The sequence below is a fragment of the Salinicoccus kekensis genome, from assembly GCF_900220995.1.
Lineage (GTDB): Bacteria > Bacillota > Bacilli > Staphylococcales > Salinicoccaceae > Lacicoccus > Lacicoccus kekensis.
Map to the genome: position 1 here is coordinate 115,343 of NZ_OBQF01000001.1, position 461,373 is coordinate 576,715.

The 461,373-nt window shown below is 48.9% G+C and carries 477 protein-coding genes, 1 other RNA gene, 1 pseudogene, 2 riboswitches and 1 other annotated feature (2 of these 482 only partly in view); of the genes and pseudogenes, 413 read left to right on the plus strand and 66 right to left on the minus strand.

The window, feature by feature from the left end; translation table 11 throughout:
• The 7 genes from CRN96_RS00515 to CRN96_RS00545 form a co-directional block, all read left to right on the plus strand.
• Window positions 1-644 carry the 3' portion of a class I SAM-dependent rRNA methyltransferase gene (locus tag CRN96_RS00515; protein WP_097038068.1) on the plus strand. Its footprint begins 541 nt before the window's first position, so the window shows 644 of its 1,185 coding nt (coding positions 542-1,185); its start codon lies off the left edge, out of view; the stop codon is at window positions 642-644.
• Between the two features lie 61 nt (window positions 645-705).
• On the plus strand, window positions 706-1,158 hold the full coding sequence (locus CRN96_RS00520) for a hypothetical protein (RefSeq protein ID WP_097038069.1): 453 nt from the start codon (window positions 706-708) through the stop codon (window positions 1,156-1,158).
• A 110-nt stretch (window positions 1,159-1,268) separates the two neighbouring features.
• On the plus strand, window positions 1,269-1,535 hold the full coding sequence (locus CRN96_RS00525) for a phosphocarrier protein HPr (protein ID WP_097038070.1): 267 nt from the start codon (window positions 1,269-1,271) through the stop codon (window positions 1,533-1,535).
• The gene (gene ptsP / locus CRN96_RS00530) at window positions 1,535-3,259 is read left to right on the plus strand and encodes a phosphoenolpyruvate--protein phosphotransferase (RefSeq protein ID WP_097038071.1); all 1,725 of its coding nucleotides are present in this window, start codon (window positions 1,535-1,537) and stop codon (window positions 3,257-3,259) included. Before CRN96_RS00525 ends, ptsP begins: the two co-directional genes overlap by 1 nt.
• 207 nt (window positions 3,260-3,466) lie before the next feature.
• Complete coding sequence (locus CRN96_RS00535; protein ID WP_097038072.1) at window positions 3,467-4,816, plus strand: cytochrome ubiquinol oxidase subunit I; 1,350 nt, start codon at window positions 3,467-3,469, stop codon at window positions 4,814-4,816.
• Between the two features lie 5 nt (window positions 4,817-4,821).
• Window positions 4,822-5,847, plus strand: coding sequence for a cytochrome d ubiquinol oxidase subunit II (locus CRN96_RS00540; protein WP_097039615.1), 1,026 nt, complete (start codon window positions 4,822-4,824; stop codon window positions 5,845-5,847).
• Between the two features lie 117 nt (window positions 5,848-5,964).
• A complete protein-coding gene (locus CRN96_RS00545) occupies window positions 5,965-6,624 on the plus strand; it encodes a potassium channel family protein (RefSeq protein ID WP_097038073.1) in 660 nt (219 codons plus the stop codon).
• A 386-nt stretch (window positions 6,625-7,010) separates the two neighbouring features.
• On the opposite strand, the gene rnjA is transcribed toward CRN96_RS00545, so the two are convergent.
• Window positions 7,011-8,705, minus strand: coding sequence for a ribonuclease J1 (gene rnjA / locus CRN96_RS00550; RefSeq protein ID WP_425442504.1), 1,695 nt, complete (start codon window positions 8,703-8,705; stop codon window positions 7,011-7,013).
• On the minus strand, window positions 8,702-8,917 hold the full coding sequence (locus CRN96_RS00555) for a DNA-dependent RNA polymerase subunit epsilon (RefSeq protein ID WP_097038075.1): 216 nt from the start codon (window positions 8,915-8,917) through the stop codon (window positions 8,702-8,704). The genes rnjA and CRN96_RS00555 overlap by 4 nt, the downstream gene beginning before the upstream one ends.
• 274 nt (window positions 8,918-9,191) lie before the next feature.
• Here CRN96_RS00555 and CRN96_RS00560 point away from each other — a divergent pair, with 274 nt between their 5' ends.
• Complete coding sequence (locus CRN96_RS00560) at window positions 9,192-9,455, plus strand: hypothetical protein (RefSeq protein ID WP_097038076.1); 264 nt, start codon at window positions 9,192-9,194, stop codon at window positions 9,453-9,455.
• A gap of 26 nt (window positions 9,456-9,481) precedes the next feature.
• On the opposite strand, the gene def is transcribed toward CRN96_RS00560, so the two are convergent.
• Window positions 9,482-10,033, minus strand: coding sequence for a peptide deformylase (def, locus tag CRN96_RS00565; protein ID WP_097038078.1), 552 nt, complete (start codon window positions 10,031-10,033; stop codon window positions 9,482-9,484).
• 106 nt (window positions 10,034-10,139) lie between these two features.
• Between def and CRN96_RS00570 the strand changes: the two genes are divergently transcribed.
• The 17 genes from CRN96_RS00570 to ilvA all read left to right on the plus strand — a co-directional run bounded on the left by CRN96_RS00570 (window position 10,140) and on the right by ilvA (window position 29,886).
• The gene (locus CRN96_RS00570) at window positions 10,140-10,769 is read left to right on the plus strand and encodes a YkyA family protein (protein WP_097038079.1); all 630 of its coding nucleotides are present in this window, start codon (window positions 10,140-10,142) and stop codon (window positions 10,767-10,769) included.
• A gap of 176 nt (window positions 10,770-10,945) precedes the next feature.
• On the plus strand, window positions 10,946-12,052 hold the full coding sequence (gene pdhA / locus CRN96_RS00575; protein WP_097038081.1) for a pyruvate dehydrogenase (acetyl-transferring) E1 component subunit alpha: 1,107 nt from the start codon (window positions 10,946-10,948) through the stop codon (window positions 12,050-12,052).
• 3 nt (window positions 12,053-12,055) lie between these two features.
• On the plus strand, window positions 12,056-13,033 hold the full coding sequence (locus CRN96_RS00580) for an alpha-ketoacid dehydrogenase subunit beta (RefSeq protein WP_097038083.1): 978 nt from the start codon (window positions 12,056-12,058) through the stop codon (window positions 13,031-13,033).
• A gap of 30 nt (window positions 13,034-13,063) precedes the next feature.
• Window positions 13,064-14,404 carry a dihydrolipoamide acetyltransferase family protein gene (locus CRN96_RS00585; RefSeq protein WP_097038085.1) on the plus strand — a complete coding sequence of 447 codons (1,341 nt, stop codon included), beginning with the start codon at window positions 13,064-13,066 and terminating at the stop codon, window positions 14,402-14,404.
• Between the two features lie 5 nt (window positions 14,405-14,409).
• Window positions 14,410-15,816: a dihydrolipoyl dehydrogenase gene (gene lpdA, locus CRN96_RS00590; RefSeq protein ID WP_097038087.1), complete on the plus strand. Its 1,407-nt coding sequence runs from the start codon at window positions 14,410-14,412 to the stop codon at window positions 15,814-15,816.
• A 61-nt stretch (window positions 15,817-15,877) separates the two neighbouring features.
• A complete protein-coding gene (locus CRN96_RS00595) occupies window positions 15,878-16,153 on the plus strand; it encodes a UPF0223 family protein (protein WP_097038089.1) in 276 nt (91 codons plus the stop codon).
• A 130-nt stretch (window positions 16,154-16,283) separates the two neighbouring features.
• Window positions 16,284-17,264: a DUF4064 domain-containing protein gene (locus CRN96_RS00600; protein ID WP_097038091.1), complete on the plus strand. Its 981-nt coding sequence runs from the start codon at window positions 16,284-16,286 to the stop codon at window positions 17,262-17,264.
• 242 nt (window positions 17,265-17,506) lie between these two features.
• Entirely contained in the window at window positions 17,507-18,490 is a 984-nt protein-coding gene (locus CRN96_RS00605) for a bile acid:sodium symporter family protein (protein WP_097038092.1), read from the plus strand.
• Between the two features lie 16 nt (window positions 18,491-18,506).
• Entirely contained in the window at window positions 18,507-20,216 is a 1,710-nt protein-coding gene (gene ilvD / locus CRN96_RS00610) for a dihydroxy-acid dehydratase (protein WP_097038094.1), read from the plus strand.
• A 673-nt stretch (window positions 20,217-20,889) separates the two neighbouring features.
• On the plus strand, window positions 20,890-22,635 hold the full coding sequence (gene ilvB / locus CRN96_RS00615) for a biosynthetic-type acetolactate synthase large subunit (protein ID WP_097038095.1): 1,746 nt from the start codon (window positions 20,890-20,892) through the stop codon (window positions 22,633-22,635).
• Window positions 22,623-23,141, plus strand: coding sequence for an acetolactate synthase small subunit (gene ilvN / locus CRN96_RS00620; RefSeq protein WP_097038098.1), 519 nt, complete (start codon window positions 22,623-22,625; stop codon window positions 23,139-23,141). The genes ilvB and ilvN overlap by 13 nt, the downstream gene beginning before the upstream one ends.
• A gap of 30 nt (window positions 23,142-23,171) precedes the next feature.
• Window positions 23,172-24,173: a ketol-acid reductoisomerase gene (gene ilvC / locus CRN96_RS00625; RefSeq protein WP_097038099.1), complete on the plus strand. Its 1,002-nt coding sequence runs from the start codon at window positions 23,172-23,174 to the stop codon at window positions 24,171-24,173.
• 22 nt (window positions 24,174-24,195) lie between these two features.
• The gene (locus tag CRN96_RS00630; protein WP_097038101.1) at window positions 24,196-25,740 is read left to right on the plus strand and encodes a 2-isopropylmalate synthase; all 1,545 of its coding nucleotides are present in this window, start codon (window positions 24,196-24,198) and stop codon (window positions 25,738-25,740) included.
• A gap of 18 nt (window positions 25,741-25,758) precedes the next feature.
• Window positions 25,759-26,826 (plus strand): 3-isopropylmalate dehydrogenase, encoded by a 1,068-nt coding sequence (leuB, locus tag CRN96_RS00635; protein ID WP_097038103.1) that lies wholly within the window; start codon window positions 25,759-25,761, stop codon window positions 26,824-26,826.
• Window positions 26,827-26,851: 25 nt separating this feature from the next.
• The gene (leuC, locus tag CRN96_RS00640; protein WP_097038105.1) at window positions 26,852-28,267 is read left to right on the plus strand and encodes a 3-isopropylmalate dehydratase large subunit; all 1,416 of its coding nucleotides are present in this window, start codon (window positions 26,852-26,854) and stop codon (window positions 28,265-28,267) included.
• A gap of 15 nt (window positions 28,268-28,282) precedes the next feature.
• A complete protein-coding gene (gene leuD, locus CRN96_RS00645; protein WP_097038107.1) occupies window positions 28,283-28,879 on the plus strand; it encodes a 3-isopropylmalate dehydratase small subunit in 597 nt (198 codons plus the stop codon).
• 44 nt (window positions 28,880-28,923) lie between these two features.
• Window positions 28,924-29,886 (plus strand): threonine ammonia-lyase, encoded by a 963-nt coding sequence (gene ilvA, locus CRN96_RS00650; RefSeq protein WP_097038108.1) that lies wholly within the window; start codon window positions 28,924-28,926, stop codon window positions 29,884-29,886.
• Between the two features lie 490 nt (window positions 29,887-30,376).
• On the opposite strand, the gene CRN96_RS00655 is transcribed toward ilvA, so the two are convergent.
• Entirely contained in the window at window positions 30,377-31,273 is an 897-nt protein-coding gene (locus CRN96_RS00655; RefSeq protein ID WP_097038110.1) for a nuclease-related domain-containing protein, read from the minus strand.
• Entirely contained in the window at window positions 31,273-31,881 is a 609-nt protein-coding gene (locus tag CRN96_RS00660; protein WP_097038112.1) for a YktB family protein, read from the minus strand. Before CRN96_RS00660 ends, CRN96_RS00655 begins: the two co-directional genes overlap by 1 nt.
• An 80-nt stretch (window positions 31,882-31,961) precedes the next feature.
• On the opposite strand from CRN96_RS00660, the gene CRN96_RS00665 reads away from it, so the two are divergent.
• On the plus strand, window positions 31,962-32,774 hold the full coding sequence (locus CRN96_RS00665) for an inositol monophosphatase family protein (RefSeq protein WP_097038114.1): 813 nt from the start codon (window positions 31,962-31,964) through the stop codon (window positions 32,772-32,774).
• On the opposite strand, the gene CRN96_RS00670 is transcribed toward CRN96_RS00665, so the two are convergent.
• From CRN96_RS00670 to CRN96_RS00680, 3 genes are all read right to left on the minus strand, one after another.
• Entirely contained in the window at window positions 32,771-33,067 is a 297-nt protein-coding gene (locus CRN96_RS00670; RefSeq protein ID WP_097038116.1) for a hypothetical protein, read from the minus strand. The two genes, CRN96_RS00665 and CRN96_RS00670, sit on opposite strands and share 4 nt — an antisense overlap.
• A gap of 31 nt (window positions 33,068-33,098) precedes the next feature.
• Window positions 33,099-33,653 carry a hypothetical protein gene (locus CRN96_RS00675; RefSeq protein ID WP_097038118.1) on the minus strand — a complete coding sequence of 185 codons (555 nt, stop codon included), beginning with the start codon at window positions 33,651-33,653 and terminating at the stop codon, window positions 33,099-33,101.
• A 171-nt stretch (window positions 33,654-33,824) separates the two neighbouring features.
• Window positions 33,825-34,016, minus strand: coding sequence for a DUF5325 family protein (locus CRN96_RS00680; protein WP_097038120.1), 192 nt, complete (start codon window positions 34,014-34,016; stop codon window positions 33,825-33,827).
• Between the two features lie 145 nt (window positions 34,017-34,161).
• Between CRN96_RS00680 and typA the strand changes: the two genes are divergently transcribed.
• On the plus strand, window positions 34,162-36,006 hold the full coding sequence (gene typA / locus CRN96_RS00685; protein ID WP_097039617.1) for a translational GTPase TypA: 1,845 nt from the start codon (window positions 34,162-34,164) through the stop codon (window positions 36,004-36,006).
• 6 nt (window positions 36,007-36,012) lie between these two features.
• A complete protein-coding gene (locus CRN96_RS00690; RefSeq protein WP_245844504.1) occupies window positions 36,013-36,378 on the plus strand; it encodes a YlaH-like family protein in 366 nt (121 codons plus the stop codon).
• A 44-nt stretch (window positions 36,379-36,422) separates the two neighbouring features.
• Here the strand turns inward: CRN96_RS00690 and CRN96_RS00695 are convergent, their stop codons facing one another.
• Window positions 36,423-36,905 (minus strand): hypothetical protein, encoded by a 483-nt coding sequence (locus CRN96_RS00695; RefSeq protein WP_097038122.1) that lies wholly within the window; start codon window positions 36,903-36,905, stop codon window positions 36,423-36,425.
• A 147-nt stretch (window positions 36,906-37,052) separates the two neighbouring features.
• Here CRN96_RS00695 and CRN96_RS00700 point away from each other — a divergent pair, with 147 nt between their 5' ends.
• The 3 genes from CRN96_RS00700 to CRN96_RS00710 all read left to right on the plus strand — a co-directional run bounded on the left by CRN96_RS00700 (window position 37,053) and on the right by CRN96_RS00710 (window position 42,103).
• Window positions 37,053-37,346 carry an Fpa/YlaN family protein gene (locus CRN96_RS00700; RefSeq protein ID WP_097038124.1) on the plus strand — a complete coding sequence of 98 codons (294 nt, stop codon included), beginning with the start codon at window positions 37,053-37,055 and terminating at the stop codon, window positions 37,344-37,346.
• Between the two features lie 32 nt (window positions 37,347-37,378).
• Entirely contained in the window at window positions 37,379-38,566 is a 1,188-nt protein-coding gene (locus tag CRN96_RS00705; RefSeq protein WP_097038127.1) for an FtsW/RodA/SpoVE family cell cycle protein, read from the plus strand.
• A 96-nt stretch (window positions 38,567-38,662) separates the two neighbouring features.
• Window positions 38,663-42,103, plus strand: a complete 3,441-nt coding sequence (locus CRN96_RS00710) for a pyruvate carboxylase (protein WP_097038128.1) — start codon at window positions 38,663-38,665, stop codon at window positions 42,101-42,103.
• Between the two features lie 108 nt (window positions 42,104-42,211).
• Here CRN96_RS00710 and CRN96_RS00715 read toward each other — a convergent pair whose 3' ends face one another.
• Window positions 42,212-43,108, minus strand: a complete 897-nt coding sequence (locus CRN96_RS00715; protein ID WP_097038131.1) for a COX15/CtaA family protein — start codon at window positions 43,106-43,108, stop codon at window positions 42,212-42,214.
• Between the two features lie 330 nt (window positions 43,109-43,438).
• Between CRN96_RS00715 and cyoE the strand changes: the two genes are divergently transcribed.
• From cyoE to CRN96_RS00750, 7 genes are all read left to right on the plus strand, one after another.
• Window positions 43,439-44,359 carry a heme o synthase gene (gene cyoE / locus CRN96_RS00720; RefSeq protein ID WP_097038133.1) on the plus strand — a complete coding sequence of 307 codons (921 nt, stop codon included), beginning with the start codon at window positions 43,439-43,441 and terminating at the stop codon, window positions 44,357-44,359.
• Window positions 44,360-44,388: 29 nt separating this feature from the next.
• Window positions 44,389-45,573 (plus strand): cytochrome c oxidase subunit II, encoded by a 1,185-nt coding sequence (locus CRN96_RS00725; RefSeq protein WP_179647062.1) that lies wholly within the window; start codon window positions 44,389-44,391, stop codon window positions 45,571-45,573.
• A gap of 3 nt (window positions 45,574-45,576) precedes the next feature.
• Window positions 45,577-47,496: a cytochrome c oxidase subunit I gene (locus tag CRN96_RS00730; RefSeq protein WP_097038135.1), complete on the plus strand. Its 1,920-nt coding sequence runs from the start codon at window positions 45,577-45,579 to the stop codon at window positions 47,494-47,496.
• Window positions 47,496-48,122 (plus strand): cytochrome c oxidase subunit 3, encoded by a 627-nt coding sequence (locus tag CRN96_RS00735; RefSeq protein ID WP_097038137.1) that lies wholly within the window; start codon window positions 47,496-47,498, stop codon window positions 48,120-48,122. Before CRN96_RS00730 ends, CRN96_RS00735 begins: the two co-directional genes overlap by 1 nt.
• Window positions 48,123-48,470, plus strand: a complete 348-nt coding sequence (locus tag CRN96_RS00740) for a cytochrome C oxidase subunit IV family protein (protein WP_097038139.1) — start codon at window positions 48,123-48,125, stop codon at window positions 48,468-48,470. It abuts the gene before it with no gap.
• A 132-nt stretch (window positions 48,471-48,602) separates the two neighbouring features.
• Entirely contained in the window at window positions 48,603-49,556 is a 954-nt protein-coding gene (ctaG, locus tag CRN96_RS00745) for a cytochrome c oxidase assembly factor CtaG (RefSeq protein WP_097039623.1), read from the plus strand.
• A 21-nt stretch (window positions 49,557-49,577) separates the two neighbouring features.
• Window positions 49,578-50,033, plus strand: a complete 456-nt coding sequence (locus tag CRN96_RS00750; protein WP_097038141.1) for a DUF420 domain-containing protein — start codon at window positions 49,578-49,580, stop codon at window positions 50,031-50,033.
• Between the two features lie 128 nt (window positions 50,034-50,161).
• Here the strand turns inward: CRN96_RS00750 and CRN96_RS00755 are convergent, their stop codons facing one another.
• A complete protein-coding gene (locus CRN96_RS00755) occupies window positions 50,162-50,518 on the minus strand; it encodes a YugN family protein (RefSeq protein WP_097038143.1) in 357 nt (118 codons plus the stop codon).
• Window positions 50,519-50,643: 125 nt separating this feature from the next.
• Here CRN96_RS00755 and CRN96_RS00760 point away from each other — a divergent pair, with 125 nt between their 5' ends.
• Window positions 50,644-51,081, plus strand: coding sequence for a YlbF/YmcA family competence regulator (locus CRN96_RS00760; protein WP_097038145.1), 438 nt, complete (start codon window positions 50,644-50,646; stop codon window positions 51,079-51,081).
• A 28-nt stretch (window positions 51,082-51,109) separates the two neighbouring features.
• Here CRN96_RS00760 and CRN96_RS00765 read toward each other — a convergent pair whose 3' ends face one another.
• Together CRN96_RS00765 and CRN96_RS00770 are read right to left on the minus strand one after the other, a co-directional pair.
• Window positions 51,110-51,358 carry a hypothetical protein gene (locus CRN96_RS00765; RefSeq protein WP_097038147.1) on the minus strand — a complete coding sequence of 83 codons (249 nt, stop codon included), beginning with the start codon at window positions 51,356-51,358 and terminating at the stop codon, window positions 51,110-51,112.
• Window positions 51,359-51,413: 55 nt separating this feature from the next.
• On the minus strand, window positions 51,414-52,334 hold the full coding sequence (locus CRN96_RS00770; RefSeq protein WP_097038149.1) for a glycerophosphodiester phosphodiesterase family protein: 921 nt from the start codon (window positions 52,332-52,334) through the stop codon (window positions 51,414-51,416).
• Window positions 52,335-52,398: 64 nt separating this feature from the next.
• Here CRN96_RS00770 and CRN96_RS00775 point away from each other — a divergent pair, with 64 nt between their 5' ends.
• A complete protein-coding gene (locus CRN96_RS00775; protein ID WP_245844505.1) occupies window positions 52,399-52,707 on the plus strand; it encodes a DUF2129 domain-containing protein in 309 nt (102 codons plus the stop codon).
• Here CRN96_RS00775 and CRN96_RS00780 read toward each other — a convergent pair.
• Window positions 52,704-53,075: a DUF7147 family protein gene (locus CRN96_RS00780; RefSeq protein ID WP_097038153.1), complete on the minus strand. Its 372-nt coding sequence runs from the start codon at window positions 53,073-53,075 to the stop codon at window positions 52,704-52,706. The two genes, CRN96_RS00775 and CRN96_RS00780, sit on opposite strands and share 4 nt — an antisense overlap.
• Before the next feature lie 62 nt (window positions 53,076-53,137).
• Between CRN96_RS00780 and rsmD the strand changes: the two genes are divergently transcribed.
• A complete protein-coding gene (rsmD, locus tag CRN96_RS00785) occupies window positions 53,138-53,677 on the plus strand; it encodes a 16S rRNA (guanine(966)-N(2))-methyltransferase RsmD (protein ID WP_097038155.1) in 540 nt (179 codons plus the stop codon).
• 5 nt (window positions 53,678-53,682) lie between these two features.
• Entirely contained in the window at window positions 53,683-54,165 is a 483-nt protein-coding gene (gene coaD, locus CRN96_RS00790; RefSeq protein WP_097038157.1) for a pantetheine-phosphate adenylyltransferase, read from the plus strand.
• Here coaD and CRN96_RS00795 read toward each other — a convergent pair.
• A complete protein-coding gene (locus CRN96_RS00795) occupies window positions 54,155-55,300 on the minus strand; it encodes a nucleotidyltransferase (protein ID WP_097038159.1) in 1,146 nt (381 codons plus the stop codon). The two genes, coaD and CRN96_RS00795, sit on opposite strands and share 11 nt — an antisense overlap.
• 112 nt (window positions 55,301-55,412) lie before the next feature.
• Between CRN96_RS00795 and CRN96_RS00800 the strand changes: the two genes are divergently transcribed.
• A complete protein-coding gene (locus tag CRN96_RS00800) occupies window positions 55,413-55,931 on the plus strand; it encodes a YceD family protein (RefSeq protein WP_097038161.1) in 519 nt (172 codons plus the stop codon).
• 2 nt (window positions 55,932-55,933) lie between these two features.
• Window positions 55,934-56,107: a 50S ribosomal protein L32 gene (rpmF, locus tag CRN96_RS00805; RefSeq protein ID WP_097038163.1), complete on the plus strand. Its 174-nt coding sequence runs from the start codon at window positions 55,934-55,936 to the stop codon at window positions 56,105-56,107.
• A gap of 26 nt (window positions 56,108-56,133) precedes the next feature.
• Here the strand turns inward: rpmF and CRN96_RS00810 are convergent, their stop codons facing one another.
• A complete protein-coding gene (locus tag CRN96_RS00810; protein WP_097038165.1) occupies window positions 56,134-56,601 on the minus strand; it encodes an N-acetyltransferase in 468 nt (155 codons plus the stop codon).
• Window positions 56,602-56,712: 111 nt separating this feature from the next.
• Between CRN96_RS00810 and bshC the strand changes: the two genes are divergently transcribed.
• The 19 genes from bshC (at window position 56,713) to CRN96_RS00905 (ending at window position 76,881) form a co-directional block, all read left to right on the plus strand.
• Window positions 56,713-58,299 (plus strand): bacillithiol biosynthesis cysteine-adding enzyme BshC, encoded by a 1,587-nt coding sequence (gene bshC / locus CRN96_RS00815; RefSeq protein ID WP_097038167.1) that lies wholly within the window; start codon window positions 56,713-56,715, stop codon window positions 58,297-58,299.
• Window positions 58,300-58,438: 139 nt separating this feature from the next.
• The gene (gene mraZ / locus CRN96_RS00820) at window positions 58,439-58,870 is read left to right on the plus strand and encodes a division/cell wall cluster transcriptional repressor MraZ (RefSeq protein WP_097038169.1); all 432 of its coding nucleotides are present in this window, start codon (window positions 58,439-58,441) and stop codon (window positions 58,868-58,870) included.
• A gap of 11 nt (window positions 58,871-58,881) precedes the next feature.
• Window positions 58,882-59,811, plus strand: coding sequence for a 16S rRNA (cytosine(1402)-N(4))-methyltransferase RsmH (gene rsmH, locus CRN96_RS00825; protein ID WP_097038171.1), 930 nt, complete (start codon window positions 58,882-58,884; stop codon window positions 59,809-59,811).
• A gap of 11 nt (window positions 59,812-59,822) precedes the next feature.
• Complete coding sequence (gene ftsL, locus CRN96_RS00830; RefSeq protein WP_097038173.1) at window positions 59,823-60,203, plus strand: cell division protein FtsL; 381 nt, start codon at window positions 59,823-59,825, stop codon at window positions 60,201-60,203.
• Between the two features lie 79 nt (window positions 60,204-60,282).
• Complete coding sequence (locus CRN96_RS00835; RefSeq protein ID WP_245844506.1) at window positions 60,283-62,361, plus strand: penicillin-binding protein; 2,079 nt, start codon at window positions 60,283-60,285, stop codon at window positions 62,359-62,361.
• 9 nt (window positions 62,362-62,370) lie between these two features.
• Window positions 62,371-63,333: a phospho-N-acetylmuramoyl-pentapeptide-transferase gene (gene mraY / locus CRN96_RS00840; RefSeq protein WP_097038176.1), complete on the plus strand. Its 963-nt coding sequence runs from the start codon at window positions 62,371-62,373 to the stop codon at window positions 63,331-63,333.
• The gene (murD, locus tag CRN96_RS00845; protein WP_097038178.1) at window positions 63,334-64,665 is read left to right on the plus strand and encodes a UDP-N-acetylmuramoyl-L-alanine--D-glutamate ligase; all 1,332 of its coding nucleotides are present in this window, start codon (window positions 63,334-63,336) and stop codon (window positions 64,663-64,665) included.
• A gap of 47 nt (window positions 64,666-64,712) precedes the next feature.
• Window positions 64,713-65,996: a cell division protein FtsQ/DivIB gene (locus tag CRN96_RS00850; RefSeq protein WP_245844507.1), complete on the plus strand. Its 1,284-nt coding sequence runs from the start codon at window positions 64,713-64,715 to the stop codon at window positions 65,994-65,996.
• A gap of 107 nt (window positions 65,997-66,103) precedes the next feature.
• The gene (gene ftsA / locus CRN96_RS00855) at window positions 66,104-67,549 is read left to right on the plus strand and encodes a cell division protein FtsA (protein ID WP_097038179.1); all 1,446 of its coding nucleotides are present in this window, start codon (window positions 66,104-66,106) and stop codon (window positions 67,547-67,549) included.
• A gap of 26 nt (window positions 67,550-67,575) precedes the next feature.
• Entirely contained in the window at window positions 67,576-68,721 is a 1,146-nt protein-coding gene (gene ftsZ / locus CRN96_RS00860; RefSeq protein ID WP_097038181.1) for a cell division protein FtsZ, read from the plus strand.
• Window positions 68,722-68,779: 58 nt separating this feature from the next.
• On the plus strand, window positions 68,780-69,565 hold the full coding sequence (locus CRN96_RS00865; RefSeq protein ID WP_097038184.1) for a purine nucleoside phosphorylase YfiH/LACC1 family protein: 786 nt from the start codon (window positions 68,780-68,782) through the stop codon (window positions 69,563-69,565).
• On the plus strand, window positions 69,558-70,190 hold the full coding sequence (locus CRN96_RS00870) for a YggS family pyridoxal phosphate-dependent enzyme (protein WP_097038186.1): 633 nt from the start codon (window positions 69,558-69,560) through the stop codon (window positions 70,188-70,190). Before CRN96_RS00865 ends, CRN96_RS00870 begins: the two co-directional genes overlap by 8 nt.
• Window positions 70,187-70,789: a cell division protein SepF gene (locus CRN96_RS13430; RefSeq protein WP_281254108.1), complete on the plus strand. Its 603-nt coding sequence runs from the start codon at window positions 70,187-70,189 to the stop codon at window positions 70,787-70,789. Before CRN96_RS00870 ends, CRN96_RS13430 begins: the two co-directional genes overlap by 4 nt.
• A gap of 11 nt (window positions 70,790-70,800) precedes the next feature.
• A complete protein-coding gene (locus CRN96_RS00880; RefSeq protein ID WP_425442490.1) occupies window positions 70,801-71,112 on the plus strand; it encodes a YggT family protein in 312 nt (103 codons plus the stop codon).
• A gap of 58 nt (window positions 71,113-71,170) precedes the next feature.
• On the plus strand, window positions 71,171-71,956 hold the full coding sequence (locus tag CRN96_RS00885; protein ID WP_097038189.1) for a YlmH family RNA-binding protein: 786 nt from the start codon (window positions 71,171-71,173) through the stop codon (window positions 71,954-71,956).
• A gap of 13 nt (window positions 71,957-71,969) precedes the next feature.
• Window positions 71,970-72,488: a DivIVA domain-containing protein gene (locus CRN96_RS00890; RefSeq protein WP_097038191.1), complete on the plus strand. Its 519-nt coding sequence runs from the start codon at window positions 71,970-71,972 to the stop codon at window positions 72,486-72,488.
• 264 nt (window positions 72,489-72,752) lie between these two features.
• Entirely contained in the window at window positions 72,753-75,491 is a 2,739-nt protein-coding gene (gene ileS / locus CRN96_RS00895; RefSeq protein WP_097038193.1) for an isoleucine--tRNA ligase, read from the plus strand.
• Window positions 75,492-75,497: 6 nt separating this feature from the next.
• On the plus strand, window positions 75,498-75,998 hold the full coding sequence (gene lspA / locus CRN96_RS00900; protein WP_097038196.1) for a signal peptidase II: 501 nt from the start codon (window positions 75,498-75,500) through the stop codon (window positions 75,996-75,998).
• The gene (locus CRN96_RS00905) at window positions 75,967-76,881 is read left to right on the plus strand and encodes an RluA family pseudouridine synthase (RefSeq protein ID WP_179647063.1); all 915 of its coding nucleotides are present in this window, start codon (window positions 75,967-75,969) and stop codon (window positions 76,879-76,881) included. The genes lspA and CRN96_RS00905 overlap by 32 nt, the downstream gene beginning before the upstream one ends.
• 43 nt (window positions 76,882-76,924) lie before the next feature.
• Here the strand turns inward: CRN96_RS00905 and CRN96_RS00910 are convergent, their stop codons facing one another.
• The gene (locus CRN96_RS00910) at window positions 76,925-77,281 is read right to left on the minus strand and encodes a hypothetical protein (protein WP_097038200.1); all 357 of its coding nucleotides are present in this window, start codon (window positions 77,279-77,281) and stop codon (window positions 76,925-76,927) included.
• A gap of 298 nt (window positions 77,282-77,579) precedes the next feature.
• On the opposite strand from CRN96_RS00910, the gene pyrR reads away from it, so the two are divergent.
• Genes pyrR through pyrE form a run of 10 tightly spaced genes read left to right on the plus strand, consistent with a single transcriptional unit; the run spans window position 77,580 to window position 88,829 of the window.
• Window positions 77,580-78,110, plus strand: coding sequence for a bifunctional pyr operon transcriptional regulator/uracil phosphoribosyltransferase PyrR (pyrR, locus tag CRN96_RS00915; protein WP_097038202.1), 531 nt, complete (start codon window positions 77,580-77,582; stop codon window positions 78,108-78,110).
• 4 nt (window positions 78,111-78,114) lie between these two features.
• Entirely contained in the window at window positions 78,115-79,434 is a 1,320-nt protein-coding gene (locus CRN96_RS00920) for a uracil-xanthine permease family protein (protein WP_097038204.1), read from the plus strand.
• The gene (locus CRN96_RS00925; RefSeq protein WP_097038206.1) at window positions 79,427-80,308 is read left to right on the plus strand and encodes an aspartate carbamoyltransferase catalytic subunit; all 882 of its coding nucleotides are present in this window, start codon (window positions 79,427-79,429) and stop codon (window positions 80,306-80,308) included. Before CRN96_RS00920 ends, CRN96_RS00925 begins: the two co-directional genes overlap by 8 nt.
• Entirely contained in the window at window positions 80,308-81,576 is a 1,269-nt protein-coding gene (locus CRN96_RS00930; protein ID WP_143544269.1) for a dihydroorotase, read from the plus strand. Before CRN96_RS00925 ends, CRN96_RS00930 begins: the two co-directional genes overlap by 1 nt.
• A gap of 2 nt (window positions 81,577-81,578) precedes the next feature.
• Complete coding sequence (gene carA / locus CRN96_RS00935; protein ID WP_097039630.1) at window positions 81,579-82,667, plus strand: glutamine-hydrolyzing carbamoyl-phosphate synthase small subunit; 1,089 nt, start codon at window positions 81,579-81,581, stop codon at window positions 82,665-82,667.
• Window positions 82,660-85,836, plus strand: coding sequence for a carbamoyl-phosphate synthase large subunit (gene carB / locus CRN96_RS00940; RefSeq protein WP_097038209.1), 3,177 nt, complete (start codon window positions 82,660-82,662; stop codon window positions 85,834-85,836). The genes carA and carB overlap by 8 nt, the downstream gene beginning before the upstream one ends.
• Window positions 85,837-85,844: 8 nt before the next feature.
• Window positions 85,845-86,594: a dihydroorotate dehydrogenase electron transfer subunit gene (locus CRN96_RS00945; RefSeq protein WP_097038211.1), complete on the plus strand. Its 750-nt coding sequence runs from the start codon at window positions 85,845-85,847 to the stop codon at window positions 86,592-86,594.
• The gene (locus CRN96_RS00950) at window positions 86,591-87,505 is read left to right on the plus strand and encodes a dihydroorotate dehydrogenase (protein ID WP_097038213.1); all 915 of its coding nucleotides are present in this window, start codon (window positions 86,591-86,593) and stop codon (window positions 87,503-87,505) included. The genes CRN96_RS00945 and CRN96_RS00950 overlap by 4 nt, the downstream gene beginning before the upstream one ends.
• 15 nt (window positions 87,506-87,520) lie before the next feature.
• Window positions 87,521-88,225, plus strand: coding sequence for an orotidine-5'-phosphate decarboxylase (pyrF, locus tag CRN96_RS00955; RefSeq protein ID WP_097038215.1), 705 nt, complete (start codon window positions 87,521-87,523; stop codon window positions 88,223-88,225).
• Window positions 88,218-88,829, plus strand: coding sequence for an orotate phosphoribosyltransferase (gene pyrE / locus CRN96_RS00960; RefSeq protein WP_245844508.1), 612 nt, complete (start codon window positions 88,218-88,220; stop codon window positions 88,827-88,829). The genes pyrF and pyrE overlap by 8 nt, the downstream gene beginning before the upstream one ends.
• Window positions 88,830-88,874: 45 nt before the next feature.
• Here the strand turns inward: pyrE and CRN96_RS00965 are convergent, their stop codons facing one another.
• From CRN96_RS00965 to CRN96_RS00980, 4 genes are all read right to left on the minus strand, one after another.
• On the minus strand, window positions 88,875-89,426 hold the full coding sequence (locus CRN96_RS00965; RefSeq protein WP_097038219.1) for a DUF488 domain-containing protein: 552 nt from the start codon (window positions 89,424-89,426) through the stop codon (window positions 88,875-88,877).
• A 485-nt stretch (window positions 89,427-89,911) separates the two neighbouring features.
• Window positions 89,912-90,811, minus strand: coding sequence for a nuclease-related domain-containing protein (locus CRN96_RS00970; RefSeq protein WP_097038221.1), 900 nt, complete (start codon window positions 90,809-90,811; stop codon window positions 89,912-89,914).
• Window positions 90,812-91,017: 206 nt separating this feature from the next.
• Entirely contained in the window at window positions 91,018-92,682 is a 1,665-nt protein-coding gene (locus tag CRN96_RS00975; protein WP_245844509.1) for a phospho-sugar mutase, read from the minus strand.
• On the minus strand, window positions 92,679-94,373 hold the full coding sequence (locus CRN96_RS00980) for an Rqc2 family fibronectin-binding protein (protein WP_097038223.1): 1,695 nt from the start codon (window positions 94,371-94,373) through the stop codon (window positions 92,679-92,681). The genes CRN96_RS00975 and CRN96_RS00980 overlap by 4 nt, the downstream gene beginning before the upstream one ends.
• Window positions 94,374-94,505: 132 nt before the next feature.
• Between CRN96_RS00980 and gmk the strand changes: the two genes are divergently transcribed.
• From gmk to CRN96_RS01030, 10 genes are all read left to right on the plus strand, one after another.
• Entirely contained in the window at window positions 94,506-95,129 is a 624-nt protein-coding gene (gene gmk / locus CRN96_RS00985; protein WP_097038225.1) for a guanylate kinase, read from the plus strand.
• Entirely contained in the window at window positions 95,129-95,323 is a 195-nt protein-coding gene (gene rpoZ / locus CRN96_RS00990) for a DNA-directed RNA polymerase subunit omega (protein WP_097038226.1), read from the plus strand. Before gmk ends, rpoZ begins: the two co-directional genes overlap by 1 nt.
• Before the next feature lie 46 nt (window positions 95,324-95,369).
• A complete protein-coding gene (gene coaBC / locus CRN96_RS00995) occupies window positions 95,370-96,572 on the plus strand; it encodes a bifunctional phosphopantothenoylcysteine decarboxylase/phosphopantothenate--cysteine ligase CoaBC (protein ID WP_097038228.1) in 1,203 nt (400 codons plus the stop codon).
• The gene (gene priA, locus CRN96_RS01000) at window positions 96,572-98,950 is read left to right on the plus strand and encodes a primosomal protein N' (RefSeq protein WP_097038229.1); all 2,379 of its coding nucleotides are present in this window, start codon (window positions 96,572-96,574) and stop codon (window positions 98,948-98,950) included. Before coaBC ends, priA begins: the two co-directional genes overlap by 1 nt.
• A 9-nt stretch (window positions 98,951-98,959) precedes the next feature.
• Window positions 98,960-99,889 carry a methionyl-tRNA formyltransferase gene (gene fmt, locus CRN96_RS01005; protein WP_097038231.1) on the plus strand — a complete coding sequence of 310 codons (930 nt, stop codon included), beginning with the start codon at window positions 98,960-98,962 and terminating at the stop codon, window positions 99,887-99,889.
• A 5-nt stretch (window positions 99,890-99,894) separates the two neighbouring features.
• Entirely contained in the window at window positions 99,895-101,196 is a 1,302-nt protein-coding gene (gene rsmB, locus CRN96_RS01010; protein ID WP_097038233.1) for a 16S rRNA (cytosine(967)-C(5))-methyltransferase RsmB, read from the plus strand.
• A 1-nt stretch (window position 101,197) separates the two neighbouring features.
• Complete coding sequence (gene rlmN, locus CRN96_RS01015; RefSeq protein WP_097038235.1) at window positions 101,198-102,301, plus strand: dual-specificity RNA methyltransferase RlmN; 1,104 nt, start codon at window positions 101,198-101,200, stop codon at window positions 102,299-102,301.
• 1 nt (window position 102,302) lies between these two features.
• Window positions 102,303-103,049 (plus strand): Stp1/IreP family PP2C-type Ser/Thr phosphatase, encoded by a 747-nt coding sequence (locus tag CRN96_RS01020; protein ID WP_097038237.1) that lies wholly within the window; start codon window positions 102,303-102,305, stop codon window positions 103,047-103,049.
• Window positions 103,046-104,962, plus strand: coding sequence for a Stk1 family PASTA domain-containing Ser/Thr kinase (gene pknB, locus CRN96_RS01025; protein ID WP_245844511.1), 1,917 nt, complete (start codon window positions 103,046-103,048; stop codon window positions 104,960-104,962). Before CRN96_RS01020 ends, pknB begins: the two co-directional genes overlap by 4 nt.
• Before the next feature lie 90 nt (window positions 104,963-105,052).
• Entirely contained in the window at window positions 105,053-106,327 is a 1,275-nt protein-coding gene (locus CRN96_RS01030; RefSeq protein WP_097038240.1) for a cytochrome P450, read from the plus strand.
• A gap of 50 nt (window positions 106,328-106,377) precedes the next feature.
• On the opposite strand, the gene CRN96_RS01035 is transcribed toward CRN96_RS01030, so the two are convergent.
• Window positions 106,378-106,689, minus strand: coding sequence for a rhodanese-like domain-containing protein (locus CRN96_RS01035; protein WP_097038241.1), 312 nt, complete (start codon window positions 106,687-106,689; stop codon window positions 106,378-106,380).
• 93 nt (window positions 106,690-106,782) lie between these two features.
• On the opposite strand from CRN96_RS01035, the gene rsgA reads away from it, so the two are divergent.
• Genes rsgA through CRN96_RS01055 form a run of 4 tightly spaced genes read left to right on the plus strand, consistent with a single transcriptional unit; the run spans window position 106,783 to window position 109,628 of the window.
• Entirely contained in the window at window positions 106,783-107,646 is an 864-nt protein-coding gene (gene rsgA / locus CRN96_RS01040; protein WP_097038243.1) for a ribosome small subunit-dependent GTPase A, read from the plus strand.
• Window position 107,647: 1 nt separating this feature from the next.
• On the plus strand, window positions 107,648-108,292 hold the full coding sequence (gene rpe, locus CRN96_RS01045) for a ribulose-phosphate 3-epimerase (RefSeq protein WP_097038245.1): 645 nt from the start codon (window positions 107,648-107,650) through the stop codon (window positions 108,290-108,292).
• A 2-nt stretch (window positions 108,293-108,294) separates the two neighbouring features.
• Window positions 108,295-108,912: a thiamine diphosphokinase gene (locus tag CRN96_RS01050; protein ID WP_097038247.1), complete on the plus strand. Its 618-nt coding sequence runs from the start codon at window positions 108,295-108,297 to the stop codon at window positions 108,910-108,912.
• A gap of 14 nt (window positions 108,913-108,926) precedes the next feature.
• Window positions 108,927-109,628 (plus strand): DUF554 domain-containing protein, encoded by a 702-nt coding sequence (locus tag CRN96_RS01055; protein WP_097038249.1) that lies wholly within the window; start codon window positions 108,927-108,929, stop codon window positions 109,626-109,628.
• 125 nt (window positions 109,629-109,753) lie between these two features.
• On the opposite strand, the gene rpmB is transcribed toward CRN96_RS01055, so the two are convergent.
• Window positions 109,754-109,942, minus strand: a complete 189-nt coding sequence (gene rpmB, locus CRN96_RS01060) for a 50S ribosomal protein L28 (protein WP_097038251.1) — start codon at window positions 109,940-109,942, stop codon at window positions 109,754-109,756.
• Between the two features lie 351 nt (window positions 109,943-110,293).
• On the opposite strand from rpmB, the gene CRN96_RS01065 reads away from it, so the two are divergent.
• From CRN96_RS01065 to CRN96_RS01090, 6 genes are all read left to right on the plus strand, one after another.
• Window positions 110,294-110,662, plus strand: coding sequence for an Asp23/Gls24 family envelope stress response protein (locus CRN96_RS01065; RefSeq protein ID WP_097038254.1), 369 nt, complete (start codon window positions 110,294-110,296; stop codon window positions 110,660-110,662).
• Window positions 110,663-110,681: 19 nt separating this feature from the next.
• Window positions 110,682-112,328, plus strand: a complete 1,647-nt coding sequence (locus tag CRN96_RS01070) for a DAK2 domain-containing protein (RefSeq protein ID WP_179647099.1) — start codon at window positions 110,682-110,684, stop codon at window positions 112,326-112,328.
• Window positions 112,329-112,400: 72 nt separating this feature from the next.
• Window positions 112,401-113,066 carry an L-serine ammonia-lyase, iron-sulfur-dependent subunit beta gene (gene sdaAB, locus CRN96_RS01075; protein ID WP_097038255.1) on the plus strand — a complete coding sequence of 222 codons (666 nt, stop codon included), beginning with the start codon at window positions 112,401-112,403 and terminating at the stop codon, window positions 113,064-113,066.
• An 18-nt stretch (window positions 113,067-113,084) separates the two neighbouring features.
• On the plus strand, window positions 113,085-113,957 hold the full coding sequence (gene sdaAA, locus CRN96_RS01080) for an L-serine ammonia-lyase, iron-sulfur-dependent, subunit alpha (RefSeq protein ID WP_097038257.1): 873 nt from the start codon (window positions 113,085-113,087) through the stop codon (window positions 113,955-113,957).
• Window position 113,958: 1 nt separating this feature from the next.
• Window positions 113,959-115,932, plus strand: a complete 1,974-nt coding sequence (gene recG / locus CRN96_RS01085) for an ATP-dependent DNA helicase RecG (protein ID WP_097038259.1) — start codon at window positions 113,959-113,961, stop codon at window positions 115,930-115,932.
• A complete protein-coding gene (locus tag CRN96_RS01090) occupies window positions 115,929-116,582 on the plus strand; it encodes a class A sortase (protein WP_097038261.1) in 654 nt (217 codons plus the stop codon). The genes recG and CRN96_RS01090 overlap by 4 nt, the downstream gene beginning before the upstream one ends.
• 73 nt (window positions 116,583-116,655) lie before the next feature.
• Here the strand turns inward: CRN96_RS01090 and CRN96_RS01095 are convergent, their stop codons facing one another.
• Window positions 116,656-117,843, minus strand: coding sequence for an NADH-dependent flavin oxidoreductase (locus tag CRN96_RS01095; protein ID WP_097038263.1), 1,188 nt, complete (start codon window positions 117,841-117,843; stop codon window positions 116,656-116,658).
• A gap of 166 nt (window positions 117,844-118,009) precedes the next feature.
• Between CRN96_RS01095 and CRN96_RS01100 the strand changes: the two genes are divergently transcribed.
• From CRN96_RS01100 to rny, 61 genes are all read left to right on the plus strand, one after another.
• Window positions 118,010-119,029, plus strand: a complete 1,020-nt coding sequence (locus CRN96_RS01100) for an LLM class flavin-dependent oxidoreductase (protein WP_097038265.1) — start codon at window positions 118,010-118,012, stop codon at window positions 119,027-119,029.
• A 15-nt stretch (window positions 119,030-119,044) separates the two neighbouring features.
• On the plus strand, window positions 119,045-119,377 hold the full coding sequence (locus tag CRN96_RS01105; protein WP_097038267.1) for a glycine cleavage system H family protein: 333 nt from the start codon (window positions 119,045-119,047) through the stop codon (window positions 119,375-119,377).
• Window positions 119,378-119,463: 86 nt separating this feature from the next.
• Window positions 119,464-120,234, plus strand: a complete 771-nt coding sequence (locus CRN96_RS01110; protein WP_425442491.1) for a protein-ADP-ribose hydrolase — start codon at window positions 119,464-119,466, stop codon at window positions 120,232-120,234.
• Window positions 120,235-120,250: 16 nt separating this feature from the next.
• Complete coding sequence (locus CRN96_RS01115) at window positions 120,251-121,132, plus strand: SIR2 family NAD-dependent protein deacylase (RefSeq protein WP_097038272.1); 882 nt, start codon at window positions 120,251-120,253, stop codon at window positions 121,130-121,132.
• Between the two features lie 5 nt (window positions 121,133-121,137).
• Window positions 121,138-122,160, plus strand: a complete 1,023-nt coding sequence (gene lplA / locus CRN96_RS01120; RefSeq protein ID WP_097038274.1) for a lipoate--protein ligase — start codon at window positions 121,138-121,140, stop codon at window positions 122,158-122,160.
• Window positions 122,161-122,315: 155 nt separating this feature from the next.
• The gene (fapR, locus tag CRN96_RS01125) at window positions 122,316-122,888 is read left to right on the plus strand and encodes a transcription factor FapR (RefSeq protein WP_097038276.1); all 573 of its coding nucleotides are present in this window, start codon (window positions 122,316-122,318) and stop codon (window positions 122,886-122,888) included.
• Window positions 122,881-123,861: a phosphate acyltransferase PlsX gene (plsX, locus tag CRN96_RS01130; RefSeq protein WP_179647100.1), complete on the plus strand. Its 981-nt coding sequence runs from the start codon at window positions 122,881-122,883 to the stop codon at window positions 123,859-123,861. Before fapR ends, plsX begins: the two co-directional genes overlap by 8 nt.
• Window positions 123,858-124,763, plus strand: a complete 906-nt coding sequence (fabD, locus tag CRN96_RS01135; RefSeq protein WP_097038280.1) for an ACP S-malonyltransferase — start codon at window positions 123,858-123,860, stop codon at window positions 124,761-124,763. Before plsX ends, fabD begins: the two co-directional genes overlap by 4 nt.
• Window positions 124,750-125,493 carry a 3-oxoacyl-[acyl-carrier-protein] reductase gene (gene fabG / locus CRN96_RS01140; protein WP_245844544.1) on the plus strand — a complete coding sequence of 248 codons (744 nt, stop codon included), beginning with the start codon at window positions 124,750-124,752 and terminating at the stop codon, window positions 125,491-125,493. The genes fabD and fabG overlap by 14 nt, the downstream gene beginning before the upstream one ends.
• A gap of 33 nt (window positions 125,494-125,526) precedes the next feature.
• The gene (locus tag CRN96_RS01145; protein WP_097038284.1) at window positions 125,527-125,760 is read left to right on the plus strand and encodes an acyl carrier protein; all 234 of its coding nucleotides are present in this window, start codon (window positions 125,527-125,529) and stop codon (window positions 125,758-125,760) included.
• Between the two features lie 105 nt (window positions 125,761-125,865).
• On the plus strand, window positions 125,866-126,615 hold the full coding sequence (gene rnc / locus CRN96_RS01150; protein WP_097038286.1) for a ribonuclease III: 750 nt from the start codon (window positions 125,866-125,868) through the stop codon (window positions 126,613-126,615).
• Between the two features lie 11 nt (window positions 126,616-126,626).
• Window positions 126,627-130,166: a chromosome segregation protein SMC gene (smc, locus tag CRN96_RS01155; protein WP_097038289.1), complete on the plus strand. Its 3,540-nt coding sequence runs from the start codon at window positions 126,627-126,629 to the stop codon at window positions 130,164-130,166.
• A 26-nt stretch (window positions 130,167-130,192) separates the two neighbouring features.
• The gene (ftsY, locus tag CRN96_RS01160; RefSeq protein WP_097038291.1) at window positions 130,193-131,311 is read left to right on the plus strand and encodes a signal recognition particle-docking protein FtsY; all 1,119 of its coding nucleotides are present in this window, start codon (window positions 130,193-130,195) and stop codon (window positions 131,309-131,311) included.
• Window positions 131,304-131,645 carry a putative DNA-binding protein gene (locus CRN96_RS01165; RefSeq protein ID WP_097038293.1) on the plus strand — a complete coding sequence of 114 codons (342 nt, stop codon included), beginning with the start codon at window positions 131,304-131,306 and terminating at the stop codon, window positions 131,643-131,645. Before ftsY ends, CRN96_RS01165 begins: the two co-directional genes overlap by 8 nt.
• 2 nt (window positions 131,646-131,647) lie before the next feature.
• Window positions 131,648-132,994, plus strand: coding sequence for a signal recognition particle protein (gene ffh / locus CRN96_RS01170; protein ID WP_097038296.1), 1,347 nt, complete (start codon window positions 131,648-131,650; stop codon window positions 132,992-132,994).
• A 101-nt stretch (window positions 132,995-133,095) separates the two neighbouring features.
• Window positions 133,096-133,371 (plus strand): 30S ribosomal protein S16, encoded by a 276-nt coding sequence (gene rpsP / locus CRN96_RS01175; protein WP_097038298.1) that lies wholly within the window; start codon window positions 133,096-133,098, stop codon window positions 133,369-133,371.
• A gap of 5 nt (window positions 133,372-133,376) precedes the next feature.
• Window positions 133,377-133,604 carry a KH domain-containing protein gene (locus CRN96_RS01180; protein WP_097038300.1) on the plus strand — a complete coding sequence of 76 codons (228 nt, stop codon included), beginning with the start codon at window positions 133,377-133,379 and terminating at the stop codon, window positions 133,602-133,604.
• A gap of 152 nt (window positions 133,605-133,756) precedes the next feature.
• Window positions 133,757-134,248, plus strand: coding sequence for a ribosome maturation factor RimM (rimM, locus tag CRN96_RS01185; protein ID WP_097038302.1), 492 nt, complete (start codon window positions 133,757-133,759; stop codon window positions 134,246-134,248).
• Window positions 134,245-134,910 (plus strand): tRNA (guanosine(37)-N1)-methyltransferase TrmD, encoded by a 666-nt coding sequence (gene trmD, locus CRN96_RS01190; protein WP_097038304.1) that lies wholly within the window; start codon window positions 134,245-134,247, stop codon window positions 134,908-134,910. The genes rimM and trmD overlap by 4 nt, the downstream gene beginning before the upstream one ends.
• Window positions 134,911-135,040: 130 nt before the next feature.
• Window positions 135,041-135,388: a 50S ribosomal protein L19 gene (rplS, locus tag CRN96_RS01195; protein WP_097038305.1), complete on the plus strand. Its 348-nt coding sequence runs from the start codon at window positions 135,041-135,043 to the stop codon at window positions 135,386-135,388.
• A 107-nt stretch (window positions 135,389-135,495) separates the two neighbouring features.
• Window positions 135,496-136,365: a ribosome biogenesis GTPase YlqF gene (gene ylqF, locus CRN96_RS01200; protein ID WP_097038307.1), complete on the plus strand. Its 870-nt coding sequence runs from the start codon at window positions 135,496-135,498 to the stop codon at window positions 136,363-136,365.
• Window positions 136,349-137,113: a ribonuclease HII gene (locus CRN96_RS01205; RefSeq protein ID WP_097038309.1), complete on the plus strand. Its 765-nt coding sequence runs from the start codon at window positions 136,349-136,351 to the stop codon at window positions 137,111-137,113. The genes ylqF and CRN96_RS01205 overlap by 17 nt, the downstream gene beginning before the upstream one ends.
• Before the next feature lie 69 nt (window positions 137,114-137,182).
• Window positions 137,183-138,352, plus strand: a complete 1,170-nt coding sequence (gene sucC / locus CRN96_RS01210) for an ADP-forming succinate--CoA ligase subunit beta (protein ID WP_097038311.1) — start codon at window positions 137,183-137,185, stop codon at window positions 138,350-138,352.
• Window positions 138,353-138,373: 21 nt separating this feature from the next.
• Window positions 138,374-139,282: a succinate--CoA ligase subunit alpha gene (sucD, locus tag CRN96_RS01215; RefSeq protein WP_097038313.1), complete on the plus strand. Its 909-nt coding sequence runs from the start codon at window positions 138,374-138,376 to the stop codon at window positions 139,280-139,282.
• A gap of 157 nt (window positions 139,283-139,439) precedes the next feature.
• A complete protein-coding gene (gene dprA / locus CRN96_RS01220; RefSeq protein ID WP_245844513.1) occupies window positions 139,440-140,237 on the plus strand; it encodes a DNA-processing protein DprA in 798 nt (265 codons plus the stop codon).
• A 107-nt stretch (window positions 140,238-140,344) separates the two neighbouring features.
• The gene (topA, locus tag CRN96_RS01225) at window positions 140,345-142,414 is read left to right on the plus strand and encodes a type I DNA topoisomerase (RefSeq protein WP_097038315.1); all 2,070 of its coding nucleotides are present in this window, start codon (window positions 140,345-140,347) and stop codon (window positions 142,412-142,414) included.
• 204 nt (window positions 142,415-142,618) lie between these two features.
• A complete protein-coding gene (gene xerA / locus CRN96_RS01230) occupies window positions 142,619-143,500 on the plus strand; it encodes a site-specific tyrosine recombinase/integron integrase (RefSeq protein ID WP_097038317.1) in 882 nt (293 codons plus the stop codon).
• A 4-nt stretch (window positions 143,501-143,504) separates the two neighbouring features.
• The gene (gene hslV, locus CRN96_RS01235; protein ID WP_097038320.1) at window positions 143,505-144,044 is read left to right on the plus strand and encodes an ATP-dependent protease subunit HslV; all 540 of its coding nucleotides are present in this window, start codon (window positions 143,505-143,507) and stop codon (window positions 144,042-144,044) included.
• Between the two features lie 13 nt (window positions 144,045-144,057).
• Window positions 144,058-145,431: an ATP-dependent protease ATPase subunit HslU gene (gene hslU / locus CRN96_RS01240; RefSeq protein WP_097038322.1), complete on the plus strand. Its 1,374-nt coding sequence runs from the start codon at window positions 144,058-144,060 to the stop codon at window positions 145,429-145,431.
• Between the two features lie 21 nt (window positions 145,432-145,452).
• A complete protein-coding gene (codY, locus tag CRN96_RS01245; protein WP_097038324.1) occupies window positions 145,453-146,223 on the plus strand; it encodes a GTP-sensing pleiotropic transcriptional regulator CodY in 771 nt (256 codons plus the stop codon).
• Between the two features lie 150 nt (window positions 146,224-146,373).
• Window positions 146,374-147,150 carry a 30S ribosomal protein S2 gene (rpsB, locus tag CRN96_RS01250; protein ID WP_097038327.1) on the plus strand — a complete coding sequence of 259 codons (777 nt, stop codon included), beginning with the start codon at window positions 146,374-146,376 and terminating at the stop codon, window positions 147,148-147,150.
• An 89-nt stretch (window positions 147,151-147,239) separates the two neighbouring features.
• Entirely contained in the window at window positions 147,240-148,121 is an 882-nt protein-coding gene (gene tsf, locus CRN96_RS01255) for a translation elongation factor Ts (RefSeq protein WP_097038329.1), read from the plus strand.
• A gap of 69 nt (window positions 148,122-148,190) precedes the next feature.
• Window positions 148,191-148,913, plus strand: coding sequence for a UMP kinase (gene pyrH / locus CRN96_RS01260; protein WP_097038331.1), 723 nt, complete (start codon window positions 148,191-148,193; stop codon window positions 148,911-148,913).
• A 22-nt stretch (window positions 148,914-148,935) separates the two neighbouring features.
• The gene (gene frr / locus CRN96_RS01265) at window positions 148,936-149,493 is read left to right on the plus strand and encodes a ribosome recycling factor (RefSeq protein ID WP_097038332.1); all 558 of its coding nucleotides are present in this window, start codon (window positions 148,936-148,938) and stop codon (window positions 149,491-149,493) included.
• A 120-nt stretch (window positions 149,494-149,613) separates the two neighbouring features.
• Entirely contained in the window at window positions 149,614-150,360 is a 747-nt protein-coding gene (locus CRN96_RS01270) for an undecaprenyl pyrophosphate synthase (RefSeq protein WP_097038334.1), read from the plus strand.
• Window positions 150,361-150,362: 2 nt separating this feature from the next.
• The gene (locus tag CRN96_RS01275) at window positions 150,363-151,157 is read left to right on the plus strand and encodes a phosphatidate cytidylyltransferase (RefSeq protein WP_097038336.1); all 795 of its coding nucleotides are present in this window, start codon (window positions 150,363-150,365) and stop codon (window positions 151,155-151,157) included.
• Window positions 151,158-151,176: 19 nt separating this feature from the next.
• On the plus strand, window positions 151,177-152,301 hold the full coding sequence (dxr, locus tag CRN96_RS01280) for a 1-deoxy-D-xylulose-5-phosphate reductoisomerase (RefSeq protein WP_097038339.1): 1,125 nt from the start codon (window positions 151,177-151,179) through the stop codon (window positions 152,299-152,301).
• Window positions 152,298-153,590, plus strand: a complete 1,293-nt coding sequence (rseP, locus tag CRN96_RS01285) for an RIP metalloprotease RseP (RefSeq protein WP_425442492.1) — start codon at window positions 152,298-152,300, stop codon at window positions 153,588-153,590. The genes dxr and rseP overlap by 4 nt, the downstream gene beginning before the upstream one ends.
• Window positions 153,591-153,601: 11 nt before the next feature.
• Window positions 153,602-155,287 (plus strand): proline--tRNA ligase, encoded by a 1,686-nt coding sequence (locus tag CRN96_RS01290; protein WP_097038343.1) that lies wholly within the window; start codon window positions 153,602-153,604, stop codon window positions 155,285-155,287.
• Between the two features lie 38 nt (window positions 155,288-155,325).
• Window positions 155,326-159,606, plus strand: coding sequence for a PolC-type DNA polymerase III (locus tag CRN96_RS01295; protein WP_097038344.1), 4,281 nt, complete (start codon window positions 155,326-155,328; stop codon window positions 159,604-159,606).
• Between the two features lie 119 nt (window positions 159,607-159,725).
• Window positions 159,726-160,193 (plus strand): ribosome maturation factor RimP, encoded by a 468-nt coding sequence (rimP, locus tag CRN96_RS01300; RefSeq protein ID WP_097038346.1) that lies wholly within the window; start codon window positions 159,726-159,728, stop codon window positions 160,191-160,193.
• A gap of 13 nt (window positions 160,194-160,206) precedes the next feature.
• A complete protein-coding gene (gene nusA / locus CRN96_RS01305) occupies window positions 160,207-161,268 on the plus strand; it encodes a transcription termination factor NusA (RefSeq protein ID WP_097038348.1) in 1,062 nt (353 codons plus the stop codon).
• Window positions 161,269-161,294: 26 nt separating this feature from the next.
• Window positions 161,295-161,579, plus strand: a complete 285-nt coding sequence (gene rnpM / locus CRN96_RS01310; protein ID WP_097038349.1) for an RNase P modulator RnpM — start codon at window positions 161,295-161,297, stop codon at window positions 161,577-161,579.
• Entirely contained in the window at window positions 161,576-161,884 is a 309-nt protein-coding gene (locus CRN96_RS01315) for a L7Ae/L30e/S12e/Gadd45 family ribosomal protein (protein ID WP_097038351.1), read from the plus strand. The genes rnpM and CRN96_RS01315 overlap by 4 nt, the downstream gene beginning before the upstream one ends.
• A 4-nt stretch (window positions 161,885-161,888) precedes the next feature.
• Window positions 161,889-163,985, plus strand: a complete 2,097-nt coding sequence (gene infB, locus CRN96_RS01320; protein ID WP_097038354.1) for a translation initiation factor IF-2 — start codon at window positions 161,889-161,891, stop codon at window positions 163,983-163,985.
• Between the two features lie 4 nt (window positions 163,986-163,989).
• Window positions 163,990-164,325: a 30S ribosome-binding factor RbfA gene (gene rbfA / locus CRN96_RS01325; RefSeq protein ID WP_097038356.1), complete on the plus strand. Its 336-nt coding sequence runs from the start codon at window positions 163,990-163,992 to the stop codon at window positions 164,323-164,325.
• A gap of 51 nt (window positions 164,326-164,376) precedes the next feature.
• Entirely contained in the window at window positions 164,377-165,294 is a 918-nt protein-coding gene (gene truB / locus CRN96_RS01330; protein ID WP_097038359.1) for a tRNA pseudouridine(55) synthase TruB, read from the plus strand.
• 16 nt (window positions 165,295-165,310) lie between these two features.
• Window positions 165,311-166,255, plus strand: a complete 945-nt coding sequence (locus CRN96_RS01335) for a bifunctional riboflavin kinase/FAD synthetase (RefSeq protein ID WP_097038361.1) — start codon at window positions 165,311-165,313, stop codon at window positions 166,253-166,255.
• 97 nt (window positions 166,256-166,352) lie between these two features.
• Entirely contained in the window at window positions 166,353-166,622 is a 270-nt protein-coding gene (gene rpsO, locus CRN96_RS01340; RefSeq protein WP_097038363.1) for a 30S ribosomal protein S15, read from the plus strand.
• A 106-nt stretch (window positions 166,623-166,728) separates the two neighbouring features.
• A complete protein-coding gene (pnp, locus tag CRN96_RS01345) occupies window positions 166,729-168,849 on the plus strand; it encodes a polyribonucleotide nucleotidyltransferase (RefSeq protein WP_097038365.1) in 2,121 nt (706 codons plus the stop codon).
• On the plus strand, window positions 168,846-169,103 hold the full coding sequence (locus CRN96_RS01350) for a hypothetical protein (RefSeq protein WP_097038367.1): 258 nt from the start codon (window positions 168,846-168,848) through the stop codon (window positions 169,101-169,103). Before pnp ends, CRN96_RS01350 begins: the two co-directional genes overlap by 4 nt.
• 17 nt (window positions 169,104-169,120) lie before the next feature.
• Complete coding sequence (locus CRN96_RS01355) at window positions 169,121-170,797, plus strand: ribonuclease J (protein WP_179647064.1); 1,677 nt, start codon at window positions 169,121-169,123, stop codon at window positions 170,795-170,797.
• A gap of 57 nt (window positions 170,798-170,854) precedes the next feature.
• Window positions 170,855-173,368: a DNA translocase FtsK gene (locus CRN96_RS01360; protein ID WP_097038370.1), complete on the plus strand. Its 2,514-nt coding sequence runs from the start codon at window positions 170,855-170,857 to the stop codon at window positions 173,366-173,368.
• A gap of 10 nt (window positions 173,369-173,378) precedes the next feature.
• A complete protein-coding gene (gene yfmF / locus CRN96_RS01365; protein ID WP_097038372.1) occupies window positions 173,379-174,623 on the plus strand; it encodes an EF-P 5-aminopentanol modification-associated protein YfmF in 1,245 nt (414 codons plus the stop codon).
• A gap of 4 nt (window positions 174,624-174,627) precedes the next feature.
• Window positions 174,628-175,929: an EF-P 5-aminopentanol modification-associated protein YfmH gene (gene yfmH / locus CRN96_RS01370; protein ID WP_097038374.1), complete on the plus strand. Its 1,302-nt coding sequence runs from the start codon at window positions 174,628-174,630 to the stop codon at window positions 175,927-175,929.
• Entirely contained in the window at window positions 175,922-176,614 is a 693-nt protein-coding gene (locus CRN96_RS01375) for an SDR family NAD(P)-dependent oxidoreductase (RefSeq protein ID WP_097038376.1), read from the plus strand. The genes yfmH and CRN96_RS01375 overlap by 8 nt, the downstream gene beginning before the upstream one ends.
• Window positions 176,611-177,432: a DUF3388 domain-containing protein gene (locus tag CRN96_RS01380; RefSeq protein WP_425442493.1), complete on the plus strand. Its 822-nt coding sequence runs from the start codon at window positions 176,611-176,613 to the stop codon at window positions 177,430-177,432. Before CRN96_RS01375 ends, CRN96_RS01380 begins: the two co-directional genes overlap by 4 nt.
• Window positions 177,433-177,440: 8 nt before the next feature.
• Window positions 177,441-178,274 carry a helix-turn-helix domain-containing protein gene (locus CRN96_RS01385; protein WP_097038378.1) on the plus strand — a complete coding sequence of 278 codons (834 nt, stop codon included), beginning with the start codon at window positions 177,441-177,443 and terminating at the stop codon, window positions 178,272-178,274.
• A 4-nt stretch (window positions 178,275-178,278) separates the two neighbouring features.
• The gene (pgsA, locus tag CRN96_RS01390; protein ID WP_097038380.1) at window positions 178,279-178,863 is read left to right on the plus strand and encodes a CDP-diacylglycerol--glycerol-3-phosphate 3-phosphatidyltransferase; all 585 of its coding nucleotides are present in this window, start codon (window positions 178,279-178,281) and stop codon (window positions 178,861-178,863) included.
• 148 nt (window positions 178,864-179,011) lie between these two features.
• Window positions 179,012-180,076, plus strand: coding sequence for a recombinase RecA (gene recA / locus CRN96_RS01395; RefSeq protein ID WP_097038382.1), 1,065 nt, complete (start codon window positions 179,012-179,014; stop codon window positions 180,074-180,076).
• A 139-nt stretch (window positions 180,077-180,215) separates the two neighbouring features.
• Window positions 180,216-181,775, plus strand: coding sequence for a ribonuclease Y (gene rny / locus CRN96_RS01400; RefSeq protein WP_097038385.1), 1,560 nt, complete (start codon window positions 180,216-180,218; stop codon window positions 181,773-181,775).
• A gap of 106 nt (window positions 181,776-181,881) precedes the next feature.
• On the opposite strand, the gene CRN96_RS01405 is transcribed toward rny, so the two are convergent.
• Window positions 181,882-182,100, minus strand: a complete 219-nt coding sequence (locus tag CRN96_RS01405) for a hypothetical protein (protein WP_097038387.1) — start codon at window positions 182,098-182,100, stop codon at window positions 181,882-181,884.
• Between the two features lie 97 nt (window positions 182,101-182,197).
• Here CRN96_RS01405 and CRN96_RS01410 point away from each other — a divergent pair, with 97 nt between their 5' ends.
• From CRN96_RS01410 to hfq, 18 genes are all read left to right on the plus strand, one after another.
• On the plus strand, window positions 182,198-182,956 hold the full coding sequence (locus CRN96_RS01410; protein WP_097038389.1) for a TIGR00282 family metallophosphoesterase: 759 nt from the start codon (window positions 182,198-182,200) through the stop codon (window positions 182,954-182,956).
• Between the two features lie 102 nt (window positions 182,957-183,058).
• Window positions 183,059-184,822: a 2-oxoacid:acceptor oxidoreductase subunit alpha gene (locus CRN96_RS01415; protein WP_097038391.1), complete on the plus strand. Its 1,764-nt coding sequence runs from the start codon at window positions 183,059-183,061 to the stop codon at window positions 184,820-184,822.
• Window positions 184,823-185,689 (plus strand): 2-oxoacid:ferredoxin oxidoreductase subunit beta, encoded by an 867-nt coding sequence (locus tag CRN96_RS01420; RefSeq protein WP_097038394.1) that lies wholly within the window; start codon window positions 184,823-184,825, stop codon window positions 185,687-185,689.
• Between the two features lie 251 nt (window positions 185,690-185,940).
• Complete coding sequence (locus CRN96_RS01425) at window positions 185,941-187,392, plus strand: DHA2 family efflux MFS transporter permease subunit (protein ID WP_097038396.1); 1,452 nt, start codon at window positions 185,941-185,943, stop codon at window positions 187,390-187,392.
• Window positions 187,393-187,436: 44 nt separating this feature from the next.
• Window positions 187,437-187,634, plus strand: a complete 198-nt coding sequence (locus CRN96_RS13205) for a hypothetical protein (protein WP_179647065.1) — start codon at window positions 187,437-187,439, stop codon at window positions 187,632-187,634.
• On the plus strand, window positions 187,600-188,502 hold the full coding sequence (locus CRN96_RS01430; protein ID WP_179647066.1) for a nuclease-related domain-containing protein: 903 nt from the start codon (window positions 187,600-187,602) through the stop codon (window positions 188,500-188,502). Before CRN96_RS13205 ends, CRN96_RS01430 begins: the two co-directional genes overlap by 35 nt.
• 58 nt (window positions 188,503-188,560) lie before the next feature.
• On the plus strand, window positions 188,561-188,746 hold the full coding sequence (locus CRN96_RS01435) for a hypothetical protein (RefSeq protein WP_097038400.1): 186 nt from the start codon (window positions 188,561-188,563) through the stop codon (window positions 188,744-188,746).
• Between the two features lie 74 nt (window positions 188,747-188,820).
• Window positions 188,821-189,348, plus strand: a complete 528-nt coding sequence (locus tag CRN96_RS01440; protein WP_097038402.1) for a cysteine hydrolase family protein — start codon at window positions 188,821-188,823, stop codon at window positions 189,346-189,348.
• Window positions 189,349-189,453: 105 nt separating this feature from the next.
• Window positions 189,454-191,175 (plus strand): ABC transporter ATP-binding protein, encoded by a 1,722-nt coding sequence (locus CRN96_RS01445; protein WP_097038404.1) that lies wholly within the window; start codon window positions 189,454-189,456, stop codon window positions 191,173-191,175.
• Window positions 191,168-192,988 (plus strand): ABC transporter ATP-binding protein, encoded by a 1,821-nt coding sequence (locus CRN96_RS01450; protein WP_097038406.1) that lies wholly within the window; start codon window positions 191,168-191,170, stop codon window positions 192,986-192,988. Before CRN96_RS01445 ends, CRN96_RS01450 begins: the two co-directional genes overlap by 8 nt.
• A 150-nt stretch (window positions 192,989-193,138) precedes the next feature.
• Window positions 193,139-194,677 (plus strand): tRNA (N6-isopentenyl adenosine(37)-C2)-methylthiotransferase MiaB, encoded by a 1,539-nt coding sequence (gene miaB, locus CRN96_RS01455; RefSeq protein ID WP_097038408.1) that lies wholly within the window; start codon window positions 193,139-193,141, stop codon window positions 194,675-194,677.
• Window positions 194,677-195,105 (plus strand): YlbF/YmcA family competence regulator, encoded by a 429-nt coding sequence (locus CRN96_RS01460; protein WP_097038410.1) that lies wholly within the window; start codon window positions 194,677-194,679, stop codon window positions 195,103-195,105. Before miaB ends, CRN96_RS01460 begins: the two co-directional genes overlap by 1 nt.
• A 64-nt stretch (window positions 195,106-195,169) precedes the next feature.
• Window positions 195,170-195,661: an energy coupling factor transporter S component ThiW gene (gene thiW / locus CRN96_RS01465; RefSeq protein WP_097038412.1), complete on the plus strand. Its 492-nt coding sequence runs from the start codon at window positions 195,170-195,172 to the stop codon at window positions 195,659-195,661.
• A 69-nt stretch (window positions 195,662-195,730) separates the two neighbouring features.
• On the plus strand, window positions 195,731-198,271 hold the full coding sequence (gene mutS / locus CRN96_RS01470; RefSeq protein ID WP_097038414.1) for a DNA mismatch repair protein MutS: 2,541 nt from the start codon (window positions 195,731-195,733) through the stop codon (window positions 198,269-198,271).
• A complete protein-coding gene (gene mutL, locus CRN96_RS01475) occupies window positions 198,264-200,135 on the plus strand; it encodes a DNA mismatch repair endonuclease MutL (RefSeq protein ID WP_097038416.1) in 1,872 nt (623 codons plus the stop codon). The genes mutS and mutL overlap by 8 nt, the downstream gene beginning before the upstream one ends.
• A gap of 11 nt (window positions 200,136-200,146) precedes the next feature.
• Entirely contained in the window at window positions 200,147-201,025 is an 879-nt protein-coding gene (locus CRN96_RS01480) for an alpha/beta fold hydrolase (protein ID WP_097038418.1), read from the plus strand.
• A complete protein-coding gene (miaA, locus tag CRN96_RS01485) occupies window positions 201,012-201,944 on the plus strand; it encodes a tRNA (adenosine(37)-N6)-dimethylallyltransferase MiaA (RefSeq protein WP_097038420.1) in 933 nt (310 codons plus the stop codon). The genes CRN96_RS01480 and miaA overlap by 14 nt, the downstream gene beginning before the upstream one ends.
• Window positions 201,945-201,961: 17 nt before the next feature.
• Window positions 201,962-202,156, plus strand: coding sequence for an RNA chaperone Hfq (hfq, locus tag CRN96_RS01490; RefSeq protein ID WP_097038422.1), 195 nt, complete (start codon window positions 201,962-201,964; stop codon window positions 202,154-202,156).
• A 33-nt stretch (window positions 202,157-202,189) separates the two neighbouring features.
• On the opposite strand, the gene CRN96_RS01495 is transcribed toward hfq, so the two are convergent.
• Window positions 202,190-202,675: a glutathione peroxidase gene (locus CRN96_RS01495; protein ID WP_179647067.1), complete on the minus strand. Its 486-nt coding sequence runs from the start codon at window positions 202,673-202,675 to the stop codon at window positions 202,190-202,192.
• 119 nt (window positions 202,676-202,794) lie between these two features.
• On the opposite strand from CRN96_RS01495, the gene hflX reads away from it, so the two are divergent.
• From hflX to CRN96_RS01510, 3 genes are read left to right on the plus strand one after another with little or no spacing between them, the layout of a single operon-like run.
• The gene (gene hflX / locus CRN96_RS01500) at window positions 202,795-204,045 is read left to right on the plus strand and encodes a GTPase HflX (RefSeq protein ID WP_097038425.1); all 1,251 of its coding nucleotides are present in this window, start codon (window positions 202,795-202,797) and stop codon (window positions 204,043-204,045) included.
• Window positions 204,023-205,243, plus strand: coding sequence for a methionine gamma-lyase family protein (locus tag CRN96_RS01505; protein WP_097038427.1), 1,221 nt, complete (start codon window positions 204,023-204,025; stop codon window positions 205,241-205,243). Before hflX ends, CRN96_RS01505 begins: the two co-directional genes overlap by 23 nt.
• Window positions 205,244-205,265: 22 nt before the next feature.
• Complete coding sequence (locus CRN96_RS01510) at window positions 205,266-206,708, plus strand: protein adenylyltransferase SelO (protein WP_097038430.1); 1,443 nt, start codon at window positions 205,266-205,268, stop codon at window positions 206,706-206,708.
• A gap of 37 nt (window positions 206,709-206,745) precedes the next feature.
• Here CRN96_RS01510 and CRN96_RS01515 read toward each other — a convergent pair whose 3' ends face one another.
• The gene (locus tag CRN96_RS01515) at window positions 206,746-207,621 is read right to left on the minus strand and encodes a 2-dehydropantoate 2-reductase N-terminal domain-containing protein (protein ID WP_097038432.1); all 876 of its coding nucleotides are present in this window, start codon (window positions 207,619-207,621) and stop codon (window positions 206,746-206,748) included.
• 76 nt (window positions 207,622-207,697) lie between these two features.
• Here CRN96_RS01515 and panB point away from each other — a divergent pair, with 76 nt between their 5' ends.
• The 3 genes from panB to CRN96_RS01530 all read left to right on the plus strand — a co-directional run bounded on the left by panB (window position 207,698) and on the right by CRN96_RS01530 (window position 210,426).
• Window positions 207,698-208,516 carry a 3-methyl-2-oxobutanoate hydroxymethyltransferase gene (panB, locus tag CRN96_RS01520; RefSeq protein ID WP_097038434.1) on the plus strand — a complete coding sequence of 273 codons (819 nt, stop codon included), beginning with the start codon at window positions 207,698-207,700 and terminating at the stop codon, window positions 208,514-208,516.
• Complete coding sequence (panC, locus tag CRN96_RS01525; RefSeq protein WP_097038436.1) at window positions 208,494-209,351, plus strand: pantoate--beta-alanine ligase; 858 nt, start codon at window positions 208,494-208,496, stop codon at window positions 209,349-209,351. Before panB ends, panC begins: the two co-directional genes overlap by 23 nt.
• Window positions 209,352-209,433: 82 nt before the next feature.
• Entirely contained in the window at window positions 209,434-210,426 is a 993-nt protein-coding gene (locus tag CRN96_RS01530) for a CAP domain-containing protein (protein WP_097038438.1), read from the plus strand.
• A gap of 39 nt (window positions 210,427-210,465) precedes the next feature.
• Here CRN96_RS01530 and lexA read toward each other — a convergent pair whose 3' ends face one another.
• Complete coding sequence (lexA, locus tag CRN96_RS01535) at window positions 210,466-211,080, minus strand: transcriptional repressor LexA (RefSeq protein WP_097038440.1); 615 nt, start codon at window positions 211,078-211,080, stop codon at window positions 210,466-210,468.
• A gap of 142 nt (window positions 211,081-211,222) precedes the next feature.
• Here lexA and CRN96_RS01540 point away from each other — a divergent pair, with 142 nt between their 5' ends.
• From CRN96_RS01540 to CRN96_RS01580, 9 genes are all read left to right on the plus strand, one after another.
• Window positions 211,223-211,477, plus strand: a complete 255-nt coding sequence (locus CRN96_RS01540; protein WP_097038443.1) for a hypothetical protein — start codon at window positions 211,223-211,225, stop codon at window positions 211,475-211,477.
• Between the two features lie 69 nt (window positions 211,478-211,546).
• Window positions 211,547-211,783, plus strand: coding sequence for a DUF896 domain-containing protein (locus CRN96_RS01545; protein ID WP_097038445.1), 237 nt, complete (start codon window positions 211,547-211,549; stop codon window positions 211,781-211,783).
• A gap of 13 nt (window positions 211,784-211,796) precedes the next feature.
• Complete coding sequence (gene tkt, locus CRN96_RS01550; protein ID WP_097038448.1) at window positions 211,797-213,782, plus strand: transketolase; 1,986 nt, start codon at window positions 211,797-211,799, stop codon at window positions 213,780-213,782.
• Between the two features lie 72 nt (window positions 213,783-213,854).
• Entirely contained in the window at window positions 213,855-214,097 is a 243-nt protein-coding gene (locus CRN96_RS01555; protein WP_097038450.1) for a YneF family protein, read from the plus strand.
• Between the two features lie 157 nt (window positions 214,098-214,254).
• The gene (locus tag CRN96_RS01560; protein WP_097038452.1) at window positions 214,255-215,940 is read left to right on the plus strand and encodes a glutathione ABC transporter substrate-binding protein; all 1,686 of its coding nucleotides are present in this window, start codon (window positions 214,255-214,257) and stop codon (window positions 215,938-215,940) included.
• Window positions 215,941-216,067: 127 nt separating this feature from the next.
• Window positions 216,068-217,849 carry an ABC transporter transmembrane domain-containing protein gene (locus CRN96_RS01565; protein ID WP_097038454.1) on the plus strand — a complete coding sequence of 594 codons (1,782 nt, stop codon included), beginning with the start codon at window positions 216,068-216,070 and terminating at the stop codon, window positions 217,847-217,849.
• Window positions 217,842-219,617, plus strand: a complete 1,776-nt coding sequence (locus CRN96_RS01570) for an ABC transporter ATP-binding protein (protein ID WP_425442494.1) — start codon at window positions 217,842-217,844, stop codon at window positions 219,615-219,617. The genes CRN96_RS01565 and CRN96_RS01570 overlap by 8 nt, the downstream gene beginning before the upstream one ends.
• Window positions 219,618-219,704: 87 nt before the next feature.
• Window positions 219,705-220,409, plus strand: a complete 705-nt coding sequence (locus CRN96_RS01575; protein WP_097038457.1) for a cytochrome c biogenesis CcdA family protein — start codon at window positions 219,705-219,707, stop codon at window positions 220,407-220,409.
• 31 nt (window positions 220,410-220,440) lie between these two features.
• Window positions 220,441-220,908 carry a CcdC family protein gene (locus tag CRN96_RS01580; protein ID WP_097039646.1) on the plus strand — a complete coding sequence of 156 codons (468 nt, stop codon included), beginning with the start codon at window positions 220,441-220,443 and terminating at the stop codon, window positions 220,906-220,908.
• Here the strand turns inward: CRN96_RS01580 and CRN96_RS01585 are convergent.
• Window positions 220,901-221,398, minus strand: coding sequence for a DUF2621 family protein (locus CRN96_RS01585; RefSeq protein WP_097039648.1), 498 nt, complete (start codon window positions 221,396-221,398; stop codon window positions 220,901-220,903). The genes CRN96_RS01580 and CRN96_RS01585 overlap by 8 nt on opposite strands.
• 90 nt (window positions 221,399-221,488) lie before the next feature.
• On the opposite strand from CRN96_RS01585, the gene CRN96_RS01590 reads away from it, so the two are divergent.
• The 10 genes from CRN96_RS01590 to rbsK all read left to right on the plus strand — a co-directional run bounded on the left by CRN96_RS01590 (window position 221,489) and on the right by rbsK (window position 231,531).
• Entirely contained in the window at window positions 221,489-221,689 is a 201-nt protein-coding gene (locus tag CRN96_RS01590; RefSeq protein ID WP_097038459.1) for a DUF1659 domain-containing protein, read from the plus strand.
• A 23-nt stretch (window positions 221,690-221,712) separates the two neighbouring features.
• Entirely contained in the window at window positions 221,713-221,925 is a 213-nt protein-coding gene (locus tag CRN96_RS01595; protein ID WP_097038461.1) for a DUF2922 domain-containing protein, read from the plus strand.
• Window positions 221,925-222,056, plus strand: a complete 132-nt coding sequence (locus tag CRN96_RS01600) for a YvrJ family protein (RefSeq protein ID WP_092983830.1) — start codon at window positions 221,925-221,927, stop codon at window positions 222,054-222,056. The genes CRN96_RS01595 and CRN96_RS01600 overlap by 1 nt, the downstream gene beginning before the upstream one ends.
• Before the next feature lie 47 nt (window positions 222,057-222,103).
• Window positions 222,104-223,213 carry a metallophosphoesterase family protein gene (locus CRN96_RS01605; RefSeq protein ID WP_097038463.1) on the plus strand — a complete coding sequence of 370 codons (1,110 nt, stop codon included), beginning with the start codon at window positions 222,104-222,106 and terminating at the stop codon, window positions 223,211-223,213.
• Entirely contained in the window at window positions 223,200-226,184 is a 2,985-nt protein-coding gene (locus CRN96_RS01610) for an AAA family ATPase (RefSeq protein ID WP_097038465.1), read from the plus strand. The genes CRN96_RS01605 and CRN96_RS01610 overlap by 14 nt, the downstream gene beginning before the upstream one ends.
• 34 nt (window positions 226,185-226,218) lie before the next feature.
• Complete coding sequence (locus tag CRN96_RS01615; protein WP_097038466.1) at window positions 226,219-227,634, plus strand: MDR family MFS transporter; 1,416 nt, start codon at window positions 226,219-226,221, stop codon at window positions 227,632-227,634.
• 105 nt (window positions 227,635-227,739) lie between these two features.
• On the plus strand, window positions 227,740-228,354 hold the full coding sequence (locus CRN96_RS01620) for an SCO family protein (protein WP_097038468.1): 615 nt from the start codon (window positions 227,740-227,742) through the stop codon (window positions 228,352-228,354).
• A 96-nt stretch (window positions 228,355-228,450) separates the two neighbouring features.
• The gene (locus tag CRN96_RS01625; protein WP_097038470.1) at window positions 228,451-229,656 is read left to right on the plus strand and encodes a CynX/NimT family MFS transporter; all 1,206 of its coding nucleotides are present in this window, start codon (window positions 228,451-228,453) and stop codon (window positions 229,654-229,656) included.
• A gap of 74 nt (window positions 229,657-229,730) precedes the next feature.
• Window positions 229,731-230,675: a nucleoside hydrolase gene (locus CRN96_RS01630; protein ID WP_097038472.1), complete on the plus strand. Its 945-nt coding sequence runs from the start codon at window positions 229,731-229,733 to the stop codon at window positions 230,673-230,675.
• On the plus strand, window positions 230,662-231,531 hold the full coding sequence (rbsK, locus tag CRN96_RS01635; RefSeq protein ID WP_097038473.1) for a ribokinase: 870 nt from the start codon (window positions 230,662-230,664) through the stop codon (window positions 231,529-231,531). The genes CRN96_RS01630 and rbsK overlap by 14 nt, the downstream gene beginning before the upstream one ends.
• A 69-nt stretch (window positions 231,532-231,600) precedes the next feature.
• On the opposite strand, the gene CRN96_RS01640 is transcribed toward rbsK, so the two are convergent.
• Window positions 231,601-231,918: a DUF3243 domain-containing protein gene (locus CRN96_RS01640; protein ID WP_097038475.1), complete on the minus strand. Its 318-nt coding sequence runs from the start codon at window positions 231,916-231,918 to the stop codon at window positions 231,601-231,603.
• A gap of 401 nt (window positions 231,919-232,319) precedes the next feature.
• On the opposite strand from CRN96_RS01640, the gene CRN96_RS01645 reads away from it, so the two are divergent.
• The 7 genes from CRN96_RS01645 (at window position 232,320) to CRN96_RS01675 (ending at window position 241,078) form a co-directional block, all read left to right on the plus strand.
• Window positions 232,320-233,336 (plus strand): TAXI family TRAP transporter solute-binding subunit, encoded by a 1,017-nt coding sequence (locus CRN96_RS01645; RefSeq protein WP_097038477.1) that lies wholly within the window; start codon window positions 232,320-232,322, stop codon window positions 233,334-233,336.
• Window positions 233,326-235,278: a TRAP transporter permease gene (locus CRN96_RS01650; RefSeq protein WP_097038479.1), complete on the plus strand. Its 1,953-nt coding sequence runs from the start codon at window positions 233,326-233,328 to the stop codon at window positions 235,276-235,278. Before CRN96_RS01645 ends, CRN96_RS01650 begins: the two co-directional genes overlap by 11 nt.
• A complete protein-coding gene (locus tag CRN96_RS01655; protein WP_097038482.1) occupies window positions 235,278-235,979 on the plus strand; it encodes a FadR/GntR family transcriptional regulator in 702 nt (233 codons plus the stop codon). Before CRN96_RS01650 ends, CRN96_RS01655 begins: the two co-directional genes overlap by 1 nt.
• Before the next feature lie 8 nt (window positions 235,980-235,987).
• Window positions 235,988-237,394, plus strand: a complete 1,407-nt coding sequence (locus tag CRN96_RS01660) for an FAD-binding oxidoreductase (RefSeq protein ID WP_097038483.1) — start codon at window positions 235,988-235,990, stop codon at window positions 237,392-237,394.
• Entirely contained in the window at window positions 237,387-238,661 is a 1,275-nt protein-coding gene (locus CRN96_RS01665) for a (Fe-S)-binding protein (protein WP_097038486.1), read from the plus strand. The genes CRN96_RS01660 and CRN96_RS01665 overlap by 8 nt, the downstream gene beginning before the upstream one ends.
• 21 nt (window positions 238,662-238,682) lie before the next feature.
• The gene (gene lhgO, locus CRN96_RS01670; protein WP_097038487.1) at window positions 238,683-239,876 is read left to right on the plus strand and encodes an L-2-hydroxyglutarate oxidase; all 1,194 of its coding nucleotides are present in this window, start codon (window positions 238,683-238,685) and stop codon (window positions 239,874-239,876) included.
• Between the two features lie 215 nt (window positions 239,877-240,091).
• Complete coding sequence (locus CRN96_RS01675; protein WP_097038489.1) at window positions 240,092-241,078, plus strand: acyltransferase family protein; 987 nt, start codon at window positions 240,092-240,094, stop codon at window positions 241,076-241,078.
• 55 nt (window positions 241,079-241,133) lie between these two features.
• Here CRN96_RS01675 and CRN96_RS01680 read toward each other — a convergent pair whose 3' ends face one another.
• On the minus strand, window positions 241,134-242,354 hold the full coding sequence (locus tag CRN96_RS01680; RefSeq protein WP_097039650.1) for a YeeE/YedE family protein: 1,221 nt from the start codon (window positions 242,352-242,354) through the stop codon (window positions 241,134-241,136).
• Window positions 242,355-242,516: 162 nt separating this feature from the next.
• Window positions 242,517-243,707 (minus strand): MFS transporter, encoded by a 1,191-nt coding sequence (locus CRN96_RS01685; RefSeq protein ID WP_097038491.1) that lies wholly within the window; start codon window positions 243,705-243,707, stop codon window positions 242,517-242,519.
• A gap of 306 nt (window positions 243,708-244,013) precedes the next feature.
• On the opposite strand from CRN96_RS01685, the gene CRN96_RS01690 reads away from it, so the two are divergent.
• The 3 genes from CRN96_RS01690 to CRN96_RS01700 all read left to right on the plus strand — a co-directional run bounded on the left by CRN96_RS01690 (window position 244,014) and on the right by CRN96_RS01700 (window position 245,604).
• Complete coding sequence (locus CRN96_RS01690) at window positions 244,014-244,856, plus strand: YitT family protein (protein WP_425442505.1); 843 nt, start codon at window positions 244,014-244,016, stop codon at window positions 244,854-244,856.
• A gap of 99 nt (window positions 244,857-244,955) precedes the next feature.
• Window positions 244,956-245,144, plus strand: coding sequence for a hypothetical protein (locus CRN96_RS01695; protein ID WP_097038494.1), 189 nt, complete (start codon window positions 244,956-244,958; stop codon window positions 245,142-245,144).
• Window positions 245,145-245,169: 25 nt separating this feature from the next.
• Entirely contained in the window at window positions 245,170-245,604 is a 435-nt protein-coding gene (locus CRN96_RS01700; protein WP_097038496.1) for an Hsp20/alpha crystallin family protein, read from the plus strand.
• A gap of 53 nt (window positions 245,605-245,657) precedes the next feature.
• On the opposite strand, the gene CRN96_RS01705 is transcribed toward CRN96_RS01700, so the two are convergent.
• Window positions 245,658-246,563, minus strand: a complete 906-nt coding sequence (locus tag CRN96_RS01705) for a DUF5996 family protein (RefSeq protein WP_097038498.1) — start codon at window positions 246,561-246,563, stop codon at window positions 245,658-245,660.
• Window positions 246,564-246,803: 240 nt separating this feature from the next.
• Between CRN96_RS01705 and CRN96_RS13350 the strand changes: the two are divergent.
• From CRN96_RS13350 to CRN96_RS01740, 8 genes and pseudogenes are all read left to right on the plus strand, one after another.
• Window positions 246,804-247,037: pseudogene (locus CRN96_RS13350) on the plus strand (prepilin peptidase); the annotation flags it as partial.
• Between the two features lie 42 nt (window positions 247,038-247,079).
• A complete protein-coding gene (locus tag CRN96_RS13355; protein ID WP_245844545.1) occupies window positions 247,080-247,520 on the plus strand; it encodes a prepilin peptidase in 441 nt (146 codons plus the stop codon).
• Window positions 247,517-248,200, plus strand: coding sequence for a RadC family protein (radC, locus tag CRN96_RS01715; RefSeq protein ID WP_097038502.1), 684 nt, complete (start codon window positions 247,517-247,519; stop codon window positions 248,198-248,200). Before CRN96_RS13355 ends, radC begins: the two co-directional genes overlap by 4 nt.
• 11 nt (window positions 248,201-248,211) lie before the next feature.
• Entirely contained in the window at window positions 248,212-248,574 is a 363-nt protein-coding gene (locus CRN96_RS01720) for a hypothetical protein (RefSeq protein WP_097038504.1), read from the plus strand.
• Between the two features lie 286 nt (window positions 248,575-248,860).
• Window positions 248,861-249,355, plus strand: a complete 495-nt coding sequence (locus CRN96_RS01725; RefSeq protein ID WP_143544271.1) for a CarD family transcriptional regulator — start codon at window positions 248,861-248,863, stop codon at window positions 249,353-249,355.
• A 525-nt stretch (window positions 249,356-249,880) separates the two neighbouring features.
• Window positions 249,881-251,197 carry an amidohydrolase gene (locus CRN96_RS01730; protein WP_097038508.1) on the plus strand — a complete coding sequence of 439 codons (1,317 nt, stop codon included), beginning with the start codon at window positions 249,881-249,883 and terminating at the stop codon, window positions 251,195-251,197.
• Window positions 251,172-252,368 carry an RtcB family protein gene (locus CRN96_RS01735; protein WP_097038510.1) on the plus strand — a complete coding sequence of 399 codons (1,197 nt, stop codon included), beginning with the start codon at window positions 251,172-251,174 and terminating at the stop codon, window positions 252,366-252,368. Before CRN96_RS01730 ends, CRN96_RS01735 begins: the two co-directional genes overlap by 26 nt.
• A 138-nt stretch (window positions 252,369-252,506) precedes the next feature.
• A complete protein-coding gene (locus CRN96_RS01740; RefSeq protein ID WP_097038512.1) occupies window positions 252,507-252,743 on the plus strand; it encodes an AbrB/MazE/SpoVT family DNA-binding domain-containing protein in 237 nt (78 codons plus the stop codon).
• 60 nt (window positions 252,744-252,803) lie between these two features.
• On the opposite strand, the gene CRN96_RS01745 is transcribed toward CRN96_RS01740, so the two are convergent.
• Window positions 252,804-253,304: a kinase gene (locus CRN96_RS01745; RefSeq protein WP_097038514.1), complete on the minus strand. Its 501-nt coding sequence runs from the start codon at window positions 253,302-253,304 to the stop codon at window positions 252,804-252,806.
• A 249-nt stretch (window positions 253,305-253,553) separates the two neighbouring features.
• Here CRN96_RS01745 and CRN96_RS01750 point away from each other — a divergent pair, with 249 nt between their 5' ends.
• The 8 genes from CRN96_RS01750 (at window position 253,554) to CRN96_RS01780 (ending at window position 260,234) form a co-directional block, all read left to right on the plus strand.
• Window positions 253,554-254,048, plus strand: a complete 495-nt coding sequence (locus CRN96_RS01750) for a GNAT family N-acetyltransferase (protein ID WP_097038516.1) — start codon at window positions 253,554-253,556, stop codon at window positions 254,046-254,048.
• 33 nt (window positions 254,049-254,081) lie between these two features.
• Entirely contained in the window at window positions 254,082-254,588 is a 507-nt protein-coding gene (locus tag CRN96_RS01755) for a GNAT family N-acetyltransferase (protein WP_097038518.1), read from the plus strand.
• A 92-nt stretch (window positions 254,589-254,680) separates the two neighbouring features.
• Complete coding sequence (locus CRN96_RS01760; RefSeq protein WP_097038520.1) at window positions 254,681-255,883, plus strand: hypothetical protein; 1,203 nt, start codon at window positions 254,681-254,683, stop codon at window positions 255,881-255,883.
• Between the two features lie 528 nt (window positions 255,884-256,411).
• On the plus strand, window positions 256,412-256,660 hold the full coding sequence (locus tag CRN96_RS01765; protein ID WP_097038522.1) for a hypothetical protein: 249 nt from the start codon (window positions 256,412-256,414) through the stop codon (window positions 256,658-256,660).
• A 490-nt stretch (window positions 256,661-257,150) separates the two neighbouring features.
• Complete coding sequence (locus tag CRN96_RS01770) at window positions 257,151-257,810, plus strand: hypothetical protein (protein ID WP_097038524.1); 660 nt, start codon at window positions 257,151-257,153, stop codon at window positions 257,808-257,810.
• Between the two features lie 78 nt (window positions 257,811-257,888).
• Window positions 257,889-258,050 (plus strand): hypothetical protein, encoded by a 162-nt coding sequence (locus CRN96_RS13210; RefSeq protein WP_179647068.1) that lies wholly within the window; start codon window positions 257,889-257,891, stop codon window positions 258,048-258,050.
• Between the two features lie 636 nt (window positions 258,051-258,686).
• Window positions 258,687-259,436 (plus strand): hypothetical protein, encoded by a 750-nt coding sequence (locus tag CRN96_RS01775; RefSeq protein WP_097038526.1) that lies wholly within the window; start codon window positions 258,687-258,689, stop codon window positions 259,434-259,436.
• Between the two features lie 66 nt (window positions 259,437-259,502).
• Complete coding sequence (locus CRN96_RS01780; protein ID WP_097038529.1) at window positions 259,503-260,234, plus strand: alpha/beta fold hydrolase; 732 nt, start codon at window positions 259,503-259,505, stop codon at window positions 260,232-260,234.
• Between the two features lie 93 nt (window positions 260,235-260,327).
• Here the strand turns inward: CRN96_RS01780 and CRN96_RS01785 are convergent, their stop codons facing one another.
• The 3 genes from CRN96_RS01785 to CRN96_RS01795 all read right to left on the minus strand — a co-directional run bounded on the left by CRN96_RS01785 (window position 260,328) and on the right by CRN96_RS01795 (window position 262,190).
• Window positions 260,328-261,149: a YihY/virulence factor BrkB family protein gene (locus CRN96_RS01785; protein WP_097038530.1), complete on the minus strand. Its 822-nt coding sequence runs from the start codon at window positions 261,147-261,149 to the stop codon at window positions 260,328-260,330.
• 125 nt (window positions 261,150-261,274) lie between these two features.
• On the minus strand, window positions 261,275-261,925 hold the full coding sequence (locus CRN96_RS01790) for an HAD family hydrolase (protein WP_097038532.1): 651 nt from the start codon (window positions 261,923-261,925) through the stop codon (window positions 261,275-261,277).
• Window positions 261,926-261,971: 46 nt separating this feature from the next.
• A complete protein-coding gene (locus tag CRN96_RS01795) occupies window positions 261,972-262,190 on the minus strand; it encodes a hypothetical protein (protein WP_097038534.1) in 219 nt (72 codons plus the stop codon).
• Between the two features lie 285 nt (window positions 262,191-262,475).
• On the opposite strand from CRN96_RS01795, the gene CRN96_RS01800 reads away from it, so the two are divergent.
• From CRN96_RS01800 to CRN96_RS01820, 5 genes are all read left to right on the plus strand, one after another.
• Window positions 262,476-262,958 carry a GNAT family N-acetyltransferase gene (locus CRN96_RS01800; protein ID WP_097038536.1) on the plus strand — a complete coding sequence of 161 codons (483 nt, stop codon included), beginning with the start codon at window positions 262,476-262,478 and terminating at the stop codon, window positions 262,956-262,958.
• Window positions 262,959-263,032: 74 nt separating this feature from the next.
• Window positions 263,033-263,602, plus strand: coding sequence for a general stress protein (locus CRN96_RS01805; RefSeq protein ID WP_097038538.1), 570 nt, complete (start codon window positions 263,033-263,035; stop codon window positions 263,600-263,602).
• Between the two features lie 78 nt (window positions 263,603-263,680).
• The gene (locus CRN96_RS01810) at window positions 263,681-264,112 is read left to right on the plus strand and encodes a VOC family protein (protein ID WP_097038539.1); all 432 of its coding nucleotides are present in this window, start codon (window positions 263,681-263,683) and stop codon (window positions 264,110-264,112) included.
• An 80-nt stretch (window positions 264,113-264,192) separates the two neighbouring features.
• Entirely contained in the window at window positions 264,193-264,861 is a 669-nt protein-coding gene (locus CRN96_RS01815) for an O-methyltransferase (RefSeq protein ID WP_097038541.1), read from the plus strand.
• A gap of 3 nt (window positions 264,862-264,864) precedes the next feature.
• Window positions 264,865-265,293, plus strand: a complete 429-nt coding sequence (locus CRN96_RS01820) for a GNAT family N-acetyltransferase (protein WP_097038543.1) — start codon at window positions 264,865-264,867, stop codon at window positions 265,291-265,293.
• Window positions 265,294-265,372: 79 nt separating this feature from the next.
• On the opposite strand, the gene CRN96_RS01825 is transcribed toward CRN96_RS01820, so the two are convergent.
• Window positions 265,373-266,449 (minus strand): YkvI family membrane protein, encoded by a 1,077-nt coding sequence (locus CRN96_RS01825; RefSeq protein WP_097038545.1) that lies wholly within the window; start codon window positions 266,447-266,449, stop codon window positions 265,373-265,375.
• A gap of 200 nt (window positions 266,450-266,649) precedes the next feature.
• On the opposite strand from CRN96_RS01825, the gene CRN96_RS01830 reads away from it, so the two are divergent.
• From CRN96_RS01830 to CRN96_RS01860, 7 genes are all read left to right on the plus strand, one after another.
• A complete protein-coding gene (locus tag CRN96_RS01830) occupies window positions 266,650-267,159 on the plus strand; it encodes a YfiT family bacillithiol transferase (protein WP_097039651.1) in 510 nt (169 codons plus the stop codon).
• Between the two features lie 79 nt (window positions 267,160-267,238).
• Window positions 267,239-268,015: a hypothetical protein gene (locus CRN96_RS01835; RefSeq protein WP_097038547.1), complete on the plus strand. Its 777-nt coding sequence runs from the start codon at window positions 267,239-267,241 to the stop codon at window positions 268,013-268,015.
• Window positions 268,016-268,317: 302 nt separating this feature from the next.
• Entirely contained in the window at window positions 268,318-268,968 is a 651-nt protein-coding gene (locus CRN96_RS01840; RefSeq protein WP_179647069.1) for a tropomyosin, read from the plus strand.
• Window positions 268,969-269,050: 82 nt separating this feature from the next.
• Window positions 269,051-269,153: riboswitch (SAM riboswitch) on the plus strand.
• Window positions 269,154-269,213: 60 nt separating this feature from the next.
• Window positions 269,214-270,227: a methionine ABC transporter ATP-binding protein gene (locus tag CRN96_RS01845; protein WP_097038550.1), complete on the plus strand. Its 1,014-nt coding sequence runs from the start codon at window positions 269,214-269,216 to the stop codon at window positions 270,225-270,227.
• Window positions 270,220-270,879 (plus strand): methionine ABC transporter permease, encoded by a 660-nt coding sequence (locus tag CRN96_RS01850; RefSeq protein WP_097038552.1) that lies wholly within the window; start codon window positions 270,220-270,222, stop codon window positions 270,877-270,879. The genes CRN96_RS01845 and CRN96_RS01850 overlap by 8 nt, the downstream gene beginning before the upstream one ends.
• Entirely contained in the window at window positions 270,880-271,686 is an 807-nt protein-coding gene (locus tag CRN96_RS01855; protein ID WP_097038556.1) for a MetQ/NlpA family ABC transporter substrate-binding protein, read from the plus strand.
• A gap of 3 nt (window positions 271,687-271,689) precedes the next feature.
• The gene (locus CRN96_RS01860; protein WP_097038558.1) at window positions 271,690-272,847 is read left to right on the plus strand and encodes an aminotransferase class I/II-fold pyridoxal phosphate-dependent enzyme; all 1,158 of its coding nucleotides are present in this window, start codon (window positions 271,690-271,692) and stop codon (window positions 272,845-272,847) included.
• 186 nt (window positions 272,848-273,033) lie between these two features.
• On the opposite strand, the gene CRN96_RS01865 is transcribed toward CRN96_RS01860, so the two are convergent.
• Window positions 273,034-273,456, minus strand: coding sequence for a universal stress protein (locus CRN96_RS01865; protein ID WP_097038560.1), 423 nt, complete (start codon window positions 273,454-273,456; stop codon window positions 273,034-273,036).
• Between the two features lie 588 nt (window positions 273,457-274,044).
• Between CRN96_RS01865 and mreC the strand changes: the two genes are divergently transcribed.
• From mreC to ssrS, 25 genes are all read left to right on the plus strand, one after another.
• Window positions 274,045-274,893: a rod shape-determining protein MreC gene (gene mreC, locus CRN96_RS01870; protein WP_097038562.1), complete on the plus strand. Its 849-nt coding sequence runs from the start codon at window positions 274,045-274,047 to the stop codon at window positions 274,891-274,893.
• A 1-nt stretch (window position 274,894) separates the two neighbouring features.
• Complete coding sequence (mreD, locus tag CRN96_RS01875; protein WP_097038564.1) at window positions 274,895-275,413, plus strand: rod shape-determining protein MreD; 519 nt, start codon at window positions 274,895-274,897, stop codon at window positions 275,411-275,413.
• A gap of 42 nt (window positions 275,414-275,455) precedes the next feature.
• Window positions 275,456-275,527, plus strand: a sequence feature (ribosomal protein L21 leader region).
• 13 nt (window positions 275,528-275,540) lie between these two features.
• Entirely contained in the window at window positions 275,541-275,849 is a 309-nt protein-coding gene (rplU, locus tag CRN96_RS01880; RefSeq protein ID WP_072708083.1) for a 50S ribosomal protein L21, read from the plus strand.
• The gene (locus tag CRN96_RS01885; RefSeq protein WP_097038565.1) at window positions 275,849-276,169 is read left to right on the plus strand and encodes a ribosomal-processing cysteine protease Prp; all 321 of its coding nucleotides are present in this window, start codon (window positions 275,849-275,851) and stop codon (window positions 276,167-276,169) included. Before rplU ends, CRN96_RS01885 begins: the two co-directional genes overlap by 1 nt.
• A gap of 10 nt (window positions 276,170-276,179) precedes the next feature.
• Window positions 276,180-276,464: a 50S ribosomal protein L27 gene (gene rpmA, locus CRN96_RS01890; RefSeq protein WP_072708079.1), complete on the plus strand. Its 285-nt coding sequence runs from the start codon at window positions 276,180-276,182 to the stop codon at window positions 276,462-276,464.
• Between the two features lie 108 nt (window positions 276,465-276,572).
• Window positions 276,573-277,853, plus strand: coding sequence for a GTPase ObgE (obgE, locus tag CRN96_RS01895; protein ID WP_097038567.1), 1,281 nt, complete (start codon window positions 276,573-276,575; stop codon window positions 277,851-277,853).
• Window positions 277,854-277,861: 8 nt separating this feature from the next.
• Window positions 277,862-278,437, plus strand: coding sequence for a Holliday junction branch migration protein RuvA (gene ruvA / locus CRN96_RS01900; RefSeq protein ID WP_097038569.1), 576 nt, complete (start codon window positions 277,862-277,864; stop codon window positions 278,435-278,437).
• A gap of 10 nt (window positions 278,438-278,447) precedes the next feature.
• On the plus strand, window positions 278,448-279,476 hold the full coding sequence (gene ruvB, locus CRN96_RS01905) for a Holliday junction branch migration DNA helicase RuvB (protein WP_097038572.1): 1,029 nt from the start codon (window positions 278,448-278,450) through the stop codon (window positions 279,474-279,476).
• Between the two features lie 2 nt (window positions 279,477-279,478).
• Window positions 279,479-280,528 (plus strand): tRNA preQ1(34) S-adenosylmethionine ribosyltransferase-isomerase QueA, encoded by a 1,050-nt coding sequence (gene queA / locus CRN96_RS01910; RefSeq protein WP_097039653.1) that lies wholly within the window; start codon window positions 279,479-279,481, stop codon window positions 280,526-280,528.
• Window positions 280,512-281,657 (plus strand): tRNA guanosine(34) transglycosylase Tgt, encoded by a 1,146-nt coding sequence (gene tgt / locus CRN96_RS01915; protein WP_097038574.1) that lies wholly within the window; start codon window positions 280,512-280,514, stop codon window positions 281,655-281,657. Before queA ends, tgt begins: the two co-directional genes overlap by 17 nt.
• Window positions 281,658-281,675: 18 nt before the next feature.
• Entirely contained in the window at window positions 281,676-281,936 is a 261-nt protein-coding gene (gene yajC / locus CRN96_RS01920; RefSeq protein WP_097038576.1) for a preprotein translocase subunit YajC, read from the plus strand.
• A gap of 59 nt (window positions 281,937-281,995) precedes the next feature.
• Window positions 281,996-284,314 carry a protein translocase subunit SecD gene (secD, locus tag CRN96_RS01925; RefSeq protein ID WP_097038578.1) on the plus strand — a complete coding sequence of 773 codons (2,319 nt, stop codon included), beginning with the start codon at window positions 281,996-281,998 and terminating at the stop codon, window positions 284,312-284,314.
• A gap of 55 nt (window positions 284,315-284,369) precedes the next feature.
• On the plus strand, window positions 284,370-286,643 hold the full coding sequence (recJ, locus tag CRN96_RS01930) for a single-stranded-DNA-specific exonuclease RecJ (protein WP_097038580.1): 2,274 nt from the start codon (window positions 284,370-284,372) through the stop codon (window positions 286,641-286,643).
• The gene (locus tag CRN96_RS01935; RefSeq protein ID WP_097038582.1) at window positions 286,633-287,151 is read left to right on the plus strand and encodes an adenine phosphoribosyltransferase; all 519 of its coding nucleotides are present in this window, start codon (window positions 286,633-286,635) and stop codon (window positions 287,149-287,151) included. The genes recJ and CRN96_RS01935 overlap by 11 nt, the downstream gene beginning before the upstream one ends.
• Window positions 287,152-287,252: 101 nt before the next feature.
• Window positions 287,253-289,409 (plus strand): RelA/SpoT family protein, encoded by a 2,157-nt coding sequence (locus CRN96_RS01940; RefSeq protein WP_097038584.1) that lies wholly within the window; start codon window positions 287,253-287,255, stop codon window positions 289,407-289,409.
• 9 nt (window positions 289,410-289,418) lie between these two features.
• Window positions 289,419-289,871, plus strand: a complete 453-nt coding sequence (dtd, locus tag CRN96_RS01945) for a D-aminoacyl-tRNA deacylase (protein WP_097038586.1) — start codon at window positions 289,419-289,421, stop codon at window positions 289,869-289,871.
• Window positions 289,871-290,617, plus strand: coding sequence for an N-acetylmuramoyl-L-alanine amidase family protein (locus CRN96_RS01950; RefSeq protein WP_097038588.1), 747 nt, complete (start codon window positions 289,871-289,873; stop codon window positions 290,615-290,617). The genes dtd and CRN96_RS01950 overlap by 1 nt, the downstream gene beginning before the upstream one ends.
• A 308-nt stretch (window positions 290,618-290,925) precedes the next feature.
• Window positions 290,926-292,185 carry a histidine--tRNA ligase gene (hisS, locus tag CRN96_RS01955; RefSeq protein WP_097038589.1) on the plus strand — a complete coding sequence of 420 codons (1,260 nt, stop codon included), beginning with the start codon at window positions 290,926-290,928 and terminating at the stop codon, window positions 292,183-292,185.
• Between the two features lie 4 nt (window positions 292,186-292,189).
• On the plus strand, window positions 292,190-293,950 hold the full coding sequence (gene aspS / locus CRN96_RS01960; protein ID WP_097038591.1) for an aspartate--tRNA ligase: 1,761 nt from the start codon (window positions 292,190-292,192) through the stop codon (window positions 293,948-293,950).
• Between the two features lie 224 nt (window positions 293,951-294,174).
• Window positions 294,175-295,818 (plus strand): gamma-glutamyltransferase, encoded by a 1,644-nt coding sequence (gene ggt, locus CRN96_RS01965; protein ID WP_179647070.1) that lies wholly within the window; start codon window positions 294,175-294,177, stop codon window positions 295,816-295,818.
• Window positions 295,819-295,849: 31 nt separating this feature from the next.
• A complete protein-coding gene (locus CRN96_RS01970; RefSeq protein WP_097038593.1) occupies window positions 295,850-297,463 on the plus strand; it encodes an L-lactate permease in 1,614 nt (537 codons plus the stop codon).
• Between the two features lie 51 nt (window positions 297,464-297,514).
• A complete protein-coding gene (locus CRN96_RS01975) occupies window positions 297,515-298,579 on the plus strand; it encodes an acetamidase/formamidase family protein (RefSeq protein ID WP_218839911.1) in 1,065 nt (354 codons plus the stop codon).
• A 106-nt stretch (window positions 298,580-298,685) separates the two neighbouring features.
• Window positions 298,686-298,958, plus strand: a complete 273-nt coding sequence (locus CRN96_RS01980) for a YciI family protein (protein WP_097038597.1) — start codon at window positions 298,686-298,688, stop codon at window positions 298,956-298,958.
• A 10-nt stretch (window positions 298,959-298,968) separates the two neighbouring features.
• Window positions 298,969-299,838 (plus strand): NAD(P)-binding domain-containing protein, encoded by an 870-nt coding sequence (locus tag CRN96_RS01985; protein ID WP_097038598.1) that lies wholly within the window; start codon window positions 298,969-298,971, stop codon window positions 299,836-299,838.
• A 104-nt stretch (window positions 299,839-299,942) separates the two neighbouring features.
• A non-coding RNA gene (gene ssrS / locus CRN96_RS01990) (6S RNA) lies at window positions 299,943-300,133 on the plus strand.
• A 59-nt stretch (window positions 300,134-300,192) separates the two neighbouring features.
• Here the strand turns inward: ssrS and CRN96_RS01995 are convergent.
• Window positions 300,193-301,467 carry a replication-associated recombination protein A gene (locus tag CRN96_RS01995; RefSeq protein ID WP_097038600.1) on the minus strand — a complete coding sequence of 425 codons (1,275 nt, stop codon included), beginning with the start codon at window positions 301,465-301,467 and terminating at the stop codon, window positions 300,193-300,195.
• Between the two features lie 87 nt (window positions 301,468-301,554).
• Between CRN96_RS01995 and CRN96_RS02000 the strand changes: the two genes are divergently transcribed.
• Window positions 301,555-301,971 (plus strand): RrF2 family transcriptional regulator, encoded by a 417-nt coding sequence (locus CRN96_RS02000; RefSeq protein WP_097038602.1) that lies wholly within the window; start codon window positions 301,555-301,557, stop codon window positions 301,969-301,971.
• A gap of 22 nt (window positions 301,972-301,993) precedes the next feature.
• Window positions 301,994-303,676, plus strand: a complete 1,683-nt coding sequence (locus CRN96_RS02005; protein WP_179647071.1) for an ABC1 kinase family protein — start codon at window positions 301,994-301,996, stop codon at window positions 303,674-303,676.
• A 48-nt stretch (window positions 303,677-303,724) separates the two neighbouring features.
• Here CRN96_RS02005 and CRN96_RS02010 read toward each other — a convergent pair whose 3' ends face one another.
• Complete coding sequence (locus CRN96_RS02010; RefSeq protein ID WP_097038604.1) at window positions 303,725-305,086, minus strand: aspartate kinase; 1,362 nt, start codon at window positions 305,084-305,086, stop codon at window positions 303,725-303,727.
• Between the two features lie 147 nt (window positions 305,087-305,233).
• On the opposite strand from CRN96_RS02010, the gene CRN96_RS02015 reads away from it, so the two are divergent.
• From CRN96_RS02015 to CRN96_RS02030, 4 genes are all read left to right on the plus strand, one after another.
• Window positions 305,234-306,433: a homoserine dehydrogenase gene (locus tag CRN96_RS02015; RefSeq protein ID WP_097038606.1), complete on the plus strand. Its 1,200-nt coding sequence runs from the start codon at window positions 305,234-305,236 to the stop codon at window positions 306,431-306,433.
• Window position 306,434: 1 nt separating this feature from the next.
• On the plus strand, window positions 306,435-307,511 hold the full coding sequence (thrC, locus tag CRN96_RS02020) for a threonine synthase (RefSeq protein ID WP_097038608.1): 1,077 nt from the start codon (window positions 306,435-306,437) through the stop codon (window positions 307,509-307,511).
• Complete coding sequence (gene thrB / locus CRN96_RS02025) at window positions 307,498-308,367, plus strand: homoserine kinase (protein ID WP_097039659.1); 870 nt, start codon at window positions 307,498-307,500, stop codon at window positions 308,365-308,367. The genes thrC and thrB overlap by 14 nt, the downstream gene beginning before the upstream one ends.
• A gap of 104 nt (window positions 308,368-308,471) precedes the next feature.
• Window positions 308,472-309,236: a 2OG-Fe dioxygenase family protein gene (locus CRN96_RS02030; RefSeq protein WP_097038610.1), complete on the plus strand. Its 765-nt coding sequence runs from the start codon at window positions 308,472-308,474 to the stop codon at window positions 309,234-309,236.
• A gap of 63 nt (window positions 309,237-309,299) precedes the next feature.
• Here the strand turns inward: CRN96_RS02030 and CRN96_RS02035 are convergent, their stop codons facing one another.
• From CRN96_RS02035 to CRN96_RS02045, 3 genes are all read right to left on the minus strand, one after another.
• Window positions 309,300-310,337, minus strand: a complete 1,038-nt coding sequence (locus CRN96_RS02035; protein ID WP_097038612.1) for a hemolysin family protein — start codon at window positions 310,335-310,337, stop codon at window positions 309,300-309,302.
• Window positions 310,330-311,736 carry a hemolysin family protein gene (locus CRN96_RS02040; protein WP_097038613.1) on the minus strand — a complete coding sequence of 469 codons (1,407 nt, stop codon included), beginning with the start codon at window positions 311,734-311,736 and terminating at the stop codon, window positions 310,330-310,332. The genes CRN96_RS02035 and CRN96_RS02040 overlap by 8 nt, the downstream gene beginning before the upstream one ends.
• Before the next feature lie 266 nt (window positions 311,737-312,002).
• A complete protein-coding gene (locus CRN96_RS02045; protein ID WP_097038616.1) occupies window positions 312,003-313,001 on the minus strand; it encodes an LLM class flavin-dependent oxidoreductase in 999 nt (332 codons plus the stop codon).
• Between the two features lie 149 nt (window positions 313,002-313,150).
• On the opposite strand from CRN96_RS02045, the gene CRN96_RS02050 reads away from it, so the two are divergent.
• The 24 genes from CRN96_RS02050 (at window position 313,151) to CRN96_RS02165 (ending at window position 334,730) form a co-directional block, all read left to right on the plus strand.
• Window positions 313,151-314,278, plus strand: coding sequence for a cysteine desulfurase family protein (locus tag CRN96_RS02050; protein WP_097038627.1), 1,128 nt, complete (start codon window positions 313,151-313,153; stop codon window positions 314,276-314,278).
• A gap of 29 nt (window positions 314,279-314,307) precedes the next feature.
• On the plus strand, window positions 314,308-315,414 hold the full coding sequence (mnmA, locus tag CRN96_RS02055; protein WP_097038630.1) for a tRNA 2-thiouridine(34) synthase MnmA: 1,107 nt from the start codon (window positions 314,308-314,310) through the stop codon (window positions 315,412-315,414).
• On the plus strand, window positions 315,411-316,052 hold the full coding sequence (locus CRN96_RS02060) for a tetratricopeptide repeat protein (protein ID WP_097038632.1): 642 nt from the start codon (window positions 315,411-315,413) through the stop codon (window positions 316,050-316,052). The genes mnmA and CRN96_RS02060 overlap by 4 nt, the downstream gene beginning before the upstream one ends.
• A 25-nt stretch (window positions 316,053-316,077) precedes the next feature.
• Window positions 316,078-318,453 (plus strand): SF1B family DNA helicase RecD2, encoded by a 2,376-nt coding sequence (gene recD2, locus CRN96_RS02065; protein ID WP_097038635.1) that lies wholly within the window; start codon window positions 316,078-316,080, stop codon window positions 318,451-318,453.
• Window positions 318,454-318,701: 248 nt separating this feature from the next.
• Window positions 318,702-321,326, plus strand: a complete 2,625-nt coding sequence (alaS, locus tag CRN96_RS02070; protein ID WP_097038637.1) for an alanine--tRNA ligase — start codon at window positions 318,702-318,704, stop codon at window positions 321,324-321,326.
• A 60-nt stretch (window positions 321,327-321,386) separates the two neighbouring features.
• Entirely contained in the window at window positions 321,387-321,650 is a 264-nt protein-coding gene (locus tag CRN96_RS02075) for an IreB family regulatory phosphoprotein (protein ID WP_097038639.1), read from the plus strand.
• Window positions 321,643-322,077, plus strand: coding sequence for a Holliday junction resolvase RuvX (ruvX, locus tag CRN96_RS02080; protein WP_097038641.1), 435 nt, complete (start codon window positions 321,643-321,645; stop codon window positions 322,075-322,077). Before CRN96_RS02075 ends, ruvX begins: the two co-directional genes overlap by 8 nt.
• Before the next feature lie 2 nt (window positions 322,078-322,079).
• A complete protein-coding gene (locus CRN96_RS02085; protein WP_097038643.1) occupies window positions 322,080-322,382 on the plus strand; it encodes a DUF1292 domain-containing protein in 303 nt (100 codons plus the stop codon).
• A gap of 68 nt (window positions 322,383-322,450) precedes the next feature.
• Window positions 322,451-323,578 (plus strand): endolytic transglycosylase MltG, encoded by a 1,128-nt coding sequence (gene mltG, locus CRN96_RS02090; protein ID WP_097038645.1) that lies wholly within the window; start codon window positions 322,451-322,453, stop codon window positions 323,576-323,578.
• A 103-nt stretch (window positions 323,579-323,681) separates the two neighbouring features.
• Window positions 323,682-324,308, plus strand: a complete 627-nt coding sequence (locus CRN96_RS02095) for an O-methyltransferase (RefSeq protein WP_097038647.1) — start codon at window positions 323,682-323,684, stop codon at window positions 324,306-324,308.
• Window positions 324,309-324,311: 3 nt separating this feature from the next.
• On the plus strand, window positions 324,312-324,935 hold the full coding sequence (gene udk, locus CRN96_RS02100) for a uridine kinase (RefSeq protein ID WP_097038649.1): 624 nt from the start codon (window positions 324,312-324,314) through the stop codon (window positions 324,933-324,935).
• 35 nt (window positions 324,936-324,970) lie between these two features.
• Complete coding sequence (gene greA / locus CRN96_RS02105; RefSeq protein WP_097038651.1) at window positions 324,971-325,447, plus strand: transcription elongation factor GreA; 477 nt, start codon at window positions 324,971-324,973, stop codon at window positions 325,445-325,447.
• Entirely contained in the window at window positions 325,440-326,153 is a 714-nt protein-coding gene (locus tag CRN96_RS02110) for a 5'-methylthioadenosine/adenosylhomocysteine nucleosidase (RefSeq protein ID WP_097038653.1), read from the plus strand. The genes greA and CRN96_RS02110 overlap by 8 nt, the downstream gene beginning before the upstream one ends.
• Before the next feature lie 197 nt (window positions 326,154-326,350).
• Entirely contained in the window at window positions 326,351-326,869 is a 519-nt protein-coding gene (locus CRN96_RS02115) for a YqeG family HAD IIIA-type phosphatase (protein WP_245844515.1), read from the plus strand.
• A 3-nt stretch (window positions 326,870-326,872) separates the two neighbouring features.
• Window positions 326,873-327,979, plus strand: coding sequence for a ribosome biogenesis GTPase YqeH (yqeH, locus tag CRN96_RS02120; protein ID WP_097038657.1), 1,107 nt, complete (start codon window positions 326,873-326,875; stop codon window positions 327,977-327,979).
• 2 nt (window positions 327,980-327,981) lie between these two features.
• Window positions 327,982-328,791, plus strand: coding sequence for a shikimate dehydrogenase family protein (locus CRN96_RS02125; protein WP_097038659.1), 810 nt, complete (start codon window positions 327,982-327,984; stop codon window positions 328,789-328,791).
• Window positions 328,788-329,084 (plus strand): ribosome assembly RNA-binding protein YhbY, encoded by a 297-nt coding sequence (gene yhbY, locus CRN96_RS02130; RefSeq protein ID WP_097038661.1) that lies wholly within the window; start codon window positions 328,788-328,790, stop codon window positions 329,082-329,084. The genes CRN96_RS02125 and yhbY overlap by 4 nt, the downstream gene beginning before the upstream one ends.
• A complete protein-coding gene (gene nadD, locus CRN96_RS02135) occupies window positions 329,081-329,656 on the plus strand; it encodes a nicotinate-nucleotide adenylyltransferase (RefSeq protein WP_097038664.1) in 576 nt (191 codons plus the stop codon). The genes yhbY and nadD overlap by 4 nt, the downstream gene beginning before the upstream one ends.
• Entirely contained in the window at window positions 329,634-330,203 is a 570-nt protein-coding gene (yqeK, locus tag CRN96_RS02140; RefSeq protein ID WP_097038666.1) for a bis(5'-nucleosyl)-tetraphosphatase (symmetrical) YqeK, read from the plus strand. Before nadD ends, yqeK begins: the two co-directional genes overlap by 23 nt.
• A gap of 4 nt (window positions 330,204-330,207) precedes the next feature.
• Complete coding sequence (gene rsfS / locus CRN96_RS02145; protein ID WP_097038668.1) at window positions 330,208-330,549, plus strand: ribosome silencing factor; 342 nt, start codon at window positions 330,208-330,210, stop codon at window positions 330,547-330,549.
• Window positions 330,536-331,270, plus strand: coding sequence for a class I SAM-dependent DNA methyltransferase (locus tag CRN96_RS02150; protein ID WP_097038670.1), 735 nt, complete (start codon window positions 330,536-330,538; stop codon window positions 331,268-331,270). The genes rsfS and CRN96_RS02150 overlap by 14 nt, the downstream gene beginning before the upstream one ends.
• A gap of 111 nt (window positions 331,271-331,381) precedes the next feature.
• A complete protein-coding gene (locus CRN96_RS02155) occupies window positions 331,382-332,017 on the plus strand; it encodes a helix-hairpin-helix domain-containing protein (protein WP_245844516.1) in 636 nt (211 codons plus the stop codon).
• A gap of 14 nt (window positions 332,018-332,031) precedes the next feature.
• Window positions 332,032-332,493: a ComE operon protein 2 gene (locus CRN96_RS02160; RefSeq protein ID WP_097038672.1), complete on the plus strand. Its 462-nt coding sequence runs from the start codon at window positions 332,032-332,034 to the stop codon at window positions 332,491-332,493.
• 155 nt (window positions 332,494-332,648) lie between these two features.
• Window positions 332,649-334,730, plus strand: a complete 2,082-nt coding sequence (locus CRN96_RS02165; protein ID WP_179647072.1) for a DNA internalization-related competence protein ComEC/Rec2 — start codon at window positions 332,649-332,651, stop codon at window positions 334,728-334,730.
• 23 nt (window positions 334,731-334,753) lie between these two features.
• Here the strand turns inward: CRN96_RS02165 and CRN96_RS02170 are convergent, their stop codons facing one another.
• On the minus strand, window positions 334,754-334,894 hold the full coding sequence (locus tag CRN96_RS02170) for a YqzM family protein (protein ID WP_097038675.1): 141 nt from the start codon (window positions 334,892-334,894) through the stop codon (window positions 334,754-334,756).
• A gap of 93 nt (window positions 334,895-334,987) precedes the next feature.
• Here CRN96_RS02170 and holA point away from each other — a divergent pair, with 93 nt between their 5' ends.
• Window positions 334,988-335,950 carry a DNA polymerase III subunit delta gene (holA, locus tag CRN96_RS02175; protein ID WP_097038677.1) on the plus strand — a complete coding sequence of 321 codons (963 nt, stop codon included), beginning with the start codon at window positions 334,988-334,990 and terminating at the stop codon, window positions 335,948-335,950.
• 32 nt (window positions 335,951-335,982) lie between these two features.
• Here holA and rpsT read toward each other — a convergent pair whose 3' ends face one another.
• Complete coding sequence (rpsT, locus tag CRN96_RS02180) at window positions 335,983-336,228, minus strand: 30S ribosomal protein S20 (RefSeq protein WP_097038679.1); 246 nt, start codon at window positions 336,226-336,228, stop codon at window positions 335,983-335,985.
• Between the two features lie 159 nt (window positions 336,229-336,387).
• Between rpsT and lepA the strand changes: the two genes are divergently transcribed.
• The 21 genes from lepA to recO all read left to right on the plus strand — a co-directional run bounded on the left by lepA (window position 336,388) and on the right by recO (window position 355,293).
• Window positions 336,388-338,211: a translation elongation factor 4 gene (lepA, locus tag CRN96_RS02185; protein WP_097038681.1), complete on the plus strand. Its 1,824-nt coding sequence runs from the start codon at window positions 336,388-336,390 to the stop codon at window positions 338,209-338,211.
• A gap of 45 nt (window positions 338,212-338,256) precedes the next feature.
• Window positions 338,257-339,375, plus strand: coding sequence for a radical SAM family heme chaperone HemW (gene hemW, locus CRN96_RS02190; RefSeq protein ID WP_097038683.1), 1,119 nt, complete (start codon window positions 338,257-338,259; stop codon window positions 339,373-339,375).
• An 88-nt stretch (window positions 339,376-339,463) separates the two neighbouring features.
• A complete protein-coding gene (gene hrcA / locus CRN96_RS02195) occupies window positions 339,464-340,450 on the plus strand; it encodes a heat-inducible transcriptional repressor HrcA (protein WP_097038685.1) in 987 nt (328 codons plus the stop codon).
• Window position 340,451: 1 nt separating this feature from the next.
• The gene (grpE, locus tag CRN96_RS02200) at window positions 340,452-341,156 is read left to right on the plus strand and encodes a nucleotide exchange factor GrpE (protein ID WP_245844517.1); all 705 of its coding nucleotides are present in this window, start codon (window positions 340,452-340,454) and stop codon (window positions 341,154-341,156) included.
• Between the two features lie 58 nt (window positions 341,157-341,214).
• A complete protein-coding gene (dnaK, locus tag CRN96_RS02205; RefSeq protein ID WP_097038687.1) occupies window positions 341,215-343,053 on the plus strand; it encodes a molecular chaperone DnaK in 1,839 nt (612 codons plus the stop codon).
• Between the two features lie 81 nt (window positions 343,054-343,134).
• Window positions 343,135-344,259, plus strand: a complete 1,125-nt coding sequence (gene dnaJ, locus CRN96_RS02210) for a molecular chaperone DnaJ (protein WP_097038689.1) — start codon at window positions 343,135-343,137, stop codon at window positions 344,257-344,259.
• Between the two features lie 2 nt (window positions 344,260-344,261).
• Window positions 344,262-345,194 carry a 50S ribosomal protein L11 methyltransferase gene (gene prmA, locus CRN96_RS02215; RefSeq protein WP_097038692.1) on the plus strand — a complete coding sequence of 311 codons (933 nt, stop codon included), beginning with the start codon at window positions 344,262-344,264 and terminating at the stop codon, window positions 345,192-345,194.
• A gap of 6 nt (window positions 345,195-345,200) precedes the next feature.
• The gene (locus CRN96_RS02220; protein ID WP_097038694.1) at window positions 345,201-345,926 is read left to right on the plus strand and encodes an RsmE family RNA methyltransferase; all 726 of its coding nucleotides are present in this window, start codon (window positions 345,201-345,203) and stop codon (window positions 345,924-345,926) included.
• Between the two features lie 80 nt (window positions 345,927-346,006).
• Window positions 346,007-347,362 (plus strand): tRNA (N(6)-L-threonylcarbamoyladenosine(37)-C(2))-methylthiotransferase MtaB, encoded by a 1,356-nt coding sequence (gene mtaB / locus CRN96_RS02225; protein ID WP_097039665.1) that lies wholly within the window; start codon window positions 346,007-346,009, stop codon window positions 347,360-347,362.
• Between the two features lie 43 nt (window positions 347,363-347,405).
• On the plus strand, window positions 347,406-348,071 hold the full coding sequence (gene deoC / locus CRN96_RS02230; protein ID WP_097038696.1) for a deoxyribose-phosphate aldolase: 666 nt from the start codon (window positions 347,406-347,408) through the stop codon (window positions 348,069-348,071).
• A gap of 99 nt (window positions 348,072-348,170) precedes the next feature.
• The gene (gene rpsU / locus CRN96_RS02235; protein ID WP_072707963.1) at window positions 348,171-348,347 is read left to right on the plus strand and encodes a 30S ribosomal protein S21; all 177 of its coding nucleotides are present in this window, start codon (window positions 348,171-348,173) and stop codon (window positions 348,345-348,347) included.
• 137 nt (window positions 348,348-348,484) lie between these two features.
• Window positions 348,485-349,168 carry an NfeD family protein gene (locus tag CRN96_RS02240; RefSeq protein WP_097038698.1) on the plus strand — a complete coding sequence of 228 codons (684 nt, stop codon included), beginning with the start codon at window positions 348,485-348,487 and terminating at the stop codon, window positions 349,166-349,168.
• 23 nt (window positions 349,169-349,191) lie between these two features.
• Entirely contained in the window at window positions 349,192-350,199 is a 1,008-nt protein-coding gene (gene floA, locus CRN96_RS02245; protein WP_097038700.1) for a flotillin-like protein FloA, read from the plus strand.
• Window positions 350,200-350,210: 11 nt separating this feature from the next.
• Window positions 350,211-350,927: a hypothetical protein gene (locus CRN96_RS02250; protein WP_097038702.1), complete on the plus strand. Its 717-nt coding sequence runs from the start codon at window positions 350,211-350,213 to the stop codon at window positions 350,925-350,927.
• Window positions 350,928-351,019: 92 nt separating this feature from the next.
• The gene (locus CRN96_RS02255) at window positions 351,020-351,298 is read left to right on the plus strand and encodes a GNAT family N-acetyltransferase (RefSeq protein WP_245844518.1); all 279 of its coding nucleotides are present in this window, start codon (window positions 351,020-351,022) and stop codon (window positions 351,296-351,298) included.
• Window positions 351,299-351,422: 124 nt separating this feature from the next.
• A complete protein-coding gene (locus tag CRN96_RS02260; protein WP_097038704.1) occupies window positions 351,423-352,361 on the plus strand; it encodes a PhoH family protein in 939 nt (312 codons plus the stop codon).
• A gap of 11 nt (window positions 352,362-352,372) precedes the next feature.
• Window positions 352,373-352,837 carry an rRNA maturation RNase YbeY gene (gene ybeY / locus CRN96_RS02265; protein ID WP_097038706.1) on the plus strand — a complete coding sequence of 155 codons (465 nt, stop codon included), beginning with the start codon at window positions 352,373-352,375 and terminating at the stop codon, window positions 352,835-352,837.
• A 2-nt stretch (window positions 352,838-352,839) separates the two neighbouring features.
• Entirely contained in the window at window positions 352,840-353,187 is a 348-nt protein-coding gene (locus tag CRN96_RS02270; protein WP_097038708.1) for a diacylglycerol kinase family protein, read from the plus strand.
• A 12-nt stretch (window positions 353,188-353,199) separates the two neighbouring features.
• Window positions 353,200-353,613: a cytidine deaminase gene (cdd, locus tag CRN96_RS02275; protein WP_097038710.1), complete on the plus strand. Its 414-nt coding sequence runs from the start codon at window positions 353,200-353,202 to the stop codon at window positions 353,611-353,613.
• Window positions 353,606-354,514 carry a GTPase Era gene (gene era, locus CRN96_RS02280; RefSeq protein ID WP_097038712.1) on the plus strand — a complete coding sequence of 303 codons (909 nt, stop codon included), beginning with the start codon at window positions 353,606-353,608 and terminating at the stop codon, window positions 354,512-354,514. The genes cdd and era overlap by 8 nt, the downstream gene beginning before the upstream one ends.
• An 8-nt stretch (window positions 354,515-354,522) precedes the next feature.
• Window positions 354,523-355,293 (plus strand): DNA repair protein RecO, encoded by a 771-nt coding sequence (gene recO, locus CRN96_RS02285; RefSeq protein ID WP_097038714.1) that lies wholly within the window; start codon window positions 354,523-354,525, stop codon window positions 355,291-355,293.
• Between the two features lie 80 nt (window positions 355,294-355,373).
• On the opposite strand, the gene CRN96_RS02290 is transcribed toward recO, so the two are convergent.
• Entirely contained in the window at window positions 355,374-356,750 is a 1,377-nt protein-coding gene (locus CRN96_RS02290) for a glycine--tRNA ligase (RefSeq protein WP_097038716.1), read from the minus strand.
• 294 nt (window positions 356,751-357,044) lie between these two features.
• On the opposite strand from CRN96_RS02290, the gene ccpN reads away from it, so the two are divergent.
• From ccpN to phnE, 10 genes are all read left to right on the plus strand, one after another.
• Window positions 357,045-357,662: a transcriptional regulator CcpN gene (gene ccpN / locus CRN96_RS02295; RefSeq protein ID WP_097038718.1), complete on the plus strand. Its 618-nt coding sequence runs from the start codon at window positions 357,045-357,047 to the stop codon at window positions 357,660-357,662.
• Window positions 357,663-357,673: 11 nt separating this feature from the next.
• A complete protein-coding gene (locus tag CRN96_RS02300; protein ID WP_097038720.1) occupies window positions 357,674-358,498 on the plus strand; it encodes a pyruvate, water dikinase regulatory protein in 825 nt (274 codons plus the stop codon).
• A gap of 6 nt (window positions 358,499-358,504) precedes the next feature.
• Window positions 358,505-360,250, plus strand: coding sequence for a DNA primase (dnaG, locus tag CRN96_RS02305; protein WP_097038722.1), 1,746 nt, complete (start codon window positions 358,505-358,507; stop codon window positions 360,248-360,250).
• A gap of 23 nt (window positions 360,251-360,273) precedes the next feature.
• A complete protein-coding gene (gene rpoD / locus CRN96_RS02310) occupies window positions 360,274-361,383 on the plus strand; it encodes an RNA polymerase sigma factor RpoD (RefSeq protein ID WP_097038724.1) in 1,110 nt (369 codons plus the stop codon).
• 107 nt (window positions 361,384-361,490) lie between these two features.
• Window positions 361,491-361,889 (plus strand): c-type cytochrome, encoded by a 399-nt coding sequence (locus CRN96_RS02315; RefSeq protein WP_097038726.1) that lies wholly within the window; start codon window positions 361,491-361,493, stop codon window positions 361,887-361,889.
• A 57-nt stretch (window positions 361,890-361,946) separates the two neighbouring features.
• Window positions 361,947-362,630: a tRNA (adenine(22)-N(1))-methyltransferase gene (locus tag CRN96_RS02320; RefSeq protein WP_097038727.1), complete on the plus strand. Its 684-nt coding sequence runs from the start codon at window positions 361,947-361,949 to the stop codon at window positions 362,628-362,630.
• Window positions 362,620-363,702: a Nif3-like dinuclear metal center hexameric protein gene (locus CRN96_RS02325; protein WP_097038729.1), complete on the plus strand. Its 1,083-nt coding sequence runs from the start codon at window positions 362,620-362,622 to the stop codon at window positions 363,700-363,702. Before CRN96_RS02320 ends, CRN96_RS02325 begins: the two co-directional genes overlap by 11 nt.
• Window positions 363,703-363,829: 127 nt before the next feature.
• Window positions 363,830-364,750, plus strand: coding sequence for a phosphate/phosphite/phosphonate ABC transporter substrate-binding protein (gene phnD / locus CRN96_RS02330; protein ID WP_097038731.1), 921 nt, complete (start codon window positions 363,830-363,832; stop codon window positions 364,748-364,750).
• A gap of 1 nt (window position 364,751) precedes the next feature.
• Window positions 364,752-365,564 (plus strand): phosphonate ABC transporter ATP-binding protein, encoded by an 813-nt coding sequence (phnC, locus tag CRN96_RS02335; protein WP_097038733.1) that lies wholly within the window; start codon window positions 364,752-364,754, stop codon window positions 365,562-365,564.
• Window positions 365,561-366,346, plus strand: coding sequence for a phosphonate ABC transporter, permease protein PhnE (phnE, locus tag CRN96_RS02340; protein ID WP_097038735.1), 786 nt, complete (start codon window positions 365,561-365,563; stop codon window positions 366,344-366,346). Before phnC ends, phnE begins: the two co-directional genes overlap by 4 nt.
• A 50-nt stretch (window positions 366,347-366,396) precedes the next feature.
• Here the strand turns inward: phnE and CRN96_RS02345 are convergent, their stop codons facing one another.
• Window positions 366,397-367,359 (minus strand): 4-hydroxy-3-methylbut-2-enyl diphosphate reductase, encoded by a 963-nt coding sequence (locus CRN96_RS02345; RefSeq protein ID WP_097038737.1) that lies wholly within the window; start codon window positions 367,357-367,359, stop codon window positions 366,397-366,399.
• Window positions 367,360-367,500: 141 nt separating this feature from the next.
• Here CRN96_RS02345 and CRN96_RS02350 point away from each other — a divergent pair, with 141 nt between their 5' ends.
• From CRN96_RS02350 to CRN96_RS02370, 5 genes are all read left to right on the plus strand, one after another.
• Complete coding sequence (locus CRN96_RS02350; RefSeq protein ID WP_097038739.1) at window positions 367,501-368,814, plus strand: DEAD/DEAH box helicase; 1,314 nt, start codon at window positions 367,501-367,503, stop codon at window positions 368,812-368,814.
• A gap of 18 nt (window positions 368,815-368,832) precedes the next feature.
• The gene (locus tag CRN96_RS02355; protein ID WP_097038741.1) at window positions 368,833-369,738 is read left to right on the plus strand and encodes a deoxyribonuclease IV; all 906 of its coding nucleotides are present in this window, start codon (window positions 368,833-368,835) and stop codon (window positions 369,736-369,738) included.
• A gap of 112 nt (window positions 369,739-369,850) precedes the next feature.
• Window positions 369,851-370,633, plus strand: a complete 783-nt coding sequence (locus tag CRN96_RS02360; protein ID WP_097038743.1) for a metal ABC transporter ATP-binding protein — start codon at window positions 369,851-369,853, stop codon at window positions 370,631-370,633.
• Window positions 370,630-371,481 carry a metal ABC transporter permease gene (locus CRN96_RS02365; RefSeq protein WP_097038745.1) on the plus strand — a complete coding sequence of 284 codons (852 nt, stop codon included), beginning with the start codon at window positions 370,630-370,632 and terminating at the stop codon, window positions 371,479-371,481. Before CRN96_RS02360 ends, CRN96_RS02365 begins: the two co-directional genes overlap by 4 nt.
• Window positions 371,456-371,878, plus strand: coding sequence for a Fur family transcriptional regulator (locus tag CRN96_RS02370; protein WP_097038747.1), 423 nt, complete (start codon window positions 371,456-371,458; stop codon window positions 371,876-371,878). Before CRN96_RS02365 ends, CRN96_RS02370 begins: the two co-directional genes overlap by 26 nt.
• A 43-nt stretch (window positions 371,879-371,921) precedes the next feature.
• Here CRN96_RS02370 and CRN96_RS02375 read toward each other — a convergent pair whose 3' ends face one another.
• From CRN96_RS02375 to ispG, 4 genes are all read right to left on the minus strand, one after another.
• Window positions 371,922-372,728 (minus strand): sugar phosphate isomerase/epimerase family protein, encoded by an 807-nt coding sequence (locus CRN96_RS02375; RefSeq protein WP_179647073.1) that lies wholly within the window; start codon window positions 372,726-372,728, stop codon window positions 371,922-371,924.
• Window positions 372,729-372,747: 19 nt separating this feature from the next.
• Window positions 372,748-373,638, minus strand: a complete 891-nt coding sequence (locus tag CRN96_RS02380) for a PhnD/SsuA/transferrin family substrate-binding protein (RefSeq protein ID WP_179647074.1) — start codon at window positions 373,636-373,638, stop codon at window positions 372,748-372,750.
• Between the two features lie 5 nt (window positions 373,639-373,643).
• Window positions 373,644-374,543 (minus strand): MurR/RpiR family transcriptional regulator, encoded by a 900-nt coding sequence (locus tag CRN96_RS02385; RefSeq protein WP_179647075.1) that lies wholly within the window; start codon window positions 374,541-374,543, stop codon window positions 373,644-373,646.
• Window positions 374,544-374,687: 144 nt separating this feature from the next.
• Window positions 374,688-375,806: a flavodoxin-dependent (E)-4-hydroxy-3-methylbut-2-enyl-diphosphate synthase gene (gene ispG, locus CRN96_RS02390; protein WP_097038754.1), complete on the minus strand. Its 1,119-nt coding sequence runs from the start codon at window positions 375,804-375,806 to the stop codon at window positions 374,688-374,690.
• Between the two features lie 277 nt (window positions 375,807-376,083).
• On the opposite strand from ispG, the gene CRN96_RS02395 reads away from it, so the two are divergent.
• From CRN96_RS02395 to CRN96_RS02445, 11 genes are all read left to right on the plus strand, one after another.
• On the plus strand, window positions 376,084-376,686 hold the full coding sequence (locus CRN96_RS02395) for a superoxide dismutase (RefSeq protein ID WP_097038756.1): 603 nt from the start codon (window positions 376,084-376,086) through the stop codon (window positions 376,684-376,686).
• 132 nt (window positions 376,687-376,818) lie between these two features.
• Window positions 376,819-378,987, plus strand: a complete 2,169-nt coding sequence (locus CRN96_RS02400; RefSeq protein ID WP_245844519.1) for a peptidoglycan D,D-transpeptidase FtsI family protein — start codon at window positions 376,819-376,821, stop codon at window positions 378,985-378,987.
• Window positions 378,988-379,129: 142 nt separating this feature from the next.
• On the plus strand, window positions 379,130-380,170 hold the full coding sequence (locus tag CRN96_RS02405) for a PstS family phosphate ABC transporter substrate-binding protein (RefSeq protein WP_097038760.1): 1,041 nt from the start codon (window positions 379,130-379,132) through the stop codon (window positions 380,168-380,170).
• 70 nt (window positions 380,171-380,240) lie between these two features.
• A complete protein-coding gene (pstC, locus tag CRN96_RS02410) occupies window positions 380,241-381,167 on the plus strand; it encodes a phosphate ABC transporter permease subunit PstC (protein WP_413775986.1) in 927 nt (308 codons plus the stop codon).
• On the plus strand, window positions 381,168-382,046 hold the full coding sequence (gene pstA, locus CRN96_RS02415; RefSeq protein ID WP_097038764.1) for a phosphate ABC transporter permease PstA: 879 nt from the start codon (window positions 381,168-381,170) through the stop codon (window positions 382,044-382,046). It abuts the gene before it with no gap.
• Window positions 382,047-382,062: 16 nt separating this feature from the next.
• The gene (gene pstB / locus CRN96_RS02420; protein WP_179647076.1) at window positions 382,063-382,914 is read left to right on the plus strand and encodes a phosphate ABC transporter ATP-binding protein PstB; all 852 of its coding nucleotides are present in this window, start codon (window positions 382,063-382,065) and stop codon (window positions 382,912-382,914) included.
• A gap of 1 nt (window position 382,915) precedes the next feature.
• The gene (phoU, locus tag CRN96_RS02425; RefSeq protein ID WP_097038766.1) at window positions 382,916-383,560 is read left to right on the plus strand and encodes a phosphate signaling complex protein PhoU; all 645 of its coding nucleotides are present in this window, start codon (window positions 382,916-382,918) and stop codon (window positions 383,558-383,560) included.
• A gap of 94 nt (window positions 383,561-383,654) precedes the next feature.
• A complete protein-coding gene (locus CRN96_RS02430; RefSeq protein ID WP_097038768.1) occupies window positions 383,655-384,212 on the plus strand; it encodes a 5-formyltetrahydrofolate cyclo-ligase in 558 nt (185 codons plus the stop codon).
• A 3-nt stretch (window positions 384,213-384,215) separates the two neighbouring features.
• Entirely contained in the window at window positions 384,216-385,637 is a 1,422-nt protein-coding gene (locus CRN96_RS02435; RefSeq protein WP_097038770.1) for a rhomboid family intramembrane serine protease, read from the plus strand.
• Window positions 385,621-385,821, plus strand: a complete 201-nt coding sequence (locus tag CRN96_RS02440) for a YqgQ family protein (protein ID WP_097038771.1) — start codon at window positions 385,621-385,623, stop codon at window positions 385,819-385,821. The genes CRN96_RS02435 and CRN96_RS02440 overlap by 17 nt, the downstream gene beginning before the upstream one ends.
• Window positions 385,818-386,777 carry an ROK family glucokinase gene (locus tag CRN96_RS02445; protein WP_097038773.1) on the plus strand — a complete coding sequence of 320 codons (960 nt, stop codon included), beginning with the start codon at window positions 385,818-385,820 and terminating at the stop codon, window positions 386,775-386,777. Before CRN96_RS02440 ends, CRN96_RS02445 begins: the two co-directional genes overlap by 4 nt.
• 47 nt (window positions 386,778-386,824) lie before the next feature.
• Here CRN96_RS02445 and CRN96_RS02450 read toward each other — a convergent pair whose 3' ends face one another.
• Both CRN96_RS02450 and CRN96_RS02455 read right to left on the minus strand, forming a co-directional pair.
• The gene (locus tag CRN96_RS02450) at window positions 386,825-387,553 is read right to left on the minus strand and encodes an SDR family NAD(P)-dependent oxidoreductase (RefSeq protein WP_097038775.1); all 729 of its coding nucleotides are present in this window, start codon (window positions 387,551-387,553) and stop codon (window positions 386,825-386,827) included.
• A gap of 65 nt (window positions 387,554-387,618) precedes the next feature.
• Window positions 387,619-387,858 (minus strand): DUF2759 domain-containing protein, encoded by a 240-nt coding sequence (locus CRN96_RS02455; RefSeq protein WP_097038777.1) that lies wholly within the window; start codon window positions 387,856-387,858, stop codon window positions 387,619-387,621.
• A gap of 94 nt (window positions 387,859-387,952) precedes the next feature.
• On the opposite strand from CRN96_RS02455, the gene CRN96_RS02460 reads away from it, so the two are divergent.
• The gene (locus tag CRN96_RS02460) at window positions 387,953-388,582 is read left to right on the plus strand and encodes an MBL fold metallo-hydrolase (RefSeq protein ID WP_097038779.1); all 630 of its coding nucleotides are present in this window, start codon (window positions 387,953-387,955) and stop codon (window positions 388,580-388,582) included.
• A gap of 40 nt (window positions 388,583-388,622) precedes the next feature.
• Here the strand turns inward: CRN96_RS02460 and CRN96_RS02465 are convergent, their stop codons facing one another.
• Window positions 388,623-388,862, minus strand: coding sequence for a DUF2626 family protein (locus CRN96_RS02465; protein ID WP_097038781.1), 240 nt, complete (start codon window positions 388,860-388,862; stop codon window positions 388,623-388,625).
• 228 nt (window positions 388,863-389,090) lie between these two features.
• On the opposite strand from CRN96_RS02465, the gene comGA reads away from it, so the two are divergent.
• From comGA to gcvT, 8 genes are all read left to right on the plus strand, one after another.
• On the plus strand, window positions 389,091-390,083 hold the full coding sequence (comGA, locus tag CRN96_RS02470; RefSeq protein ID WP_097038783.1) for a competence type IV pilus ATPase ComGA: 993 nt from the start codon (window positions 389,091-389,093) through the stop codon (window positions 390,081-390,083).
• Window positions 390,046-391,101: a competence type IV pilus assembly protein ComGB gene (gene comGB, locus CRN96_RS02475; RefSeq protein ID WP_097038785.1), complete on the plus strand. Its 1,056-nt coding sequence runs from the start codon at window positions 390,046-390,048 to the stop codon at window positions 391,099-391,101. The genes comGA and comGB overlap by 38 nt, the downstream gene beginning before the upstream one ends.
• Before the next feature lie 17 nt (window positions 391,102-391,118).
• Window positions 391,119-391,457 carry a competence type IV pilus major pilin ComGC gene (gene comGC, locus CRN96_RS02480; protein WP_097038786.1) on the plus strand — a complete coding sequence of 113 codons (339 nt, stop codon included), beginning with the start codon at window positions 391,119-391,121 and terminating at the stop codon, window positions 391,455-391,457.
• Complete coding sequence (locus tag CRN96_RS02485; RefSeq protein WP_097038788.1) at window positions 391,423-391,866, plus strand: prepilin-type N-terminal cleavage/methylation domain-containing protein; 444 nt, start codon at window positions 391,423-391,425, stop codon at window positions 391,864-391,866. Before comGC ends, CRN96_RS02485 begins: the two co-directional genes overlap by 35 nt.
• A 25-nt stretch (window positions 391,867-391,891) precedes the next feature.
• Window positions 391,892-392,128 carry a hypothetical protein gene (locus tag CRN96_RS02490; protein ID WP_143544272.1) on the plus strand — a complete coding sequence of 79 codons (237 nt, stop codon included), beginning with the start codon at window positions 391,892-391,894 and terminating at the stop codon, window positions 392,126-392,128.
• Window positions 392,085-392,519, plus strand: coding sequence for a hypothetical protein (locus CRN96_RS02495; protein WP_143544273.1), 435 nt, complete (start codon window positions 392,085-392,087; stop codon window positions 392,517-392,519). The genes CRN96_RS02490 and CRN96_RS02495 overlap by 44 nt, the downstream gene beginning before the upstream one ends.
• 155 nt (window positions 392,520-392,674) lie before the next feature.
• Entirely contained in the window at window positions 392,675-393,181 is a 507-nt protein-coding gene (locus CRN96_RS02505; RefSeq protein ID WP_097038817.1) for a shikimate kinase, read from the plus strand.
• An 82-nt stretch (window positions 393,182-393,263) separates the two neighbouring features.
• A riboswitch (glycine riboswitch) is annotated at window positions 393,264-393,351 on the plus strand.
• A gap of 71 nt (window positions 393,352-393,422) precedes the next feature.
• The gene (gene gcvT / locus CRN96_RS02510; protein WP_097038819.1) at window positions 393,423-394,505 is read left to right on the plus strand and encodes a glycine cleavage system aminomethyltransferase GcvT; all 1,083 of its coding nucleotides are present in this window, start codon (window positions 393,423-393,425) and stop codon (window positions 394,503-394,505) included.
• A 44-nt stretch (window positions 394,506-394,549) separates the two neighbouring features.
• On the opposite strand, the gene CRN96_RS02515 is transcribed toward gcvT, so the two are convergent.
• The 4 genes from CRN96_RS02515 to CRN96_RS02530 form a co-directional block, all read right to left on the minus strand.
• The gene (locus tag CRN96_RS02515; RefSeq protein WP_097038821.1) at window positions 394,550-394,960 is read right to left on the minus strand and encodes a rhodanese-like domain-containing protein; all 411 of its coding nucleotides are present in this window, start codon (window positions 394,958-394,960) and stop codon (window positions 394,550-394,552) included.
• Window positions 394,961-395,092: 132 nt separating this feature from the next.
• Entirely contained in the window at window positions 395,093-395,314 is a 222-nt protein-coding gene (locus CRN96_RS02520; protein WP_097038823.1) for an SA1362 family protein, read from the minus strand.
• Window positions 395,311-396,219 (minus strand): DUF1385 domain-containing protein, encoded by a 909-nt coding sequence (locus CRN96_RS02525; RefSeq protein ID WP_097038825.1) that lies wholly within the window; start codon window positions 396,217-396,219, stop codon window positions 395,311-395,313. Before CRN96_RS02525 ends, CRN96_RS02520 begins: the two co-directional genes overlap by 4 nt.
• A gap of 20 nt (window positions 396,220-396,239) precedes the next feature.
• Window positions 396,240-396,806, minus strand: a complete 567-nt coding sequence (locus CRN96_RS02530; protein ID WP_097038828.1) for a hypothetical protein — start codon at window positions 396,804-396,806, stop codon at window positions 396,240-396,242.
• Between the two features lie 102 nt (window positions 396,807-396,908).
• On the opposite strand from CRN96_RS02530, the gene CRN96_RS02535 reads away from it, so the two are divergent.
• The 13 genes from CRN96_RS02535 to recN all read left to right on the plus strand — a co-directional run bounded on the left by CRN96_RS02535 (window position 396,909) and on the right by recN (window position 408,571).
• The gene (locus CRN96_RS02535; protein WP_097038830.1) at window positions 396,909-397,964 is read left to right on the plus strand and encodes a M24 family metallopeptidase; all 1,056 of its coding nucleotides are present in this window, start codon (window positions 396,909-396,911) and stop codon (window positions 397,962-397,964) included.
• Between the two features lie 23 nt (window positions 397,965-397,987).
• Window positions 397,988-398,545 (plus strand): elongation factor P, encoded by a 558-nt coding sequence (gene efp, locus CRN96_RS02540; RefSeq protein ID WP_097038832.1) that lies wholly within the window; start codon window positions 397,988-397,990, stop codon window positions 398,543-398,545.
• A 94-nt stretch (window positions 398,546-398,639) separates the two neighbouring features.
• Window positions 398,640-399,071 carry an acetyl-CoA carboxylase biotin carboxyl carrier protein gene (gene accB, locus CRN96_RS02545; RefSeq protein WP_097038834.1) on the plus strand — a complete coding sequence of 144 codons (432 nt, stop codon included), beginning with the start codon at window positions 398,640-398,642 and terminating at the stop codon, window positions 399,069-399,071.
• Entirely contained in the window at window positions 399,071-400,417 is a 1,347-nt protein-coding gene (gene accC / locus CRN96_RS02550; protein ID WP_097039671.1) for an acetyl-CoA carboxylase biotin carboxylase subunit, read from the plus strand. Before accB ends, accC begins: the two co-directional genes overlap by 1 nt.
• Before the next feature lie 15 nt (window positions 400,418-400,432).
• Window positions 400,433-400,789: an Asp23/Gls24 family envelope stress response protein gene (locus CRN96_RS02555; RefSeq protein WP_097038836.1), complete on the plus strand. Its 357-nt coding sequence runs from the start codon at window positions 400,433-400,435 to the stop codon at window positions 400,787-400,789.
• A gap of 20 nt (window positions 400,790-400,809) precedes the next feature.
• Window positions 400,810-401,217: a transcription antitermination factor NusB gene (gene nusB / locus CRN96_RS02560; RefSeq protein ID WP_097038838.1), complete on the plus strand. Its 408-nt coding sequence runs from the start codon at window positions 400,810-400,812 to the stop codon at window positions 401,215-401,217.
• A gap of 13 nt (window positions 401,218-401,230) precedes the next feature.
• Complete coding sequence (xseA, locus tag CRN96_RS02565) at window positions 401,231-402,547, plus strand: exodeoxyribonuclease VII large subunit (protein WP_245844547.1); 1,317 nt, start codon at window positions 401,231-401,233, stop codon at window positions 402,545-402,547.
• Window positions 402,540-402,749 (plus strand): exodeoxyribonuclease VII small subunit, encoded by a 210-nt coding sequence (xseB, locus tag CRN96_RS02570; protein WP_097038842.1) that lies wholly within the window; start codon window positions 402,540-402,542, stop codon window positions 402,747-402,749. Before xseA ends, xseB begins: the two co-directional genes overlap by 8 nt.
• Window positions 402,739-403,617, plus strand: coding sequence for a polyprenyl synthetase family protein (locus CRN96_RS02575; RefSeq protein ID WP_097038844.1), 879 nt, complete (start codon window positions 402,739-402,741; stop codon window positions 403,615-403,617). Before xseB ends, CRN96_RS02575 begins: the two co-directional genes overlap by 11 nt.
• Before the next feature lie 80 nt (window positions 403,618-403,697).
• On the plus strand, window positions 403,698-405,587 hold the full coding sequence (gene dxs, locus CRN96_RS02580) for a 1-deoxy-D-xylulose-5-phosphate synthase (RefSeq protein WP_097038846.1): 1,890 nt from the start codon (window positions 403,698-403,700) through the stop codon (window positions 405,585-405,587).
• Window positions 405,568-406,350 (plus strand): TlyA family RNA methyltransferase, encoded by a 783-nt coding sequence (locus CRN96_RS02585; RefSeq protein WP_097038848.1) that lies wholly within the window; start codon window positions 405,568-405,570, stop codon window positions 406,348-406,350. The genes dxs and CRN96_RS02585 overlap by 20 nt, the downstream gene beginning before the upstream one ends.
• Before the next feature lie 83 nt (window positions 406,351-406,433).
• Entirely contained in the window at window positions 406,434-406,886 is a 453-nt protein-coding gene (gene ahrC, locus CRN96_RS02590; RefSeq protein WP_097038850.1) for a transcriptional regulator AhrC/ArgR, read from the plus strand.
• A gap of 17 nt (window positions 406,887-406,903) precedes the next feature.
• Window positions 406,904-408,571, plus strand: a complete 1,668-nt coding sequence (gene recN, locus CRN96_RS02595) for a DNA repair protein RecN (RefSeq protein WP_097038852.1) — start codon at window positions 406,904-406,906, stop codon at window positions 408,569-408,571.
• Here recN and CRN96_RS02600 read toward each other — a convergent pair.
• Window positions 408,568-408,828, minus strand: coding sequence for a DUF2627 domain-containing protein (locus CRN96_RS02600; protein WP_097038854.1), 261 nt, complete (start codon window positions 408,826-408,828; stop codon window positions 408,568-408,570). The genes recN and CRN96_RS02600 overlap by 4 nt on opposite strands.
• 150 nt (window positions 408,829-408,978) lie before the next feature.
• On the opposite strand from CRN96_RS02600, the gene CRN96_RS02605 reads away from it, so the two are divergent.
• The 9 genes from CRN96_RS02605 to CRN96_RS02645 all read left to right on the plus strand — a co-directional run bounded on the left by CRN96_RS02605 (window position 408,979) and on the right by CRN96_RS02645 (window position 418,615).
• Complete coding sequence (locus tag CRN96_RS02605) at window positions 408,979-409,878, plus strand: phosphate acyltransferase (protein ID WP_097038856.1); 900 nt, start codon at window positions 408,979-408,981, stop codon at window positions 409,876-409,878.
• A gap of 27 nt (window positions 409,879-409,905) precedes the next feature.
• Window positions 409,906-411,003 carry a Leu/Phe/Val dehydrogenase gene (locus CRN96_RS02610; RefSeq protein ID WP_097038858.1) on the plus strand — a complete coding sequence of 366 codons (1,098 nt, stop codon included), beginning with the start codon at window positions 409,906-409,908 and terminating at the stop codon, window positions 411,001-411,003.
• Window positions 411,004-411,010: 7 nt separating this feature from the next.
• On the plus strand, window positions 411,011-412,075 hold the full coding sequence (gene buk, locus CRN96_RS02615; RefSeq protein WP_097038860.1) for a butyrate kinase: 1,065 nt from the start codon (window positions 411,011-411,013) through the stop codon (window positions 412,073-412,075).
• A gap of 12 nt (window positions 412,076-412,087) precedes the next feature.
• Window positions 412,088-413,503: a dihydrolipoyl dehydrogenase gene (gene lpdA / locus CRN96_RS02620; protein ID WP_097038862.1), complete on the plus strand. Its 1,416-nt coding sequence runs from the start codon at window positions 412,088-412,090 to the stop codon at window positions 413,501-413,503.
• An 11-nt stretch (window positions 413,504-413,514) separates the two neighbouring features.
• Window positions 413,515-414,510, plus strand: coding sequence for a thiamine pyrophosphate-dependent dehydrogenase E1 component subunit alpha (locus CRN96_RS02625; protein ID WP_097038864.1), 996 nt, complete (start codon window positions 413,515-413,517; stop codon window positions 414,508-414,510).
• Entirely contained in the window at window positions 414,503-415,486 is a 984-nt protein-coding gene (locus CRN96_RS02630) for an alpha-ketoacid dehydrogenase subunit beta (protein WP_097038867.1), read from the plus strand. The genes CRN96_RS02625 and CRN96_RS02630 overlap by 8 nt, the downstream gene beginning before the upstream one ends.
• Window positions 415,487-415,499: 13 nt before the next feature.
• The gene (locus tag CRN96_RS02635) at window positions 415,500-416,750 is read left to right on the plus strand and encodes a dihydrolipoamide acetyltransferase family protein (RefSeq protein ID WP_097038869.1); all 1,251 of its coding nucleotides are present in this window, start codon (window positions 415,500-415,502) and stop codon (window positions 416,748-416,750) included.
• Window positions 416,751-416,846: 96 nt separating this feature from the next.
• On the plus strand, window positions 416,847-417,284 hold the full coding sequence (locus CRN96_RS02640) for a BrxA/BrxB family bacilliredoxin (protein ID WP_097038872.1): 438 nt from the start codon (window positions 416,847-416,849) through the stop codon (window positions 417,282-417,284).
• 215 nt (window positions 417,285-417,499) lie between these two features.
• Window positions 417,500-418,615 (plus strand): M20/M25/M40 family metallo-hydrolase, encoded by a 1,116-nt coding sequence (locus CRN96_RS02645; RefSeq protein WP_097038874.1) that lies wholly within the window; start codon window positions 417,500-417,502, stop codon window positions 418,613-418,615.
• Between the two features lie 46 nt (window positions 418,616-418,661).
• On the opposite strand, the gene CRN96_RS02650 is transcribed toward CRN96_RS02645, so the two are convergent.
• Window positions 418,662-419,504 carry a helix-turn-helix domain-containing protein gene (locus tag CRN96_RS02650; protein ID WP_097038876.1) on the minus strand — a complete coding sequence of 281 codons (843 nt, stop codon included), beginning with the start codon at window positions 419,502-419,504 and terminating at the stop codon, window positions 418,662-418,664.
• A gap of 115 nt (window positions 419,505-419,619) precedes the next feature.
• Here CRN96_RS02650 and CRN96_RS02655 point away from each other — a divergent pair, with 115 nt between their 5' ends.
• Window positions 419,620-420,555, plus strand: coding sequence for an MBL fold metallo-hydrolase (locus CRN96_RS02655; RefSeq protein WP_097038878.1), 936 nt, complete (start codon window positions 419,620-419,622; stop codon window positions 420,553-420,555).
• On the opposite strand, the gene CRN96_RS02660 is transcribed toward CRN96_RS02655, so the two are convergent.
• Complete coding sequence (locus tag CRN96_RS02660; protein ID WP_097038880.1) at window positions 420,500-421,441, minus strand: alpha/beta hydrolase; 942 nt, start codon at window positions 421,439-421,441, stop codon at window positions 420,500-420,502. The genes CRN96_RS02655 and CRN96_RS02660 overlap by 56 nt on opposite strands.
• Window positions 421,438-422,349 (minus strand): aldo/keto reductase, encoded by a 912-nt coding sequence (locus CRN96_RS02665; protein WP_097038882.1) that lies wholly within the window; start codon window positions 422,347-422,349, stop codon window positions 421,438-421,440. Before CRN96_RS02665 ends, CRN96_RS02660 begins: the two co-directional genes overlap by 4 nt.
• 150 nt (window positions 422,350-422,499) lie before the next feature.
• Between CRN96_RS02665 and CRN96_RS02670 the strand changes: the two genes are divergently transcribed.
• The 4 genes from CRN96_RS02670 (at window position 422,500) to deoB (ending at window position 425,689) form a co-directional block, all read left to right on the plus strand.
• Window positions 422,500-423,048, plus strand: coding sequence for an NUDIX domain-containing protein (locus CRN96_RS02670; RefSeq protein ID WP_097038884.1), 549 nt, complete (start codon window positions 422,500-422,502; stop codon window positions 423,046-423,048).
• Window positions 423,049-423,155: 107 nt separating this feature from the next.
• Window positions 423,156-423,617: a ferric iron uptake transcriptional regulator gene (gene fur / locus CRN96_RS02675; RefSeq protein ID WP_097039673.1), complete on the plus strand. Its 462-nt coding sequence runs from the start codon at window positions 423,156-423,158 to the stop codon at window positions 423,615-423,617.
• Window positions 423,613-424,497 (plus strand): site-specific tyrosine recombinase XerD, encoded by an 885-nt coding sequence (xerD, locus tag CRN96_RS02680; protein WP_179647103.1) that lies wholly within the window; start codon window positions 423,613-423,615, stop codon window positions 424,495-424,497. Before fur ends, xerD begins: the two co-directional genes overlap by 5 nt.
• Window positions 424,498-424,504: 7 nt before the next feature.
• The gene (deoB, locus tag CRN96_RS02685) at window positions 424,505-425,689 is read left to right on the plus strand and encodes a phosphopentomutase (protein WP_097038888.1); all 1,185 of its coding nucleotides are present in this window, start codon (window positions 424,505-424,507) and stop codon (window positions 425,687-425,689) included.
• 100 nt (window positions 425,690-425,789) lie between these two features.
• Here the strand turns inward: deoB and CRN96_RS02690 are convergent, their stop codons facing one another.
• A complete protein-coding gene (locus CRN96_RS02690) occupies window positions 425,790-426,326 on the minus strand; it encodes a DUF309 domain-containing protein (RefSeq protein WP_097038891.1) in 537 nt (178 codons plus the stop codon).
• Window positions 426,327-426,354: 28 nt separating this feature from the next.
• Here CRN96_RS02690 and CRN96_RS02695 point away from each other — a divergent pair, with 28 nt between their 5' ends.
• From CRN96_RS02695 to CRN96_RS02735, 9 genes are all read left to right on the plus strand, one after another.
• Window positions 426,355-427,065 carry a segregation and condensation protein A gene (locus tag CRN96_RS02695; protein ID WP_097038893.1) on the plus strand — a complete coding sequence of 237 codons (711 nt, stop codon included), beginning with the start codon at window positions 426,355-426,357 and terminating at the stop codon, window positions 427,063-427,065.
• A gap of 1 nt (window position 427,066) precedes the next feature.
• A complete protein-coding gene (gene scpB / locus CRN96_RS02700; RefSeq protein WP_097038894.1) occupies window positions 427,067-427,609 on the plus strand; it encodes an SMC-Scp complex subunit ScpB in 543 nt (180 codons plus the stop codon).
• The gene (locus CRN96_RS02705) at window positions 427,602-428,324 is read left to right on the plus strand and encodes a pseudouridine synthase (protein ID WP_425442496.1); all 723 of its coding nucleotides are present in this window, start codon (window positions 427,602-427,604) and stop codon (window positions 428,322-428,324) included. The genes scpB and CRN96_RS02705 overlap by 8 nt, the downstream gene beginning before the upstream one ends.
• Before the next feature lie 87 nt (window positions 428,325-428,411).
• On the plus strand, window positions 428,412-428,945 hold the full coding sequence (gene resA / locus CRN96_RS02710; protein WP_097038898.1) for a thiol-disulfide oxidoreductase ResA: 534 nt from the start codon (window positions 428,412-428,414) through the stop codon (window positions 428,943-428,945).
• Between the two features lie 11 nt (window positions 428,946-428,956).
• A complete protein-coding gene (locus tag CRN96_RS02715) occupies window positions 428,957-430,603 on the plus strand; it encodes a cytochrome c biogenesis ResB family protein (RefSeq protein WP_097038899.1) in 1,647 nt (548 codons plus the stop codon).
• 2 nt (window positions 430,604-430,605) lie between these two features.
• Window positions 430,606-431,805, plus strand: a complete 1,200-nt coding sequence (gene ccsB / locus CRN96_RS02720; protein ID WP_179647078.1) for a c-type cytochrome biogenesis protein CcsB — start codon at window positions 430,606-430,608, stop codon at window positions 431,803-431,805.
• A gap of 18 nt (window positions 431,806-431,823) precedes the next feature.
• Complete coding sequence (locus tag CRN96_RS02725; protein WP_097038903.1) at window positions 431,824-432,534, plus strand: response regulator transcription factor; 711 nt, start codon at window positions 431,824-431,826, stop codon at window positions 432,532-432,534.
• Window positions 432,531-434,231, plus strand: a complete 1,701-nt coding sequence (locus CRN96_RS02730) for a sensor histidine kinase (protein WP_097038904.1) — start codon at window positions 432,531-432,533, stop codon at window positions 434,229-434,231. The genes CRN96_RS02725 and CRN96_RS02730 overlap by 4 nt, the downstream gene beginning before the upstream one ends.
• 10 nt (window positions 434,232-434,241) lie before the next feature.
• Window positions 434,242-434,793: an ECF transporter S component gene (locus tag CRN96_RS02735; RefSeq protein WP_097038906.1), complete on the plus strand. Its 552-nt coding sequence runs from the start codon at window positions 434,242-434,244 to the stop codon at window positions 434,791-434,793.
• 30 nt (window positions 434,794-434,823) lie between these two features.
• Here the strand turns inward: CRN96_RS02735 and CRN96_RS02740 are convergent, their stop codons facing one another.
• Complete coding sequence (locus CRN96_RS02740) at window positions 434,824-435,072, minus strand: ferredoxin (protein WP_097039675.1); 249 nt, start codon at window positions 435,070-435,072, stop codon at window positions 434,824-434,826.
• Window positions 435,073-435,248: 176 nt separating this feature from the next.
• Here CRN96_RS02740 and CRN96_RS02745 point away from each other — a divergent pair, with 176 nt between their 5' ends.
• Both CRN96_RS02745 and CRN96_RS02750 read left to right on the plus strand, forming a co-directional pair.
• Window positions 435,249-436,286: a LysM peptidoglycan-binding domain-containing protein gene (locus CRN96_RS02745; protein WP_097038909.1), complete on the plus strand. Its 1,038-nt coding sequence runs from the start codon at window positions 435,249-435,251 to the stop codon at window positions 436,284-436,286.
• Window positions 436,286-437,284: a YpdA family putative bacillithiol disulfide reductase gene (locus tag CRN96_RS02750; protein ID WP_097038911.1), complete on the plus strand. Its 999-nt coding sequence runs from the start codon at window positions 436,286-436,288 to the stop codon at window positions 437,282-437,284. Before CRN96_RS02745 ends, CRN96_RS02750 begins: the two co-directional genes overlap by 1 nt.
• A gap of 13 nt (window positions 437,285-437,297) precedes the next feature.
• On the opposite strand, the gene CRN96_RS02755 is transcribed toward CRN96_RS02750, so the two are convergent.
• Complete coding sequence (locus tag CRN96_RS02755) at window positions 437,298-438,251, minus strand: asparaginase (protein WP_097038914.1); 954 nt, start codon at window positions 438,249-438,251, stop codon at window positions 437,298-437,300.
• A gap of 119 nt (window positions 438,252-438,370) precedes the next feature.
• On the opposite strand from CRN96_RS02755, the gene cmk reads away from it, so the two are divergent.
• The 28 genes from cmk to CRN96_RS02895 all read left to right on the plus strand — a co-directional run.
• Complete coding sequence (cmk, locus tag CRN96_RS02760) at window positions 438,371-439,030, plus strand: (d)CMP kinase (protein WP_097038916.1); 660 nt, start codon at window positions 438,371-438,373, stop codon at window positions 439,028-439,030.
• Window position 439,031: 1 nt separating this feature from the next.
• Complete coding sequence (locus tag CRN96_RS02765) at window positions 439,032-439,604, plus strand: lysophospholipid acyltransferase family protein (protein WP_097038918.1); 573 nt, start codon at window positions 439,032-439,034, stop codon at window positions 439,602-439,604.
• Between the two features lie 74 nt (window positions 439,605-439,678).
• Complete coding sequence (gene rpsA, locus CRN96_RS02770) at window positions 439,679-440,995, plus strand: 30S ribosomal protein S1 (RefSeq protein ID WP_097038920.1); 1,317 nt, start codon at window positions 439,679-439,681, stop codon at window positions 440,993-440,995.
• A 91-nt stretch (window positions 440,996-441,086) separates the two neighbouring features.
• Entirely contained in the window at window positions 441,087-442,400 is a 1,314-nt protein-coding gene (der, locus tag CRN96_RS02775; protein ID WP_097038922.1) for a ribosome biogenesis GTPase Der, read from the plus strand.
• 14 nt (window positions 442,401-442,414) lie between these two features.
• Window positions 442,415-443,473 (plus strand): NAD(P)H-dependent glycerol-3-phosphate dehydrogenase, encoded by a 1,059-nt coding sequence (locus CRN96_RS02780; protein ID WP_097038924.1) that lies wholly within the window; start codon window positions 442,415-442,417, stop codon window positions 443,471-443,473.
• Window positions 443,474-443,503: 30 nt separating this feature from the next.
• Window positions 443,504-443,674 carry a DUF2768 family protein gene (locus tag CRN96_RS02785; RefSeq protein ID WP_281254121.1) on the plus strand — a complete coding sequence of 57 codons (171 nt, stop codon included), beginning with the start codon at window positions 443,504-443,506 and terminating at the stop codon, window positions 443,672-443,674.
• A 24-nt stretch (window positions 443,675-443,698) separates the two neighbouring features.
• Entirely contained in the window at window positions 443,699-444,403 is a 705-nt protein-coding gene (locus CRN96_RS02790; RefSeq protein WP_245844521.1) for a DUF3939 domain-containing protein, read from the plus strand.
• 115 nt (window positions 444,404-444,518) lie between these two features.
• Complete coding sequence (locus CRN96_RS02795; protein ID WP_097038928.1) at window positions 444,519-444,791, plus strand: HU family DNA-binding protein; 273 nt, start codon at window positions 444,519-444,521, stop codon at window positions 444,789-444,791.
• Window positions 444,792-444,851: 60 nt separating this feature from the next.
• A complete protein-coding gene (locus CRN96_RS02800; protein ID WP_097038930.1) occupies window positions 444,852-445,358 on the plus strand; it encodes a hypothetical protein in 507 nt (168 codons plus the stop codon).
• Window positions 445,351-446,046: a demethylmenaquinone methyltransferase gene (locus CRN96_RS02805; RefSeq protein WP_097038932.1), complete on the plus strand. Its 696-nt coding sequence runs from the start codon at window positions 445,351-445,353 to the stop codon at window positions 446,044-446,046. Before CRN96_RS02800 ends, CRN96_RS02805 begins: the two co-directional genes overlap by 8 nt.
• A 2-nt stretch (window positions 446,047-446,048) precedes the next feature.
• Window positions 446,049-447,002: a polyprenyl synthetase family protein gene (locus CRN96_RS02810; protein ID WP_097038934.1), complete on the plus strand. Its 954-nt coding sequence runs from the start codon at window positions 446,049-446,051 to the stop codon at window positions 447,000-447,002.
• A 63-nt stretch (window positions 447,003-447,065) separates the two neighbouring features.
• Window positions 447,066-447,512, plus strand: a complete 447-nt coding sequence (gene ndk / locus CRN96_RS02815; protein WP_097038935.1) for a nucleoside-diphosphate kinase — start codon at window positions 447,066-447,068, stop codon at window positions 447,510-447,512.
• Window positions 447,513-447,580: 68 nt separating this feature from the next.
• On the plus strand, window positions 447,581-448,747 hold the full coding sequence (gene aroC, locus CRN96_RS02820) for a chorismate synthase (protein ID WP_097038937.1): 1,167 nt from the start codon (window positions 447,581-447,583) through the stop codon (window positions 448,745-448,747).
• Between the two features lie 2 nt (window positions 448,748-448,749).
• Window positions 448,750-449,802, plus strand: coding sequence for a 3-dehydroquinate synthase (locus tag CRN96_RS02825; protein ID WP_097038939.1), 1,053 nt, complete (start codon window positions 448,750-448,752; stop codon window positions 449,800-449,802).
• A complete protein-coding gene (gene aroA, locus CRN96_RS02830; RefSeq protein ID WP_097038941.1) occupies window positions 449,799-451,085 on the plus strand; it encodes a 3-phosphoshikimate 1-carboxyvinyltransferase in 1,287 nt (428 codons plus the stop codon). The genes CRN96_RS02825 and aroA overlap by 4 nt, the downstream gene beginning before the upstream one ends.
• A gap of 46 nt (window positions 451,086-451,131) precedes the next feature.
• On the plus strand, window positions 451,132-452,370 hold the full coding sequence (locus CRN96_RS02835; protein ID WP_245844522.1) for a tetratricopeptide repeat protein: 1,239 nt from the start codon (window positions 451,132-451,134) through the stop codon (window positions 452,368-452,370).
• Window positions 452,351-452,827 carry a YpiB family protein gene (locus CRN96_RS02840; RefSeq protein WP_097038945.1) on the plus strand — a complete coding sequence of 159 codons (477 nt, stop codon included), beginning with the start codon at window positions 452,351-452,353 and terminating at the stop codon, window positions 452,825-452,827. The genes CRN96_RS02835 and CRN96_RS02840 overlap by 20 nt, the downstream gene beginning before the upstream one ends.
• Window positions 452,828-452,831: 4 nt before the next feature.
• On the plus strand, window positions 452,832-453,257 hold the full coding sequence (locus CRN96_RS02845; RefSeq protein ID WP_097038948.1) for a DUF2487 family protein: 426 nt from the start codon (window positions 452,832-452,834) through the stop codon (window positions 453,255-453,257).
• A 148-nt stretch (window positions 453,258-453,405) separates the two neighbouring features.
• Window positions 453,406-453,906 carry a QcrA and Rieske domain-containing protein gene (locus tag CRN96_RS02850; protein WP_097038949.1) on the plus strand — a complete coding sequence of 167 codons (501 nt, stop codon included), beginning with the start codon at window positions 453,406-453,408 and terminating at the stop codon, window positions 453,904-453,906.
• A 12-nt stretch (window positions 453,907-453,918) separates the two neighbouring features.
• Window positions 453,919-454,593, plus strand: coding sequence for a menaquinol-cytochrome c reductase cytochrome b subunit (gene qcrB, locus CRN96_RS02855; protein WP_097038952.1), 675 nt, complete (start codon window positions 453,919-453,921; stop codon window positions 454,591-454,593).
• Window positions 454,594-454,615: 22 nt separating this feature from the next.
• A complete protein-coding gene (locus CRN96_RS02860) occupies window positions 454,616-455,416 on the plus strand; it encodes a menaquinol-cytochrome c reductase cytochrome b/c subunit (RefSeq protein ID WP_097038955.1) in 801 nt (266 codons plus the stop codon).
• Window positions 455,417-455,461: 45 nt separating this feature from the next.
• Window positions 455,462-456,049 (plus strand): DUF1405 domain-containing protein, encoded by a 588-nt coding sequence (locus tag CRN96_RS02865; RefSeq protein WP_097039679.1) that lies wholly within the window; start codon window positions 455,462-455,464, stop codon window positions 456,047-456,049.
• A gap of 48 nt (window positions 456,050-456,097) precedes the next feature.
• Entirely contained in the window at window positions 456,098-456,787 is a 690-nt protein-coding gene (locus CRN96_RS02870) for a zinc metallopeptidase (RefSeq protein ID WP_097038957.1), read from the plus strand.
• Window positions 456,788-456,900: 113 nt separating this feature from the next.
• The gene (locus tag CRN96_RS02875) at window positions 456,901-457,278 is read left to right on the plus strand and encodes a methylglyoxal synthase (protein WP_097038959.1); all 378 of its coding nucleotides are present in this window, start codon (window positions 456,901-456,903) and stop codon (window positions 457,276-457,278) included.
• A 4-nt stretch (window positions 457,279-457,282) separates the two neighbouring features.
• Window positions 457,283-458,419, plus strand: coding sequence for an N-acetyl-alpha-D-glucosaminyl L-malate synthase BshA (gene bshA / locus CRN96_RS02880; protein ID WP_097038961.1), 1,137 nt, complete (start codon window positions 457,283-457,285; stop codon window positions 458,417-458,419).
• On the plus strand, window positions 458,419-459,621 hold the full coding sequence (locus CRN96_RS02885) for a CCA tRNA nucleotidyltransferase (protein WP_179647079.1): 1,203 nt from the start codon (window positions 458,419-458,421) through the stop codon (window positions 459,619-459,621). Before bshA ends, CRN96_RS02885 begins: the two co-directional genes overlap by 1 nt.
• A complete protein-coding gene (locus tag CRN96_RS02890; RefSeq protein ID WP_097038965.1) occupies window positions 459,581-460,549 on the plus strand; it encodes a biotin--[acetyl-CoA-carboxylase] ligase in 969 nt (322 codons plus the stop codon). Before CRN96_RS02885 ends, CRN96_RS02890 begins: the two co-directional genes overlap by 41 nt.
• A 16-nt stretch (window positions 460,550-460,565) precedes the next feature.
• Window positions 460,566-461,373 carry the start of a helicase C-terminal domain-containing protein gene (locus tag CRN96_RS02895; protein WP_097038968.1) on the plus strand. The gene runs 1,709 nt beyond the window's last position, so only the first 808 of its 2,517 coding nucleotides appear in the window; it begins with the start codon at window positions 460,566-460,568; the stop codon falls past the right edge of the window.

Consider the following 461,373-nt stretch of genomic DNA (forward strand, 5'->3'; position numbering starts at 1 on the left):
CCGAGAGCGGCATGCGCTTCAACGTTCATCTGAAGACCGGCCCGATGACCGGGTTGTTCCTGGATCAGCGCGAGACGCGGAAGACGCTCCTCAACAATAAAAGATCTCATAACGAGACGTTCCTGAACCTCTTCTCATACAGCGGCTCCTTTTCAGTCGCGGCCGCCATGGCCGGCATGTCGACGACGAGCGTGGACCTCGCGGGAAGGACGACGGAACTCGTCACGGACAACTTCAATGTGAACGATCTTCCGCTCGACAACCACCATATACACATTATGGATACTTTTGAATACCTCAAATATGCGGCGAGGAAGAACCAGCAGTTCGATGTCATACTGATCGACCCGCCGAGCTTCAGCCGGAACAAGAAGAAATTCTTCAAGGTCGGGCGCGACTATCCGCAGCTGATCCGCGAAGCGGTTAAGATATTGAAACCCGGCGGCGAACTGATCTTAAGCCAGAACCTGGAGACGTTCACACTGAATCAGTTCAAAAAACAGATCGATGAGACGATGAACGGACTCGGCATCCGTTACACCCTGAAGGATGTCAAGGGGCTGCCGAAGGACTTCAAAACGACCAAAGGCTACAAGAGCGGCAAGTACTTGAAAATCGTCACGATAAAGCTTGCCAACGATTAGAAAACAGGGATTTGGGTATTGTAAACACTAGATAAGTATTCTTATGGAGAGAGGGTTATTTATGGTTCAATATCAAATCACTGAGCAGAATCTGAAGCAGAAACAGGAAGAGGCGCAGGAGCTGGTCAAGAAAAAAGCGAGGACCTCAGCCATCGCTGCGATCCTTCCGATCCCGTTCCTTGATGTCGGCACAGATATGAAGCTGATGAAGGATATCTACGGCGAGATCGAGGAAATCTTCGAGGTGGATCATGATGATGTGTCCACGACGAGTGATGATCTCATGACACGTGCCTGGGTGATGGGGACCAGCATCGGCAGTGAGTTGATGCGGAAAAACGTCACCCCGTTCGTCTTCCGCATATTCAGCAAAAAGCAGAAGTTCAGCAGGTTCGGCCTGGTGACGCTCCTCGGCAATGTGCTCGGGGCGGGGGTCAGCTACTTCCTGATGAAGAAACTCGGCGATGACCATATCGAACATGTGGTGGAACATCTAAGGAATCAGGCCGCCTGACCCTTAGGACATTCTTGTTGGCATTTGTCCCGTCCAAGGTGATAAAATCATATTAAGCAATGCTGTAAACACAATCAATTCATTTCACGACAAAAAGGAGATAATCAGCAATGGAGCAAAAATCATATTTCATAACAGACGAAACAGGTATACATGCAAGGCCCGCAACCATCCTCGTACAGACGGCATCCAAGTTTGATTCGGATCTGCAGCTGGAGTACAACGGCAAGAAAGTCAACCTGAAATCAATCATGGGTGTCATGTCACTCGGAGTGGGCAAAGATTCGGAAGTCACTGTCTATGCAGACGGGAATGATGAAGAAGAAGCACTGCAGGCAGTGACGGATACTCTTAGCAAAGAGGGGCTGACTGGCTGATGTCAAAAATACTGAAAGGGATCGGCGCAAGTGACGGCATTGCGATTTCAAAAGCCTACTCACTCGTCGAACCCGACCTGAATTTCACCGAAACTTCAATCGACGGCAGTGCATCGGCAGATGAAGTGCAGAAATTCAAAAATGGCCTCCACGAGACGAAAGTGGAGGTCACCAAAATCCGCAACCATGCAGAAGAGACCGTAGGACCCGAGCATGCTGCGATTTTCGAAGCACACCTCATGGTCCTCGATGATCCGGAATTCATCGGCCCGATCGAAGGGAAGATCACCGGCGGGCTGAGTGCACCGCAGGCACTCGTCGAGGTGCGCGACCAGTATTTGAAGACTTTTGAAGAGATGGATAACGAATACATGAAGGAGCGTGCAGCGGACATCAAAGATGTCTCGAAGCGCCTGCTTGCACATCTGCTCGGACGTGCACTGCCGGATCCGGCATCGATTGATGAGGAAGTCATCATCATTGCCGATGACCTGACGCCTTCCGACACCGCCCAGCTCGACAAGCGCTTCGTCAAAGGTTTTGTGACGAACGCAGGCGGCCGTACATCGCATTCGGCAATCATGGCACGCTCCCTTGAGATCCCGGCGGTCGTCGGCACCAAAGAGGTGACGGCTTCAGTCAACGACGGTGATATCGTGATCGTCGACGGCACCGCCGGAGACGTCATCGCCGGGGCGGATGAAAAGGAGATCAAGGCTTACGAGCTGAAGACGGACGAGCTGAAGCGCGAGCGCGAAACCCTGCTTGAATTAAAAGATGATGATACGAAGACGCAGGACGGCATCACGGTCGAACTCGGCGCGAACATCGGTACGCCGGACGACGTGGAAGGCGTGCTTGATAACGGTGCAGAAGGCATCGGGCTGTTCCGCACCGAGTTCCTCTACATGGGGCGCGACAAGCTGCCGACTGAAGACGAGCAGTATGAAGCGTATAAGACCGTGCTTGAAAAGATGGACGATAAACCTGTCATCGTCAGGACGATCGACATCGGCGGCGACAAGGAAGTGCCGGCCCTCGACATGCCGAAGGAGCTCAATCCTTTCCTCGGCTACAGAGCCATCCGTATGGCCCTCGGCAATAAAGAACTCTTCAGGACCCAGCTGCGTGCACTGCTCCGTGCAAGTGTACACGGCAACCTGAAGATCATGTTCCCGATGATCGCAACCATCCAGGAATTCGAAGAGGCGAAAGCACTGCTCATCGAATGCAGGGATGAACTGAAGGCGGACAAGGTGGACGTCAGGGATGATATAGAGACAGGCATCATGGTGGAAATCCCGTCCGCTGCCATCCTTGCGGATGAATTCGCAAAAGTGGTGGATTTCTTCAGCATCGGTACAAACGACCTGATCCAGTACACATTCGCTGCAGACAGGATGAATGAGAACGTATCCTATCTGTACCAGCCTTACCACCCGGCATTGCTGCGGCTGATCGACAACGTCGTGAAAGCCGCACACCGCGAGGACAAATGGGTCGGGATGTGCGGTGAGATGGCGGGGGATCCGACTGCCATGCCACTCCTCATCGGCCTCGGAATCGATGAACTTTCAATGAGTGCAGGCAGTGTGCTGAAAGCACGCAGCCAGATCAAAAACCTTAAAAAGACGGATATGGAGCATCTGGTTGAAGCGGCACTCCGTTCACCGGATTCAGATACGGTGACCGCACTTGTCAAAGAGTATACCGAACGTCTGTAATGTGCATACGGCACATGAATTTCACGCTGTCCGACTGTGAATTTTCATGTGCCTTTTTTTATTTTACCGTATCGGCATCCATATTTTGGCGGTGTTGAATTGTCTTTTATTTTATTGAACATTTTTTCACAATATTGTCATGGATGAGAATTGAAATCCGGTGATTTGGATATATAATGAGGGATACGGATATAAGGAGTGATAAAAGTGGATGATGTTCTATTAGGACGCATAATAACGGCGAGTACACTCAGTTTCCACATAATCTTCGCCACTTTGGGTGTCGGCATACCAATCGTTATTATGGTCATGGAATTTTTGGGTATTAAAAATAAAGACTCCCAGTATATGACTATGGCAAGACGGATTGCCAAAGGATTCACCGTAACGATCGCAGTCGGGGTCGTGACGGGGACCATCATCGGCCTGCAGCTGTCGCTGATATGGCCGGACTTCATGAGGCTCGGCGGACAGCTCATCGCACTGCCTCTGTTCATGGAAACATTTGCGTTTTTCTTTGAAGCTATATTCCTGGGTATTTTCCTATATACATGGAACCGGTTCAAAAACCCTTGGCATCACTGGTTATTGAACATTCCAATCGTCATCGGTTCAACTTTGTCGGCGGTGTTCATCACATCTGTGAACTCATTCATGAATACGCCTGCCGGATTCGATTTGGCCGAAGACGCATTCGTCAACGTCGACCCGATTGCGGCGATGTTCAACCCGTCGGTCTACGTGAGGGTCTTCCACGTCGTGGCAACGGCCTATATGACCGCAGCATTCATACTTGCATCAATTGCAGCATTCAAGCTGATTAAAAATAAATTCAAAAAAGACCGCGAATATCATATGAAGGGTCTGAAAGTGACGATGGCCATCGGCCTTGTCATGAGTTTACTTACAATAGTCGCAGGAGACTTCTCAGCGAAATTCCTCCACAATGAGCAGCCGGAAAAACTGGCCGCGATGGAGTGGCATTTCGAGACTGAGCCTTATGCCGATCTGGTCCTGTTCGGCGTGCTTGATGAAGAGACACAGGAAGTGAATTACGCGCTGAGGATCCCGTGGGCGCTCAGCTTCCTGTCGGGCAACTCCTTTGATACGGAGGTGACCGGTCTGAATGACATACCGGAAGAAGAACATCCGCCCATGGTCATCCATTATTTCTTTGACCTGATGGTGTTCTTCGGGATGTATGCCTTCGGCGTCTCGGTGATCTACTTCATCGTCAAGAAGTTCACCCGCTTTAACGAACACCATCCGGCGCTGCTGTATGCCTACTTCCTGACCGGACCGCTGTCCATGATGGCGATCGAGGCAGGCTGGTTCCTGGCGGAGATGGGGCGTCAGCCATGGATCATACGGGGTTATATGCGGGTGGCGGAAGCCGTCACCAATGCGGATGGACTCGGCCTCGTGCTGATTGCATTCATCATCCTGTACATCATACTCGGATTCACATGTGCCTATGTACTGATCAAGATGTTCAACAACAGTTCGGCGGAAGCTTCGCGTGCGGAATATTACGGTGAGGGAGTGGATGCCAAATGATGGATCTGAATTATGAATTGATCGGAATCACGGTGCTCTGGACTTTCCTGTACGGCTATATCATCGTTGCGGCGATCGATTTCGGGGCCGGGTTCTTCAACTACTATGCGATAGAGACAGGCCAGCACCGGACGGTCAGCCATATCATCCAGCGCTATTTGAGCCCGGTCTGGGAAGTGACGAACGTATTCTTCGTGTTCTTCTTCGTGGGCATCGTCGGATTCTATCCGGACACCGCGTACTATCTCGGGACCACGCTGTTGATACCGGGGAGCATCGCACTGATCCTCCTCGCGATACGCGGAAGCTACTATGCATTCAACGCGAGTGCGACGAAACCGCGTAAATCCTGGGCGTTCCTGTACGGGGTGACGGGGCTTCTGATCCCGGCATCACTGTCGGTGGTGCTGGTGATCTCGGAAGGCGGATATATATACGAGGACGGCGACGGGGTGCAGCTGAACATACAGGAGCTGTTCTTCAGTTCCTATGCATGGACGATCGTGTTCCTTGCGATCATCCTTGTATTGTATATCTCCAGCGGATTCCTGACGTACTATGCATCAAAGGCGAAAAATAAAGACGCCATGGAGACGTTCAGGAACTGGTTTCTGATCTGGTCGCTGCCGATGCTTGTGATCAGCCAGTTCACTTTCCTGAGCCTCAGGGAGCACAACTATGAGCACTTCCAGTCGGCACAGGATTACTGGTATTTATTCGGCCTGAGCCTGCTTGCGATGATCATCGCGGTCTTCCTGATCTGGAAGAAGCGGAACTTCGGCCTTGCATTCATCATGATCATGCTGCAGTTCGGATTTGCGTTTTACGGCTACGGCATCAGCAAGCTGCCGTATATACTGTATCCTTACATTGACATCAACACGAGCGTCGTGAACGAAGCGATGGCATTCAGCCTGACGGTTGCCTTCGTCCTCGGCCTGCTGCTGCTCATACCGAGCCTCATACTCCTCCTCAGGCTCTTCATCTTCAATGCGGAGTATGTGGAAGGGAAGAATGAGGAAGGATACTGATTGAAGTGATACAAGCCGCACCTCAAATTTGAGGTGCGGCTTTTTCATTTATATGTTGAATTCTGCAGTGAGAAGTTTATTATATGAATTATGATATGAAGAGCGGGGGAGTCGGAAATGAAGAAGGAATTTGCGGTGATCGGACTTGGCAGGTTCGGCGGCAGCATAGTCGAGGAACTGAATGAACTGGATGCCAATGTGCTGGCGATCGACAGGGATGCCGAGCGGGTGAGGGATTTCCAGGATATCGCAACCGAATCGGTGATCGCCGATACGACGGAGGAATCTGTCCTGAGAGATCTCGGGCTCAGGAATTTCGACCATGTCATCGTGGCGATCGGCGACAACATCCAGTCGAGCATACTGACGACACTGCTGCTTAAGGATATCGGCGTCAAGAGTGTGACGGTGAAAGCCCAGAGCACATATCATGCGCGGGTGCTCGAAAAGATCGGTGCGGATTATGTCGTCCATCCCGAGCGCGACATGGGACGCCGCATCGCACATAAGATGATGTCGAGCTCAGTATTGGATTATATCGAACTGAGCAATGAATATTCAGTCGTGGAGTACCTTGCCGGAAAAAAACTCGCCGGACGTTCGATTCTCGAACTGGATATCCGCGCAGTCTATGGCATCAGCATCATCGCGATTAAGCGGGGGACCGACATACTCGTCTCCCCGGATCCGAACCTCGAGATCGAGCGGGATGATATACTGATCGCCATCGGCGAGGACAGTGATCTCACCGCCTTTGAGAAAAAGATGATGGATTAGGGATTTATTTATATGGAGAGATGAGAGGCTGGTGTGACCAGTCTCTTTTTTGTCGTGAGGTCGGTGTGGCCGGGCAATGCTGTTCAGTTATGGCTTTTGGCAGTCGTAACTAAACGCTAGCGGGCTCTAAACGTTTAGTTATGAGATTTTTCAGGATTAACTAAACACCACCAGCTACCAAACGTTTAGTTACGGGATATTCCAGCCTCAACTAAACACTACCGGGTCCTAAACGTTTAGTTACAAGATATTCCAGCCTCAACTAAACACTTGCGGGTCGCAAACGTTTAGTTACGACATTTTCCGACCTTAACTAAACACCACCAGCGCCCCCGCACCACCAGCACATAAAAAAGCCGGGACAAAAGTCCCGGCTTCATGCTTATTTATTTCTTCTGAAGTTTCTCGTCATTGACCCTCATGATCATCGGAAGGATCATCGGGCTGCGTTTGGTCTTTCTGTAAAGGTGCTGGCTGAGTTCTTCGATGATGACCTGTTTGACGTTGAACCATTCGACTTTATCCTTCGATTCAAGGAGTTTATTGACGTCGTCCTTGATCTTCTTCTCTGCACTGCGGATCAGTCCGTAGGATTCGCGCATGTAGACGAAGCCGCGGGAGATGATGTCCGGTCCGCTGAGGAGCTGTTTATTCTTGAAGTCGATGGAGACGACGACGATCGCGAGTCCTTCTTCTGACAAGTCCTTGCGGTCGCGCAGGACGATGTTGCCGATGTCCCCGATGCCGATGCCGTCGACGAAGACGGTGCCGGCCTGGACGCGGTGGCTCTTGCGTGCCGAATCCTTGGTCATCGCAAGCACATCGCCGAGTTCCATCAGGAATACGTCCTCCTCCGCCATGCCTGTTGAGACGGCGAGGTCCTTATGGAGCTTCAGCATCCGGTACTCGCCGTGGATCGGCATGAAGTACTTCGGCCTGATGAGGCGAAGCATGAGTTTCTGCTCCTCCTGGGAACCGTGGCCCGACGTATGGATGTTGGACAGGCGGCCGTGGATGACGTCCGCGCCTGCTTTAAAGAGCGAGTTGATCGTGCGGTTGACGCTCAATGTGTTGCCCGGGATCGGTGATGAACTGAATATTACCGTGTCATCAGGGATGATGCTGATCTGACGGTGCGTGCCGTTCGCGATCCTTGAAAGGGCGGCCATCGGCTCACCCTGGGAACCTGTGCACAGTATCATGACTTTGTGCTTTTCGATCTTGTTGATCATCTTCGGCTCGATGAACGTCTCAGGCGGCGCCTTGATGTAGCCGAGCTCGGTGCCGATCCTGATGTTGTTCTCCATGCTGCGTCCGAAGATGCATATTTTACGGTCGAGCTTCACAGCGGCGTCGATCGCCTGCTGCACACGGTATATATTCGATGCGAATGTCGCAAAGATGATCCTGCCCGTGCATTTCCTGAAGATGTCCTCGACGTTCTGGCCGACCGCTTTTTCACTGATCGTGAAGTTCGGGACGGTCGCATTCGTCGAATCCGACAAGAGGCACAATACGCCTTCTTCACCGAGCTGTGCCATCTTCGCGATGTTTGCAGGCTCTCCGACGGGTGTGAAGTCGAATTTGAAGTCACCGGTGTGGACGATGTTGCCTTCCGGTGTCCTGACGACGACGCCGTACGCTTCCGGTATGGAGTGCGTGACGAGGAAGAAGTCGACGGTCATGGTGCCGAAGTCGAGTACGGTATCCTCCTGGACTTCATGCAGTTCCGCCGTACGCAGCAAACGATGCTCTTCCAATTTGTTGCGTATCAGCCCGAGTGCGAGCGGGCCGGAATATATCGGTACGTTCAGCTCTTTCAATAAATACGGTATGCCGCCGATGTGGTCCTCATGTCCATGTGTGACGACGAGCGCTTTGATCTTATGTTTGTTCTCGATCAGATAGCTGTAGTCGGGTATGACATAGTCGATCCCGAGCTGCTCGTCATCCGGGAACTTGATCCCGGCGTCGATGATGATGATTTCGTCTTTGTATTCGACGCAGTAGGTGTTCTTGCCGATTTCACCAAGACCGCCCAGCGCGAATACGCCGACTTCCTGTTTTTCAAGTGCCATTATAAATTCTCCACCTTAAATTGTGAATTGTTTTCTTTTTCGTAATTCAGGTGAGCATCGCTGAGTTCCTCGATGAATTCGATGTTGTAGCCGGAGTCGTTTAAAATCCTCCGCACTTCCGTTTCTGACTCGGCTTCGAAATACTTTGTGAACGTGTCTTCACGGATGATGCGGTCTGTCAGGTTTTCCTGGTAAAACACTTTGAATACTGCCATTTCCATTTCTCCTTTTTATATATATATTGGTTTTTATTATCATCAAAAAAATTGTGCTCAATATAAGTTAAGCACAATTTTAGGATTAATCTTTCTTCCTGAATTCACTGCCTAATAAACTTCTTCTCCCAGGGATGCGTCCCGGCCACTCTGCATCTCCAGCGTAACCGTCACGTCAGGATGGCCACATCCCCCATATACACTTATTTTTATTCTACAATATAGACGACCGGCATGCAAAGACTTTATAATGGAAGTGAATGGAGGGAAGCATGTGAAAGCACAAGACTTATTGAAGCGGATCATGATGGAGTCGGAACGCGAAGACCGTGAGTTCAGCCGTCTCGAGTTCAATGTCCGTGACAGGGGCGTCGTCATGAACTACGAATACTCGGACGGGACAGGCACGGGGGACATCCACCGGCCGAGGCACGTCAAGGATCCTGAAGTGTTGGACCTGGAGACGTTCGATGAACTGAAGCCATTGCTCTATGAAAAAAACATCCCGTTCAAGGAACGCCGGGATGATTTCCTGTAAAACCCGTGGATTCACGGGTTTTTTTATTATTCCAATGGTTTTGCGCCGATTTTCGGATCGTTCGGGAAATCCTTGTCGATGTGGTCATAGAATAATATGCCGTCGAGATGGTCGAGTTCATGCTGGAGTATGACAGCAAGATACCCTTTCGCCTTGATCTCGATCGGTTTCCCGTCGATCGTCGTCGCTGTGATGCGCACCCGCTGGTACCGGTGGACGAGCCCCTCATATTCCTCATCGATGCTCAAGCACCCCTCGCCGCCCGGCAGGTATGTCTCGGTCACCGAATGGCTCTTCACTTTCGGGTTGATCAGCATATAATCGTATTCCGCTTCGCCTTCTTCATTCTCCACATAAATGGCGAGCATCCTCTTATCGAGGCCGATCTGGGGTGCGGCGATGCCGACGCCCGGTCGCAGACCGTACTTCTCCGCGGTCTCCGGATTTTGGGAGTTGATGAGGTATTCCCTCATTTCTTCCAGCTGTGAAATGGTTTCTTCGTCTATATCAGTAATCTCAGAGGCCTTCTTCCTTAAGACCGGATCCGGATCACGTACGATGTCTTTCATTGTTAACACGGTAAACCCTCCTGTTTTTGTGTAGGAATATTTATAGTATACTATAAATGGACATGATAGATAACATCTGGTGACTATTTAAAATGGATAATGTGGGGGATTTTTAATGAGGAAGATTGCCGGCTCCATGATCGCAGGTTTGATCTTTATACTTGGCGCATGCAGCAGTGAAATGGATGAACTGGAAGACTTCTATACTGATTTCCAGGAAACGCTTGAAATTGAAGAGGAGATCCGTGACATCAGCAGTGACTACAATGCACTCGAAAATGAGCGGGGACAGATTCAGGACAACTTATCGACGGCGGAACGCAGTGAATTGACGGATATGGGCGAGGCACTTGAAACGAATACCGAAGAACGTCTCGAACTGATCAGGGCTGAAGAGGCGGTCATGGCGGAGTCTGAGGAGAAAGCGGCTGAAGCGGCGGAAGGTATCGAGGACATCGATAACGAAGAATACCGCCAGCATGCCGAGGGGCTGATCACCGCAGCCGATGAACGCTATGATGTGCACGACGACCTGATGAATGTGTTCGGGAGGGTGCTGGATAAGGAGATGGGGCTGTTTGAACACCTGCAGTCCGAAGAGTTGAGCCAGGACACCATCGACGACCGCATCAACACCCTGAACGAAGAATATGAAGCGCTTACAGAAACCCAGGACGAGTTTGCGACGGCCACGGAAAGGCTAAATGAAGTAAAGAATGAAGTTTACAGCATCTTTGCGGAATAAAATGCCCGTGTCATATAACAGATTTTTCTGTTCTGACTTTGTAAGCGCTTTGCATCAATGTTTGTATCAATCTGTTTCACATCCGCTTAATTTACTGTTATAACAGGGTGTGATAAAATCTTATATAAATGGTTAGTGAATAACCACTAAATTGTGAAAGGTTCGGTGAACATTCAATGGCATCTAAAAAAGGATTCGATCCTGTAAAAACATTGGAAGAGATCGAAGAAAAATTTGAAATGTACCAGATTCTGGACGAAAAAGGGGAAATAGTGAACAAGGAGGACATGCCCGACTTATCGAACGATGAACTCGTCGAGCTGATGAGGCGCATGGTCTGGACACGTGTCCTGGATCAGCGTTCAATCTCGCTGAACAGACAGGGCCGCCTCGGCTTCTATGCACCGACTGCCGGTCAGGAAGCATCACAGATCGCAAGCCAGTACGCCCTTGAAAAAGAGGACTACATCCTCCCGGGCTACAGGGATGTACCGCAGCTGATCTGGCACGGCCTTCCGTTGACACAGGCTTTCCTGTTCTCACGCGGCCACTTCAAAGGGAACCAGTTCCCGGAAGGTGTAAACGCTTTAAGCCCGCAGATCATCATCGGGGCGCAGTTCGTGCAGACGGCAGGCGTCGCACTCGGACTGAAGAAACGCGGCAAGAAATCCGTGGCCATCACTTATACGGGCGACGGCGGATCTTCACAGGGTGACTTCTATGAAGGCATCAACTTTGCAAGCGCTTATCTCGCGCCGGCGATCTTCGTCATCCAGAACAACCATTATGCAATCTCCACCCCGCGCGACCTGCAGACGAATGCCAAAACACTGGCGCAGAAATCAGTTTCAGTCGGCATACCGGGTGTGCTCGTCGACGGCATGGACCCGCTTGCTGTATATAAAGTGACGAAAGACGCGAGGGACCGCGCCGTGGACGGTGAAGGCCCGACGCTGATCGAAATGCTCTGCTACCGTTACGGTCCGCATACGATGGCCGGGGACGACCCGACACGCTACCGTACATCCGATGAGGACTCCGAATGGGAGAAGAAGGACCCGCTCGTCCGCTTCCGCAAGTTCCTTGAATCAAAGGACCTCTGGAGCGAAGAGAAAGAGAACGAGGTAATGGAGCAGGCGAAAGAGGATGTCAAAAAAGCGATCAAAGAGGCGGATGCGACAGGTAAACAGACTGTCACCCAGCTGATGGAGATCATGTATGACGAGATGCCGCAAAATCTTGAAGAACAGTACGAAGTCTACAAAGAAAAGGAGTCGAAATAGATAATGGCTGAAAAGACGATGATTCAGGCGATCACAGAAGCGATGGCCACTGAACTTAAAAATGATGAAAATGTCCTTGTCTTCGGTGAGGACGTCGGCGTCAACGGCGGTGTCTTCCGTGCGACTGAAGGCCTGCAGAAAGAATTCGGCGAAGAACGCGTATTCGATACGCCGCTTGCCGAAAGTGCCCTCGTATCGATGGGCCTCGGCCTGACGCTGGAAGGGTACCGTCCCGTCATGGAAATCCAGTTCTTCGGATTCGTATTCGAGGCGATGGACGGGGTTGCAGGTCAGATCGCAAGGCACCGCTACCGTTCAGGTGCATCAAAACCGACACCGGTCGTCATCCGTGCACCATTCGGCGGCGGCGTCCACACGCCTGAAATGCACGCGGATTCACTGGAAGGCCTGATGGCACAGACGCCGGGCTTGAAAGTGGTCATCCCTTCCAACCCTGCAGATGCGAAAGGTCTCCTGATCTCAGCGATACGTTCGGATGATCCGGTGGTCTTCCTTGAGCATATGAAACTGTACCGCTCCTTCCGTGAAGAAGTGCCGGAAGAGGATTATACGGTTGAAATCGGCAAGGCGAAAGTGAAGCGGGAAGGCACGGACATCACCCTGATCGCATATGGTGCGATGGTGCAGGAATCCCTGAAGGCTGCAGAAGCGCTTGAAGAGGATGGGATCTCCGCAGAGGTGATCGACCTCCGTACGGTGTCCCCTGTGGATTATGACACCCTGGTCGAATCGGTTGAAAAGACGAACCGCGCGGTGGTCGTGCAGGAAGCACAGCGCCAGGCCGGAATTGCAGCGAACGTTGCAGCCGAACTGTCCGAACGCGTGATTCTAAGCCTCGAGTCACCGATCAAGCGGGTGACGGCACCGGATACGGTCTATCCTTTCACACAGGCGGAGGAAGTATGGCTGCCGAACAAGGACGATATCATTGAAACTGCCAAAGAAGTGTATAATTTCTAATATAAACACATTCAAAAAGGAGGAGTTACAGTGGCTTTTGAATTTAAACTGCCTGATATCGGCGAGGGCATCCACGAAGGTGAGATAGCGAAGTGGATGGTCGCCGAAGGCGATGAAATCAAAGAAGACGACGTACTCGCTGAAATCCAGAACGATAAAGCACTTGTCGAAATACCGTCACCGGTTGACGGCACGATCAAAAAGCTTCATATTGAAGAAGGTGAAGTGACGACCGTGGGCACTGTCATCGTGACGATCGATGACGGTTCCGAAGACAGCGGCGAGTCCGAAGCATCAGAAGAAGAAAGCTCCAAAGAAAAAAGCGCCAAAGAAGAAAGTTCTGAAGAGGAAGAAAAGAAAGACGACTCCAAAAAGGAAGAAGCCGAGCCGGAAGCAGAAGGCGGGGACGATTCCGAAGAGCAGGAAGATGGAAAAGAAGAAGAACCTTCAGGCGGCCGTGTGATCGCGATGCCGTCGGTGCGGAAGTTTGCCCGTGAAGAAGGCATCGATATCAGCCAGGTGAGCGGTTCGGGTAAAAACGGCCGTGTGACGAAGGAAGATATCGAAGCATTCAAGAGCGGCGATGCGCCGGCAGAATCCGGAGAAGAAGCGGCTTCCGAAGAGGCACCACAGGAAGAGGCACAAGCAGCAGCCGCTTCAGCGGACGAATCCCTTGAAACACGGGAGAAAATGTCCGGCATGAGGAAAGCGATCGCCAAAGCCATGGTGAATTCCAAACAGACTTCACCTCACGTGACGCATCTTGATGAAGTCGTAGTAGATGAACTGTGGGATCACCGCAAGAAATTCAAGGAGATCGCTGCAGAGCAGGGTGTCAAACTCACTTTCCTCCCTTATGTGGTCAAAGCGGTGGTATCGGCACTGAAGAAATTCCCGGAACTGAACACTTCCATCGACAGCGAATCAATGGAGGTCATCCAGAAGCACTACTACAACATCGGCATCGCAGCGGACACCGAGCGTGGCCTCGTCGTCCCGGTCATCAAAGATGCCGACAAGAAGTCGATGTTCGAAATCTCGGATGAAATCAACCAGCTTGCTGAAAAAGCCCGCGACGGCAAATTGTCCGGCGACGAGATGAAGGGCGGCTCAATGTCGATCTCAAACCTCGGTTCTGCAGGCGGAGCCCACTTCACCCCGGTCATCAACCAGCCTGAAGTGGCAATCCTTGGAATCGGGCGCATCGAGGAAAAAGCGATCGTCAGGGACGGTCAGGTTGTACCGGCACGTGTTCTTGCGTTATCATTGAGCTATGACCATAGACAGGTTGATGGCATGAAAGCTCAAACTGCTTTAAATCATATCAAGAGATTATTGAATAATCCGGAATTATTACTGATGGAGGGATAATTGGAATGGTAGTTGGAGATTTTCCTATTGAAACAGATACAGTTGTAGTTGGTGCAGGTCCTGGAGGTTATGTTGCGGCAATACGTGCAGCACAGTTGGGACAGAAAGTGACGATCGTCGAGAAGAACGCATGGGGAGGCGTATGCCTGAACGTCGGATGTATTCCGTCGAAAGCAGTCATCTCATCCTCACACCGTTTCCAGGAAGCGCAGAATTCCGAGGAGATGGGCATCAAAGTTGAAAATGTCAGCCTTGATTTCTCCAAAGTGCAGTCCTTCAAGCAAAGTGTCGTCGACAAACTTGTCGGCGGTGTCGAAGGTCTTCTGAAAGGCAACAAAGTCGACATGGTCAAAGGTGAAGCTTACTTCGTCGACAACAACACGATGAAAGTCATGGACGATAAGCAGTCCCAGACTTACAAGTTCAAAAATGCAATCATCGCGACAGGTTCACGTCCGATTGAAATCCCAGGCTTCAAGTTCGGCGAGCGCATCATCGATTCAACAGGTGCACTTGACCTTCAAGAGAAACCTGAGAAGCTGATCGTCATCGGCGGCGGCTACATCGGTACGGAACTCGGCACGGCTTATGCGAACTTCGGCACTGAAGTGACGATCCTCGAAGGCCAAAAAGACATCCTCGGCGGATTTGAAAAGCGCATGACTGCGCTCGTCAAACGTAACCTCAAGAAAAAAGGTGCTAAAATCGTCACTCAGGCGATGGCGAAATCTGCTGAAGAAACTGAAAACGGTGTGAAGGTCACTTATGAAGCCAAAGGTGAAACACACGAAGTCGAAGCGGACTACGTGCTCGTCACTGTCGGCCGTAAACCGAACACTGAAGAAATCGGCCTTGAAGAGCTCGGCATCAAAAAGACGGACCGCGGGCTGATCGAAGTCGATAAGCAGTCAAGGACTTCCATCGACAACATCTACGCGATCGGTGATATCGTTGAAGGTCTTCCGCTTGCACACAAAGCAAGCTACGAAGGCAAGATCGCCGCTGAAGCGATTGCAGGCGAGAAGTCTGAAGTCGACTACATCGGCATGCCGGCAGTATGCTTCACCGAGCCTGAACTGGCGACGGTCGGATTCAACGAAGCGGATGCCAAGGAAGAGGGCTATGAAGTCGTCACAGGCCAGTTCCCATTCGGTGCAAACGGACGTGCACTCGGTCTGAACAAATCAGACGGTTTCGTAAAAGTCGTTGCACGTAAAGAAGACGGCCTCGTACTTGGTGCGCAGATCGCAGGTGACGGTGCTTCCGACATCATCGCAGAACTCGGACTTGCCGTCGAGACTGGTATCACTCTGGAAGATATCGCTCTGACGATCCATGCACACCCGACTTTAGGTGAGATCCCTATGGAAGCGGCTGAAGTTGCACTGGGCAGACCGATCCACTCCATGTAATGTAAAGTTCAAGGCGTCTTTATGACGCCTTTTATTTTTGATTTTTATGAGGTGATTGAAGATGGCACAGGAATACAGTTATCCGTTGGATACCGACTGGACGACGGATGAAGTCGTCAAAGTCGTTGAATTTTTCGAAGCGGTGGAATACGGCCATGATGAAGGGATTGCAGCGGCGGAACTTAAACGGCGCTACAGGGCCTTCAAGGAGGTCGTACCTTCGAAGAGCGGGGAGAAGACGCTTTTCAGGGAATTCAAGGAGCAGAGCGGCCTCGAGTCCTACACCCTGGTCAGACAGCTGAAAGACGCCGGCGACCAGGATATCATCAGGGCGTGACTGCTGCGGATTGCGCATTTGATATCTGCGGTTTAAAATATATAATGCAGAACATTTGTGATTAAATTATATTATCACGGGTAATGGTTTAAAGAAGTGATTTTAAAAGACATATTTACAGGAGGTCGCTATGGCTAGACGAGAATACACACAGACTGTACGGCCGGTGAGCCGTATTGCAGAAAAGATATTCGGTTGGCTGGCATGGATCGGATTACTTATCATCGCAGGATTCCTGTTATTTTTCTCACTGGTGACGGTGAACGATCAGGCATTCCTTGATGAAATCAACATGATCGCCCAGGAACAGATAGAAATGCAGAATCTTGACGGTGTGAGCGCAGAAGAAATGTCCCAGATGATGATCGGGATCCTGAACAGCTTCTGGATGTTCGCACTGTACCTGGCACTGCCGCTGATACTCGGCCTGTTCGGGCTGTTGACCATGAGACGCCGCATTTTAGCAGGATTCCTCCTGCTGCTTGCCGGGCTGTTGTCAGCACCGCTTGTACTGGGTGTGATTACAGGACTTATACCGTTATTCTTCATCATTGCAGCGATCCTTTTATTCGTCAGGAAGGATGAAGTGATCACAAGCGATGACCTGGAGCCGCTTGATGAAGGACGCGGCGGGATAAGGGACCGCTCTGAAGACCCGAACGCGGGACCTGTAAGATACGACCGTGATCTTGATGACCGCGGAAAACAGAGCGATTATGCGCGCCACCAGGAGTATGAACGCGAGCGTGAATATGAAACCGACCGCAGCAGGGGCAGGGACAGAGATGATGTCCGGACCGACCGCGACTACAGGGACGACAACAGGAGTGACCGTCGGAGCGACATTGAGGAAACCCGCCAGTTCAACAAGATAAGCGAAGGCGACCATTACACGGAGACGAAGGAGAACGACCGCTTCGTGGACGGCAACATCGATTCCGAAAGCACGGTGGAACCTGTGACTGAAGAGGAATATAAGCGCACGCACGGCATCGCCGTCGATGATGACCGCAGCCGTTCCGGACGTGATAAGGACTACGGCTATGAAAAGGACGCAGCGACAGAGCGCCGCCAGAACGTGGACCGCCGCAACAATGATGATTACAGATGATGAATGAGCCCGCCATGTGCGGGCTTTTTTTATTTGCCGCCCAATCAGTGCAATTAGTTACAAAAAAGTCTGCATGATTTGTAATCGGTACCAATACGATGAAATCAGACTCCATATGACTGCTCCGACCGTTGGAAAGATGGAAAGATTCTAAAAATTAAAAAATAAGGCTATTGTCTTCCCTGAAAATTTGTTATCATAAGTGCTATTAAATGAATATACATAGAATGGGGTCTTCAGTTATGAATGCATTAATTCGTTTCAGCCAGTTCGTGGGCAGCACTTTCGCGGTATGGGCACTCGTCTTTGCGGTTCTCGCGTTTGTTTTACCGGAAGGGTTCACCTGGATCGCGCCGTACATTTCGATACTGCTTGGAATCATCATGTTCGGCATGGGACTCACTTTGAAGCTCAGTGACTTCAAGCAGGTCGTCAAGGCGCCGAAGCCGGTCCTTGTGACTGTGCTCGCGCAGTATACGATCATGCCGCTCATCTCGATATTACTGGTATGGGCATTCCAGCTGCCGGCAGAAATCGCGATCGGTGTGATACTGGTCGGGTGTACACCGGGCGGGACGTCATCCAACGTCATGACTTTCCTTGCCAAAGGCAACGTCGCAGTCTCCATTGCGGCGACATCCATCTCCACACTGCTTGCACCGGTCATCACGCCGATGCTGACACTGCTCCTTGCGAGTGCACTGCTGCCGGTGTCGTTCATGGCGATGTTCATCTCCATAGTGCAGATCGTATTGATACCGGTCGTACTGGGCATATTCGTCAACTATCTGCTCGGTGAACGCGTGGAAAAAGTGGTGGGTGTTTTACCATTGGTGTCGGTTATTGGTATAATCGGTGTAATTGCAGCCGTCGTCTCGACGAACGTCCAGAACATCATCGAGACCGGACTGCTGATATTTGCAGTCGTCATCCTGCATAACCTGCTCGGTTATGCTGCAGGCTTCCTGCTCGGCAAAGTGCTGAACTTCAAAGTACAGGACCAGAAAGCGGTCTCCATCGAAGTGGGCATGCAGAACTCAGGGCTTGCGGCGACGCTTGCGACCGCGCATTTTTCACCGATCGCAGCAGTTCCGGGTGCGATTTTCTCGGTATGGCACAACATATCAGGGTCACTCGTCGCAAACTGGATGAGTAAAATCAAGAATGATGAAGAAGGTACAGATGCACAAAAAGAAACAGGACAGACAGAAGAAATAATCACTTAAAAAGGCGGGAGAATTCATGTCAGAGAAAAAAGATCTCAGAATCAACAGTAAAGTTTACACAGAAAGCAACGTCAAGGCACCGAACCGTGCGATGCTCAGGGCGGTCGGCTTCACCGACGAGAAATTCCAGATGCCGCAGATCGGCGTGGCAAGCAACTGGGCGGAAACGACGCCGTGCAACATCCACCTGAATGATCTGGCGCAGTTCGCAAAAGAGGGTGTCAGCACCTCAGGCGGTGTACCGATCCAGTTCAATACAATCACTGTCGCGGACGGCATCGCAATGGGCACGCAGGGTATGCGTTTTTCACTGCCTTCAAGGGACATCATCGCGGATTCGATCGAAACGATGGTCGGCGGACAGAACCTTGATGCACTTGTCGCGATCGGCGGCTGTGATAAAAACATGCCGGGCTGTGCCATCGCAATGGCAAACCTCAACGTCCCTGCCGTATTCGTCTACGGCGGAACGATCGCACCGGGCAGACATGACGGCGAGGACATCGACCTCGTCAGTGTCTTCGAAGGTGTCGGCAAATGGAACAACGGGGAGATCGATGATGAGGAATTGAAGGCAATCGAATGCAACGGCTGTCCGGGACCGGGCGGCTGCGGCGGCATGTACACGGCAAACACCATGGCTGCAGCCCTGGAAGCTATGGGCATGAGCCTGCCGGGATCATCTTCGAACCCTGCTGCGTCCAAAGACAAGGAGCAGGATGTATATGAAGCGGGCAAAGCCGTTTTGAACCTCCTTGAAAAAGACATATATCCAAAAGACATCCTGACGAAAGAAGCGTTTGAAAATGCGATCACGGTCGTATACGCCCTCGGCGGTTCCACGAACGCAATCCTTCATCTGCTTGCCATCGCACATGCGGCTGAAGTGGAACTGAGCATCGATGACTTCAACGTCATGCAGGAAAAAGTGCCGCATCTGGCGGATCTGAAGCCGAGCGGCAAGTATGTCTTCCAGGATCTTTACAATGTCGGCGGTGTGCAGGGCGTAATGAAGTATCTGTATGAAAACGACCTGATCCACGGCGACTGTCTGACGGTGACCGGCAAGACGATTGCTGAAAACCTCGAAGAAGTTGAACCACTGAAAGAAGGACAGGATGTCATCCTGCCGCTCGAGAAGCCGAAGCGTGCGGATGGTCCTCTGATCGTGCTTAAAGGGAACCTTGCACCATTAGGCGCAGTCGCGAAAGTATCGGGTGTCAAGGTGCGCCGTCATGAAGGTCCTGCCAAAGTGTTCGACACGGAGCAGGAGGCGATTGATGCAGTGATGGCCAATGAAATCGAAAAGGGCGATGTCGTCATCGTGCGTTATGTCGGACCGAAAGGCGGCCCGGGCATGCCCGAGATGCTGTCGTTGTCCAGCCTGATTTCAGGAAAAGGTCTCGGCGAAGACGTCGCACTGCTCACGGACGGCAGATTCTCAGGCGGCACACGCGGCCTCGTCGTCGGCCATATTGCGCCTGAAGCGCAGGAAGGCGGCCCGGTTGCACTCGTCAAGACAGGCGACCTTGTGACGATCGACCAGGATATGAAGAATATCACGATGAATGTCTCACCTGAAGAAATGAAGGCACGTGCGGACAAACTCGAACTGCCGCCGCTTTATAAGAAAGGCGTGCTCGGAAAGTATGCACATATCGTCTCCCACTCCTCACTCGGTGCGGTGACGGATTTCCTGAACAGGGATGACATCAACCAAAGATGAACATGATCAAAAGACCCGGGCGATGTTAATCGTCCGGGTTTTTTATATGCTGTGTGTATATTTTTATTTCAAACCCTTATATATCCATGAAAAAACTTTAAAAAACTTTAAAAAACCGAACAATGCATCACATCAAGGTTGTAATCGTTTTCAAATACAAAAGATTTAGACAATTTAAAAAAAACTTTGTGAAAAGGTTGATTTTTACGCGAAAAGGCTGTAATATAACTCTCAACATCATATCACAGAAATATCAGATTAATTCAAATCGAATAATCTACAAAGCTTTGAAGGGAATTTAAAGTTTGCCGTATTGATTTAAAGAGAATGGGACCCGGCTGAAAGCCCAGATCAATATAAACTTTATGCTCATCCCTGAGTGCTGTTCTGAAAGGTTCATACTTATTAGGATCAGCCGGGTGCGTCCCACCCGTTATTAACGGACTGCATGGTAAGTGATAAATTAAATGGAATGACCGCCATAAAATTAACTCCTTATTAACATTTACCCCTCTTATCATGCAGTCCATAAGGCCGGTACCGTGAGGTGCCGGCAAAAATGGGTGGTACCGTGAGTGAGCTCTTTTCTCCCCATTGTTACTTTGTAGCAGTGGGTGGAAAAGAGTTTTTTATTTTAGTAAAAGTGATTGAATGAAATGAGGAGGTCTTATCAATGAAGACAGAACTGGCAATAAAAGAGGCGCAGTTGAATAGCAGAGTTGAAGAGGATTTTATGACAGGTGCCGATGTCTTGATTGAGGCGTTGGATAATCAAAATGTGGATACAGTATTCGGCTATCCTGGGGGTGCTGTACTGCCCATTTATGATGCACTCCACAAGAGCGATGCATCATTCAATCACATTTTATGCAGACATGAACAAGGTTTGATACACGCAGCTGAAGGATATGCGCGGACCACCGGGAAACCGGGCGTCGTGATTGCGACGAGCGGACCGGGTGCGACAAACCTGATCACGGGCATCACGGATGCGATGATGGATTCACTTCCAATCGTCATATTCACAGGACAGGTGTCCACAGCCGTCATCGGTACTGATGCGTTCCAGGAGGCGGACCTCATCGGTCTGACCACGCCGATCACAAAGTACAATTACCAGGTGACGGATGTCAAAGATCTACCAAGGATCGTAAGGGAAGCATTCCATATCGCCACTACAGGCAGACCAGGCCCGGTGGTGATCGATGTTCCAAAGAACATCTCACAGGAAATCGTCACGGAAACTTTTGAAACAGACTTTCATCTTCCGGGATATCAGCCGACGATCAACCCGAATCCGTTGCAGATCAAGCGTCTGATGGATGCGATGCGTACAGCGAAAAAACCGGTCATCCTATCGGGTGCAGGTGTGCAGTTCGCAAAAGCTTCCGAAGATCTGCTCGAGTTCGCTGAAAAGTACAGAATACCCGTCACTACGACACTGCTCGGCCTCGGAACATTCCCAGGCACGCACGAACAGTCCCTCGGGATGGCAGGCATGCATGGTTCATATGCAGCGAATATGGCGATATACGAAGCGGACCTCTTGATCAACATCGGCGCACGGTTCGACGACAGGCTGACGGGTGCGATACAGCACTTCGCACCAAATGCGAGAGTGGCCCATATCGACATCGACCCGGCCGAGATCGGCAAGAACATCGAAACACACATCCCTGTGGTTGGGGATGCCAAAGAAGCACTGAAACGCATGAACAAAACGGAAGTGGACTGCGAAGACCATTCCGAGTGGTATGAGCAAGTAATGGAAAATAAAAACGATGCACCATTCTGGTACGAACGCAGCGATGATTTGATATCACCTCAGTGGCTGATCGAACAAATATATGAAGAAACCGAAGGCCGGGCAATCGTCACGACGGATGTCGGCCAGCACCAGATGTGGGCGGCGCAGTTCTATAAATTCGACGCAGCCAACCGGTTCGTCACAAGCGGAGGCCTCGGCACAATGGGCTTCGGCCTGCCGGCAGCCATCGGCGCACAGCTCGGCAGCAGGGATGATACCGTGGTGGCGATCGTCGGTGACGGCGGATTCCAGATGACGATGCAGGAAATGCAGACACTGAAGCATTACAACCTGCCGGTCAAAGTGGTCATCGTCAACAACGAGGCGCTTGGCATGGTCAGGCAGTGGCAGGAGAAGTTCTATGAAGAACGCTATTCCGAGTCACTCCTCGACAACAACCCGGACTTCGTGAAACTTGGAGAAGCTTTCGGTGCAGAAACTTTCCAGGTGACAGAAGAAAGCAAAGTCAGGGAAACATTGAAGAAAGCATTCGAGCATGACGGCCCTGCCCTGATCGATGCGCGCATCGTCAAACTGGACCTTGTATTCCCGATGGTGGCACCGGGCAAGGGGAACCATGAAATGATAGGAGTGAAACCATGCGAAGAATAATTACGGCAACGGTCCAGAACTCCAGCGGGGTTCTGAACCGTGTGACCGGGCTACTGTCAAGACGCGGCTTCAATATTGAAAGTATCACAGTAGGCGGGACGGAACAGGAGGGCATCTCCAAGATCACTTTCGTGGTGGAGGTCGAAGAAGAGCGCAAAGTGGAGCAGCTGACGAAGCAGCTTCATAAGCAGATCGACGTCCTGAAAGTGAACGACATCACCCACCACAACAAAGTGGCCAGGGAGTTATGCCTCATCAAAGTGGTGGCGACACCGCAGAGCCGTTCCGAAATAAGCGGCATCGTGGAGCCCTTCCGTGCAAGGATACTCGATATTTCAAAGAATTCCCTGATTGTGGAAGTGACCGGCAAGCCGGATAAGGTGGAGGCGCTCATTGACCTCCTCACACCTTACGGCATCAAGGAACTTTCACGCACAGGCATCACAGCATTCACCAGAGGCACACAGAGCAAACAAATTTCAGATTACCAAACATTAATAGTATAAATTCACAGGAATGAAAGGGAGAAAATTATTATGACTAAAGTATTTTATGACAAAGATCTTGACCAAGCAGTATTGAACGGAAAAAAAATCGCCATCATTGGTTACGGTTCGCAGGGCCACGCCCACGCACAGAACTTGAGAGAATCAGGCTATGAAGTCATCATCGGTCTAAGAAAAGGTAAATCCTTTGATAAGGCACAAGAGGACGGCTTCGAAGTCAAAGCGGTAGCGGACGCAGTTAAAGATGCGGATGTCACGATGATTTTACTTCCCGACGAACATCAGGCGAAAGTCTACAATGAAAGCATAAAAGATAACATGAAGCCGAACAGTGCACTCGCTTTCGCACATGGTTTCAACATCCACTTCAGCCAGATCGTACCGAGGGAAGACGTCGATGTATTCCTCGTTGCACCGAAAGGACCGGGGCACCTTGTACGCAGGACTTACCAGGAAGAAGCGGGCGTTCCGGCACTGTACGGAATCTATCAGGATGTTACAGGAAATGCGACACAGGTGGCGATGGCTTATGCAGGCGGCATCGGTGCAGGCAGGGCAGGCATCCTGCAGACATCGTTCCAGGAAGAGACTGAAACCGACCTGTTCGGTGAGCAGGCAGTATTATGCGGCGGCATGACTTCACTCGTGAAGGCAGGGTTCGAAACGCTGACAGATGCAGGCTACCAGCCTGAAGTGGCATACTTCGAATGTCTGCACGAATTGAAACTGATCGTCGACCTGATGTATGAAGGCGGCCTTGAAAACATGCGCTACTCGATTTCCGATACAGCGCAGTGGGGTGACTTCGTCAGCGGACCGAGGGTGGTCAACGACGACACTAAAGCGCGCATGAAGGAAATCCTGACTGAAATCCAGGACGGAAGCTTCGCAAAAGACTGGGTGCTTGAAAACCAGGCGGGCCGTCCAAGATACAATGCGATCAATAACCAGGAGTACAACCACCCGATCACACAGGTCGGCAAGGACCTTAGGGAATTAATGCCGTTCGTAGGGGAAGCAGTGAACAAATAATAGTAAGGAAGGATGATTGGCAATGGCTGATATTCAAATTTTTGATACTACACTGAGGGATGGTGAACAATCGCCCGGGGTGAATCTGAATAAGAGTGAAAAACTGGAGATTGCCAAACAGCTCGAGCGCCTCGGTGTGGATATTATTGAAGCGGGTTTCCCTGCAGCTTCCGAAGGTGACTTCGAAGCGGTGAAGCTGATTGCCGAGACTGTTAAGAATGCATCGGTGACGGCGCTTGCACGGACCCATAAAAAAGATATCGACCGGGCATACGAAGCTTTGAAGAACACTGAAAGACCGAGGATCCATATCTTTTTGGCGACTTCACCCATCCATATGGAATATAAACTGAAGATGACTGAAGAAGAAGTCTTGAAGAAATCCGTCGAGATGGTGAAATATGCCAAGGAGAGGTTCCCGGAAGTGGAATTTTCAGCTGAGGATGCGACGCGTTCCGATATAGATTTCCTGTGCAGGCTGATCGAGCAGGTGATCGATGCCGGTGCCACGGTGATCAACCTCCCGGATACAGTCGGCTTCACCACGCCCCATGAATACGGCCGGATGTTCAAAACGATCAGCGAGAGAGTGCCGAACATCAAAAATGTCAATCTATCCTGCCACTGCCATGACGACCTCGGCATGGCGGTCGCGAACTCCATGGCCGCCGTCGAAAACGGCGCAACCCAGGTTGAATGCGCAGTGAACGGCATCGGCGAACGTGCAGGAAACGCTGCACTTGAAGAAATCGCCGTCGCCCTTGAAATCCGGAAAGACTTCTATCCTTACCAGACATCACTCGTGCTGAAGGAAATCAAACGTACAAGCGACATCGTCAGCAAGCTGACGGGCATGTACATCCAGGCGAACAAAGCGGTGATCGGACGGAATGCCTACGCGCATGAATCCGGCATCCATCAGGACGGCGTGCTGAAAAATGCCGAAACCTATGAAATCATCACACCTGAACTCGTCGGTGTGTCCGAGAACACCCTGTTCCTCGGAAAACACTCCGGCCGTCACGCATTCAAGGACAAAGTGGCGGAGTTCAAACTCGAACTGAGTGAGGATGACATAACGGCAGCATTCAAGCGGTTCAAACTTCTGACGGACCAGAAGAAAGAAGTCACTGAAGATGACATATACACGATATTAATGGAAATAAAAACCGAGGACACAGATATTCCTATGTACAAGATGGAGAACTTCCAGGTGAATTACGGGCCAGAAAACGGCACCGAAAGTGAAGTTTCACTCCGTACGCCGGCAGGCGAGACCGTCTCCAACACGACGACGGGGAGCGGCAGCGTCGATGCACTTTACGGCACGATAAAGAGCCTGATCGATATGGAACTGAACCTGATCGATTATCAGCTGAATTCCGTCGGACGCGGCAAAGATGCGCTTGCTGAAGCACATGTACAGCTGAAAGTGGACGGCCAGGTGATGAACGGGCGCGGCACTGCACAGGACGTGATCGAGGCTTCTGCAAATGCCTACATCAACGCAGTGAACCGTTACCTGATCAAGAACACAGAGGAAAAATCAGTCTCGGTCAGCAGATGACCAAAAGGAGTGCCATCCATGAAAAAACATATACTGACCCTTCCGGGTGACGGCGTCGGCCCTGAAATAATGACTGGTGCCAAAGCGGTCCTTGAAAAGATCGCCGAAGATTTCAATCATGAATTCACATTTGAAGAGGGCCTCATCGGGGGCGCCGCATATGATGCAGCCGGCACACCCCTCGATGACGAAACACTCGAGCGGGCAAAGAACGCAGATGCGGTCCTGCTCGGTGCAGTCGGCGGTCCCAAATGGGATACGATTGATAAAACTTTGAGGCCGGAACAGGGACTCCTGAAAATCCGCAAGGAACTCGGGCTGTTCGCTAACTTAAGACCCATCAAAGTCTTCGATAAGCTGATACCCGCTTCACCACTGAAGGAAACCATCGTCGGCGGTACGGATATTTTATTCGTCCGGGAACTGACGGGGGGACTGTACTTCGGGCGGCCGAGTGAACGGCGGGACGGCGGCAATTCCGTCGTCGACACCCTCGTATACACTAAAGAAGAGATAGAACGCATTGTCGAATACGGCTTCCAGGCGGCGAAGCTGCGCGGGGGCAGGCTCACTTCGGTGGACAAGGCAAACGTCCTTGAATCAAGCCGCATGTGGCGTGAAATCGTGGATGCCAAAAGTGCCGAGCACCCTGAAGTGAAAGTCGAGCACGCGCTCGTCGATTCCACGGCGATGAAGCTCATCACCAACCCGGCGCATTTCGATGTCGTCGTCACCGAAAACCTCTTCGGCGATATATTGAGTGATGAAGCATCGGTCATTACGGGATCGATCGGCCTCCTGCCATCGGCAAGCCTGAACGGTGAAGGCTTCGGGCTGTATGAGCCGGTGCACGGTTCGGCCCCGGATATTGCCGGGCAGAACATCGTGAATCCCCTGGCCATGATCTTATCCGCTGCGATGATGCTCAAATATTCATTCCATTTGAGTGAAGAGGCGGAAGCGGTCGAAGCTGCAGTGGACAATGCGCTGAAAGACGGCATCCATACATCGGACCTCGACTTTGAAGGCGGCCGTAAGGTCGGCACTGAAGAGATGGTGGAAGCCGTAATGAGTTACATTAAATAATAAGAATAAGAGAGTTGATTGAGGAATGGCTGAGAAAAAAACTATTATTGATAAAATCTGGGAAAAACATGTTGTTCATAGAGAAGAGGGACAGCCGGATTTAATATACATCGATCAGCATTTAGTTCACGAAGTCACTTCTCCTCAGGCATTTGAAGGTTTAAGGCTGACAGGCCGGAAAGTCCGGCGGCCGGACCTCACTTTTGCAACGATGGACCACAACGTACCGACGAAGGACCGTGAAAACGTCAAAGATGAAATTTCGGCGAAACAGATGGATGCGCTGAAGAAGAACTGTAAGGATTTCGGCGTGAAACTTGCCGATATGTTCCATCCGGATCAGGGCATCGTCCACGTCATCGGGCCGCAGCTTGGTCTGACGCAGCCGGGCAAGACGATCGTCTGCGGGGACAGCCACACTTCCACCCATGGTGCATTCGGTGCGCTTGCATTCGGCATCGGGACGAGTGAAGTGGAGCATGTTCTTGCCACACAGACTCTGTACGGCGACCGTCCGAAGACGATGAACGTCAAAGTCAACGGCCCGCTTGGTGCCGGAGTGACCGCAAAGGACCTGATCCTTGCGATCATCGGAAAATTCGGCGTGAAGTTCGGTACGGGTTATGTCGTGGAATACACGGGTGAAGCTGTACGTGATCTGACGATGGAAGGCCGCATGACGGTCTGCAACATGTCCATCGAAGGCGGTGCAAGGGCAGGCCTGATATCACCGGATCAGAAGACGGTGGATTTCCTCACCGGCCGCCGCTACGTTCCAAAAGACGAAGCGGAATTCAATGCACTGGCTGAGGAGTGGCTTGCGCTTGCAACGGATGAAGGTGCAGAGTATGATAAAACGATAGAAATCGATGCTACAGAAATCGAACCGCAGGTGTCATGGGGCACGAACCCGGGCATGGTCGTTCCGATCAGCGGCACGACACCATCACTTGAGTCCGTGGAGAACAAGGATGAAATCGGCCGTGCGCTGACCTATATGAACCTTGAAGAAAACCAGCCGATCACATCGATTGAGATCGACCATGTGTTCATCGGGTCATGTACGAACTCGAGGGTGCGTGACCTGCAGCGAGCAGCGGAAATCATCGACGGGAAGAAAGTCAAAGACGGCATCAAGGCGATCGTCGTACCCGGCTCATTCCTTGTGAAGATGGAAGCTGAGGAGCTTGGGCTCGATAAAGTGTTCAAATCTGCAGGCTTCGAATGGCGGGATGCAGGCTGCAGTGCCTGCCTCGGAATGAACGATGATGTCATACCGGCCGGCGGCCGCTGTGCATCAACTTCAAACCGTAACTTCGAAGGCCGCCAGGGCAACGGCGCCATGACGCATCTTGTAAGCCCTGAGATGGCTGCAGCTGCAGCGATTGAAGGCAGGTTCGTGGATGTCCGTGAATACGGTAAAGAACCGCAGATTTCTTAAAGGAGGATATCAATAATGGAAGCAATTGAAAAACACACCGGTACTGTTTATCCTCTCGATAGAGATAATGTGGATACCGACCAGATCATTCCAAAGCAGTTTTTGAAAAGGATCGAACGCACAGGCTTTGGTGAATATGTATTCCATAACTGGCGTTTTGATGACGATGGCAATCCGAGGGATAATTTCGACCTCGACAGCCCGAAATACGAAGGTGCGTCAATCCTGGTTGCAGGCGAGAACTTCGGCTGCGGATCTTCCAGGGAGCATGCGCCGTGGGCACTGCTTGATTTCGGTTTCAAAGTCATCATTGCACCAAGCTTCGCCGACATCTTCTACAGCAATGCTTTCAAAAATGGCATCATCGTCATTGAAGCTGAAGAAGAGAAAGTGAAGGAATGGCAGGAAAAAGCCCGAAGTGGAGACTTCATGCTGGCAGTCGACCTCGTCGAACAGACGGTGACTTCTGACAGCGGAGTATATAAATTTGACATCCCGTCATACCATAAAGAAAAACTCATCAACGGATGGGATGACATTTCACTGACATTGCAGCTTGAAGACAAAATCAAACAATATGAGGAGAGTGGTGGTCGCATGGGGATTTCTTAACCGGTGGATTAGTTCAGGATGCCTGGAGGCATCTTGAATCAACAATCCACAATACGCCTTTAGTCACATCGAATACTACGGACTTACGTACAGACAGAGAAGTTTATTTCAAAATGGAAAATCAACAGAAGACGGGCGCGTTCAAATTCAGGGGCGCAAGTTATAAGTTGATGAAACTATCTGCTTCAGAGTTGTCAAAAGGAGTGCTGACGGCTTCAGCCGGAAACCACGCACAGGGCGTGGCGCTTGCTGCCGCGAAACTCGGTGCCGAAGCCACAATATTCATGGCGGAGTCTACTCCGACCAATAAAGTGGAGGCGACGAGGGGATACGGCGCGAATGTCATTTTGACCGGGGAAAGTTTCCAGGAGGCGTATGACGCATCGCTTGAGCACCAGAAAAAGACCGGTGCGACTTACGTCCATCCTTTTGATGACTATGACATTATGGCAGGTCAAGGGACGATAGCATTTGAAATGCTGGCTCAACAGCCGGATCTCGATACACTGATTGTTCCGATCGGCGGCGGTGGCCTGATCAGCGGCATAGCAGTCGCTGCAAAAACGATCAACCCATGCATACGGGTGATCGGTGTACAGGCCGAAAGGGCGCCATCAACTTTCAAAGCCTACCACGATGGATTGGTTGAACGATTGAAAAGCGTTACGACCATCGCAGAAGGAATAGCAGTCAAAGAGCCAGGTCAGTTGACATTGCCTATAATCAATAAGTATGTAGACGATGTAATTTGCGTATCGGAGCCGGAAATCGCTGATGCGATGATCTATTTCCTTGAAAGAAGCAAAACTTTGGTGGAAGGCGCAGGTGCAGCAGCACTTGCCTGCCTGCTCAACCATCATGACACGATCGATTCTAAAAAAACAGGCATTGTCGTCAGCGGCGGCAATATCGACATCTCAAGAATGCCGGACATACAGAGTCTGGCAAAAGAACTCCGTGTTGAAGCGGGCCTGGATAACCGTGAGCTCGTGAAGAATCGGCATTGAAAACAAAGTTAAAGCTAATGGCGCGTCCGGGAGACCGGGCGCGTCTTTTTGGTTTGTGGAGGTGTGAGGGGGAGATGGCTGTTTAGTTAGCTAAGGAAGTCGGCCTGAATGAGCAGATGTGCATGGAATCTGCTTATTCAACTCAAAAAATAGACTTGAATGAGCAGATATGAAGAGAATCTGCTTACTCGGCTCTGAAAATCGGCTTGAATGAGCAGGAACGAGAAGAATCTGCTCACTCGTATCAAAAAATGGAGCTGAATGAGCAGATATGAAGAGAATCTGCTTACTCGGCTCTGAAAATCGGCTTGAATGAGCAGGGACGAGAAGAATCTGCTTACTCGCATCAAAAAATGGAACTGAATGAACAGGCATGAAGAGGATCTGCTTACTCAGCCCAATAAACAAGCTCGAATAAGCAGGCAGAAATAAAAACTGCTCATCCGTTTATGAAAATCATAACGAATGAGCAGCTATTTTAAATAATACCTCAGTAGTCAATCAAATTTTTTTGTCTATAACGCCTTATTGTTGCACTGCTGCAAGTATGACCGCTGTATTCAGCTAACTTGCTTGATGATAATTGCCAGGATGAATTGAGTGTGCGTAATTCTTCAACTAACTGCTTTAATACTTCAACTGTAGTGTAGTCATGTGAGCAGGATTTACACATGAATTTTCCACGATGCACCCGCTGCAGGGGCACGTGCTCACAATCCGGGCAGAACACTCCGCCGGCGAGTTCTTCGAAGGTGACGTTTGCATCTGCATCATAGGCGGATTTGACCACACGCCTTGAATCGAGCATTTCAATGAAGCGGGGGTAATCATACTGGTTTGGCTGCAGCACATACTTCAGCCGCTTCATCATGTTGGTGCGGACGTATATGTTCTGATGGTTCGGCAGACTGTAGATTGTCTGTTCCGGATGGATGAAGACGATGTTATTGGTCATATTGAAGTGCATATTGAATTCACGCATCATTTCTGCCAGGACATTCCGGTGGTTGTCGACCTGGTTCAGCGGGTTGACGATTTCCTTACCGCCGACAAACCGCCATGACCGGTCCGCCGTGTATTCGATATCGTACTGGTAGTTCTTTATTTCGAATGTATATAATTGGTCGCCGGCGATGATGATGTTATCGATCTGGACTTCAGACGGACCGGCGGCGGTTTTCCTGTCATCCGCGGCAGCATCAAGCCTGAACCTGTAATCCTTGAGGTGTACAATCGGCACCCCGAGTGCCTCCACAATTCCATCAAACTGCAGTTCCCCGGTGTAGCCCAGCTGGTATCTCAGGAGGTCTTTCCTGTCCCGGGCACTCAATACGGTGCGTCTGTTCAAAATCTCAAGCTGGACATGCTTCAGGCTTTTCTTCCTCATCAATAGAATTTGACGAGGTCGGTCATCACTTTTTCCAGATCATCGACGAAGACTTCATCAGATTCGAGTTCCGCATCCCCCGGACGGTAGACTTTGCCGACGAGGAATTCACCTTTCTTCACATCACGGAGGCGGACCAGTCCGGCCTCCAATTCTTCATCCGAGATCTCGGACAATTGAGGTTTTTCAGGTTTCATATGATCGAGTGAGATGGAATAGTGCTGCGGCAGTTCCCGGAACATATCGGATTCACGGAGCCACTTTTCCGCCATGTTCTTTTTATCAGGCGATTCGTAAATCACGCCGTACATGCAGAATGCATGATCCCCCCACAGGCCGATCTGGAAGTGCGGCATCATCTTATAGCCGCGCTTATTGGCCGAGAAGGCGACCCATGTGTCATCGGGCGGGTTCACTTTGCGGCGGGCATGCATCGCGACATGCGCAAACTGCTCCTCCCCCGTCAGATCCGTCAGGAACCCGGAAAAATGGTCGCCGAGGTTATATAATTTCACGCGTGGATTTGCCTTCAGTGCCTCCATGCGGGGCGCGAGGCCGTCGATCTTGAATATGTCGAAATCTTTTTGAGTAAACCTGTATTTTGTCATGTATATTTTCCCTTCTAAAATTATCACTATTAATATGATAAAATAATAAAAGAACCCAATCAAACTTTTGAGGTGTATTTATGGAAATCTATAGATTTGCACAGGAGATCATTCTGGATGCCGGGGAATTCATACGGAACCGGATGATTGAAGACTTTAATATCGACAGCAAATTGAATGCCAATGACCTTGTCACTGACGTCGATAAAGAAACCGAACAGTTCCTGTTTGATAAAATTGAAGAAAGGTATCCGCAGCACAGGATCCTCGGTGAAGAGGGCGCCGGCGCCGATATCGAAGATGCGGACGGTGTCCTATGGATCATCGATCCGATCGACGGCACGTTGAATTTCGTGCACCAGCTTGAAAACTTCGCCGTCTCCATCGGCATCTACATCGACGGCAAGCCATACGCAGGCCTCATACTCGATGTCATGAAGAACGACCTCTACCACGCAGCCTTCGAGCAGGGTGCCTATAAGAATGACGAGGTGCTGCATGATATAGAGGAGTCGAGCCTCAAATCCTCGCTCATCTCGACGAATGCCAACTGGCTCGTGCGGGAGGGGATCAACGCCCCGTTCATCCAGGTGGTCAAAGATGCCCGCAGTGTACGCTCACTCGGCTCGGCAGCACTTGAATTCGTCAACGTTGTGCGGGGGACGAGCAGTGCGGCCCTGTTCTTCAGGCTCCATCCATGGGACTTCGCAGGCGGCATCATATTACTGAATGAAGTGGGCGGCATCACGACGACGCTGCTCGGCGACGAGGTCAGGCTGCTCAAGACGAACAGCATCCTTGCTGCAAATAAAACGATCCATGGTGAGCTCACGGAATACTTCAGGGATGATGATTCATTCATCAAAAATCATAAGGCATTCCATAAACTTTAATCCGGGCCACTCCCGAATTTATATTTGCGGGCGGAAACCTTCCTGAAGAGCGCCCCGGTCAGCCTGGTGTAGGCATAGTTGTTCAGCTCGAACCCCATGTGCATAAATAGGTCACGCCGGCTGTAGACGGCACCGGGCATGACCTGCTCCAGGCAGAAGAAGTAATCTTCCGCCAGATGCAGCATGTTGTCGATGGACAGGCAGACATTGCACTGCAGGAGGTTGCTGTTGAATATCGTGAAATCATGCGAGCGGCACTTGAGGCACCTTATGCCGGGCCTGAATAGAGACAAGTCGAATACAGGACGGCCCCTTTGGAATAAGTCAACTGGGGAGCGGGGTGTCTTTATTTTTCAGTACGGCGGACTGTTCCACGGCCTTCAGGTAGTAGGGCAGGTTCAGCTTCGATAAAAACAGGTCGGACTTCCGGGTCTTCAGCACGAAATTATCATTCATCATCACATACTTCACGATGATCGGGCGCTGGAACTCGCCTTCATCGATGAGCCGGGCTTTGAACATCTGGTACAGTTTTTCGCTGCGGTTCAGATCGAGCACTGCAGCGTGCGCATCATTGCACAGGATGTTGAAGGTGTTGATGTAATGGCCGCCGGCGAGGTCGTGGAGGATGAATATGTAGTAGCAGTAATCCGTGACCATCAGCACGTGGACGAACTCGTATTCACCATCCACGTACACTTCCGAATGCCAGTACACATCGATGTTCGCAGTCTTTATTTCGTCCAGGTACAGTTCGAACTCTTCTTCGAGTTTCTCGGAGCGGCGGAGGGCCCGGTATTCCTTCGTCTCATCTTCGGAAAACGGCAGGCGGTTGTAGAGGAATTCATAGATCTTCAGTTTTTCATTTTTCTTACGCATCTGTTGCACCCCTTTATAAAGTATTGCTTCAATTGTGCATAAGAAGGGAATTGTCGTCAAAGTGCAACAATTTGATTTTTGGCATGAAAAAAGAACAGAAACCCGGTTTCTGTTCAGCGGAAATTCAAATTCTGTTTGTGGAATGATGCAGAAAAACGAAATCTGTAGTTTTTATAACCAGCCGTTTTCACGGTATTTTTTCTTCAGTGTAAAACCGACCCCGAAGATGCCGATGAAGATCAGCACCGTGAGGGCTGCGAACACCCACATCGCTTCCGCCGCGAAGACCGAAAAGGCGACCATCATCAAAACGGCCAGAAAAGCGAGCAGTAAAAATATAGATTTAGATTTGGGTTTGTCCATGATCCGGAACTCCTTACGTGTCATTGTATCCTAACAGTATAGCATATTTACCACTTTATCAACAGATTACATTTTATATGAATTAAAGGGCAACTGTGATATAATGATACAGTTAAAGATCAATTCTAACAATGAAGGGAAAGTCTTGATGAAATTAAGAGAAGATATCCGCAATATCGCAATCATCGCCCATGTCGATCATGGGAAGACCACATTAGTCGACCAATTACTGAAACAGTCCGGCATGTTCCGCGAAAATGAGCATGTGGAAGAACGTGCGATGGACTCGAATGATATAGAGAGAGAACGCGGTATCACGATTCTTGCCAAAAATACCGCGATTGATTATAAGGGCACACGAATAAACATCCTGGATACGCCGGGCCACGCCGATTTCGGCGGTGAAGTCGAACGGATCATGAAGATGGTGGACGGTGTCATCCTCGTCGTGGATGCATATGAAGGGACGATGCCGCAGACGCGCTTCGTGCTGAAAAAGGCGCTTGAGCAGAATCTGAAGCCGCTCGTCGTCGTGAATAAGATTGATAAAGAAGCGGCTCGTCCTGAAGAAGTCGTGGACGAAGTGCTCGAACTCTTCATCGAGCTGGATGCAAATGACGAACAGCTTGAATTCCCTGTTGCCTATGCGTCGGCGATGAACGGGACGGCAAGTGAGGACCCGGATGAGCAGGATGAAGATATGCAGTCCATCTACAAAATGATCGTCGATTATGTTCCGGCACCTGTCGATAACAGCGATGATCCGCTCCAGTTCCAGGTGGCTCTGCTGGATTACAACGACTACGTCGGCCGTATCGGCGTTGGACGTGTGTTCCGCGGGGAGATGCGTGTCGGTCAGCAGGTATCACTGATCAAGATCGACGGCAGCGTGAAGAATTTCCGTGTGACCAAAATATTCGGTTTCTTCGGGCTGAACCGGCTGGAGATCGACCATGCGAAAGCAGGCGACCTCATCGCGGTCAGCGGCATGGAGGACATCAACGTCGGGGAGACGGTGACACCTGTCGACCATCAGGATCCTATGCCGGTCTTAAGGATCGACGAGCCGACGCTCCAGATGACGTTCTCGGTCAACAACTCACCGTTTGCAGGACGCGACGGCAAGTTCGTCACTGCACGCAAAATTGAAGAGCGCCTCGAACAGCAGCTGGAGACGGATGTATCCCTGAAGGTCGAACCGACCGACCAGCCGGATGCGTGGGTCGTTTCAGGACGCGGCGAGCTGCACTTGTCCATCCTGATCGAGAACATGCGGCGTGAAGGTTTCGAGCTGCAGGTATCAAAACCGATCGTCATCGAAAGGGAAATCGACGGCGTCAAATGTGAACCGTTCGAACGTGTGCAGATCGATGTACCGGAAAGCGATACGGGCAGCATCATCGAATCCCTCGGCCAGCGTAAGGGCGAGATGCTCGATATGTCGAACACGGGCAACGGCCAGACCCGCCTGGTGTTCCTCGTGCCTGCAAGGGGCCTCATCGGCTACAGGACCGAATTCATGTCCATGACGAGCGGCTACGGCATTTTGAACCATACATTCGAAGAGTACCGTCCGGCAATCAAAGGGCGCATCGGCGGCAGAAGGAACGGTGTACTCGTCTCGATGGATAAAGGCACTGCCTCCACCTATGCGATACTCCAGCTTTCGGACCGCGGCACGAACTTCATGGAGCCCGGCACCGATGTGTATGAAGGCATGGTCGTCGGCGAGAACTCCCGCGATAACGACCTGACGGTGAACATCACCAAAGTGAAGGCGGCTAACAACATCCGTTCCGCAACGAAGGAACAGACGGAGACGATGAAGAAACCGCGTGTCATGACACTTGAGGAAGCACTTGAGTTCATCAATGAGGATGAGCTTGTGGAAGTGACGCCCGACAATGTCAGATTGAGAAAGAGGATCCTCGATAAGAGCGCGAGGGAACGCGCCCAGAAGAAAGAAAAGATAAGACTTGAATCGGAGTGAATATAATTGTTTCTCCCAGCTGTACTGTCCAATGCTTCAGTCAATGTCAATGAGCGCCTGACTTTTTTCGGCCGCCTGTACGGCCTCGATACGAATCCTGAGCTCGGGATGTGGCTTTTGTTCATCACCATCTTCATACTCTCCATCATCGTTTATGTTCTGGGCTTCGCCCGGAAGATCAAACTGTGGCAGAATATAGTGATCTATATCGTGATGTTCATAGGGTGCTTGATTTTGACGTTCTTCGGTGCATTCCTGCCTGTGGCGGAAAGCCTGATCGTTGCTGCGATCGTGCTCGGCCTTTACCGCTTCAGGCTCCACCGGGAGCGTAAGGCGGGCAATATACCGCCGAAACAAAAAGGAGTCAGATGAAAAAGAACGCCGGAGTGAGGTAGTATCTCACTCCGGCGTGTCTTTTATTTTATGGAGATTGCCGTCACATGCTTCAGGCGCGTCTTAAGTTGATTGTCTTCAATGACGACAAGATCGATCATATTGTCATCATACAGCCTTTTGCCTTCCTCACTGAACTGTGCGAAGTGTTTTCCGCGTTCATTGTAGGGCAGTATCGTCGTACCTTCATCGTGTGTATATGTAATCATCGCATCGTCCCCGCGCTCGGGTTCCGTATACTCAAGAAAAGGCTCGAGGCCGATGATGAATGTCTCTTCGAGCAGCTGGCTGTTCTTATACTTCTTCTCCGATTTGAGTGTCGGCGGTTTTGAGGTGCCTTCGATGATCTGGCGGTTCCACTCCGTATTGTCGTCGAAGGATATGGCCTCATCCTCCTTCGGTGCGGTCAGTGCCTCGTCCAAAGTCAATTTGCGGTCATCGAAAATCCATGTTGAAGGGTCTAGTGTAATCTGGAATTTGATATCTCCCTGAATTTGTATAATCATAACATCGCTCCTTATGACCTCAATTATATCAAAGTCCGCTTTTATATTATACGCCTTTGGTGAATTTACAGCCTTTGGTTTCCTTGCAATTTTACCTTTCGTGATATAAAATTTTCATTATAGCAAGAAGAGGGGGTAAGTGAGTCCATGAATGAAGAATTGCGTCATCAGGCATATGCACAGCTCGAAGCGGATGCAGATCGTATAGTACAGCTGATCAAGGTGCAGATGGACAATTTGACGATGCCCCAATGCCCTGTCTATGAGGAAGTATTAGATACACAAATGTACGGACTTTCCAAGGAAGTGAATTTTGCTGTACGTCTTGGGTTGGTGGATGCAGAAGATGGACGGGAGCTCTTGGAGAAACTGGAAATCGAAGTCTCAAAAGTCCATGATCTATATATGCAAGAGGAAAAACTTGAGTCTAAAGAAATTTAATCTTTAGACTTTTTTTAAATGAGGGGACTAATGTGCAATACATAAAAGATTTTTTCAATTACGTCAAAGTATATTCCAAGTATGTGGACTTCATGATCATCATCATATATGTCCTTTTGAGTTTGCTCGGCCTTGTAATGATCTACAGTTCCAGTATGGTGATGGCAGCGAATAATCCGAATTTCTCTTCTCCCGGCCACTTTTATATTAGGCAGGGCCTCTTCATCATCCTTGGATTCCTGATCGTTTTCTTCATGAGCTATTTCATGTCCGGTGAAATACTGAAAAATAAAAAAGTCCAGCTGACGGCGCTCATCATCATCATGGTGCTGCTGCTCTATACGCTGTTCTTTGGAGATATCGTCAACGGCCAGAGGAACAGGATACAGATCGGGTCGCTCAGCCTGCAGGCTTCCGAGTTCTTCAAAGTGCTCGTCATCATCTACATGGCCTATATATACGACAGGAAGCTGTCATCCAGGGTGATGGCGCCCATCGACTACATCTATCCCATGATCTTCATCGGCGCATGTTCCGCCCTGGTCCTGCTGACGGACTTCGGCACATGGATGATCGTCGCCGGCATCATCATCGGTATGTTCATCTACTCCGGGGTACCCTTGAAATTCATCTTTAAGACGGGCCTTGTGATCACCGTGGCATTCGGGGTCCTGATGGGCATCGCCTACCTGTTCAGTGGCCAGATTCTATCTGATTACCAGATCGCAAGGATAGAGACGTTCATCAATCCTTTCAGCGATCCGATGGGGGCGGGCTATCAGCTGACCAACTCCCTGATTGCGATCTCCCACGGTGGAATATTCGGCAACGGCCTCGGTAACGGCGTGATGAAGCTCGGCTATCTGCCCGAGCCGCACACCGATTTCATCTTTGCGGTCGTCGCGGAGGAACTGGGCCTTATCGGAGTGTTCTTTGTCATCATCCTGTTCATCATCCTGGTCCTCAAGGCTTTGAGGTATGCTTCTGTATCGAAGGACAAGTTTTACAGCATGATCTGCATGGGGGTCGCACTTTACATCTCGATCCAGCTTTTCATCAACATCGGCGGAATCTCCAAGATCATCCCGCTTACGGGAGTGCCGCTGCCGCTGCTCAGCTACGGCGGATCTTCATTCCTCGCGGTATCGATTGCGGTGGGGCTGCTCATCATTGCGGCGAAGCATGTAAAGAAAGAAAAAGAAGGATTTAATAGCCGGTAATTTAAAAATTACCGGTTTTTCGTATAAAAAATAGTGTGAATTTTAGAACATTTGCTATATAATGAATTCATTATGCTTTGTGGGAGGATTTTGTTTATGAGAAAAATACATAAGTTACTCGTTGCGAACAGGGGTGAAATTGCGATCCGGATCTTCAGGGCCGCAACCGAGCTTGGCATCACCACCGTCGCAATTTACAGCAATGAGGACAAAGGTGCCCTGCACCGTTATAAAGCGGACGAAGCGTACCTGGTGGATCCGAACTTATCACCGACCGAAAGTTACCTCAATATAGAAGCCATCATCAAAGTGGCCAAGGATGCCGGCGTGGATGCGATCCATCCGGGCTACGGCTTCCTGAGTGAGAATAAAGAATTCGCGACCCGCTGTGCAGAAGAGGGCATCATCTTCATAGGGCCTGAAGTCCGCCATCTCGAAATGTTCGGGGATAAAGTCCGGGCACGTGAAACGGCGATCCAGACGGGTCTGCCGATCATTCCGGGCAGTGAAGGGGCGGTCAGAGACTTCAGCGAAGTCGAGGCATTCATCGAAGAACACGGCTTCCCGATCATCATCAAGGCCATTTCAGGCGGCGGCGGCAAAGGGATGCGCGTCGTCAATGAAGATGATAATCTGAGGGACAGCTATGACCGTGCCAAAAGTGAAGCATCGAAATCATTCGGCAACGCCGAAGTATATCTTGAAAAATACATCGATGAGCCGAAGCACATCGAAGTGCAGATCATCGGGGACACGCACGGCAACATCGTCCATCTGTATGAGAGGGACTGTTCCGTCCAACGGCGCCATCAGAAGCTCGTTGAAGTGGCGCCGTCCGTCGGGCTGACAGATGAACTTCGTGAAGATATCTGCAACGCGGCGAAAAGCATGTCCGAGCAGATCGGCTACGTCAATGCAGGTACAGTCGAATTCCTGGTTGCTGACGGTGAGTATTATTTCATTGAAGTGAATCCGCGTGTCCAGGTGGAGCATACGATCACGGAGATGGTCACCGGTGTGGACATCGTCAAAACGCAGATCCTCGTTGCAGACGGTGCGGAACTTTTCGGTGAAGATGTCGGCATGCCGAAGCAGGAAGATATCCCGCTGATGGGATATGCGGTGCAGTGCCGGATCACGACGGAAGATCCATTGAACGATTTCATGCCGGATACGGGTGAAATCATGGCTTACCGTTCAAGCGGCGGCTTCGGTGTGAGGCTGGATGCAGGCGACGGTTTCCAGGGTGCGGAGATCTCACCTTATTACGATTCACTGCTTGTGAAGCTCTCCACGCATGGCCTCACATACAAAGATGCCAATGAAAAGATGGCACGGAGCTTAAAGGAAATGCGTATCCGCGGCATCAAGACGAACCTTCAGTTCCTTCTGAACGTCGTCGAGGACAAGGATTTCCTTAAAGGTGACTATTCGACGAAATTCATCGATACGACGCCTTCATTATTTGTGTTTGAAAAGCCGAAGGACCGGGGTACGAAGACGCTCAACTACATTTCGACGATCACGGTCAACGGTTTCCCTGGCGTCGAGAAGAAGGAGAAACCTCATTTCGATCCGCCGAGGATCCCGACGCATACGCCTGAAATCATCGACGGCACGAAACAGATACTCGATGAGCGCGGTCCGGAAGGCCTCAGCAAGTGGCTGAAGGAGCAGGAAGAGACGCTCATCACGGATACGACGATGCGTGATGCGCACCAGTCACTCCTCACCACACGGATCAGGACTTACGATATGAAGAAGATCGCACCGTACACGGCAGAAGGCCTGCACAATGCCTTCAGCCTTGAGATGTGGGGCGGGGCGACATTTGATGTCGCATACAACTTCCTGAAGGAAGACCCGTGGGCGCGCCTTGAGACGCTGAGGAAGGATATTCCGAACGTACTCTTCCAGATGCTCCTCCGTGCATCGAATGCGGTCGGATATAAAAACTACCCGGACAACCTGGTCGATAAGTTCGTCCAGGAAAGTGCAGAGCGGGGCATCGATGTATTCAGAATCTTCGACTCGCTGAACTGGCTGGAAGCGATGAAGCCTGCAATCGAGTCCGTACTGAAGACGGGCAAAGTTGCCGAAGGTGCGATCTGCTACACCGGCGATATACTGGATCCGGAACGCTCGAACGTCTATACGCTGGATTACTATAAGGACATGGCCAAAGCACTCGAAGCTGAAGGCGTCCATATACTCGCCATCAAGGATATGGCCGGACTCCTGAAGCCGCAGGCTGCCTATGAACTGATCGGGGAGCTTAAGGAGACCGTCGATCTGCCGATCCATCTGCATATGCACGATACGAGCGGAAACGGCGTCATGACTTACGCAAAAGCGATTGAAGCGGGCGTGGATGTCGTCGACACGGCACTCGGGGCGCTCTCGGGCCTCACATCCCAGCCGAGCGCAAACAGCCTCTCCTACGCACTGAACGGCACGGACAGGAACATCCGTGCAGACATCGACAGCCTGGAGACTTTAAGCCAGTACTGGGAAGATGTGCGCAAGTACTATGTTGATTTCGAAAGTGACATCAAGAGCCCGAACACTGAAATCTATGAGCATGAAATGCCGGGCGGCCAGTACTCCAACCTGCTTTCCCAGGCGAAATCGATGGGTCTCGGCGAGAGATACGGCGAAGTGAAGAAGATGTACCGCAAAGTGAATATGCTTTTCGGCGATATCGTCAAAGTGACGCCATCCTCCAAAGTCGTGGGTGATATGGCATTGTTCATGGTTCAGAACGACCTGGATGAAGCGTCTTTATTCGAGCGCGGAAACCATCTGGACTTCCCGGATTCCGTCGTCAGCTTCTTCAAAGGTGAAATCGGCATCCCGGCAACAGGCTTCAATGAAGAGCTTCAGAAGCTCGTCCTAAAAGGTGCAGAGCCTCTGACGGACCGTGCAGGTAAAATCCTCGAGCCGATCGATTTTGAAGCACTGAGGGAGGAAATTGCGGAGTTCCAGGAAAGTGAAGTCACAGACAAAGATGTCCTGAGCTATGCTTTATATCCTAAAGTGTATAAGGACTTCGTCGCGACGAACGAGGCCTTCGGCAATGTGGACAGGCTCGATACACCGACATTCCTGTTCGGCATGCGTAAAAACGAAGAGCTTGAAATCGTCATCGATAAAGGCAAGACACTGATCGTGAACCTTCTGTCGATCGGTCATGTCCACGACGACGGCTACCGCTGGATGTACTTCGAACTGAACGGTTTCCCGCGTAAAGTCAAGATCAAGGATGAAAGCGTCGAATCGAAGGTTGCGAGGCTGCAGAAGGCCGATCCTAAAGATATGGGGCATATCGGTGCGCAGATGCCTGGTACAGTGAGCCTTGTACCTTTCAAGGCCGGCGATGAATTCAACAAGGGGGACATCATCATCATCACGGAAGCGATGAAGATGGAAAACTCCGTCAAGGCTCCGTTTGCAGGCAGGGTGACGGATGTCTATGTTGAAGAGAGCGATAAAGTGGAATCCAATGATCTGATGATGAAAGTGGAAAAGACGGATTAGATTCATCAGTTTGAGCATCAGCCTCCCGGCTGGTGCTCTTTTTCATGGACAGAATAAAAAAACCGGCACCCCGTATTGAGGTGCCGGCTTCTGGACTTGCGATCTGCATCACCTGGTCCGGGACAGCAGCATTATGAAGTAACACAAGAGGCCGAAGAGCAGCGTGATGAAAAGTGCATGCAGCAATGCAATGAAGATGTTCACCATTGTGAATACGCTCAGCAGGCCCGTGATCATCTGAAGCATGATCAGCGTGAAGGCGATGATCCAGCCGTACTCTATCACACGGTACTCGCTGTAATGGCGTATCGCATGGATCATGATCAGGAGGATCCAGATGATGGCGATGCCCGCGAGGGCACGGTGGCCCATCTGTACGGCCTCATAAAAGTTCGTCGGCATGATGTGGCCCGGTTTACAATGCGGCCAGCTCAGGCAGGCAAGTGAAGAGTCCGTATGCCTGACGAGTGCGCCTGAATAGACGACCAGATATATGTAGATCGTGACGAATATCGTATTGTATCTCAAGAAGGACCCGACTTTCAACTTGGTCGCATCAAACTTCAAATCCACTTCAAATATCAGCAGGGTCAACAGGAATACAGCAGCGAAACATATCAGGGATATGCCGAAGTGTGCAGCAAGCACGAAATCGCCTTCCCATATGCCGATCACCGCGGCAGCACCGATCAATGACTGGACGATGATGAATCCGAAAGAAACGATGACGAGGAATTTCGTCTCGCGTTTTTCAGGAATCTGCCTCCATGCCATGATACATAGAATGGCGAGCAGGATGATCGCTATGCCTGAAACGCCCCTGTGTGCAATTTCAATGATGGTGTCGAGCGGCCAGTCGCTCGGTATGACCTGCCCGTGACACAACGGCCAGGAGTCCCCGCACCCGTCGGCTGATCCCGTCTTGGTGACCAGGGCCCCGCCAATCTGGACGAAAACCATGACGATAGTGGTCAGGAGTGCCACAATTTTTAAATTTTTATACAATCGTTACACCTCGATTAAGACTTTATAAAAGTAACATCGTGTTTTCATAATATATATGATGGAAGTTACATTTGCAATCTCATTTATTTAGAATTGCTCTTAACAATTCTTAAATATGTGGTAAAATCAATATGTGAAACATCCTAGACAATTATAAATCACTTCATCACCCGGTACACGGCTCGTTCATGAAGAATTTATGAACGATTTGTTAAACCTTCTACAAACATAATAAAAAGTAACATTTTTATTGTGGAATTGTATAGTATTTGTGTCCCAAGTAATTTATTATTAGAGGTAAATGTTTCTGTTATGAAAGGAGGCGTGAAGATGCAAGGTGATGCTTACAGTGAAAATGTACAGCATAGTCCAAATGCAATAACATATCATGCAGTGAAGACATTATTGAAGGATGGGATCATCAAATCCAATCTCATTCCAGCATTTGCTGCCGGATTTATCGCTGTGATGTACTACAGCTTGTCATTTTTTCAGAACCTGCCACTCCTGCTTTTAATGACTGTAGCGACAGCTCTGGTCATAGGCGGTGTTTGTGCGCTGAACAATTTTTATGACAGAGACATCGACAGAATCATGGAGTCGAAACAGGATCGTCCCAGTATTGATGGGACATTTACCGGGACACAGATATTGGTGATCGGTTTTGGTTGTCTGGGAGCCGGGCTGATCATTTTATTTTCAGTCAACCTTACGGCGGGAACGCTCGGATTGGTGGCGGCATTCGGTTATGCAGTCGTATATTCGATTTTTGCAAAGAGGCATTTCGTCTCCAACACAATCATCGGTGCTGTGCCGGGCGCGATGCCCCCTCTGATTGGATGGGCGGTGATCGACCCTGGACTGCACATGATAGCCTGGGCAATGTTCATCGTAATGTTCATATGGCAGATGCCGCACTTTTACGGGCTTGCCATCAGGCGGAGCGAGGAATACGCCCTCGCCGGCATTCCGATGCTGCCATCTGTGAAAGGTAATGAAAGGGCCAGGCGTTCGATCGTGTTCTGGATAACGCTTCTTTTGTTCACACCTGTCTTACTGCTGGAACTCGGTTTATGGTTTGCACTGCTGGCGACAGCTTTAAATCTGGCGTGGCTGTACATATCTCTCAATCGGTTCAAACCTGTCGAAGACTATAACCGCTATGCCGGTCGGATATTTGTCTTCTCTCTGAATTACATCATTATATTTTTCGTGATGATCGTAATTGCCGGCTTACTCGTGAATGTATAAAGTTTAATGGATGAAAGAGGGGTTAAATCATGAAGAATCATTGGATGAAGGCGAAATGGATAGGTTTACTCACTGTCCTGATGGTCTTTTTATCTGGATGTGGTAAGAATCACTTAAGTACGCTCAGACCTGCCGGTGAAGTAGGCCGTGAGCAGTTCTACTTGATGATTCTTTCAATTATTATCATGCTGTTCGTGGTGGTCGTGGTCACAATACTGTTTGCCGTTGCAGTCACCAGGAACCGCCGCAGCAAGAGGGGCGAGAATTTCCAGCCCAAAGATGTTGCTACAAACCATACACTTGAAGTGATCTGGACATCGATCCCGATCGTGCTGCTCATCATACTCGCAGTGCCGACTGTATACCTTGTTTTCAAACAGGCGGATACGAGTGCAAGTGTGACGGATGACGGCGAAGTCAATCCGGAAGAAACAGTAATCAACGTACGTGCCTATCAGTACTGGTGGGAGTTCGAATATCCGAGTGAGGGTGTCGTCACTGCCCAGGATCTGGTCGTGCCGACGGATGAGAGAGTTTACTTCAACCTCCTCGGTGTAGACGTGAAGCACTCATTCTGGGTGCCGGCTGCCGGAGGTAAGATGGATACGAACATCGACGGCATCAACAGCTTCTATTTGATATTCGATGAAGACTCGGCTGCCGAGACGGACCGTATCTTCTACGGCAAGTGTGCCGAGCTTTGCGGACCTTCACACGCATTGATGGACTTCAAAGTCACGGCATTGGCCGAAGAGGATTACGATCAGTGGCTTGCAGACATGCAGGCGATCGAAGAGCCGGCCGAGGCATCTTCTGAAGATGCACAGGCAGGACAGGAAATCTTCAATAACTCATGCATGGGCTGTCACGCAACGACTGCAACAGGTGCAGGCGCAATGGGGCCGAACCTGACGAACTTTGCAGACCGTGAACTGATTGCAGGCTACCTCGAGCACAACGAAGAGAACCTGCAGGAGTGGATCAGGGATCCTGAGTCACTCAAGCCGGGCAACAAGATGACAGGTACATACGACCTGTCGGACGAAGAGATTGAACTGGTATCCGCTTATCTGATGGAGCTTTCTGTTGAAGAAGGATCCGGAGATGTTGAAGCACTTCAGGAATCCCGGGAAGCTTCCGGCGATGATGAATCTGGAGAAGGTTCAGCGGACGAAGAAACACAAGATGATGAAGACGAAGAGGAGGGGAACTAACACATGGCACAGACATCTGCTCGGAAACAAGGTGTTGGTTCTGTAATTTGGGAATATTTAACGACTGTTGACCATAAGAAGATTGCTATATTATATCTGATTGCCGGCGGTTTCTTCTTCGTACTCGGTGGTATAGAAGCCATGTTGATCCGTATCCAGCTTGCGGTACCGAACAACGACTTCTTATCAGCAGGATTATTCAACGAAATGATCACCATGCATGGTACGACGATGATATTCCTTGCAGCCATGCCGTTACTGTTTGCGTTCATGAACGCAACCGTACCATTACAAATCGGCGCACGCGACTTAGCCTTCCCTTTTCTTAACTCGTTAGGGGTCTGGCTGTTCATATTCGGTGGTATCTTCCTTAACCTTTCATGGTTCATGGGAGGCGCACCGGATGCAGGTTGGACGAGCTACGCATCACTGTCCATCGCATCACCCGGTCACGGTATCGATTTCTATGCACTTGGTCTACAGATCTCAGGTGCCGGTACATTGATCACAGGTATCAACTTTGCAACGACGATCATCACAATGAGAGCACCAGGTATGACTTACATGAGGATGCCGCTTATGACATGGACGACGCTTGTTGCGTCCGTACTGATCGTATTCGCATTCCCACCGCTCACAATCGGTATCTTCCTGCTGATTTTCGACCGCATGTTCGGTTCAAACTTCTTCATAGTGGAAGCGGGCGGTAACACAATCATCTGGGAGCATTTATTCTGGATATTCGGACACCCTGAAGTTTACATACTGATACTTCCGGCGTTCGGTATATTCTCAGAGATTTTTGCAACATTCGCACGTAAAAGATTGTTCGGTTACTCAGCGATGGTATTCGCGACAGTCCTTATCGGTTTCTTCGGATTCATGGTTTGGGCGCACCACATGTTCACAGTCGGTCTTGGGCCGACGGCGAACGCGATCTTCGCAGTTGCGACGATGGCAATCGCAGTACCGACCGGTATCAAAATATTCAACTGGATTGCCACCATATGGGGCGGAAGCATAGAATTCACGACCCCGATGCTGTATGCACTTGCATTCATACCATCATTTACGATGGGCGGGGTCACGGGTATCATGCAGGCGGCAGCACCGGCTGACTACCAGTACCATGACTCATACTTCATCGTTGCGCATTTCCACTACGTCATCGTAGGCGGTGTGGTATTCGCACTATTGGCAGGCCTCCATTATTACTGGCCGATCATGTTCAATACGATGCTGAATGAAACGTTGGGTAAAATCACTTTCTGGTTCTTCTTCATCGGGTTCCATATGACGTTCCTGATCCAGCACTTCCTTGGATTATGGGGCATGCCGAGACGTGTGTTCACGTATCTGGACGGCCAGGGTTACAACGCGGCCAACATGATTTCGACAATCGGGGCATTCCTGATGGCCATCGCGGTCATTGTGCTTGTGGTGAACATCATCATCACACTTGTTAAAAATGAAAGAGTCGGAATGGACCCTTGGGGCGACGGACGTACGCTCGAATGGTCAATCCCTCTGCCGGTCCCTTATTACAACTTCGCACAGATCCCACTGGTCCGTGGACTGGATGCTTACTGGGTCGAGAAGAAAGAAGGCAACGGCAAGATGATGCCGTCAGAATCCCTTGGGGACTTCCATATGCCGAACAACTCCATCCTTCCTGTAGTGATGTCACTCGGATTGTTCATTGCAGCATTCGGTGCGATGTACTTCCCGGATGGAAAAGAGTGGGCAATCGATGCGGTATCTGGACTTGACACGAAACCATGGGCTCTGCCTGTACTGATGATTGGCCTCGCAATCACATTCGTATCCATGGGCATACGTTCATGGAAAGATGACCTCGGTTACTATGTGACGAAAGAGGAAGTTGAGAGAGATCTTGAAGAACTTGAAAGGGGTGGGAAATAATGGCTAACATGGAGTACAATGTACCTACAGAAAGATGGCCGGCTCATCCCGAGACAGCGACACAGGAAGGCCAGAATAAGTTCGTCGGATTCTGGATATTCCTTGCAGGTGAGACAGCGCTGTTCGCCTCACTTTTTGCAACGTATCTGGCGTTGAAAGATTCAGTGCCGAGCGATGATCATCTGCTCGCCGCTGACCTTTTCCACCTGCCGCTTGCATTTGTCATGACGATGCTGCTTTTGACATCGTCACTGACGAGTGTCTATGCGGTGTACCATATGAGGAACAACAACTTCCAGAAAATGCAGTTGTGGCTCGGCATCACTGTACTGCTGGGTGCTTCGTTCCTTGCGCTTGAGATTTATGAGTTCGTGGAATATACCGGTCTCGGTCATACATTCAGGAGCAGTGCCTTCGGTAGTGCTTTCTACTTCCTGATCGGAACTCACGGTTTCCACGTAATCGTCGGCCTGATCTGGGCGACACTGCTCATCCTGCGTAACGCAAAACGTGGTCTATCCGTCTACACGGCTGCGAAAGTCAACACTTTTGCACTTTACTGGCACTTTATCGACGTAGTATGGGTGTTCATCTTTACTATCGTTTACTTGTTAGGGGTGTTATAAATGGCAGAACTTAATCAGGAACCTATGACAAAAGCACAGTTGGAATACTTGAGAAGACAGCGCACGAGGGAAATGCGCCAGCAGCTCGTATCATTCGGGCTGATGATTTTCCTCACGTTCATCGCATTTGGACTCGCAGGCATGGAGATAATTCCGGCTCAATTCACGATTCCGATCGTACTCGGTTTTGCATTCATCCAGGTTATACTGCAGTTCTACTATTTTATGCACATGAAGGACAATGGGCATCAATTCGCCAAATTGTTCATGCTGACAGGATTTTATTTCGCGCTAGCATTCTGTGTGACATTCGTCTATATCGTCTGGATCGGGGCGCCGGTCAACTAGGAATACAAAAGACCAACACGGCATGTGTTGGTCTTTTGTCATTATTTTGTCATGTATCGGACCGAACGTTTATTGTTAAAAGCCCGGAAAATATCTATAATATAATAAGTGATAAGAAAAAGGGTGATGACGATGGAGAATATTTCTTCCATTTCTATATTTGGATTCATAGCGAACTGGAGTCCGTTCTTTTTTATATTCGTACTGCTGGTGACGATATTTTATTTCCTCGTCACCAAGAGATGGTATAAGGAATTTGAAGGCGGCCGTCCGATCACTAATAAAGAATCCGCAATTTTCATAATCAACATGGTCCTTGTTTACATCATCTACGGTTCACCGGTCGACCTTCTCAGTCATATACTTTTCAGTTTCCATATGCTGCAGATGGCATTCGGCTATTTACTCGTGGCACCGTTATTTTATGCAGCTGTGCCTGAATACCTGCAGAAGTATATCGTAGGCCTGCCTGTACTTAAACAGATTTTTGCGATAGGCAAAAAACCGCTTGTCGCACTGATCCTGTTCAACGGTGCGTTCTCGGTGTACCACCTTCCGGTCGTCATGGACAACCTGAAGATGAACGTCTTCGCACATAACGCAGTGATCATCATTCTGTTCATACTGGCGCTGGTGATGTTCTATCCGATATTCAACAAGGTCGAACCGAAAGAGAACCATATGAACGGCCTGTTTAAAATGCTCTACATCTTCGGTATCGGCATGCTGCTGACGCCGGCATGTGCATTGATCATATTTGCATCTGAACCGATGTTCAGGACATATACGAGTGGAGATGCGTGGCTTGCTGCCATGGAGCTCTGCGTACCGTCGGGGATGCTTGACAGCCTGAAGGGCCAGGGCATGATCTCGGGACCGGAATATTTCACGGATGCCCAGCCGATTCATGATCAGCAGACAGGCGGCATCATCATGAAAGTGATGCAGGAAGTCTTCTTCGGCTTCATGCTCGGGTTCATCTTCTTCCGCTGGTACAGGGATGAAAGGAAGGACGAAGCCGAGGTCACACGCCGTTCCCTTGAAGAAGCAAGAATTCAGAGGGAGCTTCAAAATCAGTTCAGATAAGTAAGGAGAAGACATGACGATATGGAATTTATACTGCCTACAATAAACACAGCATTCATCATCCTCAGTGCAATCTTCATGGGTGTCGGCCTGCATCATATCAGGCACAAGCAGATTGAACAGCATGAGAGATGGATGAAGCTCGCAGCCCTTGCGGCTTTGATATTCTTTATAGGCTATGTTTCAAAAACTGTATTCATCGGAAGCACCCAGTTCGGCGGACCGGAAAATCTGGTGCCTTTCTATGTGACATTTTTAATCAGCCATATCATATTATCAACGACGGGCGGCGTACTTGGTGCATATCAGCTTTACACAGGCATCAAAAGAAAATTGACGATACACCGCAGGGTGGGACCCGTGGCAGCCATAATATGGTTTTTGACGGCGATCACCGGCATCATGGTGTATGCACTGCTGTATGTAATCTACCCAGGAGGCTCCACAGCAGGCCTCTTCGATGCGATATTCCACTAGACGACCAAGATTCAATCAATATGATTTTGACGGCGCCGGCGCTCTTTATTGAGCCCCGGCGCTTTTTATTGAAATAAAAAAAGCCTTGAATCCCAAAGGACTCAAAGCTGAAAATTGCGGGCGCCGGTTTAGACCAGGACCTGCAGATCTTTTACGACGTTACGTATATTGTTCACTGCATGTTCGACGATTCTTTCAGGGAAAACTTCATCCGCCCCGTATTCGACACCGGTCGGGAAGTAATGTTTACCCATGTAAGGATCCATCAGCTGAAGTGTTGCACTGTTTGCACCGACATCACCTTCAACCGCATAACCCGGCAGGCGGAGATAGTAGATGCCTTCAGGTATTTCGTACTTGTAATCGAAGGTCATACGCTCATAGTCCCATGAGCCGCCGAGAACCCAGCCGTTCTTGTTCATAACATTTTGTAAGACATCTTGAGGGACAACCATTTTCTCAAGACCAGAGTTTTCGAAAATCATGAAATTTCCTCCCTAGCATTAATAACAATAATTCAATTTTAATCTATATACTTAATAGTTGCAAATAGAATTTCACTCTCGCAATGAATAATGAAGTCTGATACTATAAAATGAGAGGTGATTTTATGAATACACTGCAGGATTTAACGATACTTGATCAACTCGACCACCTGAACGACATGATTACCCAGACAGAAGAATTCAAGCGCTACTGTAAATATAATTATCTTATGAATAATGATTCCGAAGTTCTGGAAATCGTTTCAGAGTTCAAAAGACTGAAAGAGGACTTCGAGGAAGTCCAGCGCTTCGGCAAATATCATCCTGACTTCACCACAAAGAGAAGGGAAGTCAATCAGTATAAAAAGAAATTAGATTTACATCCGGTCGTTATGGAGTACAGGCGGGCCGAGTACCAGCTTCAGGCACTGCTCGATGAAGTATTGTTCCATATGAGCGAAGATATAAGCGAGAATGTCAATATTGTCAGTGACAATCCATTCTTCACTAAAGAATCCTCCGGCGGTTGTTCAACCGGGGGCGGCTGTTCATGTGCCAGCTGATATCATTCACATGCATTCCCGGTCACCTTTAAGAGGTGGCCGGGTTTTTTGTATGAGGATGCTCATTCGTCATGATTTCCGAACTTGAGTGAGCAGAAAAGTCTCTGCGCTGCTCATTCGCCATGGTTTCCGGGCCTGAGTGAGCAGAAAAGTCCCATGACTGCTCATTCGTCATAATTTCTAAGTCTGAGTGAGCAGCAAAGTCCCGTGACTGCTCATTCGTCATGATTTCCGACCCTGAGTGAGCAGAAAAGCCGCACTCCTCATCACATGACATGATTTTCTACCCCCAAATAAAAATAAAAACCCCTTCAAAGGAAGGGGTTTATTTATTAATACCTCTGTTTCATCAGGTGATGGCTGATATCCGGGAAGTCTGTCACGATCGTGTGTGCACCTTTTTGAATCAGCTCATCCATCTTGTCCATATCGTTGACGACCCAGTAGCCGACTGCGACGTTCAAGTTCTGCAGGAACGCGATGAATTTCTCATCATCGAGCGGGTAGCCTTTCACATTGTATGGGATCTGGAAAGTGTCGGCTTCCGGCTGGTACAGATGCCTGAATCCGGACTTGTAGCTGAAGTAGGCTTTTTTCACCTGGTCTTCGCCTGCACCGAGTGCGATCTCATCGCCCGAATACAGTCTGAACCTGTTGATCTGTGCGTCGTGGAAACTGGTCACAAGCACCCTGTCCTCCACGCCGAGTTCCTTGATCAGACGGTAGAGGACCGTCGGCATCAGGCTGCCTTCGTAAGTTTCAGGTCTGTCCTTGATTTCAATGTTGATCAGTTTATCCGGATAATTTTCCAAGAGCTCCCTTAAAGTGAGCACTTTGGCGTCCGGGTGGCCCCTGAAGGGTGTATTGCCTTCGACATCCCTGAAGTGGTGGCCGAAATCCAGTGCTTTCAACTCATCGAGTGTGAGGTTGCTGACGCGGCCTGCGCCGTCGGAAGTGCGGTCCACATATGCATCGTGGATCACGACGATTTCCTCATCCTTTGTCAGGCGGATGTCGATTTCAAAGCCTTCGACATTGAATTCGGCCGCTTTGTCGAATGCGAGTTTCGTATGCTCGGGTGCAAGTCCCATAGCGCCGCGGTGGGCGAAGATGTATGGTGATCGTCTTTTGAAGTAGGGCTTGATGTGCCTGACTTGCGTCTCGCTCGTCAGTTTCGTGCCGAGCCATAACCCCCCGAGGATCCCGCCGGTGATGCCTGCTGCCGTGAGTAGAGTCTTAATACATTTTCTCATTTTTAAATTTCCTCCAATAACTGATTCTTGAATGACACTGTTAAAAAATTGCTTCTGAAATGGTATGATATCTTTATATACAAACTACAAACAGATGGGTGGTATGGACATGTTGAAGAAACGGATCGGTATTTATATTTATTTTAAACAAAATAAATTCATACGACAATTAAAACGTTACGGCCATCTGATTTATGTAAATAAAGATAAAAAGTACTTATTACTATATATTGACGAATCAGATGTTTCTCAAACAATTAAAGAACTGGAGAGGCTGAAGTATGTCTCCGACATCATCGTCTCGCAGTATCCGAACATCAAAAGGGAATACAGCCGGGAAAATCATGAAGCCAGGGATTACAGGGTCATCTAGGTAAGCGGCGGGATGAGGTTGTTCAGCCTGAGCACGCCGAGCATATACTGGAAGTACTGTTCCCGTGCATAAAAATCATCAGGATCCCGTGTGGACATCTCGACTTTTTGGATATTGTATTTTTCGAGATTCTCATTGATGATTTTATATTTCTGTTTATGTTTGCTTGTCATCGGTATGCCCTGGAAGACCGTATAGAGTGCCTGGAAGTTTCCGCGTACAGGGGCCATGACAAGTATGAATGTGGAAGGCCTGCCTTCTGTGTGCAGGTAGATTCCTGATTTGATGCGCTGATGGTTATATTGGATGAGTGCTTCCATTTCGAAGATATCCCCGTAACCGTCACCGATTTGGATGAATTTCTGCATTGAACATCAACTCCTGGTACTTATCTTATCGCATATCATCGGAAAATGAAAAGAGGTTTTATATGAGAGTCATCAGCGGCAGTTACAAAGGCAGGAAAATCCATACGCTGTCCCATAATGACACGCGTCCGACGACGGATAAAGTCAGGGAAAACATCTTCAATATACTGGGGACGGTCGAGGGTGATGTGCTGGATCTGTTTGCAGGGTCCGGTGCCCTCGGCATAGAGGCGATATCCCGCGGTGCGGATTCCTGCATCTTCATAGACGGCGCAAAGGACGCCGTAAAAATCCTGAAGGAGAATACTGAGGGCATCGAAGAGGATATCGAGATCTACCGGAATGATTACAGACGCGCCCTGAAGGCGCTCACCAAAAGGGGGAGGACTTTCGATCTGATCTTCCTTGACCCGCCGTACCGGAAAAACATCGTCACACATGCACTTTCGGCAATAAAAGGAGCGGGGCTCCTGAACGCGGGCGGCAGGATCGTCGTCGAAACCGGCAGGGACGAACAGTTCGAACACGCCGGCTTTGACAATATACGCGAGGTCAACTATGGTACAGTTAAAGTAACTATTTTGAAAGATTATGAGGGGTAATTTCCATGACAAGAGTAGCAGTCTGTCCGGGCAGTTTCGATCCGATCACCTACGGACATCTGGACATAATCGAGAGGGCAAGCAAGGTTTTTGATAAAGTTTATATTTCAGTTTTGAAAAACTCTTCCAAGGAGGGGCTCTTCACCCCGCAGGAAAGGGTGGACATGATCGAGGAAGTGACGAAGCACCTTGAAAATGTGGAGGTTCAACAGTTCAACGGACTGCTGATCGACTTCTGCCATCAGGTGGGGGCGAGGGCGATCGTGAGAGGGCTCCGTGCAGTCAGTGATTTTGAATACGAGATGCAGCTGACGAGCATGAACAGGAAGCTCGACAGCGACATCGAAACGATTTATATGATGACCAACAACAATTATTCGTTCATATCGTCATCCATCGTGAAGGAAGTGGCGAAGTACGGCGGCAAGATAGAAGATGTTGTGCCGCCGTATATTGCGAACCTGCTTGAAGAAAAATTCAGCGGGTGATGATGACGGGGGTGTTGAAGTCGCTGCGGCCGGTGGCGGCTGCTATGTTGTAGATGTCGGTCGCCATGATTTCATCCGTGATATGATGGGCATTTTTCTTATTGACGTTGGTGATGATTTCCGTCTCCCCGCCCTTAAGTGTGCTCAAATATTCGCGGCCTTTTGAATTCATGCCGAGTATGCGGACTGCTTCGAGGTCCCTCACATCCCAGTTCTCCATATCGCGCCATCTGATGTTCAAAAGGATGCATGTCATCAGACGGTTCAGGCGCGTCCATGTGTAGCGTTTGGTCTTTACCCGGTGCATATACTCGTCATAATGGTCTGCACCGCGTATCATCGCTTTCAGGCGGTGTTCGAGGCCTTCTGTCATCATATAGATCTCCCTGAGCTCCTCAGGCGTCTTATGTGTGATGAGGAGCTTCAAAGATTTGAAGAAACTTTCATTGCCGACAGGGCCGGCTGCGAGTATTTCATCCACGAGCCCCGGGGGCATGAATCTCTTGGCGTCTTCACCATCACCGTCCATGATGCTGTTGCGGAGGCTTGTCGCGCTTGAGAATGCACCTTCCGACAAGAGAGGGTCATTGTAGCGGTTGCTTTGCCTTTTTATGGTGAGCGGGGTGATCGGGCTGTCGAGTACCTCCAGTGCCTTCAGATAGCCGAGGCCGAGGATGTTGTTCGAGCCGCCGACGTCAGGATTGCCTGTCATCGCCTCCATGGCCCGTGGGTGGCTGTATCCCTGCCTGATGAGCATGGAGAGCCGGTCTTTATTGACACTGCCCTCCATATCATCATGGAGCCGCCTTAACGCATCGATATCGCCGGACTCGCTGCCGAAGACGAGATGTGTGGACTTCAAAAGGTCTGCCGTATGCACGCCGCCGAGTGCGAAATCATCGGCGAAGCTGACGGCGGACTTGAGCGGCAGTTCGGCGACAAGATCGACGTGTTCCAGTGCATACCGTGTGCGGATGAATTTATCGATGACGGCCGCTTCACCGCGCTGTGTGAAGTTTCCGCTCATGACCGCGATGACGATGTCGGCATCTGTCACTTTGCGGCTTTCGTTTATATGATAAATATGTCCGTTGTGGAACGGATTGTATTCGGTGATCAAAGATGTGACGCGCATGTCCATCCCCCCCTTTAAAATGTATTGTATCAAATATTACGTTAAGAAAATAACTTGACATGCCCCCCTATAAAATGTACAATATTTTTTGTGCTCATAAGAGGTGAAGAGTATGAAATGGACGCTATCACAATTAAGAAAATTCAGTGATGAAGTGATTGAATTCGATGGTGAACTCGAACTTGACGATTTGACGGACCGCAGGGATATCGTCTCTGTCGATTCGACCAAAGTCAACGGCGGGATAGTTGTGCGGAGTGATCAATTCCACGTACAGATGAACATTGATTCAATCATCACCATGCTCGACAGTCGAACATCTGAAGAAATTCAAGTCCCGGTCAGCGTCGAATCGATGGAAATATTCGATGAGACGGTTGAAGAGACGGATGATCTGGATGAAAATGTCCATCCCGTCATCCACACGCTGGATTTGGAACCTGTGATCAGGGAGCTCATCATAGTCAACCTTCCAAACGCCTATACGGAAAGCGAAGAGCTTGCTGCAGGCGGGAAAGACTGGATGGTCATCGAGGAAGATGATTATCTCCGTGAAGATGAGGAGAAGGTCGACCCGAGGCTTGAGAAACTAAAAGCGCTATTGGATAGTGACGAAGAAAAGGAGGATTAATCATGGCAGTACCTAAAAGAAGAACGTCTAAAAGCCGTAAAAATAAACGCCGTACGCATATCAAACTTTCGGTGCCTGGAATGGTCGAATGTTCAAACTGCGGTGAAATGAAACTTTCACACCGTGTATGTAAAGAATGCGGAAGCTACAAAGGTGAAGAAGTCGTCAATAACTAAAAAAGATGAGCGGAAGCTCATCTTTTTTATTGTTTTAAAGAGTAACCTTCCGGATACCAGATCAGGGCATCGTCTGCAAGATCACGCTCAATATCATATTTTAAAGTTTCAAAGCCGTTTTTTTCAAAGAAACTCCTGGCGTTTTGACGGCTGATCGCTTTGATCGGCATATCCTGCTTTTTTACATAATCGATCAATGCTGTGCCGAATCCCCGGCCGCGGTACTTCTCCAGCACTTCAAGCTTCCATATGACAAGGTAGTCATGGGGCGGTTCGAAGATCGGCTGGTCCGTGTCCTCCTTTTTGAAAAGGCACATGCGGGCTGCGAGATTTTCCCCGACATAGATGCCGTAGAACGGCGAATCGGTATCTGCATCGATCATATTGCCTTCCAGTTCTTCCTGCATCTGCAGTTCCTGGGCGCCGTACTCCCGGAATTTCTTGAATTCTTCAGCTGTTTTGTAGTTGATTGGTAATCGCTTGATTTCAGACATGAATATTCGCTCCTTTCGTCCATTATAATATATCCGGCAAACAGTTCAATTGTTTTATAAAATGAAAAAAACTATAATCTTAATTAATCACCGTCACAAAGGAGAAGAATCATGGAAATCGAATGTATGAATTTCTCTAAAGATGATTTCATCGATAAATTCAATCAGCAGGAAGAGAATGTACTTAAACACTATCAAAATCTTTCATTCAATGATGAAAGCGTTGAAGCGGTGCTCAGCCGTCCGGTGCATCCACATACCGGAGAACTTGCAGACATCATACGGAATGATATGGAGAAGTTTGGGCTGTCCGAAGCGCAGGAAGAGAATCTGAAGCGGCTTGCGGACGGTGGGCGCGTCATCACCGGCGGGCAGCAGGCGGGGCTCTTCATGAGCCCTGCCTACATCATCCATAAGATCATGTCCATCATCATCGTCAAGAAGGATATGAAGGAAAAGTATGATTATGATGCCGTGCCCGTGTTCTGGGTTGCAGGCGAAGACCATGATTACGAGGAGATCAATCATACATACGTCTACGACAGCATGCACAGGAAACGCCGGAAAATCACCTATAAGCCGAATCTGCGCATCAATATGAGCATCGGTTTCTATGAATATGATAAAAAAGTCATGAAAGAGACTTTATTTAAAATCATGGAGCTCTGCGGCGACCGTGAAGACCTGCTCGCCTTAAGGGACAGGATCGAATCGATGATCGACCGGCACACATACTGGACGGAGCTGTTCCATGCGCTGGTCCACGATGTCTTCAAGGATGAAGGCGTGCTGATCTTCAACAGCCATCTGCCCGAAGTGCGGGAATTGGAAAAGGGGCTGTTCAGGCGGATGATCGAATCGCACGGAGAAATACATGAAGCTTTCATGCGCGGCCAGGAGAAAATCAATGCGGCATGCGGCACATCACCGGTCATCCAGACGGATACGAATGTGCACCTGTTCATCGGAGCGGATATGGCACGCACGCTCCTTTCCTTTACGGATGGACATTTCACAGCGGGCGATGAACGTTATACAAAGGAAGAGCTGCTGGAGCTGCTTGAGTCATCACCTCACGTCTTCAGCAATAATGTGGTCACCCGGCCGCTGATGCAGGAGATGCTTTTCAACACGCTCGTTTTCCTCGGCGGGAATGCCGAAGTGAAATACTGGGGGGAGCTGCATGAAGTGTTTGATGTGATGGGCGTCGGCATGCCGATCATCCTGAAGCGGATGGAGTTCGGCTACCTCCCGCCGCGTCTTGATAAGATGCTGCGGAAGTATGAGCTGACATTCAATCCGGACTTCCACACGCAGGCTGAGGATTATAAGGCATCGATGGTGCAGGATGACCTCAACGCCGGATTCATCGATAAGATCCATGAGATTACGGAAAGTGCCGAAAAGCATTACCGTGAGCTCCACGGATTGAATTCACAGGAATTCATGACGGATATCGTCGAGGCGAACTTCAAGCATCATATCAAGCAGCTGGACTACCTGGAGCGGAGATACAGGACGGAAGTGAAACGCCACAGGAGAAAAGAGCTCGGTGATGTGAGGGAACTCCAGGAAAGGCTGCTGCCGGACGGGGCGCTTCATGAACGGATCTACCACCCGTGGCAGTATATGACGGATTTCAGGGATTTCCCCCCACTATCCTATACAACGGACCTCGTCCTCATTAAAACACCATAATGTCAGGCTTTAAAAGAGCGGTTTCCCCATTGCGGGGGACCGCTTTTTTATTTTGCATAAAATATAATACTGAATTTTTATAATTTGTGGTGAAATGTGGTGGAATGTGGTAATTTATAAATAGAGGCAGGTGAAGGCCATGTTCATGGGAGAATACAACAATAAGCTTGATGCCAAAGGGCGGATGATCGTTCCAAGCAAGTTCCGCAGTGAATTGTCAGACAGGTTTATAATCACCCGTGGACTGGATAAATGCCTCTTCGGCTATACCGAGGAAGAATGGTCGCGCATTGAAAAGCGTATGCAGAAGTTGTCGCTCACCAAACGTGATGCCCGCAAGTTCATGAGGCTGTTCTTCTCCGGTGCGGCACTTGTCGAAATGGACAAGCAGGGGCGCATCAACATCCCCCAGAACCTGCGCAATTATGCAGGGCTTGAAAAAGACTGCACCGTGATCGGTGTGTCTGACCGTATAGAGATTTGGGACACCGGTGAGTGGACGGATTTCTACACAAAATCAGAAGAAAACTTTGAAGATATAGCAGAAGATTTAATCGACTTTGATTTATAGGATGTGACGATGTGTTCACACATGACACGGTGTTGTTGAAAGAAACAGTGGATGGACTCAATGTGCGCGAAGACGGAATTTATGTGGATGCGACCCTGGGCGGCGGAGGCCATACCGAATATCTGCTCGGTAAAGTGACGACCGGCAAAGTGATTGCATTCGACCAGGATATTTACGCAATCGACCATGCACGCGAGAAATTCAAAAATGATCCAAAACTGATACTGGTCCACAGTAATTTTGAAAATTTAAAAGCAGAACTTGAGAAACTTGATATACAGGGCATCGATGGCATCATGTATGATCTCGGCGTGTCCAGCCCGCAGCTTGATATCACCGAAAGAGGGTTCTCCCATTCGAAAGAGGCAAGGCTCGATATGAGGATGGACCAGTCGCAGCCCCTGGATGCTTATGAAATCGTTAATACATACCCATATGAAGCACTTGTGAGTATATTTTTCAGATATGGCGAGGAAAAATTCTCGAAGAAAATAGCAAGGGAAATTGAAAGGAAACGAAAAGAGAAGGACATCGAGACGACGACAGAACTGACTGAAATCATCAAATCCCAAATACCACACAAATTCAGACGTACAGGGGGACATCCCGCGAAGAGGGTGTTCCAGGCGCTCAGGATTGCGGTGAATGATGAGCTTGGAGTATTGGAGAGGTCATTGGAAGATGCGATAGAGCTGCTGAACAAAGACGGCAGGGTGTCAGTCATCACCTTCCATTCGCTGGAAGACCGCATCTGCAAGCAGATGTTCGTGGAATATGAAAAAGGCCCGGACCTGCCAAGAAACCTGCCCGTCGTCCCGGAAGAGTACCAGCCGGTCCTGAAAAGAGTGAACCGTAAACCGATCCTTGCGAATGATGAAGAACTGGATATCAATCCCAGAGCCAGAAGCGCAAAATTACGGATTGCAGAGAAACAAAAATAGGATGTGTTAATATGGCAGTGGAAAGATACAGACAGGTATTACCTGAGACGAGGAGCAATGGCCAAAACCCGGAACCGGGTGGAAGGACGCGTGTCAAGAGTAAGATCGTCGGCCTGAAAAGGACCGAAACGATGATTTACATTGCGTTGATTTTCGTCATTGCCGTTGCAGCAGTCGCCGTCCTGTCATTGCGGATGGAAGCCTACCAGCTCCAGAGTGAAATCACGAATATTGAGAGCGAAATCGCGACGACAAATGGTGAGATAGATGAGCTCACGACGGAAGTGACACATCTGGCTTCCTATGATAGGATTTACGAGAAAGCCGGTGAGCTTGGTCTGGAACTTGACAATGGCAATGTAAAGGTTGTTGAAAGACATGGCGAAGATTAAAGTAAAGTTTATGAATAGAACTACATCTTTTTCTTTCGGTGCGCTCCTTATATATTCAGGTATAGGAGTGCTTTTTCTTTTGATATTTTGGCAATTTGCCTATCTCATGATAGGGAAATCGCTTGATGATGAAGATTTGATCGCCCATGGTGATGATAAATTCACAAGGACTGCCGTGAACAGTGCGGAGCGGGGGGACATCACCGACCGCGAAGGCAACATACTTGCAAGTGACATGGAATCCTACCGTGTCGCACTGATCATCGACGATGATTATCCAAACTACGTCTACAATGTCGACGCAACGGCTTCGGTGCTGAACGAAGTGCTGGATATAGACGAAGATGAAGTGAAGGAACAGGTTGAAAAAGGGCGCGAGGATGAGCGTTTCCAGGTGGAGCTCGGGCGTGAGGGCCGGGACATCTCCTATAATGAAAAGCAGGCACTTGAAGAGGCACAGCAGGATGCTGACTCGGAAGTCAGCGGATTGTACTTCGTCTCCGAAACGAAAAGGTTCTATCCGAACGGCAATTTCGCCTCCCACCTGGTCGGCTATGCCGAACAGGATGAGGACAGCGGGGAACTGTCCGGCCAGATGGGGCTCGAGCGCGCCTATGATGAAGTATTGACCGGTGCAGCGGGCGCCACGGGGTATACGCAGGACGTCTGGGGCTATATCGTGCCGAATACACAGAGTCAGGTGAAAGCACCCGAAGACGGTGCGGATATCCAGCTTACGATCGATTCCAATATACAGTTATACCTGGAAGATTCGCTGGATACGATGGAGGAGCATTTTGAACCTGAAGAATTATTTGCGGTCGTGGCGGATGCTGAAACGGGCGAAATTCTCGGCTCCGGCCAGAGGCCTTCCTTCAACCCGAGGACCCGGGAAGGCTTCGGCAACAGCTGGCTGAATATGCTGTACCAGTATTCCTTCGAACCCGGCTCCACGTTCAAGGTCTTCAGTCTCGCAGCAGCGATCGACGCAGGGGAATATGATCCGAATGCTTATTTCGAATCGGGTTCCTATGACGTCGGCGGGCATACCATCTACGACTGGGAGCCTGAAGGCTGGGGCACCATCACCTACAACGAAGGCATGCAGTATTCTTCCAACGCACTGATGATGATCCTCCAGGACCGCGTCGGTGATGAGAAGATGCTCGAGTATTATAAGGATTTCGGTTTTGGTGCCTCGACGGAGTCTGAATTTCCGGGCGAAGTTTCCGGCGTCATTGCGTGGGATGAAGAGCTGCAGCGTAAAACGACGTCTTTCGGACAGACTTCGACCGTCACCCCGATACAGATGATTCAGGGCATGACGGCCATCCTGAATGACGGCCAGATGAAAAAACCCTACGTCATAGAATCCATCACCGACCCGAATACGGATGAAACTCTTTATGAAGGCGGGGAGACTGTAGTGCGGGAAGTCATCAGCCCGGAAGCAGCCCAAAAGACGCAGGAAGAGATCAACACGTTCGTAGGCGGTTCGATGGACAGGAACCCGCAGTACCAGCTTGATGATTATGAGGTGGCCGGCAAATCCGGCACAGCACAGGTCATCGACCCTGATGGCGGAGGGTACATGGACGGACCTTATGAATTCCTGACTTCCTTCATCGGATATGCACCGAAGGAAGATCCTGAAGTGATCATCTACTACGGCATCAAGCTTGCCACGAAGAATAAGGCGGATACATGGGATTACGGCGTCATGCACGGATTCAACCCGCTGATGGAACGCACGCTCAAGTATCTTGAAGTGGGCGGCGAAGGTGGAGAGTCCAAAGCAGAAGTCATCCCTGTCGATGATTACAGGAACATGGCCCTGGACGATGAATCACTGCCGCAGCAGGAGACCATCCGCCGGTTGGTGATCGGTGAAGGCACTGAAGTGGAGGACCACTATCCGATGAATGGCACTCTGCTGCCGTTCGACACTTTCTTCATAAAAACAGACGGGGAAGCGACAATGCCCGATCTGAGAGGTTTATCAAAACGCGAAGCGATTATATTTGGAGATTTTACAGGGGTCACTGTAAATATCGAGGGTGAGGGCTATGTCGAAGACCAGTCCGTCGAAGCAGGTGCCCCGCTGGAAGAGGGCAGTGAAATCGGCATCACCCTGGAACCGAAGGATCCAAATGATTAGGAGGACATGATGAATTTAATATTTTTACTGCTGGCATTCGCTTTTACTGCAATTTTAGTGCCGGTGACGATACCATTATTGAAACGATTGAAGTTTGGACAATCCATAAGGGAGGAGGGGCCGGAGTCGCATCAGGCGAAGACCGGGACGCCGACGATGGGCGGCCTGACTTTCCTCATACCGGCGATACTGCTGGCACTCGTTGCGTTGTTCTTTGTGGATGACATCTACAAAATGCTCGTGCTCATCATCGTCACCCTCGGGTTCGGCCTGGTCGGCTTCATCGACGACTATATCATCGTCGTGAAAAAGGATAATACGGGGCTGACGACAAAGCAGAAATTCATGGCACAGATACTGGTTTCCATCATCGTCTATCTGATAATGATCAACTGGATACCGGACATCACGAACAGCATCCATATACCGGGGACGGACTGGGCGATTCCGCTCGGTTACGCCTTCGTCCTGTGGATCATTTTCTGGCTGGTCGGTTTCAGCAACGCAGTGAACCTGACCGATGGACTGGATGGTCTTGCGACAGGCTTGTCGATCATTGCATTCGGCGCATTCCTGACGATCGCATCGATGTATCACGAGTATGAGATATCAATTTTCCTGAGCATCATCATCGGTGCCCTGATCGGCTTCCTCATCTACAACAAGTACCCTGCAAAACTCTTCATGGGTGACACCGGTTCACTGGCACTCGGCGGCCTGATCGGCATCGTATCGATCATGATCAACAACAGCCTGCTGCTTTTGATCATCGGCCTCGTGTTCGTCATAGAAACAGCTTCGGTCATCCTTCAGGTCGCGTCATTCAAACTGACCGGCAGAAGGATATTCAAGATGACTCCGATCCATCACCATTTCGAGCTCATCGGCTGGAGTGAATGGAAGATCGTGGGCGTTTTCTGGACTGCAGGCGCTGCTGCCGGGATGATCGGCATCCTGCTTGGAGGCATGTAGATGAAAACTGATAAATATACAGGCAAAAAAGTGATCGTACTGGGATACGGCAGGAGCGGGAGAAGCGCTGTGGACGCAATGCTGCGATCCGGTGCGGAGGTCACTCTCACGACGAACGAAATTTTTGCAGATGAAAAGACAAGACAGGTGCTGAAGGGCCAGGGTGTCGAAATCGTCGACGGGCACCATCCCATGAATCTTTTGAACGACGCAGACCTGATCATCAAGAATCCCGGCATACCCTACACGATAGAATTCATAAAGGAAGCACAAAAAAGAGGGATTCCGATCATTACGGAAGTCGAACTCACCAGGGATATCACAGATGCGCCTGTGATCGGCATCACCGGCACGAACGGCAAGACGACCGTCACCCATCTGATCGGTGAAATTTTGAAAAATGATGGACAGAAACCGATTTTGTGCGGCAATATCGGTTATCCGGCGAGCGAAGCGGCCCATGAGGCAGATGATGACAACATCCTTGTGATGGAGCTCTCATCCTTCCAGCTGATGGGGGTCGACACATTCAAGCCGGATGTCGCTTTATTCACGAACATCTATGAAGCACATCTGGATTATCATACGGACAGACAGGAATATGTGGAGGCTAAACTCTCCCTTCTTAAGAATCTTGATCCTGATGATACGGTCATATTCAACGGCGGCCAGAAAGAGATGCTCGACGGCCGGACGGTGCGTGCAGAGCTGAAATTCTTCAATGACGATGCATCCGATGCATTCATCAGGGACGGGAGCATCTATTGGAAGGGCCGGCGGCTGATCGGACTTGAAGAAGTCCTTTTGAAGGGCAGCCACAACTATGAGAACATACTGGCATCAATCATGGCGGCAGACCGGTTCGGGGCCGGGGAGGATGCGGTCATACGGACTTTGAAGGAGTTCGGCGGCATACCGCACCGGATGGAATACCTCGGGAGCATCAATGATGTGAAATATTATAATGATTCAAAAGCGACGAACAATCTGGCCACTTCGTTTGCACTGCGGAGTTTCGATGTGCCGACGGTGTGGATCGCGGGCGGCCTTGACCGCGGACAGTCATTCGATGAACTGACAGAGTATATCGCGCATGTGAAACATCTGGTCGCGTACGGAGAGACAAAAGAGAAACTTACCGGCTGGGCAGGCGAACGGGGTATCGGTGTGACCTCCGCAGCCGATCCGCATGAAGCGGCGCTCATTGCATCTGAAATAGCCGTACAGGGCGAAGTCGTTTTATTTTCCCCGGCGTGTGCAAGCTGGGATCAGTACAAGGATTATGAAGCAAGAGGCGATCATTTTAAAGAAGGTTTCCATAAAATTCAATGACAGGCGGTGAGCCAGGGGACATGAAGGATAAAGAAAAAATTTCAAATTTGAGGAAGAAGTTGGAGTCAAGCCGGGACGACGGCCGGCAGTCGTCAATCGAATCGCGTCTCTATGGCTCCCCGGCCGATGATTTGAAAAAAGAAGAGGCTGAGCTGGAGAGACCGAAAGTCCAGGACTTCTCAACCTTAAAAAAAGAGGCTGAAAATAAAGAAGAAAAGAAGGAAGGTCCGCGCATCCTTGCCGATTATACGAAAAAAGGCGGGGAAGTGCATGATTCCATGTCTTCCGAAGAACAGCCTGAAAATGAAAATCTGCAAAAAGAAGGACCGCGCATCCTTTTCGATTATACGAAATTGGCCGATGGGAAAGCCCCGGATGAAGAACCGGAGGAGACAGAGGCACCGCAGCATACGGCTGCATCAGATACGGAGGCTGCATCGAAGGATGCCGCCAGGCCGAAAAAGAAGAACAAAAAGAAGCCGAAGCGCTATACCCGTCTTACTGCCTTGAAGGAGAATTTTGCGTCCATACCGAAACTGGTACTCATACCGTCCCTCCTGTTCCTCATCCTGTTCGGCACATTGCTCTGGTACGTCTTCACCGACGTGAGCGACCTCAAGGAAATTAACATCAGCGGCAATGAAATCATCTCCACTGAAGAAATCGAAAACCGCCTGGGATTTGAAGCAGGCGACAAAATGTTCAGCATCAGCACCGATATGGCAGAAGAGAACATTGCACTCCTCCCGATCATTGTCGATGTCACTGTCGAGCGGGACTGGTGGAACGGGGTGGATGTCGGCATCGATGAATACCGGGCGGTCGGGTATGTGGAAAACGAAGGCGGCTACAACCCGCTGCTTGAAAACGCACGTATTTTACGGGGCTACCAGGTCACACCGTCTTCAGGACCTCTTGTCCATCACTTCGAAGGTGAAGAGATGGATCAGCTCGTCGACAACCTGAACGACATCGAACCGGAAATACTGACAGGCATTTCGGAAATCTACTACAGGCCTTCGGAAAACTCCATGACGAGGATACATATCTTCATGAATGACGGCCAGGAACTCGTCGCGGATTACCGGGATTTCGGGGAGAAGATGAATCATTACATCGGCATGAAAGAGGAAATCGGCGAAGGCAGTGAAGGTATCATCGACATTGAAATCGGCAGCAGTTTCCTGCCGTATGACTCGGCGGAGGCCAGGCAGATCAAAGAAGGCATATACAATTCACCGGAGACGAGCGGCTATGTCAATGAAGTGAACGCATCGATGAACAGCATCAAAGAAGCGTTGAACGAATTTGAAAATTTTGAAGACGAATGAATCTTCAGTATTAATACTTTGTATAATACCCGCAAATAGTTCACAATTAACTTGTGATAATGTAAACTGATAATAGTAAATTGATAGCTCGCTAGGAGGCAGATGACTTGAAGGAACATTACTATGTAGCCCTTGATATCGGCTCATCCAGTATTAAAACAGTCGTCGGTGAGAAGTTTCACGATGGGGTCAACATCATCGGAATCGGACAGACTTTCACCGATGGTATATCCAAAGGGATGATCACGGATTTTGACTTGGCTAAAAGTGCAATAAAAGATACAGTTAAAAAAGCAAGCATTTCATCAGGGGTGGAAATAGACGAAGTATTTTTGAAGATGCCGATCACCGATTCGGAAATCAAGTTCGGTGAGGAGGCGATCCGTTTCGGCGGAGAATCGACTGAAATCAATGGTGAACATATTGAAAGCCTGCTTGAATCATTAAGGGAAAAGGAACTTGGAAACGACCTCGAAGTGGTGACGGTGTTCCCGGTTCATTTTATCGTGGACGACCTGCACGAAGTGAAAGACCCAAAAGAGATGGTGGCAACACAGTCGCTTGCGGTCAAGGCAGGCATCATCCTGATCAACCGCACCCTTTTGATCAATATGGTCAAGTGTGTGGAGGAATCCGGGCTGACCGTCCTTGATGTCTATTCGGACGCTGTGAACTATGAGCATGTCCTGACGGACGCGGAGGCCGAGCTTGGCAGCGTGGTGATCGACATCGGTGCAGACCTCACACAGTACGCCTATTTCGAACGCGGTGCGCTGGAGTATGCATCAAGCATACCTGTCGGCGGCAACCTGATCAGCAGCGACCTCTCACAGGCGTTCGACACACCCTACGATATTGCCGACAAGATGAAAAACCAATACGGACATGCCTTCTTCGATATGGCAAATGATGAAGATATCATCCGGCTGCCGCAGATCAACAGTGACGATGCAATCGAAGTGACGCCGAAGGACCTTGCGGACATCATAGAACTCCGCCTCGAGGAAATGCTGCTCGGTGTTTTCGAAGACCTGCAGCGCAAATCCATCAACAAGGTGAGCGGGGGCTTCATAGTGACGGGCGGCACGGCGAACCTGCTCGGGATCAAGGAATTGATGCAGGACATGGTCTCTGAAAAGGTGCGCATACACATTCCGAATCAGATGGGTGCAAGGAAACCGGAATTTTCAAGTGCCATTTCCACGATCAGCAGTGGAATTTCATTTGATGAGCTGCTGGAATATGTTACAATTGGTAATTATGACACGGCAACAGAAACTGTCTCTGCTGAAACTCCGGAAGACACCGATTCAAACTTCTTCAGTGGTTTATTCAAAACTAGAAAAGATAAGAATGATGCAGTGGAAAGACCGGTTGAAGCCGAGCCGGTCCAGCATGAGAAAGTCCAGGATGATTCGGAGTATGAAGAGTACACCGATTATTCCTATGAAGACGATAAAAAAGTGAATGACAACTCCGGAGAGAAACGGCCGAAAGAATCAAAAGACGTCAGTGGCTATATGAAAAAGTTATTTAAGAATCTTTTTGAATAAGATGAATCATTGGGAGGAAAAACAAGATGTTAGAATTTGAGCAAGGCTTCAACCATTTGGCAACACTTAAAGTTGTTGGTGTAGGTGGCGGCGGGAACAACGCCGTGAACCGGATGATCGACGACGGCATGCAGAATGTCGAATTCATAGCAATCAATACGGATGGCCAGGCTTTGAACTTATCAAAAGCGGAATCCAAAATACAGATCGGCGAGAAATTGACGAGAGGTCTGGGGGCAGGTGCAAACCCGGACATCGGCAAGAAAGCGGCCGAAGAATCCCGTGAACAGATTGAAGATGCAATCCAGGGCGCGGACATGGTGTTTGTCACTGCCGGCATGGGCGGCGGTACGGGTACAGGTGCAGCACCCGTCGTTGCCAAGATCGCAAAAGAGATGGGCATCCTTACGGTCGGTGTCGTTACACGTCCGTTCTCCTTTGAAGGCAGGAAGCGCCAGACACAGGCGGCAGCAGGTGTCGATGCGATGAAGGCGGCAGTGGATACGCTGATCGTCATCCCGAATGACCGTCTCCTTGACATCGTTGATAAATCCACACCGATGATGGAAGCGTTCAAGGAAGCCGACAACGTACTCCGCCAGGGTGTGCAGGGTATTTCAGACCTCATCGCGGTGAGCGGTGAAGTGAACCTGGACTTTGCCGACGTCAAGACAATCATGCAGAACCAGGGCTCGGCACTGATGGGCATCGGTATTTCAGCCGGCGAAAACCGTGCGGTGGAAGCGGCGAAAAAGGCCATTTCAAGCCCGCTGCTTGAAACTTCGATCGTCGGTGCACAGGGTGTGCTGATGAACATCACCGGCGGTGAGTCACTGTCACTGTTCGAAGCACAGGAAGCGGCGGACATCGTCCAGGACGCGGCTGACGAAGACGTCAACATGATCTTCGGTACAGTCATCAACCCGGAACTGGAAGACGAACTCGTCGTCACGGTAATCGCTACAGGCTTCAATGAAAAAGGTGTGAACCGTACACCGGACAGGGCACCTGCAGAGGAGAAGAAGGAGTCCTTCAACTTCACGAATGTTGAGGAAGAGCCGAGAAGATCCCGCAGCCTGCAGAGGGAAGAAGAGCCGACCATCAGCAATTCACAGGACGACGATTACGAAGTGCCTACTTTCTTAAGAAACCGTAATCGCCGCAGACGATAATAATTTTTGGGGAAGTCAGGAGGGCGCGCCTTTCTGACTTCTTTTTTGGGGTGAAGCTATGAACCAGTTTTCTTTTCAACCGCACGAGCATCATTATGGCAGCAGGGCAGGCGGCCGCCTGTTCGGATATACGAAACGGACCGGGGGCGTGAGCCGTTACCCGGAAGACAGCTTCAATATGGCACTCTACATCGGTGATGAAAAAGAGAATGTGAATCATCACCAGGATATGCTTGCGTCGGAGATCGGCATCGCACCGGACAACTGGGTGCTGCCGGTCCAGAAGCACGGCGGCAATGTCGCTGAAGTGACGGCGGAAGACCGGGGTGTGAATGTCAGGGAACTGACGGATGCACTGGATGATGTCGATGCGCTGTATACTTATGACCCGGATGTCCTCCTCACCATGAACTATGCGGACTGCGTGCCGGTCTACGCTTTCAGCATGGTCAACGGATTCACAGCCCTCATCCACGCGGGCTGGAAAGGCACTTCAAAAGAGATACTGATCAACACTCTGAATGAATACGACGGCCATCCGTCGGATCTTGTCGTGATCATCGGCATCAGCATCAACCAGTCCTGTTACGAAGTGGACGACCGGGTGATCGATGCGCTTCAGGACGATCATCTGAAAGGTGCCGTCACCGAAACGGAAAGCGGCTTTCAGCTGGATTTGAAGACGGTCAATAAAAACCAGGCGGAATCGTTCGGGGTGGACCCGGGGAACATCCACATCACGCCGATTGGTACGGAAGATACGGATGAGTTTTTCTCTTTCCGCCTGGAGCACGGGAAAACCGGCCGTGCATTAGCATTTATAGGGAGAGTATCAAATGATTAAAGAGAATTTTAATGCGATAAAAGAAGGATTGCCCGATGATGTGAAGATCATCGTCGTGACAAAATATCATACAGTCGAAGAGGCGCTCGAAGCATATGAAGCGGGCGTCAGGGATTTTGGCGAGAATCGTGTTGAAGGATTTTTGGAAAAACGAAAAGCACTTCCTGAAGATGCGGATGTCCACTTCATAGGGACGCTGCAGTCGAGGAAAGTGAAGGATGTGGCGGAACATCTCACCCATCTGCATTCGCTTGACAGGGAAAGTGTGGCAAAAAGAATTGAACAACACGCACCAAGTGCGGTAAAATGTTTTATACAGGTCAACGTCTCGGGAGAATCATCCAAGCATGGGCTCGATCCAGAAGAAGTGCAGCCCTTTTTGGAAGAGATCTCCGGGTACGGCAAGGTGGAAGTGGTCGGCCTGATGACCATGGCCCCTTTGACTGATGATGAAGAAGTGTTGAACGCCACATTCGGCCGATTGAAATCTTTGAGGGATGAGCTGCAGGAATCCCATCCCGGGATCACCGAGCTCAGCATGGGCATGAGCAACGATTATGAAATTGCAGTGGAGCATGATGCCTCCTACATAAGGATCGGTTCGAAAATAATGGGAAGCAGGTGATTGTCATCGCTATAAAAAACTTTTTAAAAGATTTTTTTGTTGTTGAAGTTGAAGAGGAAGTGCCGTCCGGAGCCGAACAACAATCAAAAAAGCCGGAGGCTGCGGCGAGGAGTAATGTAAAGCCGGAAGACGCAGGCAGCAAGGTCACGAGGCTTGATTTATCCAAAAACGGCAGCACACAGCCGGTCAGCAAAATTAAAAAGGAAGATGACGAGAAGCAGTCCCGCCCATTCTTTAAAAAAGAACGCCAGAAACCAAGGCAGACACCGAAAAAGAAATACGCACCAGACAAGAGTAAGGAGACCACTTTGATGAACACTGAGAACAGAAACGCAAAAGTGCATTTATTTGAGCCGAGGGTTTTTTCGGAAACACAGGATATTGCGGATGAATTGAAGAATGAACGTGCAACTCTTGTGAATTTATCCAAAGTGGATGCGGCCCCTAAAAAGAGGATCGTCGATTTTCTGAGCGGAACCGTCTATGCTTTGAACGGTGATATACAGAAAGTCGGCAGCGACATCTTCCTCTGCACACCTAAAAGTGTCATCGTCGAAGGTGAAATCTCATCAGATAAAGAAAACCCAGATGAAACGTAAGGAGCATTATTTTGGATAAATCATTAGTACTTGATATCATATATTTAATTTCCAACATCACTCTAATCTTTCTCCAGCTGTTCAGGTGGGGACTGATCATCTATATACTGAGTTCATGGCTGCCGGCACTCAGGGAGTCATCATTCGGCCAGTTTTTGGGCAAGATCTATGAACCGATCATGGAGCCTTTCAGGAAGGTCATCCCGCCGCTCGGCGGCATGCTGGACCTGTCACCAATCCTTTTATTCGTGGTGCTGTGGCTGTTCCAGATCGGTCTGGTTGAAGTGTTCAACGCATTAATTTCATTTGTCGTCGCATTTTAATGTACAATCACGGTGATATCCTTTATCCCCGTGATTTTCAAGTTAAGGAGCATTCATTGTGAAAGAGATATTCCAACATTTCAGGCCGGAAGAAAAAGAGAAGATCATAAAGTTCAACAGCCGCTTTGAGACGGCTGAGCAGGATTATTATCCGGTGCTGCTCGATTTCCTGGATCCACGCGAACAGAGCATAGTGGAGAGCATCTCGGGGCATTATCCCGGCATCAGGATTGAATTTTACGGCGGGGGTGCCTCCCATGGCCGCGAACGCATGCGTGCCATGCTTGTGCCGGAGATGATTGAAGTGGCGCCTGACGATTTTGAAGTGATGGTCCTCGAGCTTGAATATCCGGAGAAATTCGTGGATTACAGCCACCGGAATATACTCGGGGCGATCATGAATGTCGGGCTTGACCGAAATCTGATCGGTGACATCGTCATCGGGGAGCGGATCCAATTTGCCATCGCCCGGCCGTATTTCCAGATATTCGAAACGGAGCTCACCACGATCAAGAATGCGCCGGTCACCCTGCGTGAGGTGCCGCATGAATCGTTCATGGACATCATCGATGACGGTGCGGCTGAGACCATACTGATCTCAAGCTTCAGGCTCGACACCGTGACCGCCGAGATACTGAAAGAGGGCAGGGCCAAGGCGAAGAACAGGATTGAAAAGATGAAGGTCAAGGTCAACCACACGGTGGTGACGAACCCCGCGATGGTGCTTGAAGCAGGCGATGTCGTATCAGTGCGGCATTTCGGCCGCTTCAAAGTGACGGAACTGCTGCATGAGACGAAGAAGGGCAAGTTCAGGGTGAAGGCGAAAGTATACAAAAGTGATTAAGAGGTGAAGGACTATGGAAGCGAGCGAAAGAACGGGTAAAAAGTTTTCCACGGTGTACCGGGGGCTGGATGAAAAAGAAGTGAGGGACCACCTCCGGAAAATCCAGGCCGAAATCGACGAGCGGGATAAGCGGATCGCACAGCTTGAGGAAATGCTGGATGAGCGTGAAGAGAACATCTCAAGCTTCAGATCCGTCGAAACGAGCATCAATGAAGCGATACTGACGGCCCAGAGGGCGGGCGATGACATGAAGGAGGCCGCAAGGGAGCGTGCCAATGAAATCATCGCGGCAGCAGAGTCCGAAAGGGCGAGGATCATGGATGAGGCGATGAGCAGGGCACGCCATATCGGCAGCCAGACGGAGGATATGAAACGCCAGTCGAAAGTGTTCAGGGCACGCTTCAAGATGCTTGTCCAGGCGCAGCTCGACCTGCTTGAGTCGGATGACTGGGATTATCTACTGGATTACGACCTCGACAATGAGGACCGTGCACGTGACATAGTCGGGGACGAGGGAAATAATGACGGGTAAATATTGACGAATCGTCATTATTTTAGCATAATGTATATATTGTTAGACACGCAGGATGCGGGAGGCTTTTAAAGCGACCGGGGGATGGTGAGAGCTCCGGATGCACGGCATTTTGACATCACTAATGATTCACTATGAATATTATCGATCGAGATGACTCTGACTACGGGTCAATAAGGGTGGTACCGCGGAAAATTTCGCCCCTGTTGATTCAGTTGGAGTTTTTTTATTTAGGAAAGACATTTGAATATGGGAGAGTGGAAAATGGATTACAAAGATACATTGCTGATGCCGAAGACCAAGTTTAAGATGCGCGGCGGCCTGATCAATAAAGAACCCAAGATGCAGGAAGACTGGCGCGAAATGAATCTGTATGAAAAGAAACTTAAGATGAACGAGGGCAACACGCCTTACATACTTCATGACGGCCCGCCCTACGCCAACGGCGCGCTCCATATGGGGCATGCACTCAATAAGATCATCAAGGACATCATCATCCGCAACAAGCAGATGCAGGGCTATTATTCACCGTACGTACCCGGCTGGGATACGCACGGCCTGCCGATCGAACAGGCACTTGCCAACAAGGGCGTCGATAGGAAGAGCATGACGACCGAGGAGTTCAGGAACAAGTGCATCGAGTTCGCGAACAGCCAGATCGATGCGCAGCGTGAGGGATTCAAGCGCATGGGCATCGACGGTGAGTGGGACGACCCGTACCTCACCTACAAGCCGGAATTCGAAGCATCCCAGATCAGGGTGCTTAAGGATATGGTGGAAAAAGGCCTGATCTATAAGGGCAAGAAGCCGATCCACTGGTCGCCTGCAAGTGAATCCTCACTTGCGGAAGCGGAACTTGAATATATGGACAAACGTTCGCCTTCGATCTATGTTTCCTTCAAAGTGGCGGACGGGAAAGGTGTGCTGGAATCAGGCGTGAACCTCGTCATCTGGACGACGACACCATGGACGATTCCATCCAACATGGCGATCGCGGTCCATCCCGAACTGAATTATGTGCAGTTCAGCTATGAAGGTGCCGAGTATGTCGTGGTCGAGGATCTGCTGGATCATCTGTGCGAGGAGGCGGGCTTCGATAAGGAGAAGGTCACGCGCACGAAGGAATTCAAAGGTGCAGAACTCGAATATGCCGAAGCGCAGCACCCGTTGTATGACCGTACGAGCCTTGTCGTACTCGGTGACTACGTCACGACGGATGCCGGTACGGGGCTTGTGCATACGGCGCCGGGCCATGGTGACGATGACTTCATCGTCGGCCAGAAGTACGGCCTGCAGGTGATGAGCCCGCTGGATGACAAAGGCGTCTTCACCGATGAAGCGGGCAAATATTCAGGACTCTTCTATGATGATGCAAATAAAGTCATCACCGAGGACCTGGACGCAGCCGGCGCATTATTGAAATTGAACTTCTATACGCATTCGTTCCCGCATGACTGGCGCACGAAGACACCGGTGATATTCCGTGCGACACCGCAGTGGTTCGCATCGATCAACGGTGTGCGCAATGATATACTGCAGGCGGTCGAAGATACGAAGTTCCAGGTCGAATGGAACAAAAAGCGCATGTACAACATGATCAAAAACCGCGGCGACTGGGTCATCTCCCGCCAGCGTGTATGGGGCGTGCCGCTGCCGTTCTTCTATGCGGAAAACGGCGAGGAGATCGTCGATGTCGATGTGATCGAGCATGTGGCGCAGCTGTTCGAGGCGCACGGCTCCAATGTATGGTTCGAGCGCGAGGCAGAGGAACTGCTGCCTGAAGGCTATACGCATCCGGGCTCGCCGAACGGCAAGTTCACAAAAGAGACCGACATCATGGATGTATGGTTCGACTCCGGTTCGACGCACAGAGGTGTGCTCGACTACCGCGACTACCTGACTTATCCGGCGGACCTCTACTTTGAAGGTTCCGACCAGTACCGCGGATGGTTCAACTCATCCATCATCACGAGTGTCGCGACGAAAGGCCACTCGCCTTACAAGGAACTGCTGAGCCACGGCTTCGTCATGGACGGCCAGGGCAAGAAGATGTCGAAATCACTCGGCAATGTCATCCTGCCTGAGAAGGTGATGAAGCAGATGGGTGCAGACATCATCCGACTGTGGGTCATGTCTTCTGACTTCGAGGAGGATGTAAGGATTTCAGACGATATCCTGAAGCAGGTTTCCGAAGTCTACCGCAAGATCCGCAACACGTTCCGCTTCATGCTTGGCAACGTGGATGACTTCAATCCGGAGACGGATGCTGTGGATTATGATGATTTATTTGAAATCGACCAGTTCATGCATCAGCGGTTCAACGAGATGATCAACCTGATCCGGGATGCATACGAGCGTTATGATTATGTGACGGTGTACCAGTCGCTGCAGAACTTCATCAACGTCGACCTGTCCAACTTCTATCTGGACTACGGCAAGGACATCCTCTATATAGAACAAATGGATGCGCCGATCCGCCGCAGCATGCAGACGGTGCTCTACAAGATCCTGACCGATCTCAATAAACTGCTCGCCCCGGTGCTCGTCCATACGGCGGAGGAGATCTATCAGCACACGCCGCATACGGAAAAAGAGAGCGTGCATCTTGAATATCTGCCTGAGAAGGCGGAAGTGGATACTGCACTCGTCGAGAAATGGCAGTACTTCCTGAAAGTGCGCGATGATGTATACCGTGCACTTGAAGTGGCACGGAATGAAAAAGTGATCGGCAAATCCCTCGAGGCGAAAGTTTATGTGACCGAGCCGAAGGAGATTAAATTCGAGAACCTGCACGGCAATCTGGAGCAGCTCTTCATCGTCTCCCAGGTCGAAGTCGCAGACAGCCTTGAGGACGGTACGGAATATGAGACGGTCACCGTCAAGGTGGAGCACGCGGAAGGCGAACGCTGTGAGCGCTGCTGGAACTATTCCACTGCAGAAAGCATCACAAGCGGCGAAGATGACATCTGTCCAAGGTGCCGCAGTGTCGTCGATGCACAGTAGGGGGATATGATGAAAAAATACAGACTCATGCCGATGGGACTGCTCGCAGGCGCCATGATCGGCCTGGACCAGCTGACGAAAAACCTTGTGGTGAGGAATATGGAAATAGGGGAATCCATCCAGGTCATCGATGGATTCCTGCGCCTGACATCGCACCGCAACTCAGGTGCCGCCTGGGGCATGTTCCAGGGCCAGATGCTGTTTTTCTACGTCGTTACCGTCGCCGTCGTGGCGATGCTGATCTACATCTATAAAAAAGAGGCAAAGAATAACCTGCTCATGCAGCTCGCACTGACGATGCTGCTTGCAGGTGCGATAGGGAACTTCATCGACAGGGTGCTGTTCCAGGAGGTCGTGGACTTCATCGATGTCCTGATCTTCGGATACGACTTCCCAATCTTCAACGTGGCCGACAGTGCACTGACGGTCGGCGTCATACTGATGCTGATCGAGTTTTTCTTCATGGGACGGAGTGATGACAATGAACAGAATAACAGCCGGGCATAATGATGCAGGTGAACGCCTCGACCGTTACTTGAGCACGGTGGTGCCGGACTCCTCAAGGAGCGATATGCAGGGCCGCATCAAGGCAGGGATCGTCAAAGTGAACGGTGAAACCGTCAAGCCCAATTATAAAGTGAAAGAAGGCGATGAGATCATCGTCGAAGAACGCGAACTCGTCGATTCCGACATCGTGCCGGAGGACCTTGACCTCGATATCATCTATGAAGATTCGGATGTTGCCGTCGTCTACAAGCCGAAAGGCATGGTGGTCCATCCATCGGCCGGGCACACCGGCGGCACGCTCGTGAACGGACTGATGCATCAGCTGGATGAACTGTCCGGCATCAACGGTGAACTGCGTCCGGGCATCGTGCACCGGATCGACAAGGATACGAGCGGACTTTTGATGGTGGCGAAGAATGATGTCGTCCACCGCAATCTCGTCGAGCAGCTCGTCGACAAGAGCGTCACAAGGAAATATACGGCACTCGTCCACGGTGTGATCCCGCATGGCAAGGGCACCGTGGAGGCGCCGATCGGCAGAAATCCGCGCGAGCGCCAGGAGATGGCCGTCGTCGATGACGGGAGGGAAGCGGTGACGCACTTCAATGTGCTGGAACGCTTCAAGGATTATACACTCGTCGAGTGCATACTTGAAACAGGACGGACGCACCAGATCCGTGTCCATATGCAGTACATCGGCTATCCGATCGCAGGCGACCCGAAGTACGGGCCGCGGAAAACGATGGATGTGGGAGGGCAGCTGCTCCATGCCGGAGTTGTGGGATTCACGCATCCCGTGAGCGGCGAGCGGCTGGAATTCTCAGCCGGTCTGCCGGACGACTTTGAAGCTGTTCTGGAAGAAATGAGACGTGTGGAGAAATAGAGAGTGGAGAGAACGCAAAATCCTTTTCGGATTTTGCGTTTTTTTATTTTGGGGGAGGGGCGGGAGGAATCTGCTTATTCGCAATGAATGTCAGGCCTGAATGAGCAGGTACGGGAGGAATCTGCTTATTTACAGTAAAAATCATCCCTGAGTGAGCAGGCGCAGGAAGAATCTGCTCATTCACAAGAAAAATCACACCTGAGTGAGCAGGCGCAGGAGGAATCTGCTTATTCACAGTAAATATCACGCCTGAATGAGCAGGCGCAGGAAGAATCTGCTCATTCACAAGAAAAATCATCCCTGAGTGAGCAGGCGCAGGAAGAATCTGCTTATTCGCAAGAAAAATCACACCTGAGTGAGCAGGCAGCGGAGTCGGTTCTTTATTCTCAGTAAAAGTCACGACTGAAAGATCAATAAAAATTCACCCACCCGAATAAAAATCCACCTCATTAATCCTTGACATTGCTTTTCAACAGGGCTATGCTTATAAACAATACGAACGACAACCGAATATTATGAAAATGTCTTTAAAACCGGTCCCGTGAGGCCGGCAAGGCATGATATAAACGAGGACAAGTCTGTCTGCCGACGAGCACCTGCGGGTGCTTTGTCTGCGGCCGGTCTGTTTCAAGGGATACGTATATACTCATGCCGCCCGGCATGGGTATTTTTTTATGAAATTTATGGAGGTTAAAACAATGAAAGAGCGTACGATTCTCGACGAGGCACAGATCAGCCGGTCGTTGACGCGCATGGCGCACGAGGTGCTGGAGAGGAACAAGGGGACGGAGAACATCATCCTCCTTGGAATAAAGACCCGCGGCGAGTTCCTGGCAGACAGGCTGCAGGATAAGATCCGGCAGATCGAGGAGGTCGATGTCCCGACGGGCACGATCGACATCAGCAACTACCGGGATGATAAACCGGGCCAGAGGGTGAATGATGAGGATATCGTCATCGACACGGACTTAAACGATAAGCATGTCGTCCTTGTCGATGATGTCCTCTTCACCGGCCGCACCATCCGGGCGGCGATGGACGCGATATTGAACTCGGTGCGGCCTGCCAAAATATCCCTCGCCGTTCTGATCGATCGCGGGCACAGGGAGCTGCCGATCCGGGCAGATTACGTGGGCAAGAACATACCGACGGCAAAAGATGAAAGCATCAACGTCGCGCTGGAAGAAGTCGACGGGAATAATGCAGTGACTTTGACGGAACAGGAGTAAAGAGATGAGAGAAAAACAACCGACGGACCACCTTTATGAAAGAAGTTTTGAACCGAAGCTCGATGTGCATGAAAAGCCGAAGATGTCCCAATGGGCGCTCTTAAGTTCGCAGCATCTGTTCGCGATGTTCGGAGCGACGGTGCTCGTACCGTTCCTGACCGGGCTGCCGGTGAGTGCAGCCCTCATCGCAAGCGGCATCGGGACGCTCCTCTACATATGGATCACAAAGGGCCAGATACCGGCATACCTCGGGTCAAGCTTTGCCTTCATCCTGCCGATCACGATCGCGCTCGGGGCGAACACTCTCGGCGAAGTCTTGACGGCGCTGTTCTTCAGCGGTGTGCTCTACGTGGTCATCGGGGTGATCATAAGATTTTCGGGCACGGACTGGCTGATACGCATGCTGCCGCCGATCGTCGTCGGACCGGTCATCATGGTGATCGGCCTCGGGCTCGCGCCGGTTGCGGTTGATATGGCGATGTACACGGATTCTGGCAATCAGGAAGGCTACAGCCTCACCTATATCGCGATCGCCGTCATCACCCTCCTCATCACAGTGGCGGCCTCCGTATTCCTAAAAGGTGTGCTCGGCCTGATACCGATTCTGATCGGCATCGTCGGCGGATACATAACGGCAGTGCTTTTCGGTGTGGTGGACTTCACACAGATCAGGGAGACGGGCTGGTTCATCCTGCCGGATGTGCATATCCCGGGGCTCGCATATGAACCGTCGATCAACATCGGCCTCTTCATCGTCATGCTGCCGATCGTCTTCGTCACCGTATCCGAGCATATCGGACACCAGGTCGTCATCAACAAGATCGTCGGACGGGATTTCTTCAAAAAACCGGGACTGCACCGGTCACTGATCGGTGACGGAGCTGCGACGATGTTCGCAAGCATCATCGGCGGACCGCCGACGACGACTTACGGGGAGAACATCGGCGTGCTCGCAATCACCCGGGTGTTCAGCATATGGGTCATCGGTGGTGCGGCCGTATTCGCTGTGATACTCGGCTTCGTCGGCAAGTTCACCGCACTGGTGCAGTCGATACCTTCACCGGTGATGGGCGGGGTCTCGATACTGCTCTTCGGGATCATCGCGGCAAGCGGCCTCAGGATCCTGATCGATGCACAGATCGACCTCGACAATAAAAGGAACCTCGTCATCGCATCGGTCATACTGGTCGTCGGCATCGGCAAGGCCCATCTCGACTTCACGATCGGGGACATCCCATTCAACCTTGAAGGCATGGCCCTCGCAGCACTTGCAGGCATCATATTAAACGCGGTATTACCTAAGGAGGCGGCAGTCAATGAATAATCTGTTGACGGTGGAGTCGTTGGATGAAAATGAAATTCTTTCACTGATCGAACGGGCTTTGGCTTTCAAACAGGGGGAGGCTCCCCGGAAGTTCCAGGATAAGACCGTTGTGAACCTTTTCTTTGAAAACTCCACACGGACGAGGATGAGTTTTGAAATGGCGGAGTTCCGCCTTGGCATACATGCGATCCCCTTCGATGCGGATACAAGTTCCGTCCAGAAGGGTGAGAGCTTATACGATACATGTAAGACGCTTGAAGCGATCGGGGCGGACGTGCTCGTGATCCGGCACGGCGATACAAGGTATTTCGACACACTCACAGATGTCAATGTGCCGATAGTGAACGGCGGGGACGGCAGCGGGTCGCACCCGACGCAGTGCCTTCTCGACCTGATGACGATATATGAAAACTTCGGGCGCTTCAAAGGATTGAGGATCGCGATTTCAGGCGACATCTCCCACTCGAGGGTCGCCCACAGCAACTACCAGGCACTGACCAAGCTCGGCGCGGAAGTTTATTTCTCAGGGCCGCGGGAGTGGCAGGATCCGGGCTTTGAAGATGCCTACATCGACTTCGATGAAGCGGTCGAGACGTGTGACGTGCTTATGCTGCTGCGCGTGCAGCATGAACGGCATTTCGTGCAGATGACATTCTCGAAGGAAGGCTACAATGCAGAATACGGCCTGAACCCCGGGCGGTACGCGAAGATGAAGGATGAGGCGATCATCATGCATCCGGCACCGGTGAACAGGGATGTTGAAATCTCCTCGGAACTGGTCGAAGCGGAGAAGAGCCGGATATTCAGCCAGATGCAGAACGGTGTATACATGCGCATGAGCATATTGGAAAACATTTTAAAGGAGAAAAATTGATGCTATTAAAAAATGGTGTGGTACTTCATGATAACGAACTGATTGAACAGGATGTCCTGATCGAGGATGGAAAGATCAAAGCGGTCGGCACGGATTTGGACTCGGACGGAGAGACGCTCGACCTTGCAGGCAGGCTGATCACGCCGGGCCTCATCGATGTGCATGTGCACCTGCGGGAGCCGGGTTTCGAACATAAGGAGACGATCGAGTCGGGCACGAAGGCGGCGGCACGGGGCGGATTCACTTCGATCTCGCCGATGCCGAACACAAATCCGATCACGGATACGGTCGAGCGGCTCGAGCATGTGAATGCCATCATCGAAAAGGACGCCCATACGAAAGTCCTGCCGTATGCATCGATCACCGAAGGACTGAAAGGTGAAAGGCTTGCAGATTTTAAAGGGTTGAAAGAAGCAGGGGCATTCGCCTTCACCGATGACGGCGTGGGCGTGCAGAGTGCGGATATGATGTTCCGGGCGATGGCAGCGGCGGCGGAGATCGATATGCCGATCGTCGCCCATACGGAGGAGAACACATTGATCCGCGGCGGTGCGATCCATGACGGCATCACAAGCGAAAAGCTCGGCATCCCGGGCATCCCGTCGGCGACCGAGTCCGTGCAGATTGCGCGTGACATACTGCTTGCCGAGGCGGCAGGCTGCCACTATCATGTATGTCACGTTTCGACCAAGGAGAGCGTGCGCATCATCAGGGACGCAAAGCGCGCGGGCATCAATGTGACTGCCGAAGTGACACCGCACCATCTTGTACTGGATGAAACGGACATCACTTCAAAAGACCCGAACTTTAAAATGAACCCGCCGCTCCGCGGCGCAGCGGACAAAGAGGCGCTGATCGAGGGCCTCCTCGACGGCACGATCGACTTCATCGCAACGGATCATGCACCGCATCATGAAGATGAGAAGGCGGTCGGCATAGAGACGGCACCCTTCGGCATCGTCGGCATCGAAAATGCATTCCAGCTGTGCTACACGAAGCTCGTCAAGACCGGAATCATCACGCTGCAGCAGCTGGTGGACTGGCTGACGGCTGCACCGGCGCGGGTATTCAACCTGGAAATGGGAGCTTTATTGCCGGGCAGGGATGCGGACATCACCGTGATCGACCTGGATGAACAGTATACACTGGATAAAGAAGAATTCTTATCAAAATCAAAGAACACACCGTTCGACGGGGCGGAGCTCACGTCGGATATATACATGACCATCGTGGATGGTGAAATCAAATATCAAATGGAGGGAAAATAATGTTGAATGATATAAGATACCTGGTGCTGGAGGACGGCACCGTCCATGAAGGCTATAAACTCGGAGCGGATGCTGAATCTTTCGGCGAGATCGTCTTCAACACATCAATGACGGGCGTGCAGGAGATCATCACCGACAATTCATACACCAATCAGATCATCACGTTCAGCTATCCGCTCGTCGGCAGCGCGGGCTTCAACTTCGAGGACAGCGAATCGCTCCTCCCCACTGCAGGCGGCGTGGTCGTGCGTGAAGCGTCTGAGCATCCCTCCAATTTCAGATGTGATGAAAACCTGGATCAATTTTTGAAAAGGCACGGCATACCGGGCATCAGCGGCGTGGATACAAGGAGCATCACAAAGAAGATCCGCACCGGCGGCGTGATGAAGGCGATGATCACGGATTCATCCGACCATGACAGCACGGTTTCGAAAATAAAGGACTCGACCGACGCAACGGATCAGGTGGCAAGCGTCTCGACGAGGACGCCTTACATCTCGACGGGCAGGGGCCCGAGGGTCGCGCTCCTTGATTTCGGCAAGAAGGAGAACATCGTCCGCTCGCTGAACCATCGCGGATGCGACGTCACGGTGCTGCCGCATGATACGCCGGCTGCACAGATTCTCGACATGAAGCCGCACGGCGTGATGCTCTCGAACGGCCCGGGCAACCCGGAAGACGTGCAAGTCGCGATCGAGACGGTGAAGGGCCTGATCGGAAAAGTCCCGATCTTCGGCATCTGCCTCGGCCATCAGCTCATCGCACTCGCCGGAGGTGCGCGCTCATATAAGATGAAGTTCGGCCACCGCGGTGCGAACCACCCGGTGAAGAACCTGCTTACGGGCAAGGTGGAGATCACAACGCAGAACCACGGTTATGCAATCGACGGCAACAGCCTTGAAAACACGGATTTTGAAGTGACGCACACCGCCCTGAACGACGGTTCCGTCGAAGGCCTGAGACACAAAAGCGCACCGGTCTTCAGCGTGCAGTACCACCCGGAAGCTGCAGCGGGGCCGCATGAAACATCATATTTATACGATCAATTCATTGGATTGATGACGACTGAAGGAGGACAAACGAATGCCTAAACGTAACGATATCAATACAATCCTTGTCATAGGGAGCGGACCGATCATCATCGGCCAGGCGGCGGAGTTCGACTATGCGGGGACGCAGGCCTGCCTTGCGCTGAAAGAGGAAGGATACCGCGTCATACTCGTGAACTCGAACCCGGCGACGATCATGACGGATAAGGAAATCGCGGACGTCGTCTACATCGAACCGCTCACACCGGACTTCATCAGCCGCATCATCCGCAAGGAGCAGCCGGACGCACTGCTGCCGACGCTCGGCGGCCAGGTCGGGCTGAACATGGCGGTTGAACTGGACCGTCTCGGCGTACTCGAGGAAAATGACGTCGAGCTGCTCGGTACGAAGCTTGATTCGATCAAACAGGCGGAAGACCGTGACCTGTTCAGAAATCTGATGAACGAGATGGGCGTTCCGGTCCCTGAGTCGGACATCATCACAACGATTGAAGAAGCCTACGAATTCGTCGAGAAAGTCGGCTACCCGTTCATCGTGCGCCCGGCGTACACAATGGGCGGCACCGGCGGCGGCATCTGTGAAAATGAGGACGACCTGAAGGAAATCGTTGCGAATGGCCTGAAGTATTCACCGGTGAACCAGTGCCTGCTTGAAAAATCGATCGCCGGCTTCAAGGAGATTGAATATGAAGTGATGCGCGACTCCAATGATAATGCGATCGTCGTCTGCAACATGGAAAACATCGACCCGGTCGGCATCCATACAGGGGACTCCATCGTTGTCGCACCAAGCCAGACGATGACGGACAAGGAACATCAGATGCTCCGCACCGTCTCGCTCGACATCATCAGGAAGCTTGAAATCGAAGGCGGATGCAACGTCCAGCTGGCGCTCGACCCGCACTCATTCGACTACTACATCATCGAAGTGAACCCGAGGGTGTCACGCTCCAGTGCACTTGCCTCGAAGGCGACGGGTTATCCGATCGCGAAGCTCGCTGCGAAAATCGCAGTCGGCATGACGCTCGATGAGATGCAGAACCCGGTGACGAATACGAGCTATGCGGCATTCGAACCGGCACTGGACTACGTCGTTTCCAAAATCCCGCGCTTCCCGTTCGACAAGTTCGAAAAGGGCGAGCGCAAACTCGGCACGCAGATGAAGGCGACGGGCGAAGTCATGGCCATTGGACGCACATATGAGGAATCACTCCTTAAAGCGATCCGCTCCCTCGAATACGGTGTCCATCATCTCGGACTGCCGAACGGTGATGACTATGATCTCGAGTACATCATCCGCTCCATCAAGGCACAGAGCGATGAGCGCCTGTTCTTCATCGGCGAAGCCATCCGCCGCAATGTGACGCTTGAGGAGATCCATGAATGGACGAGGATCGACATGTACTTCCTGAACAAGTTCAAGCACATCATAGATATCGAAAGACAGCTGAAAGACAATAAAAACAGCATCCCGCATCTGAAGTGGGCGAAGAAATTCGGCTTCAGCGACCGCGTCATCGGCCACCGCTGGGAAATGACCGGAAGCGATATCTTCAAGATCAGGAAAGAAGAAGGCATCATGCCCGTCTATAAAATCATCGATACGTGTGCAGGCGAGTTCGAATCCAACACCCCGTACTTCTACGGCACATATGAAACCGAGAACGAATCGATCCCGAGCGACAAGGAAAAGATCCTCGTCCTCGGCAGCGGACCGATCCGCATCGGTCAGGGCATCGAGTTCGACTACGCGACGGTGCATGCGGTATGGGCGATCCAGGAAGCGGGATATGAGGCGATCATCGTGAACAACAACCCGGAAACCGTCTCGACCGACTTCTCGATTTCGGATAAACTTTATTTCGAACCGCTCACGCATGAAGATGTGATGAACATCGTCCACAATGAAAATCCGAAAGGCGTGGTCGTGCAGTTCGGCGGACAGACGGCGATCAACCTGGCGGACCGCCTCGCTGAGGAAGGCGTGACGATCCTCGGCACAAGCCTCGACGATATCGACCGTGCAGAAGACAGGAAGCGTTTCGAGGCGCTGCTGCAGGACATCAAAGTTCCGCAGCCCCACGGCAAGACCGCGACGAACGAAGCGGAAGCCCTGGAAAATGCACGCCATATCGGATTCCCGATCCTCGTCCGTCCGAGCTATGTCCTCGGCGGGCGTGCAATGGAGATCGTCTTCAATGAAAGCGAGCTTGAGAACTATATGAGGAACGCCGTCAAAGCATCTCCTGAACATCCCGTGCTCATCGACAGCTATCTGACGGGCAAGGAGATCGAGGTGGATGCGATATGCGACGGCGAGAACGTCATCATCCCGGGCATTATGGAACACATCGAAAGGGCGGGCGTGCACTCCGGTGACTCCATGGCGGTCTATCCGCCGGTCAACCTGTCGCAGGAGGAGATCGATACGCTTGTGGATTACACTGAGCGCCTGGCCAAGGGCCTGAACATCATCGGCATCATCAACATCCAGTTCGTGCTCTCAAAAGATGGCATCTTCGTCCTCGAGGTCAACCCGAGATCGAGCCGTACAGTGCCATTCATGAGCAAGATCACGGAAATCCCGATGGCGGGGCTTGCGATGCACGCGATACTCGGCAAAAAGCTCAGCGAGAGCGGCTATCCGCTCGGCCTTCAGCCGGTCCAGCCGGGCTACTATGTCAAAGCGCCTGTATTCAGCTTCTCCAAACTTAAAAATGTCGATGTCACGCTCGGGCCGGAGATGAAATCGACCGGGGAAGTCATGGGCAAGGACGATACGCTCAATAAAGCCCTCTACAAGAGCCTTGTTGCGAGCGGCCTCGATGTGAAGGACCACGGCACGGCATTGTTCACCATCGCGGATAAGGACAAATCGGAAGCCGTTGAACTTGCGAAACGATTTTCACACTGCGGCTACCGCATCCTGGCAACAAAGGGGACGGCAGTAGCCCTTGAAGAAGCGGACATCCCGGTCGTCACCGTGGAAAAGATCGGTGAAGGCGAGGAAACGCTGCTGCGCGCAATCCAGAACGGCAATGTACAGATCGTCGTCAATACGATGACGAAGGGCAAGGAAGTCGAAAGGGACGGCTTCAGGATACGCCGCGAATCCGTTGAAAACGGTGTGCCGTGCCTGACGTCCCTCGACACTGCAAGAACGCTGATCGAAGTCATCGAAAGCATGACTTTCAATATGGATAAAATGTAGGTGGTAAAATGAAAAGTATCATGACTGTCATTTCCCAGGAGCAGATTGCCGATAAGATTTACGAGATGGTGCTTGAAGGCGAGATCACGCAGAACATGAAGACGCCGGGTCAGTTCGTGCATGTGAGGGTGAGTGATTCGACTTCGAATGTGCTGCGCAGACCGATCTCGATTTCAGATATCGATGCGGAAAACTCACAGTTCACGATCACTTACAGGGCCGACGGGGAAGGGACGAGGCAGCTTTCCCGCTTCAAGCGGGGCGACGACGTCGACCTGCTGTCGCCGCTCGGCACAGGCTACCCGGTCGAAGCGGCAGAACACGTCCTGATCATCGGCGGGGGCATCGGGGTGCCGCCGCTCTATGAACTCTCGAAGCAGCTGAATGCGATCGGTGTGAAGACGACCCACGTGCTCGGCTTCAACTCGAGTAAGGATATTTTCTACGAAGAGAAATTCCGCGCGCTCGGCGAGACCTTTATTGCGACGGTGGACGGCAGCCGCGGTACGGAAGGCTTCGTCACCGATGTGACGAGGAATTTGAAAGATTCATACGACCGGTTCTATGCATGCGGACCGAAGGTGATGCTGAAGGCGGTCAGTGATGAACTCGCGATCGACGGCTACGTGTCGCTCGAGGAGAGGATGGGCTGCGGCTTCGGTGTCTGCTATGCGTGCGTCTGTGAACGCGCGGACGGGACACAGGCGAAAGTGTGCACCGACGGCCCGGTATTCAGGAAAGGTGAGATCGTACTATGACAAATTCAAAACTCGCGGTTTCGCTGCCGGGCCTCGAGCTCAAGAACCCGGTGATGCCCGCTTCCGGCTGCTTCAGTTTCGGGGAGGAATTTTCAAAGCTGTACGACCTCTCGAAGCTCGGCGCGATCATGATCAAGGCGGCGACAGAAGAACCCCGCCCAGGCAATAAAACACCGAGGGTCGCCGAGACCGCAAGCGGCATGTTGAATGCAATCGGTCTGCAGAACCCCGGCGTCGACCACATCATCGAACATGAACTGAAGTTTCTGGAGCAGTATGATGTGCCGGTGATCGCGAACGTCGCGGGCACGAAGATCGAGGACTATGTGAGTGTCGCCGGCAAGATCTCCAAAGCGCCGAACGTCAAGGCACTGGAGCTCAACATTTCATGCCCGAACGTCAAAGAGGGCGGTATCCAGTTCGGCACCGACCCGGAAACTGCCAGAAAACTGACATATGAAGTAAAAAACGCGTCAAGCGTCCCCGTTTATGTTAAACTATCACCAAATGTCACCCATATCGTGGACATGGCGAAAAGTGTGGGGGACATTGCGGACGGGCTGACGATGATCAATACGCTTGTCGGCATGCGGCTGGATGACAGTGGCAGGCCGATTTTGGCGAACATCACGGGCGGCCTCAGCGGACCGGCCATCAAACCGGTGTCCCTGAACATGATCTACCAGGTCAGGCAGCATATGCCTGACGTCCCGATAATCGGAATGGGGGGCATTGCAACAGCAGATGATATACTGGATTACTTGTCGGTCGGCGCCGATGCAGTGGCAGTGGGGACGATGAACTTCACCGACCCTTACATCTGCCCGGCATTGATCGATGAGCTCGCAGCAAGAGTCGGCACCCTCAATATAGATCATATCCATGATCTAAAAGGCAGGGCGTACTTATAAAACTAGGGGGAAATTATTATGAACACACCAATTATTGCACTCGATTTTCGGGAGTATGAAACGGTCAAAGAATTTTTGGGTCAATTTGATGAGAAATTGTTCGTCAAAGTGGGATTGGAACTTTATTTGTCCAACGGCCCTAAAATCGTCGAAGAAATCCGTCAGATGGGTCATGATATTTTCCTGGATTTGAAACTCTATGATATTCCGAACACCGTCGGCAAGGCGATGGAGGGCATCGGCAGGCTGGATATCCAGATGACGAACGTCCATGCGCAGGGCGGTACGGCAATGATGAAACGTGCACTGGAATCATTCAAGGACGGCAATCCGGACGGCAAGCTGATCGCGGTGACGCAGCTGACATCAATGACTGATGAAATGGTCTCCCGTGAGCAGCAGTCCGTGCTGTCACTGACGGAAAGCGTCGTGCATTACTCGAAGCTCGCGCATCAGGCAGGGCTCGACGGCGTGGTGGCATCCCCGCTCGAATCGGAGATAATCCATGAAAAAGTGGGACCGGAGTTCCTCACCGTCACACCGGGCATCCGTCTGGAAGAGGATTCCAATGATGACCAGGCGAGGGTCGTGACCCCCGCCGATGCAAGAAATAAGAAATCAGATTATATCGTCGTCGGGCGTTCAATTACGCAGGACAAGGATCCGGTGGATAAATACAACAGGATCAAGTCAATCTGGGAGGGCGTCACGGTTGAGTAGGGAAAGCGTAGCAAAAGCTTTACTTGATATAGGTGCAGTACAGGTCAGGCCAGATGACCCGTTCACATGGGCAAGCGGCATCATTTCACCGATATACTGCGACAACAGGCAGATCATCGGGCATGTGGAGGCAAGGAAGGGCATCGTCAACGACTTTGCCGAGAAGATCCGGGAGATCGCACCGGAGACGGAAGTGATTGCGGGCACGTCGACTGCGGGCATACCGCATGCAGCCTTCATCAGCGAAGCGCTGGGGCTGCCGATGAGTTACGTCCGGGGCAGCAAAAAGAAGCACGGCACCGGCAGGCTCATTGAAGGCGCGGATGTCAAAGGGCGGAAAGTCGTTCTGATCGAGGACTTGATTTCGACAGGCGGCTCGAGCATTGAAGCGGCTGAAATCCTGAGGGATGAAGGCGCGGAAGTTGAAGCCGTCGTTGCGATATTCTCGTACCAGCTTGAGAAGGCTGAGCAGAACTTCGAATCTTCCGGATTCAAATGCGTCACACTGTCGGATCTCGATACACTGCTTGATGTGAGTGTGGATGCGGACATGCTGACGGAGGCCGAAAGGGCCGAAGTCGTGAAATTCAGGGACGAACTGTAGAATGGGAAAAGGATGCCGGTTGCCGGCATCCTTTTTTTGTCGGCATCAGTCAAGTTTCGGATAGACGACCGTCTGATCCTCCTCGATGATCGGCATCGCGCCCCATTTGCCGAGCTCGTGGGGTGTGAGTTTTATTTCATCTTCAGACCGCCGTATGATATGGATGACTTCATGCCCGTGCGCCTTCAGCCAGTTGCTGATGAGGAGGCGGTGGCAGCGGGCCGGATGATTTTCGGAACACATATAGGCGACGGTGTGATTTTGTGCAGTTTCGAGCAGGGTGTTTATTCCGTCGGCAAATTCCTCCGACAGAGTATAATCCGCATAATGATGGAATGACTGGTTCCGCCAGCCTTCGTTCAGTGTCGGGCCGACGATCGAGGAACTCCCGCGCCTTCCGCCGAGCGCCGGCATATGCTCATAATCGACGCCCTCCGGTTTGAGCCATGTGCGCATTTCCTCCCCGTTGAAGTGCGGATGCTTTTTACTGTAGGGGAACGCCCGCACATCCGCGACGAAATTTATTTCCGCGTGCGTGAGCATCGCAATGAACACCTCTTTTGAATAATCCGAATGCCCGATCGTGTATATTTTCATGGAATCACCTTTTTATTGGTCAATACCACCGTGGGGGAAATAAAAACCCGGCGGCTGAGGAGGTGCGTTGATTCGGGGAATCGATTAACTTAGGTGATTCCGCCGACTTAATCGAATATCGTCAGCGAAATCGATTACCTTTATGAATTCGGCCGACTTAATCGAATAACGTCAGCGAAATCGATTATCTTCAGGATTCCAGGTGACTTAATCGAATATCATCTGCAAAATCGATTATCTTCAGTATTTCCGCCGACTTAATCGAATGTCATCTGTAAAATCGATTATCTTTAGGATTCCTGCGGACTTAATCGATTATCGTCTGCAAAATCGATTATCTTCAGAATTTCCAGCGACTTAATCGAATATCGTCTGTAGAATCGATTATCTTCAGAATTTCCAGCGACTTAATCGATTATCGTCTGCAAAATCGATTATCTCAAGAATTTTCGTCGACTTAATCGAATAGCCGCATCACTGATCCCTCAAAGCCCCAATCTGCCTCTCTTCACATTACTCCTGACATAAAATTCACTGATCTCCCCATCCGAAAACGCCTGAATGAGACTCGGCGTGACCTTCCATGAGCGGTTGAGGACTTTCAACTCGCGAATCAGCCTGGCGGCGGCGTCCAGAATGGGGATATCAACCTCACAACCCCTACATCTGAACCAGTCCCTGTTTTTCCGCGTGACTTTCCTCCCGCATCCTCCACAGAATACACCCTTAGCAAGCTCGCGGAACCCGACGGTCGTATCGCGCTGATGCTTAACGACATCGACTTTCCTCTCTTCCAATCTGGAAATGAGCCGGCTGTGGTCATAATGGTTGCCGGCCATCGCCTTCGCGAGCTTCTTATGCAGGTTGCTCCTTACGATGATCTCACCCGCCGCCGGCAGATTGAAGATCGTCTGCCGCTTATTGATGAACACGACCACATTGAACATGCGGATTTCCGAGCCGAAGCCGTAAAGCATTTTCCCAAGCGTATCCCGCTGCCTCGCCACCTGAAGCAGCGGACTCGCGAACTCGTTGCCGTTCTCGAAATACCACTTGGAATCCTTATAAATAAGATCAAAGCTGTAATTCTTGATCTCAAACGTGTATAAAAAATCTTTCGCCACCACCAGATTATCGAGCTGGACGTGCGAGGCATCCTCCCTCGATTTCGTGGAAAGCTCCGGAGCATCCTCGGGATAAAAGCTGTAGTCCTTGATATGTATGATATTGCTCCCTTTAATGAACGGCTCGATGATGCCGTCGAATTCCAGTTCCCCGATAAAACCCGCTTCCAGTTTCTGCAGTTCATCCTTCTCGTAAGCCGGCAGGATGTACCTCTCATGCAATATCTCCAGCTGCTGATGCCGCCTTGTCTTCTCCCTCATTTAAGCGCCCCCGGTTTTTATTTCCATCATAAACCGCACCTGAATTGTTGTCATATCGCAACAATTCGATTTCTGCACCGCAAATCAGGCAGTTTTCAGTAAATCGTGTCACAAAACAGCCGGTTTTCCAATTTCTGACTCCCAAAATTCAAAATCTGTAAAATAAAGACCCGCAAGCCGAAGCTGACGGGCCGGTATAATGATATTCAGACGCCGAAGATCATGTCGTTGATGATTTTGGCTTCCTCGTCGATATGGCGGGTGGCGAGTGAGACGTAAAGTTTCACCTTCGGCTCGGTGCCGGACGGCCTGAGGGCGATCCAGCCGTCTTCAAAATGGATCTTTATCACATTCGCGCGCGGCAGGTCGATGGTTTCAGTCCTGCCGTCATCAAAGCGGCGTTCGCCCGACAGATAGTCTTCCACACAGACGACTTTACGCCCCTCGATCTCACCGGGCGTATTCCTTCTGAACTGGTCCATGATCTCAGCGATTTTCTCCCGGCCCTCGAGGCCTTCGAAAGTATGGCTGATCATCTTCTCCATCTGACGGCCGAACTCTGCGTAAATCTCTTCCAGCCGGTCGACGAGCGTCAGCCCTTCGTTTTTAAGCTCCGATGCAAGCTTGACGATGGCGGGCACGATCTGGATTGCATCTTTGTCACGGACGAAATCGCTGATCAGATAGCCGTAGCTCTCCTCGTAACCGAATGCGAATTCCCGCGCCGAATCTTCTTCAAGCGCCTTTGCGACGGCACCGATGTATTTGAAGCCGGTCAGGACCTCAACGGATTCTGCGCCGAATTTTTCTGCGATCTTCCGGCTCAGATCACTCGTCACCACACTCTTCACCACGACGGGCGTGCGTTCAAAATCCGTCGTCTTCAGGTGATTGTGCAGTAAAATGATGCCGAGCTGGTTGCCGTTCAGATGCACATATTCACCTTCATGCCTGACTTCGATGCCAATCCGGTCGGCGTCCGGGTCCGTTGCGATGAGGAGATCTGCGCCGACTTCCCCGCCGAGCGCCCGGGCGCCGGTAAATGCTGCAGTCTCTTCCGGATTCGGGCTCTTCACGTGGGAGAAGTCGCTGTCGACTTCGCATTCTTCTGCCACAAGGTGGAGGCCGTCAAACCCGAGATCGCGGAGGATGTATTCCGCGACCGGCAGGGCGGTGCCGTGAAGGCTCGAGAATACGACCGAGAGGCCGGAGGCGGGGATGTCCCCGGTGAGCGACTTCACTTTCGCCTGGTAGTCCTCATAATGCCGGTAGTCGATATGGCGGATTTGACCTTCCTCCAGGGCTTCATCAAAGTCAGCAGACACAATGCCGAAGACATCTTCAATGCCGTTGATTTCATCACTGAGCGCCGCAGCCGGCGCGTCTGTCAGCTGCGCGCCGTCCGCGCCGTACACTTTGATGCCGTTGTATTCCGGCGGGTTATGGCTCGCCGTGATCATTATGCCGTAATCCGCCCCATGGCGCCTTGTGAAGAAGGAGAGTTCAGGTGTGGTGATATAACCTTCGGACAAGTACACCCCGATGCCGTTTTCTGCGAGGACGGAAGCGATCGCCTCCGAAAATTCACGCGACAGGCGGCGGATGTCATAGCCGATCACGACACGGCTGCCGCCTTCCTTCCTGATCTGCCGGCTGAGGCCGTATGCCACTTTTTCAACGGTGTACCGGTTCAGCCTGTTCGGGCCGAGGCCGATTTTCCCACGGATGCCGGCCGTGCCGAATTTGAGCTCCTCGATATGTGCATCTTCATGATCCGCTTCACTTAGAGATGCATACATCTCTTCTGTAATCAGACTGCCGTTCAAATGTCTTTCCCATTCTTCCCTTGCCAATCCATTCACCTCATTCATGTCGTTACTTTCATTTTATCAATTTCCTGCCTGACGGGTGTAACAAAAACCGTTTTCTGGTCGGTGTAGGTCACGAATCCGGGTTTTGCACCGGATATTTTATGCACATGCTTGATTTCCGTATAATCCACCGGGACGGATTCCGAACTGCCGGCCTTTGAATGGAAGGCCGCGATCTTCGCAGCATCCAGAATATCCGCTTCTTCTATTTCATGCGGCGGATGGGCGATGACCACGTGCGATCCGGGAATGTCCTTCGTATGGAACCATAGATGGTTGTTCCGTGATTTCTTGGAAGTCAGATGGTCATTCTGCTTATTGTTCTTGCCGACGAATACCGTGAGACCGTTCGTGGTCCTGAATTCATGCAGCTGGATCTTCTGCTTCTTCTTCTTTTTATTCGACTTTTTGAATTTCAGGATGCCTTCCTCGACGAGCTCCTCCCTGATCTCCTCGACTTCTGCGGAAGTGGTGATCGCATCCATCTGGTGCAGCAGGCTCTCGAAATACTTCTTGTCCTGATGCGCTTTTTCCAGCTGTTCGTAGGCCGTCGTTTCACGGTTTTTCAGCTTGTTGTACATGCGGTAGTATTTCTGTGCGTTCTCGCTCGGTGGGAGTTCCGGGTCGAGCGGTATGGTCACTTCCTGATCCGTGTAGTAATCCTGTACGGTCACTTCCTTGTCGTAGCGCTTCACTTCATGCATGAAGGCGGTGATCAGCTCGCCGTACTTCTGGTATTCATCCTTCTTCTCCGCTTCTGCGAGGTCTTCATGCAGCTTCTCGATCTTGCGCTCCACACGGTCGTACTCCCTTTCGATGACATGCAGGTAATCCTGTGCCTTCTGGCGGATCATATTGTTCTGGAAACGGCTGTGGTAGTAGTCGTCAAGGAGGGCACTGAGCGTCGGGTACACTTCCGGCTCCGTCCCCAGATGATGCAGCTTCGTGAAATAAAAGACATCCTTGTCGAGACGGTACAGTACCGGTGTGATCTCTTCGGCGCGCCTGAGGCCCTCTTTGATGGCGGGGACGATGTTCTCTATCGTGAAGTGCTTTGCATGATGCTCGATTTCCCTGATGAACAGCGGGCTGAAGCCTTCCACGGCCTTCAATATCTGACGGCTCAGTTTGCCGCTGTTGAAGTCGATCCGGGCGGGGAGGGTGTTGATCTCATCGGTGCGCGGGTTCAGCTTCTCATCCGTCGGCGGCGCCTCGTACTTGAAGCCCGGCATGACGGTCCGGATGTTGTTGTTCGGGGTCAGGTGTTTGATGCCTGTAATGATCTTGTAGTCTTCATCGGTCATGATGATGTTCGAATGCTTGCCCATGATCTCAAGTATCAGAATCCTTGTGATATCGTCACCGATCTCATTTTTTGAATTGACCGTGATATGGACCCGCCGGTCGTTGCCGATCTGTTCGATGGATTTTATGATGCCGCCTTCCATGTGCTTCCTCAGCACGCGGGAGAACATCGGTGGATCGAACGGGAATTCATATTTCTCCCGGGTCAGGTGGAATCTTGCATACATCGGATGGGCACTGATCAGCAGCTGGTGGTTTGCACCCTGGCTGCGCACTTTGAATATCAGTGTCGTTTCATCCATCTGCTGGATTTTATTTATTTTGCCCGATTGGATGATCTTCAGTTCATCACACAACGCATGGACAAAGTTGCCGTCAAATGCCATTTACATCTCTCCTTAAATACATTACCTGAATATTTTACCATGAACATCAGTATATCAATAATTTTTCAGATGAATTTTAACAACATGTATGATACATTAAGAGATAATCACAAAAAAGAAAGGTAACTCGCTATGACTTCAGACAAAGGACTTTTGATCGTGCTCTCAGGGCCTTCAGGTGTCGGAAAAGGCACAGTAAGAAAGGCTATTTTTGATGATCCGGATACAGCTTTTAAATATTCAATTTCCATGACAACCCGTCGGCAGAGAGAAGGCGAAGTGGATGGTGTGGATTACTTTTTCAAGACGAAGGAAGAGTTCGAATCATTGATCGAACAGGATAAATTCATAGAATATGCCGAGTATGTGGGCAATTATTACGGTACGCCGATAGATTATGTGAAGGAAACGATGGAGAAGGGTTACGATGTCTTTTTGGAAATCGAAGTCGAAGGTGCCAAGCAGGTCCGCGAGAAGTTTCCGGAAGCACTGTTCATCTTTCTGGCGCCGCCGGACCTCACCCAGCTGGAAGAGCGCCTGATCGGACGCGGCACCGACTCGATGGAAGTGATCAGACACCGGATCAGGGAAGCGAAACGTGAACTTAATCTGATGAACCTGTATGATTATGTTGTGATCAATGAAGATGTACAACAGGCGAAACGGCGTGTACAATGTATAGTTGAGGCTTCGCATATGAAGCGGGAACGCGTTGAATCAAAACTGAGGAAATTATTATTGGAGGTCAACAATTAATGTTATACCCACCGGTTCATGAGTTGAAGAAGAATGTGGATTCGAAATATCTTGTGGTGACGCTCGCTGCCAAACGCGCAAGGGAACTGCAGGACTACCCGGACAGGGTGATTCTTGAAAATTACGAATCTGTAAAAACAGTAGGCATGGCGCTTGAAGAAATCGCTGAAAATAGAGTAAGGCCACTAAACTAGCTGACAATACTTTGTCAGCTTTTTTTAAAATTGAGGTGAAGTGAAGATGGCGAATATTGTCATAGGTGTGACGGGAAGCATAGCGGCCTATAAGGCCGTCGATCTGACGAGCAAATTGATACAGAACGGGCATGAAGTGAAGGTGGTCCTCACGGACAATGCCCTCGAATTCATCACCCCGCTCGCCTTTCAGGCGATCGGGCGCAATCATGTATATACAGATACATTCAAAGAAGAGGACCCTTCCGTGATTTCACACATCAACATCGGTGAATGGGCGGACCTGATCATCGTCGCTCCGGTCTCCGCCAATACGATCAGCAAGCTGGCGAACGGCATATACGATAATATGCTTTTGAATGTCCTCGCTGCGAATACAAAGCCTGTACTTCTTGCACCTGCAATGAATGTACATATGTATGAACAGCCTGCGGTCCAGAGGAACATGAAACTGCTGCTCGATGAAGGCTATCAGATACTTGATGCGGAATCGGGCTTTCTTGCGTGCGGCTATAATGCCAAGGGCCGGATGGCCAATGTGCCGGACATCCTGGGTTATATCGAAGACTTTTTAAGCGGGAGGGAAAACGCGCCGCTCGAGGGCCAAAAAGTGGTGATCACTGCAGGTCCGACAAGGGAAGCGCTCGACCCGATACGCTACCTGACGAACCATTCCAGCGGCAAGATGGGCTACAGCCTGGCAGAAGGCTTCAAATCACTCGGTGCGGAAGTCGTGCTGGTGAGCGGACCGGTGAAACTCGCTCCGCCTGAAGGTGTGAGGGTCGTCGACGTCGTTTCAACCGAGGAGATGTTTGAAGCGGTGAGGCAGCATATGGATGCCGATATCGGCGTATTTGCCGCAGCGGTCAGCGACTACACCCCGGTGAGCTTTTCGGAGGGCAAGATGAAGAAGACCGATGAGACGGACAACCTTGTGATCGAGCTGAAGAAGACGCAGGATATACTGAAGTATGCCGGCCACAACAATGAAGGGATGTACGTCGTCGGATTCGCCGCGGAAACGGATGATGTGAAAAATTACGCCCTTAAGAAGTTGAAAGATAAAAAAGCCGACTGCATCATCATGAATGATGTATCGAATCCCGCAATCGGCATGAACAGTGATGACAACGAAGTGACGCTGCTGTTCCGTGACGGTTCCGAAAAACATCTGGAGAAGGCATCTAAACCTGCGCTGTCCCGGAAGATCATCCAGGAACTCCTTGAACACACCGGGCGTGAGCGATGATGTTTGCATCAGTGATCGTGAGCATCACGGCCAGTGATGTCAATAAAATATTCGAATATAAAATACCCGAAGGGCTCACGGATATGATCAAAGTGGGGCACAGGGTGGTCGTCCCTTTCGGCCCCCGCCAGATCCAGGGCTATGTCGTCGACATCAAGGATGAGGTCGATTATGACCCGGCGAGGATCAAGCCGATCATACGCGCACTTGATGTTGAGCCTGTCCTCACACCGGAGCTGATCCGGCTGGCAGGACACCTTGCGGACCACTATATCGCCTCCTATATATCAGTGATCGAGACGATACTGCCGGCGGCGCTCAAAAGCAGATCGAAGAAGATGCTGTCGCTCGACAACCCGGGCGGTGAAGCATCATTCACATGGCAGGGGATGAACCTCCCCCCCGAAGTGGAAGTCAAAACTTTATCCGCATCACAGCTCGCGGCGTTGAAGCCTTTCATCGCCACGGGCGAAGTCACGGAGAAAACGGTGCTCTCCCAGCATACGAAGCAGAAATACGCACGGGCCTTAAAGCCCACCTTCGCACCGCGCGGGGATTTCGGGCGTGCCCATAAACAGCTCGAGCTGCTCGATTTCATCGAACAGCATGATGAGCATGTGCTGCTTTCCACGGTGCTCGAGAACGGCTACACCGCCGGGACGGTGAACGAGCTGGTCAAAAAAGGGTATGTTGAACGGATCGATGTGGTGGTCGACCGGGACCCTTACAAATCGAGGGTCTTTGAAGAGGATCTGCCGAAAGAACTGAATACTGAACAGAAACATGCCTATGAAAAAATAAAACATGCCGTCGATGAAGATATCCCGGAGACGTTCCTGCTGCACGGGGTGACCGGTAGCGGCAAGACGGAGATCTATCTCCAGACCATCGCACATGTGCTGGATAAAGGCCGCACGGCGCTGATGCTTGTGCCGGAGATCGCGCTCACACCCCAGATGGTCAACCGCTTCAAGGCGCGGTTCGGCGATGAGGTGGCGGTGCTGCACTCGGGGCTTTCGCACGGTGAGAAGTATGACGAGTGGCTGAAGGTGCGGAACGGCGGTGCGAAAGTGGTCGTCGGCGCGCGGAGCAGCGTGTTCGCACCTGTCGAAAAGCTCGGCGTCATCATCATCGATGAAGAGCATGAAACGACATATAAACAGCAGGACCGGCCGATGTACCATGCAGCGGAAGTTGCGAAATACCGCAGCCGGTATTATAATTGTCCGGTGATTCTCGGCTCGGCGACACCTTCACTTGAAAGCTATGCACGGAGCGAACGGGGCGTCTATACAAGGCTCGAACTGAACCACAGGGCGGTCACGGAGACGCTCACCGACACGAAGATCGTCGATATGTCCATCGAGCACAGGAACGGCAACATTTCGATCGTCTCGGAAGCGCTGAAGGAAGCGATAGAAGAGCGCATCCGACGCGGCGAACAGACCGTGCTGCTGCTCAACAGACGTGGTTATGCGAATTTCCAGATCTGCCAGAGCTGCGGCCATGTGCCGAACTGCCCGAACTGCGATATCTCACTCACTTACCACAAGGCACAGTTTTCACTGCTGTGCCATTACTGCGGCTATGAGGACGCCGTAAAGCGCGAATGTGACAGCTGCGGCAGCGACGAAGTCACTTTCAGGGGCACAGGCACCGAAAAGGTGGAAGAAGTGCTGAGGGACATGTTCAACACCGATATCGTCAGGATGGATAACGACACGACCCGCAGGAAAGGCATGCATGAAAAACTTCTGAATACATTCGAACAGGATGAAATCCCGATCCTCCTCGGCACCCAGATGATCGCCAAAGGGCTGGATTACCCGAATGTCACCCTCGTCGGGGTGCTGAATGCGGATACGATGCTGAACATCCCCGACTTCAGGGCCAACGAGAAGACGTACCAGCTGCTCACCCAGGTGGCGGGCCGGGCCGGCAGGCATGAATTGTCCGGGGAAGTGATCTTCCAGACATACAATCCCGAACATTACGCGATAGAGCTCGCTAGATCGAACGATTACAGGGCGTTCTACGACAAGGAGATGGCCTTCAGAAGACTTGCGAGATATTCCCCGTACTACTTCCATGTACTGTTCACGGTGTCGCATGAAACGGTGCAGAAATGCCTGGAGGCGACGACACATATCCATAAGATGCTTGTGGACAATGTGACGGACAGGGCGATCATCGTCGGCCCGTCCCCGAGCCCCATCGAGCGGATCAACAATCAGTTCCGTTTTCAAATATTGCTCAAATATAAAAATGAACCAAATCTCTTGGAAGTTCTGCATGAAATCAATCTGCACTACAACGAGCTCTACAAAAAGGAAAAGCTCTCACTGAAGATTGATGTGGATCCAAAATATATTATGTAGGAGGAAACGATGCCGAATATCATATTCATGGGGACACCTGATTTTTCGGTGCCCATATTAAAAGATCTCAACGAGGCATACGGGGTGGATCTTGTTGTGAGCCAGCCCGACAAGCCGGTCGGAAGGAAGCGCATCATGACCCCGCCGAAAGTTGCAGCGGCGGCGCGTGAACTGGATATAGACGTATACCAGCCTGAAAACATCAAAGATGAAGAAGCGATGCGGAAACTCGAAAGCATCGATCCCGACATCATCGTCACCGCGGCATACGGGCAGATACTGCCAAAAGCGCTGCTCGAACTGCCGAAGCACGGTGCGGTCAATGTGCATGCCTCCCTGCTGCCGAAGTACAGGGGCGGTGCACCGATACACCATGCGGTGATGGCAGGCGAGGAAAAGACCGGGATCACCATCATGTACATGGCCGAAGGACTCGATTCCGGCGATATCATCTCCCAAAAGGAGATACCGATACTCGAAGAGGACGACACAGGCTCGCTCCATGACAAGCTGAGCCGGCTCGGCAGCGAACTGCTGCTCGAAACGCTGCCGTCGATCTTTGACGGCTCCAATGAAAGCATCCCCCAGGAGCACGCATCCGCCACATACAGCCCGAACGTTTCAAAAGAGGATGAGCGCCTTGACTTCGGCAGGCCGGCACATGAGGTCTTCAATCATATCCGCGGACTCTCGCCATTTCCGGGCGCATATACGAAACTCGGCGACAAACGTCTTAAGATCTACGGCGCAAAACCGACAGGCGAGAAGACGGCGAAGCCTGCCGGTGAGATATTGGGCGTCCATGATGAAGGATTCCTGGTCGCAGCAGAGGATGAAGCGCTGCTGATCACGGAAGTCCAGCTTGCAGGGAAGAAAAAAACCACTGCGAAGGAATTTATTCAAAACCGCCAGGATCTGGTCGGTCAATCGTTAGGATGATGAAGATGACTGTAAGGGAGGCGGCATTTGCCGCTTATATGAAAATAATGGACGAGAAGGCCTACAGCAACATCGTCATAGATGAAGTGCTGAAGTCCGGTGAAATTTCCGGAAAAGACGCAGGCCTCTTCACCGAGCTGATCTACGGCACGCTGTCACGGAGGCTCACGCTGGAGTTTTATCTGCAGCCGTTCCTCAGGACGAAAGTGAAGAAATGGCACAGGCACCTGCTGGAGATGGCAGCCTATCAGATGATCTACCTTGACCGGGTGCCGGCATATGCCGTCATCAATGAAACCGTCGAGATCGCAAAGGAACACGGCGGCAGGCAGGCGGGGAACACGACGAACGCCATCTTGAGGAACCTGATGCGCGAACCGCTCAGGGACCCGTCTGAAATAAAAGATCCGCAGAAGAAGCTGTCGGTGGAGACGAGCATCCCCAAGTGGATGATCAGCCACTGGGTCACGCATTACAAGACGGAGGGCGCTGAGAGGATCGCACAGAGCCTCACTGAAAATCCGGAGATGTACATCAGGGTGAACTCGAGGCAGACGGATCCCGAAACACTGAAGGAAAGGCTCGCCCTGGAAGGCCATCCGGTCGAAACGACGGCGCTCCATCCGGATGCGCTCATCGTCACGAGCGGTGCGAGCATCATGGATACAGATGCCTATAAAGACGGGGACTTCAGCATACAGGACGTGAGTTCCATGTTCGTCAACACCGCCCTCGACCGGCATGACGGGGAAGTGATCCTCGATGCATGCAGCGCACCGGGCGGAAAGGGTCTGCATGCGCTTGAGAAGAATCCTTCCGGGCATGTCGATCTGAGTGACATTTACGACCATAAGGTGCGGACCATCGAGCGCAACGCCAAAAGGCTCAAACTCGACAATTTCGATGCCTTCAAAGGGGATGCGACGGAGCATGAATATCCGGGTATGTACGATAAAATCATCGTCGATGCCCCGTGTTCGGGCCTCGGTGTCATTAAAAGGAAACCCGAGATCAGATACGAGAGGAACAGCAGTGACATCGACAGCCTTGTGGACCTGCAGCTCGGGATACTCGATCATGTGAAACAGTTCCTGAAGCCCGGCGGCATCCTGATCTATGCGACATGCACGATCCATCAGATGGAAAATGAAAATGTGGCATATACTTTTATCAAAAGTAATGATAACTTTAAGTTTGACGATTTTCATATTCCGGCACTGGATTTCACAGGGCCGCACCGTCAGATACTGCCATATGAATTAAATACCGACGGCTTTTTCATCGCCCGGTTCAAAAAGGATGTTTAAAATGATTGTAAGACCCGATATAAAACCAGTAAAAGATTTATTCCAGCCGGATTTCGATACACCGTCCGTCTATAATCTGTCGAAGGAGGACCTGATCAATCTCATGACGGAGTGGGGCGAGGACCGCTACCGCGGCAGCCAGGTCTTCGAATGGCTGTACAGCCACCGTGTGGATGATTTCGATGAAATGAAGAACCTGCCGAAGTCACTCCGGGAAAAACTGCAGGCGCACTACAGCATCGAGCCGCTGGAGACGCTCGTCAAACAGGAGAGTGTCGACGGCACGATGAAGTTCCTCTTCAAGCTGAGGGACGGCTATACGATAGAGACGGTCCTGATGCGCCATGACTATGGGAATTCGGTCTGTGTGACCACACAGGTCGGCTGCCGCATCGGTTGTTCTTTCTGTGCCTCGACGCTCGGCGGATTGAAACGTAACCTTGAGGCAGGCGAAATCGTCTCCCAGGTCGTGCAGATCCAAAAAGCCCTCGATGAAACGGACGAGCGGGTATCAAGCATCGTCATCATGGGCATCGGCGAGCCGTTTGAGAACTACAATCCGATGATGCAGTTCATCAGGATCGTGAACCACGATGACGGGCTGAATATCGGTGCCCGCCACATCACGGTCTCGACAAGCGGCATCGTCCCTAGGATATATGACTTCGCTGACGAGGATATACAAATCAATTTCGCGGTGAGCCTCCATGCACCGACGGATGAACAGCGTTCCCGCCTGATGCCGGTGAACCGTGCATATGACATTGAAAAGCTCATGCATTCACTGCGGTATTACCAGCAGCAGACCGGCCGCAGGATTTCATTCGAATACGGTTTGTTCGGCGGCGTCAATGACAGGAAGGAAGACGCACTGAAACTTGCGGAACTGATCGAAGATCTTAAGTGCCATGTCAACCTCATCCCGGTGAACCATGTGCCTGAGCGGAACTATGTCAGGACGAAGCGTGACGACATATTCGATTTTCTTGAAACACTCAATCATCAGGGCATCAACGCCACGGTGAGGCGTGAACAGGGGACGGATATAGATGCTGCATGCGGACAGCTGAGAGCAAAAGAATCAAAAGAAGAAACGGGGAGTTAACTTGGAAATCATTGACAAGAGCATTCGTGGTAAATTTCGTGAACTGAATGAAGACAGGACCGGTGTTTTTTACAATGGCACAAATCAGGTGCTGTTCCTGGTCGCGGACGGCATGGGCGGTCATGCGCACGGAGATGTGGCATCGAAATTTGTCAATGATGAGATCCAGGCGGCCTGGGAGCAGGAGAACCTCATCAAAAGCGGCCAGGCAGAGGATTTCTTACGTGAACTGGTCATCCGGACCAACCGCAGGCTGTACGATCTGCAGCACGGCCACCCGGATTACAGGGGCATGGGTACGACACTCGTGCTTGCCGCCATCATCGAAGATGTCATATTCATACTGAATGTCGGTGATTCGAGGGCATATGTGATGCGGCGCCGTTCAATCGAGCAGGTGACGAGGGACCACTCTTTTGTCAACCTCCTTGTGGAGTCCGGCGAGATCACTGAAGAAGAGGCCCAGAACCATCCCAAAAGGAACATCATCACAAAAGCGATGGGCACCGACCGCCTGATCCAGCCGGATATATTCCGGCTCAGGAACAAGCAGTACGACTACATCCTCCTTGCCTCCGACGGCCTGACGGATGTACTCCGGGAGGATGACATCCACCGTACGCTGTATCAGCAGAACTTAAGTTTAATGGAAAGGCTCGACTCATTGATCAGGCAGGCTGAAGATAATGCATCCAGGGATAATATAAGCGTCTGTCTTGCCGGCCTGAAAGTGGGTGCGGCAATGTGATAGGCAGATTACTGTCGGAACGGTACAAAATACTGAAGTACCTCGGCGGGGGGATGAGTTCCGTCTATCTCGCGGAAGATATCATCCTTGACCGCAACGTAGTGGTCAAAATGATCAAGGTGGATGCTCATGATGAGGAGAAGTCCCGGCTCAGATTCCAGCGGGAAGTCCAGAGCACGATCCAGCTCTCCCACCCGAATATCGTGAATGTCCTCGATGTGGATGAGACGGAGGAGTACCAGCTGCTCGTCACCGAAGTTGTGGACGGACCGACATTAAAGCAATATATCAAGGAGAATCATCCGATTTCAATCGAGGAGTCGGTGAATCTCGCGGTCCAGATACTGGACGGCATTGAACATGCACACACCAGGGGCATCATCCACCGTGACATCAAGCCGCAGAACATCCTCCTCGACGGGGAGAACAGGGTGAGGATCACCGATTTCGGCATCGCCAAGGCACTCAGTGAGACAAGGATGACAGAGACCAACCAGGTCATGGGTTCCGTACAGTACATCTCGCCTGAGCAGGCAAAAGGTCAGAACACCGATGAGCGGACGGACATTTATTCCTTCGGGATCGTTTTATTCGAGCTGCTGACAGGTGAAGTGCCGTTCAGCGGGGAGACCCCGGTGTCGGTCGCTCTGAAGCAGATATCGGAAAAGCTGCCGGAAATCGACGATTACAGGAAAATCCCCCAGGGGCTGAAGAACATCATCCTGAAATGCACCGAAAAGAATCCTGCGGACCGTTACCGGCATGTCGATATGATCCTGGAAGACTTGAGGAAATATGACACCATAGACACACCATATATGCATTCCGACGCAGAGGACGGCTCCACGATACAGACCGGGAAAATAAATCCCGTGCCGAAGGTGCCGGGACCTTCTGAAGATCCGGCAGCGGGGCCGCCCGAAAAGAAAAAAAGCAGATGGCTCTGGCTCATCCCCCTATTGTTCATGCTCGCTGCCGCCGGCCTCGGCGCTTATATGATGTTCACACAGGAAGACGAAGTGACGGCCCTCATCATGCCCGACTTCCAGGGGATCTCCCTTGAGGCTGCGGAAGCGGGCCTTGCGGAACACCAGCTTGAGATGGGCGAGGTCATCGAGGAGTACAACGATACGTTCGAAGCCGGTGAAGTCGTGGAGACCAGACCGAGGAGCGGCGTCACAGTCGAATTCGGGACTGCCGTCGACTTCATCGTGAGCGCCGGGGAAGAGCCATTTGTGATGCTGGACTTCACCGGGGAGAACTTTTCCGACATCCAGGAGCAGCTGAATGAAATCAACTTCAACCGTATAGATCTGACGGAGGCGTATTCCGATTCAGAGCCCGGGACGGTCCTCAGCCAGTCAATCGGACCGGGTGAGGAAATCCGGCCGGATGAACACAATCTCCAGCTCGAAGTCTCCCGGGGCGTTGAACCCGTGGAAATCGTGAATTATGCCGGGGAGCCGTATGAAACGGCCAGGGATGAACTTGAACAGAACGGTTTCAACGTCACCGTCTCCCAGGAGCTCTACAGTGAGGACGTCGAACAGGGCGCCGTCATCAGCCAGGATCCGAGCTACGGCAGTTTCCTGCCCGGCTCGACGATCAACCTTGTAGTTTCAATCGGCCCGGAACCGCCGCAGAACATGCTCTATTCCACAACCGTCAACATACCGTACGGGGAGGAAGAGGATGCGGATGAGGACGATGAGGAGAACCCGCCTAAAACCGTCAACATCCATGTAGAGGATGCAAACAATCCGGACATTGATGAAGTCTTCGAAACTTTCGAGATTACTGAGGATACGACCCACACCGTCCGCCTTGAAATCGAGCCCGGTGAGACGGGTGCGTTTATGGTTGAAGTGGATGGGGAAGAAGTAATCGATGAGGAGATACCATACGAAGAATAGGGATATTGCGGGAATCCCATGCAAATGTTGGTAATCGCTGATCGCTTTATAATATAATGAATTAGAAAACAGTTAATTGGAGGATCTTTCATGGCTACTATCAAAAAAGACAAAGGTATCGATAACACAGCTAAAATAATGAAACAGGGCTACTTGTACACCACGAACCAGCGGGAGCGTCTCGGCGTCAAAGACGGCGTATTCGAAACCCGTGCACTGGGCGGTAAGAGGGTCATCATCCTATCCGGCAAAGACGGTGCCGAGTTGTTCTATGACAACGATAAGATCGAGCGTTCAGGCACATTGCCAAAACGTGTGGTCAATACATTATTCGGTAAAGGTGCGATCCATACGACGACAGGCAAAGTCCATATCGACCGTAAGGCACTGTTCATGTCACTGATGACGGAAGGCAACCTGCAGTATCTGCGGGAGTTGACGCGCAACCACTGGCAGATGAACACGCAGAGGATGGAAAATATGGATCAGGTCAACGTATACCGTGAATCCATCATCCTCCTGACGAAAGTCGGCACACGCTGGGCAGGTGTCCAGGCGCCTGAAAAAGAAATCGAGAACATCGCAACGGACATGGACATCATGATCGACTCGTTCAAGGCGATCGGCAGTGCATTCAAAGGCTACAGGGCATCGAAGGCAGCACGCCGCCGCGTGGAGGACTGGCTTGAAGACCAGATCATCCAGACACGTAAAGGCAAGATCCATCCGCCGGAAGGCACAGCGCTTTATGAATTTGCACACTGGAAAGACTACAAGGGCGAACCGATGGATTCAAGACTGTGCGGCATCGACCTGATGAACACATTCCGTCCGTTGATCGCTATCAACAGATTCATCGCTTTCGGCGCACTGGCAATGTATGAAAACCCGGTGGCCAGAGAAAAGATCAAACAGGACGACGATTATGCCTACATGTTTGCACAGGAAGTGAGACGTTTCTATCCATTCGTACCTTTCCTGCCAGGAAAAGTGAAAGAAGATTTCCAGTATAAAGGCTATGATTTCGAAAAGGATACAATGCTTGCAATTGATATTTACGGCACGATGCATGACCCGACTGTATGGGAAAATCCGAATGAGTTCTACCCGGAAAGATTCAAGGACTGGGACGGCAGCCCGTTCGACCTCATCCCGCAGGGCGGAGGGGACTATTACACGAACCACCGTTGTGCAGGTGAGTGGATGACGGTCATCATCATGCAGGAGACGATGAAATATTTCGCTTCACGCATCACTTACGATGTGCCTGAGCAGGATTTGACCGTTGACCTCAACAGTCTGCCTGGTTATGTGAAGAGCGGATTCATCATTGAAAATGTACGTGAAGTCGTGGACAGGGGTTAAGACGGCCCCTTGAATGAAGAAAGCCTCTCCATCACCGGAGAGGCTTTCTTTTATAATTCTTCCCGCTCACCCTCATACTCGAGGATGCCGCCTTCGACATTGACCGCGTCATATCCCTGGTCGATGAGTGCATGCTGGACATTTTCGCTGCGTTTTCCGCTTCTGCACATGATATACAGTGTATCGCCCTTGTGTTCCTTCAGTGTTTCGTCTTCAATGCTGAGGGTGGACATCGGCAGGTGGATCGCACCTGGCACATAGCCGGTCTCCTTCAGTTCATCGGTTTCCCTGACATCGATCAACACCGCATCATCATTTTTGATGAGGTCGTTTATCTCGCTCACGTGTACTGTTTTAGCCATAATTTCAAACCTTTCCAATATGTTTTGATGATTTTATTTTACCACAACCGGTGAACTGTTATAATTGATGTATTATAATATTTGGGGTGAGTTATGAAGAAAGGTCAGATTGTAAAAGCGTTGAGCGGTTTTTATTACGTCAAATCGGAAGACCGGATCTACCAGGCGCGGGCACGCGGCCTGTTCAGGAAGACTTCCGAGTCGCCCCTTGTAGGCGACATCGTCGAGTTCCAGGTAGAAAATGAGACGGAAGGCTACATCACCGCAATCGATGAACGGAAGAATTCGATGGTGCGGCCGCCGGTGGCGAACATCGACCAGGTGCTGCTCGCCATGAGCCTCGTCTCTCCTGCTTTCAATTACTATCTGCTCGACCGGTTCATCGCCTATGCGGAGGCCCAGGACATGAAGCCGGTGATCGTCATCACCAAGGCAGACCTCGGCGGGGACGCGGCGCTGATGGCTGAGATCCGGGAAGTGTATGAGATGTATCCGGTGTTCTTCACCGATAACAATAAGGTGGGCGATGAGATGCTGTCCATCTTCAAGGATAAGCTGAGTGTCCTTGCAGGGCAGTCGGGTGTCGGGAAATCGACGCTTGTCAACACGATACTGCCCGGCGCGGAGCTCATCACGGATGAAATTTCAAACAAGCTGAACCGGGGCAAGCATACGACCCGGCATGTCGAGCTGATTGAAATCGCCGGCGGATACATCGCCGATACACCGGGGTTCAGCACAATCGAATTTTCAATGATCGATAAATATAACCTGAAATCCTGTTTTATAGATTTCGACGGACCGGGTGAGGACTGCAAGTTCAGGGAATGCCTCCACATCAACGAACCGAAATGCGGTGTGAAGCAGGCAGTGGAAGAGGAGAGGCTTGCAGCCTCCAGATACGAGAGTTACAAACAGATATTCGAAGAGATAGAATCCAGAAAAGAGAGGTACTGACATGAATAAAGTGCTGCCATCACTCCTTGCGAGTGATTTTTCAAGACTAGGTGAAGAAATCAGGACGATGGAGGAAGCGGGTGCCGATATTTTCCATCTTGACATCATGGACGGCCAGTTCGTGCCGAACATATCCTACGGGCTGCCGGTCGTCGAAGCGATCAGCAAAGCATCCGGCATCCCGCTCGATGTGCATCTGATGACACTCGATCCGGATCAGTTCATAGATGAGTTCAAAGATTTGGGCGTGGATATGCTGTCCTTCCATATCGAAGCGTCCGACCACCCGCACAGGGTGGTGCAGCTGATAAAGAGCAAGGGTATGAAGGCGGGGATCGCCCTGAATCCGCATACGCCGGTCTCCCATGTCCAGCATCTGCTCGGCGACGTCGATTTCGTCCTGATCATGACCGTGAACCCGGGGTTCGGCGGTCAGAGCTTCATTGAGGAAGGCCTCGTCAAGATTGCGGAATTGAACAGCATCAGAGAGGAGAAGGGCCTCCGGTTTGAGATCGAAGTGGACGGCGGCATCAATGATGAAACCGCAGCACTGTGCAAGGCGGAGGGCGCGGAGCTGCTCGTGAGCGGATCCTACCTGTTCAAGGCCGAGGATAAGAAGGCCACCATCGAAGCGCTGCGTAAGTGACGATGCATATCAACATTTTGATCAGGGAGACGGATGCTCCGATCCCGGACATGAAAGATCTGCACTGGGCAGGCGTCGACCGCGGTGTGTATCTGCTGCTTGAAGCGGGGGTCACCCCGCTTTTCACATACGGGGATTTCGACTCGATCAGTGAGGCCGAGCGGCGGTATATTGAGGAAAAGCTCGATATCAACCCTGTCGAGAGTGAAAAGGATGATACGGATCTTGAGATTGCGCTGCTCGACCTTGCAGGGAAAGGGTATGCATCAATCGATGTGTACGGGGCGACGGGCGGCAGGCTGGATCATTTATTCGGCAATGTGCAGCTGCTCTTAAATCCGGACCTTGCCGGTGTCGGGATCAGGATCATCGATCCGCAGAATGTCCTCGAACTTTTGGGAGAAGGTGAACACGCACCGGTGAGGGACGGGAGAATGAAATATGTTTCATTCATCCCCGTTTTCCAAAATACGGTGCTGACGCTCGACGGGTTCAAATACCCGCTGGATTCATCACGGCTCACGCTGGGCTCGACACTCACCATCAGCAACGAATTCACGCATGAAAAAGCTTATGTAAAGACATCACAGCCCATATTAATGATACAATCGAATGATTGAATGGAGGTGGCATCATGATATTGATGGGGGCTGTAGCGAACGCGCTTGCGATTCTCATCGGGGGGTTGCTAGGTCTCGTCTTCACTTTCATCCCCGAGACCATCAAAGATTCAATAATGAAAATACAGGCACTGGTCATCATGACGCTCGGGATACAGATGGTGGTCGGGGCTGAGGCGATCATCATCACGCTGCTCAGCCTGATCATCGGGACGATCATCGGTGAAGTGATCCAGCTTGAAGCCCTGCTGAACCGCTTCGGCCACTGGATGGAGATCCGGCTCGGAGACAAACACGCGGGTAACTTATCCCAGGGTTTCGTTTCCGGGACGCTCGTATTCATCGTCGGTGCGATGGCGATCGTCGGGGGCCTGGATGCGGGGCTCAGAGGTTCGAATGATGTCCTGTATACAAAATCGATGATGGATTTCTTCATCGCGATCGTCATGACGACCACTTACGGACTCGGTGTCATCATATCCGGTGTGCCGGCGTTCATTTACATCTCGATCATCATCCTGTCCGCACAGGGCATCGCCACGGTCATCCCCGAAGCGATACTGGAACAGATCATCTTCCAGGTCAGTGCCACAGGCGGCGTCATCCTGCTTGCGATCGGCATGAACATGATGAACATCACGAAAATGCGCGTCGGGAACATGATCCCCGCCATTTTCGTCGGAATGATCATGGTCTACATCATAAACATCATATAGGATGGATCGGAGCAGCCTTCAGGCTGCTTTTTATTTTGGGCCGGCTGCATATCAGTCCAAAAAAACACCATATAAACACAAAAATCCCCATCATCATTCGGATGATGGGGATTCAACACGCAGGATTAAACGCGTTCAACTTTACCTGATTTCAGAGCACGGGCTGAAACCCATACTTTTTGAGGTTTGCCGTCGATCATGACCCTGACTTTCTGCAGGTTCGCGCCGAAGCGTCTTTTGTTTGCGTTCAAAGCGTGTGAACGGTTGTTGCCTGTCGCACTTTTACGTCCAGTGTAATAACATTGTTTACTCATGCCGTACATCTCCTTTATTAACAAAATTCACTTTAATTTGTTTGTATCATCATTGACATACTATAACATAATACATGAATTTCCACACGATGTCCAGTGGAAATCGCAGTATGCCGATGACCATCACCGGGAAGCCGGCGAGATTCCATTTTAACATATCCTGCTGCGGCTGTAATGCCGGACTTGAGCTGCTTATTCTTTCAACTTTCCCGGCAATAAATTATAATGTAAATAAGCGTATAAATACACCCGCTGTCCGGGCGGTGAAATTATCTGTAAAGAATCATCATTGTGCCTTGTAATTGACGAATGTTTTTGATTATAATTATATGATGTACTGGAGGCGAGGGAATGACACTCGAAATTAAAAATGAACTTGGATCAATCGACATCGCAATCGATGTGATTGCAAACATTGCCGGTGAAGCTGTAGTGGAAAGCTACGGTGTGGTCGGCATGGCCTCGAGGCACCAGGTGAGGGACGGTTTTGCCGAACTGCTCGGCAAGGAGAACTATTCCCGCGGTGTCGTAGTGGAAAACAATGACGGCCTTCTTGATGTCGACCTGTACATTATCGTCGGCTACGGTGTGAAAATATCCGAAGTTGCAAACAATGTGCAGACAAGCGTGAAATACAGACTGGAAAAAACTTTTGGATTGACCATAAATACAATTAACATTCATGTACAAGGTGTCAGAATGATTAATACGGATGAGTAAGCTGGGAGGACATGATGATATCATGGATAAGATAGATGGTATAATTTTCAGAGATATGATTTTGACGGGTGCTGACAATCTGAGGCAGCACGCAGATTATGTTGATTCACTGAATGTTTTCCCGGTGCCTGACGGCGACACCGGTACGAACATGAATTTATCGATGACTTCGGGTGCCGATGAAGTCAGCGGCAGGGAAATCGAACATATGGGGGAGATGGGCAGGCATTTCTCCAAAGGGCTGCTGATGGGCGCCCGTGGCAATTCAGGTGTGATCCTCTCACAGCTGTTCCGCGGGTTTTCAAAAGCGATCGAGAATGAAGGGTCGGTGGATGCGAAATCTTTCGCAGCCGCCCTCGATCAGGGTGTGAAGACAGCCTATAAAGCTGTGATGAAGCCTGTTGAAGGCACGATCCTGACGGTCGCCAAAGATTCAAGTGCGACGGCCGTCGAGAAGGCTGAAACTTCAGACTCCCTGATTGAAGTGATGGAGGCGGTGATCGAGGAGGCGAAGGCGTCTTTGAAGCGCACACCTGACCTCCTCCCCGTGCTTAAGGAAGTCGGCGTCGTCGACTCCGGCGGGCAGGGTCTTGTGTATGTATATGAAGGGTTCCTCGCCGCCATGAAAGGTGAAAAGGTCGAAGTGTCCGAAGAGGCGCTCGATACCGAAACGTTCGTCAATGATGAACATGACTTCAATGAATTCATGTCCGTCGAGGACATTCAATATGGATTCTGTACAGAGTTCATGGTACGATTCGAAGATGACAAGCGCGCATTCGACGAAGAAGAATTCCGGAACGAAATGGAAGCATTCGGCGACTCGCTCCTCGTGATCTCCGACGATGAAATCGTCAAAGTGCATGTGCATACGGAAACACCCGGTGAGGCCATGACATACGGCGCAAACTACGGTGAACTCATCAAGATGAAGATCGAGAACATGCGCGAGCAGTTCAGGGAAGTGCACGGCAGCAAGGCGGATACGGCAGTGAAGGAGAAGCAGTCCTATGAGACCGCCGTCATCACCGTATCTTCAGGCGACGGGATCAAGGCGCTGTTTGAAAGTGTCGGCGTCACACATGTCATCAACGGCGGACAGACGATGAACCCATCCACCGAAGACATCCTGAACACGGTCAAAGACGACGATGTGAAGCAGGTCATCATCCTGCCGAACAATAAAAACATCATCATGGCAGCAGAGCAGGCCCAGCAGATGCTGGAGGTCCCGGCAGTCGTCATCCCGACCGTCTCGATACCTGAAGGGCTTTCCAGCATGCTGATGTTCTCACCCGACGGGACGCTCGAACAGAACGAAGAAGCGATGAAGTCTGCACTCGAGCATGTGAAGACCGGCCAGGTGACCTACGCCGTACGCGACACCAAAATCGACGGCATAGAGATCAAAAAGGACCAGCATATGGGCATCAACAACGGCAAGATCGACGTCGCCTCCGATTCCCGGAGCGAGACGCTCGAGAACCTCATCGTCAGCATGCTTGACGAAGATGCCGAAATCGTCACGGTGATCATCGGTGATGAAGGTTCTGAAGAAGAAGTCGATGCGATTGTGGAAAAGCTGGAAGACAGTTATAATGATATTGAATTTGAGATTCATAACGGTCAGCAGCCGGTCTACAGTTACCTTGTATCTGTGGAGTAATTGCTCAAATAAGACAGAATGCCACATCAGTGCGAACACTGATGTGGTATTTTTACAATGGAGGTTCCAGATATGAAGTATAAAAGTGTATTTGATATAATCGGTCCGGTGATGGTCGGACCGTCATCCTCGCATACCGCGGGGGCGGCACGCATCGGCCTGCTGGCCAAAAGTCTTTTCGGCGGGACGCCGGATTACGTGGATATATATTTATACGGCTCCTTCAAGGACACGTACCGCGGACACGGCACCGATGTCGCCCTGATCGGCGGGCTGCTCGGTTTCGATACCGACGACAACCGGATCATCAAAGCTGTGGAGTATGCAGAAGAAGCGGGCATGCAGGTGAACTTCATCGAGATGGAAGAGGAGCGGAGCCACCCGAACACGGCGATGCTCCGGCTCGTCAAAGGCGAAGAACGCCTGATGATCGAAGGAATCTCCATCGGCGGGGGCAAGATAGAGCTGGTCAGCATCAATGATTATGCAATCAACATCTCGGGCAATTACCACGCCCTGCTCGTCTTCCATCAGGACAGCTTCGGGACGATCGCACGTGTCACGACCGTCCTCGGGAACAATGAAATCAACGTCAGCCAGATGAACGTCTCCCGTAAGGAAAAGGGCGACATCGCGCTGATGACGATAGAACTGGATGAAGAGATCAGTCCGAGAATCATAGATGAAGTACGGAATATAGACGGTGTCGACCGAGTGATCGAGATGACCGAAAACTAATATACAGGAGGTAATGTCATGTTCAACAGTATTGCACAATTAATCGATATAGCCAATTCGGAGAATAAACCGATCAGTGAGATCATGATGGAACAGGAGATCAGGGTTTCCAAGCGCTCCTACCTGGAAGTGTACCAGGACATGGAACGCAACCTGGACGTCATGCAGGATGCTGTGGATCAGGGCATTGGCGGCGTGACGAGCCAGACGGGACTGACGGGCAATGATGCCGTCAAGATGAAGAAATACATCGAGAGCGGCAAAGGGCTCGGCGGCGATTTGAACCTGCTCGCCATCGCATATGCGGTGAGCACGAACGAAGTCAACGCTGCAATGGGCAAAATCTGTGCGACCCCGACAGCGGGCTCTGCCGGTGTGGTCCCGGGTGTTTTATTCGCGATGAATGAACAGAGGGGACTCACTAAAGAAGAGATGGTCAGATTCCTGTTCACCTCCGGTGCATTCGGCTTCGTCGTAGCGAATAATGCGAGCATCTCGGGTGCTGCGGGCGGCTGCCAGGCGGAAGTCGGCAGTGCAAGTGCGATGGCTGCAGCAAGCCTTGTCGAAGCGGCGGGCGGCACACCTGAACAGTCCGGCCATGCATTTGCGATTGCGCTGAAAAACATGCTCGGCCTCGTCTGTGATCCTGTTGCGGGTCTGGTCGAAGTCCCTTGCGTGAAAAGGAACGCGGCAGGTGCCTCGAATGCACTGACGGCGGCTGATATGGCCCTTGCAGGCATCGAATCGAGGATACCGGCTGATGAAGTGGTTGAGGCGATGTACAAGATCGGACTCACCATGCCGTCGGCACTGCGTGAGACAGGGCGCGGCGGACTTGCCGCGACACCGACAGGCAACCGCCTGATGCAGGAAATTTTCGGAGCGGAGTAATATGTGCGCGATGTATGAAGTCATCACCCCCGGCACCCCTGTGCACGGATTGAAAGGTGTCGGTGAGAAGACAGCCGAGAAACTTCATGAATTGGAAATACGTGATGTGAATGATGTCGTCTTCCATCTGCCGACGAGCTATGTCGACCAGTCCGTCGTGGATCTGCGGGAGGCGGAGCATGACAGTTCGATCACCGTCGAGGGGACGGTCAAGACAGAGCCGAAACTCGCCTTTTTCAGGCGCGGCATGAGCCGTCTCACATGCTTCATGGATATCGACGGCATATATACGAAAGTGGTCTTCTTCAATCAGCCGTATTTGAAAGATAAACTGATCATTGATGAATTTGCGAGGGTGTACGGCAAATTCGACAGGAACAAGCTTGAAATCAACGGGCAGCGCCTGATTTTCGATACTTCACCCGGATACAGCGTCAAATACAGCCTGAACCGGGTGATGCATGCGAAGACATTCAGCAAGCTCGTCGCAGAAGTGTTCGGCAGCCACCATTTCAACCATGACCTTCCCGAAGCGCTGAAAAGCAAATATCAGCTGTGGAGCCTGCGGGACGCCCTGCACGAGCTGCATTTCCCGAAAAGCAGGGATGCGCTGCATGATGCAAGAAGGACCGTGAAGTTTTACGAGCTTTACCAGTTCCAGTTGAAACTGATGCATAAACGCAGCGAGGAGCGTGTCAGAAATGATCACTACATCATCGATTACGATATCGAAAGGCTGAAGCGCTTCATCAGTACGCTGCCGTTCGAGCTCACCGGTGACCAGAAAGCGGGTGTCAACGACATCTGCCGGGACTTCAAGCAGAACATTTCCATGCACCGCCTCCTCCAGGGTGATGTCGGGAGCGGGAAGACCATCGTCGCCGGCATATGTGTGTATGCCGTCAAGACGATCGGGGAGCAGAGTGTGGTCATGGTGCCGACGGAAGTGCTCGCAAACCAGCATTATGAATCGTTCAAGGATACGTTCAAGGATGAACTGACGATTGAAAGGCTGACGGGCAGCACTTCAAGGAAAGAGAAGGACCGGATACTGGAGGGCCTCAGGCTCGGTGAAATCGACCTTCTGATTGCGACGCATGCTGTATTGGAGGATGACGTGGCATTCAACAGGCTCTCATTCATCATCATTGATGAGCAGCACAGGTTCGGGGTGAAGCAGAGGCAGAAACTGCAGGCCAAGTCATACCGGAAAAACATCCTTTACATGACGGCGACACCGATACCGAGGACGCTCTCCATCACGACTTTCGGAGACATGGACGTATCGATCATCCGGGAGATGCCCAAGGGGCGCAAACCGGTCGAGACTTCATGGCACACTTTCGATGAGATGGATCAGGTGATGGCGGCTGTGCGTGCACAGCTCAATGAAGGATACAGCACGTATGTCGTGGCGCCGCTGATCGAGGAATCCGAAACGCTCGATCTGAAGAATGTCAATGAAATCTACCAGGCCTTCGTAGACCACTTCGGTGAGGAGACGGTGGAGCTCGTCCACGGCAGGATGAAGCCCGAAGAGAAAAACCACGGCATGCATTTATTTGAAACCCTCGAGAAGAAGATACTGATTTCCACAACGGTTATCGAAGTGGGGATCAACGTGCCGAATGCGACGATGATGGTCATCTTCAACGCTGAACGGTTCGGACTCTCCACGCTGCATCAGTTGAGGGGGCGCGTCGGCAGAAGCAGCAGGCAGAGCTACTGCCTGCTGGTCAGCCAGCCCCAGACCGATAATGCGAAGCTGCGCATGGAAATCATGACTTCGACATCGGACGGCTTCGAACTGAGTGAGAGGGATCTCGAGATGCGCGGCCCCGGTGATTATTTCGGTGTCAGGCAGAGCGGGCTGCCGCAGTTCAAAGTGGCGGACCTGATTGAGGATTACCGCATGCTGGAATATGCGAGGAAAGAAGCGATCAGCATATTTGAACATATGGAGGATTCGAGATGAGGATTATGATGAGGGCGGCCGGAGTGCTTTTGATCCTTTCCGCCGTCGTATTGTTTTTCTGGCAGGACATCCAGGAATATTACACCGACCGCATCAATGAGCGGGTGATCGAGGGGTTCCAAAACGGTGAGGAAAATGTCGGGGTGAACCAGTTCGAAACTTTCATCACCGGTATCGAACCCTACAGTGAGGCCACCTCAGAGACGGATGCCGGTGGCGGCACGGACATCAACATCAGTGATGATATGGCTGGCGTTTTGAATATCGGGAGTGCCGATATCAGCGAGCCGCTGTACTACGGGCCGGTGACCGAGACGAAGATGCGCAACGGCATATCATTCGTCCATGATGACGACCACCTCGATATGCAGAACATACCGATTGCCGGGCACCGTGTGGAAGGTGCGGGCATCCGTTTCAACTACCTCGACCGTGCCGCCGTCGGCGATGAGATAGAACTCATCACACACGACGAAGTGCGGGAGTATGAAATCACCGAGATCTTCGAAGTGGACCCATCCCAGGTCGAAGTCATGGACCAGACCGGGGGCGATCCGCAGGAGCTCACTTTGATCACCTGTGATGAGTACAACCCCGAAACATTGTTGTTTGAAAAACGCATGATCGTCAAGGCGGAAATCGTCGAATGAAATCCATAGATACACGAAGACGCACCTGCCCCGTAAAAGGGGGAGGTGCGTCTTTTCATTATTCAGCCTGCCGTCATTCTTCTTCGGCGAGCCGTCTGAGTTCATCCCTTGTATCCTTGGGCAGTCCTTCGCCGTAGTCCATCATCCTCACGATGTCCTTGAACGCGGCTTCCGGTATCTTCAAGTCATCAATCTCATCGACCGTGAACTGGAGGTCGATTTCATCTTCACGTCCCGCCCGGAGTTTCGGGACGAAGTCGGGTTCTGTGATGAACGGACTCGATGCGCCGACCATATCGGCATGTTCAAGTGCTTCAAGCGCCTTGTCGGGGTCGTTGATGCCGCCGGTCGCCATCATCGGGATCCTGCCCCTGACATGGTCGTAGACGACTTTATTCACCGGTTCGCCCTGGTTCGGCCCTTCGGCACGGACCTTCGTCTTATAGATGTTCCTGCCCCAGCTTGCGATGGCGAGGTAATCGATGTCGGTGATCTCCTCCGCCATATCGATGAACTGCAGGAATTCATCGACGGTGTATCCGACTTCCTGCCCGCGCGTCTCTTCCGGCGTGCCCCTGAAGCCGAAGATGAAGCCTTCGGGCGCCTCTTGTTTTATGACATCGGCGACCGCCTGTATCACTTCGAGCCCGAAGCGGGAGCGGTTTTCAAGCGTCGCGGCACCGTACTCATCGTCCCGTTCATTTGAAAATTTCGAGAAGAAGGTCTGGATGAGGAGGCGCTGTGCCGCCGAGACTTCAACGCCGTCGAATCCGGCCTTGATCGCCCGCCTTGCGGCATCGGCATAATCCCGGATGACCATATCAATCTTCCGTTTCGTCATCGCGAGCACCTGGTGCTTGACCGGCACGTTCAGTTCCATGAAGCTCGGGCCGTACACGACACCGAGGTCGAGTATCGCCTGGTTCGAGAAGCGCCCGGCATGGGTGAGCTGCAGCACCGCTTTTGCACCGTCCTGCTTCATCGCATCCGCAAGCTTCGTGAGACCCGGTATCGTCCGGTCATCGCTCACGCTGAACCCGTACTCGAAAAGCTGGCCGTAAGGTTCGATGTATGCAGCCCCCGTCACCTGGATCGGGGCGGAGCCCGCCCGCCGGGCATGGTACAGTACATCCTCTTCGGTGACAAGCCCCTCCCTGGTCGATGAGTTGGTGATCACCGGCGAGAGGACGAAGCGGTTATCGAGCCGGATGCCGTTCTTCAGGACGAGTGGTTCGAATAATGGTGCATATTTACTATTCATCTCTTGACTCCTTTGATTTTTCATCTGTTCTTGAATCGTCATCTTCAAAATTAGCAATAGAACGGATTTATGTCAATGTGAAACGGTTCTATGGATTGACGGTTAAATTGCGCAAAGTTATAATGGTGTATAAATATGTGAAATAAATACCAAAGGATTTGTATGGATGATAAAACTGAATGTCTTGGATTATGCCGTCGTGGATGAAGGCCGGTCTCCGGCGGAGGCTCTCAATGAAACGGCCGCATTGTGCAAAAAGGCCGAAGCTTTGGGTTACCACAGATTCTGGATTGCGGAGCATCATGATGTGAGCGCTTTTGCGAGCAGCAGTCCCGAAATGCTGATGATGCACCTCCTCGGGCAGACGGATTCGATCAGGCTCGGTTCCGGAGGTGTCATGATCCCGCACTACAGTCCGCTCAAAGTCGCGGAAAACTTCAGGATGCTTGAAACCCTCCATCCCGGCCGGGTGGACCTCGGCTTCGGCAACACGATCGGCACAAAGATCGTCAACAAAGCGATGAATGAGACCCGGCCGAGGAAGCAGCGTTATGAGGAGAACATCAGCGATATCGTGAAGTATGTGACGAACACCGATGACGCCGACCACCGCTTCAATGACCTGACGGCAAACCCCGCAGGCGGGACGAACCCGGAGATGTGGATGCTCAGCACGAGTGTGAAGTCGGCGATGACTGCTGCGCGCCTCGGGGTCGGTTATGTCTTCGGCCTGTTCCCATATGCATCGAAGGATAAGATGGCAGTCGGACGGGAAGCGATCCGTGTATACAGGGAGAATTTCCAGCCCTCCGCCGTCATGGAAAAGCCCATGGTGATGGCAGCACCTTTCGTGGTCGCGGCGGATACGGAGGAAGAAGCGGACCGGCTCGCGGATGCGCTGGGCCTCTGGCTGCTCGGCAAGGACAATTTCAGCGAATTCGACCGCATGCCATCGGTTGAAACTGCCGTGGATTATCCTTATACTGAAACAGACAGGAAAAGGATCGAGGATAACCGCACACGGATGATCGTCGGGGATAAAAAGGTTGCGGCCGCCGGACTTTCATCCATTGCCGGGACCCTGGATGTGGACGAGCTGCTCATCATCCCTCTCATACCCGGGGCAGGAAACCGTGCGCACGCACTTGATCTGATTGCGTCGGAGTTAAAAATATCAAACAATTAGAAAGCAGGGTAATAAATGAGGAAAGTTGCAAATTATTTATGGATTGAAAAAAACGGTGAAGAATATAAGCTGATCATGACGCCTGAGCTGCAGGACGACATCGGGACGGTCGGATTCGTCGAGTTCACGAAAGAGAAGAGCCTGAAAAAAGACGACTCCATACTCGAGCTCGAAGGTTCCAAAACAGTACTGGATCTGACGACACCGATCGCAGGTGAAGTCGCGGCAGTCAACGAAAAAGCTGCGGATGCACCGGAACTCTTGAATTCGGCCGATCCGGACGAGAGCTGGGTCGTGAAACTGACAGGCGTCGATGAAGCTGAATTCAATGCACTTGAAAACGCATAATCAATCTTAGTATTCGATTTTTAGGCTTGCATTCAAATGTCACGGCATGGGATGCAGGCTTATTTTTTAAGGATCAGGTGATATATATGATGTCTCAACTACAAAGGCTGCATTTCCTGATTTCGCATATGCAGCAGGAAATGGACGAAAATGAGCCAATACCGGAGCGCTTCGATGAACGTTTCCGGAAGTTCCGCGGGCTTGCCAACCGCCGTCCGGCAAAACCTGTCTCCCGGGAGTTCCTCGATGTGCAGGATGCATTCCTCGGCACTTATAACTCAGAGGGTGTCACGGCCGTAAGCGACCTCACCCCGGTCCGGGACCGGCTTTATTTATGGCAGGGCGACATCACGACACTCAAGGCCGGTGCAATCGTCAATGCGGCGAACCCGGACCTGCTCGGCTGCTTCATACCGAACCATGACTGCATCGATAACATCATCCATACGAAGGCGGGTGCGGCGCTGCGGCTGGAGTGTGCGGAACTGATGGACCGGCAGGGCAGGAAAGAGGCGGTCGGGCGTGCAAAGATCACTTCTGCATACAATCTGCCGGCAGATCACGTCATCCATACTGTCGGGCCTTTCGTCCGGGACGGCAGGGTTTCGCCGATGAAGGCGGACCTGCTCCGCAGGTGCTACATGAGCTGTCTTGCGCTTGCCGATGAAAAGGACGTCGGCAGCATCGCCTTCTGCAGCATCTCGACAGGCGTATTCGGCTTTCCAAAGGTACAGGCCGCGGAAATCGCAGTCGATGCGGTCACGGATTATTTAAAGGACAGCGGTTCCCGTCTCGAAGTCATCTTCAACGTGTTTGATGATGAGGATTTAAAGATTTATGAATCACATTTAGCTTAGGAAGGGTCGTTTCTTTATGGAAAATTGGGATACTTTAAAATCAGAGAAGGATGAAAGCCGTCTGCTCGCAGGGATGATCGATGAAGCGGATGCGGTCGTCGTCGGCATCGGTGCCGGGATGTCGGCAGCTGACGGGTTTACATATACGGGTAAGCGTTTTACGGAGAACTTCCCGGATTTCATAGGGAAGTACAAATGGTTCGACATGCTTCAGGCGAGCCTCTTCGACTTTCCCACGCGGACGGAGTATTGGGCGTTTCAGAGCCGCTTCGTCGAGCTGAATTATCTGGATCAGCCGGCGGGGGATGGATACATCGCCCTCAGGAAGATGATCGAGGATAAGGACTACCATGTCATCACGACGAATGCCGACAACGCATTCTATGCGGCGGATTATGATATGGACAAGGTGTTTTATTACCAGGGTGAATATGCACTGTGGCAGTGCTCCGCCTTCTGCCACCAGCAGACATACCGCCACGATGACCAGATCCGTGAGATGGTCCGGGTCCAGAAGGATATGGAAATCCCGCCCGAACTCATCCCGCGCTGTCCGGAATGCGATGCGCCGATGGAGATCAACAAGCGCACTGCGGAAAAAGGCATGGTCGAAGACGCGGCCTTCGAAGCGGACCGGGAGCAGTATGAAGCTTTCCTCGAAGCCCACAAGTCGGGCAAGGTACTGTACCTGGAAATCGGGGTGGGATACACGACACCGCAGTACATCAAGCATCCATTCTGGAGGATGACAAGGCAGAACAAGGATGCGCTCTACGTCCCGATGAACCAGAAGACCTACAGGATTCCGGAGGCGGTGAGGCCCCAGACCGTGGCGCTGACCGGGGACATACGTGAAAATATCTTGAACGCACATAAGACATTAACATATAAAGGATGATTTGAATGTATCTGATAGAACCCTACAGGAACGGTGAGTACATCACTGACGGCGCCTATGCACTGGCGATGCAGGTTTATGTCCAGCAGAATGTGTTCCTGGATGACAGCATCATATTCCCGTATTACTGCGCGCCTAAAATCGAGATCGGACGTTTCCAGAATGCGGCGTCCGAAGTCAACCAGGATTACCTGGACGAAAACGGCATCATATTGGTGAGGCGGGACACCGGGGGCGGTGCGATCCTCGTCGATGACGGTGCGGTGAACGTCTGCTTCCTCGTCCCCGAGGACAGCGGCGTCTACGGGGACTATAAGAAAATGTACGAACCGGTCATCCAGGCACTCAACAATCTCGGTGTCAAAAACGTCGAGCAGAGCGGCAGGAACGATCTGGTCATCGGCGGTAAGAAAGTGTCCGGTGCAGCCATGACACTATCAAGCGGCCGGGTCTACGGCGGATTCTCACTGCTCCTCGACATCGATCCGGAAGCGATGGTCAAGGCGCTGAATCCAAACCGTAAAAAAATCGATTCCAAAGGCATCAAATCCATCAGGTCAAGGGTGACGACGCTCAGGGAACATCTCGCACCGGAGTACAAGGATGTCACGACAGCGGAGTTCAAGGACCTCATCATCAAGGAACTGCTGCAGATCGATGACGTGGATAAAGCAAAGCGGTATGAACTGACGAACGAAGACTGGCACGCGATCGACCGCCTGGTGGAGGAGAAGTATAAGAACTGGGACTGGAACTACGGAAAGTCACCGCGCTACTCCTATAACCGGGACGGCAGGCTCCAGGCGGGCACGGTGGAAATCTCCCTTGATGTCGAATCCGGCAGGATCGAAAACTGCTCGATCCACGGGGATTTCTTCGGGCAGGGCGAAATCAAGGATGTCGAAGATGCACTGGAGGGGACGCGCGTCGAACGGGGCGAACTAGAAGAGACCCTCCGGCCGCTCGACCTCAACCACTATTTCGGGAAGCTCGAGGACAGGGAGCTCGTCGATCTGATATTAAGCTGACTTTTTAAAAGCGCCTTTCCATACGGAAAGTGCGCTTTTCCTCCGAATGGATCAGCGCGGTGAAATTTGCATGGTGAATTGCATAATATCAATTGAAATCTTAAATGCACTTATATATACTGATTTTAGTACCAACTACTAAATGAGGTATTAAAATGACAAAATATAAGAAACACGAACGTCAGGAAATACTGCTCACAAAGATCAATGAAGATCCATTCCTCACCGATGAAAAGCTCGCCGATCTCTTCAACGTCAGCATCCAGACGATCCGGCTGGACCGGCTGGAGCTCGGCATACCCGAACTCAGGGAGCGCATCAAAAATGTCGCGACGGAGGAAGTGGACAAGATCAAAAGCCTCTCACTCCAGGAGGTCATCGGTGAGATCATAGATATAGATTTGAATGTCCAGGCGCTCAGCCTCTTCATCATCGAGGAAGGGCACGTGTTCGAACGCAATAAAATTGCGAGGGGACATTTTTTATTCGCACAGGCGAACTCACTGTGCGTCGCCGTGATCAATAAACCCCTCGCACTGACAAAAAGTGCCGAAATCGAATTCATAAGGCAGGCAAAACTGCATGATAAAGTGATATCAAAAGCCGTGGTCAACGAGATGGACAACAATAAGGCGGCCATAACGGTGGAGTCGAAAGTGGACGGCAGGCTGATCTTCAAGGGACGGTTTGTGATGTACTATTCTAATGAGGGTGATGAAATTGGTTAAAATTGCTGTTGATTTAATGGGTGGCGACAACGCGCCCGCATCGATCACGGAAGGCATCATGAGTGCCGTAAAAGAGAACGGTGCACTTGAAATACTCGCTTACGGACTGAAAGGGAGCTATACCGGAGATCACCCGCAGATTAAATTCATCGAAGTGACCGAGAAAGTGGAATCCGGAGACGACCCGGTCAGGGCCGTCCGGAAAAAGAAGGACAGCTCGCTTGTCAGGGCTACAAAAGCCGTAAAGGACGGCACGGCGGATGCATGCGTCTCCGCAGGCAACACGGGGGCGATCATGAGTGCGGGGCTCTTCGTGGTGGGACGTTTGAAAGGTGTGGAACGTCCGGCCATCGCCTCCCTCATCCCGAACACATCAGGGAAGGGCATCATGCTGCTCGATATGGGCGCCAACTCCGACAACAAGCCAAAACACCTCTATCAGTTCGCAGAAATGGCGAGCATCTACATGGAGGAGATTGAAGGCAGGACGAATCCTGAGGTCGGGCTCATCAACATCGGCAGCGAGGAGAATAAGGGCAATGAAGTCACGCGTGCAGCCTTTGAGCTGCTGAAGGACAGCGATTTGAACTTCACCGGCAACTTCGAGACACGTGACATCATCTCCGGTACGATCGATATCGCAGTGACCGACGGCTTCACAGGCAACATCGTGCTGAAGACGATTGAAGGGACTGCAAAGTCCATGATGATGGAAATCAAGGACATCTTCATGAAGAACACGAAGAATAAACTGGCGGCCTCGGCCTTAAGGAAGGACTTCGGCAGGGTGAAAGACCTGCTCGACTACAGGGAAGTCGGCGGTGCGCCGCTCCTCGGTCTCGACGGGTATGTCCTGAAGGCACACGGATCGAGTGATGCACTCGCAATCCATAATGCCGTGAGACAGGCTGTGCGCATGGCCGAAAGCGGTGCACTTGAAAAGATCAAAGCAAAGGTGGGTGGACAATCATGACCGAGATCATTCTTTTCCCCGGCCAGGGGGCGCAGTACAGCGGCATGGCAAAAGACTTGTATGAAAATGATGAAGCAGCAAGAAAAGTGCTGGATGAAATATTCGATGAACTGGATTTCGATTTGAAGTCGATCATGTTCAATGAGGATGAACGGCTGAATCAGACCGAATTCACACAGCCTGCGTTGTTTGCACATTCGCTTGCCGTGGTGAAATCTGCAAAGCTTACAGGCAGCCACGTGCTCGGACACAGCCTCGGTGAACTGCCGGCGCTCGTCCATGCAGGTGTACTGTCACTCCGTGACGGTGTCCGGATCGTCCAGAAGCGCGGCGAGCTCATGAGTAATTCGAAAGGCGGGAAGATGACGGCGGTCATCGGCATGGAATATTCAGACCTCCTGGAATTATGCAGGGCGGTCTCCGGTGATACGGTGAAGGTCGCGCCCGCCAACATCAATGCTCCGGACCAGGTCGTGGTCTCGGGTGATGCAGAAGCGGTGGAGGCCTTCAGTGAACAGGCGAAGGAAAAAGGCGCGAGACGCATCATGCCTCTGAATGTTTCCGGTGCGTTCCATTCCCATCTGATGAAGGAAGCGCAGGAGGAATTCGGGACGTTCGTAGAAGAAATCGAGTTCAGGGATGCAGACATCCCGGTCATCCAGAACGTCAGCGCCAAACCTGAAACGGACGGTGCGGTGATCAAGCGCCAGCTCGTCGAACAGATCACGAGCCCGGTGAGGTTCGTCGAATGCATCGAAAGTGCTGCAGCGAACGGTGTCACTTCCGGCATCGAAGCGGGGCCGAAGAAAGTGCTCAGCGGACTGGTGCGCAAGATCGACAAATCGTTGAAAGTTAAAAATCTGGATACATTAGAACAGGTAAAGGAGCATACAAATGACTAAAACAGCATTGGTCACAGGGTCCTCACGGGGCATCGGGAGAGGTATCGCCCTCGCCCTCGGCAGTGAAGGGTACCATGTGGTCGTGAATTACTCAGGTTCTGAAGACAAGGCGAACAGCGTAGTGGAAGAAATTGAAAACGCAGGCGGGAGTGCAGAGAGCTATCAGTGCCACGTCGAAATTTATGATGATGTCAAGGCGATGATCAAACACATCACGGGCACGCACGGTTCGATCGACCTCGTCGTGAACAACGCAGGCGTCACAAAGGACGGCCTGCTGATGAGGATGAAGGAAGCGGACTTCGACCGTGTCATCGATGTGAATCTGAAAGGCACATATAACGTCATACAAAATGTCTCGCGTCCGATGCTGAAGCAGAAATCAGGCAAGATCATCAACATTTCAAGCATCGTCGCTTCCCTCGGCAACGCAGGGCAGGCGAACTATGTGGCATCGAAGGCAGGTATAGACGGGTTGACCCGCTCGGTGGCGAGGGAACTTGCCCCGAAAGGAATCACCGTAAACGCCATAGCCCCGGGCTTCATAGAAAGTGAAATGACGGATGTGCTTTCAGATGAAATCAAAGAGGGCATGCTCGGCCAGATCCCGCTCAATCATTTCGGGGGCGTCGAGGACATTTCCAACACCGTGACGTTCCTTGCAAGTGATAAGGCAGACTATATCACCGGGCAGACAATCCACGTCAACGGCGGTATGTACATGGGATAATCGCTGTGATATTATTAAAGGGAGGTGAGATATATGGCAAACTTTGACAAAGTTAAAGACATTATCGTCGACAAGCTTGGAATTGACGAAGATAAAGTGACTAAAGATGCATCTTTCAAAGATGATCTTGGTGCAGATTCATTGGACATTGCAGAACTTGTAATGGAACTTGAAGATGAATTCGAAATGGAGATTCCGGACGAAGAAGCTGAGAAGATTCAAACAGTCGGCGATGCTCTTGACTATATTGATAAATTAGAAAATTAATTGATGATTGATAAAATCCACTTTTTCAAGTGGATTTTATTTATGATATTCTTTTCTGATCAGCCGCTTTCGGCTGCACTGACATGAACAGGGAGGTGGGAACTCATGGAGATAGTTTCAAAGAAGATTAAAAATGATAAATTGGCAGGCCGCAAGATCCAGGCTTTCGACAAATCGTTCAAAGCATTCCAGAAACGGCTCGGCATGGAGCTCGGTGACCACGATGTATACCGTCAGGCGTTCATGCACAGCTCTTTCATTAACGACCTGCATCTGGATAAGATCTACAATAATGAGCGCCTGGAATTTTTGGGTGATGCTGTACTAGAATTGATGGTGTCAGACTTTATTTATAACAAGTTTCCAAAGCTGCCGGAAGGCGATCTGACGAAACTCAGGGCAAACATAGTGTGTGAACCGTCACTTGTGGTATTCGCGGTCAAATTGAAGATGCCGGAGCTGATCATCCTCGGAAAAGGCGAGGAGAAGACGGAAGGCCGGAGCCGTCCGTCGATCATTTCCGATACATTCGAAGCCTTTTTGGGCGCACTTTACGTGCAGGAGGGCCATGAAACGACACATGAATTTTTAAGGAAATTCGTCTTTGTGGACATCAAGGATGCCCATTACAATGCGGTGGTCGATTACAAGACACTGCTGCAGGAAGAGGCACATAAGAGATTTGATGATGAACTGGAATACAGGCTGCTGAACGAGTCGGGCCCAAGCCACAACAAGAGCTTCGAAAGCGGGGTCTTCATCGGGGAAAGGCAGCTCGGCAACGGCAGCGGACGGTCTAAAAAAGAATCAGAACAGCGTGCTGCTGAAAATGCATTGCTTGCGATTCACGGGTAGGAGTTCAGAGAATGGTTTATTTGAAATCGATAGAGGCAAATGGCTTCAAATCATTTGCGAATAAGGTAGATGTAAGTTTCGACAGCGGCCTGACGGCCGTCGTCGGCCCGAACGGCAGCGGCAAAAGCAACATCACCGATGCCATCCGCTGGGTGCTCGGCGAACAATCCGCGAAGACCATCCGGGGTGTGAAGATGGAAGATGTCATCTTCAGCGGTACGGACTCCCGCAAACCGATGAATTCGGCATCGGTGAAGCTGATGCTTGACAACGCCGCACGCGGCCTCGCGGTCGATTCGGATGAGGTCAGCATCACGCGGAAGCTTTACAGGAACGGTGACAGCGAGTATTTCATCAACGATGAACGTGTGCGCCTGAAGGAGATCACCGAGCTGTTCCTCGACTCGGGGCTCGGCAGAAACGCCTACAACATCATTTCGCAGGGCGAAGTGGACACGCTTTTGAAGGCGCGGCCGGATGAAAGACGAGTGCTGATCGAAGAAGTGGCGGGCGTGATGAAATATAAAATCCGCAGAAAAGAGTCGGAAAAACGGCTGCATGATACGAAAGACAACCTGAACCGGGTCAATGACATCATCCGGGAGCTCTCCGGACGTGTCGAGAAGCTGGAAGTGGAAAGTGCCAATGCCGGGGAATACCTTGCTTTGAAAGAGGAGATGAAGAAGGCGGACATCGAAGTCACCATCTATGACATCAATCATCTCCTCAAAAAGCTTGAGGAGGAAAACGTGCGGATCGGGGAAGCGGAACAACTGCTGAAACGCCATCAGAGCGAGACTGCGGCACTGGATGAGAAGCTGGCGGATCTGAGTGCGGCGCGCGACGGTGAAGATGCGAATTCCAAAATGATCAACAGGAAAATCGTAGAAGCTTCCAGGAAGCTCGAACAGCTCAATGGTAAAATCGCTCTTTTTGAAGAACGGAAATCCAACAAGGGCCAGCTGAAGGAAGAATTATCCTCACGGCTCGCAAAGGCGGTTTCCGAAAAAGAGGCGCATGAGTCCATGCTCTCATGTCTCAATGATGAACTCACGGAATACCAAACGGCCATCAAAGATTTACGTGCATCCCTGAAGGAAACCGAGGAGAAAAGGGCCTACCTGAGCCGGGACCACACCGGGGAGATTGAAGGCCTGAAGGATCAGTATTACGCCCTCATGGTCGAGAAGACGACGCTTGAGAATGAACAGAAGCGGACTGAAGAGATGCTGAAAGATCAGCATTCGCTCTTTAGTCAGCAGAAAGCGCGCGCCGGGACGCTTACGAAGGAAGTTTCGGAGTATGAAGCGCTTCAGGAAGAGAAGCAGGCGGAGTTATCGGAAAGTGCGGATGCGCTGGAATCCTTAAGGGCAGAGTATAAGGAAAAGAAAAGGCAGAGGGAGGATGTTTACGCATCCTACCTTGAAGAGAAGGATAAGTACGAGAAGAGCCTTACGTTTTATGAAAAGCAGAAATCACGGCTTGATATGCTGAAGAGCATCCAGAACGAATACAGGGGATACTTCCCCGGCGTCCGTGCCGTACTGCAGAACGGCGGAGAGCTCGAAGGCGTCATAGGCGCCGTCGGCGAACTGATCGGCTCGGAGCCGAAATATGTAACGGCCCTCGATACGGCACTCGGTGCCGCAAGCCAGAATATCGTGATGCGCTCCGAAGCGGATGCGAGGGAGGCGATCGGCTTCCTGAAGCGGCTGAAGCGCGGGTTCGCGACTTTCCTGCCGCTTGACGTCATAAAGAAACGGTCGCTTTCCGATTCTGTGCTGAACACTTTGAGGAATTCCAAGGTGGAGGCGCAGGTGCTGGCGGAAGCTGTGGATATAAAGCCGGAATATGAAAATGTCATATGGCACCTCCTCGGGACGACGGTCGTCGTTGAAAATATCGATGATGCAGGCATCATCGCCAGGGAGACCGGCCACCGTGTCAAAATCGTCACGCTGGACGGCGAGACCGTCTTTCCAGGCGGCGCGATGAGCGGCGGCTCAAGGCAGTCAAAAGGATCCGTCCTTGAAACGAAGAGTGAAATCGATGAAATAGGAAAGAAACTGAAAAGCCATGAAGCACTTATTGCAGGCCAGAAAGAGAAGGTCGACGGCTTAAGCAGGAAGATCACCGATCTGGATATGGAAATCGCCGGACTGGAAGAAGCCGGCACCGTTGAAAGTGAACGGCATGATGAACTCAGACAGCTCGCCTCGTCGCTCGACTACCAGCTGTCCTCAAGAAAAGAGACACTCCGCATGATCGAGGAGGAACTATCTTCGAGGACGGATGAACATGACAGTGCGGATTTTGCAGAACAGATCAGAAATAAGGAATTTGAACTGGAACAGCTCGATGAACGCATACGTCTCGTCAGCGCCTCGGAGAAGGATAAGAAAACCGAGCTTGAAACACTTGCGGATGAATATAATGCGGTGCAGAATGAATTGACGCGGGCGAACGAGCGCTATAATTACAAAAAAAGCGAGCATGCGAGGATCGCCGGGGAGCTGGAAGCGATTGCCGCTTCGATCGCAGAAATCAAAAACGAACAGGAAATCATCTCCCTCGACCTCACCACCCTTGACGTCAAGGCGCTGCGGGAAGAGAAAGAGTCGTTGGGAAAATCGCTTGAGCAGCTGTACGGCGAGGCGGATGAACTCTCGGAACTGCAGTCCGGACTGAAAAGCGAATACCAGGAAGCGGGCAGGCAGCGCGAGGAGATCTACAGACAGGCGGAAGCCCTTCAGGACACTCTGAGGACCGCGACAGGTACGAAGGAGAAGCTGGATGCGAGGCTTGAGCAGAAACTCGAATATTTATCGGAAAACTACAGGACGACTTACGAACGAGAGAGCGGCCAGTTCACCGAATTCGAGGATATCGAGGATAAGCGGCTCCAGATCAACCTGAACAAAAAGAGCATCGAAGAGCTCGGTCCGGTCAACCTCGGCGCCATCGATGAATATGCGGTCGTGAACGAGCGGTACACCTTCCTGAAAAATCAGGAGGCGGACCTTCTTGAAGCGCGTGAGACACTGCTTGAAGTGATCGCTGAAATGGATGACACCGTGGCGGATCGCTTCAAAGCTGCATTCCACGAAGTGGACCGCAGCTTCGGAGAAGTGTTCACAGAGATGTTCGGCGGCGGGCTTGCAGAGCTCAGGCTGAGCGAGCCGGATGATTACCTGAACTCCGGGATAGAAATCTATGCACAGCCGCCGGGCAAGAAGTTATCAAGTTTGTCGCTTTTGTCGGGCGGCGAGCGGGCACTGACGGCAATCAGCCTCCTATTCAGCATGCTGAGGGTCAGGAGCAGCCCGTTCATCATCCTGGATGAGGTGGAGGCCGCCCTCGATGAAGCCAATGTGGTGCGGTATGCACAGTACTTGAAGAAGCTTTCCATGGATATGCAATTCATTGTGATTACGCATAGAAAAGGTACAATGGAAGAGGCGGACAGGCTGTTCGGCGTGACCATGCAGGAACGCGGTGTCAGCCAGCTGATCAGCGTGGATTTAAAAGATTATGAAGAGGCGAAAGTCTGATAAAGAAGATACAGAGGTGTATATAAATGGGTATTTTTGATCGCTTTAAAAAGAAGTTCAGGCCTGATAAGACGGCGGATGATCTGCCTTCTGCGGAGCAGCAGAGTGAAAATCTTGATGACGGTCTCATCAGCATCGATGAATTTGAGCAATGGGAACAGGAACAGATCACCTATAAGTTCAAGGCTGGGCTCGAGAAGAGCCGTGAGAAGTTCCAGACCGAAATCAACCAGCTGATGTCGATGTACCGGAAGGTCGATGAGGACTTCTTCGAAGCACTCGAGGAAATCCTGATCGGGGCGGATGTGGGTTTCAACACCGTGCTCGAACTGACCGATGAACTGAGGCAGGAAGCAAAGCTTAAAAACATCACGGAGACGGCAGATTTGAAGGAGACCATCGTTGAAAAGATGGTTGAAATATACAACCGCAATGATGAGCTGTCGGAAGAAGTCCATATCGAGGCGGACGGCCTGACGGTGATCCTCGTCGTCGGCGTGAACGGCGTCGGCAAGACGACGAGCATCGGCAAACTGGCCCATAAATATAAAAAAGAAGGCAAATCGGTCATGCTGGCAGCGGGTGATACATTCCGTGCCGGTGCGATCAACCAGCTTCAGATCTGGGGTGACCGCGTCGGTGCCGATGTCATCAGGCAGGCGGAGGGCAGCGACCCTGCCGCCGTGATGTATGATGCAGTCAATGCAGCGAAAAAGCGCGGCACGGACATTTTGATCTGTGACACCGCAGGCCGCCTTCAGAATAAGGGCAACCTCATGAACGAGCTCGGTAAAATGAAGAAGGTCATCCAGAAAGTGGTGCCGGAAGCACCGCATGAAGTGCTTCTGACACTGGATGCGACGACCGGCCAGAATGCCCTCATACAGGCGAAGTCGTTTCAGGAAGTGACGGATGTCACAGGCATCGTTTTGACGAAGCTCGACGGGACCGCCAAAGGCGGCATCGTGCTCGCAATCAAGAACGAACTGGGGATTCCGGTGAAATTCGTCGGCCTCGGGGAGCAGCTTGACGACCTTCAGGAGTTCGACGCGGAAAGTTATGTATACGGACTGTTCGCCGATATGATCCATCAGTCGGATGAGCTCGATGACGCAGCCGCAGAGGCAGTTGATAAGGATGACTGAGGAACTCGAACGCACCACCCGGGTCAATTACCTGTTTGATTTCTACCACTCCCTGCTGACCGAAAAACAGCGTGCCTACGTGGAACTTTATTATCTGGAGGATTATTCCTTCAGTGAGATCGCAGACACTTTGAAAGTGACAAGACAGGCGGTTTATGATAATTTAAAACGTACTAAAGATCTGCTTGAAGACTATGAAGCGAATCTCGGGCTCTACGGCGCCTTCATCAAGAGGCAGCAGTACTACCGGCAGATCAGGGAGTATATAAAAAATCAGGATTTCAATAAGATAGATGCAGTCATAAATGAACTTGAAACTCTGGAGGAGGAGTAATAATGGCATTTGAAGGTTTAGGAGAACGTCTCCAGGCCACGATGGACCGGATCAAGAGCAAAGGTAAAGTCTCGGAAGCCGACGTCAAGGTGATGATGCGTGAAGTGCGGCTTGCGCTGCTTGAAGCGGACGTCAACTTTAAAGTGGTCAAGCAGTTCATCAGCCAGGTGCGGGAACGCGCGCTCGGCAGTGATGTCATGCAGTCGCTGACACCGGGCCAGCAGGTGATCAAGATCGTCAAGGAAGAGCTGACGGAACTGATGGGCGGGGAGAACCAGAAGATCAACCTGGCCCAGAAGCCGCCGACGGTCATCATGATGGTCGGCCTGCAGGGTGCGGGTAAGACGACCACCGCAGGCAAGCTGGCTCTGCATTTGAGGAAGAACTACAATAAAAAACCGCTGCTCGTCGCAGGGGATATTTACCGTCCGGCGGCGATCGACCAGCTGGAGACGGTCGGGAAGCAGATCGACATCCCGGTCTTCAACCTGGGCGATAAAGTGAAGCCGCAGGAAATCGCGGAAAAAGCACTTGCGCATGCAAAAGAGGAGCATCTCGATACGGTCATCATCGATACGGCAGGACGCCTGCACATCGATGAAGATCTGATGAATGAGCTGAAGGATATCAAGGAGCTATCCAATCCGGATGAAATCATGCTCGTCGTCGACTCGATGACCGGCCAGGATGCCGTGAATGTCGCGGAATCCTTCAACGACCTGCTCGACATCACCGGCGTGACGCTGACCAAGCTTGACGGGGATACGCGGGGCGGTGCGGCGTTGTCGATCCGTTCGGTCACCGAAAAACCGATCAAATTCGTCGGTGTGTCCGAGAAGATGGACGGCCTTGAATCATTCCACCCGGACCGCATGGCACAGAGGATACTCGGCATGGGCGACATGCTGTCGATCATCGAGAAGGCACAGACGAACGTTGATATGGATGAACAGAAGAAGATGGAGCAGAAGATCAAGGACCAGAGCTTCACACTGGAGGACTTCCTCGAGCAGATGGACCAGGTGAAGACCCTCGGGCCGCTTGACGAGCTCCTTAAAATGATGCCGGGCGCGAACAAGATCAAAGGCCTCGACAAGATGCAGATGAGCGGTAAGGAGATCGACCATATACAGGCGATCATCCGTTCAATGACGATGGAGGAGCGCGAGAAGCCCGAAAAGCTGAACGCGAGCAGGAAGAAGCGTATCGCCCAAGGCTCGGGCCGTTCCCTGCAGGAAGTCAACCGCCTGCTGAAGCAGTTCCAGGATATGAAGAAGATGATGAAGCAGATGACCGGAGGAAAAGGCAAGAAGAAAAATCCGTTCGGCAATATGCAGCTGCCGTTTTAAAATGACGGAAAATAAACTTGTAAAGGAAAAGCCCTTTACAAGTTTTTTATTATCTGGTATAGTATTAAAAGTGAAATCGTAGAGAGAAAGGAGTTATATAAATGGCTGTTAAATTAAGATTGACTCGTATGGGTTCCAAAAGAAACCCTTACTACCGCATAGTTGTTGCTGATTCAAGAAGTCCGAGGGACGGTCGCATCATCGAGCAGATCGGTTCCTACAACCCTGTATCCAAAGAGGATGAAAACATCACTCTGGATGAGGAAAAAGCACTTCAGTGGCTGAAAGACGGCGCGAAACCAAGCGACACGGTCCGCAACATCCTTAGCCGCAGAGGCGTAATGGAAAGACTGCATAACGAGAAACTCGGGAAATAATCTATATGGAAAACTTATTGCAAACCATTCTTGAACCGATGCTGGAGCACCCGGAAGACTTGGAAATTTCTTCAGAAGAGACGAAGTATAACATTTCTTACAAAATATCTGTGCACAGCGCCGATACCGGTCGTGTCATAGGTAAGCGCGGGCGCGTCATAAAGGCAATCCGCATCATCATGTCGAATACCAACCATGAAAATTCCAAGAAAGTGTTTGTCGATGTAGATTAATATTCAGATTTTCCAGGCACACCGCGAGGTGTGTCCTTTTTTATGTGGGGCGGCCGTGCAGCCGGCGCGACATTTCCGGTTGTCCCGCCGAGGCCGGCAGATATATAATAATTAAGAAATGATTACGGAACAAAACTTAAGGTGGTTATAAAATGATTACAATCGGCAGACTCGTCAATTTCCACGGCGTCCGCGGCGAAGTGAAGGTGCTCAGTGACTCAGACTTCACTGAGGAGCGCTTCCAGCCGGGCAATAAAGTCACGGTCGGCGGCAGGGAATTCACGATCCGGAATTACCGCACACATAAGAACTTCCATCTCCTCACCTTCGAAGGCATCACCAGCATCAGTGAAGTGGAAGATCTGAAGAACTCGGATGTACTGCAGGAGGCGGAGAGCGTCGAACTGGCGCTTGAAGAAGGCGAATTCCATTTCAGCGACATCATCGGCCTCACGGTGCTCACCGATGAAGGCCGGTCCCTCGGGAAAGTCACGGATATTTTCCAGACGGGGGCAAACGATGTCTGGGTGGTCGGTGACGGCCGGAAGGAATATATGATCCCCTATATCGAAGATGTGGTGAAGACGGTCGACCTCGATGAAGGAAAGATCATCATCACACCGATCGAGGGGCTGCTCGAATGAATATACATTACCTGACACTCTTCCCGGAGATGTATGACGGGGTGCTGAACTCCTCCATACTGAAACGCGCGAAGGATAAGGGCATCGTGGATTACAACCTCATCAATTTCCGTGATTATTCAAACAGCAAGCACAACAAGGTCGATGACTACCCGTACGGCGGCGGTGCAGGCATGGTGCTGAAGCCGGAACCTGTATTCGAGGCGATGGATGACCTCGAGGTCGACAACGCACGTGTGATCCTCCTGTGTCCTCAGGGGGCCCCTTTCAATCAGAAGATGGCGGAGGATTTGAGCACCGAAGAGGACATCGTCTTCATATGCGGCCATTACGAAGGGTATGATGAACGGATCCGCACGCTCGTCACGGATGAAGTGTCCATCGGCGACTATGTGCTGACCGGCGGGGAGCTTGCGAGCATGACGATGACCGATGCGATCGTCCGCCTGATCCCGGACGTCATCAGCAAGCAGGAGAGCCATGAACAGGATTCGTTTTCCACGGGCCTGCTCGAACACCCGCACTACACAAGACCCCGGGAATACCGCGGCATGAAAGTGCCGGAAGTGCTCCTCAGCGGGGATCATAAGAAGATAGAGGAATGGCGGCGGGACGAGAGCCTGAAGCGCACACGCGAAAGGCGCCCGGACCTCCTTGAATAAAAAACTTATTTTACCTGAATGAATTGAAACGAAGCATATATTATGGTAATATTATACGAGTGTCGAGACACATATCACAACTATCCGCTGCTATGAAGGGCAAGAAAGTTGGAAGAAGGAGAAGGTAATCATGTCACAACAATTAATCAATGAGCTGACGAAAGAACAGCTCAAAACAGATCTTCCGGAATTCAAACCCGGAGACACTGTACGTGTACACGTACGTATCGTAGAGGGAAGCCGTGAAAGGATCCAGGTCTTTGAAGGCGTAGTCATCAAAAGACGCGGCGGCGGCATTTCCGAAACATTTACAGTCCGTAAGATCTCTTACGGTGTGGGTGTTGAGCGTACTTTCCCTGTACACACGCCGAAAATCGAGAGAATCGAAGTTACCCGTCGTGGACGCGTACGTCGTGCGAAACTTTACTACCTGCGCAACCTGCGCGGTAAAGCAGCGCGTATCAGAGAAATTAGATAATGCGATGAAGACCCGGATATCACACCTTGATGTCCGGGTTTTTATTTTGTTATGCTGAACTGGATATGGATTGAAATAAAAATAAATTATGATTCGAGGGGAAAGCCGTGAGTATAAACTGGTTTCCGGGCCATATGGCCAAGGCAAGAAGAGAAGTCGAGGAAAATTTAAAGAAAGTGGATGTGGTGATAGAGATACTGGATGCAAGAATCCCGTATTCAAGCCACAATCCGATGATGGATGACATCACGCAGCACAAACCGCGTGTGGTGATATTGAACAAGATGGACATGGCGGACCAGAGTGAGACCGATAAATGGATCAGCCATCTCAAGGCGGAAGGAAAATACCCCGTTGCAATCATGGGGCGCAGCCATCAGATCATCGGCAAGATCGAGCCGCTGGCAAAAATGGCGACCGAGGAGATCTTCAAAAGGATGGAGAGTAAAGGCATCAATAAAAGGGCGATCCGGGCGATGATCATCGGGATACCGAACGTCGGCAAGTCCACGGTCATCAACAACATCGCCAAAAAGAAAATCGCAAAAACCGGCAACACGCCGGGTGTGACGAAGGCGCAGCAATGGATCAAAGCCGGGAAGAACATGGAACTTCTGGATACGCCGGGAATACTCTGGCCTAAATTCGAAGATGAGACGGTCGGCAAAAAGCTGTCCCTCACCGGTGCCATCAAGGATTCCGTCGTTCCGCTGGATGAAGTCGCGATTTACGGCCTCCGGTTCCTGCAGGATAACCATCTGGAAGATTTGAGGAGATTTTACAACATCGACGTCGACGCGGAATCGGAGATCATCGAATTGTATGAAGCCATCGGGAAAAGCCGCGGGCTCAAGATGAGCGGCAATGAAATCAACTACGAAGCGGTGACGGGCAGAGTGATCTACGACATCAGGAACGCCAAAATCGGCAGGTACACATTCGACAAGGCGGGTGGGTCCGGTGGCGACGGTCAGTGAAACGGTCAAAGCGATAAAATCGATCACGACGCTTGAAGCGCTTGCTGCATCCCCTTATCACGGCGACGGCCGCGCAGGCGTGGAGAAAGCACTCGTGCAGCACCGTGCACGCCTTGAAAAACAGGCCGCCCTGGTGGAGAAATTCGAAGTGATGAGCCGGTATGAAAACGGTATAAGCGGCCGCATTGCAGGCGTCGATGAAGCCGGCCGCGGGCCGATTGCAGGCGAGGTCGTCGCGGCTGCGGCCGTACTGCCGGAAGGCTTCATCCTGCCGGGGCTCGATGATTCAAAGAAGCTGTCACTGAAACAGCGTCTGGCGTTCCGGGAGTACATAATGGCACATTGTGATTACGGCATCGGCATCGCGACAGTCGAGGAGATCGACCGCCTGAACATCTATGAAGCTTCAAGGCTCGCCATGCGGCGGGCAGTGGATGAACTGGACGTGCGTCCCGACCATCTGCTGATCGATGCGATGACGCTCGGGACAGAGATGGATGAGACTTCCATCATCCGGGGGGATGCGAATTCCGTTTCCATTGCGGCCGCAAGCGTGCTTGCCAAAACAACTCGTGATATGATGATGGATAGTTATAGTGAAGCATACCCCGGTTATGAATTCGATAAGAACAAAGGATACGGCACAAAAAAACATTTGGAAGCGCTTGATGAACTCGGTGAGACAAGTATCCACAGAAGGACATTCGAGCCGGTAAAGAGTAAAATATGTCAGAAAACTCTATTTTGATAGTTTACTTTAATATTTACCTTTTCTATAATTGAAATGTACAGATTAATTTAACTTAGGAGGAAAAACATGAATATTCATGAGTACCAAGGGAAAGAAATTTTTCGCTCTATGGGTGTCAACGTGCCGGACGGCAGCGTTGCCTACACACCAAAAGAGGCGGTTGAGGTGGCAAAGGGACTGAATTCCGATGTCTATGTCGTCAAAGCCCAAATCCACGCCGGGGGCAGGGGTAAAGCCGGCGGTGTGAAAATAGCAAAAAATCTTGATGAAGTTAAACAATATGCGGACGAGCTCCTTGGAAAAGTGCTGGTCACTCCACAGACCGGCCCTGAAGGCAAAGAAGTCAAAAGACTACTTGTCGAAGAAGGCTGCGATATTCAAAATGAATATTATATCGGCTTCGTCATCGACCGTGCGACGGACAGCGTCGTACTGATGGGCTCCGAGGAAGGCGGCACGGAAATCGAGGAGGTCGCAGCGGAAACGCCTGAAAAGATCTTCAAAGAAGAGATCGATCCGGTTGTCGGATTGATGCCTTATCAGGCTAAACGCCTCGCATTCAATATCAATATCCCGAATGAGTCTGTCAACAAGGCAGCCAAACTCATGCTTTCCCTATATAATGTATTCGTTGAAAAAGATGCTTCCATCATTGAAATCAATCCTCTGGTGACGACGGGCGACGGCGATGTGCTTGCGCTTGATGCGAAGGTGAACTTCGACAGCAACGCACTGTTCAGACAAAAAGGCGTCGTCGAACTCCGAGATTTGGACGAAGAAGATCCAAAAGAGATCCAGGCATCCAAATATGACCTGTCATATGTTGCGCTGGACGGCAACATCGGCTGTATGGTCAACGGTGCGGGCCTTGCGATGGCGACTATGGATACGATCAACCACTTCGGCGGCAAACCGGCAAACTTCCTTGATGTAGGGGGCGGCGCAACAGCTGAAAAAGTGACTGAAGCATTCAAAATCATCCTTGGTGATGAAGGCGTCAAAGGCATCTTCGTCAACATCTTCGGCGGCATCATGAAGTGTGACATCATCGCACAGGGTGTGGTTGAAGCGGTTGAGAACGTCGGCCTTGAAATTCCTTTGGTCGTCCGCCTGGAAGGCACAAACGTCGACGAAGGCAAGAAGATCCTGAAAGAGTCGGGCCTTGACATCACACCGGCAACGACGATGGCCGAAGGCGCTCAGAAGATTATCGCAGCGGTAGGAGAAAATAAATAAAAATTAACGGAGGAATTTACTGTGGGTGTTTTTATTGATAAAGATACAAAAGTGTTGGTCCAGGGCATCACGGGATCAACTGCATTATTCCATACAGAGCAGATGCTTGAATACGGAACTAAAATCGTTGCAGGCGTGACACCTGGCAAAGGCGGCCAGGAAGTCCAGGGCGTGCCTGTCTTCAACACGGTGGAGGAAGCGAAGAAAGAAACGGGTGCAACCGTCTCAGTCATCTATGTCCCTGCACCGTTCGCAGCAGATGCGATCATTGAAAGTGCCGATGCGGAACTGGACCTTGTCATCTGCATTACAGAACATATCCCGGTCCTTGATATGGTGAAGGTGAAGCGCTATCTTGAAGGCAAGAAGACACGCCTTGTCGGTCCGAACTGCCCGGGCGTCATCACAGCCGATGAGTGCAAAATCGGCATCATGCCTGGATACATCCATAAGAAAGGCCACGTCGGCGTCGTCAGCCGTTCAGGCACACTGACTTACGAGGCAGTGCATCAGCTGACTGAAGCGGGCATCGGCCAGACGACTGCGGTCGGCATCGGCGGAGACCCGATAAACGGCACCGACTTCATCGATGCGCTCAGCGCTTTCAATGAAGATCCGGAAACTGAAGCGGTCGTCATGATCGGTGAAATCGGCGGTACTGCAGAAGAAGAAGCAGCCGAGTGGGTCAAGGAAAACATGAATAAGCCTGTCGTCGGATTCATCGGCGGTGTCACTGCACCTCCGGGGAAACGCATGGGCCATGCCGGTGCAATCATTTCCGGCGGTAAAGGTACAGCGGATGAGAAAATCAAGACGATGAACGCATGCGGCATTGAAACTGCCGATACACCATCCGAAATCGGACAGACGCTGATCGACCGCATCAAAAAAGTCGATGGTCTGTACGAAAAGTGCCTGACTGTAAAGTGAATTTCATAAATCAGCTCATCGAGCCAAAAATAGTGTCATCCTTTTAAAGGATGACACTATTTTTGTCTTTTTCTTCCAATGATTGACCCGGTAATGTAAAATACAGCCGTCCAATAATCACTTATAATTGAAGGCATCAATCATTAGGGGTGAGGATTTGGAACTTTTGACTTTGTCATATGCAGGGGTGACCATCGGGGAATATCATCAGCTGAAATATATGCGTCACGGGCACAGTCTGCCTGCAGAACTCCAGCGGAAATTAGCTGCCGCAAAGCGGCTGAACAGCAGTGCAATAAAAAGCCATCTGGCATCACAGGGCATCACCTGGATCACCATCGGGGATGAACGCTATCCGCGCCTCCTTGCAGAAATTCACGATCCACCGTACATACTTTATGCAAAAGGGGATTGGCAGCTCCTGCACAAAAGGGCCCTCGGCATCGTCGGCAGCCGTAAGGCCTCCAGGTATACACAGGAATCACTGAAGGCGATCATTCCGGAATTGAAAAATTTATCCATCGTTTCAGGCCTTGCCTACGGGGCGGACGAAGCGGCACACCGGCTCTGCCTGTCACATGGCATCCCGACGATCGGCGTGCTTGCCTTCGGGCATGATGTCCATTATCCGAAATCCACAACAGGGCTCCGCAGCGAGATGGAGATGCATCATTTGACGATCAGCGAATATCCGCCGGACACACCGCCTGAGAAATGGCGGTTCATCGCCCGGAACCGCATCATTGCAGGCTTGTCGGAAGGTGTGCTTGTGACGGAAGCCGAGGAGCGGAGCGGCAGTCTGATCACCCTCGACATGGCGATGAATGAAAACAGGAACACATACTGCCTGCCGGGCAACATCACCTCGGGACTGTCGAAAGGAACGAACCTGCGCATTCAGGAAGGAGCCGAAATCGTCCTGTCGGCTGATGATATTTTAAAAGATTTCCACTGACAATATTCAGTAATTTATGATAAATCAAAACATCAAAGAGTTGACAAAAGAATTCTTTGCACTTAATATTTGATTCTGAAACTACAAACGAAGGAGGCAAACGCATCGTGGCTGATAATTTAGTGATAGTGGAATCCCCGGCGAAAGCAAAGACGATCGAAAAGTATCTGGGCAAAAGATACAAAGTCGTTGCTTCAATGGGACACTTGCGTGATTTGCCCCGCAGTCAAATGGGAATTGACACTGAAAACAATTACGAACCTAAATATATTACAATTCGTGGCAAGGGCCCGCTCTTGAAAGATTTGAAGAAAGAGGCCAAAAAAGCCAAGAAAGTATTTTTAGCAAGTGACCCGGACCGCGAGGGAGAAGCAATTGCATGGCATCTGGCGCATGCACTCGGTGAAGACAATGAATATTACCGGGTGGTTTTCAATGAAATAACGAAAGACGCAGTCAAGGAGAGCTTCAAACATCCGAGCAAGATCAACCAGGACCTGGTGGACGCCCAGCAGGCAAGACGCATCCTGGACCGGCTGGTGGGTTACAACATTTCACCGGTATTATGGAAAAAGGTGAAAAAAGGACTGTCTGCAGGACGTGTGCAGTCTGTCGCACTGAGCCTGATCATCGACCGTGAGAATGAGATCAGAAAGTTCAAGCCGGAAGAATACTGGACGATCGAAAGTGACTTCAAGTACAAACGTTCCGAGTTCAAAGGCAAGTTCAACTCAGTGAAAAAAGAGAAAGTCAAACTGAATACGAAAGAAGATGTGGATAAAGTCCTGGCACAGATTTCCGGCGATGAATTCCTTGTGGAGAAAGTGGAGAAAAAGGAAAAGAAACGTTTTCCTGCAAACAGCTTCACCACATCCTCACTCCAGCAGGAAGCCGCAAGGAAACTGAACTTCAAGGCAAGGAAGACGATGATGGTCGCCCAGCAGCTGTATGAAGGGATCGCGATCAAGGGTGAAGGCACGGTCGGCCTCATCACATACATGAGGACCGATTCGACAAGGATCTCCCCTGTTGCGAAAAAAGAGGCAGCGGATTATATAGAAGAGACTTTCGGCAAGGAATTCCTCGGGAGCAGCAGACAGCAGAAGGCTGCAGCCCAGTCCCAGGATGCACACGAAGCGGTCCGGCCGACATCGAGCCTCAGGACGCCTGAAAACATGAAGCAGTATTTGAGCCGCGATCAGCACAGGCTCTACAAGCTCATCTGGGACCGTTTCATCGCAAGCCAGATGGCGCCTGCCGTCCTTGATACGGTGAGGATGGACATGATCAATAATGATGTGATGTTCCGGAGCAACGGCCAGACCATTAAATTCAAAGGTTTCATGCAGATTTATATAGAAGGAAAAGATGATGAGGAAGAAGAGCTGAGCAACCGTCTTCCTGAAATTGCCGAAGGGGAGACGGTCAAGAGCCTGAAGATCACCCCGAATCAGCATTTCACGCAGCCGCCTCCGAGATACACCGAGGCAAGGCTCGTAAAAACGCTTGAAGAACTCGGCATCGGGCGCCCGTCGACATATGCGCCGACCATCGATACGATACAGAAACGCAACTATGTGCGCATGGATCAGAAACGTTTCATGCCGACAGAAATCGGTGAGATCGTCAACCAGTCGATGGAGGAGTATTTCCCGAACATCATCGATGTCGACTTTACGAAGACGATGGAAGCAGACCTCGACAGTGTCGCTGAAGGCGAAGCTTCATGGGTCAAAGTGATCGATGATTTCTATAAGGAATTCGAACCGAGGGTCGAACGGGCGGAAGAAGAAATGGAAAAGATAGAGATCAAAGATGAGCCGGTCGGGGAAGACTGCGAGAAATGCGGATCTCCGATGGTATACAAGATGGGCCGTTACGGTAAATTCATGGCCTGCTCCAATTTCCCGGACTGCCGCAACACGAAGGCGATCGTCAAATCGATCGGCGTGAGCTGTCCGAAATGTAAGAAGGGCGAAGTCATAGAACGCAAATCGAAGAAGAACCGTATATTCTACGGCTGTGACCAGTATCCGGAATGTGATTTCATCAGCTGGGACAGACCGATTGGAAGAGCCTGCCCGAAATGCGAACATCATTTGGTGGAAACCAAAAAAGGTAAGAATGCACAAGTTAAATGTTCAAACTGTGAGTACACAGAAAAAGTGAATAATTAACCTTCAATCTACCTATGTTTATTAGGTAGATTTTTTGTGAATAAACGAATTAGATGATTTATTGATAATATTCATAGTATTGTGTGCAATTCTCTGTGAAATATATTAAAATGTTTAAGGGGCATATGTGCTTAGCGGTGATGCTATTTATTGAAAGACTATTTGGAATTGTGATAATATTCCGATGGAGAGGGGGCGAGGTCAATCAACTACAAGGAGCGCTTTTTGGACAGGCTGCTTTATCAGAGGAATTTATCGGACCATACCATCAGGAGCTACGGGACGGACATCGATGAATTCCATGCTTTCCTCGAGAGGGAAGGCCTGTCGGTCGGGACTTTCAAATATCCCGATGCCAGGAACTACTTATCATCACTTTATGATAAAGGACTTAAAAGAGCCACCGTCTCCAGGAAGATTTCAACTTTGCGCAGTTACTACCATTTCCTGATTGAAGCCGGCGTAGTTGAAAACCATCCATTTTTAAGCCTGCCTTTTCCCAAAAAGGAAAAAGCCCTGCCCACCTTTTTATATGAGAACGAAATCAATGCACTGTTCGAATCGCTCGATCAGGGCAGCAGGATGTATTTAAGGGATAAGGCGGTACTTGAGCTGCTTTACGCCACTGGCATCCGGGCATCCGAACTGATCACCCTGAGAAGGGATCGGATAGATTTCAATTATATGATATTGAAGGTGCATGGTAAAGGCAATAAGGAAAGAATCGTCCCTTTCAATGAAAGTGCGAAAGCAAGTCTGCTTGAATATATAGAGCATTTCAAAAAACACATCGATCACAACGATGCATTGTGGCTCAATTACCGGCTTGAACCGCTGACGGTGCGCGGCCTGCGTCATGCATTGGATATGATGGTCAAAAGGAGTGCTGAAAACTTTGACCTTCATCCGCACAAGCTGAGGCACAGCTTTGCGACGCACCTTTTGAACAATGGTGCAGACATCCGGGCGGTCCAGGAGCTGCTGGGGCATGAGTCACTGCAGACGACCCAGAAATATACGCATATTTCCAAAGAACAGTTGAGAAAGACATATTTGAGGACACATCCAGGTAATCAGAAGAGGTGAAAAAATGGCTATAAAAGGTACTACGATATTTGCGATACAGCATAACGGCTCAAGGGCGATCGCCGGGGACGGACAGGTCACCCTCGGCAATCAGGTTGTGATGAAACATACGGCAAAGAAAGTGCGCAGGCTTTTCGATGACAAAGTCGTTGCCGGTTTTGCGGGCAGTGTGGCGGATGCATTCACTTTATTTGAAAAATTCGAAGCCAACCTGCATGCTTATAACGGCAACCTGCAGCGGGCGGCGGTCGAGCTTGCGAAGGAGTGGCGCGGCGATAAGATGCTGAGGCAGCTCGAAGCGATGCTGATCGTCATGGACAAGGAGACACTGCTGCTCGTCTCGGGCACCGGCGAGGTGATCGAACCCGATGACGGCATTCTTGCCATCGGCAGCGGCGGCAACTACGCCCTCAGTGCAGGGCGCGCCCTGAAGCGCTACAGCAGCGAACTTTCGGCGAAAGAGATTGCTTACAACAGTCTGCTTATCGCAAGTGAAGTCTGCGTGTTCACAAACGATAATATAATAGTGGAATCTATCGATTAAAGGAGCGTTTATATTGAAACAGAATTTAACGCCAAGAGAAATAACATCGAGATTGGACGAAGACATCATTGGTCAGGGCGAGGCGAAGAAGAAAGTCGCCATCGCAATGAGGAACCGTTTCAGGAGAATGATGCTGGATGACGATCTCCGGGATGAGGTCATCCCGAAGAATATACTGATGATCGGCCCGACGGGCGTCGGAAAGACCGAAATAGCAAGGCGCATGGCAAGGCTGACGGGCGCACCTTTCACGAAAGTGGAGGCGACGAAGTTCACTGAAGTCGGCTATGTCGGCCGTGATGTGGAGAGCATGGTCAGGGATCTGGTCGAAGCAAGTGTCAAACTCGTCAAAGACGAGAAGATGAAACTTGTGAAAGATCAGGCGGAAGAGCTCGCCAATGAGCGCCTCCTCGCGCTGCTCGCCCCGGGCTTCAAAAAAGAGAAGACGACGACCAATCCGTTCGAGGCGCTGATGAACCAGCAGGGCACACAAGAGACGGAAGAGGAAGTCACACCAGAAGTCAGGGACAGGCGCCGGAGCCTCCGCGCGAAGCTTTTGAACGGCTACCTGGAAGACGAAGAAGTGACGATTGAAGTCGAACAGGAACAGAATTCAATGGGCATGATGATGCCCGGCATGGAAGAATCCGGCATGCAGGATATGTTCAAGCAGTTCATGCCGAAGAAGAAGCATAAGCGCACCATGCCCGTAAAAAAGGCGCGTGAATATTTGAGCCGCGAAGAAGCGGAGAAGATCATCGATACGGACAATGTCAATGACGAAGCGATCAATCTGGCTGAAACGATGGGGATCATCTTCATCGATGAGATGGATAAGATCGCCAAAGGCGGACAGAACTCCGGTGATGTATCCCGGGAAGGCGTCCAGAGGGATATACTCCCGATCGTCGAGGGCAGCAGGGTGCAGACGAAATACGGTGCGATCGACACCGAGCACATACTGTTCATCGGGGCGGGCGCTTTCCATGTATCAAAACCAAGTGATCTCATACCTGAACTTCAGGGCCGTTTCCCGATCAGGGTCGAGCTCGACAAGCTCACAGATGAAGATTTCGAAAAGATATTGAAAGAACCGAAACGTTCATTGATCAGACAATACGAAGCGCTGCTTCAGACCGAGGATGTCACCATCTCATTCACCGATGAAGCGCTTGCCGAACTTGCGAGAACCGCCCATCAGGTCAACACGGACACGGATGACATCGGTGCAAGAAGACTGCATACGATACTTGAGACGCTGCTTGAAGAACTGCTGTTCGAAGCAAGCAATATGCAGGGCGCACATGTCGAGATCACGAAACAATATGTGAACAGCAAGCTGTCACATATCCAGGAAGATAAAAATTTAAGCAGATTCATACTATAAATCATAAAAGGGGAATTCCAAATGAGTTCATTACTGCAAAAGACAAGAGAAATCAACACTTTGATCCAAAGCCATTCAGGTGTGAAGGTGGATTTCAATGAAGTATCCAAAAAAGTGAGCCGGGTGCTCGAATGCAACGTCTTCATCGTATCAAGGAAAGGCAAACTGCTCGGCGTCGGCGTCAATCACAAGATCGAGAATGAGCGGATCGTCGAAATGCTTGAAAACCGGCGCTTTCCGGATGAATATGTGAATAAGCTGATGAGGATCAGCGAAACGACCGAGAACATCGATTTCAGCGATGAACTGACGATCTTCCCTACTGAAGATTCCTTCCAGGATTCCGAAACGACGATTTTACCGATCTACGGCGGCGGAGAGCGTCTCGGCACACTTGCGCTCGGCCGTGTATCGCAGCCGTTCAGCGAGGAAGATCTGGTCCTTGCCGAGTATGCGACGACAGTCGTCGGCATGGAGATCTTAAGAGAGAAGCATGAAGAGATCGAACAGAAGGCAAGGGACAAGGCAAGCATCGCAATGGCCATACGTTCATTGTCATACTCGGAGAGGGAAGCGATCGAACACATCTTCGATGAACTGAATGCGGACGAAGGCCTTCTCGTCGCATCCAAAGTGGCGGACAGGGTCGGCATCACGCGTTCGGTGATCGTGAACGCCCTCAGGAAGCTGGAAAGTGCAGGCGTCATCGAATCACGTTCCCTCGGCATGAAAGGGACATTCATCAAAGTCAAAAAAGAGGACTTCCTGCCTGAACTGAGAAAAGACAGCTAAAGAGGTTTGATTTTAACCGGGATATATGGTATATTATTAAACGGCTAAAATTTGCCGATTACACACAGTGTCATGAATGTGGGACCGGTTGCCCGGAAGGGTGGTTTCATCCAGTGACACTGGAGGTAACAACAAAAGGAGGAAATTATAATGGCAGTAATTACTATGAAACAACTGCTCGAAGCAGGTGTGCATTTCGGACACCAGACACGCCGTTGGAACCCGAAGATGAAGAAATACATCTTCACTGAGAGGAACGGCATCTATATCATCGACTTGCAGAAAACAGTCAAGAAAGTGGCGGAAGCTTACAATTTCGTCAAAGAAATTTCTGAAGACGGTGGAAAAGTCCTGTTCGTAGGTACAAAGAAACAGGCACAGGACGCCATCAAGGAAGAAGCCGAAAGAGCTGGACAGCTTTATGTCAACCAGAGATGGCTCGGCGGTATCCTGACTAACTACAAGACGATCTCAAAGCGTATCAGACGTATTGATGAAATCGAAAAAATGGAAGCGGACGGAACTTTCGACGTGCTTCCTAAAAAAGAAGTTGTGGAACTCCGCAAAGAATATGATCGCCTGATCAAATTCCTCGGCGGTATCCGCGATATGAAAGAAATGCCGAAAGCAATCTTCATCGTTGACCCTCGTAAAGAGCGCAACGCGATTGCGGAAGCCAAAAAATTGAACATTCCGATCGTGGCAATGGTCGACACCAACTGTGACCCGGATGAAGTGGATTACGTGATTCCGGCGAACGACGATGCAATCCGTGCAGTACGCCTGATGACAAGCAAAATGGCGGATGCTGTTCTGGAAGGCAGACAAGGTGTTTCCGATGAGGAAGTTGCAGCGGATCAGAACATCGATCTGGAAGAATCAACTGAAACTGCAGAAGAAACGCCTGCAGAAGTTAAAAGCGAATAATCTCTGACAGACGAGATGATGATAATATCGGTGATAAGTTAACTCTCTTATCACCTTTTTTAAAATATTATTTCCAGGAGGATAAATTTATGGCTACTATTTCAGCAAAATTAGTAAAAGAATTACGTGAAAAAACAGGTGCAGGAATGATGGATTGTAAAAAAGCACTCCAGGAAACTGATGGGGACATCGATGCTGCAGCTGACTACCTGCGTGAAAAAGGCATTGCCAAAGCAGCGAAGAAAGCTGACCGCATCGCAGCTGAAGGCCTCGTTCATGTGGCGTCCAAAGACAATGACGGAGTGATCGTTGAAATCAACTCCGAAACAGACTTCGTTGCGCGCAATGAAGATTTCCAGCAGCTGGTCAAAGATATCGCAGACCATATCCTTGCAACAAAACCTGAAAATGTTGAAGCATTGAACATGTCTGAACTCGACGGCCAGACGGTTGAAGAGAAAATGACGGAAGCCGTTTCCAAAATCGGTGAAAAGCTGACATTGAGAAGATTCGTCCTTGCCGAGAAGACAGACAACGGCGCGTTCGGCGAGTATCTGCACATGGGCGGGCGCATCGGTGTCCTGACTGTAGTCGACGGCACGACTGATTCTGAAGTGGCTAAAGGTGTGGCCATGCACGCAGCAGCACTCAACCCGAAATATGTATCTTCCGATCAGGTTCCTGAAGAGGAGCTCAATCACGAGAGGGAAATCCTCAAGCAGCAGGCACTCAACGAAGGCAAGCCGGAAAACATCGTCGATAAGATGGTTGAAGGCAGAATGCGCAAGTATCTTGAAGACATCAGCATTGTAAACCAGCCATTCGTAAAAGACTCTGACATCACCGTCGAGAAATATCTTCAGAACCACGATGCGAAACTGGTCGATTTCGTCCGCTTCGAAGTGGGAGAAGGTATTGAGAAGAGAGAAGAAAACTTCGCTGATGAGGTAATGGGTCAAGTGAATAAGTAATGAAAAAGACACTTCGGTGTCTTTTTTTCTAAAATTAGCTCATCAAATATCATAAGTGAGGGAAATATAATGGCTGAATCTTCAACTTTCAAAAGAATTGTATTAAAGCTCAGTGGCGAGGCACTGGCAGGAGACGATGGTTTCGGCATCAACCCCGCCGTCATTAAGAATATCTCGGAACAGGTGGTCGAAGCGAAAGAACTTGGCGTCGAGATCGCCGTCATCGTCGGCGGCGGCAATATATGGAGGGGCAAGACCGGCAGTGACCTCGGGATGGACCGCGGTACAGCCGATTATATGGGAATGCTTGCAACAGTCATGAACTCCCTTGCACTGCAGGACAGCCTGGAGCAGCTCGATTGTGAAACGAGGGTGCTGACTTCAATAGAGATGAAGCAGGTCGCGGAGCCGTATATACGCCGCCGTGCGATCAGACACCTTGAAAAAGGGCGCATCGTCATATTCGCCGCCGGCATCGGCAACCCGTACTTCTCAACGGATACGACTGCAGCACTTCGTGCGGCGGAGATCGAAGCGGACGTGATCCTAATGGGCAAAAACAACGTCGACGGTGTTTATTCTGCAGATCCGAAGTTCGACAGCACAGCATTCAAGTACGATAATCTGACTTATATGGAAATGCTTCAGGAAAACCTGCAGGTGATGGATGCGACCGCTTCCTCCTTCTGTATGGACAACGACATTCCACTTGTGGTATTTTCAATTACAGAGCAGGGCAACATCAAACGTGCAGTTTCCGGTGAATCAATCGGTACGACCATCAATAAATAAAAACTTGGTAGGAGAGAATCAAATGAGTGATGCAATATTAAAAGATGCAAAAAGCAGAATGCAGAAATCCATTGAAAGCCTGCAGAGGGAACTTGCGGGAATCCGTACAGGCCACGCCAATGCAAGCCTTCTTGAGAGAGTGACCGTGGACTACTATGGTGCACCGACACCGGTGAATCAGCTGGCCACGATCGCAGTGCCTGAAGCGAGGATGCTGACTGTCACACCATATGATAAGAATTCCGTTGATGATGTCCTGAAGGCGATCCAGCAGGCGGACCTCGGCATCAACCCTACGAGCGACGGAACGATGATCCGCATCACAGTCCCTCAGCTGACTGAGGAGCGCAGGAAAGAATTCGTCAAAGATGCACGTAAAGAAGGCGAAGAGGCCAAGGTGTCCGTCAGGAACATCCGCCGTGAAGCCAATGATAAGCTTAAGAAAATCGAAAAAGACGGCGAAATTTCAGAGGATGAGCTTCGCAGCTACACTGAAGACGTCCAGAAGCTGACGGATGACTCCATCAAGAAGATCGATACCCTCTGTGATGAAAAAGAGAAAGATATTTTGGAAGTTTAGCCAAAACAGCGAGCAGGTTGAACCTGCTCTTTTTTTATGCATTCTTATGTTACAATAAACTGATTGAGTCGATATAGGTATAGATGTATACTAATAAATATAATTCTTGTGGAGGACCATATGTTAGGTAGAAAAAAAGAACCGAAGTTGACGAAGGACTTACCTTTACATATAGCAATGATCATGGACGGCAACGGCCGGTATGCCCAGATGAAGAAACGGCCGCGTGTACATGGTCATTATGAAGGTATGCAGAATGTAAAACGTATCACGAGACATGCCTCTGATATAGGGATAAAATATTTGACACTGTATGCATTTTCAACCGAAAATTGGAGCAGACCAAGCTCTGAAGTGAGTTATCTGATGAAGCTCCCGGGTGATTTACTCGGGACGTTTTTACCCGAACTCATCGAAAAGAATGTTAAAGTGACGATAATAGGCAATTTGGAAGGCCTGCCGAAGCATACAATCAAAGCGGTGACGAGAGCAGTGGATGAAACTGCGGACAATACCGGGCTGAACCTCATATTTGCGCTCAATTACGGGGGCAGGGATGAACTCATACAGGCTTTCAGGGCGATGCATGAGGACATCAACAGGGGCAGCCTGTCGCTCGATGCGGTGGATGATGAAACCGTCGGCCGCTATCTCATGTCTGCACCGGTGCCTGACCCGGAAATGATCATCAGGACAAGCGGGGAATACCGGCTGAGCAACTTCCTGCTCTGGCAGTCTTCCTACAGTGAACTGTTTTTCACCGATACATTATGGCCTGAATTCTCTGCAGAGGAAATGGACGAACTGATAGAACAGTACAGAAGGCGTGACAGACGTTTTGGCGGACTGAACGATAAGGAGGAATAAGTGTGAAGACAAGGACGATTACTGCTGTCATAGCATTGCTGATTTTCATTCCCATCATTATCATCGGCACCTGGCCGATGCTCATTACAGTCTATCTTCTTGCTCTGACCGCCTTATACGAGATACTGAAGATGAACCGTATACATATATTTTCCATCCCGGGCATACTTTCTTTGATCGCCTTATCGATCATCCTCCTGCCCCGGGCGGATTACCCGTTCCTCCCCATGGTCACTGAAGCGCAGATTGACATGATCATCGTCATGGCACTTCTTATGCTGAGCTTCACCGTCATCAGCAAGAACCGGTTCACATTTGTGGATATGGGGTTCTGCGTGCTTGCAGTCGCATACATCGGCATCGGGTTCATGTACTTTTACGAGACGAGGGAAGCCGGCCTGATCTTCATCCTGTACGCACTCCTCATCGTCTGGATGACGGATACAGGTGCTTATCTATCCGGCCGTGCATTCGGCAAAAGGAAACTGTGGCCGCAGATCAGCCCGAACAAGACGGTGGAAGGCTTCATCGGCGGTATTCTTTCGAGCGTGCTGCTTGCGGTCATATTCAGCGTGTTCGGCCTGATCGATAACCCGAATGTGATACTTCTGATCATTTATACGATGATACTGAGCGTGGCCGGGCAGCTCGGCGACCTGGTCGAGTCCGCATTGAAACGCCATTTCGACGTCAAGGATTCCGGCAGCCTGCTGCCGGGCCATGGCGGTGTGCTGGACCGTTTCGACAGTTTTATATTTGTTTTGCCACTGATGAATATACTGCCATTGGTGAGCTGAGTTTAATGGAGTGTGGATCATGAAGAAGATTTCAATACTGGGAGCGACAGGCTCCATCGGGACACAGGCGATCGAGGTGCTGAAGGACAACCCGGACCGTTTCGAACTCGAAAGCCTGTCAATCGGGCGCAATGTGGACGGGCTGCGTGAGATACTCGCATCCGTCACCCCGAAGATGGTCTCCGTGATGGATGAAGCGGACAGGAAAGCACTTCAGTCAGAGTACCCGTCGATCGAATTCATAAGCGGGGAGGAAGGGCTCCTCGCCGTTGCCGGGGACGACAGCGATATGCTCCTCACCGCAATCATGGGCAGCGTCGGCCTCGGCCCCACGCTTAAGGCGATCAAGATGGGCAAGGATATTGCGCTTGCAAACAAGGAGACGCTTGTTGCCGCAGGGGAAATCGTGATGCAGGAGGCGAAGGCGCACAATGTGGACATCCTGCCCGTGGATTCGGAGCATTCCGCAATCTTCCAGTGCTTAAGAGGTGAATCCCCCTCCGAGATCAAACGGCTCATCATCACCGCGAGCGGCGGTTCATTCAGGGATCTTTCAAGGGATCAGCTGGATGAGGTGACGCTTGCCGATGCATTGAACCATCCGAACTGGGCGATGGGCAAAAAGATTACTATCGACTCCGCCACCATGATGAATAAAGGGCTTGAAGTCATCGAGGCGAAATGGCTGTTCGATCTCGACATCGATAAGATCTCCACGCTCCTCCACAGGGAGAGCACGATACACTCGATGGTCGAGTTCGTGGACAACAGCATCATCGCACAGCTCGGCAATTCGGATATGAAAGGCCCGATCCAGTTTGCCTTCAGTTATCCCGAACGCCTGCCGATGGACAACCCGCTCGATCTCGACACGCTCACACAGCTGAACTTCAAACCGATGGATTTCGATCGTTTCAGGATGCTGAAGCTTGCATATGAAGCGGTTGAAATAGGCGGCACGATGCCGGCGGTGATGAACGCATCGAACGAGTATGCGGTGGACCGCTTCCTGAAAGGTGAGATTTCTTTTCTTGATATAGAAAAGATAGTAGAATTACGTATGAACGAACATAAAGTGATCGATGAACCTGATTTGGAAACGATCCTTTATTATGATGAAATATTTAAATCGGACATGAGGTGATAGATTTGACCGGCATTTTAGCTTTTATAGTCGTATTCGGTGTGCTGGTCACTGTTCACGAACTTGGCCACCTGATAGTTGCAAAACGTGCAGGTATAATGTGTCCCGAGTTTGCCATCGGAATGGGACCAAAGATTTTTTCCTATAAATTCAATGACACCGTCTATACCATCCGGCTGCTGCCGGTGGGCGGTTACGTCAGAATGGCCTCCAGCGATATGGAGATCAACCCCCTGAACCCCGGAATGCGCGTCCAGCTGAAATTGAACGACCTCGGTGAAATCACCCACGTCCTGCTAGATGATAAGCACAACTTCAATGATATAGAGGAAATAGAAGTGGTCGAGGCGGACATCCGGAAGACCATGACCATAAGAGCCGTGCGTACATACGACGATGTTGAAACTTCATATAAAATCGCACATGAAGCTTATTTCGTTCAGGATTCCGAGCTTGAGCGCATCGCACCGGCATCGGCGCGCTTCGAATCGAAATCCGTCATGGCGAGGTTCTGGACTTTATTTGCAGGACCTCTGATGAACTTTGTACTCGCATTCGTATTATTCACCGTGCTGTTCTACATCAACGGCAAGCCATCCGATGAACCGGTGGTCGGTGTGGTCGCTGAAGATACTCCTGCTGAGGAGGCGGGGCTTGAGGAAGGCGACCGCCTGCTTGAGATCAACGGCACTGAAGTCCGGAACTGGGACCATATGTCTTCGATCATCCAGCAGGAAGGCGAATCGGAGCTTGACATCACCGTTGAAAATGACGGTGAGGTAAGGGAAGTCGAGATGATACCGATGGTCGAAGCGACCGAGCTGCCCGACGGCGAAGTGGTCGAACGGCTGATCATCGGCATAGGCCACGACTTTGAAGAGGGCCTCGTTGCACCGCTGTGGTGGGGCGTCCAGCAGACATACGAGATGGGCACGCTGATATTCGAGCTCGTCGTGCAGCTGTTCCTGAGCATTTTCGAAGGGACATTCTCCTTCGATATGCTGAACGGACCTGTCGGCATATATGTGGTGACGGAGGAAGTCGCATCACAGGGCCTCCTTGTGCTGATGAACTTCACGGCGGTGCTGAGCGTCAACCTCGGCATCATGAACCTGCTGCCGATACCCGCACTCGACGGCGGACGCATATTGTTCGTCCTGTATGAGGGCATATTCAGAAAACCGCTCAATAAAAGGGTGGAACTCAACATACAGCTTGCAGGCGTATTATTCGTATTAGTCATCATGGTGCTTGTCACCTGGAACGACATCAAAACATTTTTCCTATAGGAGTGAGTCACATGAGACAGTCACAAATGTTTATCCCGACTTTAAGAGAGACACCGCAGGATGCTGAGAGCCTCAGCCACCGCCTGATGCTGAAGGCGGGGATGATCAAGCAGATGGCGAGCGGGATCTACACATACCTGCCGATCACAAGGCTTGTACTGCACAACATAGAGAAAATCGTCCGCGAAGAGATGAATAAGATCGGCGGCGTTGAAATCCATATGCCCGTGCTGCACCCGAAGGAATTGTGGGAGGAGTCCGGGCGCTGGGATGCGTACGGCAATGAACTGATGAGGATGAACGACCGCCACGGGCGTGAATTCGCACTCGGGCCGACGCATGAGGAAATGATCGTGGCCCTCCTCAGGGATGAACTCAGGAGCTATAAGAAACTGCCGCTCACGCTGTTCCAGATCCAGACGAAATTCCGCGATGAACTGCGGCCGAGGTACGGCCTCCTGCGCGGCAGGGAATTCATCATGAAGGATGCCTATTCGTTCCATACGGATGATGCGTCACTCACGAAAACGTACAATGACATGTATCAGGCATATGAGAACATCTTCTCCCGCATGGGCCTGAACTACCGTGCGGTCGAAGCGGATTCAGGCGCGATCGGCGGCAGCCATACGCATGAATTCATGGCGCTTGCCGACATCGGTGAAGATACGATCGCCTATACGGAAGAAAGCGATTATGCGGCGAATATCGAAAAAGCCGAATGCCAGCCGGTTGAAAAATCGGCGGATGCGGAAAAAGAGCTTGAAAAAGTTGAGACACCGGGTGTCACAACGTGCCAGTCACTGGCGGACCACCTCGAAATCCCGCTTCATGAAACGACGAAGACGATGGTCGTCAAGATCAACGGTGAGTTCCTGATGATCCTCGTACGCGGCGACCAGGAGCTGAACGATGTCAAAGTGAAATCGTTCTTCAATGCGGAGGAAGAGATCGAATTTGCGACCGAAGAAGAAATCGTGCAGCACTTCAATGCGACACCGGGCAGCCTCGGTCCCGTCAATACGGAGATTCCGGTCTACCTTGATTACCAGGTCGATGCGATGGTGAACTACCCGACAGGGGCCAATGAAACCGGTCATCATTATATCAACGTGAACCACACGAGGGACTTTGAAGTCCGCGGCACCGGGGATTTCAGGTTCATCAACGAAGGTGAGACGGCGCCGGACGGCAGCGGACCGGTCAAGTTCATGAAGGGCATCGAAGTCGGTCAGGTCTTCAAGCTCGGGACGAAGTATTCCGAATCCATGGGCCTGAACGTGCTGGATGAGAACGGCCGCAGCGTGCCTGTCATGATGGGCTGCTACGGCGTGGGTGTATCGAGGACGCTCTCTGCAATCATCGAGAGCCACCATGACGAGCGAGGCATCATATGGCCGAAGTCCGTCACCCCGTTCGATGTCCATATCATCACGGCGAACACGAAGGATGAGACGATCCTGAATGCTGCAGAAGAGCTTTATGAATCGCTTCAGGAAAAATACAGGGTGCTGTATGATGACCGTAATGAAAGGGCCGGCGTCAAGTTCGCCGATTCGGACCTCATCGGCCTCCCTTACCGCATCGTCGTCGGACGCGGTGCGAAGGACGGCGTGGTCGAAGTGAAGCGGCGTACGGATGAAAAAAGCACCGATGTCGATATTGCTGATGTTTTGAAGTTCATAGATGAAAATTGATGCATCCGGCCGGCAAAACAGGTTTAGGAGTGTTGTGAATGCAAGGGCATGAGCAGTTTAAAATATTATTATCACAGGCGAATATAGAAATGAATGAGCACCTCACAAGTGGGGTGCTCAAAAAAATCGTTGTGGACGATGAACAGAGGATGTTCCACTTCCAGCTGCATTTTGAGAAGCTGATCCCCGCATCGCTCAGGCTTTTATTGATCGACAATATCAAAAAGGCATTTGCGGACATTGCGGACGTCAGAGTGACTTTGACGAGCGATCATTTTTCGGATGACAACGTGATCGATTATCTGGAGGACATCCTCCTGCACCTCGGAATCAATGATAATGTCAGATACCAGCTTTTGAACTGTAAGAAGGAATACAGGGACGGCGTGCTGATCTTCAATGTACAGAATGAGATCACAAGATCCCATTTCAACAAGCACGTCAACGGCAACCTGAAGGCGGCCTACCATGAATTCGGCATGGCGATTGGGGATATAGAATTTGCGGTTGATGCAAATCTCGATGCCAAGAAGCGTGAAAACCTGGAGAACCGCCTGCAGGAGGAGAAGACGGAACTCGTACAGAATTTCATTTCGCATCAGGAGGAAATGAAGGAACAGCAGAACAATAATGCCGGAGCGGTTGAGAAGCAGATCGGCAAATACGTCGGTTTCGACGGCGTCAGACCGCTCAACAACATCATCGATGAAGAGTTCAATGTGAAAGTCGAAGGCGTCATCTTCGATAAGGACATCAAAGTGCTCCGGACGGGCAGGCAGATACTTAATATCAAGATCACCGACTACAGTGACTCGATCAGCGCCAAAATGTTCTCAAGGAACAACAAGGGCGATGAAGCCGTATTCGATGCACTCAGCGAAAATGACTGGGTGATCATCGAGGGCAACGTCGAATATGATGATTTCGTAAAAGACCTCGTTTTGAACATCAAAAACCTGACGGCGGTCAATAAACCGCCCGCCCGCGACCCGATGGAAGAAAAACGCGTGGAGCTCCATCTGCATTCTGCAATGAGCCAGATGGACGGGCTGAACAACATCGGTGAATTCGTGAAACGGGCGAAGGACTTCGGCCATAAGGCCATTGCGGTCACGGACCACAATAACGTCCAGGCCTTCCCGGATGCGTATTACGCATCGCTCGACACCGGTGTGAAAGTCATATTCGGCATGGAAGGCCTCCTTGTCGATGACGGGGCGGACATCGCGTACAAACCGCAGGACATCGACCTAGAAGATCATGAATTCGTCGTTTTCGACGTGGAGACGACGGGCTTATCCTCCAAGTACGATAAGATCATCGAACTCGCGGGCGTCAAAGTGAGGGGCGGCGAGATCATCGACCGCTTCGAAGCTTTCAGCAACCCGGGCGAGCCGCTCACGGAGACGATCAAGGAGATCACCGGCATCACAGATGATATGCTCACCGGCGCGCCGCCGATCAGTGAAGTGATCACCGACTTCAAGGAATGGGTGGGGGATGCAATCTTCGTCGCCCATAATGCAAGCTTTGATATGGGCTTCATAGAAGCGGCCTATCAGAAGGAAGGGCTCGGCAGCTATCAGAACGGTGTCATCGATACGCTCGAGCTGTCACGGACGATCAACACCGACTTCAAAAAGCACGGGTTGAACATCCTCGCCAAAAAATACAATGTCGAACTGACCCAGCACCACCGTGCGATCTATGATGCAGAAGCCACCGCCTATATATTCATCAAGATGCTCTACCAGCTGAAGGAGCTCGGTGTGACGAATCATATGGAAATCAACGAGAAGCTCATGAGCGAGGAGGCTTACAAGCGTGCAATGCCTTCGCATGCCACTTTGCTCGTAAAAAACCAGACTGGGCTCAAAAACCTCTTTAAAATCGTTTCATATTCACTGACGGACCACTTCTACAGGATGCCGAGGATCCGTAAAAACGTCCTCGAGAAGCACCGGGAAGGCATACTGGTCGGCAGTGCGTGCGATCAGGGCGAAGTGTTCACCGCAATGATGCAGAAACCGTATGAGGATGCAAAGAAGGTTGCGGAATTCTACGACTACCTCGAAGTATTCCCGAAGCCACTCTACAGAAGGCTGCTTGACAGGGAAATCGTGAGGAGCGAGGAGACGCTTGAGGAAATCATTGAAAACATCATCAAGGCAGGAGATGAACTCGGCAAACCGGTCGTCGCGACGGGGAATGTGCATTACCTCGATGAATCGGATAAACTTTGCCGTGAAATCCTGGTCAAAAGCAACCCCGGGAACCCGCTCAGCCGGGGTAACCTGCCGGATGCGCATTTCCGTTCGACGGCGGAGATGTATGAGGACTTCAGCTTCCTCGATGAAGCGACGCGAAGGAAGATCGTCATCGATGCACCAAATGATCTTGTGGACAGCATCGATGTCGTAAAACCCATCAAGGATGATCTCTTCACGCCGAATATAGAAGGTGCGAATGACGAGATCAGGGACATGAGCTACAGCAATGCCAAAGCGCTGTACGGTGAGGATCTGCCCGGCATCGTCGTGGACAGGCTTGAAAAAGAGCTTGAGAGCATCATCGGCAACGGGTTCAGCGTCATCTACCTCATCAGCCAGAAGCTCGTCAAGAAGTCACTGGACGACGGCTATCTCGTCGGCTCCCGTGGTTCCGTGGGATCGAGCTTTGTAGCGACCATGACGGAGATCACAGAAGTGAACCCGCTGCCGCCGCATTATATATGCCCGGGATGCAAGGAGACGGAGTTCTTCACGGATGGAAGCGTATCTTCAGGCTACGACCTTCCGGACAAGTCATGCGAAAAATGCGGTGCCCCGCTCATTAAAGAAGGGCAGGACATCCCGTTCGAAACGTTCCTCGGCTTCAAAGGGGACAAAGTTCCGGATATCGACTTGAACTTCAGCGGCGACTATCAGCCGAAAGCTCACAACTATACGAGGGAGCTGTTCGGTGAAGATTACGTCTTCAGGGCGGGGACGATCGGCACCGTCGCCGAGAAGACCGCCTACGGTTATGTGAAAGGCTATATGAATGATCATGGCATCACACGCCGTGGGGCCGAAATCGACCGTCTTGTAAAAGGGTGTTCCGGAGTGAAGCGGACGACCGGACAACATCCGGGCGGCATCATCGTGGTGCCCGACCATATGGATATATTCGACTTCACGCCGATCCAGTACCCGGCCGATGACATCGAAGCGGAATGGAAGACGACACATTTCGACTTCCATTCGATTGACAACAACCTGCTTAAGCTGGATATACTCGGGCATGATGACCCGACGATGATCCGCATGCTGCAGGATCTTTCCCATATCGATCCGAAGACGCTGCCGACGGATGACCCCGAGACGATGAGCCTCTTCAGCTCGCCGAAATCACTCGGCGTCACGGAAGATGACATCATCTGCAAGACGGGGACGCTCGGGGTGCCGGAATTCGGCACCGGATTCGTCCGGCAGATGCTGGAAGACACGAAGCCGTCCACATTCAGTGAACTCGTGCAGATCTCCGGCCTGTCCCACGGCACGGATGTATGGCTCGGGAACGCCCAGGATCTGATCCGCCGTGGGACGTGCGACTTATCCAACGTCATCGGCTGCCGTGATGACATCATGGTGACGCTGATGTACAAAGGATTGGAACCGTCACTCGCCTTCAACATCATGGAGAAGGTGAGGAAGGGGAAAGGCCTGACCGAGGAGCATGAAGCGGCGATGCGGGAGAACGGCGTCGAGGAATGGTATATAGAATCGTGCAAGAAGATCAAATACATGTTCCCGAAAGCCCACGCCGCAGCCTACGTGCTGATGGCAGTGCGCATCGCATACTTCAAAGTGCACTACCCGCTCTATTACTATGCGAGCTACTTCACCGTCAGGGCATCGGACTTCGACCTCCTGACGATGGTCAAGGATAAATCCACCATCCGCCACAAAGTCAAAGAGATGAACAGCAATTTCCACGAGCTGTCGAAAAAGGAGAAAGATACGCTGGTCGTACTCGAGATCGTGAACGAGATGGCGCACAGAGGATTTAAGATGCACCCGGTGGACATCGACAAATCCGACGCCTTTGAATTCAAGCTCACAGAAGACGGCCTCATCCCGCCGTTCATCGCGGTGCCGGGCCTCGGGGCAAACGTTGCGAAGCGTATTGTCGCCACACGGGAAGAGGAGCCGTTCATTTCCAAGGAGGATCTGAACAAGCGTGCCGGTGTCGCGCAGAAAGTGGTCGAATACATGACCGAACTCGGCACACTCGACCATCTGCCGGACAAAGCACAGCTGTCCATTTTTGACCTGTGATGTAAAGTTGCATAACAATTTAAAATATGATAACATGATTAATGATATTAATACTCATGCACAAGGAGAAGAACGGGTCCGCCCGTTCTTTTCTTACGTTTAAAGGAGGCGATTTTGGCATGAATCATACTGAGCAAAAAGTTTTCGACAATGCTGCACCGGTGCTGGAAGCACTCGACTACAAGCTCATTGAAGTGCAATACGTCAAAGAAGGTAAGGATAGTTTCCTGAGGCTCTATCTTGATAAAAAGGGCGGCATAACGCTTGAGGATTGTGCTGCGGCCAGTGAAGTGATCAGTGAAAAGCTGGATGAGTGGGATATTGTCAAAGGTGCCTATTTTCTGGATGTCTCCTCGCCCGGAGCTGAACGTCCGATCAAAAATGACGATGACCTGGAGATGACCCTGGACAGCGGCATTTATGTGAAGACTTACCAGCACATCAACGGCGAAAAAGAGTGGACGGGCATATTGAAATCATACGATCAGGACACTGTGACTGTTGAATATAAAGACAAGGCCAGGAAGAAGACAGTCACGATTGACCGTGAAAAAATCGCCACTTTAAGGAAAGCAGTATTAATCTGATCGGAGGAGATAAATTGTGAATCAGGAATTATTGAATGCTATGGATTATCTTGAAAAAGAAAAGAGCATTCCAAGGGAAATATTGATAGAGACGATTGAGGCCGCGCTTCTGACCGCCTATAAAAAGAATTACACACAGCATAAAAATGTCAAAGTTGATCTGAACATCACAAATGGCAGCTACCGTGTGATATCGCGGAAAGATGTGGTGGAGGAAGTCGAGGATCCAACGGCTGAAGTGGACCTCGAGACTGCCCGCACAGTCAACCCGGCATACGAGATCGGCGACCCGTACGATGAAGATGTCACGCCGAAGGACTTCAACCGCGTCGGCGCACAGGCCGCAAAACAGGCGGTCATGCAGCGTCTCCGCGATGCGGAACGCGGCATACTGTACGAAGAATTCATCGACAAGGAAGATGAAGTGATGACCGGCCTGATCGACAGGGTGGACCACCGTTTTGTCTATATCCAGCTCGGCCGCACGGATGCCGTACTGAGCGAGTCGGAAAGAATGCCGAATGAAGTATATAAGCCGAATGACCGCATCAAGGTGTATGTCAATAAAGTCGAGCAGACGACGAAAGGTCCGCAGATTTTCGTATCCCGGACACATCCGAATCTGCTGAAGCGCCTCTTTGAGAAGGAAGTGCCTGAAATCTATGACGGCACCGTTGAAATCATGAGTGTGGCACGTGAAGCGGGTGAACGTTCGAAAATCAGTGTGCATGCTGAAAATACGGACGTCGATGCCGTCGGTTCATGTGTCGGCGCAAGAGGGGCGAGGGTTGAAGCTGTCGTGAACGAACTGTCGGGCGAAAAGATCGACATCGTCCTCTGGGACAACAATCCCAAAGTATTCGTCAAGAATGCCCTGAGCCCTTCCCAGGTGGTCGATGTGCTCGTGGATGAGGACAACCAGTCCACAGTGGTCATCGTACCGGACAACCAGCTCTCGCTCGCCATCGGTAAAAGAGGGCAGAACGCAAGACTCGCGGCGAAGCTGACCGGATGGAAAATTGATATTAAAAGTGAATCCGATGCCGTTGAAGAAGGCATCATCGAACAGGACTAAAAATATTAATTTCAGCGGGTGATAACATGGCAAGAAAAGTTCCACTCAGAAAATGCATTCTGACAAATGAAATGTATCCGAAAAAAGAACTGCTCCGGATCGTGGTCAATAAGGAGAACGAAATCTTCGTCGACCCGACCGGCAAAAAGAACGGACGGGGCAGCTACGTCGTAAAAGACCTTGAAAAAGTGGAAGCAGCAAGAGAAAAGAAAGTGCTGGAAAGAAAACTTGGAATGTCCGGTGAAGTGCTGGACCCAATCTACGACGAAATCATCAGGCTCATATACCGGGAGGACATCCCGAAACGATGAATGATAAAATATTGAATCTGCTGGGTTTGATCGTCAAGGCAAACAAGCTTGTGAATGGTGAGGAACGGACATTGGAAGCAGTCAGGAACAGTCAGGCGAAAGTGGTCTTCCTGGCCAGTGATGCCGGCAGGTCCACTGCCAAGACGGTTTCCGACAAAGCGCGGTACTACAATGTCCGCGTCATCGACAAATATAACAAAAATGAACTGAGTGCAGCTACAGGGAGTGAAAACCGTGTAGTCCTCGCAGTCACAGATAAAGGTTTTGCAAAAAAATGCATCGACCTTCTCGAGAAAGGAAAGTGATTCAATGAGTAAAATCCGAATTCATGAATACGCCAAAAACAACAATCTGACAAGTAAAAAAGTGATGGAATTTCTGCGCAAAGAAGGTGTGGAAGTCAGCAGTCATATGCGTTCACTTGAAAGCAACGAAGTTTCCCTTCTGGATAAACACTTCGGCAAGACAAGCAAAAATGATAAACAGGATAAAAATCCGCAGAACAATAATCAGCAAAAGACCAACCAGAACAACAAACAGAAGAACACCAGCCAGAAAAACAACACGGGCAAAAAGCAGAAATCCGGAAAACCGAACAAGAACCAGCAGAAACAGGCGGATCAAAAGCCCGTTGCGAATGAAGACCAGTCAGTTGAAGCGAAGACATTCACTTATGAAGAAGGCATCACAGTGGGCGAACTGGCCGAGAAAATCGAAACCGACGCTTCAACCGTGATCAAAGACCTCTTCATGCTGGGTGTTGCAGCAAACATCAACCAGTCGCTGGAAAAAGAGTCTGTCGAACTGATTGCGGACAACTACGGCTTCACGGCCGAAGAAGAGTCCCAGGAGGATGAAGCTGCCCTCGAAAACTATTTCGAGCTGGATGAAGCATCCCTCACAGAGGAAAGACCGAGCGTCGTCACCATCATGGGACACGTCGACCACGGCAAGACCACACTCCTCGACTCGATCCGTGAGACGAAAGTGACGGCCGGCGAGGCCGGGGGCATCACCCAGCACATCGGTGCATACCAGATCGAAGCCAACGGTAAAAAGATCACGTTCCTGGATACTCCGGGACACGCAGCGTTCACTACAATGCGTGCACGCGGTGCGCAGGTGACGGATATCACGATCCTTGTAGTCGCTGCAGATGACGGCGTCATGCCTCAGACGATCGAAGCGCTCAACCATGCCAAAGCTGCGGGTGTACCGATCATCGTTGCAGTGAACAAAATCGACAAACCGACAGCCAACCCGGACCGTGTGATGACCGAACTCGGCGAACACGGCCTGTACCCGGAAGACTGGGGCGGGGACACGATATTCGTCCCGCTTTCTGCACTGAGCGGCGACGGCATCGATGATCTCCTTGAGATGATCACCCTCGTCGGGGAAGTCGAAGAGCTGAAGACACAGAGCGACCGTCCTGCCATCGGTACGGTGATTGAAGCGGAACTCGACAAATCCAGGGGTCCTGCTGCATCACTTCTTGTGCAGCACGGCACTTTGAAAGTCGGGGATTCGCTCGTAGTGGGCAACACATACGGTAAAGTGCGTGCGATGGTCAATGATCTCGGCCAGCGCATCAAGAGTGCCGGCCCTTCCACACCTGTGGAAATCACGGGTCTGAATGACGTGCCGCTTGCCGGCGACCGTTTCGTCGTATTCGAAGATGATAAGAAAGCCCGTGCAATCGGAGAGGCGAGACAATCGGATAAGATCGTGCGCGAACGTGAACAGACACAGAAGGTCAGCCTCGATAATCTGTTTGAACAGATGAAAGAAGGGGAGACGAAAGACCTCAACATCATCATCAAAGGTGATGTACAAGGTTCAGTGGAAGCACTCAGTGCCTCCCTCCTGAAAATCGACGTCGAAGGCGTCAATGTCCGCATCATCCATACGGGCGTCGGAGCGATAAATGAATCCGACGTGACGCTTGCGAACGCTTCGGATGCGATCATCATCGGCTTCAACGTCCGCCCGGACGTCAATGCGAAACGTGCAGCCGAGCAGCAGAAGATCGACATGAGGCTCCACCGCATCATCTACAAGGTGATCGAGGAAATCGAACAGGCCATGAAAGGCATGCTCGATCCTGAGTACGAAGAGCAGGTCATCGGCAATGTCGAAGTCAGACAGACGTTCAAAGTGTCCAAAGTGGGCACGATTGCCGGTTCCTACGTGACCGACGGCAGAATCACGCGTGATTCGGGTGTGAGAGTCATCAGAGAGGGTATAGTCATCTATGAAGGCGAACTGGACACCCTTAAACGCTTCCAGGATGATGCAAAAGAAGTGACTGCAGGTTACGAGTGCGGCCTCACGATCAAAAACTTCAATGACCTGAAAGAAGGGGACCAGATCGAACCTTATATCATGGTAGAGATCGAAAGGTGATTATATGTCCAACAGAAATGAAAGAGTAGCTGAAGAAATCAAGAAGGTCGTCAGCGAGGCTTTAAGGACCAAGGTTTCCGATTCGGATATCGGCATGGTCACGGTGACGGAAGTCGAAGTGACTAAAGAGCTTGAGAATGCGACCATTTATTACACTTCATTGAACGACAACAAAGAAGAGGTTGAAGCCGGGCTGAACCGTGCAAAAGGACTGCTCCGCAGCGAAGTCGCGCGGGAGATCCGCCTGCGGAAAGCACCTGAACTGTCATTCAAATATGACACTTCAATCGAATACGGCAACAAGATCGAATCATTACTGCGTGACATTAAAGAAAAATAAAACAATGGCAAACCGGTCCGGTTTGCCATTTTACATATTACAGGTGATAAAATGTATAATGGTGTATTTCCGATATTCAAGGAAAAAGGCATGACGAGCCATGACGTCGTCTACAAAATGAGGAAAATCCTGCATATGAAAAAAGTCGGCCATACCGGCACGCTGGATCCCGAGGTGACGGGTGTGCTGCCCGTCGTGGTCGGTGAGGGCACGAAGCTCTCTGAGTTCATGCAGACGCGGGATAAATCCTACAGTGCCGAAGTGACCCTCGGAATCTCGACCGAGACCGAAGATGCACACGGTGAAATCATTGAAGAAAGCAACCCGGGCCCGATCCCGGATGAATTGATAGACCGGACGATCAATTCCTTCAAAGGGAGCTACCGCCAGCAGGTGCCGCTTTATTCCTCCGTGAAGGTTGACGGCAGGAAGCTCTATGAATATGCAAGGAAGAACCAGCCCGTCGACCGCCCCGTCAAAACCGTCTTCATAAAAGACATCGTCCGTACCAGTGACATCATCCGGACGGACGACCGGATCACCTTCAAAATCGATGTCACCTGCTCGAAGGGGACCTACATCCGGACGCTTGCAGTCGATATAGGCAGGTCACTCGGCGCGCCGGCCCATATGTCGGACCTGATGCGCACAGGCTCATGCGGTTTCGGCATCGAAGATACAGTGAGGCTGGATGAACTTGCACAATTGCCGGAAGAAGGTAAGAAAGAATGCCTGAAGCCGGTCAGGGAAATCGTGAAATCTGAAAATCTGCTGGAAATCAGTGACGCAGAATTACTTTTCAAAGTAAAGAATGGGCAGAAGCTGATCAAATCTGATATTATTGAAATGGTTAATGATAAAAATAAATATATCGTATTTTTGGATGAAGGCGTGCCGATTGGAATGTATCATCAGCACCCCTCAAAAGAGAACGAATTGAAACCATACAGAATGTTCAACAGACTATGATTAAGAGGCGATTTAAATGGAGATTATACGGCTGAATGCCACAGATCCTATTGATATGAACGGCATCCAGGAGAATGCGACTGCGATCGGTTTTTTTGACGGCCTGCACCGCGGACATCTGAATGTCATCAGGAAAATGATGAAGATTGCAGAGGAAAAACAGTTGAAGAAGGCGGTCATGACTTTCGACCCCCATCCGTCCGTCGTGCTCAACCCGAAGCATCAGCGGACCACCTATCTGACACCTCTTGAAATCAAACTGGAGATGTTTGAAGAGATGGGGGTGGACTATGTATTCGTCGTCAACTTCTCAAGCAATCTTGCAAAACTGGAGCCGGATGAGTTCGTCCAAAAGTACATCATCGGTGCAAAGGTCAAAGAGCTCGTTTCCGGATTCGATTACACATACGGCAGAAAAGGGCAGGGCAACACCACAACCCTGAACAAATATGATGAATTCAATATGACCACCGTCGGGAAATATGCCCTGACCGATGAAAAGGTGTCGACGACGAGCATCCAGCATAAGCTTGCAGAAGGGGACCTGGAACAGGCCAATATCGAGCTCGGACGCACCTATACGATTAACGGTGTGGTGGTGCAGGGCGAAAAGAGGGGCCGCACCATCGGCTTCCCGACAGCAAACATCGAGGCGAGCTATAAATATTTCCTGCCCAAAAACGGTGTCTATTCCGTCACGCTGAAAGTGCATTCGACGGGCAAAATCCATAAGGGTGTCGGCAACATCGGTGTCAAGCCGACGTTCCATGACGACATCGTCAAACCCATCATAGAAGTGCATCTGTTCGATTTTAATGAAACCATCTATGGTGAAAGCGTCACAATCTACTTCCACCATTACCTCCGCCCCGAGGTCAAATATGAAGGTATCGGGCCGCTGGTGGAGCAGATGGAGATTGACCGGGAAGATGCAAAGAAATTACTTGAAGATATCGACTGAAGTGTGTATACTTACCAGAGTACCTTATCTTGGCTGCAAGACACTCCAACTGCTGCTCGGATAAAGGTGTATCAATGATAAAAGGAGGCGTTTCTTTATGGCTATAACACAAGAACGCAAAAATGAACTGATTCAGGAATACCGTGTCCATGAGACAGACACAGGTTCCCCGGAAGTGCAGATTGCTGTACTGACTGAGGAAATCAACTCATTGAACGAACACTTGAAGACACACAAAAAAGATCATCACTCAAGAAGAGGTCTTTTGAAAATGGTCGGCAGACGTAAACACCTGCTCACCTACCTACGTGGAAAAGATGTTCAAAGATACCGTGACTTAATTGCCAAGCTTGGCTTGCGCCGTTAATCACCTATGGCATATCCCATCGGGATATGCCTTTTTTTATATATATTTCAAAGTAAAAGTGATATGATTATTATTAAGCAGTCACACTAAGGAGAGAAGATTAAAGATGACAGAATCTCAAAAAAAGATCTACAAAACGACAATGGGTAAACATGATTTGATCATTGAATACGGGGAGATGGCAAGGCAGGCGAACGGTTCCGTACTTGTCAGATACGGCGACACTGTCGTATTATCCACGGCAACGGCTTCAAGAGAGCCTAAAGATATCGGGTTTTTCCCCTTGACGGTGGCTTATGAGGAGAAATTGTACTCCGTCGGAAAAATCCCGGGCGGGTTCAACAAACGTGAGGGGCGCCCGAGTGAGGAGGCGACATTGACAAGCCGCCTGATCGACCGTCCCATCAGACCTTTATTCCCGGACGGCTACAAAAGGGACGTGCAGGTCATATCGATGGTGTTTTCCGTCGACCCGGATGCATCCCCTCAGATGGCTGCCATGCTCGGATCATCACTTGCCCTCGGCGTGAGCGACATCCCCTTCCAGGGACCGATCGCCGGCGTCACGGTCGGCCTGATCGATGGTGAGTTCATCATCAACCCTTCAGAAGAGGAAATGGAAAAGTCGGAATTGGATCTCCAGGTCGCCGGTACTAAAGATGCCGTCAACATGGTGGAGTCGAGTGCGAAGGAAGTGACGGAGGACGTGATGCTTGAAGGCATCCTGTTCGGCCAAAAAGAGATCAGTAAACTCGTCGAGTTCCAGGAAGAGATCATCGCCGGCATCAACCCTGAAAAGCATGGTGTGGACGGTCAGGAGGAAGACCTCGACCTGAGGAAAGACGTGGAGGAGAAAGTGCGCACGCACGGCCTCTATGATGCGATCCAGGAAATGGATAAGCAGACACGTGAAGAAGGCATCACGAATGCCAAAAACAGCATCCTCGAGACTTATGACGAAGCGGATGAAGATCACGAGGCGACGGTGAAAGAGGCGGGTGCAATCATCGATGAACTGCTCAAGGCAGAAGTGCGCAGGCTGATCACTGAAGAGAAAGTGCGACCGGACGGCAGAAAGCCGGATGAAATCAGACCGCTTGATTCACAGGTCGGGCTCCTGCCGCGTGCCCACGGCTCGGGGCTGTTCACACGCGGACAGACGCAGGCGCTCTCCGTATGTACGCTCGGCGGACTCGGTGAGTACCAGATCATCGACGGACTCGGTGCAGAAGACCAGAAACGCTATATGCACCAATATAATTTCCCTCATTTCTCAGTAGGTGAAACCGGACCGATCAGAGGCCCGGGACGCCGTGAAATCGGCCATGGTGCACTCGGTGAACGTGCGCTGCTGCAGGTCATCCCCGATGCGGAAGAGTTTCCGTATACGATACGTGTGGTATCGGAAGTGCTGGAGTCGAACGGTTCGTCATCACAGGCGTCCATATGCGGCTCGACACTCGCCCTGATGGATGCGGGTGTACCGATCAAGGCGCCGGTGGCGGGCATCGCCATGGGGCTTGTGAAGAAGGATGAAAACTACACGATCTTATCAGATATCCAGGGAATGGAAGATGCACTTGGTGATATGGACTTCAAGGTGGCGGGCACCGAAAAAGGGATCACTGCGATCCAGATGGATATCAAGATCGACGGCCTCGATGAGGGCATCCTGAAAGAGGCGCTCGAACAGGCAAGGACCGGCAGGCTCGCGATACTCGAGAATCTGACTGATGCAATCAGCGAACCGAGGGAGACGCTGTCCCGCTATGCGCCTAAAGTCGAAGTCATGAAAATCAACCCGGACAAGATCCGTGACGTCATCGGACCGGGCGGCAAGAAAATCAACGAGATCATCGACGAGACGGGTGCGAAGCTCGATATAGAGCAGGACGGCACAGTCTTCATCGGTCACAGCGATCCCGAGATGATCAAGCGTGCAAGGGAGATCATCGAAGATCTCACACGTGTCGCAGTAGTCGGGGAAGTGTACATGGGAGAAGTCAAGCGCATTGAGAAATTCGGTGCATTCGTCCAGATTTTCCCGGGCAAAGATGCCCTCGTGCATATCTCGAACCTGGATACGAAACATGTCAAAAATGTTGAAGATGTCACCACAATCGGGGACAAATTCCTCGTCAAAGTGACCAACATCGACAACCAGGGCCGTGTGAACGCTTCAAGGAAGGCACTGCTCGAAGACAAAAAGCAGGAGGACAATAAATGATTTTCAATAAGATCATACTGGATGACAGGGAATTCGAAGTCGACGGTCAGCTGAGGATCAAGGAAGCAAATGAAGTGAAGCTGATCTTCGAAGACTTGAACCTTGGAACTTATTTGAAAGAACTGCATTCCTCAGACAAAGACATCGGCCATCTGGTCATAAAGAACATAGAAGAAACAAGGTACGACACTAAAGAAGTGTCACTCACACACATTACGATTGACGGCAGGCATTATCATGCAACGTTCAAGTGATTTTAGGAGGTAAAGATTTGAAGTCAGAAAACAAAGAGACAGGAAACGTCAAAATCATCCCGCTCGGCGGCGTCGGTGAAATCGCCAAGAACATGTACGTCGTCGAGGTGGATGATGAAATGTTCATTCTTGATGCAGGACTGATGTTTCCGGAAGATGAAATGCTGGGTGTCGATATCGTCATCCCGGATATTTCATATATAAAAGAGAATAAGAGCAAACTGAAAGGCATCTTCTTAAGCCACGGCCATGAAGATGCGATCGGTGCCATACCGTACATCATCGGGGAACTGAATGTACCGGTCTACGGATCGAAATTGACATTGGCACTGGTGAAGGAGCGCCTGAAAGAAAAAGGCGTCAATAAAAAAATCAAATTCTACACGATCAACAGCAAGTCGAAAATGAAATTCAAAAATGCGGAGATGGTCTTCTTCGAAGTCAGCCACAGCATACCCGACGCCTACGGTGTCAGCCTTGAGACCAAATACGGATCCATCGTCTATACGGGGGAATTCAAATTCGATCAGAGCCTCAGCGGTGATTACCGCTACAACATGGCGAAGATGTATGAAATCGCAGGCGAAGACGGCGTGCTCGCCCTCATCAGTGATTCGACGGAGGCTGAAAAGCCCGGCTACAATACAGCGGAAAACCTCGTCGAAGAGCAGATCCTCGACGGTTTCCATAAGGCGGACGGACGGATCATCGTCTCCTGCTACGCCTCCAACTTCGTCCGGATCCAGCAGGTGCTGACCAATGCGGCGAAGACGCGGCGTAAAGTCTCGTTTTTGGGAAGGACTCTTGAAAGTTCATTCAAGACGGCAAGGAACCTCGGATATTTCGATATACCGGAAGGCCTGCTCGTACCGAGCCATGAAATCAAGGATTACCCTAAAAATGAGATCGTGATCATCGCCACCGGGTCGCAGGGTGAACCGATCGAGGCACTCGGGCAGATGTCGAGGGGGACACATGATGTGACGAACATCATCGAAAGCGATACGGTCTTCATCCTGACGACACCTTCATCCAATATGGAGGTCATCCTTTACAGTACGCTGAACGATCTGGTCAAGTCGGGTGCGAATGTCGTCACACCGTCACAGAACATCCACGCTTCCGGCCACGGCCTGAGCGAGGAACTGAAGATGATGTTGAATGTGATGAAGCCCAAATATTTCATTCCGGTGCAGGGTGAGTTCAAGATGCAGATTGCGCATGCCAAACTTGCAGCTGAAACCGGCGTGGCGCCTGAGAACATCTTCCTCCTTGAAAAAGGTGACGTCGCCTCATTCGACGGCAAAGAGATGATCAGTGCCGACAAAGTGACTGCGGGCAATACATTGATCGACGGCAGTGGTGTCGGTGATGTTGGGAACATCGTCCTCCGGGACCGCCGCCTCCTGAGCGAAGATGGGATCTTCATTGCGGTCGTCACGATCGATCCATCTGCCAGGAAGATCATTGCAGGACCGGAGCTGCAGTCCCGCGGTTTCGTGTATGTAAAGAAGAGTGAAGATCTGCTGAAGGAAGCGGAGAGCCGCATCACTGACATCGTCAATGATGCACTGGATGAGAAGAAGCTCGACTGGAGCACCATCAAGCAAAGTATCAGAGATGACCTCGGTAAGTACTTGTACGACAGTACAAAACGGCGCCCGATGATCATTCCGATCATTTCTGAAATATAAATCCTAATGAGACTGTCAGTGATGACAGTCTCATTATCAATCGAAAGAGGAGTTTTTATGACTTCAAAACGTAAAAAAAGTTCAACCCGTAAAAAGGGCAAAAAACAAAATAACAAAACGTATTATTCACTGATGACTTTTGCGTTCATCGTGATAATATTGATTGCACTGTTAAGGCTGGGAGTGGTTGGTGCTTTTTTGGATGCCGTTATGGCTTACGTTTTAGGTGCAAGCCGTTACTTTACATATCTGGTGGCAGTTCTCGCGGGTGTCTATATGATGAGGGAACAGAAAGTGCCGTTCACCAGGCGTATGGGCGGCTATTTATTGTTCCAGTTCGGTCTCTTGTTCCTGCTGCATTCCGTCCTGTATTTGACGAATCAGCCGCGGACCGAAAACTACTACAGTTTCAATGAGATATTCACGGAAATCCGTGCATCCGCAAGCTCGGAGTTCTTTGGCGGCGGCGTATTCGGGCAACTGCTGTTCGCATTTTCGTCGACGGGGATTTCATTGATCGGGACGCTGTTTTTAAGTCTCATCTTCATCTACTTCAGCATCCTCCTCATCACCAACAAAAACATCGCGGATTCACTGACCGCGCATACGAACAAACTGGTCGAAGGCCTGCGGATGGCGGCACTCGCCGCAGCACGGCTGTCTATCAGGCTGTTCAATGCGGCAAAGGATGCCGTTCAGACACTGTTCGACAATAAGAAAGTCGAATCGGCGGCTGCGGATAAACCCCGGAAAAACACCCGGAAAAATAAAGATCACAGTGCGGTGGAAGCGCCTGCAGGCGCAGCTTTGGACACTCCCGTCCAGAACGAGCCGAAAACACTGGAAGCTTTTTCGGCCGATGAATCGATCATCGAGGATATGCACAGCTTCGAGCGTGAAAGCAGCATGAAAATGGCTGCAGAACAAAAGGCGGAACCTGAAGCCCGGGAGGAAGCAAAAGAGCTTCAGCCGGAAATCTCGTCCGGGCCGGAGGCGAAATCTGCGGAAACCGTTTCCGGTGTGAGGGATGAGGCGCTTGAAATCGCGGAACCAGAAGCGGAACCGCAGCAGATCGAATATGAAAGTGAAGACTTCACCGATACGGTGGCCCCGGAAACTGCGGAAGGGGAAGGCGAAATCGATGAGTTTGAAGACGAGGAGCTGAAGAAGCTCATCGAATACCAGCTGCCGTCACTGTCGCTTCTTGATGATGCGGAAGTGTCCGAGAAAGTCAGCAACAAGGAAGTGCTCAAGCAGGGCAAGATCCTCGAAGAGACGCTGAAGAACTTCGGCGTCAATGCGAAAGTCTCAAAAATCAGGATCGGCCCGGCCGTCACCCAGTTTGAAGTGCAGCCGGACATCGGGGTGAAGGTCAGCAAGATCATCAACCTTCAAAATGATATCGCACTCTCACTTGCCGCAAAAGATATCCGTATCGAAGCACCGATACCCGGGAAATCGGCAGTCGGCATCGAAGTGCCGAATTCCGTGATCAGCATGGTCACATTGAGGGAAGTGCTGAAGCGGAAGTCATCATCCAATCCGCTTGAAGTGGCGCTTGGAAAAGACATCTCCGGTGCGCCGATACTTGCAGAACTGAATAAGATGCCCCATCTCCTCGTCGCAGGTGCGACCGGGAGCGGTAAATCGGTCTGCATCAACGGCATCATCGTCAGCCTGCTGATGAACGCGAAGCCTCATGAGGTGAAGCTGATGATGATCGACCCGAAAATGGTCGAACTGAATGTATATAACGGCATCCCGCACCTGCTGAGTCCGGTCGTGACCAATCCGCAGAAGGCGAGCGATGCATTGAACAGGATCGTTTCAGAAATGGAGCGCCGCTATGATCTATTCTCCCATTCCCACACAAGGAACATAGAAGCTTATAACCAGTATCTGGAAAGGGAGAGCGAAAATCCTGAGAAAGTGCAGAAACTGCCTTATATCGTAGTCATCATCGATGAACTTGCAGACTTGATGATGGTCGCCTCCAAAGATGTGGAAGCAAGCATCACGAGGATTGCACAGATGGCACGTGCTGCAGGGATCCATCTGATCATCGCGACACAGAGGCCGTCGGTCGATGTCATCACGGGGATCATCAAGGCGAACATCCCGTCACGTATCGCATTCAGCGTCAGCTCGAACACGGACTCGCGTACCATCATCGACACCCAGGGTGCTGAAAAGCTGCTGGGCCGGGGGGACATGCTATTCCTGCCTTCAGGGCGCTCCAAGCCGCTCAGGGTCCAGGGCGCTTTCCTCGCAGATGGTGAAGTGCAGGATGTCGTCGAGTTCATAACATCGCAGATGAAAGCGAATTACGAGAAATCCATAATGAATAAAACGCCCGCAAAAGAAGAAGTGGAATCTGAGGATGAATTATATCCGGATGCCAAATGGTTCGTCATCGAAGAGCAGCGGGCAAGCGCCTCTCTCCTGCAAAGACAGTTCCGTGTCGGCTACAACCGTGCAGCGAGGCTGATCGATGACCTGGAAGCGAACGGTGTCATAGGGCCGGCAAGCGGCAGCAAACCGCGCAATGTATTGGTTAAAAATGACGAGTGAGGAGTAGTCCATGTATAACGTTAAAACAGAAATCATAAACAACATACCGGTCGTCTTCATAGACACCGGAAAGTTCAAGACGATGAATTTAAAGGTGCAGTTCAGAAGTGAATTGACACGGGAAAGGGTATCTGTGAGGTACTTGCTGAGCCGGATGATGGTGAAGAAGACCGGGAAGTTCACCACAGAGAGCGAATTTTTGAATCACCTCGCACACCTTTACGGTGCGCACCTGACCTCGAATGCCACAAAAAAAGGACGGGATCATCTGGTGTCCTTCAACCTGGAGTTCATCAACTCCAGGTTCGTAAAAGAGGATTTGGATCTTCTCGGTGAGATGACTTCGGTACTGAAGGATGTCCTCGCCACACCGGCGGAGTACGGAGAAGCGGACCGGCAGTTCTTCGAGAGGGAAAAGCGGCTGTATAAGAGCAGGCTGAAAGGTCTGAGGGACAACAAAGCCCAGAAGAGCTTCGAAAACCTGCTCAATACAATGTTTGAAGATGAATCATATAAATATTTATCCCATGGTGTCCTTGAGGATATCGATGACATCACACTCGATGACATCAAAGAGGAGCACCAAAAAATGATGGCGCATGATGAAGCCGTCATACTGATCTCGGGCCACCTCGACGAAGTGGGGGAGGAACACCTCCAGGCGATCCTCAGCCGGGACGAGACGGTGAAGCTCCCATACCGTGGGTATGATTTCAAAAAACCCGAGTTCAAGACAGTCACCGACAGCGAGAGCGTCGAACAGGCGAAGCTCAACATCGGCTTCAGGGCAGATGCAGGGAACGCCGAAGAGCGCATGGCGCTGAATGTCATCAATCAGATGTTCGGCGGGAGTGCGACGAGCTATTTATTCAAGAACATCCGTGAAAAGGAAAGCCTCGCCTACCAGATCCATTCACAGGCGGATATCAAAAACGGCTTCCTCTTCGTGCTGGCAGGTGTCTCGCCCGATCAGACGGCGAAGGCCGAAAATGCGGTCATGCATGAACTGGCCAGGATCAAAAAGGGCGACTTCACCGATGAGTTCGTGGAGGAGACCAAACACCTCATGAAAGTGAACAGGATGGAAGCGGTCGACAAACCGAAAGGACTGATCGCACTCGTATATAACCAGCTGCTGAACGGCACCACCGACGAAGACTGGAAACGCTCGATGGATGCCGTCGACAGGGAAATGATCGTGGAAGTTGCGAACCGGATCCATGCGGATACAGTATATACATTGACAGGGAAGTGACTTGATGAAACACATAGAATATAAAGAAATCGATGAATTTGTCTACCACGATACGATGGATAACGGCCTGGAGGTCTATCTCATCCAGAAAGCGGGCTACAATAAGAAGTTCGTCACATACACTACAAAGTACGGCTCGATGGACAACAGGTTTGAAGTCGATGGGGAAGAATACAGCGTGCCGGACGGCATCGCACATTTCCTTGAACATAAGATGTTCGAAAAAGAAGACGGCGATGTCTTCGATTCATTCGCAAAAGGCGGTGCGAACGCCAATGCATTCACCTCCTATGACAGGACGTCGTACCTTTTCAGCACGACGGATGACTTTTATAAAAATCTCACGCTTCTGATGGACATGGTTGAAAAGCCGTACTTCACCGAAGAGACGGTCGAACGTGAAATCGGCATCATCAACGAGGAGATCAAAATGTATCAGGACAATCCGGGCTACCGCCTGTATTTCGATACGATCAGCCAGATGTACAGCGACCTCCCTGTGAAGATCGACATTGCGGGGACGGAGGCATCCATCAGTGAGATAACGAAAGATCACTTATACTTATGCCATGATGTGTTCTACCACCCGTCAAACATGGTGATGATCATGGCCGGGGATTTTGATGTCGATGAAACTTTCGCTTTCATCCGTGAGCATCAGGAGAAGCGGGGTGCGATCAAGCCCATCGAGGTCAACAGGCTGCTTCCGGAAGAGACGAGGGATGTTGCGAAAAGCAGGCATGACCTTTATATGGATGTCGAGGAGACGAAAGTCATGCTGGGCTTCAAAAATGAAAAAATCGAATCCGCCTCCGAACGGCTGACGCGTGACATTGCGATGATGTTCGGGCTGGATATGATATTCGGGGAACAGTCGGAGTATTACTACCAATTGCTGGAAGACGGCATCATCGATGATTCATTCAACTTTGCCCATAACGAAGAGAAGGATTTTGCGCATGTCCTGATGACGACACAGACGGATGATCCGGAGCGTTTCACCGCTTCGATCCTGGACATCATAGAAGATATCAAAGACCAGGATTTCTTCACCGAGGAGAAGCTGTCGAACCAAAAAAGGGAAGTGCTCGGGGACTATCTGTCGAGCCTGAATTCACCCGAGTATATCGCAAACCAGTATACGAAGTATCTTCTGGACGGGTATGATCTTTACAAGCTGCCCGACCTCATAGAGGAAATAACGGTGGAGGATATCAAAAAGTATATTTTTGACAGCCTGGACCGGGATTACCTCGTGGAATGCGTACTCCGTCCCGAAAGCCAAAGAGAGGCCGTGCATGGCTGAGAAGAATTATCTGCTCGTGGGGGCGTCCGGTGACATCGGCAGGGCGGTCCATTCCGAGCTTGAAGGGGAGAATGTGATCACCGTATCCAAAACGCGCATGCCGCATCACAAAAGCGAGCATCACTTCCTCGATCTCTCCCGTCCGATCACCGAAGAGGATGTGAGGCGGATCACCGCCGGTGCCGAAGTCCTGGACGGACTGATATGGACCCCGGGCGTGGAGCTGTTCGGGCTGTTCCAGGATACGAGCCTTGAAGCTCTGGATGAACAATATAACATATCGGTGCGTTCGCTCATCATATTCATAAAAGTGGTTCTGCCTAAACTAAAGTTGAGCAATAATGGTAGAATAATAGTGATCACTTCAGTGTGGGGCGGCGCCGGCGCGAGTTTTGAAAGCATTTATTCGGCGATGAAGGGTGCACAGAACACGCTGGTCAAATCCCTGGCAAAAGAGCTGGCTGCGACGGGTGTCACGGTGAATGCCATTGCACCGGGTGTCGTGGAAGGCAGCATGACGGATGCACTCCCTGATGAAGACCTTGCAGCGGTGCTCGGTGAACTGCCACAGCAGCGTCTGATCCAGCCTGCCGAAGTCGCGAGCCTTGCAGCCTATCTGCTCAAAGGCGGTTCCAGGAGCATCAACGGTGAAATACTGAATATAAACGGAGGATGGTACACATGATGGATACAGATGACATGCATCCCGAACGTAATATAGAACAGTACCTGGAGTACGAAAACGTCATCAACAGACCGGGTCTGCTCGGGGATATCTCCTCGCTGCTCGGTAACCTCGGCATCAGCATCAACACCATCAATGGTGTTGAAAAGACGCGCCGCGGACTGATCGTGCGTACGGACAACATCGATAAATTGAGGCGGTTCGTCTACATCAGCCAGTATGTCGAAGACATCAACATCATCAAGGTGAGGAAGCCGCAAGTGCGGGACAGGCTTGCCGTCAGGCACGGCCGGTTCATCAAACGCGACGAAGAGGATAAGAAGATCTTCCGGTTCACACGGGATGAAATCGGTATACTCGTCGATTTCCTCGGGGAGTTGTTCATGGAGAAGAAGCACCGGCTGATCGGCATCCGGGGAATGCCGCGCGTCGGCAAGACCGAATCAATCGTTGCGGCAAGTGTGACGGCAAAGAAGAAGTGGCTGTTCCTCTCCAGCACGCTGATCAAGCAGACACAGCGCACAAGCCTCCTGAAAGGCGAGTATGATGACAGCAACGTTTACATCATCGACGGGGCGGTCACTGCCAATACGACGAACAGGGACCATAAGAATCTCATCAGGGAGATGATGAATTATCCTGCGGTGAAAGTTGTCGAGCACCCTGACCTTTTCATAGATGATATGAAATATACGATGGATGATTTTGATTTCATCATTGAGCTGAGAGAGCATGAAGATCAGAAAATCACGTATGAAAAACACAAGAAGAAACATTGGTTCGAAAATGAGGACATGGATTTCTTCAGTGGTTTTTAGGAGGCATTATGAAACTCGGAACATATTTGAGGAACCAGCGTGAAAAAGGCGGCATCACCTTAAAAGAGATGCAGGAGAAGTCGGGCATCAGGAAAAATGTCATAAGGATCCTGGAGTCCGGTGATTTCAACGAGCTGCCCGACCCGAACCATGTATATTTCCTCCTGGAGAAATACTCGAAGGTCCTCGGCATCGATACAGAAAAGTTGTTTTCAAGGTTCAGCGACGAGCTGCCCGGGGAGAATGAACAGTCGAAAAAACGCCAGCAGAATGATAATGAGGATTTCAACTATCTGAAGAAAGTGCTGCTGAGTTTTGGTGCGATGATTGCGGTCATATTCGTCCTGTGGCTGATTTTGCTGCAGGTCGGATCGGAGACGGGTGCGTTTGAATCAAAGCCCATATATGAATCCACTGCGTTCGATATGGCCTCCTTAAACACTGAGGGGGAGCAGGATGCAGCGGAGGAGGAAGATGCTGAGGAAGAGACGGAGAGCCCTGAAGAGGAAGCTGAAGAAGAGGCGCCTTCAGGGACAGATGTCAGCTATACAGGCATGGATGACAACACTTTATTCTACGAGGTGACGGCAGAGGACACCCTGATCGTCACACTGGAGGGTGAAAACTCATGGGTGAGCCTCTCGGATGATGCAGACAACACATATGCATACGAAGAACTCTCCGAAGGGGAGTTTGAAATCAGCGATGAGGCATCCATCCTGTACCTCACGCTCGGCAATGCGCCGGGCCAGGAATTGACGGTGGGCGGAGAGACTGTGGACAGCACTTCTGCCACCGATACCTTCACAGTGTATTACCAATTCACCATTACAAGGGAGTGACGATATGAATATACCTAATCAATTAACGGTTTTTCGAGTGATCCTGATACCCGTCTTCATGTTGTTCGCCCTTGTGGACTTCGGATTCGGGGAAATGACTTTTCTCGGCGGTGAAGTCATCCGGGTGGAGCAGTTCATCGCAGCTGTCGTGTTCGTCATTGGGACGTTCACTGATTTCCTTGACGGCTATCTCGCCCGGAAATGGAATCTGATAACGAACATGGGCAAGTTCCTCGACCCTCTGGCCGATAAACTGCTGGTCACTGCGGGACTGATCGTCCTCGTCGAATGGCACACCATCTCATCATGGATTGCGGTTGTGATCATCGCCCGCGAGTTTGCAGTCACGGGACTCAGACTGCTGCAAATCGAACAGGGGTTTGTAAGTGCAGCTTCAAACCTTGGGAAGGTGAAGACGGTATTCCAGATGCTCGCCCTCATATTTTTACTGTTCGGCGACATCTTCACCCAGTTTGTACCGTTCTCGCCCGGCATGCTCCTGATGTATGCGGCCGTCTTCTTCACCGTACTTTCCGGCGTGGAATACTTCTATAAGGGCAGGGCGGTCTTCAAAGCCGGCTCGAAATGATTCCTGGAGCCCTGTTCCTGCAGCTTTTGGATTTCTGTATGGAAAAGCTTCCGGAATTCAGATTTCTGCACTCCATAAGCGAATATATGTTCGCTTTTTTGCTTCATGCATGATATAATATTATAGAATTAATATTTGGAGGGATAACATGGACGAAAGACAAAAAGCATTGGAAACTGTTATTAAAAATATGGATAAATCTTTTGGCAAAGGCTCAGTCATGAAACTGGGGGATGATGCCGGAAGAAAAGTTTCTACAGTTTCCAGCGGCTCTATCACGTTGGACAAAGCGTTGGGTGTGGGCGGTTATCCGAAAGGCAGAATCATTGAGATATATGGTCCTGAATCCTCTGGTAAGACGACAGTGTCACTCCATGCGATAGCCGAATCACAGAAACAGGGCGGCATCGCTGCTTTCATAGATGCAGAACATGCCCTTGATCCCGAATATGCCAAGAATCTGGGTGTAGATACGGAAAACCTCTACCTTTCACAGCCCGACCATGGTGAGCAGGGACTGGAGATCGCTGAAGCATTTGTAAGGAGCGGTGCGGTGGATATCGTGGTCGTCGACTCCGTTGCGGCCCTTACGCCGAAAGCGGAAATTGAAGGCGAAATGGGAGACAGCCATATGGGGCTGCAGGCACGTCTGATGTCACAGGCGCTCAGGAAGTTATCCTCGGCCATCTCCAAGAGCAATACGACGGTGATATTCATCAACCAGATCCGTGAAAAGATCGGTGTCATGTTCGGCAACCCTGAAACGACGACGGGCGGACGTGCGCTCAAGTTCTACAGTTCGGTGAGGCTTGAAGTGCGCCGGGCGGAGCAGCTCAAGCTCGGTCAGGAGATCGTGGGTAACAGGACGAAGATCAAAGTCGTCAAAAACAAGGTCGCACCGCCATTCAGGGTGGCTGAAGTCGATATCATGTACGGAAAAGGGATTTCGAAGACCGGTGAAGTTGTGGACCTTGCATCCGAGATGGATATCGTCGACAAGAGCGGCGCCTGGTATTCCTACAACGGCGAACGCCTCGGCCAGGGCAAGGAAAATGTCAAGGCACACCTTGAGGAAAACCCTGAACTGCTTGCAGAAATCGAGCAGAAATTGAGGAATGCGCTCGGATTCGGTGAAAAAGTTGAAGAAGAGGTTCCTGAAGATTCAGTGGCGGAAGAAAATGTACTGTTCCGTGAAGAAGAAGAAGAAATCTAAGTCAATAAGCACCAGCTTTCACGATTGCGAAAGCTGGTGCTTGATTTTATTTGTATTTATATTTAGAATTGTTATATATAATATTTGAAAATTATATTATATATATGATTAGCTTGAGCTTTTTGGGGAGGTGTTTATTGTGGAATTGATAAACATTTTCTTGATCTTGCTCGGCATAATTCTAGGCGTTGTAATCGGATATTTTATAGTGAAGTCAATTTTGACCAGGCAGCAGCAGGAAGCGCGGACCTCAGCCCAGCACATCATCAGCGAAGCTGAGAAAGAAGCGAACAGCCTGAAGAAAGAGAAGCTGCTGGAAGCAAAAGAGGAAAACCAGAACCTTAAGGATGCTCTGGAACGCGAGCTGGATGAACAGCGCGACGACTTAAGGGCATTCGAATCCAGGCTGCTGCAGAAAGAACAGATGCTTGACCGCAAAAGTGAAAATCTGGAAAAGAAAGACGAAGCCCTGGAGATTAAAGAGGCGAAAATTGAAGAAAAACAGCAATTGGTTGATGCCGAGGATGGAAAGATCAAAGAAATTATCAATCAGCAGGAAACAGAATTATCCCGCATCTCCGGTTTAACACGTGTGGAAGCACGAGAAGAACTATTCTCTGAACTAGAGAAAGAACTGTCACATGATATGGCTGTTATGGTTAAGGAAAAACAGAACCAGATGAAAATGGACGTAGACAAACAAGCGAAGGAACTGCTCGCCATGACTGCACAGAGATATGCAGCCGAGTATACTTCCGAATCTACCGTTTCCGTAGTGAATTTACCGAATGATGAAATGAAAGGCCGTATAATAGGGCGTGAAGGCCGTAATATACGCACACTTGAAACACTGACGGGTGTCGACTTGATCATTGACGATACACCTGAGGCAGTTATTTTATCAGGCTTTGATCCAATACGCCGGGCCATTGCGAAAAACGCATTGGAATCACTGGTGCAGGATGGAAGGATCCACCCGGGAAGAATTGAAGAAATGGTGGATAAAGCGAGACGCAATATGGAATCGGATATCCGTGATGCAGGTGAGGCTGCAGCGTTTGAACTCGATATCCACAATTTGCATCCGGAACTCATCAAACATCTTGGCAAGATGAAATACCGTTTAAGTTACGGGCAGAATGTGCTCAAACACTCCGTCGAAGTCGGGTATCTTGCAGGCATGCTTGCAAGCGAACTCGGGGAAGACGTGGCGATGGCACGTCGTGCAGGACTGCTTCATGATATCGGCAAAGCGATCGACCATGAAGTGGAAGGCAGCCATGTTGAAATCGGTGTGGAACTCGCCAAGCGTTACAAAGAGCCGGAAACAGTCATCAATGCGATTCATTCGCATCATGGTGATGTTGAACCGAATAATATAATATCGATACTTGTTGCGGCAGCGGATGCTCTGAGTGCTGCAAGACCGGGCGCGAGAAGAGAGACGCTTGAAAATTATGTGAAGCGTCTGGAGAGGCTTGAAGAAATTGCGGAAGCCCATCCGGGTGTCGAGAAGACATTTGCAATCCAGGCAGGCCGGGAAATCAGGGTGATGGTGTCGCCTGATGCCATCGATGACCTGAATGCCCACAGACTTGCCAGGGACATCAAAAAACAAGTTGAAGATGAACTGCAGTATCCAGGACACATTAAGGTGACAGTCGTCCGTGAGATGAGGGCAGTGGAATATGCCAAATAAAAAAGCTCCGAACTTTGATAAGTTCGGAGGCTTTTTTTATTTTGTAACGGTTTTGTCTTTAAATTGCTGAGGATCTGCTGTAAGTTCATGGCTTTTTCATGTATAATTACATTTTGGCGTCATTATCTTTCAAAATCTGCAGTATCTCGGATGTCTCCTGGGTGCTGTGGGTGGTTGAAATCCTTTCATATTTTTCCGCAAGACGGTATGCGCTCAAATATAATTCCAAAGCCTCCATCGCCTTTTCATCTGCAGTGGATGCATTCGCGGGATTAGCGATGACTGCGGTCCTTGCGAATTCCTTCGGATCGATTGATAATGACATGCACTTCACTCCTAAAATTTTTTATATTATTTCCTACCCAGAGACACACCTGATAAACATACATACCAGCAAAAATTAATTTAGTAAGGATGAAATCATGAGAATTTTATTTATAGGCGACGTGGTCGGTAAAGTGGGCAGAAGGATGGTGCGTGATCATCTGCTTGCACTCAAAAGGGAGCACGGGGCACAGATCGCCATCGTCAACGGGGAGAATGCCGCCCATGGCAAGGGCATCACCGAAAAAATCTACAAGGAACTGCTCGGATATGGTGCGGACTTCATAACGCTCGGCAATCATGCGTTCGCAAAAAATGAAGTCTACGGGCTGCTTGACGGCAAAGTCAATATGATCAGGCCGCTGAACTATCCTGAGTCGGCACCGGGGCGGGGGCATGAGATCATCAACGTCAACGGTAAAAAGCTGCTGATACTCAACCTGCAGGGCAGAAGCTTCATGCCGCCGATCGACTGCCCGTTCAAGGCAGCGGATCATGTTCTTGAAAACAACGACTATGATGAGGCGTTCGTCGATTTCCACAGCGAGACGACGAGTGAAAGCCTTGCAATGGGATATTACCTGGACGGCAGGGTGGATGCGGTCGTTGGCACCCACACCCATGTGCAGACCAATGATGAACAGATCCTACCCGGCGGTACGGCCTACATCACGGATGCGGGCATGACCGGGTTCAAGGACGGGATTTTAGGCATACGCAAAGAGGAAGTCATCGAGCGTTTCTTAAATCAGCTCCCCGTGAGACATGATGTGCCGGACGAAGGGAAAGGCATCTTATCCGGCGTCATCATCGACACCGGTTACAAAAAAATAAAAAAGATCAGGATCACGGAGTAAGGGGCTCGGACTCAAGTATGATTTTGCCTGTAAACGGCATCCCGATCATGATTGACGGGCATTTATCTGATATAGTTTTAAATGAAAAGAGGAGGCTCTTATATGAAAGAACAATTGTCCTGGAAAGTGGGCGGACAGCAGGGTGAGGGGATCGAGTCGACAGGTGAGATATTCTCAACGACACTCAACCGGTTGGGTTATCACCTCTACAGCTACCGTCATTTCTCCAGTCGTATAAAAGGTGGACACACCAACAACAACGTCCGGATTTCAGTCGATGAAGTCCGGTCGGTGGATGATAATATAGATATACTCGTTGCATTCGACCAGCAGACGATCGATGTGAACAGCCATGAGCTTTATGACGGCGGCATCATTCTGGCGGATGCGAAGTTCAACCCGACCGTGGATGAATCGCTCGATGTGGTCCTGGTGGATATTCCATTTACGGAAATCGCAAAAGAGCAGGGCAGCCAGCTGATGAAGAACATGGTGGCGATCGGTGCGAGCGCAAGGCTCATGAAACTGCCGATGGAGCCGTTCAAGGATATGATCCATACGATGTTCATCAGAAAAGGCGAGGAGATCGTGGAGAGCAACCATAACGCGCTCCGCCTCGGCTACGCGGCGATGGATGAAAAATTCTCGTATATGGACATCACCAATGATTTTGAGCTTGCAGCCTCAGACGGTAAGGAAAGGTTGTATCTGATCGGCAACGATGCGATCGGCTTCGGTGCGGTCAATGCCGGCGTGCGCTTCATGCCGGCATATCCGATCACGCCTGCCAGCGAGATCATGGAGTACATGATCAAGCACCTGCCGAAACTCGGCGGCACGGTCATCCAGACCGAGGACGAAATTGCGGCGGTGACGATGGCGATCGGTTCAAACTATGCCGGGGCGAGAAGCTTCACGGCATCGGCAGGCCCGGGTCTGTCCCTCATGATGGAGTCCATCGGACTGTCCGGCATGACGGAAACACCGCTCGTCATCGTCAACACGATGCGCGGCGGTCCGTCGACGGGGCTCCCGACGAAACAGGAGCAGGCGGATTTGAACCAGATGATCTACGGGACGCACGGCGACATCCCGAAAATCGTCCTGGCGCCGTCCGACGTTGAAGATGCTTTTTATTCCACAATAGATGCATTCAACCTCGCGGAATATTACCAGGTGCCGGTGATCCTGCTGTCAGACCTTCAGATGTCTCTCGGCAAGCAGACATCCGATCCGTTCGATTTGTCCCGTGTGCAGATCAACCGCGGGAAGACGATCCTTGAGGATATAGAGCGTGATGAAGGTGATACGGAGTACTTCGAGCGGTACGGCGACAGTGATGACGGCATATCCGCGCGTCCGATACCCGGCCTGAAGGGCGGCATCCACCATGTGACAGGCGTCGAACACAGCCCGACGGGGACGCCGAGTGAGACGGCTGATAACCGCCAGGTCATGATGGAGAAGCGGATGCGCAAGCTTGAGAATTTCGTCATGAGGGAACCATTCAAGGTGACCGGTGAAAAAGAGAGCGAGCTACTCATCATCAGCTTCCTGAGCGTCAACGGTGTTGCAGGCGAAGCGGTGCAGCGGTTCGATCAGGATATCGTCGGCAGCATCACGCATGTCCAGCTGAAGCAGCTGCATCCGTTCCCGGCTGAAGCGCTGTACCCGTACTTGGATGGCGCAAAAGAAGTGCTCGTCATCGAGCAGAACTACAGTGCGCAGCTCTTCAACATCGTCAAGATGAACTATCATATGCACTCCAAGATGAAATCCTTCACGAAATATAATGGCACACCGTTTAAACCGAATGAGATTGAGAAGTATATACAGTCGATCTTAAAGATAAAGGAAGTTTTATAAATGGCGACATTCAAAGATTTCAGGAATAACATCAAACCCAACTGGTGTCCGGGCTGCGGCGACTTCAGCGTGCAGGCGGCCATCCAGAAAGCCTGTGCAGGGAACGGCCTCGAGCCGGATGAGCTCGCTGTCATCACCGGCATCGGCTGCAGCGGCCGTCTAAGCGGCTACATCAAGTCATACGGCTTCCATGCCACACACGGACGCAGCCTGCCCGTGGCGCAGGGTGTCAAAATGGCGAATAAAGACCTTACGGTCATCGCTTCCGGCGGTGACGGCGACGGTTTCGCAATCGGCATGGGGCATACTGTACACGCCTTGAAGCGTAACATCGACATCACTTACATCGTCATGGACAACCAGATCTACGGCCTGACGAAAGGTCAGACGAGCCCGTCCTCTTCAAAAGGCTTTGTCACGAAGTCCACGCCGAAGGGGTCGATCGAGCAGCCGATCCAGCCGATCAAGACGGCTCTTGCGAGCGGTGCGACATTCGTCGCCCAAAGTGTGAGCTCCGACATCAAGGAGCTGACGTCGATCATCCAGCAGGCGATCAGCCATAAAGGCTTCAGTTTCGTCAACGTCTTCAGCCCGTGCGTCACCTACAACAAGGTGAACACGTACGACTGGTTCAAAGAGAATCTGATCCCGATTGCGGACTTTGAAGGTTATGACGTCCATGATGCGACTTCTGCGATGAACACCATCATGGAGAATGACGGATTGCTGAAAGGCATCATCTACCATAATCCGGATGCACCTTCATATGAGGAGCAGCTCGGGGAATACAACGATGAGCCGCTGATCTCGCGTGAGATGCGTCTTGAGCGCAGCACTTTCGATGATATGATGGCCGAATTCAAATAAAATCATGTACTGCCCGGGGTGGAGACCCGGGCTTTTTTATGCCTGAAATCGGCTTTTACGTTATATGAAAACATTTACATTGTGGTTTTGCGAAAAAAACATTAGAAATTTTTGAATCCTATCTGATATATTAAGATAGTTGGTTTCTGAACGGAAGTTTTACACTTCTGTAATTTTATCGCTGTAATGATATTTTTGTTCACAGTATACAAATTAGAACGCCAAAAATATCTTATTGGAGCGAAGTAAATATGGATTCAAAAGTACATGTAAAATCACCAAAGTCTATGGCGTTGGTTTTAATGCTGGGTGCATTTATAGGTTTATTCGGAGAAACGGCGCTGAATATGGCACTGACGGAAATCATGGCACAATTCGAAATCGGCGCCACGACGGCGCAGTGGCTGACGACGGGTTACCTGCTCACGCTTGCAATCCTCGTGCCGGTGTCGGCACTGCTGATGAAATGGTTCACGACTAAGCAGCTTGTCATCGGCGGCCTTACGATATCACTGCTCGGGGCTTTATTTGCAGCGATGTCCCTGAACTTCCCGATGCTCATGCTCGGCCGTGTCATCCAGGCCGTCGGAACGGGCATACTGCTTCCGGTGATGCTGAGTGTCGTCATGCTGATATTCCCGATTCATAAACGTGGCATGGTGATGGGCATCATGGGGCTCGTCATCACGACGGCGCCGGCGCTCGGGCCGACCCTTTCAGGCATCATCATCAGTACGATGAGCTGGGAATGGATATTCTGGTTCAGTGCAGTCGTCTATGTCCTGATCACATTGTATGCATTCACCGTCATTTCAAACGTGTCTGAAATCACGAAGCCGAAGATCGACCTTGCGTCCATCGCCCTCTCCACGGCAGGGTTCGGCGGGCTCGTTTTTGCACTGAGCACATTGGCCGAGCAGTCGATCACTGCACCGGTCGTCTTCATACCGCTGATCATCGGAATCATTGCACTGATCGCCTTCGGCGGCAGGCAGCTGTCGATGGACCAGCCGATGGTGGACCTGCGTGTCTTCAAGCGCCCGATGTTCACACTCGGCACACTGATCATGTTCTTAAGCATCCTGATCATCCTGTCCACTGCGATACTGCTGCCTTTATACTTGAAAGGTGCATTGATGTTCAGCGCAATGGCAGCAGGACTTCTGATGCTGCCGGGCAACTTCATGAACTTCATACTCTCACCTGTGGTCGGTGGTTTATTTGATAAAGTCGGACCGAGGGTGTTCATCATCACAGGGTTCGTCCTGATCGTCATTGCGAACTTCAGTTTCCTCACGGTACTTGCGGCGGATACGCCGGCATGGCAGATCGTCGTATCATTCATGATCCTGTTCGTCGGCCTCACGATGACGACGATGCCTGCACAGACGAACGCGATGAACCAGCTGACGCGTGATGTGTACGCGGACGGTTCAGCCGCGATGAACACGTTGAACCAGGTAGCAGGTGCGGTCGGTACGGCTGTTGCGATCACCGTGTTCACAATCGGGCAGAATACGTTCATGGCAGGGAACGCCGCCGGCGCACCCCCTGAAATGATTGCAGCAGGTGTGAAATACGCATTCTACTTCATCACCGGCATTTCCATCTTCGGATTGATCTGTGCACTGTTCGTCAGGAGCAGCATCGATCCATCCCCGGCTAAAGTCGAAGTGGTCGAAGAGAAAGTTGCAGAAGCATAATTATATGGAGCTCCACCGGATTGATTCGATCCGGCGGGGCTTTTTTGATTTTACAGATTTCGGATTTTGGGGTGCAGAAACCGGATAACTGTCATTTTTTGGAGGGGATTTGTGATATCTGCGGGTTTTGTGGTGCAGAAATTGAATTGTTGCGATATGACAACAATTTACGTGCGGTTTACGATGGGGGAAAGGAGGGAGTTTCATTTGAGGGAGAAGACGAGGCGGCACCGGCAGCTTGAGATTTTGGACCGGCGTTATGAATTATCGGCTTTTGAAAAGGAGGAGCTGCAGAAGCTCGAAGCGGGATATGAGGGGGAGCTGATTTTCGACGGTATATTGGAGGGTTTTATTCACGGTACGAACATTGTCCATATGAAGGATTATAATTTTTATCCCGAGGCGGTCGATGCGCGGCTGTTGACCCGGCCTGAGGCGGAGGCGGGTCACGTGCAGATCGACAACGTAGTCATCGCAAAGGATTACCTCTACACTTTTGAAATAAAAAACTACAGCTTCGATTTGCATCACAGGGATTCACATTGGTTTTTCGACAATGGCGGCGAGTTTGCCGATCCACTGGCCCAGGTTGTGAAGCAGCGCAACATGATGGGGAAGCTGCTGGACGGTGTAGAGGGCCGCATCAGGATGTTCAATTTGCTGGTCTTCATCAATAAAGACCAGACGATATTCAACCTGCCCGCGAGCAATGAAATCATCGTGAGGAGCAATCTGCGGAAGAAGCTGGTGAAGGCGATGACCGTCAACCACCATGACCACAGCAGGCTCGTCGGGAACCTGGAAGCGCGGCGGGTCACTGTGCTGAAGTATCAGGGTGATACGACGGTGGATTTCCGGGATATTCGGAAAGGCGTATTCTGTGCTGCGTGCGGCGAACGGCTCGTGCGGGTGAACCGCTATAAATTTCTATGCAGCGGATGTCGTACGCCCTTACCGGTTTTGGAAGTGCTTGAACAGTTGATTGTGGAATTACAAATTTTAAACAGCTCGTGGACAGTCACCCCTGCACTGATTCAGAAATATTCAAATGACGAAATCAGCGAATACTGCGTACGAAATAACAAGAAGCGGGGTTTATTGGATTATTAAAGTGATTCGGGAGTGCCTTTCCGATTTGAAGAGGAGGAAACATCATCGCAAATCGGAAATGGATGAGGAATCCGAGCTGAGGACGGAAAATCAGCCACGCAAATCGGATATGGATGAGGAATCCGAGCTGAGGGCGGAAAATCAGCCACGCAAATCGGAAATGGATGAGGAATCCGATCTGAGGACAGAAAACCAGCCATGCAAATCGGAAAAGGAGGAGGGCTTCCCACCGCAACATGTTTAAATGAGTGCACCCGAGGGATTATAGTAGTAAAATCAACTTATAAACAGTATTAACCACGGGAGGTGCAGCAAGCGATGCTTGTAGCAATCGATCTGCAGAATGATATATTTGATGAGAGGGGTTCGGGCTATGCCCAATGGACCAAAAAGGTGAAAGACGGCATCGAGGCGAGGATCAGAAGGGCGATTGATGAGGGGGAACCGGTCATCTACACACGGAACCTCTATCCGGATTTCGAGCATGATAAGCGCTCGACCGAAAGCATCCGCTTCGATGAGGAGATCTATCCGCAGTTCCGCGAACTGCTTGAAACCCATGGGGACGAATACACGAAGACGTTTTACGGCATCCCGCCGGAAGAGGCGATGAGCCTCAAGGAAAAGTACGGGGACGATGTCGAGAACAACCGGCCGATCGAATTCATCGGGGCCGAGACGAATATATGCATCGTCTCAAATATAATGGTGATACAGAATGTCTTTCCGCAGGCGGACATCATCCTGAATAAAAATCTCGTCGCCAGCACAAGTGATGAGCTCCATGACAAGGCGATCGAGCTTTTGTCCAATATGAACGTCGAGATTATCGAGTCGACCGGCTGACAATCATCAGCCGGTTTTATTCATATATAAACCCTACTAATTTTTGAAAAATTGTGTCATAATGAAAACAATACTTCGGCGACCGAAAGAAATGTGGTGTGACGCGTGTTAAAAATCTTCAAGTTTTCCCTGAAATATAAATGGTTCATGGTGATCGCCCTGTTGTGCATGCTGACGGAGCTCACAGTGGAGCTGCTCCAGCCATTCTTCATCTCAAAGGTGATCGATGACGGCATCGTCGCAGGCGAAATCGATGTCGTATGGATCTACCTCGGTGTCATGCTGGGGCTGAGCCTCGTATCTTTTGCCGCCGGCATCATCAACTCGTATTTCGCAAGTTTCGTCGCGACGAATTTCAGTTACGACCTCAGGACGGCACTTTTCAAAAGGATACAGAGCTTCACGCTGACGACGTTGTCCAAGTTCCCGACATCGAGCCTGATCACACGGCTGACTCAGGACGTGCTCCAGACGGAGATGCTGCTCTATATGTCGCTCAGGATTGTCCTGAGGGCACCGCTGCTTGTGGTGGGATCCCTCGTCATGTCATTCATCGTCAATCCGACACTCGGTTTCTACCTGTCGGTGCTGACTCCGTTCCTGCTGATCTTCCTTTACATAGTGGCAAAAAAAGGTGCGGGCATATTCCTGCGTGTCCAGAAGCGGCTCGATAAATTGAACCGCTTCATCCAGCAGAACCTCGAGGCGGTCCGGCTCATAAAAGCCAATGACCGTGCGTCTTTTGAAAACAATAAATTCTTCAGTGTCGCAAGGAACCTGAAAAACGACACCGTGGGTGGGCTCCGCCTGATGGAATCCATCCTGCCGGTGCTTTTGATCATCATGAACACGGGCCTCCTGCTCGTCATATGGGCATCGTCAGATCTGCTCCAGACAGGAAACGTGCAAATCGGTGAAGTGGTGGCGGTCATCAACTACGGTCTCCGGATGCAGGGCGGATTTTCCATGTTTGCATTCATCATCATCGCCTATTCACGCTCGAAGGCGAGCAGTGAGCGGATGAATGCCGTGCTGGACGCACCGATTGTCGATAACAACAACGACATCATCAATAAGGAGGCGAAGGCGGGATCGGTCAAGTTTGAAAATGTATCATTCAAATATCCAGGCACCACACGCTATGTACTGAAGGATATCTCCTTTGAAGTGGCGGAAAATGAAAAGCTCGTCATCATGGGCGGCACCGGTTCCGGAAAGAGCACCCTGATCAGCCTGATCCCGAGGATGTATGATGTCGTCGAAGGGCGGGTCCTCGTCAACGGCATCGATGTCAAGGAGTGGAACGAGGAGGATCTCAGGCAGACGATCGGTTACGTGCCGCAGTCGGCGATCCTGTTCTCCGGATCCATCTATGAAAACCTGTTATGGGGGGATGAAGAGGCACTGCATACGGATATCGTCTCATCCACCGAAAAAGCGCAGATCCATGAAAATATAAAAGCATTCGACCATGAGTATAAGACGATCGTGGGGCAGCGCGGCGTGACGCTCTCGGGCGGACAGAAACAGCGCCTGTCGATTGCACGCGCCCTGGTCAGGCGGCCGTCGATCCTCATCCTGGATGACAGCACCTCGGCCCTTGACATCAAGACCGAGTCCGCCCTGTGGTCGGCCTTGGACGGTGAGGAAGCGACACGCATCGTCATCACCCAGAAGATCGTCACGGCGAAGACGGCGGACCGGGTCATACTGCTCGATGACGGCAGGATCAGCGCCATCGGCTCCCATGATGAACTCATCGAAGAGTCGGAGCTGTACCGCAGGATCAATGCATCCCAACATGAAGGGGGTCATCTTGATGATTGACAAAATAAAAAGGCCTTTCGGCTATGAACCTGCACTGAAGAAAGAAGAGATCGGCCGCGGCAAAAAGAAAGAGGACCAGCGTGCGAGCGACTTCTGGGGCACACTGGTGCGGCTGTGGCAGTTCATGCGGGGTGAGCGGAAGCTCTTATACTTCATCATCTTCATCGTCATGATCACGAGCCTCCTCACGATCGTCGGACCGTTCATGATCGGTTACACGGTGGACAATTATCTCGTCGTCCAGCAGTTCGACGGGCTGATCAGCCTTTTATTGTTCATATTTATCGTATATGTGCTATCCGCCGGCACCCAGTATCTGGCATCATTCCTGATGGTCGGGCTCGCCCAGAGGACGATCTACAACCTCCGGGTGCGGCTGTTTTCACATATGCAGCAGCTGTCTGTGCGCTTTTTCGATAAAAGGCAGCACGGCGAGCTGATGAGCCGGATGACCAATGATATCGAGACGCTGTCACAGACGATGAACTCCTCATTCATCCAGTTTACGACGAGCATCGTCACGCTGCTTGCGACGGTGTCGGTCATGATCTACTTAAGCCCGCTGCTGACGCTGCTCACGATGACGATCGTGCCGCTCCTTATATTCGGTGTGGCATTCGTCACAAGGCGCACAGGGCCTTTGTATAAGAAGAGGCAGCGGCGCACGGGCGAATTGAACGGCTACATCGAGGAGGTCATCTCCGGACAGGAGATCGTGAAGGTGTTCTCCCAGGAGGAGCGGACCATCAACGATTTCGAGGAGCGGGCCGCAAACCTCCGCCATGTCACTTTCTGGGCCCTCTTATATGCGGGATTCATCCCGAAGATCATGAACATGCTGAACAACGTCAGCTTTGCGATCGTCGCGGGGGCGGGCGGGCTGATGGCCCTCTACACCGACGGGCTGATCACCATCGGGACGATCGTGATTTTCGCCGAGTTCGCGAGGCAGTTCACGCGCCCGCTTGCGGACCTTTCGAACCAGTTCAACCAGGTTTTGTCGGCGATTGCGGGTGCGGAGCGGGTGTTCACCATCATCGACACCGAAGCCGAAACCGATGACGGCACGATAGAAGATAGAAAAATCGAAGGATATATCGACTTCAAAAACGTCTATTTCTCCTATGATAAGGAACAGTATGAACATACGATCCAGGATCTGTCGTTTGCGATAGATGCGGGCGAATCCGTCGCACTGATCGGGGCGACGGGGGCGGGCAAGACGACGGTCATGCAGCTGCTCGCACGGTTCTATGAGGTGGACGGCGGTGAGATCCTGATCGACGGCATAAATCTCACGGACTACAAACGTCATACCGTACGCTCGCAGACGGCTTTCGTCCTGCAGGACCCTTACCTGTTCGAAGCGACGATCAGGGAGAACATCCGCTACGGCAAACTTGACGCGACGGATGAGGAAGTCGAGGAAGCGGCGAAGCTTGCCAATGCGCACGATTTCATCATGCAGCTTGAAGACGGTTATGACACGGTGCTCGAGCTGGATGAGGGCTTTATTTCCCAGGGGCAGAAGCAGCTCATATCGATCGCCCGGGCGCTCGTCACCGACCCTGCGATACTGCTGCTCGATGAAGCGACTTCAAGCATAGACACCGTGACGGAGCTTAAGATCCAGGATGCACTCGAACACTTGATGAAAGGCCGGACGAGCATCATCATCGCCCACCGGCTGAATACCATCAAGGCCGTCGACCGGATATTCGTCCTTGAGGACGGACGGATGCTCGAATCGGGCACGGAAGCGGAACTGCTTGAGAAGCAGGGCCGCTATCATGAAATGATCAATGCGAAATGATTGGATGAGGCACACCGCATACACTGCGGTGTGTCTTTTATTTGAATTTACATGCCGGGGACTTTAAGAAAAATTAAATTGACTTTAAATTATTCACGAAAACCTATATACTGAATAAAGATATTTCAATGGAGTAAATGGGGTTTTAATATGAATGAAGAACAGAGACTGGATGCTTCAAAGGTCACCCGTAAAAAAGAAGAGAAAGATTACAGCCAATACTTCCAGCATGTCTACCAGCCGCCGAACCTCAGGGATGCCAGAAGGCGCGGCAAGACTGAAGTCGAATATCATTCAGATTTCAAAATCGAGGAACGCTTCAAGGGGCTCGGCAAAGGACGCAAATTCTTTATCCGCACCTACGGCTGCCAGATGAACGTGCATGACACCGAAGTCATCGCCGGCATCCTCGCAGCACTCGGTTATGAACATACCGACACGACAGATGATGCGGACCTGATTTTACTGAATACATGCGCGATCAGGGAAAATGCCGAAAATAAGGTGTTCAGCGAGATCGGCAACCTGAAGCATGTCAAACAGAACAATCCGGAAGTTTTGATCGGGGTATGCGGATGCATGGCGCAGGAAGAATCCGTCGTCAACAAGATCATGAAATCATACCAGAACGTGGATATCATATTCGGTACACACAATATCCACCGTCTGCCGAATATACTGGATGAAGCCTACATGTCCAAGGAGAAAGTGATCGAAGTATGGTCCAAGGAAGGCGATGTCATCGAGAATCTGCCGAAAGTGCGCGAAGGCGGCACAAAGGCATGGGTGAACATCATGTACGGATGCGATAAGTTCTGTACATACTGCATCGTACCCTTCACACGCGGCAAGGAACGTTCAAGGATGCCGGAAGACATACTTGAAGAAGTCAGGGACCTTGCAGCGAGAGGCTACCAGGAGATCACCCTGCTCGGGCAGAACGTCAACTCCTACGGCAAAGATCTGAAGCTGGATTACAGTTACGACCTCGGCGATCTGATGCGTGACGTGTCCGCGACGAATATACCGCGCGTGCGTTTCACTACGAGCCATCCGTGGGATTTCACGGACAATCTGATCGATGTGCTCGCGACAGGTGAAAACCTGATGCCGCATATCCATCTGCCGGTCCAGTCGGGCAATAACGATGTGCTTAAGATCATGGGCCGGAAATACACCCGCGAGGAGTATCTTGAACTCGTCGGCAAAATCAGGGATAAAATGCCGGATGTGGCACTCACGACGGACATCATCGTCGGCTATCCGAATGAAACTGAAGAACAGTTCCTGGATACGATGACGCTGTATGAGGAAGTCGGTTTCGAGCATGCCTACACTTACATCTATTCCCCGAGGGACGGCACACCTGCCGCCAAAATGGAGGATAATGTGAGCGACCAGGACAAGAAGGACCGCCTCCAGCGTCTGAACCGCCTGGTCACGCATTATACGCGTGATGCACTCAGCAAGTATCAGGATGAGTACGTGAATGTGCTGTGCGAAGGCACCAGCAAGAAGCGTGATGACATTTATGCAGGTTATACGGACAAGAGTAAACTCGTGAATTTCACGGCACCCGGTGATGAAGTCATCGGTAAGATAGTCAAAGTAAAAATCACTGAAACGAAGAATTATTCCCTGATGGGTGAATTTGTGGAAGTGCTTAATGAAGAAAAGGTGGAAGCGTAATGTATACAAAGCAGGAAATCGTTGAAGAAGCAAAGAAACTGGGCAAGATGATGGCGGAGACGGAGCAGGTGGAATTCTTCAAGAAGGCGGAAGCCAAAATCCATGAAAACAAAGAAGTGCGCGAGAGGATGGCGAGCCTGAAGAGCCTCCAGAAGCAGTCTGTCAACTTCCAGAACTACGGCAAGGAACGTGCCTACCAGATGACTGAGGAGAAGATCAGCAAGATCCAGGATGAACTGGATGAAATGCCGATAGTGAACCAGTTCCAGGAATCTCAGCAGCAGGTCAATGAACTCCTGCAGCTCGTCTCCCATGCGATCAGCAGGACCGTGACTGAAGAAGTCATCACATCGACAGGCGGGGATCTGCTCATGGGTGAAACGGGTGCCGCCGTGCATAACAGGCCAAATCAGGAACCTATTGAATAATAATGTATCGAACTCAGCTGTACGCCGCCGGTGTACAGCTGTTTTCATTTGGGGGAGTGGGGTCATGACAAGGAAATTGACGATAACGAGTATACTTATCGCACTGAATGTAGTGCTTGGGATGATCGTGACGATACCGCTCGGTTTCATCAGGGCTGCACCTGTGCAGCATCTGATCAATGTGATCGGGGCGGTGCTCACCGGGCCGTGGGTGGTCCTTCAGGCATTCGTGTCTTCAACCATACGCATCCTGCTCGGCACCGGTACACCGTTCGCCTATCCGGGCAGCATGGCGGGGGCACTGTTGGCATGGCTTTTGTACCGGCGCCTGAAAAAGCTGCCCGCTGCAGTTGCCGGGGAAGTCATCGGCACCGGGCTGATCGGTGCACTGATGACCTATCCGCTCATACTGGTGCTCGGGCTCGATGACAGCTTCTTCATGGTGCTTGCGCCGGCATTCATCGTCAGCAGCCTGATCGGTGCGCTGATTTCCTGGTTCATCTTAAGGCAGCTGGAGAAACGCAATGTGTTGTCCGGGATGATGGATGAGCGTTAATCCCTTCAAACAAGACTTTGAATGATGATATAATTGAAGAGATAAAATTATTGATTTGGAAGTGTTATTATGGCGACATCAGTCACACCGATGATGAAACAATATTTAACGATCAAAGAGCAGCATGAGGATGCCCTCCTGTTCTTCAGGCTGGGTGATTTCTATGAGCTGTTCTATGATGATGCCGTGACGGCGAGCAAGGTACTTGAGATCACCCTGACTGCAAGGGATAAGAAGAAGGACCCGATCCCGATGTGCGGCGTGCCGCACCATTCCGCGAGGAACTACATCGCGAAGCTGATCGACAACGGATACAAAGTGGCAATCTGTGAACAGATGGAGGATCCGCGGGAAGTCAAAGGCATGGTCAAGCGCGATGTCGTCCGGGTCATCACGCCGGGCACACTGATCGATGACTTCGGCATGGAGGACGGCAGGAACAATTACCTGCTCGCCCTGTATGAGGAAGCAGGTCTCTACAGTGCGGCCTATGCGGACATTTCAACAGGTGAGCTGTATGCCTTCAGCACCTCTGATGAGGATGAGCTGAGGAGCGAAGTGGAGCGGGTGGAACCGTCGGAGATCGTCGTCGATGAAGAGAGTGCGCATCTGCTCAGCATGATCTACAACGATCCGCCGCTCTATACGGTGTACGGTGAAGCGGAGGCGCATGATGTCGAGAAGGAAGAGGGCGTACGCGAGGATGAAGTGCTGAATCTCCTCCTCTCATATATCAGTGCGAATAATATGAAGAGCCTCATACATTTCAGGCCGGTGAGGAAACACAGCATCAGCGGCGCCATGAAACTCAACCATGCAGCGATCTCCAACCTGGAGCTTTTAAGCAACTTACAGACGAAAAAGGAAAAAGGCTCGCTCTTCTGGTATTTGAACCGGACGGAGACGCCGATGGGCAAAAGGAAGCTCCGCTCATGGATCGAACGTCCCCTGATGAACATTCCGGAAATCAAGGCGAGGCATGATGTCGTCAACATTTTCCTCGACAACTTCATCGAGCGGGCGGACCTGATCAAACTCCTGAACCAGGTTTATGATATCGAGCGGCTCGTCGGCCGTCTCAGCTTCGGCAATATAGATGCCAAAGACCTGATCCAGATCAGGGATTCACTCGAAGGGCTCCCGGCCATCAGAAGCATACTGACGGAACTCGGGCTGCTCGACTTCCCGATCTTCAAAGGATTTGATGCACTGGAGGATCTCCACCGCATACTGGATGACAGCCTGCTCGACCCGCCGCCGAAAACCGTGAGGGACGGCAATATATTCAAGTCGGAATATGATGAGAAACTCTCCGAACTGAGGTACATCCAGGACAATGCAAGAAGCTACCTGAACGAATACCTTGAAGCGGAACGCGAGCGGACCGGCATCAAGAACATCAAGATCGGCTTCAATAAGGTTTTTGGATACTTCATTGAAATCTCAAAGGTCAATGCGATGAATTTTGATGCCGAGAAATTCGACTACAGCCGCAAGCAGACTCTGACGAATGCCGAACGCTTCATCACGCCTGAGCTGAAGGAGATGGAGACCAGGATACTGACTGCAGAAGATGAGAGCATCGTCCTTGAATACCGTCTGTTCACCGAACTCCGAAAAGAGATGGAAGCCTATATGGAACGGCTCCAGAAGACGGCGGAGATGATTTCGACACTCGACTGCCTGCTTGCATTTGCGGAAGTCTCGAATACCTACCGGCTGACCGAGCCGGAATTCGACCGTGAAAAGTTCGAAGTGGAGGACGGCCGGCATCCGGTCGTCGAGAAGGTCATCGGTGAAAACACTTATGTGCCGAACGACCTGCGTATGGATGACGGGGAATTCATCTATCTGATCACCGGGCCGAACATGTCGGGGAAGAGCACTTATATGCGCCAGGTCGCAATCATCAGCATCATGGCACAGATGGGCATGTTCGTCCCCGCCAAAAGGGCGGTGCTGCCGGTCTTTGATGCCATCTTCACACGGATCGGTGCAAGTGACGACCTGTCCAGCGGCAAATCGACATTCATGATTGAAATGATGGAGGCGAACGAGGCGCTCCGGAAGGCGACGAAGGACAGCCTGTTGATCTTCGACGAGATCGGGCGGGGCACTTCCACCTACGACGGCATGGCGCTTGCCGAAAGCATGCTCGTCTATATCCATAACTTCATCGGGGCGAGGACTTTATTCTCAACGCACTACCATGAATTGACCCGTCTAGACGCGGAGCTCGCGGGCCTCGGCAACTACCATGTCAAGGCGACCGAATATGACGGGAAGCTCGTCTTCCTCCATAAGGTGAAGCCGGGGGCGGTGGAGAAGAGCTACGGCATTCATGTGGCAAGGCTCGCCGAACTGCCGGAAGAGGTCACCTCTTACGCAAGGGAGAAGCTCGCAGCGCTCGAATCGGGACGCAAATCCGGGAAGGCCGATGTCTACCAGCTCGAGCTGCCCCTCGATGACCTCGAGACCGCGGCGGGAGACACGGCGAAGGATGTGGTCCAGGCACTGAAGGCGGTGGATGTGAACACTTTGACGCCGCTTGAAGGGCTGCAGAAGCTGAATGAACTGACCAGCATGGTAAAGGATGATCATAATGAGTAAAATAAAGATCCTCGATCCAAAAATACAAAATAAGATCGCCGCAGGTGAAGTCGTTGAACGGCCAAGCTCAGTCGTCAAGGAATTGATCGAGAATTCCATCGATGCCGGCGCATCTGAAATCCAGGTGAGCATCGAAGAGTCGGGCATGAAGGAGATCCGGGTGATCGATGACGGCGAGGGCATCGAGGCAGAAGATGCTCCGCTCTTATTCGAGCGGCACGCGACGAGCAAGATCGGCAATGACTACGACCTCTTCCAAATACGGACGATGGGGTTCCGCGGCGAGGCGCTCGCAAGCATCGGCGCCGTGGCGAAAGTCACGCTCGAGACCATGAACCGGGACTCGGAGCCAGTGAAACTCCAGTATGACGGGGGGGTCATTGCAGCGAACGAACCCGGAAAAGCACGCATCGGAACCGATATAACGATCCGTGAACTGTTCTTCAACACACCGGCAAGGTTGAAGTATGTCCGCTCCTTAAGGACGGAGGCGGGGAAGGTGATCGACATCATACAGCACATGGCGCTGAACCATCCGGCCATCAGCTTCACGCTGCTGATCGACGGCAGGGAGAGGCTCCGCACGAGCGGCAAGGGTGATCTGAAGGCGGTGCTCGCTGACATATACGGCATCAATGTCGCAAGGCTCGCGGTGCCCGTGGAGGCGAAAACCCCGGACTTCCACATTACAGGCTATATCGTCCGACCGGAAGTGACCCGGAGCCACAGGAACTTCATCAACCTGTCCGTCAATCAGCGGTTCATCAGGAACTTCAGGCTGAGCCAGAGCATCATCAACGGGTATCATACACTGCAGCCGAAAGATAAATACCCGGTTGCGGTGATCAATATGGAAATGGATCCGAAGATCGTCGATGTGAACGTCCATCCGGCCAAAACGGAAGTGAGGTTCTCAAAGGAGCATGAACTGAACGCACTCGTCGAGCAGACCGTAAGGGAAGCCCTTCGGGAGGAGACGCTCATCCCCGACGTTGAGAAATCCGTGAAGAAGCATGAACAGGAAAAGGCCGAACAGCCGGGCTTCGACTTCAGCCAGCCCAAGGCAAAAGCGGCACCGGAATCCGGTCCGGATACCGGCAACAGTGCCCTCAGCGTCCGGGAGACACCGGGAAGCCGTTCTGAGTCATGGCCGAAAGTGTCCGGAACGGAGAAGCGGGCAGATTACAGCACCGGGAGGAGCCCGAAAAGGGAGAAGGCACCTTTCCGTAAACCTGCGCAGACGTCGACGGGCACTTCCGAAGCAGAGCCACTGGAGCAGGAGAAACTCCCTTATCTTGAAATCATCGGCCAGCTGCACGGCACGTATATATTGATGCAGAACGACAGCGGCATGTATATGATGGACCAGCACGCCGCGCAGGAAAGGATCAAATACGAATACTACTATGAAAATATACAAAAAGACGGGGACGGTGTGCCGCTGCTGATCCCGTACACATTCGAATTTCCGCTGGATGATGTCATCACGATCGATGAGAAACTGCATGACTTGAGGGATCTCGGTTTTGAGATAGAGAAGACGGGTACGAAAAGCTACTCGGTCTCACGCTATCCCGACTGGATCAAGGCAGATGACCCGGAAGAGGATATCGCCTCACTCATCGATTTCATCTGTCATAAAGATCATTTCAGCGTCAACGACTACAAAGAGGAAATGTCCATAATGATGAGCTGCAAAAAATCGATCAAAGCGAATCACTACCTGGATAAACGTCAGATGGAGGCCCTGCTTGAAGAGCTGAACCGGTGCGACAGCCCGTATACATGCCCGCACGGCAGGCCGGTCATCATACAGATGACGACGTATGAAATTGAAAGGATGTTCAACAGGATCATGAAATAGGGGGGAACCGGATGATTTCCTATGAGGAAGTTCACAACGGAGAGTATAAAATAACGGCCAAAGTCTTCAGGCCGGATGCGCCGGTTGCTGCAGTGCAGATACTGCACGGCATGGCCGAGCATATGGACAGGTATGACGAGCTCTGCACATGGCTGATGGCCAATGACATCTTCACCATCATCCACAACCACAGGGGGCATGGGGCGGATACAGACACTCCAGGCCATTTTGCAAGCTTCGATGAACTGATGGAAGATGCCCTCTGTGTAAAGGCGCTCATCCCCCGGCATCTGGAGACCTTCATACTCGGCCATTCCATGGGGTCGATCGTCGCAAGAAGGCTGCTGGCCATGCCTGATTATGATGCAGGGATACTCATCGGCACCGGCAGCAAAAGAGGACTTGCCAACGGTGTCCTGTCGTTTCTCATGGGCGGTGCGAAACGCTTCGTGCCTGAGATGCGCGGTGAATGGCTGACGAGGCTCGCTTTCTTCGGATATGACGGACACTTCCCTGAAAATGAGCAGAACCGCTGGCTCTGCAGCGACATGGATGTCGTACGGCGATATAACAGTGACGGCTTCTGCGGGCGCAACATGACTTTCAATGCACTCGCAGAAATCGTAAGGCATATCAGGATGGCGGATTCCGATGATACACTGAAGCATTATCAGCCGGAAACCCCGATTTTACTGATCGGTGGAAAAGAAGATCCCTTCTCCGGTTTCGGCAGGGACATACGTATATTGGCCGGGAAAATGGCGCCGTACGCGGGGTCCGTCACGGTGCAGCTGTATGAGACGAGCCGGCATGAAGTGTTGAATGAGAAAAACAGGGAACAAGTATATCAAAAACTTTTGGAATGGGTGATGTCACATGTCGACCAATGAAAAATTAATAGTGCTGATCGGTCCGACCGCGGTCGGTAAAACTGCGCTGTCGCTCGATATCGCAGAAAATTTCGATTTTGATATCATCAGCGGGGATTCGATGCAGGTATATAAGCATATGAATATTTTGACGGGGAAAATCAAGCCTGAAGAGATGAGGGGCATCGCCCACCATATGATTGATATAAAGCAGCCGGAGGAAAGTTTTTCGGTCCATGATTTCAAGCATGAAGTGGATGATTTGATAGACACTTATCATGAGAATGATAAAATACCTTTCATCGTGGGCGGTACCGGACATTATATAAGGGCGTTGATCTATGATTACGATTTCCATGATGAGGATGATGCCGATAAAAGGGAACTGATGGAAAGGCTGGATAAACTGAGCACCACGATACTTTACGGCCGGCTGAAGGAGATATCCGAGGATCTGGCATCAAAAGTCCACCCCAACAACAGGCAGAGGATACTCAGGCAGCTCATCAAATTCGAATTGTCCGAAAGGATCAGCCACCGTCCGGCGGTGAAGGACTCTGACTATCAACACAAGCCCAAATATGATACATTTATAATAGGGTTGGAACGCGAACGTTCCATATTATACGACAGGATCAACGAACGAGTTGAGGAGATGTTCGATAACGGGATTGCTGAAGAAGCCGAAAAGTTATACAAGGAACATAAACTGTCGACGACGGCCAAAGGGGCAATAGGATATAAGGAGTTCCTCCCTTATTTCGAAGGTGACATCTCTTTGCAGCAGGTGAAGGAGAACATCAAGCAGAACACACGCCATTTTGCGAAGAGGCAGTTGACGTTCTTCAGGAACCAGCTGGATGTCAATTGGTATGACATGGAGGACGAAACGAGCAAAGAGAAGATTTTCAACGATCTGAATCAGTTTTTAAGAACATGAAAAAGGGGTATGAGACTATGAACAGTGTAAATCTTCAGGATGAATTTTTGAATGAAATCAAGGATCAGGACCTGGAAGTCACGGTGATTCTGCAGAATGGTTTCCAGATGAAAGGCAAGATCAAAGATTTCGACAAGTATGTAATCAAAGTGGAATCTGGCGGTAAAAGCCATATGATCTACAAGCATGCGATCAGTACATTTGTAAAATGATAAAACCCATCCAATTTTGGGTGGGTTTTATCTTTAACCGCTGAGCAGCTGCCGGATTTCATCTTCGAGCTGCAAGATGGGGGTGCGGGGTGAATGACGTGAAACGACACGCCCTTCACGCGATATGATGAACTTTGTATAGTCCCATTTCACTTGATTTTTGAAAAGTGCAGATTTGCCTTCTGTAAGATACTGGAAAAGTGGATGCATATCTTTACCTCTCACATGGACGGTCTCCATGATGGGGAAAGCAGGAGTGTAGGCGTCTTTTTCCTTATTGCCTGCAAGAAGGTTTGCCACGGGCATCCTCCTTGTGAAGTCTTCGGAGGGAAAACCGAGTACATTGAAGCCGACTTCTTTATGTTTCCTGTATAAATGTTCAAGATCTGCCAGCTGCTCCGTATATTCGGGCTCCGCCGGCAAGTTGATGATCAGCACCACTTTCCCTTCATACTCTTTCATGAAGTGCTCATGACCATCCGCATCTTTAAACTTCAAGTCGTATATATGTGTTTTCACTTGAAGCGCCCCTTTCTGATAAACAAACGAATATTCCGTATATATGTTATGTACACTAAATATAAAACTATTAAACATTTATTTAAGACGAAATAATCTGATGGAGGTGAACCGGCTGTATGTCTGAAAATTTAAAAGGCATCATCATCGCAGTGAATACATTCGATGTAAAAGATATCCACTCCGAGGTGGAGGAATTGAAAAGTCTGGCGCTGTCCAGCGGGATCGAGGTCGTCGGTTCGTATATTCAAAACAGGAACAGGATCGATCCGAAAAGCTACGTCGGCATCGGCTTTCTGGAATCCGTTGCGGCAGAGCATGATGAAGGCATAGATTACTGCATCATCAACAATGAAATCACCGCGAGCCAGAACAGGCGGATTGAATCCGTCCTGGATATGAAAGTCATCGACCGGACACAGGTCATCCTGGATATATTCAGCTTGAGGGCCCACAGCAAGGCAGGGCAGCTGCAGGTTGAACTTGCACAGCTGGAATACCTTGTGCCGAGGCTGAAAGGACAGGGCATCAATTTATCCAGGCTCGGCGCGGGCATCGGCACGCGGGGTCCGGGTGAGACGAAACTTGAAACCGACAGGCGGCATATCAACACCCGCATCAAAGAGATCAAAAACCAGCTGAAGACGATCATCAACCATCGGGAGCGTTACCGTGCAAAGAGACAGAAGAACCAGGTGGTCAAAGTGTCCCTGATCGGCTACACGAACGCGGGCAAATCCACACTGTTCAACATCATGGCGGACAGTGATGCGCTCGAACAGGATAAACTGTTCGCAACACTCGATCCGAAGACGCGGCAGGTGACGACACCGGGCGGCTTCGAATGCATTTTGACGGATACGGTCGGTTTCATACAAAACCTGCCGACCACCTTGGTCGAAAGCTTCAAATCGACGCTTGAGGAAGCCGGTGACAGTGACTTCATCATCCATGTCATCGACAATAATGCAGAAAACATCATGACCCATTATGATACCGTAAAGACGCTCATGAAGGAGCTGGACATGACGGACATCCCCCAGATCATCTTCTTCAACAAGAGTGATTTGAATGACCGTGAAAATCTGATCACCGATGAACCTGCCGTGTATGTGTCGAAGAACACACCGCAGCAGGAAATCAACCAGCATCTTGAGGATTTTATGAAGAAGCACTTCGAAAAATATGAAGTCGAATTGTCCGCAGGGGATTCCCATCTGTATTACCCTTTGAAAAGTGCAACGATCATCGAGGGGACAAGTACGGATGAAGAGACGGGACATCTTAAAATAGAAGGATATTCACCGGAAGGTGGATGGATTGAAAGGATTGTAGGCAGTGACGACATTGGCAGTGCAAAATCTGATTGAGGAATCTCTTGAAGAGATCGAACCGATCATCAAAGACAATAAAAAAATGGCATATAGGAACTTTTCAAAAGTGATGCAGGCTTTTCTGGATAATGAAGTGAGCGATTCGGATTTCGCAGGCACGACCGGCTACGGCTACAATGACATCGGCCGTGACAAGCTTGAGGATATTTACCGGGATGTGTTCAGGGCGGAGGACGCGCTTGTCAGAAGCCAGATCATCTCCGGCACCCATGCAATCAGCCTCGTGCTGCTGTCGCTCCTAAGGAGAGGCGACGAACTCCTGTACATCACGGGCACCCCTTACGATACGCTCGAGAAAGTCGTCGGAAGCAGCAAGGATGATATCGGCAGTCTTTATGATGAAGGCGTGTCGTACAGGGAAGTCGAACTGAAGGATGGCACCTTTGATATCACAGGAATCATGGAGGCCATCAATGACAGGACCAGAGTGATCGGCATCCAGCGGTCGAGGGGCTACTCCCTCCGTGCCTCGACGACGGTCGATGAGATTGAAGCGGTCTGCCGCACGATCAAAGAGGCGCACCCTGAAGTCATCATCTTCGTCGACAACTGCTACGGCGAATTCGTCGAAGAGCGGGAGCCTCTGGAAGCGGGGGCGGACATCATGGCCGGCAGCCTGATCAAGAACCCCGGCGGCGGCCTTGCCAAGATGGGCGGCTATATCGCAGGCCGGGCTGACCTTGTGGAAAGGGTGAGCTACCGTTTGACCGTGCCCGGCATCGGGAAAGAGATGGGGGCAAGCCTGAATGTGCTCACCGATATGTTCCAGGGGTTCTATATGGCACCCCATGCTGTCGCAGAGAGCCTGAACGGTGCGGTGCTGACGAGCCATGTGCTCGGCAGGATCGGCATGGAGGCGGACCCGAAACCTAACGATAAAAGGACGGACCTGATTCAGACGGTCAGTTTCAACACTGAGGATGAGATGATCAAATTCGTCCAGATGATCCAGAAGGCGAGTCCGGTGAATGCCAAATTCATGCCGATACCTGACCTGATCCCCGGGTACCAGAACCCGGTCATCATGGCAGCGGGCACATTCGTCCAGGGTGCTTCCCTTGAACTGAGTGCAGACGGTCCGATCAGGCCGCCCTACACCGTATATGTACAGGGTGGGCTTGTCATGGAACATGTCATCTATGCACTGCATATGGCTTTGAAAGAATTAATCTGAATTTCGATTGGAGATGGAAACAATGACGTTCGGTTTCAATTTTGAAACGACTTACAGGCAGCTGTCCCCGCATTTTTATACAGAGACAGCACCTGAAAAATCCAGCAGCCCTGAGATGCTGCTGTTCAACACCGGGCTTGCCCTGAGCCTTGGGTTGGAGGCACCGGCCCTCAATTCACAGGAGGGGGCGGAAGTGCTGTCCGGCAATGAAATCGTCGGGGAGACACCGATTGCCATGGCATATGCAGGACATCAGTTCGGAAGCTTCACACGGCTTGGCGACGGCCGGGCAGTGCTGCTCGGGGAGCATGTCCATGCCGGCCAGCGTTATGATATACAGCTGAAAGGCTCCGGGCGGACGAAGTACTCCCGGTCCGGGGACGGCCGTGCGCCGCTCGGCCCGATGCTCCGGGAATATATCGTGAGCGAAGCGATGCATGCACTCAGGATCCCCACGACCAGGAGCCTTGCCGTCACGCTCACCGGGGACACTGTAAGACGGGAGACGGTGCAGAAAAGTGCCGTTCTGACAAGGATCGCAAGCAGTCATTTGAGGGCGGGGACTTTCCAGTATGCGATCATCGAAAGTGAAGAAGCTGCTAAAGAGCTTGCCGATTATGCGATAGAGCGTCATTACCCGGACTTTGCCGATAAAGAGAACAAATATGAGTTGTTTCTCGAGGCCGTCGTCCATGCGCAGAGTTACCTGATTGCGAAATGGCAGTCGATCGGTTTCATACACGGTGTGATGAACACGGACAATATGGCGATCAGCGGGGAGACGATCGATTACGGCCCATGTGCATTCATGGATTATTACGATCCGAAGACCGTCTACAGTTCGATTGATGTCCAGGGCAGGTACCAGTTCAGGAACCAGCCCGGCATTGCACAGTGGAACCTGGCCAAGTTCGCTGAAACGCTCCTGCCGCTGCTCAACGATGACGAGGAAAAGGCGATTGAAATCGCCCAGGAGAAACTCGATAACTACAAGGATCTGTACCAGGCGTACTGGCTGTCGGATATGGTCAATAAAATAGGCATACCGGCGCCGGAGGAAAGTGATGTTGCGCTTGTCCTGGACCTGCTTGAAATATTGGAAGAAGAGTCATTGGATTACACCTCCACATTCAGGGCCCTGTCCCTTGGAAACATCGAGAGCATCAAAGTGGAAGATGAGGAAAAGCTGAATGGATGGCTCAGCAGATGGAAAGCGGCACTCGGGGAAAAAGACCAATCCCTCGAAGATGCACATATGCTGATGATCAACACCAACCCAGCCGTCATACCGCGCAACCATCTGGTGGAGGAAGCTTTGTTCTACGCTGAGAAGACGGATGACCTTTCCAAAGTCAAAAAGCTGGTGGAAGTGCTCGAGACACCATTCGATGATTCACATGATGAATATTATAAGCGGCCGCCGAATGAAGAAGAGATGATACGGAACACTTTTTGCGGCACATGAATATTGAAGACCGCATCTGCCTCAGCAGATGCGGTCTTCAATTCTTTCCACGGCCGATCGCATATCCCTTAAGCAGGGTATATGTCACATCTAGGACGGGCGTTTCAAGGTCATTTTTGTTATCATGGAAATATTTCTGGATGAATTCATATTCTGTGGCCGTATCATTCATGACGTCGTAATACATACTTGTGCCCATATGGTCCGGATAACTCTGGAACAACCGGATGGAGGCATCAATGAAGTCATCTGTGATGATGCGGGATTTTTGGTTGATTACGGCCTGTCCTTCCTTAAGCAGCGCTTCCGTCAGGGCGGTGATTTCGGGATCCCGGAATATACGGGCGGTGTTGCGTGATAAGGCCGTAATGGTGTTGACCCCGAGATTGATGAGCAGCTTCTCATACCGCAGCTTTTCAAATTCCGGGTCTTTATTGATTTCAAGATGGATATTTTCGTCCTGTTCACTATGTTCAATGAGGCGGTCGAGATGACGGCGGGGTGCATCCGGGATAATCAGCCGGCTGTCCCTGAAATGCTCGATATGATCCTCTTTCTTCTGGCCGCTGATATAGACGACCGCCGGGATGCTGTTCTGGAACCAGCTGTCATACCCCATGCCGTTCTGGCACAGGATGACTTCCGTCCCTTCGTGCGAGACGGCCGGGATGACCGGCTTCAAATCTTCAAGTGCGGTCGCTTTTGAGGCGACGAAGATGATGTCATACCGCTGACCCCGGGCCTCCGCCATCGTTTTTACAGGATGGTTGTATGTAATGTATTCCCCGTTTTCATAAATGGTGAAGCCGCTGCTTGCACGTCTCGAGTATAAATCGACATCGAAATCCGTCTTCTTCAGCTCCCTTGCAATGATGCTACCGACGGCTCCAATCCCTATGCAGGCGATTTTCATTCAGAATACCTCCAATTGTAATGAGTATAATGTGGTAGAATAATTATAACTTAATGATCACTCAGGAGGGAAATTAATGAAATCGACAATGGATTTTATTGAAATGAAAAAGAGCGGTGAAAAGATCACGATGCTCACCGCTTATGATTATCCGAGTGCACGGCAGGCGGAAGCTGCAGGCATCGATATGATCCTTGTGGGGGACTCGCTCGGCATGACGGTGCTCGGCTATGCGTCGACGGTGGAAGTGACGCTCGAGGATATGATCCATCATGCGAGAGCCGTAAGACGCGGCGCGCCGGATACATATATCGTGGTGGATATGCCTTTCGGCACATACCATGCCAGCCATGAGGAAGCGGTGAAGAACGCCATCAGGCTGTATCAGGAGAGCGGTGCCAATGCCATAAAAATCGAGGGGGCCCACCTCAAAGGATTCGTCCATCATCTGATTGATGCAGGCATCCCGGTCGTCGGGCATCTCGGACTCACTCCCCAGGCCGTCGGCCTCACAGGCTTCAGGATGCAGGCATCCTCCAGGGAAGAGGCGGATGAACTCATAGAGACCCTCCAGAATTTCGAAGCACTCGGTGTGGTGATGGCCGTGCTTGAAGCGATACCGTCCGACCTCGCTGAAAAGGCTGCCCGTCAGACCCAAATGCCTTTGATCGGCATCGGGGCGGGCATCGGCACCGACGGACAGGTGCTTGTATACCATGATGTGCTCAAATACGGCACAGGGAGGCCGCCGAGGTTTGTAAAACAGTACGGCGACTTCGACAAAGCAGGCATCAAAGCCATCGGGGAGTACATTTCAGAAGTGAAGGATCAGAAATTCCCGGATGAGAACACTACTTATAAAAAGAAGGTATATGAGGATGAAAACAACGGGTAAAATCAAGGAGATCAGGGAGTATTTAAAGAATGCGGACACCGGGGGCGTCGCGCTCGTACCCACGATGGGTGCACTGCACAGCGGACATATGAAACTGGTGGAAGAGGCGAAAAAACATGCCCGGACGATCGTCGTGAGCATCTTCGTCAATCCGCTCCAGTTCAGGCCTGATGAGGATCTGGACAGCTATCCGAGGGATCTGGAAAGTGATCTTGAAATCTGCAGGGAAGCGGGAGTGGACTATGTCTTCCATCCGGAGACGGAGGAGATGTACCCGCGTGAACTTGAACTCGACATTTCACTGAACAGCATGGCGGATGTGCTGGACGGCGTCAAACGGCCGGGCCACTTCGAGGGTGTCGTGACGGTCGTCAATAAACTCTTCAACATCATCGAACCGGACTATGCGACGTTCGGTGAAAAGGACAGGCAGCAGCTGATGATCATCCAGCGGATGGTCGAAGACTTCAACCATGACATCGAGATTCTCCCGGTTGAAACGGAAAGGCATGAGAGCGGCCTCGCCAAAAGCAGCCGGAACATGAACTTGAGCGAACAGGAACTGTCGGAGGCTCCGCACGTCTACAAAAGCCTGAAGCTGGGTGAGGAACTCATCCATGCCGGCGAGAGGGATCCGGCACTTGTCCTCGGCAAAATAAAAGATCACATCGGCAGGCATACCGGCGGGTGGATTGATGATGTGCAGATTTTCAGCCATCCGGATCTCGATCCTGTTACCCATATCGAATCGGATGTCATCATCTTCATCGCCGTACAATATGAAAAGGCACGCCTGATCGACAACCTCCTGGTGAAGGTGGACGGGCAGCCCTGAAAGAAGAGTGAATGAATCCATCCGGACACTGCCGGTCGTCCGGCTCCAATAAACGCACTTTTGCGCTGAAGCGGGTGAAGCCATGTTAAAAAAACTGATATATCTGGCGGTGCTGACAGTGATCGCCTTCTTCGTGCATCCGGCAGCCGGATCCTATGATTTCAGGAAGGGGCTTGACGGCGGTTATGCCATGGAATGGCTGCATATGTACGTACTGCCGAACTATGATACATCCAAAATAGAGCAGGTCAACAGCGCACAGTCATACTCCGTGAGATATGAAATCGGCGGCACTTTAGCCATGGCACCCGGGGACACCAAAGTGGTCGGCAGCGAATACGGCGGTGAGTTCCATATCATCAACGAGAATGATATATTCCATATGCTGCTGGTGAATGACGGCAGGATCACCGGTGCGTATACGAATAATGATGAAGTTACGGTCGATTCCATCAATATTCAGGGTATGGACCGTGAGGGGATACATGAAGTCTACGGGGAACCGGTCGGCACCGTGGACAAAGGTGAGAAACGCCTGATCGTGGAGAATGATGAATATGATGTCTTTGAAATCGATGACATCTATGTCTTCTTCTTTTATGATCTGCATAAGGCGGACGAAGTGAACGGCCTCCTCATCGTGGAGCAGTCGGAGATGGAAAACGGTGAGCTGTATAATCATCCTCCCGCTGCGGATAATGAAGAGATGAAATTCCAGCTGGTCAACGCCACACGCATCCAGTACGGCGCCGGGGCACTCGATCACCATGATGGGGCGGCTGATGCTGCAGGCAGACACAGCGAAGATATGGCGGATAATGATTACTTTTCCCACGATTCCCCCGACGGAGGCACTTTGAAGGACCGTATGGAAGAGCAGGGGGTCCGGTTCAAACTGGCGGGTGAGAATATCGCAATGGGCCATACTTCACCGATCTTCTCGCATCACAGCCTGTTGAATTCAGAGGAGCATCGTGTGAATACATTGAATGATGCCTATACCCACCTCGGTATCGGGGTGGATTACAATTCAGAAGATGTACCATACTATACAGAGAACTATATAAAAAAATGAAATCCGCCGGGGACGCCCCCGGCGGATTGATTTATGTGCTTAAAATTCCCTGAACAGACCGACGACTTTCCCGAGTACAGTGACGCTGTCGAGGTAGATCGGTTCAAGTGTGTGATTTTCCGGCTGCAGACGGTAATAGCCTTTCTCCTTGTAGAACCGTTTGACGGTCGCTTCATCATCTTCGGTCATCGCGACGATGATATCACCATTATGAGCGATGTTCTGCTTGCGGACGATGACCCGGTCCCCGTCAAAGATGCCCGCTTCGACCATACTGTCCCCGGCGACATTAAGGAGGAAGATTTCACTGTTATGATTGGCGGTGAAATGTTCCGGCAAAGGGAAGTATTCATCCACATTTTCAATTGCCGTAATCGGCAGCCCGGCAGTGACTTTACCAAGGACAGGGACCTGGATCACTGGAGTATGAGCCTGGTTTTCCACCTGCACCACCTCGATGGCACGCGGTTTGGTGGGATCCCTTCTGATGTATCCTTTATCTTCGAGTTTGGCCAGATGCCCGTGCACCGTTGAACTGGACTGCAGACCAACAGCATTCCCGATCTCCCTGACACTTGGCGGATAGCCTTTATCCTGTACGGTTCTTTTTATAAATTGAAGAATCTGTTTCTGTCTGTCGCTTAATTCTTTCATAATATGACCTCCAGCCCTTTATTTATAACAATGATAACATATCCGGACCCCTGTTACAAACGTTTGTTCGCTAAAGGGTTGACCTAGAACGTCTGTTCTGTTAATATGTTAATACAAACAGATGTTCGAGGAGGAGTTCGTATTGACCAGTGAATTCAGGGGATTTGCCTTATTATTCATTACAGTGGTGATGGTGGGCACGATATACATCTTCTTCAACAGTGAAGATGAGAACGCATATTCTGATAAATTATATACAAAAGAAGTGCACAATGAAATCATGGCAGTCGAACGGGATGCGAACACTCCGGATGAAATCGACGGCCTCATGGAAGATGAAATGCTGACAGAGGGCGATCATGAAGAGGATTTGAAGTCGGTCACCATGGTCGAGTAAATATTTAAGTATGGGAATGGTCTCATACTTTTTTTTATGTTAAATTATATAAGAAAGGATTGAGGTCTAATGCTCGAAAAAAGTAAACTTGACCGTATAAATGAACTTGCGAGAAAGAAGAAGGCTGGCAACCTGACTTCAAAAGAAGCGGCGGAGCAGAAAGAACTGCGCCAGGAATATTTGAAGGCATTCCGCCAATCATTCAAATCCCAGGTTGAACATACGAAAGTGATCGATCCGGAAGGCAGCGACGTCACTCCGGAAAAGCTGAAGACGATCCAGAAAGAGAAAAATATCAGAAAATAGAGGAGATTTTAAAATGGCTTTCGATAAGACTGATCAATTAGCAATCAACAGGATCCGGACGCTTTCAATCGATGCGATTGAAAAAGCGAATTCAGGTCACCCGGGTCTGCCGATGGGCGCGGCACCGATGGCATACACACTGTGGAGCAGGCATCTGAATTTCAACCCGAATTCAATGTCATGGTTCGACCGTGACCGTTTCGTCCTGAGTGCAGGGCACGGGTCGATGCTGATATACAGCCTGCTGCACCTTGCAGGCGGACTGGAACTGGAAGAGATCAAAAACTTCAGGCAGTATGAATCCAAAACCCCGGGGCATCCGGAGTTCAAGCATACCGAAGGTGTGGAGATCACCACGGGACCCCTCGGCCAGGGCTTTGCGATGAGCGTGGGCATGGCGATGGCGGAAAAGCATCTCGCTGCCAAATACAACACCGGTGAATTTAAAGTGGTGGACCATTTCACCTATGTACTGGCGAGCGACGGCGATCTGATGGAAGGTATCTCCCATGAGGCGGCTTCCCTTGCAGGTCATTTGAACCTCGACAATCTTATCGTGCTGTACGATTCCAATGATATTTCCCTCGACGGCGATCTGGATAAGAGCTTCTCCGAAGACATCGGGAAAAGATTTGAAGCATACGGCTGGGATTACCAGCTCGTCAAAGACGGCAACGACCTGGAGGAAATCGATCAGGCGATCAGCAATGCCAAAGCTGCAGACAAACCGTCAATGATTGAAGTGAAGACGGTGATCGGCTACGGCGCACCGACCAAGTCGGGCAAGAGTGATGCACACGGCGCACCACTCGGACCGGATGAGCGCAAAGCTGCATTCGAATATTACGGCCTGGACCCTGAGGAAAGCTTCAAGGTCGAGGACGAAGTGTACAAGCGCTTCAATGAGACATTGAACAAACGCGGCAACGAGGCACAGGAAGCATGGCTCGACCTGGTTGAAGAATACAGCAAAGCCGAGCCTGAAAAAGCGGCGGAATTCAAGGCTGCAATCAATGAAGAGGTGCCGGCGGGCTACGACGAAGCACTTCCGAAATATGAAGCAGGCACCAAAAAGGCGACGCGCGGCACTTCCGGCGACATGATCCAGGAGCTGTCGAAATCCGTTCCGTCATTATTCGGCGGCGCAGCCGACCTTGCAGGAAGCAACAAGACCGCAGTGAGCGGTGAAGAGGACTTCAGCAAAGACAACTACGGCGGCAGGAACATCTGGTTCGGCGTACGCGAATTCGCAATGGCCTCTGCATTGAACGGCATGTCCGCACATGGCGGCATCAAACCTTACGGCGGCACCTTCTTCGTCTTCAGTGATTACCTGAAGCCGGCCATGCGCCTGAGCGCACTGATGAAGCTGCCGGTCACGTACGTCCTGACCCATGATTCGATTGCGGTCGGTGAAGACGGCCCGACGCATGAACCGGTTGAACAGCTGGCGGGACTGCGTGCCATCCCGAACCTGAACACGATCCGCCCTGCAGACGGCAATGAGACGAGAGCAGCATGGAAAGTGGCGATCGAGGCAACGGATGCACCGACTGCACTCGTATTGACACGGCAGGATGTGGAAGTGACCGATGCCGATTACGATACTGTTGAAGAAGGCGTGAAACGCGGCGGCTACATCATTTACGATGAGGGCGATGACGCGATCGTCTTCGCTTCCGGCAGTGAAGTGCCGCTCGCTGTGAATGCTGCAGAAAAACTGAAGGAACAGGGCGTCAAAATCAAAGTCGCCTCCATCCCGAACATGCAGGCGTTCATGAAGCAGGACCAGTCCTATAAGGACAGCGTACTGAACAAGCACATCGCCAACCGTACGGCTGTCGAGATGGCGGCAAGCTTCGGCTGGCACCAGTTCACAGGCATCGACGGCAAACTGCTGACGATCGATACGTTCGGTGCGAGTGCACCGGGCAATATCGTCGTCGAGAAATACGGCTTTACTGTAGAGCAGGTAATGAGGACCGTTTTGGAAAAATAGATTATTGAAAATCAGGTGATTTTACGATAAACTATATAATGGTTTATGTACGGGAGAAAGAGGTGAAGTCACTTGGCTACTTGGATTTGGATACTCATCGTTATTGCGGCACTTGTTGGAGGTCTGGCATTGGGATTCTTTCTTGCGAGAAAGTACATGATGGATTATTTAGAGAAAAACCCGCCGATCAATGAAGAAATGTTGCGCATGATGATGATGCAAATGGGTCAAAAACCATCACAGAAGAAAATTAATCAGATGATGAGCATGATGAATAAAAACGCAGACGCTCAAAAAGAGCGTGTCAAAAAATAACGATGGTATCATCAGCCGCCGGCTTCATTAATGAGGCCGGCGGCTTTTTTCATGCATATCACCCATTTATACAAAATATTCTAATTTATCCGAAAACTATGTTGCCATTAATTTTTTTAATGTATATAATTACTTTAAAATAAGAGGGGGATAAACCATGAATAGAGTTCACGTGTTCTTTATGCTCGTCATCATGTCTGCACTGCTCGCTGCCTGTGCAGATGATGCCGGTGTCGAAGAGGGAGCGGCTGAAGGGGATGGCGGGGGCATGGAAGATGCAGGTGCCTCAGGGGACATCACCATCGGTATGATGGATGAAATGGTCACTCTGGATCTTCACGGGTCGAACGATTCCGCCTCATCACAGGTGAGGCGGAACATTTACGAGACTTTGATATTTCAGACCGTGGATATGGAACTTGAACCGCGTCTTGCAACAGAATGGGAACAGGTGGAAGACAATGTCCTTAACCTGAAACTCCGGGAAGGCACGACTTTCCATAACGGCTCGGATTTCACCGCAGAAGACGTCAAAGCGACGCTCGACCGGGTCCGGGATGAAGCAGTCGCCTCGCAGGTTGCGTTTTTATTTGAAATGATCGAGGAAGTCGAGATCGTGGGGAATCATGAAGTGAACCTCCATACAGCATATCCTTTTGCACCGCTGCCGAGTCATCTTGCGCATACGACGGCGGGCATCATGAGCAAGGAACTGATCGATGAGGATTATCAGGCTGCACTGGATTCAGCGGGAGTCGACATGACTGCTGAAGAATATTATGAAGTCCGTGAAGCGGGTGGAACGGATTATGAAGAGGTCGCCGATCAGATTTCCGAAGATCTTGGCGGTGTCATCGGTTCCGGGACCGATGGGACCAATCATTTAAAGCTGGAGTCGCGATCAGCGGGTGAATCGGTGTCACTCAGCAGGTTCGATGGTTTCCAGGGCGGCGAACGCGATTTTGAAAACGTGACGTTCAGGGTGATCCCTGAAAACGGTGCACGAATGGCCGAACTTGAGACAGCCGGCATCGATATCGCGACAGACATCGATTCCTCGAGCATCGACAGGATCGAATCTGGTGAATCGACCGAGTTGATCGAACAGGAATCCGTGCGGATGAGCTACCTCGGGTTCAATACGCAGATGGAGCCGTTCGATGATGTGAAGGTGCGCCAGGCCATCTCCCATGCGATTGACCGGGAAGCCATCATCTCGGGCGTCTATGATGATATGGGCATCGCCGCACAAGGACCGCTTGCACCGGACGTCTGGGGTTATAACGCAGACCTTGAAGGTGCGGTATATGATATGGACCGTGCACGGGAACTGCTCGCTGAAACGGATGTGGCGGACGGTTTCAGCACGACGATCTGGGTGGACAATGATCCGCAAATCGTCGACACGGCCGTCTACATCCAGGAAAGCTTATCCGAGCTCGGCATCAATGTCACGATTGAGCAGTATGAATGGGGTGCCTACCTCGAAACGCTCGCAAACGGCGATCATGATATGTTCATACTGGGATGGACGACCGTGACTGCGGATGCGGACTACGGCCTCTATGCACTGTATCATCAGGATAACATCGGTGCACCGGGCAACCGCTCATTTTATGAGAATCAGGAACTGAGTGACCTTCTCGATGCGGGACGTTCAGAATCGGATGAGGATCTGCGTTATGACATATACCAGGACGCACAGGAGATACTGGCAGAAGAAGTGCCGACGGCATATCTGTTCCATACGAACTTTGCGATCGGCGTCAATTCGGATAATCTGAGCGGGGTGGAGCTCGATCCGACCGGAGGCGTCAGGCTGGATAACGTCTCATTCGAATAAAGATCCCGAAAAGCATGCCGCTCCGGCATGCTTTTTTTTATGTCCGTATCACTCTATAACTATTTCCAAATCCGAAATATATGGTAAAATTTTAAAGTGAGGGTTGGATACGGAGGGGGAGAAGGGAATGAAGGTTTTTAAGGATCTGGGCTGGTTCTTCAGACAGGAGAAAAGCAGCTATATATTCGGAGTGGTCATGCTGATCCTTGTGGCCCTGATGGAACTCATACCGCCGCAGATCATCGGCAGGGTCATCGACGGCATCACGATGGAGACGCTGACACCGAGGGGTCTTGCCATCTTCATCGGCATCCTGCTCGCCGCAGCGGTGCTTACATACATATTCAGGTACTATTGGCGCATACTCATATTCGGTGCAAGCAACAGGCTCGGCAGGATATTGAGGGAGAGGATGTACAACAAATTTTCATATATGAGCCCGTACTTTTATCAAGAGCGCCGCACCGGGGACCTGATGGCACATGCGACCAATGACATCCGTGCCGTCCAGATGACCGCCGGCGCCGGCATCCTGACGATCGCCGATTCCATCATCACCGGCGGCGCAGTGCTCATCACAATGGCCATCACCATCAGTCCGGAGCTCACTTTGATCGCAATGATTCCCCTGCCGTTCATGGTGGTGCTCACAAGCTATTACGGCACACTGCTCAACAGGGGATTCCGCAAGGCCCAGGCAGCATTCAGCGAATTGAATGACAAGAGCCAGGAGAGCATCGCCGGCATCAAAGTCACGAAAACATTCGGCTACGAAAAAAGTGATCAGGAAGATTTCAAGGCGCTGAGCGATGATGTGGTGGAAAAGAACCTGAAGGTGTCGAAAGTGGATGCGTTGTTCGACCCGACGATCATGCTCGTCATCGGGGCGAGCTATTTCCTCTCAATCATCTTCGGGGCACAGATGGTGCTCTCGGATGAAATCACACTCGGCCAGCTGATCACTTTCACGACCTACCTCGGGATGATGGTTTGGCCGCTCCTTGCGCTCGGCTGGTTCTTCAACCTCGTCCAGCGGGGCCGTGCTTCATATGAAAGAATAGAAGAGATCATGCAGACTGAAAATGATATCGGGCAGGAATATATGATTGAAGATGCGCCGGACGGTGACATCGAATTCAACATCGGTGCTTTCAACTTCCCGGGCAATGGGGAAACTGCACTGAGGGACGTCAGTTTCGAGATCAACAAAGGATACACGGTCGGCATCGTCGGGCGGACCGGTTCGGGGAAGAGTGCATTGATCCGGTTGCTGCTGCGTGAGTTCGACACGAACAACCCGGAAGACATCACTTACGGCGGTGCGGCTTTAAGGGATTACAACATCGGCAACCTCAGGGCACAGTTCGGGTATGTCCCGCAGGACCATTTCCTGTTTTCAACGACGATCAGGGATAATATCGCTTTTGCCGATCCGGACCTGGATGATGAAGTGATCCATGAAGCGGCACGCCTTGCGAACATCCATGAAGATATACTCGGCTTCCCGGACGGGTATGATACGGTCGTCGGTGAAAGGGGCGTCTCATTGTCCGGCGGCCAGAAACAGCGCATATCCATCGCAAGGGCGCTGATCACTGATCCGGAAGTGCTGATACTTGATGACTCGCTGTCGGCGGTGGATGCCCAGACGGAGGTCACGATCCTTGAAAACATTTCAAGGGTGCGGCACGGCAAGACGAACATCATCACCGCCCATAGGATGAGTGCGGTATCAAAAGCGGATCAGATCATCGTCATGGACAGGGGGACGATTGTCGAACGCGGCACCCATAATGAACTCCTCGCCCGGGGTGGATGGTATCACGATACTTACAGCCAGCAGGCACTCAGACAAAGTCTTACGGAGGAGCTGGATGATCTTGTGAAGGGGGATGAAGGGGATGAATGACATCAATGAGACAGTCCATCTGACTGCGAGGGATCAGCTCAAGGTCCTGATGCGCCTGATTTCCTACACCTATCCTTTTAAATGGACCATCATCCTGGCCTTCGTCATGCTGATATTTTCCACCGTTGCCGGGATGATCATCCCTTATCTTGTGATGGTCTTCATCGATGATTATTTGACGCCGGCGGTGTTCCCGGAAGATGAGATCACGATGCTCATTGTGATTTTCCTTACCGTACAGATCATCGGTGCAGTGACGACATATATGAACATCTACCTGTTCCAGTATCTCGCTTTCAAAGTCATACAGCAGCTCAGGATTGATGCATTCAATAAAATCGGCCGCCTCGGCATGAGATATTTCGATAAAGTATCCGGCGGTGGCATCGTCTCCAGACTGACCAATGATACGGAGGCGATCGTCGAGATGTTCATCGGGGTGTTCGCGACTTTCCTGATGGCATTCTTCATGATGGCTTCCAGTTACGTGATGATGTTCGTGCTCGATGTGAGGCTCGCCTTCATCGCACTCATATTCATGCCGCTGATACTGTTGATCATGCTCATCTACCGTAAATATTCGGCTGTGTTCTTCTCTTATACGCGGCAGCTGCTGGCGGATTTGAACGCGAAGCTCGCAGAATCGATCGAGGGGATGAAGATCATCCAGGTCTTCAACCAGCAGGACCGCCTTCAGGGTGAGTTCAACCGGATCAATGCCGAGCATTATGAATATACGATGAAGACCGTGCGCCTGGACGGCCTGCTGCTCCGGCCCGCGATCAGCATGATCCAGATCCTCGCCATCGCGGTCATTCTCGGTTACTTCGGCCTGCTCAGCTTCGAGTCTTCAATCACCGCCGGGCTGATATTTGCATTCATCCAGTATATGGAACGGTTTTTTGAGCCGATCAACCAGGTCAGCCAGAACTTGAGCATTTTCCAGCAGGCGCTCGTGTCAGCGAGCCGTGTTTTCAGGCTGATTGATGAAGATATACTCGAACCTGAACAGGCACCCCGGGCGGAATACGGAATCACAGACGGGCGCATCGATTTTGAAAATGTCACATTCAGTTATGACGGCAGGACCGATGTGCTGAAAAACATCAGTTTCACCGCCATGCCCGGTGAGACCGTGGCGCTCGTGGGCCACACAGGCTCGGGGAAGAGTTCCATCATCAACCTGTTCATGAGGTTTTATGAATTCGATGAAGGGCGCATCCTGATCGACGGGCACTCCATCAAAACACTGCCGAAGCAGGAACTGAAGAACAACATCGGCCTTGTGCTTCAGGATCCGTTCCTCTTCTACGGGACGATCGAGTCAAATATCAGGCTGTACCACCCCACGATGACATTCGAAGCGGTGCAGGCAGCCGCAGAGTTTGTCGGTGCAGACCAGTTTATAAAAGCACTGCCGGATGGATACAGCCACAAAGTCCTTGAGAAGGGCAGCACCTTATCCAGCGGGGAACGGCAGCTGATCGCTTTTGCAAGGACGATGGCGGTGGATCCGAAAATACTCATCCTCGATGAGGCGACGGCAAACATCGATTCCGAGACTGAGGAAGAGATACAGAAGTCCCTTAATGTGATGAGGAAGGGCAGGACGACACTTGCGATCGCCCACAGGCTTTCAACCATCCAGGATGCCGACCAGATTCTCGTTTTGAACAAGGGGGAGATCGTGGAACGCGGTACGCATGATGAACTGATCAGCCGAAAGGGCATCTATCATAAGATGTATCTGCTCCAGAACGGGCAGTGAAATCTTCAAATGTCATAATTTATTCTAAATAAAAACCGCCCATCCGATTGCATGTCTGATAGAATACAATTGAATGGGGGGATATTTATGGGTAGTGAAGTCACTTTTTTACTGGCATTTGGAGCAGGTGTGCTCAGCTTTGTCTCGCCATGCGTGCTGCCGGTGTTCCCGGCCTTCGTTTCCTACATAACGGGGATGAGTTACAACGAAGTTGAAAATCAGAAATTTAATGCACGTGCAATCTTCCATACATTATTTTTCCTTATAGGATTCAGTTTGATATATATTGCACTTGGATTCGGAACGTCCTTCTTCGGAGGTATATTCATCGAATACGGAAATCTCATCAGACAGATCGGTGCGATACTGATCATCGTGTTCGGACTCGTCATCACCGGGGTTTTGAGATTCGATTTCCTGATGAAAGACAGGAAAGTCAACTTCAAGAACAGGCCTGCAGGGTTCCTCGGGTCCATTTTGATCGGCATGGCTTTTGCGGCAGGCTGGACGCCGTGCAACGGGCCGATCATCGGAGCGATCTTCGCAATGAGCGCAACGGAACCGAATAATGCGCTGATGCTGATGGTCATCTACTGCTTAGGTTTCGGTGTACCGTTTTTTGTCCTCAGTTTCTTCGTTTCAAAAACACGCTGGATGCTCAAATATTCCAACGCCATCATGAAAGGCGGCGGAATCGTCATGATACTCATGGGCATACTGCTGTATTTTGACGGACTGACTCAGATTATAATTTGGTTACAGCCATTATTTGGTGATTTCCAAGGATTTTAAGGGTGGTCGAATGTTGGATTTAGATTGGGAAATGTTGCTGTTCACACTCGCTTCAATCATGGCGGTGTTCATGGGCATCGGGGTGATTTTCGTGCGCCAGAGGGCATCGGCACGTCCGCTCAGCCTTAAAAAGATCGTGATTCCGCCGGTGATGATGTCGACGGGCGCCCTGATGTATGTCTTTCCGTACTTCAGGCTGTCCGGGGTCGAGATTTTGGAAGCACTCATAATCGGCCTGGCATTTTCCCTGCTGCTTGTCTTTACGACACGCTATGAGGAAAAGGACGATGAATTATATGTAAAACCGTCAAAATGGTTCATCGGCATATTGTTCGGGTTATTGATCTTAAGGCTGGGGCTGAAATCCATCCTGTCTTTGTCCATTTCACCCGGAGAGATCGGCGGGATGTTCTTCCTGCTCGCATTCATAATGATTGTGGTATGGAGATTGTCCATGCTGGTAAAATACAGGAATTTTAAAAAGCAGCAGGCTATTTAGCCAGCTGCTTTACTTTTTCCGTCTGTTCAAATATGGAGAACTTCTCTTTTTCATCATCCGCATATTGGAACAGCTCCTCATAAGGGGTGTAGTCTATACCCAGCTGATCCAGTTTTTTCTTCATGAATCTGTGGTCCTTCTTGGGCGTTGCTATGATGTAGCCTTTCATGATCTGATCGAGCTTTATCTCTTCCACGCCTTCATCCAGCGCAATCTTTGATATCCTGCCGGCGATCCTCTCTTTTGCCACCTGCCTGAACAGCTCGGGCACCGGGCTCACCAGTTCATTCAAAAGTGCTTTAGTGTCATCGTTCCAAAGCGGCAGTGCCGTCCGGATATAATAGTCCTGCCAGTCAAGTTCACTGTACCCGTCTTCTTTCGGCATCCTTCTCAAAAACTTCCTGAACATGAAAAATCCGCCTGTGAAAAACAAGCCGACCATTATGATCATCCACAGGGTAATTCCCCACATGAACAACGTATCAGTCATACCCTTCACCTCATCATCATTATATTCGTAAAAATGAAATATGTCCATATGCTGATTTGTGACGATATATAGGACGAGGAGGTGAAGCACATGCATAAGAGTACAAGCGCAAGGTTCTATTATTTGACGACGGATTCAGCAGGCAAGGAGATCCTGCGTTACCGCACGGTACCGAACATCGATATCCAGGCGGGGAATGACGCGATCAACCAGCTCAAGGATGTTTATGAAGCATTGACCAACGATGTATACGCCATTGTCGAGAAGGAAGAGACTTACGTGATCGGTTAATCAAATGAAGAGGGGCAATTAAAATGGAGAAAAGACTCGTTGTTGTATTCAATACAGATGCCAACAGACGCTTCACGATGAATTTCCGCAACCCGGACGAATCACTTACAGAAGCAGAACTGCTTGAGGCTGCAAATAACCTCATCGCATCCGATGCACTCGACCCGATGCAGGGGAAACCGGTCAATGTCGAGTCGGCGAAAGTCGTCAGCACTGAAACCCAAGTCATCATCTGATGGACTGGATCCCCTTTGTGAGCGATGTCGGTTTCCCGGTAGTGATTACATTTTTCCTGCTCCACAGAATGGAAAGGAAACTGGATGATCTGATCATCACTATCCGACAGCTCCAAAATATTACGCCCTGATTTTTATCAGGGCGTTTTTTTAGTATAATTGATTTGAGGTGTTATTTATGAAAATTTTACATACCGCCGATTGGCATATCGGCAAGAAACTGAACGGCAGGGATCTCCTGGAAGATCAGAAATTCGTGTTGGAACAGCTCATCGGGCATATTGAAACGTTGAAACCCGACATCATCGTGATCGCAGGGGACATCTATGACCGCAGCAACCCGCCGCGGGAAGCGCTGAACCTGGTCAACCATTATCTGCACAAGATGAATGTCGAAATGGGGCTTCCGGTCCTGATAAACAGCGGCAACCATGATTCGAGGGCGCTGCTCGACTACGGCTCTGAATGGTTCAAGGCGACGGATCTGCATATACATACATCACTCGAGGAGGTGTTCACGCCCGTCACCATCGGTGATATCAATTTTTATCTGGTGCCGCACATCGATGTCCTCGAGGCACGCCACCATTTCGACGAAAGCGGACTGCGCACACATCATGATGTCTATGAATACATCACGGAGCGGATGAAGCCCGATACTGAGGAGCAGAATATTCTGATCGGCCATCTCTTCATCCAGGACGGTGCACAGAGCGATTCCGAACGGGCACTGTCCATCGGAATGTCGGAGGAAGTGGACAGCACCATATTCAATGATTTCGATTACGTACTGCTCGGCCATCTGCATCACCCTTTTGCGATCAATCATGAGAAGATCTTTTACAGCGGCTCCTTATTGAAGTACTCCTTCAATGAAGTCCATCAGCCGAAAGGATTCAGGTGGCTGGATACGGACGCAGGGACCGTCAAGTTCATACCGCTCTCACCGATGCATGACATCGTCGAGTTCGAAGGCGATTTCGACGACTTAATCAATGAAAGGGTGGATTTTGACGATAAGGATGCATACTTCAAATTCACTTTGAGCAATTTAAGCCATGTAAAGGAGCCGATGTCGAAGATCAAGATGATCTATCCGAACACCCTTGAACTCAAGGTGAAGACGGACGACCATGATTTCAATATGACCACAATCGATATGAAAGAGACGAGTGACTATGATATCTACGCTTCATTCATAGAGGAGATCGCCAAGCGGCCGCCGACTGAAACGGAGACGGAGATTTTTGAAGAATATTTTGGAGGTGGCCATAATGAAGCCCATTAAACTGGAAATGGAATATTTCGGTCCCTTCAAAAGGGAAGCGATCGATTTCGGCAGTGTCGAAGGACAGATGTTTCTGATCAGCGGGAAAACGGGTTCCGGCAAGACGATGATCTTCGACGCCATCACGTTCGCATTGTATGGCCAGACCTCCACGTCTGACCGTGATGAGGATTCGGTCAGAAGCCAGTTTGCGACGGATGACGATTTATCGAAAGTCAGCCTGGAATTCAAAATTGGGGAGAAGTCCTACAGGGTGGAGCGTGAACTCAGCTTCAGCAAAGCGGGAAGGAAGTCCAAAGTCCCTTCCAAAGCGGCGCTGTATGCAGAAGACGGCGGCGTGATCGAGAGCTCCGTGACCGGTGTGACGTCGAAAGTCATCGAAATCATCCAGCTGACGGCGGAGCAGTTCAGGCAGATACTGATCCTGCCACAGGGGGAGTTCAAAAGGCTGCTTGTCTCAACCAGCGAAGAAAAGCAGAAAATTTTAAGGACTTTATTCCGTACGGAGCGGTTTGTGCACTTTGAATTGAAGCTGCGGGAACTTGAGAAGAGCGTGCAGACCGAAATGCACCAGCTCGAGGCGAAAATCTCTGAACAGCTGAGCACCCTGCCGGAAAATGAGGACCATCCGAGTTTCCATCAGAGGCTGTCCTCACTGGAGAAAAGGATTAAAGATACACGCCTTGAATCCGCACGGATGGCTGAGGGCATAGAGAAGGCGCGGACAGAGCGGGATGCGCTGCAGGAGACATTGAATAAAAAGACTGCACATAATGAAAAAGTGGAAAAACTGCAGCAATTGACCGAGCAGCGGGCCAATCTTGAAAGCCGCGCGAGGGACATCCGGATGCTCGAAGAAGAGATCAATGATCATAAAAAGGTGGGGACCATCAGTTTTGAGCTCAGGCGCGAGCAGGAGCTCGAACATCAGATCGCCGAATCGGAAAAAAGGCTTGAAAATCTCAACCGGGACTATGATCGAATACAAAATGACCACTCGGTGCTTCAGGAGGAGCTGGCGGCCCTTCAAAGCAGGGAAGAAGCAATCCTTGAGGGCGAACGTTTCATCACACGCAATGAACGCTTCCTGAATGAACGGTTTGAAATGCTTCCTGCTGAGCTCTCCCGGTTGAAGGACGAACTGGACGCACTCGGGAAATCCAGGGTCCTGCTGAACGAAGAATATCAGGCGTTCAAGACGGAGCTTGAACGCCTGACCGTCTCGAATGATGTGATCGAACAGCTCACTTCAAGGAAACATGCACTGGAACTCAAGCAGCAGGAAATGAAAAGCTTGATTGCTCAGGAAGAGAAGTACACCGGTTATGATAAGGAAATCGAGGCCCTCGAAGAGAAGCTGCGTGTCAACGGTGAAAAGCATGCAGGATGCATAAGTGATCTTGATGAGATGAAAGCTTCGGTGCAGACCAAATTCAGGGCGGAAGACCGTGAGCACATCGAACATCTCGCGAGCCACCTTGAAGTCGGCGGCATGTGTCCGGTGTGCCAGAAGACGGTCGAGGAGATGCCCGGGGCGCCATATTATATGAGCGGGGTTGAAGAGCAGCGGATAAGCTCGCTGAATTCCCGCATTGAATCATTGAAGGCGGAAGAAGCCACACTCCAGCAGGAACAACAGTTGTACAAAGCACTGCTGAAAGATGCAGAGCGCAGGTCCCTTCAGGAGCTCGCGGAAGAACTGGCGTCACTTGAAGATGAAGCGGGCCGCGTGGCAAAAGAGCTTGGGCATGCAAGGGCGGAGCGCGAACGGAAAGAAGCACTCCAAAGGGAGATGACGGAAAAATCCAATTCACTCCACGAAGTGAATATGAAAATGGAGAAAAACGATCACAGGCGCACTCAGTTCGAGCAACACCTCAATGAGTTCAAAGAAGAGACCGGGTTTTCGGAGTACAGTGATTTTAAACACCATATGGCAAAAATCAAAAGAGAAGTGGAGGCATACAGGCAGCACAGGAAATCACTGGAGGAGCGCCGTGATGCTTTGAATCATGAGTTTACAAGGATTTCACAGTCCATCAGGGGCTTTAATGAGGCGGTGATGAGTGACAAGGAGAAAGTCAGGGAGATGACTGCGGTGGTGGACGGCTTCTTGAACGAGGAACCGTTCATCGACAGGGCCGAGCTGCATGAAATACTCGGCAGACGAGATATGGACATAAAAGAGCAGGAAGTCCAGGCATTCCATCGTGAAAAGTCATCGACCGACATGCAGATTGAAGCAGTCAAAAAGGAGCTGGATCACGAAGAAATGTATGATCTCAATGAAGACCGGTCGCTGATTGAGCATGCCGGTGCTGAGGTGGAGCGGCTGCAGAGGGGACTTGCCGTGCTGCACAATGATATCAAGCAGTTCCAGCGCGTATTCGACACGGTGTCTGCATATATCGGCGATTACGAGAAGAAGAAGGCGCGTCATCATGCGGTCCACGAGCTCGTGCAGAAAGTCGCGGGCAACAACCACAGTAAAATCTCACTGGAACGCTACGTCCTCACTTATTTCCTCGAGAAGATACTGAACATCGCCAACAAAAGGCTTTTGGAAATGACGCATCACAGGTATGCCCTGATCCGCAGCACCTCCCAGTCACGGCGCAAAACCGGGCTCGATATCGAAGTGTTCGATTACTACAATAATTCATCGAGGCACATCTCTTCATTATCCGGCGGTGAAGCATTCCAGGCCTCGCTGTCACTTGCGCTCGCACTCAGTGAAGCGGTGCAGCAGGAAGCGGGCGGCATCAATCTCGATACGATGTTTATCGATGAAGGTTTTGGTACACTGGATAAAGAGACTCTGGAAATTGCGATTTCAACGCTTGTCGATCTGCAATCGGGCGGGAAGACGATCGGCATCATATCCCATGTCACCGAATTGAAGGAAAGGCTGCACCACATTCTGGAAGTCAAATCGGAAGATGAAATAAGCACAGCCACATTCAATCTGTAGTGCCTTATTTCTGATTCAGGAAAGAAGTGTCAACATGAATAGAAAACTCTCGGATTTCTTTAATGAAAGAAATTTCGTTGTCGCGAATTTAATCTTCGGGGCGTTCATCGCCATATTGAACCAGACACTGCTCGTCACGGCCGTCCCGTCCATCATGGAAGATCTCAATATCCCGTTCAGCACGGCACAGTGGCTGACGACGGGATTCTTCCTTGTGAACGGGATCATGATTCCCGTGACTGCATTTCTGATCAATAAATTCACGACCCGGAAACTGTATATATTCGCAATGACCCTGTTCACAATCGGGACGATTATTGCGGCCGCAGCCCCGGCTTTCGGCCTGCTGCTCGTGGGGCGCATTGTCCAGGCGGCAGCGGCGGGCATCATGATGCCCTTGTCCCAGGTGGTGCTGCTCAAAATGTTTGCGCCGGAAAAACGCGGACGGGCCATGGGGCTGTTCGGCCTGATCATCGGTTTTGCACCGGCGGTCGGTCCGTCACTGTCCGGCTATATCGTTGAAATCTGGCCGTGGCGGACGTTATTCATCATCATTGCACCATTTGCTGCAGTGAACATATTATTTGCATACAGGTTCATGAGGAACGTCACGGAAACGACGGATCCGCCTGTGGATTATACATCGATCATCCTGTCGACACTCGGTTTTGGCGGCATGCTCTACGGATTTTCAGTTGCAGGCATGAGCGGATGGACCGACCCGGAAGTCGTTCTCCCGATCATCATCGGTGGAATCATCGTCTTCATCTTTGTCCGCAGACAGCTGAGGCTTGATATACCGCTTCTGGAGCTCAGGGTGTTCAAAAACAAATACTTCCTGCTCAGCACACTCATCGGGGTGATCGTATTCACATCAATGGTCAGTGCCAACAACATTCTGCCGGTGCTGATGCAGGATATGCTCGGCTACACCGCATTCGAATCGGGGCTTGCATTATTCCCGGGTGCATTATTGATGGGCGGTTTCGGCCTCGCAGCCGGTTTCCTGTTCGATAAGTACGGCATCAAAGTGCTGACGTTGATTTCACTCGGAATCATTTTTGCGACTTCCGTCATGCTGGCGGTGCTGGATGAGAATACATCATGGATATACTTGACGGTCGTCTATTCGTTCCGCCTCATCGGCGCGGGCCTTTCGATGATGCCGCTCACGACATTCGCCATGAATGCATTGGAAGATCACCTGCTGCCGCACGGGACATCAATCAACAATACGATGAGGCAGATCGGCGGGTCATTGTTCACGGCCCTGCTGATTACGATCATGACCGGATTTGCAATCAGCGCATCTGCAGGCGAACCGACCACCGCCGAAGAAATCATGGGCGTCAACGTCTCCTTCATCGTGGCTGCCGTCCTCGCATTCATCGGCCTCGTCATGGCCTTCTTCCTGAAGGAACAGAAGAAGAGGAAGACGGCTGAGAAATAAAGGCAGCGCATGGACATACTAATTTCACAATATTATATAAAAACACAGACAACTCCTGTTTTTAATTTGGTATATTAATAATAGTTGAAATATGGAGGGTATGGATTGAAGAAGTTTATTTTGTTTACACTGATCTCTTCATTGCTGCTTGCTGCCTGCAGTGATTCGGATGTTGAAACCATGTCCAGTTTCGGCAATGAAATCGGGGAGTATTCGGTGACGAATCAAAACGGTGAGACCTTTACAGAGGAAGATATGGAAGGCAAGGTATGGCTCCTTGACTTCATATTCACTAATTGTGCTACGGTCTGTCCTCCAATGACTGCCAATATGACACATGTCACACAGGAACTCGAAGAGCGCGGGGTTGAAGATTACGGTGTCCTGAGTTTTACGGTCGATCCGGAAAATGACACACCGGAGGCCCTGACTGAATACATCGAGTATTATGATGTGCCTGAAGGCACGGAGTGGCATCTGATGACGGATTATGATTATGACTTCATCCGCGGATTCGCCGAACAGAATTTCAAGACGATTGTGGCACCGCCGCCATCAGGCAGTGACCAGGTCACACACGGGACGAGCTTCTATCTGATCGATTCGGATGGGGTCGTCAGGAAGTCCTATCCGGGGCTTGATACCGGAGACACGAGCTTCCCCGTCGATGAAATCGTTGATGATGTTGCGACATTGACCGCAGAAATAGATATGGAATGATTTTAAAAGAGCAGACAGCTGCTCTTTTTTATTTTAAATAATTATAAGCCTATGAAATATGTTATGATATTTTAGTTATTCAAGGGAGGCGGTTCAATGTCGGTACGTAAAGAACGTTATTACATAGCTTTGTTGCTGCTTGCGATCATTTTTATAGGGGGATCCCTGCGCTCGCCGATTTCATCCATCGGTCCGCTGGTCCCTTTCTTCAGCGAGGATCTCGGTCTCAGCAATACGATGATCGGTTTCCTGAACACCCTGCCGCTTCTGGCATTCGGTCTGTTCTCGCCGTTCATACCGGGAATTGCGCGGAAATACGGCATGGAGATCCCTTTGTTGATTTCAATGGTCTTTTTGACTGCCGGAATCTTCATGAGGGGAATGGACGGCACGGTCATGCTGTTTTTCGGCACCGCGGTGATCGGCCTCTCCATTGCGGTCGGCAACGTGCTCTCGCCGGGCCTCATCAAGGCAACTTTTCCTTTTAAAGTCGGCCTGATGACAGGACTGTATTCTTTTTCAATGAATATCGTGAGTGCCCTGTCGGCCGGGCTTTCCGTAAGTGTGGCCGCCTCCAGTGGATACGACTGGCGGACGGCACTCGCAATGTGGGGCATCTTCCCGCTGATCGCCGTATTCGTATTGATACTGAGGATGCCGCGGGTGATGGAGGAACGGAAGAAGGTCTTCAAAACAATTGATGGCAGGCCGTCTGAAAAATTATGGAATTCCCCGCTGGCATGGGCGGTGACGTTCTATATGGGGCTCCAGTCCCTGATTCCATATACTTTATTTGCCTGGCTGCCGGCGATACTGGTGGATAAAGGCTTCAGTGAGACCGAAGCGGGATGGATGCTCACAATCTATCAGCTGGGACTCCTGCCGACGACTTTCATCGCACCGCTCATCGCTTATAGATTTTCGGACCAGAGGGTGCTCGGTGTATCGAGCGGTCTGATGTTCGCAACAGGTCTTTTGGGTGTCTTGCTGATGCCGGTGCACTGGATGATCATACCGTTCCTGATTCTTACCGGAATCGGTGCCGGCACCACCTTCAGCCTGGCCATGATGTTCTTCGTGCTGCGTTCGAATTCGGTGGAGCAGTCGGCGCAGCTGTCAGGGATGGCCCAGTCCGTCGGCTATGTGCTGGCGGCAACCGGCCCCTTACTGCTCGGAATGCTTGCCGAATACACCGGATCATGGAGTCCTTCCATGATGATCCTGATATTAGTGTCATTGATGATTGCCATCTTCGGATATTTTGCAGGCAGTAATAGAACCGTGACAAACGGGATCCGATAAAATATCTTCTTTTGCATGAGGACTTTTTTTGGTCTGTTATGCTACGATTGATAAAAACAGGAAAGGCTGATTTTATGAGGAATGTAATACTGGACTGCGACCCGGGGCATGATGATGCGATTTCCATCATCATCGGGGCATCAAAAAGAAGCGGGCTGAACATACTCGGCATCACCACGGTGGCCGGGAATGTGGAAGTCGAAAAGAATACGAGGAACGCCCTGCAGGTCTGTGAACTGATCGGTCTGGACGTCCCCGTTGTTGAAGGTGCTGTACGTCCGCTGGTCAGGGAAAGCGAGATCGCACCTGAAATCCACGGGGAGACAGGCCTCGACGGCCCTGTGCTGAGCACGCCGGCGAAAAAGAAGACACCCGGCCATGCGGTTGATTTCATCATTGAACAAGTCAAAAAGAGTGAGGGGAAAGTGACGCTCGTTCCGACCGGCCCCCTTACGAACATCGCACTTGCTTTGATCAAGGAACCTTCAATCAAGGACAATATAGACGAGATCGTATTGATGGGCGGAGGCACGTTCGGCAACTGGACGCCTGCTGCAGAATTCAACATCTATGTGGATGCCGAGGCTGCAAAAGTGGTGTACGAAAGCGGCGTTCCGGTCACAATGTTCGGCCTTGATGTCACGCATCAGGTCATCGCAGACGAGGCGATCATCAACCGTGTGGCTGAAATCGACAACATCACCGCCGGATTCGTTAAAGAACTCCTGATTTTCTTTGCCGAAACTTACAGAAATCATTTCGGTTTTTCAGGCGGACCGATCCACGATGCATGTACAACGATGTACTTGATCGACCCGGATATGTTCCACTTTGAAGATGTCAACGTCACAATCGAGACGAAAGGTGAAGCTACATACGGCATGACAGTGGTCGACCTTCTCAAAACAACGGGCAAGCCGGAAAACGTCAAATTCGCAACCGGCGTGGATGAAGACACATTCTGGAACGTCTTCCTGGACATACTTGATTCGTATGGTGAAACCAATGCGGAAGCCTAAGGTCACCATCATCGGCAGCATCAATATGGACCTTGTGACCATCACCGATGAAGTGGCGATGCAGGGCGAGACCGTCCATGGAAAGGACTTCCGGACACTCCACGGCGGCAAGGGCGCGAACCAGGCCGTCGCAGCCTCACGCCTCGGAGCCGATGTATCCATGATCGGGAAAGTCGGGGATGATGATTTCGGGCGCTCGATGCTCGAAAACTTTGAGGCGAACGGTGTGGACATCGAGGGGATCGGCATTGAAAAAGATACCCCCTCAGGTATTGCGAACATCATCGTTTCAAATAAAGACAACCGGATCATCATCATCGCCGGGGCCAACGGTAAAGTGGACCGGGCACACGTCGACCGGTATGCTGAAATCATCCGGGAGAGCGACATCGTGCTCGTCCAGTTCGAAATACCGATGGAGACGGTGAAGCATGCGATTGATATATGCAGCCGGGAAAACGTACCCGTCATCATCAATCCGGCACCGGTCACGGCGCTTGAGGATGCATACTTTGAAGCCGCCGCATACATCACACCGAATGAACACGAGCGTGCGAAACTCTTTAAAATGCGTGATGACGGCCTGCCCGAGCATCATGAGAAACTGATCACCACACAGGGTGCACAAGGAGCGTCATACTTCAAGGACGGGCGGGAGATCATACTGCCGCCGAAAAATGTCGAAGTTGTTGATACGACCGGGGCAGGGGATACTTTCAATGCCGCGTTCGCCGTTGCGATCGCTGAAGGAAAAGATATCGAAGCGGCGATCAATTTCGCCAATGCCGCCGCAGGCCTCGCAGTCGGTAAAATCGGCGCACAGAACGGGATGCCTAAGCGGGAAGACCTCCAATGATCATATAAACGCAAAACTCCCGAAATCCAAAATTGGATTTCGGGAGTTTTAATTTTAATTTAAGTTATTTTAATTCGTTTTCTGAGCCATTCTGACGAGGGTCCTTGCGACCGTCTTCTTCTCGTCGTCATTTTCAGTCGCTTTCCATAATTCTTTAAGAACCTGTTCTTCACGGTTACGCGGCTCCTCATTTGAAGCCAGGTAATCCGCCACTTTGGTGGCCGACTTCGCAAGCTGATCTTCATCCATGCCCAGCTTTTCGCCTTTGCTCACCTGGTTGCCTAAATAATTGATGAATTTGTCATAGCTCTGCAGGATCTGTTCCTTGTCTTCCTGATCCATGCTTTGTGCTTCTTCTTCCGGGTTATTCACATTCTCGTTACTCATACTACGCCTCCTAAAATTTGAATTTCTTGAATTGAATTCGCATAATTCTAATCGGACGTTGTAAGTATCTGTGATGTCATCCCATCTATTGAACAAGCTTCCCGTTAAATACATGTTCTAAACATTTAAAATGTAAAAATCCAATCAGACAGCAGGGGACTTCAAGATCAACATACTAAGTTGTAAGATTTGCAAATCTAGTCATTGCTGTATTCAATTGAAAACTAAATTTGAATGTCTAGTAATGATTATTATTTATTTAAGTAAATACTCCAGAGTAATCAAAATAAATAAAAAAGTTTTAAGAATCTTCATTATTCATATTGCATGTTAAAAGTTAATATTGTAATATTGTGTTATTGTATTACAAGTGAAAGCGCATACAAAAGAGGGGGAGAACTATGAAAGTACGATTTACTGCTTTAATTTTATTATGTGTAGTGATTTTAAGCGGATGCAACTTCGAAAAAAAGGAGATTTATAACATCGCTACAGCTTCTACGGGAGGTACATATTATCCAATTGGAGTAGGGATGGGCCAATTGTGGACTGAGCATTATAGAGATCAGAATATTAAATTTAATGGTCAGTCATCAGCTGGCTCTGTTGAGAATATTGATTTATTAAAAAATCAAGAAGCTGATATGGCAATTCTTCAGAATTTGATCTCTACTCAAGCTGTTGAAGGTAGCGGGGTATTTGAGGGGGATTCTTATGAAGAGTTACGTGCTATAGGGATGATTTGGCCAAATGTAGAACACTTTGTACTTATGAATAGTGATATTGAATCCGGTAACATTTCAGACATTGAAGGGAATTCATTCTCAGTGGGACCACAAGCAAGTGGTACTGAACAATCTACTTTGACGATGATGGAAGGGATAGGAATAGATATAAATGATATTCGCCCAGAATATTTAGGATATGACGATACAATTTCTTCAATGAGAGATGGTCGTCTGGATGGTGGTTCCTTGCCAGCAGGAACGCCAGTTTCAGCAATTACAGACATGTATGCAAGTGGGTTGAACGCGGATATCTTAGAAGTTACAGATGATCAGCTAGAAGCAATTAATGAAGTTGCGAATGCATGGTACAGTTATACGATTGAAGCAGGCACTTACCCAAGGCAAGATGAAGATATTGTGACTATAGCCCAGCCAAATATATTGGTGACTACCTCAGATATGGACACCGAAATGGTTTATAACTTAACTAAGATACTTTTCGAAAATCAGGAATATATGGTAAATATTCATAATTCAGCTAGAGAAATGCAAATAGAAACTGCTTTAGAAGGTCTTAATACTCCTTTGCATGAAGGCGCTTACTTGTACTTTGAAGAGCAGGGTATTGACATTGAAGAAAAGTTGATTCCGATAGAGTTGACAGAGGGGAGCAATTCTAATGAAAACTGATACTACAAAACAAACTAGACCAGAAGAAATAGAAGTCGAAGTTGAAGGAGGACAACGTGAATTAAATGGGTGGCCTAAAAAGGCAGTAGCAATTATAGGAATTGTATTAGCGCTGTTTGTCTTATTAACATCCAGTTATTTAAATATACAGGAGTTTTATAGAAACACCATATTTATTACACTAATTGTAGTATTAGGATTTTTCTTATATCCTGCTAACAAAAAGAAACCGGATTCTAAATTCTCTATATTTGATCTAACAATGGTATTTTTTACTATAATTTCAATTGGATATATAATATTCACCTATCAGAATTTACACGTGGAAAGAATGTCTCAAGCAAATACTGTTGATTATATATTTTCGATAATATGTATATTGGTATTGTTTGAGATTACTCGCCGTGCAATAGGAATTTTTATACCTATCTTAAGCATTTTGGCAATGTTATATGCAATCTATGGGGCATATTTTCCAATAGATTTTGCTCATTCAGGTTTTAGTTTAGAGAGACTACTATACCGCATCTATATGACATCAAATGGTTTATTTGGTAGCACACTTTCTATAGCATCTACCTATATTGTACTATTCATTCTTTTTGGCTCATTTTTAACGGCAAGTGGTGCGAGTAAGCTATTCAATGATTTAGCTATGGCGATTGCGGGACAGCGAAGGGGAGGCCCTGCCCAAGTTGCTGTAATTTCAAGTGCTTTGACCGGATCTTTAAATGGTAGTGCTGTAGCGAATGTTGCCACAACTGGGGCTTTCACAATACCCTTGATGAAAAGTATAGGTTTAAAACCTAAGTTTGCTGGTGGAGTAGAAGCTGCCGCTTCGACAGGTGGGATGATCATGCCACCTATTATGGGTGCTGCCGCATTTATAATGGCTGGATTTTTGGGGATTCCATATACAACAGTCGTTATCGCAGCAATAATTCCTGCGCTACTTTATTATATTGCTTTGATTTTTTCAATTGATACAGAAGCCAAAAAGTTAGGACTTAAAGGGGTAAGTAAAGATAATATACCCGATGTTAAAGCTGTATTAGTTGAAAGAGGAGCTTTACTACTGCCTATCATAGTAGTGTTTGCAGTTTTACTCACAGGAAGGACTGCAATTTTAGCGGGTTTCGCAGGTATAATAGCTGCAATTATCACATCATACTTGACTAAAGATAAGAAAAATAGAATTACAGTACCTAAATTTTTCGAAGCTCTGATTGATGGTTCCAAAAACTCTATTCAGGTTGCGATTGCATGTTCTGTAGTAGGAATAATAATAGCAGTAGTTTCAATGAGTGGTGTAGGGTCAATGCTTGCATATAATGTAATTGAAATTGCTGGTGGGAACTTATTTGTAATACTACTTTTTGTAATGGTTGTCTGTATTATATTGAGTTTTGGACTCCCTTCCACTGCACTTTATATAGTTGTTGCTGTAACTGCTGCACCAGCTTTAATTAATGCAGGGGTCAATCCATTAGCTGCACATTTCTTTGTCTTTTATTTTGGGGCACTTTCAAATGTAACACCTCCTGTTGCATTGGCCGCATATACAGCTGCCGGCATTGCCAAATCAGATCCTATGCAGACTTCTTGGACGGCTTTAAGGTTAGCATTCCCAGGTTTCATCATTCCGTTTATTATTGCTTATGACCCTATTTTACTTTTGCAGTTTGATGAAACAGGGTTTAATTTGGTAACACTCGTAGTAGCCCTTCTTTCAGCATTAATAGGTGTTTATGCTATATCGGTCGGATTGGGTAATTTTATAAAAGTTAGACTTAATATTTTTGAAAGGATTATGATATTAGTTTCAGCTTTTCTATTGATAACAACTGATAACACTACAGATTTAATTGGACTTGCTTTATTCGTCATAGTCCTTGCTATGCACTTGGTAAGGGGTAAAAGAATTGTGGAGGCAGAAGCTTAGTGGAACCTATTAAAAAAGAAAAGTTATCAGATATCATTTTTACACAGCTTGTGACAATGATAAGAAATCAAGAATATATAGAAGGAGAGAAGCTACCTTCAGAAAACGATTTAGCAAAATATTTTAATGTTAGTCGAGTTCCAGTAAGAGAAGCAATTTCAAAATTGGTTTCTGTGGGATATGTGGAATCTCATCAAGGAAAAGGCAGTTACATTAAAAGTGTAGCTGCCTCAGATGAGTTCAAAGAATATACTTACGGAGAATTTACTAAAAAAGAGTTATTTAATTTACTTGAAATGAGAACGCTATTGGAAGTTGAAGCTGCTAAATTAAGCGCACAACGGAGAGATGAAAAGAACTTAAAAGAAATTGAATCGGCATTATTGGATTTTAAAGAAATCACACAAGATCAATTCTCTATTGGACATAAAGCTGATTATAATTTTCATAAGGCAATAGTCAAATCTACCAATAATGATTACATTATTCAAACTTTCAATAACTTACAATTGGTCCATCAGAATGCGTTGGAATTTTCTTTGAAATTGAATATTGGAAAACCTAGAAAAAGAGAAGAAGTCTATAAAGAACATGAAGAGATTTATAATGCTATATTGACTCAAGATGAAAATGAAGCAAAAAAGAGAATGGAGATTCATTTGATAAACATGCGAAAAAAATTAGGTGATGAAAGAGTCTAGGTGATTTTATGTATGAAGATTTAAGGAACAGTCTCGAAAGTATATTCGAAGAAAGATTGTTTTATAAAATTGAAGATCGAATTTCTTATGGTTACGATGGGTCATTCGGGCAACATACTCCTGATTTTGTAGTTCAAGTAAAGTCCGCAGAAGAAGTTCAAACAGTTGTAAAGCTGGCAAATAAGTTTAACGTGCCTATCACACCAAGAGGTGCAAGCACTAGTTTGTCAGGAGGGCCTCTACCTGTTGAGAAAGGGATTCTAATGGATTTTTCTCAGTGGGATCACTATCTCGAAATTTTTCCCGATGATTTGCTGATAAAAGCAAGCCCTGGTGTAATAACTAGTGATATTCATAAACTTGCTGACCAATATAACCTGATGTATCCACCGGATCCTTCATCCTCCTCAATCTGTACAATAGGTGGCAACCTGGCTGAAAATGCTGGGGGGCCAAGAGGAGTTAAATATGGAGTCACAAAAGATTATGTACTCGGTCTCGAAATTGTCACTGCAAGTGGAGAAATTATAAATACAGGTGGGAATACTGTTAAAAATGTTACCGGTTATGATTTAACGAAACTTATTATTGGCTCAGAGGGTACTTTGGCTATTATTACTGAAGCTACATTGAGATTAATACCGAAACCTTTGGCGACAAAAACTGCGATGATTTTATTTGATGATTTATATACAGCAGGAAAGTCGATTTCAGCAATACTCACTTCTGGAGTGAGGCCATCAAAAATGGAAATATTGGATAATAATTCACTTAATAGAGTAGAAGATTATGCGCATTTAAATTTACCTAGGGAAGCCGCCGCAATTTTACTGGTTGAAGTCGATGGTCATCCATCTATATTGGATAAAGAACTCATAACTATTAAAGAAGCATTGACTAAAATAGGCGTGGATAAAATTGAAATTGCAGAGAGTGCTGAGGAGGAAGAAAAGTTATGGCAGGTTAGAAAGCTTGTATCTCCAGCAATAGTTAAGAGTGGGTATACCAAAATTTCTGAAGATATAACATTACCTCTCAGTAAAATTCCTGATATGTTTGAAAAAATCGATAAAATAAAAAAGGAGTATGACCTGAATATAGTAGTCTTTGGCCACGCAGGAGACGGTAATTTACATCCTACAATTAACACTAATATGAGGGACCAAGGGGAAGTCGGACGCGTTGAAGATGCAGTGGAAGAAATCTTCAATTATGCTATAGCACTTGGTGGGACGTTGTCTGGTGAGCATGGTATCGGTACTATGAAGCGAGCATTTATGACAAATGAAATGGGTGAGAGTGGCGTTCTTTTTCAAAAAGCTATCAAACAGGCATTGGATCCCAAGAACCTACTTAATCCTAGTAAGATATTCCCTATTGCAGGAGAGAAAAGGTTAGTGTTGCGGAATGACTAATAAATTAATTGAGAAATTAGATTATCAGGCTACGTTTGATTGTGTACAATGTGGCTATTGTCTGCCAGTCTGCCCCACATATATCGCGTTTGAAAATGAGAAGCATTCACCAAGAGGAAGAATAAATTTAGTTAAGTTAGTTGCTGAAGAGAAACTGGAGATATCGGATATGGAAGAAGGCATCGACTTATGTTTGGGGTGCCGAGCATGCGAAACGATTTGTCCAACCAATGTCCGCTACGGAGATATACTCATGTCAGCAGTTGAAGTGATTAAAGAAAATAAAGACATGACTTTGAAAGAAAGAGGAATCAGGACAGCAGCTTTTGATATAGTTTTGAAAAATAAGAGAGTTATTCGAATGATGAACAAGGGATTATACTTTTATCAGAAAAGTGGTCTGAAAAAGACAGTAACAGATTCGAATATACTTAAACCGTTATCAAAATATAACGATTTAAATAAAGCTATGCCAGATATTGTACTCAGCAAAAGACTCACCAATAATATCAATCCATTCAGGAAGAAGGATATACAGGTTGGCTTCTTTCAAGGATGTATAATGGAAGCTTTCTTTAATCGTATTAATGATTTGGCTATTAAAATCATGGAAGCTCATGACTTACAAGTCACTAATATCAAAAACCAAACCTGTTGTGGCGCTCTTCAGCATCACTCGGGAGAACATGATAATACAGTGGTTCAAGCCATGAAAAACATTGAGGCATATGAAAAATATAACTTTGATTTTATTGTCAATACTATTGGAGGATGTGGGGCAACGCTTAAGGAATATCCAAAACTCTTTGAAGAAGGCACATTATGGCATAAGCGAGCTCTAAATTTCACTTCTAAAGTTCGGGATATATCTGAGATTATGAGCATGATTGATTTGAACATGACAAAGTCAGTCAATAAAAATGCGATTTATCAGCCTTCTTGCCACCTGGAAAATGTTCAAAAGGTCTTTACAGATCCTTTAAAGATCATCAAAAATATTCCAGGATTAAATTATATTGATATGAAAGATAAATCTTTATGCTGCGGTTCAGCAGGTGTTTACAATATTATTCATTTTGATGAGTCAATGAAAGTGTTAGATTTAAAGATGGAGAATGTCAAAATTTCTCGACCTGATCTCATCATCACTTCCAATCCAGGTTGTCACATTCAAATGCAGTTGGGAGTTGAAAGGGAAGGTTTGAGTGAGCAGATTTCAGTGAAACACATAGTTGAGGTAGTGGCTGAAGCTTGTAATATCAGCTAGAACGAAAGGAGTTTAAGTAAGATGAAAACAGATATTATTATTATCGGTGCTGGTATCATAGGTTTGAGCACTGCTTATCAGTTATCAAAAGTCCATCCAGATAAAAAAATCATTGTTTTAGATAAAGAAGATACTGTTGCAAAGCATCAGACCGGACATAACAGTGGAGTGATTCATTCAGGAATCTATTATAAACCTGGCTCCTTTAAAGCAACTTTTGCAAAAAATGGCTCTAATTCTATGTATGAGTTCTGTAAAAAATATAAAATTAAATATGAACAAAGTGGGAAAGTTATTGTTGCTACTGATGAAAATCAAATTCCTACTATGAAAAAACTATATCAGCGTGGTCTCGAAAATGGATTAGATGTGGAATTATTGAATGATTATGAGGTGCGTCAGATTGAGCCATTTGTAAATACAGTAGGTGGTATATTAGTTAAAAATACCGGCATCGTAGATTTTAAAGAAGTAACAGAAAAGTATGCAGAGCTTTTTAGAAAAAATGATGGGGAAGTTATATTTAATGAAGAAGTGAGATCTATAAATAATGATTCGCAAAATATAACAATTAAGACCAGGGATAATACCTATACAGCTAAGTACTTAATTAATTGTGCTGGTTTATACAGTGATAAAATAGCTGAAATGTCAGGGATAGAGACTGATGTCAAAATCATACCTTTCAGAGGTGAGTATTACGAACTGAAATCAGAAGCTGCTGATTTGGTAAAAACATTAATCTATCCGGTTCCTAACCCGGAACTTCCTTTTTTAGGTGTACATTTTACCAATATGATAAACGGCGGAGTGGACGTCGGACCAAACGCTGTACTCGGCTTCAAAAAAGAAGCGTATAAAAAGATAGCATTTGACATAAATGAAACCAAAGAAATCTTAACTTTCCCTGGATTATATAAGATGGGTATTAAAAATATAAAAGAAGCTGTTGGGGAGTATTATCGTTCATTCAATAAGAGGGCTTTTGTAAAAGAAGCTAAAAAGCTGGTTCCACTTATAAAGGCAGATGATTTAACACCTATGGAAGCAGGTGTAAGAGCGCAAGCAATGAAAAAAGATGGTTCCATGGTAGATGACTTTCATTTTGAAGAAAACAATAATAGTCTACACGTGCTTAATGCTCCTTCCCCGGCAGCAACCTGTTCAATCGAAATTGGTAAAGAGATAACAAAAAGATTTTCAAAATCAATATAAAAAACGGGCTGTTAACAGTCCGTTTTTTATATTTAAACACACAGAATCATTCGATTCGGGCACAGAAAATCCAAGTAAAGGTCTCAGTTAGAGTGCAGGTCGAGGTGAACAATTTCAAGTTAAAGAATGGTTAAAACGGACGGGGACAGATTAGAATTGTCACACTCTGAAAATTAATATATGATCAGTTATACATTAACTTCAAGGAGACGAACATGAAGAAGCGCAATTACAATATTGACATTATAAAGGGCCTGGCAATCATTGCCGTTATCTTGATACATAGCCTGCCAGATGAAATGCTGCTTGCCATTTTATCTCCTTTCTACATTTGGCAGGCTGTTCCTGTATTTATATTGCTGGCGGGATATAATACAGCTCAATCTTTTCAGCGAAGAGGTTACGTCAGTCTCAATCAGTTCTATAACATTTCATTTCTTTATAAAAAGTTTGAAAGACTGGTTTATCCCTTTCTTTTTATATGGGCGATTCAGGTTATCATCCACTTCTTAATGATGGATGGATTGAATTTAAAAACTTTGGTGATATCTTTATTTACCGGCGGATGGGGGCCTGGCAGCTACTTCATTCCTGTCATTATACAGGCGACACTGATATTGCCTTTAATATATATGGTGATCAAAAGGAATTTGACTGCTGGTGTGATTGTTCTATTCTTCATCAGTATATTGGTGGATGTATTCTGTATGATGATCGATGTTTCGGGAAGTGTGTACAGAATAATCATCGTTCGTTATATATTTGCCTTGGTTTTAGGCGTCTGTTTATCTCTGAACACTAAAAATATAAACTATAAATGGTTGATCCCCCTGGCAATGTTGAGTGCGGTTTATATCGCGGGTGTGTATTATCAGGAATGGGAATTTTTCATAGAAAGATATTGGCAAAGCCAGCATGCACCATCCTATTTTTGGACATTATTACTGGTCATCATCGGGCTCCGGGCCTATCAATTCAAAGCAGCCAATCCTCTCAGCAGATTATTGGTGAAAATGGGGCAGGCTTCCTACCACATATTTTTGGTGCAGATGTTCTATTTTTGGGTGATTGCAGATGGTATCAGCGATTTTCCACTCATGATTTACTTAGCGATAACCTTGACGATCTGTATTGTATTCGGAATATTATTCTTCAATGCTGAAAACAGATTGAGAAACAGATTAAAGTTGCAAAGGCAGTAAAAACCCGACATCTCTTAAAGAGGTGTCGGGTTAGTTTGTAAGGTTGCTTTTCAGATCAGCACACTGAATCATTCGATTTGGGAACAGATAATCCGAATAAAGGTCTCAGGTAAAGTGCAAGGAATGTACCGCCGATCGCGACGATGCCCCAGATGTAGCCATGCAGGCTGAATGATGCGATGCCACCGAAGTATGCCCCGATGTTGCAGCCGAATGCAAGGCGTGCACCGTAGCCCATCATCAGGCCGCCGATGACGGAAGCCATGAAATTGCCTTTGGTGATTTTAGTGAATTTGAACAGTCCACCGGCCGCTGATGCGATGAACGCGCCGAGTATGACACCAAAGTTCAGGATTGTCGTGGAGTCTGCGAATATGGATGAGTTCAGTGCGGTCGCCGCTTCGCCCTGCCAGTAGCCCCAGCTTGCCACATCGAAACCGATGAACTGGGCGACTTTCGAGCCCCAGAGTGCAAATGCAGAAGTGATGCCCCACGGTTCACCGCGCGTCATCAGCGTCAGTGCGTTCAGCACCGCGAGTGCAATCGCTGCAGCCCACAGAGGCCATGAACCCCTGAAGATCCGCTTCCAGCCGCGGGCACTTGGCAGTGGCGCGATTTTCGGTGAATTCTTCTTCCTTTCAACGACTTTGCTGATATACGCAATGACCGCAAAGATGATCAATGAAACGATCAGTGCACCGCCGTAGCCGAGGTTGGTCGATGTCGCGAGGGAGAATTCTCCCATCGAGGGCATTTCCTCTGTCCAGAACGGCAGGTGCGCCGCCCCGATCGTCGTACCGATGATGAAGAAAATCAAAGTGATGAACATGACCGTGCGGCCGCCGCCGATGGCGTAGAGCGTCCCTGACGCACATCCGCCGCCGAGCTGCATGCCGATCCCGAAGATGAAGGCACCGACAATCAGGCTGACGCCGACAGGTGCGACATAACCGGCCACCTCGGCCCCGAAGAATGACAGGCCGAGCGCAAGGATCGGTGCGAATAATACAGTGGCTGCACCGAGCATCAGCATATGTGCCCTGAGCGCTTCACCGTTGCCGACCGACATGAGCCGCCTGAATGCCGAAGTGAAACCGAAACGTGCATGGAACAATGTATAACCGAGCAGCAATCCAATCAAAAGCAGGACCGGCTGGATGATCACCTGCGTCACTGCCAAATATATGAATAAAACCAAACTGACTAAAATACCGCCGCCAATCAGTAGTTTCTGCGGATCTTTCAGTGCATCCACATCGCGGTGGACCGGATCCATCACTTTACTGACCGTATTAATATTGGTGGTCAAATGAATTCCTCTTTTCCTAGTTATTAAATATGAATTATAATTATAAAAGGGAAAGGGTGATTTGTCAAAGGAGCTGACTGAAAAAAAAGCAGCACTCATATGAGCGCTGCATATTTTGATCAATCAACTTTAAGCATGCATCCTTTTTGCCCGTATATAAAGCAGTATGTAGATGATCATCGCCATAAGTACGGAACCAGCGGAAGCGGCATAAATAGACGCATAGCCGAACATGAATGCCATCTGGCCGAACAGTATCGCGCCAAGGCCGATGCCGAGGTCGAAGAATGAGAAGAAGGTGGCATTCGCCATGCCGCGCCTGTTGGCAGGTGCATTTTCAACAGACCAGGCCTGGAGGGCTGGCTGGACGCTGCCGAAACCGAGGCCGTAAAGGGAAGCTGCGATCAATAAGACGGTGGTGTTCGGCAGCCATGCGAGCAGCAGCATTGCGATGAAGATCAAAAAAGCCCCCGGCATGAAAACATATAAGTGACCTTTCCTGTCATATATCCTCCCCGCAAACGTCCTTGAAATCATCAGGAACGCCGCATACAGCAGGAAATACAGCTCAATGCCCTGGATGCCCCGTTCTATCGCAAAAATCGGAAGGAACGTCGCAATGCCGCCGAAAGTCGCCGTGATGAAAAACAGAAGGATGGACGGCTTTATGGCCGACCTCTCGAAAATATCGAACCTGACCTTTGCCGCCTTCGTTTCGGATGTCTCCACTTTCTTATAGCGGATTCTCGACGCAAAAAGCAGCGCCATCAATCCGCATGCTGCACATATCAAAAACAGCTGGGGAAATGATATCACTCCGACAAGCGTCAGGCCGAGTGTTGGTCCAAGCGCAAGTGCCAGGTTGCCTGAGAGGCCGAAATATCCTAGACCTTCACCGCGCCGTTTCGGTGGGATGATATCCGTTGCGATCGTGCCACCTGCAGTGGTCGAAAATCCCCATCCCATACCCTGGACGATCCTTAAAATGAATAAGAACAATATGCTTGAGATGAAGCTGTAGCTCGCGATCGACAGGACGAAGACGACAAGGCCGGTCATATAGACGAACTTCCGTCCCTTTGATTCCAGAGCGTGCCCCGCATACGGCCTGAGCAGAAGCGCCGAAAAAGTGAATATGCCGACGATCAGCCCGACGAGCTGATCATTCCCTCCGAGCTCTTTTAAAAAGAGGGGGAGGGTCGGCAAAGTCATCTGGAAACCGAAGAACACAAAAAAGTTGGCCAGGCAGACGAAGACGAAATCCCGGGTCCAGATCCTGTCTTCCGCGGGCCCGCTTTGTCTGTGCGGCTGAGCATTCATGAAGAGACCCCTTTTCTTTTGAAGTTTAATTCCATTATACATATAAATTTCAACGCGTACCATAATTACGCCGGATTTCGAAGGATTTTAGTACGAAATAATGTTTTATCGGTCCGGATTTTCCAATTGTGACAGAAAAAAAGCATTTAAATTATTTAATAATTAGGAACATTAATGAAAGTATTGTATTCAGTGAGCCTTATACATTATTATTAGTCGGCGGTATTCAGTACGGCGCATATGAGGAGGTTCATTATGAGAAATAATAGAAAAAATAAAAAACTTAATTTTGAAAAGATAAAATTGATGCGGACACCAAAAATCACTCTGGAGACTCTGGTGAATATACTCTCCGTCATAGCGGGGGCATTCATATTTTCAGTGGGTATAAACGTCTTCATGATTGCAGGAAATTTAGGTGAGGGCGGTGTCACAGGACTTTCCATCATCTTCTTTTATGCATTCGACATACCACTGGCAGTTTCAACACTGATCTTAAATGGCATATTGCTGATCATCGGATTCAGATTCCTGTCGAAAAGGGCGATGTACTACACGATTTTTGCGGTCATCATGATGTCGTTTTTCCTCGGGGTGACCGGTTCATGGTCAATCGAGAATGATGAGATTATGCTCAATGTATTATTCGGCGGTCTTCTGATCGGGCTCGGCAACGGGCTTGTCATCAGGATCGGCGCGACCACCGCAGGTTCTGCAATCATCGGGCGGATCGCCAATAAATATCTGGACATCAAAATCGCAAACGCCATACTCGCAGTCGATATGCTCGTCATCCTGCTCAGCCTGACGGTGCTTTCAGTCCAGCAGGTGCTGCTTACGGTCGTTGCGATGTTCACGGCAGTCAAAGTGATGGACTTCGTCATCGAGGGTTTGAACCCGAAGAAGGCGATCACGATCGTATCATCAAAGCCGGAAGCGCTCGGAACTTTGATCAACAGCGAAATCGGCCGGGGTGTGACGATGGTGAATGGCAAGGGCTTTTATTCCAAGGAAGAGACGGACATACTCTATGTCGTCATCAATAAGTCGAGGCTGGTCAGGTTGAAGCGGCTCATCAAGAAATATGATGAAGATGCATTTGTCGTGGTGAACGATGTGAACAGCGTGCTCGGCAGTTCATTCGTATAAAAAAATTTAAAAAATCAAAAGCGTTTTTATTGACCTATTTTGACCAATGTGATATAAAATAATTGTAAAAAGATATCATAATGTTTGGGAGGGGTTGGTATGGCATTGGAAAACATGTATATCAATGAAAAAGGTACACCTCTGAAGCATTTGGAGCAACGTGGGGAAAGCTGCAGGAGTGAAGTACTCTCCGGCGGCGCTTTTATTGAAGCTGAGGGGTTCCGCAGTTGGGAAGAGTATTTGGATTCAATCGATTTAGTAAGGCAAATTAGCAGGAAAACCAGTTAATTTCTATACTAAGGGGTGATTTGTTATGGCTTATGATATGAAACCATTCAACAGAGATTACTTTGATATGAGTCCAAGTGAAATGTTCAGGGATTTCGGCAGACAGTTCTTCAGTAACTTCCCGGAAACGAAGAGTGTCAGAACCGACATCAAGGAAATGGAAGACCGCTATGAATTGAATGCAGAGCTTCCGGGCTTTACGAAAGATGCGATTGATGTATCCTATGAAAACGGCCTGCTTACAATCAAAGCGGAAAACAATATGATGAACGAAGCGAAAGATAATGAAGGCAGAGTCATCCAGAAGGAGAGATCCTTCAGCAACGTGAAGCGGATGTATTCAATCAGCAACGTCGATGAAGACAACATCGATGCCTCCTTCAAGGACGGTGTACTGTCACTCTCACTGCCGAAGCTCGAGAAGAACAAGCGGAAGTCAATCGAGATAAAAGAAGGATAGAAATAAGAAAGAGACCTTTTTGAAAAAGGTCTCTTTTTTTGATTTAGAAAGCATCAATTTCCGGTGTGATCATCCATCTTCAAATCCTTATAGTTATATTCAAGATCTGGCGAACCGAGATACGCGGCGGCCTCCTTGAATGAGGCGTGGAAGAAATCGAGGACCATTTCGGCATCCGCTTCGCCGACACCGGTTTTGATCTCCATTATATATTCAGCCATCCTTTTGTTGAAATAAGCACCTGAAGGGAAATCCCCCGTCACATCCAGTTCTTCTCCATTAACGAAAGGGTAGGGCAGGACAAAGAATGTTGGATTATCAAAGTCATGATCCCCAAGCCAGAAGCCGAATTCGATCATATGCTCATCGAACGCTGCCCGCTCGATCACCTTCGAATCATCCGGAAATGGCCGGTATTCGTTATAGACGAGAATGCATGATACATCAAAAGTCCCCCAGAACAAGCCGGGATGGACTTTCCTGTTCCTGAGCGGCGCGATGAATTTCATTTCCGTATCTTTTGCGAACTGGAACCATTTAAGCACCTCAATGGCGGTTTCGCGGTCATAGTGATGGTGCTCCGTATCCGACTCGAACGGGATGGCGGCCATCATCTCCTGCGGTCTTGTATTGATGGAGATATCCAATCCCAGGTCCTGGGTTACAGTGACGAGTTCATAATAGTAGTCCCGGATGGATTTGCCAGCGGTCATTTGGATGTTGTTTTCATTGTCGATTGTTCTGATGGTGATGATATGATCTGCGAGGTTCGCTTCAATTTCAAAATGAATATCATTGCAATTCAGACTGCCTGTGGAAAAACCACGGGTCGTAATCTCCAAAATAACGTGTTCCCATTGCGGCTCCTGCGGTGCACATTCCAATTTAATCTTTCCGAGTATCTGAGAAATCAGATGCATGGTAAGTATTTCCTTCTCATGATTTTTATAAAAGCCCATAAACATCACCTCTTGATTACAATTATATACATTTTTTAAATTTGTACTAATTATTTGGATTTCGAGATAATCGAAAACTACAGAAATTGAAAAACTGCGTGCAGATATTAAAAAACTGTCGACTTTTGAATCAAAAATCCGATTTCTGCATAAAAAATTGTACAGAAATTGAATTGTTGCGATTTTACAACAATTCAACGTGAAAGTATGATGTTTTTAGTCGCTTAAGGAGGGGATGATATGGCTGCATTGATTGTACTGGGCGGTGTTTGCGCATCATTTGTATATGCCTTGACATCCGCCCGGAATATCTCATTCTTATACAGGAGAAGCTGTTGTGACAGTTGCAGGAAACCACTGAAGTGGTATGAGCTGATACCAATATTGAGCTTCGTTTTTCTAAAGGGCAAGTGCCGCGGATGCAGGGAAAAGATTCCGATATCCAACTTCATCGTAGAGCTTACGATGATCACTCTTTTTATCATGCCGATATTTTTTCAACTGGGCTTAAACGATTTGACACTCTATTACCTGATCATTATATTCCTGATCCCGCTCTCCATTTTCGATTTTGAAACATTCACCATCCCGAATCATATAAATCTAATATTTTTGTTCACGGGCCTGTATTTGACCAACCTGCAGTATGTGGAACCGTTGGGTGACTTCTCGGCAATCCTGGTCCTGCATTTATTTTATTACTTGTTCTACGGCAGTGTGGGCTATGGCGATATAAAGCTGTTCAGTGTGCTCACTTTGATCACACCTTTGAACTTTTTCCTTTATATCCTGATATTCACATATTTGATCGGCGGCTTGTTCGTCGTGCTGATCAATCTGTATAAAAGCAACAGAGTCGATAAAGTGCCCCTGGTGCCTTTCATCACCAATGGCATTTTGATCGTGTTTTATATGTATGAAGACATCCATCTAATATACGCCGGAGGATTTTTATGACATTGATGATCAAAGAAATGCATTCATCCGATAAACCGAGGGAAAGGCTGCTGCTCTACGGGGCAGATAAATTGAACAACCAGGAATTGCTCGCAATCCTGATTAATACAGGCAGCCGGGAGGGATCCAGCCTGACCCTTGCCAATAACATCATTAAAGATTTTAAGACGATCAGGGATCTGAGGGATATCACTTATCAGGAGCTGACAAACATCAAAGGGATCGGGCAGGCTAAAGCCGTCACGATACTTGCGATGGTTGAACTGGCGATACGCATGCATACACATTCGCTTGAAGAGGAAGTCTACATCAAGAGTCCTGAAGATGTATCGATGCTGCTGATGGAAAAGATGAGGTACTACCACCAGGAACATTTCGTAGTGCTCTACTTGTCCACCAAAAACATGGTCATCCATCAGGACACATTATTCAAGGGTTCATTGAATACGTCCATAGTACATCCAAGGGAGATATTCAAAGAAGCGGTCAAAAGGAGTGCTGCGGCCATCATCTGTGTACACAATCATCCGAGCGGTGACCCGACACCTTCGCATGAGGACATCGAAGTGACAAAACGGCTCAAGGAATGTGGAGAATTGATCGGCATCGACTTTTTGGATCACATCATAATTGGGTCGGGCAGATATTTAAGTTTAAAAGAAATGAATTATATAGATTAAGGAGCAGAGATATGGGACTGGATATGTATTTATATTTGGAGGATAAAGAAACATCGGAAATCATAGAATACAGTTATTACAGGAAATTCAACGCCCTGCAGGGGTATTTTGTAAAGAATTTTGATATCCCGAACTGCGGAAGGATCGGTTTGAACCATGAGACGATAGACGATGTCTATCAGCTTTTGAACGAGGTGAGGTACGACAGGGAAAAAGCCGGCGTGCTGCTGCCGACCTTCCCGGGACCGTTCTTCGGTTCCTATGATTACGACAGGATTTATCATGGCTATATCGATCAGGCGGCGGCTGATTTCTATCATGCCAAGTTCCTGGACTTCAACAAGTACAACCTTTTCTACACTTCTAACTGGTGAGGAAATTTCTTTAAAATGAAAAGCAGTTGAATGCCATAAAGCAGACGAAGAAGGATCTTTCAAAAGATCCTTCTTTAAATCTGCCTCCTTGGAACAGAGGAGTAATAAGCAATTAATCCTACACTTGAAATGTGAATTTTCCACTGTACTTATTCTTACATGTCACTCTTCAAATAAATATCATAAAAGTATTGACATGAATTATTTTTGCATGTTAATATAGAGAATTTGATTAAAATAGATTTGGGTGTTATACTTATAAGTGTGAGAATATGGAGGCGATACTTTGTATCTAGTAGGAGACAACATTTTTTATCCAATGCATGGTGCAGGCAGGATCGACGCGATCGAAGAAAAAGAAGTCTCGGGAGAGAAGCGGCAGTATTATATCATCCACATGATTGATGATAATATGAAAGTGATGATTCCAAAGGAGAAAGTTTCCAAGTCGAACATCCGGCCTGTTACGGACATAGATACGGTGAAGGAAATCATAATGATGATTGAAACCGAGGAGTCGGATAAAGATCTTCCATGGAAGCAGAGATTGAAAGCCAACGAGGACAGGATTAAATCAGGCAGCTTGAAAGCATGTGTCGAAGTGGTTCATGCTCTAATGCATATGCAAAAAGAAGAGAAGCTGAATTCAAGTGAAAAAAGACTGTTGAAGCAGGCTCAAAAGTTCTTGATGAGTGAATTGAAACTGGTTGAAGGCATGGACAAGGATAAGAAGGATCAATTCATCTCCAGATTGACAGAGGACCGTAAAGCCATTTCTTAAATATGCACTTTGCATTTATAAGGACCTTTTCCTCATAAATTGTTGCACAATATTACAATCATATTACAAATCAAGAAAATAGGTTTTATCCCTTGAAATGAGAATCAGATTAAAATATAATGAAGATAACATAACAAGGACGTCAACGAATCATTCCTATATAAATATTCGTTTCATCGACGCCTTCCGATAGAGGACACTGCTTTGTCCTCTAGATATCATATATTATATTATTTATCTGTGAAAGAGACTGGATATCCAGTCTCTTTTTTTGTGCATTAAATCAATGCCAGGAATCATGAAAGTTTCGACGTTTTTGGGAGGATCATGATTCCCGGCTCATCTATAATTTCTTATATCCATGCCGCACCGGTCTTAAACATATATAATAAAATCTATATAGAGCTGGATGAAAATTGGACAGACTTCCCGCTTGCCGATCCGGCAATGCCGGGATTTTTTCATTTATAGTATAATGGTCATAAATGCAATATTATAATTCGTTGGATTGGGAGGGGAAGTCTCATGTCAACTGAAGAATCAGTCATTTTGAAACAGGCTGAAGAATTTGAAGAGTATGTAGTCGGTATCCAGGAGGACCTACATATGCATCCGGAAGTGAGCGGTGAAGAAACAAGGACGATCACAAAAATCATCAGTGAACTGGAAGGGATGGACCTCGGATATGAAGTGGTCCCGAACGGCGGCATCATTTCAATCATTGAAGGTGGTTCTCACGGAAAAACACTTGTACTCCGGGCCGATATCGATGCACTGCCCATGAAGGAGGACGATACTAACCTGAAGACAGAGAAAAAGATCGTTTCCAAATATGATGATGCAGCACACATGTGCGGACATGACGGTCATACCGCGATGCTGCTCGGTGCTGCAAAGATACTCGTAAGGCAGAAGGAGAGCCTCAAAGGCAGGATCATACTCGCCTTCGAACAGGGTGAAGAGGACGGCCGCGGCATCGTCGGCATACTGCGCCGGATTCTTGAAATCGGTGCGGACGGCGTGTGGGGCATCCACTTGAAAGCGGATATGCCTTCAGGCAGCATTTCGGTGGACCCTGGGCCGAGGATGGCCGGTGCTTTCATGTTCGATGTCAAAATCATCGGCAACGGGGGTCACGGGGCGAGGCCGGATCTTGCCAGCACACCGCTTGATGTCTTCACGGACTTTTATAACAATCTGAAATCGATGCGTATGAATTCCCTGGACCCGTTCAAGGCCATCACATTCTCCATCGGCAGCGTGAACGGCGGGTCGAATCATAACGTCATACCCGACAGCCTGAACTTTAAAGGCACCTTCAGGTATCTGCATCATGATCAGGGCAAAAGGGGCGAACTTGAATTCAGGGAGCGGCTTGATAAGATTGCGGCGCTGCATCACTGTTCGTATGAATATATACGGGAACCGAATGCGATCGATCTATCCGTCTACAATAATGAGGACTGTGCTGAAATCGCCCGCAAAGCGGTGGAGCGGTCACTTGGGAAAGAGGTGCTCTACAATTATCCGGCATGGATGGCTTCGGAGCCATTCGCCTTTTACCAGAAGTACCTCCCGGGAATTTTTGCCTTCATCGGTATTGAAAATGCGGAAAAAGGGACGGGCGCCGGACACCATCATCCGAAGTTCGAGATCGATACCGACGTTTTGAAGCTCGGTGTCGCGGCAACCGTCCAGTATGCGCTGGACTTTCTAACGTCGGATGAAGACATCGCCTTCGAACCTGAAAGCAAGGCACTTGAGTCACTCGCAAAAGAGGCGGGAATCCGGGTATTTCCGAGAGAGGGGGAAGATCATGGAGATTCATGGCAGGAACGGTAGTGCGAAGGCATTCATTGAAACGATTGAAGAGAACACTGTCGAGCAGATCAAAAAGATGCTGGACAGTGATATTACGGAAAACGCGAAAGTGCGGATCATGCCGGATGTACACTACGGTAAAGGATCGACGATCGGCACGACGATCCGGCTTCCGGAATCCGAGGAGGACTGGAAAGTGTCGCCGAATGTCGTCGGGGTCGATATCGGCTGCGGCATGATGTCCTATAAGCTCGCGGATTTCAATGTCCCGCTGGATAAGTTCGACAAACTTGTAGGGAGCAAAGTGCCGAGCGGCAAAGGCGTCCATACCGAGCCCAATTCCGATCCGGCTGAGTGGACGAAAAACCTTACAATGCCTTTATCAGATAAGGAGAAGGAGTACATCAGCCGGTCACTCGGCACACTCGGCGGCGGCAACCATTTCATCGAGCTTGCCGTAGATGAAAACAGCGATCACTGGCTCACCGTCCATTCCGGTTCCAGGAAGCTCGGTCATATGATTGCGACATATCATCAAAAAGTTGCAGATTTCACTCGGAACAACCCGGAAAATGAAGAGTTGCTTCATTCTTTAAAGGAAAAGGGACATCATGAGGAAATCCATAAACTCTTAAATCCCGGCAAGAAGAAGCGCAAGCGGGTGGATGACCTTGCGTATCTCGAAGGTGATCTCCTTGCCGACTATATCAATGATATGGCGATCGCCCAGCAGTTTGCGCATGCGAACCGCAAGGCCATGCTGGATGCGATGATCGAAGCTGCAGGGCTCGAGCCTGTGGATGCATTCGATTCCATCCATAATTTCATAGATATCGAGAATGGCATTATCCGCAAAGGGGCGACGAGCGCCCGGGAAGGCGAGCGTCTGATCATCCCGCTCAATATGAGGGATGGATCGCTGATCTGCGCGGGTAAAGGAAACCCCGATTGGAACTTCTCCGCACCCCACGGGGCGGGCAGGGTGATGAGCCGTACACAGGCCGGTAAAACCATCGACGTCGAAGCCTTCATGGATTCCATGCAGGGCGTCTACTCCTCATCGGTCGGCAGTAAGACTGTGGATGAATCACCTTTCGTATACAAAGCGGCAGAGGACATCATTTCCCGTATCGGGGATACGGTCGAAATCCAGCACTGGATCAAACCGGTTTATAATTTTAAAGCGAAGTAGGCGTTTCGCGGAATAGATTACATTTATCGTGATCACTCCTGAATATCAAATGTATGCCGGTTTGAATAATAATAAAAAACAATAATTTGGTATATCCTTATATATACATGGATATACTTTTATGAGGAGGGGGTCACTTTGAAAATTTTAGATACTAGAAAAGTCCGTAAAGTAGGAAATGGCAGCGTAGTTACTTTACCAGTTCATTTACTGGATAAACTTAACATTGAAAATGACGAGGATATAGTATTCGTAGAACACGATAATAAAGTTTATATACAATCTGCAGTATCTAAGGAAGAGAAATTTGATTCTAAGATGGATCAGATTACAAAAGAGTATGATGATGTATTCAAAAAATTAGTGGATAGATGAAATATTTATGAAACTATGATTATGTGCCGACTAAAATTATTTTTTGTATAAATATAGAAGTTAATCATCCTCTATATCTTTTAATATAGAATTGATTGTTTCTGTAACACTATAATCGGATGTAATGACTTTCTCCTTCTTAAGATTGAGAAAGTCTTTTTCATTCCACCATCTTCTCATTTCCTTCTCGCCAAATTCATGTGAATTGGGTTTTAAATTGTGTCTTCTTACAGTTTCTTCAAACGAAATATCAAAATAGTAGGCAAGGTATCTGTCATCAAAATCATCAATTAATTCGTTGAACATATCACCGTACCATTTTGCTGCAGTGATGCCTTCGACAATGACGAACTTACTTTTCCCATTGCCGTATTCAACAATCTGCTTCATGAGGCCGATCGCCGGATTACCCTCACCATCTCTTACGAACATCATCTCCCTTCGTACAACATCCTGGGACACTAGGAGAGTGCCTCTGCCAAGTGTTTTCTGCAAAGCCTTAGCCACGGTGGTTTTACCCGCTCCCGAATTTCCACGTATGATGATCAGTTTTGATTTCATGAATTCTCCTTAATATAAAAGTTTTTATTAGTATTGAACAATCAAGGTATAGAAAAATTGAGTGATATACTAGCATAAATATGTGGACTAAAAAATATCAATCAGAGAGGGGTGAAAACCAATGACCGGCCACTTTGTTTCCTTTTCGGATCAAACATTTTATACCCCTTCCAAATAGTATTCTAAAAATTCAATAATATTTGCTATAATTGTAGCATAAACTAACTTTCGTTATTAAGGACGGCTTATATGAATATAAGGGCATTGAATGAAGACGATGCAGCTGAGTTCCTGGTGCTCTACAAGAGGCTGGATGATTCGGGCTATATGCTCTATGACCCCGGCGAGCGGCAGACGAGCGTGGAGGACCAGAAAAAAGGCATAGCCAGGTTTAAGAAGGATGATGGGGTTTATTTTCATGTCGCAGAAGTGGATGGCAATCTTGCGGGGTTCATGGCGGCATTCAAGAGCAAGCTCAACCGGAATAAGCATTCGGCCTACCTTGTGCTTGGGGTTGATGAAGATTACAGGGGCAGGGGGATTGCCTCATCATTATTCAATCATGTATTTGAATGGGCTGAAGACCAGGGCATCACAAGGCTTGAGCTCACGGTCATTAAAGATAACGCGCCGGCGTTCAACCTCTATAAAAAGATGGGATTCACCGTTGAAGGTGAGAAGGTGCATTCACTGGTGATCGATGGCAAGCCGGTGAATGAGTATTATATGTATAAATTGATTTAAAAAACGTATATTCAGATTGACGGGGGAATGGAAATGAAGATCAGACAAGCGGTATTGAAAGATGCACCGGGCATCGCAAAAGTCCATGTGGACAGCTGGAGGACGACTTATAAGGAAATCATACCCGGGAGTTATTTGAACGATTTATCTTATGATGAAAGAACCGACCTCTGGAACAGGATCCTTATGGAAGAAAGGAACAATGTCATTGTTGCGGAGGATGAAGCGGGCCGGATCATAGGCTTTGCCTCATGGAATGGCAGGGAGGATTCATGTGACCTCACGGCGATCTACCTGCTGGAGGAGTTCCAGGGCAGGGGGATTGGCAAGAAGATGTTTGAAAAACTGTTCAGGCACTTTAAAGATATGGGCTACGGCAAGATTACTGTCGAAGTGCTCGAAGACAATAAAACCCGCCACTTTTATGAACGCTACGGTGCGGAACTGACCGACACCGTTGAAATCCGGATCGGTGGGGAAATGTTCAATGAACTGATTTATGAGTGGGAGGATGTTGGTGGAGTACTAGAACGGTTATAATCTTTTTAAAAGGATTAGGTATGCATAGTCAGGGGAAAATACAAATAATACTTACTTTTCTCAAAGAACAAATTATTTTATGGAGGTATTTGATGCGGTTAATTTTCTTCTCAATCATATCGTTATTGATTTTATCCAGCTGCCAATCTAATGAAAACCCTGAGGAAACAGCTGATGATGCAGAGGAAACAACAATAGAATCTTCAATTGGAAGTACTAATAATGAGATGCCAGAGGAAACGACCAGCAATGAACAATCTGAGACAAATGAATCATCGGAAGAACCCGCTGAGGAAAATAAGAATAGCGAAAATGAAGAAGAGGAAAAAGAATCCACTGATGAAGCAAATGATAATATGAGCGATGAAAATGCCACTTTGTTTGATATTCATTCCGATGAGGTCCAGCAAGCATTATTTTCCTCAAGCAGTGTTGAAGAAGATAATTTAACATTTTCACAAGATGTCATTACCCAAGGCATGTCCCAAACTGAAGTAGAGGAACGATATGGTACTTATGATTTGATTTACCCTGGACATGGCGGTCCTGTAGTTATCTATGGGAATTTGGGTGTGAATTATTCGGAAACTTTCCCATATGGAACAAACGATGAACAAGCAGATGAAGATATAAATCCTGATGAAAATATTGTGGAAGATGTTAAATTTTATGCCGGTCTGCCATACGATGAAGTTGTGAATGCGCTGGGCGAACCTGATATAGATGTTTACGAAACAGAAGGCGGACCAGTCAGTGGTCTGCAACTTATGGAATATGTGATTGAAGATAAAGAAAACTCTACACTCACAGGTACGTTTTGGTTACACGATAATGAATCCGGCGAAAAAACAGTGGATCTGATGACTATAGACGAGGTTCCGGACGATGCTGAAGAAATCACAGCACAACATCCAGAGGAATCAGAAGGCATTGATGCTGAAGACGAAGAAAGAATTGAATCATTTATAAATGGGTATATCGATGATTTAATGGCATATTATAATGATGGTAATGAAGATATACTGACTCGTACTGGTGAAACATCACCCAATTATGAAAAGATTTCAGCAAACAGAGCTTCTGGGAATTACGATAATCACGAAACTTATGATACAGAGATTATTGACATCACAAATGTTGAAGGGAATGAATATGAAGTTACAGTAAGCAGAGAATATTCACATGTGACTTCAAATGGGAGAAGTGTTACAGAGGTGGAGTATTCAACCGTTGAAACACCACAAGGATTTAAGATTTTTGACTATCAAGAGCTAGACAATGAATCAATTGAATAACACTTTTTATCCCACTGCAAAGTCCATATACCTACAGTAAAATTCACAGATATAAATATTAACACCAGTTTAATGTTTTTTTTACTTCAGTATTTTGATAAAAATACTTAACCGATAAATTAATAGACGATGACAAGGATTAATTGGAGAAAACGAGATTTTAAGGAGCGGGATGATGGACAAAAAAACAAAATATTTAATTTTTATCGTTATCGTCATCGGTCTTGGTTTAGGTTTCCTTGGTTATTTTGGATTTATGGAGTTCATAAAAAACTTTCCCATGAATTGAGTATGCAGTGTCCCCTTCTTTCTACTGGACATTCTGAAGCAAGCATTATAATGATTTAGATTTGATTGTCATTCAAGTGATATGTCAAATGAAGCTGGACTTAAAGCCTACATCATTGAATGCCTTGATAGCACTTAGTCTACTGGCCGGGGTATTTTTAGGTTCCATTTGAAGGAAGAAGGTCTGATTACTCAATAAGGATTGTACTTACTAGATTGCTCTAAAATAGGAGGGACAAAATGTTCAAATATTTATCAGCAATATGTCCATTGCTAATAATAGTTCCTTACTTTGGTTCTGAACCACTGTATCCAATATCAATTTCCTTTTTATTCGCTGTATTAGGTACAATATTCGGTGCAATAAGCATGAAAAAAGAATCAGGTATGCTAGCTAAAATCGCATTTTTTATAAACGCTTTATTTCTTTTGATTGGTATTTTAATGTTCCTTTTTTCTGTATTTTGGATAATAGGCGAGAGTATATAAGTTTACTGAGTATTAATAATTGACTGCAGAGAATATACCATGTTTGACGTTGCTAAAATTATACACTTTATATTTGCTCACTATACATTTGATGAGGAATTTTTTTGAGGAAAATAATTAAACGATAGATTTAAAGATGATTAGTAAGAATTAATAAAAATTAGACAAAACAAAGCTTTAAGGAGTGAAATGATGGATAGGGAAACGAAATATATATTTTTTTCATTATCATCATCGTCCTTGGTTTGAATTTGCTTGGTTATTTTGGATTTATAGAGTTTATAAAAAATTTCCCGATGAATTGATTGGTAAAATTTTTTGGCTCTCTACTAAACAGCCGGGAACGGTCATTATAATGATGTAGGTCCGAAAGACTATACCATTGAATACTACCCAATTTTCTAGCTGTAAATTTTAGCTTTTTCAGTGGATGATATTAAAGAATTTACCCTTTATAGTAAAGCCGAATTCATAAAATGGAGGCGTTTACATGGCGTATATAATTATGCTGGGAGGAATATTTTTAGGTTCCATTGTTTACATGTTCACTTTTATTGTATTGAAAAAGAGCGGCAATCATTATTTGGCACCAGTAATTACTATTCTGTTTTCTGCAATTATTGTTGCGTACGGCTTATTCTTCGTTGGAGGATTTGAAGGCATGGCTTATTTATTTTTAGCGGTGGGGTTTTTGACTGTCAGTATTATAGGCGCAATGTTTTTACCCTTATTAACCCGTCAGAGCAGACCGCAACAACTCAATAAAAGAGATAAAATCAGTCTAGTGGTTTTGCCAGTTATATTTTTTGCCACCATTGGGGTTGCCGTTTGGTCCCAACAGGGATATTGGATTATTGATCAGGCGAATGCTGCTCCTGTGGAAACAGAAGGTTATCAAATCTCTACCATTTCTGAAGGAAGTAAAGCAGTGACTTTACTACTTGGTGAAGAATATCTCGGCACAGAAATTGAAGTTGAAAATGTAAGTGAAATAGGAGCTACAGAAATCACTCTGAATTTTGAAGATGGAGGGCAAGATGACAAAGTTCCTTTTATTCAAATAGGTTTAAGAGAAATAAATGAACCTTTGAAAGTGGAAACAACGGATGGGGAGAGTTTTGAACAAATTAACGGCCGTCCGACAAATTAAAGTTATACAGAATAGAATGAGACCATGTAAATATGAGATGAAATATATATAGTGTCTAAAATGAAAAGGAGGAAAAAAATGAATATTATAGCAAACCGTGATGGGATTGGCGCGTCTAAGTTTGAGCTTTGGTTTTTTAAAGCCTTACATTTAATAATGTTTAAAAAGTCTAAACACCTTAAAAATATAATACACCGGATAGAAAAAGATATACAAGCAATTAAAAACAAGCAGGTTTAATGGGAACGTATTTTCTTTGAAGTCTGCCCGTCCATGAAAGATTTTTTAGAAGATATAGCTTGTTATATATTTTTCTCCAACAAAATCTTATGCTGGTTTTTATTATCATAGTAAATATCCACTATATTAAAATCGTTTTTGATATTTAAAATCAGCACGTTTTTCCATTTATTCATGATTTTAGTCTGTATTGTTTTATAACCTTACTGACGAGTCAATTTTTGTTGCTCCTCCATCAGTGTCTGGGTAATGCCATTCTTTCTATGCTCAGGATGCACGCCGCCAATCCAGCTGTAAAAGAGAGAATCATTCAGTCTGTAGCCTATTTATATGCAATAATTTCACCATGGGCAGAAACAAGAATAATTATCAGATAATTTACACTGAAAAGCCGTGTCGTTAAATGATCGTTGGATTCAAATATTACATTATGTAGATTTTCCAACTGATTATAAATTTCGGTCAATGATACTTCATACAAGACTTCAATTTTTAAATCTATATTATCCTCCATTTGTAAATATTCTGCCTGATACACGTAAAAAAGTGTAATGATGTTGGTGAGGTTCTGGAACGGTTATAGGATTTAAAGCATCAAACATTTTGAAACAATAATGAAAGAAGGGGTGATGAGTCATGAAACAAATATATGCATTTGAAAATAAAAATGACTATGAAAAATATCAAACTATTACACAAGAGTTTAGTGAAAGACTTAAAGAGTACCAGGAAATACTTGAAAATGAATATGAATTGAGAGATTTGCCGAAAGGCATTTTATGGACAAGTGAAGAATTGGCCACTGATACTTTTTCGAATATCCCTATCCCAGCGTACACCAATGAGGATTTAATCTATATGTCACCAGATCCAGAAAGTTGGAGGAGAATTTTTATAGAACAGTTGGATGGGAAAAACCTTCCGCACATACAAAGGTTTTATGAAGAGTACACCGAAGATGAAATGTTCATTATATTAGCCCATGAATTGACACATCATTCTGATCTATTCCTCGATGAATTTGAAGATGAAAGAGGAGAGGGGATATGGTTCGAAGAGGGAATGTGCTTCTATCTGCCCAGAAAAATTATATTAAGTGAGAAGGAACTCAGTGATATAACTAGAGTAGAATCTGAGCTGGTAGAAGTCTTTAAAACCGAGTATGGAAATCATTCTTTGGAGGAATTCGGCCATAGTACATATCAAGGAAGCATCCCAAGCATCATGTTCGATTATTGGCGGAGTTATCTTGCTGTAAAGTATTTGGTGGAAACTATTGCTCACAATGATATAAAAACCGTCTTTAATGAATACCATAAGTGGGATCAAGAAGGCAGAACCATGTCATTATCAGAGTACTTTAATATAGATGATTTATTCAATTAGTAAATAGGGCATTGCTCGATCGAGTATTAACATTATAGAAATTAGAGTTATAAAGGGGTACATTTTATGATTTTACATACAGAGGTGAATGGAAGCGGAGAAGCGCTCGTTTTTCTCCATACTGGTTTACAGACAGGCAAAACTGAACTTGATTTACAAAATGAATACTTTAAACAAAATTATAAGGTAGTTCTACCAGATCTCCGTGGTCACGGTAAATCACCCTCTAATGATTTCTCTAACTATTTTAAAAAAACTGCTGAAGATTTGGTAGAGACTCTGGAAGACTTAAGTATTGAATCCGCCCACATTGCCGGTTGTTCGATTGGTGGACTCGTCGCTTTGGTTTTTGCAAAAAGTTATCCAGGAAGGGTGAAAAGCTTAATTCTATCGGGGATCATTCCAGAAAGACCTGAGAATTGTGAGACACTTGATAAAGAAGAATCGAAGAATATAGCTAAAATAATGGAAAATCAAGAAGCGGTCAGCTATTTTAATCATCTGCATGAAGGTGACTGGAAGAAGCTGTTGAATTCTATGATAAAGGTCGACTGGTATCCGTTCGAAGAGACAGCTGATGTGGCGGCTCTCAGTATGCCGGTCTTATTTATAGTTGGCGAGATGAATGACCATGAAACGATTGGAGCTATCAACTACCCAAAGATGAATGACAACATTCACACTTCAATCATTCCATTTGCTGGTCATACACCGCATCTGGATCAGCCTGAAATTTATAACATAATAGTTGAGAAATTTTTAACTTTGAACGGACAGGGAGAAAAAATAGAGATTTGACTACTCAGGGAGAATGAAGACTAGCAAGATAACAATGTTGCAGTATGGTACAACGTTCGGACAAGCACAGGTCGACTTGCCCTATAACAGTTTCTATCGTTCACTCTTTCTATCGCTTATGATGGCGTTAATCTCACCACCTATTAAAATTATCAGGGAAGTTAAATATAGCCAGATCAGTAAAATAATGATGGTTCCAAGATTTCCGTAAATAATGGAGTAATCAGCGATACTCACATAATATGCGAACCCGAGTGAAGCCAGCTGCCACCCGATCACAGCAAACAATGTGCCGGGGATGATGTCGCGAATACGTAATTTTTTATTTGGCGCAAAATAATACAGACCTGCAACGACGACTACTAATATAATAAAACTGAACGTCCAGCGGAATGTATTCCAATCCTGCAGGAAATTGGGATCGAATCCTAACAGGGAAGAGATGGACAACCCGATCTCTCTTCCAAACACCAGCAATATTAAAGAAATGACCACACTCAGGATCATGCCGATGGCGAGCAGGATGGCAACACTAATCGCCTTAATGAAAGGCCTACTCTCTTCCACCCGGTGCGCCCTGTTCAACGTCCGTACGAGTGCAATGGCACCCATTGCCGACAGCCATATCGTCGCTATCATACTGAGCGACAATAAGTCTCCCCTTGTAACCTCAAGCACCTGATACAAATTGTCTTCGATCAACTGCATTGCTCCCTCTGGGGCGTACGGGCTGATAATATCCAGCACTGTACCGGTTGTGATCGGCAGAAAACGCATCAAGGTGAATATTAGAATCAAAAACGGGAATATCGCAAGCAGCAGATAATAAGAGAGCTGTGCAGCCATATCAAACACTTTATCTTTTTTGGAATTGTAGAACAGCTTTTTGGAAAATTGTTTTACCCAGATTATCATTTAAATCCCCTTCAGTCCTATTCATTTCATAAAACATACAGGATATCCCCGCCGCTGTGGTTATAAATCCTGCTTTAACTTAGGGATTACAGCATATTTGTACATATTCGCTGAATGTCTAACGGTTAAAGAGAGAATTTCCTCATGAAATCATCAATCTCCTCATATACCTCATCAGGTTCGGTGGAAAAGCGGGATGTCTGGACATTCGGCAGCCATTGCACCCCAATCGTCCATACACCGGCATTCATGCCGGCCCCGATGTCTGCATCACTGTCCCCAAGAAACACCACTTCATCTTTCTCAAGATTCAACTCGTTCAATAATGTGAAGATGCCTTCAGGATCAGGCTTTGGCCTGTCTACATCATCTCCGGAAATTTTACAGTCGAACAAGTCCTCCATACCAATACGTTCCAATGAAATCTCGAGGCTTTTTTTGGATTTTCCGGTGACGATGCCGAGCTTAATACCTTTGTCTTTCAAGCCTGTAATCAGCGTATGCATTTTATCATTTCGTATCACAAAGTCATCATGATTTTCCGTGTAGGTTTTGAAATAAAGACCGATTGCCGCTTCTTTCTCATCACTGGCGAGATGCTCTTCGATGATTGCGGGTTCAGCAGGTCCGAACATTGATTTTATTTCTTCGTCCGTAAAATCCTTCCCGTCGAATTCTTTGAAGACAGTCCGGAACGAGTGGTAGCAGAGCGGCAATGTATCAGCCAATGTACCGTCGAAATCAAAAATGGCGGCTCGTATATTTTGATATTTCATAATTGACCCCTTCCGAAAATATTTTAATGGAAACTGCTCGTATCAATCAGGTAAGGGTGATTTTCCTTTTCGTAATGTATGTGATGATCAGTGCAAGCACGGGAATCAGAGGCAGAAATGCAGCGCCGCTGATGAAGTAGACGACCGGTATGAAAAACGCGGTCATCCCCAAAAAGAAAAATAACTGTGATTGCTTCTGCAAGCCGTAAAAGAAGAGGATGACGCCCTCAACCAGTAATATTATCAGTATTATAGTAACCAACATTATAATGTCACATCCATCTTTTTAAAGTGTTGAGCTGACTTCTTCTGCAAACCTCACTCAACGTAGTTTATCCGCTGTAACAGCCAAGGTAGTATCAACTTCATTATCCCTTCCCGCATCCTCGTTGACAAGGCTTTTATCAGCCGACCGGTCGTTATCAGTATTTATTTTGGTGGCGCTTTCAAAAAATCTTTTAAGATTAATGCCGGCTTGCTATAATATGGTAAAAAAGTGAGAGGGAGCACATGATCATACGCAAATCACTTATGAAATGAGAATCGGGAAATGAAACTACATATTGAAAATATGGAACGGGAATTTGCGTTGGAGATCCTGAATTGGAAATATGAAAAACCATATGATTATTACAATAACGACATGACAGCTGAGGATGTGAAGGAACTTCTGGACGGCACTTATTTTGCTCTGGTCAATGATAAGGAGGATCTGGTGGGTTTCTTCTGCATCGGCAAAAATGCCCAGATACCTGACGGTCATCAGTACGGCGTATATGTGGAGCCGTACCTCGATATCGGTTTCGGTATGGATCCTGAACTGACGGGGAAGGGGCATGGTTATGAATTTTGTTCATTCATCCTTAAAAGCATTGAAGAAAAGTATAGGAAGACGATATTTCGCCTGACTGTCGCCAAATTCAACGCAAGAGCCATCCATCTCTACGAAAACCTCGGATTTGAAAAGATGGAGGACTTCCGTGCTTATTCCAGGGAGTACTTGACGATGGTCAGGCATAGCGATTCAATATGACGAAGTAATTCCATCATTATATCCAGCCGGCCCGGGGTAATAGTGAAGTAAGAAAATGAACCGGAGGGATCACGATGAGCAGGATTGAAACGTTTGCCACTGAGCAGGAAGTGATTAAAAGGATAGATGAGTTGAAGTCTGAAGGTGTAGATGAAAATCAGATTACGCTCGTTGCGGGTCATGACCTTGAAGCAGGAGGGGCGTTCGAAGCATATTCAGGAGTGAAGATGAAAAGTTCGGAAGGCAGTGCCTGGGATAAAATCGCATCGTTCTTCACCAATGACCAACCTGAAGAGCGGGTGGCCGGCAGTCTGAATCTGACTGCTTCAGAAGAGCAGGAATTCATAAGATCATTGGATTCCGGTAAGATTCTGCTTTATGTGGACAAACAGGTGACTGTGTCGGGGCAGGATACAGGCTTCATAGGCGGCCCGGGTGCAGGGGCGGTCGGCGCTGATGGCATCAGAGGGACAGGCGGAGCCGGCAGAACGGACCTTGGAGCAGCAGGGATTGCAGGTGCACTTGATTCCAATGAAGATAGCACTGAAAAAGCCCGAAGCGATGAAGGAGTTACCTCCGACGAAGAACTGCGCAGACTCCGTGAAGAGGAAAACATCGATGAAATTCTCGGTGACAAGAAATGAAGGGATTGATGACCTCCAGGAAGTCATCGAAATGAGAACATTTTTATATACTTGCTTTAACCGAAAAGGGGGATGAACATGGACAGGATCAACTTGATCACAATAGGTGTCAGAGATCTTTCAGCATCAGTCGAATTCTACAGGAACCTCGGGCTTGAACCCTCTGTCATGGGACATGAGGCAGAGATTGAAATCGTGTTTTTCAGGATGAAAGGCTCGAAGCTCGCGCTTTATCCGATCGAGAAGCTGGCAGCAGAGACGGGACATGAATCAGGCTTTGTGAAAGGTAAGTTCAACGGTGTCACACTCGCTTTCAATGCCAAATCGGAAAAAGAGGTCGACCGGATTTTAAAAGATGTCACCAATTTCGGCGGTGAAGTCATACGTGAGGCAGCACCGACCGAATGGGGCGGGTACGGCGGTTATTTTACAGATCTGGACGGATATTACTGGGAAGTGGCATATGGATCAGATTGGGAATTTGATGAAAACGATATGCTCCTCATTTAAACGCACCTCCAGTTTTAAGGTGGATTTCGGTTTTATCTTTTAATGAAGTGGGAACATGTTTGAAAATGGAGGTAAGATGTATGGATATGAAAGAAACTTGGAAAGCTGTGGATGCTTTCATCGATGAGGAACTCCACATCTCGGATGAAGTCATGGAGTCGATATTGGAGAAGAATGAAGAAGCGGGGCTTCCGCCTATAGAAGTCGCTGCAACGCATGGCAAGATGCTTTACCTGCTGGCGAAGATGAGTGGGGCGAGCTCGATTCTGGAAATCGGCACCCACGGCGGCTACAGCACAATCTGGCTTGCCCGTTCTCTGCCGAAGGATGGTCTGATGGCAACACTTGAAGTGAGCGATAAACATGCGAGTATCGCTGAAGAAAACATCAGGAACGCCGGCTTTGAAGATCAGGTGACGGTGATCAGGGGTCAGGCTCTCGACAGCCTGCCGAAATTGATGGAGAAGGGCTATCCGCGATTCGATTTCATTTTCATTGATGCGAATAAGGACGGCTACCCTGAATATCTGGAGGAGGCGCTTGAAGTCTCCACGACCGGAACGGTGATAGTCGCCGACAATGTCGTGAGACAGGGGAAAGTGATTGATCCTGAAACTGAAGAAAATAATATTCCGCACATCAGGAAATTCATCGAGATGCTGTCAGAAAATGACGAGATCGAGACGACCATCATACAGACGGTGGGCCGAAAAGGATATGACGGCTTCCTGCTTGGAAGGGTAAAATAAAGAATGAATGACATCAGAGAATTGAAAACCGAAGCGGAGTTGACCGAAGCTTTTCCAATCATGCAGCAGCTACGGACACATCTTGGCCTGCGTACATATCTTGAGCTCATCAAGGAGGCTCAGGAAAAGCATGATTACAGGATACATGCACTTTATGATGAGCAGGAAATTGTTGCAGTGATCGGATACATGCCCATGACGACGCTTTATTACGGCAGATTTCTATGGATCTGCGATTTCGTCACTGATTCGAATAAAAGGTCGAAGGGCTATGGAAGGAAATTATTATCTTTCATCGAGAACCAGGCAGCAAAAGACGGATATGAAAGTCTGGCATTATCATCCGGCCTGCAAAGGGAAGATGCGCACCGATTTTATGAGGAAAAGATGAATTATGACAAAAAGAGTTATGTGTTCAAGTTGGATTTATAATGGAAGAAACGATTTTCTCTATACAATAAAAACTTAAAACAGACCCGGAGATTTTATCTCCGGGTCTGTTTGTTCATCATTACATCAGTTTCTTCTTCGTGTTTTTATTCGCAATCCATCTGATGGTGAGTGCAGCAGCTATCGCAAGGCCGATATACCCCAATATCGGATAGACGAAGTTCACCAGTTCAACGAAGCCGACGTTTGATATCAGGAAAGCGGCAACGAGTGATAGAGCAAGCATGATTTTATACCTGCCTGAGAAAGGTTCGGTGAAGCGCGTCAGGAACGGGTACATCAGACCGACCACTGAGTTGTATATCAAGAGAATGATGATAACTGAGTAGACTGTGCCGATCCACGGTGCAATCTGATCCGCCATTGCCATTGCAGGCAGCGGTACGGCGTTAGCTTCAGGCATGATGCTGAGTACACCGACATTGACGAGCAGCATCAGCAACATGATGATGAGGCCGCCATAGATAGCACCGCGGCGGGCAATCGCATGCCTGGAAGCTTCAGACCCCATGATGGATAAGAAACTGAAGGCTGTCGCGAGCGCAAGGCCTGCATAAGTAATCGCATCGAACCACCAGTATGCTGATGGTGTCCTCGTCGGATCGACGAAGTTGTCCACTTCCGAATATGGTACGGAAGGGTTCAATATGTTATAGCCGGTTATAATGATGACAGCTATGATCAATAGGGGTGTGATACCGCCGATGATGCTGATGATTTTTTCGAAATCCAAAAGCAGTGTAACTCCTGCAAGAAGGATTATGATGAGTACACCGACTTGCGGATGGATGCCGAATGACTGGTTGAATGTTGCACCGCTTCCGGCAATCATCACGACCGCAATTCCATAGAGGAAGAATATGAGCGCGTAATCGACGACCAGTCCGACCTTGGGGCCGAACAACACCCTGAGCGGGGTTTCATGGGATTCTGCGTTCAATCTGAATCCAAGCTTGGCAGCCTGCCTCCCTGCAAACATTAAAATCAGTGCAGCCACGATGATACCTAAAATACTGATGAGACCATGGCTTGCGAAGAACTGTAGCACTTCCTGGCCGGTTGAAAAACCTGCGCCCACGATGATACCCGCATATGCGAATCCGATTCTCCATGATGCAAAATTTTTTCCTTGTGACATATGTTCATCTCCTAATTACTGTGCATAATCATCATATATACTAATGAACATGTTATAAACGCATAACTTGGAAACTTTATACACTATAATAGTTATTTTATATTTATGGAGCCTCATTACAGGATATTGAAGCATGGGGTGAAATGCTTCAGAGTTATGATATATTAAAGAGGACAACAATCATGAAAAGGGGTATTCAGATGGATGTAAAATTTCCAATCGGCAAACTCGATGTGCCGGAAGAAGTGACTCATGAGAATGTAAAGGAATGGCTCTCACAAATCGAAACTTATACAGACCGGTTGAGGGAGACTGTAGGTAACTTGAATGATGAAGATCTTGATAAGACTTACCGCGAGGGCAGCTGGAACGTGCGACAGCTCGTCCATCACATCACCGATTCACAGCTCAACATGTACCAGCGTCTGAAACTGGCACTGACGGATGATGGCCCGACAGTTCCCGGGTTCAACCAGGATGAGTGGGCAAAGCAGCCGGACAATGAACTGCCGGTGGAAGTGTCGATCAAACTGTTGGAAGGCCTGAATGAGAGAATTGTCGCCCAGTGTGAAAACCTGACTGAAGAGCAGCTGGACCGCTACTTCATCCATGAAACGAACGGGAAAATCACCGTCGCGACCAAGGTTGCAAAGCTTGCCTGGCATGAAGAGCATCACCTGGAGCATATCAAGATCGCTCTTTCGAAATAGGAAATGATTTTCGGGACCGCTCTCTTTGAGGGGCGGTCCCTTTTTGTGATTAAAACAAGGCTTGGGGGATTACATAACAATGATTCATAAGATGTATAAGAGGATGGTTTGGGCAGCACTGGCAGGTACAGTGATTTCCATCGTTCCGTTCTTAATTTATTACCTTTTTTCCGGGGACCTCGAAAGTTTCCTGGTGTTCTCCATTATCATACTGGTGACCGGCCTGGTTTCAGCAGGCATCGGTCTTTATTTTGCGAATATCACTGAAAAACACGACCCGGGTCTAAATGAGCTGAAATACCGCTCAATCGACCATATCATCATCAAACAGGATATATGGTACTTCAAGAGGCTGATGATGTTTGATGAAAAAGGGAAGTACATCGGCATGGCGACGATGGACATTAAAACAATCAAACATTTTTTCCTCTCTTTCCTTTCACATTTCAGCATCATTGTGCCGATCGACTATCATCTCAGGGATCACCGGGGGGACCTCATCAGCATCTTTAAAAGAAGGGGGTTCAGAAGTGCGATTGTAGACATTTTCGACAATGAGAGGAAAACGATCGGAAGGGTGGAGTTTGACGAACTGAAAGTCATCATCAAATTCAAAGGAACGGTGTTTACCGAGGATGATTCCTACCCGGTGACGACGGAATTCCTCTTTGAAGATGCGGATGTGAGAGGGCTGCTGCACTTGTCGTCGTTCAGCAACGCAATCGCATACCATAATATTTTCAGGAGCATGCACAATGAAGTCGCAAAGCTGGATGAGCCTATCAGCACTGATACAGGGAAAGTCGCGCTCACCCTGATGGCGATACTTTACTATGTGAGATGGAACACTAATTGACGATTTAAATGACGCGGTACAGCCGGTCATCTACCTGTTTTTATGATATAATGAACAACAAATTATCCGGATTGCAGAAGCAGTCTCCACTTCCCTCACACAACTTTGAAAGCATCGAGGAAGATGCAGTTTGACGGGAAAAGGATGGTGCGGGGAACGGTTGTTGCTCAAGCAAAGAAGATATACCTGTATATCAAAGTATCAGCTGAACGTTTTAGGATCACCATCATGTCCACAGTTACAGTTTGAATGCATATGGTCTTTAGCGAGTATGTAAAAAACAAATGAAAAGAGGAACAGGGATGGCTGAGAATAATTTTGAACAGCAAGTGCTGCAGATGCTAGGGAATATGAATCAAAGATTTGACGGGATAGACCAGAGGCTTGACGGCTTTGATAAGAAGTTTGAAGAGATGGACCGGCGGTTTGAAACAATCGACCGCCGGTTTGATGAGATTGATGAAAAGTTCACCGTGATAGACCGCCGGTTTGATGAGATTGATAAGAAGTTTGTCGTGATCGACCGCCGGTTTGATGAGATTGATAAGAAGTTTGTCGTGATCGACCACCGCTTTGATGAGATTGATGAGAAGTTCGTCGTGATCGACCGCCGCTTCGATGAGATCGATGAGAAATTCGTGACCATCGACCGGCGGTTTGAGAAAATCGACCATCGCTTCGATGAAATGGATGAAAAGTTCCTGACCGTAGACCACCGGTTTGATGAAATGAATGAGAAATTTGTGAGCATGGACGGGCGGTTCACAGCAGTGGAAGGACAGTTGTCGGACCTGAACCGTAAGATGGATGGGATCCAGGAACAGGTGGTGGCCAATTCGGAATCGTTGACAGACCTGAAGGAAGCGGGGCGGACGCATCATTATTTGAGGGATAAGCTCGCAGAGCATGATGAGGAGATCTACCACCTCAAGAAAGCGGTTTTCGCGGAATGAATCCCGTAATTCAGGTTTAAGTCATGTGAGCTCCTCTTGCAATAGGGGCGCCTTTAATATATGATTAATCTCAATTGTATAGCAATTATCCAGAGCAGACGGAGGGGCTTGGCCCGGTGATGTCTCGGCAGCGGGCCACAAGGCACTGTGCCAATTCCAACAAGCAGATGCTTGAACGATAATCCATCCGGTCATCTGCATCAGTGCAGATGGCTTTTTTATTTTGAAGAAAAAGGAGTGAGTGCATGTCCATCGTATTCAAGGATGTAACGAAAACCTATTTACATAAGGGTAAGGAGATTAATGCACTGCGGCCGACTTCGCTGACGATCCATGAAGGCGAGATCTTCGGGCTGATCGGCTTCAGCGGTGCAGGCAAAAGTACTCTGCTCAGGCTGATCAATATGCTGGAGTCGCCAACCTCGGGGACGATCCATGTCGGTGATGTTGAGATGACGGCTTTGAGCAATAAAGACCTCAGGATCAAACGCCAAAAGATTGGCATGATCTTCCAGCAGTTCAACCTCATCGAATCGAAGACCGTTGCAGAGAACATCAATTTTGTATTGAAGGCTGCCGATTATCCAAAAGACAAGCGTGACGGCCGGATCGACGAACTGCTTGAACTGGTGGGACTCTCTGATAAGAAGACGGTGTACCCGAAGAATTTGAGCGGCGGCCAGAAGCAGCGTGTCGGCATCGCCCGGGCGCTTGCCAATGATCCCGACGTGCTCCTCAGTGATGAGGCGACGAGTGCTCTGGATCCCGATACGACGAAGACGATCTTGAGTCTTTTGAAGCGGATCAATAAAGAACTCGGCATCACCATCGTCGTCATCACGCATGAGATGGAAGTCATCAAGGAACTTGCAGAGCGTGTGGGTGTCATGTCGGATGGTGAAATCATCGAGCTCGGCGATGTCTACCAGATCTTCAGCCAGCCGGAACATGAAGTGACCCGGGGCTTCGTCCAGGACATCTATGACTTCGAAGTGCCGGCGCATATCGAAGAGACGGCGGAGAACCAGATCATCACCTTGAAATTCCTGCGTGAAAGTGCAGAAGAGAACCACCTGAACAAACTCTATCGGAACTATGACCTCTCCATCAGCATACTGAACGGGCGTGTGGAGTACATCAACGGCATCCCGCTCGGCATACTGATGCTGCAGGTGACGGGTGAAGCGAATGAAATCAGGCGGCTTATAGAAAGCATCGATAAGACGCCGGGAGTGGAAAGGGCTGAGATTTATGACTGATCTATCGAATTTATGGCCGCTGCTCTACAAGGCCTTTCTTGAGACGACGCTGATGGTGTCGATATCGATTTTCTTTGCGGTGCTCGTCGGACTGCCGCTCGGCGTGCTGCTGTTCATCACGCAGCATCATTTGTTGTTCAAGATAAAGCCCCTGAACCAGATCCTCGGGGCACTGGTGAACGTCATACGGTCATTCCCGTTCATCATTTTGATCGTTGCCATCATGCCGTTTGCGACATGGCTCGTCAATGCCTCACACGGTCCGGTGTTTGCGAGTGTCGCTCTGTCCATCGCTGCCGTGCCGCTGTTCGCACGACTTGTCGAATCGAGCTTCAACAGCATCCACAGCGGGGTGATCGAGGCGAGCATCGCAGGCGGTGCCTCGGTGTTCATGATTGTGACGGATGTCCTGATACCGGAAGCGAAGAAGGGCATCATACAGGCGATCACGCTGACAATCATCACCATCATCGCATTCAGTGCGACGGCAGGTGTGGTCGGCGGCGGTGGCATCGGGGACCTTGCGATACGTTACGGCTACTACAGATATGACACGCTCACGATGGTGGTCACTGTGATACTGCTGATCATCATCGTGCAGCTGATACAATGGATCGGTGACTTCCTCAGTCGCCGCGAGGAGGGGAAATAGATGCGCGGAATCTTATTGTTTTTGGCAGGCACTCTCGGTGTGATCATCCTCTCGAGTGTACTGTTATATGAAGATGAAGGTGAAGTCATCACGATCGGCGCCTCGACCGGCCCTTTCAGTGATATGGTGAACTTCGCGCTGAAGCCGCCGCTTGAAGAGATGGGCTATTCAGTCGAGATCATCGAGTACACCGACTATGTGCAGCCGAACAACGCGCTCCACAACGGCGACCTCGATGCAAACCTTTACCAGAACGTGCTGTTCATGGAGGATTTCAATGAGGAGAACGGCACCGACCTGGAAGCACTCGTCCAGGTGCCGACGGCGCCGATGGGTCTTTATTCGGGTGAATATGACGGCATCGAAGCGATAGAAAACGGCAGTGAAGTGGCGCTGCCGCTAGACCCCGTCAATGCGTCCAGAGGCTTCTTGACACTTGAGGAGGCCGGGCTGATCAGCATCAGCGAGGATGCGAATACATTCGCCATCGAAGAAGCGGACATTACAGCAAACAATAAAAACCTCGAATTCGTCTTCCAGGATGCAGGGCAGCTGCCGAGGAGCGTAGACCAGATCGGCCTCTCGCTTGTGCCCGGGAACTTTGCCCTGGCGAGCGGCATGGACCTGAATGATGCGCTCGCCCTTGAAGGGATGAATGAATATGTCAGGAACCAGGTGGTCATCAATGCTTCCGATGCCGACAGCCAGCTTGCCGAGGATCTGGTTACGGCGGTTCGTTCCGATTACTTCGATGAAGTCATCGATGAAGAGTTCGACGGTTTCGACAAACCTGAAGAGGAGGAGTAAGCGATGAATGAATTATTGAAGTCGGTGCCCGACAGTTACTTTGCCAGTGTCAATACATTAAGTGATGATCTCGATATCGGGGAGAAGCCTTTGATCAATATGGCGGTCGGCATACCGGACGGTCCGGCGCCTGAAACCGTCACGGAAGCGGTCAAATCGGCGGTCGATGACCCGGAGAACCACAAATACCCCGGGTTCCGCGGGCGCCCGGCATTCAAAAAAGCGATCATCGATTTTTACAGAAGGCACTATGATGTGGAACTGAAGGATGAGAACATTGCGATCCTGTACGGGACGAAAAGCATGCTCGTGCAGTTCCCGATGATCTTCATCGAACCGGGCGAGGGCGTCTATCTGCCCAATCCCGGCTATGCGGATTATGCCGCAGGTGTGGACCTTGCGCGGGGTGTCGAATATGAACTGCCGCTTCTGGAGGAGAATGATTTCCTCCCGGATTACGATTCCCTGAAGCAGGAAGAACTGGATAATGCCCGGCTGATCTATTTGAACTATCCTTCAAATCCGCTCGGCACCGTCGCTTCAAAAGAGTTCTTCGACAACACCATACGGCGTTTCAGGGACACCGGCATTAAAATTGTACACGATTTCGCCTATGCAGCCTTCGGTTATGAGGGCAGACATCCTAGCATCCTCCAGAGTGATCCGGATTTCAAGGCGGCGATCGAAGTGTACTCATTTTCGAAAAGCTACAATATGTCCGGGTTCCGGTCCGGTTTTGCGGTCGGGAATAAGGAGATGATCGAAGCGATCAATACTTATCAGGATCATACACAGACCGGCATGTGGGGCGTGCTGCAGGAAGCCTCCATCTCTGCATTGAATGAAGGCGACGCATTTCTCCTCAATCAGAAGGAAATCTTTGAAGCAAGGAAAGAGAAAGTAGTTCAGGCACTTTCAGAGTCGGGCGTCCCGATCCGTCCGATCGAAGGCGGCATATTCGGCTGGATCCGTGTGCCGGAAGGATTCGATGGCGAGAGTTTTGTGACTTATCTCCTTAAGGAGCAATCCATCCTGGCGACGCCGGGCATCCCGTTCGGTTCAAGAGGGAAGGATTTCATACGCATCTCACTTGCCGTCGAAGATGACAAGCTTGATGAGTGTATAGAGAGATTCAAAAGCATTGCAGAGCTATGGAAATAACAAAACCCGCGAGCCATATGGCTCGCGGGTTTTGCGTGTTCAGGTCCGTGGCTTCCTTCGCGCTGTGCGCCTAGAGGGACCGGCGGCATCATTGATGCAGACAGTCTGGATGAAGAGTGGAAGCAGCCTGAATGATTTGGTCATCGTGCGTAATTTCGGGAACATGTGATTTAGCGTAAAATGTGATTATTTGACTATCATAACCGGCTTATTGGAACGTTTCGCAATCTTGTGTGTGACTTGGCCCAGTACATGTTTGATTTCACGTTTTGCACGTCTGTTGCTCATGACGACGACATCGTAGTTATTGTTGTTGATCTTTCTTAAAATCGTCTGCCTGATCATTCCGGATTCGAACTCCACCTGATAATTCAGACCAAGTTCGTCGAGGCGTGTAAGGAAAGGTTCTAAGCGTTCTGCCCTCTCGTTGATGATATAATCAAGATGTTTTCTTCTATACTGGACGCTATCCGCATGCTCACCTTCAGATATGACGTTGAAAACTGTAATCATATGTTCTGGATCGTTACGGACGAGCTTCTCCAATTGTTCCGGGACGTTATCGAATGAATTGCTGAAATCATAGGGCAACAAGATATTTTTGTACATGGTTCCCACCTCTAGGTATTTGTTATTAAAGTATAAGGTACTAGGATTTTATGAAATAAGCAATCACTTAGACCCAACTTTTTTAAATTTTTTTCTGCGGGCTCCATTCGAGACTATGGTTTATCCGTCAAAACGTTGATGCGACGCGTTAAATTGAATACTTAACGCTTATTAAAATAATACCCTTTATAAATAGAATAAAACCATTGTAAGGGAGGCGGGCGGATTTATGCCGGATTTCACTTATACATTAAAACAGTGGTGTTTAGAACAGGGTACAAATATGTCAGGTTTATGAAAAGTGTCATTTGTAAATTATATCTTGCTGTATACCCTTGATTCATACGTGATATATAGTTAACATATAGTTATACAAAGACGACATAACAAGGTCACTTGTTCACAGGGACAAGACCTTTTGATAGAACACTCTTGTTCTAGATATCATATATTATATTATTATCTTTCATAGAGGGGCCGGGAAACCGGCCCCTGTTTTTATGTGATTTTTCCGTAATATATATATTTATTAAGCGTGTCCGGATATGGTATTCTTTTATATACATGGTTTACCGGAGGAGTGGCTCAGTGAATAAACTTTTAAACAGGAATAAGATGCTGATCATCTTATTCGGGATCATAATATTGATAGTATTCATAGGATTTTCCATGACGGACAGGTCGTCGACGACAAAGGCTGAACAGTTTACAGGGGATACGGTCGCCGCCTCCCAGTCCATCATCGGCGCACCCGTGCAATTCGTCTCGAATATATTCTCGAACGTGACGGGGATGTTCGGGGCGGCAACGGAAAACGAAGCTTTACGCGCCCAGCTGGAAATGATGCCCCAGATGTATGCGGATATCGAACGTCTGGAGGCTGAAAACGAGAAGCTGCGGGATGCTCTTGACGTCAGTGCCAAAAGGAAATATAACACGGTCAATTCAAGGGTGATCTCCCGTTCCCAGGACCAGTGGCTGAATAATTTCACCATCGATAAAGGTGAGAATGACGGTATAGAGGAAGGGATGGCTGTCATGACACCGGAAGGTCTGATCGGTACGGTCAAACGGGTCAACGGTAACTCAAGCTTTGTCGAAATGATCACGACGAGCGTTTCCCAGAACAACTTATCGGTGGAAATCCATAATGGCGATGATACGATTTACGGTGCAATCGACCGGTATGACAGCGAAAAGGGGCTGCTAGTCATCGACAACATACAGAATACCGCAACCGTCGAAGCGGGCGACCCGGTGTTCACAAGCGGCCTCACCGGGGATTTCCCGGAAGGTCTGAACGTCGGGGAAGTGGTGCAGGTCGAAAATGATGAATACGGATTGAGCCAGAATGCATTCATCCAGCTCTTCAGCGATCCATCCGAAGTGGATGTCGTGTTCGTGCTGGAGCGCGATCCGGACTCGCAGGTCGATTGATATGAGGGTTATTGTAATATTCATGATGGCGCTCGTGTTGATGTACGGAGATTTTTTATTCGCGGAATTCAGCCCCTTCAATCTTGGCCAGCTTACCGTATATACGGTGCCGAAGCTGCTCCTCATGTTCATCCTCCTGATGTCGGTCTACATCAATCCGTCGATCAGCAGTTTCTTTGCGATCGTCTTTGGTGTGCTGATCGATATATACAGCGGTCTTGTCTACGGGGTGCACACATTCGGCATGGTGGCCTTCGTGTTCTTCATGCATACGGCATTCAGGGTGTTCTACAAGGACTTTGTGGCGATGGGGTTCGTCGTGCTGGTCCTCACATTCTTATATGACGCCTACGTCTATATGATCTACAGGATACTCGGTCTTGTCACACTGCCTGTGTTCGACTACATCGCCCTCCGGGGTCTGCCCAGCCTGATTTTGAATGCATTGCTGTTCATCATCGTCTTCATCATCACACTGAAGACTTCCAAAGTGCGCAAAAACCTGCTGCCCAAACATTGACACGGAGTGTGGCGGTTGGTATAATCTAGAAGTTGATAAATTTGTAAACATCAACCGCTCAATCATGGGTCCAAGTGATGAATCCACCTGTGGATGGCGTGTCTTAAACAAATCAGGAGGTGTAAGTATGTTTGCAATCATTGAAACCGGCGGTAAGCAGGTTAAAGTGGAAGAAGGTCAGACGATCTTCGTTGAAAAGCTGGAAGCAGAAGAAGGTGCAACGTTCACTTTTGACAAGGTGCTTCTCGTAGGAGGAGACAGCGTCAAAGTAGGTGCCCCTACAGTGGAAGGTGCAACTGTATCGGCGAAAGTTGAAAAACACGGCCGCGGCAAGAAGATCACAGTTGTCAAATTCAAACGCAGAAAGAACTACAAGCGTAAACAAGGTCATCGTCAGCCTTATACAAAACTGACAATCGAAAAGATCGAAGCTTAATGATTAAAGTCAATATTCATGAAGACGCCCATGGCCGCATCAAATCATTCGAGATGAGCGGGCATGCGGATTTTGATGAGTATGGGAAAGATATTGTCTGTGCGGGTGCCTCGGCAGTCGTGTTCGGCAATGTCAATGCAGTGCTTTCCATGACGGAGTCGAATCCGGAGATCGATCTCGGGGAAGACGGGGGATATCTCCATTTCAACGTCGCCGATCCGGATGATGAAAAACTGCAGACGATTCTTGGAGCGATGATCATTTCATTGAAGACTATTGAAGAAGAATACAATGAGTATATAAGAATCGAATATTTGTGAGGTGAATGACATGCTAAAATTAAACTTACAGTTCTTTGCATCGAAAAAAGGTGTAGGTTCGACAAGAAACGGACGTGACTCCGAATCAAAACGCCTTGGTGCTAAAAGGCAGGACGGTCAATACGTCACAGGTGGATCCATCTTATTCCGTCAGCGCGGAACGAAGATTCACCCGGGTGAAAATGTAGGTCGCGGCGGCGATGATACATTGTTTGCAAAAATTGACGGCGTGGTTAAATACGAACGTCTTGGACGCAACAAAAAACGCGTTTCCGTTTATCAGGAAGCGAAATAATTTTGTAACCTAAAGCATCAGCGGCTGCTGATGCTTTTTATTTTGATTGCATAAAAGTACATAGTATTTTTATCAATGGTATAATATTAAAGTGATTGAGGTGAGAATATGTTCGTAGATCAGGTTAAAATATTCTTAAAGTCAGGCGACGGCGGCAACGGACTCGTCGCATACAGGAGAGAGAAGTATGTGCCGATGGGCGGACCGGCCGGCGGTGACGGCGGTGACGGGGCAAGCATTATTTTCGAAGTGGATGAAGGCTTGAGGACGCTTCTTGATTTCCGTTACCAGCGCCATTTCAAGGCGAAGCGCGGGGAAAACGGCATGAATTCGAATATGCACGGCAAAAACAGCGAACCGCTCATATTGAAAGTGCCGCCCGGCACCGTCATCAAAAAGGTCGAAGACGGCGAGACGCTTGCGGACCTTACGACGCACGGCCAGCAGGCGGTCATCGCCAAAGGCGGGCGCGGCGGACGCGGGAACTCGCGTTTTGCATCCAGCCGCAACCCGGCACCGGATTTTGCGGAAAACGGCGAACCGGGTGAAGAATTCGAAGTCACGCTTGAACTGAAGCTGATGGCTGACGTCGGACTGATCGGATTCCCGAGCGTCGGCAAATCGACGATTTTGAACAGTGTGTCGAGGGCGAAGCCGAAGATTGGTGCCTACCATTTCACGACGATTGCGCCGAATCTCGGTGTCGTGCAGTCGGGCGACGGCCGTTCATTCGTCATGGCGGACCTGCCTGGGCTCATTGAAGGTGCTGCAGAAGGCTCCGGACTCGGCCACCAGTTCCTGCGTCATATCGAGCGGACACGCGTCATCGTCCATGTGGTGGACATCAGTGAAATGGAAGGACGCGATGCTGTGGAGGATTACCACGCCATCCGCAGGGAACTCGGTGAATACAACCCGGTGCTCCTTGAACGTCCGGAAATCATCGTCCTGAACAAGACGGATCTGCTGGAAGACAAAGAGGTCATCGACTTGTTCATCGAGGAAGTCGGCAGTGATAAGGAAATCATTCCAATATCCGCCGCAACCAATGAAAACCTGCAGCCGCTGCTCTACAGGATCGCCGATGCACTTGATGCCGCAGAAGAGGCGGAAGTGGAAATCGATGAGACTGAAGAGCGTGTCGTCTACAGGCATGAAAAAGATCCGGATGCATTCAAGATCAGCCGGGATGATGACGGTGCCTACGTCGTCAGCGGACCGAGCATCGAGCGGATGTTCATTATGACCGACTTCAACCGGGATGCTGCAGTCAGGAGATTTGCCCGCCAGATGCGTTCAATGGGCATAGATGATGCCCTTCGCGAAAGAGGGATCCAGGCAGGGGATACTGTCAGGATACTCGGCGGAGAATTTGAATTTGTAGAATAGGTGAGGAAATGTATCAGTATATAGAAGGTACCGTGGCAAAAGTGTCCCCCCACAACATCACGATAGACGTCTCTGGTGTCGGGTATTTGATCCATGTCCCGAATCCATTCCGTTTTGAAAGTGATCTGGGGACGAAGCTCCGTATATTCACTGAATTGATCATCAGGGACGACAGCCATACTTTGTACGGTTTCAAGGAAGAGGAGGAAAAATCACTCTTCCAGAACCTGCTCAAAGTGAAGGGGATCGGACCGAAAAGCGCACTTGCCATTTTGGCATCGAGCGCACCGGACGATGTCATCACTGCAATCGAGCGGGAGGACCAGACATTCATGAGCAAGTTCCCGGGCATCGGTAAGAAGACCGCAAGCCAGATCATCCTTGATCTGAAAGGTAAACTTGAAGCGGGCAGCGGGGCTTCTGCACCGGTGGATGATGATCATGTCAAAGAAGCCGTGCTTGCACTTGAGGCGCTCGGCTACAGCAGGAGGGAACTTGCCAAGGTGGAGAAGAAACTGCATGCAGAAAGCTTTGAATCGGTGGATGCCGCAGTGAAGGCAGGCCTGAAATTATTAGTTCAATAGAGGTGTTATTATGAATGTACATGATGACAGAATTTTAGATGAACATCAGAATATGGATGATATGGATATTGAAATGTCCCTCCGTCCCGAATATTTGAAGCAGTATATCGGGCAGAGTGCGATGAAGAGGAATCTCGAAGTATTCATCGAGGCTGCGAAAATCCGCGGGGAAGCGCTCGACCATGTTATTTTGCACGGCCCGCCGGGTCTTGGCAAGACGACGCTTTCAAATATCATCGCCAGGGAAATGGAAGTCAATATACGCACGACTTCCGGGCCGGCCATAGAGCGTGCGGGGGATCTCGCCGCCATTTTGTCGAGCCTTGAACCCGGGGATGTCCTGTTCATCGATGAAATCCATCGTCTGCCGCGTGCTGTCGAGGAGATCCTTTATTCAGCCATGGAAGACTTTTTCATCGATGTCGTGATCGGCAAGGGGGAAGAAGCGAGGAGCATCCGCATCGACCTGCCGCCGTTCACACTCGTCGGTGCGACCACGCGTTTCGGCAGCCTGAGTGCCCCGCTGCGCGACCGTTTCGGTGTCCAGCTGAGGCTTGAGTACTATGACATCGACAGTCTGATCACCATCGTGCACAGGACGTCCGAAATCTTCAACATTGATATCGATGAAGACAGTGCCATTGAACTTGCGAAGCGTTCGAGGGGAACGCCGAGGATCGCAAACCGCCTCCTCAGACGGGTGAGGGACTTTTCCATGGTCAAAAATGAGACATCGGTCTCCCTCGAGACCACCAACCATGCCCTGAAGGTGCTGGAAGTCGATCCGATGGGTCTCGATCCGGTGGACCACCGCATCATGAACACCATCATCGATACATATAACGGCGGTCCGGTCGGACTGGAGACGGTTGCTGTGTCGATAGGGGAGGAAGTCATCACCCTGCTTGATGTATACGAGCCTTTCCTGATCCAGCAGGGCTTCCTTGAGCGGACGCCGAGGGGCCGCAGGGCGACGGCGAAAAGTTATGAGTATTTCAAACAGGGCGCACAGCCGAAAGTTTTTGGAAATGAGGAATGATTTTGAAGCTTGAAGAGTTTGATTTTGAACTGCCGGAAAAATTGATTGCACAGACACCACTTGAAGACCGTACAGCAAGCCGGCTGCTCGCATTGAATAAAGACGACGGCACGATCGAAGACCGCACGTTCAGCGATATCATCAAGTACTTCGACAAGGGTGATGTGCTCGTCCTGAACGATACTAAAGTGCTGCCCGCACGCCTGTATGGGGTGAAGGAGGATACGGGTGCGAAAATCGAGATGCTCCTCCTCACCCCGCTGGAGGGCGGTTACGAAGTGCTGATCCGCCCGGCCAGGAAAGTGAAGGAAGGGACGAAGATCGTCTTCGGCAACGGCGAGCTCATTGCAGAATGCACTGCAACTTTCGATGAGGGCATCCGTCATATGAAACTGCATCATGAAGGTATCCTTGAAAATGTCCTCGATGCACTCGGTGAGATGCCGCTGCCGCCTTACATAAAAGAAAGGCTTGAGGATAAGGACAGGTACCAGACGGTGTATGCAAAGGAGACCGGTTCTGCTGCAGCGCCGACTGCAGGACTCCATTTCACGGATGAACTGCTTGATGAGATTGAAGCGTCCGGCGTCAAAATCGTCTACATCACTCTCCACGTCGGCCTCGGCACCTTCAGGCCGGTGAGCGCGGAAACGATCGAGGACCATAAGATGCATTCGGAATATTATTTGATTACAGGTGAAACCGCTGATATATTGAATGAGGCGAAAAGTGCTGGCAAAAGGATCATCAGTGTGGGCACGACCAGCACACGGACACTAGAGACGGTCATGAGGGACCACGGCGCTTTCAAAGCTGCAAGTGGATTCACGGACATCTTCATATATCCGGGGTTCAGGTATCAGGCTGTGGACACGCTCATCACGAATTTCCATCTGCCGAAATCCTCGCTCGTCATGCTGGTGAGCGCATTCAGTTCAAGGGAGAAGATCCTGGATGCATATCAACACGCCGTTGAAAAAGGTTACCGTTTCTTCAGTTTTGGGGATGCGATGATCATCCATGGAGGTAAAAAAGATGGCAATACGCTATGAACATATAAAGACATGTAAACAGACGGGTGCACGGCTCGGCAAGCTCCATACACCGCACGGCGTGATCGATACACCGATCTTCATGCCGGTCGGGACGCTTGCGACGGTCAAATCCATGACACCTGAAGAACTTGCAGATATAGGGAGTCAGATCATACTGTCGAACACGTACCACTTGTGGCTCAGGCCGGGCAGCGACCTCATCAGGGAAGCGGGCGGACTCCATAAGTTCATGAACTGGGATAAGCCGATACTGACCGATTCCGGAGGCTTCCAGGTATTCAGCCTGAGCGATACACGGAAGATCGAAGAGGAGGGCGTCCATTTCAGGAGCCATCTCGACGGGTCCAAACTGTTCCTGAGCCCGGAAGGGGCCATGGACATCCAGCATGACCTCGGCTCCGACATCATGATGTCATTTGATGAATGTCCGCCGATACCTGCTGAGCACAAATATGTGAAGGATTCGATAGAGCGGACGACGAGGTGGGCCGAAAGGGGCCTTGAGCATCATCTGAAAAAGGGCCGGGATAAACATCAGGCACTGTTCGGCATCGTCCAGGGCGGCGAATATGAAGATCTCCGCGCCCAAAGCGCAAAAGACCTGGTCAGCATGGACTTTCCGGGCTATTCCATCGGCGGGCTGTCCGTCGGTGAACCGAAGCCGGTGATGTACAGGATGCTTGAACACACAATCCCGCTGCTCCCGGAAAATAAACCCCGCTACCTTATGGGCATCGGCTCCCCCGACTCCCTGATAGAGGGTGTCATCCGCGGAGTGGATATGTTCGACTGCGTGCTGCCGACCAGGATCGCAAGAAATGGCACGACCATGACATCGAAAGGCAGGGTCGTGGTGAAAAACAAAAAGTTCGAACGTGATTTCACGCCGCTCGACCCGAATTGCGACTGTTATACATGTAAAAATTACACTAAGGCATACATTCGCCACCTGTTTAAAGCCGATGAAATACTCGGGCTCAGACTTACCACTTATCATAACCTGTACTTTCTGTTAAAATTGATGGAAGATGTTCGAACTGCGATTTTAAATGATAATTTATTAGATTTTAAAGAAGCGTTTTTCGAATCATATGGATTGAATGTTGAAAATCCAAAAAACTTTTAAAGGAGTGTTATAAGAAGAATGGAATTTATCATGCCACTATTACCTTTTATTGCAATCATCCTGGTAATGTATTTCCTGATGATCCGCCCTGCGCAAAAGAAGCAGCGTGAGGTCCAGCAAATGCAGGAATCATTGCAGAAGGGCGATGACATCATCACCATCGGCGGCGTCCACGGCCGTGTCGAGTCATTCGACCAGAAGCATATGTACATCCTCACAGATGATCAGGGTACAGTACTCAAGTTCGAAAGAGTTGCATTAAAAGAAGTTGTTAAATAAACCAAAGTCGGCACTCGTTGTCGGCTTTTATATTTTAATTTGGCATCATTAACGTTATAATGAGTACGTTAAGTTTTGAAAAAATAGAGGTGTCACATTTGAGGAATAAGTTAAGTTACATAATTTTGGCTTTGATCGTGAGCATCGGCCTGGTGACGGTCGTCTCACTCACTGCAGAAGATGTCGGGGAGGACGTCAGTCTCGGGCTCGACCTGCAGGGCGGATTCGAAGTGCTTTACGAAGTGGAACCGCTGAATGAGGGGGACGAGATCGATGATACGGCAGTCACAAGCACTGCGAGTACACTGGATTCCCGTGTGAACGTCCTCGGGGTCTCCGAACCCAATATACAGATAGAAGAGGGTAACAGGATCAGGGTGCAGCTTGCCGGTGTGGAAGATCAGACTGAGGCAAGGGAGCTGCTCAGCACACAGGCCGAACTGACCATCCGGGATGTGGAGGACAATCTCCTCTTGTCGGGTGCGGACCTGGTCGAAGGCGGCGCGAGCCAGAACTTCGATGAATTCAACAATGCGATCGTGTCCCTGGAACTGAGGGATGCGGAGCAGTTCAGGGACATCACGGAAGAGATTTCCGAGCGCCCGCCGGGTGAAAACCTGATGGTCATCTGGATGGACTTCGTCGAAGGGGAGGATTCCTTCATCGAGGAGGCCCAGACGGAAGACCCGAAATTCATCTCGGCACCTACTGTGAGTGAGCCCATCTACTCGACGGAAGTCATGATTTCCGGCGGTTTTGAAGGCCAGGAAGGCGTGGAGCGTGCACAGAACATTGCAGCACTTTTGAACTCGGGCTCTCTGCCTGTACAGCTCACCGAGGTGTATTCGACGTCCGTCGGGGCGCAGTTCGGTGAGCAGGCGCTGCAGGAGACGGTCCTTGCTGGCCTGATCGGTGTCGTGCTCGTATTCATATATATGATCGGATTCTACAGGCTCCCGGGCCTAGTGGCGACGGTCACGCTGATCGTCTATATTTACCTGACGGTTTTGGGCTTTAATATGATCAACGGCGTCCTGACGCTGCCCGGCATAGCCGCCCTCATCCTCGGGGTCGGGATGGCGGTCGATGCCAACATCATTTTATATGAACGGCTGAAAGATGAACTCCGGATCGGCCGCAACATAAAGACGGCTTACAAAAAGGCGGCGCAGAATTCGATCTGGACGATCCTGGATGCAAACATCACCACCTTGATCGCAGGCCTTGTGCTGTTTGCATTCGGCACAAGCAGTGTAAAAGGATTCGCCACCATGCTGATCCTTTCCATCGTGATGAGTTTCGTCACTGCTGTATTCCTGACAAGGGTGCTGATGCGGCTCATCATCCACTCCGGTTACCTGAACGATAAATTGTGGTTGTTCGGCATCAGGGAAAAAGACAGGTTCAAACTGAGTGAAGGCAAGGATATCGAGGATTTGAAGACACCTTGGGATCGTTTCGATTTCGTGAAGCATACGAAGAAATACTTCATTTTCAGCGGGGTGCTCCTGCTGCTCGGCCTTGGTTCACTCGCCGTCTTCAACCTTAACCTCGGTGTGGATTTCACAAGCGGCACAAGGGCGGATATCGAGACGACCGATGAAGCTGGTGTGGACGAAGTGGAGGCCACACTCGCAGAACTCGGCACACCGCCGGACAGCATCACCACCTCCGGTGAAAATATCGTGGTGGCACGGTACACCGTTGATCTGCCGCAGGATGAAGTGACGATGCTTCAGGACACCTTCGAAGAAATGTACGGCACGGTCCCTATGATCAGCACCGTCAGCCCGACCATCGGACAGGAGCTGGTGCGGAATGCGATACTCGCACTGCTGATTGCATCGGCCGGGATCATCGTTTATGCATCCATCCGCTTCGAGTGGAGGATGGCATTGCCGGCGGTCATTGCGCTGATGCATGATGTGTTCATAATGGTCGCTTTGTTCTCCATCTTGAGGATAGAAGTGAACATCACGTTCATCGCTGCCGTTCTGACCATCGTCGGTTATTCCATAAATGATACGATTGTGACGCTGGACAGGATCCGTGAGAACCTGCGTAAAATCAAAGTGATCCGGAGCGAGGAGACGATCGATATGATCATCAACCGGTCACTCAGACAGACGGCGACCCGGTCCATCAATACGGTGCTTACGGTCGCGCTGGTCGTATTGCTTCTTGTAATGTTCGGAAGCAGCTCGATATTCGGCTTCAGCCTCGGTCTGCTGATCGGTCTGGTGAGCGGCGTCTATTCTTCCTTCTTCATCGCCATCCAGCTATGGGGCGTCCTGAAGAAGCGCCAGCTCAGGAAGAATGATGGTGAGCTGGTCGTCTATGAAGACAGCAAAACGAATGATGAGAAGATTTTAGTTTAATACTATTTAAGAATGCCTGGAGGTTCCGGGCATTTTTTTGAAGGATGAAGAATCTATGTTTAAATCCAAATATGAATGGAAAGTCCGTAATACCGGCGAGGTGCTGCCAGAGTCACTCCAAAAAAAATACCGTTTGAACAGCTTAGAGCAGCATATATTGGAAAACAGGGGCTATACGACCGACGAACAGCTTAAAAGCCTCTATGAAACCGGAACCCATGATGAGAATGGCATCTTCTCCATGGATGAGGCCGTTTCGAGAATAGAAGCGGCTGTGGCCGGAGGGGAACGCATCCTCATATACGGCGACTTCGATGCGGATGGCATCACGAGCACTGCCATTTTATACACGGCACTGAAAAATGCCGGGGCGGCTGTGGATTACCTCATCCCAAACAGGATCGAGCATGGTTACGGGCCGAACATCGACCTCTTCAAATCACGGGTCGTCGGCCGCCATGATCTCGTGATCACGGTGGACAACGGTGTTGCCGCTGTGGATGAGATCGGCTTCCTCAAAAGTGAAGGCATCGATGTGATTGTAGCGGACCACCATGAGTTTGCAGATACGCTTCCCGATGCGATCATCGTCCACGCTGCACATCCGGAAGGGGAGTATCCGTTTGAACACCTTGCCGGTGTCGGGATCACGTATAAACTGATCACCGCCCTCGGACTCGCAACCAGTGACATGCTTCAGCTCGTGGCCATCGGCACGGTCGCGGATATGGTCAGCATCACCGGCGAGAATAAAAAGCTCGTGATCGACGGCCTGCAGCAGATCAACGCAAACCCTTTGACCGGGGTAAGGACGCTGCTGTCCGTTTCAGGACACACGGGCGCCGTGGATGAGGAAACCATCGGCTTCGGCATCGCACCGAGACTGAACAGTTCAGGGCGGATCGCAGATGCGGAAATCGCAGTCGAATTGCTGTTGACGGAAGACAGGACGAAAGCTTTCGAGCTGGCCTCTGAACTCGAGGCCCTGAACGATGAAAGGAAAGAGATCGTCATTGAAACATTCACTGATGCAACGGGTCTCTATGAAGAGGATGAGGATATCATCATCGTCCGCGGTGAAGACTATCATCCCGGTGTCATCGGCATCGTCGCATCGAAACTGACGGAGGCTTACGGCAAGCCCGCCATCGTATTCACTTTGGACGGGGCCGTATACAGGGGGTCCGCCCGTTCGATCGACGGGTTGAATCTGCTTGAGGCTGTCAAGGAGAAGGATGGTTTCATCAGCAAAATCGGCGGCCATTCACAGGCATTCGGCATTGAAGTGGCGGCTCATGAATTCAACGAATTCAAAGAAGCCGTCGAACAGCATTTCAAGGACAAGGAACTGTCACTCAAACCCGTGAAATATATCGACATGATGATTGAAAAAGATGAGTTCAAATTGGCCGAATTCGAACGGTTCGAAAACCTGAAGCCTTTCGGACAGGGGTTCACCAGGCCCATCTTCATGATCAATCAGGGCCGCATCGAGAGCGTGCGGCAGGTCGGCAAAGACAAGAACCACATCAAGATCACTTTTCAGGACATATCCATCGATACGATCGGCTTCAACTTCGGGCATCTCTTCCATGAAGTATCCGCCGGGGACAGGATCAGCCTTGTCGGGACGGTCAACATCAACGAATTCAACCAGACGAGATCACTTCAGATGATCATTCAGGATGCGGAAATATCCAATGTCCAGATCATCGATATGCGCAGCCGGGTGAACCAGAACTTCGATATGATATCGCCTGAAGATCATTTTTTGATCAACCGCGGCAAGGAGAAGAAGTCCCAAAACTACTACCATTACGGCGAGCAGCTGCCTTTTGCGATTGATACGCTCGTGCTGCGTGATCTGCCGGAGTCACTCGCGCTGCTTGGAGAATCGATCAAAAACATCCACGTCTCCAAGATCATCATGATCTTCAATACGAAGGAAGAGTTTTATTTCACCGGGGCACCGGACTTCAGCCTTGTGGAGGGCGTATACCGGCTGATCAGCGACAGGGAGGATGGTTCCATCAATCTGGCCACCGATGCCTACGCCTTTGCGGACCACTTCAATATCAGCATGAAAATATTAAAAATGGTCACAGATATACTGGAAGAACTCGAGAAAATCGAAGTGAAAAATGGTATAATCAATAAGAAAGACACAAATAACGAACTCACTGAAAGTGAAGTCGAAAATTCGAAGGTTAAATCTGCCATCGATCATAGGATTCAATCAGAGGCTAAATTGAAAATGTCCTCGACACAGGAATTGAAGAACTACATTAAGATATTGATTGCAGATGATGGAGGAAATAATGAATCTTAAAGAGTATGTATCAGAAGTACAGGATTGGCCCAAAAAGGGTGTGAGCTTCAAGGACATCACGACGATCATGGACAACGGCGAGGCGTATGGCTATGCGACTGACCAGATCGTCGAATTTGCCAGGGAAAAGGAAGTCGATATCGTCGTCGGACCGGAGGCGAGGGGGTTCATCATCGGATGTCCCGTGGCATACAGCATGGGTATCGGTTTTGCACCTGTCAGAAAAGCGGGCAAACTGCCAAGGGAAGTCATAGAATATGAATATGACCTCGAGTACGGCTCGAACACGCTCGCGATGCACAAAGATGCGATCAAACCGGGTCAGCGGGTGCTGATCACAGATGATCTGCTCGCCACAGGCGGGACGATTGTTGCAACGATCAAGCTTGTCGAGGCACTCGGCGGCATCGTCGCCGGCATCGCATTTCTGATAGAGCTTGAATACCTTGGCGGCAAGAAGCTGCTCGATGGTTATGAAACGATATCATTAATCTCATATGATGCTTAAAAAGTCTGTAAAACCAGGCTTTTTTTTATAGCGGGATTTATTTGTTTTATGAATTATAGTATGATGGTTCTATCTATTTTAATATAAGGGCGGTGAAGGTCATGAGCAGGGAATATCCATATACCAGAGACGATGTCATAAAAATGTGTGAAGCTTATTTGTCCGACGATGACTTGAAGATGATCAAAAAGGCTTATGACCTGGCTTTTGAAGCACATGACGGGCAGTTCAGGAAAAACGGTTTGCCTTATATACTCCATCCGGTACAGGTGGCGGGGATATTGGCCGAACTGAAGCTGGACGGTCCGACGATCATCGCAGGGTTCCTGCATGATGTCGTCGAGGATACAATCTACACTTATGACGATCTCGTCGAGATGTTCAATGAAGAAGTCGCAATCATCGTGGACGGCGTGACCAAGCTCGAGAAAGTGAAATACCGTTCCCGCCAGCAGCAGCAGGCCGAAAACCACCGCAAATTATTCGTGGCCATCGCAAAAGATATCCGGGTCATACTGGTGAAGCTCGCCGACCGGCTGCACAACATGCGGACGTTGAAGGCCATGCCTGAAGACAAACAGTACAGGACATCGCTTGAAACGCTTGAAATCTACGCACCGCTGGCCCACCGGCTCGGTATTTCAAGCATCAAATGGGAGCTTGAGGATACGGCGCTCCGCTACATTGAACCGAAACAGTATTTCAAGATCGTGAGCATGATGAAGAAGAAGCGCAGCGAGCGTGAGGACGTCATCAATGAGGCCATCGATAAAATTGAAGCGGAAATGAAGAAGACGAATATCGATGGCAGCCTCTCGGGCAGGCCGAAGCACATCTACAGTATATATAAGAAGATGAAGAAGCAGAGCAAGCAGTTCGATCAAATCTTCGACCTGCTTGCTGTCCGGGTCCTGGTGGATAACATCAAGGACTGCTACGCGGTCCTCGGAGTGATCCATACAATCTGGAAGCCGCTGCCGGGACGGTTCAAGGATTACATCGCGATGCCGAAACCGAACATGTACCAGTCGCTGCATACGACGGTCGTCGGACCTCAGGGTGATCCGCTTGAAATACAGATCAGGACTTATGAAATGCATGAAATAGCTGAGCACGGTGTCGCTGCACACTGGGCTTACAAAGAAGGCAAGGATACGGGCATAGACTGGTTCAAGGAACTCGTCGACCAGGAAACATCATCACCTGATGCCGAGGAATTCATGGAGGCACTGAAGACGGATCTGTTGAGTGATAAAGTCTACGTCTTCACGCCGAACGGCGATGTGATCGAACTGCCGAAAGGTGCGGTGCCGATCGACTTTGCCTATCAGGTGCACTCGGAAGTCGGCAACCGGATGATCGGTGCCAAGGTGAACGGGAAGATCGTCACGATCGACCATCCGCTGGAGACGGGCGATATCGTCGAGATCAGGACAAGCAAGCAGTCGTACGGGCCGAGCATGGACTGGCTGAAACTTGTGAAATCAAGCAGTGCCAAAAATAAAATCAGATCATTCTTCAAAAAGCAGGACCGGGCAAGCAATATTGAAAAGGGCAGGCTCGCAGTCGAAGCGGAAATCAAAAAACGCGAACACAAGCCGGATGATATATTGAAGGACAAGTATATCGAACCGGTGCTCGACAGGTATAACCTGAATAATGAAGAGGATTTGTATGCGATGATCGGCTTTGGCGGTGTGACCGCACAGCAGGTGGCGAACCGTCTGATGGAGAAATTCAAATCAGCCGAAGGCGCCACGGCCAATGACGTTGAAGATATCGACCGGTCGCATCACTATAAGGAGATATCCACCGAATCCGGGGTTTATGTGGAAGGTATGGACAACCTGCTCATCAACTTATCCAAATGCTGCAACCCCATACCGGGTGATGATATCACCGGTTACATCACAAAAGGGCACGGGGTCAAAGTCCATGTATCCAACTGCCCGAATATCGTCAATGAAACAGAACGCATCATCGATGTGGGCTGGGTCAGGAATAAGAATAAGGACCGGAAATATCAGGCGGATCTTGAAATCAGAGGATATGACCGTGCAGGCCTCGTAAATGAAATATTGAATGTCATCGCCAGCACCAAGTTCCCGATCACCCATGTCAATGCCAAAAGTGATGTGGATAAATATGCCAAGGTCAATGTGTCCGTGATGGTCCAGAATACGACCGACCTGTACCGGATCGTCGATAAGATCAAACAGCTTAAGGATATTTACAGTGTCGAGCGAGTATTTAAATGAGGTGAAAAGATGAAGGTGGTTCTACAGAAAGTCAGGGATGCCCGTGTGGTGAAACAGGACCTGTATAATGAGATCAATCACGGATATGTACTCCTTGTAGGTGTGGGTGAGGAATCAACATCGGCGGATGCAGTGAAACTCGCCGAAAAGATCGCAAAATCCAGGAACTTCGAAGATGGTGAAGGTAAAATCAACCTTTCAATCGATGATGTCAAAGGCGAAATTTTGAGCATTTCCCAGTTCACGCTGTATGCCGATGTCAAAAAGGGCAACCGTCCGAGCTTCACTCGGGCTGCCGGGAGTGACCGGGCGATACAATTGTACAAAGAATTCAATGCGGCACTCGAAAGCTACGGCCTGACGGTGAAAGAGGGCTTTTTTGGAGAGCACATGAATGTTTATATCAATAACGACGGGCCGATCACCATCATTTACGAGTCCAGGGACGGCAAGATCCTCTGATGAATAACGTAAGGAAAGGTGCGGATGGATTCATACATGCATTCATCCGGTTTTTAAAGAACAGGAAGCCTGCCTACCTTATTCCGCTCTTCTTCATTTTATCTGCAGTTGCGGTCATATCAATTGTCTACTTACCGGTTTTGACCACGTCTGCCCTTGCCGGGGGCGGGGAAGATGAAGAATGGACTTATATCGTGATGGATTTTGATCAGGAAGCGGACATATCTTTTGGCGGGGAGACCATCATCATCGACCCCGGCCACGGCGGCAGAGACCCCGGTGCACCGAGCGTATCAGGCAAAACGGAAGCTGAAATCGTCTACAGCATCGCACTCAAGACTGCAGAAACGCTTGAAGCTGCAGGCGCCGATGTCGAATTCACGAGAGGGCAGGATGAATATGCCTCACTCGATGACAGGGAGCTCCAGGGGGACTTATTCATCAGTCTACATAGTGATGCGATGAACGACGCTTCCATCACCGGCTTCACGACATATTACACGTATGAATATCAGCGTGAATTTGCAGAAACGATGAACACTGCATTGGATGGATATTCGAAATTCCGTAACCGCGGTACGCATCAGTCGAACTATCAGGTCACATGGCAGCTCGATTATCCCGCGGTTCTGATTGAACTGGGTTATTTGAGCAATGAAATCGATGACAGGCTGTTATCGGATGAAGCATACCAGGACTTGATGGCCCGGGCCATCGTCGAAGGCATACATGATCATTTGAATTGATTGTCTTGACTTTGAATGGCCGAATGACTATGATAAACATTAATATAAATGAAAATCATTTGATCTGAAGAGGGTATATCACAGCGGGTTCCAGAGATGTTCACATATGCTGAAAGTGAACACCCGTAAAATATATCTGCCGACACTTCAGAGGAGATGCTGTCATTGACAGACGGTGGCAATCGTTATCATGCCAGAGGATCGACCCAAAAAAGGTCGGTCAAATTAGGGTGGCAACACGGCAATTTCGTCCCTTATACCTTTCGAGGTATAAGGGGCTTTTTTTATTTTATGAGGAGTGGTGAAGAATGATTCAAATACCAAGAGGAACGCAGGATATACTGCCCGGGGAAAGTTACAAGTGGCAGGTCATAGAAGAGAAGTTGAGGGAAATCGCTGCAAATTACAATTACCGGGAAATCCGCACCCCTGTCTTTGAAGCGACCGAGTTGTTCGTGAGGGGCGTCGGTGGCTCGACGGATATCGTGAACAAGGAAATGTACACTTTCGAGGACAAGGGTGGACGCAGCCTGACTTTAAGACCTGAGGGCACGGCGCCGGTCGTGAGGAGCTATATCGAAAACAAGATGCAGCACGACGTCAACCAGCCGGTGAAAGTATTCTACAAGGAACCGATGTTCAGATATGAACGGAAACAGAAGGGGCGTTACCGCCAGTTCGTACAGTTCGGCATTGAAGCCATCGGCGTGGAAGATCCGCTGATCGATGTCGAAGTGCTGAGCATGCTGATGCACATTTACCAGTCATTCGGATTGAAGAACCTGAAACTGTACATCAACTCGATCGGCGACCATCAGAGCCGGAAGGAATACAATGATGCGCTCGTCAGCCATTTTGAACCGAGGATCGATGAATTCTGTGCCGACTGCCAATCCAGGATCGACACGAACCCGATGAGGATCCTCGACTGTAAAAAAGACAGGGATCATGAACTGATCAAAACAGCGCCCGTCATCTATAACTTCCTGAATGAAGAGTCCAAGGCATATTTCGAGACGGTGAAGGAAAAGCTGACCGATATCGGCATTGAATATGAGGTGGATTACAACCTGGTCAGGGGGCTCGATTACTATACGCATACCGCTTTCGAGCTGATGAGCGATGCTGAGGGCTTCGGCGCAATCACCACGCTTTGCGGCGGCGGCCGGTATAACGGCCTGCTCGAACTGCTGGACGGGCCGCATGAGACCGGCATCGGATTTGCACTCAGCATAGAGCGGCTGCTGATGGCCCTGGAGGCGGAAGGCATCGAGCTGGAACAGCCCGACGGCATCAAGCTGTACATCTGCACGATGGATGACAATTCATTCGATAAGGCCGGCACCCTTCTGCATGAGCTCAGGACGAAAGGCATCAGCGCCGATATGGATTATAAGCGCAGGAAATTGAAGGCCCAGATGAAAGACGCTGACAGGAAACGTGCTGAACATGTCATCGTCCTCGGGGAAGATGAAATCAACTCCGGCGAAGTCGAACTTAAGAGCATGCAGGACGGGGAATCCCGGACGATGAACATAGATGAACTGAAAAACTACTTGGAGGATTAAAAAAATGACTAGAGCATTCATTTCAGAAACGATTGGCAAAGAGGCGGGGGCATCCGTCCAACTATCCGGCTGGGTCCAGAGAAGGCGCGACCTCGGCGGACTGATCTTCATTGACCTCAGGGACCGGAGCGGTGTCATCCAGATCGTCTTCAATCCGGAAATTTCGGAAAAGGCGCTGAACACGGCAGAAGATGTACGGAGCGAATACGTCATCAATATAAGCGGTACGATATCAAAAAGGGATGCATCACAGGTCAACCCGAATATCGATACCGGGGAAATCGAGGTCATCGTCAATGACATCGATGTGATTTCAAAGGCGAAAACGCCGCCGTTCCACATTCAGGACGAGACCGTCACCGAAGACGTCAAACTGAAGTACAGATACCTGGACTTGAGACGGCCGAAACTGCAGAACATCCTGAAGCTGCGCCACCGCCTGAAGCAGAGTGTGAGCCGCTTTCTGGATGAAGAAGGTTTCATCGATGTGGAGACGCCTGTACTTTCAAAATCAACACCGGAAGGTGCACGGGATTACCTCGTCCCTTCACGCGTGCATGAAGGTGAATTTTATGCACTCCCGCAGTCACCGCAGATTTACAAGCAGCTGCTGATGCTTTCGGGAATGGAGAAGTATTATCAGATCGTCAAATGTTTCAGGGATGAAGACCTGCGGGCCGACAGACAGCCGGAATTCACGCAGATCGATATCGAGCAGTCATTCGTCGACCAGGAAGATGTCATCGCACTGAATGAAAAAATGATCACGCAGATCATGAAAGATGTCAAAGGGGTGGAAGTCACAACACCGTTCCAGAGGATCACCCATGATGAAGCAATGGCGAAGTACGGCGTGGATAAACCGGATACGCGGTTCGGCCTGCACCTTCAGGACATCACCGAATTCAGCAGGACGACGGAATTCAAAGTCTTCAAGTCCACGGCAGAGTCGGGCGGCATGGTGAACGCACTTGTCATCCCGGATAAAGCGGATGCATACTCGAGGAAAGACATAGATAAGCTTGAAAGCTTTGTGAAAACATATGGCGCCAAAGGTCTTGCGTGGATGAAATCTTCGGAAGATGGATTCACCGGACCGATCGCAAAATTCTTTGATGAAGATAAACAAGCTGAGCTCAAGTCACTGCTCGGCATCGGTTCAAACGACCTGGTGCTGTTTGTAGCCGACAAGAAAAAAGTCGTCCATGCATCACTTGGGAACCTGCGCAACAAGCTCGGGAAAGATCTTGGACTGATCAATAAGGAACAGTTCAACTTCCTGTGGGTGACGGACTGGCCGCTCCTTGAGTATGATGAGGACAATGACCGCTACGTCGCTGCCCACCATCCGTTCACTTCACCAAAAAAAGAGGATGAAGACAAGCTTGAGACCGCACCGGAAGAAGTGAAGGCCAATGCCTACGACATCGTTTTGAACGGTTATGAACTCGGCGGGGGTTCCATCCGCATCCACGACAGGACGCTGCAGGAGCGGATGTTCCGTACACTCGGGTTCACGGATGAAGAAAGGGATGACCAGTTCGGGTTCCTGCTTGAGGCATTCACCTACGGTGCACCGCCCCACGGCGGCATCGCCTACGGCTTCGACCGCTTCGTCATGCTGCTTGCAGGCACCGACAACATCAGGGACGTCATCGCATTCCCTAAAACCGCAAGCGCAAGCGATCTGATGATGAACGCACCGTCAGCCGTATCCGAAGATCAGCTGGAGGAACTGCATATCAGCGTGGAGACGGAAGAGTGATATACCTGCCTGCTGTGTGCAATTTCATATAAGAATAGTTTTACCCCGGAACCGTACAGATTATTTCTGTACGGTTTTTTTGTGAAATAATTTACTATTTACATTCTAATTGCATCTTTATTCTGGTTTTCACATTTTTGACATATAGGTCTTTAATTTGAAGTTTATTCCACTAATGGGTGTGGGAATACAGGAATTAAATGATGATTTGGAAGGGTGATAAAATGTTGGAATCAGGAAACCGGGAGATGGACTTTTTGGAAACCGGCAGAAGCCCTGCCACAGGAAAACGCGGGGCTGTGACAACGCCGCATTACCTTGCGACGCAGGCAGGTGAGAACATCATAAGGAGAGGCGGCCATGCCGTCGAAGCCGCAATCGCCTCGAATGCTGTGTTGTCGGTTGTATATCCCCATATGGCAGGTATCGGCGGGGATTTATTCGCCCTCATCAAAGACGAAGGTGAAGATGATGTACGTGCCATGAACGGCAGCGGTAAAGCTGCAGGGACGGCGACGATCGATTTCTTCAAAGAAAAAGGATATGACAGCATACCCGAGGAAGGACCGCTGTCGAGCGGCACCGTGCCGGGTGCGGTTGCGGCATGGGAAGCGATGCATGAAAAATACGGCCGTCTGGATTGGGCGGAGCTTTTTGAAGAAGCCATTTATCATGCGGAAGAAGGTTTTCCGGTCACGGAGAAGCTTGCGGATTTCATACTCCAGGAAAAGGATAAGATCGATCAGCATGATAAGACCGCTGCTGTTTTCATACCGGACGGAGAGCCATTGAAAGCGAAAGATATTTTAGTTCAGAGTGAGCTTGCCGAAACATTGAAAAGCATCGCAAAAGAAGGTGCTTCGGCGTTCTATGAAGGAGAAGTGGGGGAGAAGATGACTGCTTCGCTTCAAGATGCAGGCGGCCTGCTCTCGATGGAGGATCTGAAGAATCATGAAAGTGAATGGCAGGATCCGATCTCCACGACTTACCGTGATGACTATGAAGTTTATCAGTTGAAGCCCAATACACAGGGCGTGGCAGCATTGATGATGCTGAACATTTTCAACCAATTTGATTTCAACCGCTTAAGAGACAATACCCCTCAATATTACCATCTCATGGCAGAAGCAGCTAAGATCACATTTCAATACAGGGACCAATGGGTGACGGATCCGGATAAGGAACATGTACCCGTCGATGAACTGCTCTCGGATGAACAGACAACCCGGATGATGGATCATTTCAGTGAAGACAAAGCGAATTTACAGGAAGATCTGAATCGTCTGCCTGCGCTTAAAACCAACAGGGATACGACGTATTTCGCGGCAGTCGACGGAGAGGGCAATGCCGTGTCCATGATACAGAGCGTGTACCATGAATTCGGCTCAGGATTCATGGCAGACGGCGGCTTCCTGCTGCAGAACAGGGGCTCGTTCTTCTCCCTCGACGGCAATCACATCAACAGGCTGGAACCGGGCAAGAAGACGTTCCATACGATCATGCCGGCCATGGTGATGAAGGACGGCAGACCTTATCTTCTGATGGGTTCAATGGGCGGCGAAGGTCAGCCGCAGACCCAGAGTGCCCTCTTCACAAGAATCGTCGACTTCGGCTACAACGTCCAGCAGGCGATTGAAGCACCGAGGTGGCTGTACGGCCGTACATGGGGCGATGACAGTGACTCCCTGAAATTCGAAAAGCGTGTGGCGGACAGCAACATAGAGGCACTTGAAAGCCTCGGCCACGAAGTGGAGATACTGCCCGCTTATTCCCAGACGATGGGGCATGCTCAGGCCATACGGATTGAAGACGGACTGTACGAAGCGGGTGCAGATCCAAGAGGCGATGGCATCGCTCTCAGCTGGTAATTTAAAATCAAAGTAAAGGAGTTTATTGGAAATGGATCATTCACTACCATTGGATATACTACATTGGTCGATGGCCGCGCTGCCGCTGGCACTGCTTTTAATCATGCTGGTGGTCTTCAGATGGTCGGGCGGCACATCCGGCTGGATTGCCGCAGCAATCGCTGCGGCAATCGCATATTTCCTTTACGAGGCACCGCTCGACAACATGGCGGTCGGTGTAGGTAAAGGGTTATGGGAAGCGCTGTTCATACTACTGGTCGTCTGGACAGCCTTATTCCTTTATCATTCCTCGAAAAAAGCCGGGGCATTTGAAGTGATCAGGGAAGATATAGAGGATTACAGCCAGAACTATCTGTTCCTCGTCCTTGCATTCGGTTGGGTATTTTCATCCTTCCTGCAGGGTGTGGCAGGGTTCGGTGTTCCGATTGCAGTGGTGGCACCTTTACTTATAGGCATCGGCGTCAAACCCGTAGCTGCGGTCGTCATACCATTGATAGGACACTTGTGGGCCAATATGTTCGGTACGGTCGGCGTCGGATGGATAGCGACCATCAACGCCGTTGAAATAGAAAATATCACTGCAACACTGTTTTACACCACCCTCATGCTGTGGGCGGTGAACCTGCTGTCAGGACTTTCAATTGCATTCATATATGCTGGATGGCAGGGCATCAAAGACGGTTTTCTGCTCATCATCACCATCTCGATCATCCACGGCGGAGGCCAGATGATAGTGGCGATGTTCAGCCCTGAGCTCAGCGCCTTCATACCGGCTGCAATTGCCATGGCTGCATTGATCCTGTTTGCGAGAACCAAGAAATATGGTGAAAAATCGAAGTCTGATGAAAAGACGAAGATCATGCAGGATCCAGAGGACCGGGAGGAAACGGAAGAGGAGAGACCCGACATCTCCATCCATAAGGCGTTCATGCCTTACTATGTCCTCACTGTCCTTACAGTCGTCGCACTCGGCGTGCCGGCGATCAGCAACTTCCTGGATCAGGTTGAATTCGGCCCGCCGTTCCCGGAGACAGAGACGGGCTACGGCTTCACCGAGGAGGGGACAGCGGAGTATTCTCCAATATCCCTCACACATCCGGCCATCTATATACTCCTTGGTGCGATATTCGGCGTCATCTGGTATAAGCGCCTCGGTTTATATGATTCCGGCTACGGGAAGGAAATTTGGGACGGCGTGAAAGGCAACGCCCTAGGTGCATCCCTGGCGATCGCCGGTTTCCTGACCATGACGGAAGTCATGGGCGCTTCAGGGCAGATTACAGTGCTTGCCCTGGGCATCGGTACCGTGGCCAACCCACCGGTATATCTTGCGCTGGCGAACTTCATCGGCCTCATCGGTTCATTCATGACATCCTCGAATACCTCTTCAAACGTGGTGTTCGCGCCATTGCACGGGTCAGTCGCCAATGCGATGGATGGACTGTCGCTGCCGCAGGCCATTGCTGCACAATCGACCGGTGGTGCAATCGGTAATGCAATCGCACCTTCGAATATCATACTTGCAACAAGTACCGCCGGTATCCAGGATAAGATTGCAGATGTCTATAAGCAGACACTGATCTTTACACTCATTGCCGCACTGATGGTCTCCGGAATATCACTGATCATTTATTTCCTGGTATAAGAGGGTAAAGATATCATAAACAAAGGGGATGGAAAAATGCGTTATTCAAAGTTGAAAAGCAGTTTGGCAGACCTTATAAAGAAGGCAAAACTTCATGTACTGGAAGCGGACTCCGAGACAGTCCACTGGGGGCACTGGGATAATTCCCTCGCCCCGGTGCTCACTGTCGAGTCGGGAGATTTCGTCTTTGTTGAAACAATCACCCATCAGGCCGGCGATGCGCCGGAGCTGATGATGGATGAAACGACGAAAGAAATATACCGGAATATACCAGAGGAGACAAGAAAGCCGGGACCGCATCTGCTTACAGGGCCGATTGAAGTGAAGGGCGCAGAACCCGGCGATATGCTGGAAGTCCAGATTCTGGATATTGAGCCGAGACAGCCGTACGGCTCGAACCTGTCGGCACCATGGGGGTTTTTATTCGATAAAGAAAAATATGAGGAAAATGAACATGTCATGATTTACGAATTGGATGACCATGCCCAGTGGCTGACCCAGAAATATAAATACGAATACCCGGGAGCCTACGACGTCAACGGCCGTGTCGTCGGTGAAGATGAAATCACAAAAGAAGAAGGGCCCCGGGGCATGCGGATCCCCGCCCAGCTCCATATGGGCACGATCGGTGTCGCCCCGGAGGAAGACGGGAAGATCAGTACGGTGCCGCCGTCAAATTTCGGCGGCAATATCGACAACTGGAGGATCGGGGCGGATACGGCGATGTATTATCCCGTATTCAACAAAGGCGCCCTCCTGTCCCTCGGGGATGCCCACCTCGCACAGGGGGACAGCGAACTGAACGGGACGGGTGTCGAAGCTTCGGCAAACTGCCTGATCAGAGTGAAGGTGAGGAAGGATTTTCATTTCACACAGCCTCTGCTCGAGACGGAGGAGGCGTGGCATATCCATGCGTTCAATGAAAATCTGGATGATGCCGCGGAAGAAGCTTCCTTGAAGGCCATCGAGTTTTTGGAGGAATACCAGGGCATGACGGAACAGGAAGCCTATTCATTCCTGGCCCTGGCGGGAGAACTTCAAATCACACAGGTGGTCAATACGAACAAAGGCGTCCATGTCACGATTCCGAAAGACGCATTCGTACCTGAGGTCTGATGTTTGGGAAGGGCCGTAAACCGTATCGGTTTACGGCCTTTTATCATTTTGCTTTAAGTTTTCAAAAAATTTGATATCATTAAATAAAAAACGGAGTGAAGCCGAGATGAAATATTTTGCAGTTTTCTTATCGATGCTGGATGAAGAAAAGAGCAGCATCCACAGGGAGGAACATTTGAAATTCCTGGATGGTCTGAGGGAAAAAGATGTGGTTGTGATGAACGGGCGCTTTACGGACGGCGCCGGCGGTCTTGTGATCTACAAAGGGCAGGACGGGGAAGAGGTTGAAAAACTCGTCAAACAGGACCCTTACATTATAAATGGTGCGAGGGATTACGAACTGCATGAATGGGAAATGGTGACTGAATACGAAATATAGGAGTGGTTCAATGAATATCGGATTTATCGGTCTCGGCATCATGGGGAAGCCGATGTGTGCCAATCTGCTTAAAAGCGGGTACGATGTCTATATCAGCAGCTCCAACGATGATACGAATGATGAACTGTCGCATCACGGTGCAACAGTTTTGGAAAATCATGAAGCGGTCGTGCAGAAATCGGAAGTCATCATACTTATGCTTCCCGATTCCGCCGAGGTGCAGGAGGTCATTGTGGAAAGCGGCCTCCATAAAAAATTCAATCCCGGGACGCCAGTGATCGATATGAGCTCCATCAATCCTGAAACGAGCATGGAAGTCTCTGAAGTGCTGAATGCACACGGTCATCAGTATATTGATGCACCGGTGAGCGGCGGGGAAGAAAAAGCGGTCGAGGGGACTTTATCGATTATGGCCGGCGGTGATGAGGAAACAATCGGAAAAGTCATGCCGATACTTGAGTGCATGGGTGCAGGCATCGTGCATACGGGCCCGGTCGGATCCGGAAATGCCGTAAAACTGGTCAATCAGGTGATCGTCGCCAACAACATCGCAGCACTTTCAGAAGGCCTCGCCCTTGCAGAAGCGCTGAATCTTGACCTGGAGACGGTTTATGATGCAATCAGCGGCGGCCTGGCAGGCAGCGCCGTGATGGACACCAAATTCCCGAAGATGGCTGCTGGAAAGTACGATCCCGGCTTTAAGATGAAACTGCATGTGAAAGACTTGAACAATGCATTCGGCAGCGTGGACGAAGATGTCATTGAAAGACTCCCCATCACACGGCAGACGAAAGCGATGATGACGGAACTTATGGATGACCCCGACGTGCAGGAGGAGGACCACAGTGCACTTTACAGGCACTATGACAAGGGCTGCTGAGCATCGGTTGCGGGTCTTGTTTGATCGTCTCCTGCGGATATTTTAAATTTAAAAACCTTTTTGCTTCTCAAAGTTTTTGGCCTGTGCTATACTATCATTAATAGAAATATCTGAGAAGTTCGTGATGTGTTGAATTATATTTTGACCTAACACCAATTTTAACGGGAGTCCAATAGGTTTTCCTGCGAAAAACAAGCCTGTTCGTCAGGACGTTTGGAGTTGGAAACAGGACACCCACCTGCAAATAGCAGGCCAAAATAATCAACAGATACACACGGCTTAGCTTGGATATTTCGATGATAAGCACCGGACGCATATGCGTCCGGTGTTTATTTTTTTTTGTGGATTTTCCCGTCATTTCCGGAGTATCGTCCTGAGCTTCGAGTAGATCTCTTGAAGCTGCCCTTCGTATTTCGTGTCTTTCGAAGGGATGAAATACTGCCTGTCCTTCAAAGTGTCGGGCATATACTGCTGGGCCACGACGTTATTCGGAAAGTTATGGGGATATTTGTAGCCGACGGCATTGCCGAGCTTTTCGGCACTTGCATAATGCCCGTCTTTCAGATGTTTTGGAACTGTGCCGGCTTTTCCTTTCTTAATGTCTGCAAGCGCACTGTCAAGGCTCTTGTAGGCACTGTTTGATTTCGGTGAGAGTGCAAGTTCGATTGCGGCATTGGCAAGTGGTATCCTTGCTTCGGGAAAGCCGAGCCTTTCTGCAGAAATGATCGCATTCAATGTCCTTGTTGCAAGCTGGGGATTGGCAAGTCCGATGTCTTCATAGGCGATCACGAGCATCCGGCGTGCAATCGTCACAAGGTCCCCCGCTTCAATCAGCCTCGCCAAGTAGTGCAGGCTCGCGTCCACATCACTGCCCCTGATTGATTTTTGGAACGCACTCATCACGTCATAGTGTGCGTCACCGTCCTTGTCATGCAGGAAGGCGGACTGCTGCATGCAGGCTTTCGCATCATCAAGCGTGATGTGGACTTTATCCCCGTCGGGTTTCGTACTGAGGGCCGCGAGCTCCAGCGCATTCAGTGCACTCCTGACATCGCCCTGGGCGGACAAGGTGAAGTGTTCCATCGCTTCCTCATCAACTTCAAGGGTCATCCTGCCGAGCCCGCGTTCCTCATCCGCTATGGCCCTTGTGAGGGCGAGTCTGATGTCCTCCTGATCCAGAGAATCGAGTTCGAATATCTGTGACCTCGACCTGATGGCCGGGTTGATGGCATGGTAAGGGTTGGAAGTCGTGGCGCCGATCAGGATGATCGTCCCTTTCTCGAGATGCGGCAAAAGGAAATCTTGCTTGGCCTTGTCCAGGCGATGAATTTCATCAAGCAGGAGAATCACCGTTCCGCTCATTTTTCCTTCTTCCACAATCTGCTGCATATCTTTCTTCGTATTTGAAACTGCGTTCAACGTCCTGAACATATATTTTGTGGATCCGGCAATGGCACTAGCGATGCTTGTCTTGCCGATGCCCGGCGGTCCGTACAGGATCATGGATGTCAGGCGTCTGGCCTCCACCATGCGTCTGATGATGCCGCCTTCGCCCACCAGATGTTCCTGTGAAATCACTTCGTCGATCGTTCTTGGCCGCATGCGGTAACTCAATGGTTGTGTACTCATATTTTCACCCAACTGTTTTATTATGATATATTTAATATACTACAACATAAATGGATTTATTAAAAAGTTTATATTCTGAGGTGTATTATGAAAATATCCACACGTGGAAGATATGGTTTATATTTTATGCTCGAGCTTGCCCGGGATTACGGCGAGCAGAGAAGAAGTGTCAAATCCGTGGCAACGGAGCGCGGGATCAGCGATCTCTACCTGGAACAGATCGTTGCCAGTTTGAAGAAAGAGGATCTTGTAAAGAGTACCAGAGGTGCATACGGCGGTTATGAACTGAACCATCCGCCGGAAGAAATCACTGTCGGCCAGATTTTCAAAAGTGTCGAGGAGAATATCGTCGCAGTTGAAAGTGATGAAAAGGACGGCAAGAACGAGAGGTTCCTCTGGGGAAGGATCAGGGATGCAATCAGCGATGTGCTGGACCATACGACGCTTAAGGACATGATCGATTATGACGGTGAGGGCCTCGATGATTATATGTTCCATATATAAATAATGATTCTGGAGTTTTTATATGATAATAAAAAAACGTATCGAATACATCAACCGTTACAGGGAAATCGCCATAAACTTCTCATATGCCGGATTCGGCTTCCTGGTCGAGGAACTCGGCCTGGACGAACTTTTGAGCCTGCCGAAACGCATCATCTTAAGACAGCAGAAAAGTGATGAGGAAAAATCCAGGGGAGAGCGGGTCCGTCTATTCATCGAGGAGATGGGGCCGACATTCATCAAGCTCGGCCAGATTGCGAGCACCCGTCCAGACCTGGTTCCAAAAGACATCATCGAAGAACTTGAAAAGCTGCAGAGTGATGTTCCGCCGTTCAGCTTCGAAGAGGCGAAAAGAGTGATTGAAGAGTCACTCGGTGTGAAGACTGAGGATGTCTTTTTGAATATGGATGAAAAGCCGCTCGGCTCCGCTTCGACGGGCCAGGTCCACAAGGCCCAGACCGTGGAGGGCCAGATCGTCGCGGTGAAGGTCCAGCGTCCGCATATCGAGAAGACGATGCGGAACGACCTTGAAATACTCCATCATCTTGCGACCCTGGCGGAGCAGCGCATGGAATGGGCAAAGCGGTATCATGTGAAGGACATGATCGAGGAATTTTCAGAAGCGATTCTGGACGAACTGGATTATACGATTGAAGCCAATAATGCGGATAAAATACGCAAACAGTTTGAAGATGATGACAGAATCAAAATACCTGAGATGGTCAGGGAACTTTCCACAAAGAATGTGCTGGTCATGGAATATGTCGACGGCATACCAATCAACCGCCATGCAGAACTTGAAGCAAATGGTCATTCAAGGCAAGTCCTGGCTGAAAGGCTGGCGGATGCCGTATTCCATCAGATCATCGTCGAAGGGTTCTTCCACGGCGATCCGCATCCCGGCAATGTCAGCGTGCTTGAAGACGGCAGCATCGCCTTCATGGACTTCGGCATGGTCGGCAGGCTGTCATCGGAGATGAAGTATAACTTCGGCACGCTCCTGATCGGCATGATGAAAAAGGATGCATCTGCTGTCGTCCGGGCGATCACCAAAATGGGGATAGTGCCGCCCGGCGTCGAAATGAACGTCCTGAACCGTGACGCAGAAAAGATCAGGGACAAGTATTACGATCAGCCGCTCAGCCATGTGAATATCGGTGAGGCTGTCCAGGATCTTTTCCATATCGCAAATAAGCACCGCATCGGCCTGCCTCAGGATTTCACCATCCTCGGTAAATCGATCATCACCCTGGAAAGCGTCGTCAGCAGCCTGGATCCCGAATTCAGCATGATGGATGTCGCTGAGCCGTTCGGAAGACTCCTCGTGAAGGAAAAATACGATCCCAGAAACATGGCGTCGCGCGCCTACAGCAATTTTCAGGACGTGAGCGACACCGCCGTCGATGTGACGGATAACCTGAGGATATTCTCAGAATCACTGCGCGATAAAAAAGTGCCGGTGCAGCTGTCCTTGAGGCGGTTTGAAGAACTGTTCAGGAGAATGGACCGGATCGGCAACCGGTTATCCTTCAGCATCGTCCTCCTGTCGTTCAGCATCATCATGGTCGGTCTGATCGTCGGTGCCGCGATTGCGGGCCAGACGACGGTGATCTGGCAGATTCCTGCGATTGAGATCGGATTTGTGCTCGCCGTATTTTTATTCCTCGGTCTGTTGTACTCGATCTTCAAATCCGGAAGGTTCTGATGACTGCCATTAAATTATTCAACAAAAAAGAGGCCCTCGGGCCTCTTTTTAATTTACGTTTCTGAAGTATTCATTGTAGACGGCATTCAGCGCCTTCTGGTAATCGCTCATCTTCACTGCGAATACCATACTCGACTCCGAAGCACCCTGGTTCATCATCCTGATGTTGATGCCATTTTCAGTCAGTGCCTTGGTCGCCTTATTGGCAAGGCCGACGGTGTACTCCATACCTTCACCGACGATGACGAGGAGGGCAAGATCGCCTTCCGTCTCCACCTTTTCAGGCTCAAGCTGGTCATTGATGTCTTCTGTGATCTGTTCGACCTTGTTGCTGCCGTCGAGATTCCTGTTGCGGACGATGATCGAGATGTTATCGATGCCCGACGGCATATGTTCCACGGAAACCCGGTGATTTTCAAACACCTGCAGCAGCTTCCTCATGTAGCCGACCTGGCGGTTCATCAGATAGTCCTTGACGGATATCGCCGTGAAGCCGACGTCACAGCTGATGCCGATCACCGGGATATCTTTTAAGAGTTCCCGCTTTGCCACAATTTTTGTCCCTTCGATATGCGGTGCGTTCGTATTCTTGATCATCACCGGTATCTCGACCTGGTACAGCGGCTCGAGCGCCTCATCATGGAAGATGCCGAAGCCCGAGTAGGAGAGCTCCCGCATTTCACGGTAAGTCAGCTCCTCGATTGCATGCGGATTATCGATGAATCCCGGATGGGCGGAATAGATGTGGCTCTGATCCGTATAGTTTTCATAGATTTCCGCATCCAGGCCGCGTGCCACGATCGCACCGGAAATATCGGAGCCGCCCCTTGGAAATGTGACGATATTGCCGTTTTTGGATATGCCGAAGAAGCCCGGTATGACGATGACCTCTTCAGCATCCTTCAATCTGGCGATGTTATCATATGACTCGTTCAGCAGATGCGCATTGCTTGCCTCATCGGTCACATAGATGCCGGCTTCTTCCGGCGAATAATACTTCGCAGGTGTGCCCTCGGCCGTCAGATATTCTGCAAGCATCTGGGCATTGAAGTCCTCACCGCATGATTTCAATGCATCAAGCAGCCTTGCATTATCACTGATGTTCTGGAGGTAGGAAAGGATCGTATTCCTGAATTTCTCCAGCATGACAAGGTCGATGCCGAGGCCGGTGAGGATTTCCTCATACCTGCTTAAAATCGCATCCAGCGCCTCATTATACGGAAGCCCGGTGATTTTATTCGCATGGAGTGCGATGAGCAGATCCGTCACTTTGATGTCATCGTCAAAACGCCGTCCCGGTGCACTGACGACCACTGCACCGATGTCCGGATCATTCTGGATGATTTTTGATACTTTTTTCAATTGGTTGGATGATGACAATGAACTGCCACCGAATTTTGCTACTTTCACTTGGCTGACACCCTTTTATAGAAATTTAGACTTAATAATACATGAAATTATAGGAAATGTGTAGATTAAGATAATATTATCTTGAATTTTTAAACTTTTCAATCTAATATGAGTATCTATAAGTATTTAATTGGAGGATTCTATGTTATGAAAATTGCTGTCTTAGGAATGGGCACCGTAGGAACTGGTGTCGTAAAAGTATTGAACACCAACAAAGAAAAGATAGAGTCATTGACCGGTGAAGAAATCAAGATCACACATGTGTTCGCCAAAAATGTCGATAAAGCACGTGATGTTGACCTTTCCGGCATTGAGATCACGGACGATATCAATGATATCTACAACGCGGACATCGATGCGGCCATAGAAGTGATGGGCGGGATCGACCATACATATGACATTATGATGGAGCTGCTGAATAACGGAATCCATATCGTCACCGCAAATAAAGATCTGCTTGCAGAGAGGATCGACGACCTCACTGAAGCTGCAAACAAAAACAATGTCCATCTGAATTATGAAGCGGCCGTCGCAGGCGGCGTCCCGATCATCAGGACGATTGAAAATTCATTGAATGCAAATCAGATATCCGAAGTGATGGGCATACTTAACGGGACGACCAACTATATACTGACGAAGATGACGATCGATGGCTGGTCTTATGAAGATGCACTTGACGATGCCAAGGCGAAAGGTTACGCAGAAGCCGATCCGACCAATGATGTGGAAGGGATCGATGCACTGAGGAAGATCGTCCTGCTTTCAAGGCTCGCCTTCAACAGGAAAGTGGACATCAAAGATGTGCCGAGCACGGGCATCTCGAAGGTCGATGCGGCGGATATACAGATTGCGAAGGACCTCGGCTACATCATGAAGCTCGTCGGCATCAGCAAATATGACGACAGCATCAGTGCAAGCGTGGAACCGATATTCCTGAAAGCGGACCATCAGCTTGCTTCCGTCAATTATGAGAAGAACGCCGTTTATGTCAACGGCAATGCGGTGGGCGAGACGATGTACTACGGCCCCGGTGCGGGGAGCCTCGAGACTGCGAGCGCCGTCGTATCCGATCTGATCCATGTACTGACCCAGCCGGCAAACGGCAACTTCCAGCCGGCAGAAGATGCAGTGATAGAGAACAAAGCGGTTGAATACCAGTATTACCTGCGCTTTGGCGACTCCGAGGCGGATGTCAAAAAGGCACTTGATGGGAAAGTCGACCATAAATTGAATACTGCACACGAATCCGTCGTCGCCGTGACGGCGAAGCTGAACATCGACCAGCTGGAAGATGCATTGGAAGGGCTCGATGTAAAAGCCAAATACCCTGTAATTGGAGATGAGTGAGATGGCCTACTGGAGAGGTTTACTTGAGGAATTCAAAGAATATCTGCCGGTGACTGATGCAACACCTGCATTGTCACTGCAGGAAGGCAACACACCGCTCATCCCACTGAACTCGTTCAGCGAGGAATACGGCCTGAATGTGTTTGCGAAATTTGAAGGGCTGAACCCGACCGGATCGTTCAAAGACCGCGGCATGGTCCTTGCCGTCGCGAAAGCGAAAGAGGAGGGTGCACATACGGTGATCTGTGCATCGACCGGCAACACTTCCGCTTCTGCAGCAGCATATGCATCAAGGCTCGGGATGAATACGATCGTGGTCATCCCTGAAGGCAAGGTGGCGCTCGGCAAGATCGCGCAGGCCATCGTGTACGGCGCGAAGATCGTCTCCATCCAGGGCAACTTCGACGATGCACTGAAGATCGTACGCAAAGTCGCGGAAAACAATGAAGGCGTCACGCTCGTCAACTCGGTCAATCCCTACAGGATCGAATGCCAGAAGACGTCTGCATTTGAAATCGTGGACGCACTGGATGAGGCGCCGGACTACCTGTTCATACCCGTCGGCAATGCCGGCAATATTTCCGCCTACTGGAAAGGATTCAAGGAGTACCATGAGAAGAAGGGCTCGAAGCTGCCTAAAATGTTCGGCTACGAAGCGGAAGGCTCGGCGGCGATCACTAAAGATAAAGTGATTGAAGCACCGGAAACGGTCGGCACCGCCATCAGGATCGGCAACCCGACAAGCTGGCACCTCGCAACAGCGGCACGGGACGAGTCCGGCGGTCTCATCGATTCGGTGACCGATGATGAGATCCTTGAAGCCTATTCAAGGCTTGCAAGGAAAGAGGGGCTCTTCGCAGAACCGGGATCCAATGCAAGCATTGCAGGCCTGATCAAGGCAGTATCCGAAGGCCATGTGGAAAAGGGCAGCACGGTCGTCACGATCCTTACAGGCAACGGATTGAAAGATCCGCAGACTGCAGTCGATGAAGCGGCGGTCCAGCCGAAGGTGCTGCCGAACGATGAAGCGGTGATCACGGAATATATTGAAAGCCTGAATGACGATGAAGGAAATTAATCTCAAAATCCCGGCGACGAGTGCAAACCTCGGCCTGGGTTTTGATTCCATCGGTGTTGCCGTCACAAAGTTTTTAAAGATCAAAGCTTATCCAAGCGAAGCCTTCAAAATAGAGTTTTTGAACTCCGATCTGAAGGTGCTGCCGCCGGGCGAGGACAATCTCGTCATCTCCACCGCGAAAAGCATCGCCCTGAAATATAATAAGGAGATGCCGCCGGTGACGGTGGAGATGGACAGTGAAATTCCGCTTGCCCACGGGCTCGGCAGTTCATCGTCCGCAATCGTCGCAGGCATTGAACTGGCTGCCTACTTCTGTGATTTGAACCTGACCGATCATGATAAGATCATGCTCGGCTGCGATATCGAGGGTCACCCGGACAATATCGGCCCGTGCATCACGGGCGGGGTCTTCGTGGGTTATTACAACCACGGTGAACTGTATTACCATGTACTTGATGATATCGATTTTTCACTGATCGTCTCCGTGCCGAATTATATGATCAATACGAACGAAGCAAGGCGGGCGCTGCCGGATTCATATGACAGGCAGACCGCAGTGAACCAGAATGCCATCAACAACGTCATGCTGTTCTCTTTATTCAACAAGGAATACATCGATATGGGCAGGCTGATGATGAAGGACCAGTTCCATGAAATCTACCGCCGGCCGCTCATCAAGGAATTCGATGACATCAAGGACAGGGCCCTGAAAAACGGCGCCTATGCGACCGTCATCAGCGGTGCGGGCCCGAGTGTCATGACGCTGTGTGATCAGAAGGATGTCGGCGGCATCCTGAACGATCTGAAGAAAATCCGGAATGTCGAGCATGAAGAACTCGAAATCTATACGAAATGACAGGCGGCTTCCGCCTGTCTTTTTTATGACCGGCCGTTCTGAATGCAATTCTCATTTTATGTTAGAATGATTTATTGAGAACATAATGCAAAGGAACGATGATGATGAGTCAGTTGAAGAATAAAGGTTACGCAATTTATGATTATATGGAGACCTTGAAGTATGAAGGCATTGAAGAGGACTATGAGGCGCTGCTTGAGTACTTTGAATATCTGCCTGTGGATGACTATGCCCCTGAGCTGAACCGGTACAGGAGATATTCACGTGCGCTGGTGCTGCCGGCTTCAAAAAACATCGAGTGGCTGCCGAATGTGGTGAGGGACGGCCGGGAGTATGCCGCCTATTTCCAGGGGAAATTCAACCCCGAGCATCCCGGCTCCTACCGTGAATTCCATGCGATCGATCCGCACATCCTCGAAAACACGCTGCTTAAGAAGATCATCATGGCAGACTATGAAGAAACTTTCTGGGGCGAAGAGGATATGATCATGCCGATACATGTCGGGGTGCACTTCGTCAAATTGGAAGTGGATGAAGAAGGGGAGCGTGCAGTGTCTTCGCCGGACTGCCTGCATCAGGACGGGGAGCCGTTCACTTTTGCGCACCTGATTGAAAGAAGGAATGCAGAAGGCGGCATCAATGCCATCGGCATACCTTCAGTCAGCGGCAGCCAGCCGGAGGAAGTGGATGAGGATAAACTTCACGAGGTGTTTGAACTGAACCGTCCGCTTGAATCCTACGGTGTGGAAGATTCATCCGTGAGCCATTATGTCGGTCCGATAACGAAAGGCGGGGGAGAGGGCCCTGCCGTCCGGTCGGTGATATTGATCGATTACCAGTTGACCGTCGTTGCAGATATGGATGAGTGAATAAAAAAGCACTGCCTGAAGATATCTTCAGGCAGTGCTTTTATGGTTTTGCGCCATTTCCATTTATTTTGAGCGCGATTCTGATCTTCGGTCCGCCACCCGCGGGAGGATCTTATCCAGAATATCATTGATGGTGACGATGCCGATGAACTCGGAACCGTCCATGATGACGGCAAACTGCTCGCTGGACTTCCTCATTGTTGTGAGGGCCTCGTGGACGAGTGTGCCCCTCTGCAGGACGAATGCGGGGCGGGAGAGATCCTTGACGGACCGTCCCGGTGGTTCAAGCAATGTATCACGTACATGCACTATGCCGGGGGTTGCTTTATCGTCATCCATGATCAGGATCCGTTTATGGCCCGTGGACTCCGTCGCCTTTTGAATATCATGGGCTGTGGCATCTGATTTCACGGATGTTGCATCACTGTCTGCCGTGACCAGATCGTCGACTTTCAATGTTTCCAGTTCAAGTGCACCGGAAATCGGGGTGCGGAATGAAGCGTCAAGCGCGCCGACATTAGCGGAATGTTCGACAAGGTAACGGAGGGTTGCAGCATCCTGCCCCCCGACTGCGGCACTGTCGACTGGCTCGACACCGGATGCTTTTACGAGACGGTTTGCGATTTCATTGACCCAGGTCAGTAAAGGCCTGAACAGCCAGATGAAGCCGCGTGCGGGCAGACCGACTATGGTTGCCGAAAGTTCAGGATGGGCAATCGCCCATGATTTAGGTGCCATTTCACCGACCACCAGATGCAGGAACGTGACAATCAGCAATGATAAAAAGAATGAGGCGCCGCCAGCGAGCCAGATCGGCAGCCCGATATCAGCTAGCAAAGGTGACAACCAGGAATCAACAGCGGGCTTGGTGATCGCACCGAGGGCAAAGGTACATGCTGTAATGCCCAATTGTGCGCCGGCCAGCATGATTGTCAGCTCGTTGACGGAGCGCAGTGCTGCACGGGCACCCCGGCTGTTGACAGCCGCCTCTTCAAGCCTGTGTCTGCGCGCACCGAGAAGTGCAAATTCTATAATGACAAAAAATGCGCTTAAAACAATGAGTAATATTGTTGCTGAGAGAACTATCCATGGATTAGTCATTAGAGTCCCTCCTCACCAGATTATCACGAGAAGCAGGGACATCGTCCCCGGAAGCTTCATGCAGCGTCAGATGGACCAGTGTCGGAACTCTTCTTTCCACTTCGATCACCCTGGCATTCAGGTAGCGTTCAACAGGTTCGTCATAAACCAGGTCCGAAGGATCATCAGGCAGTCTGACCGTGACTGTATCATCGATTGCGGGCAGGGCGCCGCGATGGGCGATGAGCAGGCCTGCAAGGGTTTCATAATCTCCCCGCGGCAGATCCCATCCTATTTCGCGTTCTGCTTCATCAATATGGACATCTCCGCTCATCTGCCAGATGCCTTCCCCTTGGGCGGCTATAGGTTGTTCCGGTTCCGGATCGTGCTCGTCAGTAATTTCACCGACGATTTCCTCCGCCAGGTCTTCAGTCGTCAGAATGCCTGCAAACCCCCCGTACTCGTCAATGACGCAGATGAGATCGTCACCCGATTCGATCATCAGCATCCTTGCTTCGGGCAGGGGCATTACTGTGGGCACCACTACAGGCGGTGCCATGATTTCCCTGATGGGTGCATCTTCATCCAGTGATGTAGCCAGTATATCTGCGAGGTGCACGACACCGACGGGCTCATCCTCATCGTTTATGACCGGGTAGCGGGTATGCGCCGCAGCCATCAGAGCACGCACTTCACCGATCGTCATATCCGGTTCGACGGAGTCTGCTCTCGAACGGGGAATCATGGCGTGTTCGACATCGCGTTCCGGGAAATCCAGAATGCGGTCAAGCATCAGGGACAGACCTTTCGGAAGATCACCGCTTTCACGGGAATCCGCGACGATGTGTTCAAGATCACGCACAGTCGCACTGCTGTCCACATCATGGACGGGCTCGATCCTGAACAATTTCAGCAGGGCATTGGCTGAGTAATCGAAAATTTTGATCAGCCATCCGAAGACACCCAGGTAAATATTTGTTGAACGGGCAAGAGCAAGTGATAACGGTTCGGGGTTGGCAATCGCGAGGTTCTTTGGATATAATTCACCAAAAATCATCTGGACGATCGTCGATATTGCCAATGCGAGGATGGTGCCGACGGATATGCTGACAGCAGCAGGCACCCCGATACCGCCGAACAATGTGGCGAGGCTCTCGCCGACAAGCGGTTCGGCGACATAACCGACCATCAGGCCTGTGACGGTGATGCCGAGCTGGGCACCTGAAAGCATGAATGAAGTCCGCTTTGTCACTTGCAATGCGGACTCGGCTGCCTTATCACCATTTTCGGCCTGGACAGCCAGCCGCGAACGGTCGACTGACATATAAGCGAACTCCTGGGCGACGAAATAACCATTTGCCGCAATGATCGCCAGAATGACGAGGATGCCGAGCAGCAGGGTGAGCAGAGCTGTCATCATAAGCGCTCAACCGCCTTGAGGCAGCAGAGGAATCCCTTCATATTTTCCGGGACTTCGCCGGCCTGTCCACTGCAATGCATCGATTGTGAAGCCTTGAAACTTTTATCCATGTTCTCCTTCCTTTCTTCTTTTCTTTAATGAATATTATACCCTGATTGTTGTTTTATAATACAAAATGACCAGGATCAAAATAAAACCCCACAGGTAGATGAAATTATCTGTTCATTCGATGAAAAAAATGCCGGGCAGGCCTGCCCGGCATAGTGTCATCCATTATATTCCCCGACCAGTTCTTCGAACAGGTCGTACGATTTCTTAAGGTCATCCATATCGTAAATATAGGATACGGCCATGATTTCATCAACGTTGAACTGACTCTGGAACAGCCTCAGTTCTTCCATCGCCTTTTTCTTATCCCCTGAAAATGCGATAGGGAACTGTGTCTTCACTGCCTGCTCCTCCCTCGGGGACCATCTGTCCTCCATATTTTCGACCGGCTTCGGCAGTTGCCCGCGGGTGTTCCTGATCAGGTTCAGTATATTGAGGTAATGGGTGGTCTTGATGAATTCCGCCTCTTCATTCGTATCCGCCATGATCACATTCAGGCTCGCCATCTTGTACGGTTCATCAAGCTGGTTCGAAGGTTTGAAATTCTCTTCATAGATTTTAAAAGCATTTTCCATCTGTGCGGGTGCAAAATGCGCCGCAAAAGCATAAGGCAGTCCGAGCTCTGCTGCGATATGCGCAGAATCCGTCGATGAACCGAGAATGTACAACGGAATCTCCGTGCCTTGCCCGGGATAGGCGATGACATGCGCCGGTATGGATGACAGGTATCTTTTCAATTCTTCAACTTCTCTTCTGAAGGAGAACACACCGTCATGGTTGCTCCGCCTGATGGCGTTGGCAGTCGCCATGTCCGTCCCGGGCGCACGTCCGAGGCCGATGTCCAGGCGGTCTCCGTATATGGCGTGCATCGTCCCGAATTCCTCGGCCACAATCAGGGGTGAGTGGTTCGGCAGCATCACGCCGCCGCTCCCGACCCGGAGGTGTGACGTATTCTCCAAAATGTGCTTGATGAGTATTCTTGTTGCAGATGATGCGATGGATGTCATATTATGGTGTTCAGATATCCAGTACCTCTGGTATTTGGAACCGTCGATGTGTTCGGCGAGGTCGACCATATCTTCAATCGCCTGTGAGGCATTGGTCCCCGCCCTTACAGGAACAAGGTTCAGTGCTGAAATATTCAATTTTTTAGGCATTCTTTCATCTCCTGTTTTGTGTTATCTATATGAAATTGTACAAATGAATGCACATTTTGGCGAACAATTGGTTTCAAACATTATAAATTTACATTGAAACATGTTAAAATATATTAGTTAATAATTTAAAGTGGTTAAGGGTGAATGAAATGTCAGTATATGTCGACTATGCATCGACGACACCGTTCGATAAGGAAATAATGGAAAAAGTCATGGCCGGCGCAGATGTCTTCGGCAATCCGTCAAGCATCCACCGGATCGGCAAGGATGCTAAAGCGAAGCTCCAGGACCATCGCACCCGCATTGCAGAATCGATCAATGCGAAACCTAAAGAGATCATCATCACAAGCGGTGCGACCGAAGCGAACAACCTCGCGATCAAAGGCACGGCGGGCCGGCATGAAAAGCCGCATATGATCACGACTGACATTGAACATGCCTCCGTCAGGACGACATATCAGAATTTAAGTGAGCAGTATGATGTGACTTTCCTCAAAGCTTCTGAAGACGGACTGATAGACGTCGAAGATTTGAAGGACAGCCTGCAGAGCAATACAGTGCTCGTATCGATCATGCTCGTCAATAATGAGACCGGCAGCATACAGCCTGTATATGAAATCGCCAAAGTGCTTAAAGATCACCAGGCGCTCTTCCACATCGATGCCGTCCAGGCATTCGGCCATATGGAAGTTGATGTCGAGGCTCTGAGGGCGGACATGCTGACGTTGAGCGGACACAAGATATACGGCCCTAAGGGCATCGGCATGCTCTATTTGAGGGAAGGGACGAAGTTGTCCGCCCAGATCACCGGCGGCAGTCATGAATTATCAAGGCGGGCGGGGACGGAAAACACCATGTGGGTCGAAGCGCTGGCACTCGCCATGGAGAAGGCGGACTCCGACAGGGCTCGGAGAAGCTTAAAAGAGATGCAGCTGAAGGAGCGGTTCCTCAATGAGCTGACCGCAAAGGAGATCCCATTTGAAGTGAATGGTGATGTCAACCGCCAGGCGAGCCACATAGTGAATCTTCACTTCCCGTGGAGCGAGGCGGAATTCCTGCTCACGGCCCTTGATATGACGGGGATATACGTTTCGGCAGGCTCGGCCTGTAACGCCGGCACGGTGCAGCCGTCCCATGTCATACAAGCAATGTATGATGATGAGGAACGGGCCTTGAAATCCATCCGCTTCAGCTTCTCCCACTTGATGGAGGAAGAAGATGTTTTAGAGATCGTCAGCCAGTTAAAAGCGATATATGAAAGATTATATGGAAATTAAAGATTTGAATTAAGAAAGGAATGTATTGAATGGATCCATCAAAAACGACGGTTGTCGTCGGCATGAGTGGAGGTGTCGACTCCTCCGTGACCGCACAGCTGTTAAAAGAACAAGGCTATAATGTCATCGGCATATTCATGAAGAACTGGGACGACACGGATGAATTCGGCGTATGCACCGCGACGGAAGATTACGAAGATGTAAGACTGGTCGCCGAGCAGATCGGCATCCCTTACTATTCAGTCAACTTTGAAAGGGAATATTATGACAGGGTGTTCAGGTATTTCCTGGAAGAATACGAAAAAGGGCGCACACCGAACCCGGACGTGATGTGCAACAAAGAAATCAAGTTCAAGGCGTTTCTCGATCATGCGATGAAACTCGGCGCCGACTATGTCGCGACCGGACATTATGCGAGGGTTGAGCATGACGGTGATTCCGTGACGATGCTCCGAGGCGTCGACAACAATAAAGACCAGACATACTTTTTAAATCAGCTGTCCAGGGAACAATTGTCGAAAGTCATGTTCCCGCTCGGCCATATGGAGAAATCTGAAGTGCGGGCGCTTGCGCATGAATATGACCTTGCGACAAAGGACAAGAAAGATTCGACAGGCATCTGTTTCATCGGCGAACGTGACTTCAAGGAGTTCCTGAGCGGCTATCTCCCTGCCAATCCCGGCAGGATGATCAATCTCGACACCGGCGAAGATATGGGGTCGCATGACGGGCTGATGTATTACACGATCGGACAGCGCCAGGGACTCGGCATCGGCGGTGAAGGCGGACCTTATTTCGTCGCTGGCAAGAACCTTGAAGAGAATGAACTGTATGTCGTTTCACAGTATGAGAACGAATCCCTTTATTCCACCAGACTCACCGCATCCGACGTGAATTTCATCAATGACGTCGAAGGTACTTTCGACTGCACGGCAAAATTCAGATACAGGCAGAAGGATGTTCCTGTCACTGTCCATAAAAATGATGACGGCACCATCGAAGTCGTCTTTGACGGCCCGGCGAGGGCTGTGACACCGGGGCAGGCTGTAGTTTTGTATGACGGCGATGTATGCCTTGGCGGTGCGACGATCGATACGGTCTACAACGAAGAAAAAGTATTGGAGTATCTGGGATGAGTCTGCCGTATGAAGAGATCCTGAAAAATGGGGATACCGAGGAAGCGCTGCAGATCATTTTCAACTGTATAGAAGAAGCGCCCGAAGAAGAAGTCCATTATATAAACGGCGGCAACCTGCTCCACCGGCTCGGGCGCGACGAAGAGGCTGAAAAGTTCCTTCAGAAGGCCATCGACCTGAACCCCCAGAGTACGAGTGCTTTCTACAGCCTTGCAAACATTTATTTCAACCATGAGCGATATGAGGAAGCGGTCAGATTGTATCTGCTCGCCTACAGCAGGAATCCGGAGGATGCGGACCTGAATTTCATGCTTGCCATGAGCTATGTGCATATGGATGAACCGGGGAGGGCGCTGCAGTTCTTTGAAGTGGCGCATCAGTCAAGGCCGGAAGATATCGAGACGAATTTCCAGTACGGCCTTTTGTGCTGTCAGCTGAACCTGTTCGATCCGGCGGAGAAGCTGTTGACGCAGGTTTCTGGCAGCACGCCGCATGCAGACGCCGAGTATAACCTCGGCCTCCTCAAGCTGGTGCGGGATGATGATGCGGCTGCAGCGAGGACCCATTTCGAAAAAGCGGTCGAGGTGCAGGAAGACCATCATCTTGCCCATCATGCATTGAAAAAGATTTCAGAGTAGTATATTTTAAACGGCGGTGATCAGTATGGAACAGTCGTCAATTTACGATGAGAAATATATTATCGGTGAAGTCGAGCGTGTCATTTTTCAAAGCGAAAAAACACGCTTTTTTGTATTGAAAGTCAACATAGATGAAACGAACACCAACTTCGTTTTTGACGCCATCGTCACCGGTTATTTCCATGATATAACCGAGGGGGAGACGTACAGGTTCTCCGGCACCATCAAGAATCACGCAAGGTTCGGCGAGCAGTTCAACGCCACACAGTTCAAACTCGAACTCCCGAAGACGGATGAGGGTGTGATACAGTATTTGGCGAGCGACACCTTCAAAGGCATCGGCTTGAAGACCGCCAAGAAAATAGTGGATACACTCGGATCTGACGCGCTTGAGATCATATCCGACGATAAAAGCGCATTGAAGTCGGTCGGCGGCCTGTCGAAGGCCAAGATCGACATGATCCACCACACCATCCTGGAGAATAAAAAGACCGAGGAGATCATCATCCGGCTGAATGAACTTGGATTCGGCGCCAGGATGAGTGCGAAGATCCTGAAACATTACGGCGATCATACGCTCAAAATCCTCGAACAGTCGCCCTACAGGATGGTGGCGGACATCGACGGCGTCGGTTTCAATACCGCCGATAAGATCGCCCTCGCACAGGGCATCCTGCCAAACGACCTCGGCCGGCTGAAGGCGGGGCTGTTATACATCGTCGAGGACATCACGCTCTCCACGGGGCATACTTATATAGACCGTAATATTTTGAATGTCGAACTGAAGCGGCTCCTTGAATACAACGGGCGCGACCAGTTTGAAGATCGGGATATCGACGGTGTGCTTAACGAGCTCAAGGAAGATGAGAAGATCGTCGTATTCGAAGAGAGGATATACCTGCCGACGATTTTTTATGCCGAGCACAAATCGGCGGATGAAATCCACCGTATATTGAACTTTTCGGCGGATGATCCGTTTGATGAGGAGGAAGTCGATGATGAGCTGGAAGAGATCGAACGAAATGAACACATCACATATAATGAGGAGCAGATTTCTGCGATCCACAGTGCTGTGAATGAGAAGATCTCAATCATCACCGGGGGCCCCGGCACCGGCAAGACGACGATCGTCAAAGGAATCATCGGCTGTTATCATGCCCTTGAAGGATTCGAGGAATTCGAGGAATATGATGAAGGCGAGTACCCGATCAAACTGGTGGCCCCGACGGGACGCGCGGCAAAACGCCTGAGCGAATCGACGGGGATCGAAGCTTCGACCATCCACCGCCTCATCGGCTGGGGCCAGGATACGGAAAAAGATGATTTCCTGGATATAGAGCTGAATGCGAAGATGATCATCATCGACGAGATGTCGATGGTGGATACATGGCTGTTCTATCAGCTGCTCAGGAATGTGCCGAGTGAGACGAGACTCGTATTCGTCGGCGATCGGGATCAGCTCCCTTCCGTCGGGCCGGGCAAGGTCTTCAACGATTTGATAGAGTCGGATGTCATCAAGGTGACGGAGCTCACCAAGATCTACCGTCAGGGTGAAGGCTCATCCATCATCAAGCTCGCCCACGACATCAAGGAGGAGCAGCCGATCGATATCCGGCAGAAATTCAAGGACCGGGTGTTCATAACGGCAAACATATCCCAGATTTCCGGACTGGTGGACAACATCGTGAGCCGTGCCGTGAATAAGGGCTACGATATGCGGGACATCCAGGTGCTGGCACCGATTTACCGCGGCAATGCCGGCATCAACAAGCTCAACCAGGTGCTCCAGGAAATATTGAACCCCCTTGATGACGAGAAGAGGGAGATTAAATTCGGTGATATCCACTTCCGCACGGGGGATAAGGTGCTGCAGCTGATCAACCGCCGGGAAGACAACATCTTCAACGGCGACTCGGGGATCATCGATGAGATCATACTTAAAGACGAGGATGCGCAGGCGGAGAAGGATATGGTGATCGTCGATTACGACGGCAAGCATATCGCATACGAGCGCAAAGATTTGAGCGAGCTCGCCCATGCCTACTGTACGAGCATCCATAAGGCGCAGGGCAGCGAATATCCGATCGTGATCATGCCGCTGGTCAAGAGCTACAGGCATATGCTGATCAAAAACATCATCTACACCGGCATCACACGGGCCAAGGAGTCACTGATCCTGTGCGGTGATGAGAATGCCTTCTATGAGGCACTCGACAATGAAGGCATCACCCGGCATACCACGCTGGTCGATGCACTGCATGACAAGTTCAATGTGAGGATTCCCGGCGGGGCGGATGAAGTGCCGGAAAAAGATGAAAGTCCCGGATATTTGACTGAGGAGAACCTCTTCAAGATCCCGGCGATGATCAATGTGGAGAAGACACCTTACGATTTCATTTGACAGTGCGCCAATTAAAATTTATAATCATTATCATTAACGATCAGCGTCGGAGTGATCGAGTATATATGCGGTATTTGACAGAGACATTGTGGCCGGTGAGAACAATGATACGGATATATACGTGCTGCACTCCGGTGAGCGAAAATATTTAGAGTGATGGCCTTGCCATAACCTGGGTGGTACCGCGGAATATTTCGTCCCTATATTTATATAGGGGCTTTTTTTATTTATATTGAGGAGTGAATGTCATGAAAGAATTAACCGGAAATGAAATCAGGGATTTATTCATTGAATTTTTCAAAGGGAAAGATCATATGGTGGAACCGAGCGCACCGCTCGTGCCGATCGATGATGATTCACTGCTGTGGATCAACTCCGGCGTCGCCACGTTGAAGAAATACTTTGACGGACGGATCACGCCTGAGAATCCGAGGATCGTGAATGCGCAGAAATCCATACGGACGAATGATATTGAAAATGTCGGCTTCACCGCAAGGCACCATACATTTTTCGAGATGCTCGGCAATTTCTCGATCGGGGATTACTTCAAGAAGGAATCCATCGCACTCGCATGGGAGTTTTTGACCAGTGAGGAGTGGATGGCGCTGGATGAATCCCTCTTATATATCACAGTCCACCCGGAAGACATGGATGCCTATAATATATGGCGCGATGAGATCGGATTGAGTGAAGACCGCATCATAAGGATAGAAGGCAACTTCTGGGACATCGGCGAAGGCCCGTGCGGACCGAACAGTGAAATCTTCTACGACCGCGGTCCGGATTACGAATACGGCGCACCTGCAGAAGAGATGTATCCGGGCGGCGAAAATGAAAGGTACCTTGAAATATGGAACCTCGTATTCAGTGAATTCAACCATAACAGTGACGGCACCTATACACCGCTGCCGAAGAAGAACATCGATACCGGCATGGGGCTCGAGCGGATGGCAAGCATCGTCCAGAATGTGCCGACCAACTTCGATACGGACCTCTTCACACCGCTGATCAAAAAAATCGAAGAGGTGTCAGGAAAAGCATACGGTGAAGACGACGCCCGGGATGCTGCGTTCAAAGTGATCAGCGACCATATCAGGACGGTCAGCTTTGCGATAGGGGACGGTGCCCTGCCGTCGAATGAAGGCCGGGGTTATGTGCTCCGCCGTCTGCTGCGCCGCGCCGTCAGATTTTCTAAAGAGCTCGGCATCAATGAAGCTTTCATGTTCTCGCTCGTCGATACGGTGGCGGATATCATGGAAGACTTTTACCCGAACGTCAAGGAGAAGAGCGACTTCATCAAGGAGGTCGTCAGGAAAGAGGAGGAACGCTTCCTTTCCACTCTGGACGAGGGCATCCGCATTTATGAGTCATTCAGGGCATCTGTTAAAGACACTACAGGCGTCATTTCAGGCGAAGATGCGTTCAAGCTGTATGACACATACGGCTTCCCTTATGAACTCACCAAGGAATATGCAGAGAATGACGGCCTCACCGTCGATGAAGCAGGATTCATGGAAGAGATGAAGAAGCAGAGGGAACGTGCAAGAAGTGCACGCAAAGCGGGCGAATCGATGCAGGTCCAGTCCAAAACCCTGGCGGATTTCACCGCCCCGAGCACTTTCACGGGCTACAGCTCGATGAGTGAAGAGGCGGAACTCCTTCTGATCGCAAAGGATGACGAGGCGCTCGATTCGTATGACGGCGAGGAAACGGTTGAACTCATCTTCGACAGGACACCGTTTTACGCGGTGAGCGGCGGTCAGATCGCAGATACCGGCGTAATCAGAAATGACACGGCGGAAATTCATGTCGAAGGGGTCTACAAGGGACCGAACAACCAAAACGTCCACATCGCAAGGATTGTGAGCGGCGCCGTCGAGGCGGGGGAGACATACCGCCTGCATGTCAATGAGGAAAAGCGCAGATTCATCGTCAAAAACCACTCTGCAACGCACTTGATGCATCAGGCATTGAAGGATACGGTCGGGGAGCATGCCAACCAGGCCGGTTCACTTGTTGAAGCGGAACGCCTCCGTTTCGACTTCTCCCACCTGAACCCGCTGACTGAAGAAGAAATCAGGACGATTGAAGATGCGGTGAACGAAAGGATATACGAAGGCCTGGACGTCAGAATTTCCGAAATGCCGATAGAAGAGGCAAGGGAGAAGGGTGCGATGGCTTTATTCGGTGAAAAATACGGGGATGTCGTGCGCGTCGTCGATATGGAAGAATACTCCGTCGAACTGTGCGGCGGGATCCATGTGGTGAACACATCCGACATCGGACTCTTCAAAATCGTTTCTGAAACAGGCATCGGTGCCGGTATCCGCAGGATCGAGGCGGTCACGAGCAGATATGCCGTCGAATACTACAAAGAAAAAGAGGGCCTGATCGAGGAAGTGGCATCCAGCCTCAAAGTGAAAGAAGAGAACATCACGAAAAAGATCACCCAACTGTACGATGAAAGGGCTGCACTGAAGCAGGAAATCAAGGAATTGAAATCCGCTTCAGCGAAGGAGAAATTGTCTGATCTCAAAGACATCAAGCAGGAAGTGGGCGGCGTCGAACTGATTGCGACTGAAGTCGATGCGAAGAACGCCAAGGAACTCCGGTCGGTGATGGATGATGTGAAATCAGCCAACCAGGATGCCGTCATCGCGCTTGGCAGTGCGTCGGATGGCAAGGTGTCGCTCGTCGTCACCGTCCCGAAAGAACTGACCGATCAGTTCAAAGCCGGCGAAATCATGAAAGGCATGGCTGAACGCGTCGGCGGAAAAGGCGGCGGACGCCCGGATATGGCCCAGGGCGGCGGCACCGAGCCCGCTAATTTAACAAAAGCATTACAATTTGTTAACGAGTACATTAATAACTAACTTAATGGGGGTTTAAGTGATATAATGGGGACAAATCAATAGGGAGTTAGGAGTGCTTTTGTGGGACAATTTGATGAGACTGTACAATTCAATGTAGATGAATCCCGGGCAAAACATGTCAAAGAGATACTGACCAACGTTTATAAAACTTTGGAGGAAAGGGATTATAACCCGGTCAATCAGCTGGTCGGCTACCTTCAAAGCGGAGATCCTGCATACATTCCCCGCCAGAATGAAGCGAGGAATCAGATCCGCCACGTCGATCGTGATGAAATCATCGAAGTGCTGGTCAGGACTTATGTCGACAGTGAAATAAATGACTAAAGTGCTGGGTCTGGATGTCGGGACGAAGACGATAGGCGTTGCGATCAGTGATGCATTCGGCTGGACGGCGCAGGGTCTGACCACCCTGAAGATCGATTATGACAAGGGGAAATACGGGCTTGAAGAAATTGCCCGGATCGTGGAAGAGCATGATGTATCATCAGTGGTCGTCGGCCTGCCCAAAAATATGAACAACTCCATCGGGGAAAGCGGCGAGCGTTCATTATATTTTAGTGAAATGCTTGCGAATCATATACCAAGTGTTAAAATAATCATGTGGGATGAACGCTTGAGTACTGTTGGAGCAGAACGGACTTTACTTGAAGCTGATGTGTCACGTAAAAAACGCAAAGCCGTGATAGATAAGATGGCTGCAGTATTCATCCTGCAGGGCTATCTTGATAAACCGGCAAAAGGAGAGCTGTAAATATGTCTCATGAATTGGATTTTAATAATGAAGAGGAACTGCTGACTTTATTTGATGAAGAAGGCAATGAGGTCCTTTACCGTAAAATGCTGGAATTCCATCATCCCGAGTTCAACAAAGATTATATAATCTTGGCGGAAGAAGGCAACTTCGAAGATGAAGAAGGGGATATCGAACTGATCCCGATGATAAATGTGCCGGACGAAGATGGTGACGGCGGCAGATTTTTACCTGTGGAAACAGATGAAGAATGGGACATGATTGAAGAAGTTGTAAATACTCAGATGGACGAACCGGAAGAGTAAAAAACGAATGATTCAAAAATAGCTTCCAATTTTAATTGGAAGCTATTTTTAAAGATAAGGAGTCTTGTATGAGTAGATATGATGATATCAGATTTTCAAAAAATGTATCTTCCTTTCTGTCATTGATCATCATCGGCCTGCTGACGATCGGTGTGATAGTGGCGGCCATTCTGGCCTATCTTTATATTTCATCGATCGGTGAGCCGCTTGATGCGAATTCCGAGGAGACTCAGGAGATCACCATAGAACAGGGCTCTTCAGCAGGAATGATCGGCGAACAGCTGGAAGAACAGGGCATTATAGAGAACAGCAGAATGTTTGAAGTATATTTGAGGTTGAACAGCATCACCGATTACCATGCGGGTGAATATGAGCTTTCCCCTGCCATGGATTTCGAGCAGATCGCAAAGACGCTCGAAACGGGAACGATCTATGAAGAAGTCCAGTACAGGGTGGCAATCCCGGAAGGCTATAATGTGGAGCAGATCGCCTCACAGCTCAGCCAGAATCTTCCCGTCGCTGAAGAAAGGTTCATGGAGCTGATGGAGGATGATGAATTCATAAGCTCTCTCATGGATGAGTATCCGGATATGCTCAGTGATGAAATCCTTGATGAAGACGTGAAATTCCCGCTGGAAGGTTACTTGTTCCCGGCGACATATGACATCACCGAAGAAGAACCCGAAGTGGAGAACATCATCAGGCAGATGCTTGATGCAACACAGGTGAACAGCTTCCCGGTCTACAACTCGGTTGAGGACATCACCATCAATTATGAAGGGGAGCAGGAGTCTTTATCGTTCCATGAATTTCTGACGTTCGCCTCCCTGATCGAGATGGAAGCGACTTCGCTTGCCGACCGTTCGATGATTGCGAGTGTGTTCCTGAACCGCATGGCTGAGATCCCTGCCATGCCGCTGCAGACCGACCCGACCGTGCTTTATGCACTCGGTGAGCATCAGGAACGCACACTGTTCGAGGATCTTGAAGTCGAAGATCCTTACAACACCTACCTGAATACAGGACTGCCGCCGGGCCCGATTTCATCACCCGGTATGGAATCCGTACAGAGTGCGATGAACCCGAGCAACACGGACTATTTCTACTTCCTTGCCGACAGTGAAGGCAATAATCATTTTGCCGAGACATTTGAAGAGCATATCGAGAACAGGGAGCAATATATCAACAACCAGTAAAAACATTCTTTTCAATAAGCGGATAGTGTGGTACCATGTTCTTTAATGAATACACAACTGATAACATTTGTTATCAGTTGTATTTTTTGTATGTGGTGATTATATGAATATTGCGCAATATGTAAAAAGTCTGAATGTTGTCGAGGAGCACTATCCCGACGTTTATTCCTATGCAGTGGATAACAGTGTCCCGATCATAGACAGTGATGCTTTGGCAGCGCTTAAGCATCTCATCAGGATCAAAGGGGCAAAGACATACATGGAAATAGGTACGGCGATCGGGTACAGCGGCCTGCATCTGTTATCTGTATATGATGACTCCCATTTGATCACCATGGAGAAGGATCGCGGGGCCTACGAAACCGCCGTTGAAAATTTTTCAAGATACGACGTCGCATCCAGGGTGGATGCACATCTGGGTGACGCAAAGACGATGGATTTGAATATTGAAGAAGAGTCGGTCGACTTGTTATTTATAGATGCATCAAAAGGCAACAACCAGCTTTTCTTTGACAAGTTCAGCCCTTTTGTGAAAGAGGACGGCCTGATCGTGGTGGACAATATACTTTTAAGGGGTCTGGTCACCGAAGACGATATCGTCGGCAGGAACAAAAGGAAGCTGAAGGAAAAAGTGGATGCCTTTAATCAGCATATGAGTCAAAGCGATTACCCCACATCATTTCTTCCAATAGGTGATGGGCTATTAGTTATTTCAAAAAGTCAGGTGTAGAAGATGAACAAACCAACGATTATCGGCATTGCAGGAGGCACCGGGTCAGGCAAGACCTCGGTGACAAGAAAAATCATCGCTTCCCTTGAGGAACATGACATCACGCTGATCGAACAGGATTATTACTATAAAGATCAAAGTCATAAGACGATGGAAGAGCGGCTGAAGACGAATTACGACCATCCTTTCGCATTCGACAACGATCTACTGATTGAACATGTGGAATCATTGATCAACATGGAAAGCGTGGAAATACCGACATATGATTATGTCAATCATACCCGCAGTGATAAGACGATCAAAATCGAGCCTAAAAACGTGATCATCATCGAAGGCATCTTTGCCTTGGAGAATGAGCAGCTGAGGGATCTGATGGACGTTAAAATTTATGTGGATACCGATTCGGATATACGCATACTGCGTCGTATGGCAAGGGACATCAAAGAACGCGGACGATCGATGGATTCGGTGATCAACCAGTATTTGACGGTTGTCAGGCCGATGCATCTTCAGTTCATCGAACCGACAAAGCGCTTCAGTGACATCATCATCCCCGAAGGCGGGGAAAATATTGTTGCAATCGATATCATAACGACGAAAATAAGAAGCTTGATCAAAAAAGTATAAAAATAAAAGTAAAGTTTTACGGAGGGTTTTTTAATATGAACAATAACAAAGAATATCCAATGACTCAAAGCGGTTATGAGAAATTACAGGAGGAACTTGAACATCTCCTCACGACCAAGCGTCCGGAAGTGGTCGAAAAAATCAAAGTGGCAAGGAGCTTCGGTGACTTATCGGAGAACTCCGAATATGACGCTGCCAAGGATGAACAGGGCTTCGTCGAACAGGAAATCACTAAAATCGAAGAGATGATCCGCCATGCGAGGATCATTGAGGACAGCGGCGACAACAACACTGTCCAGCTCGGCAAAACGGTCACATTCACTGAACTGCCGGACGGGGATGAAGAGCAATACCAGATTGTCGGCAGTGCGGAGGCTGATCCTTTCGAAGGTAAAATATCCAACGAATCCCCGATGGCGCAATCACTCCTCGGTGCGAACCTGGAGGATGAAATCAATGTGCCCCTGCCAAACGGTTCATCCATGAAAGTGAAGATCGTTTCAATTGACTGATAAGAGTAAGGCAAAAGTCATAGGCATCATCGGTGCCATGAAGGATGAAGTGGAGATTCTGAAAGACTGGATGGACATCACGGAAACTTCCTCCATTGCGCATGCCGAGGTTTACTCGGGTACGCTTCAGTCCCAAAATGTCGTCCTGGTTGAAAGCGGCATCGGCAAAGTGAACTCCACACTGATCACTGCACTGCTCATCGAAAGGTTCGATGTTGACATGGTGATCAACACCGGAGTGGCCGGGGCGTTATCCAGAGCGCTCGATGTCACCGACATGGTCGTCTCCACTGAAGTCTGTTATCACGACGTGGATGCGACCGAGTTTGGTTATGCATTCGGACAGGTGCCCGGCATGCCGGAGTGCTACAAGGCGGATGAAAATCTGGTCGCTGCCGCACTCAGTGTGCTGCAGGAGAACGAATCGGTGAACACCGGAAGCGGGCTGATCGTCAGCGGGGATTCATTCATCGCCGGCGAAGATCAGAAGGCAGCGATATTGGAACGCTTCGGGGCGGGGCTTGCCGTGGATATGGAATCAGCGAGCATCGCCCAGACGTGCCACCAGTTTGGGGTGCCTTTCATCATCATCCGCTCGATCTCGGATAAAGCCGGCAGTAAGGCGGATATGACTTATGATGAATTTTTGGGGAAAGCTTGTATAAATTCATCTGAAGCTGTAAAATTATTATTGAATGAACTGTAAATATGGAGGGACCATAATGACTTTATTAATGATTTTATCAATTATAGCGACAGTTATAATTGGATACGTCATTTACCGCGACACTGAAACCGAAGATAATGATATCATTGAGTAAAAGAAAAGCACCTTAAAATTTAGGGTGCTTTTATTAATGTGATAAAATAGAGTAAATTAGTTTAGAGGGGAACGCTTTTAAATTGATCAAAAAGTATTTTTTACCGACCTCGTATGTGGAGGACTTTACGAAAATCACCCCGGCAAGGCTGAATCAGCTGGATGTTAAGGGGATCATCATCGATCTGGACAATACTCTTGTCGGCTACGACGAAATGAATGCGGATGACCGCGTACTGGATTGGATCGAGTTGATGAGGGAGAACGGCATCAAAGTGACCATCGTCTCGAATGGCAAGGAGAAGCGGGTCAGCCGGTTTGCCAAGCCTCACGACATCGATTACATCTTCAATGCAAGGAAACCTTTATCACGGAACTATAAAAAAGCCATATCGGCGATGGGCATCCCCCCGCAGGAAATAATCATGGTGGGGGATCAGCTGATGACCGATATACTCGGTGCGAACCTCGTCGGCATAAAAAGCATACTCGTCATGCCCGTCAAAAGCAAAGATGGCTTTGCGACCCTTCTGAACAGGAGAATCGAAAAGTTCATCATGAGATATTTCAGGAAAAAAGGATTGCTGGTCAAGGAGGACTAATTATTGAGTGAATTAAAATGTATCGGCTGCGGCGCTGAGCTGCAGTCCGAAAATGAGAATAAAAAAGGGTATATACCCGAGAGCGGTTTGAAAAGGGAGGACGCGATCTGCAGAAGGTGCTACCGCCTGAAGCATTACAATGAAATCATGGATGTGGACATCGACTCCGGCGAGTTCATGACGATGCTGAACTCCCTCTACGAAGTGGACGGGCTCATCATCAAGGTGATTGATGCCTTTGATATCAGTGCAAGCCTGATACCTTCATTCAACCGTATCGTCGGCGATAAGAAAGTCATCGCGGTCATCAACAAGACGGACCTGCTGCCGAAATCCACGAATGTCAGCAGGCTGATCCACAGGGCCAAGCTGATGCTTAAGGAAAACGGCATCACCGCTGTCGAGACGGTCGCAATCAGCGCTTTGAAAAACGATGGGCTGGACCGGCTGATCGACACGATGACGAAGCATGCCGGAGGTAAGGATGTCTATGTCGTCGGCACTACGAATGTGGGGAAATCGACGCTCATCAACCAGCTGATCAAGATGACCACCGGCGATGCCGATGTCATCACCACAAGCAGGTTCCCGGGCACGACCCTCGATCTGATAGATATCCCGCTGGATGAGAATGCCTTCATCTATGATACACCGGGGGTGATCGTACCGAGCCAGATGGCACACTTCGTCTCCAAAGATGATCTGAAACACATCACACCTTCCAAAGAGATCAAACCTGTCACTTTCCAGCTGGAAAGCGGTCAGACACTGTTCATCTCGGGCCTTGCGCGCGTGGACTTTGAATCAGGGGAGAAGAACAGCTTCACCGTGTATGCATCCAACCAGCTGACGCTGCACAGGACGAAGACGACCAATGCAGACGACTTTTATGAAAAACATTATAACGGTCTTCTGGCACCTCCGGAGATTGAATCGCCGGTACTGTCAGAGGATGGTAAGCGCCACACATTCGATGTGGCCGAAGACAGTGATATAGAAATCAGCGGCTATGCCTTCATCAGCATTTCGGCAGGCGCGACGGTCACTGTCCGTGTTCCAAAAGGTGTAGAAGTGAATTTAAGACAAACAATCTTCAAAGGTGGTTCATAAGCATGAATTTTGCCGTAATCGGATCTCCGATCGAGCATACACTCTCACCCATGATCCATAATGCCAACTTCAGGGCACTCGGTCTTGATGATACTTACCGGGCCCTGCACGTCACGCCGGGCGATCTCAAGTCCATCAGGGACATTGCAGAGCAGCATGAGCTTGACGGTTTCAATGTCACGATCCCCCATAAAGAAACGATCATGGAGCATCTTGATGATATAGACCCAAGGGCGCTTGAAGTCAATGCCGTCAACACCGTGATGGTCAGGAACGGGCGTCTGAGGGGGTTCAACACGGACGTGACAGGGTATAAGCAAGCCTACATTGAGCGTTTTGGCGATACACCGAGGAAGGTTCTCATCCTCGGCGGCGGCGGCGCCAGTAAGGCGGTATACCGTGCACACCGTGAGATAGGCGATGATATCACCATATATGCACGCCGCCCTGCAAGTTTTGAAACTTTCCGGGACCGGAATTTCAATGAAATATCGACTTTCAACGGCATCGGGCATTTTGATGTGATCATCAATACGACGCCCGTCGGCCTGAAAAATGAAGATCTCTTTGAGCTCATGAAGTTCCCGAAAAGTGCGGTCACGGAAGAGACGATAGGTGTGGATTTGATCTATAATCCGTATAAAACACCGTTCCTTGAGGCTTTTCAAGATGAAAAAGCGATGAACGGGCTGGCCATGCTGGTCAACCAGGGGCTCCATGCATTCGAAATATGGCATGACGATAAATATGAAGGCAATTATAAAGCCGTGTATGAAGAATTGAATAAAAAGTTCGGAGGTGAGATGAATTGACGACATTATCATCCAAAAATATAAAGCAGCTGAAGAAAGCCTCCCATAATCTGAACCCGATTTTCCAGGTTGGTAAAAACGGCGTGACTGATAATTTTATTGAGCAGATCAATGATGTGCTCGAAAAACGGGAACTGCTTAAAATTTCTGTACTGCAAAACTGTCTCGAAGACAAGGAAGATATCGCAAAAACGGTCAGCGAGGCGACGGACAGCAACGTAGTGAGCATCATCGGCAACACGATCATCCTTTATCGTGAATCCAATACGAACAAGAAGATAGAACTGTCATGAAGATAGGAATATTCGGCGGGACTTTCGATCCCATCCATATCGGGCACATCATCTCCGTCATGGAAGTGAAGCTGAAGTTCGGCCTCGATAAAGTCATCTTCATACCCGCCCGGCAGTCGCCGCACAAGGAGACGAGGCCGGCGGATGACGATGACCGGGTCCTCATGGTGGAGAAGGCGATAGCCGGGTACGGTGATTTCCATCTGGACAGAGTGGAACTGGACAGGAAAGGCGTGAGTTATACTTACGACACAGCCGTTTATTTAAAGGAAAAGTATCCTCATGATGAACTTTTTTTCCTTATGGGGACGGATCAGTATAAAAGCTTTGAAAAATGGTACAGGTTTGAAGACCTGCTTGAGATGATGAAATTCATAGTGATGATGAGACACAGTGATGATATGGAAATCGCATCACCTTTCATCCGTGCGGACCAGCTGGTGGTGGAGGTTTCCTCCACCCTCATCCGCAGGCGCATTGGAGAGGGTCTGCCTTTCAGGCATTTCCTGGATGCATCGGTTTACGAATACATTAAGGAGAATGCATTATATGAAACACAAAGCAGCACTTAAGTTAATCGAAGATAAACTGCCGAAGAAAAGATATGAACACTCTGTAAGAGTCGCAGAGACCGCAAAGGAAATGGCCGGCATTTTCGGGGCGAACAGAGATAAGTGCTATCTTGCCGGCATACTCCATGATTATTCCAAATATGATGATCTTGGGAGCATGTACCAATATGTGACGAAATACAACCTGGATTCGGCATTGCTCGCCTTCAATTCAGAGCTGCTGCACGGCCCGGTCGCAGCCACGATCATGCGTTTTGAACACGGTGTCAAAGATGAAGACATCTATTACGCAATCGCAAACCATACTTCCGGCCGGCCGCAGATGCTGCTGGTGGAGAAGATCATTTATGTGGCGGACTATATCGAACCGGAGAGGGACCAGCCGGGGGTCGGAGAGATACGGAAACTCGTCTTTGAAGACAAGAACCTGGATCTCGCAATATATGAAATAACCAAAATGACCCTCAAACATTTACTGAAAAAAAATCGGCCGATTTATAATAGGACGATCGAATGTTACAACTATTATAATATGGTCAAGGAGTGAAGGAATGAATAGCGAAGCATTACTCGAATTGATGGTTGAGGCATGTGATAATAAGCGTGCTGAAGATATAATGACTTTTGACGTCAAAGAAACAAGTTCAGTGACAGACTATTATATCATCTGCCACGGGAATTCCGACCGTCAGGTCCAGGCGATCGCCGATGAGATAAAGGACCAGGCCAAGGAACATGACCTGGAACCGCTCGTCGAGGGCTACCGTGAAGCGAAGTGGATATTATGTGACCTGAACGATGTCGTCATCCATGTATTCCACAGGCCGGAGAGGGAATATTACAACCTGGAGCGGTTGTTTAAAAATGGTGAGCATGTCGATGGCAGAGTTTAATCATGATGAGAGTGCCATCGGGCGCTTCTACAATGAACTGACATATGATATCCCTTATGATCTATGGCTCGATATCATCTCCCACTTCAAAGGGAATTCGGGTTCGGTCCTGGATATCGGCTGCGGGACGGGACGGCTCACAAGCAAGCTCAATTTTCAGACGAGATACGGGGTGGATATATCCGCACCGATGCTCGAGATCGCAAAACGGGAAAATAGTGATATAAATTATTATCAAGGGGATATGAGAAACTTCAAACTGGATATGACATTCGATATGATTGTTGCGACAGTGGACGTCCTGAATTATCTGGAGGACGAAGAGGCATTCATCACCACTCTGAAAAATGTGAATGATCATCTGAATGATGATGGTGTGTTCATCTTTGACATACACAGCAAGTACAAGATGGAAAACGACTTCAATGATATGATCTATACTGACGATACTGAGCACATCACATACATCTGGCATGCCCTTAAAGGTGAGGCGCCGTTGTCTGCAGTGCATGAAATGACTTATTTTGTCAGGAATGATGATGGTCTTTATCAAAGGATGGATGAAACTTATATCCAGAGGACATATGAGCATAAGGATGTCATTAAAATGATTGAAAAAGCTGGCCTGTACCTGGATACAGCGTTCAGTGATTTCGATGTAAAAAACTCTGTGACCACGGTTTGTGACAGGATATTTTATATCGTCAAAAAGGCTTTGTAACGATTAGTTGCAAAGTTTTTTTGAATTATTTTATTTATTTGAAGAAAAAATAAATCAAAAACGGCATTTTCCTCCTAATATAGTAAAGGGGTTTTTTAAGGAGATGGGAAAATGCTTAAGGAATATTATGAGAAGTACAAAGAACACATGCCGCTGGTCAGTGCCGGCATCGCCGGATTGATGACCGTCCTGTTCATCGCAAGTATCTTTTTCGACGGAGGCGGTAAAGTCAGCGTCAATGAAACGCTTGTATCTGAAGCTGACGATTTGCATGAAGTGGAGACGCCGGAGACAGTCATCGAGTCGGCACCCACCCATGTGATGGTGGAAGTGAAGGGAGCCGTCAAAAACCCCGGGGTTTTTGAGGTGCCGCAGGATGCCAGGGTGACGAATGTTTTGAATCTGGCCGTAGTATCCGAATCCGCCGACCTCATGACCGTCAACCAGTCAGAGAAGGTCAGGGATGAGATGGTGATCTATGTGCCGCAGCAGGGGGAGATTGAAGACCCTCCGCTTCCCGGCGGAGAAAACACCCAGGGCGGAGAAGCGGAAATACTCGTCAACATCAATACCGCAACTGCGGAGGAACTCACGATCTTAAACGGCATCGGTGAGAAGAAGGCCCAGCTCATCGTGGAATACCGCGAACAAAACGGCTTGTTCATGGGCAAGGAAGATTTGATGAACATATCAGGCATCGGTGAAAAAACTTTTGACAGCCTGGAACCATATATTACAATAGACTAAAGGCGGGATGATGGATGAGGATAGACTGGCATGAATATTTTTTGGCACAGAGCCATTTGCTCAGGCTCAGGTCGACTTGTGAACGGCTGAAAGTCGGCGCTTTGATCGTTAAGGACAACAGGGTGATCGCAGGCGGCTACAACGGTTCCGTCTCGGGTGAGGCCCACTGCATCGATGTCGGATGCTATATTGAAGGCGGACACTGCATAAGGACGATACATGCCGAAATCAACGCATTGCTCCAATGTTCGAAATTCGGTGTGTCGACTGAAGGATCAAGTGTTTACGTCACCCATTTCCCCTGTGTGCACTGCACGAAGTCGATGATACAGGCCGGGGTGAAGAACATATATTACGCGGAAGATTATAAAAATCATCCGTATGCAGTCGAACTGCTTGAAAAGACCGGCGTCAATTATATTAAGATCGAACTGGACCTGCAGAAAGTGGCCGGTTATTTTGAAAACTTCAGATGATTGCATTCTACATATTCCTGTCGTTCATAACCGGTTGCATAATCGTAAAAAGCCCATTGCTGGGCTTATTTTTTTTGATTATTTTATGTATTTCATGTTCGAGGAGGCTTGGGCAGAGGCAAGTCTTATGGTTCCTGCCTGTCGTCCTGCTGCCCATGCCATTTTTAAATGGTGACGAGCAGGAGGCGCCTCCTTCAGTGATTGAAGGACTCACGGTCATCGATTATAAATATTACCGCGATGAGGTCCATTATGTCGTATCGAGCGGCGGTGAGACATATGAATTGTTCACGGAAAACCCCGCGCTGGAAGCGATCGGCACATATTGCACCGGCAGATTCGATGTCGCAGCGGTCAGGGAGCAGAGGAATTTCCTGAAGCAGGATGATGCACTGCGCCTGACCGTGAATGACCTCAGGGGAAGGATCTACCTGGAAACGCTTGAAGGCCGAAGCTGCATTGAGCAGGATAAGGATTTTCCGATGTGGCTTGCGCAGCTGAGGTACCTCTATATGCAGAAGGTGCTGACCTATACGGACCACAGTTATAAGTTTGACCTCCTCACGCTCACGGTCGGCAATAAAAGTTATATCGAAAATGATTTCTTCGATTCATTGCAGAAGCTTGGAATATATCACTTGTATGTCATTTCCGGCACGCATGTCGCTTTCATCACAGCAGTGCTTTACTTCGCCTTCAGGAAAATGAGGATGACTTCAAGGACCGTGAAGGTGCTGCTCATCCTGTCGCTGCTCATGTTCTATATGCTGAACATCTTCAGCCCGAGCGTCTTCAGATCCGTCTTCATGGCCGTCATGCTCATCATCACTTCTTTCTTCAGGAAAAAGCCGTACTTGACGGTGATATCACTCACAGCACTGATACAGCTTGCATTCAACCCGTACATAGTGTTCCATGCAGGGTTCCAGCTGTCGTACATCACGACTTATTTCATCCTGCTGAGCCGGCCTTTCCTGCATGGCAATACACCACTCGTGCAGCTCATCCAGATCACACTGATCGCTGAAGTATCCACACTTCTGGTCATATTGATCCAGTTCAACGAGCTCAGCATCAGCGGAATCTTCATGAATATGGTGTTTGTGCCTTTATTTTCAATGCTTGTCTTCCCGATGGTGATCATGTTCCAGTTCTTTCTTATGCTGCCTTATATGCCTGCAGTCGATCATTTGTATAATATGGTTTTTTCAACCCTCCAGGAAGTGATATACTTCCTCGCCAATATCATAAGGCACCGGTTTTCAATAAAAAATCTGATCGATCCGGTCCATGTCGCGATTGCCGTCCTAAGCTACATGATGGCTGTGAACATCTGCAGATTGAAATTTTTGAAGGCGTGCCTGCTGGGCGGTGTTTTCATGACAGTGATTTTTGCAGCCAACGCTTTGGACAGGGATGACTTCACGTTCACGATGATTGATGTGGGCCAGGGGGATGCTTTCCTGATAGAGGATCATATGAGCGACACGACGGTCCTGATAGATACGGGCGGCGAGTTCACCTTCGGGGAGAGGGAGTCCATGCTTGCCGAGAGGACCGTCCTGCCATATCTGAAGGAAAGGGGCATTGATGATATCGACCTTTTGATACTCAGTCATATGGATATCGATCATGTGGGGGAAGTGGGGGATGTGCTGGATAAGAAAAATGTTAAAAACCTGCTCGTCAACACGGATGACCCGAAATATGAAGCGTGGTCGGAAAACTACATCCACGGGACGTACAATGGTAATATACTGAGATCTGAAGATGTGAAGAACATCACTGCGGGGCATATCCTAATTGAAAACCTGACCCTCGGCAATGATTCATGGCCGGCTGATTCAAATGACGCTTCAATCGTCCTGAAAGTGACGCTCGGTCATTATGATTTCCTGATGACCGGGGATGTGACCGAAGCGATGGAGAGAAGGCTTGCAGAGGCACATGGGCGCCTTGATGCGGACATTTTAAAGCTTGCACACCACGGCTCGGATACATCGAGCAGTGCGGAATTCCTCGAGCTTGTGCAGCCGGATCATGTTCTGATTTCAGCAGGTGCAGGCAACCAATATGGCCACCCGCACAAAGAAGTGCTTGAGAGGGTGGCGCACACAAACATTTTAAATAGTGCAGAAGCCGGCATGGTACAATTGAATATCCGGCATGATACATTATGTACCACGAGCCGGCTTGATGCATCGCTGGATGAATGCACAAAAAAAAGAGCTGAATGATCAGCTCCCTTGATGGAATCACCTTACCACAGTCTGCCTACGATCTCGAATATATGCGGTATGACGTAGATGACTGTAAGGCCGAGGAATCCGACCACAAAAGCCAGACCGGAGTCCACAATGTCATTATTTTTTGATTGCACATTCTTTTCGAATTTATTCATTGAGAAAACCCCCTAAACTATTCATCATCTATTATAGGATAATTTACAAATAAAAGCTATAATAGATTCATGATTTAATACGGAGTGAACGGAATGAACCTTATACAAGTGATTTATGGAACGAACGCGATACGTATAGAAGAAAAGGCCGGGCAGCTTGCCAAGGAATATCTGGACGAAGTGGATGAGTTCAGCCTGGTGTCATTGAACTACAGGGAGACGAGCGTGGAAAGCATCATTGAAGAAGCACAGACCCTCCCTTTCTTATCGGACAGGAAAGCGATCATCCTCAATGATGCTTTTTTATTGACCGGAGCCAAGGTGAAAAGTGACGTTGAACATAATATGGATCTGTTTCTGGATTATATAAAGAATAAGAATGATGATACTCTGCTGATCTTCAAAGTGTTCAATGAGCAGCTGGATAAGCGGAAAAAGATCACCAAGCTCATCTTGAAAGAAGGCGCAGTGACGGAAGTGAAGGAAATGACGGAGCCTGAGATCAAAGATTTCATAAGAAGTCAGGTGGAAGACGAGGGCATGGGCATCGACGAGCAGGCACTCGGAATGTTCCTCGAGAGGACGGGTATCAGTTATGGCAATGTGAGAAGCGAGCTAGGGAAGCTCCTGCTCTATGCCGACGGCAGGATCACCGAGAGTGATGTTGCGGAAGTGGTGAGTGTGAGCATGGAGCAGAATATATTCCAGCTGACCGAACACGTCCTGAACGGCCGTAAAGAAGCGGCGGTGCACCTGGTCAGACAGCTCATCCTGCAGAAGAATGAACCGATCCAGCTGCTGCACCTGATCATCAGCCAGTTCAGGCTGCTGTACCAGGTCAAGCTGCTTGCAAATGAAGGTTTTGCACAGGATTATATTGCTAAGCATCTGAAAGTGCATCCGTACAGGGTGAAGCTTGCGCTGCGGGAAGCGAGGAAGCACAGGCAGGATAAGCTGGAGGAGAAGATGGTCATGTGCCGTAACATGGATTATAAATTTAAATCGAGCTATCTGGACCGTGAGACACTCTTTGAACTTTTCATACTGGAAATTTGACAAATAAAAAAACCTTCTTGGAAAAGAAGGTTTTATTCAGCCATTAACTTTGATTTCATACGTGATGCTTTATTAGAATGAATTAAGTTTTTCTTGTTAGCTTTGTCCACCTGCTTGATAGCATATGATACAAGCTCGTCAGTATTCCCGGCATTTTCGGATTTTGCAGTTTCCGCGCGTTTCACTGCAGTCCTCATGGCATTCTTTTGAGCAATGTTTAAATCTTCAGCTTTTTGACTTGATTTGACTCTTTTGATTGCTGATTTAATATTAGGCATAACGTCACCTCCACAATTTAGTTGTACAACTTTAATTGCAACAAGATGTATTTTACCAAACAACCATGCAAGATGCAATAACCAAGCCGAAATGAATTGAAGAAAATGCGGAACATTGGTATAATATTGACATTCGATTGAACAGAAAGTTGGGTATCAATGACAGATAATGAACGCAGGGCCAGACAAGAGAAAATCAGGAACTTTTCAATTATTGCCCACATAGATCACGGCAAGTCCACGTTGGCTGACCGTATACTGGAAAATACAAAATCAGTGGCGGGCCGCGATATGAAGCAGCAGCTGCTGGATTCAATGGATTTGGAACGTGAACGCGGCATCACGATCAAGCTGAATGCAGTTCAGCTGAAGTACACTGCAAAAGACGGTGAAGATTACACCTTCCACCTGATCGACACCCCGGGTCACGTGGACTTCACTTATGAGGTTTCACGCTCGCTTGCAGCCTGTGAAGGTGCGATACTCGTTGTGGATGCCGCCCAGGGCATCGAGGCGCAGACGCTCGCGAACGTCTATCTTGCGCTCGATAACGACCTTGAGCTGCTGCCCGTCATCAACAAGATCGATCTGCCCGCAGCAGATCCCGAGCGTGTCGCTCAGGAAGTGGAAGATATCATCGGGCTACCGAAGGAAGACGCGGTCCTTGCATCAGCGAAGTCCAATATCGGCATCGAGGACATTCTGGAAGCGATCGTCGAAATGGTCCCGCCGCCGGAAGGTGATGTCACGGCACCTTTGAAGGCACTCATATTCGACTCGATGTTCGACCCTTACAGGGGAGTCATCTCCTCCATCCGGGTCAAGGAAGGTGTCGTGAAGCCCGGAGATAAGATTCAGATGATGGCGACAGGGAAAACATTCGAGGTTGCGGAAGTCGGGATAAACACCCCGAAACCGATGCCGGTCTCAGAACTCTCGGTCGGTGATGTGGGGTATATCGTCGCTTCGATCAAGAATGTCGGGGATTCACGGGTGGGGGATACCATCACCCACGCAGACAACCCGGCAGCCGAGCCGCTCGCCGGCTATAAGAAAATGAATCCGATGGTCTTCTGCGGAATGTACCCCATCGATTCGAACCAGTACAACGACTTGAGGGAAGCCTTCGAGAAGCTTGAGCTGAACGATTCCTCCCTCCAATACGAGCCTGAGACGTCGCAGGCGCTCGGCTTCGGGTTCAGGACAGGTTTCCTGGGCCTGCTGCATATGGAAATCATACAGGAGAGGATAGAGCGTGAGTTCGGCATCGATCTGATCGCAACAGCGCCATCGGTCATCTATGAAGTCACGATGACGGACGGTTCTCTATTGAAGGTGGACAACCCTGCACAGATGCCGGATCCCCAGAAGATCGAAAAGATCGAGGAACCTTATGTTAAAGCACAGATCATGGTCCCGAATGACTATGTCGGTGCAGTGATGGAGCTCAGCCAGAAGAAGCGCGGCAATTTCGTCACGATGGACTACCTGGATGACATCAGGGTCAACATCATCTATGAAATACCGCTTTCGGAGATCGTCTTCGATTTCTTCGATATGCTGAAGTCGAATACGAAGGGCTATGCATCATTTGATTATGAGATCATAGGATACCGCGAGAGCAAGCTCGTGAAGATGGATATTTTATTGAATAACGAAAAAGTGGATGCCCTCAGCGTCATCGTACACCGGGATTTCGCATATGAACGCGGTAAAAATATCGTTGATAAGCTGAAGACGCTCATACCGAGGCAGCAGTTCGAAGTGCCGATCCAGGCAGCGATCGGACAGAAGATCATTTCAAGGACGAACATCAAATCGATGGGCAAGAACGTACTCAGCAAATGTTACGGCGGGGACATCAGCCGTAAGAGGAAACTGCTTGAAAAGCAAAAAGAAGGTAAAAAGAAGATGAAATCCGTTGGTTCTGTGGAGATTCCGCAGGAGGCATTCCTGTCGGTGCTTAAAATGGATGAAGATTAAAGAAGCCACATTTTGTGGCTTTTAATTTTGTTAGGAAGTGTAAAAATGAAAAGCTTGTATATTCATATTCCATTCTGCAACCGTATATGCACATATTGCGATTTTACTAAAGTGCTCATCAAAAACCAGCCGGTTGATGATTATATAGACGCCTTGATCATGGAAATGAAGACACTGGAACATAAAGATTTCAAAACGGTTTATGTAGGGGGCGGAACGCCGACAGCGTTGAGTGAGGCGCAGCTCGAACGCCTGCTCAAGTTCATCTCGGAGAATTTCACAGTTTCCGGGGAGTACACTTTTGAGGCGAATCCGGATGAAGTGACGACGGGGAAACTTGACCTGTTGAAGAACTATGGCGTCAACAGGGTGAGTCTCGGGGTCCAGTCCTTCAATGACGATATATTGAAGGTGCTGAACAGGAGCCATGACTTCGATGACATTTTCAGGAGCATCGATCATCTGGAGAAGATCGGACTCTCAAATTATTCCATGGACCTCATGTACAACCTGCCGGGCGAGACCTTCAATGACATCGATACCAGCCTAAGATATGTGGAGGAATTGAAACCGAAACATATTTCCTGGTATTCACTGATCATCGAACCGCATACGGTCTTCTATAATGAGATTAAAAAAGGCAGGCTGAAGATCGATGACGACAACAAAGAAGCGGAAAAATACCTCCATGTGATGGACGGGCTGCAGGCAATCGGTTATCCTCAATATGAAATTTCCAATTTCGCAGAGAAGGAATACGAATCCGAGCATAATAAGACATACTGGCGCAATGACAACTATTATGGTGTTGGTGCGGGCGCACACGGCTACATCAACAATGAGCGTTACTACAATGTCAAACCTGTGCCGCACTATATCAAGTCCATGAATGAGAATCATTCCGCCGTCAAAGAAACCATCGAGCTTTCTGAAACCGAGAAAATCGAGGAGGAGATGTTCCTCGGGCTCAGGATGACTGAGGGTGTCTCCAAAGAACGGTTCAGGGGCAAATTCAATGTCGGCCTGGATGAATATTATAAAGATGAGTTATCTTTCCTCAAAGATAAAAAATGGATCACTGACGACGGCCGCCATATCGCCTTGACCGACTCGGGCAGGATGGTCGGCAATGAAGTGTTCATTGCATTTTTAAAGTCATCATAAAATGAGCACAATCAATTGACATACTTTGACCAATTTGATAAATTATATTTAGCACTCGATGATAGAGAGTGCTAAAGAGGTGAAGTCAATGCTTACAAAAAGGCAAGAACTCATCTTATTTTTAATTGTGGATGAATTTCTGGCCGCCATGGTTCCCGTTAGTTCGAAGCAGATTATTCAAAAATATCAACTCGATATTTCCAGTGCTACGGTTAGAAACGAAATGGTTAAGCTTGAAGCAATGGGCTTTTTGACAAAACCGCATACATCGGCAGGCAGAATACCTTCCAGAGAAGCACTCAAATTCTATATTGGGAAATTGAGCGAAAAGCTGGATGAGAAATCACAGTCGGAACAGATTCACCTTAATTTGAAAAGTCATCATAATCCTGAAGATTTATCAAAAAGCACTGCTGAAAAAATCAGTGCACTGACCAATTATTTGACTGGTGTATCTTTTACTGGTAAAGATGAAACAGTCAAGGGGATTTATTTCACTCCATTGAATGAAGGCATACTACTTGTAATCATAGTTCTCGACTCGGGTAATATCAAGGAAATACCCGTAAGGATGGATTACAATGTGTCACTTGAAACATTGAAGATTCTCACCAATTATTTCAATCAGGTCATCATAGATACACCGCTGCAGGACCTGTCGGAACTGCTCCGGACATCATTGAAGAATACTGCGCTTGAATACACGGTGAACAGTGTCGCCGACCATATCAGGGAAGATCTCGACCAGCCGAGGAAATTCAGCGGCTACTCCGGATTCAACCATCTGATCCAGCAGATCAGCGAAGACACGGACACCCTGCGGGCTTTGTATGATGACCTGGAGGCCAAGCAGCTGGACAACATCATCGATGTCACTGACAGTGACGGAGTGGATATATATCTTGGTGATGAATTGCCTGAAGATTATCATTCAATCTCAATCATCACAACAAACTTCAAGTTAGCCGGTTTTGATGGAAATCTTATGATTATCGGCCCTGAGATGATGGGCTATAAGAAAGTCATAAAATTGTTACATGCGATTAATAATCAGAGCACAAAAGGAAGTGAATGATTTGTTCGATAACGACAACAATCAAAAAGTCAAAGATGATTTGACTGAAGAAGAAAAAGAACAAAAGCAGGAAATGAAGGAAGATGCATCAGGGGAAGAAAAAGAGCAGAAGCAGCACCTTGATGATCATTCAGAAGACCCGGCAGATGAAGAACAGGATCCAAAAGAGGGGGAGAGCCCTTCTGCAGAAGACGGAAGCGAACCGGTTCCTGAAAGCAGTGCTGTTTCCGAAGAAACGGCAGAGGAAGCCGATTCACATCAGCAGGAGCTTGAGCACCTGAAGCAGGAAGCCCGGGAATACGAAGAGAAGTATTTGAAGCTCTATGCGGAATTTGAAAACTTCAAGCGCCGCAACAGGCAGGAAATCGATCTCAACAACAAATATAAAGATCAGAAGTTCGCAGAAGATCTTCTTCCTGTGCTGGATAACCTCGAACGGGCGATGGCGATCGAAGGTGACAATGAATCATTCGCTTCACTGAAAAAAGGTGTTGAAATGGTGTATAACGAATTCCTCAACATCTTCAATAAGCGTGATATCACCGTCATTGAAGCGGAGGGCAAGGAATTCGACCCGAACTTCCATCAGGCAGTGATGACGGAGCCTTCAGAAGAAGAATCCGGCATCGTCCTTGAAGAATTCCAAAAAGGTTACCAGCTGAAGGATCGCGTCATCCGCGCTTCCATGGTTAAAGTCAGCGAATGACCGGTGCAGTTTCACCGATAGAAAGATAAATAATTAATATATTTGGAGGCTATTTCTTATGAGTAAAGTAATTGGTATTGACCTTGGTACAACAAACTCAGTAGTATCCGTCCTTGAAGGCGGAGAAGCTAAAGTGATTCAAAACGCTGAAGGCAACCGTACAACACCTTCGGTCGTATCATTCAAAAATGATGAAAGACAGGTCGGGGAAGTGGCGAAGCGTCAGGCTATCACGAACCCGGACACTGTAATGTCCATCAAGAGACATATGGGCACTGATCATAAAGAGAAGATCGGCGGAAAAGAATACACACCTCAGGAAATTTCTGCAATGATCCTTCAAAACCTGAAGGAGACTGCCGAAAGCTACCTGGGTGAAAAAGTGGAGAAGGCTGTTGTCACAGTTCCGGCTTACTTCAATGACTCAGAGCGTCAGGCGACTAAGGACGCGGGCAGGATAGCAGGACTTGAAGTTGAAAGGATCATCAACGAGCCGACTGCAGCAGCACTCGCTTACGGTCTCGATAAGCAGGACGAAGACCAGAAAGTGCTTGTTTTCGACCTTGGCGGCGGAACGTTCGACGTTTCCATCCTTGAACTTGGCGACGGTGTATTTGATGTCCTTGCCACTGCAGGAGACAACAGACTCGGCGGTGATGACTTTGACGATGTCATCATAGACCATCTTGTGGACGCATTCAAAAAAGAAAACGGCATCGACCTGTCAAACGACAAGATGGCGATGCAGCGTCTGAAAGATGCAGCGGAGAAAGCGAAAAAAGATTTATCAGGTGTATCATCAACCCAAATTTCACTGCCGTTCATCTCAGCAGGCGATGCGGGCCCGCTCCACCTGGAAATGACGCTGACACGTGCGAAATTCGAAGAGCTGTCGGACGATCTTGTAAGACGTGCCATGGATCCGACAAGACAAGCGGTGAAAGATTCCGGACTCAGCAAAGATGAGATCGATGAAGTGATCCTCGTCGGAGGTTCGACAAGAATCCCGGCTGTACAGGAAGCGATCAAAAAAGAACTCGGCAAAGAACCGAACCGCAGTGTGAACCCTGATGAAGTTGTGGCGATGGGTGCTGCAATCCAGGGCGGTGTACTGTCAGGAGATGTAAAAGATGTGGTACTTCTGGACGTGACGCCTTTATCACTCGGTATTGAGACGATGGGCAACGTCATGACGACCCTCATCGAAAGAAATACGACGATTCCGACAAGCAAATCGGAAGTGTTCTCGACAGCTGCAGACAACCAGCCGGCTGTGGACATCCATGTACTTCAAGGTGAACGCCCGATGGCAAACGACAACAAGACACTCGGCCGTTTCCAGCTGACTGACATTCCACCTGCACCACGCGGTGTGCCTCAGATCGAAGTGACGTTCGATATCGATAAGAACGGTATCGTGAACGTAACGGCAAAAGATCAGGGCACAGGAAAAGAGCAGAAGATCACCATCCAGTCCTCATCGAACTTATCAGATGATGATATCGACAGAATGGTCAAAGAAGCCGAAGAGAATGCCGAAGAGGATAAAAAGCGCCGTGAGGAAGTCGAAACGCGCAACGCTGCAGACCAGATGATCTTCTCAACTGACAAAACGATTGAAGATTTAGGCGACAAGGTTGAAGCAGATGAGAAGGAAAAAGCCGAGAATGCCAAAGAAGAACTGAAGACTGCCCTGGAAGGCAATGATCTGGATGAAATCAATGCCAAGAAGTCTGCATTGGAAGAAATCCTGCAAGGCATGTCCATGAAACTTTATGAGCAGATGGCACAGGAGCAGCAGGCCGAAGGCGGCGAGGCCGAAGGCAGCACATCAAGCGACGACGATGTGATTGACGCTGATTTCAAAGAAGTCGATGACGAAGAAGATAAAAAATAATCACTGATTAAAAGTCAAAGCCAATGCATTTGGCTTTGACTTTTTTAAATGTTATGATTTGGAAGTTGGAGGGAGATTCGGATGGCTAAAAGAGACTATTATGACATCCTTGGCGTTGAGAAAAATGCGTCGAAGGATGAGATCAAAAAAGCATATCGTAAATTATCAAAAAAGTATCACCCGGACATCAATCAGGAAGAAGGTTCCGACGAAAAATTCAAAGAAGTCGCGGAGGCTTATGAAGTCCTGTCAGATGAAGATAAGCGTGCCCAGTATGACCGCTTTGGCCATGAAGGCATGAAATCGCAGTTCGGCGGCGGGGGCGGCTTCCAGGGTGCAGGCGGCTTCGGCGGTTTCGAAGATATTTTCAGTTCATTTTTCGGCGGCGGGCGCCAGGCGGACCCGAATGCCCCGAGAAAGGGCGATGATCTTCAATATACGATGACCATCGACTTTGAAGAAGCCGTTTTTGGAGTGACCAAAACGATTTCCATCAAAAAGGAAGTCGCATGTGATGTTTGTGACGGGAACGGTGCAAAACCGGGTACATCGAAAAGTACATGCAGCATGTGCAGCGGCGCCGGTCGTGTGGCGGTCGAGCAGAACACACCATTCGGACGCATCCAGACGGAACGCACTTGTCCGACATGCCAGGGTACGGGTCAGGAGATCAAGGATCCTTGCAACAAATGTAAAGGTGCAGGTACGGTGACGAAAGATGTCGATATCGAAGTTACGGTGCCTGAAGGCGTGGATAACGGCCAGCAGATCCGACTGCACGGCAAAGGTGAGCCGGGCATCAACGGCGGGCCGGCGGGTGACCTCTACATCGTCTTCCGTGTGAGGCCGGATTCAAGGTTCACACGTGATGGGGATGACATCCATTATGAACTGCCGATTTCATTCGCGCAGGCTGCACTTGGTGACGAAGTGAAAGTGCCGACGATCAGTTCCGAAGTCATGCTGACTATCCCGGCGGGTACACAGACCGGCAAACGTTTCCGCCTTAAAGAAAAAGGTGTCAAAAATGTACACGGCTACGGTTATGGTGACCAGTTCATCACTGTCAAGGTGGTGACCCCGACGAAGCTTTCCAATAGGGAAGTTGAAATCTTCAGGGAGCTTGCGGAAGAAGGCGGGGAGACGATCGAAGAGCAGCAGGAGAACATCTTCGACCGTACTAAGCGTTTCTTTAAAGGAGATTGAAGATGAAGTGGCATGAAGTTGCAATTCATACAAAGGAAGATAATGAAGAGAGTCTTTCAGCTTACTTGAACACTTTATCGAAAGGTGTATCAATCGAACATTCCATAGATATCTTAAGGCAGAAGATCACGAATTTCGACGAGAAGTTCAAGTTGAACCCAAAAGATTACCCGGACTCGGATATCAGGATACTGGTTTATTTCGATGAAACCCAGGATGTTGAAGCCATGATCGGGAAGATTGAAGCTTTCATCTCGGAGGCGGACCTCGCGTCCAAAGAAGAGATCGATATTTCACATAAGATCATTGAAGAATCCGATTGGGAAAACGAATGGAAGAAACATTTCCACAGTTTCAGGGTGTCCGATACATTTGTGATCGTGCCTTCATGGGAAATGGATGAATACGAATACCGGGAGAGAGACCGTCTCATCAAGTTGGACCCCGGGATGGCCTTCGGTACCGGGGACCATCCGACGACCGGCATGTGTCTCAAGTTCATAGAAAAAACGGTGAAACCCGGGTGCTCGGTCATCGATGTCGGCACGGGGTCGGGGATCTTGTCGATCGCATCACATATGATGGGGGCATCTTCGGTGAAAGCGACCGACATTGATGATTTATCCATAAAAGTCGCATATGAAAATTTTGTCATCAATGACTGCGAGCAGGCAATACGGCTGGAAACTGCAGATCTGCTTAAAGAGGAAGACGGCAGTTACGATATCGTCATTGCCAATATCCTTGCACATATCATTGAAGATATGGTTGAAGATGCATATGGTAAATTGCATGAAGAAGGATATTTCATCGCCTCCGGCATCATCGCTGAAAAACGTGATGAGATCACAGGGAAAATGACACGTGCCGGATTCCGCATTGGGGAAATCCTTGAAGAAGACGGCTGGGTAAGTATTTTAGCTGAAAAGGTATGATTTGCCATGCAGAGATATTTTACATCTGAAAAACTGAATTTAAATGAACGATACGAGATGGAGAATGAAGATACGCATCATATGATCAATGTGATGCGTTTTCGTGTTGATGATATGTTTGAAATGGTCGACGGCAAAAAAGCCGGCTACTTATGCAAAATCATCGGGGTGGACGGCAGGAAAATCACTTACATGACTGAAGGGGAACTGGAGTCGGATACTGAACCGCCTGTTGAAATTACGGTGGTCTGCCCATTGCTGAAGGGCGAGAAATTTGAGTGGATGATTCAAAAATCGACTGAACTCGGCGCCTCTGCATTCATCATTTACGAAGCTGACAGAAGTATAGTGAAGCTGGATACGAAGAAAAGGGAGAAGCGCCTCGCACGCTTTCAAAAAGTGATCAGGGAAGCGAGTGAGCAGAGCAGGCGCCTCACCATCCCTGATATACGTTTTGAAGGTAAACTGCACGCCCTGGACTTCAATGATTATGATTCTGTCATCATTGCATTCGAAGGTTTTGCAGGCCAGGAGGCAAAGTCTTTTTCAAATCTTGAGAGTATACACGCCGGGGGGAGGATCGCTTTCATATTCGGTCCGGAAGGCGGGCTCACGGAGCAGGAAATCGAGGCCGATGCCTCTTTCGTGCCCCTTTCACTCGGACCGAGGATACTCCGTGCAGAGACGGCGCCGCTTTATTTCCTGGCAGCCGTAAGCAGTATGGTGGAATGACGCGTAATTGAATGACTTTTTATATTATGCTATTATATGTAAAGTTATCATAATACTTTTTAAAGAAAGATTTGATGGTTATGAATGAAAAAACAATTGCTTTCCACACGCTTGGCTGCAAGGTCAACCATTATGAAACAGAGGCGATGTGGCAAATATTCAAAGAAGACGGATACGAACGCATAGATTTTGAACAGAATGCTGATGTTTATGTTATCAATACATGCACTGTGACCAACACGGGTGATAAGAAAAGCCGTCAGGTCATCCGCCGTGCCATCCGTAAAAATCCGGACGCGGTCATCGCCGTGACAGGCTGCTATGCACAGACCTCCCCTAAAGAGATCATGGATATTGCGGGTGTGGACATCATCATCGGCACGGAGGATCGGGATAAACTGCTCGGTTACGTCAATCAGTACCATCGTGAGCGCCAGCCGATCAATGGCGTCAAAAATATCATGAAGAAGCGTACATATGAAGAAATGGATGTGCCTTACTTCACGGACCGCACGCGTGCGACCCTTAAGATCCAGGAAGGCTGCAACAATTTCTGTACGTTCTGCATCATCCCGTGGGCACGCGGGCTGATGCGCTCCCGTGATCCGGTGAAAGTCATTGAGCAGGCACAGAACCTTGTGGACCAGGGGTATAAGGAGATCGTCCTCACAGGCATCCATACCGGCGGTTACGGGGAAGATCTGAAAGATTACAACCTGGCCCAGCTCCTGCGTGACCTGGAACAGGTCGACGGCCTGAACCGCCTGAGGATCTCAAGCATCGAAGCGAGCCAGCTTACCGACGAGGTCATTGATGTCATCAGGGACTCCAATAAGATTGTAAGGCATCTCCATGTACCGATACAGTCGGGCAGTGATACGGTCTTAAAGCGCATGAGAAGGAAGTATACGATGGAGTTCTTTGAATCCCGCATCGTGAAATTGAAGGAAATCATGCCGAATGTGGCGATCACGAGTGACGTCATCGTCGGATTCCCGGGCGAGACCGAAGAAGAATTCCAGGAAACTTATGATTTCATCAACAAACATCATTTCTCAGAACTGCATGTCTTCCCATACTCAATCAGGACCGGCACCCCGGCTGCGAGGATGACCGATCAAATTGATAATGACACCAAAAACGAAAGGGTCAGGAGACTGATCGACTTATCGGACCGCCTCGCATTGGAATATGCAGAAGGCTTTAAAGACGATGTCCTTGAGATCATCCCGGAAGAGGTCAAAGACGGGAAATTGATCGGCCATGCCGACAACTATATGAAGATAGCCATCGATGCAGATGAATCTTTGACAGGGGAGCTCGTGAAAGTCAAAGTGACCGAGGCAGGCTATCCTATGAGCCATGGGGAAGTCGTCAAAGTACTCGAGAAACCCATGGTAAAGAACTATGCCTATATTGAACGGACGATCCAATGATCAGATCCGGAACGGATCCGAATAAAAAACTGGAGGCAAAAACATGAAACTTTCAAAGTATATCGACCATACATTATTGAAACCTGCGGTGACACAGGATGAGATATTTGAACTCTGCCAGGAGGCTATGAAGCATGAATTCTTCAGTGTATGCATCAATCCGGCATGGGTCCAGACTGCTTCCGACATATTGGAGGACAGCGATGTCAAAGTGTGCACCGTCATCGGCTTCCCCCTCGGTGCCTCCACCTCCGAAGTGAAGGCTTTCGAAACGATGAATGCCATCCAGAACGGCGCCGATGAAGTGGATATGGTCATCAATATCGGTGCACTCAAATCCGGCAACCACGATCTGGTCTATAATGACATCAAAGCAGTCTGCGATGCAGCCGGGACGGAGGCACTGGTCAAGGTGATCATAGAGAGCGGACTCCTTGACGGCGATGAAATCGTCAGCGCCAGCAAGCTTGCAAAAAAAGCAGGTGCGGATTTCGTCAAGACTTCCACCGGATTCAACGGGGAGGGCGCGAAAGTGGAGGATGTCGCTTTGATGCGCATGACCGTCGGCGAAGAAATGGGAGTGAAGGCGAGCGGCGGAGTCAGGTCCTCTGAAGATGCACTGAAGATGATAGAGGGCGGAGCAACACGCATAGGCGCTTCAAGCGGGATTGAAATCGTGTCCGGCGGATTGTCGGAATCAGACTATTAAAATTAAGTTGACCAAAAAACTTTGTTATATTATAATGTTTGAGTACATAGTAAATGCTATGTGAGATTAACCTTTGGTTATTCGGAGGGAGGGAAATTTATGACTAAAACATCTGTTAACAAGAATGAACCGATCGAAGATGCACTGCGTCGTTTTAAGCGTAATGTCTCTAAAAACGGCACTATCCAAGAAGCCCGTAAAAGAGAATATTATGAGAAGCCAAGCGTGAAGCGCAAGAAAAAATCCGAAGCAGCTCGCAAAAGAAAATTCAGATAAAATATCCTCCCTCGGATAATTTATCATACAGGGACAGTACTATTATTTAATAGTGCTGTCTTTTTTTCACATCTTGTCAGTACAGTTTATTTATTTTTGCATGGTAAGTATGTATAATGAAGGTGGAGGGGATTTACATGGCGATGACTGATACATTTTTGGTTATGAATATTGTACATACATTCAGCGATGTTATTACCATGCCTGTAATTGCCTTTATACTGCTGGCTATTTTCATCATCGGACTGGTGATGCAGCTTTTCTCCGAACGATTCAATTTTTATGGCCTTCTTTCAATCGCCGCCATGGTCTTATTTTTCTCCGGTCACCTTTTGACTGGTGAAAACAACCTCTGGGCGCTTGCATTGTTTGTCCTCGGCTCTTTTCTGGTGATTGTAGAGTTTTTTGTAATCGGTACCTTTTTAGGGATAATAGGCATAATCCTCCTTTTGTTGAGCATTGTGCTGGTCAGCGGGAATATGATTCTATACTCGATATTCCTCCTGATTATAATCATTATTGCATCTTTTATGGTGGTGGGTCTTATCAAATCCAAGAAAAGAAGAATTCCATTTTTGAACAGATTGATTTTAAGCGATGCGACCGATGCCGAGTCCGGTTATACATCATTTGATGACCGGTCCGATCTTATCGGCATCACAGCGAAGACCATAACCCCCCTCAGGCCGTCGGGGACGATACGTTATGGCGAGAGGCGGATTGATGCTGTTGCGGAAGGGTCGTACATCCCTGCCGACACTGAAGTGAAGGTCATACTTGTTGAAAGTTCGAGAGTTGTTGTACGTCCGATTGAAGAATAGATTAATTTAAAGGAGAGTTTTATATGGATTTTATGTTTATAGGTGGCGGATTATTAACGGTTATATTTTTAATCGTTATAGTATTCATCATTCTGTCGTTCATCCTGTCATTTGTCCCGGTCGGCTTATGGATTTCAGCCATCGCTGCCGGAGTCAGAGTGGGAATTTTCACGCTTGTGGGGATGCGTCTGAGACGTGTCAAACCGAAACGTGTCATCGAACCGATGATCAAAGGTGACAAAGCGGGCATCAAGCTCAGTGTCAATCAGCTGGAGTCACATTTCCTTGCAGGTGGTAATGTCGACAGAGTCGTGGATGCACTGATTGCAGCCCAGCGTGCAGATATCAATTTGACGTTCGAACGTTGTGCGGCAATCGACCTTGCAGGCCGTGATGTATTGGAAGCGGTTCAAATGAGTGTAAACCCTAAAGTGATCGAAACACCGTTCATTGCAGGTGTGGCAATGGATGGTATTGAAGTGAAGGCTAAGGCCCGCATTACTGTACGTGCAAACATAGAACGTCTCGTCGGTGGTGCCGGTGAAGATACGATTGTTGCCCGTGTGGGTGAGGGTATCGTATCCACAATCGGTTCTTCGAACAAACATTCCGACGTATTGGAAAACCCTGACCGTATTTCCCAGACGGTGCTTGCAAAAGGTCTGGACTCAGGTACAGCTTTTGAGATACTGTCCATAGATATTGCGGATGTGGATATCGGCAAGAACATCGGAGCCGACCTCCAGACAGAGCAGGCGGTGGCCGATAAGAACATTGCACAAGCTAAAGCTGAAGAGCGCCGTGCCATGGCCGTAGCTCAGGAGCAGGAGATGAAGGCCCGCGTTCAGGAGATGAGGGCGAAAGTTGTGGAAGCGGAGTCCAAAGTACCGCTTGCCTTTGCTGTAGCTCTTGAAAGCGGCAATATCGGAGTAAGCGACTATTATGATCTCAAAAATGTCGAAGCAGATACAAACATGAGGGATTCCATCAATAAGATGACAGATCCGACTCGTTTCAAAGATGAAGAATAGGGCGTGATATCATGGAAGTATTACTGCCTCTATTAATTTTTGCAGGCGGAGTAATATATTCTATTATAGCCAGCACCGGTAATAAGAACGAAGAAAAAAGAGATATCGATCCGGGTAAAATGGAAAGGCCGGGACGCTCGGCCCCGAGACCCCGGCAGCCGGAGGCGGGAAGACGGGAGCAGGGTCCGCGCGGCATGTTCGACGAGATGAAGCGCGAGTTCCAGAGTGAATATGAAAAAGCCATGGGCCGCACCGCAGGCGATACAGCAGGCGGTCCTGCCGAACCCGGCCGGGAAGGGCCCGCAAGACCGACCCGTGAAGATGTCAGACGGCGCGTTGATGAAGAGCGCCGGAAGCTTGAAGCAGACCGCCAGCGGGAGAAGAAAGAATCCTCAATGCGGGAGCGTTCGCGAGGTGAGGTCAACCGGGACAGAAAACCTGTTGAGAGAAAACAGAGTGAAAGAGCGGAAAGGGCAAGAGAAAAAGTCCGCACCGGTGCAGTGGATACCAAAGTTGAGCCTGTAGGCGCAATTGGAGGCGTGGGCGGGGAAATCACCGATGAGGCGCGTTATTCATATGGTGATGACCGGACCTCGATTCATGAAAAAGGAAAGAAACAGAGAACCGCATTTTCCTCAAATGATCTTACCTTTGATAACAAAGCCATCGTGAATGGCGTCGTCTTCAGTGAAATATTGGGGAAACCGAAATCCCGTACCCGTAAATGATATGATGACACACAGTACTGTTCTGTGTGTCATTTTTCATGTTTCAAAGAGACGGAATTAGAGAATATGATAAAGAACAGGAGGTGTAGATTATGAGTGTGGATATTAAAAAAGGTGAAAACATGTTCTTCGTCGGAGAGGATGAACTGAATCCGGAAGCTTATGTTTCCTATGTAGTGGATGAGGATGGCGATTTCATCATCGACAGTACCCAGGTCGCCGATCAGTTAAGCGGTCAGGGCATCGGAAGTGCCCTCGTCCGGATGGTGGTCGAGTATGCGAAGGAAGAGGATAAAAGAATCGTTCCCGAGTGTCCTTTTGCAAGGGCAGTGATGGAGAGGGAAGAAGAGTCGAAAAAAATGATAAAGTGAAATAAGCTCATAAGGGCTTATTTTTTTGTTGTGCAGGCTGTCCCATACCCGGCGAATTTATTGCAGACGGGTTTCTATAATGGTAAATTTAAGGTAACCACAAATAAATTAAAGGGGTTTGTACATGCCTAATATAATAAATATAGACAGTCTCGAGGAAGCGCAGGCGCTCATCGGGGCGAATGATGCACATATTACATTTTTGGAAGATATGTTCGATGTCACCATCCATACGCTCGGCAATGAGATCACAGTGAGCGGGCAGGATGATGACAATGTCGAACTGGCAGAGGATGTGCTCATTCATTTGCTTAAAATCATCCAGCGGGGGATGAAAGTGAATTTAAGGGATGTTCAGTCGGCATCAAGCATGGCGAAGAACGGGACGATTGAGTATCTCCTTGATCTATATAATGAAGTGATTGCCAAAGATAATAAAGGCAAGGGCATACGTGCCAAAACCACCGGACAAAGGTTGTATATCGAAAACATCAAACGGAGTGATCTCACTTTCGGCATCGGTCCGGCGGGTACAGGTAAGACATTCCTTGCCGTTGTGCTTGCCTGCCAGATGCTGAGGGAAGGTCAGGTCAAACGGATCGTTTTGACACGTCCTGCCGTCGAGGCCGGGGAAAATCTCGGTTTCCTGCCGGGGGATCTGAAGGAGAAGGTGGACCCATATCTCAGACCGCTGTATGATGGTCTCCACACAGTCCTCGGGACCGAGCAGACTGACCGGCTGGTGGAACGCGGCGTCATCGAAGTTGCACCGCTCGCCTATATGAGGGGACGTACATTGAATGATGCGTTCTGCATCCTCGATGAGGCGCAGAATACTACAGAAATGCAGATGAAAATGTTTTTGACCCGCCTCGGTTTCGGTTCAAAAATGGTCGTCACGGGGGATGAAACCCAGATAGACCTGCCCGGAGCGACGAAAAGCGGTTTGATAGAAGCTGTGAGAAGGCTTGACGATGTAAAGGGCGTCGCCATCAACCGCATGGATGAAACTGATGTTGTCAGGCATCCGCTTGTTTCAAAAATCATTAAAGCCTATGAATAGAGGGGTGCACTATGCTGACAGTCGATTTTATAGATGAGGAAGGATATACTTCCGGGAGCGAGCAGGATGAAATCAACCGTTTGCTGAATTTCGCATACGAAGAACTGGAATCCGGTTCAAATGCAGAAATCAGTGTCTCGTTTGTGGACAATGAAGCGATACGTGAGATCAATCATCAGTACAGGAATAAAGACCAAGTGACTGATGTCATCTCATTTGCCATGGAAGACGATGAATTCAACCTGATACATGAAGAAGCCCCAAGGACGCTCGGGGACATCATCATCTCCACCGGCCGTGCAAAGGAACAGGCGGAAGATTACGGTCACAGTTACCGGCGCGAATTATTGTTCCTGTCACTTCACGGTTTCCTTCATCTGCTGGGATATGACCATATGGAAGAAGCAGATGAAAGAGAAATGAACCGGCTTCAGGATGAGATCCTGGAGAATTTCGGCGTATCGAGAGATGAGTGACGATGAAGCGGTTCAAATATGCGCTGCAGGGCATCAGGGTCCTGTTTGGTAAGGACCATCATTTCGCGGTGCATTTGCTGTTTGCTTTGATCGTTGCGGCAGCCGGATTTTTATTCGGGTTGAACACGCTGGAATGGCTTTTCATCATCGGTGCAGTCTTTATCGTGCTGATCAGTGAGGTCGTCAACACGAGCCTTGAGTATACAGTGGATCTCGTGACTGATGAATTTCACGAGCTTGCAAAGCGTGCCAAGGACACTTCAGCCCTTGCCGTACTGCTTGCGTCGCTGTATGCGGCAATAACGGGATTGATCATCTTCATCCCGAAAATAATAGTTTTTTTTACTTAGGAGAGTGAATATATGGACGACGGGATTTTTAAGGAAGAATGGCTGGCAGAAGCCGTTGAAGCACAGAGCCGCGCCTATACACCTTACTCGAATTTCAACGTGGGTGCATTGCTTGTGACTGAAGATGACCAGCATATATACGGTGCAAATATAGAAAACGCATCATATCCTGCGACGATCTGCGCTGAACGCAGCGCTTTGGTGAGTGCCTATTCGAACAACATCACGAAGTTCAAGGCACTTGTCGTCGTAACGGATGCAAATGAGCCGGCAAGCCCGTGCGGCATATGCCGCCAGGTCATGAAGGAGCTCTGTCATGATGATATGCCGGTATATCTGACCAGCAAGACTGGAAAAGTGATCAAACGCACAGTGGATGATTTGCTGCCGCTGGGCTTCTCAGGGAAGGACATGGAAAATGAGTGAAGATATTTTCAAATCAGGCTTCATCAGCATCATCGGCCGGCCGAATGTAGGAAAATCAACCTTCATGAACAAAGTGCTGGGCCAAAAGGTTGCGATAATGTCGGATAAGCCGCAGACGACAAGGAATAAAATACAAGGTGTCTACACGACCGAACAATCCCAGATGATCTTCATCGATACACCGGGAATCCATAAACCGAAGCACCAGCTCGGTGAGCATATGATGAAAGTCGCCCGCAATACATTGAGGGAAACGGAAGTCATACTTTTCATCATCAATGTTGCCGACGAAATCGGCAGGGGCGATGAATACATCATCGAAATGCTGAAGAATACAACGACACCGATCATCCTGGTGCTCAATAAGATAGATCTCGTGCATCCGGATGAATTGATCAAACAGATTGAAGTATATAAAGATACACTGGACTTCAGTGAAATCGTTCCGATATCGGCACTGCAGGGCAATAATGTCGATAGGCTTCTGGAAGTCATAGAGGGCTATCTGCCCGAGGGACCGATGTATTACCCTGAAGACAGGGTGACCGACCATCCCGAGCATTTCATAGTGAGTGAGCTCATCCGTGAAAAAGCACTCCATTTGACGAGTCAGGAAATCCCCCATGCCATCGGTGTGGAAGTGGAAAAGATGAAGGCGAATGAAGAAGGCGGCAAAGTCCACGTGCAGGCTACGATTTATGTGGAACGTGAGTCGCAAAAAGGCATGGTCATCGGTAAAGGCGGCAAGATGCTGAAGGAAATCGGCAAACTGGCAAGAGTCGATATAGAGAATCTTCTCGGCAGCAAAGTCTATCTTGAACTGTGGGTGAAAGTGCAGAAGGATTGGCGCAATAAAACAAACTTCATACGTTCACTTGGCTACAGGGATGATGAATACTAGGTGATAATATGATATATCAGCAAAAAGGCGTAATGATCCGGCAGACGAATTACAGTGAGTCCAGCCGGATCATTACTATTTTAAATGAAGATGGTGTGATGGTGCCTCTGATGGCCCGCGGCTTCAACAAGCCGAAAAGCCCGTTCATCGTTCTCCGGCAGGGATTCAAGGAAGCGCTGTTCACCTATAACCGCTTCAAAGGCATCGGCACACTGAATGAAGTGGATGTAATTTCCCACTTCAAAGGCATCAACGAAGATTTTGAGTTGTTCTCCTACGGCAGTTATATAATGGAGTTTGTGACGCGCATTTTGAATGATGAGGATGTCACGCCGAAGAACTTCGAGCTGCTTATGAAAGGCTTTAAATTACTTGAAAAGAAGGAAGAAAACGAGAAAAATGCGACGACATCGATGGTGGCCATCAAGTTGATGCCTCAGTACGGCATCGAAATCAATGTGGATGAGTGCGCACTGTGTGGAAGCAGGGCGTATGACACTTTCAGCCATTACTCATTTATATACCACAGTGTAATATGCGATCACTGCGCAAATGAGGAAACGCTGGAGCGGTCGGTGAACATCGGCAACCGGATCATATATCTGGCTGCATATATGAAGAACGTCAAGCTGGATATGATCAATTCAATCAAGGTCAACCCGGAAAACGGCAGGCAACTCCTGAATTTTACGGAAATGATTTATGATGAATACGCCGGGGTATATTTCAAAGCAAGGAAAATGGTCAAAGGCATGACTGGGGTGGATGAAAATCCCTGATCGCTCCATATATGAGACAGAAAGACAAAAAAACAGGCGACGGAAAATCCGTCACCTGTTCTTCATTTTATACTGCCTGTTTAGAATTTGATTCTTTCTTTCAGGAAGCCGTTCACTTCATCAATCGGCATCCTTTTCTGTTCCATCGTATCCCTGTCACGCACCGTCACCATGTTGTCCTCCAGTGAGTCGAAGTCGAATGTGATGCAGTAAGGCGTACCGATCTCATCCTGACGACGGTATCTTTTACCGATCGACTGTGATTCGTCAAACTCCACGTTGAAGTCAGGTGCCAATTTCTCATAGACTTTGATGGCATCCTCACTCAACTTCTTTGATAGCGGCAGGACTGCTGCCTTGAATGGCGCAAGACTCGGGTGGAATCTCATGACAGTCCTGGATTCACCGTTTTCAAGTGTTTCCTCCTCATAAGCATCACTCATGAATGCCAGAGTCACACGGTCGAGTCCAAGAGCCGGCTCGATGACGAACGGGATGAATTTCTCACCTGATTCCTGATCGTGGTAAGTCATATCTTCATTTGAGTGCTCCATGTGCTGTTTCAGGTCAAAGTTTGTACGGCTCGCAATGCCCCACAGCTCTCCCCAGCCGAACGGGAATTTATATTCTATATCCGTTGTGGCATTCGAATAGTGGGAAAGCTCATCCTCATCATGATCACGCATGCGCAGGTTGCCTTCTGCAAGACCGAGTTCAAGGAGCCAGTTCTGACAGAAGTCTTTCCAGTATTTCTGCCATTCGACTTCGGTGCCCGGCTGACAGAAGAATTCAAGTTCCATCTGTTCGAATTCCCTCGTCCTGAAGATGAAGTTGCCCGGCGTGATTTCGTTACGGAATGATTTGCCGATCATGCCGATGCCGAAAGGCAGTTTTTTACGCATCGTCCTCTGGACATTTTTATAGTTTACAAAGATGCCCTGTGCCGTCTCAGGACGCAGGAAAATTTCGTTCGTCGATGATTCCGTCACACCCTGGAATGTTTTGAACATCAGGTTGAACTGGCGGATGTCGGTATAATCATGTGCGCCGCATGTCGGGCAATTGATATCACGCTCGTCGATGATGTTTTTCATCTCATCGAAGCTCAAACCATCGGCTACAAAAGTATCGTCTTCTTTTTGAACCACATTTTCAATAAGTTTATCCGCGCGGTGACGGCTTTTACATTCCTTGCAGTCAATCATCGGATCATTGAAGTTGTTCAGATGGCCTGAAGCTTCCCATGTTTTAGGGTTCATCAGGATTGCAGCATCCACACCCACGTTGTAAGGGGATTCCTGGATGAACTTTTTCCACCAGGCAGCCTTCACGTTGTTCTTCAGCTCGACGCCAAGCGGCCCGTAATCCCATGTATTGGCAAGGCCGCCATAGATTTCACTTCCCGGGAATACGAATCCCCGTGATTTTGATAAATTTACAATTTTGTCCATGTCCATAAATAACACTCCTTAAAGTAATTTTGAATATAAAAAAGTCCCAGGACAGCTAATGCAACGCTGTCCTGGGACGAGTTTATACCCGCGGTTCCACCCAAATTAGTGTTTCCACTCACTTTTAATATACAATTTCATGTTTAATACTCATTATATGCCATTTACAGATGTTAAGCTCCCACCGCCCTTAACTCGCTTAAGACCATTATATAAAATGTTAATTGGAAGTGCAAACATTTCATTGTATTTCTTTATCTTTCAAGGTGTATTATAATTATTGGTATTGGGAGTGAGGCCATGGAACTGAACAGCAGGCAGGAGAAGATATTGAAAATCGTCAAACAGCATGGACCGATAACCGGGAGCAAAATTGCAGAGCAGCTGTCTTTGACAAGAGCAACTTTAAGGCCGGACCTTGCAATTTTGACGATGAGCGGTTATTTGGATGCCCGTCCGCGTGTCGGGTATTTTTACACCGGCAAGGAACCGGAAGAAATTTTAACAACCAAGATCCGGAATATTTTGGTCAGGGATGTACAAAGCCTGCCGATTTTGATCAAAGAGGACACATCCATCTACGAAGCCATTGTAAAGATGTTCCTTGAGGATGTAGGCACATTGTATGCCATAGATGATGACAGGGAACTGGTCGGCGTCATATCCCGTAAAGACCTTTTGAAAGGCACGATGGGGAAGAATGATATCGAGAAGACACCTGTGAGCATCATCATGACCCGCAAGCCCCATATCACGACATGCTATCCGAACGATCTTCTAATTTATGCGGCGAACCAGCTGATAGAAAAACAGATCGATTCCATACCGGTCATAGATAAGGAAGACGGGAAAGAAGTGGTGATCGGCAGGATCACCAAAACCAATATCACAAGAGTGTTCGTCAATTTAATGGAATAAGGAGTGTCGCTATGTCTAATATAAAAATAATCATTGCATCGGACTCGGTCGGGGAAACAGGTGAACTTGTCGCAAAGGCTGCTTTGGCCCAGTTTGATATAGACAGTACTTCCGATGTACTGATCAGATATCCTTATATCGATTCCGAAGACAATATAGATGATGTCGTCGATCTCGCCAAAAGTAAGGCAGCGACTGTGGTTTTCACAATTATAACTCCAGAGCTCAGGCAGTATATTAAAGAAGAACTGAAGAAGGAAAATATACCATCCGTCGATGTGATGGGTCCCCTTATGTCGATTTTGGAAGGCAAGACTGAGGCGGAACCTTATTATGAGCCGGGCCGTGTGCATAAGCTGGACGAGGATTATTTCCAAAAGATCGAAGCGATCGAATTTGCAGTGAAATATGATGACGGCAAGGACGCAGGCGGTCTTGACAAGGCGGATATTGTACTGATCGGGGTATCAAGGACTTCGAAGACACCCCTGTCCCAGTATTTGGCGCTGAAAAAATATAAAGTCATGAATATGCCCCTTGTGCCTGAAGTGACTCCGCCGAAAGAATTGTTTGAAATCCCAAAGTCCAAATGCATCGGGCTCAGGATCAAATCTTCTTCACTCAACAAGATCAGAAAAGAAAGGCTGACCCAATTGGGTTTGAAAGACACGGCAAGTTATGCCAGGGATGAAAGGATAGAAGAAGAATTAGCATATTTCGACTCGATCATTGAAAAGATAGGCTGTCCTGTCATCGATGTCTCTGAAAAAGCCATTGAAGAAACCGCAAATGAAATTATGAAGTACGTTGATGGCAAAATAGATATCAAAGGGTGATGGGTGATGAGTATCCCGCAGGAAACAATAGAATACGTCAGAGAAAGGACCGACATTACCGATCTGGTTTCTGGTTATCTCAAACTTGAGAAGCGGGGACGGAACTACGTCGGTCTTTGCCCTTTTCATGATGAGAAAACACCGTCATTCAGTGTCAGTCCGGAAAAACAGATATGCCACTGTTTCGGGTGTAAAAAGGGCGGCAATGTTTTTCAGTTTTTAATGGAGATTGAAAACATCTCCTTCACAGAATCCGTGAAAAGACTCGGGAAGCCGCTCGGAGTTGAAGTCTCTTCAAATGAGAGCAGGGTCGATGATGATGATATGCAGTTCATTAAAATGCATGAACATGTTTCAGATCTGTTCCATCACATCCTTATGCATACCAATGAAGGCAGCGAAGCCCTGAACTATCTTATCGAGAGGGGATTCAGCAGCGAACTGCTGAAGAAGGAGAAAATAGGCCTTGCGCCGAAGATGTCTTCATTCACCAAGAATGCAATACTCGAGAAAGGTTTTACAGAAGAAGCGGCATACAGCGCAGGCCTGCTTTCACGGAACGAGACCAATTTCTCTTATTATGACCGGTTCGTCAACCGGATAATGATTCCGATAAAGAACCACCAGAACTATATCGTGGGATTCACTGCGAGAAGTCTGGACGGTTCGGAACCGAAATATTTGAACACCCCTGAGACAAAAGTATTCCAAAAACGCCATCTCATGTTCAACTTGAGTGATGCAAGGAAATCCATCAGGACCCAGGATGAAATCATCCTGATGGAGGGCCACCTTGATGTATTGAAAGTGAAGTCCCTCAATATAGAGAATATAGTGGGGTTGATGGGCACCGCCCTGAGCGAGGAGAACATCAGTCTGCTCAACCGCCTTGCCTCAAACGTGACGCTGATGTTCGACGGCGATGGGGCAGGTCAGCGGGCGACGGTGGATATAGGGGAGACTTTACTGAAGCACGGGTTGAACACATTCGTAATCCAGCTCCCCGGCGGAATGGACCCCGATGAGTACATCGAAAGCAGCGGGGAAGAGAGTTTCCGTTATCTTGTGAAGAATGAGAAGAGGCATTATATCCACTTCCTGGCGGAGAAGCTGTTGAATGAAAGCATGCACAATGACCTGGCATTCTCACAAAATATCAACACTTTGACGGACCTGCTCACCTATGTGAATGATGACGCCATCAGAACAAGGCTCATACTCCATATCAGCGAGAGATACGGCATGGAAAAATCTCAAATAGAAAGCAAACTTCCTGTTAGAACATCGCAAAAACGGGAAAGTGTTATACAACACACCGAAAGACTTTCCATCAGGGAAAAAAAGGAACGTTATTTCCTGAAAGCGCTCATGAACGATAAAAGCCTTTTCGAATATTCGAAAGACAGGGTGGACAGGGAAGTATTAACTTCAGACCATTATTATGGTATATTTAAAGGGTTGTGCAATTATTTTGACACTCAAGACACATTTGAAGTATCATCTTTTATCCACCAGCTTCCGCATGAACTGCTTGAAGTCGTTATAAATATTGATAATCTCAGTATTCAGAGCGAAGTTTCGAGGGATGAGATCGATGATTACCTTGATGATTTGAGTGGAAAAAGAAACAGCGCCAGGGAAAGGCAGGTTTTATTCGCCCGCCTCAGGGAAGCCGAAGCGGCCAATGATATCGATCTGCAGGCGCAGCTCATGCAGCAGCTTTTGGAAATCAACAGCAGATATAAAAGTTAGTAATATATTTAGGAGGTACATTTATGGCTGAAAATACCGTTGGGACAACTGGAAATAAAGAAGCAGAGTTGTTTACCTCAATTGAGCAAGTTAAACAGGTACTACTTGAAAAAGGGAAAAAAGAAGGGCATCTGTCACATGAAGAAATTGCTGACAAGCTGGCCAATTTCGAACTGGATGCAGATGCTATGGATGAATTTTTTGAAGAACTCGGTGAAAATGACATCCGGCTGATAAATGAAAAAGATTCCACAGATACAGATGAAAAATTGAACCTGCATGATATGAGTGCACCTCCTGGTGTAAAAATCAATGATCCGGTCCGCATGTACCTCAAAGAAATCGGCCGCGTCGACCTGCTCAGTGGCGCTGAAGAGGTGGAGCTCGCCAAAAGGATCGAAAAAGGCGATGAAGTGGCCAAGAGCCGTCTTGCCGAGGCCAACCTGCGACTGGTGGTCAGCATCGCCAAAAGATACGTCGGACGCGGCATGCTCTTCCTCGATTTGATTCAGGAAGGTAATATGGGACTGATCAAAGCCGTCGAGAAATTCGACTTTTCAAAAGGGTTCAAATTCTCCACATATGCAACATGGTGGATCCGCCAGGCAATCACAAGAGCGATCGCCGACCAGGCCAGGACCATCCGGATACCCGTCCATATGGTGGAGACGATCAACAAACTTATCAGAATACAGCGTCAGCTGCTTCAGGACCTCGGACGTGAACCGCTTCCTGAAGAGATTGGTGAGGAGATGGACCTGCCTGCTGAAAAAGTTCGGGAAATCCTTAAAATCGCACAGGAGCCCGTCTCACTTGAAACACCGATCGGTGAAGAGGACGACAGCCATCTTGGGGATTTCATCGAAGACCAGGAGGCACAGAGCCCTTCAGACCATGCAGCTTATGAGTTATTGAAGGAGCAGCTGGAAGATGTACTCGACACGCTGACCGACCGTGAGGAGAATGTGCTCAGACTGCGTTTCGGCCTGGATGACGGACGTACAAGAACGCTTGAAGAAGTCGGTAAAGTCTTCGGGGTCACACGTGAAAGAATACGCCAGATCGAGGCGAAGGCGCTCAGGAAGCTGCGCCATCCGAGCAGAAGTAAAAGATTGAAGGATTTCATGGATTAATAATTACACATTAACGTGTAATTTTATCTCTAAATTTATTTTGACATTGCTGATATTTGAGCTACAATTATAATTGTATATGCATTAATATAAGGGAGGGTCAACATTTGAATAAGAATCCGATTATACCATTTTTACTTATCATCTTTTTAGGTGTGGGTCTGGTTTTCCTGCTTTCTGCCCAAGGTGCAAACCAGGAGGAAGAAGGCGAGGAAGTTGCCACTGAAGAAGGAACTGAAAACGGCGGCGAGGAAGGCTCTGAAGAAGAAGGTAATGGCGCTTCATCAGGTGACGTGGACGCTGAAGGCGTTGCTCAGAACAGCTGTGCTTCATGTCACGGTGAAGATTTCTCAGGCGGTATGGGGCCGGCACTTGCAGGCACTGACTTGAGTGAAGAGGAATTCACCGATATCGTCAGAAACGGGCAAGGTTCAATGCCTGCGTTTAGTGAAGACCAGGTGAGCGATGAAGAACTGACTGCAATGTATGAAATGTGGGCAGAATAATATTTAACGGAAAACCTCCACGATTCGTGGAGGTTTTTATTTTAAAGGATGGTTGAAATGATAGATGAACGTTTGAAGTATGCAGCAAATCATATAAAAGGGGAAATCCTTGCAGATATCGGCTCCGATCATGCATACCTCCCAATCCATGCCATAAGGGGAGGCATGATAAGTCGTGCGATATGCGGAGAAGTCGCAGAGGGGCCGTATGAGGCGACATTGAAGAACATCGAATCATACGGCATGCAGGGGAAGATTGAAGCGCGTCTTGGTGACGGGCTGAACATTTTGACTCCTGATGATGAAGTGGATACGATCACGGTATGCGGGATGGGCGGACCGTTGATTGCCCGCATATTGGCCGGGGGTTTTGAAAATGTAGGCGGTCATCCCCGCCTTGTCCTCCAGGCGAATAATCATATGTATCCTCTGCGGCAGGCGGTCGACGATTTAAATTACCGCATCGTTCATGAAAAAGTGCTGAAGCTCGGGAAGCACTTTTATGAAATCATCGTATGCGATTATGATGAAAACCGGAAAAGGATGTCACAGAAGGAACTGCATTTCGGCCCTTTGAACCTTGCGGAGAGGGAAGAGGCGTTTCTTAAAAAAATCAAATGGGAATATGACCATCAGAAGAGGATATTTGAAAGTATCGACGGCGGCAGAAATCCGGATAAAAAAGAAGAAATAAAATCCAAAATCAAACTTTTAGAAGAGGTGTTGGAAGATGAAGATTAAGGAACTTTTACAGGAGCTTGATGAAATCGCGCCTTTCAAAGACAGTGAGGACTGGGACAATACCGGCCTCCTCGTCGGTGATATGGAAGATGAGGTCACCGGCATCCTGACGGCCCTCGACTGCGCGCCTGAAACGGTCGATGAAGCAGTGGATAACGGAATGAACACAATCATTGCCCACCACCCTTTAATATTCCCGAAAATCTCCGCAGTGACTGAGGATTTCTACGGCAGGATCATCAGGAAACTGATCAAAAGTGACGTCAACCTCATAGTGATGCACACGAACCTCGATCATCAGCCGAAAGGTGTCAGCCATATGATCGCCGAAGTCCTCGGGTTCACCAGCACGGAAATACTGATTCCGAAAAAGTATGAACTGAAGAAATTGAGGGTCAACATACCCGCCGAGAACAAGGAAGAACTGAAACAGGGCCTTTCAGAAAGCGGTGTGGGCAACCAGGGTGATTACAGCGAGTGCTTTTTCGAGTATCCCATCACCGGTCAGTTCAGGCCGAACGAGGATGCAAATCCCCATATCGGCACGAACAATGAGCTTGAAATCGTCGATGAATATATCGTCGAGGCAATTTTCGAGTCGGATGAGCAGGATAAGGTCATCGATGCATTATTGAAGGTCCACCCGTATGAAGAGCCGGCATTCGATATATTCACCATCAATAACGTACCGAACAAGGGCCTTGGCGTGAAGTTCGATTATGAAGGTTCCTTCGAGTCATTGACGGCTTTGATTGAGGATAAGACCGGCGGAAGGATTGTAAACGCCGTGAAGGGAAATGATAAGGGAATATTAACGGCAGGCATCATCGGCGGCTCCGGCATGAGCTATGCAAAAGATGCCTTCAGGCAAGGGATAGACGTGCTGATCACGGGCGATGTCAAATACCATGAAGCCTATGATGCAAAACTCCTCGGGCACAACGTCATAGACGCCGGACATTACCTTGAAGCCTTCATGGCAGAAGGTCTTGAAAATCTGATACGCCGCAAAATGGATATTAAAGTCGCTGCAAGCAACGTGGATACGGACCCATTCGAAAACAGAAAATAAAAACTGTCCTTTTTACAGCATTTACACAATTTTTACATCCTCCTAATATACATTTACATGTTCACCATATCAGGTTAATAAACCGTTGATAATATGTGAAGCAGTAATCATATTAGGAGGATTTTGTATGAGAAGAATTTCTTTATTGTTGATGGGTGCCTTATTTGCTGTTGTCCTTGGAGCCTGCAGCGCACAGAGTGAAGCGGGGGATACAGTTGATGCTTCAGACGGTGCCGGGGAAGCACGCGGTGATGACTGGCCTGAATCCTTGAAATTTGCTGTAGCGGGCATCGAAGGACAGGAGGAATTGCTGCTGCGCTTTGAAGCGTTCGAGGAAACGATGGAGGAGATGCTTGATACGGATGTGGAACTGTTTGCACTTTCCGACAGGACAGTCTCGTCCACGGCACTGGAGTATGATCAGGTTGACATCGTGCTGTCCGGACCATCCGAATACATATTATCAAAAGAAGCCAAACCTGAAATTGAGCTTGCCGGCGGTGTCCACAGAGCCGACGGACATTATCACGTCGTCTTCATCGCAAGTGAAGAAAGTGGGATTGAATCACTCGATGATGCAGTGGGCGAAACGATTGCCATGAAAGATACCGGTTCGACGTCCGGACATATCGGGCCGAGCGGCGTGCTGGTCGATGAAGGATATGACCTCGATGAGGATTTCGATATCCAACTGCTGGGTGACAGCTCCCTTGAGGCGCTGTTGAACGGCGAGGTCGATGTCATGGCAGACGGTGTCAAACACTGGCATACCATCCAGGAGGAAGGGCTTGAAGATGAATTCAGGCTGATTTATGAGGGGGAGCCGCTGCCTGCGGATCCGTTCGTGTTGAATGATACGCTGCCAGAGGAATTTAAAGAAGAGTTTTTGAACATACTGATGGAAAATGAAGAAGAGGTGCTGGATGCGATATTATCTAGCGAAGAAAATGATAAATATGAAGATGGCGGCATAATCGAAGTTTCCGATGAGGACTATGACAACATGAGGGAAACCTACGAAATTTTAGGTCTGGAGATCGAGGAATAATATGAATGCGATTGAAGTGAACAAAATCAGGAAAGTGTACAATCAGCGGGATGTCGCATTGGATGGTGTATCGTTCACCATCAAAGAGGGTGAAAGTGTCGTCATACTCGGGCACAACGGTTCCGGGAAATCCACGCTTTTCCGTACATTGACGGGATTCGAGGAACCGACCGAAGGTTCCGTCACATTACTCGGCCGGGAAGTGGACCCCGGGAAGCGGCGTCATCTGCGCGAAACCAGGAAGAAAGTCGGTATGGTCTTCCAGGCTTTCGGCCTTATCGATAATGTCTCGGTATTTCAAAACGTATTGTTCGGCGCACTGGGGCAGGTTAAATTCGCACCGGCAACCTACAGCTTATTTGCTTCAGATGCGCTTAGAACACGCGCAATGGAGTGCCTCGACAGGGTCGGGCTTGCCCACCTGTCGGAGAGGCGGGCAGACAGGCTCTCAGGCGGGCAGAAACAGCGGATCGCAATTGCCAGGATGCTGATGCAGGATCCTGAAATCATCCTGGCGGATGAGCCGATAGCAAGCCTCGACCCGAAAGCCGGCAGGGAAGTTATGGATCTGCTGGCCGAGATCGCTGCTGAAAGGAATATCACATTACTGATGATCCTGCACCAGATACCCATCGCAAAGAGATACGCCGACCGTTTCATCGCATTGAAAAATGGTGAAGTGTATGCCGATGGTGAGGTTTCCGTCATCGATGAAGATTTTGAGACAGCACTTTTCGGAAACTCTGGTCCGAAAGAAGAACCGCCCTCCGATGAAACACCACAACCTATTGAACAGGAGGCTCGGAAACTATGAGTCCAACGCCTCCAAAAAGATTTGAAAAGCCGTCGATATGGTCTTTCATACTTATACTTGTTGTTCTTCTTTTTCTTGTGACGGGGATCAACAATGCCAATATCACATTAAGCCGGGTTATAGGCGGCGTCATGAACATCGGGGACTTTTTAGGCCAGGCCTTCCCGCCTGATTTCAGCCGTATCGGCCCCATAATGAGCGCCATGATTGAAACATTTGAAATGGCACTGGTCGGCACGCTTGCAGGTGTGATAATATCCGTCCCAGTAGCGCTCCTGTCGTCCAGGACGACGAACTCGATTTCCTTCCTGCGCTCTCTGACGAGAGGGGCTGTGACGGTCATGAGGACGGTGCCAGACCTTGTATGGGCATTGCTCTTCGTGATAGCCGTAGGGCTCGGTCCTTTCGCGGGGATATTGACGATAACGATTGACACGATCGGATTTTGTGCCAGATTCTTCTCCGAAAGGATAGATGAACTGGATAAGAAACCTAAAGAGGCACTTGAATCTACAGGATCCGGATATTTCGGTGTCATTACAGGTTCAGTGCTGCCACAGGCCACCCCTTCATTTGTCGGCACAAGCTTGTTTGCCCTCGAAAAGTCGATCAGGGGAGCCACCGTTCTCGGTCTGGTCGGGGCAGGGGGCATCGGTGTTGAACTCAGTGCACAGATGTCACTCAGGAACTTCGATCAGGCGCTGATGATCATCATTATCATTTTAATACTCGTTCTCGTAGTGGAGAACATCTCACAAAGAATACGGGCGAAATATATATAAGAAGCAAAAGAGCATCCATCCAGTTCGACTGGATGGATGCTCTTCAATCATTATTTCATTATTTCAACCGGTTTCGGCTTTTTGATCTTCGGCAGTATTTTATCCACCGGTACAGTGGATTGAGGTGCTTCATATGACTCTTCATTGTATTTGTTCAAGTAATCGATCACTTCCCGCACGATCGGTGTCGGAGTGGAGGCACCTGCAGTGACAGCAACCGAATTGATGCCTTTCAGCCATTCCGTATCGAGTTCACTCAGGGAGCTGATGCGGTATGCGTTCGTATGGGCAATTTCCTTGGATACCTGTGCGAGCCTGTTTGAATTGTTGCTCTTTGGATCGCCGACGACAATCAGCAGCTCTGCCTGATCTGCCTGTTCGGCGACCGCTTCCTGGCGCACCTGTGTCGCCATGCAGATTTCCTGCTGAACTTCAATTTGAGGATATCTGCTTTTCAGTTCATCCATCAGGTGGCTGACATCCCACTGGCTCATCGTCGTCTGGTTCGTTACAATCAATTTTCTCTCCTGCAGCACATCAGGCAGCAGTTCGATATCATCCATCGTCTCGACGAGATGCACATGTTCAGGATTCACACCGACTGCGCCTTCAGGCTCAGGGTGCCCTTTTTTACCGATGTATACGACATCGTATCCTTTTTCCGTCTTATCACGTATCAGGTCATGTGTCACCTGGACGTCCGGGCAGGTCGCATCAATACAGGTGAGACCTTTTTCCTTTGCCCGCCTTTTGACTTCAGGGGACACGCCGTGCGCCGTGAAAATCACAGTGCCTTCATTGATGTTTTCCAGGATTTCAAGTCTGTTCGGTCCATCAAGCGTAACGATGCCATCCTCTTCAAAAGCGTCCGTCACATGTTTGTTGTGCACAATCATACCCAAAATATATATCGGCCTCGGCAATGTTTTGTCCATCGATGCATTCCTTGCGATGACCATGGCATCGACAACGCCGTAACAATAGCCGCGTGGTGTTATTTTTATAATATCCATAGAGTACATTCCTCCTCAATAATCATTATACCTGTTCCCGCATCTAAATGAAATCATCATGAAGTCCGAAATTACATTATAGCATGTATCGTATATATCAGTTATAATTGAGTTCGAATTCAATAATGAAAAGGTGATACTATGAGTCACGCATTTAAACGTTTCAACTTTAATGAATCTTTGCTCGAAGCCATTAAATCCATAAATTTCACACATCCGACACTGGTGCAGGAAAAAGTCATACCCAAAATCCAGAAAGGTGAGAATGTAGTTGCAATGAGTGAAACCGGCAGCGGTAAATCCCATGCTTTTTTACTGCCGATCATTGAAAGTATAGACGCGGGTCAAAATTCAACTCAATCTATAATACTAGCACCTACAAGAGAACTTGCAAGTCAGCTGTTCCAGATGACCAATGAGATCCTGAAACATTACAGGGAAATCAGGACAACTTTATTCATCGGCGGCACGGATTTCAGCAAAGACGTTGAAAAAGCTGAAAAGTCACCTCAGATCGTCATCGGTACACCCACACGTATCAAGGAGCTGATGCAGGAAGGTGCACTCAAGATCCGCCAGTCGAAGTCCATCGTCATAGACGAAGCCGACCTGATGATCGACCTCGGTTTTCTGGAAGATGTGGATATCCTGGCAAATGCTTTGCAGGAGGAGGCGCAGTTCCTCGTATTCTCCGCCACTATTCCGGAAATGCTCCAGCAGTTCCTCCAAAAATATATCGGTCATGTTGAAACCATCATTATTGATCAGCCAAGGAACAAAGCTTCCATTGAATATCTGCTGGTCCCTGTAAAAGGGGAAGACAAGATGGCAAAAGTCAAAGAACTGACAGATGTCATCACACCGTATATCGGAATCATTTTTGCAAATTCCAAAGCCAGGGCGGATGAGCTGTTCGACTATTTGAGGCAGGAGAACCTGAATGTCGGCATCTTTCATGGCGGTCTCAAACCGCGTGAGCGGACCAAGGAAATCAAAAATATCAGGGAACTGAAGTATGAGTGGGTCATAGCAAGCGACCTCGCTTCACGCGGCCTGGATATTGACGGTGCCTCCCATGTGATCAACTACGACATCCCGAAGGACATTGAATTCTTCACACACCGTGTGGGCCGTGTCGGACGCGGACAGTATGAAGGTGTGGCGATAACAATTTATACGCCGGATGAAGAAGGATTGATCGATCAGCTTGAGAAGAAAGGCTATGAGTTCAGGCACGAGGACGTCAAACAGGGCGAACTCCAACCGGTCAAATCACGGACTGCACGCGTCAACAGGAAAAAGACCCAGAAAGATATCGGCCAGGACTTGAAACATAAAGTCAGGAAGCCGAAGAAAGTCAAACCGGGTTATAAAAAGAAGATGTCCAGAGAGCTTGGCGAATTGAAGCAGAAGGCAAGACGCCAGCATGCGAAAGCAGCGAAGAAGAAAAAATAATCATTTAAGGATGGTAATATGTTAATAGGATCACACGTCTCCATGAGTGGTAAAAAAATGCTTGAGGCAGCGAGTGAATCAGCTGCAGGCTACGGCGCCAATACATTTATGATCTACACGGGTGCGCCGCAGAATACACGCAGGAAAAAGATAGAGGACCTTAATATTGAAGCGGGGAAGGCGCATATGGAAGCGCACGGCATGTCGAATATCGTCGTCCATGCACCTTATATCATCAATATCGCAAACACTGTGAGAGATGGTGTCTTCGAACATGGTGTCGAGTTCCTGCAGGAGGAAATCGTACGGACCGAACACCTCGGCTCGAATCAAATCGTGCTCCATCCGGGGAGCCATGTCGGCGCAGGTGCGGATGAAGGCATCAAGTCGATCATTAAAGGGCTGAATGAAACACTGAGTGTGGAACAGGATGTCCAGATCGCACTTGAGACGATGGCAGGTAAAGGATCGGAAATCGGAAGGAACTTCGAAGAACTGGCACAGATCATCGACGGGGTCGAAAACAACGAACGCCTGAGCGTCTGTTTTGATACATGCCACGTCCATGATGCCGGCTATGATATCGTCAACGACTTTGACGGTGTGCTGGAGGCATTTGATAAGGTCATCGGCATCGACCGCATCAAAGTCGTCCATGTCAATGATTCAAAAAATCCGACAGGTGCACATAAGGACCGTCATGAAAACATCGGCTACGGCCATATCGGTTTCGATGCCCTCAGCTACATCATCAACCATCCGGAATTCAAATCGGTTCCGAAGATTCTGGAGACACCTTTTGTCGGAACGGATAAGAAGAATAAAAAGCCGCCGTACAAACATGAGATTGAAATGATCAAAAAGGGTGAATTCAATCCGAATCTGTTGACCGACATCAATCCTGTGATGGCGGAAGCAGAATGATATCGAGCCGCAGCATTTTTTAAATGCTGCGGCTTTTCCGTAATCATTCCTATTTACAGACCGTAATGGTTACGATATAATAAAATGATCATTATTTTAAAGGAGCGATCGAATGTCTGAACCGGTCTTTGAAATCAAGAATATTTCATACACCTATAAAGATAAACTTGAACATACACCTGCATTGAAGAATATAAATTTAAAGATTGATAAGGGTGACTTTGTCGCTCTTGTCGGGCCGAACGGCTCCGGAAAGACGACATTGATAAAATTGATCCTCGGCGCATTAAAACCGCAGCAGGGTGAAATCTATATCAACGGACGGAATTATCAAAAGTATGATGGCGGACAGGAGATAGGGTACGTCTCCCAAAAGTCCAACAGCTTTGCCAAAGGTTTCCCCGCATCTGTCAGTGAAGTGATCATGAGCGGCCTCACCAGGCAGAAAGGCCTCTTCAAACGGTTTAAGAAAAAGGACAGGGAGAGGCTGGATGAAGTGTTGAGGCTCCTGGATATTGAACATCTGAAGGATAAGAACATCTCCTCATTGTCGGGCGGCCAGACCCAGCGCGTATTCATCGCAAGGGCCTTGATCAATGACCCGTCCATCCTTGTTCTTGATGAACCGACCGTTGGCATCGACAATAAGCATGTCAAGGAATTTTATGAAGTTCTGTTGAAACTGAAGGAACGTTCAGTCACTATACTCCTGGTCACACATGATATCGGGGTGGTCGTCGACCACGCGAATGAAGTTGCCTGCCTGAATGAACATCTTCATTTCCATGGCACCAACCATGAGTTCAAAAATCTGGGTGAGGCCGAACTTTCCAAAATTTACGGATTTCCTCTCCAGCTCGTCAGCCACGACCATGACAGGGAGTGCTGCGGATGATACAAGCACTCATGGATTATGAGTTCATAAGATACTCTTTCATCAGCGGCATCATTGCTGGTTTCATAGCGCCGCTGATCGGGACTTTCATAGTGATCAGACGGTTGTCACTGATTGCGGATGCACTCAGCCATGTCACTCTCGGCGGGATTGCCTTCGGTGTTTATTTGTCTTCTGTCTTTGCCGTCACAATCAACCCGCTCATCACGGGGATCATATTCTCCATTTTAGGGGCACTCGGCATAGAGCGGCTGCGCAATGTATATAAACACTACCAGGAGCTTGCCATTCCAATCATCATGAGTCTCGGCATAGCGGTGGGTATCGTGTTCCTCTCCCTTGCGAACGGCTTCAACCAGGATTTATTCGGATATCTCTTCGGCAGCATCAGTGCAGTGAGCTTCAATGACCTGGTCCTGATTTCAGTCATCGGCGTCATCGTCGTGTCTTTCATATTTTTATTGTATAAAGAACTGTTCATGGTTTCTTTTGATGAAGAGTATGCCAATGTCATGAAAATCAATAAATGGATCTACATCGCTTTCATAATCGTGGTTGCACTGGTCATCAGCGCTTCAATGAGAATCGTGGGAATACTTCTTGTGAGTGCCCTTATGACACTGCCGGTGGCAAGTGCAATGAGGATAACATCGAGCTTCAGGCAACTGATGACAGCCAGTGTAATTTTTGGGGAGATCTCCGTGATCACCGGCCTGATCCTGAGTTTTTACCTCAATATATCACCGGGCGGCACGATTGTTTTGATTTCCATATTGATACTGCTCGGGACTATACTATTTAATCAGCTGGGGGTGAACCGGAATGGCAGAAGAGCTCAGGAAGTATGAAAAAATGCTTAAGGACAACAAGTTGAAAATCACCGCAAGAAGAATGACGATGATTGAATTGTTTTTAAATGAAGACCGTTACTTAAGTGCCAAGGAAGTGCAGGAGAAGCTGCATTCAGTCTATCCAAGTCTGAGTTACGACACGATTTACAGGAACTTATACACTTTGAAAGAAATTGAAGTGCTGGAAAGCACTAATTTCGAAGGTGAGATGCAGTTTAAAATCGCCTGCTCCGACCACCATCACCATCACTTCATCTGCGAAGCATGCGGAGATACAAAAGTGATACGCTACTGCCCGTTTGAAACATGGCAGAAGGAATTGCAAGATGTGGAGATCACGAACCATAAGGTCGAGCTGTACGGCTTTTGTCAAAGATGCAGGACTTCAGCATGAAAAAAGACTTCCGGGGTGACTCACCCCGGAAGTCTTTTCCATATCACTTGATAATTTCCCTGTTCAGATGGTCCATCGCATGAAACGCCTCTTTCAGTACAGCTTCCGGGTCTTTTCCGTCATATGATTCATTGACAATCATTCCGAAATAGGTTGAAGAAAGCGTGTGCAGCACTGCTTCAAAGTCGATCAGGTCCCGGGAGCTGCTGTTGAACGGCAGATGCATCTTTTCATGGTTCGCCTGGCTGATATGTACATTGAATACAGGCACATCAATTTTCCTGATATACTCTTCAACATCTTCGACACTGTGGCAGTGGGCGAGATCGAGCGTCAACCCGATCAAAGGGTGGTCCACAGCTTTGATCAGCCGGCAGATGTCTGCTGCGGTATTTATGAACTCCTTCGGCCGCTTCTCCATATTCTCGATCCCGATCTTGACACCCGTTTTTTCGGCGTGACCCGCAATCTCCTTGAATGTTTCAATCTGCACCGGCCACAAGTCTTCGGGCTTATCCTTGGACGATGACATCCGCCCGGGATGGAGGGTGAGGAGTTCTGCACCGATATCCCTGCAGAATTCAAGTGTCTCTTTAGTCTGGCGTATGGATTCTTTCCTGATCCCGGGGTTGATCGATGTCAGATTGACGTCCCTGACATCTGCATGAACCTGGTAGTCGAACTGGAAGGTGTCCAGCAGTCCTTTTATTTCCGGAGCGGAGAGGCCGCTCTGGTGCACATGGCCCATCCATATTTCAACACCTTCAAAGCCGGTATCATGGATGAACTTCAGGGCTTCTTCAAAAGGGAGATGCCGGATGACATCCGTCGAGGTTGCTATTTTATACATATATACATCTCCTTCCGCATCATTCAAAGTCGAGGCCGAGAAGCTCATACGCATCTCTCAACCCGTCATAGTCGCTGTCCTCTGCATTTATGAACTCGGATTCACTGAACTTGTCATTCTCCCCGGTGCTGACGATGGCATCAATGAGCACATCCCCGTTCTCAATCATCTTCTCCTCCAAAAATTCGACGAGATCTTCAGGCAGGTGGGGGGAGGCGACGATCAGGTCGTTCGGCAGTGCCGGACCTTCCGCCACCACATTGAAGATATCACCTTCTTCTTCAACAAGATCTTCATAGTTCAGAGCGGTAAGTGCCAAAGTGTCCGTTTCACCCGTCAAAAATGCCTCATACATCGTATCGCCGAGTGTATAAGCCTCAATGTCGTTCTCCACGTCATATCCGGCATCATTAAACATCTTCATCGGCATGATGTATGCACTGGTTGAACCGATATCACTCAATGCAATGCTCGCACCTTCCATATCTTCGATCGATTCGATACCGCTGTCCTCATGTGAGATGATCACCGGCAGATAGCCGGGACGTGTCAATGCAGCAATCGGCTCCGTATTCTCATCGGCCGAATCCATCATGACGTATTCAGCACCACCGGCAAATAGTAGATCCACCTGATCATATTCCATTGCAGTGACGGCTGTTGTCCGGTTGGACAGGGCGAAAAATTCAACTTCCATATCGAGTGCATCTTCCAGTTCCGCACGGAACGGTTCAAACTCAGTATGTAACTGTTCCATACCTTCGATGTCGGCGGCACCGAACCTGAGCGTCTCAGGCCAGTCTTCATTTCCTCCGGTATCCGCCTCCGCCTCAGTATTTTCATCGTTGCCGCAGGCGGCAAGTAAAACGGCAATCATCGATACAAGTGTCAGCCATGCAAGTTTTTTCATTGATTTCATTCCTCCATTTTAAAGTAATCTTCATTCAGATTTTTGATCTTGTTCATGTGTTCATAGATGACTTCCTTCCTGCGGGAAGCCGATTCAAGCAGCAGTGCGTTTGATAGGGACATCGGCACACTCAGGGAATTCAGCGCATGATCCGGACCGCGTGTGACATGCAGGACGGTATCTGCGTATTTCGTGATGTTGCCCTGCTCATTCTCTGTCAGGGCAATCGACTCGACACCATTTTCACGGGCGTATTTCAGTGACAGCACCATCTCTTTATACTCCCGTTTGAAGCTGATGACGATGATCAGATCCTCATCGGTGAGTGTTGAGAGTGCTTCGATGAATTCGGTCCCGCCATTGATCAGGCATTTCGTTTTGATGCCCATCCTCTGAAGCCTGAAATCATAGAAATATACGAGTGATTTGGAGATGCCGAGTCCTGCGATCACTATACTTTTTGCTCTTGAGATTTTCAGGACAGCTTCCTTTACGGACTCCATATCCAGAGACTGCATGAAGGATGACATGACATCGATGTCCTTCAAAATCTGGGATTTGATGTTGTCATCATCACTTTCAAATCCCGAGAGGAAGGTTTTCATCTTCATCGAAGGATCCAGGTCTTTCTGCTGATCCGCCTGCATATCCCGTTTGAAGGAGGAATAGTTTTCATAGCCGATTTTCTTTATGAACCTCGACAGTGAAGCAGTGGAGACGCCGAGATCCGAACTCAAATCCTCAATGTTCAAATAGACGAAATGTTTATCTTTTTTGATCAGCTCATCCGCGATCGCTTTTTGTCCTTTTGATAATGTGCCGTAATGGTCATCAATTTTTCGTATTATTGCCGATTTTATAATATCCCTCCTCGCATCCGGCTCATCCTTGATTATAATTTGCAAATATTTAAATAGTACCAGTGGTTCTGTAAAGAATATGTTAAGGATGCAAAAGCGGTGTATACGTTTATCATTTGACGGAATATTCAATCAAATTACGATAAAAAATGGACATGGGATTAAACCCATGTCCACTTAAAAATTGTTTTATTTGTTTACAGAAGCTTCCTCTTTGGCGAGGCGCTCCTTTTCATAATGTGCTTCCGCCAGGATGTCGATTTCTTTCTTCAGTTCATCAACCATCGTTTCCTCAGGCACTTTCCTGACCGTCTCGCCATGCATGAAGAGCAGGCCTTCACCACGCGCACCGGCGATGCCGATATCCGCTTCCCTGGCTTCTCCCGGACCGTTTACGGCACATCCGAGCACCGCAACTTTAATCGGGGCTTTGATCGTGGAAATATATTCTTCCACTTCATTCGCTATGGCAATCAGATCGATTTCAATCCTTCCGCATGTCGGGCAGGCGATCAAAGTTGCCGCATTACTTGCCAGTCCGAATGATTTCAGAAGTTCTTTTGCGACTTTGACTTCCTCCACCGGATCGGCCGACAGTGAAATCCTGAGTGTGCTGCCGATGCCGAGGGAAATGATCGCACCGAGTCCCGCAGCACTTTTGACTGTTCCGGCAAATAAAGTCCCGCTCTCCGTGATGCCGAGATGCAGCGGATAGTCAAAAGCCTGGGCGGCTTTCGTGTATGCTTCGATCGCAAGGTTGACATCGGATGCCTTCATAGAAACGATGATGTCGTGGAAATCGAGATCTTCAAGTATCTTGATATGGTGCAGCGCACTTTCCACCATACCGTCTGCGGTAGGGTAGCCGTACTTCTTGATGATGTGCCTCTCCAGGCTTCCTGCATTGACCCCGATACGGATCGGTATGCCTTTTGCCTTACAGGCTTTGACGACTTCTTCCACACGTTCACGGCGGCCGATGTTGCCCGGGTTGATACGGATCTTATCAGCTCCGCCCTCAACGGCTAGAAGCGCAAGTTTATAATCGAAATGTATGTCCACAACCAAAGGTATGTTGATCTGTTTTTTAATTTCAGGAATTGCTAATGCATCTTCTTCTCTCGGGCATGCCACTCGAACAATCTGACAACCGGCTTCTTCCAAACGTTTGATTTCAGCAACAGTCGCTTCCACATCATGTGTCTTGGTCGTTGTCATGCTCTGGATGACAATCTGGTCCTCACCACCGATGGTCAGGTCGCCGACCTTCACTTGTCTTGTTTTAGTACGATGTATAATTTCAGACATATCCAAACTCCTCATATAAATACTTTCTTAAATCATTGTTATTATACTAAATATAGCATTGAATTGTAACCGTTACGAATCGTTTAACTCAATCTTTACCAAATCATTAAAGTCCAAGATGCACATCTCATGCAGTATATCATCAGCTCAGGCCCGCAATGTTTATAAAAACCCATACGAAGGTATGATTATGATGGAAGCTGAAACAATTCATTTGTTATTCTAACATTGAATTGTTATATTTAATATGTAAAATCTTATTGGAGGGGAATTAACTATGGCTTTTGAACTACCAGAATTACCTTATGCATATGATGCATTGGAACCACACATTGACAAAGAAACTATGGAAATTCACCATTCTAAGCATCACAACACGTACGTCACCAAATTGAACGACGCAGTGGAAGGCACGGACCTTGAGTCCAAAGATATCGAAGAGGTCATCAAGAATCTGAACTCTGTACCTGACGATATCAAGACTGCAGTACGCAATAATGGCGGCGGACACTACAACCACTCATTATTCTGGGAAATGCTGACTCCTGATTCTTCCGAGCCGACAGGCGACGTGAAGGACGCCATCGAATCAAAATTCGGTTCATTGGATGCTTTCAAAGAAGAATTTGAAGCAGCCGGCGCAGGACGATTCGGTTCAGGCTGGGCTTGGCTCGTCGTCAACAACGGAGAACTTGAAGTTGTATCGACACCGAACCAGGACAACCCGATCACTGACGGCAAAACACCGATCCTTGGTGTAGACGTGTGGGAGCACGCATACTATCTCAAGTATCAGAACAAACGTCCTGAATACCTCAAAGCATTCTGGAATGTTGTTAACTGGGAAAAAGTGAACGAGCTTTATAAAGCTGCTAAATAATTATAAATTAATCATGGACGGGGCCCGAGGCCCCGTCTTTTTTATATCTATAACCCGCTTCCTGTGATAAAATGACGTTAGTATTTTTGTATTAAGGAATGAAGTCCAGTGAGAAGAGCTAAAGTTAAAAGTTTGGAAACCATAAACAGGCAGACATTGAGAGCCAGGATAAATATCATCATTTCAGTCATATTCTTTTTATGCCTGATATTGATCTTCAGACTGGGATACCTGCAGATTGTGCAGGGTGACGAGTATCAGGAAGAGATTGAAAATGCCCAGTATGTAGAGATAAACCAGAGTGTGCCTCGCGGTGAAATATATGACCGTAATGGGAATCTCCTTGTCGGCAATGAATCGCGGCCGGCGATTTATTTTACGAGGCATAGAAATATGAATACATCTGAAATAATGGATGTGGCGGTCGAATTAAGTGAATACATACAGATGGATATAGATACCGTCTCCCTCAGGGATAAGCAGGATTTCATCATCAACAACCATCCGGATGAAGTCAGCGCACTGATGAGTGATGAATATACGCTGCTCCAGGATGGCAATATCAGCAGGGCGGATTTCAATGAGGAATTCTACAACAGGGCGGATGAGGCCTTCGTTGATGACATCTTATCCGAGGAAGACCTGAACACCCTCGGCATTTATGTGGAAATGGTGAATGCGCCGGAACTGAATCCTGCCATCATTAAAAACGAAGGTGTGACGGAAGAGGAGTTCGCGAGCGTCAATGCGGCACTCGATGACCTTGAGGGCATTTCCACAGGCATGGACTGGGAAAGGTATTATCCTTATGATAATACGCTCAAAACCATATTCGGCGAAGTTTCCTCACCGGATGAAGGGCTGCCGAGGGAAATGCTTGAGGAATATCTTGCCATGGGATACTCCCGGAATGACCGGGTCGGGAAAACCTACCTCGAACTTCAGTACGAAGATGTACTGAGGGGTAAAAAGGAACAGGTCAAATATTCCACCGACAAGTCAGGGAAGATCATCGGGCAGGAAACGGTGGAGAGCGGTGAACCGGGAGATGATTTATATCTGACCATCGATATCGAACTGCAGCTTGAGCTGGAGGAACTTGCGGAACATCATCTGTCCTCCCTCAGGGAACTCGCTGAAGATGTCAATGCAAGGGATGCGGTGACAGGGAGCATCGATTATACGATCATCCCGGAGTATCTCGACACGGTGCTGCTTGTTGTACAGGACCCTAACAACGGTGATGTGCTGGCCATGGTCGGAAAGCAGATCAATGAAGACGGTGAAATCGTCGACTTCCATTACGGGACGCTGACTTCGACATTTGTACCGGGATCCTCGATCAAAGGTGCGACTGTAGTGACAGGGTACCAGGAAGATGTGCTCGAAGCAGGGGAGGTCATGCTGGATGAGCCGTTACGTTTCAGCGGCGATAGAACTCCGAGGACTTCCTTCTTCAACCGGAACTCCCAGATTCCGATCGATGACCAGGAGGCGCTGATGGTGTCTTCCAACGTCTACATGTATAAGATCGCGCTGAGGCTTGCCGGGTTTGAGTACGCCGAAGGCATGTCCCTGCCGCATGATATCACGGCAGCGGGGCAGAAGCTCCGGAACGGTATGAACCAGTTCGGTCTCGGTGTTTCCACGGGCATCGACCTGCCGAATGAGGCGAGGGGGCTTTCACCGGATTTCGGGCAGTTCCCTGCGAATAATTACCTGGCTTTATCAATCGGACAGTATGATACTTACTCGGCCCTGCAGCTGAGCCAGTATGTCTCTACGATCGCGACCGAAGGGAAGCGGATGGAACTCAATCTTGCAAAAGAGGTGCGCGGCAGCAATGCCAACGACGAAGGGCCGGTTTTGAAAACTTTCAATCCGACGGTCCTGAACAATGTCAGCATCTCTGATGACGAATGGCAGCAGGTGCATGACGGTTTCTATGATGTCTTCAACACCCATGACCAGTCGACGGACCGCTACGGGACCGGCTGGGATGCATATCATGAACTTGAGCCGAAAGCTGCCGGCAAGACCGGTACGGCGGAAACATTCATAGATGGCAATGATGTCTTCAACCAGACTTATCTGGGCTATGCACCTTATGATGATCCGGATATGGCCTTTTCGGTCATATTCCCGAACATGCCATATACCATCCCGTTCTTCCCTGCACAGTACTTCGGTGCCGATGTCGTCAATAAGTTTTATGAAATTGAATACGGCCAGGAGGAGAAGCAGCCTTTCGACTACGACCTCGACTGGTTCTATCCACAATTGGAATACGGGGACTACTGACCTGCCAGAATATACTCTGGCAGGTTTTTTTATTCCCCGAATTTACATAAACTTTACAATTCGTTCATTACACATTTACATTCAACCGTTATTGTATATATGTAACAGCAGTTACTACATTGACAATTGGAGGAATTTTAGTATGAAGAAGAGCTTGTTTCTTACGGCCCTGCTTATGAGCTTGATGTTCATTCTCGCTGCCTGCGGTGGGAACGGAGAGTCGGAAGAGGAGACTTCAGAGGAAGCGTCCACTGAAGAATCAACAGATGAGGAAAGTGCTGAAGCAGAGGGTACTGAAGATGAAAGTGCATCAAACGAAAACGGCCTTGCCGTAACGGGTGATGTCAACGAAGAAGATGACCAGATCGTCGGTGAAGGTTCATCCACAGTATTCCCTATACTTAACGTTCTCGTTGAAGATTTTAACGCTGAATACGGCATTCCTGTCGAACTTGGCGGTAACGGAACCGGTTCAGGTTTCAGCGCATTGATCGACGGTTCTGCACAGTTTGCGAACGCTTCACGTCCGATTGCTGAAGAAGAAGAACAGCAGCTTGAAGATGCAGGTGTCGAGGTCACTGAAATGCTGATCGCCACCGATGGCCTGACTGTTGCAGTCAACGAGGAGAATGATTTCGTCGATTCACTGACTTTCGATGAACTGAACACGATCTACAGCGGCGAAGCTTCAAGCTGGTCTGATGTGCGTGAAGATTTCCCGGACGAGCCGATCACAGCTTACGGTCCGGACCAGTCACACGGTACACATGATTTCTTCAACGAAGAAGTGATGGATGAAGAAGGTGTTGAAGCTGAACTCATCCAGGACACCAACCAGGTCGTTTCATCTGTAGTAGGTGATCCAAACTCAATCGGTTTCTTCGGATATGCTTTCTATCTTGAAAACCAGGATACGCTGAAAGCAGTACCGATCCAGGGGCCGGATGATGAAGAAGCAGTCGAACCGACAAACGAGAATGTCATGACTTTTGAATATCCACTTTCCCGCCCGCTGTACTCTTATGTAAGCAACGAGGCTCTGGAAAATAACGAAACGCTTCATACATTCTTTGAATTTATAGTCGTAAACTCGACAGGGGCTGCTGAAGCGGTCGGATATGTTCCACTTGAAGCAGATGCTCAACAGGAACAATATGATAAATTGCCGAACACAGAGAGCTAGAGGACACACAAGTATTATATTAATGGACGGGGAAACCATCACCCGTCCTTTTTGACTGAAAGTGAGGCAAATTATGAGTAATTACAATATACAAGAAATGATTCAAAAAAATAAATCCAATAAAGGTGCGGTCGTTGAAAAATCGATTCCTGTCATACTATTCCTTATTACATCTGTATCCATTTTAGCGACCATCGGCATCCTTTACACGCTGATTTCCCAATCACTGGAATTTTTCAGCAGAGAATCATTCATGACATTCATCACATCCGCCAACTGGAGCCCATACGGCGCAGAGCCTGAGTTCGGCATCTGGGCACTGGTGATGGGCACCATGAAAGTGGTCGCCATCGCAACAGTTTTTGCGGTGCCTGTCGGTCTGGGCGCGGCGATCTACTTGAGTGAATATGCGACAGAGCGCGTCAGAAAGATCATAAAACCGATCCTCGAAGTACTGGCGGGCATACCGACAGTGGTCTATGGTTTCTTTGCGATCAACTTCGTGACGCCTGTCCTTCAGTCCATCTGGCCTGAGATTTCATTATACAATGCCATCAGTGCGGGCCTTGTCGTAGGCATCATGATCATCCCGATGATCGCTAGCCTGAGTGAGGACGCCATGAGCTCAGTACCGAACTCAATGCGTGAAGGTTCTCTCGGCATGGGGGCGACACGCCTTGAAACGACGTTCAAAATCGTTTTGCCTGCAGCTGTATCAGGCATCATCGCTTCCATCGTCCTTGCAGTTTCAAGGGCGATCGGTGAGACGATGATCGTCTCCATCGCAGCGGGGAGCACACCGAATGCAAGTCTCGACATTACATCATCACTCCAGACGATGACCGGCTTCATAGTGCAGATCACTTCAGGTGATGCGGCATACGGATCATCTCTTTATTTCAGTTTATTTGCGGTGGGAATGACATTATTCGTAATGACATTCACAATGAACATCATTTCGCAGTGGATAACGAAGCGGTACAGGGAGGAATATTAAATGCAGCTCATCGATAAAAATTTGATCGCGAAAAAACGTTCCGGCCGACTGACGCTGAACAATGCAATGAAGTGGATATTCTTCCTCTGCACCATGGTCGGTCTGATTGTACTCGTGACACTCATCGTGGATACTCTGATGGATGCAGTCGGTTATCTTAACATGGACTTCCTGACGAATTTCAGTTCGTCCAGGGTGGAGTCAGCCGGATTCTACGGGGCTATCATCGGTTCACTCTGGCTGATGTTAGTGACTGTGCCTGTTGCGATTTTCCTGTCTGTGGCGACTGCACTTTACCTTGAAGAATATGCACCGAAAAATAAAGTGACGGATTTCATTAAAATCAACATTTCAAACCTTGCGGGGGTGCCTTCAGTGGTGTTCGGCCTCCTTGGTCTTGCGATTTTCGTCCGTGCAATGGCGATGGGCAACTCGGTGCTTGCTGCGGGGCTTACACTCGCCTTGATGATCCTCCCGGTCATCGTCGTCTCATCACAGGAGGCAATCCGTTCAGTGCCATCAACCGTACGTGAAGCATCCATTGGCATGGGTGCGACAAAATGGCAGACGGTGTCAAGGATCATCCTGCCGGCTGCGATACCCGGCATCATCACGGGTATCATCCTGGCAATATCACGTGCAATCGGTGAAACGGCACCGCTTGTCGTCATCGGTGTACCGACGACTCTGCTCGTGACGCCCGACGGTCTGCTTGATTCTTTCCAGGCGATGCCGATGCAGATCTATGCATGGATCAAGATGCCGCAGGAAGAATTCCAGTATTTGGCGGCAGCGGGAATCATAGTGCTGCTTGCAATACTGATTTTGATGAACTCGGTCGCAATTTTCATACGCAATAAATTTTCAAGACGTTATTAATTTGGAGGGAACATACATGGTAAATATAATGGAAGCAAACACTATCACAAAAAATCCAGGCACGGCTGTGCTGGAGGACAGGGCGCAAGCCGGAACTCAGGAGACTGCCGAACGGATACCTGTTTTCAAGACGAATAACTTCAACTTATGGTACGGTGATAATCACGCCCTGCAGGACATCAACCTGAGATTCAACCAAAATGAAGTTTCTGCGATCATCGGCCCGTCAGGCTGCGGCAAGTCGACATTCGTCAAAGCGTTGAACCGCATGGTCGAACTTGTGCCGATCGTCAGGACCGAAGGAGAGATACTTTACCGTGACCAGGATATCTTCAACCGTAAGATGACCGTTGAAGAATTGAGGACGAAAGTCGGGATGGTCTTCCAGAAGCCGAATCCGTTCCCGAAATCCATCTATGATAACGTGGCGTACGGCCCGCGTGTGCATGGCATCCGTAAAAAGAAGGTGCTTGATGAAGTCGTCGAGAAAAGCCTGCGTGACGCTGCGATCTGGGACGAAGTCAAAGACCGTCTCAATGAAAATGCATACGGCTTATCCGGCGGCCAGCAGCAGCGCATATGCATTGCAAGGGCACTTGCCACTGAGCCGGATGTCATCCTGATGGATGAACCGACCAGTGCACTCGACCCGATTTCAACGACGAAAGTCGAAGACCTCATGCATGAGCTTAAGAAGAACTACAGCATCATCGTGGTCACGCACAATATGCAGCAGGCTGCGAGGGTCTCAGATACGACGGCTTTCTTCTATCAGGGCTACGTGGTTGAGCACGATGACACTAAAGTCATCTTTGGAAACCCGAGGGACCAGAGAACCGAAGACTACGTTTCCGGAAGATTCGGGTAATATGTCCTACAGGGAAAAATATACAAATGACCTCCAGTCCCTGGTCAATGAAGTCATAGACCTCGGCCATATATGTTATGAACGTCTGCAGGGGGCGACAGGTCTGCTCAGCAGGGAGGATATCACCCCTGCGAGGGAACTGGTGGCAGGTGATAAGGAAGTCAACAGGCTGGAGTATAACATCAACTCACATGCCGTCACACTGATCACGACACAGGCACCTGTCGCAACGGATACGCGCATCATCATCTCAAGCATCAAGATCGCCTACGACCTCGAGCGCATCAGTGATAACATCAGCAACCTCGGCGAAGTGAGGAAACGGGTGAAAATAACGAATGAAAAACTGCTGCTCCGCCTGAGCACGATGGAGCAGCTCGCCACTTTGATGCTGAAGGATGTCTATACGGCTTACCAGGAACAGGATGCTTCGCTGTGTGAGGAAGTTTATGAGCGGGATAAAGATATCGACAGCCTGTTCGTCCACGTCACCACTTCCGACATATTCGAGGAGACGGACTTGTTCGTCACCGGACAGAGCCAGCTCTGTGCCAAATATCTGGAAAGAATCGGCGATCATGTGAAGAATATCGCCGAACATGTGTATTTCGTAATGACCGGTGAAAAAATTGAAAAACTGGATTGATCATCTGTAAAAGTATCCTCAAGGATACTTTTATTTTGTTTTTAGGTTATATATATTTATAATTGAGTCATATAAAAGAAAGTGGGGATTATGAATGTCTAAAAAAGAATCAAGGAAACAGATGATCGAGCGATTGTCCAACCTCGATGAGGAATATAAACAGCAGCAGGAAAATGTACTGAAGTCCGAGCTGCTCGACTATATCAAAGGAAATGACTTCAAATCAGTGGGGATAGTACTATCAATGCCGCATGAGATGGATACGGACAAAATCATCCTGAGCCTGCTTGATGATGGCATAGAGGTTTATAACCCGGTATGTGACTACGAAGAAAAAGTCATGCATTTCTATCCTTTCACCACCATGGATGAAGTCAAAAAAGATGAAAAAGGAATCAGGATACCGCCGGTGACCACCCCGTACAATGACTTCGACCTGGTGGTCGTGCCGGGACTCGTATTTGATGAAGAAGGCTACCGCATCGGTTACGGCGGCGGCTATTATGATAAATTCCTGAAAGATTTCCAAGGGCATAAAGTTTCCGTCATCTTCGAAGAACAGTTCGGTGAAGTCGAGAAGGAGTCCCACGATATCCCGGTGGACTTCATCATCACACCCGAAAGAAAACTGAATGCCAAAGCGGGTCGTTGATGAATGGCTGAAATATGGAAGACCGCCTATGAAGTCATACGTTTCACCAATTACTCATTCTTCAATCATGATGATTACAACAATATCATCTGGCTGAAGGACGAAAGCTCCCGGACCATGATGCTCATCAATGACGGGACGCTTTCGGCGGAAAGGCGGCAATTGCTGACAGAAAATATAGTGAACCGGCATATGGAGTTTTCAAGGCTTGCCGGATACAATATAAAAAGTTTCAAGGTGTATTATGAAGGGGCAGAACCCTTCAAAGAAAAGCTCAAAGATGAAGGGATCAAGATCACCCATAGAGGCATGACCAGCTACAGCGGTCTGGTCAATCATCCTTTCTTCAGGCTCGAGATGCAGCAGAAGACCAAGAAGACGGAAAATCACTATGCCAGGAAAGTGATGTCCGCCCATCCTTTGGAATCGCATCTGAACAAGTATACGCCGATGACTTATCTGCTGATTGCCATCAATGCAGTACTCTTCCTGATCAATGCCTTTTACATCAACATACTGGGCTCGTTGGAGATGGTGGAGCGGCTCGCTGTGAGCCGACCTTCCGTCCTGGCTGGTGATTACTACCGCCTGCTGACCAGCACATTCATGCACAGCGGCGTAGAGCATTTCCTTTTCAATATCACTGCATTATTCATACTGGGCAAGTTTGTCGAGTCATTATACGGTAAGTGGCGTCTGCTGCTTACATACGTATTGACAGGTACGCTTGCCAGCCTGTTTTCCCTGATGTTCCTCACTGATGCCGTCTCACTTGGTGCCAGCGGAGCAGTATACGGGCTCCTCGGGGTGATAGTGGTGCATCTCCTGCTCAATAAAAGCCTCAGCTATAAATTACTGGCCCAAGTTGCAATGGCATTGGTCGCAATCGCGGTGCTCTCTTCATTATTCAGCAACGTCAACCATTATGCGCATATCGGGGGTCTCATCTCCGGGCTGCTGCTCGGGGTGCTCTATAATCCGTACAGGCTCCAGATGAAATGGTATCTCGGGGCGGCCGCAGCGTTCATCGTGATGATCGTGATCCCGCTTCTCTTCATCGTCAACAGCGGGGACGGACAACAGCCGATGGACACAGCAGCGCTCGAAGCGATTGGAGAGGGCGAGTATGAAGAAGCGCTCGGCATCGTGAACCAGACTTTCGCTGATGGCGCCGAGACCGGAGTCACTCATTTCGCCCTTGCTTCGCTGTACGAACGTGCAGGGGAAGAGGAGAAGGCCCGGGAATACTATGATTTGAGCTACGAAATTGCACCGGAGAATGAAGTGGTCGCTAAACACCGTTTGATGGAACTGCGTAAACACCGCCGGTTTGAGGAGATGCAGGCCGCAGCAAGCCAGCTGGATGACGTAAGCGACCCGGAACTGCAGCTGATCATTGAGGAGTTAAATGGAATTGAAGAATGATCTGACATATATAAATGATATACTGTTGCGTTTTGGGATCTATGTTTACGACCGGGACATGGTCAACAGGCTGATGCTGATGAAGATGGAGATCCAGGAGCTTCACAGGAACGGGCTGATAACGAAGGAAGAATATTTGAATTCCATTTTGATAATCAATGGAAGGATGGCTGAGGAACAATGATTTTAGCAGCAGATATAGGCGGGACGACATGCAAACTCGGCATATTCGATGCCTCCCTGAAACAGGTGGAAAGATGGCAGATCCCGACGGATACGAGCCGGGAGGGGAGCGGCATACTCGAAGCGGTCCATATGTCCTTCAAACAAAAGCTTGAGGAATCGGGCCTGGGTTACGGTGACTGCCGGGGCATCGGAATCGGTGTGCCCGGCCCCGTCGACTTCAGTACGGGTACGGTGAATGGTGCAATCAATCTGAACTGGCGGGCGCCTAAAAAGATCAAGCATGAGTTTGAACGCTTAAGCGGCATCACTGCCGTGGTGGATAATGATGCGAACCTTGCAGCCCTCGGTGAACAGGCTTTCGGAGCAGGAAAAGGCCGTGGGGACATCGTCATGCTGACACTCGGCACCGGGGTGGGGGGCGGCATCATCGCCGGCCATCACCTGGTGCATGGAACGCATGGGAGTGCAGGAGAAATCGGCCATATGAAAGTCGCAGTGGGGGAGAACTTCAAATGCAACTGCGGCGGTACCGGCTGCCTCGAGTCCGTGGCTTCAACTATCGGGCTCAAAAACCTTGCGTTGAAGTATTCCGGTGATTTCGAATCATCAGTGCTCAAGCCGCACATCGAGGACGGCAGCCTGAAAGCCATCACGGTTTTTAAAAATGCGGAGGACGGCGATCCGCTCAGCCTGTTCCTCGTGGATAAAATGTCATTCTATCTCGGACTCGGCACCAGCAGCCTTGCAGCGCTGACGAACCCTTCTCAGATCATCATAGGCGGGGGCCTGAGCCGGGCAGGGGATTTTCTGCTCGGCAGGGTGCGGGCTTATTTTGAAGAGTACGCTTTTCCCCCTGCAGCAGAAGGCACTGAAATCGTCCCTGCAGAACTCGGTAATGAAGCGGGGATATACGGTGCTGCAAAAATAGTGTCGCAATATATCGATCATGAATGAATAAAAACTGCCCTCCGGTGATGGATCGCCGGAGGACAGTTTCATCTTTATAAGAAATCGCTGATGCTGAAGCTCTCGCTGAAGGCGAAATTATCTGATGTGATCACACGTTTCAGCACATAGGCGACGGTCTTTTTATTGTATAGTTTGTTGGTTTCCTTATACTTCTGAAAACGGGCGACATCAGGAAAATCTTCCTCTTCCGAAGTCCTGATTTCCTGCTGCATATCCGTGTCGATGATCCCCGGCCTGAAAGTGGCACTGAAAATCGGGTATTTCAACCTGTCCATCTCGAGCCTCAAAACGTCACTGACCATGTTCACGGCTGCTTTCGAACTGCAGTACGCCGCCCATCCTTCAGTCGGATTCAGTGCAGCACCACTTGAGACCGTGAGGATCCTCTTTGCACCTTGATGATCTTTGAAGTGGTTGACGAACCCTTTCATGAAGAGTGCAGGTGCAAGGACATTGACCTTATAATTATTCAGGAAGCTTTCAGCATCGATGTTTGCGACCGACTTCACCGGATCGACGATTCCGGCATTATTGATCAAAAATACTTCGTCGCCGGGTTCAGGGACAATGGAAGCGAAAATTTCATCCACGGACTGCTCCAGCCTGCTCTCATCAAGGAAATCGATATGGAAAGCCTTATGTAAGGGGTACTCCGTCTCCACTTCGCTGCGTGAAATGCTGATGATTTTGTCTTCCTGGAACATCTCGAGCAGTGCATTGCCAAGACCCCTGGATGTCCCTGTAATGAATACATATCTCATTCAAATCTCTCCTTACTATAGTATAAAAAAAGAGATTAGGATGTCCTAATCTCAATGTTTACAATTTAAGCTCCGAGTTCCGGATAGCCGTATGTAAGTATAGTAGCCACCGTAAAGAAACCGAATGTCAAAGTTGCGGCTATACTGAATACAACAGCCAGTATATTCCTTGCTCTAAGTGCACCGACGATGCCCCAGATTGAAAAGGCAGTGACGATGATCATCAGCAATGCGAACGCATTCAGGCCGATACGGATCGTTACGCCGCCTATTTCAAATAATTCTCCTGTGTCTAAGAAAGGCATAGTATTTTAACCCCCCATATTTCTCTTTAAGCTCATTGTTATTGTATAATTAATATTGTACCATGTCTAGAAGAATTTTAGGGAGTGGTTATATATGAATGTGAAAACTTTATCGCTGGGCATGCTCGGCACGAACTGCTATGTGTTGTCGAATGGAGAGGAAGTATTGATCATCGACCCTGCAGCTGAGGCTGAGGTGATTTTTCATGCCGTGGAGGAGATTGGACTGCCGGTATCGGGCATCCTGCTGACCCATGCACACTACGATCATATCGGTGCATTGGATGCTGTCCATGAGAAGTACGGTGTGGACGTCCATATGGACAGGGACGAAAGGGAATGGATCAGGGACCCTGAACTCAATATGTCCGCAAAACGCGCCTCCATGGGCATCGAGCCAATTAAGAGTGATATCAGCCCCGTCATTTTGAGTGAAGGTCCGTATTCCATCGGCAGCTTCAACTTTGAAATACTACATACGCCCGGACATTCCCCCGGAAGCCTGAGCTTTTATCTCAGGGATGACCAGAAGGTGTTTTCAGGCGATGTACTGTTCAACGGCGGTGTCGGAAGGACTGACCTGCTGGAAGGCAGCTTTGCTGTGCTGAGGCGCTCGATCAAGGATAAGCTCTTCCGGCTGGAGGACGATACGGTGGTGTATCCGGGCCACGGCATGGAGACATCGGTGAAAAATGAAAAAGCGACAAATCCGTATATATATTAATAAAAAAGGTTCAAACCCTCGGGTTTGAACCTTTTTTGTTTTAGCCGAATGTCGGCTCCATAATAAATGTCGTGTAGTATGTAAATCCAACGAAGAAGAACACCAGATATGCTGCAAATACATACATATACATTCTCTCTGTCAATTTCATATATCCAAGTAGAATGAAGAATCCTGTCTGTGCAAGGAAGAATAAAGTCATCATCATCATATCTCCCACATAGAACAGAATGGTAAACATCGCTGTCCAGAAACCTAAAGTTTTAAATACCTTATCCATAGGAACAGTCCTTTCATCGAGGTGATAGTTATAAACATTTCATCACTATCAATTATAAGTAAAGAATTTAGTAAAGTAAATAGGCTTTATATTAAATGTGCTGTCAGTTAATTACATAATACTATAATAACCCTCATTTATATATACAGAATTGAAAAAACTGCGGAATTAACTCAGAAAAGATCAAAATCGCATTTTTAAGGCATATATATAGTAGGAGGGTCATTTATGAAAAATAAAATTATTGATATTTTGGAAAATGCTAAAAAAGGCCAGGCGACGGACGTCCATATCATCCTTGAAAGCGACTGCGGAAAAGTGAGGTTCCGGCAAAAGGGCATAATGAAAGATTTCATGGAAATTACAAAAGATGAATTCAAGCGTATAGTGAACTATTTAAAATTCATAGCTGAACTCGATATCAATGAACATAAGATCCCTCAAAGTGGTAAGACATCGATGCAGGTGAATGATGAGGAGCTGGCAATCAGGGTCAGCACATTGCCTCTCACTTTAATGGATGAAGTCGTCGTCATCAGAATTTTGGATTCTCTGGCCAAGCGGCAGGGCAGGTCATTATTTTTAAACGACGCAGAATTTGACTTCTTTAAAAAATATATGCAGTTATCCCAGGGCCTCATCCTGTTCACGGGACCGACCGGCTCCGGGAAATCCACACTCATGTTCAATCTGCTCAATGAAATTGTAAAGGAAGGCACACGGCAGGTGATCAGCATTGAAGACCCTGTGGAATATGAAATTGACGGCATGGTGCAGGTGGAAATCAACGAAAAAGCGGATATATCATATGCACCTTTACTTAAGGGTGCCTTGAGGTGTGATCCGGATGTGTTGATGTTCGGGGAGATCAGGGATAAGGCCATTGCAAGGGAATTGATACGCGCGAGCCTCTCAGGTCATCTTGTATTCAGCACATTCCACAGTAAATCCGCCATCAGCACCCTCAGCAGGCTGAAGGATTTCGGTCTCTATGAGGAGGAATTGAAACAGAGCATCTCCCTTATCGTCAATCAGAGAATCCTTCACTCGGATGCTGAAAGTTTCATCATATATGAATTTTTAACTGCATCACAGATTAACGATTACTTGATGGGCAGGCAGGTGGAGTACGCGAACCTAAACGACCGGCTCATCTCATTAAAAAATGAAGGATATCTTGATCATGAAAAGTTCATTTTTTACAGTCAGAAATTCCAATAAACTTGGCAGTTACGATGCTCACTTCCTCTTGAAATTGAGCACTCTGATGAACAGCGGTTTTACGATGTACAATGCATTGAAATTTTTACTCGAACAGTATGATGTCCTGAAACAAGGTACTAAAGAAGAGGCGGGACGGATGATAGACGAGGGGGAAAAACTCAGTGAGATACTGAAAGTACTTGGTTTTGGCAAATCCATCATCATGCAGATCGCTTTTGCAGAAATTCATGGAGAGATGATAAATAATTTAAAAGAATCATCACTTTATCTGGAGAATAGGAGGGCGACAGTTTCGAAGCTGATCAAAGCGGTCCAGTATCCTGTGGTGCTGATCAGCATATTCATAGTCATGCTGGTCGTATTGAATTATACCGTCATCCCTCAGTTCCAATCCTTGTATATATCAGTCGGTGCTGAAGCAGATGGGGTGGTGAGCATACTCACGCTCCTGCTGGAAATTCTGCCCGGTGCAGTGATGGTTTTATTGACCGGGGTTGGCGCCATTGCATTTCTCATCTATGTAATCATCAAATATACACCTGTTGAAAGTCAGTTGAAAGTCCTGCTCAAATTTCCCCTTGTGAAGTTCTATGTCGTCAATTATCACACTTACCGCTTCTCCAGGGAATTCGGTTATTTCATCAATAACGGACTTGAAGTGAAAGAAATTATAACATTATTTAAAAATCAATCGTTGAGCGTCCATTTAAGTTACATTGCTTCACTCATCGAAAATGATCTGAACCGGGGAGACTCCCTCTCTGCAGCTGTCAGCCATATTCCTGCACTCGATGATAAGCTTGCAACATTCATCAGCCACGGAGAACTGAACAGCGAAGTCGGCAAAGAGCTGATCATTTTCAGTGAATATACGCTTGAAAAGATAATAATGAAAATTGAAAATTTGACTAAAAGAATTCAGCCGGTGATATTCACTGTATTGGGTGTCCTGATCGTCTGTCTTTACCTGGTGATCGTTTTACCCATATTTCAAATGATGTCGGTCGTCGGTTAAAAATGGAGGATTTAAATATGAAGAAATCATTTATGAAGAAGATCATTAAAGATGAAGAGGGATTCACATTGATAGAAATGCTTCTGGTGCTCCTCGTCATTTCAGTGTTGATTATACTCATCATCCCAAATATTGCTGCCCAAAGTTCAAATGTACAGGACACCGGGTGTGATGCACAGGTGAAAATGGTTCAGAGCCAGGTCGAAGCGTACACGTTGAATGAAGGGTCGGATCCTGCAAATATCGGTGCCCTCGTGACCGGTGGATATATAACAAGTGAACAGACCACTTGTGCGAACAATGTTCAAATCGTGGTGACAAATGGTCAGGCACAACGGGCAGCTTCAGGGAACTAGCGGATTTACAATGATGGAAATGATGCTGACACTGGCTGTCGTCAGCATCATTTTGCTGATATCCGTGAGCGCACTTCCCGACTATGATGTATTGAACACCGATGATGAAATCAGCAATATATCCTATTTCTTCAAAGCGGCCCAGACCAGGACGATATATGAGGAGTCTGCCCATATCGTCATGATGGATCATGAGAACAATCAGTTAATTGCAAGGTCTTCGGAAGGGGGCGATGCTTACGTTTATACCCTGACCGCCTGCACGTTATCTGCCAACGGATTGAAGAGGTTCATGTACATTGCTTCAGGAGATACAAACGCTTTTGGAACAGTCAATTTGAAATGCCGGGGGGAGGATGTGCGTTTTGTGTTTCAGATCCAAAAGGGCCAGTTCAGAATCGAAAGATGAAGGCTTTCTGCTTGCTGATTCATTATTGTCACTGATGATGCTCGGCATCATCACCAGCATACTTCTGCCTGCCTTGATCGTTCTGGTGCAATATGACATCAAGACGAAAGAGCAGCTGGAATTCAACAGGCAGCTGTTCATTGAGCTGAAAGCATATGAAGATTTTGATGCATTCAAAACTGAAAATGAAATTTATATTGTCAGACAGGATGAGATATGTGGTAAATCGAAAGAAGAATTATGCCTCCGTTATCAGGAATGAAGGATTCAGTTATATTGAGGTGTTATTTTCACTCTCAATCATCAGCATGATCGCCTTTATACTGCCCGGTGTGTTTGGTGTCTTCTCCCAGCTGAAGATGGTGGATGTAAATCTGGACGGTGATATACTCGTAATGGATATCATCGAAGCTTCCAGGGATGCAGAAGAAATCGTCACAAACGGAAGGGACACGATCGCTTTCGAGACGGAAAGAGGTCTCGAAGAGTACAGATACCGTGATTCAAGAATCATCAAGAGCATTGACGGCAAGGGCTTCATCACCATGCTGTTCGACGTGGTGGAGTGGAAGATCTCAAACGACGAAGGTGCGGTGAGTCTAAAGATAAAGACGAACGGGGAATTTGATGAAACGATTATTATTAGAAAATGACGGATTTATCAGTTTTTCACTTTATATAGTGTTGATTTATTTGATTACCGTGTACTTTCATTTTTATAATAGATATATGATGATCATAGAAATCAGGACCAACCTGATATTGACTTATGAAAACTCTATCCATCAAATAATCGGAATAAGGTGAAATGATGATATTGACAGGTTTTATGGGCAGCGGCAAGACGACCGTCGGCAGAAGGCTCGCGGAAAGGTTGAAGAAAGAATTCATCGATCTCGACCATTACATCGTTGAAAGTGAAGGGCGGCCGATCCCTTCGATTTTCGAGTCGGAAGGTGAGGCGGGTTTCAGGGAAATCGAAAAGGAGTCGTTGAAAAAAATCATCAAAAGCACTGATGCCGTCATCTCGACGGGCGGCGGCATCATTACATATGAGGAATCGAGATCCCTCCTTAAGAATAACGGACATCACACGGTGTATTATCTATCCGCACCTTTTGATGCATTATACGACCGGATCAAGGACGATGAAAATAGACCGATGCTGAAAGGGGGCTATGATGCGGCGAAAGCCCTCTATGAATCCCGCATAGCTCACTATGAGGCGGCATCCCATTATGCGGTCGATGCCTCACTGTCAGTGGAGGAGACGGTTGAAATCATAGAAGATCTCGAAAAATCGACGGAAGAATAGTTTAATTGACTGTATTACTTGCCTACCATTTCTCATTATTGGTATAATACAGTAGTGTACAGAATAACAGTTAAATCAGCGTATGATCAATACTGGAGAGCACGTTGAATCGTCGCCGAAGGAGCAAGCCGCCAGGTGAATCTCTCAGGCAAAAGAACAGTATTGTGACGCAATCCTGAAGATCATTCAACAGGGCAACTGGGCAGTTGTTCTGTTTTAACTATTTTAAGGAGGAATATCAATGGCAGAATTGAAAAAAACACCGTTGAACGAGTATTATCATGAAAGTGGTGCGAAACTTGTGGATTTCGGCGGCTGGGAAATGCCGGTCCAATTCTCAAGCATCAAGGAAGAACACAACGCAGTAAGGGAAAATGCTGGAATATTTGATGTCAGTCACATGGGTGAAATCAAAGTATCCGGTAAAGAAGCTGTGGAATTCCTGAATCATGCATTGACAAATGATATTACAAAATTGACTGATGAAAAAGCGCATTACACTTTCCTGTGTAATGAAAAAGGCGGCGTCATCGATGACCTCGTAGCTTATAAAATCGGTGAAGATGAGTATCTTCTTGTTGTCAACGCGGGCAACACCGATGCGGACTTCGAATGGCTGAATTCAATCGAAGGTTTCGACGCGAAGGTTGAAAACGTTTCTCCTGAATATGGCCAGATCGCTGTTCAGGGTCCTAATGCAAGAGAAATGGTGCAGAAGCACGTTGAAGAAGACATCAGCGGCATCAAGATGTTCGGCTTCAAAAAAGATATCTCAGTCGACGGCAAAGAAGTCATCCTTTCCCAGTCAGGCTACACAGGTGAGGACGGCTTTGAAATTTACTGCAAGAGCGAAGATACTTTAGACCTTTGGAAACTGTTCAAAGAAGAAGGCGCAGTTGAATGTGGTCTGGGTGCCCGTGACACTTTAAGACTTGAAGCAGGCCTGCCGCTCCATGGTCAGGATCTGACTGAAGAAATCACTCCGATCGAAGCGAAAATGGGCTTTGCGGTTAAACTCGACAAAGGTGACTTCATCGGTAAAGACGTACTTCAGAAGCAGAAAGAAGAAGGCGCATCCCGCAAACTTCAAGGCTTTGAAATCACCGGCAAAGGCATCGCACGTACCGGTTATGAAGTATACGACAAGGAAGGCAACCAGGTCGGCGTCGTGACAAGCGGTACACAGTCACCGGCTTCAAAACGTTCAATCGGTTTTGCAATGGTTGATACCGACTTCCACGAAATCGACAAAGAGTTCGTCATCAAAGTAAGAAACAAAGATGTGGATGCCAAGTTCGTCAAAACACCTTTCCACAAAAACTAAATCCACGCATAATAAAAGCAATTCTCCGTAAAGGAGAATTGCTTTTATTTGTTTTTGGATTTTATTTTACCGGTCCACTTGTTGATGCCGTTCTTCAACATGTAGATGTCCGTATACCCTTGTTTCCTCAGCATTCTTGCAGCCCTGATGGAAAGCCTTCCGTTCTGATCGTAAAGATAGATCGGCTTATCTTTTCTGAGTGAGTTCATCTTCATTGAAAAGTTCATCATCGGGATGTTTCTTGCACCGATGATATGACCATGTTCAAACTTCTCCTTCTCACGTAAATCCACCAACTGCACTTTGCGCATATTTTGTTTAAATTCATCTTCTGACAGGGCTTTGACATTCTTAATGTTCCGAAGCCCATTTATTAATAATATTGCTATAAGTACAACCAATATGATTAATATTATTAACCAAGTGTCCACTTCTTGTCCTCCTCGTAAATTCATACACATATAATATTATAATTAACTTTCGATCACTTTTAAAGGGTAAAGTCATTGCAGGTGCCGAGCAACGGCAAATGGCGCGGCCGGGGCGATGAAAAAACCGCCGGGAGCTTTCCGGGCGGTTTCATCAAATCATTTCTTCTTTTTGTATTTTCTTTTTGATTTACGCACAGCCCGCCTGTACTGCCTCTGGCTCGGCGTCAATATGAAGAAATAATACACCGCATACAGCACTGCACCGAGTACAAGAATGAATATCAGGGAACTGACGATCATATTCAGAACCATATCCAGATTGAACAGTAAACCGACAACCGCGATTGCTATAAATAAATATAGAAGAATCTTCTTCAAGCTTTTTCCCTCCGTACGAGTTGATTGAATGAATGGATTGCAACCTCGACCTGATCGTCTTGAGGCTGTTTCGTCGTCAAATACTGCAGCCATAATCCGGGGAGACCGAGCCATTTGAGAACCGGTATATCCCTCAGCTTATTGGTGAGCTGCAGGACTTCAAAAGATAATCCAAGAACCACCGGTATGAGGAGTATCCTGTTGATGATCCTCACGTAGAAGGGATCGACCGGAACGAACATGTAGACGACGAAACCGACCAGGACGGTGAAGAGTATGAATGAACTGCCGCATCTGTAATGCAGTCTCGAGCTGCTCTGTACATTATCGACCGTGAGGGCTTTATCCGACTCATATGCATTGATCACTTTATGTTCCGCACCATGATACTGGAAGAGCCTTTTGATCATCGGCGTAAATGATATCGCATAAATGTATCCGAGCAGGAGCAGCAGCTTGAAAAATGTCTCAAGCGCGACCTGGCCGAAATGTCCGGTGATGATGCCTGAGAACATTTCTGCAACAAATACCGGTATGAGCGTGAAGAGAAATTTACCCACCAAAAAGGAAAGTATTGCGACAATCACCGTGGAAACGACGATTTTGGCCGTATTGGCAGACTGTTTTTCCGATTCGATCTTCACATCATCCTCAGGATCCCTTTCGAACCGGTCCGTGGCATATTCCATGTGTTTCATCCCGTATACGGACGATTCTATGATGGCCACGTTGCCCCTCAATATTGGTATCTTCTTTAAATTCTGGATCCATTTCTTCTGCGGGCGTTCCATTTCAAAATATTCGATTTCATCATTTGTCCTCCGTATCGCAGTCACCATATTGCTCGTGGACTGGAACATCACACCTTCAATGACAGCCTGGCCGCCAAATTTTGCTTTTTCCATAATTTACGCCACTATCCTCATTAATAAAATTCACTGACATCATTCAGTGCGGAAATACCTTCTTCAATGATGCTGAAATTGTTATCCTCTGCACCATTTCTGATGACTTCAAGGGCCTGTGGAATCTCCTCATGAGCCAGTTGGATGGAATTGTGCCTTCTCATCAAAGTGTCATTCAATTCGATATCACTGACTTCCGATTCATAAGTGCTGATGGTGTCCTCAATATTGCGGATGATGGAATCAATGTCATCATCCACTTCATCAATGTCCCCGTCCTGCCGGATTTCTTCAATCACAGTGCCAAGAGCTTCCAGTTCCCCGGTCAGGGAAGCAGAATATTCGTCAATGACAGTTATGTATGTCTGGACATTCTCATCATTCTGTGAGGTTTCAGCCTGGGAGATTTCATTTTCTATGATTTCGAGTCTCTGTTTATTTCTTTCGAGCTCCACCGATTCCGTCTGCAGCACTTCCACGAGCTCTTCCTTCTGCTGTTCGGCAGAAGCAAGTTCATCTTCGGGCGACGGTCCGCCGCATGAAGTGAGAATAAATATAAATGTACTTATAAACAATAATTTTTTCATACGCTGACTCCCTAACATCATTTTATTATTTTAACATGTTATGTCATACTTATAAATGAAAAAGGATCTTAATTACTGTAAAATACATTTTGAGGTGAAAACATGATTAAAATCGATAAAGTTCGGGAATTGATCGATTCCGAAGGGATTGATGCCCTGCTCGTGATGAGTGATTACAACAGAAGGTACCTTTCCGGTTTTACAGGATCGAGCGGGGCCGTGGTCATCACGAAAGATGATAAATACCTGATATCGGATTTCAGGTATGATGCCCAGGCACGGGAACAGGCACAAGATTTCGAATTCGTATTACAGAAGAAGGGGCTGCTTGATTTTCTCATTCAATTTCTGGAGGAGAAAAATTTAAAAGTCGTCGGATTTGAAGGGGCTCATGTAAATTATAATACATACAGCCGGCTTCAGGAAAATTTCGAGCTGACACCTCTGACGGATGAAGTCGAGAAAATCAGAATGTACAAGACGTCGGATGAACTTCAGCTGATCAAAAAAGCATGTGAAATCGCCGATGAATCATATGAATTCATTCTGAAGTATGTGCAGTCCGGCATGACCGAACTCCAGGTGAAAAACGCGCTTGAAAGCCATATGACCAAACTGGGTGCAAGCGGTGCAAGTTTCGATACGATTGTTGCAAGCGGCTACAGAGGTGCACTTCCGCACGGAGTGGCTTCGGATAAGATCATCGAGACCGGCGATATGGTCACATTGGACTTCGGTGCCTATTATAAAGGCTATGCTTCCGACATCACGCGGTCATTTGCAGTCGGCGGTGTCAGCGATGAAATGGAACGCATATACAATATCGTACTCGAGGCACAGCTCAAGGCACTGGACCATGTCAAAACCGGGATGACGGGATCGGAAGCCGACAAGGTGGCCCGGGATGTCATCACGGAACACGGCTACGGTGAAAACTTCGGCCACTCCCTCGGCCACGGCTTCGGACTGGAAGTGCATGAAAGGCCGGCTCTTGCAAAGAGCAGCGATACTGTACTTGAGGAAAACATGTGTGTCACGATCGAACCGGGCATATATGTAGAAGATCTCGGCGGTGTCAGGATCGAGGATGACTGCCTCGTCACCGGCGACGGCCTGAAAAAACTCACACACAGCTCCAAGGAACTGTTCATTTTATAATTTTACTATAGGAGGAAGATTAAATGATCTCAGTAAATGACTTCAAAACAGGTTTAACGATAGAAACGGACGGCGGCATATGGAGGGTGACGGACTTCCAGCACGTCAAACCCGGAAAGGGCGCGGCATTTGTACGCAGCAAGCTGAAGAATTTAAGAACCGGCGCCATCCAGGAAAAGACTTTCAGGGCAGGCGAGAAAGTCGGACGGGCACAGATTGATAACATGAAAATGCAGTATCTGTATGCGGATGGCGACAGCCATATATTCATGGACAATAATTCATACGAGCAGGTGGAGCTTCAGGCTTCCCAGCTGGAGCACGAACTGCAGTTCCTGAAAGCGAATATGAACGTGACCATCATGATGTACGGCAATGAAACGCTCGGCGTTGAACTGCCGAAGTCTGTAGAACTTGAAGTGATTGAAGCAGAGCCCGGCATCAAAGGCGATACCGCTTCGGGTGCTACTAAAGCGGCGACGCTGGAAACCGGCATCACAGCACAGGTGCCGTTGTTCGTCAACCAGGGGGACAGCGTGATCGTCAGCACTGAAGACGGCTCATACTTGTCCAGAGCTTAAAAGCAGAGAGTTCTCTGCTTTTATTATTTTCACTTGAATTGGTATGACCACTGAAGTAGAATTATAGAAAGAAATTTTCTTAAGGAGTATTGCTATGAACTTTGATGATCTTGATAAATTAATTGAACGCATGGAAAAAGCTTCCCTGTCCGAAATATCCTATAAGGATGGCGAAGTCGACATTAAATTGAAAAAAGAAATGCAAAAAGAAGTGGTGGAGACGCCTGCCCAGCCGGTACCGGCCGCCCAGCCGACCGCTAAGGCTGCCGAAGCGGCACCGGCTGAGAAAGACGGCGTGCTTGTTAAGGCACCAATGGTGGGAACGTTCTACAAAGCACCTTCTCCTGAATCCGATCCGTTCGTCAGTGTCGGGGATAAAGTGACGAATGAGAGCGTGGTCTGCATTTTGGAGGCCATGAAACTGTTCAATGAAATCCAGGCAGAAACTTCCGGTGAAATCGCAGAAATTCTCGTTGAAGACGGGGAAATGGTTGAGTACGATCAACCATTGTTCAGGATAATATGATTAAAAAAGTACTCGTTGCCAACCGCGGTGAAATTGCAGTAAGGATCATACGTGCATGCAGTGAGCTTGGAATTGAATCTGTCAGCATCTACTCAGAAGCGGATAAGGACAGTCTGCACCGGAAGATTGCCACTGAATCCTACTGCATCGGCCCGAAACTCTCAAAAGACAGTTATCTGGATATGATCAGCATCATCACAATTGCCAAGAAGACCGGCTGTGATGCGGTCCATCCGGGCTACGGATTTTTAGCGGAGAACAGCGATTTTGCAGAGATGTGTGAATCATCCAACCTCATCTTCATCGGTCCGATGTACGAGACGATTGCGCTGATGGGTGTCAAAGACGTGGCTAAAAACACGATGGAAAAAGCAGGCGTCCCGACAGTGCCGGGCAGTGCAGGTGTCGTCCAGTCGATTGAACATGCAAGGGAAGTCGCCGGGGGTGTCGGTTATCCGGTCATCATCAAGGCGAGTTACGGCGGCGGCGGGAAAGGCATCCGTGTTGCACGCAATGAAGAAGAGCTGATTCAGAATTACAAGATGACGGAACAGGAGGCCGAGAGTGCATTCGGCAATAAGAGCCTCTATATTGAGAAATATATTGAGAATTTCCGCCATATTGAAATACAGGTGCTTGGGGACTATCACGGGAACGTGGTCCATCTCGGCGAACGGGACTGCACCGTGCAGCGCCGTATGCAGAAGCTTGTCGAGGAGGCGCCGAGCCCGGTGCTCACGGAAGATAAACGCCGTGAAATGGGCGAGACGGCGGTGAGGGCGGCCAAGAGCATCGATTACATCGGTGCAGGCACGATCGAGTTCATCTATGACCTGAATGATGATAATTTTTATTTCATGGAAATGAATACGCGCATCCAGGTTGAGCACCCTGTCACGGAAATGATCACGGGTATCGACCTTGTTAAAATGCAGCTCAAGATCGCCATGAGGGAAGAGATCCCTTTTAAGCAGGAGGATATCAAATTCAACGGTCATGCGATTGAATACCGCATCAATGCAGAGAACCCTTCAAAGAACTTCATGCCTTCCGCCGGTAAAATCACCAATTACATCACTCCGGGCGGCTTTGGTGTCAGGATGGACACAGCTGCCTACAGCGGCTACACCATCCCTCCATATTATGATTCGATGATCGCCAAACTGATCGTGCACAGCGATTCAAGGGAGGAAGCCATCAATATTTCCAAAAGGGCGCTTGGAGAGTTCATAATCGACGGTATCGATACGACGATCCCGTTCCATATGAACCTGCTCAAAAATGATGACTTCATAAATAATAACTACAATACAAATTTTTTAGCTGAAAATGATATCATGGTATAATGGTATCAAGAGGTGATGTCAGTGAAAATTTCAACCCAAAATTCAAATCTGGGTGCTATCAATATTTCGCCTGAAGTCATAGAGGTCATAACGAGCATTGCAGTGACCGAAACCCCGGGTGTGCACAGTCTGCAGAACAACTTCGCGAGCGGTAATATAGAAAAGCTCGGCAAGAAGTTCCGTGGACGCGGTGTCAGGGTCGACCTGAAAGACGATGAAGTCATCCTTTCGATTTATGTCGCATTAAAAGAAGGTGTGAATGTTCATAAGGTCGCTGAGAATATTCAGTCCAACGTTAATCAGACTCTGCACACCATGCTGGAGCAGCAGGTCAAAGAAATCAATGTTCACATCGTGAACATCATTAAATAGAAGATAGATTGGTGTTATTTATGAACAGACATGAACAGCGAAAGAAAATATTTCAAATATTATTCCAGCTCGATCACGATTTGGTCTCGCTTGAAGAGACCGCCTTCCATAACCTTTTTCAGGAGCAGGAGTATATGAAAGGTGTGGTCAACCACTACATCAGCAATAAGGAAACCGTGGACGGCCACATCAGCAAACACTTGAGTAATTACACCCTGGAGAGGATATCCAAGGCTGAAAGAAACGTTTTGAGGATGGCGGTGGCGGAACTGCTTCTTCAGGACTCCCCGCCGAAGGTGATCATCAATGAAGCGGTCAGGATCGCAAAACTATACGGCGATAAGGACAGCCATAAATTCGTGAACGGCGTACTTAAGAACTTCCCTGAGTTTTTTGCAGAAATGGATGATGATCGTGATGGAAAGTAACAAATATCTGTCTGTGAAGGCCTTGACAAAATATTTGAAATATAAATTTGACCAAGACCCGTATTTACGACGGGTCTTTGTTACAGGTGAATTATCCAACGTCAAACATCATACGAACGGCCACTTATATTTTGCTTTAAAAGACGGCCACTCGGTGATCAGGGGCGTCATGTTCAAATCTTCTGCAGGGAAGCTTTTATTCGAGCCTGAAGAAGGGCAGAAAGTGCTCATACAGGGACGGATCAGTATATTTGAAATGAACGGCCAATATCAGATCTATGCGGATGATATTCAAATAGACGGTATTGGCCAGCTTTTTGAGCAGCTGGAAAAAGATAAAAAGGAACTTGCCGGAAAAGGGTACTTCGACAGCGAGCATAAAAAGGTCATCCCGAGATACCCGCAGCATATCGCGATCGTCAGTTCGGCCACGAGTGCTGCAGTGAAAGATATGATCACCACGTTCGAAAGACGGTATCCCCTCGTCCGGCTTACATTGATTGATACGCTTGTGCAGGGCTCGGGCAGTATGCAGGATGTGCTCACCAACCTCAAAAAAGCGGACAGCCTGGGGGCGGATGTCATTCTGCTTGCACGTGGGGGCGGCTCGATTGAAGACTTATGGACATTCAATGAAAAGGAAGTCGCCATGGCGGTCTTCAACACCCGCACGCCGGTCGTCACAGGGGTCGGCCATGAAACGGATACCACACTTGTGGATTACATCTCCGATTTAAGGGCACCGACACCAACCGCAGCTGCAGAATTAACCGTCCCATTCCATCATGATATAGTGGAGAAGCTGAGGGAGACTGAACTTAAGCTCACCCGCAACCAGATACAGGCGATCCAGTACAGGAAGCAGGCGCTCCTGTCGCTTTCAAATTATTATAAGTTCAAAACACCGGCGTTGCTTTACGACCAGCAGACAGAGCGGCTCATGGTGCAGAAAGATAGGCTTGCAGGTAATTTCAACCGGCATTTCAGGGAGCATGCATACACCCTGAATCAGATGAAGTCAAATATCGGCCATCTATCCCCGATGCCTGCAATCAATAATGGGGGCAAACAGCTGGCGGGCCTCCGCGAGGATTTGGACGATGCGATGAGGATGGTCAATCAGAACCTCCGGCAGAAATTGTTCAACCGGCTGGAAATACTGGATTCACTAAGCCCGAGCGCTGTATTGAAACGCGGTTATTCCTACACTGTCAAAGACGGCGGTGTGGTGAAAAACGCCGGTGACCTCCGGGAAGGTGAGACGATCACCAGCCATTTCCATAAAGGCAATATAATCTCGAAAGTTATAGAGGTGAACGAAGATGAATGAGCAAAAAACTGAGACTTTTGAAGAGAAGATGAAACGACTTGACGAAATCGTCCAGGAACTCGAAAAAGAAGAGGTCCCGCTTGAAAAGTCCCTCGAACTTTATAAGCAGGGTGTGGAGCTTTCCCGGGAATGTGAGCGCATATTGAAAGATGCAGAACTGAAAGTGGAAACTTTAAATAAGGATACGGATAATGAAAAATAACATTGAAGAATACTTGAAAAAAATAGATGAAATCATTTTATCCCATCTTGGCGGGAATCATATTTCAGGCACCATTGCGGAAGCGAGTAGATATTCCATCAAATCGGGCGGTAAAAGGTTCAGACCGTATTTGTTGTTTGCTGCACTGGATGCTTTTTCGATTCCGTTGGATAAAGGCTTGAAAACCGCAAGCGCCATCGAGATGATCCACACCTACTCACTGATCCATGACGATCTGCCCGCTATGGATGATGATGATTTAAGGAGAGGGAACCCGACCAATCATAAAGTTTTCGGGGAAGCGGCAGCGATACTCGCCGGAGACAATCTTCTGACTGAATCCTTCCATTTAATCGTAAATGATGAAAAACTCAGTGGAGGAACCAGGCTGGAACTCGTACGGATCATAGCAGATTCAGCTGGGCAGAATGGAATGATCGGCGGACAGATGCTGGATATCGAGGCGGAAAATGAAGAGATCACTTTCGAAGAATTGGAAACGATTCATAAATACAAGACAGGCAGGCTGATCAGCGCTCCTGTTCATGCTGCAGTGACTATTGCAGAGGCCGACGCGGAAACTGCCTCACATCTTTTGAGGTTTTCCGAGTATCTGGGAATCATTTTTCAGATCAGGGATGATATACTGGATGTTACAGGCGATGTAAAAGTGACAGGGAAGAACACCGGAAGCGATGCGCGGAAGGATAAAGTCACCTACGTCAGCGCCTTCGGTCTCGAAGGTGCAAAAGAACGGATGGAGCAGAAAGTGTCACTCGCGGAAGCGGAGCTGGACGCTGTAAAGAGGACAATCGACATCACCGAGCTGAAAAACGTCCTGAACAAATTTGCAATAAGGGATAATTGAATTAATTTCACTTATTGTATTCTTAGATACTGTTAGTGATGTTATAATTGAAAACAGTAAATTTAAAGGTTGGATGTATTATGAATCTTTTTCAAATCGAAAATCCAAAGTTCCTCAAAAACCTGGACACACAAGAATTGGAATCACTCTCCCAGGATATCAGGGAATTTTTAATAGAATCATGTGCGATTACAGGTGGACACATCGGTGCCAATCTCGGGGTGGTTGAATTGTCCATCGCGATGCACAAACATTTCAATTCCCCTGAAGACAAATTCATTTTTGATGTGGGCCACCAGGCATATATCCATAAAATATTGACCGGCAGGATCAGCCAGTTCGATACTTTGAGGCAGTACAAAGGGTTATGCGGTTTTCCAAAAACTCGTGAATCAGAACATGATGTCTGGGAAGCCGGGCATTCCAGCACTTCCTTGTCCGCAGCGATGGGCATCGCTAAAGCAAGGGATATCAAGGCTGAAGATTATCATGTCGTCCCTGTCATCGGAGATGGTGCCCTTACCGGCGGGATGGCGCTTGAAGCGCTCAATCACATCGGATCCGATAAGACGGATATGACGATCATCCTGAACGATAACGAAATGAGCATCGCGCCGAATGTCGGCGCACTTCACAACATGCTCGGCCGGATCCGTACAAACAGCAACTACAACAGGTTCAAACATGATGTCGAAGATGCAATACAGAAAATGCCGCAGGTCGGCTCAAGGCTGCGAGATGTGGCAGACCGTGTCAAAGACAGCCTGAAATATCTGGTTGTGGAAGGCATCTTCTTCGAAGAGCTCGGAATCAAGTATATCGGTCCGGTGGATGGGCATGACTTTGAAGATCTCGAGCGTGCGATCGAGTCTGCAAAAGACTATAAGGGTCCTGTAATCGTCCATGTCATCACTAAAAAGGGCAAGGGCTACCATCCTGCAGAAGACGATAAGCTCGGCACATGGCATGGCCTCGGTCCATATAAGATAGAAACAGGGGAAGTGCTCGGAAAAAAGCAGACCGTCTCCTGGAGCGAGTTCATGTCGAATTCTGTGCTTGAAAAAGCGCATGAGGACGAGAGCATCGTGGCGATTACACCAGCCATGCCGGTCGGCAGCAAGCTGACCAGGTTCCAAAGAGAGCTGCCGGACCGCTTCTTTGATGTGGGCATTGCAGAACAGCATGCAGTGACGATGTCCGCAGGACTGGCTTCAAACGGCATGCGGCCTTATCTTGCGATATACTCGACATTTCTCCAAAGAGGTTATGATCAGCTGCTGCATGATGTGGACCGTCAGAATCTGAATGTTTTCATCGGTATAGACCGGAGCGGTCTCGTGGGAGCGGACGGGGAAACTCACCAGGGTGTTTTTGATATCAGCTTCATCACTCCGTTGCCGAATATGACATTGATGATGCCGCGGGATGAATTTGAGGCTGCAAAAATGATCGACCTTGCTTTTGAACATGAAGGGCCGGTCGCACTCAGGTATCCGAGAGGCAACGTCCCGGGTGTGGACATGAATCAGTCGAGGCCTTCATTCGATATCGGTGAATGGGAACTGCTGAAAGAGGGCAATGATCTCCAGATCATCTCTTTCGGACCGACAGTTGCTCTTGCAGAGGAAGCCGCCGGCACACTGAGCCGCGAAGAGACTGAGGCGGGTGTGGTGAATGCGAGGTTCATCAAACCGCTCGATGAGAAATATCTGCATGCACTGGGTGCGTCTGACGCCCCGGTCGTCGTTGTCGAAGAGTCGATGCTTGAAGGCGGGCTCGGCAGCATGATCGCGACATTTTTCAGCGACCATCAATACACTAACAAGGTGAAACGTATCGGCATAGATAATGAATATATCGAGCATGGCGATGTAAACCTTTTATTGGAAGATATCGGGATAACTGCTGCGAACATTCATCATGAAGCTTTAAAATTGGTTGGTAAAAAACATGAAAAAAGTCCGTATTGACGCTTACCTGGAAGAAAACTACAATATCGGGACGCTTGAGGAAGTCAGGCGTTTCATAATGGCCGGTAAAGTGTTGAACAACAATCAGCCGGTATATAAACCTTCCGAAATGATTGTCCCTGAGAAAGCGGATATCAGGTTCAAAAATTTAAAGTCATTCGTTTCGAGGGGTGGCTTGAAACTGAAACATGCCATAGAAGAATTCGGGATCGATCTCCGGGACAGGATCATGATCGACATCGGCAGTTCAACAGGCGGATTTACGGATTGTGCCCTGCAGAACGGTGCCAGGCTTGTATATGCGGTGGATGTCGGAACCAATCAGCTCGACTATAAACTCAGAATCCACCCGCAGGTCGTCGTTAAAGAACAGACGAATTTTAAGATCACCGGGGCAGAAGATTTTTCTCCTGTGCCGGACATCATGAGCATTGATGTTTCATTCACCTCGATTGTTCCCATACTGAGACATATCAGGAAACTGTTCGACCATGAGTATGAAATCATTGCACTGATCAAACCCCAGTTTGAAAGTTTTCTTGAAGAGCGGGAATCTGACGGTATCATCACTTCTGCGGAAACCCACAAAAATGTGATCAGCAGGGTGGCCGCAGAATGCAGGACACTGGATTTACAGCCGGTGGCCGTCACCAAATCGAAGGTCAAGGGAGCCAAGGGCAATCAGGAATATCTGCTCCATGCAGTGCATAATATGAATGGCAGAAAGAGTCTCACTGAAGAAGACATTCACTTTGTAATATAAGTGAATGTTTTTTTAGTGTATTTCCTCCTCATGTTATGATATTATATGTATAAATATACAGGCTCATAATATGGAGGATAATAATGTCAAACAAGTCGATCAGACAGATTAAAATCAGAGAAATCATCACAAACAATAAAATCGAAACTCAGGAAGATCTGGTGGCCATGCTGAACGAATATAACTTCAACGTGACCCAGGCAACCGTTTCAAGGGATATCAAAGAACTTCAGCTGGTCAAGGTCCCTACACCGACTGGAGCTTATGTGTACAGCCTTCCAAAAGACCGGAAATTCCATCCTCTGGAAAAATTGGGGCGTTACCTGATGGACAGCTTCGTCAAGCTTGATTACACAGAGAATCTGCTGGTGCTGAAGACCCTTCCGGGCAATGCCCAGTCCATCGGGGCGATTATCGATCAGCTTGAATGGGAAGAAGTGGTTGGAACGATCTGTGGAGATGATACATGTCTATTGATCTGCCGGGATATAGATTCACAAGAGGCGATCAGGGACCGTATTTTCAATCTGATTTAAAAATTGGAGTGTTGTAGGTGCTCTTACGTTTAAATATTAAAAACTTTGCTATTCTGGAACATGTAGAACTCGACTTCCATAATGGACTGACTGTCATTTCAGGAGAATCCGGCGCCGGTAAAAGTATGATCATAGAATCAATCAATTATCTGTACGGTAAAAGAGCTTCGCAGGATGACATCAGATACGATACTGAAGGCTCCCTTATCGAGGGTGTCTTTGATTTTCCGGATACGCCGAGGATGCACGACCTTCTGGAGGAGTACAATATACCTGAAGATGAGTTGTATATCGTGCGGCGCGAGATCATGCAGAACAAGAAAAGCATCATCAAACTGAATAACAGCATGATCACCCTCACCCAGCTCAGAACAATCATGGAGGAGGTCGTCAGCATATTTGCACAGTCTTCCCAGCTTGATGCCTTGGATAAAAGGAAACACATACTGTATTTGGATAAATTTCTTGATATCCACAATGAGGATATTTTTCAGGAATATAAAAAAGATTACGATGATTATCTGGCGACGATCAAAAAGATTGAAGAACTGGAGTACAGGGACCGTAACCGGAGGGACTCCCTCGAGTTGTATCAGCATCAGTTCCAGGAGATTTCCGCCCTGGAATTGAAAGAGGGCGAGGAAGAACAGCTTGAGGAGGAACTGGAATACTTGATGAATTTCGAAAAGGTCTTCGATTCATTGAGTGCAATCAAGTCATTGCTTGCTTCCGAAAAAAGTCCGCAGGCCACACTATATGATTTGAATCAGCAGGTCGAATCGCTGTCCCAGTATGATACGGAATTCAAGGATTACAGCCCGACTATAATGGACAGCTATTTCATCATCCAGGAACTGGAGTCGCACGTCACATCCAGCATGTCTTCAATGGACTATGATGAGGGACGGTTGAACGATATCCAGGCAAGGCTGAACAGCATCAATTACCTGAAAAGGAAATATAACAAGACATATGATGAGCTTCTGTCTTTTCTTGATGAGCTTGATAATGATATTCAGGAACTTGAAAATATCTCCCACTCTTTTGAGAAGCTGAATTCCGAAAAAGAAGCCCTCCTTGCCAACATGGAGAAAAATGCGGAGGCGCTCCATATATTCAGGAATGAACGTAAGCACTTTCTTGAAAGCCGGATCCTGAAAGAATTGATGGATCTTGAAATGTCACAGGTGGATTTTGAAATCAGGACGAGGCAGGATAAATTCCACGCGAGAGGGTATAGCGATGTACAGTTCATGATATCCACAAACAAGGGTGAACCTTTGAAGGAAATGAACAAGGTGGCCTCGGGCGGGGAAATGTCCCGGGTGATGCTCGCGATCAAATCCATCTTCGCAGAATACGACCAGCAATCCATACTTATCCTTGATGAGATTGACACGGGAGTGAGCGGTGGTGTAGCGACCAGGATGGCTGAAAAGATGAAGATCTTATCCAGATCGAGACAGATACTGGTGATTTCCCATCTGCCCCAGGCTGCGGCCATTTCCGACTATCATTTATATATTTATAAAGACAGTGACGGGGAGCGGACAATCACCAACACCCGCTATTTGACCGGTGATGATCATGTATATGAAATCGCCCGTATGCTGAGCGGCCAGGATGTGACTGAAGCTGCTCTTCTGAACGCCCGTTCACTCATAAAAAACACAACTGTTGATTAATCTTCATCAACAGTTGTGTTTTCTTTTTTCTGGAAGCGCTCAGCCGCCCGCTTATTCTTTTTTTCACGATGTAGAATGTAGCCGCCGATAAACCAGATGCCGGCCACCGAGATGGCGAGTCCGACGCCAAATTGTACTGCTGTCATGGTGAACGGCTCATTCAGGACGCCGAATACGCTGTCCCTCATCCATTTTACACCGACGCCGGCAAGTATTGCCGGTATGACAAGAATTAATAATGCTATTATTTTCTGCATATCCCTCACCCAATCCTGCTATCCTGCTCATTATACAATGCCTGATTAAATAGTACAATTCAACAAAAATTCTTAATATTCCACGTTTCTTAATTCCTATGTAATTTTTTATACATATATGTATAATTAAAGGCAAGAGGGGGGACATTCATGGAATTTGATGAAATTTTCAATCAGCCGAACCATAAAATGATTGCGCTTTCAATTTCCCGTGCTGCAGATGAAACCATACTGGAGCCGGTTTTGAAGCTGGTGGATACATACAACATTTCCGTCCATCTTATAGATGACGAGACACGTCTTACCGGACTTTTAGGGACGATGGATGAAAGATATCTGGACCACCCGGATATTTACATCCACGGCGCACAATCAGATGTGGAGGCGGCGGATAAAGCTGCAGCACTCGTTGCAGATGGAACATGCGATATACTGATGAAGGGGGCAGTATCCACATCCGTCATCCTGAAGGCAGTTTTGAACAATGCCCACGGTTTGGTTTATAATGGATTTTTGAGCCACGTTGCATTATTCGATCTGCCGAATTATCATAAAGGTATCATATTGACGGATGCCGCAATGAATATTGCACCAGGCATAAAAGAGAAGATTAGCATCATAGATAATGCCGTGGATTTTGCCCACAGCCTGGATATACAGAGGCCAAAGGTCGCATTGTTGTCTGCTGTAGAAAAAATCAATCCGAAAATAGCTTCCACGGTCGAATCAAAAGATGTTATTCAAAGTATTTATAACGGAAATATGAGAGAATTTATAGTGGACGGACCACTCCAGTATGACCTTGCAGTCTCAAAGGAGGCCGCCGCTGCCAAGAACATTGATTCTGAGGTGGCGGGTGATGCGGACATACTTGTCGCACCTCAGATTGAGGCGGGGAATATACTGTACAAATCACTGGTTTACTCGGCGGGAGCCAGAGTGGCTGCAATGATCGTCGGTGCAAAAGTCCCGATCGTTCTAACTTCAAGGGCGGACAGTGCAGAAGATAAATACAATTCCATATGTCTTGCCATGAAATCCTTATCTTAATCTATAATAATTCAGGGAGTGTAGTAAATGATATTTGAAAAGATGGAACATAATGATTATGAACAACTTGTCTTCTGTTATGATGGGGCCAGCGGATTAAAGGCCATCATCTGCATCCACGACACCACCCTCGGACCGGCACTGGGCGGGGCCAGGATGTGGGATTATGAATCGGAGGAAGAAGCGATCACCGATGTACTGCGGCTGGCCAAAGGCATGACTTATAAAAATGCCGCTGCCGGTTTGAATCTTGGCGGCGGTAAGACGGTCATCATCGGAGATGCCAAGAAGGACAAGTCAGAAGCTTTCTTCAGGGCTCTTGGTCGTTATGTCAACAGTCTCGGAGGCCGATATATCACAGCGGAAGATGTGAATACTACGGTTGAGGATATGGATTATATTTATCAGGAGACACCGTATGTCTGCGGCATCAGTGAATCATACGGCTCCGGCGGGGACCCGAGTCCGAAGACGGCTCTTGGGGTGTTCATGGCCATGAAGCGGACTGCGAAGGAAGCTTTCGGTGATGATTCACTGGAAGGTAAGACGATTGCGGTGCAGGGCGTGGGGGCTGTAGCCTATAAAATGTGTGAATACCTCCATGAGGAAGGCGCCAAATTGATCGTCACCGACATCAATCAGGAAGCCATCGACAGAGCCGTCAATGATTTCGGGGCCCGCCAAGTCGGACTCGATGAAATCTACGGCGTTGAAGCCGATATATTTGCACCATGTGCGCTCGGCGGCATCTTGAATGACGAGACGATCCCCCAGATGAAAGTTAAAGCAATCTGCGGAAGTGCGAACAATCAATTGGCGGAGGATGAAAAACACAGCAGCTTGCTGGCTGAAAAAAATATCGTCTACGCTCCGGACTATGTCGTCAACAGCGGAGGCGTGGTCAACGTGGCGGATGAACTCGAAGGCTATAATGAGGAGAGAGCAGTCCAGAAAGTGAAAGGCATCTACGATCAGATGGACAAGATCTTCAGTATCGCAAAAGAGCAGGACATCTCCACCGCAGAGGCCGCCGACCGGCTGGCTGAAACGCGCATTGAACAGATGATGCGTGTCAGAAGCACATTTTCATTAAATGAAAAAAATCAATTCAATAAAGGGATTTAATCCAATCATGACAGTTAAAATACTCGTTTTGAATTTGGGCAGCACTTCCACCAAAGTCGCCTATTTTGAAGATCTTCAGGAAATACATGCCGAAACTTTAAGGCTTGCCACCACAGAGGTGAGCCGGCCCCTGATCAATCAGGGGCCCGCCAGATTGAAATCCATATATGCTTTCCTGGATAAGTATGGAATCGACGTTGTAAATCTGGATGCCATCAGTGCAAGGGGCGGTCTGCTGAAGCCCGTCGACGGAGGCACCTACAAAGTGAATGAACGTATGCTCGAGGACCTTAAATCTTCAGGGAGCGGTGAGCATGCTTCCAATCTGAGTGCCATACTCGCCCATGAAATCGCAAGTGAATACGGCATCCAGGCGACAATCACGGACCCGATCGTCGTCGATGAGCTGATGGATGAAGTGAGAGTCACGGGGATCAAAGGACTTGAACGCATCTCTATTTTCCATGCCCTCAACCAGAAAGCTGTAGCGCGGGATTATGCCGCACGCCTCAACAGACGCTATGAGGATGTAAATCTCATCGTGGTCCATATGGGCGGCGGCATCACTGTCGGCGCTCATCAGAAGGGCAGGGTCATCGACGTGAACGACGGGTTGTACGGCGATGGGCCGATGAGCCCGACCAGGAGCGGTGCACTGCCGAACAGAGCATTGGCCAAGTATATTTTTGATAACGGACTGACGCTCGAAGAGGTCGAAAAATCAATCAGCAAAGAGGGCGGCTTCATTTCTTTGAGAGGAACTGGAGACGCCCTGAAAGTGGAAGAGGAAGCCCTATCGGGAGATCAGCATGCCCTTGAAGTTTACAAGGCACTGAGCGTTCAGATCGCCAAGGAAGTCGGGTCGCGTGCAGCAGTGCTGAAAGGTGATATAGACGGGATTTTATTCACCGGCGGTCTTGCCTACAGTGATTTTCTCATTGATCTGATAAGGCCGTATATAGAATTCCTCGGCGGGATACATGTATACCCCGGAGAGAAGGAAATGCTCGCACTTGCACAAGGTGCATACCGGGTGGCATCGGGTGAAGAAGTGCTGAAGGAATATGAATAAGGGGGACTAGTAATGGCAAACCAGTATGATCTGGTCATTTTGGGCGGCGGCACTGCAGGCTATGTTGCCGCCATCAAAGCATCCCAGTCGGGACTTAAAACTGCAATCGTCGAAAAATCAAAACTCGGTGGGACATGCCTGCATAAGGGCTGCATCCCTACGAAATCATTCCTCAAGTCGGCCGAAACGGCCAGTTTGATGAGGAATGCCGCTGACTTCGGCATCGACGGGGTCGAACCGACGTTTGATATGAAAAATATCACGGCGAGGAAAGACGAGGTCGTAGACCAGATGTATAACGGCATCCGGCACCTTATGAAAAAGAATAAAATCGATGTATTCGAAGGCCATGGAAGGATTCTCGGACCTTCACTGTTTTCCCCGATGGCCGGCACAGTTGCGGTGGACAATCCTCACGACGATGAAGGTGAAAGTGAAATACTCGTGAACCAGAATGTCCTGATATGTACAGGTTCCTACCCCCGTGAACTGCCGTTCCTCCCGTTTGACGGGAAATTGATATTATCGAGTGATGATATGATGGAGCTGGACGAGGTGCCTGCAAGCATTGCAATCATCGGCGGGGGAGTCATCGGACTGGAGTTTGCAAGCCTTCTGAATGATTTGGGCTCAAAGGTGACTGTATATGAAGCGGGTGAGCGAATCCTTCCCGGTGAGGATCAGGATCTCGGCAGCGCCTTGAAAAAATCCCTCACTGAAAAGGGTGTCGATTTCGAGACGGCCGTCACTCTGGATGAAAATAATGTGATTTTAAATAGTGATAATGTAAAATTTAAATCAGAGTCAGATAAATCGTTTGATAAAGTGCTTGTGGCGATCGGCAGGACACCGAATATTTCAGATATCGGGCTATCCAACACAAAGATAGAATTGGAAGATGGCTACATCAAGACAAATGACTATTATCAGACGAAAGATGATAATATATATGCTGTCGGAGACTGCATAGGCAACTTACAGCTTGCCCATGTCGCTTCCAAAGAGGCACTCAATGCCGTCATCCATATGACTGATGAGGAACCATATAAGCTTGACTATAACCAGGTGCCGAGATGCATCTATACTTCACCTGAAGCAGCTGCCCTCGGAATGACAGAAAGCCGCCTGAGGGAAGAGGGCCTCCCATTCGAGGCACACAAGATTCCACTTAACGCCATAGGCAAGGCTGTCATCGAAGGCAATAAGAACGGCTTCGGAAAAATACTTACTGAACCGGAAACAGGGGATATACTCGGTGTAAGCATGGTCGGGCCGAATGTGACCGAGTTGATCAACGAAGCAGCCCTGGCCAAATTTTTGGATGCTTCTGCCCTGGAGCTCGGTTCAAGTGTCCATGCACATCCATCAATATCTGAAATTCTGATGGAACTCGGCCTGGATGCCGAGGGAATGGCTATACATGTTTAAGGAGGCAAACTATGAGAAATCATGAAGAAGTCGGTTTGACTGATGATGATGTAAAAGAAATGTACCGCACAATGCTGTTGTCGAGGAAGCTCGATGAGAGGATGTGGTTGTTGAACAGGGCGGGTAAACTCCCGTTCGTCATATCCTGTCAGGGCCAGGAAGCGACACAGGTCGGCGCGGGTTTTGCGCTGAACAGGGAGGAAGATATCCTCAGCCCTTATTACAGGGACCTGGCACTGGTGACACATTTCGGGATGACCCCTCTTGAGACGATGCTTTCAGCTTTTGCCAAAGAAGGGGATATACAAAGCGGAGGACGCCAGATGCCGGGGCATTTCAGTAAAAAAACCAATAATATCCTGTCCCAGGGCTCTGCAGTCACCACCCAGGTGCTGCATGCCGTCGGGGCTGCGTATAAATTTAAACTTGATGGTGAAAAAAGGGTTGCACTGACCACTCTTGGAGAAGGTTCCACGAGCCAGGGAGATTTTCATGAAGGGCTGAATTTCGCAGGTGTACATAAACTCCCTGTGATCTGCCTGATCGAGAACAATAAATATGCCATCAGTGTACCGACACATCTTCAGTATGCAGTCGAAAAGCTTTCAGACCGTGCACACGGCTATGGAATGCAAGGTGATCATGTCGACGGCAATGATCCTTTTGCTGTATATGAAGTGGTCAAGGCGGCAAGGGAAAGGGCAGTGAATGGTGAAGGTCCAACATTGATAGAAGCGATGTCGACCAGGCTGACGGCCCATTCTTCCGATGATGATGACTCTTACCGCACGCTGGAAGAGCGTGAGAAAAATAAAGAAGAAGACTGCCTCGTCCTGATGAAAGATTATATGGTTGAAAAAAACATCGCTGATGATTCCTGGTTTTTAGATGTGGAAGAAGAATTCAAAGTGATCGTCAAGGATGCCACGAAAGATGCCGAAAACGCACCATATCCAAAAGCGGAAGATGCGCTGAAGAATGTGTATGAGGAGGCAAACAATGGCTAAAATATCTTATCTCCAGGCAATATCCAATGCACTGGATCATGAAATGGGTAAGGACGAGGATGTCTTCATCCTCGGCGAAGATGTAGGCAAAAAAGGCGGCGTATTCAAAGTGACTGCCGGCCTGCAGGAAAAATACGGGGAACTCCGCTGCATGGATACCCCCCTTGCCGAATCAAACATAGTCGGTACGGCGATCGGTGCTGCAATGATGGGCAAAAGGCCGGTTGCAGAAATCCAATTCGCCGATTATATACTGCCGGCCACAAACCAGATATTGAGTGAAGCTGCAAAAATCAGATACCGTTCCAACGGGGACTGGAATTGCCCGATCGTCATCCGTGCACCTTTCGGCGGCGGCATACACGGCGCCCTGTACCATTCGCAATCCGTGGAAGCTTTATTTTCTTCCACGCCGGGATTGAAAGTGGTCATCCCTTCCACACCGAGTGACGCCAAAGGGCTGTTGATATCGGCGATCAGGGACAACGATCCGGTTTTATTTTTCGAGCATAAAAAAGCCTACCGCCTCCTGAAGGAGGAAGTTCCGGAAGGGGACTACACGGTGCCGATCGGCAAGGCGGACGTCAAACGGAAGGGGGAGGACATCACCGTCATCACTTACGGCCTTTGTGTGAATTACTCACTGCAGGCCGCAGAAAGACTTTCCAAAGACGGTCACGACATTGAGATTCTGGATTTGAGGACCGTCTATCCTCTGGATAAGGAAAGCATCATCGAATCGGCCAGTAAAACAGGCAAGGTGCTCCTCGTGACAGAAGATAATCTGGAAGGCAGTGTCATGAGTGAAGTATCGGCGATCATCGCAGAAAACTGCCTCTATGACCTCGATGCACCGATCATGCGGCTTGCTGGTCCGGACGTGCCGGCAATGCCGTATTCTCCGCTGATGGAGGATTATTTCATGGTCAATCCGGACAAAATAGAAAAGAAGATGCTTGAACTGTTGGAGCACTGATGGAGGGGATATTATGACTGAGATAAAAATGCCTAAACTAGGTGAAAGTGTAACTGAAGGCACGATTGAAAGATGGCTCGTGAAACCCGGGGACACGGTGGAGGAATATGACCCCCTTTGTGAAGTGATCACCGATAAGGTGACTGCCGAGGTGCCGTCTGTCGCAGCCGGTACAATAGGAGAACTCCTCGTCAGCGAAGGGGAGACCGTCGATGTCGGTGTCGCGATCTGCACCGTGGAATCTGAGGGCGGTGAAGAAGCCACTGCTGCCGGTGAAGATGCTCCGGAAAAAGAGGTGGAAGAGCCTGCCTCTGCCAAGGCGTCTTCGTCTCCGGCCAAAGAGGCTGAAAAACCCCGGGGTGCCCGCATTTCCCCTGTGGTGATGCGTCTGGCAAGTGAGAATGACATCGATTTGAATGAAGTCCAGGGCACGGGCTTCAATGGCAGGATCACAAAGAAAGACATATTGAAAATGATCGAACAGCCTGCCGAACCTAAATCGGCACCTGCTGAAACGGCACCTGCGGCACAAAGCCGACCGGCGGCCGCAAAACCTTCAGTGAGGGCCGGGGAGGAGATCCCGGTGAGCGGAGTGCGGGCGGCCATTGCAGAGAAAATGGTCCAGTCTTCCACGGAAATCCCTCATGCATGGCTCATGATGGAAGTGGATGCGACGAACCTCGTCAATCTGCGCAACGATCTGAAAAATGATTTCAAAAAGAATGAGGGCTTCAACCTGACTTTCTTCAGCTTTTTTGTCAAAGCTGCGGCAGAGACATTGAAGGAATTCCCGATGCTGAACAGTTCATGGCAGGGGGATAAGATCGTGGTGAATAAAGATATCAACATATCAATAGCAGTCGCAGGCGATGATAAACTTTATGTGCCCGTCATTAAAAATGCGGATGAACTGACGATAAAAGGTATTGCGAAGCAGGTCAATGAACTTGCAGAGCTTGGAAGGGCGCATAAACTGACATCCGAACATATGTCAGGCGGCACCTTCACGGTCAATAACACCGGTGCTTTCGGTTCTGTCCAGTCCATGGGCATCATCAATCATCCGCAGGCAGCCATACTGCAGGTGGAGTCCATCGTCAAAAAACCTGTGATCGTGGATGATATGATTGCGATCAGACATATGGTGAACTTATGCCTCTCCATCGACCACCGCATCCTTGACGGCTTAGTTGCCGGACAGTTCCTGAAAAGGGTCAAGGAAAGAATCGAGAAGATATCAGCGGAACATACATCGGTGTATTAATCTTTACAAAGTAAAATTTTACCGATAAACTGGTCTTAGAGATAATATTATAAACCTTGGCATGACAAGGTTTATATGAACGAGGAGAGATTCGAAATGAATATGGACTTTAACCTGTACATGAACGATATAGTTACGACTGCACGCAGTGAAATGCGCGAATCCGGCTACACCGAGCTCACGACCCCGGAAGAAGTGGATCAGCACCTGAATAAGAAAGGGACCGCACTTGTAGTGGTCAACTCGGTCTGCGGATGTGCCGGCGGCATCGCACGTCCTGCTGCAAAACACGCATTGAACTATGATAAACTGCCCGATCAGCTGCTTACGGTATTTGCCGGCCAGGACAAAGAGGCAACGGAACATGTGCGTGACAAAGCGCCGGATTATCTGCCATCTTCACCGTCTTTCGCATTATTCAAAGACGGTGAGATCGTTGATATGATTGAAAGACATGAAATCGAAGGGCATGAAACGATGAGTGTCATCACAAACCTGCAGGCATGGTTCGAAGAGCACTGCGAAGAATTATAAAAAAGAGGTCCCTCCGGGACCTCTTTAATTTAGTTAAAATGCTGTCAGCATGCTCACTCCAAATAATAGACCTGAAACGACGATTAAAAACACCATGAACCAAATGACCACTTGTCTAACTTTTTTATTATGCACAAAAACCATCCTTACTAGATTAATGTAACCAGTATATTACACCAGTTTCCCATAATCAATATCATTACGGAGGAAAAACCATGAATGAAGAACGTTTGATCAACCAGTTCACAGAGATGTTGAGAGTGGATTCAGAGTCTGGCCAGGAAAGGGAGATCGCCGACTACCTGATAGAACACTTCAATAAAATGGGTGTTGAAGTCACTGAAGATGACAGTGCAGACATCACCGGACATGGCGCCGGCAACCTTTTGATCCGCATCAAGGGCACAGAAGGTGTGGCGCCGTTGTACTTCACCGTTCATATGGACACGGTCACACCAGGCAAAGGCATCACCCCGAAGATCGAGGGAGGCTACATAGTTTCCGACGGCACGACGATACTCGGCAGCGACGATAAAGCTGGCATCGCAGCCCTGATCGAGGCGCTGAACATCATCCGGGAAGATGATATTCCACACGGTGATATCGAAATCGTCATCACCGCCGGTGAAGAGTCCGGACTTGTCGGCGCCAAAGCTTTCGACACCAGCCAGCTTAAAAGCAAGTTCGGCTATGCGGTCGATTCCACTGGAAAAGTCGGGACCGTCGTTACAAGTGCGCCGACGCAGAGTAAAGTGGAAGCGCATATTCACGGCAGGACCGCTCATGCCGGCGTTGCACCTGAAGAAGGTGTGAGTGCAATCAATATCGCAGCCAAGGCTGTCAGCATGATGACACTCGGCAGGATCGATGAGGAGACGACAGCCAATATCGGCCGGATTGAGGGCGGGAGCGCCACGAACATCGTCGCAGATTATGCATATGTCCTCGCTGAAACACGCAGTCTTGACCCTGAAAAGATGAAAGCACAGGCTGCACATATGAAAGTGGCATTCGAAGATGCAGCGGCAGAGCTTGGGGGCCGTGCAGAGGTGACAGTAGAGAAGATGTATGACCATCTGCATGCAGAACTCGACTCCGAGGTGGTCACGACCGTCAGGACGGCCATTGAAAATATTGGCAGGGAGCCGGACTTCATTTCACTCGGCGGGGGAAGTGACGGCAACGTATTCAATGGGAAAGGCATCCAGACCGTTGTGCTTGGATTGGGATATGAAAACATCCATACGACTTCTGAAAGGATGCCGATCGAAGAGCTCATCAAAGCGGCCGAGCTCATCGTGGAGATCATTAAAGTCCAGCACTCAAAGTAAACAAAAAAAAGAAGGTGATGACACTGGATGTCATCACCTTCTTTTTTCATTCAAACGCCTGCCAGACCTGTATTTTGGAATCGGAATAGTTGATATCATACGGACTCTTGATCACTTCAATGGAAAAATTGCAGTTTAGATCCCGTTTGACCTTGAAGCGCCATCTCCTGAAAATGTACCGGTAAATATCTTCCATCAAGGTGCCGGCTTTCCCCGTACCTTCAAAAACCGTGAAATCACCTGATTCCGTATAAGTTTCATCGAAAGGCGCCGCATCCGACGAGGACACCCCGATCATCAGCTCCATTTCATCTTTGACGATCCTCTCATGCAGGATGATGCCTTTGACACGTCCGCTGTTGAAGCCGAGAAGTTCATCGATCAGGCCGTTTCTTTCAAGGCTTTTCAGCATTTCAATCTTCTTATCGCGGGTATAATCATTGAGTGAGAAGTACCGGGTGAATCCCACTATTCTGAAGCTGTCGATATGGACTGTGCGGGAGGGGTATTCCGGCTTGTCGACAGGCACGACTTCGAACGTGATGCGTTCGAGGAGATCAAGCGACCGGATATACTTTTCAGTTTCGTAGGGGGAGATGCCCATACGTGCCTTGTACAGTTCCTTGAATTCATCCGCATCCCTGTAGCCGTAATATTTCGCAATATCCAAAAGCCGGCGGTGACCTTCGTACAGCTCATATGCGATTTCGGTCATCCTCCGTTTCTGCTGGTATTCATAAGGTGTCATACCCACAAGTGAGGTGAATATGGTGATGAAGGACTTCGGTTCGACGCCAAGTTCATTTAATGCAGAGCTGAAGTCGATTTCTTCCCTTAAACGGTCTTCTATATATATGATGAATTTTTCAATAAAATTAACAGTCTCCATACTGCCTGATGCCACCTTCAAATTTCAATACTTATATCATAATTATTTCACTGTCACCTTAAAAACACAATTATTATGATATAATTAAAAAATCAATTAAGACAGGTGATTTTCTATGCAATTTACAGTTCTCGGCTCAGGTGCAGGACTGCCATCCAAAAAAAGACACACCCAGAGCTATGTATTGGATTCGGTGGATGAAATCAATCAGTACATAATGATCGATGCGGGGGAAGCCTTGCAGCACAGGATACTCCATACCGGCATCAAGCCTTCCAAAGTCAGGAATATATTCATCACACATCTGCACGGTGACCACATTTACGGCCTGCCGGGCTTCCTGTCGTCGCGTGCGCACCAGGGCGGGGAGGATGTACCGCTCACCGTTTACGGGCCCCGGGGATTGGCACAGTGGCTGGAGGTCACATTTGAAATCAGCGGATCCCGACTGAACTATCCACTCGAAATAATCGAGATAACGCACGGTGAGTGCATTGAGATGGACGGCTTCAAAGTCCATGTACATCTGCTCGACCATAACATCGACAGCTTCTTGTATGTCTTTGATGAAAATGATAAAAAAGGTGCGCTGGACCCGGAAAAACTGAAGCGCATCGGCCTTGAGCCGGGGCCTGCCTATGCCCGGATCAAAAATGCGGAAACATTTGAATTCAATGGTGAAACTTACCATACAGCAGACTTCACCGGTCCGGACATTACAGGTCGGAAAATCGCCGTGCATGGGGATACACGTGTGATCACGACACCTGAGTATATGTCCCTCCTGGACGGGAGCGACCTCATCGTACACGAAGGGACTTATCTCGACGGGGAACGTGAAAAAGCACACCGGTATTTCCATTCGGAAATCACCGATGTGCTCGAAAACTTTAAAAGTATAAATTACGGGTCACTGCTGATCACCCATTTGAGCAATCGCTATGAAGATGGATTTTTGGATGAGCTGGAGGCAAAGCTGCCTTCAAACGTCTACATCACCCACGATTTCTTCGAACATCCCATCTCACGTAATTCTCAAGGAAATAAGTGACTTTTGCGACGTAGGCCTCCTGATTCCGGTTGAAACTTTCAACATGGCCGCCTCGTCCGGGGTACCAGGCCATCTTGGGCCCCTTTTTCTTTTCATACAGTTCCTTCGTCTGATGGTACGGTATGAATTTATCATTTTTTGAATGGATGAATAATATCGGCTGTTCAATTTCATCTATGATTCTTATGGGTGAGACTTTGAACAGTGAAAATTTGCTCCTTACACGGAAGAAAAGGTTCGTCACGATCAGAATAAATGGAGATGCGGCTCTTGAATACTGGCCGAATATGAAAGTCAGCTGGTCGGCGAATTTTGAGAACGAGGCATCGGAAATATAAAATTTCGCCTCATTTGAAAGCTCGCCTGCATAGAGCAGCATGGTCGCAGCACCCATGGATTCACCATGGATGCCAAACTCGATATCCTCCCCGTAATGTTGATGCAGATACTTGACGACACTCTCAAGATCATATTTCTCATAGAAGCCGTATGTGGAATGAATGCCTCCCGTATCACCATGTCTTCTTGCATCGTAGATCACACAGTTGTAGCCCATCTCAACAAACATGTTCAGGTACTTGATGGAACTGATCTTATTTTCGGTGACCCCGTGGCACAGCACCACCCATTTGTTCGTATCATTTGGATAGACAAAGACTGCATTGATACTGTAGTCGAACCTGGATGGAATTAAAATGTTGTCCTGGGGCAGTTTTCTGAATTCCTTCAAATTTATCCGCTTCGCCCTTGTTTCCCGGCGTTTGATCACTTCCACATCGCGGAGTTTGAAGAAGAGTGTCTGAGTGGAGGCATAATAGCCGAGTGAAACCAGTATGGTCGCCACTGAGAATATGCCTGTCCAAATCCATAAGCCTAATTTTTTCATAATCTATGGTCCTCGTACTTTTCTTTTTTAAACAGCTCGTCGAGCAAACGTGAATCCTCATTTGTCATTGAAGCCGCTTTTTTGAAACTGTCCATATTATCCTCCAGCTGCTTCAGGCTGCTCACACCGTTCACTATGACTGCACCCTTATCGATGAGATACTTGAACGACAGGGCGGTCAGATCATCATGCTGACGTGCGAGCGTATCGAAGATGCCGTGTAAATCCATTTGTGAGTAATTAAGGATACCATCAGGGAATTTCTCTTTCAAGTGGGCTTCGTGGCGGCCTGTGAACAACCCCTGCATCAATGGTCCCCTGGCAAGTATGACGATGTCCTTCAGATCTTCCAGCAATTCCACAGGACGGTTGTCAAGAGGGTTCAGCTGGAGCATCAGCGTATCGATATTACTGTTCTTATTATAAAAATCAATGACGTTTGGACGTATGGATGAAATGCCGTAGCTTCTGATCAGACCCTCTGATTTCAGCTCCTCGAATGCAAGGACCGTTTCTTCCTTGTCATCTTCAATCGTTCCGCCATGAAGCTGATATAAATCGATATGATCAATTTCCAATCGGCGGAGTGATTCTTTAACCTGGGTTTTGATGTATTTCCTGCCCGGATTCCATCCGATCTTCTTCTTCAGCGTCTTATCGAATTCATTCCCCACTTTGGTGCCCGTAAGGAAATTATATCTGCTCCGGTATCTGTTCAAAATCTTTCCGATTACAGCTTCGTTTTCACCGTATTGATATAAATCGGCAGTATCAAAATAATTGATATTTTGGGACAGAGCATATTCGATGATCTCTTCTGTCTTGATATCATCTTCGACTGGTAAATTCATGCAGCCCAAAGACATGCGGGAAAATGTCAATCCGCTTTTTGATTCAATATATTCCATGTATATTACTCCTTTACATTTACGGGTAGAATTATTATATCAATAAAATGCACAAAAATTGAGTTTAATTCACCAAAGTATTTCCGCCCTTTTTAAAGCGATAATTTTAGTGCTATAATTATTGTTATAAAAAAGCCAAGGAGCGTTGACATGACCAACAGCAAATCATATGAGCACTTGAAAGAAGAGATCCTTGAGACCGATGAGATATTCAACGGCAGGGTGATCAAAGTCACACATGATAAAGTGAGGCTGCCCGACGGTGAAACTTCGTACAGGGAGATTGTCCATCATAACGGCGCCGTCGCAATCATACCGGTCCATGAGGACCATTTATATTTTGTCAGGCAGTTCAGGGTGCCGACCGGTGAAGTGCTGCTAGAAATACCTGCCGGCAAGGTGGAGCGGGATGAGGCACCGGCCGATACCGCAGAAAAGGAGTTGAGGGAAGAAATCGGTGCGGTGAGCCCTGAAATCCGGAAGTTATACGAATTTTACACCGCCCCGGGCTTTGCAAGTGAGCTCATCCATCTGTATATTGCAGAGGAGCTGAAATTCGAAGCACAGGCACTGGAAGAAGATGAATTTCTGGATATAGAAAAAATCCATGTCGATTCGCTCCAGGCTGCTCTTGATGAAGGTAAATTCCGTGACGCCAAAACCATCATTGCTGTACAGTATGTATTGGCACATTTGTGATTCTCAATTAGAAAATTTTTTATTTATAATAATTATTAATAACTTTCAATCCTGGAAGAAGTTTTGTATAATGAATTTATTGATTAATGATTAAAGTAGGTGGCGTCGTGGAAAAGAGAATCCAGCATATCAAAGAAGCCCTTCATGATGCAAAATACAAATTGACACCACAACGAGAAGTGACACTCAGGGTATTATTGGAGAATGAGAGTGATCATCTGAGCGCAGAAGATGTATTCATGAAAGTGAAGGAAAAATACCCCGAAATCGGCCTGGCCACCGTATACCGCACCCTTGAACTCCTCAACGAGCTGAAGATTTTGGATAAGATCAATTTCGGTGACGGTGTCGCCCGCTATGACCTCCGCAAAGAAGGTGCAGAACATTTCCACCATCATCTGGTATGCATCAGCTGCGGTTCTGTGGAGGAGATAGAGGAAGACCTGCTCGGGGATATTGAAATCAAAGTTGAGAATGATTTTCACTTTAAAGTAACCGATCACCGTCTGACTTTTCACGGTGTGTGCAAAAGTTGTACACTGGTGATGGAGAAGAGCAAAGATGATTGAAAAACATGTTGACGAATACATCACCTTCCTCAAAATTGAAAAAGGGCTGAGTCCGGCTTCGCTCAGTTCATATAAACAGGATTTGAATCATTACTTATTCTATCTCGATGATCAGGGCATCACTTCCCTCGCAAAAGTGGACACCGATGTATTGATAGGTTTCATCAAATACATGACTGAAAAAGGATTGAGCCCGAAGACGATTTCCAGGACACAGTCGACGCTCAGGAACTTCCATCAGTTCCTGCTGAACCAGGATGTGACCGAAGTCAATCCGGCCGTCAAGCTGACCGCAGTGCGCGGGGAGAAGAAACTGCCGGTATATTTGACCATAGAAGAGATGGAGACGCTGCTTGCCACACCGGATGATTCTCCGGCAGGGAGGCGTGACAGCACCATGATGGAAGTACTTTACGCTTCCGGCATCAGGGTGAGTGAGCTGATCAGCATCAAACGTCCTGATGTCAACACCGAAATGGGCTTCATCAGGGTCAGCGGCAAAGGCAGCAAGGAACGCATCGTCCCGATAACAGACTTTGTCGCCCGGCAGCTGGACGAGTACATCGGCAGCATAAGGCCCCGGCTGCTCAAGGCCGAGGATACCGAGGACCTGTTCATCACCAACCGGGGCAGGGGCTTCACCCGTCAGGGGCTATGGAAAACCATCAAGAAATACGAAGTGCTGAGCGGCATCAACAAAAATATCACGCCGCACACTTTCCGGCATTCATTCGCAACACACCTGATAGAAAACGGTGCGGATTTAAGAGCTGTCCAGGAGATGCTGGGTCATTCGGATATCAGCACCACCCAGATCTACACGCAAATCTCCGCTTCAAAAATCCGTGAGATGTATAAACAATTCCACCCGAGAAAGTAGGTATAATATGTTTAAAAGAATTCATTTGACAGTGCTTGATTCAGTCGGCATCGGGGCTCAGCACGATGCCCGGGAATTCGGGGACGAAGGGGCACACACCCTTAAGCACCTGCTTGAAGACTCTCCCGTCACCCTCGGCAACCTTGAAAAGATGGGACTCGGCTGCATTGATGCGCTTCCGGGCATCGGCTGCCCTGAGGCGCCGCAGGCTTTTTACAGCAAAATGGCTGAAATATCCAGAGGCAAGGATACGATGACCGGCCATTGGGAAATAGCCGGACTCAATATAAAGGAGCCGTTCAAGGTCTATCCCGACGGTTTCCCGGAAGAGCTGCTCGATAAAATCAAGGAAGCGACCGGCAGGGGGATCGTCGGCAACATCCCTGCAAGCGGTACGGAAATCATCAAAGATTACGGGGAACATCAGCTTGAGACCGGGGACCTGATCATTTACACATCAAATGACCCGGTGCTCCAGATCGCGGCCCATGAGGAAGTCATTCCTCTGGAAGAGCTGTATGAAATCTGCGAGAAGGTGAGGGAGATGACGAAAGAGCCTGAATTCCTGGTCGGCCGCGTCATCGCAAGGCCTTTCACCGGCACAAACAAGCATGATTTCACAAGGACCGAAAACAGGCATGACTATGCACTTGAACCTTTCGGCAGGACTGTACTGAACGCGCTTCAGGATGATGGGAAGGATGTCATAGCAATCGGCAAGATCAACGACATCTTCACCGGTTCCGGCATCACCGACTCGGTAAGGACAAAGAGCAACGATGATGGGGTGGATAAGCTGCTTGAAGTGATGGACCGTGATTTTGAGGGCCTGTCATTTTTGAACCTTGTTGATTTCGATGCCTTATATGGCCACAGGAGGGATCCTGCAGGTTATTCCAACGCCTTGAAGGAGTTTGATGAAAGGCTGCCGGAAATCGTTGAAAAACTCGGGGAAGATGACCTGCTGATCATCACCGCCGACCATGGCAACGATCCCACCCACACGGGGACCGATCATACAAGGGAGTATGTACCGCTCCTGATCACGTCCAAAAGAGACCTGGACTACGGACCGATCCGCCAGAGTGAGACATTCAGCGACCTCGCCGCAACGATAGCGGAGAACTTTGGTGTCGAGTACGAAACAGAAGGCAGAAGTTTATTAAGCGAGATCATCAAAGATGAAGAATAAAAATGTCGTCTTTCTGGTCATATTGTTGTTTGCTCTCATATGGGGCATCGCTTACTGGTTCCTATTAGTTTAGAAAACTGCAGACAGCCGTCTGCAGTTTTTATGTTTCATCATCTCCGGACCTTTTCCTCCTGAGTTTTTCATTTCTCACATTGATGATCTCGGACCTGTCCCGAAGACGGTGTTTCTGCACAAGGGTGATGTCTTTTTTATGGATTGTGCGGATGAAGCGGGAAAATTCTTCCGCTGGACACCCGGGCATGGCATAGAGGCGGAGCGCCTCCAGCATCGCATCCGTAAGCGGCAGGTGCAGGGGTGAGAAGTCTGCAGTGCCTACCGCACTGAAACGCGCCTCCACAAGGGGGATGATGTCACTCTTCAACCCATACTTCCAGTGATCGAAAGGCCGCTCCCCGAGCCGCCGCACGGCACGGCCGTATATTTTCCGTGCACCGTAGACGTTGTTTCTGCGATAATGGTATTCCGCCGTCGAAAGCTGGATGAAGAAGATTTCGTCATCTTCCTTTGAAAAGGCGGTTTTCGACTTCCAGGCGTCCTCCATGATTTCATGGCATTCAAAGTAATCTTGCTTTATAATAAATTCGTTATAGTATTTCAATAAAGTTTTTTCATCCATAATGATTCTCCAAAATTGAGGTTTTAGTATGCGTACATATGAAGTTAAATTAGAAGTGTTTGAGGGGCCGCTCGATCTGCTGCTGCACCTGATCAGGGAGCTTGAGATTGATATATATGATATACCGATGGCCACACTTACAGCCCAGTATATGGAATACATCAACCAAATGAAAGAACTTGAGATCAATGTGGCGAGCGAATATCTGGTCATGGCGAGTGAGCTTCTGAAGATAAAGAGCTTCATGCTGCTGCCGGAGCCGGCGGCCGTGGAGGCGGATTTTGAAGACCCGAGGGAACAGCTCATGGAACAGCTGCTGGAGTATCAGAACTACAAACAGTATGCAGAAGAACTTTCATACTTGAAGATGGAGAATGACAAGACTTTCATCAAGGCACCGCATGAGTTCGAGGAGTCCGGGGAGGGGGGCGACGAGCCCGACCTGACCCTTGCACATCTGCTGGAAGCGTACCAGAAGGTCAGGATGCGCGTATCGCTGACACGCACTCAGACGGTTTCAATCAGGCGGGAAGTGATATCGAAAGAATATGCAGAGTCTTACATCAACGAAAAGTTCAGCGGCAGACGCGCACTCAGGCTCACTGAACTGTTCAGCCTGGATGAATCAAGGGCGATGGTCGTGGCACTTTTCATGGTCGTCCTGGACTGGGTGAAAGCACATAAAATGAATATAACTACTTTGGATGATGGTGAATTCCAATTTGAAAGGCAGCAATAGTATGGAAAAAATTGAAATCATAGAAGGCCTGCTCTACATCGCAGGTGATGTGGGGCTGACGGAAGAACAGCTGATCATGCATGTACCGGTCACAAAGCAGCAGCTTCAGCAGGAAATCGAAAAACATCACAAGCCGCATCTGGAGATCAGCCGCCACGGACAGACATATTTCCTGAAGACGACGCCCCGGATGGAGAAATACATCGACCGCATCCTTCAGGATAAGCCGAAGAACAGGCTTTCGCAGGCGGCGCTTGAAGTGCTGGCGATCATCGCATATAATCAGCCCGCTTCCCGTGCTATGATAGAGGAGCTGCGCGGGGTCCAGTCGGACGGGCCGATCACGACCCTTTTGAATAAAGGGCTGATCATGAAAAAGAACGTTGAGAATGAACGCGCATCACACTTTGTCACCACCCGGACTTTCCTTTACGTATTCGGCCTGGAAAGTCTCGCGGACCTGCCGACACAGGATGATATACAAGAACAGGAAGAAATCGATTTATTTTTCGATAATTTGAAGGAGGAAAAAAATGATGGATGAAATCAGATTGCAAAAAGCTATAGCCAACAGCGGTGTGACATCGCGGCGGAAGGCGGAACAACTCATCACCGAAGGACGCGTGAAAGTCAACGGAAAAACCGTCACGGAGCTGGGGACAAAAGTGACAGCCGGGGATGATGTCGAAGTGGACGGCGTGCCGATCACCAAAGAAGAGAAAGTATATATATTGTATTACAAACCTGTCGGTGAAATTTCTTCAGTGGAGGATGAAAGCGACCGCAAAACGGTGATTTCCAAGTTCAGGGCACTCGATAAGCGCCTCTATCCCGTCGGACGCCTGGATTATGACACATCAGGAATCCTGCTGCTGACCAATGACGGCGAATTCACACAGTACATGACACACCCGAAATATGAAATCTCCAAAACCTACAGGGTGAAGGTCAAGGGTATCCTGAAGAGGCATGAGCAGAAGATGATGGCTGAAGGCATCATGCTCGAAGACGGCAAAACGGCGCCTGCAACCGTGAATGTGATCCGTGATAAAAAAGATAAGAATATGATCGTCGATGTGACGATCCATGAAGGGCGCAACCGCCAGGTCAGAAGGATGTTCGAGCATTTTGACCTGGAAATACTGAAACTGACCCGCATCGGATATGACTTTTTGACCCTGGAAGGTTTGAGCGAAGACGACCACAGGTTCTTAAAGCCGCACGAAGTGAAAAAATTGATCGCGAATGCGAAAAGCTGAGCCGTCAATTGTCATAATAATGTCAAACCGTGCCTCTGTATGAATGATATAATAAGTGGAGCAAATTAGTTACTGTAGGTGAAATATATGAAGAGACAAACAAGGAACATACTCAGGATCACAATCATATTAAGCATTGTCATCCTCCTTGGAATAACATTATGGTTCAATCTGACCTCCGATTCCCAGGCGGTTCAGGTCGGGGATGATGCAGTGGATTTCCAGCTCGAAACCCTTGACGGGGAAACCGTACACTTATCGGAGATCAATGAAGATAAAGGTGTCATCCTGAATTTCTGGGGCACCTGGTGCGAACCCTGCCGGGAGGAAATGCCCGATATGAATCAGATCTATAATGAAGGCAACGATGAATACGAACTCATCGCTGTCAACGTTTCAGAAGGGGAGCAGCAGATCAATCAGTTCCTGAGAAGCCTTGATGAGGAACTGGCTTTCCCGATTGCCCTCGACCGAAACAGGGACGTGACGAAAGCTTATCATATCGGACCGTTGCCGACGACGATAGCAATCGATAAAAACGGCGTGGTCGTCGATAAACAGGAATATCAGCTGACCACGGACGACATTTACAGTTTCGTCGAACAATCAACTTCGGAATAGGATGAAGTGTAATGGAATTAAAAGAGATTAAGTGCGGATCCTGCGGTCATGTGAACCCGCCGGGCACACAGCTGTGCCAGTCCTGCGGGAAGATGATCAACAGCGATTATGATAAGAAGAAAATCAAGGACCTGATGCGCTATGACGGCAGTGCGATCCGGTCGAAAACAAGGTCGAAGAGCATTTTCGACAAGATCTGGATCTTCTTCACCTCCATAAAGGTCGGTGTGACGATCATCCTGATCATAGCAATCGCCGCATCAATCGGGACGATCTTCCCGCAGGAATACTTCATCCCCGTAGGAGTCGATCCGCTGCAGTATTATACGGAACATTACGGCACCCTCGGGAGGCTCTACTATGAGCTCGGCTTCCATAATCTATACTCCTCATGGTGGTTCATCGTACTGATCGGCATGCTTGCACTGTCACTCATTGCAGCAAGCATCGACAGAGGTGTGCCTTTATTCAAGTCTTTGAAGAACCAGCGTGCCAAAAAGCACCCGACGTTCTATAAGAGGCAGCGTCTGAACCTCCATCAGGAAAACGCGGGGCAGACTGAGGCGGTCATAGAAGGATTCAAGAAAAAAGGCTACAAAGTCAAATCTGACGGCAATCATCACCTGCTCGAAAAAGGCAGGCTTTCAAGATGGGGTCCCTACATAAACCATACCGGGCTGATACTGCTCCTGTTCGGCAGCATGCTGAGATTCTTTCCCGGCATGTATGTCGATGAGCTGGTGTACATCACTGAAGGCGACACCGTCCAGCTTCCCGAAACGGAAGGCCAATATTATGTAGAGAACAATGACTTCATCGTCGATATCTACGAAGAGGATGCAGGCACGGTTTTTGATGAAACAGTGCAGCGCACCAATGAGGTCATAACGAGCAACTATCAGACGGATATCACTTTCTACGAAAACGAGAATGTTGATGTCATCGGGGCACAGCCGGACCTTCAGAAAGTGGAGGATTACAGCATACGTGTCAACCATCCTTACAGCTTCGACCAATTCGAACTTTACCAGTCGAGTTATGACAATTCCCAGATGAAGTCGATGACATTCCAGCTGGAGGACAGCGGCGGTGAGACTGTCGGTGAACCCTTCACGGTGATGCTTGATGACCCTGAACGGACTTATGAGGTCGGGGAGGGCATGGAAGTGAACATGAGGGCATATGCGCCTGACTTCCTTGAGATAGATGAGAACGGTGCACTGATTTCCGCCACACCGGTGGCAACGAACCCGGCATTCGTATTTGAAGTGAACGACGGCGATTCAAGCGAACTCAGCCTGTTGCAGATCATGCTGTCGACCGACATCACCCAGGATAACGAATACAACGTGAGGTTCGTCGAGAATGAAAACCACTGGGCGACCGTCCTGACCCTGAAGAAAGATTTGACCTTACCGATCATAGCGACCGGCTTCGGCATCTTCCTTATCGGACTTTTCATCGGTTCGTATATCAACCATAGACGGATATGGATCAATGATGAAAATGGCTTCAGCATCAGTGCACATACAAATAAAAACTATTTCGGTCTGAAGAAGGAGATCGATCCAGTCCTGGAAGAAAACGGCTACGATGCGATTTTTGACAGAGACGCAAAAGATTTTGATGAAGGCGTCATCATTGGTGAGGAGAAATAATTATGGAATCAACACTTTTATCGATAAGCAACGGGCTGATCACTTCAGCATTCTTCATATTACTGGTTGCACTTGTGCCTCTTTCCCTGAGCATAAGGAACGAAAAGAAAAAATTTGAAAATACAGCCATCATCATGACGGTGATCGCTTTTGTTATGCAACTCGGCTATTTTATATTAAGATGGATAGCAACTGGGCATGCCCCGGTATCGAACATGTATGAGTTCATCGCGACTTTCTCGATAATGATCATACTCGGCTATCTGATCACCTATCATTATTACAAGACGAAAGTGCTCGGCCTGTTTGCAATCCCGGTGTCATTGCTGCTGATTGCTTACGGCAGTCTATTCTCGACCGATGTCAATCCTTTGATCCCGTCGCTTCAGAGCAACTGGCTCGCAATCCACGTGATCACCGTATCGATATCCTACGGAATACTCTCCATGAGTGCAGTGGCAGGTTTGATCTATCTGCTCAAGGCGATTCCGCAGAATGAGAAATCATGGCGTGCCCGCCTGCTTGAAATGATCATGGCCGGCCTTGTCATCGTCCTCGTCTACATCGGGACGACGCTTGTCATGAAAGGTGCCGTCGGCTACAGCGATGAATTCATGTACACCGACCAGCGCGGGGAGACGATGGTGGCGGATTACCACCTGCCGAGCCTTGTGAACTATAATGATGCAATTCCAGTTGAACATGTGGGCGACAATCAATATGAACAGGTGGAACACTTCCACTCGGGCATCTACCTGCCGCCGGTGATCAATTCGCAGTCATTGAACACAGTGCTCTGGTCCATCATACTCGGTTTGATCGTTTACGGAATCCTCCGCCTGATACTCCGGAAGCGGCTCGTTGCACTGGTCAAGCCGCTTGCCAACAAGGCAGACCTGAACTTGATGGATGAGATCGGATACCGTTCTGTCATCATCGGCTTCCCATTATTCGCCCTCGGCGGCATCTTTTTTGCTGCAATTTGGGCACAGATCGCCTGGAGCAGATTCTGGGGCTGGGACCCGAAGGAAACCTGGGCATTCATCACATTCATGTTCTATACCATTTTCCTACACTTGAGATTGAACAGAGGATATGAAGGGGAGAAATCTGCATGGCTTGCAGTGATCGGTTTCATACTGATACTCTTCAACCTGATCGCCATCAATCTGATCGTTGCAGGACTCCATTCATATGCATAATTAGAGAAGAGGGTTGATATGACGGAAAAGATTCTTATAGTTGACGATGAAGAACGCATTAGGAAACTGCTCAATATGTACCTGGTCCGCGAGGGCTATGAAATCACGGAGGCAGAAGACGGCGCAGAAGCGCTGGAACTTGCATTGGAGAATGATTACAACTGCATTCTGCTCGATCTGATGATGCCTGAGATGGACGGTATAGAAGTGGCGAAAAGGCTTCGCCGCGAGAAGTCCACACCGATCATCATGCTGACGGCCAAAGGTGAGGAAAACAACCGGGTGGAAGGTTTCGAAGTCGGTGCGGATGACTATATCGTGAAGCCCTTCTCGCCGAGGGAAGTTGTCTTACGTGTCAAGGCGATACTGCGCCGCGCTTCCGAAACTTCATTCATCAAACAGGAAACGACGGCAAAGGACATCATCGTCTATGAACATCTGGTGATCGACAATGATGCGCACCGGGTGCTTGCAGACGATAAGAAAGTGAATCTCACCCCGAAGGAATATGAACTGCTTCTGTTCCTGGCAAAAAGCCCGGATAAGGTGTTCGACCGTGAAGAACTGCTGAAAGAAGTCTGGAACTATGACTTCTACGGTGATCTCAGGACAGTCGACACCCATGTGAAGCGCCTGAGGGAAAAGCTCAATAAAGTTTCACCTGAAGCGAGCCGCATGATCCACACGGTATGGGGCATCGGTTACAAGTTCGAGGTCAATGAACTGTGAGATCGCTAAATAGTCTTGTTTCTAAACTGTGGTTGACCATCATCCTGATGGTGACCGCAGTTTTAATTATATTGACGCTGGTTTTGATCTTTTTCTTCAGAAGCTATGTCTTCAACACTACAGAGACGATTTTGGAAGAAGATATAGACAGGGTGGAGGAGATGCTCCTCACCGAACATGACATGGGCACCCTCGGCAATACGAGCCTGCTGCAGGAGGACAATCTGATCATACTTTATGATGAGGACCCCCTCCTGCCGTTTTCAGCACTTGATGAAGAAATCTACAATCGTATGAACACTGAAAACATCACCGACACCACATTCATCATCGACGACCTGTACGACAGCATGTACATGATCAAAACTTCCAGTCTGACGAGGTATTTTGAAGAAGACCTGCATATCATCATGTACAGGGACCTGGATGCAGTGAACCAGTCGATCAGCGGAATCACCGTCATCATGTTCATCACCACGGGCATCCTCATCATCGGGACGACGATTTTCGCTTTTCTCCTGCTCAACAGGATCACCCGCCCGCTCATCAACCTGAAAACTGCAGCCTACAACACTTCCAGGGGGAAATACCAGCCGCTTGAAGTCAGGAGCAGGGATGAGATCGGGGAGTTGACGCTTGCATTCAATAAGATGAACAGGGACATCAAAAAGAATATCGAAGCCGTCCTTCATGAGAAGAACCTCCGGGAGGAGATCTTCAGTTCCATGGAGGAGGGGGTGCTTTATTTCGATACAGACGGTGAATTGATCTACAGCAACGCCAAAGGTAAATCCATATATGCCGCCCTCTCTTCCAACAGCCATGAGAAGGAGATGTTCATTTCGAATGTTCTGGACATCGCTGAGACGAAGACATCGCGGATCGAAAGGTTCAATATGCTGAACAGCCATTATCAGGTTTCCTATACCGCCGTCGTCAGTGACAACAGGACATACGGCACGATTGTGCTGATCCGGGACATCACGGAAATGGTGAAGACGGAGACGATGCGGTCTGACTTCATCGCCAATGTCTCGCATGAGCTGAAGACGCCGATGGTCATGCTGAGCGGTTATTCGGAGGCGATACTCGACGGTATCGTGACCGAGCCTGGGGAAGTGAGGGAAATGATCAAGATCATCAAGGATGAATCGGACCGGATGAACAATCTTGTCAATGAACTGATCACGATCGCAAGGATGGACAGCGGCTCGGATCTTATGAATATAGAAGGAAACGACTTCATGTACCTGCTTGAAGACGTCGGCCTGAAATTCAAACATGCTTTGAACGAGAAGGGGATCAAATTTGTCCTCGATGCTGAAAAAGAGAGTGTATATTTCGACTTTGATTATGGTAAAATTGAACAAGTATTAAACAATCTGATCGATAATGCGATACGGTACACTGAACCGGGGGATAAGATCACTCTGAAGGTCCGGGAAGAAGGGGACCATGTCAGATTTTCCATCGCCGATACGGGAATCGGCATCAAAAAGGAACATCAGGACCGCATATTTGAACGCTTTTACAAGGTGGATGAATCGAGGACACGCGGTAAGCACGGCACAGGGCTCGGCCTCTACATCGTATCTTCCATCATAAAAAGGCATCAGGGAACAATTGATTTACACAGTGAACCGGGGGTCGGCACAACTTTCGAAATCGTACTCCCGAAAAATCATAATATAGATTAGGGGTCATTCTATGGACAGAAACCGTTTGAGGAAATTAATCATCATCAGCATACTTTCCGCAATATCATTTGTACTGATGCTGCTGCAGTTCCCGATACCGTTCATCCCGCCGTATCTGACCGTGGATCTGTCGGATATTCCGGCCTTCATCGGTTTCATCCTGTACGGGGGCCTCACAGGATCCATGATCATCATTTTGAAGATATTGATTTATGGACTGCTTGCCGCCAGTGAACCGATCGGTCCGCTGGCAAACCTGCTCGCATCGTTTTCCCTGCTTTTGCCGGTATATTTCATTTATTTCAGGCATAAAACGACGAAATCGCTGATCATCGGTTTCATCGCGGGTACAATATCTTTGACCGTCGTATTGTCCATACTGAATTACTTCGTGCTCCTTCCGCTTTACGGCATGATCGTGGACCAGACCGATATCATTGAAAACTTGAGGATCATCGTCACGGCCGGGATCATACCGTTCAATATCATCAAAGGAATCATCGTCGGGCTCGTCGCCCTCATCATCTATAAGAAGCTGATTCCAAAATTGAGGAAAATATGAAAAAGAGGCGATGAACATCGCCTCTTTTAATTATTCGAATTTTAATGGATCGCCGTCAAAGGATTCACCGGCGACCTTGATCGAGTCGGTCGGACAGCCGTAGAACGCATCCTCGAGATCTCCGTGCAATGCCTCGGGGACGGCTTTTGTACCCGTATTATCATCCAGGATGACATACGCGAGTCCATCATCGTCATAATCATATATATCCGGTGCAGATGCGCCGCACGCGCCGCATGCGATGCATGTGTCCATATCCACGATAGTATACTTCTCCACACCCATAATTTCACCTCTTAAGAAAGACTTCCATATGATTTTATAGTTAAAAATGCACTTTTTCAATTAATGATGCCTCCAAAATGCGCTTTACGTCTTTAGACCGATAATGCTTTGAAATTCACACAATTAATAATATAATGAATGAGTAGATATAAGGTTGAGGAGAATGTCCAATGAAAGACGATTTTTATAAAAATATGAAGCATAAGCGTACTCAGAACGATACAGAGCACTCCAAAGTCAAACAGAAAAACAAAGATAAAAAAGATAAGGCGAAAGTGGATGAAAGAGCGCGTGAAGAGGAGTCATTGAAACGCAGTGCAAAATATAAAGATCGTACGAACGAGCCGTCGAACCAGTTTTCCGATAAAGTGAAAGTTTACTTCAACCGTGAGAACCTGGAAAAGGGAAAGGCTTTCTTTGCAGGCAAGCTCTCCACTTATAATGAGAGATTTTCCAATGAATTGAAAGTGACCAAAGAAAAACTGGATGAATTCAGAAACAGGCCGAAGAAGCAGAAAACTGAAGGGCAGGATGGTGCGGATGACGGCGAATCAACGAGGAATAAAGGGCTTCTGCCGATGATCGCCGCCGGCGTCATCATCGTTCCTCTCACGCTTTTCCTTGGCTTTGTCATCATCAATAATTTCTGGCCTTCAAATGATGGCATGGAACTCGCAACGGATGAGGCGGAGACCGAAGAAGCCGCGGAATCGGAAGATGAAGAACTCAATGAAGATCTGGAAGAACAGCGCTTCGAAATGGAAAGGCGCATGGCCGAATCCAGAGGTTCTGAAGAAGATGGGGCAGAGTCGGAAAGTGAAGAGGATGAAACTTCCGAAAGCGGGGAAGCGGCGGTCGAAGAAGGCGACCTCGCTTCAGAAAATGTGGAAGCCATCTACAGCGGGGAAGAACTCTCCATCCTGGAGGACATTGCAGGGGATGCGATTGAGGAGAAGGAGAGCGGTGACGATGCGGAAACCCCTTCGGAATCAGCGGAGGAAGATGAAGAAGAGCAGGGTGAGGGCGAAGAGGCTGAAGAGGCCGAGTCTGGAGGCACGACGCACACCGTCACTGCCGAGGACAACCTTTACCAGATAGCACTACGCTACTACGGCAGCGGAGCGCCTGAAGACGTACAGAGGATACGTGATGCGAACGGCATCAGCGGCAACGCCATCAGCGAAGGCCAGGAGCTCATCATCCCGTGATGGGCAAGGCGGAATACTTTGAAACGATCATCATAGGGGCCGGTCCATGCGGACTGGCTGCAGCGGTCGAGCTCGAGAGAAATGATATGGATTATCTCGTGCTTGAAGCACATAATATCGTCAACGCGATTTACAATTACCCCACCCACCAGACTTTCTTTTCCTCCTCAGAGAAGATCGCCATCGGTGAGTTCCCTTTTATAACGGAAGAGCACAAGCCAAAAAGGAACCAGGCACTCGTCTATTACCGTGAAGCAGTCAAACACTTCGATTTGAACATCCGCGTATTCGAGAAGGTGACTTCCGGCAGCAGGACGGATGAGGGGTTCATCATCGAAACAGATAAAAAGAGTTATTCGTGCAGGCACCTCATCATCGCGACAGGCTATTACGGCCAGCCGAATCAGTTGGATGTGCCGGGCGGGGACAAAAGTAAAGTTTCCCACTACTTCAAGGAAGCCCACCCTTATTTCAACAGTCAGGTACTGGTGGTGGGCGGCAGGAACTCCAGTGCCGATGCAGCGATCGAACTCGAAAAAGCAGGCGCCCATGTGACCGTCATCCACCGCAGGGCCGATTACTCGAAAAGCATCAAACCATGGGTGCTGCCGCAGCTGAAATCACTTGTGGAACACGGCAGGATCAAATATGCCTTCAATACTGAGCTCCTGGAAGTCAAAGATGACAGCGCAGTGATCAGGACCGGGGATGAAATAAAAGAGATAAAGAACGATTTCGTCCTTGCGATGATCGGCTACCACCCGGATTACGACTTTTTGCGGTCTTTCGGCATCAGGCTTACGGCTTATGAAGAAGGGTACGCACCGTCCTACGACCATGCGACCATGGAAACCAACATTGAGAACCTGTATCTCGCAGGAGTCGTTGCAGCAGGGGATGATGCAAATACGATTTTCATCGAGAACGGGCGGTTCCACGGTAAAAAAATCATACGGAACATCATGCAAAAATCAGCTCTTGGAAATCAGCACCTTTAACAGGTGCTGATTTTTAATGTTCAAAGACATCTTTTATAAGGTGCGTTTCGAGATTGGAGAGTGCGAGCAGCAGCTTCAGACGCGCCTTCTGGCCGTTGAGGCCGTTCGAGAAGATGACCCCCCGCGATTTCAGTTCATATCCGCCGCCATGGTAGTCATAGTAGCTGCCGACTATGCCGTTGAAGGATCTGGAGACGATCACCGTGACGATGCCCGCTTCCAACACTTGTCCAAGCCCCGGCATGGCACTTGGCGGGATATTCCCCTGTCCCAATGCTTCTATGATCAGACCATCGTAGTCCGCCTGCACCAGCGCATTGAAAAACGTACCGTCCAGGCCGACATGGGTCTTTATCAGTCCGACTTTCATATCGGTATCCACTTTACTGAATTTGAGCCGGGGCTGCACCGGATGATGATACTGCACATCCTGCTTCGTCAGGAAGCCGACCGGGCCATGGTTCGGACTCTGGAATGTCGCTATGTTCGAAGTATGTGTCTTTGTGACGGAATGGGCGGTGTGGATTTCATCGTTGAAGACCACAAGCACGCCCCTGTTTTCGGATTCGGCCTCTGTTGCGACCCTTATACTTGAGAGGTAATTGTACATCCCGTCACTGCCGATCTCATTGGCGGAGCGCATGGCGCCCGTAATTATCACGGGCGGTGTGATGTTTAAAGTGATATCGAGAAAATAGGCCGTTTCCTCCAGTGTATCCGTCCCGTGGGTGATGACGAAGCCGTCATAGGACTCTTCATTTTCAAGGATGATGCGCTTCAGTTCATCCATATCAGTGACTGTGATGTGCGGAGACGGTTTTTTGAGGGGGTAGATCTCCTCCACCCGGACATCTTCGGGCATATGACCCCCGATATTCAAAGGGTTTTCAGCACCCTGCCTCACGACGCCGTCCATTTCGGACATGCTGATGGTCCCTCCTGTATGTACAGCAAGAATTCTTTTCATTTTATTCCTCCCGATGCAATTTTAAATATTATCATTTTTAAATGTCGGTAAATTTAAGCTAAAGCATGATTATATGATAAGATAAGTGAGAATAACGAATCAAGGTGGGTAGACATCGAATGGATAAAAAAATCAATATCGCAATTGACGGTCCCGCAGCTGCAGGTAAAAGCACCATTTCAAAAAGAGTGGCTGAAAGGCTGGGTTATATTTATATCGACACCGGTGCCATGTACAGGGCTGTCACATTATTATACATAGAAAAAGGCAAAGATATCATCGATTCCCTCGAAGATGTGGAAATCACTTTCAAAAGGGAGGATGGGAACCGCGTCCTGCTGAACGGGCGTGATGTCACGGAGGAAATCAGATCAGAGAGTGTGACATCGAAAGTGAGCGAGGTCTCAAGCTTTGAAGCTGTGCGCAGCTACCTTGTATCGATGCAGCAGAAACTCGGCCTGGACAAAGGGGTCGTGATGGATGGCAGGGATATCGGCACGACGGTGCTGCCGGATGCCGAGCTCAAAGTGTTCATGCAGGCATCCCCGAAAGTCCGTGCGGAAAGGCGTCTGGCCGAGGAGAGGGCACGGGGGAGCAGCATCGATCTTGAGCAGCTGACCGCCCAGATCATCAAGAGGGATGAATTGGACATGAACCGTGAAATCTCACCTCTTGTGAAGGCAGAAGATGCTGTACTGCTGGATACGACGGATATGACGATTGCCGAAGTCGAAGACTTCATTCTTGAAATTGCACAAAATAAGATAGGGGAAGAGTGACATGTTTTATAAAGTGGCAAAAGCAGTGGTGAAAAGATTTTATCATACACGATTCAAAATCCGGGTCATAGGGGAGGAGAGGATTCCCGAGTCCGGGCCTGTCGTCATATGCAGCAATCACATTTCCGAATATGACCCGCCTCTGATCGGCATCAGCACAAGACGTGAAATGTCCTTTTTTGCGAAGACGGAATTATTCAAAATACCGGTACTCGGTTATCTGATCAGCAACTTGAATGCGATCCCCGTCGACCGTGGAAAGGGGGACAGGCAGGCACTTAAGAAATCCGTGGAAGCACTGAAAGAGGGCAAGATGCTGACAATGTTCCCGGAAGGCACAAGGACTAAGGACGGCAGGCTCCAGGACCTGCAGGAGGGCGCGAGCTTCATGGCTGTAAAGGGGGGTGCGACAATCGTCCCTGCAGCGATAAAAGGTGAGTATAACAGACATAAAGGCATCACCCTCGTATTTGGAAAACCGATGGACGTAAATGAAATGACGGCAGCTGGAATGACACGTAAAGATATCACCAAAGAGCTGAAGACGCAGATCAACAATTTATTATTATCATAATAATTACTTGACAAATACTGATATTTATAAGAAGTTAGGTATATAGTCTATAGTAATGTAATGGAGGCAGGCACATGACGGCAGATAATATTTTGAACGAAGAAAGCAACAATGAAGAGAACAATGAATTGGAAAACTCAACAATCGGTGACAATTCACCTGAAGAGGAAAACCAGGTTTCAGAGGAATCACAATCACAGGTGGAAGCTTCGGAAGAAGGGGAAAATCCTGAATCTGAAACAACCGGGAACGATTCGGAGATCAGTTTCAGCGAAGGCGACAAAGTGACGGGCACGGTTTTCAAGGTGGAAGACAAATATGTCAGGACCCACATTGACGGCACGGACTTTGAAGGCATCATACCGATCAGCCAGGTGACGAACAAGAGGATCGAGCATCCAAACGAAGTCGTTGCCGAGGATGATACCATCGAAGCGGTAGTGATCAAAGTGGAAGATGAGAATGAACGCCACAATCTGATCCTTTCAATCAGAAAACTGGAAGAAGATCAGAGCTATGATACATTGATCGCAGCCAAAGAAAATGACGAGACGCTTGAAGGCACCGTAATGGAAGTCGTGCAGGCCGGTCTCGTGGTGGATGTCGGTGTCAGAGGCTTCATCCCGGCATCACTTCTGTCCGATGAATACGTCGAGGACCTGGAGCAGTTTGCAGGCCAGACACTTGAAGTCAAAGTGGAGGACATCGACAAAGATAAAAACCGCGTCATCCTGAACCGCAAGAAGATCATTGAGTCACAAAAAGAAGAAGGGCGCAAAGATCAGCTCAAGAAACTTGAGCCCGGCACGACCGTGGAAGGGGAAGTCGTGAGAACAACGAGCTTCGGTGCTTTCATCAACCTCGGCTCCATTGACGGACTCGCCCATATCTCCGAACTCAGCTACGAGAGAGTTGAGAAGGTTGAAGATGCTGTAAGCATCGGCGACAAGGTTGAAGTCAAAATACTTGATGTCGACGTTGAAAACGAGCGTGTCAGCCTATCGATCAAACAGGCGCAGGAAAGCCCTTTCGAGCTTTTCATCAATGAGCACAACGAAGGGGAAACACTTGAAGGCACTGTGAAAAGACTTGTCGATTTCGGTGCATTCGTTGAAGTCGCCCCTGGAGTGGAAGGTCTCGTACACGTTTCGGAGATCAGTCATGACCACGTTGCGCAGCCGTCCGATGTTCTGGACGAAGGCGAGAAGATCCAGGTCAAAATCCTGTCCCTGAACGCAGAGGCCGGAAAAGTATCGTTATCCATCAAGGAAACGACCGATCCGGGCGAAAGAAGCTCAGGGCCGTCAAAAGTTTACAGAGATGAAACTGATGACGACCGACCGACTTTAGGTGATGTTTTTGGTGATAAATTTAAAAATTTAGATTTATAAACCTATAAAATATTTGTCAATAAAGGGCGATGGAAATCGCCCTTTATTTTGTTTTTATGTTAAAATTATTTCTAAATAAGGAGGCGAAATCATGTACAAACCGACAATTGCTGTTGTTGGCCGGCCGAACGTCGGCAAATCAACTTTGTTTAACAGGATCATCGGAGAAAGGAAAGCGATTGTGGAGGATACGCCTGGAGTGACACGTGACCGGCTGTATGCCGACGGTGAATGGCTGAACCACGAATTCAACGTCATCGACACAGGCGGTATTGAGATAAAGGATGAGCCCTTCCAGGAGCAGATCAAGATGCAGGCTGAAATCGCCATTCTGGAGGCTGACGTCATCATGATGATCGTCAATGGCAGGGAGGGCGTGACCAACGACGATATGCACGTCGCAAGGATTCTGCAGCGTTCAAAAAAACCCACGGTCCTGCTCGTCAATAAGATAGACAATTTTGAAATGAGAAATGAAATTTATGACTTCTACCAGCTGGGTCTCGGCGATCCGTTCCCGGTGTCCGGTGCCCATGGCCTCGGCCTTGGAGATGCGCTGGATGCTGCAGTGGAGCACTTCAAGGAGATAGAGGCGGCTGTGGAGGACGACGAGTCTGTCAAAGTCTCCCTGATCGGCCGGCCGAATGTCGGTAAATCGAGCCTGATCAATGCAATTTTGAATGAAGAGAGGGTCATCGTCTCCGATATCGCCGGAACGACAAGGGACGCGATCGATACGGAGTACACCTTTGAAGATGAACCGTACACCCTGATCGATACCGCAGGCATGAGGAAGCGGGGCAAGGTCTACGAGTCCACTGAGAAATATTCCGTGCTGAGGGCGAACCGGGCGATTGAACGTTCGGATGTGGTCGTCATTGTCCTGGACGGCGAAGAAGGCATCATCGAGCAGGACAAGCGCGTCGCCGGACTGGCACATGAAGCGGGCCGGGCGATCGTGATCGTCGTGAACAAATGGGATGCAGTGGAAAAAGATGATAAGACGATGAAGAATTTTGAGGACGACATCAGAAAAGAGTTCCAGTTCCTTGATTATGCCCCCGTCACTTTCCTCTCTGCCAAAACCAAATCCCGCCTCACGACCCTCTTCCCGTTGATCAGGATGGTGAATGAGTCCCATAAAAAACGCATACAGTCCAGCACACTCAATGAAGTCATCGTGGACAGCGTCAGCATGAATCCCACACCGACCGATAAAGGCGGACACCGCCTGAACATATTCTATGCCACCCAGGTGAGTGTCGGGCCGCCTACATTCGTCATGTTCGTCAATGACACCGAGCTGATGCATTTCAGTTACAGAAGATATCTTGAAAACCAGTTGAGGCGGGCTTTTGACTTCACCGGGACGCCTATTCATATAATAAGCAGGAAAAGAAATTAAAGGAGCGGGCACTAATGAACATTTCAGTTTTGGGAACCGGAAGCTTTGGCACAAGCCTGGCGATGGTACTGGCCGGCAACCGGCATGATGTGATGATGTACGGGAGGAATGAAGCGGTCGTCGATGAAATCAACAGCCGCCATACGAACGGGCACTATTTGAAAGACATCACCCTGCCTGAAGAGATATATGCCGTCAGCAACCTTGAAGAGGCGGTCCTCCATGCGGAGCTTCTTGTCATCGCAGTTCCGGTGAAGGCTGTCAGGGGCCTCACCAGGAATATCCACGAGATACTGCTTTCCCATCGTAAGAAAGTATTGATCGTGCACGTGGCAAAAGGCCTGGAGCTCAACACCCATCTCAGAGTGTCGGAAGTGATCGAACAGGAGACCACAGACGAGACGGTGGAAGACATCTGTGTGCTCGGCGGACCGAGCCATGCAGAGGAAGTCGCGTTGAAATCGCCGACGACTGTGAGCACCGCGTCACTTCATAACAAAGGTGTCGAAACCGTACAGGATGTCTTCATGAGTAAATATTTCAGGGTTTATATAAATGAGGATCTCATCGGTGTGGAAATAGGCGGGGCACTGAAGAACATCATCGCGATCGCGGTCGGTGCCCTGCACGGCCTGAATTTCGGTGATAACGCAAAAGCTGCGATCATCACCCGCGGACTTCAGGAAATCGCAAGGCTCGGCACCAAAATGGGTGCGGATCCCCTGACGTTCCTTGGGCTGTCCGGCATCGGGGATCTGATCGTGACGGCGACAAGCCACCATTCACGCAATTTCCGCTGCGGCATCATGCTGGCTGAAGGTCTGAGCCTGGAGGAAGCGGAAGAGAAGATGGGCATGGTCGTCGAAGGTGTCAACACGACGCGCGCAGCCTATGAGCTCAGTGAGGAATACGGTGTCGAGATGCCGATCACGAAAGTTTTACATCAATATCTGTTTGATGATATCAGTGAGGAAGAAGCTTTCTACAAGCTGATGATGCGGGAGAAGACCTCTGAATCGATCGGTTTGAAAGAGCTGCTTCACGAGCAATATAAAGATGGGAGCAATCAGTAAACTATGTTTGGTATATCCGCAATGGACTTGATGTGGTTGTCCTTTATCTCCATGGGATCAATGGCGGTTGCAGCGGTGCTGATCTACGTTGCAAGGTTCGTCATCAAAAACAGGATCATCAGTTTCGTACTCTCCCTGTTCGCATGGGGACTGCTGCTTTTGGCCTTCATTCTCATGATCCCTGTCCTGGGGGGCAGCTAAATGCAAATTTCAAATATGTTAAAGATGTCAGTCATTTTGTTCACCGTTTTATTTTTGGGTGCATGCATGTATCCGGAATCGGAACGGGCCGGGCAGGTGCCGAGTGAATCCCAGATTGAGATGGTACAGCAGGCGGTGGACCGTTTCAGTGAGGATTCGGGTGGTCTTCTGCCGATCAAGACAGTCTCTGACACGCGCGAATACTTCGAGTATCAGGTGGATTTTGCGAGGCTCGTACCGGACTATCTGGATGAAAGGCCTGCAATCTCCTATGAAGCAGGCGGCTATTACCAGTTTGTCATACTGGATGCCGAAGGAGATCCGACAGTCAAAATCGCAGATCTCAGGATCACCGAAGAAATACGTTCCCTCCGCCTCAGAGTCGAAGGGATGGGTGAGAATGTGCAGTTTGAAGAAGCTGTCGGTCCCAATGTGTATCAGCTGGATCTCGACTTCTACAATCTTTCCGAGAACCCGACTGTGACGAGTCCCTACTCCGGCGGGACACTCAATGTCTACTACAGCGGCGGCGAGGAGTTCGTCGTGGATTACAGGGAGGAAATCGGCCGGGTGATCGAGGAGAATGACCTCGAATTCGAGACCGGGGACGATGTAAGACAGGTGCTGTATGAATATACACCGGTCGTGCCGATCTATTCCCCGGAGATCACAGTGGATGAAAATAATGAGCCGATTTTCATGACAAATGTCCATAAAAGTGCGCAGTAAAGCCTTTTTTATGTTAAAAAACGTCAAAATTGATTGCAGTGCTTAATCGACTGTGTTAAAGTCAAAACATAATGATTAAACATATCATTATACTCATTATGGGAGGTGGACAAGTATGAACAAGACTGATTTAATCAATGCTGTCAGCGATAAGGCTGACCTTACTAAAAAAGAAGCAGGTGCTGCTGTAGACGCAGTATTTGAATCAATTCAGGAATCATTGAAAAATGGTGAAAAAGTGCAGCTGATCGGATTTGGTAACTTTGAAGTTCGTGAACGCGCCGCACGTAAAGGACGCAATCCACAATCTGGTGAAGAAATAGAGATTGCAGCTTCAAAAGTACCGGCTTTCAAAGCAGGTAAAGCACTTAAAGATGCAGTAAAATAATTTATGATTTAGGCCTAACGGTTAATGTTAGGTCTATTAATTTATAAGGTGATTTTTTTCATGGAAAATCTTATACAACAGATAGAGAAAGACTTGAAGAACAATAAACTGAAATTACATAGTGAACCTTTTTTCGCCTTCTTCAATGATGAGACCAACATCATCCGTGACCCTCATATCTGCCATGCGGTTTTATTCTTCAATAAAGCCCTGCAGATACTGGATATCGAACCGGAGGAAGAGGAGAGGGAGGAGCATGTTCTGACCGGCGATTATTTTTTCAGCCAGTTTTATAAGATACTGGCTGCACATAATGAGTATAAAGTGATAAATGATGTATCCGGCATATCGAAAGAGATCACTTCCAAAAAATCCGCCTATGCTGAGATTCCAAAGAGTCCCTCGACGGAAGAATTGCAGCATCTTTTATTTGCACCTCTTATTTATCTTGTAGATAATGGTTATGCACAAGACAGCCTGTTGAAACTGATCAGTCGATACATAGAGGAGATTGACATAAAAAAATTACCTTATATTACGAAGAGTACGGGTGACGATAATGGATAAAGAACAACGTGTACATAAAATTTTCAATACGATATCAGATGATTATGATCATATGAACAATATCATCAGCCTGAACCAGCATACGCTCTGGAGGAATAAGACCATGGACCATATGTTCCTTGAAGAAGGTATGGAAGTGCTGGACGTATGCTGCGGGACCGGCGACTGGACCATCCAGCTTGCTTTGAGCGGGGCGGAGACCACCGGTCTTGACTTCAGTGAGAATATGCTTGAAGTGGCGGAAGTGAAATCCGCTGAGTTCGACAATATCTCCCTGATTCATGGGAACGCGATGGATCTTCCGTTCGAAGACGACCGGTTCGATTACGTCACCATCGGGTTCGGGTTGAGGAACCTGCCGGATTACCAGGCGGCGATCGAGGATTTCCACCGCGTCCTGAAACCCGGCGGAACACTTGTCATCCTTGAGACTTCCACACCTGAAAACAGTCTGATCAACTATGGGTTTGAAGTGTATTTCGGGAAGATCATGCCTGCTCTCGGAGGTTTGATCGCAAAGAAAAAAGATGAATACACATGGCTGTATGAATCCACTCATTCATTCCTGTCAAAAGAGGCACTGAAACAGATGCTCATTTCCACAGGTTTCACCAATGTTAAAGTCCTTCCCCATACACTAGGTACGGCAGCCACCCATTTCGCCATAAAACCGATCACCGAGGATTAGGCATGGTTTCATTGAAGAAATACCTGGCTCCGGATTTCATCAAAGTTGACCGGCTCATCAGGAAGAGCCTGGAACCTTCAGGTGTCCTGTCCAATGATCTCGGCTTGAAACTTTATAAATCCGGCGGGAAGAAAATACGGCCGACATTATCCATTTTAGCCGGACGGCTGGGGAACCCCGATAAAATGGACGATGTCTATAAAGTCAGTGCAAGTCTGGAACTCCTTCATATGGCGACTCTCGTCCATGATGACATCATAGACGACAGCAAATTGAGACGCGGAAGACCGACCGCCTATTATGACTATGGGTATTTCCAGGCTGTGACTACCGGCAACCTGTTGTTGTCCACCGCAGTCCATATCGTCAGTGATATAGAACACCCGGAATTTCATACGACATATTCCGAAGCAATCGAACAGATCGTCAGCGGGGAGCTTCTGCAATTCAACCATCAGTTCAATTCAAGGCAGAGCTATGATGATTACTATAAAAAAATCTATCGGAAGACTGCACTGCTCATAGTGCTCAGTGTGAGACTCGGCAGCTATGCGAGTCACCTTGATGAAGAGACGATGGAAAACCTGACTGCATTCGCCAATCATATCGGATTGAGCTTTCAGATCATAGATGACATACTCGACTTCACCGGTGATGAAGCCGCACTCGGCAAGCCGAAGTTCTCGGACCTTGCAAACGGGCACTACACTTTGCCCGTGCTGCTTCTCCGTGATGAAGATGAGAGGTTCAGCCGGAATCTGGATGACTTCAAGGAAAATCCCGGTCTGCTTTATGATCTGATTGAACAGATACTCGATTCCAACGCCCTGGAAGAAGCGATGCAGATCAGCACGCGCCATTATGACAAGGCGATTTCGCATTTAAGCGGTATCAGGGAGCCTGTCAGGGGTTACCTCCTTGAAATCGCAGAAAAACTCGAAAAACGTCTGAAATGAATTAACATTAAAAATATTTAATGTTAAAATGGTCACATAACTACTTTATAAGGAGATTTAATAATGGAAAAAACTTTTCTAATGATTAAACCGGATGGGGTACAAAGAAACCTTATCGGCCCAATCGTTTCAAGACTTGAAAACAAAGGTTTCAAAATCGTCGGTGCCAAGCTGATGCAGGTTTCTGAAGATCTTGCCAAAACACATTATCAGGAGCATTCCGAAAAGCCGTTCTTTGGTGAATTGGTGGATTTCATCACTTCAGGACCGGTTTTTGCGATGGTGCTGGAAGGTGAAAATGTGATTTCGACTGCAAGACTCGTTGTGGGATCGACAAATCCTCAAGAGGCCGCACCAGGTACCATCAGAGGTGATTTTGGTTTAACTGTTGGAAAGAACATCATCCATGGCTCGGACTCACCTGAAAGTGCTGAAAGAGAAATCGGCTTATTCTTTGATAAAGCTGAAATACTGGATTATAATCTGATTAACAAAGACTGGATCTACTAATCTTAAAACAATGAGCTGGGTTTTTACTCAGCTTTTTTTAATATAATTTTAGAATAGAAGGTGGAATTATGAGATTTTTAACATCAGGCGAATCACATGGCCCAAAACTTACTGCAATCATTGAAGGTTTCCCATCAAACATGCCGGTCGACAAGGAACGGATGGAATCTGAGCTCATAAAAAGACAGGGCGGTTACGGCCGCGGACGCAGAATGAAGATCGAAAAGGATACGTTCACATTCGGCGCCGGTATCAGACACGGAAAAACCCTCGGCAGCCCGATCATGATCGAACTCTCGAACGATGATTTCAAGAGCTGGACGACGATCATGGGAAGCGACCCGCTCACCCCCGAGGAAGAAGAAAACCTGAAACGTGTCATCACCAAGCCGAGGCCGGGGCATGCCGATCTTGTCGGAGGCATCAAGTATAATGCACGTGACCTGAGAAATGTCCTTGAACGTTCATCCGCACGGGAAACGGCCGCACGCGTCGCTGTAGGCGCACTCTGCAAGGAGCTGCTGCATGCGCTTGGCATAGAGATGGCAAGCCGGGTGGTGCAGATAGGCGAGGTCAAGGATGAAGGTGCATACTCTTATGAAGAGGTCAGCGAACTTGCTGATAAGTCTTCCGTGCGCATGATATCTGAAGAAGAGACCGGCAAAACGGAAAAACTGATCGATGCCGCCAAGAAAAATGGCGACTCCATCGGTGGAATCGTTGAAGTGATCGTCAAAAATCCGCCTGTCGGACTGGGTTCATATGTCCATTATGACAGGAAGCTCGATTCGAAAATCGCGGGCAGTGTAATCAGCATCAATGCTTTCAAAGGGGTCGAGTTCGGCATGGGCTTCAAACTGGCGGAAACGCCGGGATCGGAAGTCCAGGATGAAATCCTTTACAGCAGCGAAGAAGGGTATACCCGTAAATCCAATAATCTGGGCGGATTCGAAGGCGGCATGTCCACAGGGATGCCGATCGTCGTCCGTGCGGTCATGAAGCCGATTCCGACACTGTATAAACCTCTGATGAGTGTGGATATAAACACAAAGGAACCGTTCAAGGCGACGGTCGAACGGAGCGACTCCTGTGCTGTGCCGGCAGCTTCGATAGTGTGTGAACATATGGTTGCTATCGAGATGGCGAAGGCGATTCTGGATAAGTTCCCGCATGATAACTTTGAAGAATTGGAAAGCGCAGTCGAAGCGCATAAAGAAAGAGTGAAAAACTTCTAGTCATGAAAGAATTTGAAACGACTTATCCTGATGAAAATTACACAGTGCATGTCGGCCATGGCATATTTAAAGAAACGCTGAATCTTTATACATCAAGATACGAGGATGTTTTTTATATAATAGACGAAAATGTTCATCATGCCTTTAAAAACACTGTTTTAAAAGATATTGAAGATCCGGTCATTGCAAAGCCGGGGGAAGCTGCCAAAACAGCGGAGGCTTTCATCGGGATTGTTGAAAGCCTTCTCGGGCGCGGAATCAAGCGCTCAAGCCTCGTCGTCGTCATCGGCGGCGGGGCGGTGGGTGATGCGGGCGGATTTGCCGCTGCCGTCACTTTGAGGGGTGTGGATTTCATCCAGGTGCCCACCACCCTGCTTGCGCATGATTCTGCGATCGGCGGCAAGACCGCCATCAATTCAAGGCATGGCAAGAACCTGATCGGAGCCTTCCACAGGCCTTCCGGCGTCATTTACGACCTCGATTTTTTGAATACCCTGCCTGAATCGGAAATTCTGAGCGGATTCGGGGAAGTATATAAGCACGCTTTGCTGGACAGTGAAAAAGCCGCTAATGAGCTGATGGAACAGACTGCACATGGGGTGGAGGCCGCGGACCTCGAGGACAGCATCATCAAGGGCATCAGGACGAAGATGCGTTATGTCACCGAAGATGAGTTCGAATCCGGATCAAGGAAATACTTGAATCTCGGCCATACACTCGGCCATGCGATTGAATATGAATATAAGATCCAGCACGGCCATGCAGTCATGCTGGGTTTGTATGCAATGATGTTCATCTCGAACGAACAGTCGGAGTCCCGGATTTTTGATCTGGAGGCCCATTACACATACCTTTCAAATCTGGGGTACCCGATGGAGTTATTGGGCACCCTCGATTCAGGACGGATGCTCAAACATATGAAACACGATAAGAAAAACATCAGTGATGCATCTGTGGGCTTTATTTTAATGGATAAAGATTTTGAGCCCTTTTTTACTGAAATCAACACTGATGAGATGGTAAAATATATAGGGGCATTGAAGGAGTCATTATGAAATCACTATTAAACCAGAAATTCACCGGCAGTATACAAGTGCCGGGCGACAAATCGATCACACACCGTGCACTGATGATGGCTTCCCTCGCGGAAGGCACTTCAGTCATCCATTCACCGCTTGAGAGTGAAGACACGTTCAGGACATCCGAAATCATGGGTCAGCTTGGAGTAGAGATCGAAAGGGAAGAAGGCCGGATCACGGTCACATCGCCGGGGAGCAGCAACTTCACCGCTCCGGAGGAAGTGTTGTACACCGGGAACTCCGGCACGACGACGCGCCTCCTGATGGGGCTGATTGCAGGCATCGGCATGGATGCCACGATAGAAGGTGACAGCTCGATCGCCAAACGCCCGATGGACCGCGTTCGTACGCCGCTCGGGGAGATGGGTGCAGATATTTCACTCGTCGATGGAAAATATCCGCCGATTTTGATGAAGCAGAGTACTCTGAAGGCGATAGAGTATGACATGCCTGTGGCAAGTGCCCAGGTGAAAAGTGCCATCCTGTTTGCAGCGCTGTATGCAGCTGGTGAAACCATCGTCCATGAAAAAATCAAATCCAGGAACCATACCGAGATCATGCTCGAACAGTTCGGTGTCGATGTTGAAGTCGACGGCCTGTCCATCAAGCTGAAGGGCGGCCAGCCGCTGAAGCCGAGGGATGTCCAGGTACCGGGGGATATATCTTCCGCCGCCTTCCTCATGGTGCTTGCAGCTATCACTAAAGGTTCCGACATCACGATCGAGAATGTCTCTTTGAATGAGACGAGGGCCGGAATCATTGATGTGTTCAAGCAGATGAATGCCGACATAGAGATCGAAGAGACATCTTCCGAAGGGGAGGCGATCGGCAATATCCGCATCCGCCACTCAAAAGACCTGACTTCGTTCGACCTGTCCGGGGAGATCATACCGAGACTGATCGATGAAATCCCGGTGCTTGCAGTGCTGGGTGCATTCGGCAGTGAGCCGAGCGTGATCAGAGATGCCCTGGAACTGCGTTATAAAGAGACCGACAGATTAAGGGCGGTCATAGATGAACTCAAAAAATTCGGCATCGAATTCGAAGAGTTTGAAGACGGATTCAAAGTGTATCCGTTGAAGGAAGTGAAAATGACAAGTGACAGTTTCAAAGGCTACCATGACCACCGAATCATCATGATGCTGCTTGTCATGGCAGTCGCTTCCGATACCGAGATCAATATAGACGACACATCGGCGATCAACATCTCATATCCCGGTTTTATTGAGGATTTGGAGAAACTGAAACAGGCCAGATGAAAGGAAATTTAAGATGCAGGAAATGATTTACCAGGCAATTGATTCATTGAATAAAGGAGAATATCCCGAGGAGAAGCTGAACGCCATCATCGGCAGGCTTTCCGGGGTGCGGGAAGCCGATGATATGGATGCCTTATTCATCATGGGGGATGCACTCGTCTCGGGCGGTCTGCATGACTATGCAGAAAAAGTGTACCTCCATCTTTACCGCAATACAGAGCACGACGATGAAGTCCTCGCATATCTTGTGGATCTGATGATCACGGACAACCGGCTGGATGAGGCACTCAGCCTGATCAACAGCTCGACCACCACGCCGGTCGTCCTCATGCTCAAGGCCGAGGTCTTTCAGCAGCTCAACATGAATGATATTGCACTGAAGGCTTTATTTGATGCAAAAGAGCTGACGGATGATCCAATCATAGATTTTGCAATCGCAGAACTTTATTTTCACGACGGCGACCTGCCTGAAGCAAACAGGCACTACACCATCCTCCTTAATCAGGAGATTGAACAGGTGAATCAGGTGGACCTCAATCTGAGGCTTGCTGAAATCAACATGAACCTCCTGAACCTTGAAGAGGCGAGGGATCACTTCGGTGCAGCCCGGGAAGAGAACTTCTCGAATGACGACTGGTACCGGGAAGCGCTTCTCGAATACCAGCTTCAGGAATATGATAAGGCGATCAGTCTGCTCGAGAAAGTGCTCGACAATGAGCCCTACTATATGAACGCCTATATTTTATTGATGAACATCCACGAAACACAGCATGACCTCCCGGAGGCCATCGCCACTATGGAGAGGTACCTGAGCGAAAATGATAAGAACCCTCTTGCCTATTTCCATCTCGGGCGCCTCCATTTCAGGACCAACCAGCCGGAGAATGCCCTTGACTACTTCGACAAGGCGATCCGGCTGGACCAGGATTATGATGACGCCTACCTGATGCTGTTCGAGACCCTGCTGAAGCTGGACGCTTCCGAAGATATTGATGACTATCTCCATGATTTCGATCATCATGCCCTCTCAGGTGAGTCGCTGTACCTGCTCGCCAAAATATATGCAGAGAATGAAGATGATGGGAAAGCGATGGAATATTACAGTGAGGCTGCCGGTCTCATAGGTGAGTCGCTGGAATTCTACGAAGATTATTATGACTATTTAAGCGAGATCAGAGATCCTTTGCGAAAGGATATACTGGACAAGCTAATTGAAATGGATCCCGCCAACATCAGATGGCAGGATGAAAAGGAGCGTTTGTTTGATGAGGACGGCGAACTATAAGCGGGACTTCCTGGATTATGTCCTATACCATTATGACTTCCGGGACAGGACGGCTGTCTGGATAATGAATTTCATCAAGGCACACCCCTCTATAATCAATTTCATATCTTTTACCGACAGATCATCGGACCGCAGATTGCGCATCGCTGAACAGGCCACCGGCAGACCGACACTGGTATTTGAAAAAGGCGAGGTCATAACGACCGACGGCGAAGTGATCTTCCACGATATAAACAGCAACAAGTCGGAGCCTCTTTATATCGAATTCATCTTCAATGACCCGAGCAGGAGGTACGAAGATGTGAAGGAGAGGGATGCGGGCAATGAAAGCAGTCAGACGGGCTGCCGGATCAGGATCCTTGAAGAGGAGATCGATGCAGCCCTGCAGAATAATGACAGAAGTTTATTTTATGAACTGAGCGATCAGCTGAATAAAGCGCGGTCTCTTGAAAGGTGAGCGTATGTTATATAATTTTGAAGATATCAAAAAACTGGATGAGCAGCTGGAATTTGTGGATACGGCTGTCATTCCTTTCGCCGGTGCCGATATGGACGACGGGGCGCTGTCGCATGCCAACAACATCGAGCTGCTCCAGCTGGTTTCCATACAGCTGGAAAAGCAGTTCAAAGGCAGGATATTCATCACTCCGGCAATGACCACTGTAAAGTCGGACACCACGGTGCTGGAACAGTACGAAGCCCAGCTCTACGATTACGGTTTTAAAAATGTCGTGATCATCACGCATATGAAACTTGATGAACCCCACACCACGATACGCCTGAACCATATACCGCTGCAGGATATGACGAACGACATCAAGCTGGATATGGTGAAGGAAGAAGTCAAGAAAGTGATGAAATCCATCATTTCAATCTGGAACAGTTAGTTTTAAGTATTATTACACGATTATCGCATATTGCGCACATTAAAAATCATTAATGCTTATTGACCGTCAGAATTTAATAGGCTAAAATTGATATGTCCTAGTTATATTTAATGTAAAAGAACGCAAGTGTTTGAGGGGGGAAATAAAAATGTCGCAAAAAGTTACAAGACGCCAGTTCTTGAACTATTCTTTAATGGGTGTCGGATCATTTATGGCGGCCGGTATGATCCTTCCGATGGGAAGGATGGCACTCGATCCACTTTTCCAGGAAGGTGCGGAAGGTGATATGGTGACGACAAGTGTCACAATCGATGAAATCACGGAGGAGCCGATGCAGGTCGACTTCACATTCGAACAGCAGGATGCCTGGTATACGAGTGAAGTGACGGATTTTGCATGGGTGTTCCGGGAAGGCGATGAGATCATCGCATTTTCACCTGTCTGTAAACACCTGGGCTGTACAGTCACCTGGGCTGCCGATGATAACAACCCGGAAAGATTCTTCTGCCCATGCCACAACGGCTTGTATGAGAAGAACGGGAATAACGTTCCGGGAACTCCTCCAACAGGTCCATTGGATCAGTTTGAAGTGGGCGAATCTGATGGATATCTCACAATAGGCCAAGTAATTCCAAACCAATTAGTATAGGAGGGAAACTTAATGTTCAACAGAATTTATGATTGGATAGACGACCGCATGGATATCACTCCTATCTGGAGGGATGTTGCAGATCATGAGGTGCCGGAGCATGTTAACCCTGCCTATCACTTCTCTGCATTCGTCTATTGTTTTGGAGGGCTGACATTTTTCATAGTATTGATACAGATTTTATCAGGCATGTTCCTGACGATGTATTATGTACCGGATATTGTCAACGCCTGGAACTCTGTCTATTATCTTCAGCATGATGTAGCAGCTGGACTGATTGTCAGAGGTATGCACCACTGGGGTGCGAGTTTAGTTGTCGTAATGATGTTCCTACATACATTGAGGGTATTCTTTACAGGTGCTTATAAAGCTCCGAGGGAATTGAACTGGGTGGTAGGAGTACTGCTCTTTGCAACGATTCTCGGACTTGCATTCACCGGATATTTACTGCCTTGGGATATGAAAGCATTGTTCGCAACTAGAGTAGGGTTGGATATTGCGGGTAGTGTACCGTTTATCGGTGATTGGATCCAGACACTGCTGGCCGGCGACGATACAATCATTGGTGCACAGACATTGACACGATTCTTCGCTATCCATGTATTTTTCCTGCCTGCTGCATTGTTTATCTTGATGGCGATCCACTTCATCATGATACGTAGACAAGGTATCGCAGGACCACTATAGGAGAAATGGGAGGTAAAAATATATGAAACGTGGAAAAGGACTGACATTCGTCGGAGATTCCCGTATATTGAAATATGAAAAACCGAAGCTCAACCGCGACTACTCAGAATTTCCAGGGCGTACTGAAGAATTTTACCCGGATTTCCTTTTGAAAGAATGGGTGACAGGTGCAGTATTCCTGATTGGATTTTTATGTCTCACGGTTGCACACCCGGCTCCGCTTGAGCGGGTGGCTGATCCGACTGATACGGGATATATCCCACTGCCGGACTGGTACTTCCTGTTCCTTTATCAAATACTGAAGTATACCTATGCATCCGGACCGTTCAACGTCATCGGAGCCATCGTCATACCCGGCATCGCATTCACGGCACTCCTGCTCGCGCCTTGGCTCGACAACAGGAAAGACCGTCATTGGAAACGCCGTCCGATAGCAAGTGGACTCATGCTCGCATCGGTAGCGATAATCTTCTATACGACGTGGGAATCCGTTGCCTACCATGACTGGGAGCAGCAGGATGCGCAGGGTCAGATCGTCTTCTCAAACCTTGACGCTGAGGACCCCGTCTTCAATGAACTGATACGGACCAACTGTACCAGCTGTCACGGCGGGGAACTTGCCGGAGGATCGGGCCCTGGCCTGATTGAACCGGATTACCAGCCTGAGACGGTTGAAGCTTTCGTAAGGAACGGTGTGGGAGAGATGCCTGCATTTGAAGGTACATTGACCGACGAAGAAATCGTTGCGATCTCCGAGTTCGTGGCCGACCTTGAAATAGTTTCGGCAGATGAAGCACAAAATACACCGGAAACAGAAGAATAATCCGAACCCCCTTGATAAAAGGGGGTTTTTTATTAGGTGATGATGATGAATAAATTAATTGAATTGATGTTCAACAGATGGTTTTTGGTGCTTCTGCTGATAGGTAACTTTATAGGTACGGTATACGGCTATTACTGGTACAGGGGCCAGCTTGCAAACACTGAATGGTACTTCATACCTTTTGTGCCGGACAGCCCGACCGCGACGCTTTTCCTCTGCATATTGATTGTGCTCGTCCTGATGGGAAAAAAATGGGGACTCATCGATGCGCTCGCATTCACGACACTCATCAAGTACGGTGTGTGGGCTGTTGTGATGAATATGCTCACATTCATGGAAACGGGGTTCATTTCGTGGGTCGGCCTCATGCTTGTCGCATCCCATGGCATCATGGCAGTCCAGGCATTTTTATTCCTGCCGCACCTCGAGATAAAGCAGTGGCACCTGTATGCCACAGCCATCTGGCTGTTCCATAATGATGTGATCGATTACGTCTACGGACAGTATCCGGTGTACGGCCAGCTCGCCCAGTACAGTGACCATATCGGCTACTTTTCTTTCTGGCTGACGGTGCTTGTCCTTGTGCTTTTACACCAGCTGGTGCCGAGGCGTAATTCGTTGACGAACGAGTAAATATTAAAGTAAAATACAGTAAGACAATACTAGGAGGGAAATAACTTAATGGGTATCATCCTTTATTTCGTCATATTGATGATTGTGCCAATGCTTGCCCAGATGAATGTCAAATCCACTTTCAACAAGTACTCGAGAGTGCGTTCAACAAGTGGACTGACCGGGCGTGAAGTGGCAGAGGAAATCTTACATGAAAATGGCATCTATGATGTGGGTGTCGAGAGGGGCCAGGGCTTCCTGAGCGACCATTACGACCCGAAGAACAAGGTCATCCGCCTTTCACCCCACAACTATGATAAGCCGAGTGTAGCAGGTACGGCAGTCGCCGCACATGAAGTCGGACATGCGATACAGCATGCCACAGGCTACAAGTTTTTGAACTTCAGATCAGCGTTGTTCCCTCTTGCACAGTTGGGCAGCAACTTTTCATACTTCCTGATCATAGCGGGCATACTGCTTACGGCAGGTATGAATTCACCGTTCGGAAGCACATTGCTCTGGATCGGTATCGGTCTGATGGCATTCGCAGTGCTTTTCCAGCTGGTGACGCTGCCGGTCGAGTTTGATGCATCGAACCGTGCCATGAAGCAGATTGAATCGCTGAATATAGTCAATCAAAAAGAATACAGGCATGCCAAGAAAGTTCTGAACGCAGCGGCCATGACCTATGTGGCGGCTACAGCAGTCGCAGTGGCAGAGCTTGTGAGGTTCATCCTCATTGCAAGAAGCCAGAATTAAATGAATATTAATACAGTCAGAGTCCGCTCTGGCTGTATTTTTTATTTTGAATATTTCACATGGCACCGTTTTTTCTCTATAATGGGTGTATATTAATTTATTTGGAGGCAGCTATGAAAATCGCATTGATCGCCCATGATAAGAAGAAAGAAGCCTTGATCACATTCGTCAAGGATAATATCGATACTTTTATAAATCACGGTCTGTATGCGACCGGTACGACAGGCAAGATGCTTATTGAAGAGACGGGGCTCGGCATACACCGTTTCAAATCCGGTCCCCTGGGCGGGGATCAGGAAATCGGTGCCATGGTGGCGAATCATGAGATAGATGTCATCATCTTCTTCCGCGATCCATTGACGGCACAGCCACACGAACCGGATGTATCTGCATTGCTCCGGCTCTCGGATGTCTATGATGTGCCGCTTGCGACGAATGAAGGCACCGCGGGTGCGGTCATGCATTACATCAATATGAAGGACAGAGGGTGAAGGTATGAGGATCGGCATTACATGTTATCCGGGGGTCGGCGGCAGCGGCATCATCGCAACAGAGCTCGGCATCCAGATGGCCAAAAGAGGGCATCAGGTGCATTTCATCACTTCAAAAGTACCGTTCAGGCTGACGATAAACCACCCGAACATCCATATCCATCAGACGGATATCAACAGCTACAGCGTGTTCCAATATCCACCATACGACATCACCATTGCAAGTAAAATCGCAGAGGTGATAAAATATTATGACCTGGATGTCATTCATATGCACTATGCGGTGCCCCATGCCATCTGCGGCATACTTGCCAAACAGATGGCCGGGAGCGACGTCAAGATCATCAGCACGCTGCATGGCACGGACATCACGGTACTCGGGCATGATGCTTCACTGACCGATGCCATCAAGTTCGGCATCGAGTCATCCGATATAACAACTGCCGTATCCGAGAGCCTTAAGCGCGACACATACAGGCTTATAAGCCCGGATAAGGAAATCACGCCAGTGTATAATTTCATCGATGAAAAAATATTTAATCTGGAAGACAGGGAGGAAGCCGGGAAGCATCTTAAAAAGCATTACGGCATCCCGGAAGAGACCAAAGTCGTCATGCATACGTCGAATTTCAGGGCGGTCAAAAGGATCGAGGATATCATACGGGCATTCAATATCACATCACAGGAAGTGGATGCCGTACTGATGCTCGTCGGGGATGGCCCGGAAATGAACCGCATGAGGCAGCTTGTCCATAATCTCAATCTCGGTGACAAAGTCATTTTTACAGGACAGCAGAGCGATGTCGTAAGCTACTATAAAATGTCTGATTGCTTCATGCTGCTCAGCGAGCAGGAAAGCTTCGGCCTGGCTTTACTGGAAGCCATGAACTGCGGGTCGGTCCCGGTGGGGTCGGATGCAGGCGGGATCAGTGAAGTGATCCGCCATGGAGAAACGGGCTACATCGTGGAGACCGGGGATTACAGGAAGGCGGCTGAGCATCTCATACGTCTGTTGACAGATAAGGAAGAACATATGAGACTGCAAAAGAACATGCTCGACGATATCGGCATACGCTTCAAAAGTGAAAATATCATTGACCAGTATGAAAATTTATATTTCGCGTTAAAAGAGGGTAAATGATGCATACGTTATTCGAAACAGGTGCAAAAATAATGAAGAAATTGAATGACAGCGGTCATGAAGCGTTCTTCGTCGGTGGATGCGTGAGGGACTTCCATATGAAGCGCGATATACAGGATGTCGACATCACGACGGATGCAAAGCCCGGGGAAGTGGAAGAGATTTTTGAGAAGACGATAGATGTCGGGAAGGCGCACGGTACAATCATCGTCATGACGGACGACATACCTTTCGAGGTCACCACTTACCGGACCGATGGTGCATACACAAATCACCGCCATCCTGATGAGGTCATCTTTTCCAACCATCTGAACGAAGATTTGCAGCGCAGGGATTTCACAATGAATGCGATGGCCATGGACCGTGATTACACTTTCCATGACCCGTATGATGGACGCGGAGCGATCGAGAGGCATGAAATCACCACCGTCGGCCGCCCGTCCGACAGATTCGGCGAAGATGCCCTGCGCATGGTCCGTGCACTCCGGTTCATGTCGGTGCTGAACTTCAGCATCGAGGCAGACACCGAGGAAGCGATAACATTGAATGCACATCTTTTAAAACACGTTTCTGTGGAACGCATCATCACCGAGTTCAAAAAAATGTACGGGGGTGCCGCTCTGGAGCAGGCCAAACTGAAGCTCGTCCAAACGGGACTCGTCCGCCATATACCATTCTTTGCAGACGCCGGTGAAGAGGTCCTGCTCCGTAGCAGGGTGCACAGCCTGGCTGATGAGCTGGCGGTCCAGATCATTAAGAACCCGGTTCTTGAAGGCCGACTGTCCCGTTTAAAACTTTCCAAAAAAGAAGTGGGTTTCGTCAAAAGCTGCGCTGCACTTCATGATGCCCTGGAAAACGGGCTGCATCCCTTGAAGATCGCCTATTCATTTGACGAAGAGGTCATCGGGCGCTTTTCAGCCATCAATGATGAGAATCACCTGACGGACCAATATTCCCTCCTCGGTGAAGCGGCTTCCCTCAAGAAATCCCTCCCGATAAGCGGTAAACAGGATCTCGCAGTCGGCGGCAGGGAACTGATGGCATTGTTTCAGAGCCGGAGTGGGCCTTGGATAAAAGAATGTCTGAACATCATTGAAAATGAAGTGTTGTTCGGAAGGTTAAAAAACGAACATAATGATATAATCGATTGGGTGAGGCGACATGTCAAAGTTGAATCAGGAAGTGTTGAAATTACTGAGTAAACAGGATTTTTTATCCGGACAGAAAATGGCAACAGAGCTCGGCATATCAAGAACAGCTGTCTGGAAGGCCGTGAAGAGTTTGAGGGAAGAGGGATATACGGTGGAGTCTGTGACCAATAAAGGCTACAAACTGGTCGCAGCATCCAGTGAATTGAATGAAACGCTTCTGACTTCAATGGTAAAAGACTCGAGCCTCTTCTCGGAAGTCATCTATAAGGATTCCGTGGATTCCACGCAGAAACTTGCATTCGGGAAGATCACGGACATAAAGGAACCATTCATCGTCGTGGCAGGTGAACAGACCGAGGGCAGGGGGCGTTTCAACAGGGAATGGGCATCCCCTGAAAAGAGGGGGCTCTACATGTCCGCAGTCTTCAAGCCGGATATCTACCTGAATGAAATCATAAAGTTCAATCTGTTCATATCGCTTGCGATAGCGAATGCGATTGAAAAGTCCTTCAATCTGGATGCCGGCATCAAATGGCCGAATGACATCTACATAAACGGCAGAAAAGTGTGCGGCTTCCTGACCGAGGTCATCAGTGAGAACAATATGATCCAGAGCATCATCTGCGGAATCGGCCTCAATTTATATCATACAGAGGACATTTCCAAGCTGGAAACGGCAACTTCCATCGAGGATGAATTGAAGCTGGATGATAAAAAGGATTTGGATATGGAGTCTTTCCTCAAACAGCTTATAATTGATCTTGAGAAACAGTACGACCAGTTCATAAACATGCCTTTTTCATCGATCAGGGAAGAGTGGATTTCAAAGTCGATCATATTCGGCAAAGAGATGAGGATTTCCGAAATGAACCGGACATTCATGGCGAAGCCGGTGGATATCACTGATGAAGGTTTTCTGCTCGCAGTAGACCGGTATGGTGAAACCCATAAAATTATAAGTGCAGATATTGAATTTTAAAATTTGGTGATATTTAATGATTAATCAAAAGTTCGCGGTCGTCGACCTCGAAACATCCGGCAACGATATAAACAAAGACAGCATCATCCAGCTGAGCATCGTATTCATTGAGCAAAGGGAAATCATTGATCAATATACGACGTTTTTAAGTGACAGGACCGATCTGTCCGTGTTCATCCAGGAATTGACCAATATAGACGCTGACATGCTTGAAGGTGCACCCGCTTTTAAAGACATCGCGCACGAGGTGTATGATAAACTTAAAAATCATGTCTTCGTAGCCCATAACGTCGATTTCGACCTGACGTTCCTCCAAAACCATTTCAGCCAATGCGGGCTGCATTTTTCCCCGTATTTGACGCTGGATACAGTGGAGCTGTCAAAGATCTTCCTGCCGGCTGAAAACAGTTTCCAGCTGGCGGATATCGCTTCCGGCGCGGGCATAGAGTTGTCCAATGCCCACAGGGCGGATGAGGATGCGCTCGCCACAGCCCGGCTGCTGCTGCATTTATTCGAAAAAATGATGAAGACCAACAGCGAGACGTTGAAGCAGCTGTATCACCTGTCCAAAAATTTGAGGTTCAGCCTTGCGGATCTGATTTTCAGCATACTGTCCGAAGCGGAACTCGGCCATCCTCCGGAACACTTGAAGCGCTATGACAGCTTCTATATCAACGAGATGGTCCTTCCTGCGTATGACCTGCCCAAGTATACGGTCGAAGAGCTTTATGACCGCTATATTGCCGGCACGGGTGCAGCGTACAGGGCGGATCAGCTGAAGCTTGCAAATGAGATTTTCAGCCATTTTGAAGAGGGGCGGCACC

Coding starts and splice junctions, on each gene's coding strand:
- CRN96_RS00520 (WP_097038069.1), top strand. CDS start 706: ATGGTTCAATATCAAATCACTGAGCAGAATCTGAAGCAGAAACAGGAA.
- CRN96_RS00525 (WP_097038070.1), top strand. CDS start 1,269: ATGGAGCAAAAATCATATTTCATAACAGACGAAACAGGTATACATGCA.
- ptsP (WP_097038071.1), top strand. CDS start 1,535: ATGTCAAAAATACTGAAAGGGATCGGCGCAAGTGACGGCATTGCGATT.
- CRN96_RS00545 (WP_097038073.1), top strand. CDS start 5,965: ATGAAGAAGGAATTTGCGGTGATCGGACTTGGCAGGTTCGGCGGCAGC.
- CRN96_RS00555 (WP_097038075.1), bottom strand. CDS start 8,917: ATGGCAGTATTCAAAGTGTTTTACCAGGAAAACCTGACAGACCGCATC.
- CRN96_RS00570 (WP_097038079.1), top strand. CDS start 10,140: ATGAGGAAGATTGCCGGCTCCATGATCGCAGGTTTGATCTTTATACTT.
- pdhA (WP_097038081.1), top strand. CDS start 10,946: ATGGCATCTAAAAAAGGATTCGATCCTGTAAAAACATTGGAAGAGATC.
- CRN96_RS00580 (WP_097038083.1), top strand. CDS start 12,056: ATGGCTGAAAAGACGATGATTCAGGCGATCACAGAAGCGATGGCCACT.
- lpdA (WP_097038087.1), top strand. CDS start 14,410: ATGGTAGTTGGAGATTTTCCTATTGAAACAGATACAGTTGTAGTTGGT.
- CRN96_RS00595 (WP_097038089.1), top strand. CDS start 15,878: ATGGCACAGGAATACAGTTATCCGTTGGATACCGACTGGACGACGGAT.
- CRN96_RS00600 (WP_097038091.1), top strand. CDS start 16,284: ATGGCTAGACGAGAATACACACAGACTGTACGGCCGGTGAGCCGTATT.
- CRN96_RS00605 (WP_097038092.1), top strand. CDS start 17,507: ATGAATGCATTAATTCGTTTCAGCCAGTTCGTGGGCAGCACTTTCGCG.
- ilvD (WP_097038094.1), top strand. CDS start 18,507: ATGTCAGAGAAAAAAGATCTCAGAATCAACAGTAAAGTTTACACAGAA.
- ilvB (WP_097038095.1), top strand. CDS start 20,890: ATGAAGACAGAACTGGCAATAAAAGAGGCGCAGTTGAATAGCAGAGTT.
- ilvN (WP_097038098.1), top strand. CDS start 22,623: ATGCGAAGAATAATTACGGCAACGGTCCAGAACTCCAGCGGGGTTCTG.
- ilvC (WP_097038099.1), top strand. CDS start 23,172: ATGACTAAAGTATTTTATGACAAAGATCTTGACCAAGCAGTATTGAAC.
- CRN96_RS00630 (WP_097038101.1), top strand. CDS start 24,196: ATGGCTGATATTCAAATTTTTGATACTACACTGAGGGATGGTGAACAA.
- leuB (WP_097038103.1), top strand. CDS start 25,759: ATGAAAAAACATATACTGACCCTTCCGGGTGACGGCGTCGGCCCTGAA.
- leuC (WP_097038105.1), top strand. CDS start 26,852: ATGGCTGAGAAAAAAACTATTATTGATAAAATCTGGGAAAAACATGTT.
- leuD (WP_097038107.1), top strand. CDS start 28,283: ATGGAAGCAATTGAAAAACACACCGGTACTGTTTATCCTCTCGATAGA.
- CRN96_RS00655 (WP_097038110.1), bottom strand. CDS start 31,273: ATGAGGAAGAAAAGCCTGAAGCATGTCCAGCTTGAGATTTTGAACAGA.
- CRN96_RS00660 (WP_097038112.1), bottom strand. CDS start 31,881: ATGACAAAATACAGGTTTACTCAAAAAGATTTCGACATATTCAAGATC.
- CRN96_RS00665 (WP_097038114.1), top strand. CDS start 31,962: ATGGAAATCTATAGATTTGCACAGGAGATCATTCTGGATGCCGGGGAA.
- CRN96_RS00675 (WP_097038118.1), bottom strand. CDS start 33,653: ATGCGTAAGAAAAATGAAAAACTGAAGATCTATGAATTCCTCTACAAC.
- CRN96_RS00680 (WP_097038120.1), bottom strand. CDS start 34,016: ATGGACAAACCCAAATCTAAATCTATATTTTTACTGCTCGCTTTTCTG.
- CRN96_RS00695 (WP_097038122.1), bottom strand. CDS start 36,905: ATGATTATACAAATTCAGGGAGATATCAAATTCCAGATTACACTAGAC.
- CRN96_RS00700 (WP_097038124.1), top strand. CDS start 37,053: ATGAATGAAGAATTGCGTCATCAGGCATATGCACAGCTCGAAGCGGAT.
- CRN96_RS00710 (WP_097038128.1), top strand. CDS start 38,663: ATGAGAAAAATACATAAGTTACTCGTTGCGAACAGGGGTGAAATTGCG.
- cyoE (WP_097038133.1), top strand. CDS start 43,439: ATGCAAGGTGATGCTTACAGTGAAAATGTACAGCATAGTCCAAATGCA.
- CRN96_RS00725 (WP_179647062.1), top strand. CDS start 44,389: ATGAAGAATCATTGGATGAAGGCGAAATGGATAGGTTTACTCACTGTC.
- CRN96_RS00730 (WP_097038135.1), top strand. CDS start 45,577: ATGGCACAGACATCTGCTCGGAAACAAGGTGTTGGTTCTGTAATTTGG.
- CRN96_RS00735 (WP_097038137.1), top strand. CDS start 47,496: ATGGCTAACATGGAGTACAATGTACCTACAGAAAGATGGCCGGCTCAT.
- CRN96_RS00740 (WP_097038139.1), top strand. CDS start 48,123: ATGGCAGAACTTAATCAGGAACCTATGACAAAAGCACAGTTGGAATAC.
- ctaG (WP_097039623.1), top strand. CDS start 48,603: ATGGAGAATATTTCTTCCATTTCTATATTTGGATTCATAGCGAACTGG.
- CRN96_RS00750 (WP_097038141.1), top strand. CDS start 49,578: ATGGAATTTATACTGCCTACAATAAACACAGCATTCATCATCCTCAGT.
- CRN96_RS00755 (WP_097038143.1), bottom strand. CDS start 50,518: ATGATTTTCGAAAACTCTGGTCTTGAGAAAATGGTTGTCCCTCAAGAT.
- CRN96_RS00760 (WP_097038145.1), top strand. CDS start 50,644: ATGAATACACTGCAGGATTTAACGATACTTGATCAACTCGACCACCTG.
- CRN96_RS00765 (WP_097038147.1), bottom strand. CDS start 51,358: ATGTCATGTGATGAGGAGTGCGGCTTTTCTGCTCACTCAGGGTCGGAA.
- CRN96_RS00770 (WP_097038149.1), bottom strand. CDS start 52,334: ATGAGAAAATGTATTAAGACTCTACTCACGGCAGCAGGCATCACCGGC.
- CRN96_RS00775 (WP_245844505.1), top strand. CDS start 52,399: ATGATATCTTTATATACAAACTACAAACAGATGGGTGGTATGGACATG.
- CRN96_RS00780 (WP_097038153.1), bottom strand. CDS start 53,075: ATGCAGAAATTCATCCAAATCGGTGACGGTTACGGGGATATCTTCGAA.
- rsmD (WP_097038155.1), top strand. CDS start 53,138: ATGAGAGTCATCAGCGGCAGTTACAAAGGCAGGAAAATCCATACGCTG.
- coaD (WP_097038157.1), top strand. CDS start 53,683: ATGACAAGAGTAGCAGTCTGTCCGGGCAGTTTCGATCCGATCACCTAC.
- CRN96_RS00795 (WP_097038159.1), bottom strand. CDS start 55,300: ATGCGCGTCACATCTTTGATCACCGAATACAATCCGTTCCACAACGGA.
- CRN96_RS00800 (WP_097038161.1), top strand. CDS start 55,413: ATGAAATGGACGCTATCACAATTAAGAAAATTCAGTGATGAAGTGATT.
- rpmF (WP_097038163.1), top strand. CDS start 55,934: ATGGCAGTACCTAAAAGAAGAACGTCTAAAAGCCGTAAAAATAAACGC.
- CRN96_RS00810 (WP_097038165.1), bottom strand. CDS start 56,601: ATGTCTGAAATCAAGCGATTACCAATCAACTACAAAACAGCTGAAGAA.
- bshC (WP_097038167.1), top strand. CDS start 56,713: ATGGAAATCGAATGTATGAATTTCTCTAAAGATGATTTCATCGATAAA.
- mraZ (WP_097038169.1), top strand. CDS start 58,439: ATGTTCATGGGAGAATACAACAATAAGCTTGATGCCAAAGGGCGGATG.
- ftsL (WP_097038173.1), top strand. CDS start 59,823: ATGGCAGTGGAAAGATACAGACAGGTATTACCTGAGACGAGGAGCAAT.
- mraY (WP_097038176.1), top strand. CDS start 62,371: ATGAATTTAATATTTTTACTGCTGGCATTCGCTTTTACTGCAATTTTA.
- murD (WP_097038178.1), top strand. CDS start 63,334: ATGAAAACTGATAAATATACAGGCAAAAAAGTGATCGTACTGGGATAC.
- ftsZ (WP_097038181.1), top strand. CDS start 67,576: ATGTTAGAATTTGAGCAAGGCTTCAACCATTTGGCAACACTTAAAGTT.
- CRN96_RS00865 (WP_097038184.1), top strand. CDS start 68,780: ATGAACCAGTTTTCTTTTCAACCGCACGAGCATCATTATGGCAGCAGG.
- CRN96_RS00870 (WP_097038186.1), top strand. CDS start 69,558: ATGATTAAAGAGAATTTTAATGCGATAAAAGAAGGATTGCCCGATGAT.
- CRN96_RS00890 (WP_097038191.1), top strand. CDS start 71,970: ATGGAAGCGAGCGAAAGAACGGGTAAAAAGTTTTCCACGGTGTACCGG.
- ileS (WP_097038193.1), top strand. CDS start 72,753: ATGGATTACAAAGATACATTGCTGATGCCGAAGACCAAGTTTAAGATG.
- lspA (WP_097038196.1), top strand. CDS start 75,498: ATGATGAAAAAATACAGACTCATGCCGATGGGACTGCTCGCAGGCGCC.
- CRN96_RS00905 (WP_179647063.1), top strand. CDS start 75,967: ATGACAATGAACAGAATAACAGCCGGGCATAATGATGCAGGTGAACGC.
- pyrR (WP_097038202.1), top strand. CDS start 77,580: ATGAAAGAGCGTACGATTCTCGACGAGGCACAGATCAGCCGGTCGTTG.
- CRN96_RS00920 (WP_097038204.1), top strand. CDS start 78,115: ATGAGAGAAAAACAACCGACGGACCACCTTTATGAAAGAAGTTTTGAA.
- CRN96_RS00925 (WP_097038206.1), top strand. CDS start 79,427: ATGAATAATCTGTTGACGGTGGAGTCGTTGGATGAAAATGAAATTCTT.
- CRN96_RS00930 (WP_143544269.1), top strand. CDS start 80,308: ATGCTATTAAAAAATGGTGTGGTACTTCATGATAACGAACTGATTGAA.
- carB (WP_097038209.1), top strand. CDS start 82,660: ATGCCTAAACGTAACGATATCAATACAATCCTTGTCATAGGGAGCGGA.
- CRN96_RS00945 (WP_097038211.1), top strand. CDS start 85,845: ATGAAAAGTATCATGACTGTCATTTCCCAGGAGCAGATTGCCGATAAG.
- CRN96_RS00950 (WP_097038213.1), top strand. CDS start 86,591: ATGACAAATTCAAAACTCGCGGTTTCGCTGCCGGGCCTCGAGCTCAAG.
- CRN96_RS00965 (WP_097038219.1), bottom strand. CDS start 89,426: ATGAAAATATACACGATCGGGCATTCGGATTATTCAAAAGAGGTGTTC.
- CRN96_RS00970 (WP_097038221.1), bottom strand. CDS start 90,811: ATGAGGGAGAAGACAAGGCGGCATCAGCAGCTGGAGATATTGCATGAG.
- CRN96_RS00975 (WP_245844509.1), bottom strand. CDS start 92,682: ATGAATGAGGTGAATGGATTGGCAAGGGAAGAATGGGAAAGACATTTG.
- CRN96_RS00980 (WP_097038223.1), bottom strand. CDS start 94,373: ATGGCATTTGACGGCAACTTTGTCCATGCGTTGTGTGATGAACTGAAG.
- gmk (WP_097038225.1), top strand. CDS start 94,506: ATGACTTCAGACAAAGGACTTTTGATCGTGCTCTCAGGGCCTTCAGGT.
- rpoZ (WP_097038226.1), top strand. CDS start 95,129: ATGTTATACCCACCGGTTCATGAGTTGAAGAAGAATGTGGATTCGAAA.
- coaBC (WP_097038228.1), top strand. CDS start 95,370: ATGGCGAATATTGTCATAGGTGTGACGGGAAGCATAGCGGCCTATAAG.
- priA (WP_097038229.1), top strand. CDS start 96,572: ATGTTTGCATCAGTGATCGTGAGCATCACGGCCAGTGATGTCAATAAA.
- fmt (WP_097038231.1), top strand. CDS start 98,960: ATGCCGAATATCATATTCATGGGGACACCTGATTTTTCGGTGCCCATA.
- rsmB (WP_097038233.1), top strand. CDS start 99,895: ATGACTGTAAGGGAGGCGGCATTTGCCGCTTATATGAAAATAATGGAC.
- rlmN (WP_097038235.1), top strand. CDS start 101,198: ATGATTGTAAGACCCGATATAAAACCAGTAAAAGATTTATTCCAGCCG.
- CRN96_RS01030 (WP_097038240.1), top strand. CDS start 105,053: ATGGCTACTATCAAAAAAGACAAAGGTATCGATAACACAGCTAAAATA.
- CRN96_RS01035 (WP_097038241.1), bottom strand. CDS start 106,689: ATGGCTAAAACAGTACACGTGAGCGAGATAAACGACCTCATCAAAAAT.
- rsgA (WP_097038243.1), top strand. CDS start 106,783: ATGAAGAAAGGTCAGATTGTAAAAGCGTTGAGCGGTTTTTATTACGTC.
- rpe (WP_097038245.1), top strand. CDS start 107,648: ATGAATAAAGTGCTGCCATCACTCCTTGCGAGTGATTTTTCAAGACTA.
- CRN96_RS01050 (WP_097038247.1), top strand. CDS start 108,295: ATGCATATCAACATTTTGATCAGGGAGACGGATGCTCCGATCCCGGAC.
- CRN96_RS01055 (WP_097038249.1), top strand. CDS start 108,927: ATGATATTGATGGGGGCTGTAGCGAACGCGCTTGCGATTCTCATCGGG.
- rpmB (WP_097038251.1), bottom strand. CDS start 109,942: ATGAGTAAACAATGTTATTACACTGGACGTAAAAGTGCGACAGGCAAC.
- CRN96_RS01065 (WP_097038254.1), top strand. CDS start 110,294: ATGACACTCGAAATTAAAAATGAACTTGGATCAATCGACATCGCAATC.
- sdaAB (WP_097038255.1), top strand. CDS start 112,401: ATGAAGTATAAAAGTGTATTTGATATAATCGGTCCGGTGATGGTCGGA.
- sdaAA (WP_097038257.1), top strand. CDS start 113,085: ATGTTCAACAGTATTGCACAATTAATCGATATAGCCAATTCGGAGAAT.
- recG (WP_097038259.1), top strand. CDS start 113,959: ATGTGCGCGATGTATGAAGTCATCACCCCCGGCACCCCTGTGCACGGA.
- CRN96_RS01090 (WP_097038261.1), top strand. CDS start 115,929: ATGAGGATTATGATGAGGGCGGCCGGAGTGCTTTTGATCCTTTCCGCC.
- CRN96_RS01095 (WP_097038263.1), bottom strand. CDS start 117,843: ATGAATAGTAAATATGCACCATTATTCGAACCACTCGTCCTGAAGAAC.
- CRN96_RS01100 (WP_097038265.1), top strand. CDS start 118,010: ATGATAAAACTGAATGTCTTGGATTATGCCGTCGTGGATGAAGGCCGG.
- CRN96_RS01105 (WP_097038267.1), top strand. CDS start 119,045: ATGAGGAAAGTTGCAAATTATTTATGGATTGAAAAAAACGGTGAAGAA.
- CRN96_RS01110 (WP_425442491.1), top strand. CDS start 119,464: ATGATGTCTCAACTACAAAGGCTGCATTTCCTGATTTCGCATATGCAG.
- CRN96_RS01115 (WP_097038272.1), top strand. CDS start 120,251: ATGGAAAATTGGGATACTTTAAAATCAGAGAAGGATGAAAGCCGTCTG.
- lplA (WP_097038274.1), top strand. CDS start 121,138: ATGTATCTGATAGAACCCTACAGGAACGGTGAGTACATCACTGACGGC.
- fapR (WP_097038276.1), top strand. CDS start 122,316: ATGACAAAATATAAGAAACACGAACGTCAGGAAATACTGCTCACAAAG.
- fabD (WP_097038280.1), top strand. CDS start 123,858: ATGACCGAGATCATTCTTTTCCCCGGCCAGGGGGCGCAGTACAGCGGC.
- CRN96_RS01145 (WP_097038284.1), top strand. CDS start 125,527: ATGGCAAACTTTGACAAAGTTAAAGACATTATCGTCGACAAGCTTGGA.
- rnc (WP_097038286.1), top strand. CDS start 125,866: ATGGAGATAGTTTCAAAGAAGATTAAAAATGATAAATTGGCAGGCCGC.
- smc (WP_097038289.1), top strand. CDS start 126,627: ATGGTTTATTTGAAATCGATAGAGGCAAATGGCTTCAAATCATTTGCG.
- ftsY (WP_097038291.1), top strand. CDS start 130,193: ATGGGTATTTTTGATCGCTTTAAAAAGAAGTTCAGGCCTGATAAGACG.
- CRN96_RS01165 (WP_097038293.1), top strand. CDS start 131,304: ATGACTGAGGAACTCGAACGCACCACCCGGGTCAATTACCTGTTTGAT.
- ffh (WP_097038296.1), top strand. CDS start 131,648: ATGGCATTTGAAGGTTTAGGAGAACGTCTCCAGGCCACGATGGACCGG.
- rpsP (WP_097038298.1), top strand. CDS start 133,096: ATGGCTGTTAAATTAAGATTGACTCGTATGGGTTCCAAAAGAAACCCT.
- CRN96_RS01180 (WP_097038300.1), top strand. CDS start 133,377: ATGGAAAACTTATTGCAAACCATTCTTGAACCGATGCTGGAGCACCCG.
- rimM (WP_097038302.1), top strand. CDS start 133,757: ATGATTACAATCGGCAGACTCGTCAATTTCCACGGCGTCCGCGGCGAA.
- trmD (WP_097038304.1), top strand. CDS start 134,245: ATGAATATACATTACCTGACACTCTTCCCGGAGATGTATGACGGGGTG.
- rplS (WP_097038305.1), top strand. CDS start 135,041: ATGTCACAACAATTAATCAATGAGCTGACGAAAGAACAGCTCAAAACA.
- sucC (WP_097038311.1), top strand. CDS start 137,183: ATGAATATTCATGAGTACCAAGGGAAAGAAATTTTTCGCTCTATGGGT.
- hslV (WP_097038320.1), top strand. CDS start 143,505: ATGGCTATAAAAGGTACTACGATATTTGCGATACAGCATAACGGCTCA.
- codY (WP_097038324.1), top strand. CDS start 145,453: ATGAGTTCATTACTGCAAAAGACAAGAGAAATCAACACTTTGATCCAA.
- rpsB (WP_097038327.1), top strand. CDS start 146,374: ATGGCAGTAATTACTATGAAACAACTGCTCGAAGCAGGTGTGCATTTC.
- tsf (WP_097038329.1), top strand. CDS start 147,240: ATGGCTACTATTTCAGCAAAATTAGTAAAAGAATTACGTGAAAAAACA.
- pyrH (WP_097038331.1), top strand. CDS start 148,191: ATGGCTGAATCTTCAACTTTCAAAAGAATTGTATTAAAGCTCAGTGGC.
- frr (WP_097038332.1), top strand. CDS start 148,936: ATGAGTGATGCAATATTAAAAGATGCAAAAAGCAGAATGCAGAAATCC.
- CRN96_RS01270 (WP_097038334.1), top strand. CDS start 149,614: ATGTTAGGTAGAAAAAAAGAACCGAAGTTGACGAAGGACTTACCTTTA.
- dxr (WP_097038339.1), top strand. CDS start 151,177: ATGAAGAAGATTTCAATACTGGGAGCGACAGGCTCCATCGGGACACAG.
- CRN96_RS01290 (WP_097038343.1), top strand. CDS start 153,602: ATGAGACAGTCACAAATGTTTATCCCGACTTTAAGAGAGACACCGCAG.
- CRN96_RS01295 (WP_097038344.1), top strand. CDS start 155,326: ATGCAAGGGCATGAGCAGTTTAAAATATTATTATCACAGGCGAATATA.
- rimP (WP_097038346.1), top strand. CDS start 159,726: ATGAATCATACTGAGCAAAAAGTTTTCGACAATGCTGCACCGGTGCTG.
- rnpM (WP_097038349.1), top strand. CDS start 161,295: ATGGCAAGAAAAGTTCCACTCAGAAAATGCATTCTGACAAATGAAATG.
- CRN96_RS01315 (WP_097038351.1), top strand. CDS start 161,576: ATGAATGATAAAATATTGAATCTGCTGGGTTTGATCGTCAAGGCAAAC.
- infB (WP_097038354.1), top strand. CDS start 161,889: ATGAGTAAAATCCGAATTCATGAATACGCCAAAAACAACAATCTGACA.
- rbfA (WP_097038356.1), top strand. CDS start 163,990: ATGTCCAACAGAAATGAAAGAGTAGCTGAAGAAATCAAGAAGGTCGTC.
- truB (WP_097038359.1), top strand. CDS start 164,377: ATGTATAATGGTGTATTTCCGATATTCAAGGAAAAAGGCATGACGAGC.
- CRN96_RS01335 (WP_097038361.1), top strand. CDS start 165,311: ATGGAGATTATACGGCTGAATGCCACAGATCCTATTGATATGAACGGC.
- rpsO (WP_097038363.1), top strand. CDS start 166,353: ATGGCTATAACACAAGAACGCAAAAATGAACTGATTCAGGAATACCGT.
- pnp (WP_097038365.1), top strand. CDS start 166,729: ATGACAGAATCTCAAAAAAAGATCTACAAAACGACAATGGGTAAACAT.
- CRN96_RS01350 (WP_097038367.1), top strand. CDS start 168,846: ATGATTTTCAATAAGATCATACTGGATGACAGGGAATTCGAAGTCGAC.
- CRN96_RS01360 (WP_097038370.1), top strand. CDS start 170,855: ATGACTTCAAAACGTAAAAAAAGTTCAACCCGTAAAAAGGGCAAAAAA.
- yfmF (WP_097038372.1), top strand. CDS start 173,379: ATGTATAACGTTAAAACAGAAATCATAAACAACATACCGGTCGTCTTC.
- yfmH (WP_097038374.1), top strand. CDS start 174,628: ATGAAACACATAGAATATAAAGAAATCGATGAATTTGTCTACCACGAT.
- CRN96_RS01375 (WP_097038376.1), top strand. CDS start 175,922: ATGGCTGAGAAGAATTATCTGCTCGTGGGGGCGTCCGGTGACATCGGC.
- CRN96_RS01380 (WP_425442493.1), top strand. CDS start 176,611: ATGATGGATACAGATGACATGCATCCCGAACGTAATATAGAACAGTAC.
- CRN96_RS01385 (WP_097038378.1), top strand. CDS start 177,441: ATGAAACTCGGAACATATTTGAGGAACCAGCGTGAAAAAGGCGGCATC.
- pgsA (WP_097038380.1), top strand. CDS start 178,279: ATGAATATACCTAATCAATTAACGGTTTTTCGAGTGATCCTGATACCC.
- recA (WP_097038382.1), top strand. CDS start 179,012: ATGGACGAAAGACAAAAAGCATTGGAAACTGTTATTAAAAATATGGAT.
- CRN96_RS01405 (WP_097038387.1), bottom strand. CDS start 182,100: ATGTCATTATCAATCGATCCGAAGGAATTCGCAAGGACCGCAGTCATC.
- CRN96_RS01410 (WP_097038389.1), top strand. CDS start 182,198: ATGAGAATTTTATTTATAGGCGACGTGGTCGGTAAAGTGGGCAGAAGG.
- CRN96_RS01415 (WP_097038391.1), top strand. CDS start 183,059: ATGAAAGAACAATTGTCCTGGAAAGTGGGCGGACAGCAGGGTGAGGGG.
- CRN96_RS01420 (WP_097038394.1), top strand. CDS start 184,823: ATGGCGACATTCAAAGATTTCAGGAATAACATCAAACCCAACTGGTGT.
- CRN96_RS01425 (WP_097038396.1), top strand. CDS start 185,941: ATGGATTCAAAAGTACATGTAAAATCACCAAAGTCTATGGCGTTGGTT.
- CRN96_RS01435 (WP_097038400.1), top strand. CDS start 188,561: ATGGATGAGGAATCCGAGCTGAGGACGGAAAATCAGCCACGCAAATCG.
- CRN96_RS01440 (WP_097038402.1), top strand. CDS start 188,821: ATGCTTGTAGCAATCGATCTGCAGAATGATATATTTGATGAGAGGGGT.
- CRN96_RS01450 (WP_097038406.1), top strand. CDS start 191,168: ATGATTGACAAAATAAAAAGGCCTTTCGGCTATGAACCTGCACTGAAG.
- miaB (WP_097038408.1), top strand. CDS start 193,139: ATGAATGAAGAACAGAGACTGGATGCTTCAAAGGTCACCCGTAAAAAA.
- CRN96_RS01460 (WP_097038410.1), top strand. CDS start 194,677: ATGTATACAAAGCAGGAAATCGTTGAAGAAGCAAAGAAACTGGGCAAG.
- thiW (WP_097038412.1), top strand. CDS start 195,170: ATGACAAGGAAATTGACGATAACGAGTATACTTATCGCACTGAATGTA.
- mutS (WP_097038414.1), top strand. CDS start 195,731: ATGGCGACATCAGTCACACCGATGATGAAACAATATTTAACGATCAAA.
- mutL (WP_097038416.1), top strand. CDS start 198,264: ATGAGTAAAATAAAGATCCTCGATCCAAAAATACAAAATAAGATCGCC.
- CRN96_RS01480 (WP_097038418.1), top strand. CDS start 200,147: ATGATTTCCTATGAGGAAGTTCACAACGGAGAGTATAAAATAACGGCC.
- miaA (WP_097038420.1), top strand. CDS start 201,012: ATGTCGACCAATGAAAAATTAATAGTGCTGATCGGTCCGACCGCGGTC.
- hfq (WP_097038422.1), top strand. CDS start 201,962: ATGAACAGTGTAAATCTTCAGGATGAATTTTTGAATGAAATCAAGGAT.
- hflX (WP_097038425.1), top strand. CDS start 202,795: ATGTCTGAAAATTTAAAAGGCATCATCATCGCAGTGAATACATTCGAT.
- CRN96_RS01510 (WP_097038430.1), top strand. CDS start 205,266: ATGACGTTCGGTTTCAATTTTGAAACGACTTACAGGCAGCTGTCCCCG.
- CRN96_RS01515 (WP_097038432.1), bottom strand. CDS start 207,621: ATGAAAATCGCCTGCATAGGGATTGGAGCCGTCGGTAGCATCATTGCA.
- panB (WP_097038434.1), top strand. CDS start 207,698: ATGAAATCGACAATGGATTTTATTGAAATGAAAAAGAGCGGTGAAAAG.
- panC (WP_097038436.1), top strand. CDS start 208,494: ATGAGGATGAAAACAACGGGTAAAATCAAGGAGATCAGGGAGTATTTA.
- CRN96_RS01530 (WP_097038438.1), top strand. CDS start 209,434: ATGTTAAAAAAACTGATATATCTGGCGGTGCTGACAGTGATCGCCTTC.
- lexA (WP_097038440.1), bottom strand. CDS start 211,080: ATGAAAGAATTAAGCGACAGACAGAAACAGATTCTTCAATTTATAAAA.
- CRN96_RS01545 (WP_097038445.1), top strand. CDS start 211,547: ATGCTCGAAAAAAGTAAACTTGACCGTATAAATGAACTTGCGAGAAAG.
- tkt (WP_097038448.1), top strand. CDS start 211,797: ATGGCTTTCGATAAGACTGATCAATTAGCAATCAACAGGATCCGGACG.
- CRN96_RS01560 (WP_097038452.1), top strand. CDS start 214,255: ATGAATAGAGTTCACGTGTTCTTTATGCTCGTCATCATGTCTGCACTG.
- CRN96_RS01565 (WP_097038454.1), top strand. CDS start 216,068: ATGAAGGTTTTTAAGGATCTGGGCTGGTTCTTCAGACAGGAGAAAAGC.
- CRN96_RS01570 (WP_425442494.1), top strand. CDS start 217,842: ATGAATGACATCAATGAGACAGTCCATCTGACTGCGAGGGATCAGCTC.
- CRN96_RS01575 (WP_097038457.1), top strand. CDS start 219,705: ATGGGTAGTGAAGTCACTTTTTTACTGGCATTTGGAGCAGGTGTGCTC.
- CRN96_RS01580 (WP_097039646.1), top strand. CDS start 220,441: ATGTTGCTGTTCACACTCGCTTCAATCATGGCGGTGTTCATGGGCATC.
- CRN96_RS01585 (WP_097039648.1), bottom strand. CDS start 221,398: ATGACTGATACGTTGTTCATGTGGGGAATTACCCTGTGGATGATCATA.
- CRN96_RS01590 (WP_097038459.1), top strand. CDS start 221,489: ATGCATAAGAGTACAAGCGCAAGGTTCTATTATTTGACGACGGATTCA.
- CRN96_RS01595 (WP_097038461.1), top strand. CDS start 221,713: ATGGAGAAAAGACTCGTTGTTGTATTCAATACAGATGCCAACAGACGC.
- CRN96_RS01600 (WP_092983830.1), top strand. CDS start 221,925: ATGGACTGGATCCCCTTTGTGAGCGATGTCGGTTTCCCGGTAGTGATT.
- CRN96_RS01605 (WP_097038463.1), top strand. CDS start 222,104: ATGAAAATTTTACATACCGCCGATTGGCATATCGGCAAGAAACTGAAC.
- CRN96_RS01610 (WP_097038465.1), top strand. CDS start 223,200: ATGAAGCCCATTAAACTGGAAATGGAATATTTCGGTCCCTTCAAAAGG.
- CRN96_RS01615 (WP_097038466.1), top strand. CDS start 226,219: ATGAATAGAAAACTCTCGGATTTCTTTAATGAAAGAAATTTCGTTGTC.
- CRN96_RS01625 (WP_097038470.1), top strand. CDS start 228,451: ATGTCGGTACGTAAAGAACGTTATTACATAGCTTTGTTGCTGCTTGCG.
- CRN96_RS01630 (WP_097038472.1), top strand. CDS start 229,731: ATGAGGAATGTAATACTGGACTGCGACCCGGGGCATGATGATGCGATT.
- rbsK (WP_097038473.1), top strand. CDS start 230,662: ATGCGGAAGCCTAAGGTCACCATCATCGGCAGCATCAATATGGACCTT.
- CRN96_RS01640 (WP_097038475.1), bottom strand. CDS start 231,918: ATGAGTAACGAGAATGTGAATAACCCGGAAGAAGAAGCACAAAGCATG.
- CRN96_RS01645 (WP_097038477.1), top strand. CDS start 232,320: ATGAAAGTACGATTTACTGCTTTAATTTTATTATGTGTAGTGATTTTA.
- CRN96_RS01650 (WP_097038479.1), top strand. CDS start 233,326: ATGAAAACTGATACTACAAAACAAACTAGACCAGAAGAAATAGAAGTC.
- CRN96_RS01660 (WP_097038483.1), top strand. CDS start 235,988: ATGTATGAAGATTTAAGGAACAGTCTCGAAAGTATATTCGAAGAAAGA.
- CRN96_RS01665 (WP_097038486.1), top strand. CDS start 237,387: ATGACTAATAAATTAATTGAGAAATTAGATTATCAGGCTACGTTTGAT.
- lhgO (WP_097038487.1), top strand. CDS start 238,683: ATGAAAACAGATATTATTATTATCGGTGCTGGTATCATAGGTTTGAGC.
- CRN96_RS01675 (WP_097038489.1), top strand. CDS start 240,092: ATGAAGAAGCGCAATTACAATATTGACATTATAAAGGGCCTGGCAATC.
- CRN96_RS01680 (WP_097039650.1), bottom strand. CDS start 242,354: ATGGATCCGGTCCACCGCGATGTGGATGCACTGAAAGATCCGCAGAAA.
- CRN96_RS01685 (WP_097038491.1), bottom strand. CDS start 243,707: ATGAATGCTCAGCCGCACAGACAAAGCGGGCCCGCGGAAGACAGGATC.
- CRN96_RS01690 (WP_425442505.1), top strand. CDS start 244,014: ATGCGGACACCAAAAATCACTCTGGAGACTCTGGTGAATATACTCTCC.
- CRN96_RS01695 (WP_097038494.1), top strand. CDS start 244,956: ATGGCATTGGAAAACATGTATATCAATGAAAAAGGTACACCTCTGAAG.
- CRN96_RS01700 (WP_097038496.1), top strand. CDS start 245,170: ATGGCTTATGATATGAAACCATTCAACAGAGATTACTTTGATATGAGT.
- CRN96_RS01705 (WP_097038498.1), bottom strand. CDS start 246,563: ATGGGCTTTTATAAAAATCATGAGAAGGAAATACTTACCATGCATCTG.
- radC (WP_097038502.1), top strand. CDS start 247,517: ATGACATTGATGATCAAAGAAATGCATTCATCCGATAAACCGAGGGAA.
- CRN96_RS01720 (WP_097038504.1), top strand. CDS start 248,212: ATGGGACTGGATATGTATTTATATTTGGAGGATAAAGAAACATCGGAA.
- CRN96_RS01730 (WP_097038508.1), top strand. CDS start 249,881: ATGTCAACTGAAGAATCAGTCATTTTGAAACAGGCTGAAGAATTTGAA.
- CRN96_RS01735 (WP_097038510.1), top strand. CDS start 251,172: ATGGAGATTCATGGCAGGAACGGTAGTGCGAAGGCATTCATTGAAACG.
- CRN96_RS01745 (WP_097038514.1), bottom strand. CDS start 253,304: ATGAAATCAAAACTGATCATCATACGTGGAAATTCGGGAGCGGGTAAA.
- CRN96_RS01750 (WP_097038516.1), top strand. CDS start 253,554: ATGAATATAAGGGCATTGAATGAAGACGATGCAGCTGAGTTCCTGGTG.
- CRN96_RS01755 (WP_097038518.1), top strand. CDS start 254,082: ATGAAGATCAGACAAGCGGTATTGAAAGATGCACCGGGCATCGCAAAA.
- CRN96_RS01760 (WP_097038520.1), top strand. CDS start 254,681: ATGCGGTTAATTTTCTTCTCAATCATATCGTTATTGATTTTATCCAGC.
- CRN96_RS01765 (WP_097038522.1), top strand. CDS start 256,412: ATGTTCAAATATTTATCAGCAATATGTCCATTGCTAATAATAGTTCCT.
- CRN96_RS01770 (WP_097038524.1), top strand. CDS start 257,151: ATGGCGTATATAATTATGCTGGGAGGAATATTTTTAGGTTCCATTGTT.
- CRN96_RS13210 (WP_179647068.1), top strand. CDS start 257,889: ATGAATATTATAGCAAACCGTGATGGGATTGGCGCGTCTAAGTTTGAG.
- CRN96_RS01775 (WP_097038526.1), top strand. CDS start 258,687: ATGAAACAAATATATGCATTTGAAAATAAAAATGACTATGAAAAATAT.
- CRN96_RS01780 (WP_097038529.1), top strand. CDS start 259,503: ATGATTTTACATACAGAGGTGAATGGAAGCGGAGAAGCGCTCGTTTTT.
- CRN96_RS01785 (WP_097038530.1), bottom strand. CDS start 261,149: ATGATAATCTGGGTAAAACAATTTTCCAAAAAGCTGTTCTACAATTCC.
- CRN96_RS01790 (WP_097038532.1), bottom strand. CDS start 261,925: ATGAAATATCAAAATATACGAGCCGCCATTTTTGATTTCGACGGTACA.
- CRN96_RS01795 (WP_097038534.1), bottom strand. CDS start 262,190: ATGTTGGTTACTATAATACTGATAATATTACTGGTTGAGGGCGTCATC.
- CRN96_RS01800 (WP_097038536.1), top strand. CDS start 262,476: ATGAAACTACATATTGAAAATATGGAACGGGAATTTGCGTTGGAGATC.
- CRN96_RS01805 (WP_097038538.1), top strand. CDS start 263,033: ATGAGCAGGATTGAAACGTTTGCCACTGAGCAGGAAGTGATTAAAAGG.
- CRN96_RS01810 (WP_097038539.1), top strand. CDS start 263,681: ATGGACAGGATCAACTTGATCACAATAGGTGTCAGAGATCTTTCAGCA.
- CRN96_RS01815 (WP_097038541.1), top strand. CDS start 264,193: ATGGATATGAAAGAAACTTGGAAAGCTGTGGATGCTTTCATCGATGAG.
- CRN96_RS01820 (WP_097038543.1), top strand. CDS start 264,865: ATGAATGACATCAGAGAATTGAAAACCGAAGCGGAGTTGACCGAAGCT.
- CRN96_RS01825 (WP_097038545.1), bottom strand. CDS start 266,449: ATGTCACAAGGAAAAAATTTTGCATCATGGAGAATCGGATTCGCATAT.
- CRN96_RS01830 (WP_097039651.1), top strand. CDS start 266,650: ATGGATGTAAAATTTCCAATCGGCAAACTCGATGTGCCGGAAGAAGTG.
- CRN96_RS01835 (WP_097038547.1), top strand. CDS start 267,239: ATGATTCATAAGATGTATAAGAGGATGGTTTGGGCAGCACTGGCAGGT.
- CRN96_RS01840 (WP_179647069.1), top strand. CDS start 268,318: ATGGCTGAGAATAATTTTGAACAGCAAGTGCTGCAGATGCTAGGGAAT.
- CRN96_RS01845 (WP_097038550.1), top strand. CDS start 269,214: ATGTCCATCGTATTCAAGGATGTAACGAAAACCTATTTACATAAGGGT.
- CRN96_RS01850 (WP_097038552.1), top strand. CDS start 270,220: ATGACTGATCTATCGAATTTATGGCCGCTGCTCTACAAGGCCTTTCTT.
- CRN96_RS01855 (WP_097038556.1), top strand. CDS start 270,880: ATGCGCGGAATCTTATTGTTTTTGGCAGGCACTCTCGGTGTGATCATC.
- CRN96_RS01860 (WP_097038558.1), top strand. CDS start 271,690: ATGAATGAATTATTGAAGTCGGTGCCCGACAGTTACTTTGCCAGTGTC.
- CRN96_RS01865 (WP_097038560.1), bottom strand. CDS start 273,456: ATGTACAAAAATATCTTGTTGCCCTATGATTTCAGCAATTCATTCGAT.
- mreD (WP_097038564.1), top strand. CDS start 274,895: ATGAGGGTTATTGTAATATTCATGATGGCGCTCGTGTTGATGTACGGA.
- rplU (WP_072708083.1), top strand. CDS start 275,541: ATGTTTGCAATCATTGAAACCGGCGGTAAGCAGGTTAAAGTGGAAGAA.
- CRN96_RS01885 (WP_097038565.1), top strand. CDS start 275,849: ATGATTAAAGTCAATATTCATGAAGACGCCCATGGCCGCATCAAATCA.
- rpmA (WP_072708079.1), top strand. CDS start 276,180: ATGCTAAAATTAAACTTACAGTTCTTTGCATCGAAAAAAGGTGTAGGT.
- obgE (WP_097038567.1), top strand. CDS start 276,573: ATGTTCGTAGATCAGGTTAAAATATTCTTAAAGTCAGGCGACGGCGGC.
- ruvA (WP_097038569.1), top strand. CDS start 277,862: ATGTATCAGTATATAGAAGGTACCGTGGCAAAAGTGTCCCCCCACAAC.
- ruvB (WP_097038572.1), top strand. CDS start 278,448: ATGAATGTACATGATGACAGAATTTTAGATGAACATCAGAATATGGAT.
- tgt (WP_097038574.1), top strand. CDS start 280,512: ATGGCAATACGCTATGAACATATAAAGACATGTAAACAGACGGGTGCA.
- yajC (WP_097038576.1), top strand. CDS start 281,676: ATGGAATTTATCATGCCACTATTACCTTTTATTGCAATCATCCTGGTA.
- secD (WP_097038578.1), top strand. CDS start 281,996: ATGAGTACGTTAAGTTTTGAAAAAATAGAGGTGTCACATTTGAGGAAT.
- recJ (WP_097038580.1), top strand. CDS start 284,370: ATGTTTAAATCCAAATATGAATGGAAAGTCCGTAATACCGGCGAGGTG.
- CRN96_RS01935 (WP_097038582.1), top strand. CDS start 286,633: ATGAATCTTAAAGAGTATGTATCAGAAGTACAGGATTGGCCCAAAAAG.
- CRN96_RS01940 (WP_097038584.1), top strand. CDS start 287,253: ATGAGCAGGGAATATCCATATACCAGAGACGATGTCATAAAAATGTGT.
- dtd (WP_097038586.1), top strand. CDS start 289,419: ATGAAGGTGGTTCTACAGAAAGTCAGGGATGCCCGTGTGGTGAAACAG.
- CRN96_RS01950 (WP_097038588.1), top strand. CDS start 289,871: ATGAATAACGTAAGGAAAGGTGCGGATGGATTCATACATGCATTCATC.
- hisS (WP_097038589.1), top strand. CDS start 290,926: ATGATTCAAATACCAAGAGGAACGCAGGATATACTGCCCGGGGAAAGT.
- aspS (WP_097038591.1), top strand. CDS start 292,190: ATGACTAGAGCATTCATTTCAGAAACGATTGGCAAAGAGGCGGGGGCA.
- ggt (WP_179647070.1), top strand. CDS start 294,175: ATGTTGGAATCAGGAAACCGGGAGATGGACTTTTTGGAAACCGGCAGA.
- CRN96_RS01970 (WP_097038593.1), top strand. CDS start 295,850: ATGGATCATTCACTACCATTGGATATACTACATTGGTCGATGGCCGCG.
- CRN96_RS01980 (WP_097038597.1), top strand. CDS start 298,686: ATGAAATATTTTGCAGTTTTCTTATCGATGCTGGATGAAGAAAAGAGC.
- CRN96_RS01985 (WP_097038598.1), top strand. CDS start 298,969: ATGAATATCGGATTTATCGGTCTCGGCATCATGGGGAAGCCGATGTGT.
- CRN96_RS01995 (WP_097038600.1), bottom strand. CDS start 301,467: ATGAGTACACAACCATTGAGTTACCGCATGCGGCCAAGAACGATCGAC.
- CRN96_RS02000 (WP_097038602.1), top strand. CDS start 301,555: ATGAAAATATCCACACGTGGAAGATATGGTTTATATTTTATGCTCGAG.
- CRN96_RS02005 (WP_179647071.1), top strand. CDS start 301,994: ATGATAATAAAAAAACGTATCGAATACATCAACCGTTACAGGGAAATC.
- CRN96_RS02015 (WP_097038606.1), top strand. CDS start 305,234: ATGAAAATTGCTGTCTTAGGAATGGGCACCGTAGGAACTGGTGTCGTA.
- thrC (WP_097038608.1), top strand. CDS start 306,435: ATGGCCTACTGGAGAGGTTTACTTGAGGAATTCAAAGAATATCTGCCG.
- thrB (WP_097039659.1), top strand. CDS start 307,498: ATGAAGGAAATTAATCTCAAAATCCCGGCGACGAGTGCAAACCTCGGC.
- CRN96_RS02030 (WP_097038610.1), top strand. CDS start 308,472: ATGAGTCAGTTGAAGAATAAAGGTTACGCAATTTATGATTATATGGAG.
- CRN96_RS02035 (WP_097038612.1), bottom strand. CDS start 310,337: ATGACTAATCCATGGATAGTTCTCTCAGCAACAATATTACTCATTGTT.
- CRN96_RS02040 (WP_097038613.1), bottom strand. CDS start 311,736: ATGATGACAGCTCTGCTCACCCTGCTGCTCGGCATCCTCGTCATTCTG.
- CRN96_RS02045 (WP_097038616.1), bottom strand. CDS start 313,001: ATGCCTAAAAAATTGAATATTTCAGCACTGAACCTTGTTCCTGTAAGG.
- CRN96_RS02050 (WP_097038627.1), top strand. CDS start 313,151: ATGTCAGTATATGTCGACTATGCATCGACGACACCGTTCGATAAGGAA.
- mnmA (WP_097038630.1), top strand. CDS start 314,308: ATGGATCCATCAAAAACGACGGTTGTCGTCGGCATGAGTGGAGGTGTC.
- CRN96_RS02060 (WP_097038632.1), top strand. CDS start 315,411: ATGAGTCTGCCGTATGAAGAGATCCTGAAAAATGGGGATACCGAGGAA.
- recD2 (WP_097038635.1), top strand. CDS start 316,078: ATGGAACAGTCGTCAATTTACGATGAGAAATATATTATCGGTGAAGTC.
- alaS (WP_097038637.1), top strand. CDS start 318,702: ATGAAAGAATTAACCGGAAATGAAATCAGGGATTTATTCATTGAATTT.
- ruvX (WP_097038641.1), top strand. CDS start 321,643: ATGACTAAAGTGCTGGGTCTGGATGTCGGGACGAAGACGATAGGCGTT.
- CRN96_RS02085 (WP_097038643.1), top strand. CDS start 322,080: ATGTCTCATGAATTGGATTTTAATAATGAAGAGGAACTGCTGACTTTA.
- mltG (WP_097038645.1), top strand. CDS start 322,451: ATGAGTAGATATGATGATATCAGATTTTCAAAAAATGTATCTTCCTTT.
- CRN96_RS02095 (WP_097038647.1), top strand. CDS start 323,682: ATGAATATTGCGCAATATGTAAAAAGTCTGAATGTTGTCGAGGAGCAC.
- udk (WP_097038649.1), top strand. CDS start 324,312: ATGAACAAACCAACGATTATCGGCATTGCAGGAGGCACCGGGTCAGGC.
- greA (WP_097038651.1), top strand. CDS start 324,971: ATGAACAATAACAAAGAATATCCAATGACTCAAAGCGGTTATGAGAAA.
- CRN96_RS02125 (WP_097038659.1), top strand. CDS start 327,982: ATGAATTTTGCCGTAATCGGATCTCCGATCGAGCATACACTCTCACCC.
- nadD (WP_097038664.1), top strand. CDS start 329,081: ATGAAGATAGGAATATTCGGCGGGACTTTCGATCCCATCCATATCGGG.
- yqeK (WP_097038666.1), top strand. CDS start 329,634: ATGAAACACAAAGCAGCACTTAAGTTAATCGAAGATAAACTGCCGAAG.
- rsfS (WP_097038668.1), top strand. CDS start 330,208: ATGAATAGCGAAGCATTACTCGAATTGATGGTTGAGGCATGTGATAAT.
- CRN96_RS02150 (WP_097038670.1), top strand. CDS start 330,536: ATGGCAGAGTTTAATCATGATGAGAGTGCCATCGGGCGCTTCTACAAT.
- CRN96_RS02155 (WP_245844516.1), top strand. CDS start 331,382: ATGCTTAAGGAATATTATGAGAAGTACAAAGAACACATGCCGCTGGTC.
- CRN96_RS02160 (WP_097038672.1), top strand. CDS start 332,032: ATGAGGATAGACTGGCATGAATATTTTTTGGCACAGAGCCATTTGCTC.
- CRN96_RS02165 (WP_179647072.1), top strand. CDS start 332,649: ATGCCATTTTTAAATGGTGACGAGCAGGAGGCGCCTCCTTCAGTGATT.
- CRN96_RS02170 (WP_097038675.1), bottom strand. CDS start 334,894: ATGAATAAATTCGAAAAGAATGTGCAATCAAAAAATAATGACATTGTG.
- holA (WP_097038677.1), top strand. CDS start 334,988: ATGAACCTTATACAAGTGATTTATGGAACGAACGCGATACGTATAGAA.
- rpsT (WP_097038679.1), bottom strand. CDS start 336,228: ATGCCTAATATTAAATCAGCAATCAAAAGAGTCAAATCAAGTCAAAAA.
- lepA (WP_097038681.1), top strand. CDS start 336,388: ATGACAGATAATGAACGCAGGGCCAGACAAGAGAAAATCAGGAACTTT.
- hemW (WP_097038683.1), top strand. CDS start 338,257: ATGAAAAGCTTGTATATTCATATTCCATTCTGCAACCGTATATGCACA.
- hrcA (WP_097038685.1), top strand. CDS start 339,464: ATGCTTACAAAAAGGCAAGAACTCATCTTATTTTTAATTGTGGATGAA.
- dnaK (WP_097038687.1), top strand. CDS start 341,215: ATGAGTAAAGTAATTGGTATTGACCTTGGTACAACAAACTCAGTAGTA.
- dnaJ (WP_097038689.1), top strand. CDS start 343,135: ATGGCTAAAAGAGACTATTATGACATCCTTGGCGTTGAGAAAAATGCG.
- prmA (WP_097038692.1), top strand. CDS start 344,262: ATGAAGTGGCATGAAGTTGCAATTCATACAAAGGAAGATAATGAAGAG.
- CRN96_RS02220 (WP_097038694.1), top strand. CDS start 345,201: ATGCAGAGATATTTTACATCTGAAAAACTGAATTTAAATGAACGATAC.
- mtaB (WP_097039665.1), top strand. CDS start 346,007: ATGAATGAAAAAACAATTGCTTTCCACACGCTTGGCTGCAAGGTCAAC.
- deoC (WP_097038696.1), top strand. CDS start 347,406: ATGAAACTTTCAAAGTATATCGACCATACATTATTGAAACCTGCGGTG.
- rpsU (WP_072707963.1), top strand. CDS start 348,171: ATGACTAAAACATCTGTTAACAAGAATGAACCGATCGAAGATGCACTG.
- CRN96_RS02240 (WP_097038698.1), top strand. CDS start 348,485: ATGGCGATGACTGATACATTTTTGGTTATGAATATTGTACATACATTC.
- floA (WP_097038700.1), top strand. CDS start 349,192: ATGGATTTTATGTTTATAGGTGGCGGATTATTAACGGTTATATTTTTA.
- CRN96_RS02250 (WP_097038702.1), top strand. CDS start 350,211: ATGGAAGTATTACTGCCTCTATTAATTTTTGCAGGCGGAGTAATATAT.
- CRN96_RS02255 (WP_245844518.1), top strand. CDS start 351,020: ATGAGTGTGGATATTAAAAAAGGTGAAAACATGTTCTTCGTCGGAGAG.
- CRN96_RS02260 (WP_097038704.1), top strand. CDS start 351,423: ATGCCTAATATAATAAATATAGACAGTCTCGAGGAAGCGCAGGCGCTC.
- ybeY (WP_097038706.1), top strand. CDS start 352,373: ATGCTGACAGTCGATTTTATAGATGAGGAAGGATATACTTCCGGGAGC.
- CRN96_RS02270 (WP_097038708.1), top strand. CDS start 352,840: ATGAAGCGGTTCAAATATGCGCTGCAGGGCATCAGGGTCCTGTTTGGT.
- cdd (WP_097038710.1), top strand. CDS start 353,200: ATGGACGACGGGATTTTTAAGGAAGAATGGCTGGCAGAAGCCGTTGAA.
- era (WP_097038712.1), top strand. CDS start 353,606: ATGAGTGAAGATATTTTCAAATCAGGCTTCATCAGCATCATCGGCCGG.
- recO (WP_097038714.1), top strand. CDS start 354,523: ATGATATATCAGCAAAAAGGCGTAATGATCCGGCAGACGAATTACAGT.
- CRN96_RS02290 (WP_097038716.1), bottom strand. CDS start 356,750: ATGGACATGGACAAAATTGTAAATTTATCAAAATCACGGGGATTCGTA.
- ccpN (WP_097038718.1), top strand. CDS start 357,045: ATGGAACTGAACAGCAGGCAGGAGAAGATATTGAAAATCGTCAAACAG.
- CRN96_RS02300 (WP_097038720.1), top strand. CDS start 357,674: ATGTCTAATATAAAAATAATCATTGCATCGGACTCGGTCGGGGAAACA.
- dnaG (WP_097038722.1), top strand. CDS start 358,505: ATGAGTATCCCGCAGGAAACAATAGAATACGTCAGAGAAAGGACCGAC.
- rpoD (WP_097038724.1), top strand. CDS start 360,274: ATGGCTGAAAATACCGTTGGGACAACTGGAAATAAAGAAGCAGAGTTG.
- CRN96_RS02320 (WP_097038727.1), top strand. CDS start 361,947: ATGATAGATGAACGTTTGAAGTATGCAGCAAATCATATAAAAGGGGAA.
- CRN96_RS02325 (WP_097038729.1), top strand. CDS start 362,620: ATGAAGATTAAGGAACTTTTACAGGAGCTTGATGAAATCGCGCCTTTC.
- phnD (WP_097038731.1), top strand. CDS start 363,830: ATGAGAAGAATTTCTTTATTGTTGATGGGTGCCTTATTTGCTGTTGTC.
- phnC (WP_097038733.1), top strand. CDS start 364,752: ATGAATGCGATTGAAGTGAACAAAATCAGGAAAGTGTACAATCAGCGG.
- phnE (WP_097038735.1), top strand. CDS start 365,561: ATGAGTCCAACGCCTCCAAAAAGATTTGAAAAGCCGTCGATATGGTCT.
- CRN96_RS02345 (WP_097038737.1), bottom strand. CDS start 367,359: ATGGATATTATAAAAATAACACCACGCGGCTATTGTTACGGCGTTGTC.
- CRN96_RS02350 (WP_097038739.1), top strand. CDS start 367,501: ATGAGTCACGCATTTAAACGTTTCAACTTTAATGAATCTTTGCTCGAA.
- CRN96_RS02355 (WP_097038741.1), top strand. CDS start 368,833: ATGTTAATAGGATCACACGTCTCCATGAGTGGTAAAAAAATGCTTGAG.
- CRN96_RS02360 (WP_097038743.1), top strand. CDS start 369,851: ATGTCTGAACCGGTCTTTGAAATCAAGAATATTTCATACACCTATAAA.
- CRN96_RS02365 (WP_097038745.1), top strand. CDS start 370,630: ATGATACAAGCACTCATGGATTATGAGTTCATAAGATACTCTTTCATC.
- CRN96_RS02370 (WP_097038747.1), top strand. CDS start 371,456: ATGGCAGAAGAGCTCAGGAAGTATGAAAAAATGCTTAAGGACAACAAG.
- CRN96_RS02375 (WP_179647073.1), bottom strand. CDS start 372,728: ATGTATAAAATAGCAACCTCGACGGATGTCATCCGGCATCTCCCTTTT.
- CRN96_RS02380 (WP_179647074.1), bottom strand. CDS start 373,638: ATGAAAAAACTTGCATGGCTGACACTTGTATCGATGATTGCCGTTTTA.
- ispG (WP_097038754.1), bottom strand. CDS start 375,806: ATGTCTGAAATTATACATCGTACTAAAACAAGACAAGTGAAGGTCGGC.
- CRN96_RS02395 (WP_097038756.1), top strand. CDS start 376,084: ATGGCTTTTGAACTACCAGAATTACCTTATGCATATGATGCATTGGAA.
- CRN96_RS02405 (WP_097038760.1), top strand. CDS start 379,130: ATGAAGAAGAGCTTGTTTCTTACGGCCCTGCTTATGAGCTTGATGTTC.
- pstA (WP_097038764.1), top strand. CDS start 381,168: ATGCAGCTCATCGATAAAAATTTGATCGCGAAAAAACGTTCCGGCCGA.
- pstB (WP_179647076.1), top strand. CDS start 382,063: ATGGTAAATATAATGGAAGCAAACACTATCACAAAAAATCCAGGCACG.
- phoU (WP_097038766.1), top strand. CDS start 382,916: ATGTCCTACAGGGAAAAATATACAAATGACCTCCAGTCCCTGGTCAAT.
- CRN96_RS02430 (WP_097038768.1), top strand. CDS start 383,655: ATGTCTAAAAAAGAATCAAGGAAACAGATGATCGAGCGATTGTCCAAC.
- CRN96_RS02435 (WP_097038770.1), top strand. CDS start 384,216: ATGGCTGAAATATGGAAGACCGCCTATGAAGTCATACGTTTCACCAAT.
- CRN96_RS02440 (WP_097038771.1), top strand. CDS start 385,621: ATGGAATTGAAGAATGATCTGACATATATAAATGATATACTGTTGCGT.
- CRN96_RS02445 (WP_097038773.1), top strand. CDS start 385,818: ATGATTTTAGCAGCAGATATAGGCGGGACGACATGCAAACTCGGCATA.
- CRN96_RS02450 (WP_097038775.1), bottom strand. CDS start 387,553: ATGAGATATGTATTCATTACAGGGACATCCAGGGGTCTTGGCAATGCA.
- CRN96_RS02455 (WP_097038777.1), bottom strand. CDS start 387,858: ATGCCTTTCTTAGACACAGGAGAATTATTTGAAATAGGCGGCGTAACG.
- CRN96_RS02460 (WP_097038779.1), top strand. CDS start 387,953: ATGAATGTGAAAACTTTATCGCTGGGCATGCTCGGCACGAACTGCTAT.
- CRN96_RS02465 (WP_097038781.1), bottom strand. CDS start 388,862: ATGGATAAGGTATTTAAAACTTTAGGTTTCTGGACAGCGATGTTTACC.
- comGA (WP_097038783.1), top strand. CDS start 389,091: ATGAAAAATAAAATTATTGATATTTTGGAAAATGCTAAAAAAGGCCAG.
- comGB (WP_097038785.1), top strand. CDS start 390,046: ATGAAAAGTTCATTTTTTACAGTCAGAAATTCCAATAAACTTGGCAGT.
- comGC (WP_097038786.1), top strand. CDS start 391,119: ATGAAGAAATCATTTATGAAGAAGATCATTAAAGATGAAGAGGGATTC.
- CRN96_RS02485 (WP_097038788.1), top strand. CDS start 391,423: ATGGTCAGGCACAACGGGCAGCTTCAGGGAACTAGCGGATTTACAATG.
- CRN96_RS02505 (WP_097038817.1), top strand. CDS start 392,675: ATGATGATATTGACAGGTTTTATGGGCAGCGGCAAGACGACCGTCGGC.
- gcvT (WP_097038819.1), top strand. CDS start 393,423: ATGGCAGAATTGAAAAAAACACCGTTGAACGAGTATTATCATGAAAGT.
- CRN96_RS02515 (WP_097038821.1), bottom strand. CDS start 394,960: ATGAATTTACGAGGAGGACAAGAAGTGGACACTTGGTTAATAATATTA.
- CRN96_RS02525 (WP_097038825.1), bottom strand. CDS start 396,219: ATGGAAAAAGCAAAATTTGGCGGCCAGGCTGTCATTGAAGGTGTGATG.
- CRN96_RS02530 (WP_097038828.1), bottom strand. CDS start 396,806: ATGAAAAAATTATTGTTTATAAGTACATTTATATTTATTCTCACTTCA.
- CRN96_RS02535 (WP_097038830.1), top strand. CDS start 396,909: ATGATTAAAATCGATAAAGTTCGGGAATTGATCGATTCCGAAGGGATT.
- efp (WP_097038832.1), top strand. CDS start 397,988: ATGATCTCAGTAAATGACTTCAAAACAGGTTTAACGATAGAAACGGAC.
- accB (WP_097038834.1), top strand. CDS start 398,640: ATGAACTTTGATGATCTTGATAAATTAATTGAACGCATGGAAAAAGCT.
- CRN96_RS02555 (WP_097038836.1), top strand. CDS start 400,433: ATGTCAGTGAAAATTTCAACCCAAAATTCAAATCTGGGTGCTATCAAT.
- nusB (WP_097038838.1), top strand. CDS start 400,810: ATGAACAGACATGAACAGCGAAAGAAAATATTTCAAATATTATTCCAG.
- xseB (WP_097038842.1), top strand. CDS start 402,540: ATGAATGAGCAAAAAACTGAGACTTTTGAAGAGAAGATGAAACGACTT.
- CRN96_RS02575 (WP_097038844.1), top strand. CDS start 402,739: ATGAAAAATAACATTGAAGAATACTTGAAAAAAATAGATGAAATCATT.
- dxs (WP_097038846.1), top strand. CDS start 403,698: ATGAATCTTTTTCAAATCGAAAATCCAAAGTTCCTCAAAAACCTGGAC.
- CRN96_RS02585 (WP_097038848.1), top strand. CDS start 405,568: ATGAAAAAAGTCCGTATTGACGCTTACCTGGAAGAAAACTACAATATC.
- ahrC (WP_097038850.1), top strand. CDS start 406,434: ATGTCAAACAAGTCGATCAGACAGATTAAAATCAGAGAAATCATCACA.
- CRN96_RS02600 (WP_097038854.1), bottom strand. CDS start 408,828: ATGCAGAAAATAATAGCATTATTAATTCTTGTCATACCGGCAATACTT.
- CRN96_RS02605 (WP_097038856.1), top strand. CDS start 408,979: ATGGAATTTGATGAAATTTTCAATCAGCCGAACCATAAAATGATTGCG.
- CRN96_RS02610 (WP_097038858.1), top strand. CDS start 409,906: ATGATATTTGAAAAGATGGAACATAATGATTATGAACAACTTGTCTTC.
- buk (WP_097038860.1), top strand. CDS start 411,011: ATGACAGTTAAAATACTCGTTTTGAATTTGGGCAGCACTTCCACCAAA.
- lpdA (WP_097038862.1), top strand. CDS start 412,088: ATGGCAAACCAGTATGATCTGGTCATTTTGGGCGGCGGCACTGCAGGC.
- CRN96_RS02625 (WP_097038864.1), top strand. CDS start 413,515: ATGAGAAATCATGAAGAAGTCGGTTTGACTGATGATGATGTAAAAGAA.
- CRN96_RS02630 (WP_097038867.1), top strand. CDS start 414,503: ATGGCTAAAATATCTTATCTCCAGGCAATATCCAATGCACTGGATCAT.
- CRN96_RS02635 (WP_097038869.1), top strand. CDS start 415,500: ATGACTGAGATAAAAATGCCTAAACTAGGTGAAAGTGTAACTGAAGGC.
- CRN96_RS02640 (WP_097038872.1), top strand. CDS start 416,847: ATGAATATGGACTTTAACCTGTACATGAACGATATAGTTACGACTGCA.
- CRN96_RS02645 (WP_097038874.1), top strand. CDS start 417,500: ATGAATGAAGAACGTTTGATCAACCAGTTCACAGAGATGTTGAGAGTG.
- CRN96_RS02650 (WP_097038876.1), bottom strand. CDS start 419,504: ATGGAGACTGTTAATTTTATTGAAAAATTCATCATATATATAGAAGAC.
- CRN96_RS02655 (WP_097038878.1), top strand. CDS start 419,620: ATGCAATTTACAGTTCTCGGCTCAGGTGCAGGACTGCCATCCAAAAAA.
- CRN96_RS02660 (WP_097038880.1), bottom strand. CDS start 421,441: ATGAAAAAATTAGGCTTATGGATTTGGACAGGCATATTCTCAGTGGCG.
- CRN96_RS02665 (WP_097038882.1), bottom strand. CDS start 422,349: ATGGAATATATTGAATCAAAAAGCGGATTGACATTTTCCCGCATGTCT.
- CRN96_RS02670 (WP_097038884.1), top strand. CDS start 422,500: ATGACCAACAGCAAATCATATGAGCACTTGAAAGAAGAGATCCTTGAG.
- deoB (WP_097038888.1), top strand. CDS start 424,505: ATGTTTAAAAGAATTCATTTGACAGTGCTTGATTCAGTCGGCATCGGG.
- CRN96_RS02690 (WP_097038891.1), bottom strand. CDS start 426,326: ATGGATGAAAAAACTTTATTGAAATACTATAACGAATTTATTATAAAG.
- CRN96_RS02695 (WP_097038893.1), top strand. CDS start 426,355: ATGCGTACATATGAAGTTAAATTAGAAGTGTTTGAGGGGCCGCTCGAT.
- scpB (WP_097038894.1), top strand. CDS start 427,067: ATGGAAAAAATTGAAATCATAGAAGGCCTGCTCTACATCGCAGGTGAT.
- CRN96_RS02705 (WP_425442496.1), top strand. CDS start 427,602: ATGGATGAAATCAGATTGCAAAAAGCTATAGCCAACAGCGGTGTGACA.
- resA (WP_097038898.1), top strand. CDS start 428,412: ATGAAGAGACAAACAAGGAACATACTCAGGATCACAATCATATTAAGC.
- CRN96_RS02715 (WP_097038899.1), top strand. CDS start 428,957: ATGGAATTAAAAGAGATTAAGTGCGGATCCTGCGGTCATGTGAACCCG.
- ccsB (WP_179647078.1), top strand. CDS start 430,606: ATGGAATCAACACTTTTATCGATAAGCAACGGGCTGATCACTTCAGCA.
- CRN96_RS02725 (WP_097038903.1), top strand. CDS start 431,824: ATGACGGAAAAGATTCTTATAGTTGACGATGAAGAACGCATTAGGAAA.
- CRN96_RS02735 (WP_097038906.1), top strand. CDS start 434,242: ATGGACAGAAACCGTTTGAGGAAATTAATCATCATCAGCATACTTTCC.
- CRN96_RS02745 (WP_097038909.1), top strand. CDS start 435,249: ATGAAAGACGATTTTTATAAAAATATGAAGCATAAGCGTACTCAGAAC.
- CRN96_RS02750 (WP_097038911.1), top strand. CDS start 436,286: ATGGGCAAGGCGGAATACTTTGAAACGATCATCATAGGGGCCGGTCCA.
- CRN96_RS02755 (WP_097038914.1), bottom strand. CDS start 438,251: ATGAAAAGAATTCTTGCTGTACATACAGGAGGGACCATCAGCATGTCC.
- cmk (WP_097038916.1), top strand. CDS start 438,371: ATGGATAAAAAAATCAATATCGCAATTGACGGTCCCGCAGCTGCAGGT.
- CRN96_RS02765 (WP_097038918.1), top strand. CDS start 439,032: ATGTTTTATAAAGTGGCAAAAGCAGTGGTGAAAAGATTTTATCATACA.
- rpsA (WP_097038920.1), top strand. CDS start 439,679: ATGACGGCAGATAATATTTTGAACGAAGAAAGCAACAATGAAGAGAAC.
- der (WP_097038922.1), top strand. CDS start 441,087: ATGTACAAACCGACAATTGCTGTTGTTGGCCGGCCGAACGTCGGCAAA.
- CRN96_RS02780 (WP_097038924.1), top strand. CDS start 442,415: ATGAACATTTCAGTTTTGGGAACCGGAAGCTTTGGCACAAGCCTGGCG.
- CRN96_RS02785 (WP_281254121.1), top strand. CDS start 443,504: ATGTGGTTGTCCTTTATCTCCATGGGATCAATGGCGGTTGCAGCGGTG.
- CRN96_RS02790 (WP_245844521.1), top strand. CDS start 443,699: ATGTCAGTCATTTTGTTCACCGTTTTATTTTTGGGTGCATGCATGTAT.
- CRN96_RS02795 (WP_097038928.1), top strand. CDS start 444,519: ATGAACAAGACTGATTTAATCAATGCTGTCAGCGATAAGGCTGACCTT.
- CRN96_RS02800 (WP_097038930.1), top strand. CDS start 444,852: ATGGAAAATCTTATACAACAGATAGAGAAAGACTTGAAGAACAATAAA.
- CRN96_RS02805 (WP_097038932.1), top strand. CDS start 445,351: ATGGATAAAGAACAACGTGTACATAAAATTTTCAATACGATATCAGAT.
- CRN96_RS02810 (WP_097038934.1), top strand. CDS start 446,049: ATGGTTTCATTGAAGAAATACCTGGCTCCGGATTTCATCAAAGTTGAC.
- ndk (WP_097038935.1), top strand. CDS start 447,066: ATGGAAAAAACTTTTCTAATGATTAAACCGGATGGGGTACAAAGAAAC.
- aroC (WP_097038937.1), top strand. CDS start 447,581: ATGAGATTTTTAACATCAGGCGAATCACATGGCCCAAAACTTACTGCA.
- CRN96_RS02825 (WP_097038939.1), top strand. CDS start 448,750: ATGAAAGAATTTGAAACGACTTATCCTGATGAAAATTACACAGTGCAT.
- aroA (WP_097038941.1), top strand. CDS start 449,799: ATGAAATCACTATTAAACCAGAAATTCACCGGCAGTATACAAGTGCCG.
- CRN96_RS02840 (WP_097038945.1), top strand. CDS start 452,351: ATGAGGACGGCGAACTATAAGCGGGACTTCCTGGATTATGTCCTATAC.
- CRN96_RS02845 (WP_097038948.1), top strand. CDS start 452,832: ATGTTATATAATTTTGAAGATATCAAAAAACTGGATGAGCAGCTGGAA.
- CRN96_RS02850 (WP_097038949.1), top strand. CDS start 453,406: ATGTCGCAAAAAGTTACAAGACGCCAGTTCTTGAACTATTCTTTAATG.
- qcrB (WP_097038952.1), top strand. CDS start 453,919: ATGTTCAACAGAATTTATGATTGGATAGACGACCGCATGGATATCACT.
- CRN96_RS02860 (WP_097038955.1), top strand. CDS start 454,616: ATGAAACGTGGAAAAGGACTGACATTCGTCGGAGATTCCCGTATATTG.
- CRN96_RS02865 (WP_097039679.1), top strand. CDS start 455,462: ATGAATAAATTAATTGAATTGATGTTCAACAGATGGTTTTTGGTGCTT.
- CRN96_RS02870 (WP_097038957.1), top strand. CDS start 456,098: ATGGGTATCATCCTTTATTTCGTCATATTGATGATTGTGCCAATGCTT.
- CRN96_RS02875 (WP_097038959.1), top strand. CDS start 456,901: ATGAAAATCGCATTGATCGCCCATGATAAGAAGAAAGAAGCCTTGATC.
- bshA (WP_097038961.1), top strand. CDS start 457,283: ATGAGGATCGGCATTACATGTTATCCGGGGGTCGGCGGCAGCGGCATC.
- CRN96_RS02885 (WP_179647079.1), top strand. CDS start 458,419: ATGCATACGTTATTCGAAACAGGTGCAAAAATAATGAAGAAATTGAAT.
- CRN96_RS02890 (WP_097038965.1), top strand. CDS start 459,581: ATGTCAAAGTTGAATCAGGAAGTGTTGAAATTACTGAGTAAACAGGAT.